415 protein-coding genes, 6 tRNA genes and 3 pseudogenes (2 of these 424 cut by a window edge) are annotated in these 461,373 nt (G+C 62.9%); 174 read left to right on the forward strand and 250 right to left on the reverse strand.

The window, feature by feature from the left end:
* From lpxB to KIO74_RS05450, 18 genes are all read right to left on the reverse strand, one after another.
* Positions 1 to 439, reverse strand: partial view of a lipid-A-disaccharide synthase gene (lpxB, locus tag KIO74_RS05365; RefSeq protein ID WP_213331044.1) — the 5' portion only. 737 nt of this gene lie to the left of the window's left edge; the window shows 439 of its 1,176 coding nt (coding positions 1-439); its start codon is at positions 437 to 439; its stop codon lies off the left edge, out of view.
* Positions 440 to 573: 134 nt separating this feature from the next.
* The gene (locus KIO74_RS05370; protein ID WP_213331045.1) at positions 574 to 1,494 is read right to left on the reverse strand and encodes an LpxI family protein; all 921 of its coding nucleotides are present in this window, start codon (positions 1,492 to 1,494) and stop codon (positions 574 to 576) included.
* Positions 1,473 to 2,264, reverse strand: a complete 792-nt coding sequence (gene lpxA / locus KIO74_RS05375; protein ID WP_213331046.1) for an acyl-ACP--UDP-N-acetylglucosamine O-acyltransferase — start codon at positions 2,262 to 2,264, stop codon at positions 1,473 to 1,475. Before lpxA ends, KIO74_RS05370 begins: the two co-directional genes overlap by 22 nt.
* 4 nt (positions 2,265 to 2,268) lie before the next feature.
* A complete protein-coding gene (gene fabZ, locus KIO74_RS05380) occupies positions 2,269 to 2,733 on the reverse strand; it encodes a 3-hydroxyacyl-ACP dehydratase FabZ (RefSeq protein ID WP_213331047.1) in 465 nt (154 codons plus the stop codon).
* Positions 2,734 to 2,763: 30 nt separating this feature from the next.
* Positions 2,764 to 3,828 carry a UDP-3-O-(3-hydroxymyristoyl)glucosamine N-acyltransferase gene (lpxD, locus tag KIO74_RS05385; protein WP_213331048.1) on the reverse strand — a complete coding sequence of 355 codons (1,065 nt, stop codon included), beginning with the start codon at positions 3,826 to 3,828 and terminating at the stop codon, positions 2,764 to 2,766.
* A gap of 69 nt (positions 3,829 to 3,897) precedes the next feature.
* Entirely contained in the window at positions 3,898 to 6,339 is a 2,442-nt protein-coding gene (gene bamA, locus KIO74_RS05390; RefSeq protein WP_502762101.1) for an outer membrane protein assembly factor BamA, read from the reverse strand.
* 143 nt (positions 6,340 to 6,482) lie between these two features.
* Entirely contained in the window at positions 6,483 to 7,649 is a 1,167-nt protein-coding gene (gene rseP / locus KIO74_RS05395; RefSeq protein WP_213331050.1) for an RIP metalloprotease RseP, read from the reverse strand.
* A gap of 371 nt (positions 7,650 to 8,020) precedes the next feature.
* Complete coding sequence (locus KIO74_RS05400) at positions 8,021 to 8,878, reverse strand: phosphatidate cytidylyltransferase (protein ID WP_213331051.1); 858 nt, start codon at positions 8,876 to 8,878, stop codon at positions 8,021 to 8,023.
* Entirely contained in the window at positions 8,875 to 9,654 is a 780-nt protein-coding gene (locus KIO74_RS05405) for an isoprenyl transferase (RefSeq protein WP_213331052.1), read from the reverse strand. Before KIO74_RS05405 ends, KIO74_RS05400 begins: the two co-directional genes overlap by 4 nt.
* A 392-nt stretch (positions 9,655 to 10,046) precedes the next feature.
* Positions 10,047 to 10,610, reverse strand: a complete 564-nt coding sequence (gene frr, locus KIO74_RS05410; protein ID WP_213331053.1) for a ribosome recycling factor — start codon at positions 10,608 to 10,610, stop codon at positions 10,047 to 10,049.
* Positions 10,611 to 10,970: 360 nt separating this feature from the next.
* Positions 10,971 to 11,678: a UMP kinase gene (gene pyrH / locus KIO74_RS05415; RefSeq protein WP_213331054.1), complete on the reverse strand. Its 708-nt coding sequence runs from the start codon at positions 11,676 to 11,678 to the stop codon at positions 10,971 to 10,973.
* 131 nt (positions 11,679 to 11,809) lie between these two features.
* Positions 11,810 to 12,733 (reverse strand): translation elongation factor Ts, encoded by a 924-nt coding sequence (gene tsf, locus KIO74_RS05420; protein WP_213331055.1) that lies wholly within the window; start codon positions 12,731 to 12,733, stop codon positions 11,810 to 11,812.
* A gap of 256 nt (positions 12,734 to 12,989) precedes the next feature.
* Complete coding sequence (locus tag KIO74_RS05425; protein ID WP_213331056.1) at positions 12,990 to 14,000, reverse strand: 30S ribosomal protein S2; 1,011 nt, start codon at positions 13,998 to 14,000, stop codon at positions 12,990 to 12,992.
* 230 nt (positions 14,001 to 14,230) lie between these two features.
* The gene (locus KIO74_RS05430; RefSeq protein ID WP_213331057.1) at positions 14,231 to 15,820 is read right to left on the reverse strand and encodes an ABC-F family ATP-binding cassette domain-containing protein; all 1,590 of its coding nucleotides are present in this window, start codon (positions 15,818 to 15,820) and stop codon (positions 14,231 to 14,233) included.
* A gap of 214 nt (positions 15,821 to 16,034) precedes the next feature.
* Positions 16,035 to 19,505, reverse strand: coding sequence for a DNA polymerase III subunit alpha (gene dnaE, locus KIO74_RS05435; protein ID WP_213331058.1), 3,471 nt, complete (start codon positions 19,503 to 19,505; stop codon positions 16,035 to 16,037).
* Between the two features lie 203 nt (positions 19,506 to 19,708).
* Positions 19,709 to 20,470, reverse strand: a complete 762-nt coding sequence (locus KIO74_RS31595) for an META domain-containing protein (protein WP_249730866.1) — start codon at positions 20,468 to 20,470, stop codon at positions 19,709 to 19,711.
* A 257-nt stretch (positions 20,471 to 20,727) separates the two neighbouring features.
* The gene (locus KIO74_RS05445) at positions 20,728 to 21,108 is read right to left on the reverse strand and encodes a hypothetical protein (RefSeq protein WP_213331059.1); all 381 of its coding nucleotides are present in this window, start codon (positions 21,106 to 21,108) and stop codon (positions 20,728 to 20,730) included.
* A gap of 560 nt (positions 21,109 to 21,668) precedes the next feature.
* Positions 21,669 to 21,917, reverse strand: coding sequence for a hypothetical protein (locus KIO74_RS05450; protein ID WP_213336110.1), 249 nt, complete (start codon positions 21,915 to 21,917; stop codon positions 21,669 to 21,671).
* Positions 21,918 to 22,317: 400 nt separating this feature from the next.
* Here KIO74_RS05450 and KIO74_RS05455 point away from each other — a divergent pair, with 400 nt between their 5' ends.
* From KIO74_RS05455 to KIO74_RS05470, 4 genes are all read left to right on the forward strand, one after another.
* On the forward strand, positions 22,318 to 23,316 hold the full coding sequence (locus tag KIO74_RS05455) for a 2-dehydro-3-deoxygalactonokinase (RefSeq protein WP_213331060.1): 999 nt from the start codon (positions 22,318 to 22,320) through the stop codon (positions 23,314 to 23,316).
* Positions 23,317 to 23,356: 40 nt separating this feature from the next.
* Positions 23,357 to 24,007 carry a 2-dehydro-3-deoxy-6-phosphogalactonate aldolase gene (locus KIO74_RS05460; RefSeq protein WP_213331061.1) on the forward strand — a complete coding sequence of 217 codons (651 nt, stop codon included), beginning with the start codon at positions 23,357 to 23,359 and terminating at the stop codon, positions 24,005 to 24,007.
* Positions 24,008 to 24,136: 129 nt separating this feature from the next.
* Positions 24,137 to 24,967, forward strand: coding sequence for a hypothetical protein (locus tag KIO74_RS05465; protein ID WP_213331062.1), 831 nt, complete (start codon positions 24,137 to 24,139; stop codon positions 24,965 to 24,967).
* A gap of 387 nt (positions 24,968 to 25,354) precedes the next feature.
* Positions 25,355 to 25,768, forward strand: coding sequence for a DoxX family protein (locus tag KIO74_RS05470; RefSeq protein WP_213331063.1), 414 nt, complete (start codon positions 25,355 to 25,357; stop codon positions 25,766 to 25,768).
* 64 nt (positions 25,769 to 25,832) lie between these two features.
* Here KIO74_RS05470 and KIO74_RS05475 read toward each other — a convergent pair whose 3' ends face one another.
* From KIO74_RS05475 to fabD, 7 genes are all read right to left on the reverse strand, one after another.
* Positions 25,833 to 29,288, reverse strand: a complete 3,456-nt coding sequence (locus KIO74_RS05475; protein ID WP_213331064.1) for a calcium-binding protein — start codon at positions 29,286 to 29,288, stop codon at positions 25,833 to 25,835.
* A 221-nt stretch (positions 29,289 to 29,509) separates the two neighbouring features.
* Positions 29,510 to 30,886, reverse strand: coding sequence for an HlyD family type I secretion periplasmic adaptor subunit (locus tag KIO74_RS05480; protein ID WP_213331065.1), 1,377 nt, complete (start codon positions 30,884 to 30,886; stop codon positions 29,510 to 29,512).
* Entirely contained in the window at positions 30,883 to 33,045 is a 2,163-nt protein-coding gene (locus KIO74_RS05485) for a type I secretion system permease/ATPase (protein WP_291978876.1), read from the reverse strand. The genes KIO74_RS05480 and KIO74_RS05485 overlap by 4 nt, the downstream gene beginning before the upstream one ends.
* Positions 33,046 to 33,508: 463 nt before the next feature.
* Positions 33,509 to 34,774: a beta-ketoacyl-ACP synthase II gene (gene fabF / locus KIO74_RS05490; RefSeq protein WP_213331066.1), complete on the reverse strand. Its 1,266-nt coding sequence runs from the start codon at positions 34,772 to 34,774 to the stop codon at positions 33,509 to 33,511.
* Between the two features lie 78 nt (positions 34,775 to 34,852).
* The gene (locus KIO74_RS05495; RefSeq protein WP_110374045.1) at positions 34,853 to 35,092 is read right to left on the reverse strand and encodes an acyl carrier protein; all 240 of its coding nucleotides are present in this window, start codon (positions 35,090 to 35,092) and stop codon (positions 34,853 to 34,855) included.
* Positions 35,093 to 35,395: 303 nt separating this feature from the next.
* Positions 35,396 to 36,133: a 3-oxoacyl-[acyl-carrier-protein] reductase gene (fabG, locus tag KIO74_RS05500; protein WP_213331067.1), complete on the reverse strand. Its 738-nt coding sequence runs from the start codon at positions 36,131 to 36,133 to the stop codon at positions 35,396 to 35,398.
* A gap of 109 nt (positions 36,134 to 36,242) precedes the next feature.
* Complete coding sequence (gene fabD, locus KIO74_RS05505) at positions 36,243 to 37,190, reverse strand: ACP S-malonyltransferase (protein ID WP_213331068.1); 948 nt, start codon at positions 37,188 to 37,190, stop codon at positions 36,243 to 36,245.
* Between the two features lie 307 nt (positions 37,191 to 37,497).
* On the opposite strand from fabD, the gene KIO74_RS05510 reads away from it, so the two are divergent.
* The 8 genes from KIO74_RS05510 (at position 37,498) to KIO74_RS05545 (ending at position 47,598) form a co-directional block, all read left to right on the forward strand.
* On the forward strand, positions 37,498 to 39,186 hold the full coding sequence (locus KIO74_RS05510) for an acyl-CoA dehydrogenase family protein (protein WP_213334302.1): 1,689 nt from the start codon (positions 37,498 to 37,500) through the stop codon (positions 39,184 to 39,186).
* Positions 39,187 to 39,346: 160 nt separating this feature from the next.
* Complete coding sequence (rnr, locus tag KIO74_RS05515; protein WP_213334305.1) at positions 39,347 to 41,650, forward strand: ribonuclease R; 2,304 nt, start codon at positions 39,347 to 39,349, stop codon at positions 41,648 to 41,650.
* The gene (locus KIO74_RS05520; RefSeq protein ID WP_213331069.1) at positions 41,629 to 42,069 is read left to right on the forward strand and encodes a DUF983 domain-containing protein; all 441 of its coding nucleotides are present in this window, start codon (positions 41,629 to 41,631) and stop codon (positions 42,067 to 42,069) included. The genes rnr and KIO74_RS05520 overlap by 22 nt, the downstream gene beginning before the upstream one ends.
* A gap of 32 nt (positions 42,070 to 42,101) precedes the next feature.
* A complete protein-coding gene (locus tag KIO74_RS05525) occupies positions 42,102 to 42,824 on the forward strand; it encodes an NUDIX hydrolase (protein WP_213331070.1) in 723 nt (240 codons plus the stop codon).
* Between the two features lie 184 nt (positions 42,825 to 43,008).
* Positions 43,009 to 43,398 (forward strand): DNA-directed RNA polymerase subunit omega, encoded by a 390-nt coding sequence (gene rpoZ, locus KIO74_RS05530; protein WP_213331071.1) that lies wholly within the window; start codon positions 43,009 to 43,011, stop codon positions 43,396 to 43,398.
* Positions 43,399 to 43,570: 172 nt separating this feature from the next.
* Entirely contained in the window at positions 43,571 to 45,775 is a 2,205-nt protein-coding gene (locus KIO74_RS05535; RefSeq protein WP_213331072.1) for a RelA/SpoT family protein, read from the forward strand.
* A gap of 501 nt (positions 45,776 to 46,276) precedes the next feature.
* Positions 46,277 to 46,930, forward strand: a complete 654-nt coding sequence (locus tag KIO74_RS05540) for a LabA-like NYN domain-containing protein (RefSeq protein ID WP_213331073.1) — start codon at positions 46,277 to 46,279, stop codon at positions 46,928 to 46,930.
* Positions 46,927 to 47,598 (forward strand): uracil-DNA glycosylase, encoded by a 672-nt coding sequence (locus KIO74_RS05545; protein WP_249730867.1) that lies wholly within the window; start codon positions 46,927 to 46,929, stop codon positions 47,596 to 47,598. Before KIO74_RS05540 ends, KIO74_RS05545 begins: the two co-directional genes overlap by 4 nt.
* A gap of 15 nt (positions 47,599 to 47,613) precedes the next feature.
* Here KIO74_RS05545 and smpB read toward each other — a convergent pair whose 3' ends face one another.
* Together smpB and dapA are read right to left on the reverse strand one after the other, a co-directional pair.
* Positions 47,614 to 48,084 (reverse strand): SsrA-binding protein SmpB, encoded by a 471-nt coding sequence (smpB, locus tag KIO74_RS05550; protein ID WP_213331074.1) that lies wholly within the window; start codon positions 48,082 to 48,084, stop codon positions 47,614 to 47,616.
* 6 nt (positions 48,085 to 48,090) lie between these two features.
* Entirely contained in the window at positions 48,091 to 48,984 is an 894-nt protein-coding gene (dapA, locus tag KIO74_RS05555; RefSeq protein WP_213331075.1) for a 4-hydroxy-tetrahydrodipicolinate synthase, read from the reverse strand.
* 224 nt (positions 48,985 to 49,208) lie between these two features.
* Between dapA and KIO74_RS05560 the strand changes: the two genes are divergently transcribed.
* Positions 49,209 to 51,536: a lytic transglycosylase domain-containing protein gene (locus KIO74_RS05560; RefSeq protein WP_213331076.1), complete on the forward strand. Its 2,328-nt coding sequence runs from the start codon at positions 49,209 to 49,211 to the stop codon at positions 51,534 to 51,536.
* A gap of 81 nt (positions 51,537 to 51,617) precedes the next feature.
* The gene (locus KIO74_RS05565; RefSeq protein WP_213331077.1) at positions 51,618 to 52,511 is read left to right on the forward strand and encodes an alpha/beta fold hydrolase; all 894 of its coding nucleotides are present in this window, start codon (positions 51,618 to 51,620) and stop codon (positions 52,509 to 52,511) included.
* Positions 52,512 to 52,716: 205 nt separating this feature from the next.
* On the opposite strand, the gene KIO74_RS05570 is transcribed toward KIO74_RS05565, so the two are convergent.
* From KIO74_RS05570 to KIO74_RS05615, 10 genes are all read right to left on the reverse strand, one after another.
* Positions 52,717 to 53,493 carry a hypothetical protein gene (locus KIO74_RS05570; RefSeq protein ID WP_213331078.1) on the reverse strand — a complete coding sequence of 259 codons (777 nt, stop codon included), beginning with the start codon at positions 53,491 to 53,493 and terminating at the stop codon, positions 52,717 to 52,719.
* A gap of 200 nt (positions 53,494 to 53,693) precedes the next feature.
* Positions 53,694 to 54,494: an MBL fold metallo-hydrolase gene (locus tag KIO74_RS05575; RefSeq protein ID WP_213331079.1), complete on the reverse strand. Its 801-nt coding sequence runs from the start codon at positions 54,492 to 54,494 to the stop codon at positions 53,694 to 53,696.
* The gene (locus KIO74_RS05580) at positions 54,491 to 55,297 is read right to left on the reverse strand and encodes a TatD family hydrolase (RefSeq protein WP_213331080.1); all 807 of its coding nucleotides are present in this window, start codon (positions 55,295 to 55,297) and stop codon (positions 54,491 to 54,493) included. Before KIO74_RS05580 ends, KIO74_RS05575 begins: the two co-directional genes overlap by 4 nt.
* A 5-nt stretch (positions 55,298 to 55,302) precedes the next feature.
* The gene (gene metG / locus KIO74_RS05585; RefSeq protein ID WP_213331081.1) at positions 55,303 to 56,865 is read right to left on the reverse strand and encodes a methionine--tRNA ligase; all 1,563 of its coding nucleotides are present in this window, start codon (positions 56,863 to 56,865) and stop codon (positions 55,303 to 55,305) included.
* Positions 56,866 to 56,897: 32 nt separating this feature from the next.
* Positions 56,898 to 57,962, reverse strand: a complete 1,065-nt coding sequence (locus KIO74_RS05590) for a DNA polymerase III subunit delta' (RefSeq protein WP_291978883.1) — start codon at positions 57,960 to 57,962, stop codon at positions 56,898 to 56,900.
* Positions 57,949 to 58,689 carry a dTMP kinase gene (tmk, locus tag KIO74_RS05595; protein WP_291978885.1) on the reverse strand — a complete coding sequence of 247 codons (741 nt, stop codon included), beginning with the start codon at positions 58,687 to 58,689 and terminating at the stop codon, positions 57,949 to 57,951. Before tmk ends, KIO74_RS05590 begins: the two co-directional genes overlap by 14 nt.
* Positions 58,690 to 59,814, reverse strand: coding sequence for a D-alanyl-D-alanine carboxypeptidase family protein (locus KIO74_RS05600; RefSeq protein WP_213331083.1), 1,125 nt, complete (start codon positions 59,812 to 59,814; stop codon positions 58,690 to 58,692). It lies immediately after the preceding gene.
* Positions 59,815 to 60,069: 255 nt separating this feature from the next.
* Positions 60,070 to 61,194, reverse strand: coding sequence for a septal ring lytic transglycosylase RlpA family protein (locus KIO74_RS05605; RefSeq protein ID WP_213331084.1), 1,125 nt, complete (start codon positions 61,192 to 61,194; stop codon positions 60,070 to 60,072).
* Positions 61,195 to 61,476: 282 nt separating this feature from the next.
* The gene (locus KIO74_RS05610; protein ID WP_213331085.1) at positions 61,477 to 62,124 is read right to left on the reverse strand and encodes a DedA family protein; all 648 of its coding nucleotides are present in this window, start codon (positions 62,122 to 62,124) and stop codon (positions 61,477 to 61,479) included.
* A gap of 92 nt (positions 62,125 to 62,216) precedes the next feature.
* Positions 62,217 to 62,966: an SOS response-associated peptidase gene (locus KIO74_RS05615; RefSeq protein ID WP_213331086.1), complete on the reverse strand. Its 750-nt coding sequence runs from the start codon at positions 62,964 to 62,966 to the stop codon at positions 62,217 to 62,219.
* Positions 62,967 to 63,440: 474 nt separating this feature from the next.
* Between KIO74_RS05615 and KIO74_RS05620 the strand changes: the two genes are divergently transcribed.
* Positions 63,441 to 63,650 carry a cold-shock protein gene (locus KIO74_RS05620; RefSeq protein ID WP_213331087.1) on the forward strand — a complete coding sequence of 70 codons (210 nt, stop codon included), beginning with the start codon at positions 63,441 to 63,443 and terminating at the stop codon, positions 63,648 to 63,650.
* A gap of 198 nt (positions 63,651 to 63,848) precedes the next feature.
* Positions 63,849 to 64,064: a hypothetical protein gene (locus tag KIO74_RS05625; RefSeq protein ID WP_213331088.1), complete on the forward strand. Its 216-nt coding sequence runs from the start codon at positions 63,849 to 63,851 to the stop codon at positions 64,062 to 64,064.
* A gap of 138 nt (positions 64,065 to 64,202) precedes the next feature.
* On the opposite strand, the gene KIO74_RS05630 is transcribed toward KIO74_RS05625, so the two are convergent.
* From KIO74_RS05630 to KIO74_RS05725, 20 genes and pseudogenes are all read right to left on the reverse strand, one after another.
* Complete coding sequence (locus KIO74_RS05630) at positions 64,203 to 64,490, reverse strand: DUF1467 family protein (protein ID WP_291958981.1); 288 nt, start codon at positions 64,488 to 64,490, stop codon at positions 64,203 to 64,205.
* An 84-nt stretch (positions 64,491 to 64,574) separates the two neighbouring features.
* Positions 64,575 to 66,242 carry a ribonuclease J gene (locus KIO74_RS05635; protein ID WP_213331089.1) on the reverse strand — a complete coding sequence of 556 codons (1,668 nt, stop codon included), beginning with the start codon at positions 66,240 to 66,242 and terminating at the stop codon, positions 64,575 to 64,577.
* Positions 66,243 to 66,489: 247 nt separating this feature from the next.
* On the reverse strand, positions 66,490 to 67,293 hold the full coding sequence (locus KIO74_RS05640; protein WP_213331090.1) for a biotin--[acetyl-CoA-carboxylase] ligase: 804 nt from the start codon (positions 67,291 to 67,293) through the stop codon (positions 66,490 to 66,492).
* Between the two features lie 2 nt (positions 67,294 to 67,295).
* On the reverse strand, positions 67,296 to 68,735 hold the full coding sequence (gene nuoN / locus KIO74_RS05645; RefSeq protein WP_213331091.1) for an NADH-quinone oxidoreductase subunit NuoN: 1,440 nt from the start codon (positions 68,733 to 68,735) through the stop codon (positions 67,296 to 67,298).
* Between the two features lie 12 nt (positions 68,736 to 68,747).
* Positions 68,748 to 70,259: an NADH-quinone oxidoreductase subunit M gene (locus KIO74_RS05650; protein WP_213331092.1), complete on the reverse strand. Its 1,512-nt coding sequence runs from the start codon at positions 70,257 to 70,259 to the stop codon at positions 68,748 to 68,750.
* The gene (nuoL, locus tag KIO74_RS05655; protein WP_213331093.1) at positions 70,259 to 72,400 is read right to left on the reverse strand and encodes an NADH-quinone oxidoreductase subunit L; all 2,142 of its coding nucleotides are present in this window, start codon (positions 72,398 to 72,400) and stop codon (positions 70,259 to 70,261) included. The genes KIO74_RS05650 and nuoL overlap by 1 nt, the downstream gene beginning before the upstream one ends.
* A gap of 7 nt (positions 72,401 to 72,407) precedes the next feature.
* Complete coding sequence (nuoK, locus tag KIO74_RS05660; RefSeq protein ID WP_213331094.1) at positions 72,408 to 72,716, reverse strand: NADH-quinone oxidoreductase subunit NuoK; 309 nt, start codon at positions 72,714 to 72,716, stop codon at positions 72,408 to 72,410.
* Positions 72,717 to 72,728: 12 nt separating this feature from the next.
* The gene (locus KIO74_RS05665; protein ID WP_213331095.1) at positions 72,729 to 73,337 is read right to left on the reverse strand and encodes an NADH-quinone oxidoreductase subunit J; all 609 of its coding nucleotides are present in this window, start codon (positions 73,335 to 73,337) and stop codon (positions 72,729 to 72,731) included.
* A gap of 94 nt (positions 73,338 to 73,431) precedes the next feature.
* Positions 73,432 to 73,920 carry an NADH-quinone oxidoreductase subunit NuoI gene (gene nuoI / locus KIO74_RS05670; protein ID WP_110374011.1) on the reverse strand — a complete coding sequence of 163 codons (489 nt, stop codon included), beginning with the start codon at positions 73,918 to 73,920 and terminating at the stop codon, positions 73,432 to 73,434.
* A 51-nt stretch (positions 73,921 to 73,971) separates the two neighbouring features.
* Complete coding sequence (locus KIO74_RS05675) at positions 73,972 to 74,241, reverse strand: hypothetical protein (protein ID WP_213331096.1); 270 nt, start codon at positions 74,239 to 74,241, stop codon at positions 73,972 to 73,974.
* A complete protein-coding gene (gene nuoH / locus KIO74_RS05680) occupies positions 74,223 to 75,266 on the reverse strand; it encodes an NADH-quinone oxidoreductase subunit NuoH (RefSeq protein ID WP_213331097.1) in 1,044 nt (347 codons plus the stop codon). The genes KIO74_RS05675 and nuoH overlap by 19 nt, the downstream gene beginning before the upstream one ends.
* A gap of 12 nt (positions 75,267 to 75,278) precedes the next feature.
* On the reverse strand, positions 75,279 to 77,360 hold the full coding sequence (gene nuoG / locus KIO74_RS05685) for an NADH-quinone oxidoreductase subunit NuoG (RefSeq protein WP_213331098.1): 2,082 nt from the start codon (positions 77,358 to 77,360) through the stop codon (positions 75,279 to 75,281).
* Positions 77,361 to 77,366: 6 nt separating this feature from the next.
* Positions 77,367 to 78,668, reverse strand: coding sequence for an NADH-quinone oxidoreductase subunit NuoF (nuoF, locus tag KIO74_RS05690; protein WP_213331099.1), 1,302 nt, complete (start codon positions 78,666 to 78,668; stop codon positions 77,367 to 77,369).
* A 63-nt stretch (positions 78,669 to 78,731) separates the two neighbouring features.
* Positions 78,732 to 79,625 (reverse strand): annotated as a pseudogene (gene nuoE, locus KIO74_RS05695) (NADH-quinone oxidoreductase subunit NuoE); the annotation flags it as partial.
* Positions 79,626 to 79,649: 24 nt separating this feature from the next.
* Positions 79,650 to 80,840 (reverse strand): NADH-quinone oxidoreductase subunit D, encoded by a 1,191-nt coding sequence (locus tag KIO74_RS05700; protein ID WP_213331101.1) that lies wholly within the window; start codon positions 80,838 to 80,840, stop codon positions 79,650 to 79,652.
* Complete coding sequence (locus tag KIO74_RS05705; protein ID WP_213331102.1) at positions 80,837 to 81,283, reverse strand: GFA family protein; 447 nt, start codon at positions 81,281 to 81,283, stop codon at positions 80,837 to 80,839. Before KIO74_RS05705 ends, KIO74_RS05700 begins: the two co-directional genes overlap by 4 nt.
* A gap of 5 nt (positions 81,284 to 81,288) precedes the next feature.
* Positions 81,289 to 81,930 carry an NADH-quinone oxidoreductase subunit C gene (locus tag KIO74_RS05710; protein WP_213331103.1) on the reverse strand — a complete coding sequence of 214 codons (642 nt, stop codon included), beginning with the start codon at positions 81,928 to 81,930 and terminating at the stop codon, positions 81,289 to 81,291.
* A gap of 14 nt (positions 81,931 to 81,944) precedes the next feature.
* Positions 81,945 to 82,496, reverse strand: a complete 552-nt coding sequence (locus KIO74_RS05715) for a NuoB/complex I 20 kDa subunit family protein (RefSeq protein WP_249731180.1) — start codon at positions 82,494 to 82,496, stop codon at positions 81,945 to 81,947.
* A gap of 23 nt (positions 82,497 to 82,519) precedes the next feature.
* Positions 82,520 to 82,885 carry an NADH-quinone oxidoreductase subunit A gene (locus KIO74_RS05720; RefSeq protein WP_213331105.1) on the reverse strand — a complete coding sequence of 122 codons (366 nt, stop codon included), beginning with the start codon at positions 82,883 to 82,885 and terminating at the stop codon, positions 82,520 to 82,522.
* A gap of 250 nt (positions 82,886 to 83,135) precedes the next feature.
* Positions 83,136 to 84,287, reverse strand: a complete 1,152-nt coding sequence (locus KIO74_RS05725; protein ID WP_213331106.1) for an ROK family protein — start codon at positions 84,285 to 84,287, stop codon at positions 83,136 to 83,138.
* Between the two features lie 164 nt (positions 84,288 to 84,451).
* On the opposite strand from KIO74_RS05725, the gene KIO74_RS05730 reads away from it, so the two are divergent.
* The gene (locus KIO74_RS05730; RefSeq protein WP_213331107.1) at positions 84,452 to 84,679 is read left to right on the forward strand and encodes a hypothetical protein; all 228 of its coding nucleotides are present in this window, start codon (positions 84,452 to 84,454) and stop codon (positions 84,677 to 84,679) included.
* A gap of 152 nt (positions 84,680 to 84,831) precedes the next feature.
* Positions 84,832 to 85,731 carry an amidohydrolase family protein gene (locus KIO74_RS05735; RefSeq protein WP_213331108.1) on the forward strand — a complete coding sequence of 300 codons (900 nt, stop codon included), beginning with the start codon at positions 84,832 to 84,834 and terminating at the stop codon, positions 85,729 to 85,731.
* A 172-nt stretch (positions 85,732 to 85,903) separates the two neighbouring features.
* Here KIO74_RS05735 and KIO74_RS05740 read toward each other — a convergent pair whose 3' ends face one another.
* A complete protein-coding gene (locus tag KIO74_RS05740) occupies positions 85,904 to 88,264 on the reverse strand; it encodes a Tex family protein (protein WP_213331109.1) in 2,361 nt (786 codons plus the stop codon).
* A 235-nt stretch (positions 88,265 to 88,499) separates the two neighbouring features.
* Between KIO74_RS05740 and KIO74_RS05745 the strand changes: the two genes are divergently transcribed.
* Positions 88,500 to 88,934, forward strand: a complete 435-nt coding sequence (locus KIO74_RS05745; protein ID WP_213331110.1) for a winged helix-turn-helix domain-containing protein — start codon at positions 88,500 to 88,502, stop codon at positions 88,932 to 88,934.
* A gap of 11 nt (positions 88,935 to 88,945) precedes the next feature.
* Here the strand turns inward: KIO74_RS05745 and modC are convergent, their stop codons facing one another.
* From modC to KIO74_RS05785, 8 genes are all read right to left on the reverse strand, one after another.
* Complete coding sequence (gene modC, locus KIO74_RS05750; protein ID WP_213331111.1) at positions 88,946 to 90,076, reverse strand: molybdenum ABC transporter ATP-binding protein; 1,131 nt, start codon at positions 90,074 to 90,076, stop codon at positions 88,946 to 88,948.
* A 25-nt stretch (positions 90,077 to 90,101) separates the two neighbouring features.
* Entirely contained in the window at positions 90,102 to 90,803 is a 702-nt protein-coding gene (modB, locus tag KIO74_RS05755; RefSeq protein WP_213331112.1) for a molybdate ABC transporter permease subunit, read from the reverse strand.
* 207 nt (positions 90,804 to 91,010) lie between these two features.
* On the reverse strand, positions 91,011 to 91,832 hold the full coding sequence (gene modA / locus KIO74_RS05760; RefSeq protein ID WP_502762023.1) for a molybdate ABC transporter substrate-binding protein: 822 nt from the start codon (positions 91,830 to 91,832) through the stop codon (positions 91,011 to 91,013).
* 305 nt (positions 91,833 to 92,137) lie between these two features.
* Positions 92,138 to 92,473: a hypothetical protein gene (locus KIO74_RS05765; protein WP_213331113.1), complete on the reverse strand. Its 336-nt coding sequence runs from the start codon at positions 92,471 to 92,473 to the stop codon at positions 92,138 to 92,140.
* Positions 92,473 to 93,366, reverse strand: a complete 894-nt coding sequence (locus KIO74_RS05770; protein ID WP_213331114.1) for a DUF6772 family protein — start codon at positions 93,364 to 93,366, stop codon at positions 92,473 to 92,475. The genes KIO74_RS05765 and KIO74_RS05770 overlap by 1 nt, the downstream gene beginning before the upstream one ends.
* A gap of 57 nt (positions 93,367 to 93,423) precedes the next feature.
* The gene (locus KIO74_RS05775; protein WP_213331115.1) at positions 93,424 to 94,254 is read right to left on the reverse strand and encodes a carbohydrate ABC transporter permease; all 831 of its coding nucleotides are present in this window, start codon (positions 94,252 to 94,254) and stop codon (positions 93,424 to 93,426) included.
* Positions 94,244 to 95,125 (reverse strand): carbohydrate ABC transporter permease, encoded by an 882-nt coding sequence (locus KIO74_RS05780; RefSeq protein WP_213331116.1) that lies wholly within the window; start codon positions 95,123 to 95,125, stop codon positions 94,244 to 94,246. Before KIO74_RS05780 ends, KIO74_RS05775 begins: the two co-directional genes overlap by 11 nt.
* 7 nt (positions 95,126 to 95,132) lie before the next feature.
* Positions 95,133 to 96,317: a mandelate racemase/muconate lactonizing enzyme family protein gene (locus KIO74_RS05785; protein WP_291978895.1), complete on the reverse strand. Its 1,185-nt coding sequence runs from the start codon at positions 96,315 to 96,317 to the stop codon at positions 95,133 to 95,135.
* 160 nt (positions 96,318 to 96,477) lie between these two features.
* Between KIO74_RS05785 and KIO74_RS05790 the strand changes: the two genes are divergently transcribed.
* From KIO74_RS05790 to KIO74_RS05810, 5 genes are all read left to right on the forward strand, one after another.
* The gene (locus KIO74_RS05790; protein ID WP_213331117.1) at positions 96,478 to 97,248 is read left to right on the forward strand and encodes a FadR/GntR family transcriptional regulator; all 771 of its coding nucleotides are present in this window, start codon (positions 96,478 to 96,480) and stop codon (positions 97,246 to 97,248) included.
* 84 nt (positions 97,249 to 97,332) lie between these two features.
* Positions 97,333 to 98,631, forward strand: a complete 1,299-nt coding sequence (locus KIO74_RS05795; protein WP_213331118.1) for an extracellular solute-binding protein — start codon at positions 97,333 to 97,335, stop codon at positions 98,629 to 98,631.
* Positions 98,632 to 99,549, forward strand: coding sequence for an NAD(P)-dependent oxidoreductase (locus tag KIO74_RS05800; protein WP_213331119.1), 918 nt, complete (start codon positions 98,632 to 98,634; stop codon positions 99,547 to 99,549).
* 102 nt (positions 99,550 to 99,651) lie between these two features.
* Entirely contained in the window at positions 99,652 to 100,953 is a 1,302-nt protein-coding gene (locus KIO74_RS05805; RefSeq protein WP_213331120.1) for an ABC transporter substrate-binding protein, read from the forward strand.
* A 14-nt stretch (positions 100,954 to 100,967) separates the two neighbouring features.
* Positions 100,968 to 101,702 (forward strand): SDR family NAD(P)-dependent oxidoreductase, encoded by a 735-nt coding sequence (locus KIO74_RS05810; RefSeq protein WP_213331121.1) that lies wholly within the window; start codon positions 100,968 to 100,970, stop codon positions 101,700 to 101,702.
* A 64-nt stretch (positions 101,703 to 101,766) separates the two neighbouring features.
* On the opposite strand, the gene KIO74_RS05815 is transcribed toward KIO74_RS05810, so the two are convergent.
* Entirely contained in the window at positions 101,767 to 102,567 is an 801-nt protein-coding gene (locus KIO74_RS05815) for a GGDEF domain-containing protein (protein WP_213331122.1), read from the reverse strand.
* Between the two features lie 207 nt (positions 102,568 to 102,774).
* Between KIO74_RS05815 and KIO74_RS05820 the strand changes: the two genes are divergently transcribed.
* From KIO74_RS05820 to KIO74_RS05835, 4 genes are all read left to right on the forward strand, one after another.
* On the forward strand, positions 102,775 to 103,758 hold the full coding sequence (locus KIO74_RS05820; RefSeq protein WP_249730868.1) for a helix-turn-helix transcriptional regulator: 984 nt from the start codon (positions 102,775 to 102,777) through the stop codon (positions 103,756 to 103,758).
* A 317-nt stretch (positions 103,759 to 104,075) separates the two neighbouring features.
* On the forward strand, positions 104,076 to 105,251 hold the full coding sequence (locus tag KIO74_RS32410) for a GGDEF domain-containing protein (protein WP_213331123.1): 1,176 nt from the start codon (positions 104,076 to 104,078) through the stop codon (positions 105,249 to 105,251).
* 191 nt (positions 105,252 to 105,442) lie between these two features.
* Positions 105,443 to 106,888, forward strand: coding sequence for a DUF4214 domain-containing protein (locus tag KIO74_RS05830; protein ID WP_213331124.1), 1,446 nt, complete (start codon positions 105,443 to 105,445; stop codon positions 106,886 to 106,888).
* A gap of 290 nt (positions 106,889 to 107,178) precedes the next feature.
* Positions 107,179 to 107,252, forward strand: a tRNA-Gln gene (locus tag KIO74_RS05835).
* Between the two features lie 312 nt (positions 107,253 to 107,564).
* Here KIO74_RS05835 and KIO74_RS05840 read toward each other — a convergent pair.
* Complete coding sequence (locus KIO74_RS05840; protein ID WP_213331125.1) at positions 107,565 to 109,520, reverse strand: acetoacetate--CoA ligase; 1,956 nt, start codon at positions 109,518 to 109,520, stop codon at positions 107,565 to 107,567.
* Positions 109,521 to 109,784: 264 nt separating this feature from the next.
* Here KIO74_RS05840 and KIO74_RS05845 point away from each other — a divergent pair, with 264 nt between their 5' ends.
* Entirely contained in the window at positions 109,785 to 111,611 is a 1,827-nt protein-coding gene (locus tag KIO74_RS05845) for an AsmA family protein (protein WP_213331126.1), read from the forward strand.
* Positions 111,612 to 111,639: 28 nt separating this feature from the next.
* Here the strand turns inward: KIO74_RS05845 and KIO74_RS05850 are convergent, their stop codons facing one another.
* Complete coding sequence (locus KIO74_RS05850; RefSeq protein WP_213331127.1) at positions 111,640 to 112,437, reverse strand: ABC transporter permease; 798 nt, start codon at positions 112,435 to 112,437, stop codon at positions 111,640 to 111,642.
* Positions 112,434 to 113,321, reverse strand: coding sequence for an ABC transporter permease subunit (locus KIO74_RS05855; protein WP_213334356.1), 888 nt, complete (start codon positions 113,319 to 113,321; stop codon positions 112,434 to 112,436). Before KIO74_RS05855 ends, KIO74_RS05850 begins: the two co-directional genes overlap by 4 nt.
* Before the next feature lie 253 nt (positions 113,322 to 113,574).
* On the opposite strand from KIO74_RS05855, the gene KIO74_RS05860 reads away from it, so the two are divergent.
* The 3 genes from KIO74_RS05860 (at position 113,575) to KIO74_RS05870 (ending at position 117,209) form a co-directional block, all read left to right on the forward strand.
* Positions 113,575 to 114,975 carry a glutamine synthetase family protein gene (locus tag KIO74_RS05860; protein ID WP_213331128.1) on the forward strand — a complete coding sequence of 467 codons (1,401 nt, stop codon included), beginning with the start codon at positions 113,575 to 113,577 and terminating at the stop codon, positions 114,973 to 114,975.
* Between the two features lie 359 nt (positions 114,976 to 115,334).
* Positions 115,335 to 116,681 (forward strand): NAD(P)/FAD-dependent oxidoreductase, encoded by a 1,347-nt coding sequence (locus tag KIO74_RS05865; RefSeq protein ID WP_213331129.1) that lies wholly within the window; start codon positions 115,335 to 115,337, stop codon positions 116,679 to 116,681.
* Between the two features lie 102 nt (positions 116,682 to 116,783).
* Positions 116,784 to 117,209, forward strand: coding sequence for a Dabb family protein (locus KIO74_RS05870; protein WP_213331130.1), 426 nt, complete (start codon positions 116,784 to 116,786; stop codon positions 117,207 to 117,209).
* Positions 117,210 to 117,243: 34 nt separating this feature from the next.
* On the opposite strand, the gene KIO74_RS05875 is transcribed toward KIO74_RS05870, so the two are convergent.
* Together KIO74_RS05875 and KIO74_RS05880 are read right to left on the reverse strand one after the other, a co-directional pair.
* Positions 117,244 to 118,830, reverse strand: coding sequence for a DHA2 family efflux MFS transporter permease subunit (locus KIO74_RS05875; RefSeq protein ID WP_213331131.1), 1,587 nt, complete (start codon positions 118,828 to 118,830; stop codon positions 117,244 to 117,246).
* Positions 118,831 to 118,950: 120 nt separating this feature from the next.
* Positions 118,951 to 120,276 (reverse strand): HlyD family secretion protein, encoded by a 1,326-nt coding sequence (locus KIO74_RS05880; RefSeq protein ID WP_291978906.1) that lies wholly within the window; start codon positions 120,274 to 120,276, stop codon positions 118,951 to 118,953.
* A gap of 209 nt (positions 120,277 to 120,485) precedes the next feature.
* On the opposite strand from KIO74_RS05880, the gene KIO74_RS05885 reads away from it, so the two are divergent.
* A complete protein-coding gene (locus tag KIO74_RS05885) occupies positions 120,486 to 121,130 on the forward strand; it encodes a TetR/AcrR family transcriptional regulator (RefSeq protein WP_213331132.1) in 645 nt (214 codons plus the stop codon).
* 16 nt (positions 121,131 to 121,146) lie between these two features.
* On the opposite strand, the gene KIO74_RS05890 is transcribed toward KIO74_RS05885, so the two are convergent.
* Positions 121,147 to 121,833, reverse strand: a complete 687-nt coding sequence (locus tag KIO74_RS05890) for a Crp/Fnr family transcriptional regulator (RefSeq protein ID WP_213331133.1) — start codon at positions 121,831 to 121,833, stop codon at positions 121,147 to 121,149.
* Between the two features lie 603 nt (positions 121,834 to 122,436).
* Between KIO74_RS05890 and KIO74_RS05895 the strand changes: the two genes are divergently transcribed.
* Together KIO74_RS05895 and KIO74_RS05900 are read left to right on the forward strand one after the other, a co-directional pair.
* Positions 122,437 to 124,311, forward strand: coding sequence for an ABC-F family ATP-binding cassette domain-containing protein (locus KIO74_RS05895; RefSeq protein ID WP_213331134.1), 1,875 nt, complete (start codon positions 122,437 to 122,439; stop codon positions 124,309 to 124,311).
* A gap of 321 nt (positions 124,312 to 124,632) precedes the next feature.
* Positions 124,633 to 125,631 (forward strand): hypothetical protein, encoded by a 999-nt coding sequence (locus KIO74_RS05900; protein ID WP_213331135.1) that lies wholly within the window; start codon positions 124,633 to 124,635, stop codon positions 125,629 to 125,631.
* 19 nt (positions 125,632 to 125,650) lie between these two features.
* Here KIO74_RS05900 and KIO74_RS05905 read toward each other — a convergent pair whose 3' ends face one another.
* From KIO74_RS05905 to KIO74_RS05915, 3 genes are read right to left on the reverse strand one after another with little or no spacing between them, the layout of a single operon-like run.
* A complete protein-coding gene (locus KIO74_RS05905) occupies positions 125,651 to 127,309 on the reverse strand; it encodes a S10 family peptidase (RefSeq protein ID WP_213331136.1) in 1,659 nt (552 codons plus the stop codon).
* A 51-nt stretch (positions 127,310 to 127,360) separates the two neighbouring features.
* Entirely contained in the window at positions 127,361 to 127,813 is a 453-nt protein-coding gene (locus KIO74_RS05910) for a DNA polymerase III subunit chi (RefSeq protein WP_213331137.1), read from the reverse strand.
* A gap of 50 nt (positions 127,814 to 127,863) precedes the next feature.
* Positions 127,864 to 129,357: a leucyl aminopeptidase gene (locus KIO74_RS05915; protein ID WP_213331138.1), complete on the reverse strand. Its 1,494-nt coding sequence runs from the start codon at positions 129,355 to 129,357 to the stop codon at positions 127,864 to 127,866.
* Positions 129,358 to 129,677: 320 nt separating this feature from the next.
* Here KIO74_RS05915 and lptF point away from each other — a divergent pair, with 320 nt between their 5' ends.
* The 5 genes from lptF (at position 129,678) to rsmA (ending at position 136,435) form a co-directional block, all read left to right on the forward strand.
* The gene (gene lptF, locus KIO74_RS05920; protein WP_213331139.1) at positions 129,678 to 130,838 is read left to right on the forward strand and encodes an LPS export ABC transporter permease LptF; all 1,161 of its coding nucleotides are present in this window, start codon (positions 129,678 to 129,680) and stop codon (positions 130,836 to 130,838) included.
* Positions 130,838 to 131,926, forward strand: a complete 1,089-nt coding sequence (gene lptG, locus KIO74_RS05925) for an LPS export ABC transporter permease LptG (RefSeq protein WP_213331140.1) — start codon at positions 130,838 to 130,840, stop codon at positions 131,924 to 131,926. The genes lptF and lptG overlap by 1 nt, the downstream gene beginning before the upstream one ends.
* Before the next feature lie 44 nt (positions 131,927 to 131,970).
* Entirely contained in the window at positions 131,971 to 134,463 is a 2,493-nt protein-coding gene (locus tag KIO74_RS05930; RefSeq protein ID WP_249730869.1) for an LPS-assembly protein LptD, read from the forward strand.
* A 2-nt stretch (positions 134,464 to 134,465) separates the two neighbouring features.
* Entirely contained in the window at positions 134,466 to 135,530 is a 1,065-nt protein-coding gene (pdxA, locus tag KIO74_RS05935; RefSeq protein ID WP_213334361.1) for a 4-hydroxythreonine-4-phosphate dehydrogenase PdxA, read from the forward strand.
* Between the two features lie 113 nt (positions 135,531 to 135,643).
* On the forward strand, positions 135,644 to 136,435 hold the full coding sequence (rsmA, locus tag KIO74_RS05940) for a 16S rRNA (adenine(1518)-N(6)/adenine(1519)-N(6))-dimethyltransferase RsmA (RefSeq protein ID WP_502762102.1): 792 nt from the start codon (positions 135,644 to 135,646) through the stop codon (positions 136,433 to 136,435).
* Positions 136,436 to 136,529: 94 nt separating this feature from the next.
* On the opposite strand, the gene KIO74_RS05945 is transcribed toward rsmA, so the two are convergent.
* The 11 genes from KIO74_RS05945 to KIO74_RS05995 all read right to left on the reverse strand — a co-directional run bounded on the left by KIO74_RS05945 (position 136,530) and on the right by KIO74_RS05995 (position 147,496).
* Positions 136,530 to 136,844, reverse strand: coding sequence for a DUF4387 domain-containing protein (locus KIO74_RS05945; RefSeq protein ID WP_213331143.1), 315 nt, complete (start codon positions 136,842 to 136,844; stop codon positions 136,530 to 136,532).
* An 11-nt stretch (positions 136,845 to 136,855) separates the two neighbouring features.
* Positions 136,856 to 138,214 (reverse strand): acyclic terpene utilization AtuA family protein, encoded by a 1,359-nt coding sequence (locus tag KIO74_RS05950; RefSeq protein WP_213331144.1) that lies wholly within the window; start codon positions 138,212 to 138,214, stop codon positions 136,856 to 136,858.
* 186 nt (positions 138,215 to 138,400) lie between these two features.
* Complete coding sequence (locus KIO74_RS05955) at positions 138,401 to 139,402, reverse strand: sigma-54 interaction domain-containing protein (protein ID WP_213331145.1); 1,002 nt, start codon at positions 139,400 to 139,402, stop codon at positions 138,401 to 138,403.
* Between the two features lie 16 nt (positions 139,403 to 139,418).
* Positions 139,419 to 140,492 carry a C45 family autoproteolytic acyltransferase/hydrolase gene (locus KIO74_RS05960; RefSeq protein WP_213331146.1) on the reverse strand — a complete coding sequence of 358 codons (1,074 nt, stop codon included), beginning with the start codon at positions 140,490 to 140,492 and terminating at the stop codon, positions 139,419 to 139,421.
* Positions 140,482 to 141,489, reverse strand: coding sequence for an ABC transporter ATP-binding protein (locus KIO74_RS05965; protein ID WP_213331147.1), 1,008 nt, complete (start codon positions 141,487 to 141,489; stop codon positions 140,482 to 140,484). Before KIO74_RS05965 ends, KIO74_RS05960 begins: the two co-directional genes overlap by 11 nt.
* Positions 141,486 to 142,505, reverse strand: a complete 1,020-nt coding sequence (locus KIO74_RS05970; protein ID WP_213331148.1) for an ABC transporter ATP-binding protein — start codon at positions 142,503 to 142,505, stop codon at positions 141,486 to 141,488. Before KIO74_RS05970 ends, KIO74_RS05965 begins: the two co-directional genes overlap by 4 nt.
* Complete coding sequence (locus KIO74_RS05975; protein ID WP_213331149.1) at positions 142,477 to 143,379, reverse strand: ABC transporter permease; 903 nt, start codon at positions 143,377 to 143,379, stop codon at positions 142,477 to 142,479. The genes KIO74_RS05970 and KIO74_RS05975 overlap by 29 nt, the downstream gene beginning before the upstream one ends.
* Entirely contained in the window at positions 143,376 to 144,383 is a 1,008-nt protein-coding gene (locus KIO74_RS05980; RefSeq protein ID WP_213331150.1) for an ABC transporter permease, read from the reverse strand. The genes KIO74_RS05975 and KIO74_RS05980 overlap by 4 nt, the downstream gene beginning before the upstream one ends.
* Positions 144,384 to 144,419: 36 nt before the next feature.
* Positions 144,420 to 145,952 (reverse strand): ABC transporter substrate-binding protein, encoded by a 1,533-nt coding sequence (locus KIO74_RS05985; RefSeq protein WP_249730870.1) that lies wholly within the window; start codon positions 145,950 to 145,952, stop codon positions 144,420 to 144,422.
* A 521-nt stretch (positions 145,953 to 146,473) separates the two neighbouring features.
* A complete protein-coding gene (locus tag KIO74_RS05990) occupies positions 146,474 to 147,043 on the reverse strand; it encodes an HdeD family acid-resistance protein (RefSeq protein WP_213331151.1) in 570 nt (189 codons plus the stop codon).
* Positions 147,044 to 147,238: 195 nt separating this feature from the next.
* Positions 147,239 to 147,496 carry a GlsB/YeaQ/YmgE family stress response membrane protein gene (locus KIO74_RS05995; protein ID WP_213331152.1) on the reverse strand — a complete coding sequence of 86 codons (258 nt, stop codon included), beginning with the start codon at positions 147,494 to 147,496 and terminating at the stop codon, positions 147,239 to 147,241.
* Positions 147,497 to 147,836: 340 nt separating this feature from the next.
* Here KIO74_RS05995 and KIO74_RS06000 point away from each other — a divergent pair.
* Both KIO74_RS06000 and KIO74_RS06005 read left to right on the forward strand, forming a co-directional pair.
* Positions 147,837 to 148,288: pseudogene (locus tag KIO74_RS06000) on the forward strand (F0F1 ATP synthase subunit A).
* Positions 148,289 to 148,382: 94 nt separating this feature from the next.
* Positions 148,383 to 148,703 (forward strand): DMT family transporter, encoded by a 321-nt coding sequence (locus KIO74_RS06005; protein WP_213331153.1) that lies wholly within the window; start codon positions 148,383 to 148,385, stop codon positions 148,701 to 148,703.
* Between the two features lie 27 nt (positions 148,704 to 148,730).
* Here the strand turns inward: KIO74_RS06005 and KIO74_RS06010 are convergent, their stop codons facing one another.
* Positions 148,731 to 148,901, reverse strand: coding sequence for a hypothetical protein (locus tag KIO74_RS06010; RefSeq protein WP_213331154.1), 171 nt, complete (start codon positions 148,899 to 148,901; stop codon positions 148,731 to 148,733).
* Positions 148,902 to 149,035: 134 nt separating this feature from the next.
* Here KIO74_RS06010 and KIO74_RS06015 point away from each other — a divergent pair, with 134 nt between their 5' ends.
* Complete coding sequence (locus tag KIO74_RS06015; RefSeq protein ID WP_213331155.1) at positions 149,036 to 149,479, forward strand: hypothetical protein; 444 nt, start codon at positions 149,036 to 149,038, stop codon at positions 149,477 to 149,479.
* Positions 149,480 to 149,791: 312 nt separating this feature from the next.
* Here the strand turns inward: KIO74_RS06015 and KIO74_RS06020 are convergent, their stop codons facing one another.
* A complete protein-coding gene (locus KIO74_RS06020; protein ID WP_213334368.1) occupies positions 149,792 to 151,378 on the reverse strand; it encodes an arylsulfatase in 1,587 nt (528 codons plus the stop codon).
* 408 nt (positions 151,379 to 151,786) lie between these two features.
* On the opposite strand from KIO74_RS06020, the gene KIO74_RS06025 reads away from it, so the two are divergent.
* Complete coding sequence (locus tag KIO74_RS06025; RefSeq protein ID WP_213331156.1) at positions 151,787 to 152,458, forward strand: metallophosphoesterase; 672 nt, start codon at positions 151,787 to 151,789, stop codon at positions 152,456 to 152,458.
* A gap of 320 nt (positions 152,459 to 152,778) precedes the next feature.
* Here the strand turns inward: KIO74_RS06025 and KIO74_RS06030 are convergent, their stop codons facing one another.
* Positions 152,779 to 154,476, reverse strand: coding sequence for a Do family serine endopeptidase (locus KIO74_RS06030; RefSeq protein ID WP_502762024.1), 1,698 nt, complete (start codon positions 154,474 to 154,476; stop codon positions 152,779 to 152,781).
* Positions 154,477 to 154,861: 385 nt separating this feature from the next.
* Between KIO74_RS06030 and KIO74_RS06035 the strand changes: the two genes are divergently transcribed.
* From KIO74_RS06035 to KIO74_RS06045, 3 genes are all read left to right on the forward strand, one after another.
* Positions 154,862 to 155,407, forward strand: a complete 546-nt coding sequence (locus tag KIO74_RS06035; RefSeq protein ID WP_213331157.1) for a hypothetical protein — start codon at positions 154,862 to 154,864, stop codon at positions 155,405 to 155,407.
* Positions 155,408 to 155,530: 123 nt separating this feature from the next.
* The gene (locus KIO74_RS06040; protein ID WP_213331158.1) at positions 155,531 to 156,190 is read left to right on the forward strand and encodes a DUF1345 domain-containing protein; all 660 of its coding nucleotides are present in this window, start codon (positions 155,531 to 155,533) and stop codon (positions 156,188 to 156,190) included.
* Between the two features lie 86 nt (positions 156,191 to 156,276).
* On the forward strand, positions 156,277 to 156,843 hold the full coding sequence (locus KIO74_RS06045) for an Imm27 family immunity protein (RefSeq protein WP_213331159.1): 567 nt from the start codon (positions 156,277 to 156,279) through the stop codon (positions 156,841 to 156,843).
* A 73-nt stretch (positions 156,844 to 156,916) separates the two neighbouring features.
* Here the strand turns inward: KIO74_RS06045 and KIO74_RS06050 are convergent, their stop codons facing one another.
* Positions 156,917 to 157,525 carry a hypothetical protein gene (locus KIO74_RS06050; protein ID WP_213331160.1) on the reverse strand — a complete coding sequence of 203 codons (609 nt, stop codon included), beginning with the start codon at positions 157,523 to 157,525 and terminating at the stop codon, positions 156,917 to 156,919.
* 139 nt (positions 157,526 to 157,664) lie between these two features.
* Positions 157,665 to 158,933, reverse strand: coding sequence for a beta-ketoacyl-ACP synthase II (fabF, locus tag KIO74_RS06055; protein ID WP_213331161.1), 1,269 nt, complete (start codon positions 158,931 to 158,933; stop codon positions 157,665 to 157,667).
* A 239-nt stretch (positions 158,934 to 159,172) separates the two neighbouring features.
* Between fabF (KIO74_RS06055) and KIO74_RS06060 the strand changes: the two genes are divergently transcribed.
* Entirely contained in the window at positions 159,173 to 160,402 is a 1,230-nt protein-coding gene (locus KIO74_RS06060; protein WP_213331162.1) for an SAM-dependent methyltransferase, read from the forward strand.
* Positions 160,395 to 160,985, forward strand: coding sequence for a GNAT family N-acetyltransferase (locus tag KIO74_RS06065; RefSeq protein WP_213331163.1), 591 nt, complete (start codon positions 160,395 to 160,397; stop codon positions 160,983 to 160,985). The genes KIO74_RS06060 and KIO74_RS06065 overlap by 8 nt, the downstream gene beginning before the upstream one ends.
* Positions 160,986 to 161,045: 60 nt before the next feature.
* Here KIO74_RS06065 and KIO74_RS06070 read toward each other — a convergent pair whose 3' ends face one another.
* Positions 161,046 to 161,342 (reverse strand): hypothetical protein, encoded by a 297-nt coding sequence (locus KIO74_RS06070; RefSeq protein WP_213331164.1) that lies wholly within the window; start codon positions 161,340 to 161,342, stop codon positions 161,046 to 161,048.
* Positions 161,343 to 161,368: 26 nt separating this feature from the next.
* Entirely contained in the window at positions 161,369 to 161,656 is a 288-nt protein-coding gene (locus KIO74_RS06075; RefSeq protein ID WP_249730871.1) for a hypothetical protein, read from the reverse strand.
* Between the two features lie 152 nt (positions 161,657 to 161,808).
* Here KIO74_RS06075 and KIO74_RS06080 point away from each other — a divergent pair, with 152 nt between their 5' ends.
* Both KIO74_RS06080 and KIO74_RS06085 read left to right on the forward strand, forming a co-directional pair.
* Positions 161,809 to 162,756 (forward strand): hypothetical protein, encoded by a 948-nt coding sequence (locus KIO74_RS06080; protein ID WP_213331165.1) that lies wholly within the window; start codon positions 161,809 to 161,811, stop codon positions 162,754 to 162,756.
* A 722-nt stretch (positions 162,757 to 163,478) separates the two neighbouring features.
* Positions 163,479 to 163,556 (forward strand) — tRNA-Pro (locus KIO74_RS06085).
* Between the two features lie 428 nt (positions 163,557 to 163,984).
* On the opposite strand, the gene KIO74_RS06090 is transcribed toward KIO74_RS06085, so the two are convergent.
* Both KIO74_RS06090 and KIO74_RS06095 read right to left on the reverse strand, forming a co-directional pair.
* Positions 163,985 to 164,263, reverse strand: coding sequence for a hypothetical protein (locus tag KIO74_RS06090; RefSeq protein WP_213331166.1), 279 nt, complete (start codon positions 164,261 to 164,263; stop codon positions 163,985 to 163,987).
* Between the two features lie 434 nt (positions 164,264 to 164,697).
* Complete coding sequence (locus KIO74_RS06095; RefSeq protein WP_213331167.1) at positions 164,698 to 165,144, reverse strand: hypothetical protein; 447 nt, start codon at positions 165,142 to 165,144, stop codon at positions 164,698 to 164,700.
* Positions 165,145 to 165,463: 319 nt separating this feature from the next.
* Here KIO74_RS06095 and KIO74_RS06100 point away from each other — a divergent pair, with 319 nt between their 5' ends.
* On the forward strand, positions 165,464 to 165,799 hold the full coding sequence (locus KIO74_RS06100) for a DUF6481 family protein (RefSeq protein WP_213331168.1): 336 nt from the start codon (positions 165,464 to 165,466) through the stop codon (positions 165,797 to 165,799).
* 423 nt (positions 165,800 to 166,222) lie between these two features.
* Here KIO74_RS06100 and KIO74_RS06105 read toward each other — a convergent pair whose 3' ends face one another.
* The gene (locus KIO74_RS06105) at positions 166,223 to 166,825 is read right to left on the reverse strand and encodes a DUF2239 family protein (protein ID WP_213331169.1); all 603 of its coding nucleotides are present in this window, start codon (positions 166,823 to 166,825) and stop codon (positions 166,223 to 166,225) included.
* A gap of 107 nt (positions 166,826 to 166,932) precedes the next feature.
* Here KIO74_RS06105 and KIO74_RS06110 point away from each other — a divergent pair, with 107 nt between their 5' ends.
* Positions 166,933 to 167,268 (forward strand): GIY-YIG nuclease family protein, encoded by a 336-nt coding sequence (locus tag KIO74_RS06110; protein WP_213331170.1) that lies wholly within the window; start codon positions 166,933 to 166,935, stop codon positions 167,266 to 167,268.
* Positions 167,269 to 167,284: 16 nt separating this feature from the next.
* On the opposite strand, the gene KIO74_RS06115 is transcribed toward KIO74_RS06110, so the two are convergent.
* The 3 genes from KIO74_RS06115 to KIO74_RS06125 form a co-directional block, all read right to left on the reverse strand.
* Positions 167,285 to 167,737, reverse strand: a complete 453-nt coding sequence (locus tag KIO74_RS06115; RefSeq protein WP_213334401.1) for a DUF6644 family protein — start codon at positions 167,735 to 167,737, stop codon at positions 167,285 to 167,287.
* 41 nt (positions 167,738 to 167,778) lie between these two features.
* On the reverse strand, positions 167,779 to 168,174 hold the full coding sequence (locus KIO74_RS06120; RefSeq protein WP_213331171.1) for a DUF6152 family protein: 396 nt from the start codon (positions 168,172 to 168,174) through the stop codon (positions 167,779 to 167,781).
* Between the two features lie 116 nt (positions 168,175 to 168,290).
* Positions 168,291 to 169,739, reverse strand: coding sequence for a GGDEF domain-containing protein (locus tag KIO74_RS06125; protein ID WP_213331172.1), 1,449 nt, complete (start codon positions 169,737 to 169,739; stop codon positions 168,291 to 168,293).
* 334 nt (positions 169,740 to 170,073) lie between these two features.
* Here KIO74_RS06125 and KIO74_RS06130 point away from each other — a divergent pair, with 334 nt between their 5' ends.
* Positions 170,074 to 171,189, forward strand: a complete 1,116-nt coding sequence (locus KIO74_RS06130) for a hypothetical protein (RefSeq protein ID WP_213331173.1) — start codon at positions 170,074 to 170,076, stop codon at positions 171,187 to 171,189.
* On the opposite strand, the gene KIO74_RS06135 is transcribed toward KIO74_RS06130, so the two are convergent.
* Positions 171,186 to 172,775 carry a serine hydrolase gene (locus KIO74_RS06135; protein ID WP_213331174.1) on the reverse strand — a complete coding sequence of 530 codons (1,590 nt, stop codon included), beginning with the start codon at positions 172,773 to 172,775 and terminating at the stop codon, positions 171,186 to 171,188. The two genes, KIO74_RS06130 and KIO74_RS06135, sit on opposite strands and share 4 nt — an antisense overlap.
* Before the next feature lie 778 nt (positions 172,776 to 173,553).
* Between KIO74_RS06135 and KIO74_RS06140 the strand changes: the two genes are divergently transcribed.
* Positions 173,554 to 175,227, forward strand: a complete 1,674-nt coding sequence (locus tag KIO74_RS06140; RefSeq protein WP_213334409.1) for an arylsulfatase — start codon at positions 173,554 to 173,556, stop codon at positions 175,225 to 175,227.
* A 186-nt stretch (positions 175,228 to 175,413) separates the two neighbouring features.
* Here the strand turns inward: KIO74_RS06140 and KIO74_RS06145 are convergent, their stop codons facing one another.
* The 6 genes from KIO74_RS06145 to KIO74_RS06170 all read right to left on the reverse strand — a co-directional run bounded on the left by KIO74_RS06145 (position 175,414) and on the right by KIO74_RS06170 (position 180,325).
* On the reverse strand, positions 175,414 to 176,250 hold the full coding sequence (locus tag KIO74_RS06145; protein ID WP_213331175.1) for a class I SAM-dependent methyltransferase: 837 nt from the start codon (positions 176,248 to 176,250) through the stop codon (positions 175,414 to 175,416).
* A 38-nt stretch (positions 176,251 to 176,288) separates the two neighbouring features.
* Positions 176,289 to 177,677 carry an APC family permease gene (locus KIO74_RS06150; protein WP_213331176.1) on the reverse strand — a complete coding sequence of 463 codons (1,389 nt, stop codon included), beginning with the start codon at positions 177,675 to 177,677 and terminating at the stop codon, positions 176,289 to 176,291.
* 853 nt (positions 177,678 to 178,530) lie between these two features.
* A complete protein-coding gene (locus KIO74_RS06155) occupies positions 178,531 to 178,944 on the reverse strand; it encodes a DUF1236 domain-containing protein (RefSeq protein WP_213331177.1) in 414 nt (137 codons plus the stop codon).
* Between the two features lie 843 nt (positions 178,945 to 179,787).
* Positions 179,788 to 179,864, reverse strand: a tRNA-Arg gene (locus tag KIO74_RS06160).
* Positions 179,865 to 179,882: 18 nt separating this feature from the next.
* Positions 179,883 to 180,188 carry an ETC complex I subunit gene (locus KIO74_RS06165; protein WP_213331178.1) on the reverse strand — a complete coding sequence of 102 codons (306 nt, stop codon included), beginning with the start codon at positions 180,186 to 180,188 and terminating at the stop codon, positions 179,883 to 179,885.
* A 60-nt stretch (positions 180,189 to 180,248) separates the two neighbouring features.
* Positions 180,249 to 180,325: transfer RNA gene (locus KIO74_RS06170), tRNA-Pro, on the reverse strand.
* 486 nt (positions 180,326 to 180,811) lie between these two features.
* Between KIO74_RS06170 and KIO74_RS06175 the strand changes: the two genes are divergently transcribed.
* The 5 genes from KIO74_RS06175 (at position 180,812) to tnpC (ending at position 185,502) form a co-directional block, all read left to right on the forward strand.
* Positions 180,812 to 181,189 carry a glyoxalase superfamily protein gene (locus KIO74_RS06175; protein WP_213331179.1) on the forward strand — a complete coding sequence of 126 codons (378 nt, stop codon included), beginning with the start codon at positions 180,812 to 180,814 and terminating at the stop codon, positions 181,187 to 181,189.
* 516 nt (positions 181,190 to 181,705) lie between these two features.
* A complete protein-coding gene (locus tag KIO74_RS06180; RefSeq protein ID WP_213331180.1) occupies positions 181,706 to 183,010 on the forward strand; it encodes a DUF4214 domain-containing protein in 1,305 nt (434 codons plus the stop codon).
* A 96-nt stretch (positions 183,011 to 183,106) separates the two neighbouring features.
* Positions 183,107 to 183,547 (forward strand): IS66-like element accessory protein TnpA, encoded by a 441-nt coding sequence (gene tnpA / locus KIO74_RS32615; protein ID WP_213331181.1) that lies wholly within the window; start codon positions 183,107 to 183,109, stop codon positions 183,545 to 183,547.
* Positions 183,544 to 183,900 (forward strand): IS66 family insertion sequence element accessory protein TnpB, encoded by a 357-nt coding sequence (gene tnpB / locus KIO74_RS06190; protein WP_213331182.1) that lies wholly within the window; start codon positions 183,544 to 183,546, stop codon positions 183,898 to 183,900. The genes tnpA and tnpB overlap by 4 nt, the downstream gene beginning before the upstream one ends.
* Before the next feature lie 69 nt (positions 183,901 to 183,969).
* Positions 183,970 to 185,502: an IS66 family transposase gene (gene tnpC / locus KIO74_RS06195; RefSeq protein WP_213331183.1), complete on the forward strand. Its 1,533-nt coding sequence runs from the start codon at positions 183,970 to 183,972 to the stop codon at positions 185,500 to 185,502.
* A 236-nt stretch (positions 185,503 to 185,738) separates the two neighbouring features.
* Here tnpC and KIO74_RS06200 read toward each other — a convergent pair whose 3' ends face one another.
* The 3 genes from KIO74_RS06200 to KIO74_RS32620 all read right to left on the reverse strand — a co-directional run bounded on the left by KIO74_RS06200 (position 185,739) and on the right by KIO74_RS32620 (position 187,156).
* Positions 185,739 to 186,029, reverse strand: a complete 291-nt coding sequence (locus KIO74_RS06200; protein ID WP_213331184.1) for a hypothetical protein — start codon at positions 186,027 to 186,029, stop codon at positions 185,739 to 185,741.
* A 212-nt stretch (positions 186,030 to 186,241) separates the two neighbouring features.
* Positions 186,242 to 186,745 (reverse strand): Spy/CpxP family protein refolding chaperone, encoded by a 504-nt coding sequence (locus KIO74_RS06205; protein ID WP_213331185.1) that lies wholly within the window; start codon positions 186,743 to 186,745, stop codon positions 186,242 to 186,244.
* A 75-nt stretch (positions 186,746 to 186,820) separates the two neighbouring features.
* The gene (locus KIO74_RS32620) at positions 186,821 to 187,156 is read right to left on the reverse strand and encodes a GCG_CRPN prefix-to-repeats domain-containing protein (RefSeq protein WP_502762025.1); all 336 of its coding nucleotides are present in this window, start codon (positions 187,154 to 187,156) and stop codon (positions 186,821 to 186,823) included.
* Positions 187,157 to 187,523: 367 nt separating this feature from the next.
* Here KIO74_RS32620 and KIO74_RS06210 point away from each other — a divergent pair, with 367 nt between their 5' ends.
* On the forward strand, positions 187,524 to 187,937 hold the full coding sequence (locus tag KIO74_RS06210) for a hypothetical protein (RefSeq protein ID WP_213331186.1): 414 nt from the start codon (positions 187,524 to 187,526) through the stop codon (positions 187,935 to 187,937).
* A 201-nt stretch (positions 187,938 to 188,138) separates the two neighbouring features.
* Here KIO74_RS06210 and KIO74_RS06215 read toward each other — a convergent pair whose 3' ends face one another.
* A complete protein-coding gene (locus KIO74_RS06215; RefSeq protein WP_213331187.1) occupies positions 188,139 to 189,092 on the reverse strand; it encodes an aldo/keto reductase in 954 nt (317 codons plus the stop codon).
* A 51-nt stretch (positions 189,093 to 189,143) separates the two neighbouring features.
* Entirely contained in the window at positions 189,144 to 189,935 is a 792-nt protein-coding gene (locus KIO74_RS06220) for an SDR family NAD(P)-dependent oxidoreductase (protein ID WP_213331188.1), read from the reverse strand.
* Positions 189,936 to 190,209: 274 nt separating this feature from the next.
* On the opposite strand from KIO74_RS06220, the gene KIO74_RS06225 reads away from it, so the two are divergent.
* A complete protein-coding gene (locus KIO74_RS06225) occupies positions 190,210 to 191,424 on the forward strand; it encodes an MFS transporter (RefSeq protein ID WP_249730872.1) in 1,215 nt (404 codons plus the stop codon).
* A 32-nt stretch (positions 191,425 to 191,456) separates the two neighbouring features.
* On the opposite strand, the gene KIO74_RS06230 is transcribed toward KIO74_RS06225, so the two are convergent.
* The 8 genes from KIO74_RS06230 to KIO74_RS06265 all read right to left on the reverse strand — a co-directional run bounded on the left by KIO74_RS06230 (position 191,457) and on the right by KIO74_RS06265 (position 200,913).
* Positions 191,457 to 193,076 carry a rhodanese-like domain-containing protein gene (locus KIO74_RS06230; RefSeq protein ID WP_213331189.1) on the reverse strand — a complete coding sequence of 540 codons (1,620 nt, stop codon included), beginning with the start codon at positions 193,074 to 193,076 and terminating at the stop codon, positions 191,457 to 191,459.
* Positions 193,077 to 193,121: 45 nt separating this feature from the next.
* Positions 193,122 to 193,916 carry a class II aldolase/adducin family protein gene (locus KIO74_RS06235; RefSeq protein ID WP_213331190.1) on the reverse strand — a complete coding sequence of 265 codons (795 nt, stop codon included), beginning with the start codon at positions 193,914 to 193,916 and terminating at the stop codon, positions 193,122 to 193,124.
* A gap of 42 nt (positions 193,917 to 193,958) precedes the next feature.
* A complete protein-coding gene (locus KIO74_RS06240; protein ID WP_213331191.1) occupies positions 193,959 to 194,903 on the reverse strand; it encodes an ABC transporter permease in 945 nt (314 codons plus the stop codon).
* Positions 194,816 to 195,799, reverse strand: a complete 984-nt coding sequence (locus KIO74_RS06245) for an ABC transporter permease (protein WP_213331192.1) — start codon at positions 195,797 to 195,799, stop codon at positions 194,816 to 194,818. Before KIO74_RS06245 ends, KIO74_RS06240 begins: the two co-directional genes overlap by 88 nt.
* A 114-nt stretch (positions 195,800 to 195,913) precedes the next feature.
* A complete protein-coding gene (locus KIO74_RS06250) occupies positions 195,914 to 196,720 on the reverse strand; it encodes an SDR family oxidoreductase (protein WP_249730873.1) in 807 nt (268 codons plus the stop codon).
* A 52-nt stretch (positions 196,721 to 196,772) separates the two neighbouring features.
* The gene (locus tag KIO74_RS06255) at positions 196,773 to 198,068 is read right to left on the reverse strand and encodes an acyl-CoA dehydrogenase family protein (protein ID WP_213331194.1); all 1,296 of its coding nucleotides are present in this window, start codon (positions 198,066 to 198,068) and stop codon (positions 196,773 to 196,775) included.
* 41 nt (positions 198,069 to 198,109) lie between these two features.
* Positions 198,110 to 199,504 (reverse strand): LLM class flavin-dependent oxidoreductase, encoded by a 1,395-nt coding sequence (locus KIO74_RS06260; protein ID WP_213331195.1) that lies wholly within the window; start codon positions 199,502 to 199,504, stop codon positions 198,110 to 198,112.
* Positions 199,505 to 199,536: 32 nt separating this feature from the next.
* On the reverse strand, positions 199,537 to 200,913 hold the full coding sequence (locus KIO74_RS06265; protein WP_213331196.1) for an LLM class flavin-dependent oxidoreductase: 1,377 nt from the start codon (positions 200,911 to 200,913) through the stop codon (positions 199,537 to 199,539).
* Between the two features lie 397 nt (positions 200,914 to 201,310).
* Between KIO74_RS06265 and KIO74_RS06270 the strand changes: the two genes are divergently transcribed.
* The 3 genes from KIO74_RS06270 (at position 201,311) to KIO74_RS06280 (ending at position 205,334) form a co-directional block, all read left to right on the forward strand.
* The gene (locus KIO74_RS06270; RefSeq protein WP_213331197.1) at positions 201,311 to 202,987 is read left to right on the forward strand and encodes an ABC transporter substrate-binding protein; all 1,677 of its coding nucleotides are present in this window, start codon (positions 201,311 to 201,313) and stop codon (positions 202,985 to 202,987) included.
* An 82-nt stretch (positions 202,988 to 203,069) separates the two neighbouring features.
* Complete coding sequence (locus tag KIO74_RS06275) at positions 203,070 to 204,293, forward strand: acyl-CoA dehydrogenase family protein (RefSeq protein WP_213331198.1); 1,224 nt, start codon at positions 203,070 to 203,072, stop codon at positions 204,291 to 204,293.
* A gap of 33 nt (positions 204,294 to 204,326) precedes the next feature.
* A complete protein-coding gene (locus KIO74_RS06280; protein ID WP_213331199.1) occupies positions 204,327 to 205,334 on the forward strand; it encodes a ketopantoate reductase family protein in 1,008 nt (335 codons plus the stop codon).
* A 114-nt stretch (positions 205,335 to 205,448) separates the two neighbouring features.
* Here KIO74_RS06280 and KIO74_RS06285 read toward each other — a convergent pair whose 3' ends face one another.
* Positions 205,449 to 205,802, reverse strand: a complete 354-nt coding sequence (locus KIO74_RS06285; RefSeq protein ID WP_213331200.1) for a DUF1428 domain-containing protein — start codon at positions 205,800 to 205,802, stop codon at positions 205,449 to 205,451.
* Between the two features lie 142 nt (positions 205,803 to 205,944).
* On the reverse strand, positions 205,945 to 206,667 hold the full coding sequence (locus KIO74_RS06290; protein WP_349629151.1) for a 2'-5' RNA ligase family protein: 723 nt from the start codon (positions 206,665 to 206,667) through the stop codon (positions 205,945 to 205,947).
* Positions 206,668 to 206,773: 106 nt separating this feature from the next.
* Here KIO74_RS06290 and KIO74_RS06295 point away from each other — a divergent pair, with 106 nt between their 5' ends.
* Positions 206,774 to 208,090, forward strand: coding sequence for an acetamidase/formamidase family protein (locus KIO74_RS06295; protein ID WP_213331202.1), 1,317 nt, complete (start codon positions 206,774 to 206,776; stop codon positions 208,088 to 208,090).
* 134 nt (positions 208,091 to 208,224) lie between these two features.
* On the opposite strand, the gene KIO74_RS06300 is transcribed toward KIO74_RS06295, so the two are convergent.
* From KIO74_RS06300 to KIO74_RS06320, 4 genes and pseudogenes are all read right to left on the reverse strand, one after another.
* Positions 208,225 to 208,437, reverse strand: coding sequence for a hypothetical protein (locus tag KIO74_RS06300; RefSeq protein WP_213331203.1), 213 nt, complete (start codon positions 208,435 to 208,437; stop codon positions 208,225 to 208,227).
* A 198-nt stretch (positions 208,438 to 208,635) separates the two neighbouring features.
* Positions 208,636 to 210,195 (reverse strand): annotated as a pseudogene (locus KIO74_RS31610) (ABC transporter substrate-binding protein).
* A 132-nt stretch (positions 210,196 to 210,327) separates the two neighbouring features.
* The gene (locus KIO74_RS06315; protein WP_249730875.1) at positions 210,328 to 211,242 is read right to left on the reverse strand and encodes an ABC transporter permease; all 915 of its coding nucleotides are present in this window, start codon (positions 211,240 to 211,242) and stop codon (positions 210,328 to 210,330) included.
* A gap of 7 nt (positions 211,243 to 211,249) precedes the next feature.
* Positions 211,250 to 212,191: an ABC transporter permease gene (locus tag KIO74_RS06320; protein ID WP_213331206.1), complete on the reverse strand. Its 942-nt coding sequence runs from the start codon at positions 212,189 to 212,191 to the stop codon at positions 211,250 to 211,252.
* A 186-nt stretch (positions 212,192 to 212,377) separates the two neighbouring features.
* Here KIO74_RS06320 and KIO74_RS06325 point away from each other — a divergent pair, with 186 nt between their 5' ends.
* The 3 genes from KIO74_RS06325 to KIO74_RS06335 all read left to right on the forward strand — a co-directional run bounded on the left by KIO74_RS06325 (position 212,378) and on the right by KIO74_RS06335 (position 215,788).
* On the forward strand, positions 212,378 to 213,523 hold the full coding sequence (locus KIO74_RS06325; RefSeq protein ID WP_213331207.1) for a LacI family DNA-binding transcriptional regulator: 1,146 nt from the start codon (positions 212,378 to 212,380) through the stop codon (positions 213,521 to 213,523).
* A gap of 5 nt (positions 213,524 to 213,528) precedes the next feature.
* Positions 213,529 to 214,968, forward strand: coding sequence for an amidase (locus KIO74_RS06330; protein ID WP_213331208.1), 1,440 nt, complete (start codon positions 213,529 to 213,531; stop codon positions 214,966 to 214,968).
* A gap of 238 nt (positions 214,969 to 215,206) precedes the next feature.
* Complete coding sequence (locus KIO74_RS06335; RefSeq protein WP_213331209.1) at positions 215,207 to 215,788, forward strand: hypothetical protein; 582 nt, start codon at positions 215,207 to 215,209, stop codon at positions 215,786 to 215,788.
* 231 nt (positions 215,789 to 216,019) lie between these two features.
* On the opposite strand, the gene KIO74_RS06340 is transcribed toward KIO74_RS06335, so the two are convergent.
* From KIO74_RS06340 to KIO74_RS06350, 3 genes are all read right to left on the reverse strand, one after another.
* A complete protein-coding gene (locus KIO74_RS06340; RefSeq protein ID WP_213331210.1) occupies positions 216,020 to 217,567 on the reverse strand; it encodes a hypothetical protein in 1,548 nt (515 codons plus the stop codon).
* Between the two features lie 93 nt (positions 217,568 to 217,660).
* Complete coding sequence (locus KIO74_RS06345; RefSeq protein ID WP_213331211.1) at positions 217,661 to 217,960, reverse strand: helix-turn-helix domain-containing protein; 300 nt, start codon at positions 217,958 to 217,960, stop codon at positions 217,661 to 217,663.
* Between the two features lie 20 nt (positions 217,961 to 217,980).
* A complete protein-coding gene (locus KIO74_RS06350; RefSeq protein ID WP_213331212.1) occupies positions 217,981 to 218,163 on the reverse strand; it encodes a hypothetical protein in 183 nt (60 codons plus the stop codon).
* A gap of 290 nt (positions 218,164 to 218,453) precedes the next feature.
* Between KIO74_RS06350 and KIO74_RS06355 the strand changes: the two genes are divergently transcribed.
* The 10 genes from KIO74_RS06355 to KIO74_RS06400 all read left to right on the forward strand — a co-directional run bounded on the left by KIO74_RS06355 (position 218,454) and on the right by KIO74_RS06400 (position 233,185).
* The gene (locus tag KIO74_RS06355; RefSeq protein ID WP_213331213.1) at positions 218,454 to 221,519 is read left to right on the forward strand and encodes a DUF4214 domain-containing protein; all 3,066 of its coding nucleotides are present in this window, start codon (positions 218,454 to 218,456) and stop codon (positions 221,517 to 221,519) included.
* Between the two features lie 74 nt (positions 221,520 to 221,593).
* Positions 221,594 to 222,382: a SapC family protein gene (locus KIO74_RS06360; RefSeq protein WP_213331214.1), complete on the forward strand. Its 789-nt coding sequence runs from the start codon at positions 221,594 to 221,596 to the stop codon at positions 222,380 to 222,382.
* A 180-nt stretch (positions 222,383 to 222,562) separates the two neighbouring features.
* Entirely contained in the window at positions 222,563 to 224,086 is a 1,524-nt protein-coding gene (locus KIO74_RS06365) for a methyltransferase regulatory domain-containing protein (RefSeq protein ID WP_213331215.1), read from the forward strand.
* A gap of 190 nt (positions 224,087 to 224,276) precedes the next feature.
* On the forward strand, positions 224,277 to 226,208 hold the full coding sequence (locus KIO74_RS06370; RefSeq protein WP_213331216.1) for a hypothetical protein: 1,932 nt from the start codon (positions 224,277 to 224,279) through the stop codon (positions 226,206 to 226,208).
* Positions 226,209 to 226,457: 249 nt separating this feature from the next.
* On the forward strand, positions 226,458 to 228,218 hold the full coding sequence (locus KIO74_RS06375) for a type I secretion system permease/ATPase (RefSeq protein ID WP_249730876.1): 1,761 nt from the start codon (positions 226,458 to 226,460) through the stop codon (positions 228,216 to 228,218).
* 87 nt (positions 228,219 to 228,305) lie between these two features.
* Positions 228,306 to 228,485 (forward strand): hypothetical protein, encoded by a 180-nt coding sequence (locus tag KIO74_RS06380; protein ID WP_213331218.1) that lies wholly within the window; start codon positions 228,306 to 228,308, stop codon positions 228,483 to 228,485.
* Positions 228,485 to 230,551 (forward strand): HlyD family type I secretion periplasmic adaptor subunit, encoded by a 2,067-nt coding sequence (locus KIO74_RS06385; protein ID WP_213331219.1) that lies wholly within the window; start codon positions 228,485 to 228,487, stop codon positions 230,549 to 230,551. The genes KIO74_RS06380 and KIO74_RS06385 overlap by 1 nt, the downstream gene beginning before the upstream one ends.
* 256 nt (positions 230,552 to 230,807) lie before the next feature.
* Positions 230,808 to 231,329 carry a hypothetical protein gene (locus tag KIO74_RS06390; RefSeq protein WP_249730877.1) on the forward strand — a complete coding sequence of 174 codons (522 nt, stop codon included), beginning with the start codon at positions 230,808 to 230,810 and terminating at the stop codon, positions 231,327 to 231,329.
* 33 nt (positions 231,330 to 231,362) lie between these two features.
* On the forward strand, positions 231,363 to 232,016 hold the full coding sequence (locus tag KIO74_RS06395) for a L,D-transpeptidase (protein WP_213331220.1): 654 nt from the start codon (positions 231,363 to 231,365) through the stop codon (positions 232,014 to 232,016).
* Positions 232,017 to 232,168: 152 nt separating this feature from the next.
* Positions 232,169 to 233,185, forward strand: a complete 1,017-nt coding sequence (locus KIO74_RS06400) for an amino acid ABC transporter substrate-binding protein (RefSeq protein WP_213334433.1) — start codon at positions 232,169 to 232,171, stop codon at positions 233,183 to 233,185.
* Between the two features lie 391 nt (positions 233,186 to 233,576).
* Here the strand turns inward: KIO74_RS06400 and KIO74_RS06405 are convergent, their stop codons facing one another.
* The gene (locus tag KIO74_RS06405; RefSeq protein WP_213331221.1) at positions 233,577 to 234,812 is read right to left on the reverse strand and encodes a benzoate/H(+) symporter BenE family transporter; all 1,236 of its coding nucleotides are present in this window, start codon (positions 234,810 to 234,812) and stop codon (positions 233,577 to 233,579) included.
* Between the two features lie 111 nt (positions 234,813 to 234,923).
* On the opposite strand from KIO74_RS06405, the gene KIO74_RS06410 reads away from it, so the two are divergent.
* Complete coding sequence (locus KIO74_RS06410) at positions 234,924 to 235,631, forward strand: GntR family transcriptional regulator (protein WP_213331222.1); 708 nt, start codon at positions 234,924 to 234,926, stop codon at positions 235,629 to 235,631.
* Here KIO74_RS06410 and KIO74_RS06415 read toward each other — a convergent pair whose 3' ends face one another.
* A complete protein-coding gene (locus tag KIO74_RS06415) occupies positions 235,632 to 236,102 on the reverse strand; it encodes a GNAT family N-acetyltransferase (RefSeq protein WP_213331223.1) in 471 nt (156 codons plus the stop codon).
* A gap of 182 nt (positions 236,103 to 236,284) precedes the next feature.
* A complete protein-coding gene (gene rtcR, locus KIO74_RS06420) occupies positions 236,285 to 237,892 on the reverse strand; it encodes an RNA repair transcriptional activator RtcR (protein ID WP_213331224.1) in 1,608 nt (535 codons plus the stop codon).
* 208 nt (positions 237,893 to 238,100) lie between these two features.
* Here rtcR and KIO74_RS06425 point away from each other — a divergent pair, with 208 nt between their 5' ends.
* Positions 238,101 to 239,660: a vWA domain-containing protein gene (locus KIO74_RS06425; RefSeq protein ID WP_213331225.1), complete on the forward strand. Its 1,560-nt coding sequence runs from the start codon at positions 238,101 to 238,103 to the stop codon at positions 239,658 to 239,660.
* Between the two features lie 901 nt (positions 239,661 to 240,561).
* Positions 240,562 to 241,959 carry an RtcB family protein gene (locus KIO74_RS06430; RefSeq protein WP_213331226.1) on the forward strand — a complete coding sequence of 466 codons (1,398 nt, stop codon included), beginning with the start codon at positions 240,562 to 240,564 and terminating at the stop codon, positions 241,957 to 241,959.
* A gap of 96 nt (positions 241,960 to 242,055) precedes the next feature.
* Here the strand turns inward: KIO74_RS06430 and KIO74_RS06435 are convergent, their stop codons facing one another.
* Positions 242,056 to 242,628 carry a DUF2182 domain-containing protein gene (locus KIO74_RS06435; protein ID WP_213331227.1) on the reverse strand — a complete coding sequence of 191 codons (573 nt, stop codon included), beginning with the start codon at positions 242,626 to 242,628 and terminating at the stop codon, positions 242,056 to 242,058.
* Between KIO74_RS06435 and KIO74_RS06440 the strand changes: the two genes are divergently transcribed.
* The gene (locus tag KIO74_RS06440; protein ID WP_213331228.1) at positions 242,627 to 242,824 is read left to right on the forward strand and encodes a hypothetical protein; all 198 of its coding nucleotides are present in this window, start codon (positions 242,627 to 242,629) and stop codon (positions 242,822 to 242,824) included. The genes KIO74_RS06435 and KIO74_RS06440 overlap by 2 nt on opposite strands.
* A gap of 73 nt (positions 242,825 to 242,897) precedes the next feature.
* Here KIO74_RS06440 and KIO74_RS06445 read toward each other — a convergent pair whose 3' ends face one another.
* Entirely contained in the window at positions 242,898 to 243,704 is an 807-nt protein-coding gene (locus KIO74_RS06445; RefSeq protein ID WP_213331229.1) for a DUF899 domain-containing protein, read from the reverse strand.
* Positions 243,705 to 243,821: 117 nt separating this feature from the next.
* On the opposite strand from KIO74_RS06445, the gene KIO74_RS06450 reads away from it, so the two are divergent.
* Positions 243,822 to 245,042, forward strand: a complete 1,221-nt coding sequence (locus tag KIO74_RS06450) for a helix-turn-helix domain-containing protein (protein ID WP_213331230.1) — start codon at positions 243,822 to 243,824, stop codon at positions 245,040 to 245,042.
* 9 nt (positions 245,043 to 245,051) lie between these two features.
* On the forward strand, positions 245,052 to 245,720 hold the full coding sequence (locus KIO74_RS06455) for a Vgb family protein (RefSeq protein ID WP_213331231.1): 669 nt from the start codon (positions 245,052 to 245,054) through the stop codon (positions 245,718 to 245,720).
* A 49-nt stretch (positions 245,721 to 245,769) separates the two neighbouring features.
* Here KIO74_RS06455 and KIO74_RS32415 read toward each other — a convergent pair whose 3' ends face one another.
* From KIO74_RS32415 to KIO74_RS06490, 7 genes are all read right to left on the reverse strand, one after another.
* A complete protein-coding gene (locus tag KIO74_RS32415) occupies positions 245,770 to 246,114 on the reverse strand; it encodes an NUDIX domain-containing protein (RefSeq protein ID WP_291980268.1) in 345 nt (114 codons plus the stop codon).
* A 206-nt stretch (positions 246,115 to 246,320) separates the two neighbouring features.
* Positions 246,321 to 246,944, reverse strand: a complete 624-nt coding sequence (locus KIO74_RS06465) for an ATP-dependent Clp protease proteolytic subunit (RefSeq protein ID WP_213331232.1) — start codon at positions 246,942 to 246,944, stop codon at positions 246,321 to 246,323.
* Positions 246,945 to 246,987: 43 nt separating this feature from the next.
* The gene (locus KIO74_RS06470; protein WP_213331233.1) at positions 246,988 to 247,347 is read right to left on the reverse strand and encodes an SRPBCC family protein; all 360 of its coding nucleotides are present in this window, start codon (positions 247,345 to 247,347) and stop codon (positions 246,988 to 246,990) included.
* Positions 247,344 to 247,658 carry an ArsR/SmtB family transcription factor gene (locus tag KIO74_RS06475; protein WP_213331234.1) on the reverse strand — a complete coding sequence of 105 codons (315 nt, stop codon included), beginning with the start codon at positions 247,656 to 247,658 and terminating at the stop codon, positions 247,344 to 247,346. Before KIO74_RS06475 ends, KIO74_RS06470 begins: the two co-directional genes overlap by 4 nt.
* A gap of 368 nt (positions 247,659 to 248,026) precedes the next feature.
* Positions 248,027 to 248,635: a superoxide dismutase gene (locus tag KIO74_RS06480; RefSeq protein ID WP_213331235.1), complete on the reverse strand. Its 609-nt coding sequence runs from the start codon at positions 248,633 to 248,635 to the stop codon at positions 248,027 to 248,029.
* Between the two features lie 196 nt (positions 248,636 to 248,831).
* On the reverse strand, positions 248,832 to 249,305 hold the full coding sequence (gene ybaK, locus KIO74_RS06485) for a Cys-tRNA(Pro) deacylase (RefSeq protein ID WP_213331236.1): 474 nt from the start codon (positions 249,303 to 249,305) through the stop codon (positions 248,832 to 248,834).
* A gap of 52 nt (positions 249,306 to 249,357) precedes the next feature.
* On the reverse strand, positions 249,358 to 250,251 hold the full coding sequence (locus KIO74_RS06490; RefSeq protein ID WP_213331237.1) for a LysR family transcriptional regulator: 894 nt from the start codon (positions 250,249 to 250,251) through the stop codon (positions 249,358 to 249,360).
* Between the two features lie 97 nt (positions 250,252 to 250,348).
* On the opposite strand from KIO74_RS06490, the gene KIO74_RS06495 reads away from it, so the two are divergent.
* Complete coding sequence (locus KIO74_RS06495) at positions 250,349 to 250,801, forward strand: PACE efflux transporter (protein WP_213331238.1); 453 nt, start codon at positions 250,349 to 250,351, stop codon at positions 250,799 to 250,801.
* A gap of 133 nt (positions 250,802 to 250,934) precedes the next feature.
* Positions 250,935 to 251,618, forward strand: a complete 684-nt coding sequence (locus tag KIO74_RS06500; protein ID WP_213331239.1) for a helix-turn-helix transcriptional regulator — start codon at positions 250,935 to 250,937, stop codon at positions 251,616 to 251,618.
* 471 nt (positions 251,619 to 252,089) lie between these two features.
* Here KIO74_RS06500 and KIO74_RS06505 read toward each other — a convergent pair whose 3' ends face one another.
* Positions 252,090 to 252,536, reverse strand: a complete 447-nt coding sequence (locus KIO74_RS06505) for a MarR family winged helix-turn-helix transcriptional regulator (RefSeq protein WP_213331240.1) — start codon at positions 252,534 to 252,536, stop codon at positions 252,090 to 252,092.
* A 68-nt stretch (positions 252,537 to 252,604) separates the two neighbouring features.
* On the opposite strand from KIO74_RS06505, the gene KIO74_RS06510 reads away from it, so the two are divergent.
* A complete protein-coding gene (locus tag KIO74_RS06510; RefSeq protein ID WP_213331241.1) occupies positions 252,605 to 252,976 on the forward strand; it encodes a VOC family protein in 372 nt (123 codons plus the stop codon).
* Between the two features lie 148 nt (positions 252,977 to 253,124).
* Here the strand turns inward: KIO74_RS06510 and KIO74_RS06515 are convergent, their stop codons facing one another.
* Positions 253,125 to 253,595, reverse strand: coding sequence for a DUF6152 family protein (locus tag KIO74_RS06515; RefSeq protein ID WP_213331242.1), 471 nt, complete (start codon positions 253,593 to 253,595; stop codon positions 253,125 to 253,127).
* A gap of 134 nt (positions 253,596 to 253,729) precedes the next feature.
* Here KIO74_RS06515 and KIO74_RS06520 point away from each other — a divergent pair, with 134 nt between their 5' ends.
* Entirely contained in the window at positions 253,730 to 254,692 is a 963-nt protein-coding gene (locus KIO74_RS06520) for an AraC family transcriptional regulator (RefSeq protein WP_213331243.1), read from the forward strand.
* Between the two features lie 489 nt (positions 254,693 to 255,181).
* Here KIO74_RS06520 and KIO74_RS06525 read toward each other — a convergent pair whose 3' ends face one another.
* The 3 genes from KIO74_RS06525 to KIO74_RS06535 are packed head-to-tail and all read right to left on the reverse strand — an operon-like array spanning position 255,182 to position 256,171.
* A complete protein-coding gene (locus tag KIO74_RS06525) occupies positions 255,182 to 255,565 on the reverse strand; it encodes a nuclear transport factor 2 family protein (protein WP_213331244.1) in 384 nt (127 codons plus the stop codon).
* A 12-nt stretch (positions 255,566 to 255,577) separates the two neighbouring features.
* On the reverse strand, positions 255,578 to 255,970 hold the full coding sequence (locus KIO74_RS06530; protein ID WP_213331245.1) for a RidA family protein: 393 nt from the start codon (positions 255,968 to 255,970) through the stop codon (positions 255,578 to 255,580).
* 54 nt (positions 255,971 to 256,024) lie between these two features.
* Entirely contained in the window at positions 256,025 to 256,171 is a 147-nt protein-coding gene (locus KIO74_RS06535; RefSeq protein WP_213331246.1) for a hypothetical protein, read from the reverse strand.
* Positions 256,172 to 256,317: 146 nt separating this feature from the next.
* Between KIO74_RS06535 and KIO74_RS06540 the strand changes: the two genes are divergently transcribed.
* Positions 256,318 to 256,929, forward strand: coding sequence for a TetR-like C-terminal domain-containing protein (locus KIO74_RS06540; protein WP_213331247.1), 612 nt, complete (start codon positions 256,318 to 256,320; stop codon positions 256,927 to 256,929).
* Positions 256,930 to 256,954: 25 nt separating this feature from the next.
* Here the strand turns inward: KIO74_RS06540 and KIO74_RS06545 are convergent, their stop codons facing one another.
* On the reverse strand, positions 256,955 to 257,842 hold the full coding sequence (locus KIO74_RS06545) for a LysR family transcriptional regulator (RefSeq protein WP_213331248.1): 888 nt from the start codon (positions 257,840 to 257,842) through the stop codon (positions 256,955 to 256,957).
* Positions 257,843 to 257,946: 104 nt separating this feature from the next.
* On the opposite strand from KIO74_RS06545, the gene KIO74_RS06550 reads away from it, so the two are divergent.
* Both KIO74_RS06550 and KIO74_RS06555 read left to right on the forward strand, forming a co-directional pair.
* A complete protein-coding gene (locus KIO74_RS06550; protein ID WP_249730879.1) occupies positions 257,947 to 258,954 on the forward strand; it encodes an LLM class oxidoreductase in 1,008 nt (335 codons plus the stop codon).
* 97 nt (positions 258,955 to 259,051) lie between these two features.
* The gene (locus KIO74_RS06555) at positions 259,052 to 260,236 is read left to right on the forward strand and encodes an MFS transporter (protein ID WP_213331249.1); all 1,185 of its coding nucleotides are present in this window, start codon (positions 259,052 to 259,054) and stop codon (positions 260,234 to 260,236) included.
* Positions 260,237 to 260,523: 287 nt separating this feature from the next.
* Here KIO74_RS06555 and guaA read toward each other — a convergent pair whose 3' ends face one another.
* Positions 260,524 to 262,086 carry a glutamine-hydrolyzing GMP synthase gene (guaA, locus tag KIO74_RS06560; RefSeq protein ID WP_213331250.1) on the reverse strand — a complete coding sequence of 521 codons (1,563 nt, stop codon included), beginning with the start codon at positions 262,084 to 262,086 and terminating at the stop codon, positions 260,524 to 260,526.
* Between guaA and KIO74_RS06565 the strand changes: the two genes are divergently transcribed.
* A complete protein-coding gene (locus KIO74_RS06565) occupies positions 262,085 to 263,503 on the forward strand; it encodes a GNAT family N-acetyltransferase (RefSeq protein WP_213331251.1) in 1,419 nt (472 codons plus the stop codon). The genes guaA and KIO74_RS06565 overlap by 2 nt on opposite strands.
* Positions 263,504 to 263,507: 4 nt before the next feature.
* On the opposite strand, the gene KIO74_RS06570 is transcribed toward KIO74_RS06565, so the two are convergent.
* From KIO74_RS06570 to guaB, 3 genes are read right to left on the reverse strand one after another with little or no spacing between them, the layout of a single operon-like run.
* Positions 263,508 to 264,818 (reverse strand): RsmB/NOP family class I SAM-dependent RNA methyltransferase, encoded by a 1,311-nt coding sequence (locus KIO74_RS06570; RefSeq protein ID WP_213331252.1) that lies wholly within the window; start codon positions 264,816 to 264,818, stop codon positions 263,508 to 263,510.
* A 16-nt stretch (positions 264,819 to 264,834) separates the two neighbouring features.
* Positions 264,835 to 265,257, reverse strand: coding sequence for an MAPEG family protein (locus tag KIO74_RS06575; protein WP_213331253.1), 423 nt, complete (start codon positions 265,255 to 265,257; stop codon positions 264,835 to 264,837).
* A 3-nt stretch (positions 265,258 to 265,260) separates the two neighbouring features.
* Positions 265,261 to 266,754: an IMP dehydrogenase gene (gene guaB, locus KIO74_RS06580; RefSeq protein WP_213331254.1), complete on the reverse strand. Its 1,494-nt coding sequence runs from the start codon at positions 266,752 to 266,754 to the stop codon at positions 265,261 to 265,263.
* Between the two features lie 353 nt (positions 266,755 to 267,107).
* Here guaB and KIO74_RS06585 point away from each other — a divergent pair, with 353 nt between their 5' ends.
* Positions 267,108 to 268,544, forward strand: a complete 1,437-nt coding sequence (locus tag KIO74_RS06585; protein WP_213331255.1) for a DHA2 family efflux MFS transporter permease subunit — start codon at positions 267,108 to 267,110, stop codon at positions 268,542 to 268,544.
* 29 nt (positions 268,545 to 268,573) lie between these two features.
* Here KIO74_RS06585 and KIO74_RS06590 read toward each other — a convergent pair whose 3' ends face one another.
* Together KIO74_RS06590 and KIO74_RS06595 are read right to left on the reverse strand one after the other, a co-directional pair.
* Entirely contained in the window at positions 268,574 to 269,311 is a 738-nt protein-coding gene (locus KIO74_RS06590) for an RlmE family RNA methyltransferase (protein WP_213331256.1), read from the reverse strand.
* Positions 269,311 to 270,426, reverse strand: a complete 1,116-nt coding sequence (locus KIO74_RS06595; RefSeq protein ID WP_213334452.1) for a Ppx/GppA phosphatase family protein — start codon at positions 270,424 to 270,426, stop codon at positions 269,311 to 269,313. The genes KIO74_RS06590 and KIO74_RS06595 overlap by 1 nt, the downstream gene beginning before the upstream one ends.
* A 467-nt stretch (positions 270,427 to 270,893) precedes the next feature.
* Here KIO74_RS06595 and KIO74_RS06600 point away from each other — a divergent pair, with 467 nt between their 5' ends.
* Positions 270,894 to 271,751, forward strand: coding sequence for an outer membrane protein (locus KIO74_RS06600; protein ID WP_502762103.1), 858 nt, complete (start codon positions 270,894 to 270,896; stop codon positions 271,749 to 271,751).
* A 324-nt stretch (positions 271,752 to 272,075) separates the two neighbouring features.
* Positions 272,076 to 272,204, forward strand: coding sequence for a hypothetical protein (locus KIO74_RS32165; protein WP_283772118.1), 129 nt, complete (start codon positions 272,076 to 272,078; stop codon positions 272,202 to 272,204).
* Between the two features lie 106 nt (positions 272,205 to 272,310).
* Here the strand turns inward: KIO74_RS32165 and KIO74_RS06605 are convergent, their stop codons facing one another.
* The 8 genes from KIO74_RS06605 to eda form a co-directional block, all read right to left on the reverse strand.
* Positions 272,311 to 272,763 carry a hypothetical protein gene (locus KIO74_RS06605; RefSeq protein ID WP_213331258.1) on the reverse strand — a complete coding sequence of 151 codons (453 nt, stop codon included), beginning with the start codon at positions 272,761 to 272,763 and terminating at the stop codon, positions 272,311 to 272,313.
* 179 nt (positions 272,764 to 272,942) lie between these two features.
* Positions 272,943 to 273,806, reverse strand: a complete 864-nt coding sequence (locus KIO74_RS06610; protein ID WP_213331259.1) for a DUF2189 domain-containing protein — start codon at positions 273,804 to 273,806, stop codon at positions 272,943 to 272,945.
* Between the two features lie 407 nt (positions 273,807 to 274,213).
* Complete coding sequence (locus KIO74_RS06615) at positions 274,214 to 274,912, reverse strand: ABC transporter ATP-binding protein (RefSeq protein WP_213331260.1); 699 nt, start codon at positions 274,910 to 274,912, stop codon at positions 274,214 to 274,216.
* 4 nt (positions 274,913 to 274,916) lie between these two features.
* A complete protein-coding gene (locus KIO74_RS06620) occupies positions 274,917 to 276,200 on the reverse strand; it encodes a lipoprotein-releasing ABC transporter permease subunit (protein WP_213331261.1) in 1,284 nt (427 codons plus the stop codon).
* A 39-nt stretch (positions 276,201 to 276,239) separates the two neighbouring features.
* On the reverse strand, positions 276,240 to 277,562 hold the full coding sequence (gene proS, locus KIO74_RS06625) for a proline--tRNA ligase (RefSeq protein WP_213331262.1): 1,323 nt from the start codon (positions 277,560 to 277,562) through the stop codon (positions 276,240 to 276,242).
* Between the two features lie 720 nt (positions 277,563 to 278,282).
* A complete protein-coding gene (locus tag KIO74_RS06630; RefSeq protein WP_249730880.1) occupies positions 278,283 to 278,795 on the reverse strand; it encodes a DUF192 domain-containing protein in 513 nt (170 codons plus the stop codon).
* A gap of 412 nt (positions 278,796 to 279,207) precedes the next feature.
* The gene (locus KIO74_RS06635; protein WP_213331263.1) at positions 279,208 to 279,834 is read right to left on the reverse strand and encodes a cold-shock protein; all 627 of its coding nucleotides are present in this window, start codon (positions 279,832 to 279,834) and stop codon (positions 279,208 to 279,210) included.
* A gap of 206 nt (positions 279,835 to 280,040) precedes the next feature.
* On the reverse strand, positions 280,041 to 280,682 hold the full coding sequence (eda, locus tag KIO74_RS06640) for a bifunctional 4-hydroxy-2-oxoglutarate aldolase/2-dehydro-3-deoxy-phosphogluconate aldolase (RefSeq protein ID WP_249730881.1): 642 nt from the start codon (positions 280,680 to 280,682) through the stop codon (positions 280,041 to 280,043).
* Between the two features lie 263 nt (positions 280,683 to 280,945).
* Here eda and KIO74_RS06645 point away from each other — a divergent pair, with 263 nt between their 5' ends.
* The 3 genes from KIO74_RS06645 to zwf all read left to right on the forward strand — a co-directional run bounded on the left by KIO74_RS06645 (position 280,946) and on the right by zwf (position 287,201).
* Positions 280,946 to 281,947 (forward strand): acetyltransferase domain-containing protein, encoded by a 1,002-nt coding sequence (locus KIO74_RS06645; RefSeq protein WP_213331264.1) that lies wholly within the window; start codon positions 280,946 to 280,948, stop codon positions 281,945 to 281,947.
* Between the two features lie 175 nt (positions 281,948 to 282,122).
* Complete coding sequence (mfd, locus tag KIO74_RS06650) at positions 282,123 to 285,644, forward strand: transcription-repair coupling factor (protein ID WP_213331265.1); 3,522 nt, start codon at positions 282,123 to 282,125, stop codon at positions 285,642 to 285,644.
* Positions 285,645 to 285,722: 78 nt separating this feature from the next.
* A complete protein-coding gene (gene zwf / locus KIO74_RS06655) occupies positions 285,723 to 287,201 on the forward strand; it encodes a glucose-6-phosphate dehydrogenase (RefSeq protein ID WP_213331266.1) in 1,479 nt (492 codons plus the stop codon).
* Positions 287,202 to 287,501: 300 nt separating this feature from the next.
* Here zwf and hutC read toward each other — a convergent pair whose 3' ends face one another.
* Both hutC and KIO74_RS06665 read right to left on the reverse strand, forming a co-directional pair.
* On the reverse strand, positions 287,502 to 288,260 hold the full coding sequence (hutC, locus tag KIO74_RS06660; RefSeq protein ID WP_213331267.1) for a histidine utilization transcriptional repressor HutC: 759 nt from the start codon (positions 288,258 to 288,260) through the stop codon (positions 287,502 to 287,504).
* Positions 288,257 to 289,627 (reverse strand): formimidoylglutamate deiminase, encoded by a 1,371-nt coding sequence (locus KIO74_RS06665; protein ID WP_213331268.1) that lies wholly within the window; start codon positions 289,625 to 289,627, stop codon positions 288,257 to 288,259. Before KIO74_RS06665 ends, hutC begins: the two co-directional genes overlap by 4 nt.
* A 106-nt stretch (positions 289,628 to 289,733) precedes the next feature.
* Here KIO74_RS06665 and hutI point away from each other — a divergent pair, with 106 nt between their 5' ends.
* Genes hutI through KIO74_RS06690 form a run of 5 tightly spaced genes read left to right on the forward strand, consistent with a single transcriptional unit; the run spans position 289,734 to position 295,628 of the window.
* Positions 289,734 to 290,981 carry an imidazolonepropionase gene (gene hutI / locus KIO74_RS06670; protein WP_213331269.1) on the forward strand — a complete coding sequence of 416 codons (1,248 nt, stop codon included), beginning with the start codon at positions 289,734 to 289,736 and terminating at the stop codon, positions 290,979 to 290,981.
* Positions 290,978 to 292,510, forward strand: a complete 1,533-nt coding sequence (gene hutH, locus KIO74_RS06675) for a histidine ammonia-lyase (RefSeq protein WP_213331270.1) — start codon at positions 290,978 to 290,980, stop codon at positions 292,508 to 292,510. Before hutI ends, hutH begins: the two co-directional genes overlap by 4 nt.
* Before the next feature lie 2 nt (positions 292,511 to 292,512).
* Positions 292,513 to 293,337, forward strand: coding sequence for an N-formylglutamate deformylase (hutG, locus tag KIO74_RS06680; RefSeq protein WP_213331271.1), 825 nt, complete (start codon positions 292,513 to 292,515; stop codon positions 293,335 to 293,337).
* A gap of 13 nt (positions 293,338 to 293,350) precedes the next feature.
* Positions 293,351 to 295,021: a urocanate hydratase gene (gene hutU, locus KIO74_RS06685; RefSeq protein WP_213331272.1), complete on the forward strand. Its 1,671-nt coding sequence runs from the start codon at positions 293,351 to 293,353 to the stop codon at positions 295,019 to 295,021.
* Positions 295,022 to 295,046: 25 nt separating this feature from the next.
* Entirely contained in the window at positions 295,047 to 295,628 is a 582-nt protein-coding gene (locus tag KIO74_RS06690) for a HutD/Ves family protein (RefSeq protein WP_213331273.1), read from the forward strand.
* A gap of 205 nt (positions 295,629 to 295,833) precedes the next feature.
* Here KIO74_RS06690 and KIO74_RS06695 read toward each other — a convergent pair whose 3' ends face one another.
* Positions 295,834 to 296,109, reverse strand: coding sequence for an FAD assembly factor SdhE (locus tag KIO74_RS06695; protein ID WP_213331274.1), 276 nt, complete (start codon positions 296,107 to 296,109; stop codon positions 295,834 to 295,836).
* A gap of 631 nt (positions 296,110 to 296,740) precedes the next feature.
* Here KIO74_RS06695 and recG point away from each other — a divergent pair.
* Positions 296,741 to 298,846, forward strand: coding sequence for an ATP-dependent DNA helicase RecG (recG, locus tag KIO74_RS06700; RefSeq protein WP_213331275.1), 2,106 nt, complete (start codon positions 296,741 to 296,743; stop codon positions 298,844 to 298,846).
* Between the two features lie 12 nt (positions 298,847 to 298,858).
* On the opposite strand, the gene KIO74_RS06705 is transcribed toward recG, so the two are convergent.
* The 3 genes from KIO74_RS06705 to glmU form a co-directional block, all read right to left on the reverse strand.
* Complete coding sequence (locus KIO74_RS06705; RefSeq protein WP_213334460.1) at positions 298,859 to 299,587, reverse strand: DUF502 domain-containing protein; 729 nt, start codon at positions 299,585 to 299,587, stop codon at positions 298,859 to 298,861.
* A gap of 223 nt (positions 299,588 to 299,810) precedes the next feature.
* Positions 299,811 to 301,637, reverse strand: coding sequence for a glutamine--fructose-6-phosphate transaminase (isomerizing) (glmS, locus tag KIO74_RS06710; protein WP_213331276.1), 1,827 nt, complete (start codon positions 301,635 to 301,637; stop codon positions 299,811 to 299,813).
* A gap of 112 nt (positions 301,638 to 301,749) precedes the next feature.
* Positions 301,750 to 303,144, reverse strand: coding sequence for a bifunctional UDP-N-acetylglucosamine diphosphorylase/glucosamine-1-phosphate N-acetyltransferase GlmU (glmU, locus tag KIO74_RS06715; RefSeq protein WP_213331277.1), 1,395 nt, complete (start codon positions 303,142 to 303,144; stop codon positions 301,750 to 301,752).
* Between the two features lie 217 nt (positions 303,145 to 303,361).
* On the opposite strand from glmU, the gene KIO74_RS06720 reads away from it, so the two are divergent.
* The 4 genes from KIO74_RS06720 to KIO74_RS06735 all read left to right on the forward strand — a co-directional run bounded on the left by KIO74_RS06720 (position 303,362) and on the right by KIO74_RS06735 (position 307,900).
* Positions 303,362 to 304,957 carry an OpgD/OpgG family glucan biosynthesis protein gene (locus KIO74_RS06720; protein ID WP_349629153.1) on the forward strand — a complete coding sequence of 532 codons (1,596 nt, stop codon included), beginning with the start codon at positions 303,362 to 303,364 and terminating at the stop codon, positions 304,955 to 304,957.
* Positions 304,958 to 305,049: 92 nt separating this feature from the next.
* Positions 305,050 to 307,227, forward strand: a complete 2,178-nt coding sequence (mdoH, locus tag KIO74_RS06725) for a glucans biosynthesis glucosyltransferase MdoH (RefSeq protein WP_213334480.1) — start codon at positions 305,050 to 305,052, stop codon at positions 307,225 to 307,227.
* 144 nt (positions 307,228 to 307,371) lie between these two features.
* Positions 307,372 to 307,447 (forward strand) — tRNA-Lys (locus KIO74_RS06730).
* Between the two features lie 111 nt (positions 307,448 to 307,558).
* Positions 307,559 to 307,900 (forward strand): hypothetical protein, encoded by a 342-nt coding sequence (locus tag KIO74_RS06735; protein WP_213331278.1) that lies wholly within the window; start codon positions 307,559 to 307,561, stop codon positions 307,898 to 307,900.
* A gap of 22 nt (positions 307,901 to 307,922) precedes the next feature.
* Here the strand turns inward: KIO74_RS06735 and KIO74_RS06740 are convergent, their stop codons facing one another.
* The 4 genes from KIO74_RS06740 to KIO74_RS06755 all read right to left on the reverse strand — a co-directional run bounded on the left by KIO74_RS06740 (position 307,923) and on the right by KIO74_RS06755 (position 310,481).
* The gene (locus tag KIO74_RS06740) at positions 307,923 to 308,069 is read right to left on the reverse strand and encodes a hypothetical protein (protein ID WP_213331279.1); all 147 of its coding nucleotides are present in this window, start codon (positions 308,067 to 308,069) and stop codon (positions 307,923 to 307,925) included.
* Positions 308,070 to 308,565: 496 nt separating this feature from the next.
* A complete protein-coding gene (locus KIO74_RS06745) occupies positions 308,566 to 308,799 on the reverse strand; it encodes a hypothetical protein (RefSeq protein ID WP_213331280.1) in 234 nt (77 codons plus the stop codon).
* 310 nt (positions 308,800 to 309,109) lie between these two features.
* Complete coding sequence (locus tag KIO74_RS06750) at positions 309,110 to 309,607, reverse strand: hypothetical protein (protein WP_213331281.1); 498 nt, start codon at positions 309,605 to 309,607, stop codon at positions 309,110 to 309,112.
* A complete protein-coding gene (locus KIO74_RS06755) occupies positions 309,591 to 310,481 on the reverse strand; it encodes a DUF6731 family protein (RefSeq protein ID WP_213331282.1) in 891 nt (296 codons plus the stop codon). Before KIO74_RS06755 ends, KIO74_RS06750 begins: the two co-directional genes overlap by 17 nt.
* A gap of 193 nt (positions 310,482 to 310,674) precedes the next feature.
* On the opposite strand from KIO74_RS06755, the gene KIO74_RS06760 reads away from it, so the two are divergent.
* The 3 genes from KIO74_RS06760 to KIO74_RS06770 all read left to right on the forward strand — a co-directional run bounded on the left by KIO74_RS06760 (position 310,675) and on the right by KIO74_RS06770 (position 312,460).
* The gene (locus tag KIO74_RS06760; protein ID WP_213331283.1) at positions 310,675 to 311,469 is read left to right on the forward strand and encodes a nucleotidyltransferase domain-containing protein; all 795 of its coding nucleotides are present in this window, start codon (positions 310,675 to 310,677) and stop codon (positions 311,467 to 311,469) included.
* Positions 311,466 to 311,834: a DUF7674 family protein gene (locus KIO74_RS06765; RefSeq protein WP_213331284.1), complete on the forward strand. Its 369-nt coding sequence runs from the start codon at positions 311,466 to 311,468 to the stop codon at positions 311,832 to 311,834. The genes KIO74_RS06760 and KIO74_RS06765 overlap by 4 nt, the downstream gene beginning before the upstream one ends.
* Before the next feature lie 146 nt (positions 311,835 to 311,980).
* Positions 311,981 to 312,460 carry a hypothetical protein gene (locus KIO74_RS06770; RefSeq protein WP_213331285.1) on the forward strand — a complete coding sequence of 160 codons (480 nt, stop codon included), beginning with the start codon at positions 311,981 to 311,983 and terminating at the stop codon, positions 312,458 to 312,460.
* An 875-nt stretch (positions 312,461 to 313,335) separates the two neighbouring features.
* Here KIO74_RS06770 and KIO74_RS06775 read toward each other — a convergent pair.
* Both KIO74_RS06775 and KIO74_RS06780 read right to left on the reverse strand, forming a co-directional pair.
* The gene (locus KIO74_RS06775) at positions 313,336 to 313,542 is read right to left on the reverse strand and encodes a hypothetical protein (RefSeq protein ID WP_213331286.1); all 207 of its coding nucleotides are present in this window, start codon (positions 313,540 to 313,542) and stop codon (positions 313,336 to 313,338) included.
* Positions 313,543 to 313,567: 25 nt separating this feature from the next.
* Positions 313,568 to 314,422 (reverse strand): hypothetical protein, encoded by an 855-nt coding sequence (locus KIO74_RS06780; RefSeq protein WP_213331287.1) that lies wholly within the window; start codon positions 314,420 to 314,422, stop codon positions 313,568 to 313,570.
* 173 nt (positions 314,423 to 314,595) lie between these two features.
* Here KIO74_RS06780 and KIO74_RS06785 point away from each other — a divergent pair, with 173 nt between their 5' ends.
* Together KIO74_RS06785 and KIO74_RS06790 are read left to right on the forward strand one after the other, a co-directional pair.
* Positions 314,596 to 314,880: a helix-turn-helix domain-containing protein gene (locus tag KIO74_RS06785; RefSeq protein WP_213331288.1), complete on the forward strand. Its 285-nt coding sequence runs from the start codon at positions 314,596 to 314,598 to the stop codon at positions 314,878 to 314,880.
* Positions 314,873 to 315,121 carry a hypothetical protein gene (locus tag KIO74_RS06790; protein WP_213331289.1) on the forward strand — a complete coding sequence of 83 codons (249 nt, stop codon included), beginning with the start codon at positions 314,873 to 314,875 and terminating at the stop codon, positions 315,119 to 315,121. The genes KIO74_RS06785 and KIO74_RS06790 overlap by 8 nt, the downstream gene beginning before the upstream one ends.
* Positions 315,122 to 315,124: 3 nt before the next feature.
* On the opposite strand, the gene KIO74_RS06795 is transcribed toward KIO74_RS06790, so the two are convergent.
* The 8 genes from KIO74_RS06795 to KIO74_RS06830 all read right to left on the reverse strand — a co-directional run bounded on the left by KIO74_RS06795 (position 315,125) and on the right by KIO74_RS06830 (position 322,245).
* On the reverse strand, positions 315,125 to 315,484 hold the full coding sequence (locus KIO74_RS06795; protein ID WP_213331290.1) for a hypothetical protein: 360 nt from the start codon (positions 315,482 to 315,484) through the stop codon (positions 315,125 to 315,127).
* Positions 315,481 to 315,855 (reverse strand): hypothetical protein, encoded by a 375-nt coding sequence (locus KIO74_RS06800; RefSeq protein ID WP_213331291.1) that lies wholly within the window; start codon positions 315,853 to 315,855, stop codon positions 315,481 to 315,483. The genes KIO74_RS06795 and KIO74_RS06800 overlap by 4 nt, the downstream gene beginning before the upstream one ends.
* A complete protein-coding gene (locus KIO74_RS06805; protein ID WP_249730882.1) occupies positions 315,855 to 317,069 on the reverse strand; it encodes a S49 family peptidase in 1,215 nt (404 codons plus the stop codon). The genes KIO74_RS06800 and KIO74_RS06805 overlap by 1 nt, the downstream gene beginning before the upstream one ends.
* Positions 317,066 to 317,467, reverse strand: a complete 402-nt coding sequence (locus KIO74_RS06810; protein ID WP_213331292.1) for a hypothetical protein — start codon at positions 317,465 to 317,467, stop codon at positions 317,066 to 317,068. The genes KIO74_RS06805 and KIO74_RS06810 overlap by 4 nt, the downstream gene beginning before the upstream one ends.
* A 32-nt stretch (positions 317,468 to 317,499) precedes the next feature.
* Complete coding sequence (locus KIO74_RS06815) at positions 317,500 to 320,385, reverse strand: phage tail tape measure protein (protein ID WP_213331293.1); 2,886 nt, start codon at positions 320,383 to 320,385, stop codon at positions 317,500 to 317,502.
* Between the two features lie 112 nt (positions 320,386 to 320,497).
* Positions 320,498 to 320,776 (reverse strand): phage tail assembly protein, encoded by a 279-nt coding sequence (locus KIO74_RS06820; RefSeq protein ID WP_213331294.1) that lies wholly within the window; start codon positions 320,774 to 320,776, stop codon positions 320,498 to 320,500.
* Between the two features lie 288 nt (positions 320,777 to 321,064).
* Positions 321,065 to 321,241: a hypothetical protein gene (locus KIO74_RS06825; RefSeq protein ID WP_213331295.1), complete on the reverse strand. Its 177-nt coding sequence runs from the start codon at positions 321,239 to 321,241 to the stop codon at positions 321,065 to 321,067.
* Complete coding sequence (locus KIO74_RS06830) at positions 321,238 to 322,245, reverse strand: hypothetical protein (RefSeq protein ID WP_213331296.1); 1,008 nt, start codon at positions 322,243 to 322,245, stop codon at positions 321,238 to 321,240. Before KIO74_RS06830 ends, KIO74_RS06825 begins: the two co-directional genes overlap by 4 nt.
* Positions 322,246 to 322,544: 299 nt before the next feature.
* Here KIO74_RS06830 and KIO74_RS06835 point away from each other — a divergent pair, with 299 nt between their 5' ends.
* From KIO74_RS06835 to KIO74_RS06845, 3 genes are all read left to right on the forward strand, one after another.
* Complete coding sequence (locus KIO74_RS06835) at positions 322,545 to 323,393, forward strand: hypothetical protein (RefSeq protein WP_213331297.1); 849 nt, start codon at positions 322,545 to 322,547, stop codon at positions 323,391 to 323,393.
* Between the two features lie 275 nt (positions 323,394 to 323,668).
* The gene (locus tag KIO74_RS06840; RefSeq protein ID WP_213331298.1) at positions 323,669 to 323,968 is read left to right on the forward strand and encodes a BRO-N domain-containing protein; all 300 of its coding nucleotides are present in this window, start codon (positions 323,669 to 323,671) and stop codon (positions 323,966 to 323,968) included.
* Complete coding sequence (locus tag KIO74_RS06845; protein WP_213331299.1) at positions 323,968 to 324,243, forward strand: Rha family transcriptional regulator; 276 nt, start codon at positions 323,968 to 323,970, stop codon at positions 324,241 to 324,243. Before KIO74_RS06840 ends, KIO74_RS06845 begins: the two co-directional genes overlap by 1 nt.
* Before the next feature lie 410 nt (positions 324,244 to 324,653).
* Here KIO74_RS06845 and KIO74_RS06850 read toward each other — a convergent pair whose 3' ends face one another.
* The 4 genes from KIO74_RS06850 to KIO74_RS06865 all read right to left on the reverse strand — a co-directional run bounded on the left by KIO74_RS06850 (position 324,654) and on the right by KIO74_RS06865 (position 326,818).
* Positions 324,654 to 325,103 carry a T6SS immunity protein Tdi1 domain-containing protein gene (locus KIO74_RS06850; protein WP_213331300.1) on the reverse strand — a complete coding sequence of 150 codons (450 nt, stop codon included), beginning with the start codon at positions 325,101 to 325,103 and terminating at the stop codon, positions 324,654 to 324,656.
* A gap of 79 nt (positions 325,104 to 325,182) precedes the next feature.
* Entirely contained in the window at positions 325,183 to 325,770 is a 588-nt protein-coding gene (locus tag KIO74_RS06855; RefSeq protein ID WP_213331301.1) for a hypothetical protein, read from the reverse strand.
* Positions 325,771 to 325,910: 140 nt separating this feature from the next.
* On the reverse strand, positions 325,911 to 326,360 hold the full coding sequence (locus KIO74_RS06860; RefSeq protein ID WP_213331302.1) for a hypothetical protein: 450 nt from the start codon (positions 326,358 to 326,360) through the stop codon (positions 325,911 to 325,913).
* Positions 326,361 to 326,527: 167 nt separating this feature from the next.
* Positions 326,528 to 326,818, reverse strand: a complete 291-nt coding sequence (locus KIO74_RS06865) for a DUF6074 family protein (RefSeq protein WP_213331303.1) — start codon at positions 326,816 to 326,818, stop codon at positions 326,528 to 326,530.
* Between KIO74_RS06865 and KIO74_RS06870 the strand changes: the two genes are divergently transcribed.
* Positions 326,808 to 327,368, forward strand: coding sequence for a hypothetical protein (locus KIO74_RS06870; RefSeq protein ID WP_213331304.1), 561 nt, complete (start codon positions 326,808 to 326,810; stop codon positions 327,366 to 327,368). The two genes, KIO74_RS06865 and KIO74_RS06870, sit on opposite strands and share 11 nt — an antisense overlap.
* 2 nt (positions 327,369 to 327,370) lie before the next feature.
* Here KIO74_RS06870 and KIO74_RS06875 read toward each other — a convergent pair whose 3' ends face one another.
* A complete protein-coding gene (locus tag KIO74_RS06875) occupies positions 327,371 to 328,297 on the reverse strand; it encodes a hypothetical protein (protein ID WP_213331305.1) in 927 nt (308 codons plus the stop codon).
* Positions 328,294 to 329,574 (reverse strand): site-specific integrase, encoded by a 1,281-nt coding sequence (locus KIO74_RS06880; protein ID WP_213331306.1) that lies wholly within the window; start codon positions 329,572 to 329,574, stop codon positions 328,294 to 328,296. The genes KIO74_RS06875 and KIO74_RS06880 overlap by 4 nt, the downstream gene beginning before the upstream one ends.
* A gap of 793 nt (positions 329,575 to 330,367) precedes the next feature.
* On the opposite strand from KIO74_RS06880, the gene KIO74_RS06885 reads away from it, so the two are divergent.
* A complete protein-coding gene (locus KIO74_RS06885; protein ID WP_213331307.1) occupies positions 330,368 to 330,640 on the forward strand; it encodes a hypothetical protein in 273 nt (90 codons plus the stop codon).
* Positions 330,641 to 330,886: 246 nt separating this feature from the next.
* On the opposite strand, the gene KIO74_RS06890 is transcribed toward KIO74_RS06885, so the two are convergent.
* From KIO74_RS06890 to KIO74_RS06900, 3 genes are all read right to left on the reverse strand, one after another.
* Complete coding sequence (locus KIO74_RS06890) at positions 330,887 to 331,582, reverse strand: urease accessory protein UreF (protein ID WP_213331308.1); 696 nt, start codon at positions 331,580 to 331,582, stop codon at positions 330,887 to 330,889.
* 67 nt (positions 331,583 to 331,649) lie between these two features.
* Entirely contained in the window at positions 331,650 to 332,300 is a 651-nt protein-coding gene (gene ureG / locus KIO74_RS06895) for an urease accessory protein UreG (RefSeq protein WP_213331309.1), read from the reverse strand.
* Between the two features lie 61 nt (positions 332,301 to 332,361).
* The gene (locus tag KIO74_RS06900; protein ID WP_213331310.1) at positions 332,362 to 332,940 is read right to left on the reverse strand and encodes an urease accessory protein UreE; all 579 of its coding nucleotides are present in this window, start codon (positions 332,938 to 332,940) and stop codon (positions 332,362 to 332,364) included.
* 387 nt (positions 332,941 to 333,327) lie between these two features.
* Here KIO74_RS06900 and KIO74_RS06905 point away from each other — a divergent pair, with 387 nt between their 5' ends.
* The 6 genes from KIO74_RS06905 (at position 333,328) to KIO74_RS06930 (ending at position 339,260) form a co-directional block, all read left to right on the forward strand.
* On the forward strand, positions 333,328 to 334,221 hold the full coding sequence (locus KIO74_RS06905; RefSeq protein ID WP_213331311.1) for an urease accessory protein UreD: 894 nt from the start codon (positions 333,328 to 333,330) through the stop codon (positions 334,219 to 334,221).
* A 31-nt stretch (positions 334,222 to 334,252) separates the two neighbouring features.
* A complete protein-coding gene (gene ureA, locus KIO74_RS06910; RefSeq protein ID WP_213331312.1) occupies positions 334,253 to 334,555 on the forward strand; it encodes an urease subunit gamma in 303 nt (100 codons plus the stop codon).
* Between the two features lie 9 nt (positions 334,556 to 334,564).
* A complete protein-coding gene (locus KIO74_RS06915; protein ID WP_213331313.1) occupies positions 334,565 to 334,876 on the forward strand; it encodes an urease subunit beta in 312 nt (103 codons plus the stop codon).
* 1 nt (position 334,877) lies between these two features.
* Complete coding sequence (gene ureC / locus KIO74_RS06920) at positions 334,878 to 336,581, forward strand: urease subunit alpha (protein ID WP_213331314.1); 1,704 nt, start codon at positions 334,878 to 334,880, stop codon at positions 336,579 to 336,581.
* A gap of 82 nt (positions 336,582 to 336,663) precedes the next feature.
* Positions 336,664 to 337,725: an urea transporter gene (locus tag KIO74_RS06925; protein ID WP_213331315.1), complete on the forward strand. Its 1,062-nt coding sequence runs from the start codon at positions 336,664 to 336,666 to the stop codon at positions 337,723 to 337,725.
* An 89-nt stretch (positions 337,726 to 337,814) separates the two neighbouring features.
* Complete coding sequence (locus KIO74_RS06930; protein ID WP_213331316.1) at positions 337,815 to 339,260, forward strand: GntP family permease; 1,446 nt, start codon at positions 337,815 to 337,817, stop codon at positions 339,258 to 339,260.
* A 338-nt stretch (positions 339,261 to 339,598) separates the two neighbouring features.
* Here KIO74_RS06930 and KIO74_RS06935 read toward each other — a convergent pair whose 3' ends face one another.
* From KIO74_RS06935 to KIO74_RS06960, 6 genes are read right to left on the reverse strand one after another with little or no spacing between them, the layout of a single operon-like run.
* Positions 339,599 to 340,825: an amidohydrolase family protein gene (locus KIO74_RS06935; protein ID WP_213331317.1), complete on the reverse strand. Its 1,227-nt coding sequence runs from the start codon at positions 340,823 to 340,825 to the stop codon at positions 339,599 to 339,601.
* Positions 340,818 to 341,762, reverse strand: a complete 945-nt coding sequence (locus KIO74_RS06940) for an ABC transporter permease (protein ID WP_213331318.1) — start codon at positions 341,760 to 341,762, stop codon at positions 340,818 to 340,820. Before KIO74_RS06940 ends, KIO74_RS06935 begins: the two co-directional genes overlap by 8 nt.
* 20 nt (positions 341,763 to 341,782) lie before the next feature.
* Complete coding sequence (locus KIO74_RS06945; protein WP_213331319.1) at positions 341,783 to 343,354, reverse strand: ABC transporter substrate-binding protein; 1,572 nt, start codon at positions 343,352 to 343,354, stop codon at positions 341,783 to 341,785.
* Between the two features lie 37 nt (positions 343,355 to 343,391).
* Complete coding sequence (locus tag KIO74_RS06950; RefSeq protein ID WP_213331320.1) at positions 343,392 to 344,615, reverse strand: pyridoxal-phosphate dependent enzyme; 1,224 nt, start codon at positions 344,613 to 344,615, stop codon at positions 343,392 to 343,394.
* A gap of 26 nt (positions 344,616 to 344,641) precedes the next feature.
* Complete coding sequence (locus tag KIO74_RS06955; protein ID WP_213331321.1) at positions 344,642 to 345,898, reverse strand: amidohydrolase family protein; 1,257 nt, start codon at positions 345,896 to 345,898, stop codon at positions 344,642 to 344,644.
* The gene (locus KIO74_RS06960; RefSeq protein WP_213331322.1) at positions 345,895 to 346,752 is read right to left on the reverse strand and encodes an ABC transporter permease; all 858 of its coding nucleotides are present in this window, start codon (positions 346,750 to 346,752) and stop codon (positions 345,895 to 345,897) included. Before KIO74_RS06960 ends, KIO74_RS06955 begins: the two co-directional genes overlap by 4 nt.
* A 513-nt stretch (positions 346,753 to 347,265) precedes the next feature.
* On the opposite strand from KIO74_RS06960, the gene KIO74_RS32420 reads away from it, so the two are divergent.
* Together KIO74_RS32420 and KIO74_RS06970 are read left to right on the forward strand one after the other, a co-directional pair.
* Positions 347,266 to 348,030 (forward strand): IclR family transcriptional regulator, encoded by a 765-nt coding sequence (locus tag KIO74_RS32420; protein ID WP_213331323.1) that lies wholly within the window; start codon positions 347,266 to 347,268, stop codon positions 348,028 to 348,030.
* A 285-nt stretch (positions 348,031 to 348,315) separates the two neighbouring features.
* Positions 348,316 to 349,224: an MBL fold metallo-hydrolase gene (locus tag KIO74_RS06970; protein ID WP_213331324.1), complete on the forward strand. Its 909-nt coding sequence runs from the start codon at positions 348,316 to 348,318 to the stop codon at positions 349,222 to 349,224.
* A 24-nt stretch (positions 349,225 to 349,248) separates the two neighbouring features.
* Here KIO74_RS06970 and KIO74_RS06975 read toward each other — a convergent pair whose 3' ends face one another.
* The 5 genes from KIO74_RS06975 to KIO74_RS06995 all read right to left on the reverse strand — a co-directional run bounded on the left by KIO74_RS06975 (position 349,249) and on the right by KIO74_RS06995 (position 354,280).
* Positions 349,249 to 350,445 carry an enolase C-terminal domain-like protein gene (locus tag KIO74_RS06975; protein WP_213331325.1) on the reverse strand — a complete coding sequence of 399 codons (1,197 nt, stop codon included), beginning with the start codon at positions 350,443 to 350,445 and terminating at the stop codon, positions 349,249 to 349,251.
* Positions 350,445 to 351,365 carry a dihydrodipicolinate synthase family protein gene (locus KIO74_RS06980; protein WP_213331326.1) on the reverse strand — a complete coding sequence of 307 codons (921 nt, stop codon included), beginning with the start codon at positions 351,363 to 351,365 and terminating at the stop codon, positions 350,445 to 350,447. Before KIO74_RS06980 ends, KIO74_RS06975 begins: the two co-directional genes overlap by 1 nt.
* A 12-nt stretch (positions 351,366 to 351,377) precedes the next feature.
* Entirely contained in the window at positions 351,378 to 352,286 is a 909-nt protein-coding gene (locus tag KIO74_RS06985; protein ID WP_249730883.1) for an ABC transporter ATP-binding protein, read from the reverse strand.
* Complete coding sequence (locus KIO74_RS06990; RefSeq protein WP_213331327.1) at positions 352,283 to 353,275, reverse strand: ABC transporter substrate-binding protein; 993 nt, start codon at positions 353,273 to 353,275, stop codon at positions 352,283 to 352,285. The genes KIO74_RS06985 and KIO74_RS06990 overlap by 4 nt, the downstream gene beginning before the upstream one ends.
* A 108-nt stretch (positions 353,276 to 353,383) precedes the next feature.
* Positions 353,384 to 354,280, reverse strand: a complete 897-nt coding sequence (locus tag KIO74_RS06995; RefSeq protein ID WP_213331328.1) for an ABC transporter permease — start codon at positions 354,278 to 354,280, stop codon at positions 353,384 to 353,386.
* Between the two features lie 232 nt (positions 354,281 to 354,512).
* Here KIO74_RS06995 and KIO74_RS07000 point away from each other — a divergent pair, with 232 nt between their 5' ends.
* From KIO74_RS07000 to KIO74_RS07010, 3 genes are read left to right on the forward strand one after another with little or no spacing between them, the layout of a single operon-like run.
* Positions 354,513 to 355,325, forward strand: a complete 813-nt coding sequence (locus KIO74_RS07000) for an SDR family NAD(P)-dependent oxidoreductase (RefSeq protein WP_213331329.1) — start codon at positions 354,513 to 354,515, stop codon at positions 355,323 to 355,325.
* 7 nt (positions 355,326 to 355,332) lie between these two features.
* Positions 355,333 to 356,046 carry a transcriptional regulator NanR gene (gene nanR, locus KIO74_RS07005; RefSeq protein WP_213331330.1) on the forward strand — a complete coding sequence of 238 codons (714 nt, stop codon included), beginning with the start codon at positions 355,333 to 355,335 and terminating at the stop codon, positions 356,044 to 356,046.
* Positions 356,047 to 356,086: 40 nt separating this feature from the next.
* Positions 356,087 to 356,977: an N-acetylneuraminate lyase gene (locus tag KIO74_RS07010; RefSeq protein ID WP_291979113.1), complete on the forward strand. Its 891-nt coding sequence runs from the start codon at positions 356,087 to 356,089 to the stop codon at positions 356,975 to 356,977.
* Positions 356,978 to 357,156: 179 nt separating this feature from the next.
* On the opposite strand, the gene fabF (KIO74_RS07015) is transcribed toward KIO74_RS07010, so the two are convergent.
* From fabF (KIO74_RS07015) to KIO74_RS07025, 3 genes are all read right to left on the reverse strand, one after another.
* Complete coding sequence (fabF, locus tag KIO74_RS07015; protein WP_213331332.1) at positions 357,157 to 358,425, reverse strand: beta-ketoacyl-ACP synthase II; 1,269 nt, start codon at positions 358,423 to 358,425, stop codon at positions 357,157 to 357,159.
* Between the two features lie 66 nt (positions 358,426 to 358,491).
* Positions 358,492 to 358,914 (reverse strand): MarR family winged helix-turn-helix transcriptional regulator, encoded by a 423-nt coding sequence (locus KIO74_RS07020; protein WP_213331333.1) that lies wholly within the window; start codon positions 358,912 to 358,914, stop codon positions 358,492 to 358,494.
* A gap of 173 nt (positions 358,915 to 359,087) precedes the next feature.
* Positions 359,088 to 359,765: a GntR family transcriptional regulator gene (locus tag KIO74_RS07025; protein ID WP_213331334.1), complete on the reverse strand. Its 678-nt coding sequence runs from the start codon at positions 359,763 to 359,765 to the stop codon at positions 359,088 to 359,090.
* 123 nt (positions 359,766 to 359,888) lie between these two features.
* On the opposite strand from KIO74_RS07025, the gene KIO74_RS07030 reads away from it, so the two are divergent.
* The 9 genes from KIO74_RS07030 to KIO74_RS07070 all read left to right on the forward strand — a co-directional run bounded on the left by KIO74_RS07030 (position 359,889) and on the right by KIO74_RS07070 (position 370,133).
* Entirely contained in the window at positions 359,889 to 361,277 is a 1,389-nt protein-coding gene (locus KIO74_RS07030; protein ID WP_349629154.1) for an FAD-dependent oxidoreductase, read from the forward strand.
* 9 nt (positions 361,278 to 361,286) lie between these two features.
* Positions 361,287 to 362,060 carry an enoyl-CoA hydratase/isomerase family protein gene (locus KIO74_RS07035; RefSeq protein ID WP_213331336.1) on the forward strand — a complete coding sequence of 258 codons (774 nt, stop codon included), beginning with the start codon at positions 361,287 to 361,289 and terminating at the stop codon, positions 362,058 to 362,060.
* A complete protein-coding gene (locus KIO74_RS07040) occupies positions 362,057 to 363,652 on the forward strand; it encodes an acyl CoA:acetate/3-ketoacid CoA transferase (RefSeq protein WP_213331337.1) in 1,596 nt (531 codons plus the stop codon). The genes KIO74_RS07035 and KIO74_RS07040 overlap by 4 nt, the downstream gene beginning before the upstream one ends.
* Before the next feature lie 48 nt (positions 363,653 to 363,700).
* A complete protein-coding gene (locus KIO74_RS07045) occupies positions 363,701 to 364,798 on the forward strand; it encodes a dihydrodipicolinate synthase family protein (protein ID WP_213331338.1) in 1,098 nt (365 codons plus the stop codon).
* Between the two features lie 95 nt (positions 364,799 to 364,893).
* On the forward strand, positions 364,894 to 365,961 hold the full coding sequence (locus tag KIO74_RS07050) for an NAD-dependent epimerase/dehydratase family protein (RefSeq protein ID WP_249730884.1): 1,068 nt from the start codon (positions 364,894 to 364,896) through the stop codon (positions 365,959 to 365,961).
* Positions 365,962 to 366,020: 59 nt separating this feature from the next.
* On the forward strand, positions 366,021 to 366,773 hold the full coding sequence (locus tag KIO74_RS07055; protein WP_213334492.1) for an ABC transporter permease: 753 nt from the start codon (positions 366,021 to 366,023) through the stop codon (positions 366,771 to 366,773).
* A gap of 10 nt (positions 366,774 to 366,783) precedes the next feature.
* Complete coding sequence (locus tag KIO74_RS07060; RefSeq protein ID WP_213331339.1) at positions 366,784 to 367,605, forward strand: ABC transporter ATP-binding protein; 822 nt, start codon at positions 366,784 to 366,786, stop codon at positions 367,603 to 367,605.
* A 54-nt stretch (positions 367,606 to 367,659) separates the two neighbouring features.
* Entirely contained in the window at positions 367,660 to 369,084 is a 1,425-nt protein-coding gene (locus KIO74_RS07065; RefSeq protein WP_213331340.1) for an enolase-like domain-containing protein, read from the forward strand.
* Positions 369,085 to 369,128: 44 nt separating this feature from the next.
* Positions 369,129 to 370,133: an ABC transporter substrate-binding protein gene (locus KIO74_RS07070; RefSeq protein WP_213331341.1), complete on the forward strand. Its 1,005-nt coding sequence runs from the start codon at positions 369,129 to 369,131 to the stop codon at positions 370,131 to 370,133.
* 4 nt (positions 370,134 to 370,137) lie between these two features.
* On the opposite strand, the gene KIO74_RS07075 is transcribed toward KIO74_RS07070, so the two are convergent.
* A complete protein-coding gene (locus tag KIO74_RS07075) occupies positions 370,138 to 370,716 on the reverse strand; it encodes a TetR/AcrR family transcriptional regulator (protein WP_213331342.1) in 579 nt (192 codons plus the stop codon).
* Positions 370,717 to 370,804: 88 nt separating this feature from the next.
* Between KIO74_RS07075 and KIO74_RS07080 the strand changes: the two genes are divergently transcribed.
* The 3 genes from KIO74_RS07080 (at position 370,805) to KIO74_RS07090 (ending at position 373,764) form a co-directional block, all read left to right on the forward strand.
* A complete protein-coding gene (locus KIO74_RS07080) occupies positions 370,805 to 371,521 on the forward strand; it encodes a glutathione S-transferase N-terminal domain-containing protein (protein ID WP_213331343.1) in 717 nt (238 codons plus the stop codon).
* Complete coding sequence (locus KIO74_RS07085; RefSeq protein ID WP_249730886.1) at positions 371,518 to 372,249, forward strand: glutathione S-transferase family protein; 732 nt, start codon at positions 371,518 to 371,520, stop codon at positions 372,247 to 372,249. Before KIO74_RS07080 ends, KIO74_RS07085 begins: the two co-directional genes overlap by 4 nt.
* A gap of 225 nt (positions 372,250 to 372,474) precedes the next feature.
* A complete protein-coding gene (locus KIO74_RS07090) occupies positions 372,475 to 373,764 on the forward strand; it encodes a YbfB/YjiJ family MFS transporter (RefSeq protein WP_249730887.1) in 1,290 nt (429 codons plus the stop codon).
* Positions 373,765 to 373,890: 126 nt separating this feature from the next.
* Here KIO74_RS07090 and KIO74_RS07095 read toward each other — a convergent pair.
* The 7 genes from KIO74_RS07095 to KIO74_RS07125 all read right to left on the reverse strand — a co-directional run bounded on the left by KIO74_RS07095 (position 373,891) and on the right by KIO74_RS07125 (position 380,783).
* Positions 373,891 to 373,965 (reverse strand) — tRNA-Glu (locus KIO74_RS07095).
* An 89-nt stretch (positions 373,966 to 374,054) separates the two neighbouring features.
* Positions 374,055 to 374,192: a hypothetical protein gene (locus tag KIO74_RS07100; RefSeq protein ID WP_213331344.1), complete on the reverse strand. Its 138-nt coding sequence runs from the start codon at positions 374,190 to 374,192 to the stop codon at positions 374,055 to 374,057.
* Positions 374,193 to 374,368: 176 nt separating this feature from the next.
* A complete protein-coding gene (gene recJ / locus KIO74_RS07105; protein ID WP_213334501.1) occupies positions 374,369 to 376,105 on the reverse strand; it encodes a single-stranded-DNA-specific exonuclease RecJ in 1,737 nt (578 codons plus the stop codon).
* 294 nt (positions 376,106 to 376,399) lie between these two features.
* Complete coding sequence (glpX, locus tag KIO74_RS07110) at positions 376,400 to 377,398, reverse strand: class II fructose-bisphosphatase (RefSeq protein WP_213331345.1); 999 nt, start codon at positions 377,396 to 377,398, stop codon at positions 376,400 to 376,402.
* A gap of 32 nt (positions 377,399 to 377,430) precedes the next feature.
* A complete protein-coding gene (locus KIO74_RS07115; protein WP_213331346.1) occupies positions 377,431 to 378,753 on the reverse strand; it encodes a homoserine dehydrogenase in 1,323 nt (440 codons plus the stop codon).
* Positions 378,754 to 378,877: 124 nt separating this feature from the next.
* Positions 378,878 to 380,095: an LL-diaminopimelate aminotransferase gene (locus KIO74_RS07120; protein ID WP_213331347.1), complete on the reverse strand. Its 1,218-nt coding sequence runs from the start codon at positions 380,093 to 380,095 to the stop codon at positions 378,878 to 378,880.
* 286 nt (positions 380,096 to 380,381) lie between these two features.
* The gene (locus KIO74_RS07125) at positions 380,382 to 380,783 is read right to left on the reverse strand and encodes a hypothetical protein (RefSeq protein WP_213331348.1); all 402 of its coding nucleotides are present in this window, start codon (positions 380,781 to 380,783) and stop codon (positions 380,382 to 380,384) included.
* A 130-nt stretch (positions 380,784 to 380,913) separates the two neighbouring features.
* Here KIO74_RS07125 and KIO74_RS07130 point away from each other — a divergent pair, with 130 nt between their 5' ends.
* Complete coding sequence (locus KIO74_RS07130; protein ID WP_213331349.1) at positions 380,914 to 382,722, forward strand: PHA/PHB synthase family protein; 1,809 nt, start codon at positions 380,914 to 380,916, stop codon at positions 382,720 to 382,722.
* A gap of 30 nt (positions 382,723 to 382,752) precedes the next feature.
* On the opposite strand, the gene KIO74_RS07135 is transcribed toward KIO74_RS07130, so the two are convergent.
* Complete coding sequence (locus KIO74_RS07135) at positions 382,753 to 384,063, reverse strand: OmpP1/FadL family transporter (RefSeq protein WP_213331350.1); 1,311 nt, start codon at positions 384,061 to 384,063, stop codon at positions 382,753 to 382,755.
* A gap of 413 nt (positions 384,064 to 384,476) precedes the next feature.
* Here KIO74_RS07135 and KIO74_RS07140 point away from each other — a divergent pair, with 413 nt between their 5' ends.
* Positions 384,477 to 385,328, forward strand: a complete 852-nt coding sequence (locus tag KIO74_RS07140) for a fumarylacetoacetate hydrolase family protein (RefSeq protein WP_213331351.1) — start codon at positions 384,477 to 384,479, stop codon at positions 385,326 to 385,328.
* Between the two features lie 85 nt (positions 385,329 to 385,413).
* Here KIO74_RS07140 and argC read toward each other — a convergent pair whose 3' ends face one another.
* The 5 genes from argC to KIO74_RS07165 form a co-directional block, all read right to left on the reverse strand.
* Positions 385,414 to 386,367 carry an N-acetyl-gamma-glutamyl-phosphate reductase gene (argC, locus tag KIO74_RS07145; RefSeq protein WP_213331352.1) on the reverse strand — a complete coding sequence of 318 codons (954 nt, stop codon included), beginning with the start codon at positions 386,365 to 386,367 and terminating at the stop codon, positions 385,414 to 385,416.
* Positions 386,368 to 386,482: 115 nt separating this feature from the next.
* Entirely contained in the window at positions 386,483 to 387,439 is a 957-nt protein-coding gene (gene speB / locus KIO74_RS07150) for an agmatinase (protein ID WP_291979125.1), read from the reverse strand.
* Between the two features lie 142 nt (positions 387,440 to 387,581).
* Positions 387,582 to 388,061: a 30S ribosomal protein S9 gene (gene rpsI / locus KIO74_RS07155; protein WP_213331353.1), complete on the reverse strand. Its 480-nt coding sequence runs from the start codon at positions 388,059 to 388,061 to the stop codon at positions 387,582 to 387,584.
* 2 nt (positions 388,062 to 388,063) lie between these two features.
* Positions 388,064 to 388,528: a 50S ribosomal protein L13 gene (rplM, locus tag KIO74_RS07160; protein ID WP_213331354.1), complete on the reverse strand. Its 465-nt coding sequence runs from the start codon at positions 388,526 to 388,528 to the stop codon at positions 388,064 to 388,066.
* Between the two features lie 105 nt (positions 388,529 to 388,633).
* Positions 388,634 to 388,780 carry a hypothetical protein gene (locus KIO74_RS07165; protein WP_213331355.1) on the reverse strand — a complete coding sequence of 49 codons (147 nt, stop codon included), beginning with the start codon at positions 388,778 to 388,780 and terminating at the stop codon, positions 388,634 to 388,636.
* A 142-nt stretch (positions 388,781 to 388,922) separates the two neighbouring features.
* Between KIO74_RS07165 and KIO74_RS07170 the strand changes: the two genes are divergently transcribed.
* From KIO74_RS07170 to KIO74_RS07180, 3 genes are all read left to right on the forward strand, one after another.
* Positions 388,923 to 389,363 carry a CoA-binding protein gene (locus KIO74_RS07170; RefSeq protein ID WP_213331356.1) on the forward strand — a complete coding sequence of 147 codons (441 nt, stop codon included), beginning with the start codon at positions 388,923 to 388,925 and terminating at the stop codon, positions 389,361 to 389,363.
* Positions 389,364 to 389,527: 164 nt separating this feature from the next.
* Positions 389,528 to 390,817: an O-acetylhomoserine aminocarboxypropyltransferase gene (locus KIO74_RS07175; RefSeq protein ID WP_213331357.1), complete on the forward strand. Its 1,290-nt coding sequence runs from the start codon at positions 389,528 to 389,530 to the stop codon at positions 390,815 to 390,817.
* Between the two features lie 11 nt (positions 390,818 to 390,828).
* On the forward strand, positions 390,829 to 392,124 hold the full coding sequence (locus KIO74_RS07180) for an O-acetylhomoserine aminocarboxypropyltransferase/cysteine synthase family protein (protein ID WP_213331358.1): 1,296 nt from the start codon (positions 390,829 to 390,831) through the stop codon (positions 392,122 to 392,124).
* A gap of 249 nt (positions 392,125 to 392,373) precedes the next feature.
* On the opposite strand, the gene KIO74_RS07185 is transcribed toward KIO74_RS07180, so the two are convergent.
* On the reverse strand, positions 392,374 to 393,453 hold the full coding sequence (locus KIO74_RS07185) for a COX15/CtaA family protein (protein WP_502762104.1): 1,080 nt from the start codon (positions 393,451 to 393,453) through the stop codon (positions 392,374 to 392,376).
* Between the two features lie 161 nt (positions 393,454 to 393,614).
* Between KIO74_RS07185 and KIO74_RS07190 the strand changes: the two genes are divergently transcribed.
* On the forward strand, positions 393,615 to 393,830 hold the full coding sequence (locus KIO74_RS07190; protein ID WP_213331360.1) for a DUF2842 domain-containing protein: 216 nt from the start codon (positions 393,615 to 393,617) through the stop codon (positions 393,828 to 393,830).
* 8 nt (positions 393,831 to 393,838) lie between these two features.
* On the opposite strand, the gene KIO74_RS07195 is transcribed toward KIO74_RS07190, so the two are convergent.
* Positions 393,839 to 394,894 (reverse strand): polysaccharide deacetylase family protein, encoded by a 1,056-nt coding sequence (locus KIO74_RS07195; RefSeq protein ID WP_213331361.1) that lies wholly within the window; start codon positions 394,892 to 394,894, stop codon positions 393,839 to 393,841.
* 225 nt (positions 394,895 to 395,119) lie between these two features.
* On the opposite strand from KIO74_RS07195, the gene KIO74_RS07200 reads away from it, so the two are divergent.
* Positions 395,120 to 396,337, forward strand: a complete 1,218-nt coding sequence (locus KIO74_RS07200) for a GNAT family N-acetyltransferase (protein WP_213331362.1) — start codon at positions 395,120 to 395,122, stop codon at positions 396,335 to 396,337.
* A 27-nt stretch (positions 396,338 to 396,364) separates the two neighbouring features.
* On the opposite strand, the gene KIO74_RS07205 is transcribed toward KIO74_RS07200, so the two are convergent.
* A complete protein-coding gene (locus KIO74_RS07205; RefSeq protein ID WP_213331363.1) occupies positions 396,365 to 396,829 on the reverse strand; it encodes a cupin domain-containing protein in 465 nt (154 codons plus the stop codon).
* Between the two features lie 280 nt (positions 396,830 to 397,109).
* Entirely contained in the window at positions 397,110 to 399,263 is a 2,154-nt protein-coding gene (locus tag KIO74_RS07210) for a GumC family protein (protein ID WP_213331364.1), read from the reverse strand.
* Between the two features lie 174 nt (positions 399,264 to 399,437).
* Between KIO74_RS07210 and KIO74_RS07215 the strand changes: the two genes are divergently transcribed.
* The 4 genes from KIO74_RS07215 to KIO74_RS07230 all read left to right on the forward strand — a co-directional run bounded on the left by KIO74_RS07215 (position 399,438) and on the right by KIO74_RS07230 (position 404,366).
* Positions 399,438 to 400,001, forward strand: coding sequence for a polysaccharide biosynthesis/export family protein (locus KIO74_RS07215; RefSeq protein WP_213331365.1), 564 nt, complete (start codon positions 399,438 to 399,440; stop codon positions 399,999 to 400,001).
* Positions 400,002 to 400,095: 94 nt separating this feature from the next.
* On the forward strand, positions 400,096 to 401,229 hold the full coding sequence (locus KIO74_RS07220; protein WP_291979131.1) for a glycosyltransferase: 1,134 nt from the start codon (positions 400,096 to 400,098) through the stop codon (positions 401,227 to 401,229).
* A gap of 115 nt (positions 401,230 to 401,344) precedes the next feature.
* Entirely contained in the window at positions 401,345 to 402,862 is a 1,518-nt protein-coding gene (locus tag KIO74_RS07225; RefSeq protein WP_213331366.1) for an undecaprenyl-phosphate glucose phosphotransferase, read from the forward strand.
* A gap of 106 nt (positions 402,863 to 402,968) precedes the next feature.
* Positions 402,969 to 404,366, forward strand: a complete 1,398-nt coding sequence (locus tag KIO74_RS07230) for an O-antigen ligase family protein (protein WP_213331367.1) — start codon at positions 402,969 to 402,971, stop codon at positions 404,364 to 404,366.
* 282 nt (positions 404,367 to 404,648) lie between these two features.
* On the opposite strand, the gene KIO74_RS07235 is transcribed toward KIO74_RS07230, so the two are convergent.
* From KIO74_RS07235 to KIO74_RS07245, 3 genes are all read right to left on the reverse strand, one after another.
* Positions 404,649 to 405,935: a porin gene (locus KIO74_RS07235; RefSeq protein WP_213331368.1), complete on the reverse strand. Its 1,287-nt coding sequence runs from the start codon at positions 405,933 to 405,935 to the stop codon at positions 404,649 to 404,651.
* A 691-nt stretch (positions 405,936 to 406,626) separates the two neighbouring features.
* A complete protein-coding gene (locus tag KIO74_RS07240) occupies positions 406,627 to 407,976 on the reverse strand; it encodes a porin (protein WP_213331369.1) in 1,350 nt (449 codons plus the stop codon).
* A 775-nt stretch (positions 407,977 to 408,751) separates the two neighbouring features.
* Positions 408,752 to 409,510 carry an SDR family NAD(P)-dependent oxidoreductase gene (locus KIO74_RS07245; protein ID WP_213331370.1) on the reverse strand — a complete coding sequence of 253 codons (759 nt, stop codon included), beginning with the start codon at positions 409,508 to 409,510 and terminating at the stop codon, positions 408,752 to 408,754.
* Positions 409,511 to 409,865: 355 nt separating this feature from the next.
* Between KIO74_RS07245 and KIO74_RS07250 the strand changes: the two genes are divergently transcribed.
* From KIO74_RS07250 to KIO74_RS07275, 6 genes are all read left to right on the forward strand, one after another.
* Positions 409,866 to 410,606 (forward strand): ATP-binding cassette domain-containing protein, encoded by a 741-nt coding sequence (locus KIO74_RS07250; protein WP_213331371.1) that lies wholly within the window; start codon positions 409,866 to 409,868, stop codon positions 410,604 to 410,606.
* Positions 410,606 to 411,646, forward strand: coding sequence for an ABC transporter permease (locus KIO74_RS07255; RefSeq protein ID WP_213331372.1), 1,041 nt, complete (start codon positions 410,606 to 410,608; stop codon positions 411,644 to 411,646). Before KIO74_RS07250 ends, KIO74_RS07255 begins: the two co-directional genes overlap by 1 nt.
* Before the next feature lie 72 nt (positions 411,647 to 411,718).
* Entirely contained in the window at positions 411,719 to 412,669 is a 951-nt protein-coding gene (locus KIO74_RS07260; protein ID WP_213331373.1) for a sugar-binding protein, read from the forward strand.
* Positions 412,670 to 412,826: 157 nt separating this feature from the next.
* Positions 412,827 to 413,909 carry a substrate-binding domain-containing protein gene (locus tag KIO74_RS07265; protein WP_213331374.1) on the forward strand — a complete coding sequence of 361 codons (1,083 nt, stop codon included), beginning with the start codon at positions 412,827 to 412,829 and terminating at the stop codon, positions 413,907 to 413,909.
* A 235-nt stretch (positions 413,910 to 414,144) separates the two neighbouring features.
* On the forward strand, positions 414,145 to 416,439 hold the full coding sequence (locus KIO74_RS07270) for an ABC transporter permease (protein ID WP_213331375.1): 2,295 nt from the start codon (positions 414,145 to 414,147) through the stop codon (positions 416,437 to 416,439).
* Positions 416,436 to 417,212: an ATP-binding cassette domain-containing protein gene (locus KIO74_RS07275; protein ID WP_213331376.1), complete on the forward strand. Its 777-nt coding sequence runs from the start codon at positions 416,436 to 416,438 to the stop codon at positions 417,210 to 417,212. The genes KIO74_RS07270 and KIO74_RS07275 overlap by 4 nt, the downstream gene beginning before the upstream one ends.
* Positions 417,213 to 417,257: 45 nt before the next feature.
* Here the strand turns inward: KIO74_RS07275 and KIO74_RS07280 are convergent, their stop codons facing one another.
* The 9 genes from KIO74_RS07280 to pyrC form a co-directional block, all read right to left on the reverse strand.
* Positions 417,258 to 418,250 carry a dienelactone hydrolase family protein gene (locus KIO74_RS07280; RefSeq protein ID WP_213331377.1) on the reverse strand — a complete coding sequence of 331 codons (993 nt, stop codon included), beginning with the start codon at positions 418,248 to 418,250 and terminating at the stop codon, positions 417,258 to 417,260.
* Positions 418,251 to 418,369: 119 nt separating this feature from the next.
* Complete coding sequence (locus KIO74_RS07285; protein WP_213331378.1) at positions 418,370 to 419,407, reverse strand: LacI family DNA-binding transcriptional regulator; 1,038 nt, start codon at positions 419,405 to 419,407, stop codon at positions 418,370 to 418,372.
* Positions 419,408 to 420,257: 850 nt separating this feature from the next.
* Positions 420,258 to 421,070 carry an N-acetylmuramoyl-L-alanine amidase gene (locus KIO74_RS07290; RefSeq protein ID WP_213331379.1) on the reverse strand — a complete coding sequence of 271 codons (813 nt, stop codon included), beginning with the start codon at positions 421,068 to 421,070 and terminating at the stop codon, positions 420,258 to 420,260.
* A 264-nt stretch (positions 421,071 to 421,334) separates the two neighbouring features.
* The gene (locus tag KIO74_RS32625; protein ID WP_213331380.1) at positions 421,335 to 421,928 is read right to left on the reverse strand and encodes a hemerythrin domain-containing protein; all 594 of its coding nucleotides are present in this window, start codon (positions 421,926 to 421,928) and stop codon (positions 421,335 to 421,337) included.
* Positions 421,929 to 422,254: 326 nt separating this feature from the next.
* On the reverse strand, positions 422,255 to 422,992 hold the full coding sequence (locus KIO74_RS07300) for an acetoacetate decarboxylase (RefSeq protein ID WP_213331381.1): 738 nt from the start codon (positions 422,990 to 422,992) through the stop codon (positions 422,255 to 422,257).
* A 57-nt stretch (positions 422,993 to 423,049) separates the two neighbouring features.
* Positions 423,050 to 424,219 (reverse strand): patatin-like phospholipase family protein, encoded by a 1,170-nt coding sequence (locus KIO74_RS07305; protein WP_213331382.1) that lies wholly within the window; start codon positions 424,217 to 424,219, stop codon positions 423,050 to 423,052.
* A 342-nt stretch (positions 424,220 to 424,561) separates the two neighbouring features.
* Complete coding sequence (locus KIO74_RS32180) at positions 424,562 to 425,098, reverse strand: cold-shock protein (RefSeq protein ID WP_349629155.1); 537 nt, start codon at positions 425,096 to 425,098, stop codon at positions 424,562 to 424,564.
* 614 nt (positions 425,099 to 425,712) lie between these two features.
* Entirely contained in the window at positions 425,713 to 429,171 is a 3,459-nt protein-coding gene (pyc, locus tag KIO74_RS07315; RefSeq protein ID WP_213331384.1) for a pyruvate carboxylase, read from the reverse strand.
* 198 nt (positions 429,172 to 429,369) lie between these two features.
* On the reverse strand, positions 429,370 to 430,410 hold the full coding sequence (gene pyrC / locus KIO74_RS07320; RefSeq protein ID WP_213331385.1) for a dihydroorotase: 1,041 nt from the start codon (positions 430,408 to 430,410) through the stop codon (positions 429,370 to 429,372).
* 305 nt (positions 430,411 to 430,715) lie between these two features.
* Here pyrC and mgtE point away from each other — a divergent pair, with 305 nt between their 5' ends.
* The 8 genes from mgtE (at position 430,716) to KIO74_RS07360 (ending at position 438,364) form a co-directional block, all read left to right on the forward strand.
* Positions 430,716 to 432,110 carry a magnesium transporter gene (gene mgtE, locus KIO74_RS07325; protein WP_249730889.1) on the forward strand — a complete coding sequence of 465 codons (1,395 nt, stop codon included), beginning with the start codon at positions 430,716 to 430,718 and terminating at the stop codon, positions 432,108 to 432,110.
* Between the two features lie 332 nt (positions 432,111 to 432,442).
* Positions 432,443 to 432,874, forward strand: coding sequence for a hypothetical protein (locus KIO74_RS07330; RefSeq protein WP_213331386.1), 432 nt, complete (start codon positions 432,443 to 432,445; stop codon positions 432,872 to 432,874).
* 168 nt (positions 432,875 to 433,042) lie between these two features.
* Positions 433,043 to 433,603 carry a sigma-70 family RNA polymerase sigma factor gene (locus KIO74_RS07335; RefSeq protein WP_213331387.1) on the forward strand — a complete coding sequence of 187 codons (561 nt, stop codon included), beginning with the start codon at positions 433,043 to 433,045 and terminating at the stop codon, positions 433,601 to 433,603.
* The gene (locus KIO74_RS07340; protein WP_213331388.1) at positions 433,600 to 434,292 is read left to right on the forward strand and encodes a hypothetical protein; all 693 of its coding nucleotides are present in this window, start codon (positions 433,600 to 433,602) and stop codon (positions 434,290 to 434,292) included. Before KIO74_RS07335 ends, KIO74_RS07340 begins: the two co-directional genes overlap by 4 nt.
* A 39-nt stretch (positions 434,293 to 434,331) precedes the next feature.
* On the forward strand, positions 434,332 to 436,104 hold the full coding sequence (locus KIO74_RS07345; RefSeq protein ID WP_213331389.1) for a S8 family serine peptidase: 1,773 nt from the start codon (positions 434,332 to 434,334) through the stop codon (positions 436,102 to 436,104).
* A 250-nt stretch (positions 436,105 to 436,354) separates the two neighbouring features.
* Positions 436,355 to 437,194: a hypothetical protein gene (locus tag KIO74_RS07350; RefSeq protein ID WP_213331390.1), complete on the forward strand. Its 840-nt coding sequence runs from the start codon at positions 436,355 to 436,357 to the stop codon at positions 437,192 to 437,194.
* Complete coding sequence (locus KIO74_RS07355) at positions 437,191 to 437,844, forward strand: chromate transporter (RefSeq protein WP_213331391.1); 654 nt, start codon at positions 437,191 to 437,193, stop codon at positions 437,842 to 437,844. Before KIO74_RS07350 ends, KIO74_RS07355 begins: the two co-directional genes overlap by 4 nt.
* Positions 437,837 to 438,364 (forward strand): chromate transporter, encoded by a 528-nt coding sequence (locus KIO74_RS07360; RefSeq protein ID WP_213331392.1) that lies wholly within the window; start codon positions 437,837 to 437,839, stop codon positions 438,362 to 438,364. The genes KIO74_RS07355 and KIO74_RS07360 overlap by 8 nt, the downstream gene beginning before the upstream one ends.
* A 26-nt stretch (positions 438,365 to 438,390) precedes the next feature.
* Here KIO74_RS07360 and KIO74_RS07365 read toward each other — a convergent pair whose 3' ends face one another.
* The 3 genes from KIO74_RS07365 to KIO74_RS07375 form a co-directional block, all read right to left on the reverse strand.
* Positions 438,391 to 439,431, reverse strand: coding sequence for an aldo/keto reductase (locus tag KIO74_RS07365; RefSeq protein ID WP_213331393.1), 1,041 nt, complete (start codon positions 439,429 to 439,431; stop codon positions 438,391 to 438,393).
* A gap of 171 nt (positions 439,432 to 439,602) precedes the next feature.
* Positions 439,603 to 440,010, reverse strand: a complete 408-nt coding sequence (locus KIO74_RS07370; RefSeq protein WP_213331394.1) for a VOC family protein — start codon at positions 440,008 to 440,010, stop codon at positions 439,603 to 439,605.
* Positions 440,011 to 440,146: 136 nt separating this feature from the next.
* Positions 440,147 to 441,049, reverse strand: coding sequence for a DMT family transporter (locus KIO74_RS07375; protein ID WP_297258187.1), 903 nt, complete (start codon positions 441,047 to 441,049; stop codon positions 440,147 to 440,149).
* A gap of 513 nt (positions 441,050 to 441,562) precedes the next feature.
* On the opposite strand from KIO74_RS07375, the gene KIO74_RS07380 reads away from it, so the two are divergent.
* The 3 genes from KIO74_RS07380 to KIO74_RS32425 all read left to right on the forward strand — a co-directional run bounded on the left by KIO74_RS07380 (position 441,563) and on the right by KIO74_RS32425 (position 443,196).
* Entirely contained in the window at positions 441,563 to 441,982 is a 420-nt protein-coding gene (locus KIO74_RS07380; protein ID WP_349629156.1) for an NUDIX hydrolase, read from the forward strand.
* Positions 441,983 to 442,049: 67 nt separating this feature from the next.
* Positions 442,050 to 442,400 (forward strand): hypothetical protein, encoded by a 351-nt coding sequence (locus KIO74_RS07385; protein ID WP_213331397.1) that lies wholly within the window; start codon positions 442,050 to 442,052, stop codon positions 442,398 to 442,400.
* A 13-nt stretch (positions 442,401 to 442,413) separates the two neighbouring features.
* Positions 442,414 to 443,196, forward strand: coding sequence for a response regulator (locus KIO74_RS32425; protein ID WP_213331398.1), 783 nt, complete (start codon positions 442,414 to 442,416; stop codon positions 443,194 to 443,196).
* A 74-nt stretch (positions 443,197 to 443,270) separates the two neighbouring features.
* Here KIO74_RS32425 and KIO74_RS07395 read toward each other — a convergent pair whose 3' ends face one another.
* The 13 genes from KIO74_RS07395 to KIO74_RS07455 form a co-directional block, all read right to left on the reverse strand.
* Entirely contained in the window at positions 443,271 to 443,960 is a 690-nt protein-coding gene (locus KIO74_RS07395) for a GntR family transcriptional regulator (RefSeq protein ID WP_213331399.1), read from the reverse strand.
* A 12-nt stretch (positions 443,961 to 443,972) separates the two neighbouring features.
* Entirely contained in the window at positions 443,973 to 444,809 is an 837-nt protein-coding gene (locus KIO74_RS07400) for a carbohydrate ABC transporter permease (RefSeq protein ID WP_213331400.1), read from the reverse strand.
* A 13-nt stretch (positions 444,810 to 444,822) separates the two neighbouring features.
* On the reverse strand, positions 444,823 to 445,749 hold the full coding sequence (locus KIO74_RS07405; protein WP_213331401.1) for a carbohydrate ABC transporter permease: 927 nt from the start codon (positions 445,747 to 445,749) through the stop codon (positions 444,823 to 444,825).
* The gene (locus KIO74_RS07410) at positions 445,746 to 447,710 is read right to left on the reverse strand and encodes an FAD-dependent oxidoreductase (protein ID WP_213331402.1); all 1,965 of its coding nucleotides are present in this window, start codon (positions 447,708 to 447,710) and stop codon (positions 445,746 to 445,748) included. Before KIO74_RS07410 ends, KIO74_RS07405 begins: the two co-directional genes overlap by 4 nt.
* 164 nt (positions 447,711 to 447,874) lie before the next feature.
* Positions 447,875 to 449,146: an ABC transporter substrate-binding protein gene (locus tag KIO74_RS07415; protein WP_213331403.1), complete on the reverse strand. Its 1,272-nt coding sequence runs from the start codon at positions 449,144 to 449,146 to the stop codon at positions 447,875 to 447,877.
* 367 nt (positions 449,147 to 449,513) lie between these two features.
* Positions 449,514 to 450,716 (reverse strand): alpha/beta hydrolase, encoded by a 1,203-nt coding sequence (locus KIO74_RS07420; RefSeq protein WP_213331404.1) that lies wholly within the window; start codon positions 450,714 to 450,716, stop codon positions 449,514 to 449,516.
* Positions 450,717 to 451,130: 414 nt separating this feature from the next.
* On the reverse strand, positions 451,131 to 451,859 hold the full coding sequence (locus tag KIO74_RS07425) for a cupin domain-containing protein (protein ID WP_213331405.1): 729 nt from the start codon (positions 451,857 to 451,859) through the stop codon (positions 451,131 to 451,133).
* A 33-nt stretch (positions 451,860 to 451,892) separates the two neighbouring features.
* Positions 451,893 to 452,765, reverse strand: coding sequence for a sugar ABC transporter substrate-binding protein (locus KIO74_RS07430; protein ID WP_213331406.1), 873 nt, complete (start codon positions 452,763 to 452,765; stop codon positions 451,893 to 451,895).
* 161 nt (positions 452,766 to 452,926) lie between these two features.
* A complete protein-coding gene (locus KIO74_RS07435) occupies positions 452,927 to 453,928 on the reverse strand; it encodes an ABC transporter permease (protein ID WP_213331407.1) in 1,002 nt (333 codons plus the stop codon).
* Positions 453,929 to 453,978: 50 nt separating this feature from the next.
* A complete protein-coding gene (locus tag KIO74_RS07440) occupies positions 453,979 to 455,514 on the reverse strand; it encodes a sugar ABC transporter ATP-binding protein (RefSeq protein WP_213331408.1) in 1,536 nt (511 codons plus the stop codon).
* 11 nt (positions 455,515 to 455,525) lie between these two features.
* Positions 455,526 to 455,966 carry a RidA family protein gene (locus tag KIO74_RS07445; RefSeq protein WP_213331409.1) on the reverse strand — a complete coding sequence of 147 codons (441 nt, stop codon included), beginning with the start codon at positions 455,964 to 455,966 and terminating at the stop codon, positions 455,526 to 455,528.
* 22 nt (positions 455,967 to 455,988) lie between these two features.
* Positions 455,989 to 457,071 (reverse strand): fumarylacetoacetate hydrolase family protein, encoded by a 1,083-nt coding sequence (locus KIO74_RS07450; RefSeq protein WP_213331410.1) that lies wholly within the window; start codon positions 457,069 to 457,071, stop codon positions 455,989 to 455,991.
* Positions 457,068 to 457,619, reverse strand: a complete 552-nt coding sequence (locus KIO74_RS07455) for a cupin domain-containing protein (RefSeq protein ID WP_213331411.1) — start codon at positions 457,617 to 457,619, stop codon at positions 457,068 to 457,070. The genes KIO74_RS07450 and KIO74_RS07455 overlap by 4 nt, the downstream gene beginning before the upstream one ends.
* 313 nt (positions 457,620 to 457,932) lie before the next feature.
* On the opposite strand from KIO74_RS07455, the gene KIO74_RS07460 reads away from it, so the two are divergent.
* The 4 genes from KIO74_RS07460 to KIO74_RS07475 form a co-directional block, all read left to right on the forward strand.
* Positions 457,933 to 458,916 (forward strand): LysR substrate-binding domain-containing protein, encoded by a 984-nt coding sequence (locus KIO74_RS07460; RefSeq protein ID WP_213331412.1) that lies wholly within the window; start codon positions 457,933 to 457,935, stop codon positions 458,914 to 458,916.
* On the forward strand, positions 458,913 to 459,284 hold the full coding sequence (locus KIO74_RS07465) for an NIPSNAP family protein (RefSeq protein WP_213331413.1): 372 nt from the start codon (positions 458,913 to 458,915) through the stop codon (positions 459,282 to 459,284). Before KIO74_RS07460 ends, KIO74_RS07465 begins: the two co-directional genes overlap by 4 nt.
* A 4-nt stretch (positions 459,285 to 459,288) precedes the next feature.
* Positions 459,289 to 460,881: a gamma-glutamyltransferase family protein gene (locus KIO74_RS07470; RefSeq protein WP_213331414.1), complete on the forward strand. Its 1,593-nt coding sequence runs from the start codon at positions 459,289 to 459,291 to the stop codon at positions 460,879 to 460,881.
* A gap of 144 nt (positions 460,882 to 461,025) precedes the next feature.
* Positions 461,026 to 461,373, forward strand: partial view of a sulfite exporter TauE/SafE family protein gene (locus KIO74_RS07475; protein WP_213331415.1) — the 5' portion only. 504 nt of this gene lie beyond the right edge of the window; only the first 348 of its 852 coding nucleotides appear in the window; it begins with the start codon at positions 461,026 to 461,028; its stop codon lies beyond the right edge, outside the window.

Genomic DNA, 461,373 nt, shown 5'->3' on the forward strand with positions numbered 1-461,373 from the left:
GCAGCGCCAGTACATGATCGACATAGGAGCGCATCTTGCGCGCCCTCCCGGGCCGCCACGCCCAGACGGTGGGACTGACATAATCCACCACCGGCAGATCGGGCAGGGCCGCCTTGACTCGCCGCGCGACACGGTGCGTGAAATCCGGGCTGTCAATGATGACGACCATATCAGGCCGTTGAGCGATAATGGCGTCCGCGGTCGTCTTGATGCGGTTGATCAAGGTCGGCAGCCGGGCAATGACCGCGGCGAAGCCCATGACCGCTATATCCGACATGGGGAAGAGGCTCTTCAGTCCCTCAGCCTCCATGGCCCGCCCACCGACACCTGTGAACGTGACGCCATCGGGCGCAAGACGCCGGCTGAGCGCCTGCATCAGCCTGGCCCCCAGCTGATCTCCGGATTCCTCTCCAGCGACCACGAATATCCGCGCGGGCATGCCTTCTCCTCGATCGTCGCACGCGTGCTTTTGCCGCCGACCACCGCCCTTGCGCGGCGGATGCTCACTTGGAATCGAGCGCGCCGGTCTATCTATTTGAACGGGCGCCGGATTTGTCCGAAATCCGCATCCGCTTATCGGCTCGATACTCTAGGCGGCTCCGTGCGGGAATCGACCCCGAGCAGGAACAGTCCGCGCCGATCCGCTTCCTGGACCGTGCGTTCAATCTCGACGATCAACGTCGTTTTCGCCCCAACCGCAATGCCTTGAAGGCCGGCTGCAGCCGCTCTTACCACGGTACGCGGACCGATGGTGGGAAGATCGACGCGAAGATCCTGGTCGCGCTTCGCTGTCTTCACCAATACCCCGCCATGGGTGGCGCGCAAGCGGGCTCCTCTGCGCAGCTTTTGCACACGCCGCAGCATGGCATCGGTGCCCTCAGGGCCTTCGATGGCGGCGACCCAATGCGCACAGATGACCGAGGCTTGGCCGACGTCGAAGGGAGAGAGGGAATCGAGCACGGCGAGGCCACGCGCAATGCTGGACCAGCTGTCGGAATCCGGCGCGACAGCGCCGAGTTGGCCTTGCGGAGCGAGCAGCTCCGGCGCGAGCTGATCAATGCCCGCAACTGCAAAGCCCTCTTCCTCGATGAGGCGCACGACGCCGCCCAAGAGACCATCGTCGCCAGACCCGAGGATGGCAGCAATTTCCTCACGATTGCGATAGGCGGACAGCGCACCCATGAAAGCAATCGGCTTCGGCCGCGTGACGGTGCCGATCAGGACAACTTCCGCCGGCTTCCAGGCCTTGAGTGCCGCAAGCGTCCGCTTGTAGTCGATGAGGTCAACAATCAGGTCGGCGCGCCGGGCAAGTGCCCGCTCCGCGAAGCCACGAAAAGCCAAGATCCTGACCGCCCTGCCCCGGCGTTCGAGGGCAGCCGCTAGCAAATCCGGTAACGCACCACCCCCGGCGAGAAGAACCACCGGTGCTCCGGCATCGTCGGCCTTGAGATCGGTCGGCGCCGGAGTTTCGCTCACGCCTCTCGCGGCGTGCATATAGCCCGCTTCCCGCCGACGCGGATGAAGTCCAGCACCTCCTGGACGACCGCGAGCTTGTCGAACTCCGCGGCGACATCCTCGACACGCTCCATCAGCGTGCCCTCCGCCGCGAAGAGAAGACGATAGGCGCGCCGGAGGCTATGAATATCCTCCCGCGAGAAGCCGCGACGCTGCAGTCCTACAATATTGAGGCCTGCGAGGTGAGCACGGTTGCCGAGCGCCATCCCATAAGGGATCACGTCATTCTCCACGCCGGACAGGCCGCCGACGAAGGCATGGGAGCCAACACGGGCAAACTGGATGATCGCCGCGCCACCGCCGACGATCACATAATCCCCGAGCGTCACATGCCCGGCGAGCATCACGTTGTTGGAGAGAACGACATGATCACCGACATGGCAGTCATGGCCGATATGAGAATTGGCGAGCAGCGCACAGTGGTTGCCGACGACGGTCTCGAGCCCGCCGCCCTCCGTGCCCGGATTGATGGTGACGCCCTCGCGGATCAGGCAGTCGCTGCCGATGGTCAGGCTCGACGCCTCGCCGCGAAATTTCAGATCCTGCGGCTGGTGGCCGATGGACGCGAACGGGAAGATGCGGGTTCTGGGACCAATCGTCGTGCGTCCGGCAACAACCGCATGGCTGACAAGCTCGCAGCCATCGCCAAGCACGGCCTCTGGACCCACCATGCAGAACGGACCAATCCGCACGCCCTCGCCAAGAGACGCGCCGCTCTCCACAATGGCGGTTGGATGAATATCGCCCATCACGTCACTCAACGACCAGCATGGCGCTGACTTCCGCCTCGCAGACGAGGACGCCGTCGACCTTCGCCTCGCCGCGGAACCACCACATGTTGCGGCGATTGTTGATTTTCTTCATGTGATACTCAACCGTGTCGCCCGGGCCGACAGGCCTACGGAACTTGGCCTTGTCGATGGTCATGAAGTAGACTTCCTTCGGCCGCGACTTCTGGGCAAGCTTGGACGCCACGCACAGGGCGCCGGCGGTCTGAGCCATTCCTTCGATCATGAAGACGCCGGGAAACATTGGCCGCGTGGGAAAATGCCCCGCGAACTGCGGCTCGTTATACGTGACGTTCTTGATGCCGATGCATGACTCATCACCCTTCATCTCGATGATCTTATCAACGAGAAGAAAGGGATAGCGATGCGGCAGATAGCTCAGAATCTGCAGGATATCCGCGGTTTCGAGCTTGTCCGGCCCATCGTTCATGAAAATCTTCTCCTCATCGGCGCCGGCAATTCAGACGCCATCGCCACCCCTGTCGCGCGGATCGCGATTGGACGCAAGCTTTTCGACGGACTTGATCTCCCGGAACCAGTCCCTCAACGGCTTGGCAGGAGTACCGCCCCAGCGAGATCCCGGCGGGACATCGCTTGCCACGTTGCTGGAGGCCGCGATCTGGGCGCCTGTGCCGATCGTGACATGGCCTATGACGCCAACTTGCCCCCCGAGCGCCACGAAGTCCTCGATCGTCGTGCTGCCGGAAATGCCGACCTGCGAGACGATGACGCAATGACGTCCGATAACCACGTTGTGGCCTATCTGGACGAGGTTGTCGATCTTGGTCCCCTCACCGATCACCGTGTCACGGCTGGCGCCACGGTCGATGGTGGTATTGGCGCCGATCTCGACATCATCCTGGATGATGACGCGCCCGATCTGGGGCACCTTCAGATGTCCCCTCGCCCCCATGGCGAAGCCGAACCCATCCTGCCCGATACGCACACCGCCGTGCAGGATCACCCGGTTGCCAATGAGCGCGTTGAGCACAGAGACGTTGGCGCCAATGCTCACATCGCGCCCGATCCGGCATTGCGGGCCGATCACGGCGTTGGCGCCGATGACACTGCCACTGCCGATCTCGACGTCCGGCCCGATAACCGCGCCCGGATCGACGATCACTCCCGGCTCCAGATGCGCGCCGGGATGCACGAAAGCCCCCGGTGAGATCCCCACCGCTGCGAAGGTCGACTGGGGACGCACGGCCGAGGGATAGAGGTTGGCCATCACCTGCGCGAAAACACGATAGGGATCCGGCGTCACGAGGGCGACGGTCGTCGCGGGAACCTTCGCGGCAAAACGCTTCGAGACGAAGCACGCAGCCGCATGGGTGGCCGTCAGCGCGTCGACATAGCGTGGATTGTCCATATAGGCGACGTCAGTCGGACCGGCCCATTCAAGCGACGCAGCGCCTGATATCCGCAAATCCGTTTCTATGCCTTCCGGCAGCGTGACGCCGACAGATGCAGCGAGTTCAGCCAAGGTCGGCTGCGCGATACGCGGAAAGAACACCGGATCTGTCATGAAACAGCGATATCTCGAATCGCGAAGGCGGCCTCATTTCTGAAGCCGCCTGTCGCCCTGTCCACAGGTTTAGAAGCTCGTGCCGCCGGAGAAGCGGAACTGCTGGGTCTGGTCGCCAGTCGCCTTCGACAGCACCCAGGCATAGTCGAAGCGCAGCGGGCCGAGTGGCGACTGCCACAGCAAGCTGGCGCCGACCGACGAGCGGATCGTCTTCTTGTCGAGCACGTTCACGCAAGTCGGCTGCGCTGTGTAGCTCGTGTAGGGCGTGCCTGGCGCGGGGCAATATTCCGGAACGCCATAGGGAGCGAAGTTGGTCGCGCCATCATAGCCGAACAGGGTACCCGCATCCGCGAAGACGGCGCCGCGCAGGCCGAGATCACGCGGCAAGCCCCAGATCGGGAACTGCACTTCGAGCGACCCACCGAAATAGGTCGTGCCGCCCAGCGCGTTGGCCGACGAGTCACCATTCATGTCACGCGGGCCGATACCGGAGGGCGCAAAACCACGAACCAGCGACGGGCCGAGGAAGAAGTTGTCGACGATGCGCAGGTCCTTGTCGCCAAACGCACGGACGTGACCACCCTGCACGCGGACCAAGCCGACGACGTCGTCGAACAGCTCGCGATAGTAACGCGCTTCCGCGGTGGCACGGATGAACTTGGAGTCGCCACCGAGACCCGCGACGTCAGGTTTGAACTCGACGTAGAGACCCGAGTGCGGGTTCCGGATATTGTCGAGCGTGTTGTAGGTGAAAGTCGCGCCAACCAGCGAGGTGATCGTCTTGCCGGCAGCTTCCTTGATCGCGACCGACGCCTCACCGTTGTAGATACAATCCGGATAAGGGCCGGTGAAGCCGTAGATCGGATACCAGCAGTCGTTGAACGGATCATCGTAGCTGTTCGGAACCTTGAGGTTCGACTGATACAGCGAGTAACGGAGCGTAACGGTCGTATCCTCGGTGATCGGCAGACCCAAACGAAGCTGACCGCCCGTCACGCGATTGGTGTAGCGCGAGTAGTTGGTGTTGTCCGTATATTTCGAGAACAGGTCGAAGCCGGCGGCCATACGCTGGCCGAGGAAGTAAGGCTCGGTGAACGAGAAGTCGACACCTTGCGCGCGTTGGCCCCAGGAGCCCGCGAGACGGACATACTGGCCGCGACCCAGGAAGTTCGATTCCGATACCGCGACTTCACCGATCAGACCGTCCGAGGTCGAGTAGCCACCCGACACGGAGAACTGGCCGGTCGCCTGATCCTCGACATCCACATTCACGATGACACGGTCAGGGCTTGAGCCCGGCTCGTTGGTGATGCGGACCGACTTGAAGTAGCCGAGATTGTTGAGACGGCGCAGAGCGCGATCAATCAACACCTTGTTGAAGGCGTCACCCTCGCCGATATCGAACTCGCGGCGCACAACGTAGTCGCGGGTACGCGAGTTGCCGCGGATATTGATCCGCTCGATATAAACGCGCGGGCCTTCCTCGACGACATAGTCGATGCCGATGGTATGCGAGTCGGGATCACGCACGCCCGCAGGACGGACCTGCGTAAAGGCATAGCCGCGACGGCCGAGCTCGGTCGTCAGCCGGTCGAGGGACTTTTCAACCGCCTCGGCGTTGTAGGTATCGCCCGCCGAAGTGGTGACGATGCCCTGCAGCTGCTCGGAGGACACGTCCGGAATCTGGGATTCGACACGAACGCCGCTGACCTTGTAGGGCTGGCCCTCTTCCACGGTGATGGTGACGATATAGCCACCCTTCGCCTCATCGAACTGGACGTCGGTCGAGACAATGCGGAAGTCGGCATAGCCGTTTTTGAGGTAGTAACGGCGGATCAGCTCCTCGTCCGAGGCGATCCTGTCGGGATCATAAACGTCGGAGGTCTTGAGAAACGACAGGAAGTTCATCTCCGTCGTCGTCATCAGGTTCCGCAGTCGCGATCCCGAATAGGCGTTATTGCCGACGAAGTTGATTTCCTTGACGCCCGTCTTGTCACCCTCGTCGATCGTGAAGACGACGTCAATGCGGCCATTGGGAAGATCGACCGTCCGCGCGGTGACCGAGGCAAGGCCGCGGCCGGACTGCTTGTAGATCTCGCGGATCCGGGCGATGTCAGCATCGACGGTCGCCTGGCTATAGGGCTGGCGCGCCTTCGTCTGCACCTCGGAGCCGAGGATATCCTTGTTGAGCTTCCTGTTGCCCTCGAACGCGACCCGATTGATGAGGTCGTTTTCGGAAACGGTCACGACGACGTCACTACCGCGACGCGAGACGCTCACGTTGGTGAACATCCCGGTCGCCATCAACTCGCGACGGATTTCAGCCGGCGAATTGGACGGGCTCGTGATGTAAGACCGAACTGTGTCAGCCTCGACCCTGCGATTGCCCTGAACGACAATCGCTTGAGCCAAAGCGCCTCCGGCAAAGACTGCCGTCAACGGAAGTGCCACCAGTCCAGAACGAAGCCCTTTTACCAAGTGCCGGCCTCTTTTGGTCGTCAGCGTCATCAGATGCCGCCTCATTGTTCTTTTCTCTGCCGGAAAACCGGCCATATCAATCCCATAGGCGAATAACGCTTCTACAGAGTTTACTCGTCCATGCAAACGTACAAACACCGTTAACAAACTTTTCCCCGGGGACCGTGACCTCAGGGTCACGTGCCCCTTTGACTGAGCGCGAGCCCAAGATGCGTAAGGTCATTCCACGTTACAAACAACATTAGCATGACAACGATGGCGAGACCGATCCTGAAACCTATCTCCTGCGCCGCCTCGCTCAAGGGCCGGCCGCGCAAGGCCTCGATGGCGTAGAAAAGTAAATGGCCACCATCCAGCATCGGGATGGGGACAAGATTGATGAGGCCGATCGAGACGGAAAGAATCGCGGCGAGATTGATGAGCGAGAAGATCCCGCCCATCGACGCGACCTTGCCGGAGACTTCCGCGATGCGGATAGGTCCCGACAGCTGATCAGTCGACTCGCGACCCGTGACGAGCTTGGCGACATAGTCATAGGTACGCGTGACGATGAACCAGGTCTCGCTGACACCGACGCCGACAGCCTCAATCAGGCCAAAGCGCTGGACGTGCCAGTTGGCAGGATCGTTCGACGCGGCCTGCAGCCCCAGCATGCCAAGACGCTGCTTGCCAAACGGCGTGGTGATCTCCCGGAGATCCGGGGTCGCCGTCAACCGTGTCTGACTGCCCGCCCGATCAACGAGGAAAGTGAGCTCCTCCTCCGCGCGGCCGCTGACAATCCGTTGCATGTCGTTGAACGACGTGATGGGCCGCCCATCAATGGAGAGAACGATGTCGCCGGCCTGAAAACCTGCGCGGGCGGCCGCGCTGTTCTCCTGAACAGCGGCCACCTTCGGCACAAGGACCTGACGACCGTTGAAATAGGCCGCGCCGCCGAAAATGGCGATCGCCAACAGGAAATTGGCGATCGGGCCAGCCGCGACGATGGCCGCCCTGCGGCCCACGGACTTATGGAAAAAACTGACCCGCCGCTCTTCCGGCGTCAGATTGTCGAGAACGTCCCTATCCGGCATGCTGGCCGCATTGGCGTCGCCCGCGAATTTCACATAGCCGCCCAAGGGAATGGCGGACAATTTCCAGCGCGTTCCGCGCCTGTCGGTCCAGCCGATCAGTTCCTTGCCAAAACCGATCGAGAAAGCCTGCACGCCGACACCGCACCAGCGCCCGACCAGGAAATGTCCCAGCTCATGGATGAACACCACGATAGTGAGAACGAACAGGAACGGCACGACATAGCCCACCAAAGATGTGGCCGTCGCGCCCATGGCGCCTAGAAATTCCATGAAGCAAGGTCTCTGATCATCAGGATGTCCACCAATGCGACATAGCCGCCATCCATAGTCTTGTCGGGCTCGCAGTCAAGCGCTAACGCCATCTACATCATAAAAACATCTGTAATATCAGTCTGTTCATGAATATTACTTATATTTGAACTTAGCGCGTTTGGACAGCGCCAAGCGTTTTGAACCGGCATCCCCGCACAGACATGCGGGGGCAAACATGGCAAGATCGAGACAGACTTCGTATTCAGCCGGCCGCACCTGAACGATCACGGCGTCCAATGAGATAGCACATAGCCGCTGGTCCTGTCCCGCCAACATAACCGCGCAATAATTGCATGCACGAGATTTACACACGCTTTACGCGCGCGGCCTCAGCTCCAGAATGAGCGGACCACCAGGCTGCAGCCCAAAAAAACAGATACCGCCCAGAACGAGTCAAGGCGATCCATGAGACCGCCGTGGCCTGGAATGATGTGGCCGGAATCCTTGACGCCCAGATAGCGCTTCAAGATTGATTCACCGAGATCTCCCGCCTGGGAAAGAATGGCGGCGACGGCCGAGAGGGCTATCATGATCGCGGCGGGCATAGGCGCGGGTCCGCCGGTTAGGGGCGTCGTGAGCACCATCCAACCGATGATCGTGCCCGCGGCAACACCTCCGATAAAGCCGGACCAGGTTTTCTTGGGGCTCACTCTGGGCCAGAGCTTGGGACCGCCGATCAGCCTGCCGCAGGCATAGGCAAGGATATCGGTGCCCCAGACCACACCGAACATCCAAAACAGCGTCAACAAGCCGAAGGACGTATCCCTTGCGGCGACGGGCACAAGAGCGATAACGGCGGCATAGGCGAGCCCGCTTGCCCGCAGACCTCGCTTCGCATCATGTCGATCCATGGCAATGAGAGCGGCGATCGCGCCGGCGACAATCAGGAGCGCGGGTCCAATTCCGTACCAATGCAGCACGGGCGCCGATGCGGCTATCAATATGCCGAATACCGTACGCGATGTCCGTCTGGTCTCCGCGCTTTCCTCGGTGAGGGCGAGCCATTCGTAGGCCACCCCTCCGCCGGCGATTGCCCAGATGAGCACAAAGGGTAACCCGCCCCAGAGGGTCGCCGCGAGCACCACTGAAGCAAGAACGAATCCGGATGCGATCCTGAGCGTCAGCTCGGATGTGGCTCTCGCCGGATGTCCTCGTTCGAAGGGCGCGGTTCCGTTGCTTTTTGTCATCCCGCGGCGCTGCTCAGTCCGCCGAAGCGGCGCTCGCGCCGTTGGTATTCCGACAGGGCTTCCTCGAAGGCGCCCCGGTCGAAGTCCGGCCATAACACCGGCGTGAAGACGAGCTCCGCATAGGCGGCCTGCCAGAGCAGAAAATTCGACAGGCGTTGCTCGCCGGAGGTGCGGATGACGAGATCGGGATCAGGAATATCCGCGGTATTCAGCGTCTCCGCGAAACGCTCCACGGAGATGTCGTCGGTCGCCAGGCGGCCAGCCGCGACATCCGCCGCAAGCCGGCGCGCGGCTTGGGTTATTTCCTGGCGCGCGCCGTAGTTGAACGCGACAACCAGCGTCAACGCGGTGTTGTTCCGCGTGAGATTCTCCGCCTCGGTCAGAAGTCCAACGAGATCGGGGGCGAGTCCCTCGTCTGTCCCGATAATGCGGACACGGACATTGTTGCGATGGAGATCGGCGAGGTCGCGTCTCACGAAATGACGCAACAACCCCATCAGGTCCGCGATCTCAGCCGCAGGACGGCTCCAGTTCTCAGAGGAAAAGCCATAGACCGTCAGATACGAAATGCCGAGATCGCCGGCGATGCGCACGGCGTTGCGGAGCGCCTCCATGCCTCGGCGATGCCCCTCGAAGCGCGGCAATCCCCTGCGCGCGGCCCAGCGGCCATTGCCGTCCATGATGATGGCCACATGACGCGGTATGGCAGTTAGGGGAGTCTTGGGAGCCCCTGCTCCTCCAGGCTCATGGGCTGGCTTCTCAGACGATGCGCTCATGCCATCCTCCGACGCTGCGCGGAGGGCGCACCGCATGGATTCGCCTGAAATCCCTTGTACATGCTCACGCCCACCGTCCGGCACTCCCCCTGTCGCCGCCGCACGCCACGCGTGCATCCGAAATTCGTATCATTCCGGAGTGAGCTTCAAAACCCATTTTGGCGCGCCTCCTGGCGCGAGCCGATGGCTGATCCGAACACAGCTCGATCATGAGGCCGATGATAAAAACTTCATAGACCTCATACCAGTCGGTGGAGAAACTAGACCCGAGTTCCCACTATATGGAAGCGGGCCTTCTCCAGGCACGGCTAGAATGGCGGCAAGGCACGGTTCGACAAGCGCGCCCAGAGAATCGCTGCTTAGATGACCGATCAGACCTGTTAGATGACCGATCAGACCTGGAGGATTTCCTTTTCCTTGGCGACGAGAAGCTGGTCGATCTCGGAGATCGTCTGGTCGGTCGCCTTCTGGACCTGATCAGCCTGCCGCGTCTGGTCGTCCTCGCTCATGTTGCCGTCCTTGACGAGCTTCTTCAACACGTCGAGCCCGTCACGCCGAACGTGGCGCGCCGCAACACGCGCTTCCTCGGCATATTTATGGGCGACCTTGACCATCTCCTTGCGGCGCTGCTCATTCATCTCGGGAATGCGCAGACGGATCACCTGGCCCTCTGTCTGCGGATTGAGGCCGAGGTCAGATTCACGAATGGCCTTCTCGACGGCGGAGACCATGCTGCGGTCCCAGACCTGCACGCTGATCAGACGCGGCTCAGGCACACTGACCGTCGCGACCTGAGAGATCGGCATGACGGCGCCATAAGCGTCGATCTGCAGGGGATCAAGAAGCGTCGGGGAGGCACGGCCGGTCCTGAGGCTTCCCAGGTCGTGACGAAAGGCCTGTACGGCACCCTGCATGCGCCGCTTGACGTCTGAAAGGTCGAAAGACGTGGCAGTCATCTCAGATTTGCCCTCTTGTTCGATGTTTGCGCGACCTTGAGCGCCTGTGGCCCCCGTGGTCAAGCACAACGCGAGCCTCCGCCGAACAGCGACGGATTGTGACCCAGACCCTCGGGAAGGAACCTCCCCAAGGCAACAAGTTGCGGACTTAGAGCATGATGGACGGGAGTGGAAGACCGTTTTGCGGCCAAACGCCATCTATTCCATGGGAATGAGCCGCCTTGGCATCCCAGGAGAGGGCGCGGCCCGCGCCGCCCACAGCCGCGCGGCACTCTCGGATGGCAGCCGCGATCGGAGAAAACATAGCGCGGCCCGAATCCTGTCGCCGTTTGCTCAAGGACATTCTGGACAGCTTGGTGTTCAGGGCGCCACGATTGTCGCGCGGCCGCTGCCTTCGAGCACCTGCCCGATGGCGCCTGCGTCGAGAATGGAAAAGACGACAATCGGCAGGCCGGCCTCGCGCGCCAGCGCGAAAGCAGCCGTATCCATGACCTTGAGGTTGCGGGCGATCGCCTCGTCATGGGTCAGGCTCTCGAAGCGCGATGCCGTCGGATCCTTTTTCGGATCAGCGGTATAGACGCCGTCCACATTGGTCGCCTTGAGCAGGGCCTGACAGTCAAGTTCCGCCGCCCGCAGCACAGCCGGCGTATCGGTGGTGAAATAGGGATTGCCCAGCCCGCCGCCGAGCACCACGACCTTGCCATGGGCGAGATGATCGAGCGCGCGACGTCGCGCATAGCTTTCACAGAGAGATGGCATCGGCACGGCCGACATGGCGCGGGCGGGAACGCCGGCTGCCTCGATCGCGTGTTCCAGCGCCAACGCGTTCATCACCGTGCCGAGCATGCCGATGGAATCGGCGGTTGGCCGGTCGAGCCCCTTGTTGAGCCCTTGCACGCCGCGGAAGAAATTGCCTCCGCCGACCACGATCGCGATCTCGTGGCCCTTCTTGGCCGCAGTCGCGATGTCGGCGGCGATCTGCGTCAACGTCTCGCCGTGCAGGCCGGCACCGGCAGTTCCGGCCAAAACTTCGCCCGACAGTTTGATGAGCGCCCGTTTGATCCGCATGCTAGTGCCTCCGCCTTTGTCTGAGCCAATCCCTTCCCATAGCGGGGCCAGGGGATCGATGTCACCGTGCGGGCGCGTGCCTTGCACAGGTCTTCACATGAAAACGGCGCCTTGCGGCGCCGTTGTCGTCGTCAGCCCTGGCTTCCCGCCGCCGCCGCCACTTCGGCGGCGAAATCGGCTTCCTCTTTCTCGATGCCTTCGCCCAGGCCGTAGCGGACGAAGCCCTCGAGCTTCACGGGCGCCCCAAGGCGTCCCTCGGCTTCCTTGAGGACCTGGGAAATCGTCTTGGACTGATCGTGGATGAAGGGCTGCTCCATCAACGTCACTTCCTTGAAGTAGGTCTTCATGCCGCTGTCGACGATCTTCTCGATGACATTGGCCGGCTTCCCGGCGTGCTTGTCGGCGAGGATAGCCTTCTCGCGCTCGACCGTCTCGGCCGGGACGCCGCTGGCGTCGAGCGCCACCGGGTTGGTCGCGGCGACATGCATGGCGATCTGGCGGGCGAGAGCCGCAAGCTCGTCCTTGTTGGCGGTCGAGGCAAGCGCCACGATCACGCCGATACGGCCGAGGCCCTCGCCGGACGTGTTGTGCAGATAGGCGGAGACCACGCCGTCGGCAACCGAAAGGTTCGCCGCGCGCCTGGGCGTCATGTTCTCGCCGATGGTGGCGATGGCGCTCGACAGGGCATCCTGCACCGTACCGCCGCCGGGATAGGCCGCGGCCTTCAGGGCCTCGATGTCGGTGCCGGTGTCGAGTGCGACCCGCGCGATGGTGCGGGCGAGCTGCTGGAACTGCTCGTTGCGGGCCACGAAGTCGGTTTCCGAGTTGATCTCGACGACGACGCCCTTGTTGCCGGCGAGCGCCACCGCGACGAGGCCTTCAGCCGCGACGCGACCGGACTTCTTCGCGGCTTTCGACAGGCCCTTCTTGCGCAGCCAATCCACCGCCGCCTCAACGTCGCCGCCCGTCTCGGTCAGCGCCGTCTTGCAATCCATCATGCCCGCGCCGGTCTTGTCGCGGAGCTCTTTCACCATCGCCGCGCTAATGCTGGCCATCGTCATCCTCTCGATCGTAAAGAACCGCGTCCTCACAAAATCAATGCAAGGCGCGGCCAGACGTCAATCGTCAATCAACACGTCAAACGAGCCGGTATATCGACCGGCTCCGATCTGGCCGCTGAAACGCGACCTTCATATGACACAGCCCTCAGGCTTTCATATGAAGGTCCGCCATCTCAGGCAGAGCCGGCCCTCTTAGGCAGGGCCGGGCCTCTCAGGCAGAGCCGACCCTGGGACCGGCGGGGGTTCGCTATCAGTTCGCCGTATCCGTCAGCGAACGGGCCTGCGCCACCCAGCCGTCACGCTCGATGCGGCCGTGCAGCTTCAGCTCGGTGTCGAGCGCGGCAATGTCGGCCGGCGCGAGAGCCGCGATCTGCCAGTAATGGAAGACACCGGCCTCATTGAGGTTCTTCTCAAGTTCGGGGCCAACGCCGTTGAGGTTGGTCAGGTCATCAGGAGCACCGCGCGGCGCGCCAAGACGCTCGAATACCTCACCCGAAGCGGCGCCGTCGGCGGCCGGCAGGTCCTCAACGATCGGAGCTTCCGATTCGCCGATGTCGATACCGAGATCGCCATGTCCGCGCGAGATGCCGTCGATGGCGGCGCGAGCGACGAGGTCGCAATAGAGAGCGATGGCGCGACCCGCGTCATCATTGGCCGGAACCGGGAAGGTGATGCCGTCGGGATCGCAGTTGGTATCGACGATCGCCGCCACGGGAATGCCCAGGCGCTGGGCTTCCTTGATGGCGAGCTGCTCCTTGTTCGTGTCGATCACGAACAGGAGGTCCGGCACGCCGCCCATGTCCTTGATGCCGCCGAGGGCGCGCTCAAGCTTCTCGCGCTCGCGCGAGAGCATCAGGCGTTCCTTCTTGGTGAGGCCGGAGGCGCCACCGTTCAGGGTTTCGTCGACCTTGCGCAGGCGCTGGATCGAACCGGAAATGGTCTTCCAGTTGGTCAGCATGCCGCCGAGCCAGCGGGAATTCACGTAATATTGGGCCGAACGCTTCGCCGCGTCCGCGACCGCGTCAGCAGCCTGGCGCTTCGTGCCGACGAAGAGCACGCGGCCACCGGCGGCCACCGTGTCCGAAATCGCCTGCAGCGCGCGGTAGAACGCGGGCACGGTCTGGGCGAGATCGATGATGTGGATGTTGTTGCGGGTGCCGAAGATGTACTGGTCCATCTTCGGGTTCCAGCGGTGAGACTGGTGGCCGAAATGCGCACCGGCTTCGAGCAGCTGCCGCATGGAGAAATCAGGAAGCGCCATAGTCTTTATAACTCCGGTTATGATGCCGCCGCGAGGCCTTGGGCCGGATGATCCGGCCACCGGATGGCTCGTGAGAGATCTCAAGAAGGCCCTTATGGTAGGACCTTCGCGAGCTTAACCCCGCGTGTGGAATGGGCGCGCTTATAAGGGCGCCAGCGTTGAGATGCAAGAGATGCCGTGCGGAAAGACGTCATCCCTCCATTTGATATCGGCTTCTTAGGCCTGATAACTCAGCCAGGGATCCCATCCAGCTCCACTCTTCGCTCCAGAGCGAGGCCATCGAGAAACCGCTCATCGTGGCTGACGACGAGAAGCGCACCGTCAAAGGCGCATAGCGCCGTTTCCAGGGCCTCGATCCCATCCAGGTCAAGGTGATTGGTCGGCTCGTCGAGAACGAGCAGCGCAGGCGGAACGGGCCGCCCCAAGGTGCAGGCGAGGCCGGCTCGCAATCGCTCACCACCGCTGAGACTGCCCACTCTCTGCTGCGCATCCTCGGCGCGGAAACGAAACCGTGCCAGGGCCGCGCGACACTGATTTTCATCCGCCTCGGGATTGAGGTGCAGAAAGTTCTCGCGCAGCGAAAGGTCGTGAGCGAGCAAACTGACATCCTGGTCGAGAAACGCCAAGGGTACAGGTCGATCGATCGCTCCGCTCCACGGCTCGAGCTGGCCCGCGACCAGCGCGAGCAACGTGGACTTGCCGCTGCCGTTAGGGCCTGTGATCGCGACGCGTTCGGGTCCGGTCAGCGTCAAGGAGAGGTCTCGAATGACGGGCCGGGCGATCGCGTATCCCCCGGTCACGGAATCGAGCCTCAGAGCGGTCCTGCCAAGTGGTATTCCCGTCGAGAGCATATCCATGCGCAAGGGCTGAAGTACTTCGATCCGCGCGCGTGCGTCGGCGAGAGCCCCCTCCGCCATCCCGGCCCGGGCCTCCCGAAGGCGGGCGTTTGAGCCGCCGGAAGCTTCCGCCCGCCCCCTGGCCGCATCCATCAGGATTTTGGGCTGGTCGCCTCTGGCGCGCCCCTTTTGTCCGTTGCTGTCCCTGCGCGCTTTGCGCTCCACCGCCTGCTGCGCGCGACGCCTGACTTCGGCGCGCGCCCTCTCGGCGGCGGCAAGATCGTTGTGAGCGCCCTCAAGCTCCGTGGTCTTCCGCGCGCGATAGGCACGATAATTCCCGCCATATCGTGTGGCGCCGAGCGTCGTCAGCTCCACGATCGCATCCATCGCATCGAGAAGCTCCCGATCATGACTGACAATGACGGCACCACCTCGCCATCCGGAGATGAAATCCAGGACAGCCCGGCGTCCGTCGCGGTCCAGGTTGTTGGTCGGCTCATCGAGCAGAAGGATGTCCGGCTCGGCAAAAATCAACGCGGCCAAGGCCGCGCGGGTGCGTTGCCCGCCAGACAACGCGGCGAGCCGCGCATGCGGCTCCAATAAAAGGCCACAACGCAAAAGAGCCGCGTCGATCCTCGCGGGCAAATCCCAATCCGCGCCGGCCAGTTCATCGGGCTCGGCCAGCCCTCTTTCCGCGCGGTCGAGTATTGCTAAGGCCGCTTTCGCATCAAAAAGGTCCGCGAGCGTGTCGGCGCTCGCTTGCACATCCTGACGCATGACGCCCAGGGCGCCCGAGGCTTGGATACTGCCCGACGAGGGGCGAAGCTCGCCCGCGATCAGCCGCAGCAGCGTGGTCTTGCCGGTGCCGTTACGCCCGACAATGCCGGTACGCTCGGGGCCGAAGCTTAAATTGAGATCGGAAAAAAGCGGCGCTCCATCAGGAGCATGGCACGACAGATTGAGCAGAGTAATGGAAGCGGGCATGGGACAGGACTTCTCGCAGCATGATCGACTGAACGACGGCGGCAAGAGACATGTCCATATCGTAGCGGCTCCAAAACCTTGTTGAATCCGGCGTTAGGTAAGTGCAATGCGTCGCGCGCGCAAGCTCGCGCAGCAAATTTCGGCAAAACTTTCATCCGCGCGACCACGTGGCCTTGGCCGGCTACACGACAGCGGGCGGCGACTGCACTGAAGGCTACAGCATCTCCACATGGACGACGCCGGGGATCGCCCGGATGGCGCTCGCCATCTGCGGTGTCGTGGAAAAACGCCCCTTGAGCTTCACCTCGACCTCCTGCTTCTCCTCCAGCATCAGCACCAGCGAAATGTCGCCATCCCCACGGTCGCGCAGCCGTTCGGCGACAATGGGGAGCGGTGCCTCATCACGCAGGAAGATCCGCAGGCTCTTGTGATGTTTGGAGACCGCCGAATCGAGCGGCTCGACCGACTGGATGCGCGCCCTCACCTCCTCGCCCTCGGCGGAGGCCTGGACCAAGAGAATGACGGCCTTGCCCGGCTCAAGCAGGTCGCGGAAATGCGACAGCCCTTCCGCAAAGATGATCGCCTCGAAATGCCCGCTCTGGTCCGACAGATTGACGATGCCCATCTTCGAGCCGCTCTTCGTGCGGCGCTCGGTCCGGTCCAGCACAGTGGCGGCGAGCCGCCCCATATTGACCCCGCCGCGGACCGCCTTGGCGAAATCCGACCAGCGTTGGACACGCAGCTTTTCAAGCAGAGCGCCATATTCATCGAGCGGATGGCCCGTGAGAAAGAAACCGGCCGCGTCGTATTCCCGCTGCAAGCGCTCGGCCGGCAGCCATGGCACGTAGGTGGGAATGCGCAGGGGCTCCGGCGCGGAGGTCGGCCCGCCGAAGAAATCGTTCTGCCCGTCAGCCTCCGCCGCCACGGTGCGCGCCGCGATCGCGGTGATCGCGTCGATGGCGGCGAAGCTGCGCGCACGATCCGGCTCGAGCTCGTCAAAGGCGCCGGCCGAAATCAGGGCTTCCAGCGTGCGCTTGTTGACGAGCTTGGGGTTGAAGCGGCGGGCAAAATCACCGAGGTCACGGAACGGCGTATCGCCGCGGGCCGCAACAAGCGCCTCGACAGCCTGCCGACCGACACCCTTGAGCGCGGCCAGGGCATAGCGGATCGAGCCGCGCTTGTCGGCGTCATAGTGCACCTCGAACACCACGCCCGAGCGATTGATCGAAGGGGGCTCCACCTTGATGCCAAGGCGCTCGGCCTCACGCCGAAACTCCGACAGCTTGTCGGTGTTGTCGAGTTCGAGCGTCATGGACGCGGCCATGAACTCGACCGGATGGTTCGCCTTCAGATAGCCCGTGTGGTAGGACACGAGCGCATACGCAGCCGCATGGCTCTTGTTGAAGCCGTAGTCGGCGAATTTGGCGAGCAGGTCGAAGATCTCGTCGGCCAGCGCCTTGGTGAGGCCGCGCTCGATGGCGCCATCCACGAATCGCTCGCGCTGCGCGTCCATCTCGGCCTTGATCTTCTTGCCCATGGCGCGGCGCAACAGGTCGGCCTCGCCGAGCGAATAGCCCGACAGCGACTGCGCCACCTGCATCACCTGTTCCTGGTAGATGATGATGCCGAAGGTCTCGTTCAGGATCGGCTGGAGCTTCTCGTGGAGGTACCACTCCTCCTCCGGTTCACCATCCCCGTGCTTGCGGGCGCAATAGACAGGAATATTGGCCATCGGACCGGGACGGTAGAGCGCCACGAGGGCGATCAGGTCCTCCAGCCGGTCGGCGCGCATCTCGACGAGCGCCTTGCGCATGCCGGCGCTTTCCACCTGGAACACGCCCACCGTCTCGCCGCGCCCGAGATATTCATAAGTTTTCTTGTCATCGAGAGGGATGGTCGACAGATCGATGTCGAGCCCCTTCTTCTTGATGAGATCGACCGCCGTGCGCAGCACGGTGAGCGTCTTCAGCCCGAGGAAGTCGAATTTGACGAGCCCCGCCTGCTCCACCCATTTCATGTTGAGCTGGCTGACGCGCATGCCTGAACGCGGATCGCGATAGAGCGGCACGAGTTCTTCCAGCGGCCTGTCGCCGATGACGATGCCGGCGGCATGGGTGGAGGCATGGCGGTGCAGCCCCTCCAGCTTCTGGGCGATGTCGAGCATGCGCCCAACCACCGGCTCCTCCTTCGCCGCGCTCTGGAGCTTGGGCTCGTCCTCGATCGCCTTCTTGAGCGTGACGGGATTGGCCGGATTCTGCGGGACGAGCTTGGTCAGCTTGTCGACCTGGCCGTAGGGCATCTCGAGCACGCGGCCGACGTCGCGCATCACCCCGCGCGCCTGCAGCGTACCGAAGGTAATGATCTGCGCGACGCGATCCTCGCCGTAGCGCTGCTGCACATAAGATATGACTTCTTCGCGCCGGTCCTGGCAGAAGTCGATATCGAAGTCCGGCATCGACACGCGATCCGGATTGAGGAACCGTTCGAACAGGAGGCCGAACCGCAGCGGATCAAGGTCGGTGATGGTGAGCGAATAGGCGACGAGCGAGCCCGCGCCCGAGCCACGGCCCGGGCCCACCGGGATGTCATGGGCCTTGGCCCATTTGATGAAGTCGGCGACGATCAGGAAGTAGCCGGGAAAGCGCATGCGCTCGATGATCGACAGCTCGAATTCGAGACGCTGGCGGTAATCGGCCTCGGTCAGTCCGGGCGCCGGCGGATGGGAGGCAAGACGCGCGTCGAGGCCGGCCACCGCCTGCCGGCGCAGCTCGCTCGCCTCCTCTGCCTCGTCGCCGCTGAAGCGGGGCAGCATGGGCTTGCGCGTGCGTGGCCGGTAGGCGCAACGCATGGCGATCTCGACCGTGGACTGCAGCGCCTCTGGCAGGTCCTCGAACAGCTTGACCATCGCCGCGCGCGACTTGAAGTCGTGCTCATTGGTCAGCCGGCGGCGGTTGTCATCGGTGACAAGACGTCCATCGGCGATGGCGAGCAGCGCATCATGCGCTTCATAGTCCCCAACCTTCGCGAAATAGGGCTCGTTGGTGGCAACGAGCGGAACGCCATCGCGATAGGCGAGGCGCAGCAGTTCCGTCTCAACCGAGCGCTCCTCGTTAGTACCGTGGCGCTGCAGCTCAACATAGAGACGATCGCCGAAGACCTCTCGAAGTCGCCCGAAACGCTCCGACGCGAGATCCACCTGACCATCGCGCAGCGCCCTGTCGAGGGGACCGCCCGGTCCGCCCGTCAGCGCGATCAACCCCTCGCTATGCGCCGCCAACCGCACGAAAGGCACATGCGTCACTTCCCCCGCCGTGGAATCGAGGAAGGCGCGGCTGGTGAGTTGCATCAGATTGCCGTAACCGGCCTCGCTGGTGGCAAGCAGCACGATATGCGGCAGGCTGCGAACCACCGTCTGGCGCACGGTGGGGTCCGGCGGTTCGAATTCGACGGTGAGCTGCAGGCCCGCGATGGGCTGGATTCCAGCTCCCGAGAGCTTCTCGGAGAACTCCAGGGCGCCGAAGAGATTGTTGGAATCTGTCAGGGCGAGAGCCGGCATGCCGTCGGCGATGGCCATCTTCGATAAGGCGGCGATGGTCAGCGCGCCCTCGAGAAGCGAGAACGAGGAATGGACGTGCAGATGCACAAAGCCGACGTCCTGATAGATCTCGTTCGCTGAAACGCTCATCGGAAACCCACTACCAATTACATGCTGGCCGGACTCATGCCGACCAGACTTATGCCAGCCCCGTCCCAAGCATAAGGCGAGGACCGCCGGGGTCGAGCCCCCGAGGCAGGATTACCGGTGGATGTCCTGTCACCAGGGGCGAAGCAGACGGCGGAGCCGAGGGTGCGCGCAGCCAGGGCGATGCCCTGCCCTCATGTCCGCCCTCACGTCTCCTTGCAGGCGACGGGCGACGCATTCTCACCCTTGGTCAGATCATAGAGATCGGCCGTATTGCCCTTCGTCCACCAGATGAAGCGCCCACCGGCATATTTCGCCCCGGAGCCCGAAAGCACATTGGCCGCGATCACGAACTCGCCCTGCATCGACAGCGACACCAGCGAGACGGCGCCGGCGTTGAAATAGGTGGCGTCCACGGTCCGGCCACCGCAGGCATAACTGGCCCTGATGGTCTGGACCTCGGTGACTGAGGGAACCTCGATGGTGATCGCCGCCCCCTGACGAACCCGTGTCAGCAGCGCCAGTTGCTTGCCCCCGGCGTCACGCAGGGAGAGCTTGCCGTTGCCGTCGACTGTCCAGCTTTTCACGCCTTGCAGGGCGTTGAAGAACTTCTGCTCCTGCCCCATGACGGCTGGCGGGCAAGCCATGCGGGTGGACGCCAATGGACCGATACTTAGGGTGTCAGCCCCGATCTCGGCCTTGCCGGTGAAGTGGTTGCAGCCGCCGGACCCGGTGACCTTGCCATCCCCACCGAAAGCGAGAGTCGTCTGGATGCGGTCGACCACGCCGCCGCCGCCGATGTCCTCAGCCAGCCATTGACCGGTCAAGGCGTCCGCGCTGGCCGCCACGGCTCTCTGAATGGCCGCGGAAACAGGGAACACGAGGAGCGATCCGGCGAGGATCACGCTCGTCGGCATGCGCGAAAAGACATGGCGCAAGAGGTGGCTCCTCACGGGCGCGCTTTTCAACAGACCCATCCTCATCACATCCCTTGTCACCGGGGCCTCCATCATCGGTCGATCCCCTTATCCCATAATCCCGGACATAAGGCCGGCTCAATGAAGGACCGGCGATCGCTGGCGGCTGATCCTTTTTGAGGACGCGCGAAAGAGCGGCCAGGCCTTCATCCGCCGCTCGTCGAGACTAGGGAAACACTGACCGGGTCGCCGCATCCAGACAATACATGCGAATTCGGAAGCCCCAGTCATGCGGTAACCTAACTCACTCAAAAGCCCATGTTCAGAGCGGGCCTGCCGCCACGGAAGCTTGGGCGAATGCTGGTGCCCCCTTCGTCCGTTCCCTGTCGCGCCAGGTCTTCGTAGCTTGGCTGGCGAAACTCCTGCACCGGTTGGCGTTCGGCACGCGCGGGTGATTGGGGCTTCCGCTTGACGGCGCGCTGCTGATTGGCCTTGCCCGGCTTACTGAGGGATTGGCCCTGCTTGGGCAGTTCAAGAGGCGCATTCTGCGCGGCAGCCGGTGTTGCGGCGGAGGCGCCGATGAGCAACGCCGCGGCAGCGGCGCTCACGGCGAAGCGCGATGCGATGGGCTGGCCGAATGTCCACAGCCCGGATCGGCGCATGACGGGTGTGTGCTTCGTGCGGCTCATGGCTGTCCTCATTTCCAGCGGTTCGATCGGATGCATGGGAGTGCTCATACATCCAGTTTCACGGGAATGGGGCCGCGTCGTGACATTTGAGCCGGCCCTCACAGCTGACTGTGAAACTCCATATCGATGCGCGCGCCGGATATCTCCGAAGTGGAACCGTATCCTGCGCCCGTGACTTCCCTCCATGCGAACGGACAAGGATCAGCAGCATGGATATGGGTGGGTTACGGATAGAACGAACCCCTTCTGAAGATCAGTCGGTGACCGGCTTGGTGCCCCGCATGAGCTTGGCGAGCTGGGGGGCGACTTTTCCCCGCGCGTCGGAACCGCCGATGCCCGGCTCCCCCATCCCGGATCCCTTTCCCCGCCCTCCGGCGATTGACCCCTCCGATCCGCTGAAGCCTCTCATTCCTCCGATTGAGGAACCGGAGCCCGACGATCCCGACAATGACCAGCCCAAGCCGAACCCGGACGAAACAGGACCAGGGCAACAGGTCTGCGCCCGTTGAGCTGACGCATCCCTGTCCATGACCTGAATTATCCGTCATCCGACATTGTCATCACCCCATCGTCTGGCGATTGGAAACTTCGTCGATCTCGGCCTGTTCCTTTTCGGCGGCCGCCACGAGCGCGGCGTGCATCCGGCCACGCACATAGCCGCGCGAAATCAGCCGCTCCGCCTTCGCCAGGCGTTGCTCCTTCTCGGTGAGGTCGGCCAGCGCATCCCGAATGGCCGCGTTGAGAGCAGCCATCGCGTTCCCTTCCGCCTTGAGATAGGCCGCAACGATTTCGTCCACCATCATGCTCATCGCCGGACTCACGCGATCTGATTGACACTTGCTGTTCCATCAGACTAAGCGACGCGGAACAAAAATAGAACAAAAAAGAGGGGCGGAGCAGATCACAAATCCACAAAGCGCCGAAAAGTTCATATTTTATAATTGGATACGGCGCCTTTGGCGCTGAGAGAATTCCCATGGGCTACGCCCGCGAAGGTCTGACAGCGCCGACCTGCCCCTGCCTGACAGCGACGGACATGTCAGGCGGCAACTCACAGAAACGCCTTCGTCCGCAACGCCGGACTATAGCGCCAGCCTATCGCATCCTCTTCAACGCACCTGAGGGCGATTCTCATCGAAGCATGGACTCTAGACCCTGCATCAGGGATCGAGTAGGCAGACGCCAAGATCGATGGCAGGGAGCGATCGCATGAACAGCAATAAGGTGTCAGAGGACCATCAACCTGTTCTCGTCGCGCTCGATTGGGGCACGTCAAGCCTGCGTGGCTTCCTGATGGACAGGCAAGCTGGCGTCATCGACCAGCGTGCCAGCAGTCACGGGATCCAGAACCTGCCGGAGCCGGGTATTCCGGGATTCGAGAAGGCCTTCACCGCGCTTTGCGGGGAATGGCTGGCGCGATGGCCTAATCTGCCGGTCGTCGCCGGCGGCATGGTCGGCAGTGCGCAGGGCTGGGTCGAAGCGCCTTATGTCGCCTGCCCCGCCGATGTCGCGGAACTCGCCCGACACGCCGGCCGCGCAACGACGGCGGATGGCCGCACGATCCTCATCGCCCCTGGTGTCATCGACAATCCGGCCGATGCACCGCCGGACGTGATGCGCGGCGAGGAAATCCAGATCGCCGGCGCGCTCGCCGCTCATCCCGCACTGGCCGAACGCGCCTCGATCATCATGCCTGGCACCCATTCCAAATGGGTCGCCATCGCCGCGAGCCGCATCACCCGCTTCGACACCTACATGACCGGCGAGGTCTTCGCCGTCATGACAAAGCACTCGATCCTCGGCCGCCTGATGACATCCCCGGAGGAAGCGGCAGCAGCCCCAGCGGCTGCGGAAGCCGCCTTCCTGCAAGGTGTCGCGGCGGCGCGCGACAGTCATGCTGGCGATCTCCTGAACCAGCTCTTCTCGGTGCGCAGCCTCGGTCTCACGAAGCGACTGCCCGGCGATGTTCTGAAAGACTATCTCTCAGGCCTCCTCATTGGCCAGGAGTTGACCTCAGGCCTTGCCCGTCTGAGGGCTGATGCCGGAGATCTGCCGCCTATCGTGCTCATCGGCGACGACGGCCTCTGCAACAGCTATCGCCGCGCGATGGCTCTCTTCGACGTCTCCCCCGCCGCCCTCCTGGGGAATACGGCTCCAGCGGGGCTTTTCCGCTTCGCAACCGCGACGGGCACGCTCGATCGGGCATGACCGGATCTTGTTCGACCGTCTGAAAGAAGGAATTGGTACCATGACCCGGCCGAGCCGCGCGACGCGTTTGGAAGAGGCTTTCGCCACGCTGCCATTGATCGCCATCCTGCGCGGCCTGAAGCCGGAGGAGGCGGCCGATGTCGCCACGGCACTGCATGAAGCGGGCTTCCGCTTCATCGAGGTGCCGCTGAATTCACCCGAGCCCTTCGAGAGCATCCGTATCATCCGTGAGTTGCTGCCGGATGACACGCTCGTGGGCGCGGGCACGGTAACAAGATCTGCCGAAGTCGAGCGGCTCGTCGCGCTTGGGGCCGACCTTGTCGTGATGCCGCATGCCGATACGATGGTTATCCGCGCGGCCACCGATGCCGGGCTCATCTGCACCCCCGGGGTCGCAACCCCGACCGAAGCCTTTGCCGCGCTCGCTGCCGGCGCCGCCGCCCTCAAGATCTTTCCCGCCGAGATGGTCGGGCCGCCGGTCATCAAGGCGATCCGGGCGGTGCTTCCGCCTGGAACGCGGCTGTTGCCGGTCGGCGGCATCACGCCCACCAACATGGACCCCTTCCTTGCGGCGGGCGTCGCAGGCTTTGGCCTGGGATCGTCCGTCTACAAGCCCGGCATGGATGTGCAGGAGATCGCCGCCAACGCACGCGCCTTCGTCGAGGCGTGGTCATCGCGCAAGCGGCCATGAGATCATGGCCGATACATCAGCATTACTGACGTTGTTGCAGATCGCCGTGGACAACTTCTGATAGCTATCTACCCAGACGCCTAGGGTTAATTACCATTTACCCATTGAGTCGGGGGTGGGTGACGGGCCATGGGCGATAGATTGCTGGAGGAGCTTGTCTCGGCGATGTCCGCCGAACGGCAGGAAGCCATCGCGCGCCGTACGGCGGAACTCCTGGATGCGTGGAGCGCCTTCGAGCCAGCACCGCTGCCGCCATTCGATACATCGACGGTGGCGCTGTCCTGGCTTGCTCTCGCCCGCGACGCCGTGGCCGAGATCCGGCTGGAAGATATCCGGCTGGAAAATATCCGCTCGGAAAATATCCGCTTGGACGAGATCCGTTCGGCTGACGTCGCCCCGCCAGAAGAGCCCATCTCGGATGAAGTGATCGCTGCGCCGTCCCCGGATGCTGTCGCTCCGATCGAGGGGGCTCGCACCGCGGAAGCACTAGAAAGCTTGACCGACGCGGCGCCGGAGATCGAGGCAGCCCCTGTTATCATCGTAGGAGAGGCCGAGATCATCGCCCTGGACGGCGAGATCCCTATCGCGGCCGCGATTTCAGGTGGAAGCGTCGAGAATGAGCCGGTGCTGGCTCTCGTCCCGTTCACAGCCTCGACAGATGGGGTTGCAGCCGCAGCTGAGACAGAGAGCGAGGACGCCGCTATCGAGGAGGCCATCGCTCTTGGGGAAGCGATCGCTGTTGGGAATGACGACCTCGCCTTCCCGATGCTGTCACCTTTTGAAGGAGACGATGCCTCGGCGGCGCTGGCGCGCGCCGTCAGCGAGGGCCTCGCCTTGCGTACGGGCAGCAAGCCGAAGACCCGAAGCAGCAACCGGGGGGCACCGATGACGGTTCATCCCGGCGCGCTGCCAGCCTACATGGGGCCGCCGACCTCGGGAACGAGGCTGTCGTCGCCGTAACGGTCGTCTTCCGGGAAAGGCGAGACGGCGTTGTCCAGCTGGTCTTCAACATAATCCGGAGGGCCGGATCGGCTGAAACCGCCCCCGCCCTGGTTGGTTGATTGGCATGCCGTGGCGGCCATGCTGATCGCTACGATAAGGGCCAGTCGGTTCAGATGCATAAAGGCCTCTAGCAAAAATTATGAGGCGCATTCGATATGAGAGCGGCGCTGCATGCAAGCGTCATTCATCAGTTGCCCCACGCAATCTGCAATCGTGCTTAAGAGCGTCGGTTCACGCACGCGCGGATGCCCGACCTCGTGGAGACGGCAATGTGCGCTGACAAACCCCGGTGACTAACCCAGAGCTGTACAGTAAAAACTGTTACTCCTCGCAGAGAGTTGTCCTATGGCTCCCTCAATCATCAACGCAATCCTGTCCAGCCGAATCACCGAGACCGTGGCGCGTGTCATCCTGACATTTCCCTTCTGGGGAAGCGGCCTCGCCAAACTGATCGATTTTCGCGGTGGCGTCGCCGAGATGGAGATGTTCGGCCTGACGCCGGGTTGGCTGTTCAACATCGCCACGATTATCGTTCAGCTCGGTGGATCCGCGCTGATCATCGCCCGCCGGCACACGTGGCTTGGCGCAGGCGCACTCGGGGTCTTCACCGCGCTCACCATCCCGATCGTGCACCATTTCTGGTCGCTCGAAGGCGAGCGCGCGATCGTCGCCTTTCATACGGCTGGAGAGCATGTCGGCATGATCGGCGCGCTCATCATCGTATCGATCCTCGCCTTGCGGCCAGCATCTCCGCGCTGAGCACGCGTCCCAATTCAATGCGCGGCTTTTTCGGCCGGGCTACCGTTGCCCGGCCGAAAAAGCCTCACGCCATCGGCGTCGCCAGGCTGAGCGAGTTGATGGGGGTATGCATTTCCGCCGGCAAAACGGACAGCTGCAAGCTTCCCGCTCCCTGCCCCATGCTGGCCATCTGCTGGGTCAGCTGGTTCATCGCCCGATCCATTGCATAGGCCTGGTCGGCGACACAGATGGATGTATTGGCAAGGTTTGATCCTTGGACAGAGACTTTCAGTCGCGCGTCGGCTGTCTCGATGCCGTAGTTGAAGACACCCGTCTCATCCCGCATCGCTGTCAAAATGATGCTGTCGGCGTTGTCCCCCGCGAAATCAAAGGAAAGGCCATGGTTGCCGAACGCACGTGCCGCGCTGTCGGTCACATCGACAGTGCCATGACTACCGGAATCGAGGCGGAAGATCGCGTCGGCAGTGCCCAGCTCCACTTGCTTGGCGCCGCCTCCGGTTATGTCGGCGATCTCGATCCATCCCGAGCTTTGGGAAGCCGCCGATATGCGATCGCTTCCCTCGCCGAGCTCAACCCTGACCTGCGCGTCACCGGCAATATTCACGATATCGTCGCCGGCTCCGGCAATGACGCGCACATCGCGCAGGGGTGGCGCTCCGATATCGCCTGAACCAATGACGATGATGTCATTGCCATCGCCGCCCAAGATCCGCATAGAGCTCGCGAGAGAGACGATCGTGTCGTTACCCTTGCCGGCATCGAGCTCGGCAAGCTCGAGCGAGACAATCTCCGCCGTCGTTCCCTCGCCGGGGGTCGCAACGGCATCGGCGGACAGGCTCACATAGTCATCCTGGTCACTCAATCTGACAATTTCCACGCCTTTCAGCGTGGCTTCCGACACATGCGCGCCCGACACGGGATCCAGGTGCGCGACCTGCGTTCCGGCGGCTGAAGTCGTCAGAGCAATGGATCCCCAACGAACATCGACAAGGTTGAGCGCATCTTCGCCAGCGCCGAGATCAATCGCGCCACTGACGGCCGAAATGTTCAGCACGTCATCGGAGCTGGAGCCTTGAATGCTTTCGATACCGCGGGCTCTGACGTTGAAATTGTTCACGCTACCCGTGGAAACCAAGTATAGGCGATCACTATCGCCAGCTTGATCATCAATATCGCAATCGACACCCGCGATAACACAGTACGTGTCATTGCTATCGCCGACCGATGTGACGCGGCTGTTGGCGGCCCTTACGAGAATTTCGTTGTCGCCGTCCAGATTGAGAGTTACCGAAGGTCCCTGCTCAACCTTTTCACGGCGGACATCTTCATATCGTTCGTCGACCCACTTTTCGCTGCCCCACCACAGAAAGTCGTTGGTCCATTTCCAGACCTGCTTCGTCTTCCATTCGCCCTGAATGGCTTGCTGTTCCGGGAGGGTATCCCCGGCGGGCAGGTTACTGTCGATGACGAGGACGCGATCAACCTGACCGTCCCTGACAGCGCCGGCACGTGTCACATTGATCGCGTTGCCGCGCTCGACTGCGAAGTCGTCTCTATGCCCATCCTTTTTATAGACGCCCATCGCCGTCCCAAATAGCTGACGGTCGTCGCCGAACCAGTTGAACTGCTCCCGATCATAGAAAATACTTATAAGTTCATTCACTTGCGACGCAGACACAATCGACTGCAAGCTCTTCGCATAATCCGAACTGTCTTGCATGAGATTGTTCGTACGCTCGCCATAAGCCCCCCAATACCATTCGGTATCCATCTTGGCGCGCATTTCATTATTCAATGCGGGTGTATAGATGGCGCTGGTCCAGTTGACCAAGGGCGTCGCGTCGAGCGCTGCGATGGTGTGAAGCTTTTTCAGCACTTCCCATTCATGCATCAGCCCGCGCGCCTCGAAGTCAGCCATATGCTCAACGAGTTCGAGCGCCCGGCCGATTCCGCCGAAATCGGGAATAAGCAGCGTCAGGAGCGCGGCAGGCGGACACAGCACCGCCGCCACGCCGGCAAAGGCGCTGGCCGCGATCTGGACGCCGGAATTGGCGACCGCCCATTTAGCGGCCGTCGAATTGGGATTTTGTTCGAGGTTCTTGATAGCCCCGACAAGGCCGACTGTGCCGGCGGCCACACCGAAGACGCTGGCCCCGACACCCAACGCGCTGCCCGCGCCCGCCAATTTGCTGGCGGTTGTACCGGACTTGGCAGCCGCCGCGATACTGGTCAGTTCGCTCGCGGTCTGCGTCGCGGTCGACACCATGCCGAGGCTGCTTTGGACAATCACGCGGACGTCGCCGTCGCTTGTTGCGACACGCGCCACATCGTTGGCGATCCCCGTAAGGCCCGCGATCATCGAGAGAGCGGACTTGCCGGCCGTCACGGCGCGGGGGCTGCTCGTGCGGGTCTGCGCAGCGCGAATGTCAGCATCGAGCGCCGTCAGATTGGCGATCGTGTCGCCGAGGGGCATTGCGCCCTGCGCGGCGGTGGGACGCGATCCGCGAATGACGTCCAGGTTCATCCCGGCCTTGGCCGTTTTGGCCATGTCCTGCAGATTTGACTTGAGCGGGGTGAGCAAGCCCTCCCCTTGGGCAAATGACCGCAATGCATCGACAGTGACGCCACCGACGACCTGGAGGAGAGCGCCACTTTGTCTGCTGATCTCGAAGCCTGCGCGCAGCTTGGCATCGGCACTCGCATTCGGGTCATTGAGCACGGCGACGTTACGCTGGATGCCGAGCCCATCGCGCACCCCCAGAACGATGCGCAATGTGCTCAAGGCGCTGGCGGATTGCTGATTCAGCAATGACTTCTTCTGGCTCAAGCCGGACTTGTCGAGCAGGGCCGCGCCCAGCCGCCCCTTAAGGGCCTCGGGCGAAAACTGGTCACGCACGGCACCCGAACTGCTGCCGCTCTTGTAGCGCGTCGCGAGGGTCGCCTCGCTCGTCTCCTGCCAGAGCTCCCGGCGAAGACCTCGCCATGCCGATGCCTTCGCGTCGTCGCTCGTTGCGAAATCCTGGCCGAACGCCTGGCTGAGCGTCGCCTCCATCTTCCCGATGTAAGCACGATAGATCATCGCATCATGCGCCGGATCGCCGATCAGGCGTGGCTGTACAGGCTCAGCGCCATCCACGACGAATTGGCGAGCGGGCAGGTCTTGGCCAAACGCCGCGGGGCGATAGTCGCGATTGGAGAGATCGACCTTGTCGAGTGCGGAACCGACGCTGGCAATCTGCCTGTCGATATCGGTCTTCAGCCAGTTCAGTAGATTGTTGGCGAGGCCCTCGGCGGCGGCAGTCGAGGCAAGGCCTGTGCGGGTCAATCCAGCACCGGATCCCGAAGCTGAAAGGCCGTCAGCATTGCCCGACGGACCCGCGTGCGTCTCTAGCCAAACCGCCAGGGATTCATCTTGGAGTTCCTCGGAGCCTGAGACGGCCGCGATCTCCTGAGATGCGTCTGCGGTGATGTCAGCCACATTTGTAGCGTCAGACAGCTTTTCCCTAATCGTTTCATCCATCGGGCAACAACTCCCGTTATTGTTGAGCAATAGGTCGCAATCACGAACACGCTCAGGGCGCGTCCGCTGCGGAGCGAACTTCTTCGTTTCGCAATTGGCACCCGGACGTCATATCCGGCAGAAATATTGCCAGCTAATGGTGGACGTCAGGAGCCTTCATGTACCCTGATGATAAAGCCATGGTCATGGAAACTGGCGCGGAAAAGCTCGAATTTTCGGCATTATCTCTCGCGACCGGCTTCCGACACAGCTTTCATGATAGGGGACAACAGAAAGTCGATCACCCGGCGCTCGCCCGTCTTGATCTCGACGGTCGTCCGCATGCCGGCCGTCAGCGCGACGTCGCGGCCGTCGACAAGGATGCTGTTCCGGTTGACGCGGACACGCGCGGAGAAGACGAGCCCTAGCCGCTCATCGCTGATCGCATCGCGCGAGACAGAGGCGACGCTTCCGGGGATCGTGCCGTAGCGGGTGAAGGAGAAAGCCTCCAGCTTCACCGTTGCCACCTGCCCCTCCCTGACGAATCCGATGTCACGGTTCAGCACCTGCGCCTCGATCTCGACGTGATCGTCCCTTGGTACGATCACCATCAGCGCCTGCGCCGGCTGGACGACACCGCCAAGCGTATGCACGGCAAGCTGCTGAACGACCCCGTCGACGGGCGTCGTGATGGATTGAAGCTCCTTGCGCTGCTCAGCCTTCGTCAGCTCTTGCGTCAGGTCGGCGACCGTCGCCTGGGCTGCTGTCAGATCCGACAAGAGCTTGCGCTGGATCTCCGCGACGGTCTGCTCGCGCCGACGCGCGATGGCCGCGAGGGCGGCGCCGGCCGCCGCGCGCTGAGCCGCCAGGCCATCGCGGTCGCGTTTCATGGCGACGACCTGCTGACGCAGCTCCAGGACCTGATAGCGGGGCGTCAGCCCCTTTTCCAGCAACGTTTCCCGTGCCTTCAGGCGCTCCTGCAGCAGAGGCAGGCTCTGGTCGAGCTTGGCGATGCCCGCGTCCACCGCCTCCGCCTCCGCGCGCTGGCGATCGAGCTCGCGGTCCAAACCCGCGAGGCGCTCCTGCTGCTCCCGCGCCTCACTGCGGGCAAGCTCCCGCGCGCGCGACACCTCCTCCGGCGTCGCCCCCAATACATCGCCATCCACTGTTGGGAGCTCGACTTTCAGCGCGGCCTGCGGCCGGCCCAGCAAGGCCCTGAGCCGCAGCACGTCGAGCCGCGCGGTGGCCAGCCGGCCCGCGATGCGGCTGCGTTCGGCGCCGCTCGCCGTCGTGTCGAGCTCGATCAGAAGGTCACCAGCGCGCACGATGGATCCATCCTCGACCAGGATGCGGCGCACGACACCGGTCTCGAACGGCTGGATGGTCTTTGAGCGGTCCGAGGGGATCGTCCGTCCTTCCGCCACGGCGACCATATCGATGGAGCTGAGGCAGGCCCAAAGAATGCTCAGGCCAAGAAAGGCGGAGATGGAGACCGCGATCACACGCGCCATCGGCGAGGGGGGCGTCTCCAGGATCTCGAGGGCTTCAGGCAGGAACTCCACCTCGTCGCGCCGGTCGATGGGGCGCTTCTCGCCCCCGCGCAGCCCGAGCCGCCTCATATCAGACGTCCCTGCGCTTGCTGGTAACGCAGCAGGGTCGCGAAACGCCCGCCGCCGGCCGCAAGGTCCACAGGCGTCCCGTCTTCCGTCAGCCTGCCATCCTCGATGGTCAGGATCCTGTCCGCCATCTGCACCGCCGACAGGCGATGGGCGATGATGATCACGGTACGCCCCGCCGCCATCGCCTTCATATTGTCCTGGATGACGCGCTCCGACTCATAGTCGAGGGCGCTGGTGGCCTCATCGAAAATCAGGATCGCCGGCTTCATGACGAGGGCCCGCGCGATCGCCACCCGCTGCCGCTGGCCGCCCGACAGCGACGCGCCACGTTCGGCGAGGATCGTGTCATAGCCATTGGGCAGCTTGACGATGAAGTCATGGGCGCCGGCGAGCCGCGCCGCTTCCACGACGCTCTCGATGGGAAGGCCCGGATCGGCTATGGCGATATTTTCACGCACCGTGCCGGTGAAGAGCATGTTCTCCTGCAGCACGACGCCGAGCTGACGCCTGAGCCACGAGGGATCCATCAGGCTGAGGTCCATGCCATCGATCAGCACCCGCCCGCGTTCAGGCACGTAAAGACGCTGGATAAGCTTCGCGAGCGTGCTCTTGCCCGAGCCGGACGGCCCCACGACACCGACGACCTGGCCTGCGGGGATGTCGATGCTGATGTTGGCGAGGGTTTCCGGCCCGCTCGGATCATAACGGAAGGACACGTACTGAAAGCTGATTTGCCCGGTGATGGCGGGCGTCGCGCTGCCCATGGCGTAGGTCGGCTCGGCGCGTGTATTGAGGATGTCGCCCAGTCGCGCGACGGAGATGCGCACCTGCTGGAAATCCTGCCACATCTGCGCAAGACGCAGCACCGGCCCGTGCACCTGCCCCGCCAGCATATTGAAGGCGACGAGTTCACCGACCGTCATCTCCCGCGCCAGGACCACGCGCGCGCCCGCGTAGAGAATGAGGATCACGGTCAATTTGTTGATCGCGCGGGCGATCTGCCCTGACCAGTTGGCGAGCCTGGCGACCCGAAAGGAGGAGGCCGCATAACCGGCGATCTGGTCCTCCCAGCGGCGTTGCATCAGCTTCTCGATGGCCGTTGCCTTGACGGTCTCGATGCCGCTGACGGTCTCGACGAGGAAGGATTGATTCTCGGCGCCGCGATTGAATTTTTCCTCAAGGCGGCTGCGGAACAGTGGCGTGACGACGAGGGACAGCACGACGTAGAGCGGGACGGAGCCGGCGACGATCAGCGTCAGGAGCGGGCTGTAGACATACATCACCGCGAAAAAGATGCTGGTGAACACGCCATCGATCGCGAGCGTCAGCGCTGATCCCGTCAGGAAGGCGCGGATGTTCTCCAGTTCGCGGACGCGGGCGACTGAGTCCCCCACATGCCGCGCTTGAAAATAAGCGAGCGGCAAAGCTGTCAGATGCCCGAACAGACGCGCTCCGAGCTCGACATCGATACGGTTCGACGTATGGCTGAAGAGATAGGTCCGCAGTCCCCCGAGCAGGATCTCGAACACCGCCATGCCGGTGAGCCCGATCACCAGGACATCGAGCGTCGACAGGCTGTTGTGAACGAGCACCTTGTCGATCACGACCTGGAAGAACAGCGGCGTCAGCAACGCAAAAATCTGGAGGAAGAGGGAGCAGACAAGGACCTCGGTCAGCACGCGCCTGTATTTGCTGACCGCCTGCAGAAACCAGCCCAGCCCGAACTTGCGGTCCGCGATGCCGGCCCGCCCGCGTTTGGCCAGCAGGAGGATATGACCGCTCCAGTGCTCCGCGAAGGCCTCCGCGTCCATCAGCACGTTGCCTTGCCGTTCGGGCTCGTAGACAAGAGCGCGGCCTTCGACATATTTGGCGATGATGAAGTAGCCGCCCTCCCTGGTTTGCGCCACCGCCGGCAAGGGAAGGCGATCGAGCCGCGCAGGGGTCGCCTGGACCCAGCGCGCCTTCAGCCCCAACCGTCGGCTGAGCCTCAGAAGATCCGCTGACTTCAGCTGGTCGCTTGGCAGGCCGAGGCTATGGCGAAGCTGCTCAATGCTGACCGAGATCCCGAGAAAGCGAAGGACCAGCGCGAAGCACATGAGGCCGCTGGTGGCTGGGGAGTTCTGTTCCTCAGGGTGCACATCGGAAAGATGATCAGCCACGCTCTCAATCCCAGCGGATATTCGCGCGGTTATTCCGTGCCGGTCAGAGCGCAGGCTTGGTTAATGACGACCTGAACAAACACAAAACAATCGAACGAATTGAAATCAATGGGATTATTGTAAAGTTCGCGCGCCGGAATTTCTTCGCAGATCGCGCAGCCCGCAGTGTCATGGCGATACGGCGGTGGCCCGCGCGGGCATGGGGGCGGCCAAAGAAGCGCGCGCGGATCCACGTCTCCTCGCCGCTGTGACAAGGGATCGGGGCACATCATGGTTTCAAGGAAGAGGGCGCTCGTCTCGGCGACGCGCCCATCAGTTGCCAAGACCCGCCAGGAGGCGCCAAGCCGGCAACACAACGCCGTCGGGGCCGAGCGTATGCGCCCGACCGTGCAGATCTTGTGAGTTGAACGGCTTGGTCAGCCCTGTTCATGTCGGACGGGATGCACCCCCGTCCGCATGATCGTCAGGCGGCGACGCGTCGGAAAATCAGCGACGCATTGGTGCCGCCGAAGCCGAAGGAGTTCGACAGCGCGACATCGACCGGCATCGTCTTGGCCTTGTGCGGGACGAGATCGATCGGCGTCTCGACGGATGGATTGTCGAGATTGAGCGTCGGCGGAACGACGCCGTCACGGATGGCGAGCATCGAGAAAATCGCCTCGATTGCACCAGCCGCGCCGAGGAGATGACCGACCGCCGATTTTGTCGACGACATGGTCAACCGGCTGGCGGCGTCACCGGCCAGGCGCTCCACGGCCCTGAGTTCGATTTCGTCGCCGAGCGGCGTGGATGTGCCATGGGCGTTGACGTAGTCGACATCCGCCAGCGTCAGGCCGGCTCGTTTCAGTGCCATCTGCATGCAACGGAAGGCGCCGTCGCCATCCTCGGACGGCGAGGTGATGTGATAAGCGTCACCGGACAGCCCGTAGCCGATGACCTCGGCATAGATCTTCGCGCCGCGCGCCTTGGCATGCTCGAACTCTTCAAGCACCACCACGCCCGCGCCTTCTCCCATGACGAAGCCGTCACGGTCCTTGTCATAGGGACGCGATGCCCGTGTAGGTTCGTCGTTGAAGCTGGTCGAGAGGGCGCGGCATGCGGCAAAGCCGGCGAGCGACAAGCGGTTGAGGGGCGATTCCGTGCCACCGGCCACCATCACCTCGGCGTCGCCGAGGGCGATGAGACGCGCGGCGTCCCCGATGGCGTGGGCGCCAGTGGAGCAGGCCGTCACCACCGCGTGGTTCGGGCCCTTGAGGCCGTGCGCGATGGACACATAGCCTGAGGCCAGGTTGATCAGGCGGCCGGGAATGAAGAACGGCGACAAACGTCGCGGGCCCTTCTCGGCGAGGATTATGGAGGCGTCATATATGCCCCCGATGCCGCCGATGCCCGAACCGATCAGCACGCCGGAGGCGTATTGATCGTCCGGGGCCTCGGGATGCCAGTCCGCGTCGTCAAGCGCCTGCTTGGCAGCCGCCATGGCGAAGACGATGAAAGGATCAACCTTGCGCTGATCGCGCGGATCCATCCACTGATCGGGATTGAAGGTACCATCCGCACCGTCGCCGCGCTTGATAGAGCAAGCGATGCGACAGGCAATATCGGATACGTCGAAGGCCTCGATGCGCGATGCACCGTTTTCGCCTGCAACAATCCGCTTCCAGGTCGTCTCGACGCCGCAGCCAAGCGGCGACACCAAGCCAAGACCCGTTACGACCACACGTCTCATGCAATACTCACCGCGATGCCGTTGACGGACCCGACGGCAAGCGCGGATCGGCCGAAAAGCGCCGAAGGACCAGAGCCATCAGGCGGAGGCATTCTTCTCGAGAAACTTGATGGCGTCGCCAACGGTAACGATCGTCTCGGCGGCGTCGTCGGGGATCTCCACGTTGAACTCTTCCTCGAAGGCCATCACGAGTTCGACCGTATCAAGGCTGTCGGCGCCGAGGTCGTCGATGAAATGGGCGCCTTCGACCACTTTCTCCGCGTCCACGCCCAGGTGCTCGACGACAATCTTCTTCACGCGCTCGGCGATATCACTCATCGTTTCGTCCTCGTTCCGCTCGCAAAAGGCTTGTGATCGTCAAGCCTGCGATTTCCAAGACCTGATATTCAAGGCATGCATGAGGCAGGCTTGCGCCAACCCGTACGGCCTTTTGGGTGAGTTCCACGACAGTCGGTCCTGGCCTGGGCAACTTCCCATCCAGCCATCGTCTGGCCAAATGGCAAGAGCGCCCCGCCCCCACCGAACCCCGAACCTCTCAAAGGCTTGTTAACACACTCGCTTTCGTAAGGCGAGAGCTTGAAACAGCCATGCGCGCAGCTGCGCACAACTCGCGCAACCTACTCAAATCATTGCCATTCCGCCGTTAACGTGGAGGGTTTGCCCGGTCACGTAGCCTGCCTCGCGTGATGCCAGATAGACTGCCGCGGCCGCGCAGTCGTCTCCGCTGCCGAGACGGCCCGCCGGAACATTGGCGAGAATTGATTCTCTCTGCTTGTCATTCAGCGCGTCGGTCATCGGCGAGGTGATGAAGCCCGGCGCGATGCAGTTGACGGTAATGCCACGGCTGGCGACTTCCGCGGCCAGCGCCTTGGACATGCCGATGAGGCCCGCCTTCGAGGCGGCATAGTTGCCCTGCCCCGGATTTCCGGTGACACCGACGATCGACGTGATATTGACGATGCGGCCGAACCGGCGGCGCATCATGCCTTTGACGGCAGCGCGGGACAGGCGGAAGGCCGCCGTCAGATTGACGGCGAGCACCGTGTCCCATTCATCGTCCTTCATGCGCATGAAGAGATTGTCGCGGGTGATGCCGGCGTTGTTCACCAGGACATCGAGCCCCCCGAGCTTCTCCTCCGCCGCCGGGATGAGCGCTTCAACCGCGTCCTTGTCGCCGAGATTGACCGGCAGGACATGGACACGCGATCCAAGCTCGCCTGCGAGGGCCTCGAGCGCGTCAAGACGCGTCCCGGATAGGCACACTTCGCCGCCTTGCGTGTGGAGGGCGCGCGCGATTGCGCCGCCGATTCCGCCGGTCGCGCCGGTGACCACAATCTTCATGCCGCTGAGATCGAACATCAGACCTGTTCCTTCCGCTTGCATTCCTGCTGGGCGTGTTGCTATCGGCGCATTCTTGCCTGACGCGTTCTTGCCTGACGCGTTCTTGACCTGGTGTGTTCTGGCCGTTTCAGCCAGCGCGCGCCGCAGCGATCGCCGCGATATCGGCGGGCGTGCCGATCGCTGTCGCCGTGGCGCCCGAAGCGATCCGTTTGGCCAAGCCGGTCAGGACCTTACCGGCGCCAAGCTCATAAAATGAATCAACGCCCGCGCCGGCCATCCAGGCGACGCTTTCACGCCAGCGGACCGTGCCGGTCACCTGTTCGACGAGGCTCGCACGGATGACCTCGGGATCGGAGATCGCAGACGCCGTCACATTGGCGACAAGCGGCACCCGCGGCGCCGAGACAGTCACGGCGGCCAGGGCCTCGCGCATCGCGTCGGCCGCGGGCTGCATCAGCGCGCAATGGAAGGGCGCGGATACGGGGAGGATGATGGCGCGCTTGGCGCCGCGCGCCTGGGCGAGCGCCACCGCACGCTCGACGGCCGCCTTGTGGCCGGAGACGACGACCTGGCCGGGGCCGTTGTCATTGGCCGCAGCGCAGACGTCGCCCTCGGCGGCCTCCGCCGCGATCGCCGCCGCTTCCGGATAGTCAAGGCCAAGGAGCGCCGCCATGGCGCCGACGCCGACGGGAACGGCCTTCTGCATCGCGTCGCCGCGAATACGCAGGAGGCGCGCCGTGTCGGAGATCGACAGGCTGCCGGCGGCCGCGAGCGCCGCATATTCACCGAGCGAATGGCCGGCCACGAAGGCGGCTTCCTTGGAGAGATCGAACCCGGCCTCGGCTTCGAGCACCCTGAGCACCGCCATGCTGACCGCCATGAGCGCGGGCTGGGCATTGGCCGTCAGGGTGAGTTCCTCCGCCGGTCCCTCGAAAGCGAGTTGCGACAGATTCTGCGACAGCGCGTCATCGACTTCCGCGAAGACGGCGCGGGCGGGCGCGAAGGCTTCGGCGAGCGCTTTGCCCATGCCGACGGCCTGGCTGCCCTGCCCCGGGAAGGTAAGTGCGAGCGACATCCTGGCTCCGTGGGCTCTTTTTTCCATAACAGGCCGGCCGTCTCGCATCGCCTCACCAGCCTGTCAAGCGACAGTTTCCCGATGCCGAGGATTTCGCCGGGAATGCGAATGATCTGTCGAGCCTTACAATCATCTGGCCGACGGCCCCCAAGCCACCCGGCCAGCCTCATGCATCAACGGCTATTCCGATGCTCCCACGGCCGGCCTCAGACCGCAAAACGGCAAAACTTGATTTCCAGCGGCCGTCATGGTCCGCCTTGAGCGGGTGAAGAATCCCGGATCGGACGATCTCACGTCGCACGATCTCATGCCACAGCGAGGGAGACCTGCCTTGACCAGCAAGACGAGAATCAACGAGGTCTTCAACCAGGTGCCTCCTCTCGTCGGGGTCAATCTGGTCGCGCTGGACCAGGCCCTGCTTGATGCCATGGCGCATAACGGCGCCGATGCCATCAGCGGGGGATTCCTGTCCTACGGGGAGACCTGGGGCGGCGCCGAGCGGTTCGACATGGCTCGCCTCGCCAACAGGAATCCTCCCCTCCTCCACACCCATGATTCCTGTGGGCGGCGCTCCGACACGGTCGAGTTTCACCCGGCCTATCATTGGCTGATGGAGGCGAGCGTCGAGAACGGCCTGCAGGCTTCGACCTGGGATACGCCGAGCGCATCGAACGGCCTTGCCGACGCCGCGCCTCGCATGCCGCATGTGGAACGCGCCGCTCGTCTGTTCGTGGCGGCCCAGGTCGAAAGCGGCCATGTCTGCCCCATGACGATGACGCACGCCTCCGTCGCGACCCTGCAGGCCGCGCCCGATCGCCTGCGTGACTGGCTGCCGCTGATCCGCTCCCGAACCTATGACGCACGGTTCCTGCCCTTCTGGGAAAAGCGCGGCGTCACGCTCGGCATGGGGATGACCGAGAAGCAGGGAGGCACTGACGTTCGGGCCAATACGACCGTCGCGGTGCAGACAGCCGGCGAAGAATACGCGTTGACCGGCCACAAATGGTTCTTCTCAGCCCCTATGAGCGATGGCTTTCTGGTGCTCGCCAAGGTCGGCAAGGAGCCGACGGCCTTCCTCGTGCCGCGCTTTCGCCCCGACGGCAACGTCAATGCACTTCATTTCCAGCGCCTCAAGGACAAGCTCGGCAATCGCTCGAATGCCTCGGCGGAAGTCGAGTTCAAGGACGCCTTCGCCTGGCGCATCGGCGAGGAGGACAAGGGTATCGGCACGATCCTCAAGATGGTGCAGCTGACGCGCCTCGACTGCGCGGTGGCATCGGCGGGGCTCCTGCGCATGGGAACCGCGCTCGCCCTCCACCACGCCCAGCATCGCTCGGTCTTCCAGCGCAAGCTCGTGGACCAGCCGGCGATGCGGGCGGTGCTGGCGGATCTTGCCCTCGAACAGGAGGCGGCGACCGCGCTCGCCTTGCGGCTGGCGGCCAGCTTCGACCGGGCAGAGAAAGCCCCGCACGAGGCCGCGCGGGCCCGCGTGCTCACTCCGGTTGTGAAATTCGCCTTATGTAAGGCGACGCCAGGTTTTGTGTTCGAGGCCATGGAATGTCTCGGCGGTAACGGCTATATCGAGGACAGTCCGATGCCGCGCCTCTACCGCGAGGCGCCCGTGAATGCGATATGGGAAGGCGCCGGAAATGTGATGGCGCTTGATCTCATGCGCGCAGCCAGCAAGCAGGCCGAGGTCGTCGCCGCCACGCTCGTCACCCTGGGCGAAGAAACGCGGGGACTACCTGGCGCCGCCGAAGCCGCCCGGGATATCGAGGACGCGCTCAAGGATCCGCAAGCGGAGGCGCGGGCGCGCTTTGCGGTGACCCGCCTGGCAGCGCTCGCGGCCACGGCGGCTCTTGCCGGATCGGCCCCCGCGGAGATCGCGGAGGCCTATGCGCGCACCCGGCTCGCCAAGGCGCCCTGGCCCTTGGGTGCCAATGATCTCGGCAGCGTGACCGACCTCTTGATCGGCCGGACGTTGCCGCTGATCTAGTCTGCTTTCAACCGCAGGACCGTGATGGCCCTGCCCATGTGGTATTCGCGATTTCAGTCTGGACAATATCGTGCCGAAAAATCGTAAGACGACTGGAATTCGCAAGCCGCAGGCGGCACCGGGCAGCACGGACAGCAATCTTCCGAGCAAGGAAGCCGTCATGGCCTTCCTCGCGGGCGCCCCGGGCAAGGTCGGCAAGCGCGAGATCGCTCGGGCCTTCGGCATTGGCGGGGGCCAGCGCATCTGGTTAAAGCGAATGCTGCGCGAGCTCGAGGACGAGGGCCACGTCAGCCGGCGCGGCAAGCGTCTGGCGCGCGCCGAGAAGCTGCCGCCGGTCGTGCTGGCCGACATCATCGGCCGGGATCGCGACGGCGAGCTGCTGGCCGAACCCGTGGAGTGGAACACGGAGGAGCATGGCGCGGCCCCGCAGATCCTCCTGCAGATGCCGCGACGTCCCCGCCCCGGCCAGAAGCCTCCGGGCGTCGGCGACCGTGCCGTCATCCGCGTCGAGGAGAGCGGCGAGGAAGAGGGACCGCCCTATCTGGGACGCGTCATCAAGGTCATCGAGAAGGCCAAGTCCCAGGTCCTCGGTGTCTTCAGATCTGTCGCTGGTGGCGGCGGGCGGCTCGTTGCCGTCGACAAGCGCAGTCTTGGACGTGAGCTGCCTATCGCTCCCGAAGACACCGCGGAGGCGGAAGACGGCGATCTTGTCGCGGTGTCGGTCGCCCGGCACGGGCGCTTCGGCGCGCCCTCGGCCAAGGTGCGCGAGCGGCTGGGATCCATCCGCTCCGAGCGCGCGATCAGCCTCATCGCGATCCATACCCACGGCATTCCGGACAGCTTCTCGCCCGGCGCTCTCAGGGAGGCCGAACTCGCAGAACCGGTGACCCTGCGTGGTCGCGAGGATTGGCGCGAGCTGCCGCTCGTCACCATCGACCCGGTGGACGCGAAGGACCATGACGACGCCGTCCATGCGGCCCCCGATACAGATCCCGGTAACAGCGACGGCTTCGTGCTGACCGTCGCCATCGCCGATGTCGCCCACTACGTGACTCCAGGATCGGCGCTCGACAAGGACGCCCTGCAGCGCGGCAACTCGGTCTATTTCCCGGATCGCGTGGTGCCGATGCTGCCGGAGCGGATCTCGAACGACCTGTGTTCGCTGAAGCCGCACGAGGATCGGCCCGCGCTCGCGCTCCGCATCATCATCGACGCGCAAGGCCGCAAGAAGCGCCACACCTTCCACCGCGTCATGATGCGCTCAGTCGCCAAGCTCGCCTACCAGCAGGTGCAGGGGGCGATCGACGGCCATGCTGCCCCCGATGATCCGGCCGCAGCTTTGCTGGAGCCCGTGCTCAGGCCGCTCTGGGCAGCCTATGCCGCGCTCGCCAAGGCGCGTGACCATCGCGGGCCGCTTGCGCTGGAATTGCCTGAGCGCAAGCTCGTCCTCAAGGAGGACGGCACCATCGACCGCATCGTGACACCGCCCCGCCTCGATGCGCACAGGCTGATCGAGGAATTCATGATCCTCGCCAATGTCTGCGCGGCGGAAGCGCTGGAAGCGACCCATTCGCCGCTGATCTACCGGGTGCATGACGAGCCGTCGCTCGAGAAGATGCGGGCGCTCGGCGAGGTCCTGGCCTCCATCGGTCTCAAGCTGCCGAAGGCCGGGGCGCTGCAGCCCGCCCTCTTCAACCGCATTCTCGCCGCCGTGGAGGGAACGGAGCACAACGCCTTCGTGAACGAGGTGGTACTGCGCACCCAGGCCCAGGCCGAATATGCCTCGGAGAACTACGGCCATTTCGGATTGAACTTGCGCCGCTACGCGCATTTCACGTCGCCGATCCGCCGTTACGCCGACCTCGTGGTGCACCGCGCGCTGATCCGGGCGGGACATCTCGGGGCGGACGGCCTGCCCGCCGGCACGACCACCGAGCAGCTCGCCGAGGTCTCCGCGGTGATCTCGGCGGCCGAGCGGCGGGCAATGGCGGCCGAGCGCGAAACGATCGAGCGGCTCGTCGCCCATCACATGGCCGATCGCATCGGCGCCGAGTTCAGCGGCCAGATATCCGGCGTCACCAAGGCCGGGCTCTTCGTGAAACTGGACGAGACGGGCGCCGACGGATTTATACCGGCCGCGACGCTCGGGGCCGATTATTTCCGCTACGAGGAAGGTCGGCACGCGCTCGTCGGCAGCCGCAGCGGCGAGACGCACCGTCTCGGCGACCGCGTGCAGGTTCGGCTCCTGGAAGCCGCGCCCGTCGCGGGAGCGCTGCGTTTCGAGCTTCTGTCCGAGGGGCGACGCGGGGCCGCGTTGCGCGGCAAGCACCGCGGGTTCAAAGAGAAGGGCGGCAGGACGGGGACAATGTCTTCGCGAGGCCGGTCGGAACGGACGGCGAAAACCGCCAGGAAAACCGTCAAGGCGGTGAAGGTGAAGTCGACATGGCATCCCACGGAGGATTGACGCTGGACGAGGACACTCCCCGCCCGTGGTGGCCGGCGATCAGCAATGGCCTGCGCTGTCGTTGTCCGGCCTGCGGCGAGGGACGGATTTTTTCCGGTTTCCTCAAGGTGGTGCCAGCTTGCCCGCATTGCGACGAGGACCTGAGCGCCCAACGCTCGGATGACCTGCCGCCCTATATCGTGATTACCATCGTCGGTCATATCATCGGCGCCGGGATCCTGGCGGCCGAGGCGATCTCGGAGCTTCCCCTGTGGATGCACGCGGTGGCTTGGCCGCTTTTGACCATCGCGCTCTGTCTGGCGATGATGCAGCCGGTCAAAGGTGCCGTCGTCGCGCATCAATGGGCCTTGCGCATGCATGGCTTCGGCAGCCATGACCACTCCGATACAATCGATGGGACGGGCGGGACTAAACTGTGACTGAACCTTTCGGAGTTGAAGCACCGCCCACAATGCAAGTCCCGCCAAAGGCACAGGTGTTGCGGCCGCGCGATTCGGCGACCCTGATCATCCTCGACGGCAACCGCCGCAAGCCGCGTTTCCTCATGGGCCGCCGCCATAGCCGGCAGGCGTTCATGGCGGACCTGTTCGTCTTCCCGGGCGGGGCCTGCGAGGCGGCAGACCGCCATATGAGCGCTGTTGGCGCGCTCGACCGGATGATCGAGGCGCGGCTCATGGAACGCAGCCGGAGCCGCGCGACCGACCATCCACGGACGCTCGCGCTGACGGCTATCCGCGAGACCTTCGAGGAAACGGGTCTCCTCCTCGGCACCAAGGACTACGGCGCGCCGGACAACGCCCCCGCCTCCTGGAATGGCTTTGCAGATAATGGCGTCATCCCAGAGCTGGAGGGGCTCTATTTCGTGGCGCGCGCGATAACCCCGCCCGGCCGCTCCCGGCGTTTCGACACGCGCTTCTTCGTGGTGCACGACACGGCGATCGCCCATGAAGTTCCGGGCGTTGTCGGGCCCGACGCGGAATTCGTCGAGACGACCTGGGTCTCCTTTGAGGAAACCGAAAAGCTCGCCCTGCCCGACATCACCCGCATCATACTTGGCGAGCTCGCGCTGCGCTTGAAGGCGGGCCTGCCGCACGCGGCCCCGGTTCCGATGTTCTATCAATCGCGCGGGAAGCATCGGCGCGACGAGCTCGTCGCCAGCCCCTCCTTCCTTTGAAGGCCGGGCCGAACAGCTGTTGGTCATTTCCAGGCCGTCATCACGCGAAGGTGCGCAGCTGAGACGGCGGTGCAGGGGCTGAATCATCGCACGCGTTCGCGAGCGGGCCTTGCATCCGGCCATTGACCGGTGTAGTCAGCGCGATCAAACTGATTTGTCAGACTTGCCATAGAAGGAGGCGCTCATGGCTCGCGTCACCGTCGAAGATTGCATCGACAAGGTCGAGAACCGTTTCGAGCTCGTTCTCCTCGCCAGCCACCGTGCGCGGCTGATTTCCGCCGGCGCGCCGCTGACCATCGATCGCGACAGGGATAAAAATCCGGTTGTTGCGCTGCGTGAGATCGCCGATTCCAAGCTTACGCCGGAAGATCTGAAGGAAGACCTGATCCATTCCATGCAGAAATACGTGGAAGTGGATGAGCCGGAGGCCAATGAAGTGCCCCTTCTGGCGCCGTCAGCTGCTTCAGGCGGTAGCGATGATCCGGATATCTCCTTCGATCGCATGAGCGAGGAAGACCTGCTGCGCGGCCTCGAAGGCCTTGTGCCGCCGGCCGGCAGTGACGACGACGAGTAGTCTATCGGCATCATTCTCGTTAACCTTATTGTGAAAAGCCCGGGCCCACCCGGGCTTTTTTTATTCCCCCGGCGCCGCAAGTGTCGCCTCTGTCGCTTGTCCTTGGCGCGATTAGAGCCGATATTTCAATGAAATGGCTTGTCATATTCAGACAGCCCGGAATGTTCAGTCGATGATGCGGCAATATGAATTGGTCGAGCGCGTCAAGCGTTACGATCCCAATGCGGACGAGGCCCTGCTCGATCGCGCCTATGTTTATGCCATGCGCGCCCATGGCTCGCAGAAGCGCGCCTCTGGCGATCTGTTCTTCTCGCATCCACTCGAAGTCGCGGCGATTCTCACCGATCTCAAGCTGGACGACGCGACCATCGTCGCCGCGGTCCTCCATGACACCATCGAGGATACGGACGCCACGCGCGAGGAGATCGATCGTCTTTTCGGGCCGGAGATCGGCGCGCTCGTCGACGGCCTCACCAAGATCAAGAAGCTCGACTTCGTCTCGAAGAAGGCGACCCAGGGCGAGAATTTTCGCAAGCTCCTCCTCGCCATCGCCGCCGACGTCAGGGTGCTGCTCGTCAAGCTCGCCGATCGCCTGCACAACATGCGGACCCTGCATTTCATGCAGCCCGCCAAGCGCGTGCGCATCGCCGAGGAGACATTGGAGATCTATGCGCCGCTCGCTGGCCGCATGGGCATCCAATGGATGCGAGACGAGCTGGAGGACCTCGCCTTCCGCACGCTTAAGCCGGAAGCCTTCGACACGATCAACAAGCGTCTCGAAGAGGTCACGCAAAACAACGGCCAGTTGATCGAAGCGATTGAGAATGACCTCACGGCGCGGCTCGCCGACCGCACCATCCCGGCGGTCGTCACGGGCCGGCGCAAGCGCCCCTATTCGATTTGGCGGAAGATGGAACGGAAATCCGTCGCCTTCGAGCAATTGTCGGACATCTTCGCGTTCCGCATTATCGTCAAGACGATCGATGACTGCTACCGCGCTCTCGGCGTTGTCCATACGACCTGGCCCATGGTGCCGGGCCGTTACAAGGACTATGTCTCGACGCCGAAGCAAAACGACTATCGCTCCATCCACACCACGGTGATCGGCCCCGGCCATCAGCGCGTCGAACTTCAGCTGCGGACCGAGGAGATGGACGCCATCGCCGAATACGGTATCGCGGCCCACTCGGCCTACAAGGAAGGAAACACCAGCGCGGCTCACGGCGCTGGTGAAAGCCGGGCCTACCAATGGCTGCGGCGCACGGTCGACCTGCTCGCGGAAGGGGACAACCCGGAAGAGTTTCTCGAACATACCAAGCTCGAGCTGTTCCACGACCAGGTGTTCTGTTTCACGCCTAAGGGCCGCCTGATCGCCCTGCCCCGGCGGGCGACGCCGATCGATTTCGCCTACGCCGTGCACACCGACGTCGGCAATACGGCCGTCGGCTGCAAGATCAATGGACGCATTGCGCCCCTGCTCTCCGAACTGCAGAACGGCGACGAGGTCGAGATCATCCGTGCGCAGGAGCAGGTGCCGCCGGCCGCCTGGGAATCGCTGGTCACGACCGGAAAGGCGCGCGCCGCCATCCGGCGGGCCACACGCACCGCCGTGCGGCGCCAATATGCCGGCCTCGGCCGGCAGATCATCGAACGCGCCTTCGAGCGCGCCGGCAAGGCCTTCGGCGAGGATAAGCTGAAAGCGGCCCTGCCCCGCCTCGCCCGCGCATCCGTGGAGGACGTGCTGGCGTCTGTGGGCCGTGGCGAGATGTTTTCCGGCGACGTGGTGAAAGCCGTCTATCCCGAATACAAGGACGAACGTCGCCCGACCGTGGACGGCGCCGTCGGCCACGGATGGTTCGGCCTGAAGAGCGATACGTCCTTCAAGTTCAAGGTTCCCGGCAGCCCCGAAAACGCCGGCAACGGTTATGCCATTCCCATCCGTGGCATCGCGAGCGACCTTCCCGTGCGCTTCGCACCGGCTGGCGGCGCCGTGCCCGGCGACCGCATCGTCGGCATTCTCACACCGGGCGAGGGCGTGACGATCTACCCGATCCAGTCCCCCGCGCTGGCCGACGTCGAGAACGAGCCGGATCGCTGGCTCGACGTGCGCTGGGACATCGACGAGCACAACGCGCAGCGTTTTCCGGCTCGCATCAAGCTCAATTCCATCAACGAGCCCGGGACCCTCGCCCAGATCGCGCAAGTGATCGCGGAGCACGACGGCAATATCGAAAACATAGCGATGAGCCGCCGAACACCCGATTTCACCGATCTCGTCATCGACCTGTCAGTCTGGGATTTGAAACATCTCAACGCCATCATCAGCGAACTCCGGGCTAAGCCTGTCGTCAGCAAAATTGAACGTAGCGTCGGCTAACTTATCCCCTGACAAAGCCGCCTGAAGCGGTGCACATCTGATGAAACCGGCCTATAGTGCCGGCGTTGCTGCATTTGACGCAGACCTGTTGCCCGCTTAATGATTCCCTCTCGGGATTGCGCGTTACGTGCATGCCCACTGATTTTGTCAAGGCGACGCATTGTCCGCCACGGCCGCCGGTTTGGCCTGTCAGGGCGTAACGGTATTATTATGCGTATGATGACCGCAAGGATGCGGATCTGTTCAGAGTAGAGTCGTCGGCTTTAAAAGTTAACGGAGCCGGCAGTTCGGAGCGGTAGCGTAAGGGAGGCTCCCGTCGCTGTTGCCGCCGCTGGACTTTTCTGGACGGTGGAGCAATATGCGCTTGTCATTTCTATCGCAACTGTGCGACAGCAACTGTTGAATGCCCGTAGGACATTTGGTGATACTGATACATTTTTCACAACGCCGTCTTCGGACGACAGGTTCGACTCTGTAAAACGCCTAATCGAGATACAAGCAATGACAAGCCCACAACGTCTCGCGTTATTTATCGATGGGGCGAACCTCTATGCCACGACGAAGACATTAGGCTTCGACATCGACTACAAGCGTCTTTTGAAAGAATTCAAGGGGCGTGGAAATCTCGTGCGCGCCTTCTATTACACGGCGCTGATCGAAGATCAGGAATATTCCTCCATTCGACCTCTGATAGATTGGCTGGACTACAACGGCTATCGGGTCGTCACCAAGCCCACCAAGGAGTTCGTCGACTCCGCCGGCCGGCGCAAGGTCAAGGGCAATATGGATATCGAGCTCGCGATTGATGCGCTGGAGCTCGCGCCCTACATCGATGAAATGATCCTGTTCTCCGGCGACGGCGATTTCCGCTCGCTGGTGGAGGCCATGCAGCGCCGTGGCGTGCGCGTGTCGGTGATCTCGACCATCTCGACCCAGCCGCCGATGATCGCCGACGAATTGCGGCGGCAGGCCGATGAATTCATCGAGATCATGCAACTCGCCTCACGCATCGGTCGCGATCCCACCGAGCGCACGGACCGTCCGAGGCCGCTCGGCTTCGAGGACAAGGCCGACAGCGCCCGTTCCCGCTATACCGTTGAAAAGCGTTATGGCATCCGTCAGCCAAGCGACGAAGACGGCCTCGAATCCCCTTGAGCGCGCTTCTGCGGCGCAAGGTGCGGCACGACGCGGTGGAGCCGGGCCACGATTGCCCGCTCTGCCCGCGGCTTGTTGCATTCCGGGAGGAATGGCGGGCACGCGAGCCGGGCTGGCATAATGCGCCCGTTCCCGCCTTCGGGCCATCGAACGCCCGTCTGATGATCGTTGGGCTGGCGCCGGGCCTCAGGGGCGCCAACCGGACTGGCCGGCCGTTCACTGGCGACTACGCCGGCGACCTTCTGTACGCGACCCTGGCCGAGTTCGGCTTCGCGCATGGCCACTATCGCGCCACGCCGGACGATGGTCTTGCGCTCGACGACGGCATCATCGTCAACGCGGTGCGCTGCGTGCCGCCGCAGAACAAGCCGACCGGCGTTGAAATCGCGGCCTGCCGCCCGTTTCTCACCGGGCAGATCGACGCGTTGCCGCAGCTATCAGCGGTTGTCGCGCTCGGCCGCATCGCCCATGAAAGTGTCGTTCGTGCCCTGGGAGGCAAGCCCGGCCGCGTCCCCTTTGGCCATGGCGCCGAACACGACATCGATCGCATCCGGCTGTTCGACAGCTATCACTGCTCGCGGTACAACACCAACACACGTGTCCTTACACCCGAAATGTTCCGGGCCGTATTCCAGCGTGTGCGTGCTTTCCTGGACAGCAAGGCTTGATTCGCCCCCGCGACCTCAGCCCTTCTCGCGCATGAGGCGGGAGCGCTCGCGATCCCAATCCCGCTTCTTCTCGGTCTCGCGCTTGTCGCCGAGGGTCTTGCCGCGCGCCAGCGCGATCTCCACCTTCGCGCGTCCCTTGGGATTGAAATAGATCCTGAGCGGCACGACCGTGAACCCCTGGCGCTGCGTGGCGCCGATCAGCTTGTTGATCTGGCGCTTATGCAGGAGCAGTTTCCGCGGCCGCCGCGTCTCGTGGTTGAAGCGGTTGGCCTGCAGATATTCCGGGATGTAGGCGTTGAACAGCAGGAACTCCTCGCCCGAGGGGCCGGCATAGGCTTCCGTGATGGTCGCCTTGCCTTCCCTGAGCGATTTGACCTCTGTGCCGGTCAAGGCAATTCCGGCCTCGATTTTCTCGACGATCTCATAGTGGAATCGCGCCTTACGGTTCTCGGCAACGTTCCGCGTCGTCTCCTTACCGGCGGACATCACACCTCACCCGTTGATCAGCCCGGCATGCACCAGGGCCTCACGGAGCGTATGGCGCGTGGCGTCGGAGACGGGAACCATCGGCAGCCGCGTCTCTGGGGACATGCGCCCGAGCAGCGCAAGCGCGGCCTTCGCGGGCGAGGGATTGGTCTCGATGAACAGCGCCGTATGAAGCGGCAGCAACCGATCCTGGATCGCCAGAGCGCTCGCGTAATCCCCCCGGAGGCAGGCCTCCTGGAACTCCGAGCACAGTTTTGGCGCGACATTGGCACTGACGGAGATGCAGCCATCGCCGCCGTGGGCCATGAAGCCGAGCGCCGTCGCATCTTCGCCAGAAAGTTGGTTAAAGTGCGGGCCCATCGCCGCGCGCTGGAGGCTCACGCGCGCCACATTGGCGGTCGCGTCCTTGACGCCCGCGATGTTTGGCAGCTCGAACAGCCGCTTCATGGTGTCGACGGACATGTCGATCACCGAACGCGAGGGAATATTGTAGATCAGAATAGGGATGCCGATGGCGTCATTGATGGCCTTGAAATGCTGATAGAGCCCTTCCTGGCCGGGCTTGTTGTAGTAGGGCGTCACGACCAGCACGCCCTGAGCGCCGGCCTTTTCGGCATGGCGCGCCAGATCGACGGCTTCGGCCGTATTGTTGGAGCCGGCGCCGGCTATGACCGGCACGCGCTCGCCCGCGGCGGCAATGCACCATTCGACCACCTGTTTGTGTTCGGCATGGGACAATGTGGGGCTTTCGCCCGTCGTGCCGACGGGAACGAGCCCATGGGTGCCGTTCTCGATCTGCCAGTCGACATGGGCGCGAAACGCGGCCTCATCGAGGGCACCATCGCGAAAAGGCGTAACGAGCGCAGTGATCGATCCCTTGAAGGGAGAGCGTGAAGTCATCGGTGTGGTTTTCCCCGCGAGGGGAATCTCCCATGCAGCGTTTTTCGGTGCGGCGGTTCGGCCGCCAGCACACGGAGGAGGTCATAGCCTTCTCAAGGTGATGGCGCAAAAGGCCAGCATAGTAAAGGTGTGATGCGGGTGATTTGGAATTCGTTAAGATCCAAGAGCGACAACTTTCCTAACGCAGGTGTAGTGTGTCCGTGCTCGAGTTCGGGAGAGGCCGGATGAAGCCGAGAGCGCGCCTTCTGGCGGGAATCGCGGTTGCCGTTCTGTCAATCGCTGTTGTGTGGCCGGAGAGAGCTCCGGTTCAAATGCCGGCTCCTCAACGCGATAAGGAGGCCGAAGCGCCTGCGGCCGCGCCATCCGCGGCGACTGGGACCGCAAGCCCCGAGAGTTCTCCATCCGCCGCTGAGGCCATCGCGGAAGCCGATCCGACCGAGATGCCGCCGACGCCGGTGAACACGGATCCGGCGGCGCTCGCCTATGCCGGCCCCGACCAGATGCAGAGCCGCGACGCCAAGCCGCCCCACGCGCTTTCGATGGCACGCCCCGATCTGGACGCCATCACCGTCGAAGCCGACACAGTTACCCAGATCATCGACCACTATCGCAAGGGAAATATCAGCGAGGGTGATGGGCTTGCGGCAGGCCTGTCGGGCGCCGCCGCGCGCACGCTCGTCGAATGGATCGCCATCCGCCACAACGGCTCGCATCTCGGCTTCAACCGCCTTTCGGCCTTCCTCGCCGACCGTGCCGACTGGCCCCAGAGGGACATCACACAACGCTACGCGGAGCGCGCGATGTGGCGGCAGAAGCTCTCGCCCGCCGCCACGCTGTCGTTTTTCTCCGGACGCGAGCCTGAAAGCGCCGATGGCAAGTACGCCCTGGCGCTCGCTTACCAGCAGGCAGGCGACGACAAGACGTCTCAGCCGAACGGGAAGGCGGACGGCAAGGTCGCGGATCGAAAGACCCTGGACGACAAGGCCCTGGCTCTGGTCCAGGATGCCTGGCGTAACGATCCGGTCGACCGCGACCTCGAGCGTGCCCTCCGCGAGAGCTTTCCCGCCATCTTCACAGCCGACAACAATCGCGCGCGGCTGGAGCGCCTCGCGTTTCGCAAGGATTGGACATCGGCCCAGCGCCTGGCCGCCGATATCGGCCTCACCGAGGTCAAGCTCCTGAAAGCCCGGATGACCATCGACCGGGGCGGCACCATGAAGGCAGCGCTCAATGGCCTCAGCGCCGCCGAGCGGGCGGAGCCGCTGATCCAGTTCGTCGAGGCGCAGGACCTGCGCCGCCAGGGAAAGCGCGAGGAAGCCGCCGCGATCATGCTCAAAGCGCCGACCAAGCGGGACACCGTGGTGGAGGGCGATCAATGGGCGAAGGAGCGCCAACGCCTCGCGCGCGGCCTGCTCGAGGCCGGCAAGCCGCAGCTGGCCTACGACATCATCAAGCCGAATGTCGCGGTGAGCGAGACGGACACGATCGAGACGGAAATGCTCGCCGGCTGGATCGCCTTGCGGTTCCTCGACAAGCCGGATCTTGCCGCCGCGCATTTCACGGCGGCGGAGCCGCATGCCGACCTGCCGACTTCGGTCGCGCGCGTGGCCTACTGGCGTGGACGGGCGGCCGAGGCCGCCAAGAACGCCGGCAAGAAAACCGCCGAAAATGCCGCCGACGCGGATGCGTTTTATGAGGCCGCGGCACAGCACGTCACGACCTATTACGGACAGCTTGCACGCGCCAAACTCGGCAAGACCGATCTGCCGGTCAATCCGCCCGCGAAAGGGGACGTACTGGCGCGGGCGTCACTGGAAAAAGGCGAGATCGTCCAGGCGATCCGGCTTCTCTACCACCTCGACGAGCGGCGGATCGCCACCCTTCTGCTCGATGAACTGGCGCGCAACGTCCAAGGCGCCGACACCATGACCGCTGTCGCGCATATCGCGGCCTCGCTGGGGGATACCCGGGCGGAGCTCGTCGTTGGCAAACGCGCCCTATACCGCGGCTTTCCCCTCGACCGGACAGCTTTTCCGACAAGCGGCATCCCAACGTTCGAAACGGCCGGCGATAGCGTCGAGCGGTCGATGACCTATGCGATCGCACGACAGGAAAGCGCGTTCGCCGCGGATGCCGTTTCCTCGGCCGGCGCGCGCGGGCTTATGCAGCTCATGCCCGCCACAGCGAAAGCGACCGCCCAGAAGGCGGGACTGCCGTTCGACGTCGATCGCCTCACCAGCGATCCGGCCTATAACGCGACGCTCGGCACCGCCCATCTCGGCGAGCTCGTCGGCTATTGGCGCGGGTCCTACATTCTGACCTTCGCCGCCTACAACGCCGGTCCCGGCAACGTGCGGAAATGGATCACGGCCTATGGCGACCCGCGCGACAACGACGTCGATACCGTGGACTGGGTGGAGCGCATACCCTTTCCGGAAACGCGCAATTATGTGCAACGCGTTATGGAGAATCTTCAGGTCTACCGGCATATTCTGAGCGACCGGACCGCCTTGTTCATCGAGCGCGATCTCCGGCGGGGGGCGTTCCAGTAGGCCATCCGTGCCATGGTTCGTCATGCGTCGCCCCGGCAGTCTTGCCGGGGCTCATGTTGTCTTGTGCTGTGCCGGTGACCGATGACTGTGACTGACGGCTTCCGCGATGAATTTGTGAGCGCCAGCGACGGCCTTCGCCTCCATGTCCGCGTCTACGGTAGCCGCCCCAGCGAAAACCTGCCCGTGGTATGCCTGCCCGGCCTCGCCCGCACCGCTGCGGATTTCCATGAGCTCGCAATCGCCCTTGCCTCGGATACGCGCCGGCCGCGCCGCGTCCTGGCCGTTGACTATCGCGGTCGCGGCCTCTCCGAATGGGACAAGGACTGGACGCACTACGATCCGCAGGTTGAAGTCGATGATCTGATTCAGGTCCTGACGGCGCTCGGCGTGCCCCAGGCCATTTTTGTCGGAACCTCGCGCGGCGGCCTCCTGATCATGGCGCTTGCGGTGGCACGCGCTGGTATCGTGCAAGGGGCAGTCCTCAATGACGTCGGGCCCGTGCTCGATCCGCGCGGGTTGATCCGTATCCGCGGCTATATCGGCAAGCTGCCGACACCGGCGGACTTCCGCGAGGCTGTCGGAATTCTCAAGCTGCTATCGAGCGCGCAGTTCCCGGCGCTGGGCGATGCGGACTGGGACCTTCTCGCGCGCCGCACCTGGGTCGAGGAAAAGGGCAAGCTCGTCCCAGCCTATGATCCGGCTCTGGTGAAGACGCTCGAGAGCGTCGACCTGGAGGAGCCGCTACCGGAGCTTTGGAACTACTGCGACCTTCTCCGCAACGTTCCGATGCTGACCATTCGTGGCGCCAATTCCGACATCCTGTCCGAGGCGACATTGGCCGCCATGCAGGCGCGCTACCCGAAGATGGAGGCCTTGACCATACCGGACCAGGGCCACACGCCGCTGACATGGGAGCCCGCGGTGATGAAGGCAATCCTGCGGTTCGTTCAGGGTGTGGATTCACAGGCGGCGTGATGGGGCAGCCCGTCCTGAGCCTCGTCCCGTCCGATGGGAGGCTCGGATCCTGAATCAAGGATTTTATGTAACTATCTGATGATATTTTATTTTACCAGATGTCGCTCGATAGTCGCTGATCGTCGCCTCTTTTTATCATTGTCTCCCGGTCAAGGCTGTCAATTCTCCGGTTTGCGCGTTCACCGATCATGCGCGAGATCGGGTCCTAGAATCCCTTATTGAAGCGCAGGCGCGCGTCGATCGTGCCGTCCAGGGCCAGATCCTTGAAGCCGACGCGACGGCTCACAAGTTCACCGGAGCGCGTGTAGAGCACCTCCAGACCGAGATCCATGTCCGCGACGGGCGACCAGGTCAGCCGGGTGCCTGTGCCAAGGGTTAGCCTTGCCTGATCATCACCCTGTGCGCGCAAAGCGATCCTTGGCGGCTCTTGCCAGACGAGGCTCGTGAAAATGGCATGCCTGAGATTGGGCAGCCAGTGATGGATAAAACCGCCGGATATGCTCCAGCTCTCTGCCTGCGGGCCGGCCTGCGGCAGCTCTGGCTGAGCGGCTCGCACCTGCTCCGGGGCCGTGATCGGGCCAGCCTTGCGGTCTCCCTCAACGAATGCGGCCTGGAACCACAAGAGATCCGCTGGTGAAACGGTTTGCGCGCCCAAGCGCGTGATGATTTCGACCCCGAACTGCGATTCACCAGTCGGGGTTGCCCGGACATCCGCAAGGGCCAGATCGCGTAGCCTGCTTGCGGGATCAGATTGCGCGACATCGGCCAGCCGGGCCTCCTGACCGCAGGCCGCGCCGGCTTCAGCGACATCGCTCAGGCGGCCAACGCAGGCCGCCGCTTCAACGGGGGAGGCGGTAGCGACGAGGGTGAATGCCGGCATTGCCAGCAACAGCAGACGCATCAAACCGGCGGGCCGGATGATGAACGGGTTGCCCTCGCTCTCACCGTGCCTCGACGTCCGGCAGGGTCTGTCGCGCCGCATGTCCATCCATGCCTCGACTCATCACACGCGAGAGACGCATTTATCGCGTGATGCAATCAAGGATGGGTGAATGCGTCGGACTGGCAATGCAGTTCGCGCCAACGACCTCGCGGGAACGGCATCTCACAAGGATTTTTAGCAAATTGCCTACCGCGATTTCGCCCCCGGCAAACGGTGACGTTCAACCGGTCCGGTTGGCGTCAGTGGGCGATCTCTATCGACAGTCCGTCATAGGCGGGCTCTATGCCCGCCGGGAGCTCACCGGAGAGTTTTCCATAGTCGAGATCGTTGTGGAGGTTGGTCAGGAAAGCCTGCCTCGGCGTCACGCGATCGATGAGCGCAAGCGCCTCGGCTACGCTGAAATGCGTGGCATGGGGCGTGTAGCGCAGGGCGTCGAGGATCAGAACATCGAGCCCCATGACATAAGGGACGCTCGCCTCGGGCATGTGGTTGATATCGGTGGCATAGGCAAAATTGCCGATGCGGAAACCGTAGGCCTCGAGGCGGCCGTGCTGCATGGAGAACGGCATGGCTGTGATGGCGCCGCCCGGTCCCTCGATGACAGTCGCGCGTCCGACCTCAAGGGAGTGCTCGATCAGAAAGGGCGGGTATTCGCTGTCGAGCGGCGTGGCGAAGCAATAGCCGAAGGTTTCCCTCAGGAACTCGCCCGTCGCCCGGTTAGCGTAGACATTGATGGGTTTGCGCATACGCAGCGACAGCGGCCGCAAATCGTCGATGCCATGAGTATGGTCCGCATGCTGGTGGGTATAGAGCACGCCATCGAGATGATCGACATCCGCCGACAGGAGCTGCTCCCTGAGATCCGGTGACGTATCGATCAGCACGCGGGTCGTCCCTGCGCTGCCGCGTCGCTCGATGAGAACGGAACAGCGCCTGCGCCGGTTACGGGGCTCGCCAGGATCGCAAGCGCCCCAGCCTCCACCGACCCGCGGTACACCGCCGGATGACCCACAGCCGAGCACGGTCACAGTCGTCGTCACGAGGCATGTCCTTCCGGACTGGCGACCAGTTCGTCCCGACCGACTTTCGAGAAGAGTCGTTCGAAATTAGCGGTGGTCGCGGCGATCAGGGCAGCTTCATCCATGCCCTTCACCTCCGCAAGCACCCGTGCGGTATAGCCGACATGCGCCGGCTCGTTGCGCTTGCCCCGGAAGGGTTCTGGCGCGAGATAAGGCGCATCGGTCTCCACCAGGAGACGCTCGATGGGGGCCATCGCGGCGATCTCCCGCAGTTCCTCGGATCGGCGGAAGGTCAGGATCCCGGAGAACGACAGATAGAGCCCAAGCTCGAGCCCCACCTCAGCCAGTTCCCGCCCTGACGAGAAGCAATGCAGAACCGCCGTGAAGGCGCCTGCCCGCATCTCGTCCTTCAGGATGGTGATCATGTCCTCGTCGGCCGAGCGCGCGTGAATGACGAGCGGCAGCCCGCTGTCCCGCGCCGCGGCGATATGGGTGCGGAACACAGCCTGCTGCAGATCGCGCGGGTTGCGATCGTAGAAATAGTCGAGGCCGGCTTCTCCAATCGCGATGCAGCGCGGATGAGCGGAGAGCGCGACCAGCCGCGCGGCCGGCACGTCGGGCTCCTCGCCAACCTGGTGCGGGTGCGTTCCCACCGAGAAGAACACGCCCGGATTGCGCTCCGCCAGCTCGCGATAGGTATCGAAGTGGCTGACGAGGGTCGAGATCGTGACAAGGCGTCCGACGCCCGCCGCTTGCGCCCGCGCAAGGATCTCATCGATGTCAGTCTGGTAGTAGTCGAGGTGGCAATGACTATCGACCAGCATGCTCGTCACGCGCCCTGCCCTTCGCTCGCGGCCTCCGGCTCGACATACCGTGGGAAGATCGGCGCGGGAGCCGGCAAGGCGCCGCCTGGCGCCAGGCGGCCGGTGGCGCCAAGCGCCGCGAAATCGCGCGCCTCCGGGGGCACGGCAAGCAGGTTGAGCAGTTTTCCGGCGGCGTTCGGCGTCACCGGCTGCACGAGGATGGCCACCTGCCGCAACACCTCGGCCGTGACATAGAGCACCGTCGCCATACGGGCGGGATCCGTCTTGCGCAGCGTCCACGGCTCCTGAGACGCGAAATAGCGGTTGGCGTCCGCCACAACGGCCCAGGTCTCGGCGAGCAGGCTATGCAGGGCGAAATCGGCGATCGCCGCCCGCGCCTTCGGCATCAGCGCGTCCAGAGCTGCCAGAAGCGCCTCGTCGGCCGGCGTGAAGGCGGCCGGCGCGGGCACCTTGCCCTCGCAGTTCTTGGCGATCATCGACAGCGAACGCTGCGCCAGATTGCCGAGATCGTTAGCAAGATCGGCATTGGTGCGATTGACGATGGCATCGTGGCTGTAGCTGCCGTCCTGACCGAAGGGCACCTCCCGCAGGAAGAAGTAGCGCACCTGGTCAAGGCCGTAACGCTCCACGAGCTCGAAGGGATCGATCACATTGCCGACCGACTTCGACATTTTCTCGCCGCGGTTGAACAGGAAGCCGTGCGCGAAGACCCGCTTCGGCGGCTCCAGTCCCGCCGCCATCAGGAAGGCCGGCCAATACACCGCGTGAAAGCGCACGATGTCCTTGCCGATGATATGCGCGCTGGCGGGCCAGTAGCGCCATTTCGGCGCATCGGCGTCGGGATAGCCGGCCGCCGTGACGTAGTTGGTGAGGGCATCCACCCACACATACATCACGTGCTTCGGGTCCCCCGGCACCGGGACGCCCCAGTCGAAGGTGGTGCGCGACACCGAAAGGTCGCGCAGGCCCGACTTCACGAAGCTGATCACCTCATTGCGGCGCTCCGTGGGGCCGATGAAATCCGGATTGGCCTCGTAAAAGGCGAGCAGGCGATCCTGATAGGCGGAGAGACGGAAGAAATAGCTTTCCTCCTCGTTCCACTCCACAGGCGAGCCGAGCGGCTCACGGCGCACGCCATCGTCGCCGAGCGTGGTTTCGCTCTCCTCGAAATAGGCCTCCTGCCGCACGGAATACCAGCCGGCATAGCGATCGAGATAGATGTCGCCATTGGCGGCCATCGCCTTCCAGATCGCCTGGCAGGCTTCATAGTGGCGCGGCTCCGTCGTGCGAATGAAATCGTCGTTGGAGCAGTCGAGGTGCTTGAGCAGCGACTGGAACACGGCGGAGTTGCGGTCGGCGAGTTGCTTTGCCGTCACGCCTTCCTTCTCAGCGGTCTGCTGCATCTTCAGCCCGTGCTCGTCCGTCCCGGACAGGAACAGCACGTCCTTGCCGTCGAGGCGCTGAAAACGCGCCAAGGCGTCGGTCGCGATCACCGTATAGGCGTGACCGATGTGCGGCGCACCGTTGGGATAGAAGATGGGGGTCGTGATATAGAACGTCTCGGCCATGCGCCAACCATCAGAGGCGACGACATCATGGCTCACGCGGCACTGGAGCGCCGAACGGCCTCCGCGAGGTCGCCGATAAGGGAAAATACGAACGGGCGACGATCGAGATTGAGAACCTGGACGTCGCGCGCCGCGCGGAGGCCTTTGTCCCATACCTCCACGAGTGGCGCAAGGCGTGAGGCGCCCGCCGCCGCCTCGGTGTGCACGCGCTCGCCGATCCAGTCTCCGACCGTCGTCAGAAAAGTCGCGAAACGCTCATCATCCGCACGCCCGGACAACTGGTCCGCAAGGCCGTAAAGGTCGCTCACGTCCTCGTCCGGCAAGCGCGCGAGCATCCGCCGGACCCGTTCGACAAGCGCGCTGACATCCGGGTCGATCAGCCGGAGCGCCGTGCGCACGGAGCCGTCGGCCATCGCGGCCGCCTGCCGCACGGCCGTGGAATCGGAATGCGCGTCGAGCTTCGCGAGGACGGCGGCGACATCGTCGGGGCCGAGCGGCCGCATGATCATCTTGCGGCAGCGCGAGCGCAAGGTCGCCATCGTGCGCCCGGGTGCATGCGCGACAATGAGAAACACCGAACGCGGCGGCGGCTCCTCCACCACCTTGAGCAAGGCATTGGCGCTCGCTGCGTTGAGATCCTCGACACTGTCGACGATCGCCACACGGTAGCCGCCGGCGCCAGCGGTGGTGCCGAAGACCGCGAGGGCGCGGCGGACCGCATCGATCGGAATGGACGCTGACGGCCCCTTCTTGTCCGTTCCGGGCGTCCGTCGCAGGACCACCAGATCCGGATGGGACAGGGCCGCCACCTTGCGCGCCACCGGGTTATCGGGATCGACGCGAAGATCCACCGCACGCACGACGGCGGGCGCTGAAGGATCGGGATTCGCCAGGAGAAAACGCGCGGCGCGGTAGGCGAAGGTCGCCTTGCCGATGCCCTGCGGTCCACCGATCAGCCACGCGTGATGCAGGCGCCCGCTCCGGAAGGCGTCCAGAAAAGCGGTTTCCGCCGCGGCATGGCCAAAGAGATCCGCCTGCTCGCGCGGATGGGGGCAATCCAGGAAGCGATCAGCTTCGATGCCGTCAGGTAGCGACACACGGTCCCCGCTTCGTCGGTTTTGGCAGATCCATCTTTGCGCGCGCGGCTTCGGGGATCGGCAGCCGCTCGAGGACTGCCGCCCAGATCGCCTCCTCCACCGCATCCTTGTCCTGCGTCGCGTCGATAACGACGCAACGTTCCGGCTCGGCAGCGGCGATGGACAGAAACGCGGCGCGCAGCTTCTCGTGGAACGCGAGGCCCTCGGCCTCAAAACGATCACTGGCCGCATCGGCGCCAGCGCGTGCCGCCGCCCGCGCCAGACCCGCCTCTGCCGGCAAATCGAGGATGAAAGTCACGTCCGGCATCACATCGCCCGCCACGACCCGTTCCAGGACCGCGAGCTGCCCGGGATCTATGTCACCCGACGTACCTTGATAGACGCGGGTCGAATCGACGAAGCGATCACACAGAACCCACGTGCCGCGCGTCAGCGCCGGCGCGATCAGGGTGTCGATATGGTCGATACGGGCGGCTGAAAAAAGGACCGCCTCAGCCAGAGTCCCGAAGCGCTTCGCGGCACCGGCGAGAAGCAGAGCCCGTATCCGCTCGGCCTTCGACGATCCACCTGGCTCGCGTGTCATGATCGCGTCGATGCCCACGCCTTGAAGGCGCGCTGCCAACCGCTTGATCTGCGTGGATTTTCCGGCGCCCTCCCCGCCCTCGAAGGTGATGAAGGGTGCCTTTTCCACGCGCTCCGCTGCCTGTTTCACCAAAACGGCTTGCACCTAAAGCTTGTTGAACGCATCCCGGATAAAGCCGGTCGACAACTCGAACATCGCACCGAAGGCACGCTGGGAGATGCTTCCCCTCTCCACCGCCCGCGCCGTCACGAGTGGCAGGTCGAGCACCTCGACATCGCCGCGCGTTACCTTGAAGCGTGCGACCTCCTTACCCGCAGCGACCGGCGGCATCAATGGCCCGGTATAGACGATCTTCGCCACGAGCTTGTCAGCCGACCCGCGCGGGATGAGAACCTCGATCGGATTGGGCGACACGAGACCGACGCTTCCCTCGACCCCGCCATAGACGCTTGCTTCGCCGACCTCCACATTGGCGCCGAACAGGCGCCTCGTCTCGAAGGAGCGGAAGCCCCAGTCCAGGAGCCGGCGCGCGTCGTCCGCCCGATCCTTCGCCGTCTTCAGACCATTGACGACGACGATGAGCCGGCGCCCACCGCCAACGGCCGAGCCGATAACGCCGTAACCCGCCTCCTTGAGATAGCCGGTCTTGACGCCATCGGCGCCGATGTTCATCGCGATGAGCGGATTACGATTGAGCTGCCGGATCTTGTTCCAGGTGAACTCAGGCTTGCCGAAATAGGCATAAAGATCCGGGTAGGTGCGAATGATGTGGGCGGTCAATATGGCGAGATCACGGGTGGTCGTACGCTGGTCCGGATCATCCAGGCCCGTCGAATTCATGAAAGTGGAGCGCGAAAGGCCGAGCTCGCGGGCGCGATCCGTCATCATCCGTGCGAAATTGGCCTCATTGCCGGCAATCCCCTCGGCGATGACGATCGACGCGTCGTTACCGGACTGGATGGCGAGGCCCTGCAGGAGGTCGACGACCTTCACCGAGCTACCCAGCGCCGCATACATCGCCGAACCGCCTGAAGGCGCGCCACCGCGCCGCCACGCGTTTTCCGAAACCACGAACTCGGTGTCGAAGTTGATGCGCCCTTCCTTGATCTCGCGGAACAGGAGTTCCGCCGTCATGACCTTGGCCATGCTGGCCGGAATCATGAGCGTGTCCGCCGCCTTCTCATACAGGATGGTTCCGGACCCGTAGTCCATGAGGATCGCATGCGGAGCGGCCGATCGAAAATCCTGGGCCGCGGCGATGCCTGCCATGGCCAGGAACAGGCTTGCGATGCGCGCCGCATGGCCGACGGAGGAACTGACCGCCCGCGTCTTTCGGCGTCCATGGCTGGCCCCTCCGAATGACGGACATGAAACAGCGGCGCCAATCCCCCGAAACGCGTGCCGTCTCAGCTTCGAGCGCAAGCTGTTCGATACGCAAGACATAGCCGCACTCCCACCCCATCAATACGAAACGCCCGGAATCTTGCTCCGGGCGTTTCCTGAAATCAACAGTGGGAGCGATGCTTAGTCGACTGAACTTGATTTGAAGGAAACAAACCTTTGCGAGGTTGTTTCAGCAAATCCGCTGGTTGCGCGAAAGGCGTTCGGCACCGGCAGCGCTTCAGCATAGAAAAGCGCGGCGGCCTTTGTCGGGCGGGCAGGCTGGTTCACAGCCTGACGCTGAGGCGCTCCGGGTGTGCTGCGGGTTGTCCCGCCAAGATCAAAGGGACGTTCGGGCGGCAGCGGGATGTTGCTCACGACACGGCCCTGGCTCGGCACCGGCGCTGTGGCGAAAGACTGTACAGCCGTCGCGGCGGGGGCTGGCGCGGCCACCGGCTCCGCATAAGCCACCCGCTCGATGCGCGGCGCAGCCGGCGGCGGCTCCTGCCGCGGGTTGAAGGCGAGCGCCTGAGGTCTCGCCGGCTCAGCGCGGGCGACCATGACAGGCGCGGTCGAGCCGCCCGGCAGGCGGGCGGGGCCGGTGTCGGTCAGCGTGGCGATCAATTTGCGATCGTCGCTGCCGGCAAGACCGGCGCGCCCGATATAATCGACCTGCACGCGCGCCGTGCCGGCGCGCTTGAAGCCCAGCGCCTCAGCGGTCCGCGACGAGACGTCTATGAGTCGGTTGCCGTGGAACGGACCACGATCGTTCACGCGCACGACCATCGACTTGCTGTTGGTCAGATTGGTCACCCGCACGTAGCTCGGCAGCGGCAGCGTGGGATGCGCGGCGGCAATCGACAGCTTGTCGAAAACCTCACCGTTGGCGGTCTTGCGGCCATGGAAGGCATCGCCATACCACGAGGCAAGGCCGACGCGGGAATAGCCTGCATCCTCGCGCGGGTGATAGACCTTGCCGGCGATGGTGTAGGGTTTTCCGACATGGTCGCGACCGCCGCCCTTGGGGATTGGGCCGCTCGCTACGACGCGCGGGCTCGGCGACACACCATATTTGGGATCGATCTTGGAGCCCTGCTGCTGCGGTGCGCTGCAGTTGGCGAGAATGAGGGCCGTCGCCGAGGCAGCCGCCCCCTTGAGCAAGGGCCGTGAAAGGACCTTTAACCGGAGAAAACGCTCGGGAACATCGGAATACGCATCGGCGACATTGTCACTGCTGCTCGTTCTCTGCGTCTTCTCGAAGACCGGCATTGGCCCATCCTGTGTCGTTGCGGTATGGCGGATTTACAAGCCTCAGGGCGATGGCGCAACCCATCTTCCCCGGAAAGCCCAAAACACCGGCCAATCCGACAGTCCTACCTTGCCAGGCGGATAACAAATCCTTGAGGCGCCCCCAGCATTCGATGAGGAATCGAATGCATCTACGCAAGACGCGCCTATCAGGAGCACGTCCAAATACGGCAAAAGGATGACACGATCGCTCTTCGCCCGCTAGCCAAATTGGGCTGACGTTCGCGCTGGACGGCATCAGTTCTACTGTCGCACCGATCTTTTTGACGCGAGCTTCCCGTCCTTCGCGCGCCGCCGCATCACCCAGAGGATGCCTGCCGCGATCGCGAGGACCAAGAGCGCGAGCGCGCTTGCGCCCCAGGGACCGATACTATGGAGGATCGCGCCGACATGGGCGAGATGGCGGCCAAACAGGAGAGCCCCACCACCCCATGCAACCACCCACAAACCCGCGCCGATGACATTGAACGTGAGAAAGCGCCCCCACGACATTCCCGCAACTCCTGCGACAACGCCGTTCAACTGCCTTAGAATATTGAAGAATCTCGCGAACATGACCGCGACCGGGCCATAGTGGGCGAATACATTCTCGATGCGCGCGAAACGCTCCTCAGTAAGGCCAACGCGCCCGCCATAACGCAGGAGGACCCGGCGGCCGAGCAAGCGGCCAATGAGATACCCAACATTGTCGCCGAGGACCGAACCGCCCCAGGCGTAGATGAACAGCCCGACCGGCGATAGATCTCCCCGCGCCGCCAGCACCCCGGCGGCGACCAGAAGGGATTCCCCCGGAAGGGGCAGCCCAAGGGATTCAAAAAACAGGACGAGACCGACGACCGGCGTGCCGTGGGCGCGTAAAAATGGTTCAAACGAGGCAAAAAAATGATCCACGCGTCAGCTCTCGCGGCAATATCGATAAGGGGCAGCCACAATGGGGCTTGGCCGCATTGTCCAGACTCCACATGCCACAGGCTATCCTGACGTCAACTGGCTCGTGTGGCGAGAGGCGAGAGCAGATCGGTCTCCTCCGGCTGCACCTCAGCCGCCAGCGGCGCTTCAACGGCTTGCATCAGCGCGGCATCATCATTGGCGGGCGTATTGACACGGTTTGATACAGGCCAGTGCGTCATCACGTCGGCCGGATAAGGCCGCAGCATGTCGCGCGGATCAGTTTCCTGGACGGACAGCCATCGATCGTAGCCCTCGGGGCCGATGATCACGGGCATACGATGATGGATTCCATCCACACAGGTATTGGCTTCCGTCGTCAGCACGCAGAAGGTCCGCACCCAGCCGTTCGCTGGATGCCGCCAGTTCTCCCAGATTCCCGCAAGGGCAAAGGGCCTCGAATCGCGCATGGTGATAGCATGAGGCTGCTTCGTACGCATTCCGGGGATAGTCTGCCATTCGAAAAAGCCGTCCACCGGCACGAGACAACGTCTCCGGGCGAAAGCCGCCCGAAAGCTCGACAGACTATGAACGGTCTCGGCCTTGGCGTTGATCGGACGACGGCCGCCCGCCGGATCCTGCAACCACGAGGGGATCAGCCCCCAACGGAGCAGATCCAGTTGGCGCGCGCCTGTCTGCGGATGCTCGCGCATGACCCACAATGGCTGGCCCGGCGCCCCGTTATAGCGCGGCTTCACGCGCGTCGACATGCCGTCGACAACCGCGTTCAGAATGCCAAGGGCAAGAAGTTCCGGCTCACTGGCCTGGATGATGCGACCGCACATGGGCGGCAACTAGAGCATGTCCGGAAGCGGCAATCCAGTACCAACACGCGTCACCGAGCGCCCGTTAACGGTCTGGAATACATAGGGCGGAGGGCGCAACGATCGCGGGGCGAATTCGCTATCCAGCAATCCCTGGGGCCGTCTGGCGGCGTAGCAATGTGGCGAGAGAAGCCTGACCGCGGACCGGCGCCGCACAGCGCGTGAACGCGCGCAGCATCCCCTCAATATGCCACAAGTGAATGATTTATCTATAATTTTCCAACGGCGATGGTCACACATCGCGTGCCATCTTGCCAAAAGACGCATTTCCGCTTACATATGGTGCACGATGTTGACCGGACGATGGGCCGGACGGATGCACTTATTCGCTTTCGCCGAGCGGCGTGCTCCTTCAGACTACCTCTCCAAATCGACAGAGTTCGACGGTCAGCGGATGTGGCTGCCGGCGTTTACCCATGGCCGAAAGGACTTTCTATGGCGACAGGTACTGTAAAGTGGTTCAACGATCAGAAGGGCTATGGCTTCATCCAGCCTGACAACGGTGGCAAGGACGTTTTCGTTCATATCTCCGCCGTGCAGCGTTCTGGACTGGTCGGACTCGTGGAAGGCCAGAAGGTCTCCTACGACGTCGAGGCTGACCGGCGCACCGGCAAGGAAGCTGCTGTCAACCTTCAGGCCTCCTGAGCCTACTTACGGATCTCGGACGGCCCGGTTCCGGGCCGTCCAGCCTGACAGATATTTCCATTCAGGTGGCAACACCGGAATATGGGAATTCGTCCCAGGTTTTGATTGTGGAGCAAGGCTGTTCGCAGCCATGGCCGGTGCGCCGGATTGCTCATTTCAAAGACCGGTCGGCAAGACCCAATAACAAAGGATAAAATCATGAACTTCATCTTCGCGCCACGGCGCGTTAAGAGCCGTCGCGTCGGCGACAGCTTTACCGTCGAGAAGCTCTGGGCCGACAAGGCCGGACTTCGGCAGGACCTTAGCCATCTCATCGATCGCAGCTACCGCTATTGCTCGCATCGCGAGCTGCGCTGGCATCTGGCTGATCGCTTCGGATTGGCGCCCGATCAATGCGCCCTCCGCCCGGCATGAGACGGTGCATAGCCAAATTTAAAAAATCAGCCCAAGCTCCTGATTGATAAGCGATCAATCAGATATCAAGCGCGGCCACATCGCGCTTCCATCGTGATGGCCCTGTCAGCGACGGGGCCATTTGCATGAGTGCGGCCGTTACAGGTCGACGCTGTTAACGACGATGGTCACGACGATAAATACCACAATCGATACCGCCGTATTGACCAGGATCTTGCGAAGGAGCAGGGGATGTTGCGGCGCGCCAGGCTCGGTCCCGGCCGGTATCCCATCTTTCTCCTCACCTTCAGCCTGACTGCGGACCCAGAACGGCAGGATCGCGAAGAGCGTGGTCCACCAGATGATGAAGAACAGCGCCAGCGTTCCGGTGATCGTCGACATCGGCATATAGTCTTCCAACATTCTGGCGCGGATCTCCTTGATCACCCGTTTGGCCGGCTAGCGCCTCAGCGCAGCATGCCCTCCTCCGCAACCGCCATAGATTGGGCGGCGCATGGTCCCGTTCCTCCCCTATACGGCAAGAATATGCACGTGACAGGTGGGCTTCTTGCCCCAGGCATGCTGGATTTCCGAACGGACGGCACGTTCAATGGCTTTTCCGACGCTGTCCGGGTCGCGGCGCTTGGCGCGCGGCAGACCGTCGAGCACGTCATTGATCGCGTCGGCTATCAGCTCAATCGTGCTGTCGGCGCCAAAGGCTTCCGGCAATCCGCTGAACGAGACCTGCGGGTCCGCAGCGATGTCGCCCTTGGAATCCAGCGCCAGGGATACGGTGACCACGCCACTGAAAGACAGGCGGCGGCGCTCCGGCACGACGGTCTCGCCGCTGTCGACGAGCACCGTTCCATCTTTATACACCCGTCCCACCGGCAGCTGATCGACCATAGAGGGCTTGCCTGGCGCGAGCTGTACCACGTCGCCATTCATCGGCCGCAGCACGTCCGGTACGCCCATCGAGCGGGCGAAATCCCTGTGCTCCGTCAAATGCAGCGCCTCCCCATGGGCCGGAATGGCGATTCCCGGCTTCAGCCAGCTATAGAGAGCCTCAAGCTCCCCACGCCGCGGATGTCCGGAGACATGGACGAGATGATTCCGGTCCGTGATGATCTCGATGCCGCGCTGGGCGAGACCGTTGATGATCCGGTTGACCGAACGCTCGTTGCCCGGGATCGTCCGCGACGAAAAGATCACCCGGTCGCCTGGTGCCAGCGTCATGTCGGGATGGCTGTCGGTCGCCACCCGCGCAAGCGCGGCGCGGGGCTCGCCTTGGCTTCCCGTGAGAAGAGCGACGACCTTGTCCCGTGGCAGATAGCCGTAGACATCCGGTGAGCGGAACGGAGGCAGGCCCTCGAGGTAGCCGCAATCGCCCGCCACATCGAGCGCGCGTTCCATCGCTCGGCCGAAGACCACCACCTCCCGTTCGGCAAGCGCCGCCGCGCGCGCCACGGCATGGAGGCGCGCGACATTCGAGGCGAAGGTGGTAACAGCGACGCGCGCCGGCGAGGCCTTGATGATCTCGGCGAGCGTCGACGCGACATCGGCCTCGCTCGGGCTGGTGCCCTCGCGGAGCACGTTGGTGGAATCGCAAACGAGTGCGAGAACGCCTTCCTCTCCCAATTCCCGCAGGCGGGCCTCATCGGTCGGCAGGCCGAGTGGCGGTGTCGGATCGATCTTCCAGTCACCGGAATGGACGACGAGGCCGAGCGGCGTGCGGATGGCGAGCGCGCAGGCCTCCGGTATCGAATGGGCGACGGGGATGAACTCGCAATCAAACGGCGGCAGCGATACGCGCCCGCCCTGCGGCACGACAATGATCTCCACCTTCGGCGCGCCAGGCTCGGAGAGGCGGCGCGCTTCCAGAAGGCCCGCCGCGAACGGCGTGGCGTAGACCGGGACGCGGAGCCGTGGCCACAGATCGGCGATGGCGCCGATATGATCCTCGTGGGCATGGGTGATGACGATACCAACGAGATTCTTGCGCTCTTCCTCGATGAAACGGATATCAGGCAGCACGAGATCGACGCCGGGCACATCCTCACCCGCGAAGCTTACTCCGCAATCGACCATCAGCCACTGGCGCCGATTCTCGGGACCGAAGCCATAGAGGCTCAGGTTCATACCGATTTCACCGAGCCCGCCAAGGGCTGCGAAGACCAAGCTGTCGTTGCGGGGCGCCATACCCTCCTATCCTTCCCTAGAAATCATCTGTATCACGCATAACTGCGCGCGCAGGATCCGATGCCCCGCCGTATGCGGCAGAAGCCTGATACCGAATTGGCTTGAATTTATGTCCCGGCAGACGATGCGCGCAGTCGACAAGATGCCGCGTGACACGTGCGAGGCACGGCCAGCCCACCTTTCGGAAGAAGCTTGGGATTCGGGGGCTGATCGAGATGCTGAGACCGAAAGCAGCGCTATGTTCCTATTAGACCTTGGCTGTGGCCGCGACACCGAAATAGACATCTCCGGCGGCAACCGCCACCGTGCCCCCCTCCGTCTTTCGTATGACGAGTTGGCCTGAGTCGTCGATGGTTTCAAAGGTGCCGCGCACGATTTCCCGCCCGATATGCACCGCTACATCAGTCCCAAGACCCGCCGCGCGCTGCAGCCAGCGGCTGCGGATGGCTGGGAGGCCCCTGCCCTCGTCCCATAGCGCCACGCCGCTGACCCAGCTGTCTGTGAGCGCTGTGAACACGTCCTCAGCCGTCACCGCCGCTCCCAGCGACGATAGGGAGGCCGCCTTGTAGGGCAGGCCGTCGGGTATCATCGCGACATTGACGCCGACGCCGATGACGACGATCCGCCGCCCGTCGGCGAGCTGCTCGCTCTCGAGAAGAATGCCCACCAGCTTGGCACCATCGCCAAGCACATCGTTGGGCCATTTCAGGAGCAGGCGCCGCTCGCTTGCCGAACCGCTGTCGAAATAGGGGGCAATGCAGTCAACGGCATCCGTCAGCGCGATCCCCGCGACGAAGCCGAGCGTCGCCGCAACGGCCGGCGTCACATCGGTGACCATGACGAGCGAGGCCGCGAGGTTGCCGGACACATTCGCCCAGACATTGCCGCGCCGGCCACGCCCCGCGGTCTGATGCCGGGCAACGACCCAGGTCGGCTGCGTCAGGCCTGCCTTGCCCATCGCCATAGCCTCGGCGTTGGTCGAGCCAAGGCTCTCGAAAGCGACCAGCCCGAAGCCCGCATCGCGGGCCGCCTGCCCGAGGCTGAACGCCATCCTCAGAAAAGAGACTTCGCAGCGGCGGACGCGGCGGCCACGATCGAAGCCGGCGCAAGCCAGAACAGGATGACGACGACGCTCGAAACCCCGAGCACGAAGCGCACTTCCGGCGCCATCGGCTGGTAGGCACCCGCCTTCGGCTCATCAAAATACATCAGCTTGATGATGCGCAGGTAGTAGAAGGCGCCCACCACGCTCGCCAGCACGCCGATAACGGCAAGGCCGTACAGCTTGGCCTCGATGGCCGCGCCGAACACGTAGAGCTTGGCGAAGAAGCCCGCGAGCGGCGGGATGCCGGCCAGCGAGAAGAGCAGCATGGCGAACAGGAAGGCGAGCACCGGCTGGCTGTTCGACAGGCCGGCAAGGTCGTCGATCGTCTCGACCTGCCCGCTCTCGCGCCGCATGGCGATGATGCACGCGAAGGTGCCGAGCGTCATGGCGAGATAGAGCGCGAGATAGACGAGGACGCCCTGGACGCCGTTCGCGGTGCCGGCGGCAAGGCCTACCAACGCGTAGCCCATGTGGCTGATCGACGAATAGGCCATCAGCCGCTTGATATTGCGCTGGCCGATGGCGGCGAAGGCGCCGAGCACCATCGAGGCGATCGCCACGAACACGATGATCTGGCGCCACTGGCCAATGATATCCGGGAACGCGCCGATGAAGACCCGCACCATGAGTGCCATGGCCGCCGCCTTGGGCGCGCTGGCCATGAAGGCCGTGACCGGCGAGGGCGCGCCCTCATAGACGTCGGGCGTCCACATATGGAACGGAACGGCGGAGATCTTGAAGGCAAGGCCGGCGGCGATGAAGACGAGGCCAAAGATAAGGCCCGTGCCGGCATGTCCGCCCGAGAGCGCGGCCGCTATCCCGGGGAAGGACACCGTGCCCGTGAAGCCGTAGACGAGCGACGAGCCGTACAGCAGCATGCCCGACGAGAGCGCGCCCAGCACGAAGTACTTCAGGCCCGCTTCCGACGAACGCGCGTTGTCCCGGTCGAAGGCCGCAATGACATAGATCGCAAGGCTCTGCAGCTCGAGGCCAAGATAGAGCGCGATGAGATCGTTCGCCGAGATCATCATCATCATGCCGAGCGTCGCGAGGACCACGAGGATCGGGTACTCGAAACGGTCAAGCTTGGCACGCTGGAAAAAATCACGCGCCAGGAGAAGCGCCGCGGCCGAACCGATCAGCGCCAGCATCTTCATGAAGCGCGCGAAATTGTCGACGACGAAGGAACCGCCGAAGGCCTCCGCGCGCTCGCCGCCCTGAAGGGCCACCGCGATGCCCGCAGCGGCAATCAAGGCCACCGCGAGAGCCGACACGAGCCCGTTGGAGCGCTCGCCGCGAATGGCGCCGATCAGGACGAGCGCGAGCGCGCCCGCCGCCAGAATGAACTCCGGCAGGACCACACTGAAGGCTGGGAAGAGCGGTGCCATCGGTTCTATGCCTTAATGCGAAAGGAAGGCGGCGGTCTTGACGCCGGCGAGCGCGGCCTCGGTGCTGCGCAGGAGGTTGTCCGTGGACGCGGCGAAGGCCTCCAGGATGCCGTGCGGCTGCACGCCATACCAGACGATCAGGAGAACGAGAGGAACGAACATGACGATCTCGCGGGTGTCGAGATCCGTGATCGTCTTCAGGCTCGGCTTCTCCAGCTTGCCGAACACCACCCGGCGGTAAAGCCACAGCGCGTAGGCCGCTGAGAGGATGACGCCGGTCGCCGCGATGATGGCCACATAAGGGTTGGCCCGGAAGGCCCCCATCAATGTGAGGAACTCGCCGACGAAGCCGGAGGTGCCGGGCAGCCCGACATTCGCCATGGTGAGGATCATGAAGACGAGCGCGTAGCGCGGCATGCGCTCCACGAGGCCGCCATAGGCATCGATGCGCAGCGTGTGCATCCGGTCGTAGACGACGCCGACCGCGAGGAAGAGCGCGCCGGACACAAGGCCGTGGCTGACCATCTGGTACATGGCGCCCTGGATGCCCTGCTCGGTCATGCTGAACAGGCCCATCGTCACGAAGCCCATATGCGCCACGGAGGAATAGGCGATCAGCTTCTTGATGTTCTCCTGCATCATCGCCACCAGCGAGGTGTAGACGATGGCGATCACCGAGAGGGCGAAGACGAGCGGCGCGAAATAGGCCGAGGCCTCGGGGAACATCGGCAGCGAGAACCGGATGAAACCGTAGCCGCCCATCTTCAGGAGAATACCCGCCAGGATCACCGAGCCCGCCGTCGGCGCCTCCACATGGGCGTCGGGCAGCCAGGTATGCACGGGCCACATCGGCATCTTCACCGCGAGCGAGGAGAAGAAGGCGAGCCACAGCCAGGTCTGCATGGACGGCGCGAACTTATGCGTCAGCAGCGTCGCGATGTCGGTCGTGCCGGCGTCCCAGTACATCGCCAGCACGGCAAGCAGCATCAGCACCGAGCCGAGCAGCGTGTAAAGGAAGAACTTGAAGCTGGCGTAGATGCGGCGGTCATGGCCCCAGATGCCGATGATCAGGAACATCGGGATCAGGCCGGCCTCGAAGAAGAGGTAGAACAGCACTAGGTCGGCCGCCGCGAAGACGGCGATCATCGTCGTCTCGAGCACCAGGAAGGCGATGAAATATTCCTTCACCCGGTGATGGATCGAGTGCCACGACGCCAGGATGCAGAACGGCATCAGGAAGGCCGTCAAGACGATGAAAGGCATCGAAAAGCCGTCGACGCCGAGCTTGAAGGCGGTGGCATCGGACAGCCAGCGATGGGTCTCGACGAGCTGGAAGGCCGGGTTCGAGGCGTCGAACTGGGTCCAGGCGTAAAGCGCCAGGAGGAACGTGATGACCGTCGTGATCAGCGCTCCCCAGCGCGCGTTCGACTCGACCGCCTCGTTGTCACCGCGCAGGACGGCTATGAAGGCCGCGCCGATGAGCGGCAGGATCAGAAGGCCGGAGAGAATGCCGAAGCCGAACATCAGTGCACTCCCCCGACCAGATACCACGTCACGAAGGCGGCCACCCCGATGAGCATGGCAAAGGCGTAGTGATAGACATAACCGGTCTGCAACCGCACGACCCGATTGGTGACATCGACGACCCGCGCCGACACACCGTCAGGCCCGAAGCCATCGATCAGCCAGCCGTCGCCCTTCTTCCACAGGAAGGTGCCGAGCCATTTGGCGGGGCGCACGAAGAGGAAGTCGTAGATCTCGTCGAAGTACCACTTGTTGAGCAGGAAGCGGTACAGGATCGGGTTCGACTGCGCGAGGCTGACCGGGATGCGCGGGTTGACGATGTAGAACCACAGCGCCAGCACGAAGCCGAGCATCATCATCACGAAGGGTGACCAGACGACCCAGGCCGGCACTTCATGCATCTCGTGCAGGATGTGGTTGTTGGGGCCGGTGAAGAGCGCGCCCTTCCAGAAGGCGTCGTAGTTGTCGCCGATGAAATAGGACTTGAACAGGCCGCCTGCCAGCAGCGCGCCGACCGCCAGCACGATCAGCGGGATCAGCATGACGAGCGGGCTTTCATGCGGCTTCAGGTCGTGCCCGTGACCATGGCCATGATCGCCGTGCGCGTGGTCGTCGTGACCGTGATCTGCTTGGCCGTGATCTGCCTGGCCATGGGCGTGACTCGCGTCAGCATGGGCATGGCTCGCGCCGGCATGCGCATGGCTGGCACCGGCATGCGCATGGCTTGCGCCGGCATGGGCGTGGCTTGCGCCGGCATGGGCGTGGTCGTCATGGCCGTGCGCGGCATGCTCGCCCCAGCGCGGCTTGCCTTCGAAGGTCATGAAATAGAGGCGCCAGGAGTAGAAGGATGTCATCAGCGCCGCGATGACGGTGGCTATGAAGGCAAAGCCGGCGGCCGGATTATGCGAGGCATAGGCCGCCTCGATGATAGCGTCCTTCGAGAAATATCCGGCCGTGAAGGGGAAACCCGTCAGGGCGAGATTGCCGATCGTCATCATCGCCGCCGTGAACGGGATGTAGCGCCGCAGGCCACCCATGTTGCGCATGTCCTGCTCGTGGTGCATCGCGTGGATGACCGAGCCAGCGCCCAGGAACAAAAGGGCCTTGAAGAAGGCATGGGTGAAGAGGTGGAACACGCCGGCCGAATAAGCCCCGACGCCGAGCGCGACGAACATGTAGCCGAGCTGCGAGCAGGTCGAATAGGCGATCACGCGCTTGATGTCGTTCTGCACGAGGCCGACGGTCGCCGCGAAGAAGGCTGTTATCCCGCCGATCACCGTGACGACGGTGAGCGCGGTCGGCGCATATTCGAAGACCGGCGACATGCGCGCCACCATGAACACGCCCGCCGTCACCATGGTGGCGGCATGGATGAGCGCCGACACCGGGGTCGGGCCTTCCATGGCGTCAGGCAGCCAGGTGTGCAGGAGGAATTGCGCGGACTTGCCCATCGCGCCCATGAACAGGAGGAGCGCGACCACCGTCAGCGCATGGTAATCATGGCCGAAGATGTGAAACTTCGCTTCCGCCAGTTCCCCGACGCGCGGGAACAGGCTGTCGAAGGAGGCCGTGCCGAACAGCACGAACAGGAGGAAGATGCCGAGGAGGAAGCCGAAGTCGCCGACACGGTTGACGATGAAGGCCTTCATCGCCGCCGCATTCGCGGAAGGCTTTTCATACCAGAAGCCGATGAGCAGGTAGCTCGCGAGACCGACGCCTTCCCAGCCGAAGAACATCTGCAGCAGGTTGTCGGCCGTCACCAGCATCAGCATGGCGAAGGTGAACAGCGAGAGATAGGCGAAGAAGCGCGGCCGGGCCGGATCCTCGTGCATGTAGCCGATCGAATAGAGATGCACGAGCATCGAGACGGTCGTCACGACGATCAGCATCACGGCGGTCAGCGTGTCGATGCGGAAGGCCCAATCGACGCTGAAGCTGCCGGAAACGATCCAGCTCGCGACCTTCACCTGAGCGGCCTCGCCATAGAAGCCGACACGCACGAAGGCGACCCAGGACAGCGCGCAGGCGACGGCGAGCAGCGACGTCGTGATGACCTCGCTGGCGCGCGCGCCGATCTTCTTGCCGAAGATGCCGGCGATCAGAAAACCCACCAGAGGCAGGAAGACGATTGCGTGGTACATCGCGCCGTCAGCCCTTCATCATGTTGATGTCTTCAACCGCGATCGTGCCGCGGTTGCGGAAGTAGACGACGAGGATGGCAAGCCCGATGGCCGCTTCCGCGGCGGCCACCGTCAGGATGAACAGTGCGAACACCTGGCCGACGATGTCGCCCATATGCGTCGAGAACGCCACGAAGTTGATGTTCACGGCGAGCAGGATGAGCTCCACGGACATCAGGATGACGATGACGTTCTTGCGATTGAGGAAGATGCCGAAAACCCCGAGGGTGAACAGGACGGCCGCGACCGTGAGATAGTGAACAAGCCCGATGGTCATTGCCTCGTCCCCTTATACGCCCTGCCGCGACGGCACCTTGCGGACTTCCATCGCCGATGCCTTGTTGCGTGCCACCTGCGCCGCGATGTCCTGCCGCTTGACATTCGGCTTGTGGCGGAGCGTCAGCACGATGGCGCCGATCATGGCGACCAGAAGGATGAAACCGGCCGCCTGGAAGAAGAAGAAGTAGCGCGTGTAGAGTACCTGGCCGAGGGCCTGGATGTTGGATACATCCGTCGCCGTCGCCACCACCGCCGGCTTGACGCTTGCCGGATCGATCGAGAAGAGGCCGACGACGAGGACGAGTTCAACAAGGAAGACGACCCCGATGAGCGCCCCGATCGGCAGGTAGTTCAGGAAGCCCTCGCGCAATTCCGCGAAGTCAACGTCGAGCATCATGACCACGAAGAGGAAGAGTACCGCGACGGCGCCGACGTAGACGACCACCAGGATCAGCGCCAGGAACTCCGCGCCCATCAGCATGAAGAGCCCGGCGGCGTTGACGAAGGCCAGGATGAGGAACAGCACCGCGTGCACGGGATTGCGCGAGGCGATCACCATGAAGGCGGAGGCGATGCACACCCCGGCGAAGAGATAGAAGAAGAAAGCTTGCCCCGTCATAGGCACTGCCCCGTGCGGTGGTTCGTCGCTCCGTCATCGCGCTTGGCCGGTCACGACCGACAGCCGCCCGATGGGGAAACGGCGGGAAAAACAATCAGCGATAAGGCGCGTCGCTGGCGATATTACGCGCGATATCGCGCTCCCAACGGGCCCCGTTGTCCAGGAGCCGCTCCTTGTCGTAGTAGAGCTCCTCGCGGGTCTCCACGGCGAACTCGAAATTCGGCCCCTCGACGATGGCGTCCACCGGGCAGGCTTCCTGGCAGAAGCCGCAGTAGATGCACTTCACCATGTCGATGTCGTAACGCGTCGTGCGGCGAGTGCCGTCGTTGCGGCGCGGGCCGGCCTCGATGGTGATCGCCTGGGCCGGGCAGATGGCCTCGCAGAGCTTGCAGGCGATGCAGCGCTCCTCCCCATTGGGGTAGCGACGCAAAGCGTGCTCGCCACGGAAACGCGGCGAGAGCTCACCCTTCTCGAAGGGATAGTTCAAGGTCGCCTTCGGCTTGAAGAAATAGCGCATCGACAGGAAGAACGCCGATACGAACTCCTTCAAGAACAGCGACCTTGCGGCCTGATCGAGCCCCATGACTGGCTCCATTCTCCAATCGGCGCGAGGATCGCGCCTTACGCGTTACGTTCAATCGACGGCTTCGCCCAGAGCGTAGCCGACGATCGGAAAGACAATCAGCGACTTGACGAGCACAAGCCGCCGGAACCGCCTGGTCCTGGCCGCGAATGCCGCCATTTCCTCCTCCGTCGGCGACGCGTCGTCGACAGCCTCAACATGATGCGCGACCATCCTGAGGATGATCCACCGGTTCAAGGCCCCCACCGCGAAACCGATGAGGGCGCCTATCAAACCGGCGTTCGACAGCACCGCCACCGCCGCTAAGGCGTCGGCGCCCATCCCGTCAGCTGCAGCACCGCCGCCACGATCACGACCATCGCCAGCGAGATCGGCAGGAATACTTTCCAGCCAAGACGCATGAGCTGGTCATAGCGATAGCGCGGCACGAAAGCCTTCACCATGGCGAACATGAAGAAGACGAGGCAGACCTTCAGGATGAACCAGATGATGCCCGGAACCCAGGTGAACGGCGGCAGCGCGATCGGCGGTGCCCAGCCCCCGAAGAACAGGATGGTCGTCATCGCGCACATCAGCACGATCGACACATATTCGCCGAGCATGAACAGGAGATACGGCGTCGAGGAATATTCGACCATGAAGCCGGCCACGAGCTCCGATTCCGCTTCCGCGAGATCGAAAGGCGGACGGTTCGTCTCCGCGAGCGCCGAGATGAAGAAGATCACCAGCATCGGCAGAAGCGGCAGCCAGTACCAGTTCAGGAACGAAAGCCACGGCACGCCGAGCATCGTCGCGAGGCCGCGCGTCTCCTGCGCCTGCACGACGGCAGTCAGGTTGAGCGAGCCGACGCACAGCAGGACGGTGATGATGACAAAGCCGATGGAGACTTCGTAGCTCACCATCTGGGCCGCGGAACGCAGCGCCGACAGGAAGGGATACTTGGAGTTCGAGGCCCAGCCACCGATGATGATGCCGTAGACGCCGAGCGACGAGATGGCGAGCACATAGAGCACGCCGAGGTTGAGGTCGGCGATCGCCCAGCCCTCGGCCACCGGGATGACGGCCCAGCCCGCGAGCGACAGCACGCAGGTCAGGAGCGGGGCGAGGAGGAACAACGCCTTGTCGGAGCCCGCCGGAACCACCGGCTCCTTGAAGACGAATTTCAGAAGGTCGGCGAAGGACTGGAACAGGCCGAACGGACCGACCACGTTCGGGCCGCGGCGCAGTTGGACCGCCGCCCAGACCTTGCGGTCGGCCAGGAGAATATAGGCAATGAAGATCAAGAGCGCGACGAGCAGCAGCAGGCTCTTGCCGACGATGAGCGCGATGGTGAGGAAAAGGTCCATCAATCGAGCCCCTTACTCGGCGGCCTGCCGCACGACACCGAGGGCAAGGGCCGAACATTCGGCCATCACCGTCGACGCACGGGCGATCGGGTTGGTCAGGTAGAAGTCGTTCACCGCGGACACGAAAGCCCCGTCGCTGGTTGCTCCGGCGCCGGCGGCGAGCGCCTCCAGATCGGCTGGATTACCAACCAGCACGTCATCAATGCCCGCGAACTCCGGATAGGCGGCATAAAGCGTCTGGCGGAGCTGGCTCAGGCTGTCGAACGGCAGGCGCTGGCCGAGCACGTCTGACAATGCCCGCAGGATCGCCCAATCCTCGCGCGCGTCGCCGGGCGGGAAAGCAGCGCGATTGGCGAGTTGCACCCGCCCCTCGGTGTTGACATAGGTGCCGGATTTTTCCGTATAGGCGGCGCCCGGCAGGATGACATCGGCGCGGTGGGCGCCATTGTCACCGTGTGTGCCCTGATAGACCACGAAAGCGCCGGGAGCGACTTCGGCCTCGTCAGCTCCGAGAAGGAACAAGACGTCCAGCGCGCCGGCACCGGCCATCGCGCGGGCATCGAGCCCGCCCTCACCCGGAACCAGGCCGAGCTCGAGCGAACCGACGCGCGCCGCGGCCGTATGCAGCACCGAAAAGCCGTTCCAGCCGTCCTTCACGGCGCCAACCGCGAGCGCGAGCTTGGCGGCCAGCGCATGAACGGCTGCACCGTCCTCGCGCGTCAAGGCGCCCTGCCCCAGGATGATCAGCGGCCGCTCGGCCTCGGCGAGCACCTTCGCGAAGCTGTGGTCGCCCTTCAAAAGGTCGGCGAGGGTCGCGGGACCGGCACCGAGATAGTCATAAGGGTAGGTCAGGTCGACGGCTTCGCCGATCAGCCCGATGGCGACCGGCCCGCTGCGCCAACGCTTGCGGATCCGTGCGTTCAGCACAGCCCCTTCGATGCGCGGGTTGGAGCCGACGATCAGGATGGCATCAGCATCATCGATGCCGGCGATGGTTGCGTTGAACAGGTAGCTGGCGCGCCCGAGCTTCGGATCAAGCACGGTGCCATCGCCGCGTCCGTCGATATTGACGGAACCCAGCTTCTCCATCAGCAGCTTCAAGCTGAAGCTGTCCTCGACGGATGCCAGATCGCCGACGATCGCGCCGATCCGCTCGGGCTTCGTCGCCTTGACCTTCTCCGCGATGGCCGCGAAAGCCTCGTTCCACGATGCCGGACGCAGCGTGCCGTTTTCACGCAGATAAGGCCGGTCGAGACGCTGGCGGCGCAGGCCGTCCCAGATGAAGCGGGTCTTGTCGGAGATCCACTCCTCGTTCACGTCATCGTTGATACGCGGCAGGATGCGCATCACTTCACGTCCGCGCGCGTCGACGCGAATGGCCGAGCCGAGCCCGTCCATGACGTCGATCGACTCGGTCTTCGAGAGCTCCCAGGGCCGCGCCTGGAAGGCGTAAGGCTTCGACGTCAGTGCGCCGACCGGGCAGAGGTCGATGACATTACCCTGCAGCTCGGAGCGCATGGCATGTTCGAGATAGGTGGTGATCTCCATGTCCTCGCCGCGACCGATCGCGCCGAGATCCGGCACGCCGGCGACTTCCGTGGTGAAACGGATGCAGCGCGTGCAGTGGATGCAGCGGTTCATCGAGGTCTTGACGAGGGCGCCGATGTACTTGTCCTCGACGGCGCGCTTGTTTTCGGCATAGCGGCTCGTGTCGACGCCGTAGGCCATCGCCTGGTCCTGCAGGTCGCACTCGCCACCCTGGTCGCAGATCGGGCAGTCGAGCGGGTGATTGATGAGGAGGAACTCCATCACCCCTTCCCGCGCGCGCTTCACCATCGGCGAGCGCGTGAACACCACAGGCGGCTCGCCATTGGGGCCGGGCCGGAGGTCGCGCACGCCCATGGCGCAGGACGCGACCGGCTTCGGCGGGCCACCCTTCACCTCGACAAGGCACATGCGGCAATTGCCGGCAATCGACAGACGCTCGTGATAGCAGAAGCGCGGAATCTCGGCGCCCGCTTCCTCGCAGGCCTGGAGGAGCGTGTACTCCGCCGGGACTTCGATCTCCTTGCCGTCGACGATGATCTTCGCCATCTCGTCTTACTCCGCCGCCTGCAGGACAGGCTCGCTATGCGGATTGGCCGCATATTGGTCGATCCGCCGCTCGATCTCGGGACGGAAATGCCGGATGAGGCCCTGGACCGGCCAGGCGGCCGCGTCGCCCAGAGCGCAAATGGTGTGGCCCTCGATCCGCGTGGTGACATCGAGAAGCGCGTCGATCTCACGCTTTTGCGCGCGGCCTTCGGCCATGCGGTTCAGCACCCGCCACATCCAGCCAGTGCCTTCACGGCAGGGCGTGCACTGGCCGCAGCTCTCGTGCTTGAAGAAGTACGAGATGCGCGCAATCGCCCGGACGATGTCGGTGGACTTGTCCATGACGAGCACGCCGGCCGTGCCGAAGCTCGACTTCACGGCGCGCGTGCCGTCGAAGTCCATGATCAGGTCCATGCACTGATCAGCCGGAATGACAGGGCAGGATGCGCCGCCGGGGATAATGGCGAGCAGGTTGTCCCAGCCGCCACGGATGCCGCCGCCGTGCTTCTCGATGAGCTCCTTGAAGGGGATGCTCATCGCTTCCTCGACGACGCAGGGCGTGTTCACGTGGCCGGAGATGCCATAGAGCTTGGTGCCCACGTTGTTCGGCCGGCCGAAGCTCGCGAACCAGGCCGCGCCGCGCCGCAGGATGGTGCCGGCGACCGCGATCGACTCGACGTTGTTGACCGTCGTCGGGCAGCCGTAGAGCCCCATATTGGCGGGGAACGGCGGCTTCAGCCGGGGCATGCCCTTCTTGCCTTCGAGGCTTTCCAGGAGGGCCGTTTCCTCGCCGCAGATATAGGCGCCGGCGCCATGGTGCACATACAAGTCAAAGGGATAGCCGTGGACGTTGTCCTTGCCGATGAGCTTGGCCTCATAGGCCTCGTCAACGGCCCGCTGCAAGGCCTCACGCTCGGCGATGTATTCGCCGCGGATGTAGATATAGGCCGCGTGCGCGCCCATGGCGAAGGAGGCGATCATGCACCCCTCGACCAGGAGATGCGGATCATGCCGCATGATCTCACGATCCTTGCAGGTGCCCGGCTCCGACTCGTCCGCGTTGACGACAAGATAATGAGGGCGACCGTCTGACTGCTTCGGCATGAAGGACCACTTCATGCCTGTCGGGAAGCCGGCGCCGCCGCGACCGCGCAGGCCCGACTTCTTCATCTCGTCGATGATCCAGTCGCGGCCCTGCTCCAGCAGGAATTTCGTGCCGTCCCAGTTGCCGCGCATCAGCGCGGCCTTCAGCCCCGGGCTCCGCAGCCCGTAGAGATTCGTGAAGATGCGGTCCTTGTCATGAAGCATGGCCGCTCACCCCTTCGCCTTGTCGTCGGGATCGGACGGTTTGGCAGCATCCGCCGGCGCGGCGCCCTTATCCTTCGCCCGCTCACTTTCCTCGGGAGGATTGGCGGGAGCCGCCTTGGTCTTGTCGGCGGCCGACAGCGGCGCCTTGCCTGCGGCGACGCGCTCGGCCGGGCTATCAGCGGCCTGCTGCTCGGGCCGCGTGCCGGCGGATTTCGCCGGTTCCTTGACCTCGGCCGCTTCCGCCGCAGCAGCTGCGGCCTCGGCTTTCGCCTTTTCCTCGGCGGCGGCCTTGGCCTTGGCTTCTTCTTCCTCGAAGCGCTTCTTCCACGAACCGATGACGGAGCCGTCATAGAGGGATGGATCGGTCAGGCTGGTCAGCCCGGCTTCTGGCTCGGACGACGTTCGCTTGTTCTGCGGGCCTATCTTGACCGGCTTGCCGGCAGCCAGATTGTCGAGGAGCGTGTTCAGGCTCTCCGGCGTCAGGTCTTCATAGTAGTCGTTGTTGATCTGCACCATCGGCGCGTTGCAGCAGGCGCCGAGGCATTCCACCTCGAGCCAGGAGAAATTGCTGTCCGCAGAGACGTGATGTTGATCACCGAAGCGGGCCTGCAGGACATCGCGCAGCGCGCCAGCGCCGCGAACCATGCACGGCGTCGTGCCGCACAGCTGGACGAAATATTTGCCGACCGGCTCAAGGTTGAACATCGTGTAGAAGGTCGCTACCTCCAGAACACGGATATAGGCCATGCCGAGGAGCTCGGCGATATTCCGGATGGCAGCCTCCGGCAACCATCCGCCGCACTGCTCCTGCGCTTTCCACAATAGCGAAATGACGGCGGAAGCCTGCCGGCCTTCAGGATATTTGGCAATCTGCTCGCCTGCCCAAACCGCGTTCTCCGCCGTGAAGGCGAAGGACGAGGGCTGGACATCGGGGGGTGCAAGACGGCGAACGGCCATATCAGCAGCTCCTCAGCTTCATGATCACCGGTCAACCTCCCCGAACACGATATCGAGCGACCCCAGGATCGCCGAGACGTCCGCCAGCATGTGCCCGCGGCAGATGAAGTCCATGGCCTGAAGATGCGCGAAGCCCGGCGCCTTGATCTTGCACCGGTAGGGCTTGTTGGTGCCGTCCGACACGAGATAGACACCGAATTCGCCCTTGGGCGCCTCGACCGCGGCGTAAACGTCACCGGCCGGCACGTGGTAGCCCTCGGTATAAAGCTTGAAGTGATGGATGAGCGCTTCCATCGAGCGCTTCATCTGGCCGCGCTTGGGCGGGACGATCTTGTTGTCGACGGCCGAATGCGGCCCCTGCCCCGCCGACGAGCGCAACAACTCGCAGCACTGCTTCATGAGATATGTCGATTGCCGCATCTCTTCCATGCGGATGCAATAACGGTCGTAGCAGTCGCCGTTCTTGCCGATGGGGATGTCGAAATCGAGTTCTTCGTAGCACTCATAGGGTTGCGACTTGCGCAGATCCCAGGCGGCGCCGGAACCGCGCACCATGACGCCCGAAAAGCCCCAGGCCCAGCATTCATCGAGGCTGACCACGCCGATATCGACGTTGCGCTGCTTGAAGATGCGGTTTTCGGTGAGCAGGTCCTCAAGGTCGTCACAGACCTTCAGGAAGGGATCGCAGAAAGCGTAGATGTCGTCGACGAGCTTGGGCGGAAGATCCTGATGCACGCCGCCCGGCCGGAAATAGGCCGCATGCATGCGCGCGCCGGAGGCCCGCTCGTAGAAGACCATCAGCTTCTCGCGCTCCTCGAAGCCCCACAGCGGAGGCGTCAGCGCGCCGCAGTCCATCGCCTGCGTCGTGACATTGAGGAGATGCGAGAGAAGGCGGCCGATCTCTGAATAGAGCACGCGGATGAGTTGCCCGCGCCGCGGCACGGTGATGCCGAGCAGCCGCTCCACAGCGAGCGCAAAGGCGTGTTCCTGGTTCATCGGCGCGACGTAATCGAGCCGGTCGAAATAGGGTACCGCCTGCAGATAGGTCTTGGCCTCGATCAGCTTTTCGGTGCCGCGATGCAGCAGCCCGATATGGGGATCGACGCGTTCGACAACCTCGCCGTCGAGCTCCAGCACCAGGCGTAGCACACCATGGGCCGCCGGATGCTGCGGACCGAAGTTGATCGAGAAATTGCGGATCTCGTGCTCGCTCATTCTGATCCCGCCTGTTGTGCGGCGAATTCGGCCATGATCTCCGCGCCAGTCTTGCGAGAGCGGTCGCCCTCAAAACTATAGAGATCAGGCTTTTCGTCGATGAAGATCTCTTCGGCGAAGACGAAAGGCGACTTGTCGTCGAAGCTCTGCAAAGAGACGGCGGCATGCCCGCCCGGCTCGCCACGCATGCGCCAGACGAGGCTCGAACCGCAGGTCTTGCAGAAAAGGCGCTCGCCCCATTCGGAAGACGGATAGACGCCCAGCGCGCTCTCGTCGGCGAAGGTGATTTCCGCGCAGGGCACAGCCATGAAGACGCCGCCGCTCCAGCGCTGGCACATGCCGCAATGGCAGACGTCCATCTCCTGCTTCGCGGGCACGGCCGAGAAACGGACCGCGCCGCAAAGACAGCCGCCGGGAATGGCCGATGAAGCTACCGAAGCCATCGCGATCAGTTCCCCTTCGCTTTTTCGTCGCCGGGCAGGATGTATTCGGTCCCCTCCCACGGTGACAGGAAGTCGAAGTTGCGGAACTCCTGGTTCAGTCGTACGGGCTCGTAGACGACGCGCTTTTCGCTGTCGTTGTAGCGGACCTCGACGAAGCCGGTCAGCGGGAAATCCTTCCGCAGGGGATGCCCTTCGAAGCCATAGTCGGTCAGGATGCGCCTGAGATCCGGATGGCCTGAGAAGATCACGCCGTAGAGGTCGTAGACCTCGCGCTCGAACCAGTCCGCGGCGGGAAACACTCCGACAGCGCTTGGCACGCGGGTCGCCTCGTCGGCCTGCACCTTCACCCGGATACGCCGGTTAAAGGACGGGGACAGCAAGTGATAGACGACATCGAACCGCTTCGGCCGCGCCGGATAATCGACGCCGCAGATATCAGTGAAGTTCACGAAGCGGCAAGCCGGATCGTCCCGCAGGAACGTCAGCACCCGTATGACATCGGCTGCCGGCGCCAGAACAGCGAGCTCGCCAAAGGCAAACACGGCCTCGATACCTTCACCCAGGGCCCCGACGATATGAGCTCCGAGCGTCTCGAGCTCAGTCAACGGGACCGGCTGGGCGGCGTTAGGTTCGATATCCGTCGTCATGCGATCACCCGCAATCAGCGTTCAATGGTGCCGGTGCGGCGGATCTTCTTCTGAAGAAGGAGAACGCCATAGAGGAGCGCTTCCGCCGTCGGCGGGCACCCCGGCACATAAATGTCGACAGGCACGACACGGTCACAGCCGCGCACCACCGAGTAGGAATAGTGGTAGTAGCCACCGCCGTTGGCGCATGACCCCATGGAGATGACGTAGCGAGGCTCCGGCATCTGGTCGTAGACCTTGCGGAGCGCGGGCGCCATCTTGTTCGTCAGGGTGCCGGCGACGATCATGACGTCCGACTGGCGCGGCGAGGCACGCGGGGCGAAGCCGAAGCGCTCGACGTCATAGCGCGGCATCGACACCTGCATCATTTCCACAGCGCAGCACGCGAGGCCGAAGGTCATCCACATCAGGGAGCCGGTGCGCGCCCAGGTGATGAGTTCGTCGGTGGACGTGACAAGAAAGCCCTTGTCGGCGAGTTCATCATTCAGGCCGGTGAAGAACGAGTCGTGACGCGCCGGCTGGGTCCCGCCCTGCGGCAGGATGAGACCACCACCCGCGGGTACCATGCCCGGTTCCTTGGCGTCAGTGATCAATCCCATTCCAGGGCTCCCTTTCTCCACTCGTAGATGAAGCCGACCGTGAGAACGCCCAGGAAGAGCATCATCGACCAGAAGCCAGCCCAGCCAAGCTCACCGAAGACCGCTGCCCAAGGGAACAGGAAGGCCACTTCAAGATCAAAGATAATGAAGAGGATCGCCACGAGGTAGAAGCGCACATCGAATTTCATGCGCGCGTCATCAAAAGCGTTAAAGCCGCATTCGTAGGCCGACAGCTTTTCGGGATCCGGCCGCGAATAGGCCACGATGAAGGGCGATATCAAGAGCGCAAGCCCGATGACGAGCGATACGCCGATGAAAATCACGAGCGGCAGATAGTCGGCCAGGAGGCTTTGCATCCGGAACTCGCAGGCATGGTCCGCAACGCGCGGGGCGAAAAACGACTCAATGTGAACGATGCGGCCCTCATGAGGCCAATCTCTCCACGAAGCTAAAGTCCCGCTTGGAGAATTTGCGCCTTTAGAGCGGTTCGCATCTGCGGGGGAGGCTTATTCCATTGGGCCTCGCGAAGCAAGTGCTGCGCTGCCGCATCGTTTATCGCAGTTGCGTTATCGCGCGCCTAACCACCGGAGAAAATGCTGAGCGTGGCTAAGCGTTTTTTCCGTCACCCTTGCGGCGATTGACGAAAACACCATTCCCCAAACCAGTGCCTATGGTCAGGATCCCCCATCTCTCCACATCGTCCATGAAGGGGACCTCGCTCAGCCCCTGGACAATCGCGTCATTGTGGATGAGCACCGCCGTTTCATGATCGCCGATGGCCGGGATTGTTTGCTGTAGCTCCCGCGCCAGGTTGAAGCGGCTGCTTTCCCAGTTTCCAGGCAGATTCTGCGCGCCCTTCGTGATGCAGCCGTCGCTGGCGATCTCTCCCGGGCAGCCGACGCCGATGAAGGGGGCGAGAGCAAGCTCAGCCTTGACTGCTTTTTCGATCAGGCCTTCCAGCATCCCGACAAGCCTCTTTATGGCCGCTTCGCGAGTCGGCTTTTCATCCCGATGGCGCCAGATCTCGGTCTCCCAGACATAGGCCTTGCCGAGATCCGGGGCCTTTTTCTGCTTGAGATGGACGATGCCCGCACGGATGTTGGTCCCCCCGATATCGATCGCCAGGATGCTGTCATGGCCGGCGAACATCCAGGATGGAGCCAGATGCACCGCTCCGATCAGTCCCGCTTCGTCGGGGTGATTACGGATCAACGCGAGTTCCACGCCCTGCCCCTCCTCCTTCAGAAGGACGGACGCCCGGCCGATGGCGAGCTCGCCCACACGGGTGTCACGGAAGCCTCCGCCAAAGACGATGCGTTCAACGCTCGACCAGGATTTCTGCCGCCGGAACCTGCGGATCACGGCCGTCAATTCCTGCGCGTAGTCCTCGATGGCGCTCATCACCAATCCGGCCGCCGCCGGCTCGCCCTTGACCAGGATCGCTTCCAGCTTGCTGCGTTTGATGGCGTCCGTTTCCTCGTCGCCGAGCGGATCATCTCCATATTCCCGAAGGGTCTTGCGCAGGTTGTCGAGAATCTCCGTGAAGGCCCCCTTGGCGGCTCTGTCGCCGACGAACCCCTCATCATCCTTGAGTTCCGCGTTGTAGGTTTCGACGATCACTGCGGGGAGGACTTCCGCGCCGTGAACGCCTACGGCCGGCGGGGCTTCAGCCGCAGGCGAGCCGTTGTCGTCAACCTGCGCGCCCCTACCATTCTTTTTCGCGGTCTCTTTGTCCGACTTCTTTGCGGATTTTTTCATCTTCGCCTTTGCACAGGGTTGGACGTGGTTCGGAGGCTTGAGCTTGTCTGCCCCTGCAAAACCCGCGATCCCCGGCGGTTGTTCCGACCGTAAAGGGCTTTTCCGGGAACAGATCCGCCCGACAATCGTTCCATCCCGATAACCAACCAGGGAAGGAGGCTTGCATGCATGCCGAACTCAACAAACCTGCGCGTCTGCAATATTGGTCGGCCAACCGCGAGGCCAGCGAGCGAGACGCCATCGACTTCGAGACTCTCGACGACGCCGTCGCATTCGCGATGACTCAGAAGCCCGGCAACAAGGATATTGCTTGGGTCCGAACGGAAAGCGGCGAAACACTCACGCCTGAGAAACTGGCGGCGCTGTGGGAACTCACCCGCATGCGGCAGTAAGCTCATGCATGCGGATCATGGCAGATCCGCATATGTGACAATCTTCGTCACGCCCTTGTGCACTCCGATGGGGACATTTTATCCTCGACGGGGAGAAGAGGTGGACGTTTTCGCAGAATCAGAACGTCCACCCTCTGCACCGGGGGGTGGTGATGCGTGACGATTTCAGGGAGACAGGCACGGCCGGGCAAGCGCACGAAGCAGCGGACGAAACCCTCGCCGCTGAGCCACAACGAATCGTCGATACGCATCTGCATCTCATCGAACCCGAGCGCTTCACGTATCCCTGGATTGCGAGCGAGCCGTCGCTGCAACGCACGTTCGATCTCGAGGCTTACCGGGAAGAAGCTAAGCCGCTGGGGATAACCGCCGCGTTGCATATGGAAGTGGATGTGTCGCCGGGTCTGGTCGAGGCGGAAGCAGTCCATGTGACGGGTCTCGGTCATCCCATCATCGGTGCCATCGCCGGCTGTCGTCCGGACCTGCCTGATTTTCCCAAACAGGTTGAGAGGCTAGCCGCTCTTCCTGGCGTCAGGGGTGTCAGGCATGTTTTCCAGGGCAAGCCCCAGATCTATGATAGCCCGCTGCTCGTCGAAAACCTGCGCCGACTGTCATCTCTTGGCCTGACTTTCGATCTCTGCGTCCTCGGCCATGAGCTGCCTCTGGCGACGGCTCTCGCTGCTCAATGCCCCGAGGTGCAATTCATCCTCGACCATTGCGGCAAGCCAGGCGCTGGCCCGCTCGATGCCTGGAAGACGGACCTCGCCACCCTCGCGCGCCTGCCGAATGTCGCCTGCAAGTTCTCCGGGCTGATCTCCTACGCCGCCCCCGTTCACTGGACGCTGCAGGACCTGCGCCCGGCGGCCGAGCATGTGATCTCGACTTTTGGCTGGGACCGGTTGGTCTGGGGCAGCGACTGGCCGGTCTGCACGCTGACTGGCAGCCTGACCCGCTGGGTGGCGGCAACCCACGTCCTCCTCCGGGGCAGCACACCCGCCGAGCAGGAGAAGCTGCTCGCCACCAATGCCGAACGGATCTATCGGCTGGCGTGAGGGCCTCCCACCCTGACGAAAGAGAACTAGCGACGATCCCTCCGTGTCATCCCCGGCGTCGCGCGGCGACGGGAAGGGATCCTTAGGAGCGGATCACGATGATGGCTTCTCTTCCCGGGCTGCTGCGCAGCCCGCCCGGAATGACACCCTTCCGTCATCAGAGCCTGTACCGTCAGCGGCGCGGTTCGTTGCCGCCCTTCAGGCCAGCGCGACGCAGGGCCTCGGCCATCGCCCCACCTGTTTCCTTCTGGGCAGGCTGCGGACGCTGCGGCGGGCGTGCGGCCTGGGGCGTGGCCGATCGCGGTGCCTGCCGTTCCGCGCCACCACGCCGGGGTTCCCGCGCAACGTCGTCATCGAGGCGCATGGTCAATGCGATGCGCTTGCGCGCCTGGTCGACCTCCAGAACCTTGACGCGCACGATATCACCGGGCTTCGCCACAGCGCGCGGATCCTTCACGAAGGTCGAGGCCATCGCCGAGATGTGGACGAGCCCGTCCTGGTGCACGCCGATATCGACGAAGGCACCGAAGGCCGCGACATTGGTGACGACGCCCTCGAGCACCATGCCGGGCTCGAGATCGCTCAATTTCTCCACGCCCTCGCGGAAGGTCGCGGTCTTGAAGGCCGGGCGCGGGTCACGACCAGGCTTCTCCAGTTCCTTGAGGATATCGGTCACGGTCGGCAGGCCGAAGGTCTCGTCCGTGAAGCGCGCGGGCTGGATCCCACGCAGCACCGTCGCGTTGCCGATGAGGCCGCGGATATCGCTTTTGGTCGCCTCCAGGATGCGGCGCACCACCGGATAGGCTTCCGGATGAACACTGGAGGCATCGAGCGGATCATCGCCCTTCGGGATACGCAGGAAGCCGGCCGCCTGCTCGAAGGCCTTGGGCCCGAGCCGCGCCACCTTCTTGAGATCGCTGCGCTTGCGGAAGGGGCCATTCTCATCGCGGTGCAGCACGATGTTCTGGGCAAGCCCCTCCCCCACGCCCGAGACGCGGGCAAGCAGTGGCGCGGACGCCGTGTTCACGTCGACGCCGACCGCATTCACGCAATCCTCGACGACGGCATCGAGCGAGCGTGAGAGTTTCGATTCGGCGAGGTCATGTTGATACTGCCCGACACCGATCGATTTCGGATCGATCTTCACGAGCTCCGCCAGCGGGTCCTGCAGGCGGCGCGCGATGGAGACCGCGCCACGCAAGGAGACGTCGAGATCCGGCAGTTCCTGCGAGGCATAGGCCGAGGCGGAATAGACCGAGGCGCCGGCTTCGGACACCATGATCTTGGTGAGCTTGAGGTCGGGATAGCGCTGGATGAGCTCGGCCGCGAGCTTGTCGGTCTCGCGTGACGCCGTGCCATTGCCGATCGCCACGAGCTCGACCTTGTGGCGCGCCGCCAGCGCCGCCAGCGTCGCGATCGCCTCGTCCCAGCGCCGCTGCGGCTCATGCGGATAGATGGTCGCTGTTGCCACGACGCGCGAGGTCGCGTCCACCACGGCCACCTTCACGCCGGAGCGGAAGCCGGGATCAAGGCCCATGGTGGCGCGGGTGCCGGCCGGCGCCGCCAGCAGGAGGTCACGCAGGTTGCCGGCGAAGACCTTCACCGCCTCGTCCTCGGCGGCCTGCCACAGCCGGCCGCGCAGGTCCACGCTGATATGGACGAGGATCTTGGTGCGCCACGCCCAGCGCACAGTCTCTGCCAGCCATCTGTCGCCCGGCCGGCCCTGGTCGATGATGCCGAAGCGATGCGCGATGCGCCGCTCGTAAGTGCCGGGCTGCGGCGTTCCTCCTTTGACCGCGGGCGGTGCCTCGGGCTCCGGTTCGATGCGGATGTCGAGAAACTCCTCCTTCTCGCCGCGGTAGAGCGCGAGAATGCGGTGCGACGGCAGCTTCACCAGGGGCTCGCTGAAATCGAAATAGTCCGAGAACTTGGCGCCGGCCGTCTCCTTGCCGTCGCGGACCTTGGAGGTCACCTTGCCGCGGGTCCAGACTTCCTCGCGCAGATGGCCGATGAGGTCGGCATCCTCCGAGAAACGTTCGACCAGGATGGCGCGGGCGCCGTCAAGCGCTGCCTGGATGTCGGCAACTCCCTTGTCGGCATTCACGAAGGCGGCCGCCTGCGTGGACGGATCGAGCGCGGGCTTGGTGAGAAGGGCTTCGGCGAGCGGCCCCAGCCCCGCCTCGCGGGCGATCTGCGCCTTGGTGCGGCGCTTCGGCTTGAACGGCAGGTAGATGTCCTCAAGCCGCGCCTTGGTATCGGCCGCCTTGATCGCCGCTTCCAACGCCGCGTCGAGCTTGCCCTGCTCGGTGATGCTGGCGAGGACCGCGGCGCGGCGCTCCTCGAGATCGCGGAGATAGCGAAGCCGTTCATCGAGCGTGCGCAGCTGCGCGTCGTCCAGGGCGCCGGTGGCCTCCTTGCGATAGCGGGCGACGAACGGAACCGTCGCTCCTCCGTCCAAGAGATCCACGGCGGCTGTGACCTGCTTTTCCTGAACGCCCAGCTCGTCGGCGATACGCTGATTGATGGATACCATCGGGCTCCCGCAGTTCCCTTGTGTCACGGTCGTCATTCCGGAGGATATGAGGCCAGGCCCAAAGGCCGGTCATGGTCTCCGCTATCTCCCCATAGCCAAAGGCCGGGCGCGTGGCCATTTCAAGACCTTGACAGACAATCACCTGGCATCGATGGCGGAGCGTTGTGGATTGCTTTACAGCGAACCGAAGCGACAGCACAATTCGCTCCTTTAGTCGACAACGGACATCGCGGCCATGGCGAACTCAAAGACTGCGGCAGCGCCTCATTCTGCGGCTGCCTCGCCCGCCCGGGGCGTCACGCGCCTCACGCATAACCCGGAGGGACCGGCTGGCCGGCTCACGATACGCGTTGATCTCGGCCAGCAGGGCGCGCTCGGCCCCGGCAAGATCAGGCTGATGGAGCTCATCAACGAGACCGGCTCCATCTCGGCCGCCGGCCGCGCCATGGAGATGTCCTATCGCCGCGCCTGGCTCCTCATCGACAGCCTCAACCATGCCTTCCGCGCGCCACTGGTGGCGACACAGCATGGCGGATCGCGGGGCGGCGGCGCGGTGCTGACACCGCTCGGCCAGGATATCGTCGCGCGCTATCGCCGGCTCGAACGCGCCGCCCATACCGCCGTCGCGGACGATCTCGATGCCCTGGCCGAGGCTGTGGCGACGGGGTAACGGCACAAGGCTCAGTCGGCCGCGTCCGCTGCCGAATGTCCGTCACCCCTGCGCCCCTCCTCTCCGCGCTCCTCGGGGAGAAACGAAACGGCCTTGACGACGGCGAAGACCGTCTTGCCGGGTGTCAGAGCCAGCCCCTCCAGGGACCGCCGCGTCAACCGCGCCAGAAGCGGCACGCCACGGCAATCGAGCCGGATATCCACCGCCGCGCCTGTCGCCGCGCCGATTTCGGCGATAACACCTTCAATGACATTGAGCGCGCTGAGCGCCTCGGGGGCCTTCGTCGCGAGCATGACGTCGCGCGCCCGGATATGAAGGCGGACGGGGGCACCGACCGCCTTGGCGACGGCCGGTATGAAGAGGTCGCCGGCAGGGGTCGCGACAATCGTCAGGCCATAGGCCGTGTCCTGGGCGGCGACCTTTCCATCGACCACCGCTCCCGCGCCTTCCGGCCCCGTGAGAGGAGACAGGTCGAGGCGCTGCATGACATCGGCCGCCGGCCCCGCCGCCGCTACCTCGCCGGCATTGAAAACGACCAGCGTGGTGGCGAGCCGCGCCACCTCGGCGACGGAATGGCTGACATAGACGATCGGCAGGCGCATGTCGTCACGCAGGCGCTCGATATAAGGTAGGATCTCGCCCTTCCGGCTCTCGTCGAGGGCAGCCAGCGGCTCATCCATCAGGAGAAGCCGTGGACTGGCGAGAAGCGCCCGCCCGATGGCGACGCGCTGCTTCTCGCCGCCGGAGAGGCCGGCCGGCCGCCTGTCGAGCAGGTGGTCGATGCCGAGCATGTCGACGATCGGCTCCATGGCGATGCGCTCGCTGGCCGGCACGAAGCCGCGTCCATAGAGAAGGTTGCGGCGCACGCTCATATGCGGAAAGAGGCGCGCCTCCTGGAAGACATAGCCCAGGCGCCGGCGATGCTTCGGCACGAAGATGCCGCGATCGGTGTCGACGAGCGTGACGCCGTCGATCACCACGCGTCCCCGGTCCGGCCGCAGCAGGCCGCCAATGATGTTGATGAGCGAGGTCTTACCCGAGCCCGAACGGCCGAACAGCGCCGTCACGCCCGTGCCTCCGCTGAAACGGGCGACGAGTTGAAAGGCGCCGAGCCGGTGGGTGACGTCGATGTCGATGCTCATGGGCTGCTGTTCATGTCGCCATCGGTCACGCGGCCGCGATGCGGCGGGCGACGCCGCGCGCCAGCAACTCAGAGACGAGGAGCGCGGCCATGGCGATCACCACGGCGACGATCGTCAGCCGCATCGCGCCGGTGTCGCCGCCGGGCACTTGCGTGAAAGTGTAGATCGCCGCCGACAGGGTCTGCGTCTCGCCGGGGATGTTCGACACGAAGGTAATCGTCGCCCCGAACTCGCCCATGGCCTTGGCGAAGGCAATCACCATACCCGCGATGATGCCCGGCAGGATCAGCGGCAGCGTCACCGTGAGAAACACCCAGACCGGGTTGGCGCCGAGTGTGCCGGCGGCAACCTCCAGCCGTGTATCGACGGCCTCGATCGACAGGCGAATGGAACGAACCAGAAGCGGGAAGGCCATCACCGCGCAGGCCAAGGCCGCTCCCGTCCAGCGGAAAGAGAAGACGATGCCGAAATACTGGTCGAGAAAAGCGCCGATCGGCCCCCGGCGTCCGAACAGGATCAGCAGAATGAAGCCGGTGACGACCGGCGGCAGCACGAGCGGCAAATGCACGATGCCGTTGAGCAGGGAATGCCCCCAGAAGCGGCCACGCGCGAGCAGGAGCGCGACGATGATCCCGAGCGGCAGGCTGGCGATCATCGCCCAGAAGGACACCTTCAGGCTGAGATGGACGGCCGTCCATTCCGCGGGGCTGAGCTCAAGCCAGGACATTCATTGAAGCCGTGTTTGGTTTGGACAGGTGGACAGGCCACTGGACATTATCTGAAAGGCTCCGTCCACCATCCATCCTCAACCGTCATCCCCGGCCTTGCCAGGGATGACGGTTGAGGAAGTCGATGCCTCACCTGTCGGTATGGCCGGGACAGGCCCGGCCATGACGGGCGCGTTCCGTCAGGAGTGCACGACCAGATATTGCGCCTACTGCGTCGCGGTCTTGCTCATGACCGTAAAGCCTTCTTTCTCGAAAAGGGGCTTCGCCTTCGGCGACTGCAGGTAGGCAAGGAACTCCGCCGCTTCCGGGTTGCTCGAGTCCTTTGTCAGCGCAATCGGGTAAAGAATTGGCGGATGGGAATTTTCTGGGAACGTGCCGACAATCTTGACCTGCGGATCCGCGGCGGCGTCGGTGGCATAAACGATGCCGAGTGGCGCCTCTCCACGCGAGACCAGCAGGAGCGCCGCGCGCACGCTTTCGGCCTGCGCGACCTTCTTCTCGACGCCAGCCCAGGCACCGAGCTTCTCCAGCGCAGCCTTCCCATACTTGCCGGCCGGCACGGAGGCTGTATCGCCCATGGCAAGCCGCCCGTCGCCGAGCGCCTTGGCGAGATCAAAGCCCTGTCCGATCTCGATCTTGACCGGGCTGTCCTTCGGCGCGATCAGCACGATGCGGTTGCCGAGAAGCGTCACGCGCGTATCCGGCTTGATGAGATCCTTCTTGGCCAAGTAGTCCATCCAGTCGAGATCAGCCGACATGAAAATGTCAGCCGGCGCGCCGGATTCGATCTGCTTGGCAAGCGCCGAGCTCGCCGCATAGGAAACCGTTGCCTGCTTGGAGACCTCGCCCTTCCACTGGGCGTTGATGGCATCGAGCGCGTTCTTGAGGCTTGCCGCCGCGAATACGACCGGATCCTTGGCGTGCGCGCCAGCCATGCTGCCAAAGCTGACAAGCGCCGCCACGGCGACCGCGCCGGTGAAACGCGCCATGCGAGCCAGCCGGCCCCGGACATAAAGTTGATCGACCATTGTCGGCTCCCCTGCCTCGCTATCGAAATATCTCAATGGATACATCGTTAGCTGATCGCGGCGCAGTTGGGGAGAGAAAAAAGGCTGTCAGGAAGGTCGGCGTGTCATCCCCGGCGGGCTGCCAAGTCGGCAGCTGCTGACTTGGCCTTTCATGGACAGCCCGGCAGCAGCCGTCTAGTAAGCAGCTCGGAAAGGGTATCCACGAAGCGCGACGGTTGGCTCTTCTGGATTCCCTTCCCGGCCGGTTTCACCGGCCGGGAAGGGAATGACACGTCACCAATCGTTAGCGCCCTTAAGTGCCGCCCTCACGCCTTCAGATGCAGCGTCACAAGCACCGTAATTGCCGCGCCGTCGGGCACATCGGCGGTGACACGAAGCCATGTGCCGAAGCGCTCGACGCGGGCAACGCCGATACCGTCCTTCTCGGTCGGCAGGTCGAACTCGGTGCCCTCGGGCGCCCAGCGCATGCCGTCCGGCGAGATCTCTACGCGGGCGCGGCCCGGCATGCCGGTGACCGGCTTCAAGGCCCGCACGAAGATGGCTGCCTCGTTGGCCCAGCCGGCCTCGTAGGGCTCCGTCGCGCTCTTGCCCGTCCAGGTTTCGTTGCGCGCCACGATGGCGGCAAAGCTCTCACGCAGCATCAGAAGTCTCCCGACAGGCAGACACTATCGACATAGAGGAAAGCCCGCTTGTCGGTGTCGGTCTCGGCGAAGAACGCCAGATTCAGCATGCACCAGAGATTCTTCATGGCCGGGATGCGGATGGGCTCGTAGCCGGACACATCGAACACCCTGTCATTGCAGCGGAAACCGGTGCATTGCATGGTCGCCAGGTCGAAATCGAGGCACAGATAGGTCCAGTTCACCTTGGTCGGGATTTCGTTGTAGCAGAGGCGCTGCTCACCGCCCGGCAGGTCGACCCACCCCTCCGGCGCCAGGTGATAATGGCTGACCGTCTTGTCGTCGTGACCGATGGGCTTGAAGGCTGTGGTCTGCGGCTTGAACTGCCAGCGCTGGACGTGCTTGCCGTCGAGAGCGTTGAGGAAGCGCAGATGCGGCATCACCCGCTCGCCACCCTCGCCCGCTCCGTCCCCGACCTGGAGATCGTAGAGAAAGCCGAAGGAGCGCACATCCGCCTCGGACAGCTTCAGTTCGTTCGCCTCTGGCTTGAAGGTGACATAGGCCTCGATGCGGATGGGCCCGGCATGGCGAAAGGTCAGACGCTTGATGGCGACGTTCTGCGCGCCGCGCCTCGGCCGCGTGGCGATCTTCAGCGCGTAGCTGCCGTCGAAGCTGCCGTGGGAGCCGGCGTCCCAATGCGGCAGCGTCGACAGCATCGGCGACAGATGCTGCGCATAGCCGGGCAGCATGCTGTCGAGATCGTCCTCGTAGTTGCCGACAAGCTGCGTCCAGCCGCAGAAGCCCCGGTCGAAGTCGTCGAACGTGATGATCCGGGGCAAGGGATCGAAACGGCTCAGCGCCGGATTGGCCATTTGCATGGCCCGCCTGAGGTCGTTCCCGGCGATATCGGTCATGGTTGTGATCCTTCGGACATTGTTTCCTCTGGTTTTCTCGTGAGCGTTGCCGTTGCCCTAGCCTTTCGTCGACCCCGCCGTGAGGCCGGCGACGAGATGCTTCTGGGCAAGCACCACGAAGATGAGCACGGGCAGAAGCTGGACGGTCGAGGCGGCGAACAGGACGCCCCATTCGACACCCTCGACCGCGCCGATCATTTCCGAGAGCACGAGCGGCGCGGTCTTTGCACGCGTCGTGGTGAAGATGAAGGCGAACAGGAATTCGTTCCAGGCATAGACGATCACGAAGACCGCGACCGCGACCATGCCCTGGGCGGACAAGGGCAGGATGAGCTTGTAGAGCACCTGCAGCCGGCTCGCGCCATCGAGATGGGCCGCCTCGTCCACCTCTTTCGGAATCTGGTCGATGAAAGTGCGCATGACCAGCGTGCCGAGCGACACGAAGAACGTGGCGTAAAGGACGATCAGGATGAAATGGGTGTCGTTCAGCCCGAGCCAGTTCACAGCGGGGAACAGCGGCAGGGTAATGACGATGGGCGGGATCAGGCGAATGAAGATGAGGAAGAAGGCCGACCCCGCCAGCACCTTGTGGCGGAACCGGGAATACGCGTAGCCGGCGACCGCGCTCGACAGCACGGCGACGATGGTCGCACCGGCGGTGACGATAAGGCTGTTGAGAAGACCGTGGAAGAAATCCCCCCAACGTTCCCATAAAGCTACATAATTCGTCCATGTAGGCTGGAATGCGAGACGCGGCGGCACGGCGAAGATGTCGCGGTCCGTCTTAAACGACGACATCATGATCATCGCGATCGGGATGAGCGACCAGGCCAGCACGACCAGGATGGCGATGCCCTTGAGGGCCATGAGGAGCGGGTTACGGCGCATAGGTCGCAAACATCTCCTTGTAGAGGCGCCGGAGATACCAGAGCGCCAGGACGAGGGAAGCCACCACGAGCAGCCAGCCGGTCGCGGCCGCGTCGCCGAAGGCGTTGTAGCGGAAGGCTTCGAGATAGAGATAGACAGCGAGCACCTCGGTCTGGCGCGCCGGGCCGCCGCCCGTGAGCAGCCAAACTTCGGAGAACAGGCGGAAGGCGAAGATGTAGCGGAACAGCATGGCGATCAGCATCGCCGGCACGAGCAGCGGTAGGGTGACGCGGCGGAACCGCGCGAAGCCACTCGCGCCATCCATCTGCGCCGCCTCGTAGAGTTCGCCGGGGATGGCGAGCCGCGCCGCGTAGAGGATCACGAAGGTGAAGGGAAGATGCAGCCAGATACTCAGCAGCGAGACGAGCAACAGCCCCTGCCATGGCACCACGGCCCATTCCAGCGGCGGCAGGCCAAGGGCCGTCAGGGCTTGCGTGGCGAAGCCGACCTCCGGGTCGAACAGGAAGCGCCACATCACGACGGCGGAGACCTCGCTGACCGCATAGGGAGCGAGCACCGCGGCCAAGAGCAGCGGCCTGAAAGGCACGCCACTCGCGAACAGGAGGGCCATGCCAAGCCCAAGCAGAAGCTCCACATGCACGACGATCAGGACGACGATGACCGTGTTGACGAGCGCCTTCCAGAAATAAGGATCCGCCAGCACGCGGCCATAGTTGGCGAGACCGACGAAGACCGGCGCCTGACCGAAGGACGATTCGGTCAGGCTGAGCCAGAACACGTAGAGGGCCGGGATGAAGATGATGACGCCGACGAAGAGCTGGACGGGAGCGATGAAGCCGAGGGCGGGAAGAAGCGGTGAGCGTTGTTCCATCAGGCCCTCAAGCGATGCGGTGGCGGGCGAGGACGTCATAGTCGAGCGTCACCCCGAGACCCGGCCCTTGCGGTATCGCGACGCCGCCGTCGACGATCTCACCATGCCCGCCGACGACAGGCGCGCAGAGCTCGTCCCGCAGAGGATTGTCGTAGACCATGCACTCGAAGGTGCGCGTCGTCTCGGCGGCCGCGGCCAGATGCAGGCTCGCCGCCACGCAGATCGCGCCCGACCACCCCACATGCGGCGCATAGGCCGTGTGATGGGCCGCTGCGAGCTCCGTGATCCGCCAGGTCTCGGTGATGCCTCCCGAGCGCGTCACGTCGGGCTGGATGAGGCCAAGCGAGCGATCCTGCAGCAGCTGCAACGCCTCGCTGCCGACATAGTCGCTCTCCCCCGCCGCCAGCCTTATCGGCAGATGTTGGGCAAGACGCCGATAGCCCTCGCGGTCGTGGGGGGCGATCGGCTCCTCGAAGAGATCGTAGCCGAGATCAGCGAGCGCGCGACCGACACGCATCGCGTCGTCCACGTCATAGGCCCAGTTGGCATCGACATAGAGGGCGATGTCGTCGCCAGCGAGGCGGCGCGCAAGCTTGGCGCGCGCGATGGCGGCGGGAACGGGCCGGCCGAGCTTGACCTTGATCTCGCGGAAGCCCGAAGCCAGCGCGGAGGCGATCTCCGCCTCAACAGTCCCATCATCGAGCCAGTTGATGGAGGAGGCATAGGCGGGGACATGGGCACGTCCCATGCCGCCAAGCAGGCGATGGATCGGCTCTCCCGCGCGCTTTCCGGCGAGATCCCACAGGGCGATGTCGACGGCCGATAGCGCCTCGACCAATTGGCCGCCCGGTCGGCCGGTCAGGGCGTTGCGCATGCGCTGCCACAAGGCGCGGCGATGGCTCGAATCCTGCCCCAGAAGGCGTGGCACAAGCGCCTCGTCGACGAGCGCCGCATAGCCTTTGGCGCCGCGACGGGCCAGCCCCTCGCCGATACCGATGAGACCGTCATCGGTTTCCACCTCGACAACCAGGATCTCCACCGAGGGATAGTCACCTTGGGACGTACGCTGGGCCTTGGGCAGGATCGCCCGCAGTGGATGAGCCGTCACGCGTCGAATCACCGCGCCCGCGTTGTCCATCTCCGCCTCTGCCAAAGCCCGGCTGGCGGATGACAAGCGTTCTTGATCAGTCACGCCTTCCTCCCTGTTCGATAGTTGCCTAGCAACTTATCCGCTAAGTTGGATAGTTGCAATGCCGCATCAATTTTGTCATAGTCCTCTCATGGGCCGTAACGGTCGGCGATTGCGGCCCGGGCTGTACAATGGTGGCGCACGGTCTGCCGCCGAAGACATCATGAAAAAGGGATCTGGGTTGAACGGAACGCTCGACATCGACCCGCTCGATGTTTTGCTCGGGGCTGAAGACGTTGCGCCCGTGCGACTCGGCGAAGCGGTCATCGAGAAGCTGACACAGGCCATCCTGGATGGGCGATTGAAGCCGGGCGACGCCCTGCCCTCGGAGGGGCGGATCGCCGCGTCCTTCGGCGTCAGCAAGCAGGTGGCGCGCGAGGCGATCCGTGAACTCGCCGCCATGGGTGTCGTGCATATTCAGCAAGGGAAGGTCACGCGGATCCGCGATCTCGATGCCGAGCCGCTGGGTCGCTTCTTTCGCTTCGCCGTGCGCGGCAGCGCGACCGGCATCAACGAGGCCATCGAACTCCGGCGGATCCTCGAGCCACCGACGACGCGGCTCGCAGCAAAGGCGCGCAGCGAGGCCGAACTCGCCAATCTCGCCGCGATCCTCGCGCGCATGGAGGAGAGCCTTGGGGACGTGCCATCCTGGATCGAGGCGGATCTCGATTTTCATGAGGCGATCGGCACCATGTCGGGCAACCGCCTCCTGAAGTTCCAGATCCGCGCGCTTCGGCCGATCATTTCGGAGATCATGGAGATCTTCAATTCGCGTGGAAACCGGGGGCCTGCGGAATGGCGCGAGACCTATGAGCGTCACGTGCGCATCTTCAACGCCATCAAGGCAGGGAATGCGAATGCGGCTTTCGACGCCATGAGCCAGCATTTCGAGGCTGCGGATGCAGCCGTAAAGGAGTTGTTCTCCGGCGAGTAAGCCGCCTGCCTATCAGAGACGTGACCACCCAATGGACCTGCGCAAACGCAGGCTGACGATAAATTTCATTCTTGGAGGAAGCCCATGTCCCTCATCCGTCCGTCGCGCCGGGCGCTTCTGGCGCTCGGCGCCGGTGCCCTGCCCCTCGCGGCTGGCTTCGGCCCGGCCATTGCCCAGTCGAAGTCGCTCAACATCATTGGCCATCGGGTGCACCGTACCGCTCTCACCGGCGACGCCGGCGGCAAGGGTGGCGACATTCTGGGTGAATGGGGCAAGGCGAACGGCGTTGCCCTGAACTGGTCAACGTTTGATGTCGGTCCGCTGCACGAGCGCCTGCTGCGGGAGGCGAGCCTCGGCGAGACGTCCTTCGACGTCGGCTTCCTGCTCAACACCAACGCGGTGCCCCGCGCCTTGAAGCTCATGGCCCCGATCAACGAGCTCGCGGCGGGCGACCCGATCGAGGATTGGCAGGAAGTCTCGCCGGGCATGGTCAAGGCCGTCACGGTCGACAACGAAACCTTCGCCGTTCCCTTCCGTCATGCGACCACCGGCCTTCACTACAACGAGGCGTTCTTCACCGAACGCGGCCTGTCCGGCCCGCCGCGCACGATCGAGGACATGATCGCCTTTGCCGAGAAGACGACCTTCCGCCGCGACGGCAACGTGCCCGTGAACGGCTTCGCCATGGAAGGCGTGAGCTATGTCAACATGGTCACGCTGTCGCTCGCCTATCAGGCCCCTTTCATCGACGAGACGCTGAAGGTGGTCCCCAACGAAGCAGGCATGGTGAAGACCTTCGAGGTCTTCCGCGATCTCTTCGCCAAGCAGATCCTGCCGCGCAATTTCGCGGCGCTTCGGCAGGACGAGGTCATCACCATGATGCAGACCGGGCGCCTGGCCATGTGCCACTTCGCCTTCGGCCGCTATCTCGCCTTCAACGATCCGCAGAAGTCGAACTACGCCGGCAAGATTAAGGTCGTCTCGCCGCCAGCCGCTGCCGGCTCCCCGGGAGGCGACATCGTCGGCACCACCGAATTCTGGTCCTTCGTCATTCCGCGCAACAGCCGCAACAAGGAACTCGCGTGGCAGATGGTGAAGGCGATGACCGCCAGGGAGGCGGTGATCCGGGCCGCGCTCAACGGCAACGGGCCGATCCGCCCCTCGGCCTACGACGACCCGCGCGTCAAGGAGGCCGTGCCCTATGCCGCCGAGGAGGCCCGTGCCCTCGCCGTTGCCAAGCCGCCGCTGCCCGCCTTCGACAAGGCGACAGAGGCCGGCGACATCCTCGCCCAAACCGTCCAGGCGGTCGCCCTCGGCCAGATGAAGCCCGAGGACGCCGTCGCCCAGTTGAAACAGCGCGTTGAACCGCTTGTGAGGTCTTAAATGTCTGCGATTGTTCCCGGCCAGAGCGTCATCGGTTTCATCGGCATCGGCACGATGGGCCTGCCCATGGCGCTGAACGTGGCTAAGGCGGGCTATGAGCTGAAGGTGTTCGATCTCAGCGAAAAGGCGCTGGCGGAGGCCAAGGCGGCCGGCGCCACGCCCGTGTCCTCGGTGGCCGAGCTCGCCCGCACGTCAGATGTCATCATCACCATGCTGCCGGACGCGCCGGACGTGGAGAAGATCACGCTTGGCCAGGATGGCATCGAGTCCGCCGCAAGGCCCGGCACGCTCTATGTCGACATGAGCACCATCGATCCCGGCACCAGCCGCCGCGTCGCGGTACGCCTTGCCGAACGCGGCATCCGGATGATCGACAGCCCGGTGGCGCGCGGCGTGGAGAACGCGCGCGCCGGCACGCTCGCCCTGATGATCGGCGGCGACAAGGCTGATGTCGACGAAGCCATGCCGCTTTTGCGCACCATGGCCGACACGATTACCTACTGCGGCCCGCTCGGCAACGGCGTCGCCATGAAGCTCGTCAACAACTTCCTGTCCGCCGGGATCGTCTCGACGGTGGCCGAGGCCTGCGCCATCGGCCTCAAGGCGGGGCTGCCGCTCGACATGATCGTCGCGATCAGCGGCGCGACGGGCACCAACAATGCCTGGATGCATAAGCTCATGCCGTCCAAGGCCTTTCTCGGCGACTTCAGCCCCGGCTTCATGACGCCGCTCGCCCGCAAGGACCAGCGGCTGGCGCTTGCCTTCGCCGAGGACATGGGCGTGCCGCTCACCCTCGGCAAAGCGGTCTTCGAACTGCTGACCCAGACGGCAGAGGTCTATCCGCGTGAGGATTTCACGAGCATCCTGCGCGTCGTCGGTGATGGCGCGGGGGTCAAGATCAGGCTGCCGGAGGCATAATCGCCGCCGGCCGGCAACTCAGACGGGCAGTGGGGCGGCAGAAGCCCCATGACTGCCCGTGACAGTGCAAGAGCCCCGTGACCTATTGGAGGGAGGAATAGGATGTCTGGCAATCGACGTATTCCCACGCGCCGGCAAATGCTGGCGCTCGCCGGCGCGGCGGGTGCCGCGACGTTCGCGCTACCGGGCCCCAGCTTCGCACAGGCCAAGAAGCTGACCGTGCTGTCGCACCGCGTGCACCACTCGGCCGCGACCTCCGGTCCCGGCGGCGACGCGACCGCGGCCTGGCGTGCCTCGACGGGCACGGACATCGACTGGGTGACGCTCGGTGATGTCAACGCCATCATGGAGCGCCTCTTGCGCGAGGTCTCCCTGTCGGAAACATCGATCGACGTCGGCTATCTCCTCAACGGCCGCGCCGTGCCGCGCAATCTCAAGCTGTTCGAGCCGCTCGACGCGCGCCAGTCGAGCGCGCCGATCGAAGCCTTCACTGATTTCGCACCGGGCCTCGTCGAGCCGCTGAAGCTCGAGGGCGCGCTCTACGGCGTGCCGGTTCGCCACGCCACCAACGCACTCATCTACAACGAAGCGCTGTTCGAGGAACGCGGCGTCGCCCTGCCGAAGACCTTCGAGGAACTGATCGAGGCGGCGCGCAAGCTCACCTACAAACGCGCGGACGGAACACCGGTCTATGGGCTTGCCTTCACCAGCGTCTTCGCTTCGAACTTCCTGTCGCTGTCGCGCGCGCTCGGCGGCGACTACATGACGGCCGACGGCCGGATCGTCTGCACGGAACCGGGCATGGTGAAGACGCTCGGCATCCTGGCCGATCTCTACAAGTCGGGCGTCATGCCGCGCAACTTCACCAATCTCAACAATGAGGAGGTGACGACCTGGATGCAGCAGGGCCGGGCCGCCATCACGGTCAATCCCTTTGCCCGGCTCGTCAGTTACAACGATCCGTCGAAGTCGCAATATCCCGGCAAGTTCAAGGCGCTGACCGTTCCCGTCGCGGCCGACCTCCAGGGCAAGCTCGTCTACGCGCCGACCGTCGAGTTCTGGGCGCTCGTCATCCCGAAAGCGGCAAGGCAGAAGGATGCTTCATGGGGGCTTATCAGTGTCCTGTCGTCCAAGGCCGGCACGCTGGCGATGGCGCTGAACGGCAACGGGCCGACCCGTCTCTCGACCTATGACGAGCCGAAGCTGAAGGCAGCCCTGCCCTACGCCGCCGACGAAGCGGCGGCGCTGAAGACGGCCCGCATTCATCTGCCGGCGTTCGACGAGCAGGCGCGTGCCCATGACATCTTCGTGCAAGCAAGCCAGGCGGCTGTGATCGGTAGCATGACACCCGAGGCCGCGATGGCCGATGCCGCCGCGCGCGTCACCCCCCTCCTGCCGAAATGAGCCGTGCCAGCACCATGAACGCATCTATGGACGGGCAGATCGCCCTCGTGACCGGATCGACGCGCGGCATTGGCCGTGCGATCGCTGGCAAGCTCGCGGCAGGCGGAGCGAAAGTCGCCGTCCACGGCCGCGACGACAATGAGCCGGCGGAAGCGCTTCCGCCTGGCTCGCACTTGTTCAAGGCGGATCTCGCCGATGCTTCGGCGACCGTCGGGCTCGTCCAGGCGGTCGAAGCCGCCCTCGGCCCGCCTGATATCCTTGTCCTCAACGCCTCGATCGAGTTTCGCCAGACATGGCAGACCTTGACCGAGGAAGCCATGCTGGCGCAGGCGGAGGTCAATCTGTACTCGACGATGCGCCTCATCCGCGCCGTGCTGCCGGGCATGATCGCGCGTGGACGCGGGCGCGTCATCGCCATCGGCACGGTGCAGGAGTATCGCCCGAATGACGTGCATATTTTCTATGCCGGCACAAAGGTGGCGCAGACCAACATCATCCTGAATCTGGCGCGCAATACGCGCGAGCCTGACGTGACCTTCAATGTGGTCCAGCCCGGCGCGATCCTCACCGATCGCAACCGTGCGGTGCTCGCCGACGCCGATTTCCGCAAGCGCGTGGAGGATAAGATACCGCTGGGCCGGATCGGCGACGCGCAAGATTGCGCTGGAATCGTCGCCTTCCTCTGCTCACCGGAGGCGAGTTATATCAACGGCGCTGTATTGTCCGTGGATGGCGGAATGCATCTTTAGGTCCGCCCCTGGATGTGGCGCGTCACCGCCAGCAGGTTTCCGTTCGCGGGTGGTTCCGGTTCACTCAACCATTGGCCGACTGAGAAAACATTTCGGGATAAGCGAGCTTCACCCTGTCCGACAGCTCAATGCGGTTACGGCCTGCGCGTTTCGCCATGTAGAGCGCTTCGTCGGCCTCCGAATAGACGGTGTCAAAGGAGGTCAGCGGGCCGCGGATAGCGACACCCGCGGAGATCGACACCTTCGCAACGCTGTCCGCGGCAATGATGGATGTCTTCGCCACGACTTCACGCAGCTTGATAAGTGCCAGGACGATGTCTTCCACCGGTGCCTTCGTGGATATCAGCGCGAACTCGTCACCGCCCAGACGTCCGACGATACCGAACTGCGAGAGATGGCTCGCCATGATCTGCCCAACCGCTCGTATAACGGTGTCGCCTCCACGATGACCGATGGTGTCGTTGATCGTCTTGAACCGATCGACATCCGCGATGACGAGCACCATCGCATCGAAATCCGACTGTTCGCTAGCTTCCATCAACGCCCGACGGTTCGGCAAGCCTGTCAGCTGGTCGGTCCTACTGAGGAGCTCAAGCTCGCGATGGGCAAGAAGAAGGGCCCGCTGCGAGCGGGCGAAGACCGTGCTGACCGGCACGGCTATGACGCAGACGGTGAACACCGTGAGTAACCAGGAGCGTACCGCCGTTTGCCAGTTCGTGAAAAAGATGAGCTGGCCCGCGATATCCAGGCAAAGCGCGATGACAAGACTGACCGTTGTCACCACCGCGACATAGCGCACGAGGCTCTTCGTACTGGTGATTTGCGGATGGGCGAGCAACCGCGTGAGATTTCCGCTGCGGAACAAATTCAGGCTCCGAAAAACCAATCCCGGTGCGAACCTGGAGAGGCCCGACCGCGCTGGCTCGTCAATTTAATGGACCCCGGGGTGGCCTGCCACGCCGGAGGGGTGCGTCACGAGTTCGCGACAGCTCCCGGGTTCGTGCCTCGGTTGTTGACCGGCCGTACAGTGATGTCATTACATGGATTGAACTATCCCGTTCCGCGGACATCATTGAACCATACAGCCCTCACTCTCATGCTGCGTCTTTCCACAAACGACGTGCCACGCCGCCAGCGCATGGACTTCGTACACGATTTCGTGGCCCGGCATTTCTTGGGCTTGGAGTTCATACCTTTCGACGTCGACGAGATCCATGTCGAGATGAGCGCCTGCGTGCTGCCAGGAGGCACGACCCTCGGCTCCTGCCAGTATCCGCCCATGCGAGGGGCACGCCCCCGGTGGCTCCTGGGCGACGGACGGGACGGATATCTGCTCACGGTCCATGGAAGCGATCACGAGGTCGCGGTTGACGGCCGCCCGCCCGTCAAGATCGCGGCGGGCGATATCCTCATCATCAACCAGTCCGTTCCCTTCAGCTTTGAACTAGCGGCGACGATGGTCACGGGCGCGACGCTAGCGCCCAACCGGCTTGGCACTCTCGTGCCACGCGCGGAACGCCAGCCTTATCTCCATATCCAGCGCTCCGCCCCGGAGGCCGCGCTGGCGGTTGGCTACGCGGACCTACTGCGAGCCAATCCACCGGCTGATGTGAAAGCCGCCCGCATCGCCGAAGACCATCTTTATGATCTCGTCGCGCTGTCCCTCGGCAGTCAGTACGTCGATATAGATCAACGCGGGAGTTCTCCCGCCGGCAACGCCCGCCTGCAGCTCATTCGCCAAGACATCGAGGTCCACCTCCGGGATCCCGATCTCAACGTGAACACGATCGCCCGGCATCACGGTGTCACGCCGCGCTATGTCCAACTTCTCTTTGAACGAGAGGGAACGACGTTCTCCGCGTTCCTGCGGGATCGCCGTCTGGCACTTGCCTACAATCGTCTGCGCAGGGAACCGACGGGGCGCGCTTCAATCGCCACCATTGCCTATGACTGCGGCTTCCCAGATCTCTCGGGCTTCAACAGGGCCTTCCGCAAGCGCTATGGCGCCACGCCATCGGATGTCCGCGCGACCGGATCGCACGGCGTGACGCCATGATCGACCGTTCCGCGGTACATCGTGGCGCCTTGCGAGCCGCGTGACACACATTGGCTCCCCGCCCTTCAGGGCGGATTGCCGATCTGAGGAGAATAGGCCCCACCCCGAGACTTATCAGACCATAGAACACAAAATGCTTCGGTTCTGCCTTGAATTCCGGCTATAGCCTTCGGGGATCTGCAGACCCACGTACTATCAGGGGGAAATATGGGATCTGCCGTCGAGCGGTTAATCTTGGCAAAACGCTGTGCCAACGTCGGCGCTGTTGGTCTCGTGGATAGACCGACACGACCTGGTGCCATAAGGACGTGAACAGCGTGCAACCGTTCGACGCGGCTACCCTTTTTGCCGTCAATGCGATCTCATTAGTCGTCTTCACTGTCACCTATATCCTGGCCTGGTCGCGGAGTTTTGACGGGAAATATTGGCTAAACCTCACAATCGCCGATGCCGTCTTCGCGGTTGCCTTCCTCATGTTCTCCCAGCGCGTCGATGGCAGCAAGGAGATGCTTCTTCTCCCGAACTGCCTGCTCGTGATCGGTCTGGGCTTCCGCTGGCAAGCCATAAGGTCATTTTTTGGACATAAGCCGACTTATCTCCTGTCGATCATTCTTACGGCCCTGGTGGCGGGGCTGCTCTACATGTCGGACGATCTCGGGACCGGTCTGGTCTTCGGCGGCGTCAATGTCGCCATAGCCATACAGATCATCGTCATCATCCATGCGCTGGTTCGTGAGCAACATGAGTACCTTCCCTCACGCTGGGGACTGGCGATCGCCTATGGCGTGATAGCGGCCTCCTCAGCCCTTCGCGTGATGCAGGGATGGATGCTCGAAAGCGGCATGGATAGTCTCCTCCCGCATGACGTGTTTCTCAACATCCATCTGGTTGCCGCCGCCATCCACATTGTCGCCAGTGGGGCCTTCTCGCTCTCCCTCGCGTATGAACTCGGAACACACGAGCTTCAACAAGCAGCGTCGCGCGATCCTCTGACAGGCCTCTACAACCGGCTCGGGTTGGAAAATGCTCTGGCGCGTCGCCCGGATCCCCTGGCGCGGCAATATGCGGTCATTCTCATCGACATCGATGACTTCAAGCATATCAACGATACGCGAGGGCATATGGTCGGCGACGCGGTCATCAAGGCTTGTGGCGATACGATCAAGAGATCCCTCCGAGCGACGGATCTGGTCGCACGTGTCGGTGGCGAAGAGTTTGTCGCGGTCTTGCCGCAGATCTCGCGAGATGAAGCCCACACCCTGTCCGAACGCGTAAGGACAGCCGTGGAGCAGGAAGAGGTGAGCGCAGGGAACGCAACAGTGCGCTTTACAATCAGCATCGGCCTCAGCCATGCCAACGCCCGCCTCGGCAACTTCTCCGAACTCATCGTGGACGCCGACAAGCATCTCTACAGAGCCAAAGCCGAAGGAAAGAATAGGGTCACGAGCGCCCCGCTCGAGCCCGCTGCTGTAAAAGCCGACGTGGCGGGGTGAAAAGGCGAAGATCTCTCGCCGCCATCGCTGATTGGCAGCATGGGGAGATTTCGAAATTTCCAAAGAAAGAGAATAATTTCCACAGTCCGCGCCTCATCCGTCAACTACGTTGCGACACACGGTTCCCCAACTATTCGGGCGGGCGCGATGGCCCCCGCATGAAAAGCGTGTGTTTTCGAAGGTAGGATGACATGGCACTGACCAATGGTGATGATCGCATTGTCGGATCCCCCAGTAGCGACATCGTAGACGGCCGACTTGGAAGGGATACGTTCGTCGTCGAGGGCATCCGCAGTGAGTTTGATATTTCGTTCGCTGGCGGCCTCGCTTATTTGACGGACAAGCTCACGGGACGGACCGATAAACTCGCCAATATCCAGGCCATCCAGTTCGACGACACGACGATTGACCTGTTTTCCGCCGACCAGTCCGAGATCGCGGCGCTGTATAAGGTGGTGCTGGGGCGGGATGCCGACGACGCTGGCCTCGCCTTCTGGACGGAGCAGAGCGCCAACGGCATGAGCCTTGCCGATATCGCGCTCGCTCTGTCGCAATCGGCGGAGTTCACCGCGCCGGATGCCGAAGCCTTGGTGCACAGGCTGTATAACGACCTGTTCGACCGGGCCGGGGATGCGGCTGGCGTCGGCTATTGGGTCGAGCAGATCAACAGCGGCGCTTCGTTCGCCGCTGTCGCAACGTCGTTCATTCGGAGCGCCGAATTCCCCGTCAACGCCGATACCCTGTTCGCTCAGGCGCCGCTGGCTGTCGCGACACCCTGGAGCGACGATGCGACCGTGCTATTTGGCGACATCGATGGCGATCTCACAGGGACATCGGTTGGACGCAACGACACCTTCCTCGATCGGGGCGCCAATCTTGTCATCTTCGGTGATGCCACCGGGCGGCTGCTGGACGAGGCGCGCGGCGGCAATGACACGATTGTTAGCGGCGGCACTGTCCACGGCGGGCAGAACTGGCTCATTGGCGACGCCGCCGAGATCCTCGACAATGCCAGAGGCGGCGACGACGATCTTGCCGTGAACGATTATAGCTTTTCCGGCACTTATACGCTTGTCGGCGATGCCCTGTTCATCGGTGGCGCGGCGCACGGCGGCAATGACCGGCTCGAGGGCGTATCAACGCCTGGTGCCCACAACATCCTCTATGGCGACGCAGTCACCCTGGGCGCCGGGGCAACAGGCGGCAACGACGTGCTTGATGCCGGATCCGTCGGCAGGGTGAGCGGTGTCACCAACTTGCTCTACGGCGACGCCGAGACGCTGGCGGCGGGTGCCCGTGGTGGCGACGATGTCCTGCGCAGCGGCCGCGGCGATGACGAGATGTGGGGCGATGCCGCCGTGGTCGAGACCGGCGCCGTCACCGGGCGAGACATCTTCGTGTTCGGGCCGGAAAATGGCAAGGACGTCATCCATGACTTCCAATACCGGCAGGACAAGATCGATGTCAGCGCCTATGGATTCCACAATCTCGCCGAGATGCACGGCATGATCAAAGCATATGGCTCCCATGGGGAGAACATTCTCATCGACTTCGGCGGTGGCAACCAGGTGTTGGTGATCGGCCTGCCCCACCGCGTCTACGGCGAGAGTGACTTCATCTTCGCTGTGGCCGAATAGTATCGCGCCGGGGTGCCCGCTTGGTGCGTTTCCCAAGCCGATCATCGGGCAAGAGGCCTTTCGAGCTCTTGATAGCGGCCACGCACCGCCCCTCTGGCTTACCCCGGCCGAGGGGGGCGCAGCTTCCCTGAACCGCTTATCAACAGGGACACCCTATCCAGCGTCAGGCAAAAAAAGGCGCTTGCCTTCGCGCTGTGACGTGGCTAAGAACGTCCCGCGAACGAGATTTGTAGAACATTCGCGACCTTGTAAGATAAACGCTCAAAAAGCGTTATTTTACAATCCCTTGGTGGGGGATAGTTTAACGGTAGAACTGCGGACTCTGACTCCGTTAGTCCTGGTTCGAATCCAGGTCCCCCAGCCAATTGTAATCATTACGTTTTTCGCGTTTTCTCAGCTGGACCGGAAACGGCATTTTGAGAGAATTTTGAAAAATCTGTTCTCGTTTCGACCCCTTTCGACCACTCCTCGAGCTTCCTGATAGCGCTCTCCGCCATGGTCACATCGCGGCTCCGATCGTGCGCGTCGAGGGCGGGGGCTATCGCGCGATGGGCACCGCCGCTCTGCCCGCTCCCAGGTTTCACCTCAGCACAGTGGCACCGCGTACAGTGTCACCTGAATGCGCTATTCACGTTCCGACTGCGGATCCCTGCCGACAGCGCATGCGGTCGTTAAACTACACGCGCAGTTCCGGCCGATCGCGGAACAGATCGAGTGCTTCGGGATTGGCCAGCGAATCCGCATTTTTCACAGCCCGGCCGTGAACGACGTCGCGCACGGCGAGCTCGGTAATCTTGCCTGATTTTGTCCGTGGAATATCCGCCACCGCGATGATTTTCGCCGGAACGTGTCGCGGGCTTGCACCGCTGCGGATCGCCGCGCGGATCGCCTGCTGAAGGTCCTCGTCGAGCCTTGCTCCTTCCGCGAGCCGCACGAAAAGCACGACGCGCACATCGTTGTCCCACTCCTGCCCGATGGCGATCCCCTCCAGCACCTCCGGCATCCGATCGAGCTGGGCATAGATTTCAGCCGTGCCGATCCGTACGCCGCCGGGGTTGAGGGTCGCGTCCGAACGCCCATGGATCACGATGCCTCCATGCTCCGTCCATTCGGCGAAGTCGCCATGGCACCACACGCCTGGAAAGCGCTCGAAATAGCTCGCGCGATAGCGGCTTCCATCGGGGTCATTCCAGAAGCCGAGCGGCATGGTGGGAAAGGCCTTCGCACAGACGAGCTCTCCCTTGCCATGCGTCATGGGGCGGCCGTCGTCGTCCCAAATTTCGATGGCCAGGCCGAGCCCGGGCGCCTGGATCTCGCCCTTCCACACCGGCGACGTCGGCTCGCCGAGAACGAAGCAGCCGAGGATATCCGTGCCCCCGGACATCGAAACGAGCTGGGCATCGGGCGAGATCGCGTCATATACATAGTCGAAGCTCTCGGGCGAGAGCGGCGATCCCGTCGAGGCGATAACGCGGACGGTCGACAGATCATAGCTGTCGCGGGGGCGTATGCCGGCCTTGTGGCAGCTGTCGATGAACTTCGCCGAAGTGCCGAACAGGGTCACGCGCTCGTCCTCGGCATAGTCGAAGAGCACGTTCGGCGAGGGATGAAGCGGCGAGCCATCGTAGAGGATGATGGTCGCATCGCTAGCCAGGACGGCGGCGAGCCAGTTCCACATCATCCAGCCGCATGTCGTGAAATAAAAGACCCGGTCCCCGGCGCGAATATCGAAATGCAGGCGGTGCTCCTTCAGATGTTGAAGGAGCGCGCCCCCGGCCCCATGCACGATGCATTTGGGCACCCCCGTGGTTCCCGATGAAAAGAGAATGTAGAGGGGATGATCAAAGGAAAAACGCGGGAAGCGAATGGCCCGGGACGGAAAGTCCGCGAGCACCTCCGGCAGGTAAATTCCGTTGGGGATGGTGTCGGCAAGATCCTCGGCCTCGCCGAGATAGGGGACGAGCGCAACCGCCTTGAGACTGGGCAACTGAGCGGCGATCTCCCTTACCTTGTCACCCACGGCGATGCGTTTGCCGGCGTACCAATAGCCATCGACGGCGAAGAGCACGGTCGGCGTGATCTGCCCGAAGCGATCGACAACGCCGCGGGCGCCGAAATCCGGCGAGCACGAGGCCCAGGTCGCGCCGAGCGCAGCCGTCGCCAACATCGCCGCGACTGTCTCGGGACGGTTCGGCATCATCGCCGCCACGCGATGCCCGGGACCGACACCAAGGCTCTCGAGCCATTGCTGGATACGCGAAACGAGGTTGTGCAAGTCGGCGAAGGAAAGCCTGGCCTCCTCCTTGTCCTCCCCGCGAAAAACAATGGCCGTGGCATGATCCTGCCGCTGTAGAAGGTTTTCCGCGAAATTGAGCCGCGCGCCGGGAAAGAAAATGGCCCCCGGCATGGTGTCCTCAGTGAGCACCTCATCGGTGCGCTTGCCCACGACACCGCAGAAGTCCCACAGGGCAGACCAGAAGGCTGCGCGATCCGCGACGGAGAAAGCGTGAAGCTCGCCATAGGAAGAAAAGGATCGTCCCGCACGCGCGCCGAGAAAACGCATGAAACGCGCAACTGTTGATAGGGACGCTTCCGCCGCATCCGGCGTCCAGATCGGTTGCGACGATGTCATGTTTTCTTCCCCATTCTATCGTCGATACCTCGAACTGGTATCTTGCTGGTCAATAAAGCGCCACCTTTCAGCTTCACACAATATCTGCCAGAGTGCGCCGCGAGGGCGAGGCGGCTCTCTCATATGGCCGACATCATTGGCCGCTGAGGATTTTTGTTAAGGTTTTCGGGAGGTTAGGCAGCGATGCTCGCCCTGCCCGGCTGCCTCTAAAGCGATGGGCGATTCGTTCGTCCTGTCTATTGACCCTTTCATTGATTTCTGGTCATGACCCGACGGACTTTTTTCCTTCTCGCATCGATTTCGTTTGTGCTGGCGCTCGCGGCGGTGACGCCCTGGGCCGTGCCCAGCCTCAGACTCGACCGCGAGGTGGCAGCGCAGGTCAAACGCGTGACCGGGCTGACGCTGGTCTCGGAGGGTGACGCCACGCTCACCCTGCTGCCGGTCCCGCGGATCACTCTCCCCGACGTGACGCTTCGCGCCGCCAATGGCGAACGCATGATCTTCGCGCGCCAGCTGCGCGCCGACGTCGATCTGCTCGCCTTTTTCGGATCACGCCGTATCGCGATCGCTGAAGCGACCTTCGTCGCCCCGGCGGTGCGTCTGCGGCCCTTAACCAGTCCCGATCTGTGGCCCAATCTGCAGCAGCGGCTCAATGACACGAGTGCGCGGTTGACGCCTACACGGCTTACACTTTTGCGCGGACAGCTGCTCGATGATGACGACAACGACGTCGCCGATGACATCGACCTTGTCGCCAAATGGTCCCCGCGGGATGATGATCTCGATTTCCACGGCCGGGCGCGTTGGCGTGGCGAGATTGTGGATTTCCGCGCCATCAATATACAACCGCGCAGTCTGGCGGCCGGACAAAGCTCGCCGGCCTTTGTCTCGGTGTCGTCACGCCTTCTGTCCGCCTCGCTCCTGGGAACCATCGAGACAATCGAGTCCCTGCGCACGCGCGGCCGCTACAGCCTGAAGAGCCCCTCGCTGTCCGACGCCGTCGTGTGGCTCGACAAGCCCTTGCCGCTGACCGCCCAGATCGGCAGCTTCGCGCTCAGCGGCGATGGCGATCTTTCATTGCGCGGCGGATCTATTCCCTCGGCGACCATCGAGCTCGGCAGGAACCCGCTTGAGGGCGCGCTTGTGCTGCGCGTCGAGGGCGACCGTCCCGCTCTGTCTGCCACAGTCGCGGCGGATACGCTCGATCTCGACCGGCTGCTGCAGCCGCTCACCCCGGTGCGGTCCTCCTGGGGCAGCTGGAGCCGCGAGGCATTCACGCCGATGCTTGATAGCGCGGGCATCGACATTCGTCTGTCAGCCAACGCGGCCCGCCTCGGCGCGCTCACCTTCGAGGGCGTCGCCGCCGGGATCATGATGAACGCAGGCCGCATCGAGGTGTCCGTGGGGCGTGCCGCCCTTGGCCAGGGCACCCTCAAAGGGCGGCTGATCATGACCCAGGCTCAGGCGGCACCTGGCATTGATGTCAAACTCACGGGCAGCTTCGACCAGATCGAGGCCGGCGACGTCATCAACGAGGTCTTCGCCAACCGGCGCATTACCGGAGTTGCGCAGGGCCAGCTCGCGCTTGAGTCCAGCGGTCGCTCGTTCGCCACGCTCGCCAACGAGCTTGGCGGCAAACTCACCCTCAACCTGCGTCAGGGCGAGATCGCCGGTCTCGACCTGGCCGAAATCGCCAAGCGCGTGCAGGCTCGGCCACTCTCGACCGCGATGGAATGGCGAGGCGGGCGCACTAATTTCGAGCAGATTGGCTTTGGCCTCACCATTGCCAACGGCGTCGGCGAAATCACGGACGCCACGATGAACGCGCCCGGCCTGCGCGGCAGTCTCGGTGGGCGGATTGATATCGCGGACCGTCAGTTCAGTCTGCGCGGCGTCGTGACGGCGCCTACGACCGCCATGCCCGGCAAAGGCTTCCCGCTCGGGATCACCGGGACCTGGGACAGCCCCTCGATCGCTCCCGACATCCAGGCGCTCATCGAGCGCTCATCAGTGACGGGGCCACTGTTCGCAGTTCCCGCCGACCGGCGCCCGCGCGGCCCCGCGCGCATCGAAGCCATCAAGGCACAATAGATAAAAATCAATACTTTATTGATTTCTCCTAAACCACCTTGGCATCCCCATGTCTCGCCTTCGTCGCCAGTGACGAAGCGATGACGAGTATGGTCACGGCGAGAAGCATCAGGGTGCATAGCGCGTTGATCTCGGGCGAGAGCCCCCTGCGTGCCTTGTTGAAAATCTCGATAGGCAGGGTCGACGTGCCTGGACCGGTGGTGAAACTCGCGATGACCACATCATCAAGCGAAAGGGTCAGCGCCAGCAGAAATCCGGCACCGACCGATGGCGCGATGAGCGGCAGCGTGACCTTGAAGAAAGTGCGCAGGGGCGGTGAGCCGAGGTCCAGCGCGGCCTCCTCGAGGCTGCGGTCGAAGGCGATCAGCCGCGATTGCACGACAACCGCGACGAAGCTCATGGTGAAGCTCGTGTGCGCGAGCGTCACGGTCCAGAACCCGCGCCCAATATCCAGCGAAACGAAAAAGAGCAGCAGAGCGAGGCCGGTGATCACCTCGGGCATCACCAGCGGCGCATAGACCATGCCGGTGAACAAGGCCCGGCCGCGAAAACGGCCGTGACGCACCAGCGCCAACGCGGCCAGCGTCCCAAGAACCGTCGCGAGGCTCGCGGAGACGAGCGCGACGCCGATGGAGGTCCACAGTGCGTCGAGGAGCTGTGAATTGTTCCAGACTTCGCTGTACCAGCGTGTCGAGAAGCCGCCCCACACCGCCACGAGCTGTGAGCCGTTGAACGAGTAGATCACCAGCACGACAAGCGGCAGGTAGAGAAAAACGAAGCCCAGAGTCAGCACGGTGGTGTCGAGACCGGAGAGGCGGCGGATCATCGGGCCTGCTCCATCCGGCGCATCTCCATCGACCGATGCAGGGTGATGGGACCGATGATGATAACGAGCAGCACGATCGCCACCGCCGAGGCCAGCGGCCAGTCCCTGTTTTTGAAGAACTCGTCCGACAACGTCTTGCCGATCATCAACGTGTCCGTTCCGCCGAGGAGTTCGGGAATGACATATTCTCCCATGATCGGGATGAAACAGAGCAAGGCCCCCGCGGCGAGACCCGGCAGGGCCAGCGGCAGCGTCACCTTGCGGAAGCTCCGCCCCGGCCGAGCGCCGAGATCCTCAGCAGCTTCCAGCAACGTCCAGTCGAATTTCTCCAGGGTCGCGAACAGCGGCAGGATCATGAAAGGCAGATAGCAATAGACGAGGCCAATGAGCACCGCCGTCTCCGTCTGCAACAGTCCGAGCGGCGAACTGGTGAGACCGGCGCCCATCAGCACCGCATCCAGGAGCCCCTGCGGACGCAAGATGCCGATCCAGGCATAAACGCGGATGAGAAAGCTCATCCAGAACGGCAGGATCACCAGGAGAACAAGGAGCGGCCTCCTATGCGCAGGAGCCTTCGCCATGGCATAGGCGAAGGGGAAACCAATGACGACGAGTATCGCCGTCGCGGTCGCGGCGATACGAACCGACGACAGCACCGCCTCGCCGTAGAAGAAATCCTCCATCAATAACAGAAAGTTATCGATGTTCAGGCCTGCAAGGAACGTCGCTATCCCGGCTAATCCCTCGGAGAGGTTCAGTACGGGCTGGTAGGGCGGCATGGCGCTCGCCGTCTGCGACAGCGACAGCTTGAGCACGATGCCGAAGGGAACAAGAAAGAAGACGAGAAGCCACACATAGGGAACGGCCGGCACAATCGCTTGCATCAAGCGTCGTGTCCGCTTCTTCGAATGGGGTATCGTCATGTTCGTCCCGGAAGGAAGAATCGGCGCAACCATTGCTTCTTCCGAGATTTATAGGCATTGCGGGCGTTAGGGGAGTACCCGCCGCGATCAGAGTTTTGGACGCAATTGCAAGCGTGGGACGGCGGCGGGGTATAGACTACGGCCATTGACAGCCGCACCGGGCCAACGGTTTTCTGGTCGACGGTCGCAGCGCGAGAAAGACAGCGAAGGAACCATGGCGAAACAGGACAAAAAGGGCACCAAGCTCCTGCCGAACAATCGCGGGGCTGCCGATATCGCAGCAGCCCGCGCCTTCGTCGATGCGCATGGCATCGAGGATATCGAGTGCTTTGTACCCAATCAGGCCGGTGTCGCCCGCGGCAAGATGATGCCGTCGGAAAAATTCTTCGGCAGTCCCAATCTCAGCCTGCCAGGCGCCATCTTCTATCAGACCATCTCAGGTGACTACCCCGACGAGGTCGTGGACAAGGAGCTGCCGACGGACGGCGACCTGATCCTCGAACCCGATCTCTCCACGCTAACCGTCGTGCCATGGGCGAGCGACCCGACGGCGCAGATCATCCACGACGCCTATTTCCGCGACGGGCGCCCCGTCGAGACGTCGCCTCGGCAGGTGTTGAAGCGCGTTGTCGACATGTACCGCCAACGCGGCTGGCAACCGATCGTCGCCCCGGAAATCGAGTTCTACCTCGTCAAGCGCAACACCGACCCGGACTATCCGCTGGAGCCGCCGATCGGGCGTTCCGGCCGGGCCGAGATTGGCCGACAGGCCTATTCGATCGCGGCGGTCAACGAGTTCGATGCCCTGTTCGATCTCATCTACGACTACTCGGAAGCGCAGGGGCTTGAAATCGACACCCTGATTCACGAGGAAGGCGCGGGCCAGATGGAGATCAACCTCCGTCATGGGGACCCCATCGATCTCGCCGATCAGGTGTTTCTGTTCAAGCGCACCATTCGCGAGGCCGCGATGGCGCATGACATGTATGCGACCTTCATGGCCAAGCCCATCGCTCATCAGCCGGGCTCGGCCATGCATATCCACATGTCAGTGGTCGATGCGGAGACGGGCGCCAATATCTTCACCAATCAGTCTGACGGCCAGCCGACCCAGGAGTTCTTCTCCTATATCGCCGGCCTGCAGACGCATCTGCCCGCCGCGATGGCGATGCTTGCACCTTATGTGAACTCCTACCGGCGTCTGACGCGCCATTCGACGGCGCCCATCAACACGCGCTGGGGCTACGACAACCGCACGACCGGCCTCCGGGTCCCACCATCGAGCCCTGAAGCGCGCCGCGTCGAGAACCGTGTCCCCTCCTCCGACGCCAATCCCTATCTCGCCATCGCGGCCTCGCTCGCCTGCGGCCTTCTCGGTATCGACCGGCGATTGAGACCCGGCGAGCCGGTTCCCGGCTCGGCCTACGACCTCGATCACGATCTGCCGCTCGGCCTGCTCGAGGCGGTCGCGGCACTCGAGGAAAGCGAGGCCATGCGCGAGATCCTGGGCGAAAGCTTCGTGCGCGCCTTCACCGCCGTGAAGCGCTCGGAGTTCGAGACCTTCATGGAAGTCATCAGCCCCTGGGAACGCGAGTACCTGCTGCTCAATGTCTAGGATCACTCCCTTCAACGATCGTCGGAGCAAGGTTGGCCTGGAGGCTGAAGGTAAGGCAGCCGGGTACCTCGCTGTCATCCCCGGCGTCCCGGAGCGACGGGAAGGGGATCCATAAAGAAGGAGATCCATGAGCCGGAGCGCTTCATCTTTTTGGACCCCCTTCCCGAGCGGCTTCGCCGCTCGCCGGGGATGACACGCGCTGAGAGCTTATCCTCTCAGCTGAATGTCGATTTCGCCGAAGGCATGATCCGACCGGAGTGAAACGAGGATCGATAAAGTGATACTTCCAATAAAAGAAATTGGCGCGCCGATCTGATGCTTTCAGATCAAACGCGCCTCAGGTGACACGCCCGCGATCAATGACCCAGCTTCCGACATCCGGCTCGATCCTCAATCTCTATGAGGATGAGCCACTTAACGCCGGGCCCGCGACGGCCCAGCTCGCCGACGGAGCGCGCGTCGACATCTGCGTCATCGGTGCCGGTTTCACCGGGCTCGGTGCCGCGCTGACCCTGGCTGAGGGCGGCGCCGACGTGCTCGTCGTCGAGGCAGGCCGTATCGGTAGCGGGGCCTCGGGCGTCAACGGCGGGCAGATTCACCCGGGCCAGCGGCGCGATCAACAATGGCTGGAGGCGAAGGTCGGAGACGACGAGGCGATGCGCCTCTGGCAATTCGCGGAGGAGGCACGGCTCTGGCTCCATGATCGCATCACACGCCATGGGATCGCCTGTGATCTCGAACCCGGGCTTCTCAGCCTCGCGCATCGGCGCGATATAATGGAGGGGATGAAGGCCGACGCGCTTCATATGGCCAATCGTTACGGTGTCGCCGGGCTTGAGGTTCTCACCACCACCGACCTGCCACGCTATACCGGCGCGCAGGGCTATTTCGGCGGGATCTTCGATCCCCATGGCGGGCATCTCGATCCCCTCGCCCTCACCCGCGGGTTTGCCGCGGCGGCGAGCAACGCCGGCGCGCGCATCGCCGAGAATACGACCGTGCGTCGCGTCACGCGCGATGGCGCCGGCTGGCGGCTGGATACCAATCGCGGCACGGTGACAGCACGCGTCGTCGTCGCGACGGGCGACGGCAGTCTTGGCAATCTCCTTCCCGAGGTCGCCGGGCATGTGGTACCCATCGTGAATTTCATGGTGGCGACGGAGCCGCTCGGCAACCGCGCGGCGGCAGTGCTGACTGAACGCTACGCGGCTTCCGACAGCAAATTCGTGGTCAACTACTTCAAGCGGACAGCTGACGATCGCCTAGTTTTCGGTGGTGGGGAGAGCTACGGCAACGCTGTGCCGTCCAACATCCGCGCCCGTGTTCAGCCGCGCATGCTCAAGGTGTTCCCCGGCCTCGCCGACGTACCGCTCACCCACGCTTGGGGCGGGCGCCTCGGCATAACGGCGACCCGCCTGCCCTTCGTTCGCAAATTCGGGCCCGATTTAAGGCCTATGCCCGATCAGCGACGTGGCGCAAACGGCGGGACTGGGCCGGAGCTTTACGTGGCCTCGGGCTTTTCGGGCCAGGGCGTCATGATTGGTCCCTACACGGGCGTTGCCATCGCCGAGGCAATCGGAGGACGAAGCGATCGCTTCGAGCTCATGGCGCGATTGCCAATTCCGCGATTTCCCGGCGGGCCGCTGCTGCGGCGCGCGATGGTCATCGCCGCGATGGTTGGCGCCGGGCTTGTCGATCGGCTCTGAACAAGAGAAACAATGCCTGAAAGGCAGTGCAATGGCACTGTCCCCGACGCTATCGTCAAAAGGATAATTCCTGAAAAAGTTATTCTGAGACGATCGAAAATAATGGTGTATTTCAAATATATTACAGCGACATTCCTGATTATTCTCATCCCCATCGGTACATTTCTTCTTTTCTTCATGGACGTCATACCAAGGTCGTCATCGCGTGCCGCGCGGGTCGAACATGTCGTGCTGGTCCGTTTTCGTCCGGATGTGACGAAACCGCAGATCGCCGGCGTGTTCGCCGCCCTGGAGCAGCTCCGGCATACCATCCCGGGCATTACCCGCATCCTGACAGGCCCAAACAGCAGCCCGGAGGGGCTGGCGCGCGGCTACAACCACCTCTTTATCGTTGATTTCGCAAGTATCGCGGCACGCGATGCCTATCTCAAAGACCCCGGGCATCGGGCGCTTGCCCGACAGCTCCTCTCCCTCGCGGATGGAGGTACGGATGGCGTGGTCGTCGCTGATCTCGCCGCTGGGGACTGAAGATCCGTTCCGGGCCGGTGACGAGCGACCGACCTCAATGGCCGCCGCTGTCGCCGCCCGCCGCCGCGCGGGGTTTCTTCACCATCGGCAGGATGAGGACGAGCGCCAGGAACAGGAAGGTCAAGGCATAGAATACATCGGCGAAAGCCATGACGGTCGCCTGCTGGCGGACGATACCGGCGAGCTGCTTGATCGCGGCGAGGTCGGCGTTCGATCCGAGAGCCGAGAAGCCCTGCGTCATCTTGGCCAGCGTTTCCTCCGCCGCCGTGCGGCCCCAGGCGACCTGCTCGTGCAGCCGAGCCAGATGCAGATCCAGCCTGTTGTTCAGGAGCGTGTTGATCAAGGCGAGGCCGACGGCGCCACCGAGATTGCGCGTGAGATTGAACAAGCCGGACGCGTTCTTGATCTCATGGGGCGGCAATGTTCCAAGCGCCACATTGCTGATCGGCACCATGCAGATCATCATCGACACCCCGCGCAGCACCTGCGGCACGAACAGCTCCCAGAAATCCCAGTCAGACGTGATGTTCGTGACTTGCCACGTGCCAAGCGCAAAGCCCGCGAAGCCAAGGCCCATCATTACGCGCGGATCGAGCTTGGTCATCAGCCGGCCGGCTAGCGGCGCGGCGAAGAACATCGCGAGACCAGAGACGAACATCGTCTCGCCGATCATCAGGGCCGAATAGCCGCGGATGCGTCCGAGATAGACGGGATAGAGATAGGTCAGGCCATAGAGGCCAATGCCCATCACGAAGCTGAAGGCGGATCCTGTCGCGAAATTGCGGTCCCGGAAGGCTCGGATATCGACCACCGGCATTTTCGCCATCAGGACACGCACGAAGAAGGCCACGCAAGAGGCCGCGGCGACGATCGTGAACACGACGATCGCCTCGTCATCGAACCAGTCATTAGTCGGGCCTTCCTCCAGCACATATTCGAGGCTTCCGAGGAAGCCCGCCATGAACAGGAGGCCCCACCAGTCGAAGCGGTCGAGGAGGCTGAGGTCCGGCTCGTCGAAGTCGACCAGGATGAAGGTCGCGACCGCCACGATCACGCCTGGAACGATATTGACGAGAAACAGCCAGTGCCAGGAGAAAAGGTCCGTGAGATAGCCGCCGATCGTCGGGCCGATCGTGGGCGCCAACGTCGCGACCAGGCCGATGATCGGCGAGACAACGGCCTGCTTGTTGCGGGGAAAGGCACTGAAGGCGGTCGCAAAGACCGTGGGGATCATGCCGCCGCCGATGAACCCCTGCAGCGCGCGATAGACGATCATCTCGTTGATCGACGACGCCGTCGCGCAGAGAAAGCTCATCAGCGTGAAGCCGGCGGCCGAAAAGGCGAAAAGCCAGCGTGTGGACAGCGCGCGTGACAGGAAGCCGGAGAGCGGAATCATAATCACTTCCGCGATCAGATAGCTCGTCTGAACCCATGAGATCTCGTCCGAGCTCGCCGCGAGGCCCGCCTGGATCTCCGCGAGCGAGGCGGACACGATCTGGATGTCCAGGATGGCCATGAACATCCCGAACACCATGAAGATAAAGGCGATGAACTTGCGTGCCGGAATGCCCAGCACGAGAACGGGCGGCCGCTCATCGCCCGCCGCAACAGTCGCGCTCATAGGCGTCTGCCTTTATTCGTGAGCGGGCCCGCCTGTCGCGGACTTGCTCCAATCGTGAATAGAAAAGACACTTCAACAGCCTGGATGACATGCAGCGATGCCATCCAGGCTGGATTTGATCTATCGGCGCTCGGCGGAGGCCTTGAGGGCCGCCGTCTGCTGGGTGCCGTCCTCATGACGTGTATCGACGGTCGCGACCACCGACATACCGGGCCGCAACACGTGGTCGCTAAGGGTATCCGGCGAGAAGCGGATGCGAACGGGCACCCGCTGCACGATCTTGGTGAAGTTGCCCGTCGCGTTTTCCGGCGGCAGCAGGCTGAACAGGGCGCCCGACGCGGGCGAGATGCTCGCGACCTCTCCCGCGAAGACCCGGCCGGGATAGGCATCGACGGTGATGTCAACCCGCTGGCCAGGCTTCAGCTTGCCGAGCTGGGTTTCCTTGTAGTTCGCGTCGACATAGACGGCATCGAGCGGAACGAGAGCCGCGAGGCGTTCCCCAACGGAAACGAGCTTTCCGACCTGCACGGCGCGGTTACCGATGACCCCGGAGACCGGCGCCTTGATCTCGGTGAAGGAGAGATCGCGCTCGGCCCTGGCGAGGCTTGTCCTGTCCTCGTCGAGGCTACGCTCCGCCTCGACGCGCTGGGCGTTGAGAACGCCGACATTGGCCCGCGCGGAATCAAGGCCCGCCTTTGCGCTGGCGAGATTGGCCCGGGTGCGGTCCCGATCGGCGCGGGCGTTATCCAGCGCCTGTTTGCTCGCGAAATTGCTCTTGGCGAGCTGTTGCTGGCGATCGAATTCCAACTCGGCTCGATCCACATCCGCCTGCGCGGCGGCGATCTGCGCTTCGGCCTGCTCCACGGAGGCCTGACCGGCCTTGACCTGCTCTGCAATGCGGGCGATTGCCGCCTGCTGGGTCGCGACCTTGCCCTTGGCCGCATCGACCGCGAGGCGATAATCGCCATCGTCAATGCGCGCGATGATGTCACCCTCGCGTACGAACTGGTTGTCCGTGACATCGACACTGGTGATGTAGCCTGAAACCTTGGCCGCCATGATCGTCATGTCGACATGCACATAGGCATCGTCGGTCTCGATCTCGAAGCGGCCCAGCGTCCACCAATGGTATCCCTCGTAGCCACCCGCGGCGAGCGCGATAAGGGCAACCGCCGCCAGCAAGGGCTTGCGAATACGGCTCTTTTTCTTCGGCGCATCCTTGGCGTGGTGCTTACCGCCATGGTGCTTGTGCTCCGGCTTGCCTCCGGCCGGCTGAGCCGGCGCTTCCTGGACCGGCTCTTGAGGACCACGCGCGTCTTCAGGCTTCCGGACGGACATCACATCGCGTGTCGGCGTGGCCGCCTGCCCCGTCACGTTACCGCCTGATGAGGGCTCCTCGCGGACCATGAGGTCGAACCCATCGGCCATATTCTGGCGTCTATCCACGGCACTCGTCCATCTGCAGAAGTCTTGACCGAACCGTTCGGTCAGCACTACAACCAGATAGATTGACCGAACGGTTCGGTCAACGACGCCTATGTGCGCCACCGCACGGCGCAACGCGTGTTTTGCGGCGGCTTGCCACCCATCTGTCGCCCAGGGCAAAGATGGTGTAGCGCATATATCAAGCGGTTGAGCCATCAAGGACGGAGCCAATGGATCCCCTCACCCTCGCTTCCGAGCGCGAGGACACCACACAGGAAGCCACGAAGCGCAGCGACATTCTGAATGGCGCGCGGCAGGTTTTCCGTGCCAACGGTTTTGACGGGGCGAGCATGGGCGACATCGCGAAGGCGGCAAGCGTCTCGAAGGGCACGCTTTACGTCTATTTCGACAGTAAGGAGGCGCTTTTTCGCGCCTTGATCGATGTCGATCGCCGTGATGCGGCGGAGCGTCTTTTCGATCTTGATGACAATGATCCCGATGTGCGCGGCGTGCTGACCCGGCTCGGTATCCGCTTTATCGGCATGATGATCCAGCCGGAGCATGTCTCGCTCCTGCGCATGGTCATCGGCGCGGCGGAGAAATTTCCGGCGCTGGGACGCGCCTTCTTCGAGGCCGGGCCGTGCTATGGTGTGATGCGGCTTTCGATCTATCTCGCGGCACAGCATGCGGCGGGACGTCTCGTTATCGAGGATAGCGATATCGCCGCCGCGCAATTCATCGGCCTCGTGCAAGGCGGCCTCACCAAGGCCCCGCTCTTCGGCGTGAATGAGAAGCCCTCGCGGGAGGCTATCGAAAAAACCGTCGCGAGCGCAATACGCGTGTTCTTCGCGGCCTACGGACAAGAGCAGGCCTGAAGCAAGGGCGCGAGCCCTATTTATCGTCCCTTAAGGCGTCCTTGACGCGCGCGTCGAGCACCTCGGGCTGCTTGATGACGAGGGCGCCGCGCGTACGCTCCACGAGACCTTCCGCCGTCAGGGCGCTGAATTCCCGCGTCACCTGTTCGCGACGGCAACCGATGCGGGCCGCGATGACATGGTGAAAGGGCGGCGGCGTGACGACACGCTCCCCCGGATGGCCGGCGCGAGGCACCGACAGACGCAACAACTCCGCATAAAGGCGGTGCCGGAGATCGAGCACCGTATGTTCCATGATGCGTGCATTGAGCTCGCGCACGCGCCCCGCAAGAAGCTTGAGCAAGCGCTCAGCCACCGTAGGAGACGCAAAGACGATCTGGCGGAAGACCGAGGCCGGCATGATGCAGACTTCACCGCGCGTCAGAGCCGTCACATTCGCCGACCGCTTCACGCCATCGATGGCCGCGAGTTCGCCGAACAATTCGCCCGCACGCATCTCACCGAGAATAACTTCTTTCCCCGACTGGCTGCGCACGAGCACGCGCACCTCGCCAGCGACGATGAAATAGACGTCGGTGGAGACATCCTCGAAATCCACAAGGATCTCGTCGGCCTCGAAACGGCGCCAGTTGCAGCGCTGTTCGTAGGAGACGAAATCCAAATCCGCGTCCTTGAAGAACGGAACACGCGTCAACTGCAACATCGCCCCGATTCTCACCTTCCGTCCGCATCGTCCGGACCTGAGGGAACGGGGTCAAGCGGCTTTAGCTCCCGTCAGCGGAGCTACCATCGGAAGTGCCATCGGATGCGCTGCGAAAGCAACATATCTTAGCGCGCCCCGCCCATTTTTGCCGGGATTGCACGCATTTTGTTTCAACATTCAAGCAATATGCGGCCGAAAGCCCTTCACCGCCTTATGCGGCCGGTAGCGGAACCATGGCGGGAACACCTTCGGGGACCTGGACCGGCGCATGTATCGCAGGCCAGACGCGCGGATCGGCGCGCAGACCCTCAACACGGGAGACGCTTCCCGCCCCCCCCACCACCAGGGCAATACCCATCACAAGGCCGCCGACGGCAACCGCCAGAGCGGGAACGGAGAACAAACTGACATCGAGACGCATGACTTTGGCCGAATCACATGTTGTCCACAGCTTTTCAACACCATGTCCTCACGTTTGTCCAAGGCAGCATCGCGACCGGACTATGTCGAAGGCAAGGCAACACACGCAAAGTAACACCCGCAAATCGCTCGCATCCACACACAGCACTTGCGGGAAAAGCCCTCAAACGGCACAAGACTGCCATGCTGCAGATCAACGAACTGACCTATCGGCTCGGAGCACGCCTCCTGATCGATCAAGCGACCGTCGCGGTCCCCAGCGGGGCGCGTGTCGGCCTCGTCGGTCGCAACGGCGCGGGCAAGACGACGCTCTTCCGGTTGATACAGGATGAGATAGCGGGCGAGTCCGGCAGCATCACCCGGCCCAAGAACTGGCGCATCGGCGCGGTCGCGCAGGAGGCGCCGGGAGGGCCGGAGACGTTGATCGAGGTCGTGCTGGCGGCCGATACCGAACGCGCCGCCCTGTTGGCCGAGGCCGAAACCACGACCGATCCCATGCGGCGCGCCGATATCGAGATCAGGCTCGTCGATATCGACGCCCATTCGGCGCCGGCCCGGGCAGCCTCCATCCTCCATGGCCTCGGCTTCGACGCGGAAGCACAGGCACGCCCGTGTTCCGCCTTCTCGGGCGGCTGGCGCATGCGGGTCGCCCTTGCCGCGGTGCTCTTCACCGAGCCGGATCTGCTGCTCCTGGACGAACCGACGAACTATCTCGATCTCGAAGGGACGCTCTGGCTTTACGACTATCTCGGGCGCTATCCCCATACGGTGCTCGTCATCAGCCACGACCGCGAGCTGCTCGATACCGCCGTCGACCACATCCTGCATCTCGACCAGGGCAAGCTCACGGTCTATCGCGGCGGCTACACCTCCTTCGATCGCCAGCGGCGGGAGAAGCAGGCCCTGCAGTCGAAGGCGCGCATGAAGCAGGAGGCCGAGCGCAAGCATTTGAGCGCCTTCGTCGAACGCTTCCGCGCCAAGGCCTCGAAGGCCCGGCAAGCGCAATCGCGCCTCAAGCGGTTGGAAAAAATGGAGCCAATCGCGGCGGTGGCCGGCGAAGAGGTGCTGCCTTTCCATCTCCAGGGGCCAGACCGCCCCCTCTCCCCGCCCCTCATCGCGATCGAGGGCGTGGGCGCGGGCTACGGCGACCGCACCGTGCTCGATCGACTCAACCTCACGCTTCTGCCGGACGACCGCATCGCGCTGCTCGGCTCGAACGGAAACGGCAAGTCGACCTTCGCCAAGCTCCTCTCCGGGCGCCTCGCGCCCATGAAGGGCCAGGTGACCCATTCGCCCAAGCTGAAGACAGCCTATTTCGCCCAGCACCAGCTTGACGAGCTGAGCATGGCCGAGACGCCGTTGCAGCATATCGCGGCGCTTATGCCGGATGCCCCGCAAGCCAAGCAGCGGGCGCGCGCCGCCCAGTTCGGCTTTTCCGGCGCGCGCGCCGAGACGCCAGTCGAGAAGCTCTCCGGCGGCGAGAAGGCGCGCCTCCTCATGGGCCTCGCGGCTTTCGGCGGTGCCCATCTCCTGATCCTCGACGAGCCGACCAACCACCTCGACATCGACAGCCGTCAGGCTCTCGTGGAAGCGATCAACGACTACACCGGCGCCGTCGTCCTCATCAGCCATGATCGCTTCCTCATCGAGGCCTGCGCGGAGCGCCTGTGGCTCGTCTCGAACGGCACCGTGAAGTCCTACGATGGCGACATGGACGACTATCGCCGCCTCGTGCTCGGCCTCGACAAATCCGGCAGCGGCGGCAATCGCGAGCCGGAGATCAAGGCGCCCGCCGCCGCGCCGGCCCGGCCCGCCGGCGCGGCGCGCCCATCCCTCAATGCCATGCGCAAGCGCGTCACGGAACTAGACGCGCGCATCGCGAAGCTGACAGCCGCCATTGAAAAGGTCGACACCGCACTTGCCGACCCCTCCGCCTTCAGGGACAATCCGACCAAGGCTGCGGAACTCGCGCGCATGCGCAACGAGGCCGCCGAGGCGCTTGCGCGAACGGAAGACGAATGGCTCGACGCGACGACGATGCTGGAAGACGCGCAATAATGATCGGAGCGACACACATACGCCGATCATCGCAGAAAAACACACCATATATATAATTTATATTAATATCGTCATAAATAATAAAAACAAAATTAATCGGAAAACATCATTGTTTATGCATTACATGCATCGCGAAAAATATTCGCCGATCGATACTACGTGACACTTTTACATGTCACCGATGGCGGACACCTTATGAAGCTCCTCACTCTTCCAGAGATCGTCAGGAGAATTCCTGGCGCCCGAGGTTTCGGCAAATCAGTCGCCCGTGCAACGGGGGTGATACCCTCGAAACGCGGTAGCGAGACCAGAGCCCCCTGCATGCTGGAAGGCCCTACAGAGCCGGCCTCTTCTCGATCCAGCCCCGTTCCGCCCCCAAGGGCCAAGAGGCAGCAGCAATTTGCTGTCTCTGTCGGAGCCAGCCGGGAGGCTGAGCCAGAAACCCCGAAACAGCGACGTCAGGGACTTGTCTATATTCCCATACGCTCCGAGAAATTGAGGGAGCTGGCCAGGATCTGGAACGAGCAGAGATTTTTGGCGGGAAAGGGCCTTTACGGCATCCTCCACAAGCCGGATGACATGCTGGAGAGCAACTGGCTCGCAAGGCGTCCGCTGCGCGACCTCGACTGCGACGTCAAGCTCTACATCATGCTGGACGCTCATATCCCGGGCCATGCCGGTGAGCAGGCCATCGGCGGTGTGGAAGAACCGGTCGCCTATTCGCGGACGAAGACCGTCGGAACTCCCGAGCCTCGCCCCAATGCCGCGCTCGTCGCTCCCAAGAAGCTCGTGAGCAATTCATTTTGCAGCAACGAGAAGACATGGTCTCCGTCCGAATTCGCCAGGCATTTGAAGGACGCCGGCCTGTCCGCTGACTTCCGCTTTCTCCGCCTCTACATCGGCTTCTCACAATATGTTAAGTCGAAGCACAACGGCGCCGCCTATGACAGCCATCCAGGCTGCGGCTTTGCCAAGGACTTCGCGGCCGCCATGAACAAGCTCGGGTACAGGCATCTCGAGATACGCGGCTATTTCGGTATGCTAGCCATGGGCGGCGACGACATTTCCCGGGACCATCGCTATACGAAAATCTATTTCGAAAGCCCGCAAGCCAGCACCGGGCCAGATTATTTCAAACCGAGCCAAAAGAGCTTTGTCTATTACAGCCACACGGATGATGTGCGATCGGGAACAACTACCGGCCAAATCGTGCAGACAATCGAAAAAGCTCCCGGCTTCTTTAGGGACAAATTCAACAGTGCCCGTAGCAGTCTGACCAAACAGGCTGCAAAATCCGCTGCCAAAAAACTGATCGACTAGCCTTTCGGAAATGTCGAGATCAGGATTTTCGACCCGCAGCCTTGAACAACCGTTCGGCGCTGTCGCGCAGCGCCTTGCGGGACTCGTCACGCGTATAGAACATATGTCCGCCGGGTACGACCTCGAGCCGCAGGCGCTCGGGATCGGCGATCGTTGCCGGCAGTCGGTCCAGCACGAGCCGCGTCTCAAGATAGGGCGTGACGAGATCCGTGAAACCGTGCATCACCACGACGGTCATGGAGGGATCGAGCGCCATCGCGGCCCTGAGATCACGCCCGGCCTCGGGCCCCTCGCGCCGCGTGCCCCACGACCAGCGCCTGTTGATCTCCCCGTTGAGAAGTTCGTAGGGACGGTTGACCTCATATTTCAGGACCCGCCGCGTGTAGTCCACCGCCGCGCTCGTCAGTGGCGCCATGCTCGCGTCCAGCACCGGATCGTCGAAGCCGCCGCGCGCGGACCACGGATCCTGGTCAAGGCCGGTGATCAGCGCGTCGTAGTAGCTCGCGACCTCGGCCCGTGGTCGGCCGAGTTCTCGCGCGACGTCGGACATGTCGGGCTGACCGCCGCTGCGTGTCAGAAAATCGCGATCGAGCCCTGTGAATTCATGGACCCTATCGACGATGCGGGCCACGGCGGCCTTGTCTCGTGGCCCCTTCAGCACGTCGACCAAATAGTCGCCCAGGGCATAGGCCTCGACCTCCGCCAGACCTTCCCGCGTGATCGGTTCGCCCTTGGCGGCGCGGGCGGCCGCGACGAGGCTTGGAAGCCGCGCCGCCGTCGAGAACGGCAGACCGTCCGCCTTCAGGTTGAAGTCAAGGACCGGTGAGATGATGTAGAGGCCGTTGATGCCGACGCCATAGTCTCCCTGCAGGGCGCGCGCGATTTTCGGCACGCGGAAGCCGCCGTAGCTTTCCCCGACCAGAACCTTCGGCGAGCGTAAGCGGTCGTTTTCCGTGAGATAGCGCGTGACGAAGCGCGACAGCACGGCAACATCACCGTTGACGGACCAGAACTGCTGGCGCAAGTCCTGGTCGTCCCGCAGGAAGCGGCTGTATCCCGTGCCCACGGGGTCTACGAACACGAGATCCGTGAAGGGCAACCAGGTCTCCGGGTTATCAGTAAGGACCGGCGGACTCGATGGCCCCTGCCCCTGATTGCCGAAAGCAAGGCGCTGCGGCCCCATGGCGCCGAAATGCAGATAGGCGGACGCCGCGCCCGGGCCGCCGTTGAAGGCAAAGGCGATGGGCCGCGTCGCCGGGTCCTGACCGTCGAGAACGTAGGCCACATAGGCAATCTCGGCGGTCGGCCGGCCGGCCTGGTCACTGAGCACGATGCTGCCGGCCGTCGCCTTGTACTTCAGGGCGCCGAGCGCTTCGGAAAGGCTATGGTTCGTTGTGACAGGCGCGGGCAGGCGAAGGTCCGCCGGCTCGCTGCCCGTCTGCCGTTGCTGGCGTTGCCCCCCTCCCTGGGACGCCTCGGCCTGCCCGCTCTGGCGGGAAGCCTCTTGCCCCTGGCGGGAAGCCTCTTGCGCCACCACGGTCCTGGCCGCCTCGATCGGCGACAGCAGCACGAGCCCGAGAAGCGCGCCCGTCAAGACCGTCCGGACTGGACGACGAAAACGCGGGCTTTCGCCCGCTTCATCCTCGCGACGGCGATTGGAACTGGCTGACAACGGCATAAGATCCTCCGGGCAATGACGGCCTTTGATGAGCAGCAGGCCCGGAATCAGTCAGGCTTTCTTCTGCCAGCGCCCTCGTTCATCCTGCTGCCAGTAGGTGACGTCAAAACCCTGCTCGCGGGCGACACGCCATTGGCCGCGGGCCTCAGCCAGCGCCTCATCGTCATTACCGTCAAATAGGACGACAATGCGATCGTAACGAGCCGCTTCCACACTCAAGGTCGCGCCATCGACGAGGAAGCGCACGGACGCATCGTTGGGGTTGTCGGGTGACGTGGTGAGCACGACCGGCTGACTTGACGCATCCGGATCGGCTTCCGTGCCATGGGGCAGGAAGCTTTCCTCGCGATAAGTCCAGAGGTGATCGTCAAGCGCGGCAAGGCGTTCACGCTCCGGAGACTCGATCGCCACCCGCCAGCCGCGCTCCAGGCTCTTCTCCACGAGCGTCGGCAGGACCGCTTCCAGCGGCTGCCGCTGCAGATGATAGAACAGCACTTCCGTCACGGGCGGCCCGCTTCCATGCTCACCAAGTTGTTATCCCTCAAGCGACGCGCTCACCCTTCGTAGTGGTCGCGCACCAGCCGGTCGAGCAGGCGGACACCCCAGCCGGAACCCCAGCTCTTGTTGATGTCCGTCTGCGGCGCGTTCATCCCGGTTCCGGCGATATCGAGGTGCGCCCATGGCGTATCCTTCACATAGCGCTGCAGGAACTGCGCCGCGGTGATGGAGCCGCCGTAACGCCCGCCCGTGTTCTTCATGTCGGCGAACTTCGAGTCGATCATCTTGTCATAAGCAGGCGCGAGCGGCATGCGCCACACCTTTTCACCGGTTTCTCTCCCCGCCGCGGCGAGGCGTTCCGACAGGGTGTCGTCGTTGCTGAAGAGCCCCGCGTGCTCCTGGCCGAGAGCCACGAGGATGGCCCCGGTCAGCGTGGCGAGATCGATCATGAAGGCCGGCTTGAAACGGTCCTGCGCATACCAGAGCACGTCAGCCAGCACGAGGCGGCCCTCGGCGTCCGTGTTGATGATCTCGATGGTCTGGCCGGACAGGGACGTCACGATGTCGCCAGGCCGCTGCGCGCGCCCATCCGGCATGTTTTCAACGAGGCCGATGAGACCGACGGCGTTGACGCGCGCCTTGCGCTGGGCAAGCGCCTGCATGAGGCCGACCACGCAGGCCGCGCCCGCCATGTCTCCCTTCATATCTTCCATGCCGGCACCGGGCTTGATCGAAATGCCGCCGGTATCGAAGGTAACGCCCTTGCCGATGAAGGCCACGGGCTGGTCCTTCGCGCCGGCGCCGTTCCAGCGCATGACGACGACACGGGCCTCCCGGTGCGAACCCTGGGCGACACCCAGCAGCGCCCGGAAACCAAGCTTCTTCAGCTGCTTCTCGTCGAGGATCTCGACATCGACGCCGACCTTCTCCAGCGTGGCCGCCCGATCGGCGAATTCCTCGGGATAGAGCACGTTCGGCGGTTCGTTGACCAGTTCGCGCGCCGTGAGCACGCCATTGGCAACAGCCTCACGTGCCTTGGCGACCTGGCGGGCGGCGGCGGGATCCGACACGAAAAGCGTGGCCTTGAGAGGCTTTGAGGCTTTCTCGTCGGCGTCCTTCTTCGTCTTGTATTTGTCGAATGTGTAGGCGCGCAGCTGCATGCCGAGCGTCAGATCGGCGGCGGCCTCCGGCGTGACATCATGTCCAGGAAGCGCCACCAGGAGGCTGGCACGTGTACCGGAGAGGTGCCCCTGCGCAATCCCGCCGAGCTGGACCCAGTCGAGCTTGGCGAGGTCTGCCGCCGGCCCGGTGCCGACCACGACAAGGCGATCTGCCTCGATGCCCTGCGGCGCGGCAATCACAAGGACCTTCTTGAGCTTGCCTTTGAAAGCCTCGGCGGTCGCGGCCCTTGCGATGGTCGCCAGAACCTCCGGCCCGAGCGCACCGGCCGCATTCTCACCCGTCTCGAGCGCATCATTCACGAATACGACGACGCTGCCGCCCCCCGGTTTACCAAAGGACTTGAACTCGAATTTGATGCGCTCGACCATAAGATCCTCTTCCCATCCTCGCACGACCGCGCAGCCGGTCTCGCGGTAGACAGTGGTATAGCATGGCACAAAAGGCCGCCAATGGTTCCTCCTCTGCGATGAGCTCCCGGCAGGATGCATGCCGATTGCCTTCAAACCGCCCAGCTTGCCGACGATGGCTGGATGCCTCGGCATCGTGAAATTGTCCTGGGCGGCAATTCGATGGGGAGAAGCAGACGTTGCAGATCTGTTGTGCGCTGGCTCACTTGCCGTATGGTGCGCGACACGGTAGCTCGGCTGTCGCTGAGTGAAGAGTAAGGGACCGGTAGAGTACGCGACCTATGGGGCTGATCGACCGCTACATCCTTCGCAACGTCGTTGGCGCCTTCCTGGCCTGCCTTTCGGCGTTGACGCTCGTGATCTGGATCACCCAGATCCTGAAGGAGCTCGATCTCGTCACAGGCAAGGGACAGACGATCGGCATCTTTCTCGTCGTCACCCTGCTGTCGCTGCCGGCACTCATCACCATCATAGCGCCAGCTGCCCTTTTCATCGCGACGCTCTACGCGCTCAATCGCCTGAACGGGGATTCCGAGCTCATCGTGATGAGCGCGGCAGGAATTCCGCCAAGCAGGCTGCTTCGCCCCTTCGCCACATTCACCGTGGTCGTGACACTGGCCGTGGGCGTCATGACGGTCTACCTCATGCCGCAGAGCTTCAACTCGCTGCGTGACCTGGTGACGAAGATCCGCGCGGATTTTGTGGCCAATATCGTCAAGGAAGGCCAGTTCACCACCCTCGACACCGGGATCACCTTCCACTACCGCGAGAAATCCGGTGATGCCCTGCTGGGCATCTTCCTGCAGGACCAGCGCGATCGTAACAAGGTCGTCGTCTATATCGCCGAACGTGGCCAGGCCGTGGACGTGAAGGGCCAGAGCTACCTCCTGCTCGAGACCGGATCGGTGCAGCGGCAGGAACCTGGCAGCAAGGATTCGGCGATCGTGACCTTCGAGCGCTATGCCATCGATCTTTCCGTCTTCGCGCAGGAGGGGGCCGATGTCATCTATAAGCCACGCGAGCGTTCGACCTGGGCCTTGATGAGTCCGGATGCGAACGAACCCTATTTCAAGCTCCAGGAAGGACGGTTCCGGGCCGAGTTGCATGATCGCTTCTCCGCCCCACTCTATTGCATCGCCTTCATGCTGATCGCCTTCGCCGCCCTGGGTGAGGCCCGCACCACCCGGCAGGGCCGCGGCGCCGCCATCCTCGCCGCGATCGTCGGCGTTCTCTTGGTACGCGTAGCCGGCTTTGCCGCGTCGAGCGCCGCGGTCAGGTCGCCAGCGGCGCTGCTTGGTGTCTATGGCGCGCCACTGGCCGGCTGCCTGATCTCCCTCGTCTTCATCTTCTATGGGCATCGCCTTGGTCGGCTGATGTCAGCGCTCTTCCGCAAGCGCGACACCCGTTCAATCGGATCCGTCGCGACGGCGGGGTCTGCCTGATGTTCATCGGCGCTACGCTGGGACGTTACCTGTCCCTTCGCTTCCTCAAGACAATTCTCGCGGTCTTCGCGACCGTCTTCCTGCTCGTCTACACCCTCGATTTCGTGGAGCTGATGCGGCGTGCTGGCGATGCCCAGGGCGCGAGCACAGGCCTCATGGTGATGCTCGCCCTTCTGCGCACCCCGGCGGTCGTCGAACAGGTGATGCCCTTCGCCGTCCTGTTCGGCAGCATGGTGACGCTTCTCAACCTGAGCCGCCGGCTGGAACTGGTGATCGCGCGCGCGGCGGGCATCTCGGCCTGGCAGTTCCTTCAGCCAGCGGTCCTTGTGGCTCTTGTTCTCGGCATCGGCGTCATAACGCTCTACAATCCGCTTTCAGCCATGCTGAAGCAAAGGGCCGGTGTGATCGAGGCCCGTATCTTCGCGCGCAGCAGCGCCGCCGCCACGGGTCAATATATCTGGGTGCGCCAGCGCAGCGTCGACGGCCAGGCGATCATCCGGGCGGACGCCGCCAACAATGACTCAGCGACGCTCGTCAACGTCACTTTTTTCCTGTTCGATCAGAGCGGGCAATTCACGGAGCGCGTGGAGGCTCGTGAGGCTGATTTGCATAGTGGTTACTGGGAGCTTAAGGACGCTCGCGTCACATCCGGAACGAGTGAACCAGAGAACCATACAACCTATCTGATCGCCACGAACCTCGAACCGTCGCAGGTACGGGAGTCCTTTCTGCCCGCGGGTTCCGTGCCATTTTGGCGACTCCCGTCCGTAATCGAGCGGACTGAGCGCGCGGGCTTGGATTCCACGCCCTATCGCCTTCAACTCGACTCGCTGCTAGCCAGACCTTTACTGTTCGTCGCCATGGTCATGGTTGCCGCGTCCGTTTCATTAAGATTCTTCCGATTTGGTGGTGTGGCACGCATGGTTCTGAGTGGCGTCATTGCCGGGTTCATGCTTTATGTCGCTACGGAGCTCATGGAGGATCTCGGGGCATCCGGGCTCGTTAGCCCAATGGTAGCGGCTTGGTTTGCGGCCGTTGTCGGGAGTCTGCTCGGTACGCTCGCGCTTCTTTATCAAGAGGACGGGTGATGCCGGTTCGTGCGGATCGGAGCGTGTGGACAAGGAGGACGCGCTTGTTTCTCGGCAAAGTTGGGTGGGTTCTGTTGTCGACGGTGGCTACCGCCGCGCTGACGTTGCCGTCGGCCGCCAGCGCACAGACCGTCAACGAACGTCTCGCCGCGAGGGCCCAGTCCAATCAGACCGATAAGCTCCTCGTCGACGCGCGGGAGATTGTCTATAACAATGACAAGAACACCGTCGCGGCGGTGGGTGACGTCAATGTCTATTATCAGGGCCGCGCCTTGCAGGCCGATCGCGTCATCTACGACCGCAATACCAATCGCGTGTTCGCGGAGGGGAATGCGCGGCTGACGGAGACCGATGGCACTGTCGCGACCGGCGACCGGTTCGAGCTGACCGACGATTTCAAGGACGGCTTCATCGACACCCTGCGTGTCGAGACCGCCGACAAGACCCGCTTCTCGGCGCCACGCGCCGAACGCACGGCTGGCGAGACGACTGTCTTCCAGCGCGGCACCTATACGGCCTGCGAGGCCTGCAAGAAGGACCCGTCCCGCCCGCCGCTGTGGCAGGTGAAGGCCGCGAAGATCATCCACAACAACAGTGAGCGGATGATCTACTATGAAGACGCGACCATCGAATTTTACGGCATTCCGCTGGCCTACATCCCCTATTTTTCCACGCCGGACCCGACGGTCAGGCGTAAGACGGGTTTTCTATCGCCGCGCTATGTCTATTCGTCAGCCCTCGGTTATGGCGCCTCGACGCCATTCTTCTGGGCCATCGCGCCCGATTATGACCTGACCCTGACGCCGACCATCTTGTCACGGCAAGGTTTTCTGGGGCAGGCGGAATGGCGCCAGCGGTTCGAGACAGGCTCCTACAACATCCGTGCGGCCGGCATTTTTCAGCAGGACAAGGCGGCCTTCAGCCAGCCCCCTTATGGCGCCGCCAACAAGGATTTCCGCGGCTCGATCGAGTCCACCGGCCGATTCAACATCAACCAGCAGTGGGCCTGGGGCTGGGACGTCGCGCTTCTGTCCGACAAGTGGTTCCTCGAGAACTACAAGGTGCGCAGCGAGAGCCTCACGTCGACCTTCTTCAAGGAATCGACGTCGACCGTCTATCTCACCGGTCGCAGCGAGACCGGGTTCTTTGACATGCGCGGCTACTATTTCCGCACGCTGTCCTACGACGACTGGCAGAAGCAACAGCCGGTCGTCTATCCGACGCTGGACTACAACAAGCGCATCCAGGCGCCGTGGGCGATCGGTGGCGAGATCGAGCTCGACGCCAATATCACCCATCTGAGCCGGTCCGCCGCTCAGTATCAGGCCGTGCCTGGTATCGTGAACGGCTACTACCCCGTAGGCTCGACCTATGAGACCTGCACGGTCTTCAACTCCGCCCAGTGCCTCGTGCGCGGCATCGGCGGCAGCTATTCGCGCATTTCCACCAGCGCGACCTGGCAGCGTGAATTCGTGGATCCGCTTGGCCAGACCTGGAAGCCCTTCGCGGGCATCCGGGTCGATGGTTTCGCGATGAACCTGAAGACCACCAACTACCAGAACGCCGAAATCAGCAACTTCCTGAACCCGAACGACAATCTGTCCGCGCGCGTCATGCCGACGGTCGGGCTGGAGTATCGCTATCCCTTCGTCGCGACGACACAGGGTTGGGGCACGCATATCGTGGAGCCGATCGCGCAGATCATCGCGCGTCCCTCGGAGACACGCATCGGCAAGCTACCGAACGAGGACTCCCAGAGCCTCGTGTTCGACGACACCAATATCTTCGAGTGGAACAAATTCTCGGGCTATGACCGGGTCGAAGGCGGCGTTCGCGCCAATGTCGGAGCAAAATACTCGGTCACAACCGAGAGCGGCGGATACGGCGACATCCTGATCGGCCAGTCCTACCAGATCGCCGGCAAAAACTCCTATGCCGGAAACGATATCGCCCATACGGGTCTCGATTCCGGCCTGGAGACCAGCAACTCGGACTATATCGCCCGGGTGCATATGGCGCCGAACGAGAACTTCTCCTTCACCGGGCGCGGCCGTTTTGACGAGGATACCTTCGCGCTTGAGCGTCTGGAACTTCAGGCTAACGCCAAGGTTGGTCCGGTGACCGCCAATGCGATGTATGCACGCTATGCCGCGCAGCCGCAGATCGGCTATCCCTATCGCCGTGAAGGTCTCTTGACAGGCGCGACGCTCCAGCTGTCGACCAACTGGTCCGTCAACGGCTCGGTTCTGTTCGACCTTGATCGCTACATCACAGAGCGGGCAAACTATTCCGCCGTCGGTGTCACCACGGGCTCGTCCAATCGCTGGTCCGTCGCCAACATGTCGGTCGGAGCGCGCTATCAGGACGAATGTCTGACGCTGGGCGTGACCTATATCTCGTCCTATAAGAACGACTCGACCGGTACGCGTCGGCCGGACAAGGCCGTAATGGTCACGCTTGAGCTCAGGACGCTCGGCGCGGTCAACTTCAGCCAGAACATCTCGAGTTCCAGCGCGACTGACGGTATCGCCAATTGAGCGTGACGAAAGCCCGGCCGGCGTCCACGCCGCCCGCGACGTCCGGCCTCGGCTCACTCCCCCTGGCGGTTACTCAGGGGGATCCGGCCGGAATTGGGCCGGAAATTGCGATCAAGGCCTGGCTGCAGCGCGACAGCGAGGCGCTTCCTCCCTTCTTCCTGTTGTCGGACCCTGCCTTCATCGCAGCGCGCGCGGCGCGTCTCGGGCTCGACCTGCCGATGGCGACCGTGACGCCCGAGATGGCCGGCGCGGCCTTTGCCAGCGCCCTTCCTATCGTCGACACTGGCCACTCAGTGGCCGTCGAGCCGGGCAGGCCTTCAGCATCGACCGCAGCCTCCACCATCGCATCGATCGACGAGGCCGTCGCGCTTACCTTCACTGGCCGCGCCGCCGCGGTGGTCACCAACCCAATCGCCAAGCATGTCCTGTATGAGGCCGGCTTTCGCCATCCTGGGCATACGGAATATCTTGCCGCGCTCGCCGCGCAACATTCTTCCGCCGGCAGCGCCGAACCCTTGCCGGTGATGATGCTGTGGTCGCCGGCGCTCGCCGTCGTGCCCGTGACCATCCACATCGCTCTGGCAGAGGTTCCCCGCCTCTTGACGACCGCCCTTATCGTCGAGACGGCACGGATCGTCGCGCGCGATCTCACGTCGCGCTTCGGCATCGTGGCCCCACGGCTCGCCTTTGCCGGGCTTAATCCCCACGCTGGTGAGGGTGGAGCGATGGGCCGGGAGGATATCGAGACCATCGCGCCCGCGATCACGGCCTTGCGCGACGAGGGCATCGACGCGCGCGGCCCCCTGCCTGCGGATACCCTGTTTCATGCGGCAGCGCGAGCCAGCTACGATGCAGTCCTCTGCATGTATCACGACCAGGCGCTGATCCCGATCAAGACCATCGCCTTCGATGATGCCGTCAATGTCACGCTCGGGCTGCCGATCGTGCGCACATCGCCGGACCACGGCACCGCCTTCGACATCGCCGCGCGCGGCATCGCCCGTCCGGACAGCCTCTGCGCCGCGCTGCGGCTCGCCGCGCGCCTCGCTGCTACCAGAGCGGGCTAGATGCCATGACTCCTCGCCTTCACACTCCTCGAACCACCACCCCTGCCCCGGACAAGCCGCTGGCGTTTGACGGCCTGCCTCCGCTGCGCGAGGTGGTACGTGCTCATGGCCTGATGGCCATGAAGTCCCTCGGCCAGAACTTCCTGTTCGACCTCAATCTCACCGGCCGCATCGCGCGCGCGGCAGGGCCGCTGGAGGGGGTGACCGTGGTCGAGGTCGGCCCCGGCCCGGGCGGCCTCACGCGCGCGCTCCTCGCCCATGGCGCGGCGCATGTGGTGGCAATCGAGCGGGATCACCGGTGCCTCGCGGCACTGGCGGAGATCGCCGCCCATTATCCCGGCCGGCTGACCGTCATCGAGGGAGATGCGCTGGAAGCCGATGTCACGCCTCATCTCGGCGGCGGCCCGGCCCGAATCGTCGCCAATCTCCCCTACAACGTGGCAACGCCGCTGCTGGTTGGTTGGCTCACGGCATCGCCTTGGCCGTCATGGTGGGATTCACTCACCCTGATGTTCCAGCGCGAGGTGGCCGAGCGGATCGTCGCCGGTCCTGACAAGCCGAAGGACTATGGGCGCCTGTCTGTCCTCGCCGGCTGGAGGACCGAAGCCTCGATCCTGTTCGACGTGCCGGGCTCGGCCTTTGTGCCTCCGCCGAAGGTGACATCGTCGATCGTCCGGCTCGTGCCGCGCGCCAATCCCCTGCCCTGTGGGACCCGCGCCCTTGAGACCGTCGCCCAGGCTGCCTTCGGCCAGCGGCGCAAGATGCTGCGCCAGAGCCTGAAGAGCCTCAATGTCGATCCGCTCGCGCTGCTGGAGCCGGCGGGCATCGCGCCGACGGCGCGCGCCGAGGAAGTGCCCGTCGAGGGCTTCATCGCCATGGCGAATGCCTTCTCGGCGTTGAAGTAAAGCGCTCTTCCCGCCCTGGGCTCGGGCCTCAGGATAGAGACAGCCCCACCGCTGATTCCCGCGTGACGCGAGCCAGCTCAGGCAGGTGGCACCGTCAAACGGGCACGTCGATATCCAGAAGCGGCGCATATTGCTGCGCGCCGAAGATGTCGCTGTCGCCCGCGCTGCCGCTGGGGGCGTTGCGATAGATGGTGAACTTGATCGCGCAACCAGGATCATATTCCACGAAATCTGCAATCCGCTCCTGAGCTATTCCATAGAGGCTGGAAATTTTCGCGGCCGTGACAGCTTGGCTGGCGAGCACCTTCTTGTAGATCGCACGGTCGGTGAAGATGATGTCGAAGGTAATTTTGTCGACGCCGGCGTTCTTGCTGCGGATAGTCTTGGCGAGTTCGGAAAGCTTCGTCATGATGTTTTGCCTTATGCGCCGACGGTCAGGGTGTGCGTTGGAAAGAGCTCAAGCGGGTCATCGACCGCCAATGTGTGGTTCACCGTCCAGCGATAGGCCGGCGACGCCTTCAGCACTTCATCGAGAACGAAGGCGACACCGCCGGCCGTGCCCTTGACCTCCGGCAGGCGGGCATAGAACAGCTGGCGCGTGCCCGTCATGCAGAGCTCCTCCGCCATCTCGACCGTGGGGGCCACGCCCTGCACGACGATGCAGAGCTCATGGGCGGGCGTCTTGACGGGTTCCATGTCGCCCATCACGCCATTCTTGCCGAATATGTTGAAGTGCAATTCGTAACCGTCGGCGCCGAAGCGCTCGACGACCTGCGCCTTCGCCCAGGCGATCACCGCATCGATATTGGCAATGGTATAGGGGTCTCTCACCGAGGCGAGGCCCACGAAGCGCTCTCCGACCTTGCCTGAGCCTTCCAGCTTGACGCGTACGCGTTTGGCGGGCTCGAAGCGCTGGCCGGTGACGCGCGTGGTGCGGGGATCGATCTGCGTGTAGTGGCAGTCGCGCATGTCGAGGCGCCCTCCCGCGACGAACTCGTCATAGGGGTTGGAGCGCTCATACATGGCGTGGCCCGCGACCGAGGCGATGGTGCAGCGCTGGTCCGGATGCATCGCCGTGACCGTCACACCGCCATCGTCGATGGCGCCCAGAACCGTCTCCTTGGCCCCGTAGGGCTCAGCGCAGAACGAAGCGCATTCCAGGACCTTGCCGAGGTAATAGGCGTCCGCCTCGGCGGCGCCGCGATGGAGCGCCGCGGCGGCGAAGATCGCGCAATCGCTGGAACGGCCGCCGATGATCACATCACAGTCCTCCTCCAGCAGTTGCCGGAAGGGGTGCACGCCCGCCATCGCCACGATCCTGTCGGTGGCATCGAGTTCCTTCTCGGAGAGGGACTCGCGTCCGTCGAGCCCGAGCACGGGCTCTGAGGAGCCGATGGCCTGACGCACCCGCTCCTTGCTGACTTCCGAATAGAAGTAGCCGAGCTTGAAGGGCGCGAGACTGTGTTTGGCGGCGAGCTCCTTGATCATCGCGACATAACGGTCGACACGGCTGTTGGTGCCGGTATCCCCCGAGGAGCCGATGATCATGGGCACTCCGATCCGCCGCGCCGCGAGAAGCATGGCTTCGAGATCCTGACGCTGCCAGACCTCCGGCGAGGTTGAGGTATCACTGCCGAGCGGCACGGGCCCGATGTCGTCGCTTCCCGAATCCGCCGCGATGAAATCCGGGTTCGCATCGACCCCTCGCAGGAAACTGTCGATCTTCAGAGGCGCGAAGCCCAAATGACCATTGGGGCAGATAATCCGGACAAGCGACATAACCAGGGACCTCCCATAAGCGCATCACAGGATGCGCATCCCCGGTTCAGCAGGTTTTGTGCCACGCCCGATATTTCAGGCATCATATTGATATAAAATGACTTTTTAAATCCACTATCCGTGAGCGCAGGCGGAACGGGCAGCCCTGCCGCGCGGTTCGCGCGCCGACGCGTGAAACGCGCGCGCCTACGTCATCCCAAGCTTCAGCATCTGGTGGCGCAAGGCATGACGTGACAGCCCGAGCCGCGCCGCTGTGTCGGTGAGATTGCCCTGGGTGGCGACGAGGGCCTGGCGAATGATGCGGGCCTGGAATTGAGACGTGGCCTCGTGATAGTCGAGTGGCTCGTCGGGCACGTCTATCGGCTCCGGTCCGTCCTGCTGTGGCGCCCGGGATTTCAGCGTGCTTTCCGCCTCGCGGACATCGCGCAGAATACGGTCCGGCAGATGCCGCGCGATAATGATGGCGTCGTCCTCGAGAATGAAAATACGCTCGAGCAGGTTCTCGAGTTCCCTGACATTGCCGGGCCACCTGTAACGGCGGAATATGTCGCGAACCTCCGGCGAGAGCCCCCGGACCACGCGGCCGTAGCGACTGCTTAGCCGGCGCAGGAAGTTCTCCGTCAGGACAAAGATGTCGTCGCCACGCTCCCGGAGTGGCGGCGAGTTGATCGCCACCACCTGCAGCCGATAATACAGATCCTCACGAAAACGCCCGGCCTTGACCTCCGACAGGAGGATGCGATTGGTGGCGGCGATGAAGCGCACATCGACGTCGACCGCAGCCGTCGCGCCAACGCGGCGCATCCGCTGCGTGTCGAGGACTGTCAGGAGCTTGGCCTGCATGACGAGATTCATGTCGCGGATCTCGTCCAGGAAAATCGAGCCGCCATTAGCCGTTTCGATCAGGCCGGACTTGCGCGTGGCCGCGCCTGTGAAGGCGCCCTTCTCGTGGCCGAACAGTTCGGACTCGAGAAGCTGGTCTGGAATGGCCGCGCAATTGACGTCGACGAAGGGCTGCGGCGCCCGCGCCGACTGCTGGTGGACGAGACGGGCTATAAGCCCCTTGCCGGTGCCGGTCTCACCGTAGATCAGCACGGCGCGCGCCGCGCTGCGGGCCACCCGGTCGATGAGCCGCCTCACTTCGACGATGGAGGAATGTTCGCCGATTAGCCCCGCTTCGTAAGCCAAGATTACCCCGCTCTCGTCAGGGCCGGCAGTCGTAAACGCTCCACGCGCCGGCGCAAGGGTGTTGCGCTGAAAAGTAGAGACGACGTTTCGAAGGTGCAAATACCGAACAGGAAATCGTGCTGGAATCCCCGTCCTGGCCGTGCCGGCACAGCGCCTCTTCGCCATGCTCCCCGTGGCCGCCCATCAGCGTCGCGATGTCAGCCAGTTGCGGCGGCTCCATGCGCGCGCCAAGCCATGTCATGAGGCGCGCATAGCGCCCCCGGGTGCTTGTCGCCATGGGATCGGCGCCGACAGGGAACCAGAAGGGCGCGCAGGCGGGATCGACGAAATGGTTGGTCTTCACGACGAAGGGCGCGCCCCGCTCCACGGCCCGCGCGCTGTGCCCCAGTTCGACGGCCGCGCTTTCACCCTTCGCATCGGCGAGCACGATGCACCCACCACCGGCATGCGGCAGCGAAGCGATGACGGCAAGCGCCGCCTCGACATCGCCGCAGGTCCACAACAACCGCGTCATCAGGAAGTAGCGCAGCAGGCCCGGGCCATGGTCGCGGGTCGATACATGGGTGTCGACGATCGCGAGCCCCTTCGCGTTCATGCCGCTGGAAAACGCGCCGGGGCTCCCCAAGCTGCCGACACACAACACGGCTTCCCCCGGCCGGGCGGGATCCCGATGCAGGAAGACACGCTGGAGCGCCACATGCTCACCCCGATAATCGCGGTTCTTGACGAGAACCGTGTCGTCATGGCCCGGCGTCCCCCATGCCCATGCCGAACAGCCATCCTGCGCGAAGTCCCGAATCAGCCCGAGATGGAGGTACGTGAGAAGCGCGGCGTAGTTGATGTCGAAGCCGTCGGCTATCCCGCGCGTCTCAGCGGCGGCATCTGGATCGACACCTTCCAGATCGGCCTCCTGACGATCGAGGTATTCCCTGACATCGCCACGCGCCAGCAAGGGAGCGGCTTGCGCCAGGCGCAGGGCGATGGCCTCACGCACCGCCTCCGCGAGGGTGGGACCGCAGGCGGCCTGCGCCCGTCCCCGCGCATAGGCATCCCCAGAAAGGAGCATCGGCGTTCCTGTCTCAAGCAGCATGCTGCATCTCCAGAAGGTGGCAGGCCGCGAGGGCATCACGGCCATGCTCGCGCAGAACGGGCACCTCGCGGCGGCAAATTTCCATAGCGAAGGGACAACGCGTGTGGAACTTGCAGCCGGACGGTGGCGACAGGGGTGACGGCAGATCGCCGGTCAGCTTCACCCGCTCCCGCCGACTGCCGGCGTCGATCTGCGGCACGGCGGATAGCAGTGCTTTCGTGTAGGGGTGCTGTGGGGCGCGGAGCAGTGCTCGCGTCGGCCCGATCTCGACGATATCGCCGAGATACATGACCGCGACGCGATCGCTGACATGACCAATCACCCCGATATCGTGGGAGATAAACAGGTAGGTCAGGCCGAGCTCGCGCTTCAGTGTCCCGAGCAGCGCGATGATCTGCGCCTGCACGGATACGTCGAGCGCCGAGACCGGCTCGTCGCAGACCACGAAGCTCGGATTGAGGATGAGCGCGCGGGCGATGCCGATGCGCTGCCGCTGCCCGCCCGAGAACTGGTGCGGATAGCGACCGAGATGCGCGCTCTTGAGGCCGACATTTTCCATCATGGCGACGACGCGATCGCGGAGCTCGCCGCGTTTCGCCACGCCATGCAGCGCCAGCGGCAGGCCGACGATCTGCTCCACCGATTTACGCGGGTTCAGGGAGGCGTAGGGATCCTGGAAGATGATCTGCATGCGTCGCCGCAGCGCGGTCATCTCTCCCAGCGAAATCCGGGTTATGTCCGTTCCGTCGAAGACGATGCTGCCGGATGTCGGTTCATGCAGGCGAAGAACCGTGCGGGCGAGCGTGGACTTGCCGCATCCGGATTCGCCGATGAGCCCGAGCGTTTCGCCCGCCTGGACGGAGAAGCTGACATGGTCGACAGCGCGCAGCACGCGCGGCGGCTCGCGCATGATCCGCTGGAGAATGCCGTCGTTGAGATGGTAGACCTTCTCCACGTTGCGAACGTCAAGCAACGGCTGCTGTCCCTGATGTGTCATGGCAGATCCTCCCCGGCACGGATGCAGCGCGCCTCATGCGCGACACCCACGGGCAGCATCGGGATGTCATGCCGGCACTCCGGCCGGTGAAACTCACAGCGATCATGGAAGCGGCAGGTGCCGCCGAGACCGATCAGTTCCGGAACCCGCCCCTCGATCGGCTTGATGGGCGCATCGAGATCCGACAGGCGCGGAATAAGGCCGATCAGGCCACGGGTATAGGGATGCCGGGGATGCTCGATCAGATCTCGCGTCGGGCCGGTCTCCACGATCTGCCCCGCATACATCACCGCGACCCGATCGGTATGCTCGGCCACCACACCAAGATCATGCGTGATCAGGACGACGCTCATGCCGAGTTCGCGGCGAAGGTCGCTGATCAGGTCCAGCACCTGCGCCTGGATGGTGACGTCAAGAGCGGTGGTCGGCTCGTCCGCGATCAGCAGTTTCGGACGGCAAGCGAGCGCGATGGCGATCATGATGCGCTGGCGCATACCCCCGGAGAACTGGTGCGGATAGTCGTCCATCCGGCTTTCCGCAGCCGGAATGCCGACCAGCCGCAGCATCTCGATGGCCCGCTCGCGCGCGGACCGCCGGCGATTGCGGCGCGGGAGATCCGCAGCATGGGCGATGAGCACCTCGCAGATCTGCTCGGCAACCGTCAATGCCGGGTTCAGCGCTGTCAGCGCGTCCTGCATCGTCATCGCGATGTCGCGCCCGCGCAGCCGCCTCCATCCGCTCGGATCGAGCGTCCTGAGATCCGCGCCGTCGAAATGGATCGAGCCTTCGGCGATCCGCCCAGGCGGGCGAACGAGGCCGATCACGCTGGCGAAGGTCACGCTCTTGCCGGAACCGCTCTCGCCGACGATCCCGAGGCATTCGCCCGGCTGGACGTCGAGATCGACGCCGTCGACGGCCGTGACGAGCCCGGCGCGTGTCGGGAAGCAGGTCTTCAGGCCACGGATCGAGAGCAGCGGCGCCGGACTTTCAGTCGCTGAACTTCGGGTCAAAAGCATCGCGAAGGCCTTGGCTGGCAACATTGATGGAAAGAACGAGGGCGAGAATGGCGAGCCCCGGGAAGGTACTGACCCACCAGGCGTCGAGGACGAAGGCGCGGCCGTCGGCCACCATCGAGCCCCATGAGGCGGTGGGCGGCTGCACGCCGATACCGAGGAAGGACAGGCTCGCCTCGAGAATGATGACATGCGCCATGCGGATGGTTGACACCACGATCACCGGCGAGAGGATGTTGGGCAGGATCTCGCGGAACATGATGTAGGGGCGCGGCGCCCCCACCGCCCGCGCGGCCTCGACATATTCCATCTCACGCGCGGCCAGAACCTCGCCACGGACAACGCGGGCGGGAACCACCCATTCCTTCAGGACGAGCGCCAGGATGATGTTCTGGAGGCCCGGTCCCATCATCGCCATCAGGGCAATCGCGAAGATAAGATAGGGAAAGCCGAGAAGGATATCGATGATCCGGGAGATGACGATATCAGCCCAGCCGCGGAGATAGCCGGCGGCGAGGCCGAGGACGATGCCGATCATCGTCGCGATCATGACAACCGCGAGGCCGATGGTGATCGAGACGCGCGCGCCGTAGATGATGCGGGACAGAATATCGCGCCCGAGCCCGTCACACCCGAGGATGAAGCTCCATTCGCCGCCCTCCATCCAGGCTGGCGGCTGCAGGCGCCGGAACAGATCCGTCTCATAGGGATCATGAGGCGCGATGAAAGGTGCAAAAATGGCGAGAAGCACGAAGAGAAGGACGATCACCATCGCCCCGGAAGAGAACCGGTCCGCCCAGAAGCGCCTGAGGCTCTGCCCCATCGGACTTTCGATGCGTTCCCGGGCGATCGTCCCGTCGTCTGGTACCGCGGTCATAATTTCACTCGCGGATTGAGGACCGTATAAAGAATATCCGCGACGAAATTCAGAAGAACATAAGTCACGGCGTAGAACAGGACGGCGGCCTGCACCAGCGGATAGTTGCGGACGAAGATGCTCTCGACGACGAGCCGTCCCAGCCCCGGCCAACCGAAAACCGTCTCCACCACCATGTTGCCGCCGAGGAGCGAGCCCGTCTCGATGGCCGCCACCGTGACCGTCGGCACAAGCGCGTTCTTCAGCGCGTGCCGCCAGAGGATGCGCCTTCGTGACAGACCCTTGGCTTCGGCGAAGGTGATGTAGTCCGACCGCAGAACCTCGATCATCGCTGTGCGTTGCACGCGTGTCAGCACAGCGGCCATCGGCAGCGCAAGCGTGAACGCCGGCAGCACGAGATGCGACAGCGCGTTGGAGAAGCAGTCAGGCCTCCCACGCAGCAAGCTGTCGATCGTCAGGAGATAGGTGATCGGCGGCACTTCGCAGGCAAAATCCATGCGACCGGCCACCGGCAGGATCTTGAGATGGACCGCGAAGAGAATGATGAGAATGATCCCGAACCAGAAGCCGGGCAGCGAAATTCCGAAGAGCGAGCCGACCGCCGCCAGCCTATCGATCAGGCTATTCTTCTTGAGCGCCGCCACCACGCCGAGAGGAATGGCGATCAGCAATGAGAGAAGAAGAGCAGCCAACGTCAGCTCGATCGTCGCCGGCAGACGTTCGGCGATCACGTCGAACACCGGACGGCGATGGAAGAAGCTCAAGCCGAAATTGCCGGTGAGCGCATTGCCGAGAAAGACGCCGAACCTTTCCAGCGCCGGCCGGTCGAGCCCCATGTCATGACGCATGGTCTCGACCTGCTGCGGCGTTGCCTGCTGGTCTGCCAGCATGATCTCCACCGGATCTCCCGGCGTCAGCATCATCATCACGAAGACGATCACGCTGACCCCGAGAAGAACCGGAACGAGCTGGAGCGTGCGCCCCAGGAGCGCCAGTGGCTTCATCGCACGCTCTCCATCAACCCACCTCGCGAACGCCGATCATTTCACGCAGGCATCGTGCAGGTTGATACGGCTGTCGGCGCTCGGCTCCCAACCCGTGACGCGCTTGGACACACCGTAGATATCCTGCGGCAGCCAAAGGAAAATCCAGGGCGCGTCCTTATTCACGAGAACCTGCGCCTTCTTGTAAAGATCAGCGCGCTTGGGCTGGTCGAGTTCCACATTGGCCGCATCGAGCAGGGCATCGACCTCCTTGTTCGAATAGAAGGCCGTGTTGCCGCGATCGCCTGTCCGCAATGTCGGAACGAAGATGTCCGCCGGATCCAGCGAGCCATTGCCCCAGGAATTGAAATACATATCGCCCTTCTTCTCGCCGGCCGGCGCCCATTTCGCGCGGATGGTCGAGCCCTCGCCCACCGCCACCTTGGTACGCATGCCGATCTTCGTCAGCATCGCGGCCACAGCCTCAGCCATGTCCTTGAAGGCCCCTTCGGTATCGAGGGTGACATCGAGCCCGTTGGGATAGCCGGCCTCGGCAAGAAGCGCCTTGGCGGCTTCCACGTCGAACCCATATTCCGGCAAGTCCGGGTTGAAGCCGAAGGCATCCGGGCTCAGCACGCCATTGAGGGGAACAGCGGTCCCCAGCAGGATCTTGTCGATGATCAGCGCCTTGTTGACGGCCATATTGGCGGCACGGCGGACACGGGGATCGTCGAAGGGCTTCTTGGCATTGTTCAGCGCGACGAAGAAGGAACGGGTGCCGTTGACCTTCATCACCTTGGTATTGGTGTTGGCCTCCACCTTCTTCATGTCATAAGGCGGCAGCTCGGCGATGATATCCGCCTCGCCAGCGAGCAAGGCCGCCACGCGCGACGCGTTCTCCGGAATGATGCGGAAGATGACGCGATCGACGCAGGCCTTGCCGACGGGCGCGATATCGGGCGACCCACCGTAGTAATCGTTGAAGCGCTCAAGAATGATCGCGTCACCCTTGCGCCATTCCACCAGCTTAAACGGGCCGTTGCCGTTGGTCTGGGTAGCGAGCCCCTGCGAACCCACCTTCTCGGTGAAGGCCTTGCTCACGACCTCCTGCACCGGCAGCATGGCGGGCAGGATTGGCCAGGGCTCCTTCAGCTTGAAGCGCACGGTGTTGTCGTCGACCTTGGTGATAGCCTCGACGGGCCCCACCAGGTCCTTGCGCGGGCTTGTCTGCCCGCCCATCGCGCCATCCTTCGTCAGGCGCTCGAAGGTGAAGACGATATCGTCCGCCGTCATGGCCGAACCGTCATGGAACTTGACGCCCTGGCGGATGCGAAAGTCGTAGGTGAGCGGATCGACCTGCGTCCAGGATTCAGCCAGCTCCGGCACGACCTTCATCTTGGCATCGCGCGTCAGCAGGCCGTCATAGATGTTGCGGAGAATGGTCTCGGTCTGCCGGTTGCGATGATTGGCCGGATCCAGCGTCAATGCATCCAGCGTGAACCCCACGCGCAGCTCGCTCGCATGCCCTGATGCGAACGGCAGCGTGACCATGACCGCGATGGCCGCGGCGGCGGAAAACCTATGAAACATGTACCCCTCCATGCCGTGTTATGCTCTTGGCGGACTTATGGCATGAGAGATGGCAAGAAGCGTACCAGCATCACGAAAATCATTCAAATTATTGATATATATAAATAAAAACTGTGCGCCCAACCTCGGAAGCTGGCTTGGCGCGTGAAAATCCCGCATTGCGTGTTTGTCTCACACGCGCACCCTAGGACGCCCCGCCGCGTGCTCATCGGCGATCGAACGTCACCGCCGCAAGGATGGCTTCAAGAACCGACACGTTCAGGGCCAAGGCGGATTGCGCGCCCCACCTTCACTCGATCGTTCGTCCAAGCGACAGTCCGCGCAGACAAAGCCCGGCGACGAAGGTGCCAAGCAGCCATATGTTATGGGAGGTCGATGGCGCTCCAAAGGTGGAGCGTCCCTCATGTCATTCTCAGAGACGTTCGGCTATGGTTCTCAGGCCAAGATCAAATCCCATGGGAATGGGCCATTCCGCAGGCGGCCACCCTCTCAGCCTTCGAACCGTCGATCCGCAAAAGGCATCAGCCGATGCGCCGCGCTGTGAAAGCGATCGCGAGATAGGCGCAGCCGGCGAACAGCAAGGAGATACCGGCGATCGTGCCCGGTGTGTAGACGCTCGTGTAGGGGAACTTCAAAAGCAACGCGGCGCTCGCCAACAAGGCAATGACGCCCGAGGTGAGTAACCATCCCCAACCGGCCCGAGGCCGCAACCGGAATGCCAGCACGATCTGGGAGAGGCCCTGAACCAGAAACACGATGGCGATGAGCGCCGTAATCGCAATCGCACCAGCAAGCGGATTAAGGTAGATGAGCACACCGCCGACGAACTGGATCACGCCGATCAGCAGATGCCAGATGAAGCCAACCCAGCCCTTGACCTGGAAGGACTGGATGATCTGGACGATGCCAACGCAAGCCAGAACGAGGCCGAGCACCAGGCTGGCCGCGATGGTCGACATGACCGGCAGCATGATCGCCAGGGCGCCGCCGGCCACCAGGAGCAGGCCAAGGCAGAGAAACCAGACCCATTTCGAGCGAATTCCCTCACCGAGGTCGCGCGACTCAATACCTTTAGCGTATCCGCCTGCCATGTTGGCCCCCTTGTCTCACGACGACCACGAATCCACGCGAGGATAGTTCGCCGGAATAGTTTGATCAATCAGGGGAAAACTTCGCAGATCAGGACTTCGCGGGCGCCGACAGGGCCGGACACAAACCGAGGGACCTAAGAGGCGGCGTTGACGGAACCACCGTACGCCGCCCGCATAGCGTCGCCTGAGATATAGCTATCGCCGTACGACGCGGCCGATCGCGATCAGGATGCAGGCACCGATGAAGCCGGCTATGAGATATCCGAGCCATCCACCGAGTGCGACACCAACGAGACCAAGGAGAAAATTGGCGACAACCGCGCCGACTATACCGAGGATAATGTTGCCGATCAGGCCCATTTCGCTTTTCATAAACTGTTCAGCGAGCCAGCCGGCAAGGCCGCCTATGATAATGGCCGCGATCCAGCCCACAGTTGCGGCTTCGTTTTCCATCGATCGTCCTCCTATCCATCCGAAGCTTGGCAGTTTCGGCACTACGGTAATGCGCCTGTCGGGTTATTGTTCCGAACTTCCGGACCGATGAGGTCGCGCATGTAACGCTATACGGTCATCCACCCGTACTCCCGAGCCGTGGAACCGTGACGCCACAGAGCCGCTCTATGGCGCGGCAGGCTTCGGACATGGTGTCAGCGAGGTGGGCGAGAAGGCTCGTGCCAGCTTACACGAATATCGTTGACCGGTAGAGCCATAGTAGTTAGACAGCGTCCCGTTCCAGGACGACCTGGACCTTCGAACATCCGGGACGGCCCGGCCACTCTCAGGAGGGCTGCACTTGGCTGGACCGATCGAACAATTCAAGATCACACCCATCATCCCGATCGAGATGGGTGGGCTGGACCTGAGCGCCACCGAGTCATCCGCCTATATGTTGCTGGTGGTATTCCTCCTGGCCGCATTTTTCTTTTGGCGACCTCCAAAAGCCAACGGGTTCCAGGCCATCTCCGACGCGCAGCCGAGCTCTTATTTGAGCTCATCGCCGACACGCAGCGGACCAACGCCGGAAAAGACGGCATGTGGTTATTCGCATTCGTCTTCTGCCTGTTCTTGTTCATCCTCGTCGCCAATCTCGTGGGGATGTTTCCCTATTCGTTCACCGTGACGAGCCATCTTCTCATGGCGGTAGCCACAACCGTGATCGAGATTCTGATGTGCGTTGTTCAGGCCTATATATTCGCGATGTTCACCTGCATTTATCTCCAGGATGCTCTGCATTCCGGTCATTGAATATTCCCCGAAGGCGAGCCTTCACCCGAGGGGGACGGCCTCTTCGCTATCGAGATCTCCGGGACGGCCCGGAATTGGAAGATTGGAGCGTCTCATGGCTTGGTTGTATCTGCTGCTGGCAGGGCTGTTTGAAATCGTCTGGGCCTACGCGATGAAAAGATCGGAGGGCTTCACCCTCTTGGTACCGTCCATCGTCACGATAGCCTTCATGATCGCGAGCTTCGCCCTGTTGTCGGTGTCGATGCGGTCGCTTCCCCTGGGCACGGCTTACACGGTCTGGACGGGAATTGGCGCCGTCGGCGCGTTTCTCGTCGGCGTTTTCGTCCTGGGCGAATCGGCGAGCGCGATGCGTCTCGCAGCGGCGGGGCTGATCGTGTCGGGCATCGTGATGATGAAGATGTCCAGTTCTGCCTAGAAGATGCCCGCCCCCTACCGGGCGCTTTCAGCCGCTCTGGAAAGCGCCCGGCTGGGGCGGGACGATCGGCGTGAGCAAGGTCCGGTCAGGCTTGCCGATCAGCCGGGATAGATTGCCTTTCGCGGCAACACCGCGCCGGGGCGAATTCAAAAGTATCCGAAACATGGTAATTTGAATTCGCTTCATCGAGCGGATCACGCATCAGTCCCCCCGCTCGAGGCGTTTCTCATCAACCTGAGACGGCTGCGCCGGTGGTAATAAAACACCTTACACCGCTCTATACAGCTCTCACGCATTCCGGATAATGTCGGCGCGACGGATGGGAGCTGGTCATGAAAAGAGCTGTTTATCTCATGGGCGGGGTGATGGGCCTGCTTGCGAGCGTTGAAGGCGCCAACGCGCAGAACGTGCTTGATCTAAAGGGAACATGGAACCCGTCGCAGGGCGCGCACATCGTGGATGGCCCGAGCAGACACCATGAGAGCGGGATGTCGGCTCTCCCGGGGCAAGACAACCTCAAGCGGCACAATTCTAAATTCGTCTTCCGGATCGAAGGACAGGACGGCAGAACCTTTTGGGGCACCCTATCCTCGGAGAAAGTGTCGGAAACACTGATCGGCGCTTTGTCCATCGATGGGAAGCAGTTCGTCATGGCCGATAAAGATGGAACCTTCCGAGGCTCTGTCGTGGACACGAACACATTGGACTATTGCTATTCCCACGTCACACCGACAGACATCGCCGTTGCTTGCGGGCTTCTGGTCCGGGAGCGGTGACGGAAACGCTTCCGTGTCTCCTTGATGGCAGGCTGGCTGACAACGAAAAGCACGGCGGGTCCAAAGTGACGTGACACCGTCAGGGAGTGCGGAAGCCCGCCGTTATTTTTCCCGCTCAGTTCCTTTCCCGCCAGCCAAGACTGCCGTAGCTCAGATTTCGTCGATCGCGCCGGCGCCCAGCTGCGCCAGTCCGCCAAGGCGCCGGGCATGGTGCCCTGCCGCTCACTCCAACGGCGCTGTTCGCGACGCTCAGGGCCAATTGCCCCGATGACTTCATCCTTCGGGACGGCATTGCGATTGATCACGCAGCCGTTACTGGCCACCGCCTGTATTCTTGAATTGCTGCTCAAGCTGTTCTTGGATCTGGTCGATCGAAAAGCTCGCAGGTCGCTGGGCAGGCGGGTACTCCTTGAAGGTTTCGAGAAACTGCGCAACATAGGCTTGGGCTGGCACCACCAGGTAGGCGCGATCAAGAACCCAATCATAGTAGGTATTGGACGTCAGGTCCGCGCGTTCATAGGGATCGGCCCGGAGGTCGAACATTTTGGGAACGCGCAACGGTGTGAAAGGCTCTGCCCAGATCCGTAACGTACCCGTGGCGCGCTGCTCGGAGAAGACGAGCTTCCAGTTCTCGTAGCGCATCGCCACCAATTGGCCGTCGTCATTGAAATAGAAGAACTCCTTGCGGGCGCTGCTGTCTGTCTTTCCGGTCAGATAGTCGAGCTGGTTGTAACCATCGAGGTGGTTCTTGTACTGCTTGCCGTTGATCGCTGTACCCTTGAGAAGCCTCTCCTTGATATCGACATCCCCTGCCGCCGCGAGCAGGGTCGGGAACCAGTCGAGGCCGGAAAAGACGCCATTGGCGACAGATCCAGGCTGGATATGGCCGGGCCAACGGATCATGGCGGGCACGCGGAATGCGCCTTCCCAGTTGGTGTTCTTCTCGCTGCGGAATGGCGTGGTGCCGGCATCCGGCCATGAATTCTGGTGAGGGCCGTTGTCGGTCGTATAGATGACGATCGTGTTCTCGGTAAGCTTGAGCTGGTCGAGCTTGTTGAGGATAGTGCCGATGACCTTGTCGGTCTCGATCATGCCGTCTGCATATTCGGTCAAGGCCGTCAGACCGGGTTTACTGCGGTTCTCCGGCCGGACGTGGGTGCGGAAATGCATCCGGGTCGTGTTCATCCAGACAAAAAAGGGCTTGTCCGCCTGTGCCTGCCGCTCGATGAAATCGATCGCCGCGCCGGAGGTTTCGTCGTCGACGGTTTCCATTCTCTTGCGCGTCAGCGGGCCGGTATCCTCAACCCTGCCATCTGCGGAAGACTTTATGACACCACGCGGGCCGAATTTCTGGCGGAAGGCGGGATCCTGCGGATAGTTGAAGTTCTCCGGCTCTTCCTCGGCGTTCAAGTGATAGAGATTGCCAAAGAATTCGTCGAAACCATGCGCGGTAGGCAGAAACTCGTCACGGTCGCCGAGATGGTTCTTGCCGAACTGCCCCGTTGCATAGCCGAGGCTCTTCAGAGCAGAGGCGATCGTCGCGTCCGTGGCTTGGAGGCCCACGTTGGCCCCTGGAAGGCCGACCTTGGAGAGGCCGGTTCTCAGCGTCGATTGTCCCGTCAGGAACGTCGAGCGCCCCGCGGTGCAACTCTGCTCGGCGTAATAGTCCGTGAACTTCAGGCCTTCATTGGCGATCCTGTCGATGTTCGGTGTCCTATAGCCCATGAGGCCGAAACTATAGGTCGACAGATTGGTTTGCCCGATATCGTCACCAAAGATAACGAGGATGTTGGGACGAGAGGTAGTAGCCGGCTGGGACGGCGGTTGAGCTGGGGGGCTGGTCGGCTGCTGCGCCAATGTTGGCGAAACTAGAATTCCTGCGGTGACACCGGCAAACATAACTGATGCAAGAAGATGCCTTAATCTCACAGCGCCCTCCAATGTTTTGCGCTTCTCGCTGACAACTACCTCAGCGGGGCGCTCCTATTAGGACGCCGGAAACCACACGGTTACAAGCAAAACGTGGTCTTGGTGACCCTTTCAGCACGACTATCACGCGGCCGGCTCCTCGGGAGCGAAGACCAGAAGGCGGGATTTCAACCGCCGAGGAGTTAGGTCGAGGGATGAGACTATCCAAAGGGACGGCTTCCGCTGCCACGATGCGCCACCTTGGCCTGCTCGAGAGCCACCTTGGCCTGCTCGAGAGCATTGTGCCGGCGGATGTTTCCCTCCGGCGGCAAAATGCGTTAGGGGACCGTGTGATGGTCCGCTGAAGCGATGTGATTGAGCGTGGCAGACGTGAGTACAATGGGCAGAACCTTCGTCATCGCTGACCTGCACGGGCGCTTTGATCTCCTCGAAGTGGCTCTGGCCGCCGTCGCAGAGCGTGCGCCGGCGGGAGGCACCGTGGTCTTTACAGGTGATTATGTCGACCGCGGCCCCCAGAGCAGGCAGATCGTCGCGCGCTTGATGGCAGGCCCGCCGGAAGGCTGGACTTGGATCTGCCTCAAAGGCAATCACGAGGAGATGATGGTCGGCGCCTTGACGGGCACCGCCCCGTCGCAGCGATGGCTCGACAATGGCGGCCGCGAGACGTTGCAGTCCTATAGCCGGAAAGGAGGTGGGGAGGCTGACGGTGCGGTTCCCTCGGCTCATGTGGCGTGGCTTGGCGCGCTCAAGTCCCTCTATCGCGATCGCTACAGGATCTATGTCCATGCTGGCGTGGACGCGGCCTTGCCGCTGGACGCGCAGGATCCGCAGGCTTTGATCTGGATGCGCTACGCACCGGATGTGGAGGACGGACATGGTGATTTCCATGTCATCCATGGCCATACGCCGCATAAGGACGGGCCGAGGCACTATCGCGGGCGAACCAATCTCGACACCATGGCCTGGCGGACAGGACGTCTTGTGGTGGCGGTTTTCGATGATGATCAACCCGGCGGGCCGAAGGAGCTGATCGAAATTACCGCCGCTTGAGGCGGGGCCTTGGCTTGAGACAGGCTCCTGGGCTGGAGCAGGTTGCCTCACGCATTCACAAGAAGAGCGGCAGGCTGGCTGATGGCTGCCGGCCTGCCGCGTTGTGGAGAGCCGGTACGCGGTCACGGTCCCCGGCAGGGGTCCGGCTCTCCGGGGATAGGGTGTGGGTGTGGACTGGCCGCCTGTCGCCGGGACCCGAACCGTCACGGGCCGCGCCGTCTCCGGCGGTCAGGCCGGGTTTCGCGGCTGGCGGGATTTCGGGCGTGGCGAAGGGGGCCGACACGCCGCCTGCGCGGCGCGCCGTCCTCCCCCGTCAAGCCTTACGCCACCGGCAGGGCGACGAAGCGTGAGCCGTCCTCGGTCTTCAGGCGGAACAGCACCGCCTTGCGGCCTTCCTTCTTGACGTCGGCGATCACCTTGGTGATGTCGGCCGGCCGCTCGACCTTGCGGCCCGAGGCCTCGACGATGACGTCGCCGGTCTTCAGGCCCCGCTCCTCGGCGGGCGAGCCGGGCTGGACGCCCATCACCACCACGCCGTCCTGGCCGGCACCGCCGACGCTGGCCGCGGGCGCCAGTTGCAGCCCGAGCTTGGCCTGGCCGGCGCCCTGCTCCTCGCCCAGCGCCGCCGTCTTCTCACCCGGCATCGTCGCCAGCGTCAGCGCGATCTTCTGCGTCTTGCCGTCGCGCCACACCGTCAGGTCGAGCTTGGAGCCCGGCGCATGGCCGGCGATCTCCCGCGACAGGGCGCGCGCGTCACTGACCGTCTTGCCATCGAGCGCCACGATCGCATCGCCCGTCTTCAGGCCCGCCTTGGCCGCCGGACCATTGTCCTCGACGCGCGCCACGATCGCCCCTTCCGCCTTGTCCAGCCCGAGGCCCGCCGCGATATCCGCCGTCACCGGCTGGATCTGCACGCCGATATAGCCGCGGCTCACCGCGCCCTTGTCCTTCAGCTGCTGCACCACCGACTGCACCGTCTCGGACGGGATGGCGAAGGCGATGCCGACATTGCCACCCGACGGCGAGGCGATCGCCGTGTTGACGCCCACCACCTGGCCGGACAGGTTGAAGGTCGGGCCACCGGAATTGCCCTTGTTGATCGGCGCGTCGACCTGGATGAAGTCGTCATAGGGACCGGCCCCGATGTCACGGCCACGCGCCGAGACGATGCCCGCCGTCACCGTGCCGCCAAGCCCGAAGGGATTGCCGACCGCCACCACCCAGTCGCCGACACGCGGGGCAACCCCCGCCAGCGGCACATAGGGGAACGGACCCGCCTCGTCGACCTTCAGGAGCGCCAGATCCGTCTTCGGATCGGTGCCGATGACCTTGGCCGTGAGGCTGCGCCCGTCATCCATCTTCACCTGGATCTCGCTGCCCTTCTCGACCACATGGTTGTTGGTGACGACATAGCCGTCCTGGCTGATGAAGAAGCCTGAGCCCTGCGCCTCGCCGAAGCGGCGCGGCTGCTGGCGCTGGCCGCCCTGCGGCCCGCCCTCGCCACCGAAGCGGCGGAAGAACTGCTCGAAGGGGTTGTTGGGGCCACCCATGCCAGGACCCATGCCAGGACCCATGCCAGGACCCATGCCAGGACCCATGCCAGGACCCATGCCGGGACCGCCGAACTGTTCGCCGCCCTGGCCGCCGAAGCGCTGCATGCCGCCGTCATCGCGGACATTGTCGATCGCCACCTTCACCTGCACCGACACGACAGCCGGCTTCACCCGGTCGACGAGATCGGCGAAGGAGGCCTGGCCGGGCACCGTCACCGCCGGCGCCGGCGCGATCTGCTGCGCATAGGCCGGCCCATAGGGCGGGGCCACCAGACCCTGCAGCACACCCGCCGTGCCCAAGGCCGCCAGCGCAACCGCGCCCAGCAACAGCGACTTGCGCGGGCTCGACTTGCGCGCGCTCGCGTTGCGGAGGTTGGCGTTGCGCGGGCCCAACTTGCGGAGGCCCAACTTGTTGAGGCTCGACCGCGGCGTGGCAGGGCTCTGCGAATTCTTGTCCATCATCATCGTCTTTCCAGTCACGCTCGCACCAGGCCCAATCCCCCAGGATCCCGGCGCGGGAACGCGGATATCGCGCCCCTCTTCGCAACAGACAATGACAAACCCCCAATTACAGCACCCTCTCAAACCCATGAATTCTTCGTAAGATTCGAGGGGGCTCGAAAGGTAATTCCATGCCATTTCCAATGATTGCTGTGGCAACCCTACGGCCAATAATCTAGAGGCTGTTGGAGCTCGCGAGGGCGCTCGGGAGTCGGTTTTGGCCGTGCGGGCAGAGATGCCCGCAGGCCGGGACGACGCCCCGGCAGGACCGATGCGGGCTCGACGGCCCAAAAGAGAAGCATTGCTTGGCAAAGCACTGCGTGACGCTGGATGTGGGAGTACGAGAGCCATGGCAAATTTTGGAACCCCCGGGGATGCCTCCGCCGGGTCTTCGCGCCATTCCAGCTTCTGGATGCGCGAACTCCCCTATCTCGCGATTCTCATCCTGACGGCCTGCGGCGTCGGCTATGTCAGCCTGACCCGCCACCCGATCCCCCTCTACTGGCAGTTCATGGCCGTTGTCATAGCGATCGTCTGCATCAGCGTCGGCTGGCCCGATGCGCCTGACGCCCGCAGCCGTTGGCGGCTGGTCTGGACGCAGGTGCTCCATTGGGGCGCGTTCCTGCTGGCGATGTATCTCGTCTTCCTGCCCAGCGTGCAGGCGATCGCCAATATCGACTCAACAGGCCTTATCATCCTGCTAATCCTGGCGCTCAGCACCTTCGTGGCCGGCGTGCATATCGGCTCCTGGCAGATGGGCGCCAATGGCGTCGTCATGGGTCTCGCGGTGCCCACCGTCGCATGGCTTGACCAGTCCGCCCTCATTCTCACACTGATCCTCGTCGTCGCGCTCGCGGCCGCAGGGGTTGTCGTCTGGTATCGGTTGCGCGGTTAGGGAACGCCGGTGCACCGTGGAGGCGTTGTGGTCGCGGGGCCCTTGATTGCCGGCACCACAGAAGGCTCCAGCGGGGCCCACCTCCCAAAATCCTCCTGCCGTCCAACGCCGGGTGTTCGTCCGATGTCCATTATCAACAGTCTGCGGGCGCGGCCGCGGATCATCATCTTCCTCGCCATCATCGTCGGGCTGGCGGCTGTCCTGCCGCATACGCTTCCCCTCTCCTCCCGGCTTCTGATCGCCTGGGATTGCGGCGCGCTCATCTATCTCTGTCTGGTTGTCCGCATGGCCTTTACTGCGGATGTCGCGGTGATGCGCCGCCGCGCGGCCGTCGAGGATGACGGGGCCATGGCCATCCTGATGTTCACCATCTTCGCCAGCGTGATGAGCCTCGTGGCGATCGTGGTGGAATTCAGCAATGTCGGAAATCTCCCCCCGACGATCCGCAATCTGCATATCGCGCTGGCGACGGTGACGATCCTCTTCTCCTGGCTGATCGTCCACGTCAGCTTCGCGCTTCATTACGCCCACGAATACTACGCGCGGGAGAAGAGCCATCCCGGCATTCGCTTTCCATCCTCTGGCAAGAGCAAGGATTTCCAGCCGGACTATTGGGATTTCATGTATTTTTCCGCCAACCTCGGCGCGGCCGCGCAAACATCGGATATCGTGATCGAATCCCGACGTATTCGCCGCATCGTCCTCTGCCACACCGTGCTATCTTTCCTGTTCAACACCGCCATTCTCGCCATGGGGGTGAACATCGCGGCCGGAGTGATCTGATATGGGGTGGCGCGCCGCCTTGTGGAAAGCACCGCGATCATTCCAGACTCCTCGCTGAGATCAAACGAAAAGTACGGGCGAAAGCGATGGTTGATACGGACTTTGCAGTTGAGTTCGCCCGCCTTCGGCATTTGGAGTATCTGGCCAGGCAGCATGGCAGAACCGAAGCCGAACTCTCAGCAGATGGCAGGCCCGGCTCGCCTTGCTTTCATGAGGCGCTACATACCGCATCGTGCCTTGCTGATGCGCTGGCAAGCCTTGCGCGAAATGCCGCCGTTGTCACCGATCCGGATTTCTACCGGCTGGCGCACAGGGCGCGGGAGAATATCTCCAATCTTTTCAGGGCGCTCGGCGCGGCTGATATCCTTGGCGACGATCAACCCGCCGATCGTATCGGAGCAGACGAACGGCTCATCAGCGCGGAGTTCGCAGGCAAGGATAACCGCGCCATCGAGCGACGGATTTCTTATCTCACGCAAGAATACCTGTCCAAGATCGCGGTCAGCGAATGCGGATGGTCTCTCTTGTTCCGTGATCCATCCGATGGACGTTTCTGGGAACTCACCCATCCCTATGGCGAACTCGAAGGGGGCGGTGCCCGACGGTTGAGCGTTATTCGGAGTGAAGACGCCGCGGGCCGTTACAGCTTGTAGCGGCCACGTCGGGGCGCGTCCGATGCTGCAAGGCATCTGTTATGGCAGCCGTCCGTTGATCGCTCCATGCCTCCTATTTCCTCGCCGCGAGATCAATGTCTTTTTCGGTGGGGCTGAGCCGTCCCACGTCGCCGATCCGCACATAGAGCTCCAGCAGCGGCGGAATCATTTTCGTCAGGGCCGCGACCATGTTCGTATTGAAGGTCTTCAGCGCGGCATCGGTTGTCGGCTTTTCCTCGGCATTCTCCACCAGAAAGGAAATCATGCCGTTCAAGGCCTGGTTCAGTTCCGCGGTCGCTTTGGGGCCTTCGGCGGTCGTGAACATGGGCAGCATCGATAATGTCTGCGCGCTGATGCGACCCGACAACTCGTAGAGCTTGATGACTTCGGCCCTGACGTCATCGCCCGCGGAAGCCTTCTGCGCCGACATCATGAAGAGGCCCTGGAAGTCCTCCATCTTCGTGCGAAGGTCGCTGTAGTTGCGGATGACAAAGTCGGTCTTGATTTTTTGCGCCTCGAATTCCGCATTGATCCGGGGCGCCAGAAAATAGGTGCCGCTGGCCCCCATAAGGAGCATGGTGATGGTCATCCACATCGGCGTGCGGTCGGCCGCCAGGAAGCCTTTGACCGCCTCGCCGCGAGGCCGGCGCTTCAACGGTTTTTGAGGAGCAGCGTCATCCATTGCCAAGTGTCATCCGACGAGGTCAGGTAACCCAATAAGATAAGAAACGGGCAATGATGTAAACTTGGGCGCATGCTCGACCGTCGCCGCCGCGTGGCGGTCATTTCATTGCGGCGGGTCGGCCAAGCCGCGTGGAGGCTCAGATGCTTCCAAAGATGACAGACGCGTTGACACCGCCGAAGCCGAAGCCGTTGGAGAGCGCATGAGTGATGGGCTTGGCGCGCGCCTGCGGCCCGATCAGGTCGAGATCGCCCGCGAGGGGGTCGCGGTCCTCAAGGTTGAGGGTCGGCGGCAGGATGGAATTGCGCAGCGCCAGGATGCTGAAGATGGCCTCGACCGCCCCCGCCGCTCCCAACAGATGGCCGGTCGCCGATTTGGTCGAGGAGATCGAAACATCGGCATTGGGGCCGAAGATCCTGCTGATCGCCGTGAGTTCCGCCGCGTCCCCCATGGGCGTCGACGTCGCGTGGGCATTGATATAGCCGATCTCGGACGGATCGATGCCGGCCGCGGCGATCGCAAGCCGCATGGCGCGTTGCACACCTTCGCCGTCGGCGGGGGCAGCCGCCATATGAAAGCCGTCCGAGCTCGTGCCGTAGCCGCAAAGTTCGGCCAAGGGCTCGGCGCCACGGGCCAGCGCATGGTCCAAAGCCTCGATGACCAGCATGCCGGCGCCTTCGCCCATCACGAAGCCGTCCCGTTGAACATCGAACGGCCGCGAGGCCCGTTCGGGCGCATCGTTGAAATGGGTCGACAGCGCATGCGCGGCGGCGAAACTGCCGAGGCTGACCCGCTCGATACAGGATTCCGCGCCACCGCAGATGGCGATGTCGGCCTCGCCGTTGGCGATGAGCCGCGCGCCGTCGCCTATGGCCTGGACGCTCGCGGCGCAGGCGGTCACCGGCGCGCCGATGGGGCCCCGGAACCCGTGCCGGATCGAGACCTGCCCGGCGGCCAGATTGACCAGGAAGGAAGGGACGGTAAAGGGCGACAACCGCCGCGGGCCCTTGGTCTGCACCGTTATCATGGCTTCGCTCATGGTCGTGAAGCCGCCGATGCCTGACGCGATGATGGTGGCGGTGCGTTCCCGCTCATGCGCGCTGGCCGGGCGCCAGCCCGCCTGGATGATGGCCTCCTCGGCCGCGGTCAACGCAAGCAGGATGAAGGGGTCCATCCGCTTTTGGTCCTTGGGCGCGACCACACGATCAGGATCATGGCCCGCCTCGGGGTCGTCGGCCGTCGTCGGCACCCGCCCGCCGATCTTGGCGGTGACGTCATAGACCATCGAATCAGGGAGGCGCCGGATGCCGGATTGGCTCGCAATAAGCCGGCTCCAGACAGGCCCCACGCCGCAGCCGAGCGGTGACACAAGCCCCAGACCGGTGACGACAATGCGGCGTTTACTCACCGAAAAACCACCTCCCTACCCAGAAGCATTTCGCCGCTCAGCGCGAAAACTGTAATATTCACAAATCGGAGAATGGAATAAGGCAAAATTGGTTTCCAGAGTGTGTCGCTGTCGGGAGAAGTCCGCCGAGCACCCCCGAAAGCCAGCTTCTCCATTGAACGATGTCGAGAGCGCTTGCAAGTGATTGGTTTGGCGTCAAGACTGCCGCCGAGCACGGGAGGCGTGGGAATGGGGACGAGATGCTGCTGCTGTCCAATCTTTTGACCAAATTCATCCGCAACGGGACCATGCATCTGACCGATGCGAACGGAAAGCTGCAGGTCTTCGGTGGCAAGGGACCCGGGCCGGACGTTCATGTACGGCTCCATGACAAGGCGCTTCACACCAAGCTCTTTTTCAATCCCGAGCTCCACGCCGGTGAAGCCTATATGGATGGCACGCTCACGTTTGGCGAAGGCTCCACAATCTACGATTTCCTCTATCTGTTTTCCATCAACCGTGCCGGTCTCGGCGCCCACCAATCGCAGAAGCTGCTGCGGACATTATGGCGCGGCCTGAAACGTCGCCAGCAGGCCAATCCCGCCAAAGTTGCCGCAGCCAACGCGCGCCATCACTACGATCTTTCAACGGATCTCTATCGTCTCTTTCTGGATGAGGGCTTGAACTATTCCTGTGCCTTCTTCGAAGACCCAGAGACCGACACGCTCGAAGAGGCCCAGAGAAACAAGCTCAGGCGTATCGCCGCCAAACTCAAGCTCGAGCCCGGCATGCGTGTCGCGGAAATCGGCTCGGGCTGGGGCTCCCTGGCCATTGAACTGGCGCAGAGCGGCGCGCACGTCACGGCTATCAATGTCTCGCCCGAACAGCTGCGTATCGCGCGTGAGCGCGCGGCGGCCGCGGGCGTCGCTGATCGCATCGAATTCCGCGAGCTCGATTATCGGGCACTGGAGGGGCGTTTCGACCGCGTGGTTTCGGTCGGGATGATGGAACATGTGGGCATCGGCCATTTCGACGACTATTTTGCGAAGATCGCCTCGCTCCTGGGAGAGGATGGCTACGCCTTCGTCCATTGTATCGGACGCATGACGCCGCCTGGCACCACAGGGCCGTTCATCCGCAAATACATCTTCCCCGGCGGTTATGTTCCGGCCCTGTCGGAGGTATTCGCGGCGACCGAGCGGGTGGGGATGTGGGTCGCGGACATGGAAGTGCTGCGTCTACACTACTACTACACCATCAAGCATTGGCGCGAGCGCTTCGAGGCGCGCCGGGACGAGGCGGCGTCTCTCTACGACGAGCGCTTCTGCCGGATGTGGGAGTTCTACCTCGTCGCTGTCGAGCTCGGCTTTCTCAATGGCTCCAACATGGTGTTCCAGCTGCTGTTGTCCCAGAAGCGCGATGCGGTGCCAATCGTGCGTGACTTCATGGTCAATGAGCTGAGGGCAGTTCGGGCCAACGCCTATGGGTAGCACCACGGCTTCCGGCGCGCGGAGGGATGACGAGCCAGCAATCGTCGTCCGGCCTGCTATGATCCCGGATGTCGAGGGCATTGCAACCGTTCATGTCCAAGCCTGGCATGAGACCTACACGGGGCTGATCCCCGAGGCCGTACTATCCGCCTTGTCCATCAGCGACCGTGCGGCACGGTGGCGGGCTATTCTCCGCCGGACGCAGCAAGACAAGACAGCGGCTGCGTTCGTGGCTGAATGCGGAGGACAGATTGTCGGCTTCGCGTCCGGGGATCCGCAGCGGACATCGTCGCTGCGTGAACTCAGCTTCACGGGCGAGATTGGCGCCATTTATGTCCTGCGGGCGCACCAGCGGGCCGGCATAGGCCGCGCGCTCATGGCATCGGTCGCCGGCGCCCTGCGTAGTCAAGGACATGAAGGCTTGAGCCTGTGGGTCCTTAGCAGCAACCTGCCGGCGCGCGGCTTCTACGAGAGCCTGGGTGGCCGCCTGGTTGGTGAGCGGGAGGAACAACGAGGCGATGCAATCCTCGCCGAGGTCGCTTATGGGTGGCGGGATCTGCGCCCATTGCTCGCCCGCGCGTGATCGAGCGAGCGAAGGCTTCCAGAATCTAGACAGGTCCCTGAAGCCTTCGCCTGTCGCGGCTCAGGAGCGCAGTTGAACCAGGCACGCGCCCGCGGCTTCAGCCGCCGGACGGGCATCACCACGGGACACCTGTCCGGACATCACGAGGCTGCGGGTCTCATCAGTGATCAAGCCGCGCAGATCGGCCGTTGCGGCGGCCTGCGGCGCGACCTTGTTGTAGATGATCTGCCCGGGCTTGCCGAGCTTGGCCGCGCAGGCCGTGGCGCTGGCCTTATCCGCAAGGGCGGATGTCATCGCAAGAGACGAGCCTAGGACGAGCACGCATCCGACAGCGCTGCCGATGATTTGGCGGAACATGATCAACTCCCGGATATTCTCGTATTTCAACGCACGCCGACCCGGTTGACCGGGCCGCCACGGTTGATGGCGCTGCGCGGGCGCACGCCCGGCGCCCCGACGCCAACGCCCGGGCGCACACCGACACCCGGCGCTCCAACGCCAACACCGGGCCTCACGCCGATGCCGGGCGCGCCGACGCCGACCGGGCGCGCGACGCAGCCCTTCGGCACGCCAACCGTCTTGCAGTAGACAACGGCCTGGCTCGGGCTCGCAAGACTGGTCCCGACAATTCCTGTCAGCGCGCCGAGGGCGGCGAGAATCCATGGTTTCATCTGTTTCTCCACACCGGATGAGAAGTGGTAACGCCGGCTTCTCGCGATTGCATTGGCGGCCGTGGACAAACAATGGCAAAAATTGGTCTTATCCGTGGGCTCCGCTTCGCTCGCGTGCCAAGAGGAGCCCAAGAGGCACCTAAGAGGAGCCGATGACGGAAGGACGTGATCTCGAGCAGCAGCGGGGAATCGAGCCGACAGCGGCCCGTATTGCCGCGCTGAAGAGTGATCCGCGTTTTTCAGCGGCTGTGCTGCGCTTCTCTGAGGCGGTCGCATCGCATTATCGCAATCACTGGCTTCTGAATCGTCTTTTGAACGATCGCGGCCGATTTCTGCTCGCCATGCTGGCGCTTGATCTGCACTACCACGGCGAAGGCAGCAAGGGCGCGCCGGGGTTGACGGCCGGGAAGCTCAAGGCCGCCTGCGTCTCCCATGGCGTCTGCAGCGCGGGGCGCGCCGGTTCGGTGCTCGCCACCATGAGGCTCTTCGGACTGCTCATGGAAGCGCGGGGACGCGACGGCCGCGAGCGACTTCTCATACCGACCGAGCGTCTTCTGGCGCTTCATCGCGAACGCTGGAGGAAGGTATTCGCGGCGGTTGCGGTTGTATTGCCGGAGGGCGAAGCCGCCGCGCGGCAACTCGAGAACGAGCCGTTCATCGCGGCCTTCGTGCGCGAACTCATGCTTCGTTTTCGCGCCGGATTACGGCCGCTCGCATGGGCGCCGCAGCTATCTGTCTTTGCCGAGCGCGACGGCGGCATGATGATCGCGCTGCAACTCCTCGCGGCCTATCTGGCGAAGAGCGAGGGCTATGGCGGCGCGACAAAGGCTGATTTGACGATCGCCGGTATCGCCCAGCGCTATTCGGTCTCGCGTGCTCACGTGCTGGGCACGCTGCGCAGTGCGGAAGGCGCAGGTCTCATCCGGAGAATGCCCGACAATCGCATCCTCGTGACGCCCCAGATGCTCGAGAGCTTCGATAATTTCTTCGCAGGTATCATTCTGCTGCAAGGGGATGCGATGAGAGGCGCCTTGTCGTCGCTGAAGCCGTTGCCGCCGTCCTCGCTCTCAAGACCCGCGATGGACAAGAGCCTGGCCTGACCGCCTCAGTGTCTCACGGAAGTCGATCTTAGGCGCTCGTCATCCGCCGCTCCCGACCCGCTCCATACGATCGATGGAGATGCGCCGGCCGCCGTTCCCCGGGTGCTCCTTGGGGCGGCCTCGGAACCGAGATAACCTCGCCCGGAACAGCTGATGACGAGAAATCCTGCCTTGGCGAAACCGGTTGCTGGTAGTCTCAAATGGCATGGCTTCTTCCGGTGTCCGGAGGTAGCATCACGACCGCCTGTCAATCCCTCTGGTATCGCGATAGGCGAACTCGACATCGCCGAGATCCGCCAGGCCTTCTTTGGCCACCGGCAGTGGCTTCAGCTCGATCTGCGAGGGATGGCGTCCGCCGGCCCGCGCGGAACGGGCCGCGCGCCAGCAATGCGGTACCCGCGGCCAGCATGGCGCCGCCCTGCATCATGCGGCGCCTGCTCGGGTCGATGACGCCTGAACCGTCGGCCATGTTGGATTTCCCCCTCTCGGTTGCGGCGATTGTGCCTCCGCCCTTGGTCACCAGAAGGTCCGGCACCGGGCGCGCCGGGTCAAACGACGAATGATTCCGCCCGCGTGAGGTTGGCTCACGGAAGACACCGCCGCTTTTCCGCGCTCTGATGCCGAGAGACTTGCTCGACGTGTCCGTTATGTTCTGTGGACATACGAATTCGGGCTTGCGCTCCGCCCCGAAAAATCCTACGTCATCAACGCCGTCGAGGCGTCGGAGCGTAGCGCAGTCCGGTTAGCGCACTAGTCTGGGGGACTAGGGGTCGTGGGTTCAAATCCCGCCGCTCCGACCAAAAAACCCTAATTAAATCAAATATTTATATGGGATTTGGCGAGCTGTTGCGGGCATGCCAGAGGCGAATAAAATCGGCCCTATGGGCGCCTGTGGGGCGCTAAACGCCCACAAGATTACCCACACCGTTTTCATGGTTCGTTCTACCCGTCGCGTGGCGCGAAATGCGAGTGTCAGCGCGCAGAACATCAAACGTCAGTGCCTGAAGCGCTCGATTTCCGCTCTCTCACGGCGGCCCGCTGATGCTGAATTCCCGCACAGCTTTGGCGACACCATGCCCTCCGAAGGTTCGTTCAGCGACCTTGCCGCTGAAGGGCCGAAGGACAGGCGTTGGAGATAGAGAAAGCGGGCCGATCGCTTCCAAATCCGTGAGTGCGTCTGGCGCCTGCCCGCCCCATTCGTGCATCAACGCCAGAACCGCCCTCGTCCCTATCGTTCGCCGAATGGAACAGCCGCGACATTGTCCGCGTTCTGCGGCAGCCCCCGCAATAAGGGCAGGACGCAATCATCCACCATGTGCCCACCATCACGCGCCAGAAGATCCGTCAAATGCGCGATCCTCTCCGCGACGGATTCCGGCGTGGACCACAGGCGCTCGATAGTCTGTACCAAAATGGGATCGCCGATATAAGAAACGATGGTCAAGCCCGCTTCCAGCTCGATCTCTAAACTGTCTCCATCGGCGCGAACGCGCGGATAGTTCCCCATTCCCCCAATCTCCCCAGATACTTATATCAGATAATAGACCACCCCGCCCCCCCGAGGCAGTGCGCTACCGCATAGTTCACCTAGCAAAAACTGTACAAAGCAGTGAACAGCGATCACTGGACGTCCTGTTCAGGACGATATGCCAAGGCCCGCGAGCGAGCCTTGAGCTGTATTCTCCGCACTGAAAATGTTAAATTCTTCGCGGGCTCATATGCGGCGAACCCATGCGTATAAAGCCTTTGAGCGGCACCCGCGCCATTTTCGGCTGCAAGGCGCGTTTCCGGAAAAGCCCGTCAGCTCACCCAACCCCCAGAGGTCTTGCTCGTCCCGAAATGTAACATCTAGACCGGCAAGCCTCGACTCAGCCGCGAGACCATAGCCTCATTATGAGACAATTATGCCCCGTAATGGGATTCCGTTTCTGCGGGTAACTGCTAGCGCGCGCGATCGGGCAGAATCTGCATCGGAGGGGCGAGTGGCGCAGTCCGGGGCGCCTGAGAGACCTGCGGCCGCGCGGGACGCGCCGCAGGTTGGGCCGGCGCTTCTACAGCCGCGTCATTGACTGATCCGGAAAAGGGGTCGAAATCTCCCGCATCCCGGGCCTCACGGGTCGGTCCATTCCCCCCAGCGGAGCGGCCAAGACATCCGGAGCAAATTCCCATAACGGCCCGGCGGGCCGCCTGATTACGGCGCTCCATTTTATCGTCGAGCGCCTTCAACGCCGCATCCGCCTTTGCATGAAAGGCCTTTTGCTCCGCCGTTTCATTCTCGACACCGCCCTTCTCCGATGGAGAAGGGGTCAGGGGCGCGGCCTGCGCAGGCGAAAAACCGATCGCCAGGATCGTCAGCACAGCGGCATTGAACAAACAACGCTTCAACATGGCACTCTCGCGAACCCGCCGTCGGCGGTGAAACAAACAGCGCAGCGCGCGCCCTTGACTGGCGCGTCGACCCAATCGGGTCATGGGCGGCAGCGGGTTATCGGACCATCCGATCCCCCTCTGCCAGTCAACCATGGCTTTGCCATGGCAGGGACGCCTTACTTCGGCCAATCGCCAGCCTGTTGCAAAGAATGCAGCACGATATGTCAAACTTTTTTTAACGACGCCTCCAATCCTGTGTCTGGTTCAGGAACGATAACTGCTGTATGGAGGCGCAGAAAATTGTGCCGAAGGCACGTCCTAAAGAGGTTATAGCGTTTTGAAGAGCGTAAAGGGTGCATCGTTCGCAGACCGGCTGTCGTCCGCAGCAGCAGCCAAGAAGGCCCTCGCGGCCTCTTTCCAGAAAAAGATCAGCGACCCGGAATTGGCCGAACGCCGCTCCGCGAATCTCGCTGTCGCAAAGGAACGCGAGGAACGACTTGCGCAGCGGCAGGCCGAAAAGCTGGCAGAGGAAGAGCGCCGTGCTGCCGAAGAGGCCGCTTCGGCAATAGCTCGCTCCACGGAAGAGGCGGCCGCCAAGGAGAAGTTGCTCGCGGACCAGAAGGCCGCTCGCGACGCGCGCTACGCCGCACGCAAGGCGCGTCAGCGCTCCTGATTCTCAGCCTCGTTTCTTTTGAAATTTCCAGCTTCGCGTTTTCTGGCAGAGAGGCGCCGCAGGCGTGCCACGGCGTCCTTGCCTGCCAGGCCTGTTCAGCCTTGAAGTCGCCGGCAATCGCCACCGCCTCAAGGGGCAAGCGGTCGCTTGGCCTCTCCCGCGACGCGAGCCCTTCCGGCAACATTGACGCGTCGCCGCGCTTGCCTATCGCGATGGCCGCTTCTATCCGGAAGCCCTCAGGGACGCCGAGGTTTCTGGGGCATTCTCGTGATCGAAGACCCGTCATCGCGTGACTATGCAACCGCGCAGTGTTCCCCGAAGCGCCTGAAAGCCCCAGGTCGCTCCGGCATCCTGCAGGCTCAAACATGGAATTAGGTCTGACGTCTACGCTCACGACGCCCCCTTTTCCTTGTGCGCAGGGCCTCACAAGACGCTCGTATCACCCCATGCAAGCCGGCCTATGTGCTGCCGAACGTCGACGGGCCAGTCGCGGGTGATAGCCTCGAATTGCGCCCGATCGGGCTTGAACAGAGCCCGTGCCGCCTCCTCGAAGCCAGGCCAGTTTCCTGCCATTGTGGCCATGAAGCGATATGCGCGGTCGCGACCAGCCCGAGACCCTGCCTGGCCATCATCGTCCCGGCGTGCGGCCTCGACAAGACGGCGCAAGGTCTGCGAGGCGCCGCCGGGCTGTGTCGCCAACCAGTCCCAATGGCGTGGCAACAGGGTGACCTCGCGCGCGACAACACCGAGTTTCGGCCGTCCGCGACCGCGCTCACCCACGACCGATGGGGCTGTGATGTCCGGCGTGACAGCCGTTGCGGCGTAGCGCCCGACAACATCGGAAGCCGAGCCGCGCAGATCGAGGTCGACAACCTGCCCGCTCATGTCGTCGAAGGTCAGAATATCAGCGTCGGGGTTGCTCGCGACGGCGGCATGCACCGCGAGCGCGACGTCGACACGCGCTCCTCGGGCCAAAAGGCCCCCGCCATCGAAAGCCGTCAAACGGCTAGAGTCGGATTGGGACATGACGATCTCCAAGCATCAACGGCGCCACTTATACCCGGATAAAATCATCTTGCAAATATTATCCGGGTAAAATATTGAGCCGTGAAATTTCACGCGGAGATGTCGACATGAATCGTGAGGAACGGAAGGCGCTCGTCGCCGCCTACAAGGAACGAAAGACCGTTACTGGGCTCTATGCTATTGAATGCACGGCGACTGGAGCCCATTGGGCGGGACGCGCGCCGGACATCTCGACCATCTGGAACAGGCTTGAATTCACTTTGGGGCAAGGGCTGCACCGGCACAGCGGACTGCAAGCCGCTTGGCATGCCCATGGAGGGCACGCATTCCGCCTCAGAATCCTCGAGACAGTGGACGACGACATGCCGTCTTTCGCCGCCGAACGCCTGCTCCGCGAACGGCTCGCCCATTGGTGCGCGGAATTGAACGCCGAGCGGCTTTAATGCCGGTATGTTAGCCTCACACAAAACCGATCCATCGCCCGGCGATGAGAACGAGCAACCAGAGCATGGCCGAAGCCGCGGCGCGCAGGCGCACAGCCATTGTCACGCGCGCGCCGCGCAAGGCTGCCTGAAAATCCCGACTGCGGTGCTGAACGAAAACATTGACGAGTGCAACTGCAAGCAGCACGAGCTTCGCCATGAAGGCCGGATTGCGGGCGTATTCGGCAGGACGCACGCTGAACAGCCACAGCCCCGTCGCGATGGCGAGCACGACACCCGTCGCCGCCACGCGGGACAGGAAAGGACCGATAACGGCGAGCGACGTTGCGCGACTGAAGCCCATCAGCCGGAGATCGAGCGGCAGGATGCCTCCCAGGACGAGCCCGATCGACAGGATATGGGCGGCATTGACAAAGAGATAGGCCGTGCCCGAGCTCTGCAGCCACACCGCGCCCGGCCATGTTCCCATCCAGGCGAGTATCGGTCCAAACAAAGATTCCACGCGATGGATCAGTTCGTCTGAATCCGCTCGGGATACATATCGTAATTCTTGCCGGCAATAACGATGCGCACCGCCTTCATATGCATCTTGCTGTGGTCGCGGTGTCGGTTGCCGATGGCCGTGATGGCATCACCCACCTTTGCCGTGTTACCGGTGAAACCGGAACGAGCCGTTTGGCTCGGATTGCCGAGGTCAACCTGCCACACGGCACCATCCGCTGCCTTGACGTGCAGCATCGGATGTGGCGGCGCCATAGCGATCGACTGGATCTGGCCCTTCAGCTCAATCTGATCGCCATCGGCCCATGACCAGCCATGATGTGCAGCGGCTGGAACAATAACAGCCGCCACGGTCCCCACGACGGCGAGCCCCAGAAACACGCGCCTCTGTGCCAGTGATACCATGACCGCGTTCTCCCGCATTGCCTGTGGTCCGTGATCACCTGGTCCTGACCACCGCCCCAATATGCCCTGATACGGAAGAAGCTGTCTTCAAAAGCGCGTCATGCTAGCCCGCGATGCTATTCTTGCCGCTCTGATGCCGCCACGATGACGCGGTTTCTGCCAGCCGCTTTGGCGGCGTACAGGGCATTGTCGGCGACCAGCAGCAGGTGGTCGATGCCCGGGTGGCTCGATCGAGAAGATCCGCACCCTATCGACACGGTCGCCGCGACGGGGCGCCCATCCGCCAAAACAACGCGCTCGGACGCGAACAAGGTCCGAATTCGCTCGGCGATCCCAAGGGCTTCCTCGGCGGTACAGTCGGCCAGGACGATCGCGAATTCTTCCCCTCCCAACCGCCCGAAAATATCCGAGTTGCGCAGGCAGCCGGATCCGCAGCGGGCGAACGCGGCCAGGACCGTGTCACCAGCCGCATGCCCAAACGTATCGTTGATGCTTTTGAAGTGATCGATATCCGCCATCAGGACAGCTAACGGCCGTGCGTTGCGCGTCGATTCCGAAACAAGCGCGGATGCCTTGTCCCGGAAAGCACTCCGATTGAGAAGGCCGGTCAACTGGTCGTGCTCGGCCAACCGCTTGAGCCGATCAAGAAGCTCATTTCGCGTTGCCATGACGCTGGCAACTGTAATCGGCGCCAGCGCCATCAACATGACACCGATACGGATCGACATCAGAGCATGCTGCGCGTCGTTGTCGACGGCGATGGGAAGATACCCGTTTGAAATGGCGAGAAGAATCCAGAAGCTAAACAAGAATGTCAGCGCTGAGGTGACGAACAGACTATAGGTTAACGCGCACCATAGAAGCGCCGGCGCGGGAAAGGCCATGGCTCCCGGCCCGCCGACGAGCACCGAGGCAGCGGCAGAACCTATCAGCGCAAGGACAGGCCAGATCGAGGCCAGTCTAACATGCCTTGGAAAAGCCGACTTGCGTAAGCCCTGCCATGTTATATCGGGAAAGCTCAGCACAAGCGGTAGTATCGCCATGAAGTTGACGAGCTCGGTCGCGAACCAGAAAGTCCAGCCAGACGCGGCTCCCTTGCCGAACAAGATCGGATTAGCGACTGCACCTATGACACCAGCCGCTGCCGCCGCAATAGCCGTTATGACCACCAAATACATAACCGACAGCGGGCGACGGAGGCGTCTGTACTGCTCATCGAGCCGGGAAAACAGCGCAAACCCAACGCCGACGCCGAACAAATTCGCAGCTGAAAGTAGAAGTGTCGAAAGCAACGTACCGCCGGTTACAAGATCAGCGGCAACATATCCAAGCGCTGCCGCTATCCACCCCGAGGGTCTCGCCAAGCCCTGAAAACGCACCATCAAGCCGAGCAAGATAGCGTTTGCCGGCCAGAATGCCGCCAGATCTCCGACAGGACGCGTCAATATTCCGAAAAGCGAAGCAGCAAAAACGCCAGACAATACGACAATAGCCGCCCTTATATCCGCGGTCTTTGCCCCATCGAACTCCCTGCCTGGGCGAAGCCCTGGTGCGCGGGTTTGCATGACCTTGCGCCTCCAATGTCGTATCAGGCTACCGGAAAACTATAGTACGGCAAGTGGGATCTTGACTGCCGCATCTACGATCAGGCGCAACACTTGTGGCCTGCAACGTCGCCCTCCTCCCCGAAAATGGCCGGAGATGCCAGACTTCCGAAGACGACGTGAACGAAACATTCGCTTCCTTTTCGCGCGACGGCGGCTTGATGGTATCCCGTTATTCCACCGCAGCCATTGTATGTTAATAAGATATCCTGGAGGGACCACGGGTTTGAGGAGCCGCTTTTTTGGGGGACGGGATGGGGGCGATCGCGTTACATCAGCTTGCGGAAGGCAAGGAATGACCAGCTCCGATCAGCTGGATCATGAAGACAGCGCGCAGGCACGGCCGAGTCAGGACGGCGCGAGCGCCAACGCCCGCACCCGACAGGTTTTGGCCGCAAAGCTACAGCTGACGTCACTGGCGCTGAATTGCACGACACACAAGGAAATCTGTGCCCGATTTTCCGCCGCCAATGCACTGACAGCATTTACCCCACAAAATGCCTACAAGTGGTTTGCGGGGAAGGCGCTGCCTCGCCTGTCCAGCGTCTATTCCGACTGGGCCGTCGTTCTGGGGGGCCATCTCACGCCCACCTTCATCGCGGCCTCATCGTTCATTGAATTCGCCGAGGCCCTGAGCCGCTCGCACGCCTTGCCCGAAGGGGCGATCGGCCGGCTGTCCCCCGATGGCCCTCCACCGGAAATGCCTGAGATGGCGGACGAGCCAGGGACGCGCGCCCCATTGCCGGCCGAACACAAATCGCAATGGAAGGCCGACCGTGTCCTGGCGGGACGCTATCTGGCGATTTCTCCGGCGTGGTCGCCACTCGAAATGGGCCAATTGGTTGTGGGACATGTCGAGATCGGCCCGCTCGACAGGCATCGATCCAAATTCACCTATCGCGAGGACTTGTTTGGTCGCGCTTTCGTTCTATCGGGTGAAATGGTGACCGACGCGCGCTATGCGCAGGCCATTTTGCACGCGGATTTTGCGCGAAGAGTCTGGGTGCTCAATCTGCACCTGCCGCCGTTTCCAGCCAGCCTGCTTACAGGCTTGCTCAGCGGATCAGCCGTGCTCGACTTCGACGGACGGTTGTTGACGGGTCGCATGATGCTCATACGAGACTACAATGACAACGCCATCGGCACCCTTCCCACCTATGCCGCGCCGGACCCTGAGCTGATCGACGCGTGGCTGGCACGGCTCGGCTATCGGGAAGGCAAGGAACGGCTGACCTTCGCGAAAAACGCGATCGATTTCACGCTAGGCACCTGCGATGGGACCCTGATCGATGTCCCGCCCGAGGATCAGCGGGCATTGGGACTCGCCCTCGACAAGCTGGCGCCCCTCGAAGGGCGCCAGCGTTCCGCAAGCGACATTAAAATCTATTCGGCATCCGCGAAGGTCATCTAGCGACGGCGGAATGTCCCTGCACCGTCCTGATCGAGAAACTCGATGGTCATCGCTTCCACTGCGGTTCGGCCATTTGTGACGAACTCAACAGCGGACCGCGAGCCCCGGGGCGCGTCCTCACCGGAGATGGCAAAGGCGAATGTCGAGCCGTCCCAATGCTCGAGGCTATAGCGGCGCGCCTGGGGGCCAATGGTCAAAATCAACTTGCCGCCGTCCTCGGTGATCTGCACATCGCCAAAATAGTCGTTGGAATAGATGCCCGTATAAGCTGACAGCGCCTCCGCCGGTCTTGAAGCAGAGGGCTTGTCCTTGCCCACCAGACGGCCGACCGGCTTCGACATGCCCGCCATAGCCGCGCCATAGAGGGCATACCAGTCCTGGGTGACCCTGCCGAAGGTCACGAGATCAATGAATTCCATGGCCAAGGCTTCGGCCGCACCAACCGGCGCTGCGTTGGTCAGCACGATAATCCCGATATCGAGCGACGGCACCATTACATAATTGGTTCCCGCGCCGAGCGAAAAGGCGCCGGAATGGCTCAAGGTCGTGCGGCCAGATGCCTGAATGCCCGTTCCAAAGCCAAAGCCGTAGAGGCCCGGGCGGGCGGCGGGTGATTTGGGGTGGTCGCTGATGACTTGCGGCGAAATTGCCGGCAGCAGGGCGGCGGCCGGGATGAGCTGCTTGCCCTCGTATTGCCCGTTCTGCAGGACCAGCGCCATCCATCTGGCCATGTCGTTGGCTGACGCACTGACGCCTCCCGCCGGCGTCTGGGCATCGGGCTGGCGGACATAGAGCGCTTCATAGCCCCTGCTGGTTTTGACATGCCCGGCAGCCCGGTTCGGGCGCGCGGCGAAATCGGCATAACGCGAGCTGGTGGCTGCCATGCCAAGCGGCTGATAGACGAGCCTGGCCGACAGATCGGCCCAATCACCGCCGGCAGCGGCGGCCGCCGAGATGGCGGCCGTGGTGAGGCCGAAATTGGTGTAGGCATAGTCGTCACGGAAGGCGTGCAAAGGCAGGAAACGCAGCCGCTCGAGCACGGCCCGCTGATCAAAGCCGAGATCCTCCAGATCATCGCCCGCATGGTCCGGCAATCCGGAGCGATGCGCATAGAGATCTCCGATGGTCACATGCGCGCTGACCCATGGATCCGAGAGCGCGAACCACGGCAGATGCTTGACGACCGGTGTGTCCCAGGCGATCACGCCCTGCCCCACCAAGCTTGCCACAACAGTCGCGCCGACAGATTTCGAGAGGGAGGCGAGCTGAAACACCGTGTCCGCGTCGACAGGCGCTGTCTCACCCACCTTGCGCAGGCCGAAGCCCTTGGCATAGACGGTTTTTCCCCGGTGGACGACTGCGACTGACAGGCCTGGAATGCCGCTCCTGGTGAGGATTGCGCCCGCAAGTTCGTCCAATCTGACGACGGCACGATCGATCTGCTCCTCAGAGACGGGAAGAGCCGCGGCTTCGGATGGTGATGATCCGGCGGTCTCGGCCCGGAGAACAGCCGTAGACATAGAGGTCAACGATAGCGCCAAGGTGAGGACAGGCAGACCGAGCAAGCGAACGATCTTCAAACTCATGCTCGTCATCCTTGGCCGCACGACAGATGTCACTGCGTCGGGGCTGCCACGCAAATGATGGTGTCGCGATACGGCCAATGACGAGCACTTCTTTGGTTCGCTCATGCCCCCTCCCCCGCAATTCTCAAGTGGCGCCCGACATAATGCCCCGCAGGCTACCAGCGAAGCCGCCGGGCCGCCACAACCGCGCCGGGATGCCCGGCGGTTAAACGACCCAATCGTGGAGAAGCAGAAAATAGGAGTTCGAGGTCACCGCGACGCGGATCCGGCGGCAGCCGAATGGCTAAGGTTGCGCCAGAGCCCGCTTGTCATGCGCAGTGCTCAAGGAGGCCGCCGAGCGTGCTGCATAGGCTCGCCCGCTCTGCGATCCTAGATCTTGACAGCGAATATTATTGCGCGCATCAAATAATCGCCCTCGCTTGAGGCTGGAAGTATTATACGAATATACGAGACGGGCCGATCCAATCAGCGCTTGAGATGATCGGCAGAGTCCATATTTAGCAATATATCCCATACATTCTACAAAATGGAGTGGGCAGCGGTTGCTTTTGTGCGCCGTTGCACCGAGGCAAGATTATCTCTGGTCGCGCTTCACACCCAGCGACGACATGTCGGTCAACTGTATCAACCCTAACGATGTGTCCGCATGGGCAGTGACGTCGGCAAATGGGGAACCGCCATGGCAGATACGTATCCGAGCGAAGCGCAGATCCCGCAAGCGCCCCTGCGTCTCAAGAAGCGATGCTTCAAACTGGCCACAGCATTCGCCTCTCGGGCAATGCTCCTAGGCGCGACGGCGCTCATGTCCGCGGCGATCGTGTTGCCGGCGGCCGCGCAGGCTCCCTCGCCCGCGCCATCCGCGCCGGTGCAGCCCAATATCCTCGTCATCATGGGAGATGATGTCGGCTGGTTCAATATTGGCGCCTATCACCAGGGCATGATGTCCGGCCGAACGCCGAACCTCGACAGACTCGCTGCTGAGGGCCTGAGATTCACCGACTATTATGCCGAGGCGAGTTGCACCGCAGGCCGCGCCAATTTCATCACCGGAGAGCTACCGCTGCGCACGGGTTTGACCACCGTCGGGCAAGCGGGTGCCGATGTCGGAATGCCCGACCAGGCCGTGACGCTCGCCACTGTGCTGAAAGCGCAGGGCTACGCGACCGGTCAGTTCGGGAAGAACCATCTGGGCGACCTCAACAAGTATCTACCCACCTCGCATGGTTTCGATGAGTTCTTCGGCTATCTGTACCATCTCGACGCCATGTCGGATCCTTACTGGTTCGACTACCCCCAGGACTGGATCGACAAATACGGACCGCGCAATCTGGTCCGCAGTTATGCCACATCGGTGGATGATCCGACCGTGATGCCGCGCTGGGGGCGGGTCGGCAAACAGCGCATCGTCGACGAGGGGCCGCTGGCGCCCTTCCCGGACATGACGGGACGGCAGAATTGGCAGGAAGGTCGCAAAGCCAAATACAATATGGAGACTTTCGACGAAGTCCTGGTGCAGGCCAGCTCAAATTTCATGGACCAGGCCAAGAAAGATAACAAGCCGTTCTTCATATGGCATAACACGACGCGGATGCACGTCTTCACGTTCCTCCCGCCGAAGTATCAGGCCATGATGAACTACCAGTCCAACTACGGACTGGAAGAGGCGGGCATGGCGCAGATGGACGACAGCATCGGAGCCTTGCTGAAACACCTGCAGGATATCGGCGAAGCCGACAACACGATCGTGATCTTCACCACCGACAATGGCGCCGAGGTCTTCACCTGGCCAGACGGCGGCATGACGCCCTTCAGGGGGACCAAGGGCACGGTCTTCGAAGGTGGGTTCCGCGTGCCGGCCATTATCCGCTGGCCCGGCAAGGTAAAGCCCGGCACGGTTGAAAACGGCCTGTTCTCGGGTCTCGACTGGTTGCCGACGCTCGCGGCGGCGGCCGGCAATACAAACATCACCGAGCAATTGCTCCGGGGCGTCAAACTCGGCGACCGCACCTACAAGAACCATCTCGACGGTTACAATCAAATGGACCTGCTGCTCGGCAAGGGGCCGTCCGCGCGTCACGAGCTGTTCTACTTCGGCGGACCGCAGCTCGGGGCCATCCGCATCGATGACTTCAAGTTCCAGTTCTATCAACAGCCTTATGGCTGGCCTGGCGAGAAAGTCACGACGGACATGCCGACCATCGTCAATCTCCGCCAGGATCCGTTCGAGCGGACGCCATCGATCCGCGGCGAAAACCTGAACAATCTGGGCGGCGGCTATATGAATGATTTCTACGCGCGCGAATTCTGGCGCTTCGTGCTCGTGCAGCAGCGGGTCGCGCAGCTGGCGCAGACGGGGCTGGAATATCCCCCGATGCAGTCCCCCGCGTCCTTCAATCTCGAGGCCGTGAAGGCGAAGATCGACGAGGCGCTGCGGAACCGCGAAGGCCAATAGCGGCTATTGCGCCGGTGATTATCCTCACCGGCGCATGTCAGCCCAGGTCGGGCAGGTGCGGGCATGCGCCCGTCCGTCGCGCGGGGACAAGATAATTCGCCGCCGCTTTCCTTGACGCGGGAAGATCCGCTCGCACGCGGCCGGCAATCCACGCCGCCCCGTCAGGATCACCGCCTTGCGGCGCGATCAGGTGCTGCTGCGCGTGGCGCTCCAGCTTGGACCGCCGGCATCGCTCGCGCTTTCCATCCGCTCCCCGTTGACACGCCCCTTGTAAACCCGGCCATCGGCGGTGAAGGTGATCTCCACGCCATTCATCCTGGCGTCGGTCAGTGGCAGGCTCTTGCCATTCTGGATCAATTCGCCCGTCAACATCTGGAACTTCTGGTCGAGCTTGAGTTCCGCGTTGTCGAGCTTCCAGGTGCCCGCGACCTTGGCCGGCACGATCCACTTATGCGCATTGCAGAAGGACTGGCAATCGGCGCCGGATTCGAGGCTCTGGTCCGGCGTCCAGTCATCCATCATGAAGGTGTTGGAGACCACGCGCGTCCCAGGCTTCATTTCGAGGATGGTGGGACGCAGTCGCAGATTGAGCTCCGGCAGCAGGAAAAGCGTCAGCACGGTCGCATCCGAGAAGTCTGTCTCGAAGATATCAGCCTGGACGAAGGTCGCCTTGTCCTTGACCCCCTCGCTTTCAGCCGCGCGCTGCGACAGGGCGACCAGATCGGGATTGTACTCTATGCCGTGCGCGCGCAAGCCCCGCTTGGCCGCGGTGATCACCGTCCGCCCATCACCGGAGCCGAGATCGATGAGATAGTCATTCGGCGTTACCTCGGCCATATCCAGCATACGGTCAACGAGGGATTGATGGGTTGGCACCCAGACGACATCCTTACCGGCCTGTCCGGATTCAGGCTGATAGGTCGGCGTACCGGTCTGTGCCGGCTGGGCTGGCTGGGCCATGGCCACGCCAAGCGAGAGGATGGATGCTGCACATGCAGTCGCCAAAAGACGGATCGGCTTCATGGGACATTTTCCTTCGATAGGAGGGTGGTCAGGTCGTATCAGTCGACAGCGGGCGTTATCGCCGCATTGGGCGCATGGGATGGCCGGACCGCTGCCTTCCGGCCGTCCTCATCCCGCTGACGGCGGAAGAAGAGCAGGGGCGCGCCAGCGGCGACCGCCGCGAGCCCAACCAGCGCGCCATATCCCGTATAGGCGATGCTGGCATGCAGCATGTAGATGCATCCCGCGCAGAACAGCAGGGGCGTCACAGGGTAGAACGGCACCCGGAATGGCAGTTTGCGGTCAGGCTCGCGCCAGCGCAGGACCATCAGCGCCGCGCCTACCAGCAGCAGGAACCCCCAGAACACCGGCGCCGTATAATCCACCATGGTCTGGAAACCGTCACGGCTTGCGGAACCGAGCGCAACGAGCGCGAGGGCGACGATGCCCTGCAGGATGAGGCCATTGGCCGGCGTCCGCCCACGCCGGTCCCATTCGCCGACACGCGGCAGCAACGTCATGTCGCGCGCCATCGCGAAATAGACGCGCGCGCCGGTAAAGATCGTGGCATTCAGGGTGGAGAGCGCGGCCGCGATGATCGCGATGCTGACAATCAAAGCCCCGCCCTCGCCAGCGACCGCCCGCATCATATCGGCCGCGACCGCATTCGACTGACGCAGGCCCTCAAGGCCAAGAATGCTCAGCAGCGCCGCGTTGGCGAGCATATAGATGCTCACGAGGACGGCTGTGCCGATGAGCAACACCCGAGGCACATTACGCGGTGCATCGCGCAACTCGCCCGAAAGATAGGCCGCCTCGTTCCAGCCGCCATAGGTGAGGAGAACGAAGATCATCGCCAGCCCCAGGGCGCCCGCGGAAGGCGACGCCGATTCCGTGACAGGGGGAGCGTCGCCGCCCCACAGAAAGGCGGCCAGGATAATAACCGCGATGCAGCCGAGTTCGAGGAACGTGACGGCGATCTGCAGCCGCTTGCTCTGCAACGTGCCAATCACGTTCAATCCCGTGACGGCGATAACGGCGAGCGCCGCATAGATCGCAACGCCGTGCGGGCCGAGCGGCAGCACTTGCGCAGCATAATCACCGAAAACGAAGGCGACGGCCGCGATGGCCCCGGTCTGAATGACCGAGCCCCGCGCCCATCCGAACAGCATGGCGACGGGGCGTCCATAGGCGCGCGAAAGGAAATGATACTCTCCGCCGGCATGGGGATGGGCGGCCGCAAGCTCGGCGTAGCACAACGCACCAATCAGCGTGACGATACCGCCGACGAGCCACACGGCGAGGAACGCGAACTCGGTATCGACATTTCCTGCCACAAGAGAGGGCGTACGAAATATGCCTATTCCAACAACAATTCCGACCAAGATTGTAACCGCATCGAATACAGTCAAGCTCTCCTGTGGCTCAGAGTGGCTCTTGGGCGGCATCAAAAATCCCTCTCCGTCGTCCAAATTCTGTCGCTCTCCTATCAATTGCGATTGGGAGCCCCTCCTCAAATCACCATTACGTCATTCGACTGTGATGGCAGATTCATACATTCACAGATCCGTTATCCAGCCGGGTGAATATACTTACGCTTGCGTTTATGGCGGTGGCCATAATCGGGCGCGATGAGCACCGTGCTGAGAAGATCCCCAGCCTCGATCTGTTCGGCCGTCGGAACGCTCTCACACCCACGATCGAGGCGACCTCTAAGAAGCTTGAAACAGAAGTGCGGAAGCCGCGAGGGGACATTGTCCCCACGCTGAGCAGACCGACCATCGGAATATGGTTTCGGAACGTTTCAATCGCCTGGAACGCGATATGGACAGGCTCGGCGAGCGTGTCGTCCTGCGTGGCGAGTTGAGCGGAGAAATGGCGCGCTCACGACGATCGCTTCGTCGACCTCCAGCGCCAGCTGGACGACCAGAACAGGCCTTTGGCAATACCCTCAGCCTGCGCGATGCCCTGCAACCGACGTAAAGGCGCATCGACTTTCTGGAGCGGCGCCCGCAAGGCTGACTGCGTTCCGCTGTTAGATAGTTCGGTCGTCGTGGTGAGGATGTTAAACCAAGGAAGCCAGGGGCTCCCTTGTTGTCAGCTGATCAAGCCTGCGATCCCACATGGTCTCGGAGGCCGTTTAGTGTGGTGATATCGGTTGAAGGTTGATATTTCCATTCCGCTGGGGTGGTGGGTCATTGACCTACCGCCTGCGTAATCAAGCCGGCCTTTCTGATATACTGTCAAAAGGCCGACTTCACATTTAAATCCAATGCCGTATCCAAGCCAATCGAATAACGATTACTCGATAATCTGAACCACGCGGCGGGTCCGCGGGTCGACCAGCACTGTACGATTGTTGATCACAGTATAGCGATAGTCACGCACACCGTACTCCGGTGGAACCTCATGATATACGATGCCGCCATCCGGTAGAACCGTACCAACTTGCAATTCGTCCTGGTAAGTGTAGGAGGGCACACGCTGGGTGACAACATACTGCTGGAAGCGCGGAGTACTATCGCCAATAATTCCGCCTACTAAGGCGCCACCAACGCCACCAACCACCGCACCAACAGGGCCGCCTACGACGGCGCCACCTACCGCTCCTGCTGCCGCTCCGCCTGCCGCACCGCCTTGCGCGCCTTGGGGATTTTGCGCCATCGCAAGGGTCGGAATGACGGTAAGCATCGCTACTAACGCTAGCCTCTTCATGGCTTAAACCTCCTGAATTTCTAACGCTGCATACAAACCGGCCCGAGAAGCATCCTGTTCCAACTGAGCAGTAAATACCCAACGATAGCCACAATTCAGCTGGCTTCCTGCCGCATGCTGCCTCCAAGATTTGTACTTCCGTAAAGGCCTCTGGAATTGAGGGAGAGCGCGGTACAATAATACTTTTCTTCCCCCCGCGATGTATTGAACCTTCGAGGCCGTCGATTGAATGCACAGTGGTTCGACCGTGGGTTTTTCCTAGATGGCTTTCCGCAGATTCGGGGTGATCGTAGCCATCTTTAAGCCCTATGAAGTAGCGGGCAATGAGAAGCCCCCCAATCGATCTTCTCGCTAGGGGACCGATGCCGGAGTAAGCGCAGTGCGTGCTCGATTCCACGCGGTTTCGGCTCCTGCCGGCCAAAATAGCCCCATCCCTGAATGCGCCTTGACGCTTATGTTTCTATTTTGTTCCATAAGAGCGGCTATGGGGGGAGCTATGATACTCGAATTCACCTGTGACGTGGCCGTCGCTACCGAAGAAGAGGTCACGTGAGGCTTCAACGCTGCGACGTCCGCGCCACCGCATGGGGACCATGAAGCCCAGCCGCGACAACGGCGAGCCCTGCTTCGCCCGCCTCATCGATCTGTACAATCCACCTGGACCGCCTAACACCCACAGGGATGGCGAAGCTGGGCGTCGTAGATGGGGGGCTGGCGGATGGCGAGTAGCGCTAATCAGCGTACCAGATGGGCTTACCCGGAACGCCCACTGAACAAAAAGTTGCAACGCCTGCTGTCAAGTTGCAACTTTTGGCTAATCCGGGCCTGCTGATTGAGAAACGTTGGCGACCCCGACAGGATTCGAACCTGTGACCCGCAGCTTAGAAGGCTGCTGCTCTATCCAGCTGAGCTACGGGGCCTTCAGTCGTTTTTCCGCGTCAGTGAGTCCAGGGCTGGACGCGGTTGAACTTGAAATTGTCGGAATAGGAGGACAGCCGCCGCTGCACGGGCTTCGGCTCCTCCACGCGATAGTGGATCGCATTCTTGTCCGCATAAGCCACAGCTTCCTCGCGTGTCGCGAAGAAGAGGCGCAGCTGCTGCTTCATATCGGTGCTGCTGGTCCACCCCATGAGGGGCTCAACCTCGCGCGGCCGGTCTGCATCATATTCCAGCACCCAGCGCTTCGTCTTGGCAACGCCAGACTGCATGGCATTCCGGGCCGGCTTGTAGATGCGCGCACTCATTCCTGCATTCCTGACATACCCACGCCCCCCTTGAGGAGGGTGTCTAGATCGCTTGCGAGGTGGTCGGGGCAGCAGGATTTGAACCTGCGACCCTCTGCTCCCAAAGCAGATGCGCTACCGGACTGCGCTATGCCCCGATCAATCTCACTTGACTGATTGCCTTAGAAAATCGGCCGGGGAAAGGCAAGCGCGGATTTAGAAAAACGTGAACATAGTGAGGGTAGAGGCGGTGGCTCGGGACGCAAAGTCTCGCAGCATGTTCGCGATATGTCCCAAGGGGCTGTGTCCTCAACATCTGAAAACGAAGGCACTATGCCGATAGCCGGCCTCACGCCTTTTTCACCGGGACTACGACCCGGCCATCAGCCGCGAGGGGCGCGCCAATGTTTTTTCCGGCCAAGGTCGAGGTCTTTCTCGGCACATAAGGCGCTTCCCGCTGTCATCGGGGCAACACAAGCCCCGCCGACATAGGGACGCAACCATTCCGTCAGCGGATCATCAACCCGCGACGGACGAGACTACATTCAGGATGGGCACCGTCCCGTCACCATGATCCAGGAGTACCGGAACGTTCGGGCACCGTCCCTATCGTCGCCACAGTCCTCCCAACCTGAGGTCTCGCGATGAGCGACGTCGCGCGTCATGAAATTCGGTTTGGCCGTATTGCCCCGATGATTCCAGTCAAAGATATCCGTAAAGCGCATGATTTTTATGTCGGCGTGCTTGGGTTCAGAAAGACCTTCGAGAATGGCAATCCCGTGGGTTTCATGATCCTGAAGCAGGGGCAGGCTGAGCTGCACCTGACCCTGCAACCCCATCACAAGGCCGCTCCATTCAACGTTGCGCATATGCTCGTCGATAATGTCGATGCGTTGCATCAAATCTGCCAGCAGCATGGACTGCGCATCATCAAGGGCCTGCAGGACAAGGATTATGGACTAAGAGCTTTTGTGTTCATGGACCCTGACGGGAACCGCATTGACGTCGGCCAGCCGATCTAGAAGCGGCTCAGCGAGCCGCCGGGCAACAAGCCGCATATAGCGGATAGGTTCATTCTAAGTCGCTATATGTGGCTTCTGCTCCCATGGCCGATGCCCGTCTCAACAGTCATGACAGGGCGCGCTGGGACAAAGGGTGACTGGCATATGCCCCACCGTGGACGCCTCGGGGGGAATTGAGCCGTCCACGGCAGGGCTGCTTGCTGGGCAGCGAGCAACCGCATTTCCGCCAGAAATTGCGGCTGGAAAGCGGCCGTCCTGTTACGAACAAGTTTCAACACATTAAGTTTTATGTCGATCGCTCACTGCTGAAGCTCCCTGTCATGACACCAGCGCGCACCCACGCCGAAAGTCTCCACCGGACAGCCGGAATGGCCATCGTCATTGCGGACATCCTGTCAGGCGGACAGCGGGCAGCGATCCCATCACAGACCGTCTAAGCATCGGACACGATTGAGCTTCGTGCGCCCAGGCTGTATGAAGAAGGAAAGCTCGGTCGTCTCGCGCGGGGACGTGACAATGATCAAATACACGATCGACGTTATTAATGAAGCGGGAGCGGAGCAAGCGCTGCTGGACCTTGTCCTGGCTGACTTTGCGACGGCATTTCAGGCTTGGTCGTCCGTCTTGACGGCGAATATTACTCTCAGCGTCAGGTTCGAGATATTGAATCAGACGATCAGTGGAAGATTTCAGGGCGGCCCAGCCTCTACTTTGAATATCGGCAAGAAAGATGGATTGACGGTCTGGGAAGGTGCCGCCTCCTACGAACTGAGAACCGGTCTTAATTCGGGCAAGGAATATGACATCCTGGTGCAGGCCAATATAAACCATCTCCGGGACGCAGTTTATTTCGGAAGCAACATAGAGCCGGATAAGGTAAGCGCGGTATCCACCATTGTCCACGAGCTGGGGCATGGCATCGGCTTCGTCGGCTGGCGCGACGACACCACAGGCCTTCTTCCCGGAGACTACCAGTCTCCTTTCGACTCCCATATCATCATGAAAGATGACCTTCCGTATTTTGATGGTGTGAATGCCATCAAGGCCTATGGAGGGCTTGTGCCGCTGACCCAGGGGAATCTTTTCCACCTCGGAAACTCTGCGCCGAAGCCAGGAGCGGACTTGGTTGACGACCTGATGAATGGCGTCGTCTTCAAATTTGCAACTGACTACCCGATCAGTGACCTTGATCTAGCGATCTTGGCTGACCTCGGTATTGGGACACGCAATTCCGACATTCTCGCCGCACCTCTGTCCGGGCAAATGCTCAATGCGGGAGCAGGATTTGACACCATCACCTTTGACGCGGGAAGCGTCGATTACACGTTCTCGTACATTGAAGACACTCTCGCAGTCAGCGGGCAAAGCGCGCCCTATAGCGCGACTATCGCGGGTGCTGAGCGGATTACTTTCACAGATCGCATTTTGGCGCTCGATATCGACGGACATGCGGGACAATCTTATCGCATCTACAAAGCCGCGCTGGATCGTTCGCCCGATGCGGCTGGCCTGACATTCTGGACGGCCGCGATGGACGATGGGATGAGCCTGACCGATTTGGCTTATTCGTTTGTTTCATCCCCCGAGTTTGTTGCCCGCTACGGTCAAAAACCAACCAACGAACGCTATGTTCAGCTTCTTTATGAAAATATACTCGGTCGCCAGACGGACGAGGCAGGGTATGATTTTTGGGTCGGAGCTATGGATGACGGACTAACTATGGAAGATCTCCTTCTCGGCTTCTCGGAGAGCTTGGAAGGCAAGGCTGTTGTCATTGGCGAGATCTCAAACGGCATCTGGCTGAATGCTCAAATCGCTTGATTGGGTTTAAAGCGTAAGCGGTGTTTCCGGGCCATCTTTCGGGAGTGATCGCGATCTGTGAGGTTGCCGGTCCTGTATTGGATCGGAGATAGATTTGTGTCTGGACTTGACCTTACGCTTGACCCGGAGCGGCAGCCTCGGCGTTTCGAGGTGATCAACGGTGCTGGCGGCCGGCGTCACTGGTCGATGGATGACAAGGCGAGGATCGTCGCGGAGACGCTGGAGCCGACCGCAATCATTTCCGAAGTTGCCCGGCGTTATGGTCTCAGGCCGCAGCAGGTGTTCGCCTGGCGGCGCGAAGCGCGCAAACAGGCCGCTTCGGTGCAGCAGGAATCCCTGGCCTTCGTATCCGCGGTGGTGACAGCCCCGCCTCGGGGATCCGCGCCGAAGCGTCCTGGACAGCCGCGGAGGCGCAAGAGTATCCGCGACGTTGGGATGATCGAGCTGGAGATAGACGGCATTGCCATGCGGGTTGGCCGAGGCGCCGACGCCAAGACGGTTGCGGCGGTGATCCGTGCGCTGAAGGCAACCTCGTGATCGGGCCGACGGGCGCCGTCAAGGTCATGGTGGCGACGAAGCCGGTAGACTTCCGCAAGGGGGCGGAGGGGCTGGCTGCGTTGGTGCGCGAGACGATGGGCGCCGACCCGTTCAGCGGTGCGGTGTATGTGTTTCGTGCCAAGCGCACGGATCGGATCAAGCTGATCTTCTGGGACGGTACCGGCGTCTGCCTCTATGCAAAGCGGCTGGAAGACGGGGAGTTCCGCTGGCCAAAGGTGCAGGATGGCGTGATGCGCCTGACGGCCGCGCAGTTGTCGGCGCTGCTTGAGGGGCTCGATTGGCGGCGGGTCCATGAAGCCCGCCAGACAAGCGTTCCCACGCAGGCGAGTTGATCCGCGACGAAGTGAATCAGCCTCGATTCCGCTGTCGCCCGGAGCCGGCGAATATGGTCTGCTCCCGTCATGGCGATGACGGCGGACCAGCTTCCCGACGATCCGGATGTGCTGAAGGCGATGGTCCTGGCGCGCGATGTCGAGAACGCTCGCCTGACCCAGATCATCAAGGAATTGCAGCGCCACCGCTTCGGTCGTCGGGCCGAGAGCCTGCCTGAGGATCAACTCCTTCTTGGCCTCGAGGAAGCAGAGCAGATCGAAGCAGCGGGCGAGGAAGAAGCCGAACACGCTGATCCGGCTATCCGCAGGGAACGCGCTGCGAAGCGGCGGGCGAACCGTGGCGCGCTGCCGCCGCATCTGCCACGCATCGAGATGGTCGTCGACATCGAGGACCATGCCTGCCCATGCTGCCGCAACGACCTTCATCGGATCGGCGAAGACGTCAGCGAGCGGCTCGATATCGTGCCGGCGCAATTGCGCGTGATCGTCGTGCGTCGACCCAAATATGCGTGTCGTGCCTGCGATGACGTGGTCGTGCAGGCTCCGGCGCCTGCCCGGCTGATCGAAGGCGGTCTGCCGACCGAGGCGACGGTCGCGCAGGTTCTGGTCTCCAAATATGCCGATCATTTGCCGCTCTATCGTCAGGCGCAGATCTATGCTCGGCAGGGTATCAACCTCGACCGTTCCACGCTCGCCGACTGGGTCGGCCGCGCCGCCTGGCACCTGCGTCCGGTCCACGAGCGGCTGTTGGAGAAGCTGAAGGCCTCGCCGAAGCTCTTTGCCGACGAGACCACGGCGCCGGTGCTGGATCCCGGCCGCGGCAAGACCAAGACCGGGCAGCTCTGGGCCTACGCTCGCGATGACCGACCATGGAACGGGAGCGACCCGCCGGGCGTCGCCTATGTCTATGCGCCGGACCGAAAGGCGGAGCGACCGATCGCTCATCTCGCGGGCTTTACCGGCATCCTGCAGGTCGACGGCTATGGCGGCTATCGCGTGCTGGCCGGGAAGAGCGGCGCAACGCTCGCCTTCTGCTGGGCACACGTACGCCGGCGCTTCTACGAGCTCGCGGCCGCCAGCCCGGCGCCCATCGCCAGCGAGGCGCTCCGGCGCATCGCAGAGATCTATCGCGTCGAGAACGACATCCGCGGCCAGTCGGCAGGCGAACGTCGCACCGCGCGCCAGGAAAGGAGTCGGCCGCTCCTGGCCGAACTCGAGCCATGGCTGCACGAGAAGCTCAGCCTGATCAGCCAGAAGACCAAACTCGCCGAGGCAATCCGCTATACGCTCTCACGCTGGGAGGGGCTCACCCGCTTCCTGGACGACGGACGTATCGAGATCGACTCCAATACCGTCGAGCGGTCGATCCGACCGATTGCGCTCAACCGCAAGAACGCTCTCTTCGCGGGCTCTGACGGTGGCGCCGAGCATTGGGCTGTCGTCGCTTCTCTCATTGAAACCTGCAAGCTCAACGACGTCGAACCGCTCCGCTACATCGCCGACGTGCTCGCAAGGATCGTCAACGGCCATCCAAACAGCCAAATCGACGATCTCCTGCCTTGGGCCTATATCGCCGCTTCCGAGATCAAGGCCGTGGCCTGAGAACACCGCTTACTTTAAAGCGGAGCCCAGTGCCGTGAAGATGGGTGCGCCGAAAGAAAAACCCGCACCAACATGTGGAGCGGGCTTAAGTCCATGGCTATTATGTCCAGATAACGCTTTACGAGCCTGATCGTTCCGCCGCCTCATCCTTCGAGATAAGCGAGACTTCACTCGATCCGTCAACGGCACTACGATCGAGCCATACGTCGTCTCGCGATGAGCGAGCCTTGTCCCTCTTAGGACTGGCGCCCCATTTTCAGAACCATCCTGATCGTCAGCCCGACGCAAAACAGCAGCAGCGCAGCAGCGAAGGCAATCATAGACCAAAAGCCGGTCGGGTCATGCGCCTCGTTATAAATATGCGGAGGGGCATGCCGCGAATAATTGATGAACACGCCGGTCAACAATCCTTTGAGGATCTGCCAGCCGAGAAAGCCAATGCAGACGACGAAGAAACCAACCGCTGCCCATTGCTGCCCCCGGCTGCGTTGTTCAAATGGAATCCGGCGCGATGACGATTTGTACATACTTAGCCTTACCTGCTTATCTTCCCTAGCAAACGCATCGCGCTCTCGTCCAGCTTCGATACCCGAGACCTCTCGGTATCGAAATCTCCTTCCCGCGCCATTCTTCATGAATGGCGTGCCAGCCTGCAAAAACCGGATCGCCGTTAATGCGGCCTGCTTTGCCGCGGCCTGGAGAGCCGCGGCAGGGTATTGCGAGGCGCAAGCCGGTTGGCTCAGCCCTCCTCTTCCTCGAATATCCAGATCTGTCCGCTTGGCTGGCTGGGGCCGTCGCTATCCGTCAAGCCGAGGAAGGCGGGGATGCGGCGCTTCTGCGCGTCGCTCAGCGCCTCGACGAGCGGCTTGGCTGCTGCGACAAGAGCCTTGATATCCTTCGCGCGCGCTTCTTCGGAATCGGCGATCGCGCTCAGAACATCAAGGAAATGGCTCGGCGGCGCGGAGGTGATGCGCGCCTTGCGCCGCTCAGCCGATGTCTTCGCGATATCCCGAATGGCATTTTCCACCGCGGGCCAGAGGTTTTCCTGCTCGGGTGTCAATTCGATGACAGCCTTCAAGGCCGCTAGCCTCGCGTTCAGAACAGCTTTCGCGTCAGCATCGGAATAGCCCGGGATGACCGTGGTGGAGACCGGAGGAGAGCTTGGCTGCTGTGCTTGCGCCATGCTCACGGAAGCCAGGCCCAGGGTGACCGCAGTTGCTAGGATAGGGACGAAACGCTTCATCAGGATATTCCTAACGGAAAAATGAACGCGGGCCTCGCCGGCATCCGCGCAACGCCAATGACGATCTCGAGGTGCTTATTTCCAGCCACCGCCCGGCAGAGGCCCATGGTAGGGCGTATCGCGGCAATGGCCCCATGGCCCGCGCCAGAAACCGGGCGGGCAACCATTCCCGCCAACAACCACGCCGCCCGCCGGGCCGGCCCAGCCACCACCTGGAAGCGGACCTTGATAGGGAGTGTCGCGACAACCGCCCCAAGGGCCGCGCCAGCGGCCCCATCCGCAACCTTCCGCCACAGGCGCCACGTCCTGCACGCGCTCAAGAGCCGGCATCGCGGGTAATGCTTGCGCGGGCATCGCCGCCGGGGCGAGCAAAGCTGCGCCCGCAACCAAACCCAACCATAGTCTACGCATGGAAAACCTCGTATGAAGGGGGATGCGCCACACTATGGGGGTAATAAACTACCGGTTCAAGCAGAGACGCCGGAAGCTTGGCTGGAAAATTTGAACCTTATCCACTTGTCCTGTTCGAGCCTTCCATCAGAGCATAATTTTACGCGCCATCCATGTGATGGTGGATCGGCGCCTCGTGAAGATTAATCACCTTAGAATTCTTACAGAAAAATAAGCAGACCATGATAGACTTCTCTCGTCCGAGAAAACATCCGGTCTGCGGCTTGGCGCCTTGCCAGCGCCAGGCAGCATGCAGGCATCGTTTCATGATTGGACTTTTGCCCTCACACAGGTCAGATTGGCGGGCGAAGGCGGGTGAGGTTTCGGAATGTCAGAGAAGATCCAGGCGCGGCGTTTGAGTAAAAAGATTGGAGCCCAAGTCGCGAATGACGGAAAGATTGGGCTGTTGTTGTGCAATTTCGGCGACGACAGTCTGAATATTGCCGTTGATCGCGAAACAGCAACAACGCTCATGCAGATCCTGTCGACCCTCATCTCAAGGATGGCCCAGCTTGAAACGTCGGATTCGAACGTCCGTTTCGCCATGCCGGCCGAGAAATGGGCTTTTGAGCTCCCCCCCGGCGCCAACCACGCGGTTCTCAGTTTCATGCTGCAGGAAGGGGCCTATCAATCTTTCCGGGTCCCTCTGCACGCGCTTCGGCCGATGAGCCAAACGCTCGGCTGGATGGCCGAACAGGCCGAGGGGATACCGGAGACGATCGAGTTCCGAGAGGGGCTATGATGGCCTTGCGGGGTCGCCCCGGAGATGCAAGCCCCCGTGCTTTGCCTCATGAGCTATCGTCTTCGTTTGCTCGTCATCACGGAGGCTAGCAACGTTACGCCATTGAGGCGGTAACGGCTCCCCATGCGACCTCGATCGGGGTTCGGAACCGGGTGAGCTGTAAGCAGCCGGACGATCCACCCGGTTCCGGAGGACGCGGGACTACGCGCTCGCTTCGTCGAGCGTTGCGATATCGGTTGGCGACAGTTTGATGGCGGCGGCTTTGGCGAAGCTCTCCACCTGCGCAACGCTCGTCGCGCTGGCGATGGGCGCGGTGACACCCTTGCGAGCGATCAACCAGGTGAGGGCGATTTCCGCAGGCTTCGCCGCATGGTTCGCCGCCACGGTGTCGAGCGCCGCGAGGATGGCCAAGCCGCGCGTATCGAGATATTTCGCGATCCCACCGCCACGCTGGCTCTGGCCGAGATCGTCCTGCGAGCGGTATTTGCCCGTCAAAAATCCGGAGGCCAGGCTGTAATAGGTCACGACGCCCAGCCCCTCGCTGATGCAAAGATCCCTTAGCGGGCCATCGAACGACTGCCGCGCATAGAGGTTGTATTCCGGCTGCAGCACCTGATACGCGGGCAGACTTCTGGCCTTTGCGGTGGACAGTGCCTCGCCGAGCTGGTCGGCGTTGAGGTTGGAGGCCCCGATGGCGCGGATCTTGCCGGCCTCCAAAAGCTTCTGATAGGCGCCGAGCGTGATGTCATAGGGCGTCTCAGGATCCAGCCAGTGGGAGAAATAGAGATCGATGCGCTCGACGCCGAGCCGCGCCAGCGAGTCGTCGACGGCCTTGAGGATCCATGCCTCGCCGAGGCCCTTTTTGCCGGGCTCGCCAAGATCCGAACCGACCTTCGTGAAGATCACGACCTTGTCGCGTACGCTTGGTCGCGCTTTAAGCCATCGTCCGATGATCGTCTCCGATTCACCGCCCCTGTTGCCCGGCACCCAGCGCGAATAGACATCGGCCGTGTCGATCGCGTTGAAGCCGTGATCGACGAAGGCGTCGAGAACCGCGAAGCTCCTGGCCTCGTCGATCGTCCAGCCAAAGACATTCCCCCCGAAGACGATGGGGGCGATGTCGATGCCGGTGTTACCCAACGGCCGCTTGTCCATGGAATTCTCCTTGATCGATGATATCGGAAGCGGGTCGGCTGGCCGGCGGGCTCAGAGACTGTCCACCACGCCGCCGTCAACGCGCAGCGCGGCGCCGGTGGTTGCGGAGGCCTGCTTCGAACAGACATAGACAACCATATTGGCGACCTCCTCAGTGGTTGCGGCGCGCCGGATGATGGACGATGGGCGGTTCGCCATCACAAAATCCGCAGCCGCCTCATCCAACGACTTGCCAGTCTTTTCGATCGCGGGCTGCAGCATGTCCGCCACGCCTTCGGACAGGGTCGGCCCGGGTAGAACGGAATTGACGGTAACGCCGGTGCCGGCCATGCGCTTGGCGAGCCCGCGCGCGATCGAGAGCACAGCCGTCTTGGTAAACCCGTAATGGATCATGTCAGCGGGAATATTGAGCCCGGATTCGGAGGACAAGAACACCACCCTGCCCCACCCGCGCTTTTCCATGCCCTGGAGATAGGCGCGCGACAGTCGCACCCCGGACATAATGTTGACATCGAAGAAGCGCTGCCATTCGGCATCCGGTGTTTCAAAGAAATCCTGCGGGCCGAAAATGCCGAGATTGTTCACGAGAATGTCACAGGACGGCTCGGCCTTGACCAGAGCGGCGCAACCTTCCGCGGATCCGAGATCGCCCACGAAGGTGCGGATCTCCGCAGATGGCACCGCCGCCTTGATGGCGGCTACCGCGTGATCGACAGCATCGGCCTTCCGGCCATTGATGACCACGCGCGCTCCGGCCTCCGCAAGCCCCTTGGCTGACGCCAGACCAATGCCGGCCGAGGATCCCGTGATGATGGCTGTTTTGTCGGAAAGATCGATCTTCATGCTGCTCACTCCGAGAGACGGTTGCGCGCAATACCCGAACAGGCTGTCCAGCACATAGGCTCCGCCGCCATTCCGAACAACGCCCGCTCCCAAACTTACAGCAGGCACGGATGCATTTTTCGCCGATAGCTTATGCAGAGAATTCAATGCGGCAGTATTGCAGCGCAGTATAAACAGGAGTGGTTGAGCTTCGGTCTTGGTCACAGGGTGTGGGGCTCCGTTCGCCGGCCTGAACTCGCATACGGTGCAACGCTTTCATCACGCCGGTATCTTCATGACCGTACAATCCGAGACCGTGGTTCCGATGGCCGTGCCTTCGTCACGCCTTCCTCTTTTCGCACTTGCAGCAGCGTCTTTCGGCATAGGCACCACCGAGTTCGTCATCATGGGGCTCCTCCCCGATGTCGCCACGGATCTCGGTGTCACCATCCCGCAAGCAGGTCTTCTCGTGACCGGCTATGCGCTCAGCGTCACGTTCGGTTCACCGTTCCTCGCCGTAGCGACAGCCAAGATGGATCGCCGCTGGGCGCTCATGCTGCTGATGGCCGTCTTCATTGTCGGCAATCTGCTCTGCGCGCTCGCCCCGAACTACACCCTGCTGATGGTGGCCCGTGTGGTCACGGCGCTCTGCCATGGCGCCTTCTTCGGCCTTGGCGCCGTGGTTGCGGCAGCACTGGTGGAGCCCCGCAAGAGGGCGCAGGCGATCGCCATGATGTTTGCAGGCCTCACCCTCGCCAATGTGCTCGGGGTGCCCTTCGGCACCGCGCTCGGTGAGCAGTTCGGCTGGCGCAACGCCTTCTCCGCCGTGGTTGTCATCGGTGTCGCGGCCGCGATCGCGCTCCAGCTCTGGCTGCCACGCAACGTTCCCGTTCCGCCCATGAATCTCAGGCGTGAGGCTGGCTCCCTGCGCAGCGCCCAGGTCATTCTCGCGATGGCTATCAGCATAGCGGTGTCGGCGAGCATGTTCAGCGTGTTCACTTATATCACGCCGATCCTGCAGAACGTCACCCAGATTTCGGCTCGTGGCGTCACCCTCATGCTGCTGTTGTTCGGCATCGGATTGACCGTCGGCAACATCATCGGCGGGCGTCTGGCCGATTGGCGGCTGATGGGCTCAATCGTCGGCGCGTTGACGGTGCTCATTCCGGTGCTCGCCCTGTTCTCCGTCACCAGCCTGTCGCCCGTGCTCACCGGCGTCACGCTGGTGATCTGGGGGCTCGTGGCCTTCGCGCTCGTGCCGCCCCTGCAGACGCGCGTCGTCACCGAAGCCGCCGGTGCGCCCAACCTGGCATCCACGCTCAACCAGGGCGCCTTCAATTTCGGCAATGCCATCGGTGCCTGGTTCGGCGGCGTGGGCATTACCCTCGGCCTGCCCTATCAAATGCTGCCGTGGATGGGCTCGGCGCTGGCGGTCGTGGCGCTGGTGCTGACTCTCATATCCATGCGTCTTGACCTGGCGAGCCGGATCAAGGCGCAGCTGGCGCTGTGAACTCACGCGCGGTGAAGTCAGGCACGGTAAAGTCAGGCGATTGCGCCGATCCGAAAGCCCGTTGTGCCGCTCCGCTCGACCGCCGCCGGCAGACTGAGCTCCCAGTCGAGATAAGCGCGGGACGCCGCGAGATTGCCACTGTGACGGTCGTGCAGCCAGAATAGAGTGTCGATCCGCTCGCGGTCCGTCGGTTCGCTGGGCGTCGCCACAATCTCCAACCTAGCGTCTCGCCAGGCCGTCTCGCCGCCGGCCAGCACCGCGGCGTCCAGACCGTCGTCACGCAGGTCGCGGGCAACGAGCTCCGCGAGACCGACATCAGCGGCCGTCACGACAATCCGCGCGGCATCGCAGACCTCCGGCGGTAGCTGGGGCAACCGCGAGCGATTGGTCCAGATCGCCCCGCCGGGGTGGCCACGCCGGTAGTCCTCGCTTGCATCAGCCGAAATGAGCGCGGCGCCCGCATCAATCCATGCCTTGGCTTCGGCTGAAGTCAGGCGCGGCGGACGGGGGAAGGAGGCAACCGCGCCATGGCCGACGGCCGGGACCGTGCCACCGATCAGGCCGGGCACCACGGACACATCCCATCCGAGCTGGCGCAGCCAATGGGCCGTCACGATGGCTCTCACGCCGTCGTCGTCGGTGAGCACGATCCGCGCCCCACGCGTGCCCACCCATTTGTCGAGCGCCTGGACGAGTTGCCCGCCCTGGGCGGACACGCTCCCCTCGGCATGGCCTGCCGCATAGTCCTCGGGATGACGGACGTCGAACAGATAGGTCGTGCGGACCGGGTCGTCCCGCCATTCCGCGAGCCGAAGCGGTGTGATCACCGGAACACCAAAACGGACGGCGAGCGCATCCGCGCGCCGGCGCGCCTCTTCCCGCGCTCTGAGGCCCAACGTCTGGCGTGGTGGGGGCGGCGCATCGCGTTCGAGATCGAGCCCCGCGAGCCGCCAGCCCTGGGTGCCGCCGGAGAGCGCCGCCACCCGGTTGGGTACGCCCGCGTTGATCAGAGCCTGCGCCCCGATGATGCCACGTGTCCGCCCCGCGCAGGAGACGACGACATAGGTGTCCGGCGATGGCACGAGTTCGGCGAAGCGATGCACGATCTCGGCGCCCGGCGCACTGATGGCGCCCGGCACGTGGAAGCGCGCGAATTCCTCACTCGTCCGACTATCGAGAACGACGACGTCAGCCTTGGACTTGATCAACCGGTCGAGTTCTTCGGCCGTGATGTCCGGGGTGTGGTAGGCATGCTCGACGCATTCGGCAAAAGCCTTGCTCGGTACGTTGACGCTTGTGAACAGCGGCTCGCCCGCCGCCTCCCAGGCCGCGACACCGCCCAGGACGAGATGAACATCGCCATAACCGAGATCCGCCAGCCGCCGCGCGGCCGACGGCCCTATCCCCTCCTCTGCCAGCAGAACGACCCGCGTCGCCGGCCGCGGCACCAGCCGGGGGAAATCGATCTCAAGCCGGCTGTAGGGCACGTTGACGGCAAGCAGCGGGTGCCCTTCGCCGTGGAGGCCCTCTTCCCGCACGTCGACGAAGGCGATTTCCCCCTCTCCCGCGAGCCATGCGCGCAGGGTTGTCACATCGATCAATGGCGTGCCTTGCGGTGTCCCCCGCAGGATCACGCTCGTGGGCGCATTCATGGCACTCTCCTTGGCTTCATGAGGGCTGGAGCAGCAGAGGCGGGATCAGTCGCGATACCCGGGATTCTGGCGATCGAGCAGCCGCTTCAGCGCGTCGAAATGCAGGTCGAACCCGGATTTCGCGCGGTTGGTCAGGGCCGTGCCCGTAATCTGCGCATGCACATGCTTGACCATCTCGTCGGTGAGATAGCGCAGGGGCTGGCCGGTCCATTGGGCAAAGAGCTGGACGCGGGCCGAGCGCTCGAGCTGGTAGAGCCGGTCGTAGGCTTCCGCCACCGTGCGCCCGGCGACCAAGACACCGTGATGGGCCATGAACAGGATGGTCTTGTCGCCGAGAATGTCAGCAAGGCGCTCGCCTTCCGCCGGATCACGCGCGAGGCCGGTGTAATCCTCGTCATAGGCGATCTGCTCGATGAGCTGCGCCTCGGTGTGGCCGATCGGCAGGAGCCGCTGGTCCTTGAGGCGCGTCAAGGCGCTGGTATAGGGCATATGGGTATGCAGCAGCGCCGCGTGCTCGGGCTTGCGCCGATGGATCGGCGCATGGATGCAATAGGCCGAGCGCTGCAACGCGCCGTCGCCGTCCAGCACGCGGCCCTCATAATCCACGGTCAGGAGACCACTCGCGGTCACCTCGGACCAGTGCAGGCCGAGCGGGCTGACATAGAAGCGGTCGTCGGTGCCGGGCACCGCCAAAGTGAAATGGTTGTAGATGCCCTCGCTCATCTCCTGGATGACGGCGAGACGCTGGGAGGCGGCGAGATCGATCCGCGCCTGGTGCTGCTCGGCGGTTTCCTGCCGGCGGTCATGGGCGGGGGCGAGGTTCTGGGTCACAGCATTCATCGGACAGGTTCCTGAGGCGATGCGGGCGAGCGCCGGGGCGGCTCATTCCACGGATGTGCGGGGGTTGAAAAGGTCATTGAGGCCATTGCCGATGAGCATGAAGCTCATGACGGTGAGGAAGATCGCGCCACCGGGCAGCGCGGTCATGTACCAAGCGGTGCGGAGCATCGGGCGGCCAGCGCCCACCATGCTGCCCCAGCTCATGACATTGGGGTCGCCGAGCCCGAGGAAGGACAGCGAGGCGTCCGACAGGATCGCCTGGGCGACGAGGATCGAGGCCGCCACGACGACGGGCGCGAGGCTGTTCGGCAGCACATGACGCAGGATGACGCGCGCCGGGCTCATGCCCATGGCGACAGCCGCCAGCACGAAATCGAGCTGCCGCACCCGGAGCGCCTCGGCGCGTACCAGCCGGGCGATCTGCGGCCATGACGTGATGCCGATGGCGAAGGTGATACTCGCGATCGATGGACCGAGGATCACCACGATGATGATGGTGAAAAGGAGCCCCGGCATGGTCTGAAATAACTCGCTGATGCGCATCAGGATATCGTCCACCACGCCGCCGCAGTAGCCCGCCAGCGCCCCGAAGGTGACGCCGACGATCAGCGCGACGGCTGTCGCGGCGACACCGACGATCAGCGAAATGCTCGCCGAATGCGCCATCGCCGCCGCCATGTCGCGGCCCATCATGTCCGTCCCGAGCGGGAAGCGCGGATCGACGCCCGGCCAGAGGTTGGCCGGTCCCACCATGTCCCGGGGGTCGCCGGGATAGAGCATCCCCGCGGTCAGTGCGATGAAGACAATCACCGCGAGCAGCAGGCCACCGACGATGAGGGCGCGCGATGTCTTGAAGCGCCCGAGCCCGATGAGCCGTGGCAGGGCGAGCGCGACCGCCGTCAGCGCCGAACCTCCACCCGCGGATCCAGCACCGCGTAGAGCAGGTCCACGAACAAGTTGACCACGATCACGATCATCGATGAACATAGGAAAATCCCGAGCAGGAGATTGACGTCGCGGGAGAAGACGGCTTCATGCGCCAGCCGGCCGACACCCGGCCAGCCGAAGACGGTCTCGGTGACGATCGTGCCGCCGAAGATGGCGCCGACCTGCAGCCCCGTGATGGTGACGATCGGCAGGAGGGCGTTGCGCAGCACATGGCGCAGGATGAGGCGCAGGCCCCCTACCCCCTTGGCCCGCGCCGTGCGGACGAAATCCAGTCCATAGACCTCGAGCATCGCCGAGCGCGTAATGCGCACGTAGATCGACAGGAAAAACAGGCTGAGCGTGAGCGCGGGCAGGACGAGATGAACCGCCACGTCGCGCATCTCGTCCCAATAGCCCGCGTAGCTCGCGCCGATCGTGACGAGCCCCGCCGAGGGCAGCCAGCGCAACTCGATCGAAAACACGACGATGAGCATCAGCCCGACCCAGAAGAGCGGGGTCGCGAAGCCCATGGTCGAGATGACCGAAATCGCCTCGTCGAGAAGACTGCCTCGGTAGCGCGCGGCAATCGCGCCGAACGTGACACCGACGATCAGCGCGAAGGCGATCGCGGTGAGCGAGAGCAGGATCGTTGCCGGCAAGCGCTCCAAGATGAGATCAATCACCGCCATGTTCTGTCGGAACGAATAGCCGAGATCGAAATGCAGGATGTTGTAGATATAGTTGAAGAACTGCTCATGGACCGGAATGTCGAGTCCGTAGAGCTTCCGCAGACTGTCCATATATTCCGGCGTCGCCGAGCCGGATTCTCCCGCCATGACGTCCACAAGATCGCCGGGCGTCAGCTTCAACAGCACGAAATTGACGAGGATGATCGCGAAAGCCATCGGAATGGCCTGGATCAGCCGGCGCAGGACATACACAAGGGACGATGACATCGGACTTGCTCCGGGAGCAGTTCCAGCGGAAGCGCGCAGCGGTTCCGCGTCAGGAATTGCGTAAAGACAAATCGATAGAGCGTTTCCAGCGAAGCAGATTTCGTCAGAAATGCTCTAGAAGACGGCCGCTTGGCCGCCGTCGACGGCGACAAGCGCGCCCACCACGTAGCTCGCGCGCTCACTCGCGAGGAACACCGCGACATCAGCGATCTCTTGGGCCTCCCCATAGCGGCGCAGCGGCGTCTCCGCCTGTCCGCGCGCCAAAGCCTCCTCACGGCTGATGCCGAGCCGTTCCTGCTCGAGCCTGAGGCTCTGCTCCACGCGGTCGGTCAGCGTGATCCCCGGATTGATGGCGTTGATGCGAATGCCGTAGCGCGCGTAGTATTTTGCGAGCCCAAGCGTCGAAAGCAGCAGGGCGGCGTTGGCGGAACCACCCGGGAGGTGGTTGTCGGCGGGGAAGCGTCCGCCCGAGCCGACGATATTCACGATCGCGCCGATCTGGCGGGGCGGCGGCGCCGTGCCATCCGTTTCCGCGCGTGCCCGCAGGCGCTTCAGAACAGCATCCTGCGCGTGGATATAGGGAAAGAACTTGGCCTCCAGGCCGGCGCGCCATGCGGCGGGATTGAGCTCCTCGGCCGGTGTCCGGCGGGCCGCGCCGGCGCTATTAACGAGCACCTCGATCGGGCCGAGCCGGGCTTCGACCTCATCGATGGCGCGCGACGCCTCGGCCGCGTCGCCGAAATCGGCGGCGATTGCGTCGACGCTGTACCCCCTATGGCCGAGCAGATCCTTGCCGCGCGCGAGATTGGTGGGATCACGCGAGGCGATGGCGACACGCGCCCCCTCGCGGGCGAAACCCTCGGCTGCGGCCAGGCCCAGCCCCTTGCTGCCACCCGTGACCAGTACGACTTTATCAGTCAAACCAAGATCCATGACCTATCCTCGCCATCATTCCGCATGTTGACCGATGCATTCAATAGTACATCGTGATCGGTGGCGGCGTATCGTTGGTGTAATAATTTCCGACGACCTTGTATTTGTATGACGTGGCGTCGTGGGTCGTGTGCGTCCGCGCGTTGCGCCAGTGACGATCGAGGTTGCGATGGCTGAGCGTCGCGGAGGCGCCGCCGACCTCGTAGAGCAGTTCACCGGCCTTGAGAGCGGCTTCGTTGCAGACGATCTTCGCCTCGGCCACCGCGATGGAAGCCTCGATCAGAGCCGGCTCCACCTCGGACCAGGGCGCCGCGCCTGCCAGCCAGCGCTGGTGCCAGACGTCATGGGCGAGATCGACCGCCTCCGCCGCCCAGAGAAGCGCGGCGCGGGCGGTGTGTGCGCGCGCTGCGATGTCACCGACCGTGTAGAGCACATAAGGGTCGTCGCCGGCGCGCGTCACGCCGCTTTCGGCCTGCACGCGCGCATTCTCCCGCACGAAGCGAGTGGTGTCGTCCAACGCGGCGAGCGCGATCCCCACCTCGATGGTGGAATGGAGCAACTGGGTGCCGGCGGCCTGGTAGTTGCGCGTGCTGCCCTCCTTGGCGTCGAAGGGCATGACCTCGTCGGCCGACACCGCGACGTCATGGAACTCGGTGGTGCCGCTCGCCGTGCCGCGCTGGCCCATGGCGCGCCAGTCGTCGATCTGGTGCACGCCCTCGCGCGTCTTCGGAAAGAGCACGGAGACGGTCCGGCCGTCCTCATCCCGCGCCGTGACGCGCAGGATGTCGGCCATCAGCCCGCCGGTGCTGTAGAATTTCGTGCCGTTGAGTCGGAAACCCGCGCCGTCGCGCGTCAATGTGGTCGCGATATCTGTGCGGACCTTGCTGCCGCGCTCGGTGGTGGCGCCGCTGACGATGGCGCCATGGCGGATGGCCCGGAGCCAGCGGCGGCGTTGTGGCTCCGTCGCCATCAACCGAATGCGCTCCACCGTGGTGAAATGCGGCAGCAGCACCTGGGCGACGCTGGAATCCCCCTTGGCGAGCAGGATCAGCACCTTGACGGTGTTGGCATAGGAGAGATGCGGACCGCCATAATCGCGCGGCAGGCGAATGGCGCTGAGGCCCGCCTTGCGAACCGCTTCGAGCTCCGCATGCGGATGGCGGCTCTCCCGATCCCGCTCGGAGGCGCCGGCGGCGAGTTCCGCGCTCAGGGTCCTCGCGGCGGCAATGAAGTCGGACGCCGACTGGTGGGGCGAAACGACGGGATCGCGATAGCGCCCTAAGGCTGGCACGTCATCTGTCGCCGCGTTGGCGAGGGATAGCTCTACACTGGACATTCACAGGTCCTGAATTCTGATGGAGGCGGATCCGGGCGCCGTCATTCGGCGGGAATGCCGACGGTCGCCGGATGGGCGTCGTAACGGAAGGCACGCCCCGGATGGCGTGGGCCGAGCCGGGCATGGCCGAAGAATTTCTCGCGCAAGGGGCCCGGCCGATAGGCTGTCTTGAAGACGCCCCGGTTCTGCAGTTCAGGCACAACGAGATCCACAAAATCCTCGAGATTGCGCGGCTCGACCACCCGGGTGAGGTTGAAGCCATCGACCCCCGCTTCATCGACCCAGGCGAGGAGTTCGTCGGCGACCTGCGACGGCGTGCCGACGATGAACGGCCCACGTCCGCCCACCTCGCCGAAATCCGCGAGGTCCCTCACCCGCCACACCCTGTCGGCGCTACGGATGGTCATGGCCTCCAGCTTCGATTGCACGCTGTTGTTATTCTTCACGAAGCGCACCGGGTCGTCCGGCCCGTAGTCGCCGAAATCGATGCCCGTCCAGCCCGACAGCAGCGCGAGCGCGCCCTTCACATCGAGATGGCTGCGGTACTCCTCATATTTGTCGCGGGCCTCGGCTTCTGTCGGCGCAACGATCACGGTGGCGCCGACGAAGATGCGGATATCGTCGGGGTGCCGGCCGAAACCGATGGCGCGGCGCCGGATATCGACCGCGCTTTCGGCCAGCTGCTTCTTGCTCTGGTTTGTAAACACGCATTCCGCGTGGCGTGCCGCGAAGGCGCGGCCGCGCGCCGAGGTGCCCGCCTGGTAGAGAAGCGGCGTGCGCTGGGGCGATGGCTCGCTCAGATGGATGGCGTCAAGGTCGAAATAGGTGCCGTGATGGCTGATGCGATGCACCTTCTCCGGCCGCGCGAAAACGCGGCCCACCTTGTCACGCGCCGCCGCGTCATCCTCCCACGAACCCTCCCAGAGCTTATAGACGAGGTCCAGGAACTCGTCGGCCCGGTCATAGCGCTGGTCATGGTCGCGCACCGCCGTGTCGCCGAGCGCCTTCACGCCGCTTTCGAGATAGCCGGTGACGATGTTCCAGGCGACGCGGCCCTTGGTGAGATGATCGAGGGTCGAGAAGCGGCGCGCGAGGTAATAGGGCTGCTCATAGCCGACCGACGCGGTGACGCCGAAGCCGAGGTTCTGCGTCGCGGCCGCCATCGCGGAAATCAGCACGGACGGATCATTGCTCGGGATCTGCGCGCCAGCCGCGAGAGCCGCATCAGGCGAGCCCTTGTAGACATCGTAGACACCCGAGACATCGGCCAGAAAAATGCCGTCGAGCAAGCCGCGCTCGGCGGTGCGGGCGATGGTGATCCAAAAATCAAGGTCGGTGTAGTCGATCGCGCGATCGGCGGGATGGGTCCACAGGCCGGCCCAGCTGTGGCCGGGCGCATTCATGTGGAAGGCGTTGATCGCAATTTCCTTCGGCATGCCGATCTCCACTGGGATAAAATGGCGGCCTGTCAGGCCGCGTCGTAGCGGAAGCCCGCGCCTGGATGCGGCGCGGCAAGGCGCGCATGCCCGGGGCCAAACAGCTTCTCGCGATAGGTGCCGGCGGCGTATTGGCTCTTATAGGCGCCGCGCCTCTGCAGCTCCGGCACGACGAGGTCGATGAAATCGACATAGGTTTCCGGCGCGACCGCATAAGCGAGATTGAACCCGTCGGCGCCTGTTTCCTCGACCCAGGCCTCAATCTCATCCGCGACCTCAACCGGCGAGCCGACGATGACGGGCCCTTGGCCGCCGATGCCCGCGTGGCGGGCGATGTCGCGCAAAGTCCATTGCCGGTTTGGATCGGCGACCGTGAAGGCCTCGATCGTCGAGACCACACCGTTGTCGCGATCCTCATAGCGCAGCACCTCGTCGAGATCGCGGCCCGCCAAATCGATGCCCGTCCAGCCGGAGAACAGCACGAGGGCCCCCTGGTGGCTGATGTAGGACTGGTACTCCGCAAGCTTCGCCCGGGCGGCGCGCTCATTCTCCCCGACGATCACCGTCATGAGGGGAAAGAACAGGAGATCGTCCGGATGGCGGCCGTTCTCGGCGGCGCGCCGGCGCACGTCGCTGATCACCTTGGCGGCGACCGTCTTGGTCGGCGCGGCGAGAAACACGCCTTCCGCGTGGCGTGCCGCGAAGGCACGTCCGCGCGTCGAGCCGCCGGCCTGGAACAATACGGGCGTGCGCTGGGGTGACGGTTCCGTCAGGTGGATAGCGTCCAGCTTGTAATGCGCGCCCTGATGGCTGACGCGGTGGACCTTCTCCGGGCGGGCGAAGATGCCCTGGTCCCGATCCCACAAGACGGCGTCATCCTCCCAGCTGCCCTCCCAGAGTTTGTAGACCACCTCCATGAACTCGTCGGCGATGTCGTAGCGCTGGTCGTGTGGGACGATCGCGTCCCGCCCCATGCCCTTCGCCCCCGCCGATGACTTGCCGGTGACGATGTTCCAGCCGACGCGTCCGCGCGTCAGCTGGTCAAGGGTCGAGAAACGGCGTGCGAAGAGATAAGGCGGCTCGAAGGAGAGATTGCCCGTGACCGCGAAGCCGAGGTTGCGGGTGGCGTGCGCCATCGCCGGGATCAGCAGTGTGGGATCATTGGTCGGCACCTGCGAGCCATGCGTGAGCGCCGCATCGAGATTGCCGCCGTAAACATCGTTGGGCCCGATGCCGTCGGCGAGGAAGATGGCATCGAACAACCCGCGCTCCAGCGTGCGGGCGAGATCGACCCAATAGTCGAGATCCTTGTAGGCGGTGGAGCGGTCCCGTGGATGCCGCCAGAGCCCTGGCGACTGGTGCACCGGGCGGCCGACGACGAAAGCGTTGAAGCGGATTTCCCTGGTCATGGCGCGATCTCCCATCCTACGGCTCCATCCAGACGTTCGTCAGCGCGGCGTCCGGTCCCGGCCGTCGCCCGCGGAAACCTGTGACGCGCGAGCCCCAATGACCGTGATGAAACGCTTCCTGACACTGGTGACACGTGAACCTCCGGCGATTGGCGAGCCGTGGACGCCGCCCCCGGCGTGCGCGAGCGGATGATGGGTGGCGATGGATGCCGGCCGCAGAACCGGGCAACGGGTGAATTCATCAGTATCACATGATTTTATTTTTTCTATAGATTTTATAGACAAAAATAAAAGCTCATGCGAACGTCAACTCGCCCGGACCTGCTGCGAGATTTTGCGCGTCGCGGTCCTCGGCCACCAACTCATTGTTTTCCGGGAAATTTTCAAAGGAACGACCATGTCCGCGAGAACTGGCGGCACCCGCCTCCCCATCAGTCCCCCGCCCTACAACCGCCGTCCTTTGATCCGGCACCTGCGCGGCGCGCTCGCCTGTCTCTCGCTATCGCTCGGCCTGGCTGCAATTGGATCGGCAACGTCAACGGCACAGGAGAGCCCGGCGCGGACACCGGTGCGCGGCGGCACGCTGATCGCGGCGATCGAGCCGCAGCCATCCGTGCTGACGACGGTGTTCAACAATCAATATGCGAACGCGGTTCTGTCGACGAACATCTTCGACGGCCTGCTGCGCTATGATGAAAACTTGGCGCCACAGCCGAGCCTTGCTGAGAGCTGGGAGGTTGCGCCGGATGGCAAGTCCATCACCTTCCACCTGCGCAAGGGGGTGAAGTGGCATGACGGCCAGGAGTTCACGTCGGAGGATGTGAAGTTCAGCGCGCTCGAGGCCTGGAAGAAAACCCATACACGCGGCAGGCTCACCTTCGCGGCCCTTCAGGATGTCGAGACCCCGGACAAGTATACGGCCATCTTCCGCCTTGAGACGCCCGCTCTTGTTATCCTGAACGCCTTGAATGCCGCCGAATCGCAGATCATCCCGAAGCATATATTCGCTGGCTCGGCTATCCCGACCAATCCCGCCAATGCCAAACCGATAGGCACGGGTCCATTCCGCTTCAAGGAGTGGAAGAAAGGCCAGTATATCGAGCTCGAGCGCAATCCCGACTACTGGGATGAAGGCAAGCCTTACCTCGACCGTGTAATCTTCAAGGTCATTCCCGATACCGCGAGCCGCGCCGCCGCGCTGGAGACGGGTGAACTGCTGTTCGCACCCTACGATGCCGTGCCCTTCGGCGACGTCGCGCGCCTGCGCAAGGACCCCAATCTGCGATTCGAAACGCGCGGCTATGATTATCACTCGCAGTTCTACCTGCTGGATTACAACCTGCGGAATCCCATTCTCGCCAATGTGAAAGTCCGCCAGGCCATCGCCCGCGCTATCAACAAGCAGGGACTGATCGACACGGTGTGGTATGGGCTCGGCAAGCCCTCGACCGGCCCTATCCCGTCCAGCGTCAAGACCTACTACACGCCGGATGTCCAGCAGTACGACTTTGACCCGGCCGCCGCGGAGAAACTGCTCGACGACGCCGGCTATCCGCGCAAGGCGGACGGCACCCGCTTCGACCTGAATATCGACTTCACGGCGGTTGGCGACGTCACCGCCAATTCAGCCGAATATATCCGCCAAAGCCTGAAGCGCGTCGGCATCAATCTCAAGCTGAATAATCTCGACGACCCCTCCTATCTCAGGAAGGTCTACAAGGACTACGATTACGACCTCAATCTGCTGCAGATCTCACCGCTGATCGATCCGCAGATGGGCCTGTTCCGGCTCTACTGGTCGAAGGCGCAGGCGCCGGGCGTGCCCTATGTCAATGCGTCGAGCTATGCGAGCCCAGCGACGGACCGCATCATCGAGGCGATCCGCATCGAGGGTGATCCCGAGAAACGCGTGAAGCTCTTTCATGATCTGCAGCGGGTCGTGACATCGGACCTGCCGCTCGTGCCGCTGTTCGAGATGCAGCATTTCACCTTCTACAACAAGAAGGTGCACGGCGTGAACACGACGCCGGACGGCGCGATCTCATCGCTCAAGAACGTCTGGCTGGAGCGCTGAACCGCCACCTCGCCTGATCCGTTAGGTCGCCGGCCTGTCACGCCGGCGGCCGAGCCGTGACCGATTGAACAGGACAGCACCAATGGCGCAGCCATCCCTGGCCCGCATCCCCTCATCAAGCCCTCACGATGGCCAGGCGCTCGTCGCGCTGTCAGCCGCTTTCGGCGAGAAACTCGCCGCCGGGGCGGCCGCGCGCGACAGTGAACGCCGCCTGCCCTTCGCGGAAATTCGCGAGCTGGCAGCCTCTGGCCTGCTCGCTGCCCGCGTGCCGGCGGAATACGGCGGGCCGGAAGTGTCGATGGTCGACTACGCCCGCATCATTCTCAACCTCGCCAAGGGCGACCCCAATGTCGCCCAGGCTGCCGCGCCCGTCTTTCCCAATGTGGAGAAGATCCGGATCTATGGCAGCGAAGCACAGAAGCGCCGCTACTTCGGCATCGTGTTGGACGGCCGTCTGTTCACCGGCAATGCCGCGGCGGAACGTGGCGGCAAGCGCATCGGCGACATGACGACCCGAGTGACGCGCAATGCCGGCGGCTACCGCCTCGACGGGCGTAAATACTATTCCACCGGCACGCTCTTCGCGGAATACGTGCTGGTGACCTCACATCTCGGCGACGACAGCCGCGCGGCGGTCATTGTCCCGACTGATCGCGAGGGCGTCACCGTCACCGACGACTGGGACGGGATGGGCCAGCGCACGACGGCGAGTGGCACTGCGGTCTTCGACAATGTGCGGCTCGATCCCGACGAGATCATGCCGATCCCCGCCTATGGCCAGCGCCGCACCTACGAGGGTGCCTATGCCCAGCTGATGCATGCGGCGCTCGATGCGGGCATCGCGCTGGCCGCGCTCGAGGATGGTATCCGCTATGGCCGCGACGGCGCCCGCCCCCTCCCCGAGGCAGGCGTGGAGCGCGCGGCGGACGATCCTTACGTGCTGCACACGGTCGGCGAGATGGCGATCCAGACCCATGCGGCCGTGGCGCTGGTGGAGCGCGGCGCGGCGCTACTGGATCGGGCTGTCGAGGCCTTCTACGGCGGACGGGACGCCGACCGACTGCTTGGCGAGGCCTCAATCGCCGTTGCCGAAGCCAAATACATGTCGAGCGAGGCGTCCATCAAGGTGAGCGAGATGATCTTCCGCATTGGCGGCGCCTCCGCCACGTCGCGCCAGCGCAATCTCGACCGGCATTGGCGAAACGCGCGCACTCACACCACTCACGACCCTGTTGCCTACAAGGCGCGCGCGGTCGGCAATTTCTACCTCAATGGCGCGTTGCCTCCCATCAACACCAAGATATGATCGCCGCTCTTGAAGCGTGTGGGAGAGGCGTTGATGACGAGGCTTTGCATTTTCGGGGCCGGCGCCGTGGGCAGCCACCTCGCCGCCAAGCTCATCCGCTCCGGCAAGGTGGATGTGTCGCTCGTCGCGCGCGGCGCCCATCTTTCAGCCCTGCGGGATAACGGTCTGACGCTGCGTGGCGTGGAGGATAGCTTCACCGTCCCCGTCGCGATGGCGACCGACGATCCAAACAGCCTGCCGCCGCAGGACGTCGTGATCGTCGGGTTGAAATCCCACAGCCTGCCGCCGGTTGCCGCTCAACTCGGCCGGCTTATCGCGCCGGACGGGGTCGCGCTCTTCTGCCTCAATGGCATCCCGTGGTGGTGGAACCATGGCCTGCCCGGCAAGGCCGGGCCGCTGCCCCTCATCGATCCTGATGGTGTGCTCTGGAAGGAGATCGGCGCGGAACGGGCGCTTGGCGTGATCGTCCAGTCACCCAACGAGATCGTTGCGCCGGGCGTCGTCGAAAATGCGAGCGACAGCAATCACTTCCTGCTGGGCGAACCTGACCGCAGCCCAAGCCCTCGCCTGGATTCCAGCCTGGCGCTTCTGCAATCGGCCGGCATTGACGCCATCCACTCGCCGGACATCCGCCGTGATGTCTGGGCGAAGCTTCTCCGCAATGCTTCCAACGGACCGCTCGCCGCGCTGACACGCCTCGTCGGCGCTGAACGCAACGCATTCCCTGAACTCGACGCGGTTGGCCAGGCCATCATCACCGAGCTGGTCGCCATCGCGGGCGCGCAGGGCTACGATATCGGCACAGAGGCGGCCGAAAGAGGCAAGGGGCCGCGGGCCCAGGCTCTCGCAGCCGTTCGTCCCTCGATGCTTCAGGACCTGATGCAGGGCAGACCAATGGAAGTCGAGAGCCAGCTCGGCCAACCCGCGCTCTTCGCCGATGAAGTCGGGGTTGCGGCCCCAACCCTCAAGACGGTGCTCGCGCTGCTGCGCGGGCTCAACCACGCGATAACCCGCGGCGCATCGCCCAAAGCGGACGCGTGAGGATGGACCATCCGAGCATTCAAGCGCTCGGAACGTCAGGACATAGGCGCCGGCCGCGACCGCACATCAAGGCAAGTCGTCCAGCGCCAGGGTGTTGCAGACCAATCCGTATCCCTACATATCCACGATCGGCGCGAAACCGCCAAAGATCATGCGCTTTCCGTCGAAGGGCATGGTCGAGCCCATCTCCTTCATGCGCGGGTCGGACATCATCTTGGCATGGGCCGCGTCTCGAACTTCCTTTGAAGGATATTCGAACCAGCTGAAGACGACGACCTCACCCTCCTCGGCCTTCACGGCACGGCGAAAATCCGTGACCTTGCCGTCCGGCACGTCGTCACCCCAGCATTCAACGACGCGTGTCGCGCCGAACTCCTTGAACAAGGGCACCGCATCAGCGGCGTGCTTGCGATAAGCTTCCTTATTCGCCGCTGGCACGGCCACAACAAACCCTTCCACGTATTTCATGTCCGTCTCCTCCCTATGGAAAGCTGATTGCCTAAGGAGCGCTTTGCGCCTCGACGCTTGGAATTTATGTTGATATCAACTTAATTTTAAGTTGTCAAAGTAGGATGCCCGACGCCGATGGAAAGTTCCGCGTCCTCCCGGTTCATGCGTCGGCGAGCGGCCAGCGGCCCTTCTCATGGTATCGTCCTAGTCCGCGTTCGCTGTGAATAAGGGTGAAGGCCTTGGCCTTGAAACGGATCGGACCGATCGACTGAAAGGGTACCGGCCCCGGGCAGTAGGCCAGCGTCATATGCGGCTTGAAAGTGTCTGCCGCGCGTAGGCCATGGCCCCGCATGGCTTCGACGAGCGCCTCGTGCAGACGCTGGAGAGAACCGGCTTCCGCCAGCAGCACGAGGGGATGCTTGCGCTCCCCGCCGCCGCGCTTGGGTGCTGGCCGAAAACTCCCCACCGAAGAGAAGGTAACCTCGAACGCCTGCCCACCGATGGTGCGAGCGGCGAGCTCCGACGCATAAACCTTGTGCGTTGGCAGCCGTTTGTAGTCGCCCACGTGGTACAGCGAAACATGGAGGCGCCCTGGTTTCAGGACGTCTCCCTGGATAGCGTTCTCCCGTCGAAAAACCGTACTGAAACGCGCGATCTTCGTCGCGGATCCACGGTCAGGAAGCAGGCAAAAAAACAACCTCTCGGGGAATCGCGGCCGCCAGCGCTCGTCCCGGAATAAATCAAGCTGATCTTGCATGACGGGCGCTCCCCTACGCAACAATCGCAGCCCGATCCCATAAATCGACGACCGGGCCGCCGAGACGCGCGCGACAACACTTGACCCTTTTGGCAGATGCCCGCAACGACTTGCTGTATAGAACATAACATGAACAAATCAAGCGTCAGCGACCGCCCGCGATTCAGATCAATGCATGCGCCGGTGTGGTAGGCTCAGATTCAGCCGATGACACAGGGAGGGCCGTGGCACCATGACGGACGGACATTCAGCAACCACCCAGCGTAGCGTGGTCGTGCAGGGCTTCACAAACAGTGTCCTTGACCCGAAGGAGCCCATGCTCGGACCGCTGGAGAACGGCGGAACCATCATCGCGAATACCGCGCCGGGATGCTGGGGCCCCATGATCACCCCGCGACTGCGTGGCGGGCACGAGGTCACGCAGCCTGTGTTCGTCGCGGGCGCGGAGCCGGGCGATGCCGTCGCGATCCGCATCCGCGACATCACCGTCACTTCGCTCGCGACAGCCTCGGGCCATGACAGTTCTCCCGCCGGATTCTGCCTTGGCGATCCCTATGTCGCGGCGCGCTGCCCTGTGTGCGACGAGATCTGGCCGGAGACCCACGTCGAGGGCATTGGTCAGGACGCCGTGCGCTGCGACAGATGCGGCAATGCCGTCAAGCCGTTCGAGATCGTTCACGGCTACACCGTGGTGTTCGACCACGCCCATGGCGTCGGCCTGACCATGCCGCGATCGGCCGCCGACAAGATTGCCCATGAAGCCAAGCATTATGCGGCCCTGCCCGATCACTCGGTGCAGCATTCCATCCTGACCTTCGCGCCCGCGGACATGGCCGGCGTGCCCGTGCGCCTCAGGCCGTTCCTCGGCCAGCTCGGCACGACGCCGTCCATGGCCCTGCCGGACTCGCATAATGCCGGTGATTTCGGCGCCTTCCTTGTCGGGGCTCCCCATCCCTATGCGGTCACGGCCGAGCAATTGGCCGCGCATAAGACAGACGGGCATATGGACATCGACGCGGTGCGCGCGGGCGCGATCCTCGTCGCGCCGGTGAAGGTGAAGGGTGCGGGCGTTTACATGGGCGACATGCATGCAGCCCAAGGCGACGGCGAGATCGCCGGCCACACCATGGACGTGGCGGGCAGCGTTACCCTGCAAGTCGAGGTGGTGAAGAACTATCGCATCGACGGGCCTGTCCTCTTCCCGCTGCTGGAGGATCTGCCGCCATTGGCGCGACCGCTCTCGCCAGCCGAGAAGGCGGCGGCGCAGAAGCTCGCGAGCCAATGGGGTGTCAGTGCGATCGAGGAACTCGCGCCGATCTCCGTGATCGGCACCGCGGCCAACATGAACGCCGCGATCGATAACGGGCTCCAGCGGGCAGCCGATCTTCTTGGCCTGACGGTCCCGGAAATTCGTAACCGTGCGACTGTCAACGGCGCCATCGAGATCGGTCGCGCCCCGGGTGTCATCCAGGTCACGTTCCTCGCGCCACTCAGCCGGCTGGATGCCGCAGGACTCGGCGATTACGCGCGCGAACAATACGGGTTGTAGAACACTCGCCAACCCAGGGCCTTGCCGCAGCCCCCGTTCCATCCCTGTGAATAGGCGACTGGCATGGGGACTGCGGATGATGCTCGCTCTCAACGATCGATCGCGAGCGAGTATTGATCAGGCCCGACGTCGGATCAGACCACGCGCAATCCATGCCGGCTGCGGCCCGGCACGCTCATGGTCACAAGCGGGCCTCCGCCATCATTCTCCTCATCGCCCAAGGCGCTCACCATCTCCACGAGCTGGTCGAGCTGCGCATCGATCTCACGCCGCAAGGCGCAGAGGCGAAGAAACTCTTCCTCATAGGTCCGACGAGAGGGCCGATTGGGGAAGCGGAGTACCGTCATGAGCGAATCCCTGTGATCGCGTTGTCGCCACAGTGATGCACCCGAGATGGCAAATTTTTTCCTACCAACGATCAGATTTGCCCATCGCCTATCCAAAAAGCAGTGTGCCGGCAGCTCCCCGAAAGCAGCGCCGGCACCCCTCCCCCCAACATGAGGTTTGCGATACAACCCAATGCGACCACATATCTTTTCAGAAAATCACTGGCCCTTGGTCACGTTCCAGTAGACGGGAACGCCAGCGGCCAGAAGCCCATCGACATTCTTGCGCACACCGCGCACCAGATAGAACTGTCCGACGGGCACGTAAGGCACAGTCTCGACCGCGCGAAGCTGGATCTTCTCGGCGATGGCCTTGCGGGCCGCGAAATCCGGTGCCGTCGTGAAATCAGCGCGAAGCTTCTCGATCTCCTCATCGCAAGGCCAGCCGAACCAGGCCTTTTCGCAGTTCGAGCGCAGGGCCATATGGCCGACCGGCTCACTCATGTCGGGCGCCGCGGGTCCTGACAGAAAGAGCGACCAGCCGCCCTGTCCAACCGGATTCTTGCTGGTGCGGCGGCTCGACAGGGTGCCCCAGTCCATCGCCTGGTAGTCAACCTTGAGGCCGATGTCGCGCATGGCCTGCGCCACCACGAGGCTTGCGGGATGGAGGGCGGTTTCGGTCGCGTCGAGAAGCACGATCGGCGTGCCGTCATAGCCGCTCTCCTTGACCAGCTGCTTCGCCTTTTCCACGTCGGGCTTCGGCCATCCGGCCTTGGTGAAATAGGGCGAATCGCACATGTAGAACGATGGGCAATTGGTCTAGAGGCTGGGGTCGTCGACATAGGCGCGCAGCGCCGGATCCTGATCCACGAGCGTCAGGATAGCCTGCCGCAGCTTGGCATTGTTGAAAGGCGGCTGCGACTGGTTGAAGCGCATGACGCCCTGCAGGGCCGCGAGTTTGGCGATCCCCACATCCGCGTTGCCCTTGACGAGGGGAATCATGTCGGGCGGGACTTCCTCGAAGATATCGATCTCGCCCGCCTGCAACGCGTTCAACGCCGTCTGCGCATCGGGAATGATCTGCCATTCCACGCGATCGACCTTCGCCGGCTTGCCTCCCGCCAGACCATCGGGCGCCTCGCCACGCGGGCTGTAGGTCGGCGATTTCACGTAGACGACCTTCGAACCGGGCGCCCATTCGTCAAGCTTCATGACGAAGGGACCGGAGCCGACCGGATCCTTGATGTTCTCATTGGAGGGGGTCTTGGCGATACGCTCCGGCATGATGAAGGGAACGTTCGAGCTCGGCTTGCCGAGCGCCTCCAACACGAGGCCCCAGCTATTCTTGAGGGTGAGCTTGACCGTCTTCGCGTCAACGGCCTCCAGAGCAGCCGTGTTGGCCATGAGCTGCTGGCCGAGACCATCGCGCTCGCCCCAGCGCCTGAGCGAGGCTACCACATCCGCCGCCGTGACCGGCGCGCCATCGCTGAACTTGAGCCCATCCCGCAGCACGAATGTCCAGGTCAGCCCGTCCTGCGAGCGATCGTAGCTCGCTAGCATTTGCGGCACGATCTCGCCCTTGGCGTTCTGCGCGAAAAGAACGTCGTAGACCATGTAGCCGTGATTGCGGACCATATAGTCCGATGTCGTGATCGGATCGATGGTCTTGAGATCGCCGAAGGGACGAACCTTCAACGTGGTCTCCGCTGATGCAGGCAGCGCCCACAGGCCAACGATCACTGCTGCGACCGTGAGCCCCCATCCCTGTCTAGGCTTCATGTCTTCTCCCCTTCCTTGAGCTTTGCCTCTGGAGCATCTCCGCCTGTCGTCCGGCTGCGAAGAAGCTCCGTCCTTTTGGTTTTATTCACGATCCCTAGCGGAGATCCGCGAGGTACCGTCCCGAGAACCGCATCAGTTTCTGCGCCGGCTGAGCTTTGGATCGAGCGCATCCCGCAGGGCATCGCCGAGAACGTTCACTGTCAGAATGAGCAGCGCCAGAAACACCCCTGGAAAGGCGGCAATCCAGGGCGCGCGCTGCAGATATTGGCGTCCCTCGGCCAACATGTTGCCCCAGCTTGGAATGGTCGGTGGGGTCCCTGCGCCGAGGAACGACAAGACCGACTCGACGACCATCGCGGCCGCGAAGACGTAGGTCGCCTGGACCAGCACGGGCGCTGCGATGTTCGGCAGGATATCGCGAAGCAATAAGCGGGGAACGCGCGTGCCGAGCGTGATCGCGGCTTCCACATAGGGCTGGTCGCGCAGCACCAGCACGCAGCTGCGCACCACGCGGGCCATGCGCGGCACCTCCACAATGGTGATGGCGACCACGACGTTCTGGAGGCTCGAGCCGAACAGCGACATGAGCGCGATGGCCAAGAGAATGCCCGGTATCGCCATGACGCCGTCCATGAAACGCATGAGGATGCCGTCGAGCCTACGGAAAAATCCCGACAGCAGGCCGAAGAGCACACCGAAGACCGTCGTCAGCACCATCACCAGGGTGCCGGCAGCGAGCGAAATGCTGGTCCCGTTCAACGTGCGCGACAACACCGAGCGCCCGAGATGATCGGTTCCGAACCAGTTCTGCCAGCTCGGAGGTCGCAGGCGTTGCGATGGATCGAGCCGTGCCGGATCCGGCAGGAGATGGGGGGATGCGGCGGCGATCAGCATGAAAATCAGGAGGACGCTGATCCCAATCAGGATGACGGGATGCCGGCCGAGGAAGTGTCGGAACCCGGCACGTCGCCCCGCCGACATCATGGCGCCCGCTTGCTTGGTGTCGACGGAACTGGTCTCGGCGGCTTCGGCTTCGATCATCGCCATGGCCGCCTCAATACCGCACGCGCGGGTCGAACAGCCCGTAGCTGAGATCGACCAGAAGGTTGATGAAGACATAGATCGTCGAGAAGAGCAGGATCAGCCCCTGGACGACGGGATAGTCGCGCCGGAGGATGGCGTCGGTCGTCAGTCGGCCTAGCCCCGGAATGTTGAAGACCGTTTCCGTGACCACGACGCCACCGAGCAAGGCGGCCATGCCCACGCCCACCACGGTGACGATGGGAACCGCCGCATTGCGCAGCGCATGGGCGATGAGGATGGCGCCCGGCCTGACACCCTTGGCGTTTGCCGTGCGGATATAGTCTTCCGACAGCACATCGAGCAGGCTGGCGCGGGTCACGCGGGCGATCAGCGACGTGTAGAGCAACGCCAAAGTGAGGCCGGGCAGAAAGAGGCTTCGCAGACATGGCCAGAGGCCCGCCGATAACGGCGTATAGCCCTGGGTCGGAAACCAGCCGAGCCAGAGGGAGAAGACATAGACAAGAAAGAAGCCGACGACGAACACCGGCGCCGAAAAGCCGAGCACCGCGAAAGCCATGGTCAGCCGGTCAACGAGCCCTCCCGCCCGCACAGCCGCGAGAATGCCCATCGGCAAGGCGAGCACAAGCGACATGACAATGGCGACCAGCGCCAGCATGGCCGTCGCTTCCGCGCGCTGCCCGATCAGCCGCGTCACCGGCATGTTTGAAAAGACGGACTGGCCAAGATCGCCCGATGCAAGCTGCGCGGCCCAGCCGATGAGCTGCTCTGGAATGGACCTGTCGAGGCCGAGCTTCAGCCGGACAGCCTCGACCTCCGCGGTCGTGGCCTGATCGCCAGCGAGCAGCGCGGCGGGATCGCCGGGTGTCAGCCGAAGCAGGCAGAAGGTGAACAGAGCGACAAAGAGAAAGACCGGCAGTGTGCCGATGAACCGCCGCACGACATACCGCCCCATCTACCCTGCTCCCCGCAGCATCAGCACGCGACCGGACACGGCGCCCCCCTCTTGTGTAACGTTTCGCATAAAGCTCTCATAGCGTCGCACCATCGGGCAAGTGAAATTTTGAAACAATTTTTCTGTTTGATTTTCAAATAAGCCGTGAGATGAAGGCGATCCTTGTAAAACGTTTTTTGGATCAAGATGGCGACTATTCGCGACGTCGCGCGCCTAGCTGGTGTGTCGGTCACCACCGTGTCCAATGCACTGAACCGTCCGGGACGCGTGAGCGCAGAACTCAGTGCGCGGGTTCACACGGCGGTCGAGAAGCTCGGCTATTCCCCTCATGCCGCTGCCCGCAGCCTGCGCATGCGCACAAGCGGCCTCATCGGCATGGTGGTCGCCGACATCACGAACCCCTTCTTCAGCGAATTGTTCGAGGCTGTGGAAAACGCCGCCGCCAAGGCCGGCTTCTCGATGGTGCTGTGCAACTCCGGCGAGGCCTTCGCGCGGGAAGAACGACACATGCAGATGCTGCGCGCCCAGAGGATCGACGGCCTCATCCTGGCGCCGACGGGCGCGATCTCCATCAACAGGGCCGCCATCCTCGCGGACCTCGCCGTGCCAGTCGCCCTTGTCGACCGCGGCATGGTCGAGCTCGGCTATGATGCTGTCGTCCTTGACAACCACAGGGCCGGCGCGCTCGCCACGTCGCACCTCATCGAGGCTGGCCACCGACGTATCGGCCTCATCAACGGACCGGAGGTGCTGCGCACCGCGGCCGATCGCCTGCAGGGCTACCGCGAAACGCTTCTGGCGGCCGGTATCGCCTTCGACCCTTCATTGATATGTGACGCGCGCTATCGCGAGAACGAAGCCTACAGGGCCGCCATCGAGATGCTGCGACGCGAGGATGCGCCGACCGCCATCTTCGCGACCAATAACGTCATGACCATCGGTGTGATGCGCGCCCTCGCCGATCTTGGCCTGACCTGCCCACACGATGTGTCCGTCATCGGTATCGACGATTTTCCCTGGGCGGGAGCCTTCACGCCTCGCCTGACGACGGTCGCGCAGCCGGTGGCCGCGATGGGCAAGCAGGTGCTCGATCTTCTGATCGACCGGATCCAGGGCGTCCGGACCGGCCCCGGAGAGACCCGCGTCCTCGCGCCGAGCCTGGTCGTGCGGGAATCGACGGCCAGGCCCAATCGCCGATTGCAGGCCGGCGCCACTCATGTCGACACGCGGCATTCCGCCCAAGAATCTGCCGCCCAAGAATCTGCCGTCCAAGGATCTGCTGTCTCACGGTCCGCCGACGCGAGCCCCATCGACCAAAACCATGCTGGGTGAGAACCATGTCTGATGAATTGATCGGAGCCAGCGCGAACCGCGTGGTCGCCCTGCTGCGGTCCGGCGCAATAACCGCCCTCGAACTCGTCGATATCGCGGCGAAGCGCATAGCCGCTGTGGAACCAGCCGTGAACGCCCTGCCGACGCTGTGTCTCGAGCGCGGGCGCGAGCAGGCGGCCGCCATCGACGCGGCTCGTGGGCGTGGCGAGCCCCTTCCCCTGCTCGCCGGACTGCCCATCGTCGTGAAGGACAACAACGACGTCGGCGGCGTGCGCACAACGAGCGGCACCCCACTTTTTCGGGACCGGATAGCCGAGACTTCGGACCGCACCGTCGCTCTTCTCGAGCGGCGGGGCGCGGTCCCGATTGCCAAGTCCAATCTGTCTGAACTCGGCGGCGCCCAGACCACCAACGCTGTCTTCGGGGCAACGCGCAATCCCTATGATATCAGGCTGACCTGTGGCGGATCCTCGGGTGGCGCGGCGGTTGCGCTCGCGACGGGCGAAGCCTGGCTTGCCCATGGCAATGATCTCGGGGGCAGCCTGCGCATTCCCGCGGCGTTCTGCAACGTCACAGGCCTCCGGCCGACGCCCGGGCGCGTGCCGCGCAAGCGCCTCGCCGCACCTTTCGACACGCTTGCGGTTGAAGGCCCGATGGCTCGCGACATCGCGGACCTCGCGCTCCTCTTCGACGCAATGGCCGGGTATGATCCCGGCGACGTGCTTACAGCGCCCTCCATGGAAACGCCCTTCCTCGACGCCGCCCGCGCGCCCTCAAGGCCCGGCCATGTCGCGGTCAGCGTCGATCTCGGGCTGCTCCCCGTCGCCCAACCCATCCGTGCCGCCTTCGACGCCTTCATCGCGACGCTCGCGCGCAGCGGCGTGCGAACAGAAGTCGCCACGCCTGACATCACCGGCGCGCTCGACGCCTTCCTCGCATTACGCGGCGCGAGCTTCCTCACGGCCTGGGAACCCTTCCTTCCCACGCATCGCGCCCTCTTTCCGGCAGGCGTGATGGAGGATATCGAACGCGGCGCCTCGCAATCCGGCGCCGCGCTCGCCGCCGCCGAACGCTACCGCGCCGATTTCTATCGCCGCACGATCGACTTGCTGGATCGCCACGAATTCCTGATCTGCCCGGCGACACAGGCGATGCCCTTCCCGGTCGAGACGCTCTATCCGGCATCGGTCGATGGTGTCGCCATGCACACTTATCTCGACTGGATCGCGATCACCGCCATCCTGTCGATGACAGCCTGTCCGGCGATCGCGTTGCCTATCGGCTTCTCCCCGGATGGATTGCCCATCGGCATCCAGATTCTGGCCCACCCGCGCCGCGAGGCCGCGCTGATCGCATTCGCGGCGTGGATCGAGCGGGAACTCGGCCTGCCGACAAGCCCGATAGACCCGCGCCAGGGAGCCTCAGGCCTGCCGCATTCCACGTGAATTGTGTAGTGCGCGCCCCCTCGGGGAAGCGATGAACTGCACTGCCGCTACGATCTTTTCAATGCAGAAGAGACCGCGCAGGACCCCATTCGCGGCTTGAGATGCAAAATCGATCTCTTAAAAAGAATCAAGATCGTGGAACATCTATCTGGTATTCAACATTTTTCCCACCATAAGGAATGACGGCTCGTCGATTGGGCCGTTCCTCTGTTTCGTACCGCCACAAGATCTTTTAAGCTTGGCAAGCCTGCGGCTTCACATCGATCGAACGGCAGGATGCTATGAAGAGTGGGAAGACATGCCTATGGATGCTCGCTGCTTGACTGAACCGGACAGCCGTCATGCCGTAGTCTCCCCTGCCGTAAAGGGCTCGAGGACGCTTTGCCTTCTCGCCGTGGCTGGAGTGCTTGCGTGTTCGACGCCTTTCTCGGCGGCGCTCGCTGAAACCGTCCTCTATCGCACGCTGCGGGTGCAGACCGGCAAGCCGAATCGTGTTGCCGTCTATCAAAGCCTCAAGGCCGACTGCAGCCGCGGCCCGCTGGCCGAGATTCGCGTCAAGAAAATGCCGGGTCACGGAACCCTCGTCGTGCGCCGGGGGTCTTCAAAGCGCTCCAGCGGCCCCTGCGCCGCCATCCCGGCGCCCGCGCAGGCCATCTTCTACCAATCGCGCGATGGCTTCAGCGGCCAGGACCAGATTGAATACGAAGTGGTTTCGGGAAAGACGGTCGAGCGCCACACCGTCTCCATCATGGTGGAGAAAACCGCGCCACCTGTGCAGAGGACGCCCGATCGTCGGCTGGACGACAGCGTCGATATCTAAAGCGAGTTTCGCGCCCGCCGGAGCAATCTTTCGCTTCCCGTCCTTATTTCAAACAACTGGTCTTCGCGTGGAGCTGCGCCGCTTCGCCTGACTGTGCTGCCCCAACGAGCTATCCAATCCATTCCCGTGGATCGGGTGAAACGCGGCAGCGACGAATACGCCCCTCGGCCAAAAGAAAACCCGAACCACGCGTGGCCCGGGTTTGTATCCACGCTCTATAGGCTTGGCCTGTCAGGCTGCGATGGCGAACTCGTGCGGCAAAACCCCTATGAGGCTGAGCGTCGAACCGTCCTCGAATGTCCAGGTTACAAAACTGAGGGCATCGCCCGTATGCACGTCCGGCGTCAGATCGTATAATACGACGTCTTTTCCAGACAGCGCCAACTCGAAATCGGCGTTCTTCTCCTTGAAGGTCGCCATGACGCTCTTATAGTCGTCCGCATTATCGTGGAAAGCATGGAGGGGACGATCGTCTCCAAACAGGGCCTCGATCTTCGCCGCCAAGCCGCTGGCCTGATCCTTGCCCGCTTGCCCAGATTGAATGGTCGAGCCATTCTCAGGGAGCACATCGGCGACCAACACCAGCCCGTCATCACTGCTCGTCAAAGAAGCCAGCAAGCCGTCACCGACTTTCAGGATTTCCCGGGCATCCACCGACGCCAGCACGCTGCTCTCGACATAGCGCACCGCCTCGACGACCGGCAGTGACGAAGACCGCTCCGAGGAAGACTGGCTGAGTACCACCGTCACGACTTCCGCGTTTTCGGCTTTATGCTCGGGCGTCGCCGCTCGCTCATGTCCGGCCAACGGTTCCCGATCCGTCTCGGCGGGCGCCGAAGAGCCATTGTTGCTCGCCTCCTGGCGATAGGTGCTGAGATCTTCGACAACCGCAACTGCGCCCGGCAATTCCACACCAGAAGCGCCGGCCTTATCTGTCGGTTGCGCGCCACTCATGAGGCTTGTCAACAAGCTGAGCAGGGAAAGCTTGTCGCCGAACAATGCCGCCAATTGTTCGAGATGTCCGCCATCCAGAGGCAGAATGCTGACATGTTCCACACGTGCCGCGGCGCTTTCCGCCGACGTGTCCACCAGATTAGCAAACTCGACGAGGTCGCTTGTCAACTTGTGCGCCTCTGCCACGCTCGAGGCCGTACTATCCTGATCCAGCCAATCGGAGGCCTTGCTCAGCCAATGGGTCCAGTCGCCATTGAAGTCGTGGGTCACCGCGAATGTCATGGCAGCCAGAACGACGGCGACATGGCGACGGTCGAGCTGGATGCTCGCCTGCTTCACATCCCCGTCAGACTTGATCCAGATCTCCCGTGAGGAGCTCCCATCCGTGCCTTTCCCATCCACTTCACTTGCCTGGGCATCGACGTCCGACAGCTTGAAGAATGCGGTGGCGACGAGCGCGACGAGCAAGGAACTCGGATGCAGCCGGATATTATCGCGCGCCTGCGGCATGACGAGCGGATGACGGCTCAGAAGCGCCTCGACGACCGAGCGGAAATCCCGTCCGCGCAGCACACCGTCGAAGGCGCCGCTGGCTGCTACATAGGCCCCATCGATGCGGGCGAAGTGAATGATGACGTCACCACTCTCCGAATTACAGAAGACGAACCAAGGCTCGTTCTCATCGGTTATGCCGCGATCTGTGTCGACCAGAAGTCCCGCCTGCACGAGCGAGGCTTCCACGCGGTAGAATTCCGCGAGCTCCTGGTTGCTCCAGTCGTTCGAACGGCGACGGAATGAGAAAAGCTGGGCGACGTTGGATGCCATACCGATCCCAAGACAAATGCGCGCGGCGGAAGAGCCGAACAAGCCCCGACAAACAAGAGGATAGGACCTGGGCAAGGGTGCCCAGGGAGCCCATCAGGCGTCTTCGAAAAGAATCTCGTAGGTGGCGGGGTCATAAAATTTGAGGATCTGCCGGACGAACTCCTTCGGCTCCATCTGCAGGGCCTCGGCCCATACGCGATAACGATCCGGCGGAATGCGCCCGCGACCGGTCTCCAGCTGGGAGATGAAGGTGTAATAATCCGTGCCGACAAGCGTAGAGAGATCACGCTGCGAGAGATTACAAGCCTCTCGCCGCTGCTTCAGCCAGCGACCAGCCGCGCGGCGGAGCTCCTGCACGTCATTGGCGCTACGCCTTTGCGGATTTCCATACATTAGATTTCCCAAACATCAGCTCAGCAAGTGATCACTGCTTTTACAGTGTAAGTCTTTGCTGCATCCAGATCAAGAAGATTACCCTGGTCCAGAGGTTTCGTCGCGGCATGGACGATCACGCCATCGGAGCCGGCGACTTGACCTTCATGCTCGCCGCAAAAACGGCAGGCCGGCTGACCTAATCCACCGAGAATAGCCGTCACCGTACCGCGCCGTCAGCCATGAAAAGCATATGCGCGGGCACCCATAACTTCCCGTTCACCATCTATTTCAGAAGGCCAGCGCTTTTTGATGTCGCTTAACACGACATCTTACCCCGCTGATTTGCCTCACTTTTCCTCGATTGCACCTCCTTTAAGCACGCAAACGGCGCTTAAGCTCTGCATATAAAAGACATTTACAGCAGTATGGTAATCACTGTATAGCCTTTTGCAGGCTGCGCTGACGATTCTGGCAGCGGTTGGCTTATCGCCTTTTTGATCAAGAGGTTAGCATGACAATTCCTGCTGATATCGTCATTCAGCGCTACGAGGGGATCCTCCGGTCCACTCCCTCCGAGGCACAGGTTGCCGCGTATTCGGACAGCCCCAGCGTCGAAGCTCTCGACAATGCTCTTCTGGCTGCCGCGACTGTCACCGTTGATCCGGTTGTCCGCCTCTACCAGGCCGTCTTCGGCCGCGTGCCGGATTCCGATGGCCTGAACTTCTGGGTCGCCGCCTATGACGGTGGCCAGGGCATGTCCCTTCCCGAACTCGCCAGCGCCTTCGGCGATTCCGGCGAATTCGAGTCGCAGTATGGTGGCCTGACCAACTCCGAGATCGTCGGTCGTCTTTACGCCAACGTTCTCGGTCGTCCGGGCGACGCCGCCGGCATCGCCTTCTGGACGGAAGTCCTGAACAACGGCGGCACGCTCGCCGAAGTCATCGTCGGCTTCTCCCAGTCGCCGGAATTCATCCAGTCGACTGAGCCTTATATCGAGGGCTTCCTCCTGGCCGCCGCTGATGGCGAAGGCATCTACACCGGCTCGCTGTTCGACGTTCTCACGACGGTCTACGACCTGACCGTCCAGGCTGACCACATTGTCGGCACGGGCAGCGACGAGATCTTTTCCGCGCCACTCAAGACCGGCCTTGATGGGCTCTTCGCGACACAGACGCTCCAGGGCGTTGACGTGCTCGACGGCGGTGATGGCCACGACATTCTCAGGGCTGAGCTGAATGGCTTCACCGGCATCGGTGGCTCTGACGACCCGTCCATCAAGAACATCGAAGAGTTCCAGCTCACGTCACGTGACAACGACGCCGAACTCGACATGACCCGTGTCGAAGGCGTGGAAGAAGTCCGCAACGTCAATTCGACGCGTGACCTGGATGTCTACGAGATCCAGAACTCGGTACTTCTCGGCCTCGACAACGTGTCCGGCAACACGACGTTCTATGCGTCGTATGCGGCTGACGCGCTCGGCAGCGACAAGGCCTCTCAGGTCGTCGAGATCAACAGCGTCGGCAAGGACGTGAACAATCGCACCGAGCTGCACGTGCACGCGAACGGCGATGACGTCATCACCGATCTCGCGCTGACCGTCACCGGCGACAACTACCTGCAGATCAACTACGGGCTGCACGGCACCGTCGAGAACCTCACCATCGACGGTGACGGCGATCTCAACGTGCGCGGCAACTGGTTCCAGCAGCAGTGGGATAGCCTGAAGACGCTCGACGCGAGCACCATGTCAGGCGACCTCGACATCGACCTGCGTGGTTCTGAAGTGCTCGAGAGCGTCGAGACCGGCTCAGGCGATGACCGCGTTGTCGTGAATGGCGCGAACTTCGACGGCGCTGACATCCTCATCGACCTCGGCGCTGGCGACAACGAGTTCGCTCTTGCCAAGGTCTATGACGACGGCGACGTCAACGCGCTCGACTTCACCGGCACGACGCTGGTGGGCTTCGACGGCAACCTCGAGTTCGTCGACGACATCAGCCTCGGCGGCAACGCCACGCTCGACCTCGACGGCATCGGCGACCAGGTCACGACCCTCGACTTCACGTACGTCGACGGCAATGGCAACTGGCTCACGCTGGCGAACACGCTCGATGTCCTGACCATCGACTCCGAGTTCGGCATCGAGGATCTCAGGCTTGACGCGGGCAACGTCACTGAGCTGACCGTCAAGTCCTTCGATGGCACCATCGACCTCGACTCTCTCGCCGGCGCTGCTCTGACGACCCTCAAGGTCGAGACGTCGGATCTTATCGACGGTAACGTCTGGATCGACGTGGACGGCGCTGACGACGTCGCGGCTCTTCAGAACGTCGATGTGGCCGCTGCTGCCAACGCCGCGGTCGAGTTCGATGCATCGGCTCCGATGGATGACCTCGACGCCCTGAAGAACGTCAATGTCGTCGCGGGCGGCAACGCCTACGTCGAATTCGAAGGTGTTGCTGGCGTTCCGTACGATGCCGGTACGCAGGAAGTTGCAACTTTCACCGTTAACGTAGTTGCGCAGAGCGTCGGAGCTGGATTTGGCCAGACAACTCAGACCGCCGGTCAGATTGTCTTGTCGAGCCAGGGCTTCCCTGGCGGCTCGATCATCGTGCCGTACGCGACGTCGTTTGCTTACCCCTTCGGCATCGGTATTGGTCCGAACAACCCGCTGCACGATCAGGGCGTTGCCCAGGATATCGTGGACTATCTCAACACCAACCTCAGCTCCCTTCTGACCGCTACTCGGAACGGATCGGACGTTGAGATCGTGTGGAACGACGTCGGTGACCAAGGCGCTATCACCAGCTTCCCGCTGGCGGTTACGCTTGGCACCTGGACCAATCCGGTCATCAACACAGTTGATGGTACGCCGGAGATCCCGCTGGTGCTGCCGCAAGGCTTCGACAGCCTTGAGGTTGTCAATGTCGAAGGTGGCCAGGATGCTGACGCGCATCTCCACGATGTGGTGGGTTCGTTCACATTCACGGCCACCGCTGGTGAAGACTCGGACGTCCAGTTCATCAACACCGGTGTCGTGACTGCGTCGATCGTCGCCGGCCTTGACGCTGATGTGGACGTTTACGGCAGCACATCGGCGAACGTCGACCTGGTGTCGCTGACCGTCTCCGCCGGCAATAACGCCGACGTCTATCTGGCGGATGGCCTTACCAGCTTCACGACGCTCGATGTGTCCAAGGTTGCGGCCAACCTCATCGTCGACGCCTCGGATGCGCTCTACGGTGCGACCGCCGTTGAGTATCACCTCGGCGCAACCGACTTCGTGACCTTCACGGCCGAAGACGGCTATGCTACCCGCGAAGTCTTCACGTTCGACGGAGCCGGCATCGGCGACATCACGATTGACTTCTTCGAAGGCGGCAACACGGCCACGTCCGACCGCATCGATCTGTCGGTCTTCGGCGTCACCAGCGCCGGTCAACTGTCCTTTGTGAACGACGGCGTCGATCTGCACATCACGTCGATCACCGGAGCCTTCGCTGGCGAGATCACCCTCGTCGGCCTCGGCGCGGATGCGAACGACGTGTCGCAGTTCAACATCATTTACGCCTAAGCCTTGCAGGCCTATATAGCGTGAGTAGGGAACGGGGGGCGGTTACGCCCCCCGTTCTTGCTTGGGAGAGAACCATGTTCAAGACGCAGATTCCCCTGACTTTCGCGCAGCACCGCGATCTGCGGGTCTTTGAGAGCAACGATTACGGCTACGCGAAAGCTGAGACGCTCGCGCCGATTGTTTTCGATGAAATGAGCGACGTTGCTCGCGAATATCCGATTATCTTTCCCGACAACAACAGCGAAATGCCCGCCGCCCTGCTCGGCCTCGAGCCCGGCAAGAACGCGTATGTTGCCGACGACGGCCGCTGGTTGGCCACCTATATTCCCGCCCATATCCGCCGTTATCCTTTCGTGTTTGGCGCAACGCCACAAGAAGAAGGCTCGGAAAAGCGCTTTATCGTCATGTTTGATCCCGACGCGCCGCATCTGAAGAACCCGAGTGGCCATCCTGTCTTCACGTCGGACGGTCAATTAACACCACATATGCAGCGCCGCCTCCAGCTTCTGGAGCACGTGCAGAAGAAGATTGCCGCCACCCGGGCCATGGTCGCAGCTATTGCCGAAAGCGGTCTTCTCGTGGACCGAAGCATTGTCCTTCGCAAACCCGATGGCTCAGGCCATAAGATAAAAGGACTGCGTGTCGTCAACGAGCAGAAGCTCAATCAGCTTTCCGACGCCGATTTCAACACCCTGCGCAAAACCAATGTCCTTCCGCTGATCTACGCCCATCTCCTATCATGGGCCAATTTCCGGCAGGGACCGATCGGCGGCAAGTATCCGGATCTGGCCGCCAAGGCCGGCGGCAACAATGCGCCGTTCCAATTCGAGAGCGATGTCCTCGACCTTTCACATCTAAGCTAGGCGTGTCCCGCCCCCCTTCTCGTAACAGCCATCTGTGCTCCCGCGTTCGCCCTGGCCTTTCCACAGGCCGGGGTTTTTTCATATCGACCGAGCCAAGAGCCTTTCTTTCCCTCATCGCTTGCATTGCAAGCGCCGCTGATCACAAATCACCGGGCAAGATAAGAGGGCGGGGAGTGACGCATGGCGGATTGGAGTGATGGCTACGTCACGGAAGTCGGCTACACGCATGGCTTCTATCGGGAGCTTGTCCCGCTCAGCCTGCAACTCGCGGCATTGACCGCCGGCGTCAAGCCACCGTCCGGGCGGCTGCGCTATCTCGAACTCGGCTGCGGCCAGGGCATGTCGGCCAATATCATCGCCGCCGCCAATCCCGACGTCTCGGTCACCGCCATTGATTTCAACCCCGCCCATATCGCGGGTGCCTGCGACCTGGCGCGGCTCGCGCGCAGCGAGCGCATAGACCTGCGCGAGGCCAGCTTCGCGGATCTGGCGGCAGACCCCGATCTCGGCGATTTCGACATCATCGCGCTCCACGGAATCTACAGCTGGGTCTCGGCGGAGAACCGCGCTTACATTCGCGAGATCGCGCGCAAGCACCTCAAGACCGGCGGCCTGCTTTACGTCTCCTACAATGCCCTGCCCGGCTGGGCAGCTGCGGCGCCCCTTCGCCGCCTTCTCATAGACACGGCGGCCCAGCAATCCGGCCCGTTGTTCGATCGGATTGAAGCGAGCCTTGCCTTCGCGAAGCGGCTGGAAACCGTCCAGGCCCGCTATTTCACCCAGTCCCCCACGGTCGGCAGCCGGCTCGAGGGGCTCGGCAAGCAACAGAGGGCCTATATCGCGCACGAATATCTCAATGCCGATTGGACGCCGTTCTACTGCACGGACGTGCGCCGTGACTTCGAGGGCGCCAAGTTGAGCTATGTCGGCCAGGTGCAGCTCTCCGATCAGGTCGATGTCATCAATTTCACCGAGCAGCAGCGGGCGCTTCTCGCCGAGATCAAGGACCCGGCTTTTCGCGACCTCGCCGGCGACATGATGTTGAATCGCCCGTTCCGCCGCGATCTCTTCGTGCGCGGTCGCCTGCCCCTGGAAGGCGCGCAGCTCTTCGAGGCCTGGGCCGGCCTGCGCTTCGTGCTGGCGACCGCCCCGCAGGCCGTTTCGCGTTCCATCACCACCCCGGTCGGCACGATCGGCTTGCAGCAGAAGATCTACGATCCGCTGGTCGACGCTCTCGCCGAACGTCCCAAGACCGTGCGGGAGCTCCTGAACACGCCGTCACTCTCCGCCATCGGCTGGCAACGGATACACCAGGCCTTGCTGATCCTCATCGGCCAAGGCGGGGTGAGCCCGGCGCTCCCGCTGGAAGGCGAGGAAGCCCGCGCTGTCGGCACTGCCCATTTCAACGATGCCGTCCTCAATGCCGCACGGCATAGCGGACAGTTGTCATATCTCGCCTCACCCGTCACAGGCGGCGCCGTCGCCGTCGACCGCATCAGCCAGCTCGCGCTGCTGGCCCGCCGCCAAAAAGCCGAAGACCTGGTCAGCTTCATCTGGTCGGTCTTCGCCGCGCAAGGCCAACGCCTCATGAAGGACGGCGCGCCCCTGCAGGATGAAGCCGCCAACCGCGCCGAAATCGAGGCCCGCTTGACGACCTTCCATGGGGAGCTATCGCCGACCCTAACACGTCTGCGTGTTGCTTGACAGCGACCGACCCACCCCAACAACAAGCGTTCGGGTGAATGCGAGATACGGCCATTCAATATATCACAGATTTAATGCATCCACAGAATGCAGCATCTTTTGCACAATAACGATATGACACTCCTAACGCATTCAATTAAAAGAAATTTATTAAAATCTATTGATATATTAATTTGATTTGAGGTTTTCTGTGAGCGATATTGCTGTGAATAGCGCGCCCGGTATCAACGGCGCCACAATCGCGACTGACACGGCTCAGGCGGCGGTGAAGGAATATGCGATCGAGGTGAAGCAGTGGCAGCTGTATGAACAGCTCAAGCTCACCATCGGCAGCCATGTATTCTCGGCATCCAGCGTTGTCGAAGGCTTTCGCCTCGACGCGCCCGGCGGCCCGCAGTGCAACGGCAAAGCCTCCCTCGACCATTTCATGGCCTTCAACAAGTCCGCCATCGAGAGCCTGACGGGCGGCACGGTCTTCGTGCGCTCCGCCAAAAGCGGATCCGGCAATTTCGAGATCGTCATTCAGGCGAAGGACGGCTCCGATCTCAAGGGCGGCGCCATCTCAGCAGCCATGGACCGCGGCAAGACCCTGCATGGGCCGGCGCATTCCGATAATCTTACCCAGGACAGCCTTGTCGCCGTGCGCGCCGACGACGTCCTGATGCCGGCGTCTGCTGATCGCGCCGAAGGCACGGCCCAGGCCACGATTGATGTCGGTGCCTGGAACGCGCGTGATACGCTGCACATTACGATCGGCGCGCACAGCTTCTCGGCCGGTGCGGCCGCGAATCCCGCCACGTCTCTCGAACAGTTCGTCGCGACAAACGGGCATGCCATTCACGCTCTCACTGGCGGCACTCTCGTCGTCGAAAACGGCGATCTCGTCATCAAGGGCACAAATGCGCTGAGGGGCGGCGCCATTTCCGCCTATATGGAAACAGGCGATCTCCTTTCCGCAACAAAGCCGTTCATCGCGTTGCGGGCCACGCAGGGCACGGGCGGCCCCGCAAGTGCCGCCTACGAGACGCCTGCCGTCGCCCCTACCTCCAGCGAATATCGCGTCACGATAGGCCCGTGGAAGGAGCACCAGCAGTTGCAGCTCACCATAGGTGAGCACGTTTACTCGGCCTACGGCGTGTTCGGGATCGACACGGACCGTTCGCTCGCAAAATTCCTGGAAATCAACAAAGCGCCGATAGAGGTGCTGACAGGCGGCCAAGTCTCTGCCCAAGGGAATACTCTCGTCATCACCAGCGCCACAGGCCTGAAGGGCGGCCAGATTTCGGCGCATATGGACGAGTGGAACGGCACCCCGATCAACATTACCAAGATCCCCTATCAGGCTTCCACATCTGGAAACGGCACCGACGGCAATGGCGGCACCGGTACGGGCGGCACTGACGGCAATAGCGGCACAGGCACGGGCGACACCGACGGAAACGGCGGCACCGGCATAGGCGGCACCGACGGCAATGGCGGCACAGGCACGGGCGGCACCGACGGCAATAGTGGCACAGGCACGGGCGACACCGACGGAAACGGCGGCACCGGCATAGGCGGCACCGACGGCAATGGCGGCACCGGCACGGGCGGCACCGACGGAAACGGCGGCACCGGCACGGGCGGCACCGACGGCAATGGCGGCACCGGCACGAGCGGCACCGACGGCAATGGCGGCGCAGGCACGGGCGGCACCGACGGCACGGAAATCGATGGCAATGGCGGAGGCATCGTCGCCGTCGAGACGATGAAATACGTCGTCCATGGCGGCGGTTTCAACGCGGACGGTGAGGTCCAAGGAACAATCGAGGGACTGAACCTCGGCACCCAGAACGCCAAAGGCCGGATGGATACGATCGACTTCGCCTTCGACATCGATCTCGTCGCCAATACCTCGCGGGTCCAGGCCATTGCGGGCGCCAGCCTTAAGGAGGCCGTTGACCGCCTGTTCAAGGCCGGTGGCGAGCTGGACGGCAGCCATCACACCGCTGGCTTGTTCGGCTACGGCAAGGATGTGTACCTCGTTGCCGCCAATGAGGTCGGTGCGGCATTTGGTGCCGACGACGTGATCATCAAGGTCACGGGCTACACCGGGGTCATCGATCAGTCGGACTTCGCCTGACGTCAGACGCTGGGGCTGGCCTGGGGTTTTTCTGATCGTGAGCGCATCCAGGAAGGCGGCGGAGAATGCTCCGCCGCCTTCACGCACTGCCTCACATCAGCGGGGCCTGTTGTGGTAATTGCCTCCATAAGTTGGATTGGTACGATATACAGTTCTTATGAAACCCCGTATGATGTTCAGACGGGATTGGAGCGTAGATTGATGTCACAGGCGGGGATGATGGTTGGGGGGAAGAAGGCGCCGACGGCCTTGAACGCGGCGATCCGCGCGACGCGTCCGGCCTTTGTGACGGCGATCATTTTTTCGTTTTTCATCAATCTTCTGGGACTGACGGGTTCGTTGTACATGATGCAGGTCTATGACCGCGTCCTGTCGAGCCGGAACCTGACGACGCTAGTTGTTCTGACGATCCTGATCGCGATTTTGTATCTTGTCTCGGCGTCGCTGGAGAGCCTGCGGACGCGGCTTCTGGTGCGGGCCGGGGTGCGGTTTGACGAGGAGGTGAACGCGGATGCGTTCAACGCGGTGCAGCGCGCCTCGCTGCGCCAGCCCGGGCCTGGCCATGTCCAGGCCCTGCGCGACGTCGACAGCATCCGGGAGTTTTTCACGGGCCAGGGGCTGATCACCTTCTGCGACGTGCCGTGGGTGCCGATCTACATCATCGCGGCGACGCTGCTGCATCCCTGGTACGGGGTCCTGGCGATCATCACGGCCCTGATCTCGGCGGCGCTGGCCTTCGCCAACGACCGGGCGACACGGCCGGTGCTGGACCAGGCGACGAAGGCCAACATCACGGCGCAGAACCAGGCGCTGACCACCTTCCGCAACGCGGAGGTGCTGCAGGCGATGGGGATGGTGGGGCGGCTGCGCGAGAAGTGGGTGAAGCACCACTACGACGCGCTCGGCCACCAGGCGCAGGCCTCGGACCGCGCCGGCGGGCTGATGGCCGGCATCAAGTTCAACCGCGCCTTCATGCAGAGCCTGATCCTGGGGGTCGGGGCCTATCTGGCGATCAAGCGGGAGATCTCGCCGGGCATGATGATCGCGGCGTCGATCATCGTGGGGCGCTGCGTGCAGCCGATCGAGATGGCGATCAGCAACTGGAAGTCGCTGATCAACATGCGCTCGGCCTATGAGCGCGTGCAGGGCCTTTTGCGGGCGCTGCCGGCGCCGGGGGCGCGCATGCGCCTGCCCGACCCGAAGGGCGACATCTCGGTCGAAAACCTGATCGTGCGGGTGCCGACGCGGGACATGCCGGTGCTGAAGGGCATCTCCTTCGCGGTCAATGCCGGCACGGTGCTGGGTGTGATCGGGCCGAGCGCTGCGGGCAAGTCGAGCCTGGCGCGAGCGCTTGTCGGGGTGTGGCCGGCGGCGGCGGGCTGCGTGCGGCTCGACGGGTCGGACCTGAGCCATTGGGATCCCGAACAGCTCGGGCGTTTCCTCGGCTATCTGCCACAGGACGTCGAGCTGTTTTCCGGCTCGATCGCCGAGAACATCGCGCGCTTCGGCGACATGGACGAGGCGGGGATCGTGGGGGCGGCGCAGCTGGCGGGCGTGCATGAGATGATCCAGCGGCTGCCGGACGGCTACAACACGCAGATCGGCGAAGGCGGGCAGGCGCTGTCGGGCGGCCAGCGCCAGCGGGTCGGCCTGGCGCGGGCGCTTTACGGGTCGCCGCCGATCCTGGTGCTGGACGAGCCGAACGCGAGCCTGGACGCGGCCGGCGAACAGGCGCTGATGACGGCGATCCGCCAGCTGAAGGCGGCCGGACGCACGGTCATCCTGATCAGCCACAAGACCAATTCACTGGCCTTGTGCGATTCCATCCTGGTGCTGGCGGAAGGTGGCGTGCAGGCCTTCGGGCCGCGCGACGAGGTGCTGGCCAAGGTGCTCGGGCCGCGCATCGTCGGGCCGCAGGGCGCTGGCCAGGGGGCGGGATCGGTGACGGCGGGATCGGTGACGGCCACCCCGGGCCAGCCCGGCATCGCCGCGGCGGCCGCGCCAGGTTGAGCCAAGGCCTGCTGAGCCAAGGCCTGGCCAAGGTCTGCTGAGACGACAGAGCGGCGATACCGCGCCGAGGCCGAAAGCCGGCCGCGGATGCCCGCGACTAACATCGATGTGATCGGCGCCGGCGGGCTTCCTCTGGCAAGCGGCGGCGCCGGTGTCTATGTGATCGCTGTCCCGGCCGCCATCGTGGTCCGTACAGCTGTGGTTCCTGTGGTTTCTCCGGCGCTGTCTGCCGGCCGGAGCCTGTGTGTGACGCTGGAGCGTGGTTGATGTCCGAGCAGAAGATCCCCCCGGTGAATGCCCAGCCGGTCAATGCCCAGACGGGGCAGGCTCAGAATCAGCCCAGCGCAGGTCAACCCGCCGCAGGTCAACCTTCGCGGCCCCTGGCGGCGCCCGCCCCCGGCGGCGTCCCGGCCGGCGCCGACAGCGAGGGCGCCCGCTTTCCACGGCCGCTGACCTTCGGCAAGCCCATTCCGCCAAACCAGCCTGCTCCTGCAAACCAGCCTGCTTTTGCAAACCAGCCCGCTTTTTCAAGCCAGCCCGCGACAGGCCAGTCCGCCATGAGCCAGCCCGGCATGAGCCAGCCCGGCATGAACCAGCCCGGCATGAGCCGGCCGGCCCCTCCCCTGGCGGCCGGCACGGCGCAACCCGCCGCCAGCCTGGCGGCAGCCGCCGCGTCGGAAGGGGGGCTGGCCAGGGGTCCGGAGACAACGGGTTCCGAGACAAATGGCCCCGGCGCCAGCGGCCCGGTGCCCTTCGCCGCCATCACGCCGGTGAAGGTGCCGGCGCATGAGGCCATCCAAGGTAATCCTGGCCAAGGTAATCCTGGGCAAGGCAATTTTGGGCAAGGCAATTTTGGGCAAGGCAACCCCGGGCACGGCGGCGCCGGCGCGCTCGCCAACGCCCAGCCGGACAAGGCCGGGCGCAAGCTGCCCTTTCTCGAAAAGGCCATCGATGCCGCCCTCAGCCTGGGCAAGAGCAAGCGCGGCACCACGAACGGCGACGGCGCTCCGGGCAACGACGGCACCGGTTCCCCGGGCAAGCCCGACAGTGACTTCCGCCGCATCGCCCTGACCGGCTATGCCATCATCGTCTTCACCTTCGGCATCATGGGCGGCTGGGCGGCGCTCGCCAATATCGACGCCGGCGTCGTGGCGCCGGGCCTCATCTCCGTGGAGAGCAAGCGCCAGGTCGTGCAGCACCTGGAAGGCGGCATCATCAAGGAGATCAAGGTCCGCGAAGGCCAGAAGGTCGAGGTCGGCGATCTCCTGTTCCGCCTCGAGGACACCACCGCGCTCGCCAACCGCGACGCCGTCCGCAACCAGGTCTATGCGGCCCTGGCGCTCGAGGCCCGCCTCGTCGCCGAGCGCGACGACGCCCCGAGGATCACCTTCCCCGCCCTCCTCGTCGATCATCCCGACGACCCGGTGGTCAAGCGCGTCATCGGCGACGAGACCGCCCAGTTCAACGACCGCCGCGCCTCCATCACCGGCCAGATCAACATCATCAACGGCCGCGTCGACCAGCTCAAGGCCGAGATCGACGGTCTCGACCGCGAGCGCAAGTCCGCCGAGCAGCAGCTCTACTTCATCAACGACGAGCTCGTCGGCATCCGCGACCTCGCCCTCAAGGGCCTCGTCCCGAAGTCCCGCCAGTCGGCGCTGGAGCGCGAGAAGGCCCGCCTCGACGGCGTCGTCGGCCGCAATCTCGCCGATGCCGCCAAGGCCCAGAACAATATCGGCGAGATGAACCTGCAGGCGACCCAGACCCGCCAGAAATTCATCGAGGAGGTCGGCGCCCAGCTCCTCGACATCCGCCAGAAGCTCGGCGACATGCGCGAGAAGCTCAATGTCACCGAGGACGTCCTGCGCCGCACCGAAATCCGCGCGCCGCGCGGCGGCGAGGCCCAGAACATCAATCAGCGCGTCTTCACCGTCGGCGCCGTCGTGCGCCCCGGCGACACCCTCGTCGAGATCGTCCCCCAGGACGACGAGCTCGTCATCGAGGCCCGCGTCCAGGTCACCGACATCGACAACCTCAGGACCGAGACCTCGACGGAAGTCCGCTTCCCCGCCTTCCACTCGCGCACCACGCCGCTCATCCTCGGCACCCTGCGCAACGTCTCCCGCGACCGCCTCGTCGACGAGCAGACCCGCGAGCCCTACTACCTCGCCCTCATCTCCGTCGCCGACACCGATGTCCCCGCCGAGCTCAAGGGACGCCTCAGACCCGGAATGCCCGCCGAAATCATCTTCAACACCGGCGAAAGAACCGTCATGAGCTACCTCATGAGACCCCTCACAGACGCCATGACCGGCGCCTTCAGGGAACACTGACCGCAGCCAGGAAGATGGCGCGGAACGGTTGATCCGGCGCCGCGACGTCCTCCCAAACGATCGACCACAAGACGACAGCCCCTGCCCGCGCGGCGAGGCCGCCCTCGGGTGCGTCTTGCTCTTTCCGTCATCACCTTCTCATACTATAGCTTATGCTAGACGTCTGGGTTGCACAGCAAAAGCAATCCTGACGGTCTAGTGCTGAGACGTGGGAGGAACGATGCACGGGTTATACTCTATTGGCGGCCGAGCCTTCATGGCGGCTCACCCGGACGAGCCTTCCCAACCGTTGCCCCCCCAGAACTTGCGGCGCTCTCGCGCAACTACCGTCGCCGCCCTTGTCCTGGCTGCCCTGACGCTGGCCGGATGCGCCATGATGCCGGAAGAGCGGCAGAGTTTCAGCCAGGCAGCGCCCGCCGGACTGGTAATCACCCGCGATCAACTCGTCGGGCGCTGGGGCATCGCCTCGTTCCACGAGGAGAAAGACCGCAAGCGCACGGAAGCCCAGGCACGCGCGCAATGCAGCCAGCCCTATGTCATCACCAAGGGCCCGACCAACGGCGTGATGATGCATGTCGCCGATGACGCGCAGCTCTATGAGCTGGCCCTCAAGCGCAGCGCCGACGGCAGGACCTACATCGGCTTCGAGGCTCCGGCCGGCCATCCGCAGGACCGCGAGGTCCTTTCCTACAACGGCGAATTTCTCGTGATGCGATTCGTCGATCCTGACGCGAATCGCCGGTATGGCACGTTCATTTTCGCGCGCTGCGGCAACTGAGTGCGCTCGCAGCAGGTAAAAGTGGAGTACGGAATGCTCAAGGACATCAACGAGACCCTTCGACGGTCTACGCTGAGAGCGGCCTTTGCCGTTCTCGCCGGACTGTCGCTCTCGACTGCGGTGGCAGGGGCTGCCCTCGCCCAAAGCGCGCCGCGCATCCCGGGCAAGGAAACCCTCGACATCGGCGATGAGCCCGGCCGCGTCTCGACCGAAGAGGTCGTGATCACCGACGGCCCCTACGCGCGCCAGATGGTCTTCTTCCGCAGCAACGAGAAGCCCGGCACGCTGGTCGTCCACACCTCGGAGCGCTTCGTCTATCTCGTCCAGGGCAACAACCGGGCGCTCCGTTACGGCATCGGCGTCGGCCGTGAGGGGTTCCAGTGGTCGGGTCTCGTGAATGTCAGCCGCAAGGCGGAATGGCCGGACTGGCGTCCGCCGCCGGAGATGATCGCCCGCCAGCCTTATCTGCCCCGCTTCATGGCGGGCGGCCCCGGCAATCCCATGGGTTCGCGCGCGCTCTATCTCGGCTCGACGGTCTTCCGCATCCACGGCACCAATCAGCCTGAGACGATCGGACATGCAATTTCCTCGGGATGCTTCCGTCTGGCCAACGGTGACATCATCGATCTCTACGAGCGGGTGCCTGTCGGCACGAAGGTGATCATCCGCCACGGCGCGACGATCTGATCAGCGGCGGCTACGACAAAAGCTACCCGGCGCAAGACGGCGCCGGGTTCTCGAACGACCACAGACGGGCGACCAGGAGAACGAAGACCATGCTGCAAGCGGCACAATCCCGCGCCGGGTTCCACGCCATCACGCGGATAGCGCAAGGGCGCATGCGCCGCGTCCTCGCGGCAGCGGCCGGCGTCGCCGCCACATGCCTCCTGGCACCGGTCGCCTCAGCCGCGACGCTCGACACCGTGAAGCAGCGCGGCCAGCTTCAGTGCGGTGTCAGCGAGGGCCTTTTCGGCTTTTCTGAGAAGGATGCCCAGGGCCAGTGGTCAGGCTTCGATGTCGATTTCTGTCGCGCGGTAGCCGGCGCCATTTTCGACGATCGCACCAAGGTCACCTTCGTGCCACTCTCGGCCAGCGAGCGCTTCAAGGCCTTGAAAGACGGCCGTGTCGACCTCCTCTCACGCAACTCCACCTGGACGCTCGAACGCGAAGCCGGCCTTGGCCTCACCTTCGCGGGTATAACCTACCACGACGGGCAGGGCTTCATGGTGGCGCGCAGCCTTGATGTCTCCTCGGCCCTCGAGCTGGACAAGGCGAAGGTTTGCGTGGAAGCGGGAACCACCACCCAGCTCAACCTAGGCGATTATTTCCGCGCCAATTCCATTACCTATGAGGAATTGAGCTTCCCGAGCGCCGCCGAAGCCTTGAAGGCTTTCGAGGCCGGGCAATGCAACGTTCTGACCCGCGACCAGTCTGCCCTCTACGCCGAACGGCTGAAGCTCGGAAAGCCTGGGGAGGCTGTCGTCCTGCCGGACGTGATCTCAAAGGAGCCGCTGGGGCCGGTCACCCGCAGCGATGATGTCGCCTGGTCGAACGTCGTGCAGTGGGTGAATTTCGCCCTCGTCAATGCCGAGGAATTGGGGGTGTCCAGCACCAATCTCACCGAGGCGCAAGGGTCCACCAAACCTGACGTACGCCGTTTCATGGGTGCGGAAGGCGGGCTCGGCAAGATGCTGGGGCTTAGCGACGGCTGGGCGCAGCAGGCGGTCAAAGCATCCGGCAATTATGCTGAGATGTATGAGCGCAATCTCGGCGTGCAATCGAAACTCGGCATTCCGCGCGGCCTCAACCAGCTCTGGAGCATGGGCGGCATTCTCTACGCCCCGCCGATGCGCTGACGCCAGCAAGACTAGGATGCAGTCCAGCATGGACGACGGCGGGGCTTTCGGGCCCCGTTGCATTTTCATAGGATCAGCATCGGACCATTGACGCCCCGACCGCGCGGTTCACCTTGCGAATCGCTCAAGGCAAGATCTCGAACGAGTCCGCCGACCGCCGGGGGGCGATCCGGTATGGCGCAAATCGTGAGATCAGGCACCAGCGACGGCCGGGGCGGCGGGCCCTCCCTCCCGCGCCATGCATCATGGCGACATCGCGGCTTACATCAACTTAAGCTTTTGAAATACGGTTGTAATCTTTCGGCAAGGATATCATTGCCTTCCCAGCGCGCGGAGAGAAGCGCCCTTGGTCTCGCCTGCGTGGCAACCGCCCCATGCGACCGCAATGGCGTCACGCGGCCCCGTGTTCCCGGCGTTCCAGCATCAGCATCAGGCCGCCCGCCACCAGTCCCCAGAAGGCCGCGCCGATACCGAAGATGCTGATGCCTGAGGCTGTCGTCACGAATGTCACGAGCGCCGGCAGGCGACCCGTCTCCCGGGAGAGCGCTCCAGCCAGGGCAGCGGCGAGACTGGTCAGCAACGCAAGGCCCGCGACTGCCTGGATCAGGAGCGGTGGCGAAGCCGCTATGAAAGCAGCGGCAAAGCCGACGCCGAGCCCGATCGGAATATACACCAGCCCCGTCGTGACACTGGCGATATAGCGCCGCGCCGGGTTAGCGCCTGCTTCGGGCCCCGCGCAAAGCGCGGCCGTAATGGCGGAGAGATTGAGGCCATGGCCGCCGAAAAGGGCCACGGCCCAACTCGCGATGCCTGTTGCAATGAAAACCGGCCTGACCGCGATCTCATAGCCGTTGCTGCGCAGCACCGCGAGACCGGGGACGTTCTGGGAGGCCATGGTGACGATGAACAGCGGTATGGCGAGCCCAAACACCGGCACGAAATCCCAGACCGGCATGACGAAAACGGGCTCAGGCCACAAATGCGCCCAAGCCTCGGCCGGGATGGGTGTAGCGAGCGCCACGATCAACCCTGTCATCGCGACGGCGATGGGTACGGCGAAGCGCCGCGCGAAAGTCCAGCCAAGTGCCCAAGCCAGGACAATGGGGAGGGCGAGCAGCGGCGCCGCGGCGATGGCGCGGAAGGGCGCGAGGCATAATTCCAGCAGCACCCCGGCGAGCATTGCATTCGCGAGCGGCAACGGAATGGCGGATACGGCCCGGCCGAGCGGTCGCCAGATGCCCGCGATCACAATGAGCAGGCCCGTCAGCAGGAAGGCCGCGACGGCGACGCCGAAGCCGCCCTGCGGAACCCCCGCCCCCATGAGAAGCGCTGCTCCCGGTGTCGACCAGGCAAAGCTGATGGGCTTACGGCTGATCAGACCGAAGGTGATGGCCAGGATTCCCTGCCCGACACAGAGAACGAGCAGCCCGGATGCCGCCTGCTCGGGCGTGGCACCGACGCCGGCGAGGCCCTGCAGAACGATGGTGAAAGCGCTGGCGAAACCAACAACCGCAGCAAGTGCCCCTGCCGCGATCGGCTGAACAAGGTCGCTCTGCGGCGATTGAGCCGTCGCCGCGGCAGCCGCGCGCCGGCTCTCTTGCGAGGGATGTTTCGCCTGGTCATGCATGGGATTAGGCCCGCTGGAACGGCCTCGACGGATAACCGCACGGCCAACTTGGACAATGACAACGCCTCAGAGATATGTCACAATTGGATCCAATGAACAACCGGATATTGGATGTCTTCTCTTCAGCCCATAGCTGACCTCATCGCGGCGAGCGGGACACGCCATAGGACCGCGACAGCCTTTGTCGAGGCCACCTTGCGCGATGCCATCCTGTCGGGGCGCCTGCCCGGCGGCACGCCGCTCCGCCAGGAGGATCTCGCGGCGGCTTTCGGCGTCAGCCGCATGCCGGTGCGCGAGGCCTTGCGGCAGCTGGAAGCGCAGGCGCTCCTCGACTTCGTGCCCCACAAGGGCGCCGTGGTGACGGAGATCTCGGCGGCTGATGCGGCGGACACTTACGCGATCCGCATGGCGCTCGAGCCGGCGGCGCTCACGCTCTCCATTCCCCATCTGCGCGATGAGGATTTCACCTTGGCGGAGGATCTGATCGTCGACATGGACACGGTCAACGAGCCGGGACGCATGGGAGAGCTCAATCGCCGCTTTCACATGACGCTCTATGGCGCGGCGGGTCATCCCAAGCTGATCGCCCTGACCGAGAGCCAGCTGGCTTCCTTCGACCGCTACTTGCGCTTCCACCTGGCGGCCAAGGGGCGCGCCCACATGTCCCAGGACGACCACCGCGCGATGGTCGCGGCGGCGCGCCGCCGCGATGTCACGACGGCGGTCGAGGTTTTACGCAGGCACCTGACGACAGCCGCCCGCACGATTGAAGCGTTCTTCGCGCAGCGCGGCGATCCGGCTGCGGGCTCGCATGCCTGACTATCGCGAGAGCGCGAGGATCGTGACGCCCGCGACATTCTCCTCGATAAGACGCCAGCCGAGGCCAATATAGAAAGGCGCGTTGTCCGGCGAGGCGCAGAGATAGACCGTGTCGTTCCCAGCCGCGAAGGCCATGGTCGCCGCCGCCTCCACCAGGGCCGCGCCAATACCCTGGCGGCGGTGTTCGGGATCCACCCAAAGCGCCGCGATCCAGGGGCTGTAAGCGGGGCGCTCGTCCATATCGCTGTCGATCAAGGACACCGTTCCCAGGAACTCGGTGCCGATGCTCGCCACAAGCGCTGACGGAACCGTCTCTGGTCCGAGGCTCTCGCTAACCCTTTGGTCGATCTGATCGAAGCTATAGCCTTCCTCACGCCACCACGCCTTCCAGATGCGGTCTGATACCGCCGCGCGGAAGTGGGGATCCTGCTGGAGGCTGGTAATCCGGATCGAGGAAGCTGCGGACGTCAAAACGGCTCTCGCTACTTATGGCACGGCCGGCCACCGTAGCGGGCGCCCGGTTCAAGGCAACCCGCCATGCGTCATGCCGCACCGAGAGAAGGTAGGCTCGATAAGACCGTTGCGATCGGCGTGGGATGATGGCTCGGGGATGACTAGAGGAAGATAGCGGCCCGCCGGACCGGTGGTGATCCTCAGGCCGGCCGGCTGACGTCCTCGAAGGTCAGCCCGAATTTCAGCAGGTATTTCCGCAGCCGGTCCGCGTCGTTGCCGGTGGATTTCTGCAGGCGTGATACGGCGAACAGCTGTCGTCCGGCGGCGCTGATCGATGAATGGCCGCGACAGGCCGCGATGACGGCCGCGAGTTGCGCCCGGTCGAACAGATCAAGCCCGGCGGCGCGCTCGGCCCCGAGAACGCCGATCAGCAAGTCCTCAGGCGTCCCACTGTCACTCGCGGAGGACCACAGCCACCTCAGGCGACCGATCTCTTGGCGCACCGTCTCCTCATTGATCCGTGCCTGCGGCGCGAGCGTCGCCATGCGGGTGACCGATGCCGAGAGATCACGAAAATTGGCGCGCCAGGCCGCTTCCGGCGCCATGGCGAAGGTAAGGTAAAGCGCGCGCGCTTCCTTGTTGAAGGTGGCGTTCAGGCCTTCCCGTTCGCTGAAGCGCCGCAACTCGAAATCGAGATTGGGCTCGATGTCCTCACGGCGATCCTTGAGTGCCGGCAGTTGGAAGGTCCAGAGATTGAGCCGGGCGAACAGGTCCTCACGAAAGCGTCCCTCCCGGACGCTGACGGAGAGATCCCGGTTGGTGCCCGCGAGCAGCTGGAAATCGGAGGCGGTGTCGCTGTCGGCGCCGACCGGCAGGAAGCGCTTCTCCTCGATGGCGCGCAGGCACATGGCCTGTTCATCAAGGCCTAGCTCGCCGATCTCGTCGAGGAACAGCACGCCCTTGTCGGCGGCTTTCATCAGCCCCGCGCGCGCCGTCTGCGCGCCAGTGAAGGCGCCCTTGACGTGACCGAACAGGGTCGACATCGCCTGGTCGCCCCTGAGCGTCGCACAATTGACCTCGACGAAGGCGCCGGAGACCTGTCGCTGGGCCTGTTTCAACTCGTAGATGCGCCTGGCGAGCTGCGACTTGCCCGCCCCCGTCGGCCCGGTCAGGAGCACCGGCGCGCGCGAGCGGATCGCCACCTTCTCGATCTGGTCGATCATCTCATTGAAGGTGGCATTACGGGTCGCGATGCCGGACTTGAGGAACGATGTCGCTTCCGCGCGCTCCGCCGCGAAGCGCGTGGCGATCGCGTCGTAACGCGACAGATCGAGATCGATGATCGAATGCGTCCCGGAATAATCGCCGGGATCCTCGGTCTTCCTGGGCGGCGAGAGCTGCACCAGCCGCCCCGGGATGTAACGCGCCTCGGTCAGGAGGAACCAGCAGATCTGCGCGACATGGGTGCCGGTGGTGATATTGACCAGATAGTCCTCGCGCTCGGGGTCGAAGCTGTAACCATGCGCGAAGTCGCGCATGCTTGTGTAGACCTCGCTGAAATCCCATGGATCGCGCAAGGTGATCTCATGGAGCTTGACCTCAGTCGCCGGGGAAATCTGTTCGATATCGCGGGTAACCTGAATCGCGAGCGGCAGATGCTTGGCACCGTGGATGAGTTCAAGCCTGTCGATGAACAGGCCGGGTTGCTGGCAAAGCGCGACGGTTGGCCGCCAGCGCTTCCAGCGGTCCTTGCGCCCGCCGCTATCGAGTGTCGTGCCCAGAACGCTGATCGCGATGCGACGGCGCATACCTTATCCAATTTTCTAAAATGTTAGATATATGTATCATACGAGAAGAGTGCCGGCAACCGCGCCACACCTCAAAGGCAAGCGCCTCGATTAAAATAAATATAACAAATTCATATATTTACGATATGTCCGAACTTTTTCGCCTGCCATCGCCGCCGACTGGCACGCCGCTTGAAATAGAAGAGGCGTGAACAGAAGGAACGGACCCATGGCAAACAAATCCGTGTTTGCGACGATCGTAGGAAAACTCATTCCGCAGACGGACTGTGTGAACCATGAGGGCGCCAGGGCTTATGCCCTGACGCCCCACCAGGCTCTCGCGCAGCTGGCGGCAACGGGCACGTTCAACACGACCTTCTACGCCGAGCCGCGCGAGCAACTCGACGAGGTTCTGAAGCTGGCCTGGCAGGTCGAGCCGGAATTCGTCGCCAAGACCGCCGTCTATGCCTTCGAGCGGGGGTTCATGAAGGACATGCCGGCGCTGCTTCTGGCAGCGCTATCGATGATGCCGGGACCGGAATTTTCACGGGCCTTCCCGCGTATCGTGAGGAACGGCAAGATGGTGCGCAACTTCGTGCAGGTCATGCGCTCCGGCGTGACCGGCCGCAAGTCGCTCGGAAGCCGGCCGAAGCGCCTGGTGCAGGGGTGGTTGGAGCAGGCTGACGACATCGAGATCATGCGCGCCGCCGTCGGCAATGATCCGTCGCTGGCTGACATCATCAAGATGGTTCACCCGAAGCCGTCATCGGCTTCGCGTGAGGCGCTTTATGGCTATCTCATCGGCAGGCCGTATGACGTGCTGGCGGTGCCGGACGTGGTCAAGGCCTTCGAGGCCTTCAAGCGCGATCCGTCCCTGCCGGTGCCGCCGGTGCCGTTCCAGATGCTCACCGCGATGCCGCTGTCCAAGGCGCATTGGGTGGAGATCGCGGACAAGGCCGGCTGGCAGATGCTGCGCCAGAACCTCAACACCTTCGCCCGCCATGGCGTGTTCGAAGCGGAGGGGTTCACGGAGCGGCTCGCCGGACGGCTCGCCGATGCGGACGAGGTCCGACGCGCCAGGGTCTTCCCCTACCAGCTCATGGTGGCCTTCACCATGGTGGAGACAGGCGTGCCGGTCGCGATCAAGGACGCGTTGCAGGATGCGATGGAAATCGCGCTGGCCAACGTGCCGGAGATCGAGGGCAATGTCGTGGTCTGCCCGGATGTGTCCGGCTCCATGCGCTCGCCCGCGACGGGTTATCGCCAGGGCGCGACCTCGACGGTGCGCTGCGTCGATGTCGCCACCCTCGTGGCCGCGGCGCTGCTGCGGGCCAACCGGACTGCGCGTGTGCTGCCGTTCGAGCAGGATGTGGTCGCCATCGACCTCAACCCGCGCGACACGGTGATGACAAACGCGGCAAAACTGGCGGCGATCGGCGGTGGCGGAACGAATTGCTCCGCGCCGCTCCAAAGGCTGGCGGACGAGAAGGCGAAGGTCGATCTCGTGGTGTTCGTGTCGGACAACCAATCGTGGGTAGACGGGGTGTCCCATAGCCACCACGGCACGGCGACCATGCAGGCGTGGAACAGGATCAAGGTCCGGAACCCGGCTGCAAAGCTCGTCTGCATCGATATCCAGCCTAACACGACGACCCAGGCGAAGGGCCGCGCGGACATCCTGAATGTCGGCGGCTTCTCGGATCAGGTTTTCACGCTGGTCGCCGCGATGGCGAGGAGCGGACAAGACAGGGATCATTGGGTGAAGACGATCGACGCCATAGAACTCTGACAATAAGCCCCGGCGGTCCGCCGCCGGGGCACTCACGAAGGACCCATTAGACTGGCATGACGAATGCCGATGGAACTACAGGCTGTACCCCTCCAGGTCGCGGGTTCGAATCCCGCCGGGTCCACCAACTGCGGGCTCGTAGCTCAGTGGTCAGAGCGGGTTCCCGCTTTACGGTGGGAGAGGTTTCATCATCCCTTGTCGTCATGCCTTCTTCATGAACAACGACGATCCGAGGCAACAGCCATGACGAATGCAGGCGAAACTACATCATGTCGCGGGTTCGATCCCCGTCGGGCCTCCTCTTCGGCCCGTAGCTCAGTGGTAGAGCAGAAGCGTTTCGCCGACCCTTGTCGTCATGGCCTCAACCGGGCCACCTATAGACAGTAGACGGATAGAATAGAGACCTTTGAAGAACGGCGAATGCCGGATGAAACTACAGCAGCATAGTCGGGATGCTCCGTGAGGTTCGACTCCTCACCTTGCATGCGCTGTCTGGCACCAGCGGGACATCCCAAGTTTCATCCATCCTCGTCGCCGTTCCTCGAAGACGAATTCCGCTGGCGAATGCCCGCAGGACTACAGGTAGAGCATCCGCCTCGCAGGGGCGGAAGGTCGGGTGTTCAAGTCATCCCTTCCTGTCCTCCCGGACTGGATGTAGCTCAGGAAACAAGTCTTGCGCCACGCTTGTCGCCAGCGGCCGATCAGGACGAATGCAGGCGCTACTCCATGGAAGACGCGATCCGGCATAACCGGATGCCGCGAGGCGTGAAGGTTCGACCCCTTCCCGTGTCAAGGGCTGTCAGAGGCCCCACGATGCGGTGGCGAAAAAGACGTTGCGCTCACGACTTGTCGTCCTGAACGCCGAAGGCGGCCACCCCGGGTGGCCAGAAAGAACAATGAGATGACCGAGATTTTGAGTGGACAGGACCTGATCGACGCCGGCATGCGGCAGGGCAAGTGGTTCGGCAAGGCGCTCGCCGCCGGCAATGCCGTGCTGGAAAGCGGCGGCTCCTTTGCTACCGCCTTGGAAGCCGCGCGCCAGTTCGAGCCACCGCCCGCAACCCCTTTGCGCCCGACCGGCACGGTGCCGTTCCACATCAATATCGATGCGGAGAACGAACTCGAGCAGGCCAATGTCGCGGCGGTCACGCGGAGCATGACCGAGCTGATGCGCACGCCGGTCGTGCGCGCGGGCGCCGTCATGCCCGATGCCTGCCCGGCGGGGCCCATGGGGACGATCCCGGTCGGCGGCATCGCGGTGTCCGAGGCTATTCATCCCGGCATGCACTCGGCCGACATCTGCTGCTCCATGGCGATCTCCGTCTATCCCGGCGTCGCGCCGCAGGCTCTGCTCGACACGGTGCAGGCAGTGACGCATTTCGGGCCGGGTGGACGCCCGCGCGGCCAGCAGTTCCGGCCGGAGCCGGCGCTGATGGAGCGCTTCGCCACGAACGCGCTGCTCGCGGACATCACCAGCGCGGCGATCGAGCATTTCGGCACCCAGGGCGACGGCAACCATTTCGCCTTCGTCGGAACCATCAAGTCCACCGGCGAGACGGCGCTGGTGACGCATCACGGCTCGCGGTCGCCGGGCGCTCGCCTCTACGGCAAGGGCATGAAGATCGCCAATGCCGTGCGCCTGGTGACGTCGCCGGAAACCCATCGCGACAACGCCTGGATTCCAGCCGACACCGAGGAGGGCGACCGCTATTGGGAGGCGCTTCAGACCATCCGGGCCTGGACGAAGGCGAACCATATGCTGATCCACGACGCGGCCGCCGAACGGCTGTCCGCGAAGGTCGCCGATCGCTTCTGGAACGAGCATAACTTCGTCTTCCGGCGCTCGGACGGGCTGTTCTACCACGGCAAGGGCGCGACGCCGGCCTTCTCGGGCTGGGCCGACGACGCCACGGACCTGACGCTCATTCCGCTCAACATGGCGGAGCCGGTGCTGATCGTGCGTGGCAAGGATGCGCCGCATGGCCTTGGCTTCTCACCGCATGGGGCCGGCCGCAACTTCTCGCGCAGCCAGCACAAGCGCCTCCAGGCCGGGCGGACGGACGCGGAGATCTTCGCGGCGGAAACGCAGGGAATCGACGCGCGCTTCTTCTCGGGCGTGACCGATATCTCGGAGCTGCCGAGCGCCTACAAGAATGCCGCGTCGGTGCGCCGGCAGATCGAGCACTACGGCCTCGCCGAGATCGTCGACGAGGTCATCCCCTACGGCTGCATCATGGCCGGCGACTGGGCGGCCAACGCCCCATGGCGCAAGAAGAAGCAGGCCCGCGCTGCGGCGTGACCACGCGCAAAGGCGCCAATCCATGGCGCCTCACGCGCCTCAAGAGCATCCCACCCGCGGCCACGCTCGCGGGTGGGATTTGTGCTCTTCCCACCGTCAGACGAAACCGGCGGCTTGCGCGATAAGGATGCCCCCTGCTCCGGCCGTGACGGCGCCGATCGCTTCCGGCATGCGCAGACCAGCGGGTGCGAGACGCTCCGTGGTGATGGCGAGCGTCACGAGGATCATCGCGCGAAGGTCCATCACACCGAGGACCAGAAGAACAGCGACAAGACCCGAGCAGCTGATGCAGCAGACGAGACCGAGCCGGAGCCCGTAGCCGGCGGCTGCGAACCTGTTCGCCAATTGTCCTATCCGACACGGCCCCTTTCGGCAGCAAGCCAGAAGACGGGCCTTCCATCGCGTGAACTGGAACGCGCCGGCCGTCAGAAGGCAGGCCCCCATGAGCATCGGCATGGCGCGGGCGAGATCCGGACGCCGCATCGCGAGGGCCGCGAGTTCAGAGCCGATCGCAAAGATGAACAGACCCGACAGCGTCCAGACGCCGAGATAGACGACACCGGCGAGCATGGCCAGCGAACCGGGCCACGACGCGCCGGACAGGCCGGCCGCCTGGTGGTAGCGCCCCAGCGCGGGCAGTAACGACGGTACCATCATCGCGACCATCATGACGCTCCAGAGGCCGACGAAGCTCGCGGCGGCCTCCCTCCAGGTCTGCCCGCACATCGGCAACCATGCCGGCGACATCATCCAGCCACCGGGCATCGGTATCCCGTCCATGGAGGCCATCGACGCGCATCCAAGGATCGTCGCCGTCGTGCTGGCAGCGAAGATCAACGCTGCCGTACCCAGGAAAACTGGCTGACAACCTTGCCGGCATGCAGTTGCGCCGCGATGTGCCCGTTCAGCCGTGATACTGATCGCGCGCATGGCCGGGCTCAGGCACAACACGACGCACCCATGCTGCTCGCGGGTTGCCCGTATTCATCGTGGCGACGGAACCAGACGCCCGTTTCGTTGCGCCCCTTTGGCGCGCGATCGAGCCACTGATACATGCCCCACAGGCCATCCAGCCCTCGCGCATAGGTGGAGTAGCTGTGGTAGACAACGCCATCCTCCCGCACGAAGGCGCTCATGCCCGGCCTTTCGCGCTGGTACGTGGCCGTGTCCGTTCCGCAGGTCGCCGCCATATGCGCCTCCGCGCCGGCTCCACCGCCCTCTTGCCCGGGCCGCCAGACGAATGCCTTCTCGGGCCGGTAGTTGTAGGAGATGCCACCCTCGCGTTGCTGGTCTTCGGAGAACCAGACACCGAAATCGGCATTGAAGTCACTCGCGAGAGACGATGCCCAGGGGAAAGTCCAGCCCATGCGCCGCTTGTAAGCCTGCAATGTCGCGAACGGAGCGCGGGACACGGCCCATAGCATCACGTCATGATTGGCGAGATGCGGGACAAAACCATTGAAGCCGTCCGCGATCGCCGAACAGGACGGACATCCCGCCGTATAGTCGGTCCCGAACATGAAATGATAGACGAGAAGTTGCGAGCGTCCGCGGAAGAGGTCGGCAAGCGATGCATCGCCTTCGCTCGTCTCGAAGCGGTAGGTCTTGTCAACGCGCACCCACGGCAGACGCTGGCGCCGCTGCGCCAGCGCGTCGCTCAACCGCGTGACCTCCTTCTCCGCGGCAAGCAGATCAAGCCGCGCCGCTTGCCACTCTTCCCGCGTTCCGATGCTATGTTGCGTCATGGCTGTTACTCCCTCGATCATGTCTTCAGCCATGATGTGACGGCTGATCGCAGATCATGAGATAAGGTTAGGCGCCGGAGATCAGGGGGTGGGAGTGACAAGTGTGGCGGGATTCCGATGGACTCGCTGATTACGGCCGCCGCGCGTGCCCTCGCCGCCGGGGATCCCTTCCGCGCGCTGAACTATGTCGCCTTGCGTGAGGACGCCCCCGCTCTTGCACTGCGGGGTATCGCGATGGCGCAGCTTGGCGATCTCTCCCGCGCGCGGCTTCTCCTGCGCAGCGCCACGCGCTCCTTCAGCCCGAGGGAGCACGTGGCCCGCGCGCGCTGCGTCGTTGCCGAGGCGGACGTTGCTCTCGCCGCGCGCGATCTCGGTTGGCCGACGAAGGCTCTCGATGCGGCCCGAAAGATGCTTGAACGGCATGGAGATTGGGTCAATGCAGCCCATGCGCGGCATCTCAAGGTCCGGCGCCTCCTCCTGATCGGGCGCCTCGACGAGGCGGAGCAGGCCCTCGACGGACTTGATCCCGCCCCGTTGCCACCGGCGCTACGCGCTGTGCATGAGTTGGTGATCGCCGGGATTGCCATGCGACGGTTGAAGACCCGCGAGGCTCGCGCCGCGCTGGCGCGAGCCCAAGCGGCGGCACAGCACGCCCGTATACCCGCATTGACTGCGGAGGTCGCCGGCGTGGCGCTCGCCCTGGACGCGCCGGCGGCCCGTCTGATCGCCGATGAGCGTGTGCATACCCTCCTCCTCGATGACGTCGAGCGGCTGCTGGCATCGGACGCGCTCGTCATCGACGCCTGTCGCCACGTCGTGCGGGATCAAAGGGCTGTCGTCTCACTCGCGACACGCCCGGTGCTGTTCGTCCTCGCGCGCGCCCTGGCGGAAGCCTGGCCGGGCGAGGTGACGCGCGACAGGCTCGTCGCGCGGGCCTTCCGGGCAAAGCGCGCCGACGAATCCCATCGGGCAAGGCTAAGGGTCGAGATCGGGCGGCTGCGCGCCATCCTCCGGGACGCGGCGGATATCGATGCGACAAAACAGGGCTTTACGCTGACGCCTCGGCGCGCGGGACGGGTCGTCGTTCTGGCAAGGCCGGTTGAAGAACGGCATGCAGCCGTTTTAGCCCTCCTCGCCGATGGGGAGGCATGGTCGAGCTCAGCATTGGCGCTGGCGCTCCACGCAAGCCAGCGCACCGTACAGCGCGCGCTAGACGAACTCGCCGCGGAGGCCAAGGTGCAGGCATTCGGGCAAGGGCGCGCGCGCCGTTGGCTCACCCCGCCCATGCCCGGATTCACGACAACCTTGTTACTCCCGCCCTCGCTGCCAAGCGGCTAGCCTCAAGCCATGAAACAGATAGCTGAAATCCTCCACGAATACGGGCCCTTTCCGGGCGTTGACCAGGTGCATGGCGTCACGTTCGACGGCCGGCAGGTCTGGTTTGCATCGGGCGACAAGCTCAATGCCATCGATCCCGCAAGCGGGACGACGACAGGCTCAATCGACGTTCCCGCACATGCGGGCACGGCTTTCGATGGTGAGCACCTTTTCCAGATCGCGGCTGATCGCATCCAGAAGATCGATCCGCGCACAGGCCGCGTGCTCGCCACGATCCCGGCGCCTGGGGGCGGCAGTGACTCGGGCCTTACATGGGCTGAAGGGACACTCTGGGTGGGGCAATGTCGAGAGCGCAAGATCCACCAGATCGATCCCGAAACGGGAGCCATTCTCCGCACCCTCGCCTCCAACCGTTTCGTCACTGGCGTGACCTGGGTGGACGGCGAACTCTGGCATGGCACATGGGAAGGCGATGAGAGCGAACTGCGGCGCATCGATCCCGCAACCGGGACCGTCCTGGAGCAGGTCGACATGCCGCCCGGTGTAGGCGTATCCGGGCTTGAGTCCGATGGCGCCGACCGCTTTTTCTGCGGCGGTGGTCCGAGCGGAAAAGTGAGGGCGGTCCGGCGCCCAAGGCAGGAGGCTAAGGCCGACAGCGGCCTGGACATGTCCAGCTGATCCACGCGCATCAAACGTCTCGCGGCGTCCCTGAAACGCCGCGAGCGGATCACATGCGAGGTGAGAGGCCTTGCGGCGCGGCCGCGCCACTGAGGAGATCAAGAAGGTCCTCCGGAAAAATGATCTCCGACGTCGTCCGGATTTCGTCGACAGACCACCAGTGATGTTCTGCCATCACCTCGCGTTCGATGGCGCTCCAGCCGCTGTCCGAGATTGCGGTCCGCGCAATCCGGAGGGCGAAGAACCTTTCCTCCGCCCACACGATCTCACCGTCCACGAGCTGAAGTTCGTAACTGCGGCGACCGATCTCGGCGCCGATCGCGTTCCTTATAAGCCCGGTCTCCTCCTCGAGCTCACGCAGCGCCGCTTCCTCGAAGGTCTCGCCCTCCTCCACCGCGCCCCCCCGGCGTCGCCCAGTAGATGCGTCCGGCGAGCGGTCCTGACCTGTGAACGAACTTGAAAAGAAGAACGCATCCCGACTGATCCAGCAGTAGGACGCGCGCGGACGGTCGTTCGCGCATCGAGCTCTCCGGTTGCACACCTGTCTCCCACGGTCTCTATGACACAGCCGATAACACGGGAGACGCGAGGCGGTCGATGTCATGCAAGGCCAGAGAAAGAGCCTTCGTCCGCGCGCGTATGAAGGACCCGGTCGATCAGGCCCCATTCCCGGGCCTCCTCCGCCGTCATGAAGTTGTCGCGATCGAGCGCGCGCTCGACCTCTTCGTAGGTACGGCCGCAATGCTCCGCGTAGAGGCGCGTCATGAGATGCTTGGTCCGTCGCGTCTCCTCGGCATGAATGAGAATATCGGAGGCCTGTCCCTGGAAGCCGCCCAACGGCTGATGAACGAGCAGACTCGCGTTGGGCAGCGCGGCGCGGTGACCGGGCTCGCCTGCCATCAACAGAAACGATCCCATCGAGCGCGCGGTCCCCATGCACAGGGTGTGCACCGGAGCACGGACGTGGCGCATGGTGTCATACATCGCAAGGCCGCTGGTCACCACACCGCCGGGAGAATTGATATAAAGGTTTATGGGCTTCTTCGGGTTTTCTGCTTCGAGAAACAACAGTTGTGCGCAGACAAGCGCGGATACGGTATCGTTCACCTCGCCGTTCAGGAAGATGATCCGTTCGCGCAGAAGACGAGAAAAGATATCAAAAGACCGTTCTCCCTTGCTCGACTGTTCTATGACCATAGGCACGAGTTGCATCGCTTCGCGCATCGGCGAGTTCCAATCTTGCAGACGATTTGGGAATTTGAGCCTGTCAGGCCGCTCTCAGCACCGGCATCACGTCGTCGTTCGCCGCAGCCGCTTCCGTTGGTCGTGAGCTGACATCCGCGCGTTCGTGGATGATCCGCAGGCTGGTTCCACCCGCCGTATCGGGAGAAATGCGAAACGTCACTGTACTTTCGAGAAAAGGCGGAGCGCTTTCGCGCATCCTGTAACTGACTTCTTCTCCCGGCGTCAGCGCAGTGGCCTCCTGATCCGCCAACGCATCTTTGGGAAGCCAGACGTCACGGAGCTCGGGAACGGTTATGGCACGCCAGACCTTATGAGGCGGTTCGTCGATATGGTATTCGAGCTCGATACTATTCTCCTTGTCTTCCGTCTTTCCACCGCTCATTGGTCCATATCCTTCAGCAATAACTTCAGGGCCTCGATACGAGCGGGCCAATAAACGCGATACTTTGCCAACCACTGCGCGATGAGAGCCAAACCTTCAGGATCGACCTCATAATTCACAAACCGCCCCTGCCGTTCTTCCCGCACCAGTTTCGCACTCCGCAGAACCGCGAGATGCTGGGACATCGCAGGCTGGCTAATCTGCAGACCCGCGCGAAGAGAGGTCGCGTTCATTGCACCTGCCGCCAGCTTCTCGAAGATCGCACGGCGGGTTGGATCCGAAAGGGCCCGGAATATCTCGTTCTCGACCATGCCAATAGATAAGCGATCACTTATATTAATGGCAACTCCTTTTTCAGTTGCGGGCTGAGATGTCGGCACGGCCGACCGGTGGGGTCGACATACGCGCATCCCCGCGCGCCGTAGCCGTAGCCTTAGCCGTCCGATCTATCCGCCCGTGACCTCCGTCGTCGCGAGACTTTACGAGGATGCTTCGAAAGCAACTCGCGTGGTCCAAGGCGACACAAAAAAGGAGCCATGGCGACCATGGCTCCTTCCATCCGGCTGTAGAAACCGGTCTTGGCTATGCTCGTCTCAAGGGAGCGCCCCTTGATCGCGGCCCCCCTTTCCGACCGGCGGCAATGTGCCGACCTGGGGAAGCCTGCCGACGAGAAAACCCCTCAGGCCTTGTTCAGCTCGGCTTCCGCGAATTCATAATTAGCCAGCTTGTCGAGGAAGTTGGTGGTGTAGTCGGGGCGGCGGTTGCGGAAATCGACATAGTAGCTGTGCTCCCACACATCGAGGCCGAGCAGTGCCCTGCCCTGTCCGGCTGCGAGAGGATTGTCGGCATTCGCGGTCTTCGTGACCTTCAGCTTGCCGTCATCGCCAAGGACAAGCCATGCCCAGCCCGAGCCGAACTGCGTCGTGGCGGCGGTCTTGAAAGCCTCCTTGAAGGCGTCGACGCTCCCGAAGTCGGCGACGAGCTTCTTTTCAAGGGTCCCAGGAATCTTGCCGCCCTGGGGCGAAAGGACCTGCCAGAAGAGGATGTGGTTCCAGTGCTGGCCCGCGTTGTTGAAGACCGGCGCCAGTTCCGCCTTGCCGGTGGCGAAGCGGATGATCTCCTCCAGCGACTTGCCCTTCAGGTCGTCGTTCTTCTCCACAAAGCCGTTCAGCGCCGTCACATAGGCCTGATGGTGCTTGCCGTGGTGGAGCTCAAGCGTCTCCTGGCTCATGCCGGCGGCGGCGAGGGCATTGGTGGAATACGGGAGGGCTGGAAGTTCGAAGGCCATGAAAGGCTCCTTTGAGAATGTCAGGCATCTCTCCGGTCGATCTCACAGGCGGACGTCGGCCTTCAGGCAATGTTACCGCAGGCAAGATCACCGCAGGCAAGATCACCGGAAGCTGATTGACCAAGCGCTGAATTTGATAAATGGGCGGCATAATTTGTCAAGCGAACGCTTGCTAAATTACGCAGGCCCTGCCCCGCTAGGCGATGACCGGGACGACCCTCGCATCCAGCGTCGCGCGCGCATCATCAGGCGCAAGGCGAACCTGCAGGCCCCGCTGCCCGCCGTTGATATAAACAAGCGCATGCGCCAGCGACTGCTGTTCGATGGCGGTCGGCACCCTGCGCATCTGTCCGAAGGGACTGATTCCGCCGACCTTGTAGCCCGTCATCCGCTCCGCATCGGCCGGCTTCATCATCTCCGCCGACTTGCCGCCGAATGCCGCAGCGAGCTTTTTCATGGAGACTTCCCGATCAGACGGCACGATCACGCAAACGGGCTTGCCGTCCACGCGGGCCATCAGCGTCTTCAACACGCGCTCAGGCACCTCGCCGATGGCCTCGGCCGCCTGGAGCCCCACGCGTTCAGCCCCGGGGTCGTAGTCATAGCTATGGACCGTGAAGGCGACGCCTGCCTTCTCAAGCGCCATCGTCGCGCGCGTTGCCTTGGACATAGATAGTTCCTGTTGTCATGGCTCCCGGGCGGTCGACGGCCGCCCCGAACCCCTATCCGGTAAACGCGTCGATCTTTGTCGTTGCGATGCGATCGCGCAACCACCGCGCCGCCGGCCCCGCGGGACGCTGTTTGTGCCAAACCGCTTCAAGCGCGACGGGGTGCATGCCCTCGTCAAACTGCAGGGCCGGCGTCGCGAGGTTCTGGGTCACGGGAGAGTTCTTGAGGATGTGAACGGGCACAAGCGCCCAGCCGATGCCCTGCTTCAGGATCTGGAGGATGACCCAGTGGCTCTCCACCCACCAGACCTCGGCGGCGACGCGCAACCTGTGCCGCTCGGTTCCCTCTGTGCGCACAGTCACCATGATCTGGCGATGCCGCTTGAGATCCTCCCAGTCGACCACGGCGTTGGCGAGTGGATGCTTTTTCCCGCAGACGAGGGCTAGGGGCACCCAGCCGATTGTATGGAAGCCCAGTTCCGTGGGCAGCACCTCCTGCCGCCACATCACGCCGATATCGGCTTTTCCATCCAGCACCAGGCGGCTCACATCCTCCATCATCGGAAACAGCAGTTCGAGCTCCACATGCGGGAAATGGCTCGCGAAATCAGCGAACAGCTCCCCCAACGCGGATTCGGGATAGAGCTCGTCGATCGCGACGACCAAGCGCTTTTCCACATGCGCCTCGAAGCTGGCGGCCATGCCGATCAGATGCTCGCGGCGGTCGAGGATAAGCCGCGCCTCGGGCAGGAGCTGTTCCCCGGCCGGGGTGAGGACAGGGTTACGACCGACGCGGCTGAACAGGGAGAGCCCGAGATCCTCCTCCAGGTTAGCGACCTGCGTGCTGACCGCCGATTGCGCCTTGCGCAGGACCCGGCCGGCCGCCGAGAACGAGCCCCTGTCAGCAGCCGTGACAAAAGCCTCCAACTGCTCCATCGAAATGCCCATCTATCTCATATCCAGATACTATCTAACTTTATTATCCCAAAAACATAGATAGAAAGCCAGCCGTAACGTCAAATGGATTCATTCAACAGGTTTCATTATGTCTATGCGTACATTCCCGGACCGGATGCGCCACGCGCTCATGTTCGAGGTTATCGGTCTTGCCATCTTCACGCCGATGGCCGCCCTCGTCTTCAACCAGCCGGTCGCCCATATGGGCGTCATCGGCGTGATCTCGGCGACGGTCGCCACGACCTGGAACTTCCTGTTCAACCTCGGTTTCGACCACGCCCTGGTCCGGTTCAGAGGCCATACCGGCAAGACGATGATGATCCGTATCGCGCACGCCGTCCTGTTCGAAGGTGGCCTGGTCATCATGCTGATCCCGATGATCGCGTGGTATCTCGGGATCAGCCTTTGGGCAGCCTTGATGATGGATATCGCGATTGTCGGATTCTATCTGGTCTACGCCTTCGTGTTCAACATCGCCTATGACCGGATATTCCCCGTGCCCGTTCAGAAGCCAGGGCTTAGCCTCGCCTCCGCGCGATGATACGACAGGTGGCCGCGGGCGGGGGCGCGGCCCAAGCGGCGCCCGCCCGCGGACCCGTGCCGGATAGTTGCGCCGCTTCACCGTCGCGGCTATAAATCAAGCTATTACTTTGAATATCTTCGATAGCTTGATCATGTCCATTATCGGTTCGGAAAGATTGCAGGGACGCCCGAGTCCGGATCGCTTCCTGGTGCTATTGAAGACCCGCGGGCCACTGACCGCGGCGGAGCTCGGGCGCGCGCTGGGCACGACCGGCGAGAACGCACGCCAGCAGTTGTCCAAGCTCGCGGCGGACGGCCTGGTCGAAACCGAAGCTGTCGCGCGCGGCGTGGGCCGGCCCGCGCAATACTGGCGTCTGACCGCATTTGGCAACACGCGGTTTCCGGATGCCCATGCCGAACTCACCGCCGGCCTTCTGAGGAACATCCGTGATCTCCTTGGCGCCGATGCTCTTGAGCGGCTGGTCAGTGCCCGTGAAGAAGAGATGCGGGCCGCCTATCGCGCCGAATTGCGTCCGATCAAGGGGCTGGAGGCCCGTATCGCCGCGCTGGCCGCAATCCGCACCCGCGAGGGCTACATGGCCGAGTATCGGAAGGCAGATGACGGCGATGGCTGGCTGCTGATCGAAAACCATTGCCCCATCTGCGCGGCCGCTTCAACCTGCCAGGGCTTCTGCCGGGCGGAACTCGCCATCTTCCGTGAAATGCTCGGGCCGGATTGTTCCATCGAACGGATGGAGCACATCGTCCTCGGCGCGCGCCGCTGCGCCTATCGCATTCGTGCTGACGCCGGCCGCGCGATGGGTCGGGAACCTTGATGGAGGCGGTGTCATAAAGGCAGGCCTACCGCAACTCCTGAAAAGCTCGTAAGCGTCACGTCTTGGCGATCAGAGTCGATCACGACGCTGCGCTGTGTCTCTTGGATGCGGATCGCACAGTATCGTTGTTCATGGCGATCCTAGCGATGGCCCGATCTCGCATCTGAGGCCCACGTGACGACGCGCGGATGCCGTTCGCGCTTCAGCAGTAGCAGATGAGCGGTGAGCGCGAAGTGGCCGGGATAGTTCGTGCCGAACTGCAGCTCGAAGCGGTCGCGCCTTGATCGCTGCGACGGCTTCATTGCCTTCCACGGATTGCACCCGGCGATCACGACATGCGCCGGCGCGCGAGCCAGCGTCAGGGCGTCCTTGTATCCCAGCCCGCCAGTGCCAGTGACGACATATCAATGACCGTGCTGATGACTGAGGCAGCCGATAGAGTTCGCCGCCGTGCGAAAGGTCTCACCTAAATCAGCGCAAGGCCTCGGTTATCCGTAGCAAGACTGAATTGATAATTTCTGGATCGTCTGGTGCAACGGCGTTGCGGATCACGATTTCGGCGTTGGCTGCAATCTCATGCGCAGTCCGCAATACCGACTGCCCCGCCGACGTAAGTTCTGTAGTTCGGATCCTACGGTTGGCTGGATGCGCCCTTCTCTGAATCAAGCCGGCTCGCTCGAGTGCCACTATGATGGCCTGCATCGTCTGCGGCGTTACGAATGCCCGCCGCGCGAGTTCCGCATTTGAGGATCCCGCACTTAACTCAAGTCCGGCGAGCACCGAGTATTGCGGGGTCGTCAGTCCGATGCTTCGAAGCTCGCTGTCGAGGTGGGCTCGCAGAGCTTGCTGCGCCCGCTTCAGGGCATATCCGAGCGTGCGGTAGGTATCCTCCGCCGGGGGGCTCATCAGGCTGGACATATCAGTACCCTTATATTATATCAGGCCCCTGATAATATCGAATGACGAAGCAGAAGGAAAGACAGCTCATGGCTCGTCTCATTGGACCGGACTTCATCGGCATCCAGACGAAAGATCTCGATGCGGCACTGGCATTCTATAGAGACACTGTGGGCCTCACGCCCTCAGCAAAAGGCCCCCCGGGCGCTGTTGTTTTCGAAACGCAGCCCATCCCATTCGCCGTCCGCACGCCAATCGAGGTCTTCGATGATGCGGCCAGACTGGGGATTGGCATCGCGATCTGGTTTGGATGCGACGATGCTGATGAATTGCACGCCCACCTGATCGAGCGCGGCGTTACTGTCGCTTTTCCCCCGAAGGACGGCCCATTCGGACGGTATTTCGCCTTCATCGATCCCTTTGGCTACACGATAACCGCGCACACCGTCTCCGCAAAGTAATTGGGCGGTCCGGCTATCGCCCCGCTCCACGCGTGGAGCACATCCTGGCCTATCCCGATCAGGTGCGGCGCCGAGAGAAACGGATAAAGAAGACAGTCGTGGTGATGAAGCGGCAAAAAAGAGCCTTCGATCGAAATCGGCAACAACCTTAGCCGCATCCGTCGGCTCGTTGGTGCAGCCCGCGCGTGTACGAAATGATCTCTCCGTCGGAGAGCTGGATCCAAGAGCTACGAAGTTGATGCGGCGGCCGGCAGTTCATGAGCGCGACCACCATCACGCGGTCCCCAATGCGTATGCGTTCGCTGAGATTGAAAAAGTCACGCACCGGCGAGAGCTCGATCTCGCGCACTGCGCCTACATCCTCGGGACGCACAGTCAATCGTCCCGTGATTTCGTCCGGACGATCAACATCGAGAGCTGGCACTTCGGCCAGGTCGACACGCACCGAGATAACCGGATGCGGCGGCGCGAAGGTCGTCCGGGTGACAGAGCCCCCCAGAAGAATGGGTCTGCTGGTATCGTATTGGCCGGTATAGCCGTGGTGCGCCAAAACGGCGCCAGCGGACAGCAAGATCAGAGCCAGGGCGGGAACAATCGTTCTTCTGCTCAACGGCATCATCCTTGCACTCCTTCAATGTTCACGGGCTGGTCACGTGTTGTTGTCTATCAGTCTGGCGCTTCAGGCTATGTGGTCCGGATGATACGCTCTATACCGGAGCGTCCGCTTTATCTTCGCGATCGTCCGGGAAGCCTATGGATCCACTGTCGGAAGTTCTCTCGCTGCTGAAACCGCGCAGCTATCTCTCCTCCGGCGTCGACGCGGGGGGTGACTGGGCGGTGCAGTTCAACAATCAGCACGACACGATCAAATGCTATGCAATTGTCTCCGGGGGATGCTGGCTTTCGGTCGAGGGTGTTCCCGAACCGGTAAGGCTCGAGGCGGGGGACTGCTTCGTTCTGCCAAGCGGGCGCCCGTTTCGACTTGCGAGCGATCTGGCGCTTGTGCCGGTCGATTCGAAGACCATCTTTCCGCCCGCGCATCCGGGTGGTGTTGTTCGTATCAACGACGGCGGTGGACTATTCCTGACCGGCAGCCGCTTCGCTGTGGCCGGCAGTCACGCCAGCCTGCTGCTGGGCATGCTTCCGCCAATCGTCCACATCCGCAAGGAGTCCGAACAGGCGGCTCTGCGCTGGTCGGTCGAGCGCATGAGAGAGGAAATGCGCGAGGGTCAGCCGGGCGGTGTCCTCATAGCGCAGCACCTCGCGCATATGATGCTCGTACAGGCCCTGCGGATGCATTTGAGCGACGAACTCAACGGCAGCTCCCGCTGGTTCGTCGCTCTGGCGGACAAGCAGATCGGCATCGCGATCAGGGCCATCCACGCCGATCCTGCCCGTCGTTGGACGCTACAGGAACTCGCCGAGCACGCTGGAATGTCACGCTCAACCTTTGCACAGAAATTCAGGGAGACGGCTGCCGAGACGCCGATGGAATATCTCTCGCGCTGGCGCATGCTGCTGGCTGCAGACAAGCTAGAAAACTCGGATGATCCCGTCGCGAGGATCGCGATCGCGCTCGGCTATGAATCGGAGAGTGCGTTCAGCACGGCCTTCAAGCGCATCATGGGTTGCGCGCCGCGGCAATTTGGACGGAGCCGGCAGCCAGCGACACCGCCGCGCGGTGCTACAAGTAGCGTCGAGCAGGCCGCCGAGTAGTTTGGCGCAGAACCGCTTCGTTTATGTCTGCTCCACGGGAGGACGTCCTCACCAGCGTCAGCCATAACCGGCGAGCCCCAGGTTAATCAGACCCTCGCGGCCGATCTTATGTCCAGTAATATCGGTGTGCGGGCGCTGCATCGACAATGTCTTCATCGAGCAATTGTGCGGGGCAAGAAGCGCGAGGCTCTCGACAAATGGTTCTCCGAACCTGAAGGGCGCAAACGCTGTTTACAGCCGTTGCGCTGAGCCAAGCGCTCGACGCTTCTCTCGCCATAACCGGCACCCGTCAGAACGAAGGCGCCGGCCAGCAGGATCACGAATATCACTCAGCGCCGCGAGGCGAGCGGGGCGCCATCGTCCCGGGCCATAGCCGCCGCCAGGGTTACGGCTTCACATGTTGTCCCGCTCGCGGCATTTCACTCGAAGGCGCCGATCTTGGGCGAGCAAGATCATTTGAGATTGCCGACTGCCCCGGAGGGCGAAGGATCAGAACATGCCGTTCGAATTGGCCGCATGTTCGGGGATGATCTGCAGCACATCCCAATGCTCGACGATCCTTCCCTGGTCGTCGAGCCGGAAAATGTCGATGCCGGCGTAGTCGTGATCGCCGGGCCAGTGCTGGAAGCAGTGCAGAACGACATACTCACCCTCTGCCAGGACCCGCTTTATCTCGACTCGTTTGCCCGGCCACTCCCGGGCCATACGCTCGAAATAGGCGATGAATCCCTCTTTTCCGGTGGCTACATGCGGGTTGTGCTGGATGTATTCGCCCCCGATGAAGCGCTTGACGGCCTCGGCGGGCCGGCTTGGGTTGAACATCAGCTCGTAGAAGGCAACCACATTCGCCTTGTTGCGTTCGAGATCGGGCACGGCAGCCTCCCTTCACCCGGGAATGCGGGCGATGACCTTGATCTCGAAGTCGAACTCCGCGAGCCAGTTGACGCCGACCGCCGTCCAGTTCGGATAGGGCTCCTGCGGGAAGACCTCGCCTTTGATCTTCATGATTGTGCCGAACTGGTTTTCGGGATCGGTATGGAAGGTCGTCACGTCGACGATGTCGTCGAGCCCGCATCCGCCCGCCTTCAGCGTGGCTTCGAGATTGGCGAAGGCCAGGCGGACCTGGGCTTCGAAGTCCGGCTCGGGCGAGCCGTCGCCACGACTGCCGACTTGGCCGGACACGAACAGGAGATCGCCCGATCTGATCGCGGCGGAATAGGTCTGCGCCTTGTAGAGGTCATGCCGGCCGGCGGGGAAGACCGCGTCACGCTTGGCCATTGGGGATTCTCCATGGTGGTTCATTTGTAAGCGGTACCGGCGGATCGATGTCGGTCAGGCGCGCAGCTCACGCTTGAAGAAATAGTGCAGTATGAAATGCGCGGGAGAGACGACCGCGACGAGCTCCCATCCTTCAGCCCCCAGTTCCCCAAGGGCGGCGGAACCCAGGGTGGTTTCGACCACCAGATAGTCCCATTTCATGGTCCGTTCTCCGGTTGCTGAGCCTGTCTCTGGACGGCGAAGATTGGCCGGGATTCATGCCCGTCGGAGGGCGCTTGCCCTCCTGCGATTCATCCGCTTCGGTATGGACGAGACTCTATCGTCTCGACGAATATGGGGTGGCATGAATGGACCGCAAGAGTATCGACGGAAACTACAGGCGGAAGCCATCGGGCGCCGCCGTCATACGCCCCGAACTGACCGCCGCCCTGTTCCGGGCGCTGTTCGAAGAGTGGGCCCGGACCGGCTACGCGGCGATCAGCCTCCAGCGCGTGGCCGCGCGCGCCGGCGCGGGCAAGGCCGCCATCTATCGGCGCTGGCCGTCCAAGCGCGACTTTGCTTCCGACGCCATCGAGACGGTCGGGCTCCATCTCTCGGACTTTCCCGACCATGGATCGCTGGAAGCCGACATCATCGCCTTTCTCGTGGCGACCCGCCGCACGCTGCGCCATCGGCTGGCGTGCCGCATCCTTCCCGACCTGTTCGCCGAGCGGATGCGATCCGGCGATCTGGCGCCGGTGCTCGAACGGCTGTCCGCCGCCCGTCGTCGCCGCGGCGCGGAACTCCTCGACCGGGCGGTGGCGCGGGGCGAGTTGCGCGCCGATCTCGACCGCGAACTGGCGCTCGATCTGATCCCGTCCGCACTCTATTGGCGTCTGGTCATCCTCGGCAAACCCGTCGGAAAGGCCGCGCTCCATCGGCAGGCCGCCGCCATTCTTGCCGCCTTGAGGGCGTGCTGAGACAGGCGGCGGTGGTCGCACCGCGTCACGAGACGCCCGCGTGACGAGCCATCCAGTCCACGAAGGCGCGGACCTTGGGCACGCGGAAGCGGCTCGCGGGCCACAGCATGGTCAAGACGCCGGTCTGCTCCATCTCGGCCTCGAGGACCGGCACGAGCGAGCCATCGGCAAGGGCCTCGTGCAACAGGAAGTCGGGCAGCGACGCTATCCCGGCGCCGGCACGCGCGAGGTCGAGCAAGGGATCGATCACGCTGGCGGTAAGGCCGACCGGAACCTCATGGCCAGGCGCGGAGCGCAGCTGCCAGGGCATGATGCGGCCGGAGGAAAGCCGCTGCCGCAGGCAGACGTGCTGTGACAGGTCCTGATGCGTCGCCGGCCGGCCATGCCTGGCCAAATAGGACGGCGAGGCTACCAAGCGCCAGGCGAACCGGCCGAGCGTCTTGTGCAGCAACCGCGAGTCACCCGTGTCGCCACTGCGGATGACGACGTCGAACCCCTCGTCGATGACGTCGACGAGCCGGTCGCTGTAATCAAGATCGAGCTCGACCCGCGGGTAGGCCTCGGCGAATGTCGCGAACGCCTTGGTCAGGAGCGAGCCGGAAAGCGGCAGACCGACGCGCAGGCGCCCTCGGGGACTGCCCGATGCTTCCGCGAGTTCCGCCTCCGCCGCCGCCAGCTCGTCCAACATGCGGCGGGCGCGCACCAGGAACAGACTGCCAGGCTCTGTCAGCGCAATCGTGCGGGTGGTGCGGTGGAACAGCGTCGTCGAAAGCTGGGCTTCCAACTTCGCGATGGACTTGCCGATCGCCGACGACGAGACGCCCAAAGCCTGACCGGCGGCCTTGAAACTGCGCGCGTCGGCGGCGGCAATAAAGGCGCGCAGCGCGCCGAGGCTTTCGACGGGTTCCGACATTAGAGCGTTATAGGCCGCATTGTTTGGAATTGCAGCCTATAAATCTTCTCTGGCTTCATTCCCAGATAGCGCTCCTGACACTCGCCATCTCAAGGAACGCGCCCATGACTTTGATGCTGTCCGCCGATGCCCGCCCCCCTGGCCCGGCAATCGCAAGTCCCCCTTCCCTTTCCTCCCTCCAGGATCATTCCGGCTATAGCGGTGTGTTTCAGCCCGGCCGCTTGACCTTTGGGCTGGTCGCGCCGCTGGAATCCTACGCGACCGCACCATGGCCGACGCTCACCCGCCACGCGGATGCCGTGCGTCTGGTCGACGAGAGCGACTTCGCCGCCATCTGGCTGCGCGACGTCCCGTTCTACGATCCAGGCTTTGGGGATACGGGCCAGGTCGTCGATCCGATGGTCTATGCCGGCTGGCTGGCGGCACGCACGAACCGGATCGCCATTGGCACCGCCGGTATTGTGTCGCCCCTCCGCGACCCCTTGATCGTCGCCAAACAGGCAACGAGCCTCGATCGGCTGAGCGGCGGCCGCTTCATTCTCGGTCTCGCCAGCGGCGACCGTCCCTCCGAGTTCGCCGCCTTCGGCAGCGACATCCGCAACCGCGCCGACCGCTATCGGGACGCGATCGGGCTGATCCGCGCCGCGACCGAACAGTCCTTTCCCCAGCATCGCTCGCAGTTTTACGGCGTCCTGGACGGAGCGCTGGACATGCTGCCCAAGCCTATGGCGCCGCGCCTGCCCATTCTCGCCATCGGACGCGCCGGACAGGATTTCGACTGGCTTGCCGCGAATACGGACGGCTGGCTCTGGCATCTGAGCGACCCCCGACGGCTGGCGGCGGTCATTACCGAATGGCGGAACGCCGGCGACGGCCAATTCCGCCCCTATGGCTATGGCGCCATGTTCGACCTGCTGGCTGATCCGAACGCGCCGCTCGAGCTCAGGCACGTGACCCTGCGGGGCGGACGCGCGGCGCTGATCGAACACTGGAAGCGGCAGCGGGACGAAGGCGTAAACCATGTCGCGCTGCACATGAAGCCCTTGCAGCGCCCCTTCGCCGACGCGATCGCGGAGATGGCCGAACACGTCCTGCCCCAGTTCGCCGACTGACCCGTGCCAGCTCCGGTCAAGAAGGGTCCCGTGTGCATCGCGCCCCGATCCCTTGGCCGATGACCCCTTCATAATCCAACCTCTGTAAGGACATTCCATGCCTGCTGCACTTTGGGCGCTTGCGATCGCGGCGTTCGGGATCGGGACCACCGAATTCGTCATCGCCGGATTGCTGCCCAACGTCGCCATGGAGTTCGCGATCTCCATACCCATGGCTGGAAACATGGCGACCAGCTATGCGCTCGGCGTCTTCGTCGGCGCACCTGTCACCATCATCTTGGGGGCACGCCTTCCGCGGAAGGCCATGCTCGCCTGGCTGCTGGTCCTGTTCATCATCGGCAACCTCGTCACCGCGATGGCGCCGTCCTACCCGATCGCTCTCCTTGGGCGCGTGATCACCTCGCTGACCCATGGCGCGTTCTTCGGCATCGGCTCCATCATGGCCGCCGACCTCGTCGCGCCGAATCGGCGGACAAGCGCCATTGCCTTCATGTTCACCGGCCTGACCCTCGCCACGCTGGTCGGGGCGCCCGCCGGAACCTGGCTGGCGCAGGCGGTGTCGTGGCGGGCGACCTTCTTCGCGATAACGGCGATCGGCGTCGTTGCCCTGGCCGGCGTCCTGTGGCTGGTGCCCCACGTCGAACGCCATGAACGTCCGCATCTGCGCAAGGAGCTGGCGGCCTTCGCCGACATCCACGTGCTGCTCGCCATGGGCATCACCATCCTTGGCCCGGCGGCCTTCTTCACATCCATCACCTATGTCGCGCCGATGATGACGGAGATGGCCGGCTTCAGCGCGGGTGCGGTGACATGGCTGCTGGCGCTGTTCGGGCTAGGTCTGTTCGTTGGCAACATCCTCGGGGGACGGCTCGCGGACCTGGCGCTGATGCCGCTGCTCTACACCACGCTCGCCGCACAGGCGGCGGCCTTGCTGGCGTTCTACTTTCTCGTGGAAAGCCAGGTCGCGTCGGCCCTCTGCATTTTCCTCATGTCCGCCTTCGGCTTCGCCACGGTCGCGCCGATCCAGAAGCTGGTGACGGATAATGCCCGGGCGGCCGGCGCGCCCAATCTCGCCTCTTCCGTCAATATCGGCCTGTTCAACCTTGGCAACGCCATCGGGGCCTGGGCGGGCGGCGCGGTGATCGCCGTCGGCTTCGGCTATGCCGCTCCCAACTGGGCCGGCGCCCTGTTGTCCCTCGCCGCGCTCATCCTCGCCCTGCTGTCGGGCGGGCTGGCCCGCCGGGGCAGGCGATCGCCCGCGTCGACCCACCCGGCCGTCTGACGATGCCGGGTGGGAGGGCGCGAAAACCGATCCGCCCCGGCTTCGTCATCAGCGCCGGAGCAAGCGACGGGTGTGGGAGGCGAGCGGCCAGAAGGTATTAGCGACGCTCACACCGATCTGTTCGGCCCGCTCTCTCGGTATGGCGCTATCCCCGCCCGGGGCGGTGGCGGATGCGATCGTGGCGCTCGTCGGCATCGGCGGGTCGTGCCGGCACGTCCATGAGAATCGCGGACTGGGGAACACGTCAGCAGCGGGCCTGGCTTTGAAGGTAAAAGGATGGGGTGCGTTCATTCCCACTCGATCGTCCCCGGCGGCTTGCTTGTCACGTCATAGGTGACGCGGTTGATGCCGCGGACCTCGTTGATGATGCGGGTCGCGACGCGGCCGAGGAAGGGCATGTCGAAGGGGTAAAAGTCCGCCGTCATGCCGTCGACGGAGGTGACCGCGCGGAGCGCGCAGACGAACTCATAGGTGCGGTGGTCGCCCATGACGCCGACGGTCTGCACTGGCAGGAGCACGGCGAAGGCCTGCCAGATCGTGTCGTAGAGCCCGGCCTTGCGGATCTCATCCAGGTAGATCGCGTCAGCCTTGCGCAGGATGTCGAGCTTTTCGCGCGTCACTCCGCCCGGAAGGCGGATGGCAAGGCCCGGGCCCGGGAAGGGATGGCGCCCGATGAACTGTTCGGGCAGGCCGAGCTCGCGGCCGAGCGCGCGCACCTCGTCCTTGAAGAGTTCGCGCAGTGGCTCGACGAGTTGCATGTTCATGCGCTCGGGCAACCCGCCGACATTGTGGTGGGACTTGATGGTGACCGAGGGGCCGCCGGAGAAGGACACGCTCTCGATCACGTCCGGATAGAGCGTGCCCTGGGCCAGGAATTGCGGCGCCCCCTTGCCGTCGGCGGCGATCTTCTTGGCCTCATCCTCGAACACCTCGATGAACAGACGGCCAATGATCTTGCGCTTGGTCTCCGGATCGGCAACCCCTTCGAGCTCGCCGATGAAGCGCTCGGACGCATCCACATGCACGAGCGGCAGATTGTAGTGGTCGCGGAACATCGTGACGACTTCCGTCGCTTCATTGAGCCGCATCAGGCCATGGTCCACGAAGACGCAGGTGAGCTGGTCGCCGATCGCCTCGTGGATGAGGATCGCCGCCACCGAGGAATCGACCCCGCCCGACAGCGCGCAGAGCACCCGGCCGTCGCCGACCTGTTCGCGGATCTTGCGGATCATCTCGGCCCGGTAGGCAGACATGGTCCAGTCGGACTTCAGCCCGACGATGTTGTGGACGAAATTGGCGAGAAGCTTTGCCCCGTCCGGCGTGTGCACGACCTCGGGATGGAACATCGTGGTGTAGTAATGCCGGCTCTCGTCAGCCGCGATGGCGAAGGGCGCGTTTTCGGACGTCGCGATGACGCTGAACCCCTCGGGCAGGCGCGTGACGCGATCACCATGGCTCATCCAGACGGGATAGCGCTTGCCGACCTCCCATACCCCTTCGAAGAGAGGGCTCGTCGCCTTGATCTCGACATCAGCGCGGCCGAACTCCGCCGCGTGCCCTCCCTCGACCTCTCCGCCGAGCTGCAGGCAGAGCGTCTGCTGCCCATAGCAGATGCCAAGGATAGGCACGCCGGAATCAAATACGGCCTGGGGCGCGCGCGGGCTGCCATCGACGGTCACCGAGGCGGGACCACCGGAGAAGATAACGCCCTTTGGCTTCAGAGAAGCGAAAGCTTCTTCTGCTTTGCTAAAGGGAACGATTTCGGAGTAGACGCCAACCTCGCGCACACGGCGCGCGATGAGCTGGGTGACCTGGCTGCCGAAGTCGATGATGAGGATGCTGTCGTGCATGGCATTGAGCTACGGGATAGCTTCCGAAGATGCAAGGATCTCGAACGTGCCGGGGGCCATGGATCGCCAATATTCTCACACGGAGGACGCGCAGCCTCCCCTCGCGGGTACTGACATGGCCGATGCCTCTCTGACACAGCCCTCAGGTCCGGCGGTCAAGGCGGATGCTGCCGCCCAGGACGTGGCGGCCAATCCAGAGCCGGCGGAGACCCAGGCTGCACCTGCGCCCGAGGTGGAGCTCCTTAACGGCCACGCCCTGACGGCAGGCCCGACGGCGCACGACCGCGCCCTGGCGCTTGTCGATCTCGCTGCCCGCGCGGCCGAGCCCAATCCCTTTCTCCATCCCGCCTTCATCACGGCAGCAGCGGCGGAACATGGTGCGGAAGCCATCGTCGTCATTCTCGCCTGGCGTGGCGAAGATCGCGCGCCGGCGGCCCTTGTCGGTGCGTTCGTCCTGCAGCGGCAACGCCGTGCCACGCGGCTCTGGACCGCGAGCCTCGAGGGGCGCTTCCACGACTTCGCCTTCCTGTCGACCCCGTTGATCGACGCCGCCTGCATTGAGCCTGTCATCGAGACGGTCCTCGACGCGATCGTCGCGTCCGGTATGCCGACACGCCTTTCGTTCGCCATGATGGGCGACGAGTACTCCGTCATGTCGGGGCTGAAAGCCGTGCTTAATCGGCGACAGACCCCGCTTGCTGTTTCCGCCCGCCATCGACGCGCTCTGGCGCGGAGCGAAGACGCCGCCGCCTTCACACCATCCGCCTCGACCCGCAAGAAGCTGCGGCAATACCGCCGACGGCTCGGCGAGAAGGGCTCAGTCACGACAACCCGCCATGCTAGGCCCTCGGAAATCGCCGACGCGCTTGAAGAGTTCCTGGCACTGGAAGCCTCCGGCTGGAAGGGCCGGGCTGGTACGGCGGTGCTGAGCGATCCAAGCGATACGCAATTCACGCGGGCGGTCTTTCCCTCGATGGCCGAGACAGACGATGTCGTCATCGAGGTGCTTCGGCTCGATGGGAAAGCGGCCGCCATCCAGATCCTGGCACGATCGGGCCGTGGTTATTTCACCTGGAAGATTGCCTATGACGAGGCCTTGCGGGACTACTCGCCGGGGGTCCTCCTGGTGGAGGATTATACGCTACGCCTCATGAACGATGCCACGGTGGCCTTCATCGATTCCTGTTCCCATGACGACACCGGCTTCATGGCCTCGCTCTGGAAGGGTCGGCAGCCTATCGCCGATGTGGGCTTTGACGCCCGCCCCGGGGAGCACGCCGGCACGGTGCTGATATCAGCCGTCGAGCGCAATCTCCTCGCGCTGCGCGGCCGGCTCAAAAGCCTCTACCACCGTTACAAGAACGGTCGCAAGGCGGCCAAAAACACCGGGGGCGAGGCCTCGGAGCCCAAGACATGAACTGTCAGGCCTGGCGGCGCAGCATGGCGATATAGAAGGCGTCCGTGCCGGTGCGATGAGGCGAAAGCAGCAAACCACCGCGCGGCGGCGTCCATTGCGTCAATTCGGCGAAGCCCGCCGCCGCCGCGACCTCCGCCGTCGGTAGCAGCGCAAAGCCGCTGTGACGGCTCTGGAAGGCCGATATGGCATCGTCGTTCTCGTCCGGCAAAACCGAACAGGTGATATAGGCAATGCGCCCACCCGGCCGGGCGAGCGCCGCGGCGCGATCGAGCACCACTGCCTGGTCGCGGCAACGCTCGGCCAGTCCGCCCGGCCGCAGGCGCCACTTGGCATCCGGGTTCCGCCGCCACGTGCCGCTGCCGGTGCACGGCGCGTCGACCAGGACGAGATCGACCGTCCCCGCCAGATCCGCCAGCGGGTCCGGCCGTCGCTGGTCATAACGGCCCCGCGGCGTGCGCACCGTGACGTTGGTCGCGCCGGAGCGCTGGAGCCGGGCGTGGCTGGCGACGAGGCGCCTTGCATCGACGTCGGTCGCGATGATCTCGCCCGTGTTCTCCATGAGCGCGGCGAGGGCCAAAGTCTTGCCGCCCGCGCCGGCGCAGAGATCGACCACGCGTGATCCCTGAGCGGGGCCGCTCAGCAGGCTCACAAGCTGAGAGCCCTCGTCCTGGATCTCGAACATGCCGTCCAGAAACTCGGGCTCCGCCTGCAGCGCCGGGCCGCGACCGTCATCCCCCACGGGAAAGCGCAGCCCGAATGGCGAAAGGGGCGTATCCTCCGGGCCGAGATGGGCGAGCGCCTCACGCAGCGCCCGGCGGCCCGACTTCAGGCTATTCACCCTGACGTCGAGCGGTGCGCGCGCCGTCAGCGCCAGCATTTCATCCCGCAGCGCGGAACCGAAAGCCTTGGTCAGTGATGGCAATAGCCATTCCGGACAGTCGCAGGCAACGGCCGCAGGGGCCTCATCGAGTCGACCCGCGCGATCGAGGCGCGCCATCTCGTCCGCGGACAGCGCCTCGGGCGCGAAACGCTCGCCGCTGAAAAGCGCTGTGATCGCCGCGCTGTCCAGTCCGCGCTGCACGGCGAGCATGCCGATCGTCAGAGCGCGCGCCGTCTCCCCCTCCATGACCCAGGCGCTGGAGGCTCGCCGCCGCAAGGCATCGTAGACAAGGCTGGCAATGGCCGCGCGGTCCTTGGAACCAGCGAACCGCCGGGCCAGCCCCCAATCCTTCAGGGCATCGGGGGCGGGCCGGCGCCGTTCCAGAATGTCAGCCAGAACCTCGATGGCTCCGGCCACGCGCGCTGCGGGTGTCATGCGAAAAATCCTGCCATCACGCGCTCGCGAGAATCCGCACAGCGAAGATGATCCACATAACGGCCAGCACCAGCACGCCGAAACCGAAGGCCGGTCCACGCACACCGATATTATTGGATGTTACGTGGATGAAGGCATGAACCAGCCGGCTTGCGACGAAGACCCATGACAACGCCACAAAGAGAAAGTCCGTCTGGCGCGTGATCAGCGCGAGGGCGACCAGTGCGTAGAACAGCACCGGCACCTCGAACTGATTCTTGAAGGCATTGCCGAACTGCTGCGCCCGCCCATGCCACTGGCGATCGTCAAGCGCGACGGCCGCGACATCAACCTTGCCCGACCTGAGGGCGGCCGCGCGTATCGGCGCGAGCGACAGCAGGAGAACGAAAGCCAGCGCGACCAGCACGAAGACCGGCAACAACACCATTGGCACGGTCATCGATCAGTCCCGCGTGCGATAATTCGGGCTCTCGCGGGTGATCGTCACGTCATGGACGTGGCTCTCGCGCAGTCCCGCACCGCTGATGCGGACGAATTCCGCATTGGCGCGCAACTGTTCGAGATTGCGAGCGCCCACATAGCCCATCGCGGCGCGGAGCCCGCCGACGAGCTGATGAAGCACACTCGCCACGCTACCCTTGTAGGGCACCTGGCCCTCGATGCCTTCCGGGACGAGCTTCAACGTATCCTTGATGTCCTGCTGGAAGTAGCGATCCGCGGAACCGCGCGCCATCGCCCCGACCGAGCCCATACCGCGATAGGCCTTGTAGGAGCGGCCCTGCCACAGGAAGACCTCGCCGGGCGCCTCATCCGTGCCGGCGAGCAGCGAGCCCACCATGCAGCAGTGTGCCCCGGCGGCGAGAGCCTTGGCGAAGTCACCGGAAAACTTGATGCCGCCATCAGCGATGACCGGCACATTCTGCACCGATGCTGCGGAGACTGCATCCATGATGGCGGTGAGCTGGGGAACGCCGACACCGGCGACGATACGCGTGGTGCAGATGGAGCCCGGGCCGATGCCGACCTTGATGGCGTCCGCGCCGGCGTCGATGAGCGCCTTGGCGCCGCTCGCCGTCGCGATATTGCCGGCAATGACCTGCACGGAATTCGACAGCTTCTTGACCTTCGTCACCGCGTCCAGCACGCGCTGGGAATGCCCGTGGGCCGTATCCACGACGATGAGGTCGCAACCCGCATCAATCAGCAGCTCGGCCCGGCGGAAGCCGTCGTCACCCGTCGTGGTCGCGGCCGCGACGCGCAGGCGCCCCTGCTCGTCCTTCGCCGCATGGGGATAAGCGATCTGCTTCTCCATGTCCTTGACGGTGATCAGGCCGATGCAGCGATAGTGGTCGTCGACGACGAGCAGTTTCTCGATGCGGAACTGGTGCAGCAGGCGCTTGGCTTCGTCCTGGCTCACTCCCTCGCGGACGGTGATGAGCTTGTCCTTCGTCATCAGTTCGGCAACCGGCTGCTGCGGGTTGGTCGCGAAGCGCACGTCACGGTTCGTCAGGATGCCGACCAGCTTGCCGCGCTGCCCGCTGGGTCCTTCCTCCACCACAGGGATGCCTGAGATGCCGTGCTGTTTCATGAGCGCGAAGGCATCGGCCAGGGTCGCCTTCGGGTTGATCGTCACCGGATTGACGATCATGCCCGATTCGAATTTCTTCACGAGGCGGACTTCATCGGCCTGCTGCTCTGGGGTCAAATTGCGGTGAATGACCCCGAGCCCGCCGTTCTGCGCCATGGCGATCGCCATGCGCGCCTCGGTGACCGTATCCATGGCCGACGCCATGACCGGGAGATTGATGCTGATGGTGCGCGTCAGCTGCGTGCGGACGTCGACCTCGCCGGGCATGACCTCGGAATGACCGGGCTGCAGGAGCACGTCGTCGAACGTCAAAGCCTCACGGAACGGACTGTCATGGATGACCGGCATCGCCAACCCTTTCTTCAATCTTGTGAAGCAGTCCGCGGAGGCCGGATGCCTCGCGGTGATCGCTTCCCGGCCACGCCGGCCCGGAGGGGAGCCGTTGCGCAACCATGCTACGGGTAGAGCATGACACTGACGGGAAACCCGCCTGCCGGATCAGCTTCCGCTTCAATCTCATGCTGTTGAGTTGGCAGCGGTCTGTACCACGACCTTGAGGTTCCGTCGAGTAGACGGCCGCGACTTTGCCCTTGTTGTCTATGCATAGAGGGGCGACCAGCCCCGCGTTCCGTGCCGGTCACATCAATCGCAGCTATGGTATTGGGGCGAGTTGTGTCGCACGAACCAAAAATGAGGCCGTGATGGCCCGTCCGATGCTCGTCCCTCTCATCGTCGCCTGTGCGCTCTTCATGGAGAACACGGACTCGACGGTCATCGCCACGTCCCTGCCGGCGATCGCCCTTGATCTCGGCGAAGACCCCATCGCGCTCAAGCTCGCCCTCACCTCCTATCTCGTCAGCCTCGCCGTGTTCATTCCGATCAGCGGCTGGATGGCGGACCGTTTTGGCGCCAAGACGATCTTTCGCCTCGCCATGGCGGTCTTCATGCTGGGATCGATCGGCTGCGCCTTCTCTCATTCGCTGGAGACATTCGTTCTCGCCCGCTTCTTCCAGGGCATGGGCGGCGCGATGATGGTGCCGGTCGGCCGGCTCGTGCTGCTGCGCAGCGTGCCGCGCAACCAGATGGTTCAGGCTCTCGCCTACCTGTCGATCCCGGCCATGCTGGGGCCCGTTTTCGGGCCTCCGCTCGGCGGCTTCATCACCACCTATTTCCACTGGCAGTGGATCTTCTTCATCAACATCCCCATCGGGATTGCAGGTATCCTGCTCGCGACAGTTTTCTTCGAGAACATCCGCGAGGAGGATGTGCCTCCGCTCGATGTCACGGGTGCCCTGCTCTCCGCGGTCGGTCTCTCCCTCGTGATGTTCGGCCTCGCCACGGGCGGGCGTCATCTTGTGTCACCCTTCATCTCGGCGGGTGCCACGATCATCGGCGCGCTCTCCATCGCCAGCTATGTCTGGCATGCGAAGCGCACACCCCACCCGGTACTCGACTTCGCGCTTCTCAGCATTCCGACCTTCCGCATCGGAGTGATCGCCGGCTTCCTGTTCCGCATCGGCATTGGCGCCATTCCTTTTCTCCTGCCGCTGATGCTGCAGATTGGCTTCGGGCTGGACCCGCTTCATTCCGGCTTGATCACCTTCGCGTCGGCGGTCGGCGCTCTCTTCATGAAGACGCTCGCGGCCCAGATCCTCCGACGCTATGGCTTTCGCCGCGTCATGACCGTGAACGCGGTCGTCGGCTCGGCCTTTCTCATCATTCAAGGCTTTTTCACCGCAGACATGCCCTATTTGCTGATGCTGGGCTTGCTGCTCGTTGGCGGTTGTTTCCGGTCTCTGCAGTTCACCGGGCTTAACGCGCTGATGTTCGCGGATGTCTCCAAACGCAGCATGAGCCTCGCGACGAGCTTCTCCAGCGTCGCGCAGCAGCTCTCGCTCAGCTGCGGCGTGGCGATCGGCGCCTTCGTGCTGGAGATGGTCAGCAGCCGCCACCCCGCATCGGGTATCGTCGCGACCGATTTCTGGCCGGCCTTCCTGAGCGTCGCGCTGTTTTCGGCGAGTTCGGTCTTCGTCCTTCTCCGCCTCAGCCCCCATGCCGGAGCCGAGGTGTCGGGCCATGTGGATCCGCGCAAGGCGACCGCAAACAGCATCGAGGAACAACGTCAACCCGCTGAATGACGGTTGCCGGTGCCCCGCCCGCAGCGGTGCTAGACGTCTTCGTCCAGGGTCGCTCCGGCGTCGGAAGGGCCGCGGCCTCTGAATCCCATGGCGAGCACATAAAGCTCCGAGGAATCGGAGCGGCTCGCCGCCGGTTTGACGTGGCGCACGTCCCGGAAATCTCGCTTCAGGTCGGCGAGCAAGGCATTCTCGGTGCCGCCCTGCAGCACCTTCGCCACGAAGACGCCGCCCGGCGCCAGGATCTGTCGCGCGAAATCGGCCGCGGTTTCCGCTAGGCCCATGATCTTCAGGTGATCGGTCTTCTTATGGCCGGTGGCATTGGCGGCCATGTCGGACATAACGACATCCGCCGGTCCGCCGAGCAGGGCGATCAGACGGTCAGGCGCTTCATCGGCCAGGAAATCGAGCTGGATAAAGTCGATGCCCGGCAGCGGATCGATCGGCAGGAGATCGATACCGACGACACGCCCCGGCCCTTCCCCGTCTCCCTTGATCCCGACTTTCGCCGCCGCGACCTGGGACCAGCCACCGGGCGCGGCGCCGAGGTCAACGATGCGCTGGCCGCGCTTGAGGAAATGGAACTTGTCGTCCATCTCGATGAGCTTGAAGGCGGCGCGTGAGCGATAGCCCTCGCGCTTCGCGCGCGCGACATAGGGGTCGTTCAACTGACGAGCGAGCCACTTCTGGGAGGCAAGAGACCGCTTGCCCGCCGTCTTCACGCGCACCTTGAGCGCGCGGGGCGCATCGCCAGAACCCTTAGACTTCATCAGCCCCATCCACCACGCCAAACGCCATCCTCGCGCATAAGCGTCATGAGGATGCCCTCGCGCAAGCCCCTGTCGGCGATCCTGAGGCGCTCGCTCGGAAAGGCACGACGGATAGCCTCCAGTATCGCGCAGCCCGCCAGCACGAGATCAGCCCGTTCGCTGCCGATGCAAGGATTGGCCATCCGCTCCTCGTAACCGGTTTCGAGCAGGTGATCGATGACATCGGAGACTTCGCGGTCGGCCATCCACAATCCGTCCACGCGCCGGCGATCGTAACGCGGCAGAGCGAGATGAACTCCCGCGATGGTCGTCACGGTTCCTGATGTCCCAAGGAGATGAAAGCCGCGCTTTGACGACGCGATACCCGCGCGCTCCACGAAACCGGCGATGAGGCGCGACACGTGGGACACCATGGCCTCGAAGGATTCGCGCGTAACGTCCGCCCCGCCATGCTGCTCGGCGAGCGTCACGACGCCGGTGGGCATCGATTCCCAGGCGCGCACGCGCTCACCGGTTTCCCTCCGGCCGGACAGGCCCATGCCCTCGAGCCAGATGATCTCCGTGGAGCCACCACCGATATCGAAGACGATCACGGCATCGGCCTCGGGGTCGGCAAGATTGGCACAGCCCGTTACCGCGAGATAAGCCTCCGTCTGCCGATCGACCACCTCCAACGCGAGGCCGGTCTCGCGCTCGACCCGCTCAATGAACTGCCCTCCATTCACGGCCGCCCGGCAGGCCTCCGTGGCGATGAGGCGCGCGCGAACCACGCCATTGGCGTCGATCTTCGTGCGGCAAATCTTGAGCGCTTCAATGGCACGGGCGATCGCCGGCTCGCCGAGCTGGTTTTCGCGCGCCAAGCCCTCGCCCAGCCGCACGATGCGCGAGAACGCATCAACCACGCGAAAGCCCCTGTAGGTCGGCTCGGCGACCAGCAGGCGACAGTTGTTGGTTCCAAGATCAAGTGCGGCGTAGGTAGCCGTCCTCACCCCGCTGCGGCGCCAACGCCGACGGCGGCCGCGCCGACGCGGCTTCCTGACCTGCCGAGGAAGCTCCTCCACAGCGTCGCCCTGTGACACCAAAACAGCAATGCTGTCGGCGCCCGCATCATCCATGACCACCACGGCCGTAAATCCTTGCGCGGCATGCGGCAGAGGACCAACCGCCTCGCCACGCTCTCATTCACCGCCAGAGTAGCAGCGCAACGCATCCAATGCCAAGCGCTAACCCGTGGGATGCCACACGAGGGCGACCCGCAGAGGCAGGCGTCCCTAGTCGCGCTGAAACAATACCCGAGATTTACGCCTAGCAATCAGCTGACCAAATGCATTTTCATGACCTCGAAATTACAGTCACTTATAAACCATAAGACGAACAACAGGTAATAATACCTTCGCAGCGGCACAATATCCCCATATACGCGCATAAACTGCAATGATAACCATCATTGTGCGCTCGATAATTTGCATCGAGAGGATAGTTATTGTCATTCTGCGCTTCATTTTCCATTAATTATAATGAAATTGCGAGAAATATGATGCATATAGGTTATTTCACGGCGGGACTGGCCATTCTGGGCGCAATCGGAGTCTCTGCGCATGCGGCGGCGGCGGATTTTGCGAGACCCCGCCCATCACCACCGTCAGCCCCGATCCCGCCTGTTTTCACATGGACTGGCCCCTATGCTGGCGTGAACGCAGGCTATGCCATGGGACGCCTGCGTACGAAGATCGGCTGGGCCGGTCGGCAGGACGCCGTCGCCGCCGATCCCATATTCGTGACCGGGCTTGGGGCGGCCCGGCGAGAGCGCGACGGCTTCACGGGCGGCGCGCAAATCGGGTACAACTACCAAATGGGCTCGATCGTGCTCGGCATCGAGGCGGATTTCGACGCCCTCAAGCTGCGGCACGGGGCCTTGGCCTCGGGCCGCCTCGTCAATGGAGAAACGGGGGAGATAGTCGACGCTGCCATGCGCAGCAGCCAGTCCCTGCATTGGTTGGCGACGCTGCGCCCACGCATCGGCTGGACGGTCTTCGACCGGTTTATGGTCTATGGCACCGGCGGCCTCGCCGTTGCGCGCGCCAGCCAGCGCTCCCAGGGCCTTCTCTCCGTCACGGGTGCGAGCGTTGCGCCAATTGCCGATCCGACCCTCGATCCGGCTGCGACCGAGACCGCCGCCGCCCCCGCACCCGTTCCCGGCCTTTTCGGCACGGTGGGTAAAAGCGGGTCGGGATATCGTTACGGCTGGGCTCTCGGAGCCGGCGCCGAATACGCCGTCACGGACGAGATCTCAGTGAAGGGTGAGTTCCTTCACATACAGATGAAAGGACGCAACGTCGCCGCAGCCCCGCTTGACCCCGCCACCGCCGGTGTTGCTTTCGGGGCCCGCAATACGTCCAACGTCCAGATGATCCGCGCAGGCGTGAACTATCGGTTCTGACCAGCCTTCCCGCGAAAGCCCGGTTCAACCGCCCGCGCTTAACAAGCGCGGGCGGTCTGTCATAGGAACATGTGCTGGGAAAATGCGCTGGCGCAACGTGGAGTCGAACGTCCCACCATGCCGGCCATCATGAACTGCCTCGTCCCGCGAATGAAGTCCACCGTGCTCAGCATTCCGCGCGTTGGAGATCTTGCCGATTGACGATCTTGCCGATTGACGATCTTGCCGATTGGTGATCTTGCCGATTGCCGAGACGGCTTGCCTTCGCCATAGTGCTCCATGAAATCCTTACGGCGCCTGCCGTCATTTTTGTATGGAGACCTCATGGCCACCTCAGATCCCCATGGCTCGGTCGGCACGCCCGAAGAATCCGGTATGCCGGCAAGCCTTTTCATCACCACGATCGTGGTCTCTTTCGTGCTGATCGGCGTGTTTACGTTCAGCCATTTCTGATTATCTCCTAAAAGAACGGCGCGCCCCACGTGGGGCGCGCCGTTTTGATTCACGTCGACCGCTCGATGCCCTTGCCTGAGCGACAGGCGAAGGCTGCTCTCGCAGGTTAGAGGGTGATGATACGCAGGACCTGGCGGGTCAGCGGGTTCACGAAAACCATCTTCCGGTCAGGCGAGATGAAATAGGAATAGCTCGCCATGGCAGGCATGATCACGTGGCTGCTCCATCCACGCACTCCGAGGCGCATGAAACCTGTGCCCGTCGGCATCCATTCAAGTTGGCCGATACCGGGGGCGAAGGCCACGTAGCCAGTCGCGGGAATGGCGCTGACCGTATGGGTCAACGGGACATAAGCCGGCAGGATGCTGCCCGGTATCACCTTGATGCCACTGGCGACGGTGGGAAGAACGCCCTCGACAAGGGTCGTTCCGAAGCCTGTGACGGCAACAGCACGCGTAGTGGCCACGACCGGGGCCGCGGTGGCGTAGGTCTGGGCGGATGCCCCGGCGATGCCAGCCATGAGGCCAGCTGCAACACCCATAATAAGAAATGACTTCATAGCAACAACTCCTGTGCACAATTGCATCAGCAGAACAAACCGGGGAACCGGTTGTTCCGCCTCATAGATTGCAACCAACGAGGGAAGTCGGGCTATGAATGCATACAGACCCGCAAAGGCGCTTTCGCGCCTGATCATGGTTAGCGAAAAGCTAACGCATCCGGCGCGGAGCCACTCATTCAAGGTGCTGTAAGGCGTCGGTAGAGATGCCAGGTGGCATGGCCCAGGACCGGCATGACGACGATCAGTCCCACAAGAAGCGGCACTGAGCCGAGCACGAGCGCGCCAGCGACGATCGCGCCCCAAGCGAGCATCGGCCCTGGATTGATCACGAAGGCACGCACGGACGTCGCCACGGCAGCTACAATCCCGGCATGTCTGTCGATCAGAAGCGGGAAGGAGATGCTGGCGGTCATCAAGACCACGAGCGCAAAGGCGAATCCGACCCCGCCCCCGATCAGAATGAGCGCCCAGCCAGCCGGCGTGCCGAAGACATCGACAAGGAACTGGTCGATAGAGGTAGGATAGGCTGGCCCGAGCGTGAAGTGGTAGATGACCATCGCCACAAGCAGCCAAAGCAGGAAGAACAGGGTCATGACGAAGCCGAGCATAGCGACAGAGCCGAATGCCGGTGAGGAAAAAACCTTGAAGGCCTCGAACCAGCTGCTCTGCTGCCCCAGTTCGCGGCGCCGGCTGACCTCGTAGATTCCTGTCGCAGCGAACGGTCCGAGCAGCGCAAAGCCGGATGCGAGTGGGAAGATGAGATGAAGCATCGAGCGGCCGACCGCCAGCTGGCTCAACACGAGCCCGGCAATTGGATAGATCAGGACCACGAACAGCACATCCGAGCGATAGCTGATGAAGTCCTGCCATCCTCGGCGCAAAGCCTCGCGGAGATCACTGAAGCCGATACGGTTCACATGGAGCCGACGCGCACGGACGGCATCACCTGGGTGATAGATGGCATTGCCAAACCCGCCCGCGACCTGCGCGGTCTGGTTCAATTGAGACCACATCCACTCGACCGGATTACGTATCGTCATCTCGCCCACTCCCGAACGAACAGTCCGCAGGGCCGCTGGAGCGAAACGGTGGAATCGATCTCAGGCCTGATGGCCGGCTCAAAAATGGCCGTCGTGCCTGTCCGATCAGTGCGGCCTCGATCCGGCGAGCGGGCGCTCTTCCCTGAACGTCCGACGCCGGGGAGCGAGGCTCCGTCTCACCACAGCGACGATTGACGCGATGATACGCCTCCCCTTCGCCTGGATCAAATATCCCTCGGCGTCTCCACGTTCCTGGCAACGCGGGCTTTGCCGACCCGAGCGAACGATCTGATCCTGCGCGAGCCACACGTGCGCGGCCCTGGAACAAACTGCGAGAAGAAATGGCATTGACGGGTCGCGCAACGCTGGATGACATCCATCAGCGTGTTTCGTGGACGCCGTAGCGTTCAATCCATCTGCACGACAAGGCCGTCATGGATCGTGACCCGACGATCCATCCGTCGCGCGAGATCAAGATTGTGCGTTGCTATAACGGCGCCCACGCGCGACGCGCGCACCAGGGCGATCAATGTATGGAAGACATGGTCGGCGGTGCTGGGGTCGAGATTGCCCGTCGGCTCGTCGGCGAGGAGAACCCGCGGGCCATTGGCCACCGCGCGGGCAATGGCGACGCGTTGCTGCTCCCCGCCGGACAATTCGGCAGGGCGGTGCTTCAGGCGCTGCCCGATACCGAGAAAGGTGAGGAGATCCGTGGCGCGTTGCTCCGCGACCTTGCGGTCCAGCCCTCGGATGAGTTGCGGAAGCACCACGTTTTCGAGCGCCGAGAATTCTGGCAGAAGGTGGTGGAACTGGTAGACGAAGCCGATATCGACACGCCTGAGCCGCGTGCGCTCGCCGTCATCCAGTTCGACCGTGGGCCTCGCGCCGATATAGACCTCTCCGGCATCCGGCCGTTCCAGCAGGCCCGCCACATGGAGGAGCGTGGATTTGCCAGTCCCGGAAGGGGCGACGAGTGCCACGATCTCGCCCGGCCAGACCGCGAAATCGGCGCCGCGCAGGATATCGAGCGTCGCCGATCCCTGCATGTAACGCCGCTCCACGCGGGACAGAAACAGGGCGGGAGGCGGAGGCGCAGCAGTACTCATCCATTCACCCGTAACGCAAGGCTTCGACAGGATCGAGCCGCGCGGCCCGCCAGCTTGGATAGAGCGTGGCAATAAGCGACAGCACGATCGCCATCGTAACCACCGTCACGACCTCTCCCGGCTCGATCACCGCCGGCAGCCGGCTGAGGAAATAGAGCTCCGCCGGGAAGAGGTTGGTGTTGGTGAGCCAGGACATGAAGGCGCGGATCCGCTCCACGTTGAGCGTGATGAGCAGGCCGAGGAAAAAGCCCGCGATCGTGCCCACGATGCCGATCGAGGCGCCGGTGATCAGGAAGACCCGCATGACGGCGCCACGCGTCGCCCCCATCGTCCGCAGGATGGCGATATCCTCGCTCTTGTCCTTCACCAGCATGATGAGGCCGGAGATGATGTTGAGCGCCGCCACCAGAACGATCAGCGTGAGGATGAGGAACATCACATTCCGCTCGACCTCGAGGGCCGAGAAAAACGTGCGGTTACGCTGGCGCCAATCGCTCATCATGATCGGGCGCCCGGCCGCCGCGTCGATGCGGTCACGTGCTGCGTCGACATCGTCCGCGTTGCGCAGGAAGACCTCGATGAGGCTTACGTCGCCGTCGCGATTGAAGAAGGCCTGCGCCTCCTGCATCGGCATATAGACGAAGGATCCGTCGAACTCCGACATGCCGATCTCGAAGACCGCCACGACGGGATAGGCCTTGATGCGCGGTGCGACCCCCATGGGAGTCGCGGAACCACGCGGCGAGATGATGGTGACGGTGTCTCCTGTCCTGACGCCGAGGAACTCCGCAAGCCGCCGGCCGATGGCTATGCCGCCCTTCTCGTCGAAACCGGCAAGGGTGCCCTCTCGGATGGTATTGGCGATGAAGGGGATGCGCGTGATGTCCTGCTCACGCACGCCCCTTACGAGCGCGCCGCCATTGTTGCCACTCTGAGAGGCGGAAGCGAGCGCCTGGCCCTCGACGAGAGGCACCGCGAGCGTCACCCCCTCGACGCTGGCGATACGCTGCGCAACGGCGGCATAGTCGGTCAGCGGCTGCTCGATCGGCTGGACGAAGATATGCCCGTTCACGCCGACGATCTTGCTGAGGAGTTCCTCGCGAAAGCCGTTCATGACGGACATGACGACGATCAAGGTCGCCACGCCCAGCATGATGCCCAGAAAAGAGAAGCCGGCGATGACGGAGATGAATCCCTCACGCCGCCTTGCCCTGAGATAACGCGATGCAAGCATCCACTCGAAAGCAGCGAAGGGACGCGTCGAATCCGACCCGGGTTCTGCGCTCATTCTTTGCCCGTTTCCGGCTCCTCGGTTACGCACAAGGGATCAACCAGCGACTTTGTTGACAGCCTCCTCGACGGAAAGCAGCTCTCGCTCGTCGCTGCCGCGCCGCTTCACTTCCACCTTTCCGTCCGCGAGCCCCTTGGGCCCGACGATGACCTGCCAGGGCAAGCCGATCAGATCGGCCGTCGCGAATTTGGCGCCAGGCCGCCCATCGGTGTCATCGTAGAGCACCTCACGGCCGCGCAGGTTCAGCGCCTGATAGATCTTGAGCGAGGCCTCATCGGTCGCCGCGTCGCCAACCTTCAGGTTGAGAAGCGCGACATCGAAGGGGGCGACCGCGTCCGGCCAGATGATGCCCTTGTCGTCGTGGCTCGCCTCGATCAGGGCGGCGACGAGACGCGACGGCCCGATCCCGTAGGAACCCATGTGAACGGGCACTTCGCGGCCATCCGGTGAGGTCACGGTCGCGCCCATCGGCGCCGAGTATTTCGTCCCGAAGTAGAAAATGTGGCCCACCTCGATGCCGCGGGCTGAAAGCTTCTCCCCTTCGGCGATGGCCGCATAACGCGCCTCATCGTGCTTCTCGGAGGTCGCGGCATAGAGCGAAGTCCAGGAATCAACGATGCCCTGGAGGCCGGCGACATCGTCGAAATCCGTCTCAGCGCCGGGAATCGGAAAGTCGAGGAAGTCCTTGTGGCAGAAGACCTCGCTCTCGCCCGTGTCCGCCAGGATGATGAACTCGTGGCTCAGGTCACCACCGATCGGCCCTGTATCCGCCTGCATCGGAATGGCACGCAGGCCAAGCCTTGCAAAGGTCCTGAGATAGGCGACGAACATCTTGTTGTAGGAGTGGCGTGCGCCTTCCTTGTCCAGATCGAAGGAGTAAGCGTCCTTCATCAGGAACTCGCGCGAGCGCATCGTGCCAAAACGCGGCCGGATCTCGTCCCGGAACTTCCACTGGATGTGGTAGAGATTGAGCGGCAGGTCCTTGTAGGATTTCACCGAGGCACGGAAAATCTCGGTGATCATCTCCTCGTTGGTAGGTCCAAACAGCATCTCGCGTTCATGGCGATCGGTGATGCGCAGCATCTCCTTGCCATAGGCGTCGTAACGGCCGGATTCGCGCCACAACTCCGCTGACTGGATCGTCGGCATGAGAAGCTCGACCGCGCCGGCGCGATTTTGCTCCTCGCGGACGATGGCCGAGATCCGGTTCAGGACTCTGAGGCCAAGCGGCAGCCAGGCATAGATCCCAGCCGATTCCTGACGAACCATGCCGGCGCGCAGCATGAGGCGATGAGAAACGATTTCCGCTTCCTTGGGCGTTTCACGCAGGACGGGAAGGAAGTAGCGGCTGAGGCGCATCGGGACCTTGCATCAAGAGACTTTGGAGATCATTGAGATTCGAGAGGACCGACACAACACCTCTGTCGCCAAAAATACAAGCAGTCCCCCGGCATATTGCCATTCTCGGCCTATTCTTTGCGCATCCAGCCTTCCGTCCTTCCGATAGAGCCTTGTTCCGATGGCCTTCACTTCATTCCTTAACCCTGATGGCCCAATCGGTGGCCCCGCGATAACCCAAGCGATGGCATCCGGCTGCCAAGCCTTCGCTCCGCCCCTGCCGCCCAATGTGCAGGCATTTTGATCGCCGCTTCGCCTTTGCGCCTCAAGGCCTCTCGCAACGCGCTGCCGGCGATTGCAAAAAATGCAGGCATGCTATGCTCAAAAGGATGACAACACGTTTTAGATCGACTATGGATTGTGGCGGATGAATGTCCTGGCCGGGATTTGCTGGTATCAGGATACGGTCCAGGTCTCGGGAGGAAATATCGCCGTTCAGAGAAAAGGCGCGTAGGCGCTTAGTCGAAGGCGATAAAAGAAAATCCATTCTCGAAAGCAAGGCGAAAGCCTTGCTTTTTTTCTGTTCGGTGCGTCAGAGGCGCTCCATGGGACCTGACGCAGTGTCCGCCCGTCCTATAAAGCGATTCAGAAACGCGTTATAATGCATTGATTTTCTGGAGTTTTTAATGCCGTCGCATCCGCCACACTGCGATCCGAGAACGGGCATGGCGTGCGGGCAGATCACCGGAACATGGGGTGAATGATACGATCCCCCGGCTTGGCACCGATGCGCGCAGCCGTGCCGGCATTCAGCTCGAGAACCCCCAGTACAGGCTCGCCTGAAGGGATAAGTCGCTCCGAAAAGGGCTCGGTATGCTCTTCAATGCGCGCGATGGTGCCGTCCTTGCGGATGAACAGCATGTCGAGGGGCAAGTACGTATTGCTCATCCACATGGTGACCGGCTGCACTTCCTGGAAATCGAAGAGCATGCCGCGATCGGCGGGCAGGTAGCGCCGCTCCATCAGACCACGGCCACGCTGTGCCGCGGTGCGCATCACTTCCACCGAGAAGGCATGGCGGCCGCTTCCCGTGCTGATCGTCAGCTCCTCGAGCCCGGTCTGGACATTCACGAGCATGATGGCGTCGCCTGGATGCGGCTGGCCCTGCGCGGGTGGAATCCAGACGAGCGGCGCCAAAAGCGCCGAGATCAGCAAAAGCTTGAAGGCCGCAGCAACCCCGGTGAACACGACCATGAAACCCTCTTGAGCCAAAGCGCGGCGATGGTCGCTCCCGCTTCCATCGCTGACAAGATACGTCTTCTCGATCGCGCCTCACTATCACATCAGATCGGAAAAAAATGATCTGAGCTTCCGTTCATTATTGGAAATCGGCATGAAGGCGCAGCTTCGCCGATGAAACAACAGGCTTGATGAAACAACACGCGAGCGCCGTTCGCGCCTTTGTCGGCCGAACGGACGCTCCCCCGATTGGAAAGGCAATTGGCTGCCCGCGCCGATAGCAAGCCGCGACGACGCCAGACACGCGCCCCGACACGTTGACCACAAGCTACGATAATTCTGGAGAACAAAGCGGAAAATTGACTAAAATCAGTAATTTGGTCGTCAAATCAAATAAAATGATTCAAAAGGCGTCGCACACCGAAACTCAATGAGACGCTGGCGCCGTGCCACCATCCAAGGGACGAACCTCTGCAGCCATCAGCCCTTTTGGACCATTACCAAAGCGTACGAGTACCATTTGCCCCGGCTTCAACTCCATCAGGCCATAGCGACGCAGCGTTTCCATATGGACAAAGATGTCAGGCGTTCCCTCGCCGCGCGTGACGAAGCCAAAGCCGCGCAGGCGGTTGAACCATTTGACCTCGACCTGCTCGAGCCCACTCGTCGGAACAACCGTAACGCGGGTGCGCGCGGGAAGCTCCGAGGGATGAATCGCCGAAGTTTCGTCCATGGAGATGATGCGGAAGGCCTGAAGGCCCCGCGCGCGCTGCACTGCCTCGCAAACCACCCGCGCGCCTTCATTGGCCGTTTCGTATCCGTCGCGACGAAGGCAGGATACGTGGAGAAGCACGTCCGGCATGCCGTTGTCCGGTACGATGAAGCCAAAACCCTTGGAAACATCAAACCATTTGATACGCCCAACCACTTCAACGAGATCGAGCGCGGGTTCTCCTTCGGCAACGTCGGTTGAGGGGAGGCCAGAAACTGCCTCATCTGCTTTCTGTTGTCCGATTTTCGGACCAATTAAACTTGTTTCAAAATCGTTGGACATGGAACCACCAGCCGAATCACAAATGTCAATTTACAAGTGCGAGAATAACATCGCGTCCTAGGCGGCAAAGTCAGAAAGGCATGCGCTTGGCCCGCCCGCCATGGAGATATCTTAAGATCTTATTGCGCCGGGAAAAGAAAAAACGACAGTGGGAGCACAACTTTCCGTTGCGCTCCCGAATGTTAGACGGCGGGAAGCGTCATCACTCAGTTACCACGCAAGGCGTCCACGCGATCGCGCGCCTCCTGGGCGAGCGTGCGAATCTGTCCCCAATTGCGCTCCGTGACAGCCTTTAGCGGAACGAGCCATGAACCGCCGACGCAGACGACCTGTGGCAAGGTAAGATAATCTTTCAGATTGTCCGGATCGACCCCGCCTGTCGGACAGAAGGTGGCATCCGGGAAGGGGCCCGAGAGCGCCTTCAGCATCTTGACCCCTCCGGCAAGGCCCGCGGGAAAGAACTTCACCAATGAGCGGCCGAGCGCCATGGCGCTCATCAGCTCGGATGCCGTCGCCACGCCTGGCAGCCAGGGCAATTCCGCCGCGACGGCGGCATGGTGCAGCGCTTCGTTGAAACCCGGGCTGACCGCCACGGCGGCGCCTGCGTTCTTCACCGCCGCGAAATGCTCCGGCAACGTCAGAGTGCCGGCAATGACGAGCACATTGGGGCATTTACTGGCCACCGCCTCGACAGCCTTGAGGCCGGCCGCCGTGCGCAGCGTCAACTCGACGACATCGATGCCGCCATCGGCCAAAGCCTGCGTGAGAGGGACTGCGGCTTCAATATCGGGAACCGTGACGACAGGCACAACGCCGCACCGCCGGATACGCTCTACATAACCTTGCATCAGTCCATTCCCATTTACGCGTTCGAAACGGCCACGGCCGTGAGACCCATGGTAATCCATAGACCATAGCGACCGACTGCGACGTCAGTCACTATGCCTCATGCGACGGGGGCGTTCCAAGGATGATCCGCGACCTGTAATTGGTGACGCACCTGCGGTGCCCCCACGACCCGGGGACGTGCGGTGTCAGAATCATCCCGTATCTGTCACATGACTGATCTTGCCTGTACCTTTTGCTAACCAGCATTGATGAAGAGCCACACGTGGACTTCCCCCCGACTTCACCAGCACAGCCCGCAAGCCTCTCGCCTGGCTCCCTGTCACGTCCCCGCCTCCCGCTGGTCGATGTCGCGCGCGGCCTCGCCATCGTCGCAATGGTCATCTACCATTTCAGTTGGGACCTGAGCTTCTTCGGCCTCATCGGAACGGATATCGCCACAGCACCGGGATGGCGGCTTTTCGCGCAGATGATCGCCGGGTCGTTCCTCGGTCTCGTCGGCATCGGACTGGTCCTTGCCCATGGAGACGGGATCCGCTGGCGCCCCTTTCTGCGCCGCCTCGGCCTTCTCATCATGGCGGCAGCTGCGGTCACGCTGGGCTCCTACTTCCTTTTCCCAGACAGTTTCATCTTCTTTGGTATCCTCCACGCCATCGCCTTGACGAGCGTGCTGGGTCTTGCATTCGTGAGGCTGCCCTGGTTCGTGACGGCCGCCGCCGCGGCGATCGCTTTCGCGCTCCCCGGCATCGCGTCATCATCCTTCTTCAACGCTCCCGGCTGGCTCTGGCTTGGCCTTGCGACCCGCGTTCCCACGACCAACGACTATATCCCGCTCCTGCCGTGGTTCGGCTGCGTACTCGCTGGTATTGCGATCGCCAGGCTCCTCCTGCGACGCGCGACCCTGCCGGCCTGGTCCGGACAGAACGTCCCCGGCCCCATAGGCCGCGGGCTCGTCCTCGCGGGACGACACAGCCTCGCGATCTATCTCACCCATCAACTTGTCCTGCTTGGCATGCTTTGGGCCTTCGTGCAGGTGGTGCAGCCTGCCCGCATTACGCCATTCCAACGCAGCTGCGCCAAAGCCTGCATCGACAACGGCAGCGACGCAGCCACCTGCGCGCGCTATTGCAGCTGCGCCAGCGACGCCCTCGCCCGTCTCGACATGTGGGACAAGATGAGCTCCAACAGCCTCCTGCCGCAGGAGAGGCAACAACTGAGCGGCGCGTTCCGGCAATGCCGCGCCGGCGCGGAGCGGCCGACGCCATGAGGACGGGTGCCATGAGGACGGGCCCCACGACGACCAGCAAAGGGCCGAATGTTCCTCAAAAAGCATTCAGGCGGACATGAGCCGTTGAGTAGCCGCAATTGCGGGCTTATACGTCCCAGTCCGCGCTACACGCCCGCACGTCAAGCCTCTGCTTTTGTCTGAACAGGTCGATCCGATGAATCCGCTCCAGCGCGCCGTTGATGCCCTTCGGCGGGGCGACAGCCCGTTGCTCACCAGCGTTGCCGACGGTCAAGACGGCCTCGTCATCGCTGATCTCGCGCGGGCGCTGGCGAGTGAGGACAAGGCCGCCTCGCTCGTCTATGTACTGCGCGATGACAGACGGCTGGCGGCGACGGAGGCGGCGCTCAGCTTTATCGCACCCGAACTCGAGGTGCTGAGCCTGCCGGCCTGGGACTGCCAGCCCTATGACCGCGTTTCGCCAACCGCGGCGATCACCGCACGCCGCATGATGGCGCTCGCGCGGCTTGCCTCCTCGCGCTCGTCGGCCGAGAAGCCGCGGCTCCTGCTCACCACGGTCAATGCCCTGTTGCAGCGCGTCCCACCCGTCGCGCTGATGGCCCGCGACAGCCTCTCGGCCGCCCCGGGCAATACGGTCGACATGGACGCGCTGGTACAATGGCTGGAGGTCAACGGCTTCCAGCGCACCGCGACCGTACGCGATACCGGCGAATATGCGGTGCGCGGCGGTATTGTCGATCTCTATGCGCCGGGCCTGCCCGAGCCGCTGCGCCTCGATTTCTTCGGCGATACGCTCGAGTCGATCCGCGCCTTCGACGCGGAGACCCAGCGCACCACGCATCAGCTGCGCTCGCTCGATCTCGTGCCGATGAGCGAGGTGAAGATCACCACCGAAACCATCCGGCGTTTCAGACAGGGCTATGTCACGGCCTTCGGCGCCGCGACACGCGATGACACGCTCTATGAGGCGGTGAGTGAGGGACGTCGCCATCCTGGCCTCGAACACTGGTTGCCGCTGTTCTATGAGGGGCTGGACACGCTCTTCGACTATGTGCCGGGCGTACCGCTTGCCTTCGATCCCCTGGCGGAGGATGCCGCCGGCGAGCGCCTTGCCCAGATCAAGGATTACTATGAGGCTCGCCGCGCGAGCCCGGCCTCCGGCGCGACGGGCGGAGCGCCGCCCTACAAGCCGCTGCCGCCGGATGCGCTCTATCTCGGCGAGCGCGAATGGAGCGAGCGGCTCAAGGCAGGAGCGACCTTGCGCTTCTCGCCTTTCGCCCAGCCCGAGAGTGAGGCGCGCCTCATCATCGACGCCGCCGGCAAGACGGGCCGGAATTTCGCGCCGGAACGCGCCGACGGCACCATCAATATCTTCGAGGCGGCCGTTGCTCATATCCGCCATCTCCAGGGACAAGGCCGCAAGGTCATCGTCGCGGCCTGGTCGGAAGGCTCGCGCGAACGTCTCGGCTCGGTCCTCGCCGACCACGGGCTGAAAAAGGCGACGGCCGTCGGGCGCCTGTCCGTCGCGCTCGGCCTGCCGGCCGGCGAGGTCGGGCTCGCCGTATGGGGATTGGAGGCCGGCTTCGAGGCCGGCGACCTCGCGGTCATCGGTGAGCAGGACATCCTCGGCGACCGGCTCGTCCGTCAGACACGCAAGTCGCGCCGGGCGCAGGATTTCATCTCCGAAGTCTCGAGCCTCTCGGCGGGCGATCTCGTGGTGCATGTCGACCACGGCATCGGCCGCTTCGTCGGTCTGCAGACCATCGACGTCGCGGGCGCGCCGCACGATTGTCTTGAGCTGCATTATCTCGGCGGCGATAAGCTCTATCTGCCGGTCGAGAACATCGACCTGCTCTCGCGCTACGGCTCCGAGGACACCGAGGTTGCGCTCGACAAGCTCGGCGGAGCCGCCTGGCAGGCACGCAAGGCCAAGCTCAAGCAGCGCATCCGCGAGATGGCCAGCGCGCTCATCAAGGTCGCCGCCGCCCGCGCCCTGAAGGAAGCCCCGCGCATCGTCCCGCCGCATGGCCTCTATGACGAATTCGCGGCGCGCTTCCCCTACGACGAGACCGAGGACCAGCAGAACGCCATCGATGCGGTGCTGGAGGACTTGTCCTCGGGCCGCCCGATGGATCGCCTCGTCTGCGGCGACGTCGGCTTCGGCAAGACGGAAGTCGCCCTGCGTGCGGCCTTCACGGTCGCCCTCTCCGGCCGGCAGGTCGCGGTCGTCGTGCCGACGACGCTTCTGGCGCGCCAGCACTACCGCGCCTTCGAGGAACGGTTCCAGGGCCTGCCGATCAAGGTCGCGCAAGCCTCACGCTTCGTGCCGACGGCTGAGCTGAAAGCTGTAAAAGCCGGCCTCGCCGATGGCACCGTCGATATCGTGGTCGGCACCCACGCCCTTCTCGGAAAGGCCATCCGCTTCAAGGAACTCGGCCTCATCATCGTGGACGAGGAGCAGCATTTCGGTGTCAGCCACAAGGAGCGCCTGAAGGATCTGCGCGCCGAGGTGCACGTGCTGACGCTGACAGCGACACCCATCCCGCGCACGCTGCAACTGGCGCTGACTGGCGTGCGCGAGCTGTCACTGATCGCGACTCCGCCGGTCGATCGGCTGGCTGTCCGCACCTTCATTTCGCCCTTCGATCCGCTCTCGGTGCGCGAGGCGCTGCTGCGCGAGCGCTATCGCGGCGGCCAGTCGTTCTACGTCTGTCCCCGCATCGACGATCTGGCGGAAGTGAAGTCCTTCCTCGACCGCGAGGTGCCCGAGGTCAAGGTGGCCGTGGCGCACGGCCAGATGGCCGCGGGCCAGCTCGAGGATGTGATGACGGCCTTCTACGAGGGCAAGTTCGACCTCCTGTTGTCGACCACCATCGTCGAGTCAGGCCTCGACATTCCGCGCGCCAACACGCTGATCGTCCATCGCGCCGACATGTTCGGTCTCGCGCAGCTCTATCAGCTGCGCGGCCGTGTCGGTCGCGCGAAATTGCGCGCTTATGCGCTGCTGACGGTGCCTGCCAACCGGCGGCTGACCCAGAGTGCCGAGAGGCGCCTCAAGGTGCTGCAGTCGCTCGACACGCTCGGGGCGGGCTTCCAGCTTGCCAGCCACGATCTCGATATCCGCGGCGCCGGCAACCTCCTCGGTGAGGAGCAGTCGGGCCATATCAAGGAAGTCGGCTACGAGCTCTACCAGCAGATGCTGGAAGAGGCGGTCGCCCAGCTCAAGGCGGGTGTCGAGGAGGCGGAAGAGGAAGCCTGGTCGCCGACGATCACCATCGGCACGCCGGTGATGATCCCCGACAGCTTCGTGCCGGACCTCGACGTGCGGCTCGAACTCTATCGGCGGTTGTCGACGCTCGACACCGACGCCGAGATAGAGGGCTTCGGCGCCGAGCTCATCGACCGCTTCGGCAAGCTGCCGGAAGAAGTGGAGCAGCTTCTCAAGATCGTCTCGATCAAGGCCTTGTGCCGCCGGGCCAATGTGGAGAAGGTCGAGGCGGGGCCGAAGGGCGTCATCGTCTCGTTCCGCGACAACGCCTTCGCCAATCCCGAAGGGCTCGTCGCCTATGTCGCGGAACAAGGTTCGCTCGCCAAGGTACGGCCGGACATGCGCATCGTCTTCATCGACGATTTCGCGACACCGGCTCATCGCCTCAAGGGAACGACCGTCATCATGCGCGATCTGGCACGGATCGCCGAGCGCAAGAAGGCGGCGTGACCAAAGGGCATCTGCGATGCAATCTTGTGGGAACGAGCACGGCGCAGCCGCCGGAGTATGTGAGGAGAAAATGTCCGCATGGCCAGTCGCGTGATCCCGGTACCGCCATTCACACTCGTCATCTTCGGGGCGACGGGCGACCTCGCCCAGCGCAAGCTCCTGCCCGCCCTCTTCCATCGTGACCTCGCGGGACAGCTGCCCGACGACGCCGTTATCATCGGCACGTCCAGGCGCGACTTGAGTGACGCGGAATTCCAGGCCTTCGCCCGCAAGGCGATCGCCGACCACGTGCCCGCGCACGAGCTGCAGGAAGAACCCCTCGGCCGTTTCCTCCACCGCCTGTCCTATGTCAGCACGGAGGCGGGCTCTGATCGGGGCTGGGACAAACTCGGCGAGCGCCTGTCCGGCGACAGCGGCCATATCCGCGTGTTCTATCTCGCGACCGGACCGGATCTCTTCGGGCCGATCTGCGAACGCATCGGCAGCCATGGCTTCGTGGACGAGCATACCCGCGTGGTCGTGGAAAAGCCTATCGGCAAGGATCTGGCTTCGGCGCGGGCTGTCAACGACGCCGTCGGCAAAGTCTTCCCCGAGGAGAGCGTCTACCGCATCGACCATTACCTCGGTAAGGAGACGGTGCAGAACCTGATGGCGCTTCGCTTCGCCAATACGCTGTTCGAGCCGGTGTGGAACGCCGCCCATATCGATCATGTGCAGATCACGGTCGCCGAGTCGCTCGGGCTCGAGGGGCGGGCCGGCTATTACGAGACGGCCGGCGCGATGCGCGACATGGTGCAGAACCACATCCTGCAGCTTCTCTGCCTTGTGGCCATGGAGCCGCCCACTTCGATCGCCGCCGATTCCGTACGCGACGAGAAGCTCAAGGTGTTGAAGTCCCTCGTCCCCATTGATGCCACCAACGCCGCCGCTCTCACGGTGCGCGGCCAGTACCGGGCGGGCGCCTCCGCCGGCGGGGCCGTGCCGGGCTTTCTGGAGGAACTTGGCGCGCCATCGAGCCGCACCGCGACCTTTGTCGCGCTCAAGGCCGAGATCGCCAACTGGCGCTGGGCGGGCGTGCCCTTCTATCTGCGCACCGGCAAGCGGCTGGCGGGCCGCGTGTCCGAGATCGTCGTCACCTTCCGCAAGATCCCGCATTCGATGTTCGGCAATGATGCCGGGGACATCGAGAGCAACCGGCTCGTCATCCGCCTGCAGCCCGACGAGGGCGTGAAGCTGTGGCTGATGATCAAGGATCCCGGCCCCGGCGGCATGCGCCTCCAGCACGTGCCGCTCGACATGACCTTCGCGGAAGCCTTTGGCGCGCGCAATCCGGACGCCTATGAGCGGCTGATCCTTGATGTGGTACGCGGCAACCAGACCCTGTTCATGCGCCGCGACGAGGTGGAGGCCGCCTGGACCTGGGTCGACCCGATCATCGACGCCTGGCGCAACACGACCGAGGGGCCGAAGCCCTACACAGCCGGCACCTGGGGCCCCTCAGCCGCCATCGCCTTGATCGAACGCGACGGCCGCACCTGGTACGAGGACGGGGTTTAACTTTTTTGCCTTCGCCGAAGGCGTCCCCTCACCCGTGCCTGCGGCACGACCTCTCCCCGCCGGGGAGAGGTAACAAGCGCCCCATATAGGCTGCGGGGCGAATCGCTGGCGTTCCCTCTCCCGATTGGGAGAGGGACAGGGTGAGGGTCCACAACCGGCGCCGGCACGCTTCCCCTCACCCGGACGCTACGCGTCCGACCTCTCCCCGACGGGGAGAGGTGAGAAGCGGCGGCCGCAGCACTTCACCTCATCGGGATAGACGGGACGAGCCCGGCCATGACGGAAGGATGCTCCCCGACCCTATTCCTGCGCCGGCGTGAAGGTCGCCGACATGTAGTAGAGGCTGCCGGGGAAAACCTGGCGGGCGTGGGTGATCGATTCGCCACCGCGCCAGGTGCGGCGCTCGACGACGAGGCAGGCCGTCTCCGGCGATATTTCGAGCGGCTCCGCATAGGCTTCGCCGGCATTGAGCGAGCGGATGCGGTGCTCGGCCTGCGTCCAGGGCACGTGGCCGAGCAGCCATGTGCCGGGCGGCTCCTGCGCAAAGTCGACCTCGGCGGCCAGGGGCACGGCGGCGAGATTGAGGCGCCGTTCCTCGAAGGCGAAGGGCACGCCTGCCGCCACGTGGCGGCAGGTCAGGACGAGAACGTCCGTCCCTGCCTCGACGACCAGGAGTTCCCGATCCTCTCGCGTGGCGCGCCGGCGGCGGCTCGAAAGGAGCTCGTAGCGATAGCTCTGGCCGCGCCTGATGATCTCGGCCTTGATATCGGGGATTTCCAGCACGGCTGACTGGACTTGCGGCCGTGCCACGAAGGACCCGGCGCGCCGCCGCCGCTCGATCAGGCCGATTTCCGCCAGCCGCGACATCACCTTGTTCACGGTCATGCGCGAGCAGCCATATTCCTGCATCAGCTCATGTTCGAAAGGGATGCGGTAGCCCGGCGGCCAGACGCCTGACACGATGTTGCCCTCGATATCGGCCCTGATCCGCTGGTGAATGGAGTCGGGCTGCCCGCGCTTCAGCGGCGTAGTGACATCAGGAGCGGCACCGTCATTCATTCAGCCAGCACCTTGGCGAGCGTCGCCTGGTAGCGCGCCGCGATGGCATCACGCGCCATATGGCGCCCAGCCTTGACTACCGGCCGACCATGGCGCCAGACGCAGTCCACAATGGGACGGCGCGCGGCAAAGATCCAGCTGTCGATGAAACGGTCCTCACGCTGCCCGTCCGCGAAGGCTGACGCCTCGAGGGAGACGATGTCGGCCGGCGCCCCGACCGCGAGATCCGCCTGCGCCACGCCGAGCGCCCGCGCGCCCCCCCGGCGTGCCGCGTTGAACAGGCTCGCCCCGGTCGATCGGTTAGCACCGGCCGCCATCACATTGCGGCTGCGCAGCGCCAGTCGCTGGCTGTATTCGAGCATGGCGAGCTCCCCGGGCACATCGATCAGAATGTTGGAATCAGTGCCGACACCATAATAACCGCCCGCGCCGACAAAACGATCGGCCGGAAAAATTCCGTCGCCCAGATTGGCCTCGGTCAAGGGACAGAGCCCTGCGGTCGCGCCGCTCGCGGCGAGCGCCATCGTCTCGACCTCGGTCATATGGGTGGCGTGGATCAGGCACCAGCGCCGGTCGATCGGCGCGCCGTTCGCGGCCATCGCCTCGATCAGCCATTCCACCGGCCGCTTGCCGCTGAAGGCGACGCTGTCCTCGACCTCCTTCACCTGCTCGGCAACGTGGATGTGGAGCGGCCCTTCCGGCGCGAGCTGCAGGACCTCCACCAGTTCGTCCGCCGTGACGGCTCGAAGGCTGTGGGGGGCCAGACCCATGTTGGCGGCGGGCAGATCCTTGATGCTCGCCCGCGCGCGCTCCATCAACAGTCCGAATTGATCGAGCGAATTGATGAAGCGGCGCTGGCCCTCCGTCGGCGCCTGCCCGCCGAAACCGGCATGGGCATAGAACACGGGCAGCAAGGTCAGACCGATGCCGGTGGCTTCGGCGGCGGCGGCGATCCGCGCGCTCAGCTCGCCGATATCGGCATAAGCCGCGCCGTCACAGCCGTGGTGCAGATAGTGGAATTCGCCGACGCGGGTGAAGCCCGCCTCCAGCATCTCGGCATAGGCGAGCGCCGCGATGGCCTCCACGTCCTCGGGCGTCAGCCGGTCGAGGAAGCGGTACATCACCTGCCGCCAGCTCCAGAAGCTGTCGCGACTGTCGCCGCGCACCTCGGCAAGACCCGCCATGCCGCGCTGGAAGGCGTGGCTGTGGAGGTTCGGCATGCCGGGCAAGCCGATGGCATGGCGCTCATCACCGGGCTCGGCGAAGACGCCCTTCTCCAGCGCGGCGATCTGACCGGCCTCGATATGGAGGCGAACGCCGTCCTGCCAGCCGTCCGCCGTCAGGGCCGATTGAAACCACAGAACCATGTCACTCTCCCATCGACTGCGCTTGACAGCATCTTATATGTCTATACAAAGAATATGTATAGGCATTATAGCCCAACTTCCGCCAGACCAGCAGAGGGTGAAAACCATGGCAGGCGAAACAACGGCCAATGACGCAACTCGCGCCATATCCCAGACGGCCCCCCGCATCTGGCTGAACGCGCGCATCGCAACAATGGCTCCCGACCGCGAGGGTCTCGGCATCATCGAGGGCGCGGCGATCGCTGCCGAGGGCGGGCGGATCGTCCATGTCGGCGATGCCGCTGATCTGCCGGCGCTTCCCGACGCGGAGCGCATCGACTGCGAAGGCCGCTGGATCACGCCGGGCTTGATCGATTGCCACACCCATCTCGTTTTCGGCGGCGACCGCAGCCATGAGTTCGAGCTGCGCCTTGCCGGCGTGAGCTACGAGGAAATCTCGCGGGCGGGCGGTGGCATCAACTCCACCGTGACGGCGACCCGAACCGCGAGTGAGGACGCTCTGGTGACCGCGAGCCTCGCGCGGCTCGACCGGCTGATGGCGGATGGCGTCACGACCGTGGAGGTCAAATCCGGCTATGGCCTCTCGGCGGACGCGGAGCTGAAGCAGCTGCGGGCCGCGCGCCGTCTCGGCGGCTTGCGGCACGCTAACATCGTGACGACATTCCTTGGCGCGCATGCGCTTCCGCGCGAGTTTGACGACAAGGACCGCTTCATCAATGTGCTGGTCCAGGACATCCTCCCGCGCGTCGCTGATGAGAAGCTGGCGGACGCGGTGGACGCCTTCTGCGAGGGCATCGCCTTCTCGCCCGCCCAGTGCGAGCGCTTCTTCAAGGCGGCCGCAGCGCTCGGCCTGCCTGTAAAGATCCACGCCGACCAATTGTCGGATCTCGGCGGCGCAGCGCTTGCCGCGCGCCTCGGTGCGCTGTCCGCCGATCATCTCGAATATACGAGCGACGAGGGTGCGGCCGCCATGGCGGCCGCAGGCACGGTCGCGGTCATCCTGCCCGGCGCCTTTTACTTCCTTCGGGAAACGCACAAGCCGCCGATCGATTCTTTCCGCCGGCACGGCACGCCGATGGCCGTCGCGACCGACTGCAATCCCGGCACCTCACCGCTGACCTCGTTGCTGCTCGCCATGAACATGGCCGCGACCCTGATGCGCATGACCGTCGACGAATGCCTGCTCGGCGTGACGCGCGAGGCCGCGCGCGCCCTCGGCCGGCTCGACCGCGTCGGCACCATCGAGGTCGGCAAGCAGTGCGATCTCGCCATCTGGGACATCGAGCGTCCCGCAGAACTCGTTTATCGCATGGGGTTCAGCCCACTCCATGCGCGCGTATGGAGAGCACAATGACTGCGATTACTCTTGAGCCCGGCCGGATCCCGCTGGACGCCTGGCGCGCCATCTATCGCGGCGCGCGCGTTGCGCTCGACCCGGGCGTGCGCCCCGCCATCGCCCGTTCCGCCGAGGCCGTTGCCACCATCGTCGCCAAGGGCGAGCCGATCTACGGCATCAATACCGGCTTCGGGAAGCTCGCCTCGATCCAGATCGGCCTCGACGAACTGGAGACCTTGCAGCGCAACATCGTGCTCTCCCACGCCGCCGGCGTCGGCGAGCCGATGCCGGTGCCCGTCGCGCGGCTGATGATGGCGCTGAAGCTCGCAAGCCTGGCGCGCGGCGCCTCCGGCGTGAAGCTGGAGACCATCGACCTGCTGCTCGCCTTCCTCGACAAGGGCATCACCCCGGTCGTGCCGGCGCAGGGCTCGGTCGGCGCCTCGGGCGACCTCGCCCCCCTCGCCCATATGACGACGGTCATGATCGGCGTCGGCGAGGCCTTTGTCGACGGCGTGCGGATGCCGGCCACCAAGGCGCTGGAACAGGCTGGCCTCAAGCCGCTGACGCTCGGCGCCAAGGAAGGGCTCGCCCTTCTCAACGGCACCCAGTTCTCGACCGCCAACGCGCTTGCCGGCCTCTTTGAGGCCGAGCGCCTGTTCCAGACGGCGCTGATCACCGGAGCCCTGTCGACCGACGCGGCCCGTGGCTCGGATGCCCCCTTCGATCGGCGCATCCATGACCTGCGTGGCCACGCCGGCCAGCGCGAGGTGGGTGCCGTTCTGCTCTCCCTGATGGAGGGGAGCGCCATCCGTCAGTCGCACCTCACAGGCGATGACCGGGTGCAGGACCCCTATTGCCTGCGCTGCCAGCCTCAGGTGATGGGCGCATGCCTCGACCTCCTGCGCCAGGCCGCCACCACGCTGACCATCGAGGCGAACGGCGTCTCGGACAATCCGCTCGTCTTCGCCGAGGACGGCGAGGTGATCTCCGGCGGCAACTTCCACGCCGAGCCCGTGGCCTTCGCGGCGGACATGATCGCCATGGCCATCTGCGAGATCGGTTCCTTGTCGGAGCGTCGCATCACGCTCCTGACCGACCCCGCGCTGTCGCGCCTGCCGGCCTTCCTCACGCCAAAGCCCGGCCTCAACTCCGGCTTCATGATCCCGCAGGTGACGGCGGCCGCCCTCGTCTCCGAGAACAAGCAGAGCGCCTTCCCGGCGAGCGTCGATTCCATCCCGACATCGGCCAACCAGGAAGACCATGTTTCCATGGCGGCCCATGGGGCGCGCCGCCTCATCCGCATGGCCGAGAACCTCACGGGCGTGCTCGGCATCGAGCTGCTGGCGGCCGCCCAGGGCTGCGACTTTCATAAGCCGCTCGCCTCGAGCGCGGCCCTCGAAGCCGTGCGCGCGCGGCTGCGCCGTGACGTGCCGACGCTCGAAGACGACCGCTATTTCCACCCGGACATGGCAGCGGCCAACGCGCTCATCACCGCCGGCGAGGTCATCAAGGCGGCCAATCACACCCTGCCCGGCCTGGAGGGCTGAGCATGGCGGAGACCTCACCCCCCTGGCTCAGCATAAGGCGGGGCAACGCTCCGCTTATCGTCAGCCTGCCTCATACAGGCACGGAAATACCGGCCGAGATCGAGAGCAAGCTTGTTTCGCCGTGGCTCGCCCGCAAGGATGCCGACTGGTGGATCGACAAGCTCTATGACTTCGCCGTCGATCTCGACGCAACGATCATCCACACGGCGATCTCGCGCACGGTGATCGACGTCAACCGCGACCCGAGCGGCGCGTCACTCTATCCCGGGCAGGCGACGACCGAGCTCTGCCCGACGACGAGCTTCGACGGCGAGCCGCTGTACAAGGCCGGCGCCGCGCCTTCCGAGGCTGATGTCGCCGCACGCCGCGCGGCTTATTTCGAGCCCTATCACGCGGCTCTCGCCGCGGAGCTCCAGCGTCTGCGCGCGGCCCACCCCAAGGTCGTGCTCTATGATTGCCACTCGATCCGCTCGACCATTCCCCGGCTGTTCGATGGCGAGCTGCCGCAGTTCAACATCGGTACCAACAGCGGCAAGAGCTGCGCCCCAGCACTCGAGAAGCTCGTTGCCGAGGCCTGCGCAGCATCTGGCCAGACCAGCGTCCTCAACGGACGCTTCAAGGGCGGCTGGATCACGCGTCATCACAGTCGGCCAGAGGCTGGAATTCACGCCGTCCAGATGGAGCTCGGCTGCCGGGGTTACATGCACGAGCCCGCCGCCGTGGACGAGGCCAACTGGCCCTCTCCTTACGACCCCGCCTATGCGGCGCCCATGCGCGCCTTCCTCAACCCATTGCTGACATCCGTACTCGCCTTCGCGCGTTCGTGAGAGGACCGCTCCCATGACGACACAGACCCGCATCGACAATGCCCGCGTGATCCGCGCCCCGCGCGGCCCCGAGATCAGCGCCAAGAGCTGGCTGACCGAGGCCCCTTTGCGCATGCTGATGAACAACCTCGATCCCGATGTCGCCGAGAAGCCGCAGGAGCTCGTCGTCTATGGCGGCATCGGCCGCGCCGCGCGCGACTGGGAGAGCTTCGACCGCATCGTCGCCGCGCTGCGCCGGCTCGAGGACGACCAGACCCTGCTTGTCCAGTCCGGCAAACCGGTCGGCGTGTTCCGCACTCACAAGGATGCGCCGCGCGTCCTCATCGCCAACTCCAACCTCGTGCCGCACTGGGCGAACTGGGACCATTTCAACGAGCTCGACAAGAAGGGCCTGGCCATGTACGGCCAGATGACCGCGGGCTCCTGGATCTATATCGGTGCCCAAGGGATCGTGCAGGGCACCTACGAGACCTTCGTCGAGATGGGCCGCCAGCATTTCGGTGGCGACCTCTCCGGCAAGTGGATCCTGACCGCCGGTCTCGGCGGCATGGGTGGCGCGCAGCCGCTTGCCGCGACCATGGCCGGCGCCTCGTGCCTCGCCATTGAATGCCAGCCGAGCCGCATCGATTTCCGCCTGCGCACGGGCTATGTTGACGTGAAGGCCGATACGCTGGACGAAGCTCTGGCGATCATCGAGAAGTCCTGCGCGGACAAGAAGCCAATCTCGGTGGCCCTCCTCGGCAATGCGGCCGAAATCCTGCCCGAGATGGTCAAGCGCGGCATCAAGCCCGACGCGGTCACCGACCAAACGTCCGCCCATGACCCGGTCAACGGCTATCTCCCGGCCGGCTGGACGCTGGCCGAGTGGGAAGAGCGCCGCCAGTCCGACCCCAAGGGCGTCGCCAAAGCCGCCAAGGCCTCAATGGCCGTGCATGTGAAGGCGATGCTCGACTTTTTCCACGCCGGCATCCCGACCGTCGACTACGGCAACAACATCCGCCAGATGGCGCTGGAGGAAGGCGTCGCGAACGCGTTCGACTTCCCCGGCTTCGTGCCGGCCTATATCCGGCCGCTGTTCTGCCGCGGCATCGGTCCCTTCCGCTGGGCGGCTCTCTCGGGCGATCCCGAGGATATCGCCCGGACGGACGCCAAGGTGAAGGAGCTCATCCCGGACAACGCCCATCTCCACAACTGGCTCGACATGGCCGGCGAGCGCATCAAGTTCCAGGGCCTGCCGGCACGCATCTGCTGGGTCGGCCTCGGCGACCGCCACCGGCTCGGCCTTGCCTTCAACGAAATGGTGCGTAACGGCGAGCTGAAGGCGCCCATCGTCATCGGTCGCGATCACCTCGATTCCGGCTCCGTCGCCTCGCCGAACCGCGAGACCGAAGCCATGCGTGATGGCTCGGACGCCGTGTCCGACTGGCCGCTGCTGAACGCGCTCCTCAACACCGCCTCCGGCGCGACCTGGGTGTCGCTGCACCATGGCGGCGGCGTCGGCATGGGCTTCTCCCAGCATGCCGGTATGGTCATCGTCTGCGACGGCTCGCCCGAGGCGGATGCGCGGCTGGCGCGCGTGCTGTGGAACGATCCGGCCACCGGTGTGATGCGCCACGCGGATGCGGGCTACGACATCGCCATCGATTGCGCCCGCGAGAACGGGCTCGATCTACCATCCCTGTAACGCCCTCACTCCGAGGCCACACGCCATGCGTCTTCTGAAACAGCGCGACCACAGGAAGATGCCGTGGAAGAACGGCGGCGGCGTCACCTACGAGGTGGCTGCCGCCCCGGAGGGCGCGGCGCTTGATGCCTTCGACTGGCGGGTCAGCATGGCCCGCGTCGAGGCGTCGGGGCCGTTCTCGGCCTTCCCTGGCTGTGACCGCATCCTGACCGTGCTGTCAGGGGGGCCCATGACACTGCGGACAGGTGATGCTCCCGCCCGCACCCTCGACGACACAAGCACGCCGTTCGCCTTCGCCGCTGATGTGCCGACGATCGCCGAGGCTGTGGAAACCGCCCTGCTCGATCTCAATGTCATGGTGCGGCGCGGCCGCGCCACCGCCACCGTCACCCGCCATCGCGGCGTTAACCTGCGGATCAACCCGCGAGAGTCCTCTGCAACGCTTGTGCTGGCCAAGGGCGGCGACGCCGCGATCAATAGTCTTCATACGCTGATGACGGACGGAGATGTTCTTGTGATAGCTGCCTCCGACAGGCCTCTCACTATAAGCCCCTCCACGCAGGCCGTGCTCTACGAGATCCGCATCACAACCGCCGATCAGCATTGATCGGTGCGGACATCTCTGGCCTGATCGCTTCGTTTCATTCCCGAGGAAGGCCGCAAGAGCGCGGTGAGTGCAAGCCGTGCCGATCAAGCAGGGATTTCAGGGTGATGATTTCCCTTCCCGCTGTTACGCGATACCGGAAATCACACGCGATCGTCCCAACGGATCGTTCATCTCTCCGACGTCGAGAGAATACGCGCAGGCGTCCTCACATCCGATGGACAGGAAAGGCGCGCAACTTGGCGAAGAACGGCGTGTCGTAGTGCAGCGGAAGGGGTACCTCGCCGCAGTACCAGGAGAAGATGTCCTTGTCCTGCTCGTCGAGCAGGCTCTCGAAAGCGGCCAGATCGGCCTCATCGAGTTCTGGAAGCTTAGCATCGGCGAAACGGCCAAAGATAAGGTCCATCTCCCGCATGCCGCGATGCCAGGCGCGAAACTTCAGCCGGCGTAGCCGGACCGCATGCACATCGCTTTCGGTGTCCATAAACCACTCCTCTGATGCGATCTCACGCAGCCTATACGCCCTATCGCGATCAATGTCAGTCCGTGCGAACGGTTACGCGCGCCTGCAGATCTGCGGATGCCATGCGATAAATGCGCAGCACTAAAATTCAGAATAAATTGAACTATAATCCAATATTGGAATAGATATTTTCAGAAAAAAAATGATATCATATATGGATGAAATCCCATAAAGAAATTGGCCTCCAGAATGGCAGAAAGACTATCGATTCAGCAACACGATAACGGAAGAATTAATTCTGTAAGCCGCAAAGAAGTATCACTTCATTAGAAGAGCTTTACAGACAGAGACATTGATCGTCAATGCTGGCCCTCATGTCAAAGCCGGGCTGGATCGCGGCGGCGACGCGCGGCCTCACATTTCCGTCCGCATAGACGGGGAGGCCCATCACCTCATCCTGAAAAGAAATTTGTCGAAGAACTGTTGTCAGTTCTTCGAGGTGGCCCGCCTCAGTCCCGAAACCGAATTTCTCCAACCATGGGCCATACAGCAGCGCAGAGTTCTGGCATGCCCGGCCACAGAACGACGCAGGCAATAAGGAACCGTCGCAGGGAGGTTTACACCGACGGAACTTTCCGACATGGAAACCTCCATGCGTCCCAACGTCCTCGATCCCCTCTTCGCCCCATTGTCGGCCCTGAGCGGCGTCGGCCCGCGTATGGCGCAGCTGTTCTCGCGGCTGCTCGATACAGCGCCTGGTGACGCACGGGTCATCGACCTGCTCTTCCATCTGCCTCACAACGGCATCGACCGGCGCGCGCGCCCGACCATCGCGGAAGCGGTGCCAGGCGAAGTCGTGACGCTGGAGGTCACGGTAACCGAGCATCGCCCGCCACCGCCCGGGCGCAGCCGCGCGCCCTTCCGCGTCGTGGTGGAGGACGACACCGGCGATGTGACGCTTGCCTTCTTCAACATGACGCAGGCGCGGCTCGACAAGATGCTGCCGCTCGGCGCCAAGCGCCTCGTGTCCGGCAAGATCGAGCTGTGGGACGGGCACCGGCAGATGGTGCATCCGGACCGGGTCCTCGATGCTGACGAGGCTGACAAACTCCCCCCCGTTGAGCCCGTCTATGGTCTCACCGAGGGCCTGTCGGCCCGCTATGTCGCGCGCATCGCCGGCGGCGCGCTGGAGCGCGTTCCCTCTCTGCCTGAATGGCAGGACAGCGCCTGGATCCAGGCGCGGGGGTTTCCGGCCTTCGACACCGCCTTGCGGACCCTGCACCATCCGATCGATATGGCGCCCTTCGCACCCGAGGCGCCGGCACGCCGGCGTCTGGCCTATGACGAACTGCTTGCCACCCAGCTTGCACTCGCGCTGATGCGCGCGCAGGGACGGCGGCGGACCGGGCGCAGCCTCGCCATCGACGGGCATATGGCCGACGCGATCCGGTCGCATCTGCCCTTCGCGCTGACGGCGTCGCAGGAGAAGGCTGTCGCCGATATCCGCGCCGATCTCACCTCCCCTCACCGCATGGTGCGCCTGCTTCAGGGCGACGTCGGCTCCGGCAAAACCGTGGTGGCGTTGCTTGCCATGGCGAGCGCCGCCGAGGCGGGCCGCCAGGCGGCGCTGATGGCGCCCACGGAGATCCTCGCCCGGCAGCATCACGCGCGTCTCGCGCCGCTCGCCGCGGCCGCCGGCATCGAAGTCGGGCTCCTGACGGGGCGGGACAAAGGGGCCGAGCGCGCGAAGACCATCGCCAAGCTCGCCAGCGGCGAGTTGAACCTCGTCGTCGGCACGCATGCCCTGTTTCAGGAGGGCGTGACTTTCCAGGACCTCGGCTTTGCCGTTATCGACGAGCAGCATCGCTTCGGCGTCCACCAGCGCTTCGCGCTCGGCGCCAAGGGCGAGGCCGTCGACCTTCTCGTCATGACCGCGACGCCGATCCCGCGTTCTCTCGTGCTGAGCTATTTCGGCGACATGGATATCTCGATCCTCAGCGAAAAGCCGGCCGGCCGAAAGCCGATCGATACCCGCGCGCTGCCGCTCGACCGTCTCGATGAGGTCGTGGCCGGCATCGGGCGCGCGCTCAAGCAGGGCGCCCGGGTCTACTGGGTCTGTCCGCTCGTCGCCGAATCCGAGACACTCGACGTGGCCGCGGTCGAGGAGCGGCATGCCATGCTCCGGCAGTTCTTCGGCGATCAGGTCGGGCTTCTGCACGGCAAGATGGCCGGCCGCGACAAGGACGCCGCCATGGGGGCCTTCCAGCGCGGCGAGACGCGCATCCTCGTCGCGACCACCGTGATCGAGGTCGGCGTCGACGTGCCGGAAGCAACCATCATGGTGATCGAGCATGCCGAGCGCTTCGGCCTCGCCCAGCTTCACCAGCTCAGGGGGCGCGTCGGGCGCGGCGCCGAGCGGTCAAGCTGCCTCCTTCTCTACAAGGCGCCGCTCGGTGAGGTCGCCAAGGCGCGCCTCGGCGTCATCCGCGAGACGGAGGATGGCTTCCGCATCGCGGAGGAAGACCTGAAGCTGCGCGGGGAAGGGGAAATCCTCGGCACGCGCCAGTCAGGGGCGCCTGATTTCAAGCTCGCCCGGGTCGACCAGGACGCCGACCTCATTGCGGCCGCGCGCGACGACGCGCGGCTCATCCTGGAGAAGGACCCGAAACTCATCGGGCCGCGCGGCGAGGCCCTGCGCTTCCTGTTGTACCTGTTCGAGCGCGACGAGGCGATCCGGCTGCTGCGAGGCGCGGGCTGAACGCCCCCTCGCCTATTCGACCTTCTCGGCGATGCGTGTTGATGGCACCGGATCGGCGGTGAGGCGCGCGGTTTCCGCGAGTTGCGCGAGCTTGGCCTGGGCATTCGCGACGGGCTGGATCATGCCTGCCGACATGATCAGCTTGGCGGCATCCTCGACGCTGATCGAAACCTCGATCAGGTCCTTGCGCGGCACGAAGAAGAAGAAGCCGGTGGTGGGATTGGGCGTGCAGGGCATGAAGGCGCTGACATAGTCGCCCGCTTCCGGCATGTGCGAGGCCATCTCCTCAGAGGGCGGCGCCGAGAGGAAGACGATGGACCACATGCCCGGCGCCGGGAACTGCACCAGCCCGACCTTCCGAAAGGAACTCCCGGACTGGGAGAAGATGGTCTCGAAGACCTGCTTCACGCCCTTGTAGAGCCCACGCACCACCGGCATGCGCGCCAGAATGCGCTCGCCGAAATTCAGGAGCGTGCGGCCGACGAGACCCGCTGTGAGGAAGCCGAGCAGCGTCAGCCCCACGAAGGCCACGATCAGGCCGAAGCCCGGAATAGCGAAGGGCAGATAGGTTTCCGGCAGATAGGACAAGGGGATCAGAGGCTTGACCCAGCCATCCACCAAAGTGACCAGCCACCAGATGATATAGGCGGTGATGGCGAGCGGCCCCGCCACGATGAGGCCCGTGAAAAAATAGGTCTTCAGCCGTGCGCCCACGGTCGTGGGTCCACTCAGTGTCGTCATGTCACGTACGACATCATGGGCACTCGGCAGGAGCGCGCCATCGGTCACCCCACCCGGCTGCCTCTCGTCACGATTGCCGTCGGTCAAAGCCGAGCCTTCTCTGCGGTACCAGCCCCCATTGGGCCGTGCCAATGCACGGCCCTGTCCGCAGGTTAGCACGCTTTTGCGCTTTGTTGCAGCGCGGCAGGATCACGCCGGCGTTATATCGGAAAACCTCGAATGCCTATTCGACGGTGACCGATTTGGCAAGGTTCCGGGGCTGGTCGACGTCCTTACCCATCACCACGGCGGTGTGATAGGCGAGGAGTTGCACCGGCACTGCATAGACGATCGGCGCGATGACCGGATCGAGCGGTGGCATGCCTATGGCGGCGAAGGCTGTTACGCCCGTCTCCTCGACTGCCCGTTCCTCGCCGATCAGAATGATCTTGCCGCCACGCGCGGCCACTTCCTGCACGTTGGAGACGGTCTTGTCGAAAACGCCATCGTGCGGCGCAAGCACGATGACGGGCATGCTCTCGTCAATGAGGGCGATCGGGCCGTGCTTCAACTCGCCAGCCGCGTAGCCCTCGGCGTGGATGTAGGAAATCTCCTTGAGCTTGAGCGCGCCCTCGAGCGCCAGCGGAAATGCCGGTCCCCGGCCGAGATAGAGGACATCACGGGCTTTCGCGAGTTCACGGGCGAGCTGCTCGATCTCTCGTTCATGAACGAGGCTGTCCGCCATGGCGCCCGGCACGGCAACGAGTGACGCCACCAAGCGCTGCTCCTCGGCCTCCGACAACGTGCCGCGCGCGCGCCCGGCCGCGATGGCGAGCGCCAGGAGCACCGCGAGCTGGCAGGTGAAGGCCTTGGTCGAGGCAACGCCGATCTCCGGCCCCGCCAGAGTCGGCATCACCACGTCGCTTTCGCGCGCGATGGTGGAGGTCGGCACATTGACGATGGACAGGATATGCTGCTTCTCGCCCTTGGCGTAGCGCAGGGAGGCGAGCGTATCGGCCGTCTCGCCGGATTGGGAGATGAACAGCGCGAGTTCACCTTCGTCGAGGGGCATCTCGCGATAGCGGAACTCGGAGGCGACATCGATATCGACGGGAAGCCGCGCCAGACGCTCGAACCAGTATTTGGCGACGAGACCGGCGTAGTAAGCCGTCCCGCAGGATGAAATGACGAGACGCCTCAGCTTTGCGAAATCGAACGGCAAGGCGCCGGGCAGTTTCACCCGGCCGCTCGCCAGATCGACGTAATGGGCGATGGTGCGGCCCACGACCTCCGGCTGCTCGTGAATCTCCTTGGCCATGAAATGGCGATGGTTGCCCTTGTCGGCGATGAAAGCGCTCTGCGCGATCTGCTGACGCGGCCGCCTGACAACCTTTCCCGCATGATCGTGGATCGTGGCGCCGGCACGCTTCAGCACCGCCCAATCGCCATCGTCGAGATAGGTGATGCTGTCGGTGAAGGGCGCGAGCGCCAGTGCATCCGACCCCAAATACATCTCGCCCTGGCCATAGCCGACGGCAAGCGGCGCGCCATGCCGGGCTCCGATCATCAGGTCGTCCTCGCCGGTGAAGAGAAAGGCCAGCGCGAAGGCCCCCTTCAGCCGAGGCAGCACCGCGGCGACCGCATCGACCGGGGAACGGCCGCGTTCGAGCTCGCGTGAGACGAGCTGCGCCACCACCTCCGTATCGGTCTCGCTCTCGAAGACCAGCCCCTCGGCAGCGAGCTCCGCTTTCAATTCGCGGAAATTCTCGATGATGCCGTTATGGACGACGGCTATACGGGCCGTTGCATGGGGATGGGCATTGCTTTCGTTGGGGCGGCCATGGGTCGCCCAGCGCGTGTGGCCGATGCCGCTGGCACCCGGCAGCGGCGCGATGGCGAGCTTCTCCTCAAGATTGCGCAGCTTGCCCTCGGCGCGCCGTCGGTCGAGCCGGCCGCCGTCGAGCGTGGCGACGCCGGCCGAATCATAGCCGCGGTATTCAAGCCGCTTCAGCGCATCGACAACCTGCGCCGCCACCGGCCCACGGCCGAGAATTCCAACGATGCCGCACATCAGCCGACCACCTCGCTGCACAACTTGATCCAAGCCCGTGAGGGCTAGCAGAAGCGCGGCAGTCTGACCAAATCAAGTTGCATAAACGTTTGTGTCCTGCCTCAAAACGCGATCAATGATCCTCCTTTGGGCCAAACTTCTCCTTAAAAAGGGGTACCCACCCCTCCTTCAAGGCCTGACGTCCGCGCCCGAGCGCCAGCGCGTCCGGGGGCACGTCGGCGGTGATGACGGACCCTGAGCCGACGAAGGCCCCGTCGCCGATCGTCACGGGAGCGACGAGCGAGGAATTCGAGCCGATGAAGGCATTGGCGCCTATCGTGGTGCGGTGCTTGCGGAAGCCGTCGTAATTGCAGGTGATGGTACCCGCGCCGATGTTTGTCGCGGCGCCTATGGATGCATCGCCGATATAGGTCAGGTGGTTGACCTTGGCGCCGGCGCCCAGGGTCGCCGCCTTGATCTCCACGAAATTGCCGACGCGGGCTCCTTCGCCGAGCTCGGCACCGGGCCTCAGCCGGGCAAACGGCCCGACAGAGACCCCCGCGCCGATCGTCGCACCCTCGATATGCGAAAAAGCATGGATGACGGCGCCATCGCCGACCGTGACGCCCGGTCCGAAGACGACGTTTGGCTCAACGACGACATCCATGCCAAAGGCGGTATCGGCCGCGAGAAAAACCGTCTCCGGCGCGACCAATGTGACGCCCATGGCGAGCGCCGCGCCGCGCAGACGTTTTTGAAAAGATGCTTCCGCCTGAGCGAGTTGCGCGCGATCGTTCACACCTTGAATCTCATCCTCGCTCACGGTGAGCGCGCGGGTCGCGAGGCCCCGGCCATGGGCGATCGCCACCACGTCGGTGAGGTAATATTCGCCCTTGGCATTGCTGTTTCCCACAGCCTCGAGGAGTTCGACAGCCGTGGCGCCGGCAAGCGCCATGACACCGCCGTTGCAGAGCGTAATCGCCCGCTCGCCCTCGCTCGCATCCTTATGCTCACGGATCGCCACGAGGCTGTCGCCCTCGCGCACCAGCCGTCCGTAGCCCGTCGGGTCGGCGGCCTCGAAGCCCAGCACGACCACCGCGGCGCCATCGGCCAGCGCGTCGCGTAGCCGGCGAAATGTGTCTGCTGTCACAAGCGGCGTGTCGCCGAAGGCAATGATGACGTCGTCCGCCCCGCGCGTGATCGCCGCGCGGGCGGCCAAAACCGCATGGGCCGTGCCGAGGCGCTCGCGCTGCTCGACGATCTCGGCAGCCGGCCAGGCCTTGCGCGCGGCCGCGGCCACGTCGGCGCGGTCCGGTCCGACCACAACAGTGATTTCGCCCGCGCCCGCGGCCGTGGTTGTCGCCAGCACATGGCCGAGGAGCGAACGACCGGCGACTTCATGCAGCACCTTGGGACGCCGGGAACGCATGCGTGTGCCTTCGCCCGCGGCCAGCACCACCGCCAGACAGCGGCGTTCATCGCTTTTACTGGCAGTCGGCGCGGAGGCGCGCTCACCGGATGTCGTCATTGTTCAACCGTCCTTCCAGGGTGGGGCTACCCACAGCCGATGACCATTTCTAAAGTGTCTGTCAAAGCTTTGCCGATATTTGGTGTCTAACTTCATTCGCGGCACTCATGAATCCACCTCGCGGCCCGATGGGTAGCCATGTTAAATGTCAGCCGCCCCGGCTGGAAGTCCCGCTCCCTCCAAGCGCCTTCCTCACTCTAAGAAGCAGTGGACCATCGTGTCAGAGATAAAGCCGTGCCCAAACACTCCTGATCGCCTTGCGCTCGATCGCCGCGAAATGCTCGGCCTCGGGGCCGTGGTATCGGCCGCGAGCCTTCTCGGCACGAGCGCGGCGAGCGCACAGAATCAAAATGTGGTCGACGCCGCTCTGGAGATTCTGGGTGACGGCAAGACATTCGACGCCGCGCGTATGGGGGAAGTCGCGAAGTTTCTCGCGACGCGCCCCTTTGTGCCACTGCCGAACGATCTGCCGGACACCTTCGCGAAGCTCCCCTTCGACCAGTATGCAGCGATTCGCATCAAGCCCGAATCGTCCATATGGAATCGCGAGAGCCGCGGCTTCACCGTCGAGCCGTTGCATCGCGGCTTCGTCTACGGCAACCGGGTGCAGATCTTCGCGGTCGAGGACGGGGTCATTCGGCGTATCGGCTATAGCAAAAACGCCTTCGACTTCGGGAAGGTCCCGCCCCCGGCGGACGATCAGGACCTCGGCTTCTCCGGCTTTCGCGTTCTGGCCGATGGCGGCAATGGCAGCAGCTGGGAGGCGGCGATCTTCCAGGGTGCCACCTTCTTCAGGGCAAGGGCGCGCAACCAGGAGTTCGGTGTCTTCGCCCGCACGTTGATCCTCAAGCCGGCCGATACGCGCGGCGAGGAAGTGCCTTTCTTCCGGGCCTTCTGGATCGACCGGCCGACGGCCGGCTCCGGCGCGATGGTGATCAACGCGCTTCTTGATTCCGAGAATCTGACCGGCACGGCGCGTTTCACCCTCAGGCCCGGCGAGATGACGATCACCGACCTCGAGGTCAGCCTGTATCCGCGCGCCGTGATCGACCATGTAGGCTACGGCGCGATGACCGGCGCCTTTCTCTTCGGGCCGAATGATCAGGCGACAACGCCGGACGTACGCGTCGCCGTGTATGAGGTGAAGGGCCTGCAGATTCATAACGGGCGCGGCGAATGGATCTGGCGGCCGGTCAGCAATCCGAGCAACCTGGAAATTTCGGCCTTCGTGGATACAAATCCCGTCGGCTTTGGGCTATTGCAGCGTGACCGCGACTACGCCTCCTTCCAGGACGATCGGCAGCGCTTCGACCGCCGGCCGAGCCTGTGGCTCGAACCGTTGGGGGAATGGGGCGCGGGACAGGTGCAGCTCATCGAAATCCCGACCGATTCGGAGCTCAACGACAACATCATCGCCTATTGGCGTCCAAAGGAGCCACTGGCGGCGGGTGGCGAAGCGAGTTTCGCCTGCCGTCTCTACTGGTGCTGGTCGCCGCCCGAGCGTCCGGCGCTGGCTGTCGTGACCGGCACACGTGTCGGCCAGACAGGTTCGGGACGTATTACACGCTTCGCGGTCGACTTCCGCGCGGAGGCGTTCTCCGACGCCAATCTGCTGCGCGAGGCGAAGGCAACCGTGACCGCCACGCCTGGCAAGATTTCCAAACTCCAACTTTGGCCTTATCCCGAGCGCAAAACTTTGCGAGCAACCTTTGAGCTGGACCCAGGGAGTGACCCCGCTTCCGAACTACGCCTCGTCATCGAGAACGCAGGGAAACCATTGGGCGAGACATGGCTTTATCGGTGGACGGCTTGAACGAGTTGACGATGACCGATTCTCCCTTGACCAAGGACCTGGAAGCAGCGACCAGATCCTCCGGAAAGCAAGCCAGCTCCGCGCAGGAGATCATGGTGGTGGACGCAGCGCGCGCCCATGAGGCCCCGGGCGCCCTGCCTTCCGATCCTCTGCCCGCTGAAAAGCGGCTCGCCATGCCGACGCAGTCTCTGCGGTCCTGGTCACCGGGAGACCGCAGGGGTTTCGTCGCGCCTCACAAGATTCGCGCGCCCTGGCTCGCGCGCATCCTCGTCTTCGGCGGAGCCGCAGCCCTCACCGGCTACGGCGCCTGGGAAATGTACCAGGTCGTGTCGGTGAGCCGTACCACCGTGCTGCAGTGGGTGCTGCTCGTCCTCTTCACCATCAATTTTTCCTGGATCGCGCTTGCCTTCACCAGCGCCCTGCTGGGTTTCGCGACATTGCTCTTCGCCCGGCGGGATCGCGACACATTGCCCAAGGCGCTGACGAGGCGCACCGCGGTGGTGATGCCGATCTATAACGAGTCGACGGCGCGCGTGTTCAGCGCCTTCGCCGCCATCCGGGAGTCCGTGGAGGATACGGGCCTCGGGCAGCATTTCGACTATTTCATCCTCTCGGACACCACGCAGCCCGATATCTGGCTGGCGGAGGAACGGGCGTTTCTCGACCTCCGCCGTCGCTACGGCAACGACTGCCGCATCTATTATCGCCACCGCGTGAAGAACACGCACCGGAAGGCTGGCAATATCGCCGACTTCGTAACGCGCTGGGGTGGTGCCTACGACCACATGCTGGTCCTGGACGCAGACAGTCTGATGACCGGCGCCTGCATCGTCCGTCTCGCCCATGCCATGGAGAATGATCCGGACGCCGGCATCATCCAGAGTCTGCCGATGATCATCAACCGCAACACGCTGTTCGCGCGCGTCCAGCAGTTTGCGGCCCGTGTCTATGGCCCGTTGATCGCCAAGGGCCTCGCGGTCTGGATGGGCAAGGACGGCAACTACTGGGGTCATAACGCCATCATCCGCACGGCGGCCTTCGCTGCCCATTGCGGCTTGCCTGACCTTCCGGGCAAGCCCCCCTTCGGCGGCCATATCCTCAGCCATGATTTCGTCGAGGCCGGGCTGATCCGCCGTGCCGGCTGGACGGTTTACATGATTCCGGAAATGGCGGGCAGCTACGAGGAGAGCCCGCCTTCGCTGATCGACGTGGCAGCGCGCGACCGCCGCTGGTGCCAGGGCAATCTGCAGCATTCGCGCGTCATCGGCGCGCGTGGCTTCAAACTGGCCACGCGGCAGCATTTCGCCACCGGCATTTTCTCCTATCTCGCCTCGCCGCTGTGGCTGCTGCAGCTCATGGTCGGTATCGTGCTGGTCTGGCAGACGCACTACGTGCGGCCGGAATATTTCACGCGCGAGTTCTCGCTCTTTCCCGTCTGGCCGCGCTTCGACCCCGAGCGCGCCCTGTTCCTGTTCGCGGTGACCATGGGCATTCTGCTGGCGCCGAAGCTTTTCGGCCTCCTCCTGATGCTCCTGACCAGGCAGGAAAGGCGCGCGAGCGGCGGCGGCATCCGCCTCATCATCTCGTCGCTGCTCGAGATCATCCTGTCGGCGCTGCTGGCGCCGATCATGATGCTCATCCAGTCGGGCGCGGTGTTCCAGATCATCGCCGGGCGTGACACCGGCTGGCAACCTCAGCGTCGCGATGACGGCTCGATCCCGTTCCGCGATATTGTGCGCAGGCATCGCATGCACACGATCCTCGGGCTGATCACCGGCATTTCCGCCTTCATGATCGCGCCATCGCTGTTCGGCTGGATGTCCCCCACCATCGTCGGCCTGGTGCTCGCCATCCCGATATCCTGGGCGGCCGGCACCCTAGCCCTCGGCCTGGCGCTCAAGCGCGCGGGACTGCTGCTGACGCCGGAGGAGACCGTGCGTCCGCCCATCGCCGAGCGCGCGGGCGAGCTCAACGCCGAGTTCCAGCGCGACGGCTTCGATGACGCGGATGCGCTGGATGTGATCCATCGCGACGCGGATGTGCGCACCTGGCATGAAATGCTCCTGCCAAGCGGGCTCAAGCGTCATCGCGGCCAGATCGAGGCCGACCATGCGCTGGCTCTCGCCAAGCTGATCGACGCCGAGACGATCGAGGATGCCCGCGCTTGGCTCAAGCCGAAGGAGCGCATGGTCATCCTTCAGGACCGCGGCATGCTCTCCATGCTCGCGAAACTGCCCACTCAGCGCCAGCTTTCGGCGGAGGCCGCATGACACTGGGGGCAAGCCTCGGCGAGGCCAAGAACGGGCCGTTGTCCGAGCAACGTTCGTCTTTTCGCCGAGGCTCTCCACACAGGAACGTTTCAAGACGGTTGACCCGGAGCCGTCTAGACCGTATCTCAAGGCACCTTCTTGAGGGAGCGCGTAGCTCAGCCGGTAGAGCAACTGACTTTTAATCAGTAGGTCCTGGGTTCGAGCCCCAGCGCGCTCACCAAAATTAGCTTAAAAATCAATAACTTATCCTAATTCGGATCGAGCAACCAAGGAACCACCCTGCTCATGGAACCGCCGTGGAACCACGGCGAATTTCGATGGACAGGGCACCATGACTGCAATCCAACTGCTGACCGATGCGAACGAGCCTCTGGGGTTCCTGCTCTTCGCAAATCCCGCTGGCGGTCAGCTGGTTGCAGGCGAGTATGGTTGCATTCTCGCATCCTTTCCCGTTTCGGTAACGCTTTGGGACGATCCGCGAGGTCGATTTATCCTGGACCATAAGCAGCGTGAGTTCCGCGCGGTGGTAACAAGCGACGCGGGAGAGATCACAATTCGCATTGATATGGATACGGGCTGGAGCCTCGAGCTCAAGGGCAAAGGTGACGGCATGCGGTGGGTCGCGCAGCGTGGTGCGGAACGTGTCGCAGGCAAGGCAATAGCCGGGCGATAGAACAGGTAGCTCCGGCGATCTTCTACAGGGTCTCGGCGCGTGGTATCTCACTGCGGGTCACATGCCGCTGGACTGTGCGCTCGGACTTGCCGATCGCTTCGGCGGTGGCTTTCGCAAACGTTGGCGCCAGATTGGCGTCAACGTCACCTCGACCAAGAGATCGGTTCATTCCAGCAGCCCTTATGTTAGCCGCTGCGGTATTTGGATATATCTCCTCATAGATCTGCTTCCGCCGCGCCATGGCGGATGCGATCTCCGCGTCCGACAGTTCTTCGCGGATGAGGTTCTCGTCTGCGTCCGCTTAAGGTGGCTCAGCTGATGACGGTCCCCTCGCCCACGAAGCGCGTTTCAAACAAATAGAACCGACCGGCTCGCCTGATCGCGTCGGCTCCCTCTGGCGTCAGAAAGACGAAACCGACCCGTCGCTGGGTCCCCGGCTCGAACGGCTCATCGCCAAGCTGTAGGCGTGCGTCCCAGCCGCCTCTCGCAAGATCCTTCGACGTGAAGCAAGGACAGCCATATCCTAAAAGAGCCGCTGAAGTTCTGCCGCCCTCCTGCGTGGTGTAGAGGCGGACGTCGGCGACAAGGTCGGGCGCCCGGGTCTGCCAAGGAGCATTTATCATGACGGAAAGTGGCCCTTAGTCGCCAATGCGAGCAATGGCTCGTCACAAAATAAAGCGCTGCGGTCTCTCGACTTCAAGCCCCATTGGCGGCGCTGCCGCAAGCCGCTCCTCGGTACCGCGGCGGATCGCCGCCACCTGGAGCTCCGGCGTCACTGCTTTCGCCGCCTCTAGAAGGACCGTCTGGTTGCCGGCGACGCCCGCCTTGCGGGCTGCCTCTTTGGCTTCGGTCGATAGAGCGGCTACCGACAAAGCCCTTCGGACAGACCGCTCTGGCATGCCCAAGTCGCGAGCGGCCTGACGAACGCCTCCCTTTGCACCGCGGCCTCGACCCGGCTCCTTTAGTGCGGCAGGTTGCCGCGCTTTATCCGCCAGCGTCCGCTTCCGCTCCTGCCGGAGTTCCATCCACGCCGCGATCAGCTCCCCGCGTTCGATGTCATCGATCTGACGGAAGGTTCTCGGCGATCCAGACGAGCCTGCCGGCTTCCATCTACAACCCGGGAGTGTCTCCACGAGCTGGCAACGGTGACTTGGTTAAGCTTACTGAGGATAAGTGCCTTCGACTGTACATTCGGCGCAGCAAGCCTCCCTATCCCGGGATGCGCTCAACGTCACGGACGCTTACCATCTTTCCAAAATTGAGGGCCACCCGAAGGAAAGAGGCAAATGCCCACCCAAAAAGGGCAAACCAGAATACTACAATATAATATTGGACGGTTTGGTTTACATCGAACTTCCATATCATTAAAGGGATCGAATAAAGCGTTAGAAGAAAGCCGACTACCATCGCTCTCCATGTATATCTATGAAATATACGCATGGCATGGGTGCGCGAAATCTCACCTATAAAGCCGGTCGTTTTTGTGGCAACGAAACCAAAAACGCTGAATACAAAGCCAGTCTGGATGGCAGACCAGCCAAAGACGGCCGAGAACAAGCCATCAAGACTTATCCGACCTCCATTTATTTGCTGCGTCACCCATTCACGCTCGGCGATGGCGATCACGATGCAGGCCACCGCGATAAATAGTGGCGAGAACCGCTCTACAACCATCACAAAGTAAGAGTTCTTAGGAACGCTTGGCATCGCGCTTAAGCCCATCTTTGATCGCGCTAACGCGAAGGTTGTAACTTGCATCAGGATCGTTTTTTGGCAGCTTTAAGTGCACGACGTCATTCAGTATTTCGTCAAGTAAATTTATCTCGTCTGCCTGATCGATGCCGCCGCGCTCAGTCTTTGCCCGTATTTTTCTGATATCCAATTCACCGTCGCTACTTTTCTTCATTAAATCTCTTGCAATATCCATGATATTATCAAGATGCCCTCTTGTCTGCCCCATAGACATTGTAATTTCGATCAGATGGGGTCCGTATGCCTTGCTCAAGCTCCCCAAGCTTTCATACAGCGAGTTGGCCTGCCTGTCCGAAGCGTCAATTTCCTCTGGTCGGGCTATAGATATCTGAAATTTCGTTTTAGGGCTTGCCTGAAACCGATCCCAAGCATCCTCTCTCAGCCTAGGAGTAAGTATGTACATAATGTTGGGTGGAAACTTAGAGAAGTATGTATTTATTCGTGAAAGCGCAAGAGCCTTATTATCATGCTCTATGGCTAGCACTTTTCTTCCATTATCATAAACAAACGCGACATGATGACCTAAGGGCTTGTCGGTCTTCAGCGGCTCGACCTTGCCCGGATGAACTTCCGACGGATATCCCTCTTCCTGGAGGCGAACAAACTCCCCCTCGAATGATCCATCCGTACCGTATGGCGATAGCTTTTCCAGCCGAACCCGCATCTCGCCCACATCACGCTCTCGCGTATCAGGATCACCAAGATCGTGGATCGCCTTGAGCGCCTTTGCTAGCGGCGGGTGCGACCTGTCTGCGCGACCAACATCATAGTAGCGTATCGATATCCGAGCCATGCCTAATCGCGCCCCCCAACGTGCCATTGCTGCCATTCATCAGCTCTCAGCGCAATATGCGATACGCTCTCATCGCACAACTGACTACTAATGCTGCCCGGCAGTTCGCGCGTCTGAGCTGCAACCACTCTCTGGATGTTGCGCACCGCGTCGCTTCTTGATGATATCAGTCCGAGTTAGTTCTCTTTCATTCAAGGGCTTGATCATAATCCGCTTCATCCCCGCCAGCATGGACGCGTCCACCGTCGCGCTGATCGACGCGCGCCTCGCGGCGATCCGGCGCGATCACGCTGTGACCGTCCCGCTCGCCATCGAGAGCGGCAGCCGGGCCTGGGGCTTTCCGTCGCCGGACAGCGACTATGATTGCCGCTTCGTCTTCATCCGGCCGATCGACCGCTATCTGACGCCCTGGCCCGATCGCGATGTCATCGAGACGCCGATCGAGGGCGACCTCGACGTCAACGGCTGGGATCTCGGCAAGGCGCTGACGCTCATGCTCAAGGGCAACGCCGTCATCAGCGAATGGCTGACGTCGCCGATCGTCTACGGCGCCGATCCGTGGTTCCGAGATACGTTCCTCGCCTTGGCCCGGCGCCTGGCGCGGCGCGAGCTGATCGGCCGGCACTATCTGCACCTGGGCGAGCGCCAGCGCCGCACCTATTTCGGTGATGGCAAGGAGGTCGCGCTCAAGAAGATCTTCTATGCCCTGCGGCCCGCCATCGCGCTGCGCTGGCTCCAGCGCCACCCCGGGGCCGCGGTACCCCCGATGCACTTTCCGACCCTAATCGCCGAGGGCGAGCCGCCGGCGGAGCTTGCCGCGCTGGTCGGGGATCTCCTGGCCCGTAAGGCGATCACCCGTGAGCTGGGCGTCGGGCCGGTGCCCGAGCCCATCGCCGCCTTTATCGACAGGGAGTTTGAGGCAGCGCGCGAGGTCTTCGAGACCGGGCCGATCCCGATCGATGAGCGCGCGAAGCATGAGGCGGAAGCGTTCTTTCGAGCGGCTGTCGAGAGGTTCGGGCGATGATCACACGAGCCGACATGATACCGTTGCTGATTGCAGCAGACCCCAGCCTCGAGCCGCAATGGCGCCTGTTCCAGGAGGAATGGGCCAATGATCCCGAGCCTCCTCTGTATATAGCGCTTGGCGAATTGGCGCATCATGTGTCTGGCAAGCTTGAACGACAGGACACAGACCTGATGCCGGCTATCTTTGCCGTCGTCGAGCGCTGGCTTGCGGACGGCGATCCCTATGTTCAGAACGCTGCGGCTGCGGGGTTTCTGGAAGACTTGCAAAACAGCGCTCTCAATTCCGCCGTCGAGCTTTCAGCCTTTCGCCAATGGCTCGGGCCTCTGAGCCTGCGCGCGTGGAACTCCCTTGATACGGCATGAGGAGAATGCCTCGACAAGCCGTCAGATTGTCGAGCAGAAGCCAAGTTAGTCTTCGACCTGGATATAATCTCCGGTCTCACAGTCGCGCATGAACCGTGACCCGCTATAATGTCGTGGCATTTGCATCGTGGCTGTAGAGGGAAGCAATGGTAAATCTGCCGATCACCGATAGGCTCCAGATCAATGCAATTCTGGATAGGATGCTCGGTGAAGCAGATGTGTTTGCTTTAGAGGATGGGCGGCAGTTGGCGCGCCTCGTTCCATTCACAAGCCGGTCCTCGATTATCTTGAACGCCACCACCACCGAAACGGGCTCGGGCATCACGGGTCACGCGCCAGGGATCGGCAACGTGACCGACGATCGAAAAGAGGAAAAAACTGTGACATGGGGAGACCGCCGTCTTAGGGTCGGTGGTTACAAGCTCACGCACAAGGCGGGGGAGATCCTGATCGGGCGCATGTGGGATCACACGGAAGAGGATCCCCGCGAAGCTCTATTTCGTTACAACCCCTTATCCGGGGAGCCGATTGCTCTGGACATCTCATACCAAGCGAGCATTGGGCTAGGCCCATTGAAAGTTGGCTTTACGCGCTTCACGCTCTGGAAGAAGCCCTCGGCCGATTGATCCACCGATCGCGGCGGCGATCGTTGATCGCCAACCGGCTGCGCGAGAAGCCGGAGCGGTCGAATAGGCAGGTCGCAGCGGAGCTGGGCGTGAGCCATACAACCGTGGCGGTGACCAGGGCCTCGCTAGAGGAGATTGGCCAGATTGGCCAATCGATCCGTGTCGAGCGCAAGGGCGGGGGCACATACCCCGCTCGCAAGCCCAAGCCTCCGGCTCCCCCGACCAACATCACCGCATTCCCGGAGCGCAGCGCGGCCGAGCGCCCGATAAAGGGCGCTGCGCCGCAGGACGCTGTCGTCACGGATATCGTGCCGATGCTGCCGCCAGCGGCGGCGAGCCCCGCACGACGTCGCGGCGCAAACGAAGCCTGCTCTCGCCTTACTGTTGCGGATTTTTGCATGGTCTGTAATTTGATGACGCGCGAGCAGGCATTACGCCTCAATCACAGCGCACTTTATCATGACACAGAAAATCGGCTTCGATGCACTCATGCAGCAAATCTGTGGCGCGTGGGGCCACTGCGGGAGCTTGCAGGCGGGAGAATATGTGCACGTGACGGATTTCATTCCCGCCTGGGGTACAGTGACCGCGACCCAGTTTGCTGAATGGGTTCTCTTAGCTGAAGGCGAGGCCGACGCCCCGGTATCCTACAGAGAGAGATGGCTGCCACGCTTGAGAGCCTCGTTCGTTGAGCACATGGGAGCAGATTGCGTGGATGCGCGGCGATTGCGGTGGCACTCGGACGAGTGAAACCGCCTTCCCCTCCTAATATGTCTCGCGCGCTGGGTGCGAACCAGGAACACAAAAAAGGCCCGGCCGCCGTAGCGGACCGGGCTATTGCTGAGTGCGGGCCGCGCCTTGAGCCGCGCCTCCGATTATCGTGGAATGCGCTGGTAGCGTCGATCGGATGGATGGGGCGGATCCACCGCCAGGATCGAGATCCGGGGCAGCGTCACCCTGACATGCCACCTCAGATCACTCGATGTGCCCAGATTGAGCAGGCGATGGGTCGAGGTGACGGTGATCTCACAGACGGCATGAACGTGGAGCGAGATCGGGGTGGAGAGCGATGTCGCGGGCATCTCACAGCCTCCTGGGGGCGGGCGCCTAATTCCCCTGCGCCAGGATCTTCCTGTCTTCGGCGATGAGTTCGCGCTCGTAGGACGGGCAATACGACATCCGCATATCAGCAACCGACGGCGCGTTGTGCTTCATGCGCCGCTCTTGCCATTCCTCGTCGGTCAGGCCGATCTCCCGGGCGTTCTTGGCGGCGATCTCGGCGTACCGCTTCCTGTCCGCGTCGCTGAGGCGTGAATACACGACCGGCACCGACGCGGCCTTGGACCGCACTGCGGGGGCCGGCGCCGCCGGAGGCTCGGCCGACCCGAAGGCAGCCGGGCTCGATCCCGCCCGCCTCATCGCCGTCGCTGCCCCGCGATAGATGGTCGCGAGATCCGCCGCGAGGCTGGTCCGGAATTGCTTGCGCCGCGCCGGCCATTGCCCGGCCGGGATGCCGGTGGCCTCGGCCGCCTGGCAGGCCGCCGCGGCAAGCTGGGAGCGGGCCTGCGCCGCGAGCTTGATCGGGAAGCCCGCGCTGCCGAACACGACGTTCGGCCCGGCCAACGCCGCGAAGTCGCGACCAAGGCTATCGATCAAATCCAGAAGCTCCGCGCCGAAGCCGCCGTCGGCGGCCATCTCGGCAACCAGTGTCAGCCTTGTCCCGATCTCCGAGGCGTCGGCGGCGGGTCGCGCCGACAGCACCGACAGCACATCGTCACGCTCGGCGATGAGAAAGCGGATATAGCGCAGAACGAGATCATCGTCGGCGCTGCCGTGGATCTCGTCATGGGCGATGCGCCGCTCCAGCTCATGCCAGACCGCGACGAGATCGGCGATCGAGCAGGCGTCACGGTCACGGGGCGACGGGCGGGCGGTTTGGCTATTGTCCTGGGTCATCATCATGTCCTCGCTCGTAAAGGCAAGCCGCGGGCGTTTGCCGACGATGGGGGTCGCGGCATTGCGGAGGCTTTAGGTCAATGGAAAAGATTGACGGCGACACGTTGCCATGAGTGCTCGATACGTCAACTGAAAAATATGACGTTGCTCGTTTATCGCGATCACGCTAACGCTTGGATATGATCACACCCGACCAATGCCGCGCCGGCAGGGCGCTTCTAGACTGGACCCAGCCCCAGCTCGCTGAGAAGGCGAATATCGGCGTCTCGACGCTGCGCGACTTCGAGATCAGCAAGCGCGTTCCGGTCAAAAACAACCTTCTTGCGATCCGGGCCGCCCTTGAGGCGGCCGGGATCGTCTTCCTGGAAGACGGCCAGCCCGCAATCGGCAGCGGCGTCAGTCGGCGCCATCCTGCTGATGAGGGGATTAAGCCTGAACAGTTGACGAGCGCAAACGATGGATGAGGACCTCCAGGCGCATTGGGATGAGCTTGAAGTGCTGCTCGCTTGTGCCTTGGATGGTTGCAATGCGGAACGGTGTGAACTCGAAGTCAATCATGCACGCGAGTTTCTCGCGCATCGGGAATATGGCCTAGCCGCTGAAACGCTGAGAGATCTGTCAGCCAGCGGCGATGTCGCGCTATCGTCAGAAGCAGCTCAAGCCCTGAAGCGCGCTTTGCTCTTGATGGACATGGAGCGAGAATAGCGGTCAGGCGGCGCCTCGCGCCGTCTGCTCGGCCTCGCGATCAACGAAGCTTTCCAGCGCCCTGACAATCAGGCGATCGATGGTGAGATCGCGCCGGTCGGCGATCACCACGACGTCGTCATAGAGATCGCGCGGCAGCCGCAGCGGGACATGCCGATCATTTTCGGATCCGGCGCAGGACAGCCCGGCAGCGCGCAGGGTGCGGCGCACATGCCAAATCGAGAGGGCGCGCTGCTCTGCGATTTCGGTTCCGCTGAGACCCTGCCCGGCGTCATGGGCGATATGGGCCATCTGCCTCATGGTCGCGATACGATGCTCCGCCGCGACCCGGCTGGTTCCCAGTGCGGGCTTTTTTCCGGTCATGGCGCGTTCCCCTCGTCGAGGACGTTATCGATCAAGACCGGCTCAGTAACGCAGGCGCACAGCACAGATGCGGCCAGCGCCTGGGGCGTCATATCGCGGCGATCGGCCTGGGCCGCGAGCTTTTCGGCGTCGCGCCGGGGCAGCGTCAGCGGAAAGACCCGATGGCAGCTGGTGCCGGGCATCTCAATGCCGGCCTTGCGCAGCATCTTACACACCGCCGTGCCCGTCGTCCCGCCGAGGATCTGCGCAATCTCCGTTCCGCTCTTGCCGCTGCCGGCAAGGAAGGCAGCCCGGAGCTTCTCAGGGCCGAAATAGACGCGGCGTGGTACGGGCCGTTTGCGCTTACGCTTGGGCTTCGGCTGCGCGGCCATTAGAGCGCCGACCTGCCGCGATTGGCGCGATCGGCGCGGGCCTGAGCCAGTCGCACCAGAGGCGAGGTCGAGCCGGTCTGGGACGGGGCCTGAGCATGGGCACCGCCATCGGTCTGTGCGGAGGAGCGGGCCCGGGCCTCCTCGGCGCGCTGGCGAGCGATCTGGACGATGGGCGAGACTTTTGGCGCAGGTGTAGGTGCGGTCATCGGGGAGGCTCCTGGTGCTGCGATTGCTGTGGTAGCTGGGGTGATGAGGCTGGCGATCGCCTGGCTAGATCTGGCGCCGCGTGAGGTCATGCTGTCGAGGACGCCATTGATATCGCCGAGTTCGTCGGCAAGGCCGGCCTTGATCGCCTCCCGGCCCAGAAAGATTTCGGCCTCCGTTGAGCGGACGGCGGCGGCCGAGAGGCCCTTACGGCCGGCAGCGACGCACTGCACAAACATGGAATAGAAGGCGTCAATGTCTTTCTGGAACCTCGCCCGAACCGCTTCAGGCAATGGCTCGTACGGGTTGCCGTCAGCTTTGTGACCGCCGGCGAAAATGAGGGTGGGCTTGACACCTTCGGCCGCGAGATATTCCGAGATATCGAGATGGAGCATCACGACGCCGATCGAGCCACTCAGGCCGCTCGGAATACTGATGATCCGGGAAGCCCCCGACGCGATGGCGTAGGCGGCCGATGCCGCCATGCCATTTACCATCGCGATGACCGGCTTTTCCTCGCGCACCTTGCGGACAAGCATGGAAATCTCGAAAGCCCCGACAGCTTCACCACCCGGGCTTTCCAGATCGAGCAAGATCGCATTGATCTGCGGATCGGCCGCTGCCGAGCGCAGCGAATGCGCCAGCCCCTCATAGCTGACGAGGCCAGAGCTTGCCCCGACCCAGGCACCGCGGTTCACCAACTCACCGATGACCGAGATGATGGCTGTGCCGTTCTCGGTGACCCGGTACGGCGTCGGCCGACCATCCGGCCCGGTCCGGTACTCGCCGATGAAGCGGCTCGCGCGGGGCGATGCGAACTCATAGGACCCGTCCGGTTTCTGCTGGCCCGCCCATGCCTGCGTCGTCGTGCCCGCATCATGGTCACCGCCGGCGCCGCTTCGCGCGTCGAAGCGCGACAACAGGAATGACGAGATCGTCCGCGCAGATGTCTCGGTCAGCAAGAGAGGGCGATTGAAAAACTGCGACGCGATGCGATGGGGCAAGATCATCGGTTGCCTCGTTTGCGTTCAGCTTCAGCCGCGCGCTCGCGGGCGATGTCCAAGAGGGGAGATCCACCGGCGACGGCTGGGCCGGCAGACAGCTTCGGCGGCGGGGCGGCGGACACGATGGCGGTGGCGTCGTCTCGCGCCGCGGCTGCGGCTAGCACTGCGGCGCCGAGCGTGCCGGGGTCGACCGCTAGCTCCAGCGCCCGCTTGGTGTCAACCACGATGCCCTGGCGCCTAGCGATGGCCGCAATTTCTACGATCTCGGTCGCGCGCTGCCGCTCAATGAGCGCATTGGCCGCTGCCGCCGTCCTCGGCACGGCCGCGAGGTCAATCTCGCCGAAGCCGATGGCCTGCTCGATCGCAGCCGCTTCTTCGCTTTCGTCGTCGTTGTTGTCGACCATCGATGTGTCTCTTCTCCTTGGGGCGCTAGGGTTCAGCGGCGACCAATTTGTATGTCTGCGTGGAGCCCTTCCATCGTCCGACGATAGTTTGCTTGGCTAAACCGGACAGCCTCGCTGGACAGGCTGTTCACGCGCCCGATCTCGGCCGCCAGCGCGCGTACCTTGGCTGTAGCCGCATCAATAGACGACGTGTCGACGACAGGCGTCGCGCGGATGCTAAGGGATGATTGCATCTCGGTACCGGTCTGCTCGGCTTTCGCCTTCGCCGCATCCATCGACGTCTCGTCGACCTTCGGCTGGACCGTCACCGTGACTTCGGCCGGGGTCGCGGCGCGGACCGCCTCGGCCGCGGCCTCGCTTTGCATGCCGACGCGCGGCGCCGGCGCCTCGCTATGGGGCCCATCCGACGTAGGTCGGCTGGGCCTTGGCCGGAAGATTGGTTCGATGGTCGATCGTGGTGGAGCAGAACTTGTCCTGGGCGAAGCGGATGGACCCGGGGTCGCCAAGGCCGGCTCGGGCTCGCCGCCAAGCCACGACGGCCAGGTCGGCCATTTGATGATGCTGCTGAGATCGATATTGCCGATCGCCTCGGCGAGCCGGCCGGGAATGCCCCTGACCCAGGAAATCAGCTCCGCAAACTTCGACGTCATGCCGTCAATCAGTCCGGTGATTGCCTCGGATCCGGCGGCCGTCATTTGTCCGGGAAGGTCTGCCAGCGCGGCGACGATCTGTCCGGGAAGCTCACCGAAGCGCTTGGCGGCGGCGGTCAGGTCGATGCTCGTCATCCACGTCGCGAAGTCGGCAGCCTTCGATTTCAAGCCGTCGATCATGCTGGATACGGCGTTGACGCCCGCGTCGTAGAGCATGCTCGGCAGGTTGGCGACGGCCTCCCGGATGCCCGCCGACGTGTTGTCCCACCAACGTTCAAAATCGGACCATCCGGCCTTGGCACCATCGACGATCTTGCTGGTGAGATCCAAATCCCACTGTCGGAAGGCCTCGAGCTTGTCCCCGATCGTCGTGAACAACCCGACCACATCGCGGATGGCGTTGGCGACTGAGACAAAAGCCCCCGCGACGGTGCGGCCCGCGCTGGCGCCGGCGGCGGCAAAGGCGGCCGGATCGCCCTCCGTCGTCAGCCCGCGCATGGCCGTGATCACGTCGCCGATGCTCCTGACAACCAGCCCGAACATGTCGTCCTTACGAAGCGGCTCGATGCCTTTGGTGAATTCGTCGCTGAAAGCGGCAAAGGCCTTTTTCAGGTTGTCGACATTGTTCATCGCCCATTTGGCCGCGAGGCCAACGCCAACGATCACGGCGCCGATGCCGGTTCCGATCAGTAGCCCTCGGATCGCCATTTTGAGGCCGGCCAGCGCAATCGTCACCAGCCGGATCGGGTTGAGCAGCCCCAGCAGCGATCGACCGATCATGCCGATCGTTGCGCCCCGACCTGCGAGCCCGCCCGCGACCGTCACTGCGATCAAGGCACTTCGGAGACCCGCGAGCGCCGCCGTCGCGGCGCGGATGGCCGGGCCGATCAATAGCGCCTTGGCAACGGTGCCAATCCCGGCCGCAGCGACCAGCGCACCTTTCGCGATCCGGAGCAATCCGCCCAAAGCAAAAAGCCCGGCCCATCTCGCGGCGATGGCCGCCACCCGGAATGCGACAAGGCCGGACGTCGCAAGCGTCAGGTTCTTGATCAGTGCAGGATTGGCATCCGCGAAGTCGGCGAACCGCTTCACAAGGGGCCCGAGCTTGTCGAGCAGCCCGTTCATCGCCGGTAGGAGCGCGGTGCCAATCGTTATGGCGAGGTTTTCCATGCGCGCCTGAAACAGTGCCGTCTGCGCCGCGCTCGTCTTGATCCGGCGCTGATAGTCCTCCTCGACGACGCCGTTTGCCTTCAGAGCTTCCTCGCGGATCTTGCGGTACTCTTCCAGGTTCTGCATCAGAGCCAGCAAGCCAAGCTGCACCTGCTGATCCTGGAATAGATCGGAGACCTTGGCGCCCTTCTTCATCGCCTTCTGCGTCGCCTCGACGAGCGCCTCAAGTGGCGATTTGCCCGTCTTGGCGGCGTTGGCAAGTTCGCGTTGCATGTTCACGCCGAACTTAGAGAACGCCTTTCTGGTAGCCGGGCTCTCGATCTTCTGCATGACATTGCGCAGGTTTGTAGCCGCCTCGGCGCTATCGCCTGCGCCCTTTCGCACGACCTGCAGAGCCGCAGCCAAGTCGGCAACGCCCTTCACGCCGACGATGCCAAGGTTTTGCGCCTGCGAGGCGAGCGCCGGCAGGTACTGCGCCATGTCCCCTAGTTCGAAGGCGCCCATCTTGCCCGATTGAGCCATAGCGTCGAGCGCTCGGGAAAACTCGCTGGCCGGGACTTTGAGATTATCGAGGGCGGCGTATCCTGCCTTTGCCAAGTCCTCGATCTGGGCCTGATAGGCCACCGCCGTCTTCGAGATGTCTGGCATGATGGCCAGGGCGCGATCATTATCGAGGCCCATGCCAAGTAGAAAATCGACGCCCCTCGCGAAGCTTGAGGCCGATGTATTGAATTGGCCGGCCATCGCGCGGATCTGGTCACCCAACGCCTTCATGGCGTCATCGCTAAGCTCGGCCTTTTGCGCAATGTCGAGCAGCGCGGTTTCGAAGTTCTGCGCCGCAGCGAGCGGCGCCTGAAGAGCCCGGTAGAGAGCGAAGCCGACGGCAGTCGCATCGACCATCCTGCCCCGCATCGCATCGAGTTGGCGAGAATTCCTCGCGATCGCGGCGTCGAGACCGGCCGTCAGTCCTTGCATTGATTTGCCGTTGAAGCCGCCGACCGCGCCGGCGATCCCGCGGAGACTATCCGAGACCTGCCGCGCGGGGGCCGAAACACGATCGACGAGGCTGACGATCAATTCGCTGATACGTGTCGCCATCACCGCGCCTCCGCGATGCGCCGGGCTTCATCGTGCCACGCAAGGGCCGCTGACCAGCGCTCACGACGAAGATCGGCAAGGCTGAGCCCTAGAATGTGCATCAGGTCCGCCGCTACGGTTCGCCAGAGACGCCAGTCGCCGGCGTGTTGACGAAAGGGCTCAGGGCCTCTGAGATCGCGACCAGGTCGCCAGAGCGAAGCTTGCGCAGGGCGCCCTCGGGCCACCCGGTTTCAACCGCGAGCATCGCGATCGTGGCGGAAAGCTCAGCTTTGCCCTCTGCTTTCGCGGCCTCGAAGGCCTCGATGCCTCCGACTGTCGGCTCGTCAATCTCGATGCTGTCGAAGCGCCGGCCCTCAAAATCGAAGGGCCGCTTAAGAGAAACGATGGTCATCGCGTTCTAATCCTATGGGCTTGAATGTCGGCCGATACAGCGCGTTGCTGCCGGCGGTGGTCTTCCGCGATCCGAGCTAGCAACGACTGCCGGCGTGCACGCTCGGATAGATGCCGTTGCACGGCATCCGCCACGGTAGCGCGGCGGCGCTTGGCCTCGGCGATATGTCGCCGGATCAATTCGGCCTGAGTTTCAGTAAGCATTCGGAATATCCCTGTTGTTGCGGGGCCGGATCCCCTCGGATCCGGCCCCAGGACGAACTGGGCGACATGGCGGAGCCGCAGCTCGTCAATGGAGGGTCGCCCCGAGGTGAGCGGCCACGCGCTCCAGTGAACGCTTCAAATACTGGCTGATGCTCTCGTTCGGCTCCCGGGGGAGGTCTAACCCAATCCGCCGCAGGAGATCGGCAACCTCTTCGGTGGTCGGATCGTTCGGGCCCGTAATGCAATCCGCGGCTTCGCTCATTCGGCGGCCTCAGCGAACCGCTGATCGGCATCGGTCGTATCCGAGACCGGTTCGAAGTGGACGAGTACCCGCCCAGAGCGTTCGTTCTTGAGAGGAACGGCCGCACGGCGCTCAGCTTCGAGCTCTGCTAGACGACGCAGGACATCTGCCGGCTCGACGTAGCCGCGGCCCTCGAACAACCAAGCGTCCGGCAATCCAGGGCGAAGGCCAGGCACACGGATGGCTTCCGCAAGGGGCGTCGGAACGATCGGCAAGACGCTGTCTATGGTCTCGACGCGCCGCAGGTGGCGCCTCACGCACCTTCGGCGTGTCCCCGGATACGGTGGACGGCCGCGCCACTGAGCCTCGGCCTGCCCAACCACCGTCGTCGGGTCGATCCACCACCCGGCGTCAGGATTAGTTGAGTCCGCCTCGATCGCACTGGCGATATGCTCGGGCAGCGGATCGACGGCGTCCTCGAAAGTCCATGCAATCAGCCGGCTCTCTGTCTGAATTTTTGGAAGGCCAGCGGTCCACCGTGACCGCTGCTCGACTGTGTCAATTGGATCGGCGCCATCAGGCAAGTTCAAGTTAGCAGCCACAACCTCGGCATCAGCCTCCGCGATGTCACGAACCAGTCCGACAGCGAGCTTGCCCAGTTCAGCAAGCCGCGCGGGAACGTCCGCGGCCACCTTCGCAGCATGAGCTTCGGCAGCGTCGTAGAGTCGCCGCCGCTTGATATCTGCCTCAGCCTGCTGCGCAGATCCATGCTGCTCCTGCAGCTTCGAAATAACGAGGTCCAGCCGCGCGATCTCGCGCTCGGCGTCGGCAAGCTCCTGCCCGTTTTTCGCCCAACGATCGTCGTCGAGTACAACCTCAGCGTCGCTTTTGCGGAGCCGGTCAAGTCGCTGACGCGCGGCATCTCGTTCCGCTGCCGCCCGCGACAAAAGTTTGGCCAGATCTGATGCGGAGCTCGGCTTCTTGCCCATCATCGTCCGCCTGATCGTGTCCAGTAGATGTGTCATTTCGCCCTTCACAAAAAGAGGGCGGGCCGCCGCGTGCCTCTACGGCGGCCCGCCGCATCCGCCTGACTGGCGAGGTCGGGCCGACGAAACAAAAACATTCGGGGAGATTTCGCCGAGCGACATGATAACACATGGCCTTGGATACACAATAATTCTCAAAGACTTACCGATATTATGTACGTGATTGTCTGCGATTGCCCGACGATGTACGCAGACGTTTGGCATTTCATCGATCGAATACAGTTGCTCTTATTCGACGGTCATGGCCAGACACTAGTGTCAAAACCGGAGACATGCCCATGGCATCCCGCAAGCCCCACCCGTCCGACATCTGGTCGGAGAACGTTATCGCCGAGGCCGTCGAGTTCACGGCCTTCTGCCAGGGTGGCGGGCGCATCACGCAGCGCTTCGACAATCGCACCGACGCCGAAGCGGCGGCGCAGCGCCTAGCCGATCAGTACCGCCGGACCGCCCTAGTCTATGGGATCAGTGCCGAAGGCCGCTCAGCGCTCGCGGCCACCATTCACCCCTCGAAGGAGACACCCATGGTCACCATCAAAACCAATTTGGCCCCCATTCAGATCGCACGGCTGACCGCCATCATTGACGGCGGAAAAGTGCAGCGAAGCTTGACGAAGGAGGCCGCGGTTAATCGCTTCCTGAAGACGGCTGCGGACCACAATGTTGCCAATGCCGTCGACGTCCTGGCCATGGGCATCGATGCCGCTAAGTCCGCCCTTGGCTTCGATCACAATCAGCATGTCGATCCCGCCGGCGAGGCGCGGAAGCCAAAGCCGGTCAAGGCTAAGACCGCCGAGGCATCATCGGAAATTCCGAAGATGACCGGTCCGGTAAGCGCCGACGGCGCAGTTGCCGTGGCAAAACCGAAGGCTACGTCGACGGGCAAGCGCGCCGCGGCCATTGAGGCCGCCCAGCGCGGCGAGATCCCGCAGGCGCCGGATTTCTCGGCAGCGACGCATAAGCCCCACCGCGCCAAGCTGGCGAAGATCATAGAGATGGTCGAGGCCGGCGACGTCGATGGCCTTAGAGCGATGGAGATCAAGCCGACGTCGAGCAGCCCGAAGGCCATGCTGAAATTTCGCGACCTCGCAGTGATAGCGCTTGAGGCCAAAGCGAACGCTGCCTAGCCGGCAGCCGCCGTCTTCAGGGCCGGCGGTCGGATCCGCCGCCGGCCGATCCGCGCGGTGTCCATAGCCACCGGCCGTCCGGTTTTGTGGTGGATGAATGTTCGATGGCTATACTCAAAATCGTTTTGTGTATGGGACCGGCGAAGTGAGCTGACGAATGGTTGCGACACACCGCACCTACGCGCCACCTCGCCATCGCTCCACCCCGACCATACGCTATCCTCAAGCAGGCGCATCACGGCCCGGCGCTTATCCTCGTTGGAACGCCTAAGCCCATGAAGCGAATTGGCGCCGTAGAGCCTCGTGCTCGTGATATCGACATCGCGGAGCGGCTCGGGTTTGAGCGTCCACGCGCCATCCGCGAGTTGATCGCAAGGCATATGGAGGCGCTGCTGACCTTCGGAGGAATTTCGCCGTACCGTACGGCGAAAATCGGAAGGGGCCGTCCGGAGGAGGGATACTGTCTAAATGAAGAGCAGGCCCTCTACATCGCATCGGTATCCCAAGCGCCCAAGGCCAGCGAAGTTCGCATCATGCTGATCAGCCTTCGGAAAGATCCACCTCGGATCCCATAGTGCAGACGGTCGATGGCGTCGCGATGGCGGATAGCCGCCATGTCGCCGTGTTTTTCGGTAAACGGCACGACGATGGCCTGCGGGCGATCCGCAATTTGATTGCCCAGGAGCCGAATTTGGGTATCCGCGATTTTGCGGATACCCCCTGCGTCAATAATCAGAACGGAAAAACCTACCCCACGTTCCTAATGACCCGCGACGGCTTTACTCTCCTGGCTATGGGCTTCACTGGCGAGAAGGCTGCGCGATCTATAGCACGCCCTCGCAGCCCCTGACCTGCCCCGCTCCTGAAGCTCACAGGGCCGCAGCGCGGCCCGGTCTGGGAGCTGGCCGCAGCCGGCGGGGGAAGGGAAACGCGAAAACGAAAAATCGAAACATAGCCGAAAATGGCGCTGCCGCCGCCGCGCGGTAGGGGGGAACGCCTCCGGTGGAACCAAGCCCCCGGGGGGTAGCCGCCCGCCCTTGCGCTAGATGGGGCGCAGGATGGCCAGCGCGGCCCGCTGGCGGGCATCGCTGCCTCGCCGAGTCCCGTTGCGCCTACGACGCCCATGGCCGCCCTCGGGCTACCTCCGGCCATATTCGACCAATGGGGAATGTGGCATGGGCGATGATAATGGTGCCCATCGACTCTGCGCCCGGACCGCCGCGTGGCCGGGGCGGCTATAATCGAGGTCGATGGCTGCGCCTAGTCGACAACGCGGATCTGGACCTGCGTCCCATCTGGAAGATCCCGTATCTGGCGCCACATGTCTGCGGTCGCGCTCAACCATTCGCGTCGCGTGCAGAGCCAGATGTTTTCGACCTCGTACCGCCCACCGAATACCGGCATCGTCGTGAACGCAAGACATTGTTCGGGGCTTGGATGTAATCCCGCTGTCCGACATCGGTCGACCAATGGCCGCAAGAGCCAGCCCTCTGGGTCAGTCACCAGCGCTTTCCAGAACTCACCCTCCGAAGCCGCGATACGCGTGATGTTCATCGCGGCAGGCTCCAACATGAGCACGGCGCCATGCTCATCAGCGATGAACGTATCTGCGAAAAGGTTTGCCCCGAGGATGCGCGCGCCGGGAGGCAGGAGTTCCGCCCACTCCGCAATTTCTTCGAGTGTCGGGGGGATGGGAGAGAGGTAATTCATGGCCCAAGCATGATCTAGATCCTTATGCTTGCCAAGGCCGGCGCGCCGTGCGCGCGGCCGGCCAGTAGAGTACAGATCATTAAGCGTGAGAAGCAGCGACAAGGACGCGATCGAGGAGAGCGCGAGCTGCGAGAAGGTTCTCTAAGCACCGACTCTTCGAGTCCGGGTCAACCATGCGCCAGAAAAGATTGGTATCTATCCCGCAAGTTGCGATGTACTCCAGACTGCCTAACTTGTTGTAGAGGAAGCGCGCGCGATCCTCGTCCTTGTCGATGTCGAGCAAACGACCTGTGATGGCCGCTTCATAGATTTCCCGCGCCTCATCCATGCCTTCGAGGTGACGATCGCTACGGGCGTTGAATTCCGCGAGTTCACGACTGTCAAGGGTCAGCTCTCCGCGGTTGTATGCGGCAAACCTTTCCTCCCGATCCTGCGCGGCCTTCGATTTGGCCGAACTCTTCCAAACCTTGTTTAAAGCGTCCTCCAATGTGCGCGACACGGACCACCAAGCATCAAACAGGTCATCGCTATGCGCGTCCAATTCCTCGCTATCCATGACTGTCGTCGGATAGATCTCGGCATAATACTGATCATAGGCATCGTCGGATGGTCTGATCCGGCGAGGGAAGGTCACCACGTTTGATGACTGGACCTGATTACTCGTCATGTTGGTTCCTTGTCCTTATAGCGGCCGGTCGCGCTCGCGCGCCGGCCTCTGACGCCGGATCGATCGATCTCGATCCGGGTTGACTGCATGCTGGTGAAATCGATGTATGTGGGCGGGCGCGCGCACGGCGCGCCGCCCCCTTAGCCGTCGTCGAATATCGAAACAGGATTGCCGGAGGCCTTTCGCTCTCTCCTCTCAGCCTCCATCCTCGCGGCCCTTGATGTGAAGCTTTCGGAGGGGCGCCTACCTTCTTTATTATTCTGGTCCCCCGTGACGGGGTATGGTTTTTGACCGTGACGGGGTAGTGGGGGATACCCCGTCACGGGGTATTGGGGCGCCTCTCCGATGATCGCCCAGGACAGAAATATCCGGCGTTCGAACGCACCATGCTTTCCCGTAGGGACGGTCACGCGGACGATGGCGCCGGCGCGCTCAAGCTCGAGAAGGCCGCCATTGACCTTGGACAGTGGGATGCCTGTTTCTTTTGCGAGGTGGGCGTCGCCGGCAAATGAGAAGCCGGAGGTGCCGGCGAGGTATTCCAACGCCCAGGCAAGCTTGATTGGGCGAGCCTCACGAGGAAACTTGGCCATCAGAGCAACGCGCCATCGTCTAATAAGATGCGCCCTTTCCCTTGGGCTTGCCCATCTGAGCGCCGTCTCCGGAACATAGTCGCGAGGGACGGCACAGCGAAATCGAGATGGGGGGCTATCGGGTGGGTCGTCGGCTTCCATTGGCGCTGCGTGCGTGGACACCTCCATCACCCTGACCGCCCGAGCAGCACGAATTTCCAGACCGCCGCCCTGATCGCACCATCAAGCTCACGCCGGGCTGCGTCGATCCGCTCCTCGGTGATGCCCTTTCTGCGCCAGGCCTTCACCTGAATATCAAGCTGGACTTGAACGTGCTTCCCTCCGGCTGCAGCCGATAAGCCGGCGACGATCTCGGCATGGCGCGTCACGAAATCGAGCCGGCGGGCTGGTGGGAAGATTACGAGCGTGGCGCTGGTCGTGGGTGCATTCAGAAGCGGCTTACGCCGGTTGGCCGTCATCCCGATCTCCTTCGATCAAACTCATAAGGTGAAGCCACGCGTCGGCGCCTGGCGCGCATCGGTGCCGTGCATCGGCACTGATAGCCGCGATGACAATCGCAGCCTCGGCATCGCTCACGCCTGGGAACTTTCGGCGGATGGCCTGCACTTGAGAGATAGAAGGAGGCCGGCCGAGCCGGTCCTCCTCCAGAGCGAGGGCAACCATGAGGGCATCGCCATCGGGGCTGATGCCTACCTTCATTGGCGCCCGCCGTCGTCCGATGTCGATCTGCGGATGTTCTCGCTGATCCAACTGTCGAGGTCAGCGACCCTATACACAACGCGGGAACTGAGTTTCACAAACCGCGGACCGGCGCCTGTGACGCGCATCTTTGTCAGGGTTGAGGTCGAAAGCCCCAAGTATTTTGAGGCACCCGACGTGTTCATTACGGGACTGTTGCTTTGGCCTTGTGACGGCATGTCGCGCGCATCCTTTGCATTTGGCGGCATGCGCATAGATTTAGCCAAGCTTAGGCCGAATAAAACCCTGTCGATAAATATTCGTTGGTAGGTTTATTTTTGCGCAGGTTTTTTGGGTGCCCCTCCAACCTCCCAAGACCTATGAAATTCCTTGTGTTTTTTGACACGAGCCCATGCCCTATTCCAATCGGCAGGATCAATCGTTCCAAATTTCTCTTGGGCAATTTCCAGTAGGTTTTTCTTCGTCCACCCTTCGGGCTTCGGCTTGCAAACGTGCTCTTGAATAAGAAAACCGACGACTGGCTTGACCAGTGGATGTGAGCTCTGCGGACGTCCCGGTTTACGCTTCGGCACGACGCCGGGCACGACGCCCGGCGCGAACATCACCGAGTACAAGACCGCCCCGCCGGGGCCGTCTGCCTCACTCTCGACATCAGACTCATCGTCGTAAAAGGAAATGTCCTCGTATAGGTCTTGGACGATCGGGCGCATTTTGAAGTGGCGCCATTGGTCGGGCAGTATGCGTTCGTAGGGCGCGAGCGGAGAGCCGATGCGCGCCATGACATGCAAAGTGCCGATGATAGCGGCATCTTTGATCCTTCCCTTGAAGAGCTCGGACAGATACCTGGCCAGAGCTTTTGCTTCCTCGAGATCATCTCGATGACGTTCTCGATCCGCGGGAGCAACGAACGCATCTTCGAACTTATCCGGGTAGCCGGAGCACAGGGGATTATCCCACCCGCCCTGGCTGTCGCGGCCCCACGCGCTCACGGTCCCGTCGCGGATATCTACGCTGAAGCGGATCTTGCCGATGAGGACGTGGACCGCGCTGGTGGTGGCGCTGATCGCTGACGGATGGACACGGAATTGCTGAAGCTGCGCGGAGATGTCGGCCAGGACTTCCTCCTCGCTCGACAGCGGTTCGGGCGAGAACCAAAACGGCGCGATGCGACAATTGCGCCAGCCAGCCTGAGGCGTCGACGCCGGCGCAGGCGTCGCCTTGGCCGTCGCGGCGTTCATGATCGCCCCCCGCGCAATTTCGTGACATTGCCGGCCGGCGGCCCGTCGCCCATTGCCGCGGCTATCGTCGAGCCGATTGTCTCCGACGCACGCTTAAGTGGGTCGGAGTCGAGATGTGCGTACCGACTTGTAGTTGCAGCCTGGGTATGGCCTAAAAGCTTCCCGATAATAGGGAGGCCGAGCCCCGCGCCGGCGCCATATGAGGCATGCGTGTGCCGAAGGTCATGGAGACGACAGTCTATCCCGGCGCGTTTGCTAATCGCCCTCCATGGTTTTTTCAAATCGGCCCGGGGCCTACCGGGGTCGACACCCGGGATGACGAAGGGTCCGAGCCGCTCCAGGCTGTTCAGAACCGCCAGCGCAGGCGCATTCAATATGATGGCCTTCCGCCCCGTTTTGCTCGTCGGGAGCAGAAGCAATCCACGCTGTAGGTCAACGTGCGCCCATTCGAGCGTTAGGATCTCGGACAGCCGGGCGCCGGTGAAGATAAGGAGGCGGATAGCAGCGATGGCGAAGGGATCGAGTTTCGTGCGCCGGTTTTCAGGCTTTGCCGCGTGCTTGGCACGTGGGCCTGCCTCGTTCACCTCATAGGGGATGCCATCGGTCTCGGCTTCGCGCAGGGCCGCGCCAAGGGCTGCTAACTCCTCGGTCGAGAGGAAGCGCTCCCGGCGATCTTCGGGGTATCGCTCGATGCCTTTGGCCGGGTTGAGCTCGCGCGGAACCCGGCGAAGCCTACCTGCCCACGAATATAACGAGCTGACTGCGGCCAGGACCCTATTTGCTTGATAGGGCGTCCTTTTCATTTTCAGATGAAGCCGGGCGATATCCGCCTCCGTAACGTCGATCGCCCGCCGGGTTCCAAGCTCTTTGATGACGTGCTTCGCAAGCAGGGCGCGATACTCCTCAGCGGTTCGAGCAGCGCGCTTCGCTGCCACATGATCCGTGAGGAAGTCGTCAGCCAATGCCTTGACAGTTACCGCGCGGCGTTCTTCTGCCTTCTCGCCTGCCGGATCGCGGCCGTGGGCGACAGCGCCCAAGATTTTTTTCGCAAGCCCCCTCGCCTCGTCAGGCGTCAGCCGACCAACGAGCCCGATCGTTGTCCGTTTGGCAGCGGCGCTTCGGCCGGAACCGTTCCTGTATTTCACCACGTAAGCTTTGGATCCTGCCGGCGTGACCCGAACGCCAAGGCCTTTGAGTTCGGCGTCCCATACGAAGTATTCTGCGCCGGTCGTTTCGAGCCCATCGACCAGACGCTTTGTGATCCGTTGCCCCGCCATCGCACTCCCCCTGTCCGTGGTTCCATGGGCCTCCCGTGGAACCACCACGAAAGAAATCCGTGGAACCGCGGGGAACAGAGGTAAGATAAAATCCACGTCAATTCAATGACTTATGAAAGGCAAGGCAATTGACGGCAATCGCTTGGAGGTCGGAAAATCAAACTTTTAATCAGTAGGTCCTGGGTTCGAGCCCCAGCGCGCTCACCACCTAAAATGCCGATATATCAATAACTTACGACTGAATCTTAATAACGTCAACAGCCGAGCCAAGCCCGGTTTTTTCTTCGGGGCACGTATGGAGCACACGGGCCCCGGACACTGGACGCGCCAGAATCAGCCATGGGCTCGCATGGCGCACAGCGCACCGCGGGGACGTGGGCTGCTTTGGCCGAGCCTTGACCGGTTTCTTCGGCGCGAGCTTCTTCTCGGACGCGATGGTGCGGTCCGGCGCGCCGGTCACCAGGATGCTAGGCGGGTTCGATGTGGGTACACCCAGCGGACAACCCGAGCACTTGAGGGCCTAAAATCGGCGTTAGGTATGGGGAAAGATGAACATCATGACTGTCTCCGCGAACTGCGCGGTATCGTCCGGGCCGTTGAAGAGACAGGCGGCGGCCTCCCGATGCTGCGGCTTGACTGCTCTGGTCTCAAGTGACCTTAAGGCCAACCGCGTCTGATCGCAGCGCATTGAGGAACAATTCGTCGATGCCTAAATCCAAACCGTTATTGACAAAAATCAAGTACAATAGCAGTGCATGCGAAAAGCACGCTCTAGATCTGTAGAAAATTCGAAATGGAAATTTTTGAAAACTCTGAACAGGCCGTCGACAAACTCCGCGCAACGTTAGCTGGCAAGATACCTGAAAAAGCCATACAAGAATCACAATACTATTCCGATCATGACGAATATGCACTTTCCCTCGAATTGTTGTTATGGGGCGCGCATAATTGCGACTTCATCATGGACGACGAACAAAATAGTATCCTCAAATATTTACGAGACGTTATCGAGATAGAGAGCCATATAGATACTGAATTTCATTATTACTTTAAATTATTTATATGAATCTTCTTCGAGAAAGCCGATCCACCCACAGTGGCTCATCACGCAAACGCGTAAACTTCTTTTCCGCCGACGCCAGCAACTTATTTTGCCTCTAACTGGGTGGGCTCGCTTTCCCACTTTCAAGCCTGAGATGCAAGACATAGGTCTGGCTCGCAGGTCAATTGAGGCTAAGACTGTTCCAATTGAAGCGCAAAAAAGAACGAGTGCGGGTTCATTTCCAGCGCTCGCGATTGTACGGGAATTGCTCTAAGACTGGAAAAGACGGCTGTACTGGGTTTCATGCCACGCGCTTGCCATCGCCAGAGCCGGGGACAGGTTGCCGACGTCACGATCGTCGATCAGCCGCGCGCGGTCCGCGGCCTGCCCTATGGCTCCAACCGCTTCGACAAGAATGCGCTGGCCCGCCGTATGGCCGAGCGGAACGAGGCGGATCGCCGCCGTCACCTGCCCCTCCACATAGACCCACAGCAGCCCGCTCAGCGCCTGAAGCGGGGCAATGCGCCAATGATGGGCCGCGAGCGCGAAGGCGGCGGGATAGGTCAGTCCCTGCCCCTGGAGGTCGGTGGCGGCCGGAACGTCGAGATCGGCGAGAAGACGCAGGAGCGCTTCCCCCAATCGTCGATCCTCGCGCTGGAATTCAAGGCTCTCGCGCCCTGCCGCCAGCCAGGCATCCGCCGCCCGGAAACCCTCGGCATCGCCTGCCCCCAGAGCCGTGGCCATACGCCAGAACAGAGCACCATCCAGTTGCGCGACATTGGCCTGAAGTGTGCCAAGAATCCAGTCACGCGCCGTCGCCTCGTCGGATACCCACCCGGCCTGCACAGCGGCCTCAAGTCCACGGGAATAGGAGAACCCGCCGACGGGCAGCCCCTGGCTGACCAGCCGCAGCAAATGCAGGGGTATCGTTTGTTGCTCGGCAGGCAGGCGCGAAGCAGCTTCCATGAATCACGTCCCGGCCGGATCAGTTTGTTCCAAGGTCAGTTTGTTCCGAGGCTAGCCTGGTTGAGGATCAGCTTGCCTGCAAGTCGGCCTGCTTGCGCCGGTTTTCCGACAGCCCGCCGTATTCGACGATGAAGTCGATGATGCGCTCGAGGCCCTTGCCCCGCGAGAGATCGGTGAAACCGAAAGGCCGCTTGCCGCGCATCCGCGCCGCATCCGCCTGCATGATATCGAGATCCACATTCACATAAGGCGCGAGGTCGCTCTTGTTGATGATGAGGAAATCAGAGCGGGTAATCCCGGGCCCGCCTTTGCGGGGGATTTCCTCGCCCTGGCAAACTGAGATCACGTACAACGTCAGATCGGCGAGATCAGGCGAAAAGGTCGCCGCCAGATTGTCCCCGCCGGATTCGACGAAGATGACATCGAGATCGGGAATACGCCGATTGAGTTCGGCGATGGCCTGCAAATTGATCGAGGCGTCCTCACGGATCGCGGTATGCGGGCAGCCACCCGTTTCGACGCCAACGATACGATCCTCGGAAAGCGCCTGCCGGCGCACCAGGATCATCGCGTCCTCCTTGGTGTAGATGTCGTTGGTGACAACGGCGATGGAGAACTCTTCCCGCATCGCCTTGCACAATTTCTCCGTGAGCGTAGTCTTCCCCGAACCGACGGGTCCGCCGATGCCGACGCGGAGAGGGCCATTCTTTGATGCCATGGGTGAAAGCCCTCAGGTTAATCAAGGAAACGATAAGTGGGCAGCTCTCGCCCGGCGACTATCAATCGTCCCGGGGATCGCGCTCAGCGTGAGCGTTTGAATGCGGATGATGATCCCCATGAGCGTGACCATGGTGATGATGGTGATCCGAATGACCATGATCATGACTGTGGCTATGACCATTGTCGCGCCCATGGCTGTGGCCGGAATAGGCACCGCGCACCGGATTGAAATCCGCCACGATCTCCTCGACCTCGGCGCCGAGCCCTTCAAGCATCGCCTTGATGACGTGGTCTCGCAAGATCAGGATACGGTCAGGCTCGATAGCGGCGGCCAGGTGACGATTGCCGATATGCCAAGCGAGTTCCGTAACGTGGATGGGATCATGCCCACGGATTGCATAGAGCTCTTCAGGCGCGGCCGCGATCTCGACGGTCCCGCCACCCTCGATCACCAGCGCGTCGCCAGCCGACAGCACGACCGCTTCCGGCAGATCAACCAGAAGCCTCCGGCCATCGGTCAACGCGATCACGCGCCGTCGCAGATGGCGCTCGTCATGCGGGAGGATCGCCCGGCCGTGGCTCGCCCCATGATTTGTGCCTGTTTCCGATGCCCGCCTGAGGGCTATTGCTCTCAGCATTGTACCACCTTCGCTCACGTCACCTTCACTCGACACCACATTCGTGTCCATCCACAAGCAAGCTGGACATGCGCCACTCGAGCCATGAGATTAGGGAAGGCCGTTGTTTAGCGCAAATGCCGGTGCCGCACTAGTATATGGGCAGTCGTCATTTCTATATCGGATACAACAGCCGAGATTGCATACTACGGACAAAGACGAGCAGAATCTGAGATGAAATGTATAGCGGTGGGACGTATGGCACAGGCACCGGCTGTGCAGCGCCGCAATCGGCGAATCTGTTTGCCGCAATAGTGGACATATGCGATATATCGACCCCGAAACTAACGCTATCTCCGCGCAACTACTTGGAATGATTTGTTTAATGAGCCGCACATGAATGCATTCATGTCTATTCCTCCCGCGGAGGCTGCGCGGCTGTCAGCCTCCCAGATTGCGCGTGCACGCTATGAAGCCCAGCCCAGCCACTGGCTCGCGGAACTCGAACTCTGGTTCGCGCCGAGCGCGGGTAAGACCCGGCTTATACGCCGGCGCCATTGTGGCCCACTCGTCGTTCAGCGTCCGTTTCACCCGGAAAAAGACGGCACCTGCCATGTCTATCTGCTGCATCCTCCCGGCGGTGTTGCTGGTGGCGACCAACTCAATCTCAGTTTCCATCTGGCCGCCGAAGCGCGCGCGCTGATGACGACACCCGGCGCCACGAAATTCTATCGTAGCGAGCACGGTGCCAGCACGCAGTCGACACGGATCGACATCGGACCCGGAGCGGTCTGCGAGTATCTACCCCAGGAAACGATCGTCTTTGACGGCGCCGACGCCGAGATTGAGGTCAAGGTCTCGCTCGCGTCCAACGCGACCTATGTGGGATGGGATTTCGTGTGCCTCGGCAGGCCCGCAGCCCATGAGCGCTTCGAGACGGGCCGGATCAGCCAGCGCATCGAGATCGCGCGCGAAGGCAAGCCGATCTGGTTCGAGCGGATGGCGCTCGCCGGCGGATCCCCTCTTGCTCAAGCCGCTTTCGCGCTCGCCGGACAACCGACATGGGGCACGATGGTCTATGCCGGTGCCATCGCCGAGGACGCGGCTGAGCGTGTACGCGCCGCCATCGGCGACAGTGGCGAAGGGGCCTTCTCCGTCAGCCAGCTCGAACAGGCCGTCGTGTGCCGCTATCTCGGGCCGCGGGTCGCGGACGGCAAGTCCCTCTTTGCCCGGGCCTGGGATACGCTGCGAACGTCGTGCCAGGGCAAGGCCGCCAGCGCGCCACGCATCTGGGCAACTTGAACGGAATTAACGGCTGAAGCGAGGGAAGGCCATGGAACTTCTTCCACGTGAAAAGGACAAGCTTCTCATCTTTACCGCCGCGCTCCTGGCGGAAAGAAGGAAAGCACGCGGGCTCAAGCTGAACTATCCCGAAGCGGTCGCCTATATTTCGGCGGCGCTCCTCGAAGGGGCGCGGGATGGCCGCACCGTCGCCGAACTGATGTCATTCGGCGCGACCTTGTTGACCCGCGACGATGTCATGGAAGGCGTCCCGGAGATGATCCACGACGTTCAGGTCGAGGCCACCTTTCCCGACGGAACCAAACTCGTCACCGTCCACAGCCCTATTCCGTGAGGTTTCACCATGATCCCGGGCGAATTCTTCATCGAGGATGGCGACATCGAACTCAACGCCGACCGTGAGACGCGGTCCATCGACGTCGCGAACTCGGGCGATCGACCCATTCAGGTCGGCTCGCACTACCATTTCTACGAGACGAACACGGCACTGCACTTCGACCGCGAGAAGGCGCGCGGCTTTCGTCTGAATATCCCAGCCGGAACGGCAGTTCGATTCGAGCCGGGGCAGGCGCGCACGGTCGAATTGGTGGCACTCGCCGGCGATCAGGTCGTCTACGGCTTCAATGCCAAGGTTATGGGAAAGCTGGGGGGTTGAGATGGCGCGTATCACCCGCGAGAACTACGCATCACTTTACGGCCCGACCAAGGGCGACCGGATCCGCCTCGCCGACACCGAGCTTGTGATCGAGATTGAAGAGGACCACACGGTCTATGGCGACGAGGTCACCTTCGGCGGCGGCAAGGTTATCCGCGACGGCATGGGGCAAAGCCAGCGGAATGCGGCCGAGGTCGCCGATCTCGTCATTACCAATGTGATCATCCTCGACCACTGGGGCATCGTGAAGGCCGATGTCGGCGTGAAGGACGGCCGCATCATCGGCATTGGCAAGGCTGGCAATCCCGACATTCAGCCGGGCATCACCATCATCATCGGTCCGGGTACGGATGTGATTGCTGGCGAGGGCAAGATCCTGACCCCGGGCGGCATCGACACCCACATCCACTTCATCGCACCGCAGCAGGCCGAGGAAGCGCTGACGAGTGGCACCACCACGCTGGTCGGCGGCGGCACCGGTCCCTCTGTCGGCACGCTCGCGACCACGGTGACGCCCGGCCCCTGGTACATTCACCGGATGCTCGAGGCGGTCGAGGAATTGCCGATCAACGTCGGCCTGCTTGGTAAAGGTAACGCTAGTCTGCCGGAGCCGTTGCGCGAGCAGGTACGCGCCGGCGCCATCGGGCTGAAGCTCCACGAGGACTGGGGCACGACGCCGGCGGCGATCGACAATTGCTTGGCGGTCGCCGACGAGATGGACGTCCAGGTGGCACTGCATTCGGACACGCTGAACGAGAGCGGTTTCGTCGCCGACACCTTCGCCGCCATGAAAGGACGCGCCATCCACTCGTTCCACACGGAAGGCGCTGGCGGCGGGCACGCCCCGGATATCATCACGGCGGCCGGTGAGGAGAACATCCTGCCGTCCTCGACCAATCCGACGCGGCCCTACACGATCAACACCATCGATGAGCATCTCGACATGCTGATGGTGTGCCACCACCTGAGCCCGCAAATCCCGGAGGACGTTGCCTTCGCGGAATCGCGCATTCGCAAGGAGACAATCGCGGCGGAGGACATCCTCCACGACCTAGGCGCCTTCTCGATGATGTCGTCGGATTCGCAGGCCATGGGCCGCATCGGCGAGACCACGCTCCGCTGCTGGCAGACCGCCCACAAGATGAAGGTGCAGCGCGGCCCCCTGCCCGAGGACAGCGAGCGCAACGACAATTTCCGCTGCAAGCGCTACGTCGCCAAATACACGATCAACCCGGCCATCACCCATGGCTTCGCCCATGAGATCGGCTCGATCGAGGTCGGCAAACGCGCTGATCTCGTGCTCTGGAAGTCGGCCTTCTTCGGCGTCAAGCCGCATCTGGTGCTGATGGGCGGCATGATCGCCACAGCCCCTATGGGCGATCCGAATGCCTCGATCTCGACGCCGCAGCCGGTGCACTACCGTCCGATGTACGGTGTGCTCGGCCGCGCACGCGGCAAGACGGGCGTGACCTTCGTCTCGCAGGCGGCGCTCGACGACAATATCGGTGACAAGCTTCAGCTGCAGAAACAGCTCGTAGCCGTCAAGGGCACGCGCGGCATCCGCAAGAAGGATATGATCCACAACGCGCTGACACCGAAGATCGAGGTCGATCCGCAGAACTATCAGGTCCGTATCGACGGCGAGCTGATCACCTGCGAACCGGCGGAGCAGCTCCCCATGGCGCAACGGTACTTCTTGTTCTGACTGACGGGATTGCGCGGCATGGCGCTGGCGCCATGCCGACGGAACGCAATTTGCTCGCGCTGGTCATCGGAAGGGGGCTTTGATGGACACGAAGCGGGTTCAGAACAATCCGATCACCGCCTTCGGTGACCATGTTCTACGCGGCGTCGGGCAGGTTGTTTTTCAGAACAACCCGATCACCGGCCTGATCATCCTTGGTGCGCTTTTCTTCAATTCCTGGATCTATGGTGCGATTTGCCTTCTGGGGGCGATCGTCGCGACTTTGACCGCCAGGGCGTTGAGAGCGGATGACGGGCTCATCGCCGATGGCCTGTTCGGCTTCAATGGCGCGCTCGTCGGTCTGGCTCTGGTCGCCTTCACGAGTGCCGACTTCCGCACCGGCAGTGTGCCCTCGGTGCATATGTTCATCTACATCGTTTTCGCGGCGGCCATGACGAGCATCGCCTTCGCGACGATCGGCGCCTTGCTCCAGCCCTATAAGGTCGCCGCGCTGACGATGCCGTTCGTGCTGGTGGGCTGGCTTTTCCTCTTCGGGGTCCTAAAATTCGCCAATATCGAAGCTGGCTCGCTCGCCAAGCCGGTATCACCGGACCAGTACGCCCCTGTCGTCACTTATGTCCTGCCCACCTGGTACATGGGCATAGGCAACGCGATCGGTCAGATCTTCTTTCAGGACAACTGGATTTCCGGATATCTCATTGTCCTGGGCATTGCCGTGAATTCCCGCATCAGCGCCGGCATGGCCCTTCTGGGGGCGGCTCTGGCGGCGGCGGTGGCCGCCGTGTTCGGCGGACCGGAAGGCGCGATCCGCGACGGTCTGTTCGGCTACAACGCGGCCCTCACGGCGATTGCCCTCGGCGGGTTCTTCCTGGTGCTCACCTGGCAAAGCGCTCTCTACACGCTTTTCGGCATCGTGGTAACGACGTGGCTCTGGGCTTCGGTTGCGATCTTCCTCAAACCCATCGGCATGCCGGTGCTGACGTCCACCTTCGTTCTCGTGACCTGGCTGATGCTGATCGGAGCCAATGGCTTCAAGGCGCTGATCCCGGTGCTGCCCTCAGCCGCGACAACGCCGGAGGATAACAGGAGACGGCTTCTGCCGCCGATCGCGAATCGCGGCATCGCCCGTTCGACAACAGGCTGATGACCGGCTGCGAGAACCCGAACCCCTTGAACACGCGTTTATCGTGCCAATCGCACGGCACTGGATAGTCTTCCGAAGGAGTGGTGACCGTGGGACTGATTGGGATCCTTGTCGCATTAGCCTTGCTGATATGGCTTGCCTATCGTGGGTGGAGCGTCCTGATGGTTGCTCCGTTAGCAGGGCTAGCTGCGGCGTTGATCGCCGGCGAGCCGCTCCTTCCCCATTGGACGCAGACGTTCATGCCGGGAGCCGCGCGTTTTGTCGCCCAGTGGTTCCCGATATTTCTGTTGGGGGGGCTTTTCGGCAAGCTCATGGACGACAGTGGCTCGATTGCCTCGATCGCCAATTTTCTCACCGAGCGTCTGGGAACAAAGAGGACGATCCTGTCCGTGGTGCTTGCGTCGGCCATCGTCACATACGGTGGTGTCAGCGTTTTCGTCGCGTTCTTCGTTCTCGTTCCGATGGCGCAGCGCATGTTCGAGGCAGCCGATATTCCCCGGCGGCTCATGCCCGCCACCATCGGTCTGGGCGCGTTTACCTTCACAATGACGGCACTGCCGGGAACGCCTTCGGTCAACAACGCGATCCCGATGCCCTATTTCGGGACGACGACCTTCGCAGCTCCTGGTATTGGCATTATCGCGTCGGCGATCACTCTGGCTTTCGGACTATGGTGGCTTGCCCGCCAGGAGACTGCGGCGAGGCTCGCCGGCGAAGGTTTCGGGGCGAAGGCCGAGGTTCCCTCGCCGATCGACCAGAAACTTCGCGATCAGGCCACGGCGACAGGCGATTTCGACACGGCCGAACTCGAGCACGGCGAGCGCGCTGAAAGCTACCCGCCTTTCGCACTGGCCGCGCTGCCGCTCGTCGTCGTCATCGTCGTGAATTTTCTGATGGCACTGGTCGTGCTCCCTCGGCTTGATTTCTCGTTTCTTTCAGAACCAGCTTGGGGAGGGACGACCTTCAACGCAGTTGGCGGTGTCTGGTCGGTGATGCTCGCTCTCGCCGCGGCAAATCTGACCGTCATTCTCGTGAACTTCCGGCGGATGCCCAATCTCATGGCAAGCCTCGATGCCGGGGCGAATTCCGCGGCCCTGCCGATGCTCATGATCGCCAGCCTGGTCGGTTTCGGGGCGATCATCGCGGCGCTTCCGGCCTTCGCCCAGGTTCGGGATGCCGTTCTCTCGATCCCAGGCGGCCCGCTGATCTCGCTCACGGTCGCGATGAATACGCTCGCGGCCTTGACGGGGACGGCTTCCGGAGGCTCGGCGATCGCGCTGAACGCGCTTGGCGCTCATTTCCTCAGCCTGGCGAACACCTATGGCATCGATCCCGCGCTGATGCACCGCATCACAGTCATCAGCGCCGGAACATTGGATGCGCTCCCTCACAACGGCACCGTGCTGATGCTCCTGCAAATCAGCAAGTTGACGCACGCTGAAAGCTATAAAGACATGATCATGACCGTGATAGTCGGCGTGGTCATCTCGCTCATTGCCATCCTCTTTCTGGGAACGTTTGTCGGCTCCTTCTAGAAAGCCGGCCGGGACCAGATACCGGACAATTCACCGCCAGCCTCGGTTTTATTTCTCGGCCAAGGCTGGCTGAGCACTTGCTGCCAGACTGTCGCGGCCCTGCCTCTTCGCATGGTGGAGCGCCCGATCGGCCGCGCCACGGACTTGTCGCGCGCCCTCACGCCGCCGGAAGCCCCTCGTGAGGAACGGCCGTTTTCCGTTGTGGCGCAACAGGCGGTCCCTGTCGTCCCCTCCGAAGACGCCGGGCCTTCGGTTGCGCAATGACGCTAATGCGGTGCGGGAAGAGGTCACCGGGCATCCGCGACCATTAACGGGCTACTGGAGCGCTACCGACGCGGTCATATTCTGTCAGCAATCACTTTACCGGCTTTCATAACAAAAATGACTTCACGAAAGGCCTCGCTGTCATCGAGGGGATTGGTCTCGAGAGCTATCAAATCGGCGGACAGGGAGGCTTCGAGCTGTCCGACCTCCTGATCGATCAGAAGCGTTTTCGCGGCCTGTGAGGTCGCGGCCCGAATGGACTGGACAGCCGAGAGCCCGCCGCGCTGGAGCCAGGAGATCTCCATCCAGGTATCCTCGAAAGGCGTGTCACGGACACCGGCATCGTTGCCGCAGACCATTGGCACGCCAAGCGTGACGAACCTGCCAAAATTCTCCACCATCACATCGAACTGGCGTAACGCGTGGGCTTCCTGCACCGTGGCCGCGCCGCGCGAACGAACGGCATCGAGTGAGCGGGTGGCGGTGGAGAGATTGGCCATCATCGCGGAGCCGCTGTCACGCACAACGGCGGCGACATCGGAATCATAACGGCGAACCATCATGCCGTCGGCGTCGCGTTCATAGAACGCACAATGTTCGAGGCTATCCATATGCGCCTGAGCTGAACGCTTGATACTCTCTGTCGACAGCACATGCGAGACGCTCGGCAGCTTGCGGCGCCGCGCCTCGCTCGCAATGAGGTCGAGCTTGTCTTGCGAAAAGACCGTCTGCACGGGATCAGACCCGGGTGTCATAGCGCCACCACTCGCCATCACCTTCACGCTGCGCCCGCCATCGGCCTCGATGCGGTCGATATGCGCGAGGATTTCGGCGTCGCTTTCGACGATCCCGTGCATGAAATGCAGATGACCCGCGGGAACCGTCATGGGCGGGCCGGAGCACAGGATCGTTGGCAGCGGCACGGGCGCGAGATCGGGCCGGCGCGCCAGGGCGAGCATCGACCAGCTGGAGCCGCAGTCACGGATGGTCGTCACCCCACTCAGGAGCATGCGATGGGCATTGCCCATGGCCCGCATCAGCCGCTCCTCATCGTTTTCAGCGTAGAATTCGTCGAGCGGCTTTGCGGACGCGCTGAATTCGAGATGCACATGGGTGTTGATCAGACCGGGCAGCACATAGCGCCGTCCCATATCGATCACGCGGGCGCCTGCTGGCGGTGTATCCGGCGCTTCTGCGCGCGCGGTGATACGGCCGCCTTCGATGCGCAGCAGGCCGGGCGTGAACCGGCCCTCGTGGTCGCTCCAGAGATGGTCGGCGCGGATCCAGAAACTGTCAGTCATTGTCGATCATGGGGTTGAGGAGCCGGTAGACGACATCGACCAGCATATTAACGATGAGCACGAAGGACGAAGCGACGAGGAGCAGGCCCTGGATCACGGGATAGTCGCGCCGCAGCACGGCCTGCACACCCAGGCTGCCGATGCCGGGGAGCTGGAACAGCGTCTCGGTGATGAAGGCGCCACTCAGCAGCAGTGCCAGGGACAAGCCGATGATGGTGATTATGGTAATGATCGCGTTACGGAAGGCATGCTTGCCGATCACCACCCGTTCCGGAAGGCCCTTGGCGCGGGCCGTGCGGATGAAGTCAGCCTCCAGAACCTGCAACAGGCTGGCGCGTGTCATGCGGGCGAGAAGCGCCGATTGCGACAGTCCGAGCGCGAGCGCCGGCAGGGCCAGGTGATGGAGCCACGGCAGCAGCCCGTCACTCAGCGGCTCATAACGACCGATTGGGAAGAGGCGCCATTCGACGCCGAGCAGATAAATCAGCAGCATGCCGACGACGAATTCCGGGACGCTCAGGAATGTCAGCGACACGCCGATGGTCGAGGCATCCTTCCAGCTGTTCGGCGACAAGGCGGCGATGACGCCTAAGGGAACACCGACGACGATCGCGACCAGAAGGGCAAGGAGACCGAGACTGAAGGTGACGGGCAACCGCTCGATGATGGCATCGGCCACGGAGCGGCCAAGGAAGTACGAATTGCCGAGATCGCCGGTCAAAGAACCGGCGACCCACAGGCTGAGCTGTTCAACATAAGGGCGATCGAGGCCAAGCCTCGCGCGCGCGATGGCCAACCCCTCCGCGCCCGTATCCTGCCCGACGAACCCGGCGGCGGGATCGCCGGGGGTGGCATGCACGATCACGAAGGAGAGGACGCTGACGGCGATCCACATCGGGATGAAGAGGATCAGTCGGCGCACGATCATGTTGAACATGGCAGGTACCGCCGGCCCGGTTATTTCTTGGTCTGGGATACATCCCAGAAGCGCGGCGTGACGTAGAAGGGAACGTATCCCTTTAAGGTGGCGCGGGTGCCTTCCGGCTCGAAATAATCGCCAATGCGGATGATGGGCAGATCATCCCAGACGATCCGCTGCACGTCCTCCCAGGCTTTTTTGCGCTGGTCATCAGCCAAGCCCGAATTGACCTTGGAGAGCGCGCCTTCCATTTCCTGGTTACAATAGCCGAAGGCGGACACCGTGCCGCATTGCAGCGATGACAGAGTCTGGAACGGATCGAGCCGTGGTGACCAGCCGGTCTGGTTGATCGCCCAATCCGCCTTCTCCTGCGCTCGCTTGATCTGAGAGGGCCAGTCCATGAGCTCAAGTTTCACGTTGATGCCCGCCTTTTGCCATTGCGCCGCGAGCGCTTGGCTCGCCTTGAACATCCAGCTGTAGTTCTGGTTTGTAATAAAAACGATCGGCTCGCCGTTATATCCGGCCTCTGCGAGAAGTTTCTTCACCGCATCAGCGTTCGGAGCGTTATAGGTCTGCGCTCCGGCTTGCGAATACCATTGCTTCTGTTCCGGGAAGAAGATGCTCGGCTGGACGCGGTAGTAGTCCTTGCGACCGAAAGAGGCGGCCTGCAGGATCTGCTCCGGGTTGACCGCCGCTTCAAGCGCCTTGCGGAAAGGCTTCTTGGCGATCCATGGGTCCTTGTGATCGAGTTCAAGGAGGATCGCCCAGCGTGGCTTGACGATTTCCACCTTAACTGCCTTGTCACCCTCAAGCTGGGGAACAGCGGTAATGGAGATCGCCTCGGCGAAGTCGAAATCGCCGGTCTGCAGTCCAGCCACGCGCGCTGCTTCCTCCGGCACCGGCAGGAAGTTCACCTCATCCGCGCAAGCGGTCCGCGCACCGCCGAACCCTGTCGGCCCCTTGAAGCGTGGGTCCGTGATGTAATCGGTGAATTTGGTCATGCTGATGCTGACGTCAGGTTGCCAGCGATTGAGCTTGTAGGGACCGGTGCCGATGATATCGGCCCCCGTCACTTCCTTGTCGCCATATTTGGCAACGATTTCCGAAGGGTAGATCGCCACCGTCGGCGACGGAATGGCGAGGTTGCTCAGGAATGGGAAATCCGCTTTCAGGGTGAATTTGACCGTCTTCGGATCGACGGTCTCAACGGATTGCAGGTTCTTGAAGCGCCCCGCGCCAGGCGAGATCTTGAGGAACCGCTGAATGGACGCCGTCACGTCGTCGGCGGTCATCGTCTTTCCATTGTGGAATTTGATTCCATCGCGCAGCGTGAAAGTATAGGTCAGACCGTCATCACTGCGAACCCACTTCTCGGCGAGCTGCGGGATGACCTGATAGTTATCGTCGTAGGTAACAAGAGATTCAAATAAGTAGATCGCCACCTGGCGGCTGGCGTTAGTCGTCGAAAGAATGGCATCCATGGTCGACGCGTTTGTCGTCATCGCGGCCTGAATCTTTCCGCCCTGAACCTCGCAGGCCGCATAGGCGACAGGCGAAGCACCGGCGAGCAGCAGACAGCCAAGCAATGCTGAGACAGGCATGTTCTTCATGTGAGTTCCCCTCTCTTGTTTCATGAGCCGTGGCAGCTCAAATCGTCAGATCGTCCAATCCTGTGGCCCTGATGGGCGCTCGCTGGGGCGCAAATTCGGCAAAGCGCCTTGCTGCGCCCATGTCCTTGAGGCCAATTCCGGTAATGACGCAGGTGATGGTCGCCTCGGGATCGATCTCGCCCCGACGAGCCGCCGCTATCAACGCCGCCGCCGCATAGGCGCCCTGCGGCTCGGCGAAGACGCCTTCCTTTGTCGCGAGCCAGGTCTGCGCCTCGGCGATCGCGTCGGCACCCAAAGGCGTCAGCGTGCCGCCGGTCGCCCGGATCGCTCCGTCGGCCCAGTCGCCATCAAGCGGCAGATAGTAGTCGCCCAAGGCATACGGCTCCTGATGCAACTTGTCGATCGGCGCGAAATTGCGATCGATCCGTTGCCCGCCATGGATGACCGGAATGGACTTTGCCTGCGAAAGGCCGACGAGCTCCTGGAAACCCTTATAGACCCCACCGAGCAGCCCGCCGCCTCCGACGCAACAGTACATCACATCAGGCACCTGGCCGAGGCTCGCCGCGATCTCGAATGCAATGGTCTTCGTGCCCTCGACCATGAACGGATTGACCGGTCGCGCCGAGATCATGGGGACGATGTCACGGGCTGCGCAAAAGGCGCCGAGATCGGCATAGAGCTGCCAGTAGCGGCGGACATGGCCTGGCGTTGGCGCGGGGACAAGATAGAGCTGGGCACCATAGACGCTGATCTGGTCGCGCTTCCCGTCCGCCGTGTCCTCGGCCACCAGAACGATGGCGTCATAGCCCGCCTTGGCACAATAGGCAGACAGCGCGTTGCCGACATTGCCCGAGGATACCGTGGCGTAGCGGTGCCGCCCCCAGGAGCGGCCCATGCTGATCGCGACCGACATCTGGCGGTCCTTGAACGAACCGGTCGGGTTCGATCCTTCCAGCTTGAAGAACAAGTTCTTCAGCCCCAGCTCGCGGGCGAAGCGTTCTGAGCGGACGAGCGGGGTGTTGCCCTCGCCGATGCTGACCACATGCGATGGGTCGAAGGGCGTCAGCACCGCGCCGAAGCGCTCCCACATCGAACCTGCCGTCTTCCAGCGCGCGCCAAACGCCTCAGCCGCCCCCTCGAGGTCGAAGGTCACGCTCAGCTCACCGCCATCGTCCGGCGCGCGCAAGGTCGGACCGATGGGGTATCGCACACCCGTCTTCACATTGGTCAGCCATGCGCGGTTGTTATCGTCGGTCATTGGGATAGCCATTCGTAGGACATGTGTCAGGGAGAGGTCATTGGGGACGACAGGATTTCGCGGCCGCGCACCATCACCCATGCGGGGGTGCGGAACGCCGCGGGATTCTCGAGAGGATTATCAGCGAGGGCGATAAGGTCGGCGCGCAGCCCAGCGCGGATCGCGCCGGCCTCGTGGTCGATCCGCATGGCGCGGGCCACGATGGTCGTGGCGTTGCGGATGGCCTGCAGCGGTGTCAGGCCCGCCTCGACCATCATGACGATCTCTCGCCATGTCTCATCGAAGGGCGTCGCGGCCGTGCCGGCATCGGTGCCGCAGATCATCGGGATGCCCTGATCCGCCATCTGCTTGAAGATCCTCATCATCCGCCGCTCCTGCGCGAGACGGAAATGCTCATGGGGCGTGCCCTCGCCAGTCGCGCGCACCCCTTCCAGGGCCTTCGTGCTGGCTGCGAGCCCCATCATCACGGCCGAGCCGCTGGCGCGGATCGCGTCCGTGACATCCTGGCGATAGACGCGCTCCAGCCAGCCCTCGCCCGTGCGCTCGAAGAAGGCGCAATGCTCGATGCTGTCGAAGCCGGCGCGGGCGCTCCGGATCGTGCCTTCGGACGACAGGCAATGGGAGACCGTCGACATGTCGAGGCTCCGCGCCTCCTCGACCAGCGCGGTGAGCTCAGCCAGCTCAAAGGCCGCGACTTCAGGCAGGGTGCCCGGTGTCATCTGGCCGCCGGTCGCCATGACCTTAGCGCTGCGAGCGCCGGCGGCGCGGGTCTGACGCACGAGGGCCCTCACCTCGTCGCTGGTCGTCGCCTCACCGCCCATATAGTGGAGATGTCCACATATGGCGGTAATCGGCGGGCCGCACATCAGAAGATTGGGAAGCACCGCCTCCCCCTCGTCCGCGGCGGCCAGCATCGCCTGCATCACCGGGATATCGGAGCCGCAGTCGCGCGCCGTGGTGACACCGCTCAACGCCATGACGCAGGCGTTGTCCAGCGCCCGCGCAACACGCTCTTCCGGCGTTTCCGCCAGATAGACCTCCCGCACATTGTCGGTGCCGTTGAAGGCGAAATGAACATGGCTATTCATCAAGCCCGGAAAGACGAGGAGGCTGCCGAGATCTAGAACTTTCGCACCTTTGGCGGCAGGGCGTGACGCCATCTCTTCGCGAGGGCCGACCGCAGTGATCACGCCGTTAGTAACGAGGATGTCCTGCCCGGGCACGACCCCGCCTTGCTCATCAAGAAAAGCCGCAGCCGAACGAATAAGCAGGGCGTCCGTCATCGCTGCCTCCTTTTCGGATCGATCGCCTGGCCGAGCCCATCGCCGAGGAGATTGAGCGAGAGAACCGTGAGGCCGAGGGCAAGACCGGGGTAGAAAATCAGCCAGGACGCGTGCTGAAAGCTCGATCTCGCCTCGCCCAGGATGTTGCCCCAGCTCGGCTCGGGCGGCTGCAGGCCAAGGCCGACAAAGCTCAGCCCGGCCTCGCCGAGAATGGCATAGGCGAAGAGGAACGTTTCCTGCACCATCAGCGCCGGCAGGATCCCTGGCAAGATATGCACGAGCAAAACGCGCGGACGCGACACACCGATCGCCTCGGCAGCCTCCACGTAGGTCTGCTTGCGCAGAACGAGCGCTTCGCCGCGTACGATCCGGGCCGTGCGCGGGATATAGACGAGCGACAGGGCGAGCACGACATTCAGCGCCGTATTGCCGAAAGCCGCGAGAATGGCCAGCGCGAGGAGCAGTGCCGGAAACGCCATCAGCACGTCCATCGAGCGCATCAAGAGGCCATCAAGCCTGCGGATCGTACCGGCGATGAGACCGATGACCGTGCCAACCACAGCCGTAACGAGCATCACCAAAGCACCAATGGCGAGGCTGTTATGGCCACCGAAGACGATACGCGCCAGAAGATCGCGGCCCAACGCGTCCGTACCGAGCCAATGCGCGGCGGATGGCCCGGTCAGGATCATCGCATAGTCGAGCGCCTCGGGATCGAGGGGAACGACGATCGGTAGGCCAAGCAAAAGCAGAATAATGACAGCGAACAGGACGCCACCGGTCAGCAGCGGAAGATTAAGGCGAGGAAAGCGCCGCCTCTTTACGATCTGATCTGCGCTTTCCGCCACGACCATGGATCTGCCTCCAACGGCCTCAGCGGGCCGTTATACGCATCCCAGCGCTCGGATCTCCAGCCTTTTGTTGACGTAGACTTACCTTGAGACAGGCATGACTACGCGGAGCCGGTTCGACCCAGGCCTTTCATTTCGTTTGGTACGCCCAATCGCGGTGTTTTCCGCGCGCAATGATCAAGGCCACGCTAGGCAAGACTTTCTTGCGCCAGTGTTACCATGCAATGCTCCGCTTCCACTACGAATGCGCACCGCCCACTATCGATACCGCCTTGCTTCTTCGGCCCCAACCAGCGACTTGCGTTGCCATACCATTGCATGCCCGGACGCTGGTGCGTGCTTTGTGCCAAGTGGCAACCCGCGCCGCAACGAAGAACAAGAGCCGATAAACCTCCACTCTGTCTTGTATATAGGACAATCTGTCCGTATTATAGACACAATAGAGGGATGCACCCGTGTTTGCAAGGCTGAGGGCGAGCTTCACGGCATGTCGTGATCTTCGCCCGGGGGACTACTGTGAGCGATGAAACACAGCGATCAACCGGCATTGGCCGAACGATCGATATTCTGGAATATTTGAACCGCAAGCGAAGCCCGGTCGGGATTGGTGATCTCGCGCGGGCTCTGAACGCGCCGCGATCATCCATTTACAGCATCGTCGGCCGGCTCGCGGAGGCGGAGATCCTGCAGCTCGACCAGGAAAACAACGTCTTCTTCGGCCGCGCGGTCTATCTCTACGGCGATGCCTATCTCGCGTCCCAGCCGCTGGTGCGGCTCGGACGCGACGAAGTGATCAGATTGTCGCGTGAGACCGGAGAGACGACGCAGCTCTGCATGCTCGTCTCCGCAAAATATACCGTTGCCTTCATGCATCCGGGCGCCAGCCTCTTCCGCATAAGCTCGGAAGTAGGCGTTCTCGTTCCCATTCCCTGGACGGCGTCGGGGAGGCTTCTGATGGGCGGCATGAGTGACGACGAGATCCGGGACCTCATCCCCCCCGAAGACTACGTCCTGCCGAACGGCGCTGTTATCGACCCTACCCAGTTCATCCGGGAAGTGCGCAAGGCCAGCGCCGGCAATGTCATGGAGACGACAGGACTTTCGGATCCCTATACCACATGCCTTGCTTCCGCGGTCTTCGACCACATGCGGATACCTGTTGCCACAATTTGCTTCATGGTGCCGGCCAATACTCCCGGCAGACGCAAGCAGGAACTGCTCCAGCACCTCAGGCAAAGCGCGGACAAAGTCTCCCAGTCGCTGCACGGGCTCCCAAGATAGGCAACGGCTGCTCCTGTCGATGCCCCCACATTGGCGGCGGACGCCCCCACATGGGAAACACTATCTTCATATGCATCCGCCTGAGACCGGGGCATCCCGCAATCGAACACGTCCCCAGGCGCAGCCCGATGCTTGGCTTGGGAGAAAGCAAGAACAGGGTGGGCGTATCGCGATCAACGGATTGGGAATGGCATCGCGAACGATGGCCATTGCAGCCCGCGCTCACTAGAATAACCTGGTGCGTATGCTGTTTTCTTCAGAGTGAATGGGAGACTGTTGGCCATAATGAGCGGATCGACGCAATCATCGGATACTCCCGCGACACCAGCCTTCTCCTTCCATCGCTATGCGGTTGGAGATGCAACCATCGTAGCCGTATTCGACGGCCGTAATCCCATACCGCTCGCGGACGGCTTCGTGCCCAACGCATCGCGCGCCGATGTCAGCGCTGCCCTGGCGGCGGCGGGCGGCGATCCCGATATCGTGCCGATCACCTTCACGCCCATCGTCATCGAGAACGGATCACGGCGTATCGTGATCGACACCGGTACCGGTGAGGCGAATGTCGAGGCAAGCGGCGGCAAATCCGGCTGGTTTCAGACCAATCTCACCGCCGCCGGCATCGACCGGCGTGAGATCGATACCGTCATCATCTCCCACTTCCATGGCGACCACATCAACGGCCTGCTGACACGCGACGGCCATCGCGCCTTTCCCAACGCGGAAATCCTTGTGCCCCAGGCGGAATGGGACTTCTGGATGGACGACGCACGCATGGCCGCCGCGCCGAACGACCGCGCCAAGGCTGCCTTCGCCAACGCGAGACGCGTGTTTGACCAGTTGAATCGTCAGGTTACGCATTACGCCTGGGACAAGGAGGCGGCGCCCGGCATCACGGCCGTCGGCACGCCCGGCCACACGCCGGGTCACACCTCGTTCCGGGCGAAGTTCGGCGGAGAAACGGTGTTTATCCAGTCGGATGTCACCAATCTTCCCGCGCTGTTCGCGCGTCACCCGCACTGGCAGGCCGCCTTCGATTATGACGGCGAGATGGCCGTCGCGACACGGCTCAGGATCTACACGGAATTGGCGGCCGCAGGTACACGAGTGCAGGGCTTTCACTATCCCTTCCCGGGACTGGCCCGGTTGGAAAAGCTCGCCGATGGCTTCAACGCAATTCCCGTGTCGGCGTGAAGGTCGGCGGGGCGGTCCAGCCGTTCAGCCGGGTCGCCACACCGTCGGATCGATCGCCGCAGAAGTACCCAGGCAGTCATAGACCGCATCGTCACGGAAGGTGTAAGCCGCCTCGATCTCAGGCGTCAGCGCCACGCCCAGCCCCGGCGCCGATGGCGGCGCGAGATAGCCGCCGATGATCGGCTGTGCCGCGACCGTCAAGACATCGCGCAGGGCAAAGCCGGGCATAGGCCATTCGGCAAGGCGCGCGCCGCCGGCGAAAGCCGCTGTGTAGTTGGCGCCGAGGCATACGGCGCCGCCCCAGTTGTGCACGACGGTCTCGACGCCCGCCCGTCGCGCCGCGGCAAAGACATCCATGGTTGCGCCAATGCCTCCCAACACCGTCGCGTCGGGCTGAACAATGTCGTAGAGGCCATCGGCCACGCGCCGGCATAGTTCGTCGGGTGTGGTCGCAATTTCGCCACCCGCGATTTTCGTGGCGAGCCGCCCCCGCAGAAGCCGATAGGAGCCGAGGTCGGCCGGCCCCAGCGCTTCTTCGAGGAAAGTGATGCGGCGCGTGGTCCGCCCGTGGACGGCCTCGACGAATGCGATGACGTCGCTCGCGGTCTGAGCCGGATTGGCGAGGTTCTGCGTCATGTCGATGGCGACCGCGATACCGGCCTCGCCGGCCCGATCCAGGGTCCAGACAGCCTTGTCGACCTCGTCGCGCCGCGCGCGGATCTTGAACAGCCTGATGCCCTTCGACGCCAGCAGATCAATTTCGGCCAGCATGGCAGCCGGACCGGTCGAATCGCCGCCACTGCCGTAGAGCGCGATACGCTCGACGGTCCGCCCGCCGAACAGCTCCACGGCCGGCACTCCAAGGCGCTTGGCCTTGGCATCCACGAGCGCGATCTCGAAAGCTGAGAGAACGTGGCGCGCCGCGCCCGTCAGGCTCCAATAGTCCGTCATTCGACTGAGATCGATCAGGCGCGCGCTGATGGCATCCCCTTCCCGCCCGACCACTGTCGGCGCCAGAAGCTTGACGATCTCGGCGAAAACATGCGGGGCGAAGACCGCGAGATACCCCTCGCCGAGCCCCGTTGAGCCATCAGCGAAGGTTATCTCCACCATGCCAACCGTCCGGTAGCCCGATGTCAGGTGCCGGCGGCGCTCGAGATTGTCCGCATCCGCATAGGGCGCGCTCAAGAGGACAGGGCGGACAGCGGTAATGATCGGCATCAGATGAAAAGCTCCGGCACGGCCTGCCGGGCGATGGGGCGCAGACGCCGCGCCTCGCCGGCATCGATGAAACGATAGGGACGGCGCAACCGCGTGCCGACAGGCGCCCAATCGCCGATGTCCGCCAGCAGTTTGTCCAGCGCGGCGTTGGAGTAGCCATGGTCACGGCGGAACGGCCAGACGTGGGTGTCGATGAACACTTGCAGGCGTGCCTCGAGATCGAGACAGGAGGCGATATCGGTCGCCATCAGGTCGGTCCAGCGTTGCGCGCCGCGCGGATTGAGGCAGGCGACGTTGGAGAACGCGCCCGCCGCCACGCCCTCGCGCATGCCGGTCGCCAGATGATGCCCCGGCACGAACAGGGAGATGCCCCCGAGATGCTCGCGCGCGCTCGCGTACCAGGCGGCATCGCCGTCGCCGAGCTTGACCGCCTCGACCGTTGGCGCCCGCGACAGCACCCACCGCAATTCGGGCGGTGTCAGGACGCGCTTGGCATGCGGTGGATTGTAGAGCACCAGCGGCACCCCCCTCGCCTCCTCGGCGATGAGCGCGAGATAGTCGACAGCCTCCGCGTCGGTCAGCGGCCACCAGTCCGGCAGGATCACCTGGATGGCGCGCGGCTCGAGCGAAACGGCCCGGGCGACGCGCTGACGGCTCACCATCGGGTCGGAGTGACAGGCGCCGACAACGAAGGGCATGCCGGCAGCCATGCATGCGGTCGCCAGCGTCTCCTGGACGCGATCGTATTCCGCTTCCGTCTGGTTGTGGAACTCACCCGCCGTGCCATTGGAGTAGATGCCGTCGACCTGCGCATCGATCAGCACATCAATCTCGGCCCTGAGACGGCTGAAATCGATGCTGTCGTCATCGGAGATCGGCAGCAGCAGGGTCGCCCAGTTGCCGCGCAGCGGCGTCACCATCGCTTATCTCCGTCACGGCTTGCGGATGGCGGCGAAGGGCCTGCCGCGCTTCAGAACGCCACGCTCGAGGAAGATGCGCGTGATTTCCTCCTCAGCTTCCTTGAACACGTTGGAATTGCGCCCCTCAAGCCCGCGTGGCCGGGGAATGTCGATGTCGATGACCCGATCGATCCGCCCGGGGCGCGGCGACATGATGACGACGCGATCCGAGAGCAGCACCGCTTCATCGATCGAGTGGGTGATGAACAGCACCGTCTTGCCGGTGGCCAGCCACAGCTCTTCCAGATCGACGCGCACCTGTTCGCGCGTCAACGCGTCAAGAGCTCCCAGAGGCTCGTCCATCAGAAGAAGGGAGGGGTCGTGTATCAGCGCCCGCGCGATTGAGGCGCGCTGCTGCATGCCGCCGGACAACTGGCGCGGATAGACATCCTCGAAGCCGTTGAGGCCGACAGCGGCCAGTAGATCGATGGCACGGTCGCGATAGGCCGCCGGATCGAGCCCGCGCAGCTCCGGCTGCAGGAGCAGGTTGTCGATGACGCTGCGCCATTCCAGAAGAACCGGCTTCTGGAAAACGATGCCGACATCGGTAATGGGCTGGTTGACGGGCTTGCCCGCCACCGAGATCTGGCCGCCCGATGTCGGCATCAGGCCCGCGATCAGCCGCAAAAGGGTGCTCTTGCCACAGCCCGAGGGGCCGACGATCGAGACGAACTCACCCCTGGCTATCTCGAGGTCGATATCGAGGAGCGCCTCGACGCGGCGCCCCTCACTGTCGAAAATCTTCGAGACGCCTTTGACGACGATGCCGGCGTCCTGCGTATTTGAGGCGAGCGTTGCCGCTGCTGTCATTCCGCGCTCCGCTATCCCGTGACGTGCGTTGGTGTCGGCGCCCTTGCGCTCGAAGATCGCGACATTGCTCATTGGGGAACGAACTCGTTTGTATAGAAGGCCGTCAGAGGCTTGTCGGTCTTGATGCCCCGATAATCCTTCTGCACCTGCAGCGTCATCTGCCAGTCCTTCTCGGCGCCGAAGCCAAGCGGTTTGTCCTTGTTGTTCTCAGAGCGCAGCGCCCCGATCACGTCCGTGAGCTGCTTGCGGAAGGCGGCCTCCGAACTCGTCGGCTTGACGGCGAGGCACGCCTTGACGACGTCATCGGGGTTCTTGATCGCGTGGTCCCAGGCACGCTGGGTCACCGCGATGAAGCGCTTGACCAGATCAGGGTTGCTCTCGACCAGGTCGGACTTCGTGGCGACGGAGGACGAGATGGTGTTCACGCCGAGCTCGGGATAGGTGACCGCGTGATATTTGAAGCCACGGGCTTCAAGATCCGGAACACCGTCGAGACCGATCAGGATGGCGTCGACCTGCCCGCTCATCAGCGTCGCATACTGCGCCGCCGGATCGACGGTCAGGATCTTGACGTCGTCCGGCTTCAGGTTGTTGGCGGCCAGCACCGCCTGGAACATCTGAAGGGCGCCCGAGCCGGCGAGCGTTACATACTGCTTGCCCTTGAGGTCGGCGACCGACTTGATGGGCTTGTCCGCTGGCGACACGACCGCCAGCAAACTCTTGTTGATGAGGCTGTAGACCGATTTCACCGGAAGGCCACGCGCCACGCCGGCGATCACGACGGCCGGATCCACCAAGCCGAAGGTATCCGTCCCGGCCGCGACGAGCTGCGCCGTATCAGCCGAGCCACGCCCCTCGCCAATCTCCTTGATCTCGATGCCTGCTTCCTTGAACCACCCCTTGTCGCGGGCCATGTGCCATGGGCAGTGCCAGCCGTTGAGGATCGTATTCAGACGCAGGCTGACCTGGTCCGCGGCCTGGGCGGATGATGTCGCAACCATCAAACCGGCGGCGATGGCCGCGAAAGCTGCGATCCGTTTTGATACTTTTTCCGATGACATGGTCGTTTCCTCTCGGGTGCTTTTCTTTGCGATCTATATTGCCAGGAGCGCCATCAGACAGGCGTCTTATTCTTTGCATACGGCATCACTGCCCCGTCATCGGACGTGTCAGGCGTTGACCGGGACGGGATCACGCTGCGAGACGTGCCACGGGATGGTGAAGCGCTCCACCGCCTCGACGAGATAGTAGACGATGATGCCGACGAGGCTGATGACGAAGACGCCGGCGAAGACCATCGGCGTGTCGAGTTCACCACGCCATTCGAGCAGGAGATAGCCAAGCCCCCGATCCGACGCGATGAATTCGGCAACGACGGCGCCGGTCGAGGCCAGAGCGACACCGACTTTGAGACCGGTGAAGATCTGCGGCAACGCCTGCGGCAGCTTGATCTTGCGAAACATCGTCCAGGTGGATGTGCCGGTCGAGCGCGCGAGATCCATGATGTCCGGATCAACAGCGCGGAAGCCGGCGACAGCACTCAGCGTGATAGGGAAGAAGGCGAGCAGGAACACCAGCATGGTCTTTGGCGTGTAGCCGAAACCGAACCACACAATGAAGAGCGGCGCGATGGCGATCTTCGGAATGACCTGGAAGACCAGCATGATCGGCTCGACGGTATCCTCGACAATGCGCGAGGAGACGATCGCGAGCGCCAGCGGGATCGATACGACGATGGCGATGACGTAACCACCTAGCATCACGGAGGTCGTGATCCAGGTTGCCGCCAGGGTCCGCTGCCATTGGCCGAGGAAGGCGGTGAAAACCTGCGATGGCGGCGGCAGCAGGTAATCGGGAATCGAGAGCAGGCGCGGCGCGAGTTCCCAGGCGATCAGGATGATCATCAACGTCATCAGCACGAGCTTGCGCCGCTTGAGAAAAGCCATCAGCGCATTGGGCTTGGGTGGAGCGGCCTGCTGAACGGCAGCGCCCTGCGCGGCGTCAACGCGCGCGCTCGTCTCAACGGATGAGGATGGAGACACCTGTCCTGCGGATTGCCCTGTCATGCGCCCTTCCCTGTCGGATGCCGCGCCATGCGCGCCGCGACCAAGCCCGGTCGGGCCTGCCGCTTCGCATGGTCGTCGTGCGCTCCTTACGATCTTTCCAGATCTTTTCTCTTGGTTTTGGTATAACACCTTGACGGCATGATGGTGTCAAGGGCAGACTGAACGAACTTTACAAGAGGGCCGGGAGAACACGGTCCGAGGCTCGGGAAACGCAAGCGGAAAGGGCGAAACGTTGCATCAGGACGTGGCGCAGTTGTTCGATTTGAGCGGCAAGTTCGCCTTGGTATCGGGTGGAGCGAGTAAGCTTGGGCGCGATGCGGCTGATATTCTGGCCGCCGCTGGCTGTTCGGTTGCCGTGACGTCCCGTGACGGTGAAAAGGCGCGCCGCTCGGCCGTTGAAATCGCCGATCGCTACGGGGTCCGAACCTTCGGCATCGCTCTCGACCAGAGTCGCTTTGAGCCTGTGCGCGATGCGGTGGCAGCCGTCGCGGACTGGTCGGGTGGGCAGCTCGATATCCTGGTGAACAACAGCGGTGGGGGTTCGGGGGGCAGCGTTGCCCGTCTGTTTGAGCGGGATCCCGCAGACATCGACGCTCTCATCCGCACAAATTTGACAGGTGCGATCTATTGCTGCCGGGAGGCCGGACGCCTGATGGCTCATCAGGGTTCAGGCCGGATCATTTCGATTGCTTCCATCGCGGCTTATGTCGGAAGAGACCGCTCGATTTACGACCGCAACGGCCTCGCGGGCCAGCCGGTGGACTACGCCGCCGCAAAGGCAGGCATTCTCGGCCTGACACGTGATCTTGCGGCCTATCTCGCGCCAATGGGCATAACCGTCAATGCGATATCGCCTGGAGGCTTCGAACGGCCCGACATGCCGCGCGGCTTCGTCAAAGACTATTCGCATCTCACCGCCCTCGGCCGCATGGGCCGCGACGGCGTCGACCTCAAGGGCGCGATCCTTTTTCTGGCATCGCCCGCGTCGAGCTATGTGACGGGGCAGGACATTCTCGTCGATGGTGGTTTCACGCTGTGGAAATAGGCGCGGTATGAGCGAATCGGATCAAAAGCTCGGCCCCATCGCGCGGCGCAAGCTGTCGGACGAGGTCGTGCAGCGGCTTGAAGCGGCTATCCGCGATGGCACATTCCCGCCGGGATCGCCACTTCCATCCGAGCGCGAGCTGATGACGCTCTTCGGCGTTGGCCGTCCCTCGATCCGCGAGGCGCTTTATGCGTTGCAACGCATCGGCCTCGTACGGCTAGCCACGGGCGAGCGCCCGCGCGTGACGGAGCCCACGGCCAGGCAGGTGCTGCGGGAGCTTGACAGCACGGTCCGTCACTGGCTCGAACAGGCTGGAGCCGTCCGGCATTTCGAGCAGGTACGTCTTTTCCTGGAGATGGGCCTGGTCCGCTACGCCTGCGCCAACGCAACCGACCAGCAAATTGCCGTGTTGCGCGACGCATTGAAGCGCAACGAGGCGGAGATCGGCAATGAGCGGCAGTTCGCGCTGACTGATGCCGCGTTCCACCGGGTGCTGGCTGAGATGCCCGCCAACCCCGTTTTCGTCGCCATGCACGATGCCGCTGTCGAATGGATCATCGGGCAGCGCCCGCCGCTCGATGATCCCGAGACCAACAATCGCATGAGCTATGCCGGGCATCTCGCGGTGTTCGACGCCATTGCCGTGCGCGATGCCAACGCGGCCGCGGAAGCCATGCGCCAGCATCTCGAGGAAGCCTACAACCGCTACGCCCGCAACTGAGCCTCATGGCCCGGGCAAACATCATCCAAGGAGATTATCCGTGACCCAGTCCCCGGCCCAGAAGTTCGGTGGCATCTTATCGGCACTCGTTACGCCCTATCGCGCGGATTTCAACCTGAACGAAGATATCATCGCCGGCCTCATCGACTATGAACTCGACCAGGGCGTGGCGGGCTTTTATGTGGGAGGCAGCACGGGCGAGGCCTTCCTGCAGTCTCCGGAGGAGCGGGGGCGCCTGATCGCCGGCGTCGCCCGCGCGGCGCGTGGGCGCGGCACGCTGATCGCCCATGTCGGCACCATCGCCACAGAGGATACGCTCAGTATCGCCCGGTCGGCGGCCGATGCCGGGTTTGACGCGGTTTCGGCTATCCCGCCATTCTATTATGACTTCTCCGCCGCCGAGTTGATCGCGCATTACAAGGCACTGGCGGCAGCGACCCCTCTTCCCGTCATCGTCTATAATTTCGGCGGTCGCACGGGCAAGCTCGGGCCGAACGAGATCCTGCAGCTGCTCGATGATCCCCGCGTCATCGGTATCAAGCATACGTCGCAGGATTTCTTCCAGCTGGAACGCTTCAAGACGCATCGTCCTGACGCGGTGATCTACAACGGCTACGATGAGATGTGTCTCGGCGGCCTGGCCATGGGCGCCGATGGGGCCATCGGAACCACCTACAATTTCATGGGCCATCTTTTCGTGGCGCTGTACAGGGCTTTCCACGAAGGTCGCATGACCTATGCGCTTGCCCTCCAGAAACGCGCCAATCGGGTCATCGAAGTGCTGATCGACGTCGGCGTGTTTCCGGCCACCAAGGGCTTCCTGAAACTCCAGGGCTTCGACTGCGGCGAATGCCGTGCGCCATTCCGCCGGCTTGAGGCCAAAGACTGGCAGAAGCTCGAGGCCTGTGTCGCCGAGTATCTGAGCGACTGATAAGACCCGGCTTGCCTCGCACGGCTGACATTGTTCCCGGCCACGAACCGGGAACCCCGACTTGGTCACGCGCGGAAGGCACCAACCATCTGCGCGCTGAACGGCGAGTACCGCGATCGCGCGAGTTATCCTGTGACTACGATTGCTTGTCCGTCATAGATATTTGGAAAAATAAAGTCTTAATCGTACCGGCTAAAGACGAGCGCGGCATTGACCCCTCCAAAGCCGAAGGCGTTTGACAACACGTGATCGACTGTAGCCGGACGCGCGCCATCGCGCAGCAGGTTGAAACCCTCGGCTTCAGGCATCGGCTGGTCGATATTGAGGCTCGGCGGGAGCATCTGGTTCTGAATGGCCAGAACCGAGAAGACCGCCTCTATAGCGCCGGCGGCTCCCAGCATATGTCCCGTCGCCGACTTCGTCGATCCGACAGGTACTTTTCTTCTGCTGGCGCCAAAGACGGCCTCGAGTGCCGCCAGTTCCGCCGCGTCACCAACCGGGGTCGAAGTGGCATGGGCATTGACGTAACCGATAGCCTCCACGTCAACACCGGCCATTGTCAGCGCTATCCGCATCGCGCGAGCGGCCTCTCGACCGTCCGGCCATCCAGCGGTGACGTGATGGGCGTCGGTCGTCGTGCCGTAGCCGGACAATGTCGCGAGCGGACGGGCGCCGCGCCGTTCCGCGTGGCTGAGCCGTTCGATGACCAGCATGGCTGCGCCCTCGGAGAGGACAAAGCCATCGTGATCGACATCGAAAGGACGAGAAGCCCGATGCGGCGCGTCGTTGAAGTTGAACGAAAGCGCCTTGGCCGCCGTAAAGCCACCAATGGCAACGGGATCGACGCAACCCTCCGTACCACCGCATAAAGCAATGTCGGCCTCGCCCGCGCGGATCATCCGCAAGGCATCTCCGATAGCCTGCGCCGAGGCAGCGCAAGCCGTGACAGGCGCACCGGCGGGCCCATTGAAACCGAAGCGGATGGAAATTTGCCCGGCAGCGAGATTCGGCAGAAACGACGGCACCACGAAGGGCGAAAGGCGGCGGACCCCCGCGGTCCGGATGGTTTCCGTGGCGCCCGTGATCGCGGGGACGCCGCCAACCCCGGTCCCAACGACCGTAGCGGTGCGCAACTTCTCCTCGGCGCCGTCGGGATGCCAGCCCGCCTGATCCAGAGCCTCCTCAGCCGCCGCCATTGCGTAGTGGATGAACAGATCGGTTCTGCGCAGATCCCGAGCATCCATCGATGCTTCGGGATCAAAACCCTCGGGGTCCTCCTCCCGGTTCGGCACGAGACCCGCAATCGTGCATTTCCACCCCTCTGTCGGGAAGCGGGTATTCGCCCTGATCCCACTCTGCCCGGCGATAAGCCGCTTCCAGTTCGCTGCAACGCCAGCGCCGAGGGGAGACACCGCGCCTAGTCCAGTTACGACAATAGGTTCCTGCATGGAGTGCCCTTATGTGTATATACACATCACTAGCACATAGGAAGATTGAGGCAATCCCGAGGCCCCTCACTCCTGTGTCAGGCGTCTGCTGACCCTGAGATAACTGCCCACGTCCTCGTCCGAGAGACCTTCCATGAGCTTGCCTCTGGACCGCTGCCATTCAGGCAGAAGGCGATCAAGCAGGAGATTGCCTTGTTCGGTAAGTTCGCAAACGCGTGCGTTCCCCGCTTTGCCCTCGATACGCCGCATGAGGCCCTTTCGCTCGAGTCGATCAAGATTGCGGGTCAGACTGGTCCGATCCAAGAGTACCCGCTGCGCCAAGGTCGCAACAGGCTCATCCGGATGGAAGCGAATGGCAGCGAGCAGTGAAAACTGCTGAACGGTTACGCCAAAGGGTTTCAGTTTCGCATCGTTCCTGCGCAGCAGTGACCGCGCTGCGGCGACGGTGTTCAGAACGAGGCATTGTGAGAGATCGTCTGGGAGAGGCATGGCAGACGCTACCACAACCTCCGACGACAGGCTCATGAGTTTGGCGGATCTTCGATCGCGGAAGAGGCGAGAGGTAACCCGAACCTCAAAAATCCGGCGCGCGCATCAATTCGCTTCGCGCGTGGCCATCCACATTACCGGAGCGAAGGCAGGCGGGTGGCATAGGCCTGCCTTTACAGCTGCCGTTCGATAGCACGACGCGTCAGGCTTTCGAGAAAATCGAGCAGCTTTGAAACCGCCGTCGCGGCATCGCTGGCGGAACCGGCGGCGATGGCCTGCAGGATATCATTGTGGAGCGCCGCCGCGACGGTGAAGCTGCCCGTATCCTGGATGTAGGCATACCAGAAACGCCGGGACAGTCCGAGCACCAGCCCCATGGTGCGGGTGAGCATCGTGTTGCGCGAGGCCTTGGTGCGGATGTCGTGAATCGCCCGGTTGGCGCTGAGATAGGCGCGCTGGTCGCCCCGTTCCGCCGCCGCGGTGATCTCATCGGCCAGGCGCAGCATCTCACGGCGCTCGTCAGGCGTCGCGCGTTCGGCGGCGAGCCGCGCCACCAGATCCTCCAGGGGGCGTCGCACTTCCAAAAGCTCGAGCTGCCGCATCACGTCCACAGGCGTCACCAGCGCGCCACGCCTTGGGTGGATCTCGACGAACCCCTCCAGCTTCAACCGCTGCAGCGCCTCGCGAATAGGCGTGCGACCACAGTCGAGTTCATCGGCGAGCTGGTTTTCCGAAATCATCGAGCCCGGGAGAAGCTCGCGCGTCACGATCATCTCTTCGATTCGGCGATAAGCGATTTCCGCGAGTGAATCCGTCGCCGGTTCTACCGGTGATGTCGTCAGATCGGTCATCCAAATACGATTCTCAAGGCTCCAACTGTCCGCAACATACCCCTTGACTGGCCTGTTCGGCAACTGATATGTCAGATGCCGACAAAACTGCCATGTCAGCTGACGATCAATATTCGACAGCACGTGGACAAGCCGCAAGAGCTGTCGCCGCCGCATATCTGGCTGCGCAAGGGAGACGTCGCTTTGGATGTTCGTTCACGCTCACGCATCGACACGGATATCGTCGTCACGGGCGGAGGAGCAGCTGGTGTCGCCGTTGCGGTGACGGCGGCCCGAGCCGGGCTGCGCGTGACCTTGGTTGAGCGCTACGGGTTCTGCGGCGGCGGCGCGGTCGCCGGGTTGTCGGGCACCGTCTGCGGTCTCTATGAGGCGACGGATAGCCGCGCGGCTCAACCAAGGCAGGTGGTCTTCGGCTTCGCCGACGAATTCGTACGGGCGCTCGATGCGCGGGGTGGCCTCACAGGGCCACTGCCCTATGGCAAGACCTGGACCCGGGTCCATGACCCGATCATCTGGCGGGAGACGGCCGATGGGCTGCTTCGGGATGCCGGGGTTGAGGTCATCTACCACGCCACAGTCACCGGCGTTCTCTGCGAGGGCGAGGAGCGGATCGAGGGCGTCATGCTCTGGACCAAGCAAGGCCCGCTGGACGTGCGCGCGGCGGTGACGATCGATGCCAGCGGCGACGCGGATCTCGTCGCCATGGCGGGTTTCCCGTCGTTCATTGGCGATCAAGGCCGCGTCCAGAACCCGACTATGATCTTCCGCATGCTGGGTGTCGACACCGAGCGCTTCGTCGCCGCCTACGGCCATGACACAATCATGCCCGACGCGATCTCGAAGCTGATCCAGGCGGAGAATGGGAGCGGCCGCTACAAGCTGCCGCGCGCCAAGATCTGGCTCTTCACGACAACACGGCCAGGTGAACTGCTCTGCAACTGCACCCGCGTCATTGGTCCGGACGGGCGCGAGCTCAATCCCTTGTTCTGGCGCGACTTTTCCGACGCCGAAATCGAGGGGCGGCTGCAGATGCGCGAATACGCGCGCTTCTTCCGCGACCATTTGGCCGGCTGCGAGGACGCCTTCGTCAACGACACGGGCGTACAGGTCGGCGTGCGCCAGACGCGCCAGATCGAGGGCATCACGAAGCTCACCAACAGCGATGTCGTCGCTGGCCGCAAGCGTGCCGACGGCATCGCCCGCTCACCTTGGCCGATCGAGCTGCATGCCGGTGCCAAGCCCAAGGTCGAGTGGCTGCTCGATGATGTCTACGAGGTGCCCTACGGCTGTTTCGTGCCGCAGCGCGGCGAAGGCCTGATCACTGCCGGCCGCTGCCTGTCCGCAGAGCACGAGGCCGTGGCCTCGGCCCGTGTGACGGCCCAGTGTTTTTCCTACGGCCACGCCATCGGCCACGCCGGGGTCCTCGCCGTCAGGGAGCGCATGGAGCCACGTGCCATCGACGGCGCGGACCTGCGCCTCCTGCTCAATCGCGACGGCGCGCGGCTGGATTGAGGATCGATCATGAATGATGCCACTCCTTCGCCCAGTGCCCTCGTCGGTTTCGACCAACGGAACGGGATCGCTGTCCTCACGCTCAACCGGCCGGAACGCCGCAACGCGCTCGGCAGGGAAACCATGCGCGCTCTCGCCCAGGCGCTCGACGTCGCCGAGAGCGATCAAGCGGTCGGCGCCATCGTTCTGACGGGGGCGGCGCCTGCCTTCTGCGCCGGCAGCGACCTCAAGGAACTCGGCCGCCTCTCTGTAGATGGGATGCGTCGCCATGAGGCCGAGACAGCCGCGATCGCTCGCCGCATCGGCGTCCTGAGCAAGCCGGTGGTCGCGGCCGTCGAGGGCTTCGCGCTCGGCGGCGGCTTCATCCTGGCGGCTTCGTGCGATGTCGTCGTCACTGCCGAGAACGCGCGCTGGCACCTGCCGGAGGTGCCAAACGGCTGGCTGCCGCCATGGGGTCTGGGAGCCCTCGTGGCCCGCATCGGCCCGACCAAGGCGCGCCTTCTCACCTGGGGGGCGGAACCGATCGATGGCACGGAAGCGCTACGGCTCGGCGTTGCCGATTTCAGCGCGCCGGCCGGCGAAGCGCTAGCCCGCGCAACCGCGCTGGCGGAGAAATTCGCAGCTTTGCCGCGCGAGGCCGTCGCGTCGACCAAACGCTTTTTTGAACCCTTCGCGACGCTCGACGGCGAGCGGCTCGATCATCTGGCGGGCCACATGTTCGCCGCCGATTGCGCTGGACCAGCAGCGAAAGCGACCTTGCAACGTTTCGTGGTGAAGTCATGATCAAGATCGTCGATGCAGCCGAGGCCGTAGCCAGCATCCCCGATGGCGCCACAGTCGCTTCCGTCGGGGTCATCGGCTGGATCACGCCTGACAAGGTGCTGAAAGCCTTGGGGGATCGCTTCCGCGCTACCAGCCATCCGCGTGATCTCACGTTCTATTTCCCTTGCGGCACCGGCGATGCGCAGGGCGTAAAGGGCATGGACCATGTGGCCCAGGAAGGCCTCATGAAGCGGATCGTCACAGGTTCCTACATCAATCCGGTCGATCCCGTCACCGGCCGGCGGCCGGAACTGATGCGCCTCGTCCGGGAAAACCGGATCGAAGCCTATTCCTGGCCGATCGGTGCCTCCATGCACTGGCTGCGCGAGGTCGCCCGCAAGAGCCCTGGCTATATGACGCGCGTCGGCGTCGGCACCTATATCGATCCTGACCACGGCGGCGGAAAGTTCACGGCGAAGGCAGAGGAAGACCTCGTCCGCAAGATCGAATTCGACGGCGAGACACTTCTCTACTATCCGACCTGGCCTCTCGACGTGGCCATCGTGCGGGCGTCAAGCGCCGACGAGCACGGCAATCTCTCCTTCGAAGACGAGGCCCTGGTGTCGTCCAACCTTGGCCTCGTGCTGGCAGCCAAGGCCAGCGGCGGCCGCGTCATCGCGCAGGTACGCCGCATCCTGCCGACGGGCGAGCGGCCCGCCTCGGGGGTCGCCATTCCGGGCATGTTCATCGATACCATCGTGGTCGACCCCGCGATGATGATGGCAACGGAGACGCCCTTCGATCCCGCCTATTTCAGCGGTGTGCGCCGTCCCCTCTGCGACTTGCCGCGTCCCGCCCCGGGGCCGGACAAGGTCATCGCGGCCCGTGCCGCACGCGAGGTCCGCAAACGCGAACTGTCGATCTTCGGTTTCGGCGCCGCAGCCGATATCCCCCTTGTCATGGCGGAGCAGGGTCTGTTCGATGACGGCGCGCTCGCCGACTATTACTTTACGACGGAGCACGGCTCCTACGGCGGCGTCGTCATGTCAGGGTGGCAGTTCTCGGCGAACCTCAATCCCGACGCCATCATGGACGGCCTTTACCAGTTCGATGTCATCGACGGCGGGCTCTGTCACTTCGCGGCGCTCGCCTTCGCGGAATTCGACGCCACCGGAGTGGTCAATGTCAGCCGTTTCGGAAACGCCAATCCAGGCGCGGGCGGCTTCATCGACATTGCCCATAACGCGCGCCGCCTTGTTTTCACGGGCACCTTCACGACGGGTGGTCTCGACGCCCGTGTCGAGGGCAGTGCGCTGCGTATCATCCGCGACGGCCGCGTCTCGAAATTCGTCGAGACGGCCGAAAGCGTGACCTACCGCGTGTTCGAGGGACTAGCGGAACGCGGCCAATCCGCGCTCGTCGTGACCGAGCGCGCGGTTTTCGAGGCAACACCGCAGGGCCTTGTGCTGACCGAGGTGGCGCCCGGTGTCGATGTGCGCAGCCATATCCTGGACCGCATGGCCTACGCACCGGTCGCCATCCGCGATCCGCTGCCGCTGATGGACGCGCACCATTTCGCATCCGAAACCCACCCGCTCGACATGGCCGTTTGAGATGGCGGTCTGAGCACCAATCGCGATCGCCCCACGGAGGCTCACCCCATGCCCCGCCATCATTCTGATATCGATCCCCGCCTGATCGCCGCGCTGCGGAAAGGTGCTGTCCTGCCGGCCCACCCGCTGGCGCTCGACAGCAGCCGGCAGTTGGATGTCACCCGCCAGCGGGCCTTGACACGCTACTATCTCGATGCTGGCGCGACGGGCGTTGCGGTCGGCGTCCACACCACACAGTTCGCGATTCGCACCGTTGGCCTCTATGAGCCTGTTCTCCGCATAGCGGCGGAAACAGCTTCGGACTGGCAAGCCACGCCCTCGCTTCTCGTTGCCGGCGTCACCGGCCGCACGGAGCAGGCGGTGAAAGAGGCCGATGTCGCCCGAGAGCTCGGCTATCACGCCGCCCTTCTCAATGTCGCGGCCTTCAAGGGTGCGTCGGAGACTGAGGTGCTCGACCACTGCCGGCGTATCGCGGCGGAAATCCCGATCATCGGCTTTTCCTTGCTGCCAGCCGTCGGCGGCTTCCATCTGAGCTATGGCTTCTGGCGTGAATTCGCGGCGATCGAAAATGCCATCGCCATCAAGATGGCGCCGTTCGACCGCTACCGGACGCTCGACATTGTGCGTGCCGTTGTTGACGCGGGCGCGGCCGACCGTGTCACGCTCTACACTGGCAATGACGACCACATTGTGCTCGACCTTCTGCAGCCCTTCGTGGTGCGCGGCGCCGACGGCAGATCCGAACGTCTCGCACGTATCCGCGGTGGGCTTCTTGGACACTGGAGCGTATGGACAAAGAGCGCCGTCGATCTGCTGGCGCGTATCCATGCCCTGCCTGATGAAGCTGCCGTCCCTGTCGAACTTCTCGCCCAGGATTCCATTGTGACGGACTGTAACGGGGCGATCTACGACGCCGCGCACAATCTCGTGGGATGTATCCCCGGCTGCCTGGAGGTGCTGCGTCGTCAGGGTCTTGTGACGGGCATCACGTGCCTCGACCCCAACGAGCGTCTCAGCCCCGGACAGGCGGAGGCGATCGACCGTGTCTATGCGCAATACCCGGAAATGAACGACGACGCCTTCGTCGGCGCGAACCTTGAACGCTGGCTCTCGGAGCGCGGCGCGAGCGTGCCCCTCGTCGCCTGAAGCAACGTGATAAGGAGCGGTTCCGACCGCTTCGTTCAAGACAGTCAGGCGACGCAGATCGCTGCGATGCCTAGCAGTACAAGGGAGGTTTATTCATGCTGACCCGTCAGGGACCCAATTCAGATTACCTCAATCCCGGCATGTTCCCCGAGGCCTTCCGCGACGTCGCGCATCTCGAGGACTTCATGTCCTTGCCGACGCTGGAACTCGCCGAGGACTTGGAGAAGATCGAGGGCGACGTCATCATCCTCGGCGTCGCCGGCAAGGTCGGCATCTGCCTCGCGCGGATGATCAAGCGCGCCGCTCCTCACAAGCGCGTCGTCGGGGTTTCACGCTTCTCGGAGGAAGGGCTCGAGGCCCATCTGCAGAGCTTCGGAGTCGAGACGATCCGCTGTGACCTTCTCGACGAGAAGGCCGTCGGCGAACTGCCGAAACTGGCCAATGTGATCTATATGGCCGGGCTGAAATTCGACTATAAGGGCCGTGAGGACTTCCTCTGGGCGATGAACACGATCGCGCCCGGCATCGTAGCGCGCGCCTTCGCGGGATCGCGCATCGTCACCTTCTCGACCATCCACGTCTATCCCTGGTCCAACCCGTTGCATGGCGGCGTGACCGAAGAGGTTCCGCCATTCGCGCGGCCCGGCGAATACGCGAACTCCGTCGTCGGTCGCGAGCGCACCTTCCAGTACTACTCGCGGATGCATGACACACCCGGCCGGATCGCGCGGCTCGTCTACGCCATCGACATGCGCTACGGCGTACTGCAGGAAATCGCGAGCTGGGTGCTCAATGGCAAGCCGGTGCCGCTCGATACTGGACACGTCAATATCATCTGGCAGGGTGATGCCAGCGCCCAGATGATCCGGCTGCTGCGCCATTGCGACGTCCCCGCGAGCCCCATCAACATCGGCGGCCCGGAGGCGGTGAGTGTGCGCAAGATCGCCACCCAATTCGGTGAGCTCTTCGGCGTAGAGCCCAAGTTCTCCGGCGAGGAGAGCACCAGCTGCCTCTTCGTCAATTGCGATGCCGTCGCCGAACTTCTCGGCAATCCCGTCGTACCCATCAATCCCATGGTCCGTTGGGTCGCCGAGTGGATGAAGAGCGGCAAACCGCTCTACGGAAAGCCTAGCAAGTTCGAAGTGCGCTCGGGAGTCTTCTAATGGCCGATACCGCCCAGGCGGCGCCGGGCACCGGAAACGGCGACGCGCCGCGTTTTGCGATGCAACTCGGACGGATGGGGCCGGCCATCGGCATCCATCTCGCTTTGCTGGCGTTATGGTATGCGGTGACCGCTTGGGGCGGCATACCCCGCTTCATTCTTCCGTCGCCGGTGGAGACCGTCAGCACGCTGTTCCAGCCCCACTACAACTGGGGAATGCATATCTACATCACCACCATCGAAGTCTTCGGTGGATTTATACTGGCGAGTATTTTCGGCGTTGCACTCGCCGTGGTGTTTTCCTGGTGGCCGGTCACCGGCCGCACAGCCATGCCGCTTCTTGTCACGCTGAATATGATCCCCAAGGTCGCGATGGCGCCCCTGCTCATCGTATGGCTCAGCTACGGCGTCGTCCCCAACATCGTCATCGCCTTCACCATCTGCGTCTTCCCCATCGTGATCACCACGGCGCGGGGCTTGCGTGAAGTGGAAGCGGATCTCGTGGATCTCGTGAGGGCTCTCCGAGGTTCCCGCCAGCAGATCTTCACGAAGATCCAGCTGCCGAGCGCCCTGCCCTACATCTTCTCCGGGATGCGGGTCGCGGCTGTCCTGGCTGTCGCCGGCGCGGTCGTCGGCGAGTTCATCGGCTCCGAACGCGGCCTCGGCTATCTCATGCTGCAGGTGCAGTCGAGCCTCGACACCCCGGCGATGTTCATGTGCCTCGGGTTGATCTCGATGATCGGCATCGTGCTCTACGGACTTGTCGTTCTCGGCGAGCGTCTGTTCGTCGTCGCCGACGCCCGTCTCGATTGAGGAAAGAGATATGCTCACCACGCTGAACACAAGCGCCTCGATCGCCGGCGGCCAGCCGGCGCCGGATGGACCGCCGCCTTTCATCCACCTGCAGGGTGTGCGCAAGGTCTATCGCCAGCGCGGTCAGGAGTTCCTGGCCGTCTCCGACGCGACCTTCGATGTGGCGGAGGGTGAATTGATCACGCTGGTCGGCCCGTCCGGCTGCGGCAAGAGCACGTTGTTGAAGATCCTCGCCGGTCTGCACGGCCATGACGGAGGGGTCGTGCGCATCGGCAACGATCGACAACCCTTCGACCCCGGCCGGGACATCGGCATGGTGTTCCAGCAGGCGTTGCTGCTGAAATGGCGGCGCATCCTGGACAATGTGATGCTGCCGGCAGAGATCCTCGGCTTGCCGGTCAAAGAGAGCCGGGAGCGCGCGGGACATCTGCTCGCCCTGGTCGGCCTCGCGGGCTTCGAGGACAAGTTCCCCTATGAGCTCTCCGGCGGCATGCAGCAGCGTGTCTCCATTGCCCGCGCACTCGTGCACGACCCGAAGCTCGTCCTGATGGATGAGCCCTTCGGCGCGCTGGATGCCCTGACGCGCGAGCGCATGAATATCGAGCTGCGCCGCATCTGGCAGGACAGCGGCAAAACGATCCTCTTCGTCACACACGGCATTTCGGAAGCGGTGTTCCTCGGCACGCAGGTCGTCGTGCTGACCGCCCGGCCGGCGCGCATGGCGGCGCGGATCACTATAGACCTGCCGGAACCTCGCACCCTCGACATCAAGACCCATGACGCATTCGGCGCTTATACCCGTGAGATCTACGGCCTCTTGGGGATGCACTGATTGGGGATGCACTGACGGTTGACGAGACCGCGGCGCGGCAAAAAGGCGAGCCTGATGGACCACCGGCCCCGGATACGCGTGATGGAAGCCCGGCTTGGCGAGCGCCAATGGCCGCTGCGCATCCCGTTCCACTATGGCCGCGTCACCGTCAGCCGCTTCGCTGAAGTGCATCTTTCGCTCGACGCAGTGATCGGCGGACGCTCCGTCACGGGCTATGCCGCGGAGATCGCCGCGCCGAAATGGTTTGAGAAAGACCCTCGCATTGGCACCGATGAGAGCGCGGACCGGCTGAAACTCGCTGCGATCCGCGCGGCGGACATCGCTGGTGTCATTGCCGCGGACCTCCCCGACATCGCCGTGCTTGAGCGGGAGCTCACGCGCGCGATGGCGAGCGATACCACGCTCGTCGATGCCGGGCTGACGGCGCTGGAGCGGGCTTTCGGGGTCGCACTCGTGGAACGGGCCGCGATCGACGGCCTGTGCCGCGCACTTGATCTTCCTTTCGAGGCAATCGTGGCGGCGGACCATCTCGGCCTCACGGCAGACGAGGGAGACGCTTACCGCACCTGGCTCTCCTCACGCGATGCGCCGGCACGCAGCATCGGCGTTCGCCATACGGTCGGCCTCGCCGATCCGCTCACTGCGGCGGATTCCACCGATGGCCCGGTCGATGGAAAGCCCGTCACGCTGGCGGAGGTCATCACAGCCACAGCTATCGATCGTTTCAAGGTCAAGCTCGGCGGCTCGCTCGAAGCGCTTGATCGCCTCGAAGCGATAGCCCGCCTCCTCGATGCGATGCTTCCTTCCTACCGCATCAGCCTTGATGCCAATGAAGCGTTCGATGATCTCGACGTCTTCGCCGGTGTGATGGCAGAGCTCGTCCGGCGCCCCCGTCTCAAACGCTTCACGGCGTCGATCGTCTATGTCGAACAGCCGCTCCATCGCAGGCTGGCGTTGTCAACCGACCTGCGCCGGCTCGCCCTGCCCTGGCCCGTCATCATCGATGAATCGGACGACAGCGACGACGCTTTCGCGCGAGCACTGGCGCTCGGCTATGCCGGCGTGAGCATGAAAACCTGCAAGGGCGTCCTGCACGGCCTGCGCAACGCGGCGCGGGCGGCGGCGGCCGGCGCCTTCATCACCGCCGAGGACCTGTGCGTCCAGCCCGGCATCGCGCTGCAACAGAATCTGGCAGCGGCCGCCGCCATCCGTGTCGCCGACTGCGAGCGCAACGGTCACCATTTCGGGCCAGGCACCACGGCCCTGCCAACAGACGAGCGCGCCGCGATCGAGGCTTTGCACCCTGATGTCTACGGGCCGGAGGGCCTTCGTATCGTAGCCGGACAGATCCATCTTGGCTCCACGCTCGCCGCGCATGGCTTCGGTACGAGCCTGACGCCCCGCCATGGCGAACCACTCACCAGCGTTCGAATGCGTTCAAAGATATCTCCATCGGCGGAGAACAAAGCAACTTTTTGAATCCGCCAAGGCGGATGAAAGCAGGGACCATAGGGGAGGATAGAATGAACCGTGTAATACGTAGACTGGCTGTTATCGCCGCAGCACAATTCGGTATTCTACTGGGAGCCACCGCTCTTGCACCGGCCGCGCAAGCCGCGGAGAAAATGACACTGCTCCTGAACTGGGTGCCGCAGGGGGACCATAGCCCGTATTACTATGCACGCAAGATGGGCTGGTACGCCGACGAGGGCATCGACCTGACCATCGAGGGTGGCCGTGGCTCTGCCGCGACAATTCCCCGGGTCGCCGCCGGACAGGTTCAGGTCGGCATCGCTGACATGGCCAATATTCTCGAAGGCCGCAGCAAGAATATCGATGCTGTCGGCGTCATGGCGCTTTATGCCAATACCGCCTTTGGTCTCTACTGGAAGAAGGGCGGCAGCATCGCGTCAGCGAAGGACATCGCCGGCAAGAAGTTCGGCGCGCCGGCGGGAGACGCTGTGCGTCCCATCTGGCCTGTCATCGCCAAGGCCATCGGCATCCCGGCCGAATCTGTCACCTGGGTGAACATCGCGCCGGAGGCCAAAGTCGCTTCGTTGCAGGCGGGCATCATCGATGTCTCGCCCCATCTCTACAGCGTTCATGACGTCTATGAGAAGGCCTTCGGCAAGGATCTCGGCTATGTCTCGCTGCGCGAACTCGGCGTAAATCCTTATGGGCTCAGCATTTTCACCAGCGGCGCCTATATGAAGAGCAACCCCGAGACGCTCAAGAAGTTCCTCAAGGTTTCGCAGAAGGCTATTCGCGCCTGTTTTGAGAACCCGAAGCCCTGCACCGAGGTGTTGGCCAATGAGACGAGCCAGAACGCGGAGGATGTACTGGCGAACTGGAAGCGTGTCGAAACCCTGATCACCGACGACATCGGTCGCAAGGTGGCTATCGGCGCCTATGACCCCGAGCGGGTGCAGGCCGATGTCGCCATGATCGAGACGCTGTTCAACGTGAAGCTTGGCCCAGGCCCGTATTTTACCAATGACTACCTCGACAAGTCGATCAAGCTGCCCTGAGCGCTCACGCAGGCACGAGCAGATCGACGAGGGCGCGGGCGTCGGCGCGTAGCGTGTCCGGTGCCACGTCCAGTCGCTCCATCACGGCAAGACCGCGCGTGAAGACGACAAGAAGGCGCGCGGCCTGTTGGGGGGAGGACTTGAGCCGCCCGGCCGCGCCCGGGCGGCTCAGGGCCGTCCTCAGCCTAGCCTCCAGTTCAGACATCAGCCTCAACAAGCCGTCCCGGACGCGTCCGCCGGCCTGCCTTGCCTCGACAGCCGCGCGTGTCGTCAGGCATCCCCGCCCTGTCGGCGCGACTGTCATATTGGCGATGGCCGCTTCAAGGAAGGCGATCAACGCCATGCGCAGGTCCTCTATGACAAGCGCTTCCTCTGCCGCCGCGAGAAAGCGCGCTTCGTAGCGCGCGAAACTTCGCAAGAAAAGCGCTTCCTTGTCGCCATACGCATTATAGAGGCTGCCACGCTGCACGCCGGTCGCCACGGCGAGATCGGCCATCGAGGTGCCTTCGAGGCCCTTCGCGCGGAAGACGCCCTCCGCCTCCGCCAGAAGCTTCTCCTCGTCAAACTGGCGTATCCCGACCATCGTCCCATCCCGGCTCAATTCATTCTTGACAGATGCGTCAAACTTGACAGTCTTGTCAAGAATGAGGCCAGGATTAAAGGATGGCGCTGTGATCGAGCTTCTCTACTGGACGACGCCCAACGGCCATAAGATCGTGATCGCTCTGGAGGAACTGGGCCTCCCCTATCGCATCACCCCCGTCAACATCTCGACGGGCGAGCAGTTCAAGCCCGACTTTCTCAAGGTCAGCCCCAATAACCGCATTCCCGCGATCATCGATCATGCGCCGGAGGATGGCGGCCGGCCGCTGCCGGTGTTCGAATCCGGCGCCATCCTTGAATATCTCGCGGACAAGACCGGCAAGCTGCTGCCACATGGACGGCGCCCGCGTTTCGAGGCGCTGCAGTGGCTCTACTGGCAGATGGGCGGCCTCGGGCCGATGGCGGGCCAAGCGCATCATTTCCTGCACTACGCGCCGGAGGATGTCGCCTATGCCAAGGATCGCTACGTGAAGGAGGCCAATCGCCTGTATGGCGTCCTCGATCGCCGGCTGGCCGATCGCGACTTTGTCGGCGGGGACTTCTCCATCGCCGATATCGCAATCTACCCCTGGGTGCGCTCCCATGCCCGACACGGGCAGGATCTCGGCGAATTCCCAGGGATCCGGCGCTGGTATGACGCGCTGGGCGCTCGCCCGTCGGTGATCCGCACCTATGAGATCGCCGACACGATCAACAAGGCGCCGACCGTCAGCAAGGAGGCGCACAGCATCCTCTTCGGCCAAACTGCGACGTCCCATACGCCACGCGACGAGGCTGCATCATGAGGATGGCTCAAACGGACGATAGCCCGGCCCCCGCTGCGACGACGCTGAAGCTCTATGAACTGGCGAGCGCGGACGAAACTGTGCGCTTCAGCCCGCATTGCTGGAAGACCCGCATGGCACTCGCCCACAAGGGGCTCAATGCCGAGCGCATTCCCTGGCGCTTCACGGACAAGGATGTCATCGCGTTCTCCGGACAGGGTCTCGTGCCGGTGCTGGTCGATGGCGAGGCTGTCGTCAACGATTCCTGGCGCATCGCCGAACATCTCGAGGAGCGTTATCCGCATTCTTCACTGTTCGGTGGCGACACGGGCCGGGCCGTTGCGCGCTTCGTCAATAGCTGGGCGGATGGAATGCTCGTTCCCGCCATCATTAAAGTCATCGCGGTTGACATCCACAACCGGATCGCGGCGAAGGACCAGGGCTATTTTCGCCAATCGCGCGAGAGACGCTTCGGCATGTCGCTGGAAGCCTTCACCGCCGATACCGCCACGGCACGTGAGGGCTTACGTCATGCTTTGGCGCCGTTACGTTTCACGCTGCGCCAGCAAGCCTTTGTCTGCGGCGCCACGCCGGCTTATGCAGACTACTGCGTATTCGGCATGATGATGTGGGCTCGCTGTATCAGCCCGGTCGAGCTTCTGGAGCAGGACGACCCTGTCTTCGCCTGGCGGGAACGGCTGCTCGATGCCCATGATGGCCTCGCTCGCCATGCCCCGCGCGCTCAGTGAACAAGCGCTCGTTGCCGGCGAAATCACAGCGTCTGATTGTTCAGCCTTGGTGACGCGAGCTGGCGCCATAGCTCATAGCGCGGATGGTATCACCCGCCGCGACGCATGGCAGGGGCGCGCCGGAGCCGATTGCTAAAACGAGGGAGCAGACTTAACTCACGGCGCGGCAGGCGTCCTGACGTCGCCCGGCGCACCGCGCCGTCAACCGCCTCCAGGTCGAACCTCATGCATCAGCCTTCTCCAGCCGCCACATCGCAGATGCGGTTGCGTGACGCCATCATGATCGCAACAGCAAGCGCGGCATCGCTGGCCGTCGCTATGGGAATAGGGCGTTTCGCCTTCACGGCGGTTCTGCCGATGATGCTGCACGACGGAGTCGTGGACCTGGGCGGCGGCAGCTATCTGGCGACGGCCAACTACCTCGGATATCTCGCAGGGGCGATACTATGCACGGCGCTGCCGCGCACCTCGTCAAGATTGCTAACCGTCATCATCCGACTCAGCCTGATCGCGACCGCGCTCCTCACGGCCGGCATGGCCTGGCCGCAAGTCGACCTTTGGGGGCCATTCCGGTTCCTATCCGGCGTTGTCAGTGCAGTCGCCTTTGTTCTGACGTCGGATTGGTGCGTTCGCGAGCTCGCCAGCCGCGGCAAGGTTCATCTGGCCAGTCTCATGTACACCGGCCCAGGCCTCGGCATCACGCTGTCCGGCCTTGCGGCGGGCGGCATGGTCGCGGCGGAGTGGCGGGCTTCGTCGGCTTGGCTGGCCTTCGCGGCCCTGTCGACGCTGATCGTCATCTGCGTCTGGCCCGCTTACCGCAAGTCTGCCGCAGGCGCTGAAGTCACCACCAAGCCGGCTTCGATCAGCCCGCCGAACCATTCGGATCTCAAACAACCGCACGCACGGCAGGCTCAAGAGCCAGATCGCGGAAGCCCATTCGAGATGGCGTTCTTTGCCATCAGCTACGGCCTCGCTGGCTTCGGCTATATCGTGACAGCGACCTTTCTGCCGGTGATAGCACGTGATGCCCTGCCAGGCTCCGCGTGGATCGAACTGTTCTGGCCGATTTTCGGAACCGCCGTTGTGATAGGCTGCATCCTCGGCACGCGCACTCCCTCCTGGATAGACTATCGGGCTGGTCTTATCGCGTGCTACGTCGTTCAGGCCGCAGGCGTCGCCCTTACACTCGTCTGGCCGAGCGTGACAGGCTTTGTCGTAAGCAGCACTCTCGTCGGCTTGCCGTTCACGATCATTTCCTTTCTAGCCGTTCAGGAGGTCCGTCGTCTGCGGCCGCACCATGTCGCGCGCTATGTCGGGTTTCTCACCGTAACCTATGGCATCGGCCAGATTGCTGGCCCGCCGCTCGTTGGCCTCTTGGTCAATCGCGTGGGGTCCGCGAGTCTCGGCTTTGCCATAGCGCTCGGCGTCGCGGCGTCCTCGCTCCTGCTCGGAGCCCTGCTCTATGCGCTGATGATCAGGCTCTGGCCGAGGTCTACGAATAGGGCTGTCGCCTGATGACAAGCGGAATTCATCGTTTCGGCCAATCGGCCGAAGCTCGCGTCATTTGATGACTGCTAGCATTAATTCCATGCGGGGGCTTGAAGCGGAGCCTGACTTTATGATCGAGACCTCTGCCTATGATGGCGCGCTCTAGGGGAATCGAACCCCTCTCTCCACCGTGAAAGGGTGGCGTCCTAACCGATAGACGAAGAGCGCTCCGGCAACAGGCCGATCGCTCGGCTGCGTTGGCGCGAACATATAGAGGCGTTCGCAACTGGCTGCAAGCGTTCTGGCAAGCCAATTGATCATCGATGCGCATAACTCACAGCAAGATCGATGAGGTGGTCGCCAGGCTCAACGCCGATGTTTGCGGCAGCGCAGAAATAATCTTTATTTATCAATGAACTGCCAGCCACGCCGGCGCGCAGCGCGAACAAAACCATCGTCTTTTCCACAGCAGCTCAGGCTGGCCATACCAGTTGTGCATAGCCAATCATGGCGCAGCCGATCGCCTCGCCTCATTCCTACAAGGCATCGCGAGCCAAAAACCCGGTACAGACGACTCCGTTCCCCGCATGATTCTGGATGCGATGTTCGGCATCAGCCGTGTGGCTTGGCCCTACCGGGCGGGCTCGGCGACATCGAGTACGCGCAGGCTTGCCTTTGCCTGGCCCCCCCAGGTGTCCAACGCCAGCGTGCCCGCCACATGCAGGACTTGTCCGCGTGCGGCCAACAGAGCCTGCCCGAGTGGGCGGTCGGCACTGCGAAAGGCCATGCCGCCAAGGCTGCTGCCGTCGCCCGCTTTCAGGGACACACGGATATGCCCCTTAACCTCGGACACCTCCGCCAGCCGATGACGTGGAAAGGCGAAGACAGGCTCTGGGTTGCCTGATCCGTAGGGGCCTGCCTGGGCGATGCCGGCAATCAACGCCGGATTGGCACCGCCTGCCGTCACCGCCGCATCGATCGAGAGGCCGCTATCAAGGCGCGCGCCCGCCACGGCCTCGGCCAACATGCTGTCGAGATAACGTGAGAAGGTCTCCAGACCGTCAGGAGCGAGGGTTATGCCAGCAGCCATGGCGTGGCCACCGCCCTTGACGGCAAGGCCCGCATCGACAGCCGCCCGCACGGCCCGCCCGAGATCGACACCGGGAATGGACCGGCCCGATCCGGTGCTGCCCCTGGGCGTCAAGGCGAAGGCGAAGGCCGGCCGGCGGAAATGCTCCTTGAGACGGGCCGCCACGAGCCCGACAATGCCGGGGTGCCACTCGGCGGATCCCACGACCAGAACAGCGGCATCCCGTTCGCTGAGCTGCCGCTCCGCGTCAGCAGTCGCCTCCTCGACGGCCTGATGCTCGATGACCTGCCGCTCGCGGTTGAGGCGATCGAGTTCACCCGCGATCTGCGCGGCCGCCATGCCGTCATCGGTCAAGAGCAGCTTGGCGCCGAGTGCCGCATCGCCGATCCGTCCGCCGGCATTGATACGCGGCCCGACGAGAAAGCCGAGATGCCAAGCCTCCGGTGGACCACGCAACGCCGCCGCGTCGAGAAGCGCCGTCAATCCCGGCCGCCGCCGCTGGCGCATCACGCCGAGGCCCTGGCGCACAAAGGCGCGGTTCAGTCCCTCAAGGCGCACGACATCCGCGACGGTCGCCAGCGCGACGAGGTCAAGATCCCCCAGCAGATCTGGCGCACCGCCTCGCGTGTCCCAAAAGCCATCGCCGCGCAGGCGCCGATTGAGCGCGACGAGAACCATGAAGACAACGCCCGCCGCCGCGAGATGGCCAAGCCCGGAGAGGTCGTCCTGCCTGTTGGGATTGATGATCGCAACAGCTCGCGGCAATTCCTGTGGGGCCTGATGGTGGTCGATCACGACCGCGTCGAGATGGAGCCGAGCCGCCTCGGCAAGCGGCTCGAAGCTCGTGGTGCCACAATCGACGGTGACCAGGAGATCCGCTCCCTCGGCCTTGAGCGCACGGATAGCCTCCACATTCGGCCCATAGCCCTCGGTGATGCGATCGGGAATATGGATGACGAACCGCGTGCCGCAGCGCGCAAGGAAGCTCGCCAGCAGCGCCGTGGAGCATGCGCCGTCGACATCATAGTCGCCGAAGACGGCAACCGTTTCATCGCGGACGATGGCTGCCGCCAGCCGATCAACAGCCGGCTCCATATCCCGCAGGATCGACGGATCGGGCATGAGATCACGCAGACGCGGCTCCAGATAGCCGGAAGCATCCGCGCCAGTTATACCGCGGGCGGCGAGTATCCGTGCGACGATGTCGGGGAGCCCGTGGGACTGGACCATCGCCAAAGCGGCGGCCGCCCCGGCATCGTCGAGCCGGTCGCGCCACATTTGGCCAAGCGCGGAACGCGCCACGCCAAGAAAGGGCCTGGAGGCTGAGGAAGAGAACGATTCGATCACAGGGCCAGTCTAAGTCCGCGTCCGCGGCAGGGGAACACGTGCATGGATTCACGCCCTATCCGAACCTGCTTGTTCGGAGTGCCCCAGGCCATGACCTGGACGGCAATTGGCGAATCCTTGGAATCACTTAGCGGCCGGCTTTGACACATCGAATCCGCCGGGCCAGCCGCTTGCAAAAATGATTCACGATTGCCGCGCAACGTATTGCGCGGCAATCTTATTTAATCAGCCGAGATGGAATTTCTCGAAGTTGCGGTGCTCGGCGCTGATACGGCGAACCGTGCCGGTGGCCGAGCGATAGACGAGCGTGTCGGTCTCGATGTAGCGCGGGCCAAACCGCACGCCTGAGAGCAAAGCACCGTCAGTGACGCCGGTCGCCGCGACGACGACGTCGCCTGAGGCCATATCCTCGATGTGATAGATGCGATCAGGATCGGAAATGCCCATCTTCGCCGCGCGCTCAAGCTGCTCGGGAGTGTCGAGGATGAGGCGTGTCTCCATCTGGCCGCCGACGCAACGCAACGCCGCCGCCGCCAGCACGCCCTCCGGGGCCGCGCCGATACCCATATAGATATCGACGCCCGTCTTCTCCGGCATCGTCGTGAAGATCACGCCCATGACATCGCCGTCGGTGATGAGGCGGACGGCGGCGCCAACGCGCCGGACGGCGGCGATCAGATCAGCATGGCGTGGCCGATCGAGGATGAGGACCGTCAGCTCCTCGACCTTGACGCCCTTGGCCTTGGCCAGCGCGTTGAGGTTTTCTTCGGGCGAGGCGTCCAGGCTGACAAGCCCCTTGGGATAACCCGGTCCGATTGCGATCTTGTGCATGTAGGCATCGGGCGCATGGAGCAACGTGCCCTCTTCCGCCATGGCCATCACCGCGATCGAGCCCGGCATATCGCGGGCGCAGAGCGTCGTGCCCTCGAGCGGATCGACTGCGATGTCGACCTTGGGGCCGGACTTGTTACCGACCTTTTCGCCGATGAACAGCATGGGCGCCTTGTCACGCTCGCCCTCGCCGATGACCACCGTGCCGTCGATGGCGAGGCGGTTAAGCTCCCGGCGCATGGCGTCCACCGCGGCCTGATCGGCGGCCTTCTCGTCGCCGCGGCCGCGCAGCTGGGCCGCGAGAACGGCCGCACGCTCGGTGACCCGCACCAGCTCCAGCGTCAGGATCCGCTCGATATGCGGGTTCGGCTTGGGGCTGCTAGGATTGGTCATCAGCTTTCGCTCCTGCGCATCACTTGATTGCACTACTCACGCTCGATCCGAATGATCTGCGGGGTTTCGACAACGTGTCCGTCACCAATGACCTTGTGAATGGCTTGGCGAACAGCGGCTTCCGTCGTGGCATAGGTGATCAGCACGACCGGAACCGGCGCGCCGGAGCGGCCCGTCGGATCACGCGTTGCCGCATCTTCGGATCGGTGCTGGACGATGGACTCAAGCGAGATATCGGCCTCCGCGAAACGATTGACGATCGAAGCCGCCGCACCGGGGCGGTCATTCACCGTCAAGCGCACATAGTAACCACCGTGATGGAGCTGCATCGGTGCCCGCTCGGCCTTGCGGAGCTGGTCGACCGGAAGCACGAACGGATTGCCACCCGCGCCACGGGCGATATCAGCAATATCGGCCACGACCGCGGAGGCTGTGGCGTCGCCGCCCGCGCCCGGGCCGATCAACGTGATTTCGCGGACCGCATCGGCGGCTATCGTCACTGCATTGGTGACGCCCATAACTTGGGCGATAGCGGAGGTGAGCGGCACCATGGTGGGATGGACGCGTTGCTCAATGCCCGTCGGTGTCGCCTCGGCAACGCCCAGCAGCTTGATCCGGTAGCCGAGTTCCTGCGCCATGCGGATATCGATCGGCGAGATGGCCGAGATTCCTTCGACATGGATGGCATCGGCATCGATGGCCGTGCCGAAAGCGAGGCTCGTCAGGATTGCCAATTTGTGAGCGCTGTCGAATCCGCCGACATCGAAAGTCGGATCCGCTTCCGCGTAGCCTAGCCTCTGCGCTTCCGCGAGACAGACGTCGAAGCTCAGACCCTCGGCTTCCATGCGGGACAGGATGTAGTTGCAGGTACCGTTGAGGATACCGAAGACCCGCGTGATCGTGTTGCCGGCCATCGCTTCGCGCAGCGCTTTGACGATCGGCACTCCGCCGGCGACTGCGGCCTCGAATTGCAAAGAAACGCCATTGGCCTCCGCCAGCGCGGCGAGCTCGCTGCCATGGCGGGCGAGCAGGGCCTTGTTGGCGGTCACCACATGTTTGCCGGCTTCAAGAGCGGCCTCGACAGCCGCTTTCGCGGTGCCGTTTTCGCCGCCGACGAGCTCGACGAAACAATCGATCTCAGGCGATGCAGCAAGTGCAACGGGGTCGTCGAACCACGTGAAACGATCGATGTCGAAGCCGCGATCACGCGTCCGGTCTCTTGCGGAGACGGCCGTGACCATGATCTCGCGCCCTGAACTTGCGCTTAAGCTCCTGACGCGCCGATCGAGCATCAGCACGGCGGATGCACCCACCGTGCCGAGGCCGGCGATGCCTATGCGAAAAACTTGCGTCATCGTTCGTTAAGACCAGGCCTGATTGTTAGTTCCCGAGGGAACATGCGCCAGCATGCGGCGGCCTGTCCGCTCTGCTGATCGGCGGAAGGGTGTGGAAGCGATTGGATCCACACCCATTTACGATCTAGCGGTGAGCCGCCAGTGGCACGACGTTGTGCAACGTTTTGTCCGCCGTTTCAAGGAAGCGCCGCAGATTTCGCGCGGCCTGGCGGATACGCTGCTCATTCTCCACCAATGCGATACGCACGAAATCGTCGCCATGCTCGCCGAAGCCGATGCCCGGCGCCACCGCCAGCTCCGCCTTCTCAATCAACAACTTGGAGAATTCCAGGCTGCCGAGTGACCTGAACGGCTCCGGAATTTCCACCCATGCGAACATCGATGCGCTGGGTGCGGGGATTTTCCACCCCGCCCTCGCGAAGGCATCGACCATCACGTCGCGGCGGCGGCGATAGGTATCCCGCATTTCGGCGATACAATCGTCCGGGCCGTTGAGGGCAGCCGTCGCCGCCACCTGGATCGGCGTGAAGGCGCCGTAATCGAGATAGGATTTAACTCTCGCCAGCGCGCCCAGGAGCCGCTCATTGCCCACCGCGAAGCCCATGCGCCAGCCGGCCATCGAATAGGTCTTCGACATGGACGTGAATTCAACGGTCACGTCGATCGCGCCGGGCACCTGCAGCACGGAGGGCGGAGGATCGCCATCGAAATACACCTCCGCATAGGCGAGGTCCGACAGCAGAATCAGCTCGTGCTTCTTCGCGAAGGCGACAAGATCCTTGTAGAAGTCGAGCGACGCCACATAGGCCGTCGGATTCGAGGGGTAGCAGACCACAAGCGCGATGGGCTTCGGGATCGAATGGACAACCGCCCGCTCAAGCGCCGGGAAGAAGGCCGGCGTCGGCTCGGCGGGGACGGAACGGATGACACCGCCCGCCATCAGGAAGCCGAAGGCGTGGATCGGATAGCTCGGGTTCGGCACCAGCACCACATCGCCGGGGCCGGTGATGGCCTGCGCCATGTTGGCGAAGCCTTCCTTGGAACCGAGCGTGGCCACGACTTGCGTGTCCGGGTTGAGCTTCACGCCGAAGCGGCGCTCATAGTAGCCGGCCTGCGCGCGGCGCAACCCGCCTATGCCCTTGGACGCGGAATAGCGATCGGTACGCGGGCGTCCCGCGGTCTCGACGAGTTTCTCGACGACATGGCGAGGCGCGGAGAGGTCAGGATTGCCCATCCCGAGATCGACGATATCGGCCCCATTGGCCCGTGCTGCGGCCTTAGCTCGGTTCACCTGCTCAAACACATAGGGGGGCAGACGCTTGATGCGGTGAAAATCCGACATGGCTTCGTTCCAATCAATGGTCCGGGACGATTCTCTCGCGTAGGGGACCGGTGTTTTGAGACCCTCGCCAGGGGCACAGACTACTCCTTCAACCGCCGGCGACGCGGCTGAACATCGTTATGATCCTTTGCGCCAGAGGCTGCCCGGCGGCGCTGGATCCCTTATGTATAACGGCTTTCCTTCCAAAGACGTTTATTGCGTTTTGCATTCTAGCAGAAACGCGACGATCCGGCGCAGTTCCCGGCGTTTTGAGCCGCTTGCTTCCTCTTTCGCTCGAAGCGCTACTCTATTCCGCGGGCAGGGTAGCCGGCTTCGGCACAGGCCGAGCGTTCGTCTCAGCCCCCATGGACCGGGCCGTCGCGCCGGCGGCCTCGTTGGCCTGCCGGCGGGCATCGATGCTGTTCGTGAGCGCCTCGACATCGGCTTTCGGGAGCGCCTTCGTGGTGCGGTCGGGCGCGCGAACGCCCACGGGCAAATAGCCACCATCGTCGCGCCGGCTCTCCCGGACGAATTGCGCCGGCTCTGGCTCCTTGGCGCCGAAGCCTGTTGATACCGCGACATCCCGCACAGGATTGCAAGCCGCGAGAAGACCGCCGAGGACAATGGCAACACCGATGGCAAGGCCGGTAACTCCTGTGCGCGGCACGAAAACCATCATCATTTGCCCCTTGTCACCATTCTGCAGCACCCGCATCTCATTACCTGCTGTCTGCCTGCATCGCCAATGGTGCCTTTGTAATCGAACTGGCTTTAATATTAAGTCGAAAATATGAGACGCGCGGGTATCGACGATGCATTCGCCGCTGAATGGAGCCGACATGACGAAGACCACCGACAAGGAACCGCGCGATGCGGGCTTGACGGATCTGGATGAGCTCTCCCGCAACATCGCGCAACTCGTCGAGGAAGCGGGCAAGGTGACCGCTGCCTACCTGCGCCCCATCGAGGAGAACGGTCCGAAAGTCGGCAAGGCCGAGGAGGTGAGCGACGTCGTCAAGACGATGAGCCAGCTTGCCGAGAAGTGGATGACGAACCCGCAGAAGGCTATCGAGGCTCAAGCCAAGCTGACCTCGAATTTCCTCGCCCTGTGGAGTTCAAGCCTTAAGCGTCTCGGTGGCGATGAGATCGAGCCGATCGTCAGTGCCCATCCACGCGACAAGCGCTTTCTCGACCCGGAATGGCAGGACAATCCGGTCTTTGATTTCGTCAAACAAGCCTATCTGATCACCACGACATGGGCCGAGCAACTCGTGGAGGGCGCCGACGGGCTCGACGAGCATACCCGCGACAAGGCCCGCTTCTACGTGAAGCAGATGGCGAGCGCGTTATCCCCATCGAATTTCCTCGCCACCAATCCGGAACTCCTACGCGAGACCATGCGCGAAAAGGGCGCCAATCTCGTGCGCGGCATGAAGATGCTGGCCGAGGATATCAAGGCCGGAAATGGTGAACTCAAGATCCGCCAGAGCGATCCTGCCCGCTTCAAGCTCGGCGAGAACATGGCCATCACCCCCGGCAAGGTCATATTCCGCAACGATATGATGGAGCTGATCCAGTATGCGCCGGCAACCGCCACGGTGCTCAGATGCCCTGTACTGATCGTGCCGCCATGGATCAACAAATACTACATTCTCGATATTAACCCGGACAAATCCCTCATCCGCTGGATGGTGGGGCAAGGGTTGACGGTGTTCTGCATTTCCTGGGTCAATCCGGACGCTCGCCTCGCGGACAAGAGCTTTGAAGACTACATGCGCGAGGGTCTTTTCGCCGCACTCGACGCGATCGAGACCAATACGGGCGAAAGGCGCGCGGCTGTCATCGGCTATTGCATCGGCGGCACCATGCTGTCGATGGCCTTGGCCTATATGGCGGCTCAGGGCATCGATCGCATTGCCGCGGCGACGCTGCTCACGGCACAGGTGGATTTCTCCCGGGCCGGCGATCTCAAGGTCTTTGCCGATGAGGAGCAGATCGCCGCGATCGAGGAGAAGATGAAGACGGTCGGTTATCTCGAAGGCATGCACATGAGCACGACCTTCAACATGCTGCGCCCGGACGACCTGATCTGGCCCTACTACGTCAATGTCTACCTTAAGGGGCAGGCGCCCTACCCGTTTGACCTTCTGCACTGGAACAGCGACCCGACGCGGATGGCGGCGGCGACCCATTCCTTCTATCTCAGGCGGTGTTACCTCAATAACGACCTGGCGCGCGGCAACATGTCGATCGACGGGATCAAGCTGGATCTCGGCAAGGTCACCGTGCCGGTCTACAGCCTGGCGACCCGTGAGGACCACATCGCGCCCGCCCGCTCTGTCCATCTCGGAGCGCGCCTGTTTGGTGGTCCCGTTCGTCTCGTCATCGCCGGTTCAGGCCATGTCGCCGGAGTCGTCAATCCGCCGCACAAGAACAAGTATCAGTTCTGGACGTCGGACAAGCCGCTTGGCGAATCCCTGGAGGATTGGCTCGCGAAAGCGGAGGAAACGCCCGGCTCCTGGTGGCCAGATTGGCACCGCTGGCTGGAAGCCATGGAGCCAGAGCGCGTTCCGGCGCGCGATCCGGAACAAGGAAAGCTCGAGGTGCTCTGCGACGCTCCCGGCACCTACGTGAAAGTCATTTCCTGACCCTGGCGCGTGCCAATGCCTTGGCAGCGATCAATAGGTTGCGGGGGCGTAACGATCGACGAACGTGGGACGCGGCGGCGCATCCCAGCGGTAGCGCCAGGCGAAGGAAATGATGTCGGCGGAGGCCTTTCCATCAGCAATGAAGGTGGAGCCGTTGAAATCAGGATGCGCCCCGGTGATTCGCACGGGAGCCTGCCGCATGAACTGGCGCGAATACCCGATATCGAGCCCGAGCCTGTCCGTCGCCTGATAGCTTGCACCGATGGAAGCCCAGACCTTGTCCGAATCGATCAGCCTCGGGTTGCGCGCCTCGTTGGTGACCGGGGACGTCTCGAAGCCGACACCGGCCCGCATGGCTACGCCCTGCTGCCACTGATATTCAGCACCGAGGGACAGGAACGTGCCGTCGCGATAGCCGAACGAAAGGCTACTGACGGGCAAGCCTGTCGCGCGGTTGAAGACGGCCGAGCGATCCAGCCGGCTCCAGTTGGTCCATTCGCCCGTCGCCAGGATTGTCCAGCGAGGGTTGAGCTGTTGGGAGACACCGACACTCACCATTTCCGGCAGGGTCAGTCCGGTCTTCATGGGCATGGGAATGCCTGGGGTCGCCGCCCATTGCCCGGATACTTCGTGGTGTATGGGAGACCGGTAGCCAATCCCGACCATTGTGCCCGGCCGCGGCTGCATTGTGGCGCCCAGGGAAAAGCCGAGTCCGAGATCATCGCCTTGGAGGATAGCGCTCGACGCGCCTGGGGCCGCAAATGTCGCCTGCTTGAAAGTCAGGTCGAGATACTGCGCCGTAACGCCGCCGCCTATAGTCAGCCAATCGTTCACACGGTAGCCAACAGTCGGTGTAACCGCCACGCTCATGAGATGGGATGAACGTGCGTAAGTTTGGCCGGCCCAGTCCTGCCGGGGCTTCGAGATGAAACCATAAGGCGAGTTCAGGGCAGCTCCAATCCACCATGAACTGTTGAGCTGATAGCTCGCGTAGCTGGCAGCCGTATAGCGCCAGACACCCATATCGCCTGACGACCAAGGGCTGCCCCCCAATGCGTCCATCGACGAGAGCGTGTAAGGGTCCGGAGACAGCCGCGCCTGCGCCCCGGACAAACTGAGATCGCTCTCGCTCTGCAGGCCTGGAAACAGTGCGATCGACGCGGGATTCCAGAAAATCGAGCCAAGCCCCCCACTTCCGGCCGCTGCGCCGGCGAAGGCGGCGCCCTGGCTACGAGCATTCTGCTCTCGAGTGCCGAAGGCACCAGCTGCGGCGCCGTTGCTTCCTCCGGGGATACAGAACGCCAAGGTCAACGCCCACCACCAGAACCGACCGCCACCCATATCAATGCTCCATGGTCACGAATTGCCACCGGTCTCAGGCGCGGCTACGGCCAGCGCCGAACGGAAACGCAACGCACCACTGCATATCTCCAGCGTGGCGGGTCAGAGCCTTGGCATGTCATAGCGGGGCCTGATGCGCCCGGTGACATACGTCGGCGATCTTGCCGACCCATCAGGCGGCCGATGTCTTCGCGCTCCTTACCGCGCCAGCCTCTGTCCCTGTAGACGCACTGGGAATCAGTCACAGTCCAGACTGGCATGTTGAGCGACAGCGGCAATTCTATACAACTTAAAGTTTATTTCGCATTGCAATAATCAAATAAAAGTTGCTTATTTCACCAACATGTCAGGTCGTACTTGCGGCATTTGCCGGAGGCGTTACACATCTTTCCAGCTAACAGGAGTGAACGCTGATGAAGCTTGTGCGTTTCGGCAAGGTGGGTGAGGAAAAGCCAGGTCTGGTCGATGCTGATGGGGCCATTCGGGACCTCAGCGGTGTCGTGCCGGATGTGGCCGGTCCTTATCTCTCCAAGTCAAAGCTGGCAGAACTGGCGAAGCTGGACCCAGCTTCGTTGCCGAAGGTCGATGCCGGTGTCCGTCTCGGCGCATGCGTCGGCAACGTGGGAAATTTCATCGCCGTCGGCCTCAACTACGCCGACCACGCGGCTGAAACCAATTCTCCGATTCCGAGCGAACCTATCCTCTTCAACAAGGCGCGCTCCTGCATCGTCGGCCCGAACGACGACGTGATGGTCCCATTCGCTTCCGAGAAGATGGACTGGGAAGTGGAACTCGCCATCGTCATCGGCGAGAAAGCCTCCAACGTCTCGGAAGCTGATGCGCTTTCAGTCGTTGCCGGCTTCTGCGTCTGCAACGACGTCTCCGAGCGCGCCTGGCAGACCGAGCGCGGCGGCCAGTGGATGAAGGGCAAGGGCTGCCCGACATTCGGCCCGCTTGGTCCCTGGCTGGTGACGCCCGATGAGATCTCGGACATCCAGAGCCTCGGCATGTGGCTCGACGTCAATGGCAAGCGTGCGCAGACCGGCTCGACGAACACAATGATCTTCGGCGCGCTCTATCTCGTGCACTACATCTCGCAGTTCATGCTGCTTGAGCCCGGCGATGTCATCACCACCGGCACGCCTCCTGGCGTTGGCATGGGCATGAAGCCCCCGGTTTATCTGAAGGCCGGTGACGTCATGACCCTCGGCATCGAGGGCCTCGGGTCGCAGCGCCAGACCGTGGTGCCCTACAAGGCCGGCTGATCGCCGCACCTCGGCTCCCCCAAAATAAGAAGCCCGCCCTGATCGTATCAGGGCGGGCTTTTCTGTTCGCGAAAGCTGGCTGGTCTTACTGCCCCAGCATCAACTTGATGTTCTGCACCGCGGCGCCGGAGGCACCCTTGCCGAGATTGTCGAGCCGGGCGACGAGCGCCACGCGGCCGCCGTCCTTGTCCGAAAACACGAAAAGCTCAAGCTTATCCGTATTGTTGAGCGCCTCGGGCTCAAGGCGGCCGCCGGTGGCATTGGCCTCGTCGATCCCGATCACACGCACGAATTCACTGTCGCGATAATGGGCCGCCAGTGCAGCCGCCAGATCCTCCGCTGGCGGCTGCGCGGGAAGGCTCGCCAGATGCAGCGGCACGCTGACGAGCATACCCTGCCGAAAGTTGCCGACAGAGGGAATGAAGATCGGCGTGACATCGAGCCGGCTCAAAGCCGTGATCTCGGGCAGATGCTTGTGATTGAAGCCAAGGCCGTAGAACTCGAAAGCCGGCGCCCGACCCGCCTCGTAGTCCTCGATCATCGTGCGGCCACCGCCCGAATAGCCGCTGACGGCGTTGATGGTCAGCGCATAGTCGGTGGGGATGAGACCGGTATCGACGAGCGGCCGCAAAAGCGCGATGGCCCCCGTCGCGTAGCAGCCTGGATTGGCGACATACTTCGCCGTGCGAATGGCATCAGCCTGTCCTTCCTCCAGCTCGGCAAAGCCGTAGGTCCAGGCGGGGTCCGTGCGGTGCGCGGTGCTGGCATCGAGAATGCGCGGGGCATTGGCGCCGAGATCGCGCGCCAGCGCAACCGCCTCGCGCGCCGCTGCATCCGGCAGGCACAGCACGAGGAGATCCACAGCCGCCATCATCGCCTGGCGCGCCTTGGGGTCCTTGCGCAGTTCGGGATCGATGCTCTTCACCGTGATGCCGCCGAGCGCCTGCAGGCGCTCGCGAATCCCAAGGCCGGTCGTTCCCGCCTCGCCGTCGATGAAGACGCTGGGCACGGTTCCATCCTTGAAGGACGCTGCGCTCATATCCTGCACTCCTGAAGTCGTGCCTGCACCTGACACCGACAATCGCCCGGCATCTCCGTGGGATGTACGGCGTTATGTCAAAACTTCAAGGAAAAACGTGGGCGCCGGAGCCGGCTCAGTCGTCCTTCTCCGCCAGGATCTGCAGGTAATGCTGCACAATGGAGGCCGCGGCGATCGCCGTTATGTCGGCATGGTCGTAAGGCGGGGAAACCTCGACGACGTCCATGCCGTGCCAGTCGAGCCCGCGCAGTCCCCAGAGGATCATCAGGGCTTCCGCCGAACTGAAGCCCCCCGCAACAGGCGTGCCCGTGCCGGGCGCGAAGGCGGGATCGAGCGCATCGATGTCGAAGGAGAGATACGCAGGCGCCGTCCCCACCCTCTCCTCGATACGCTGGATGATGGCCTTCACGCCGAGCTCACGCGCCTCATAAGCGTCGATGATCTCGATGCCGAAGTCATCGGGAGCAACCGTGCGGACACCGAGCTGGATCGACCGTGACGTGTCGATGAGGCCCTCGGCTTCGGCGGTCGTGACGAAGCTGCCATGCCCCTGCCCCGCGTCATCGCTCCAGGTATCTTGATGCGCGTCAAACTGCACGAGCGCGAGCGGCCCATGCATAGCCGCATGGGCGCGTAGCAACGGTAAGGTTATGGAATGGTCGCCGCCAAGCGTAACGAGATGGCAGCCATGGCCGAGGATATGGCCCGCCCCGCGTTCGATAAGGCCCGGCACGTCCTGGAGGCGCCTGTAGTCGAAAGCGCAGTCGCCCCAATCGACGACGCTGGATTCGGCGAAGGGATCGAGGCCGGAGGGAAATTGCGGATCGCCATCGAAAATCGCCGAGGCTCGGCGGATCGCCTGTGGGCCAAAACGTGTGCCCGGCCGGTTCGACGTGCTGCAATCATAGGGCACCCCCCAGATCACCGTGTCGATGCCGACAAGATCGCGGCTATAGCGCCTGCGCATGAAGGAGAGCGCCCCGGCGAAGGTGGGATCGCTCGCCCCTCCCCGCACAGTCCCAAGGAAGGCATTGTCGATGGCGGGCCCGGACTGTGGCTCGTCAGACGGCACGGTGATTCCCTCGTCGAAAGACCTTTTCTGGAGTTCAGCCCGTGGATCCGTTCAGGCGCAAGAAAAAAGGGCGGCCGAAGCCGCCCTTTTTCTGAATGTCCCGATATCCGTGGCACGAGACGCCAAACGGCGCCGGCCAGAATCAGCGCTTCGAGAACTGGAAGGAACGGCGAGCCTTGGCGCGGCCGTACTTCTTACGCTCGACCACGCGGCTGTCGCGGGTGAGGAAGCCTTCCTTCTTGAGCACGGAGCGCAGCTCCGGCTCGTAATGCGTCAGCGCCTTGGAAAGACCATGGCGCACCGCGCCGGCCTGGCCGGACAAGCCGCCGCCGAGAACGGTGACATTGATGTCGTACTGGTCGACGCGGTTGGCGACGACAAGCGGCTGGCGCAGGATCATGCGCAGCACCGGACGGGCGAAATAGACGTCGACCGGACGATCGTTGATGGTGATCTGGCCAGCGCCGGGCTTGATCCAGACGCGGGCGATCGCGTCCTTACGCTTGCCGGTGGCGTAGGCCCGGCCGTGCGCGTCCAGCTTCTGGACATGGACCGGCGCGTCAGGAGCGGCCGGCGCAATGCGCTCACCCAGCTCGGAAAGGCTCTGGAGGGTCTCGGCCATGATCAGGCGCTCCTCACGTTCTTACGGTTCATAGCGCCGACGTCGAGCGTGACGGGCTGCTGGGCTTCATGGGGATGGGCAGCGCCCTTGTAGACGCGCAGATTGCCGAGCTGCTTGCGGCCGAGCGGACCACGCGGGAGCATGCGCTCCACAGCCTTCTCAACGATACGCTCCGGAAAACGCCCCTCCAGGATGAACTTCGCAGTCCGCTCCTTGATGCCGCCGGGATAGCCGGTGTGGTGGTAGTAGACCTTCTGGTCGCGCTTGCGACCGGTGAGGACCACCTTATCGGCATTGATGACGATGATGTTGTCGCCATCGTCCACATGCGGGGTGAAAGAGGGCTTGTGCTTGCCACGCAGCCGGAGGGCGACGATCGTAGCGAGGCGGCCGACAACGAGCCCGGAGGCGTCGATGAGCACCCACTTCTTCTCGACGTCGGCTGGTTTGGCCGAATAAGTCTTCATGAGGGTCTTCCGAAACTGATACGGCGGTAAGCCGCGCTGCCACAGCGCATACGGACAAGCCGCCGCGCGAGAGTGTCGTTCGCATAATGAGGACCGGCACGACTGTCAAGCGGCACGATTCACATCAATGGCAAAAAACAGCATATAAAACATAAGCTTACATTTTATGGTAAAATAATACCTCATTTTTCTGATGCCGCTTGCGTTATTTTTCGCCTCCAGCGCCGATAAACCGATCAGCAACCGTTTCACTCTTCCGATCCCTGGGCTACCGTCGCTTGGGCAGCTTTGTCGCGGAGCGGACCGTGCACGCAGCGTGAATTGCGGGCGCGCGAGACCTGCAAGCCTCAGGCCGCACGCGGCATCGCGCAGTGTAGATACCCCAGGAATTCCCATGTCCCACGATAACTACAGCGACGACCTGATCCGTCGCATCCTGAATGAGACGCGGACGATCGCACTGATCGGCGCATCCAACAACCCGGCACGGCCGAGCCATGGCGTCATGGCTTATCTCATCGATGCCGGCTACGCGCTTTATCCCGTCAATCCCGGGCTCGCAGGCCAGCTGCTTCTGGGCCGCGAGGTCTATGCAAGCCTCGGTGATGTGCCTGTTCCCATCGATATGGTCGATGTTTTCCGCAATTCGGAGGCGGCGGGCGCGGTCGTCGACGAAGCACTGGCGCTGCCAACCCTGCCGAAGGTCATCTGGATGCAGCTCGGTGTCCGCAATGACGCCGCCGCCGCGCGGGCCGAGGCAAAGGGTGTCACCGTCATCATGAACCGCTGCCCGGCCATTGAGCGCCCTCGCCTTCTGGGCGGCGCAGCCCACTGAGCACATATCCCGCTGAGCACAGAGGTCCCAAGTCGCGAACCCCGATGAGACACCGCGATTTGGTCGTTGACCCGTCCGCGCGTTCGGTTTATCGAACACTACGGCCGTTAAACAGGAAATGAGATAAAAGGTGAGCGTGGCCGCACCACCGAGGAGAGTTGGCAATGGCTGATAAAGAACCCGGTTTCGACACGCTGGCCATCCACGCCGGTGCCCATCCGGATCCGACCACCGGTGCGCGCGCCACACCTATCTATCAGACGACGTCCTTCGTCTTCAACGACGTTGAGCACGCGGCCTCTCTGTTCGGACTGCAGGCCTTCGGCAACATCTACACGCGCATTGGCAATCCGACGAACGCGGTGCTCGAAGAGCGCGTCGCGGCGCTCGAGGGCGGCACCGCGGCGCTCGCCCTCGCCTCCGGCCACGCCGCGCAATTCCTGACCTTCCATGCCTTGCTGCAACCCGGTGACGAATTCATCGCCGGCAACCGGCTCTATGGCGGCTCGATCAATCAGTTCAACAATTCCTTCAAGAGCTTCGGCTGGAATGTCGTCTGGGCCGACAGCACGGACCCGTCAAGCTTCGAGAAGGCGCTTTCGCCAAAGACCAAGGCGATCTTCGTGGAATCGATCGCCAACCCAGGTGGCGTCATCGTCGATATCGCGGCGATTTCGGCGATCGCCAAGAAGGCCAATGTCCCGCTCATCGTCGATAACACGCTGGCGACCCCCTACCTCTGGCGTCCCATTGAACACGGCGCCGACATCGTGGTGCATTCGGCCACGAAGTTCATCGGCGGCCACGGCAACTCGATCGGCGGCCTGATCGTCGATGGCGGCAGCTTCAACTGGATTGGTGACAAGCGCTATCCGCTGCTCTCCGAGCCTCGCCCGGAATATAACGGCATGGTGCTTGGCGAGACCTTCGGCAATTTTGCCTTCGCCATTGCGACGCGCGTGCTCGGCCTGCGCGATCTCGGCCCGGCGCTCTCGCCCTTCAATGCTTTCCTCATTCTCAATGGTGTCGAAACGCTGTCGCTCCGGATGCAGCAGCATTCCGACAACGCGCTCGCGGTCGCCCAGCATCTGTCGCAGCATCCAGCGGTGGCGTGGGTGAGCTACGCCGGCCTAGAGACGAGCCCCTTCCACTCTCTCGCGCAGCGCTATCTGCCGCGCGGCGCGGGCGCAGTCTTCACCTTCGGCCTGAAGGGCGGCTACGAGGCAGGCGTCAAGCTTGTCTCGAGCCTGAAGCTCTTCTCGCATCTCGCCAATATCGGCGACACGCGCTCGCTAGTCATCCATCCCGCCTCGACCACCCACAAGCAGCTCACCGATGAACAGAAGGTCGCCGCCGGCGCCGGTCCGGATGTGGTGCGCCTGTCCGTCGGCATCGAGGACAAGGACGATCTGATCGCCGATCTCGACCAGGCGCTCGCCGCCACCAGCGCCTGAGGAGCCCTCCTATGTCAGAACAAGCCAACAAGCCCCTCGCTTTCGCCACCCGCGCCGTCCAGGCGGGCACCGCCCCCGATCCGGCCACCGGCGCCCGCGCCACGCCGATGTTCCTGACCAACGGCTTCGTCTTCGACGGCCCGGACATGGCCGCCGACATCTTCGCGATGCGCCAGACCGGCTTTTCCTATTCGCGCGGCTCCAACCCGACGACAGCGCCGCTTGAGCGTCGTATCGCCTCTCTCGAGGGCGGCACAGGCGCGGTTGCCATCGGCTCCGGCCAGGCGGCGCTCCTCGTCATTCTCATGACGCTGCTTGAAAGCGGCGATGAATATCTGGCCGCCAGCATCCTCTTCGGCGGATCGCTCGGCCTGATGGGCCGCCTTGCCAAGCGCAACGACGTGAAGCCGATCTTCGTCGACGCCGACAGGGCTGAGAATTTCGAGCGCGCGATCACGCCGAAGACGAAGGCGATCATCATCGAGTCGATCGTCAACCCTTCGGGTGAAGTGGTTGATATCGAAGCGATTGCGAAAGTAGCGCAGAAGCACAACCTGCCGCTCATCGTCGACAACACGCTGGCGACGCCCTTCCTGATCCGCCCCTTCGAATACGGCGCCGACATCGTCTTCCATTCGGCCTCCAAGTTCCTCGGGGGCCATGGACAGGTCATTGGCGGCGCCATTGTCGACGGCGGCCGGTTCAACTGGACGGGCGACAAGCGCTTCCCGATGATCTCCGAGCCGTGGCCGGATTACGGCAACATGATCCTGACGGAGAAATTCCCGGCGAGTCCCTTCGCGGTGGCCTCCCGCCTCTACGGCCTGCGTGACCTTGGGCCTGGCCTCTCGCCTTTCAACGCATTCATGATCCTCACCGGCATTGAGACGCTGCCGCTGCGCATGAAGCGCCATTGCGCCAATGCTCATAAGGTGGCGAGCTATCTCGCGGCTCATCCGGCGGTTGCGTCGGTCAGCTACCCCGGCCTCGCCGGCAACCCCAACCGCGAACTCGCGCTCCGCTACAGCCCGCTCGGGCCGGGCTCGGTCTTCACCTTCGCCCATAAGGACGGAGAGCAAGGAGCACGGCGTTTCCTCAAGAACGTGAAGCTCTTCTCGCATCTCGCCAATATCGGCGAGACCCGTTCGCTTGCCATTCATCCGGCGACGACGACACACAAGAGCATGAAGCCGGAACTGCAGGCTAAGGCCGGCGTCGGTCCGGAGGTCATCCGCATGTCCATTGGCCTCGAAGACCCGAAGGACCTGATCAACGACCTCGAACAGGCGCTTGCCACAACGGCCTGAGGCGCGGTTTCACCTCTCCCCGGCGGGGAGAGGTCGGCACGCAGTGCCGGGTGAGGGAATGGCGATTGTCGTCCCCCTCATCCTGTCCTTCTCCCCGCCGGGGAGAGGGAACGCTACCTGGAGAAGGGTTCACCTCTCCCTGGCGGGGAGAGGTCGTGCCGCAGGCACGGGAGAGGAGACGCTTGCGACAACACTTTGCTCATCTGCGAATCATCGCAAGGCCTTAGCGAAGCTTGCGCATAAAATGATTCAGGCCTGCCGAACCAGAAACCGGCGATGCGCCGTGGCATGGCCGAGGAGCATCATCGCAAAGCCCTGATGCAGAAGGCCGGCCCAGACCGGCACCACGAGCAGGAGGGTCACGACGCCGATGATAGCCTGCACAACAACCAACCCGGCGAGGACCACGGCCCGGCGCGCCGCCGGCGTACCCGGCGCCATCCGACGGGCCTGGTGGACGTGCCATAGGGCGGCAGCCAAGAGCACATAGGCGCCGAGGCGGTGATTGAACTGCACTGCCGCGATGGATTCGATGAAGTTCAGCCATAGCGGCCTGATGGGAAGCAGCGTGTCGAGCTGCGGTGTCACGCCACCGTCCATCAGGGGCCAAGTGTTGAACGCGAGCCCCGCGTCTAGACCCGCGACAAGAGCGCCGAGGGCGATCTGCGCCAGAACGAGGATCAGGACGAGGCTTGCGCCAAAAGCGAGCCGCCGTTCGCTCGCCTGGACCGGGCGAGGCTTGAGGCCAACCGCGACCCATATCAGCGCCACGAAGATGGCTGAGGCGGCCATGAGATGCGCCATCAGCTTCACCGGCGCCACTGCCGTCATCCCGGGCTTGAGGCCGGAGGCGACCATGATCCAGCCAATGGCGCCCTGCAGCCCGCCGAGCACGCCGATGCCAAGCAGAACGGCCAGAAAGCGGCCACGGACCCAGCCCTTCGCCGCGAACACGATCAACGGCAGGAGATAGGCTGCGCCGATCAATCGGCCGAGAAAGCGGTGCCCCCATTCCCACAGATAAATCTGCTTGAACTCGGCGAGGCTCATGCCGTGGTTGAGAAGCTGATACTGCGGGATCTGCTTGTATTTTTCGAACTCGACGAGCCAGGCGGCCTCGCTGAAGGGCAGCAGAGCGCCAGTTACCGGCTTCCATTCGGTGATGGAGAGGCCCGAATCCGTGAGGCGCGTCGCGCCGCCGACAAGGATCATGACGAAGACAAGGCCCGCGACGCTGAACAGCCACAGGCGCAAGGCCCGCAAACGCGCATCGCCGGCAGCACCGTCTGTGCCGCGAACCGTGCCGTTGATCTCTGCCACGCTGGCCATGGATACCTCACCCGTCCTATCATGCAGCATCACAGTCCTCCCGCGCGGTTCGGCGGGGGTTGCGGACAGCGTGCAACCGACACATAGTCCGCGCCGGCTGCGGGAACAACGCTTCCTGCCGCCGCACCCTCGCTCACAGCCTCTTGCAGGGACGGATGGTCATGCGCCGGCGCACGCGCAAATTTCTCGGAACAGTCTTCATGCTGGTCTTCGTCTGCGTCTACGCGCTGGTGGCGATGGCACTGGCGCAGGGGCGCGTGCAGGCCTCGTCGAAGGGCATCCAGATGGCCTTCTACGTGATCGTCGGTCTCGCCTGGATCCTTCCGCTGCTCCCGCTCATCCGTTGGATGGAGCGCCCCGATATCACCGAGCGCTGAGCAGATCGCTACCCGACATTGAGGTGGCGACCCCGGTTCCAGAGCAGGAACGGCACGCCCGAGGCAAGCGCCCGCACGGCGGCGCCTGACTGGAAGGCTCCATTGAGCGAGACGCGTGGTAGCGCCCGCAAATGCTGGATGTGCTCGGCGAAGACATGACCGGGCCGGGTCGTCACCGCGATCTCGAACCCGGCCTCCGCCGCCGCCTCGAATTCCCTCGGACCGGCGGAGCCCGGATCACCGACCGGATAGGCGAAATGACGCACATCCATGCCGAGTTCACGCGCTATTGTTGCGCGGCTTTGATGCATCTCGGCCCGCACCATCTGCAGACTGTGCTTGGCCAGCATCGGATGCGTCATCGTATGGGCACCGATCGATACGCCCTCCTCGGCCGCCAGCGCCCGCAGGCCATCCCAATCGAGACATAGGTCATCGACCATCTGAGCGCCATCGACACCCGTGCGCTGCGCCAGATCCGCCACGACGGCACGCAAGCGTTCCTCTGTGCCACCCCGCAACTGCCAGTAGAGCTGATCGAAAGCCGCAGCTTTCTCCGCCGCGCTTCGCGCCGGCAGGTTGAGGGACAACGGCTCGGCCCCCTTTACCTCGATCTCCAGACGGTCGAGACGACGGATCGCTTCCTCAAGCTCGAGCCACCACAGCGTCGCACTACGGTCGGCGAACCCCGGCGTCACGAACAATGTCCAGGGCGCGCGGTGGCGCTGAAGCACGGGCAAGGCGAATTCTGCGTTGTCGCGATAGCCATCGTCAAAGGTCACCGCGACGAATGGACGTTTGCCCGACTCCCGCAGACGTCCGGGGATATCGTCCAAGGCGACGAAATCGTGGCTGCGCGCAAGAATGCCAAGCGCCTGATCCAGGAAATCCGGTGTGACCTCAAGAATGCCATTGGGAGCGAAGTCGCGCGGCACCCGTGGCCGGACATGGTGCAGCATCAGGATCAGCCCCCGACCCTGCGCGAAGGGGCCGAGCCACCGGTTCGCCTGCGTGGCGGCGATCATGGCAAAGCCCATACGCAACACGGAATAGCGGGTGCTCATGTCATCTTTCCCATTGTCACGTCCGCACCATGAGCGAGAAAGATTGATTCAATCTTTTCAAGACAACGGGATCGACAGCCCAAGGCTGATTTCACCTCCGCTAACCGCTTTCACAACCATCGATTGACGCCGCCGCCCTCCCTCGCTACCTCCGCAGGTGGGCCACTATCGTTTGACCGCGGCGGGCGGGGTCGAGGTGAGAGCCTTCAGCACAGGATGGATCGCATGAGCAGCATGCCGAGCGAAGGGGCCGCGATGACAAACACCGCACTTCGCCGGGATGTCCGCCTCGCGCCGGCCGCGTCCCGGGTGCTTGGCGCCGTCAGGATACATCGCGACGTCGCGGCGATCGCCGACCTCTGGCGTGATTTCGGCACCCGCGCGGCCGGAACCCCTTATCAGATGTTCGACTGGGTGATGGCTTACGCCGATACGCTGGGTCGGGCAAACGGGGAAACGCTTATCGTGGCGACCGTGGAAGACACCGCTGGCGACCTTGTCCTGCTGCTTCCCCTGGCGCTTCGCCGCGACAAGGCGACCATCGTCGCGACGTTGCCGGGCGGCAAGCAGGCAAACTTCCATATGCCGCTGTTCGATCCGACCGCCATCCCGCTGCTCGACAAAGCCGCGTGCGTCAACATCCTGCATGAGATCGCGCGAACGGCCGGCACGATTGACGTCTTTGCCTTCTCCAACCAGCCCGCCGACTGGCAGGGCATCCCAAATCCCTTCGCCAGCCTTGGCGGACATCGCAGCCCGAGCCCCGGCTTCAAGCGGGACCTCGACTTTCCCCCTGATAAAACCGCGCATGTGCTGCACGGCGGGGAGACACGCAAGAAGATGCGCAAGAAGGAGCGGCGACTTTCGGAGATCGGTGTTCTGGACTATCGGCGGGTTATTGATCCACTGGAATCGACGCGGGTTCTCGATGCCTTCCTCGACCAGAAAGGCCTGCGCTTTCAACAAAAGCACATCAACAATCCTTTTGCCGACCCCGCAGCGATTGCCTTCCTGAAACGCGGAAGCGAGCAGATGGGCAACCGGGAGCCGGCCATCGAACTCTACGCTCTCACTGTCGGGGACCGGATCATCGCCACGTTCGGCGGCACCAGCGCCGGCACGCGCTTCTGTGGAATGTTCAATTCGTTCAGCACGGAAGACGATGTCATCAAGTCGAGCCCAGGCGATCTCCTGCTCACCTATGTCATCGAGACCCAATGCCGGCGCGGCCTCGCCACCTTCGATCTTGGGGTGGGCGAAGCGCCCTACAAGCTCGTGGTCTGCGACAAGATCGAGGAACTCACGGACACATACATGCCGGTAAGCCTCAAGGGTCAGGCCTACGGGCTGGCTGACGGCGGAATGCGCGCCGCCAAGCGATGGGTGAAACAGACGCCATGGGCCAAGGCCCTTCTGGATCGGGTACGCCAGCGATTGACCTGATCAGGCTTGCGGGCGGAGCTCCCGCCATCAATCACGCAGAACGGTATTGGCGGCGCCCTTATCGACCTGATCGATCACCAACAGCTTGACGGGTGCCGCGCCGATGTTCGTGCCCTGATGCCACTGCCCGATCATCTCGACAATGAAATCACCTGCCTTGTAGTCATCACTCTTGTTGGTGTCCGTGTTAGTGACACGCAGATCCCCGGCGAGCACATAGGCATAGCGCGGAAATGGATGCTTGTGCACCGGCAGCGTCGCACCTGGCGCGATATCGAAGGTGGAGACGATGACTTCCGCATTGCCCTTGGGCAGCGTGATAGGCTGACCGCTTGCGGTCGTTGTTGTCGTCAGCAACGGTGTCACGACAACGCCCGGTATGGTGGCACCGTGGTTATCGAAGGCTTGCGCCGGGCCAATAACCAAGAATCCGAAGAGCGCGGCCGGAATACCCCGAAACACGCAAGCGCCGAACTTGCCCGAATGCGCCATCGCCCCCCACCCGTTATTGATTGATTTCAACAGTATACGGGGGAGTTCTGTCGCAAATTCGCGCTAAATGCCAGATAAAACTCGCTGATGGCACGACGAAATCGGTGCCCGACGGCGGCCTCTTCCAGTCGAGGAAGGGCTCTGCAACATACGGGCCGCGTCTGAAAACCGCTCCATCTCTTTGATGGAGCAGCGGATTTGATCGAAAGCCCTTTAGCTTTTCTCGCTCCGATGTTTCTAAGCAAAAAGATGGGATCCGCCGCCAGGGGCGCAGCCACGCTCAAGCTGCGCGATGCATGGGGCCGTCGTTCTCGGCCGGCGTCACCGCGACGACAATGTTCTGGGCCCCGAGATCCTGCAGGTTCTGATAAGCGCTCAAGGTCGCCTCCTCGTCCTCACCCTCGCGGGATACCAGAATGGAACCGTCAGTGCGGCTAGCGAAGGCACCCAGGATCGCCGGGTCCAGTCCGGGCGACAGGCCGCATACCACCCACTCGTAGGTCTGATCGAGCGCTGAGAGAGACAGGGCAACAGCATCCGGATCGCGAACCAGCACCTCGGAAGGTTGCGTGCCGTGGGCGACCACATGTAAGCGCGAACCCGCCTCCCGGGCGAGCACCTCGGAAAACCCCGCGCGCTCGGTGACGAGATCGGTCAAGCCAGGCTCCTCGAAACCCGCGTCCTTGTCGGCGACGAGATTGACAAGCACGGTCCGTGCGTTGCGCGACAGGTGGCGTGCCAAGGCCCTTGCCATGTCGGTATTGCCGACAGAGACATTGGCTTCCGCGACGAACAGCCGGCGCCCTCTTTCCTTATGCTCTGGCAAAGCCAGCTTCGACAAAATGACATCGAAGCTGCCGTCGGCATTGTCGGGCGGAGCCTCGGGAGAGATGGCCGCTGGGGCGACGACGTCACGGAACTCCGCGTCGATAGGCGCCGGCAAGGTCAGGAAAGGCTCCTGCGTCGCCTGGGTCATGGGCTGTGGCACCGGACCGTAGCTCTCCTCCTCTCGCGCGACCGTCGCCCTGCCTGAAATCAGCTCGAGCGACAGCACGCCAACGGATGTCAGGGCGAATGTCGCGAGCGTGGCGATGAGAATGATCGGGACCTTCTTGGGGAAGGTCGGCGCGCTCGGCGCGACCGCACGCGAAACGATACGCGCATCGGCTGGCGCGGCGTCTCGGCTATCGCGCACCTGGGCCTCCCGATATTTGGCGAGAAAGCTCTCCAGCTGTTCGCGCTCACTGCGCGCATCAAGTTCCAGCGCCCGAAGCCTCACCTCGTTTTCATTGGCATCCACCGCGACCTGTTTCTGCGCATTGATCGCCGCGACCAGACTCTCCACCCGCGATCCCGCAAGGCGCGCATCGCTCTCGAACGCCCGTACGGCCCGTTCCGCAGCCAAGCGGATCTGGCTGTCGAGATCGGTAAGCTGGGCGTTCAGTTCCTTGATGCGCGGATGCTCGGGGAGAAGGTTGCGCGATTCCAGCGCGAGTTGAGTCCGTAGCGCAATGCGCTGCTCCGTCAAGCGGCGCACGAGATCATTGTTGGCGACTTCAGGAATCTCGAGAAGGTTGCCCGAACCCAGCATGCTGCGGATCATCTTCGCCTTCGCCTGCGCGTCTGACTGCGCGGTACGCGACGCCGCGAGTTGGGCAGAAAGATCCGCAAGCTGCTGTGTTGGCAGAGTGGTGGTTCCACTTCCAAGAAGGAGGCCCGTCTTGGCGCGAAAATCCTCCACGCGCGCCTCAGCCTCGGCTACGCGCTTGCGTAGCGGCTCGATATTGCTGGCGAGCCACTCGGACGCTGAGCGGGCAGCTTCCTGTTTAACCGTCTGCTGCAAGGCAATATAGAGCTCAGCAACCGTATTGGCGACGCGTGCCGCGAGGTCGGAATCCTCCGAGGTGAACTCGATGGCGAGCACGCGCGATTTCCCCACCTGGAAAACCTGCAGCCGCTCGGCGAATTTATCGAGAGCCCGCTCCTCCGGGTTACCCGCCGGCGCCTCGCTCTTGACGCCGACGGCGTTCATAAGGCGGCGGACCAAGCCGGCCGGCGCTTCGGGATTGTTGAACAGCGGATTGTTGATCAGGTCGAGTTTGCGGATTGCGTCACGCGCCAGATCACGCGACATGATCAGCTGGACTTGGCTCTGCACGGCCTCGCCATCAATCTGCCCCTGTAACTCAGGCGCGCCGCCAGGGCGGGTGTAGAAGTTGTCCCCGTTCTGCAGGAAGATCCGGGTTTCCGCCGTATAGCGCGGAGCCATCAGATTGACGGCAACCACCGCGCCAACGCATGCCAACAGGGTGGGTATGATGATCCACAGCCGACGCGCCACGACGGCGCGCCAGATCTGCCCCACATCAAGATCGTCCACCGGCCGCGAAACAGCGCCCCTGTCTGCTGCACCGGCGCCAAAGAACTTCGACATAGGTTCACCCACGCATGTTTTGCGCCAAAAGAAAATCACTTCTTGGTTGCCGTAGGGTTAAGACCGCACCCATCGCGTGCCGGTCACCGACAGGGCCCATACGAGGCCCGCCCACTAATTCTTTATTAACCATGCGAGGCTACCGTGCAGTGCAGCATTAACAGCAGCAAGATCATGGCGCGCACACATTCGCTTGTTTATGCCCTCTTTATTGGCCTCGCCTGCGCAGCTTGCGCGCAACGTCAACCCGCCGTCGAGGTTTTTCGCGCGCTGCCCTCTCAGCCCTACACGCTCGGGCCGGGCGACAGACTTCGCGTTATCGTATTCTCCCAGGACAATCTTTCGAATATTTACACGGTGGATGCGCAAGGCCGCATCACGATGCCGCTTGTCGGCACGATCCCAGCGACCGGGCGGACAACCCAGGACCTCGCCAAGCTCATCGAGCAGAAGCTGCGCGCCAGCTATTTGCGAGAGCCACGCGTCACCGTCGAGGTCGATACTTACCGGCCATTCTTCATCCTGGGTGAGGTGCAAAGTTCAGGCCAGTATCCTTTCGTCAGTGGCATGACCGTGCAGACCGCCGTCGCCATCGCGGGCGGCTTCTCGCCGCGGGCAGACCAGAACGAAGCCCAGATCACCCGCCAGCAGGGAGGCAAGGTCGTCATCGGCACCGTCCCGCTAACTTATCCCGTCCAGCCCGGCGATACGATAATGCTGAAGGAACGCTGGTTCTAAAAGCAGTCGGGCGACCCAGCTCAAGTTCGAGCCTTGATCCCTTCATCCGGAGGGGCAACAATGTCTATCGCCAACGGATGGTGGGGGAACTGCCGTGCGCATTCTGCATGTCTTCCGCACGCCGGTCGGCGGCCTCTTTCGCCATGTGATGGACCTGGCGCGCGGTCAAAGCGCGCGCGGCCATGATGTCGGCATCATCTGCGACGCGACAACGGGCGGCGCGCGCGCCGATGCGGCGCTTGCCGGGCTTGAGGCCACCTTGTCGCTCAGCGTCAAGCGCGTCCCCATGAGCCACCTGCCCGGGCTTGGTGACTTCGTGACAATTCGCAAGGTCGGCGCCCATGCCCGACAGCTTCGTCCCGATGTCATTCATGGCCATGGCGCCAAGGGCGGTCTGTTCGCACGGCTGGCGGCCAGCCGCGGGCCCCGCGGCCCAGCCCTCGTCTATACGCCCCATGGGGGTAGCTTTCATTATGGCCCGGGCCACCCGGCTCATCACATATATATGGCGGTGGAGCGCTACCTGGCGCGCCGGACCGATCTCTTTATCTTTGAAAGCAGCTTCGTCCGGGAGCAGTTTCACCGCTACCTTGGCCCGTCCGGACAATTGGAGAAGGTCGTTCACAACGGCCTGTCCGAAGACGAATTCTCACTCCTCGCGCATCCCTCGCCGGCCTTCGATCTTCTGTTCATCGGGGAGCTCCGGATCCTGAAGGGCGTCGACGTCTTGCTGGATGCGATCGCCCTCCTGAGAGACCGAGGCCATTCCGTCCCCCGGCTCCTGATCGTGGGCGCAGGGCCGGACGAAACGGCCTTTCATGCACAGATCGCCAAGCTGGACCTCGGCTCGACGGTCACGATGCGGCCGCCATCGCCGATCCGTCATGTGCTGGCCGACGCCCGCGCGATGGTTGTTCCATCACGCGCGGAGTCCCTCCCCTACGTGATCCTTGAGTCAGCCGCCGCTGGGCAGCCGCTCATCGCGACCCGCGTGGGCGGCATACCCGAAATCTTTGGTCCGGCGGCGGCACGGCTCATTCCGCCCGGCGACGCACCCGCCCTGGCTGATGCGATTGCGCAAACCCTCAATGATCCCGCTCGCGCGGCCGCGGATGCGCTGGCCCTGCGCGACTACGTCCATGCCCATTTTTTGATCGCCCACATGGTCGATGGTATTCTGTTGGGCTATGATGCCGGCGTCCGACATCGGGCTGAAATGCGGCGTTAAAGCTTCCGTGACGCTTATCAATTAGGCATTTGTGCCGAAGTGCCCGTCGCCATACGTCGTGGTGGATGATGCTCGTCGGCCCATGCGGGGTCTTAAGCCGGCAAAGAGGCGGCCTATGCCTACCTACGATATTCGTGATCTTCTCAAGCAGCCGATCCTCCCGGAGGATGCCGAGCGGCCGCTGACACCCCTCGCCGAGGAGATCGCCGCACGCCCCGTCAAGCCGACCTATTCCCCCGTTGTGCTGGCGGGAATAGCGCGCGTGGTGGATTTCGTGATCGTCGCCGCCACCGGCCTCGCCGTGCACGCGCTTTATCTGCAGCCCGGCAGCCAGTTCCCGATAATCCACGGCTTCACGATCCTAGCCATCGCGATGCTGACTGTGATCGTGTTCCAAGCGCTGGGGATCTATCACATCAGCTCTTTCCGCGCGATGCTCACCCAGGGACTACGCCTCCTCGGTGGATGGTGCGGGATCTTTCTCATCCTTATGGCAGCCCTGTTCTTTGCGAAGCGCGGGGAGGATTTCTCGCGCGTCTGGCTCGCGAGCTGGTTCATCGTCGGCCTCATTCTTCTGGTCACCGGACGCGTCACCCTGTCCTATGCCGTGAAGGCGCTGACCAGGGCCGGGCGCCTCGATCGGCGCACGGCCATTGTCGGTGGAGGACCGGCAGCGGAGGAGCTCATTCGCGCTCTTGATGCCCAGCCGGACACGGGCCTGCGCATTTGTGGCGTTTTTGATGACCGCAATGACGAACGGTCGCCCGACATCGTCGCCGGCTATCCCAAGCTCGGCAATGTGAGCGATCTGGTTGAATTTGCCCGGCGCGCCCATCTCGACCTCGTCATCTTCACGCTGCCGATCACGGCGGAGGATCGCCTCCTGTCCATGTTGAGGAAGCTGTGGGTGCTGCCGATCGACATCCGGCTCGCGGCGCACCGCAACAAGCTGAGATTGCGTCCCCGCGCCTATTCCTACATCGGCGCCGTGCCTGTCCTCGATGTGTTCGACAAACCGATCGCCGATTGGGATCTGGTCCTGAAATGGCTCTTCGACAAAATCGTCGGCGCGCTTCTCATCATCCTCCTCTCGCCTGTGCTGGCAGCCACCGCGATCGCGGTGAAGCTCGACTCACGCGGCCCGATCCTTTTTCGCCAGAAGCGCTATGGCTTCAACAATGAGTTGATCGAGGTGTTCAAGTTCCGCTCGATGTATGTGGATCAGTCGGATGCGGATGCGGCCCGGCTCGTCACGAAGGGGGATCCCCGCGTGACACGCGTGGGTCGTTTCATCCGAAAGACCTCGCTCGATGAACTGCCACAATTATTCAATGTGGTGTTCAAGGGGAACCTTTCGCTGGTCGGACCTCGCCCCCATGCCGTCAAGGCCAAGGCTGAAAACCGGCTCTACGACAAGGTGGTCGACGGCTATTTTGCGCGCCATCGCGTGAAGCCCGGGATAACGGGCTGGGCACAGATCAATGGCTGGCGCGGCGAGACCGATACGGAAGAAAAACTCCAGCGCCGCGTCGAGCATGACCTGTTCTACATCGAAAACTGGTCCGTGCTCTTCGATCTCTATATCCTGGCGCGGACCCCCTTTGCGTTGCTCTCCACGGAGAACGCCTATTGAACGCACACATGTCCAGGCTGGATACGCAGAAGGTCGTGGCTCGCCAAGCGGGAGCCGCGCCTGTCGTGCGACGCTGCCGTCCCCTGCAGTCCCTGCTGGCGGAACCATGGCCCAGGCTCACCCGATAGCCAAAGCGCGCGGCACCAATCAGGACACATTGGAAAGGGGAGCGGCTGCCAGGCGGAAAGCTCCGCGGCACAGGCTGCGTCTACGCATTTCGCTAGCACGCCTCGATAGCCTCGCGCTTTGGCTCTTCGTCTTTGCTGGCGCGTTCGTCCTGATCGAGCCGTCCCTCTATGAGCTGCTGTTTCCACTGGCATTGGTGGTCGCGCTTCTCATCGGCTTCCGGGTTCCCGCAAGCGCGGCACCGATGATCGTTCTGTTGACACTGTTCAACATGGGAGGGGCTTTCGCGCTAATTCCCTACCTCGATGAAAGCCGCAGTGTCATGTTCATCGTCATCTCGCTCTATCTCGCGATGACGTCCGTCTTTTTCGCCTCGATCCTCACACATGAACCGGAACGGCGTCTGGAGACGATACGGTCGGCTTTGATCTGGTCCGCCTGGCCCGCCGGCATCGCCAGCCTTCTCGGCTACTTCGACGTGGCTGGTCTTGGCAGCATCTTCACTGTCTACGGAAGAGCGTCGGGTACCTTCAAGGACCCGAATGTCATGGGCCCCTACATGGTCCTGCCCATCGTTTATATCGTCCAGGGTTTCATCGAGCGGCGAAGCGGTGTCCTGAAGACGATTGCCCTGCTCAGCGTGCCGCTGCTGGCACTATTCCTGTCGTTCTCAAGGGGTGCCTGGGCGGACCTGGTTGGCGCGCTGGCGCTCCTCTTCGCACTCAGCTTTGTCACCGGCGCCACTCTCGCCCAGAGGCGCATGATGATTGTCTATGCGCTTGGCTGTATCGCCGTTCTCGTGGTCATGCTGGGCATTGCCCTATCCATCGACGATGTGCGCGAGATCTTCACCATGCGTGCCTCTCTGTCACAGGATTACGACGAAGGCACCACCGGCCGCTTCGGCAACCAGTTGCGCAGCATCCCGCTTCTGCTTGAGCACGTGAACGGCCTTGGACCGCTGCGGTTCCACGTCTATTTCAACGCTGACCCGCACAGCGTCTATATCAATGCCTTTGCATCCTATGGGTGGCTGGGCGGCCTTTCCTATTTGACCCTGATCATAGCAACGTGGATCGTTGCCTGGCGCACCGTCTTCCGGCGCAGCCCCCTGCAATCCCATGCCATTGCCGTCTGGTCCGCTCTGATCGTGATAACGATCCAGGGCTTCCAGATCGACACCGACCATTGGCGCCAATTCTACCTCATGCTGGGATTGACTTGGGGCATCGCGGCCGCGAGCAAAACCCTCGCGACGGCAAGCGTTCCGACGATTGACAACGCACTACGCCTGCTGGGGCCTCAGCCCCAGCAAGTCCTCACCTATCAAACGCGAGCTCTGGGCCACACGCCCCGACAGAGCGACCGCATAGGGTGACCGCTGCTCCGAATGAGGCAATCCCTGAGATGGGCCAGCTTCAGGCCAAAAGAGAGCCAGCGCGTTTTCACGCCTTTCGTCACCTCGCCGCATGATCATCAGAGACAGCAAATGGGCCGTGGATACCCAGCTTGGCGATCGAACGCTCCGATACGGGATTAGGGAAGCGGTTGGCACCGTGACCTACGAGCGAGCTGGCATCTCGTAAAGCAAAAATGGCGGTCACAAGTGGCCGCCATTTTGAAACTTTAGTGCAAGTAAGCCCTGCGGGTCGGCCTGCGATCAGAAATCCCGCTGAAAGCGCAGGCGCGCCTGCCACTGATCCTCAGAGGACTTGTAAATCGCGGTGACGCCATTGTCGTAGACAAGCGTGCGGCCGTTCGGATCGAGCTTGGTGTAGAGAACCTCCACACCGATGTCCATCGCGCTCACCGGTGACCAGATGAGATTGGACCCCACCGTCCAGGTGTTGAAGTCGCTCAGGCCATTATAGGTGGAGGTCACCGCGCCCGAATAGTTGACCTTCGTATAGCCACCAAAGACGCTCTGGCGAATGTTCGGTGTCCAGTAGTGGAGCATCGCAGCGAGAGCGTTCCAGCCCTTGGTCTTCTTGATGTCTCCGTTGACGATCACGCCATCCGCGGCAATGCCCACCAAGGGCCCGATGGCCTGGTCACCGTTGATACCGATGTAACTGAGCGCACCGTCGGTATAGGCGGCCTGCAGCCACAGGTAGTCACCGGCGGCCAGCATCGGCAGTTTAACCTTCACGCCACCCTGAACCGCAAAGCCATAAGTCGAATCGACTCGGCTGCCATAAACATTCGAACCATAGATGGTGCTGGAGTTAAGCTGATGGAGCGCGCCGGAGAGCTGCGCCGAGCCCCAGTCCTGGTCCACGAGCAAATTGCCGACAACGTCCGGCAAGCGCTGACCGGCCGCACTGTAGTAGCTCGTTCCGACATTACGCTGGTTTCGATCCTCAAGCGCGATGGTCGCGGAAAAACCGGAGCCGAATGTGGCGGAATAGGCCAGCAGTTGGGTCTGCCCATTATCGGAGCCGAGCGAGCCACCGTAGTTCAGGTCGTTGGCGTAGAAGTCGAAGAACGATTGGGCAACACCCGCCGTGAAGCCGGCGAACTGGATGAAGGCTTTATCGAGGCTCGAGTCCGTGACGCTGCCGGCGGGCACGCCCAAGGCGCGATAGGCACCTGTCGTGCGCGTCAGCTCAAAGCGGAAGAAGGCGCGGATCGTGCCCCATTCAGACGATGAACGCGCATCGACCTCGAGGCGGCCACGTGCGAGGAAACCGGTGGCGTCGGCAGAACGGCCATTGCCGGGCACCGACCACTTCGGCTGCGCATAAAGATACTCAGCGCGAACATAGCCGCCGACTTTCAGGCAGACATCGCCACCGGGGATGTAGAAGAAGCCTGCACCGTGAATGGAGCAGACCCGGACATAGTCGATAGGCGCTGCCTTGGTCATCGGCAGATCAGCTGCCGAGCCCTGCGACATGGTGGCAAAAGCAGCAACTGAGCTCAAAAGCACAACAGAAGCCAGACGCATTAGAGTCTCCTCCAACGGCAAGGGCCGTAGTATCCAAAAACACTTTACGCGCGGCTTTCAACCCCCGTCGATTAAAATCATCTATTGAATTCAGCAAGGCTTTATATGCTGCAAAAGAGCAACATGTATATGAATAATTATTACTCAACTTAACTCGATAAAGCCTAATATTTGAGCAATAATGGATATAATATAGTAATATCCATATACAAATACGCAGAATCCGCTCCATTCTCGCCCAATAAACAGCCAGAATGCCGCAACGGGCCGAATTTCCCTCCATGGACCGGGCGCTTTACGTCTCGGTTACAATATAAATCCGCCAACAACAATCGTAAACCGGTCATCCATCTCTTAGTATTTGAACATTCTTATACAAAAGGCGCCGATGATCAAAAGTAATATAAATTAAAAGTACATTTTAAAATCTCGACAAACATAACTTCAATCTTCGAACGCGGCCGGGCCATATTGGGACGAACATACGGGAACGAGTTTGACCTCCTCAGGTCCGCATCGGCCAGCGCAGGTGCCGCCTTTAGCAAAAAAGAGATCTGCCGGCCCTCCGCAAGCATCGCCTGCATCATTCCCTTAATGCGCAGGCCGACGGTCTGAGCTACAGGCTCGCGTCAATAAAAAAACCCCGGTGCAAGCACCGGGGTTCCATGAACTCAGAGAGTTCTGATGGGGATCAGAAATCGCGCTGGAAGCGGAGACGACCCTGCCACTGATCTTCGTTGCCCTTCTGGTAGACAGGGGACGCCCAATTGCGCTTGGCGTCGACCTTGGCGTAGAGCACTTCCACACCGATATCCATCGCCTTCACGGGCGACCAGATCAAAGCCGAAGCTGCCTGGAAGACCTTAAAGTCGCGATAGACACTGCCCGCGACAACCTGGCCGGGGAAGTCAACCGAAGTATAGCTGCCCCAGAGGGTCGAACGCAGGCTGGGGGTCCAGTAATGCAGGAATGCACCGAGAACGTTCCAGCCCTTGGTCAGCTTGACGCCGCTTGTCGCGTAGGACGGCCCGCCCGCAACTGGAGTAACGACCGGGATCACGTAGTCGGAGACCGGCAAGAAGTTCGCAAGACCACCGATACCCGGCGTGCCCGTCACACCGAGGTAGCTCAGCGCGCCTTCCGCATAAGCGGCCTGCAACCAGAGCTGGTCACCAGCGGCAAGCATCGGCAGGTTGATCTTCACACCACCCTGGATGGCATAACCGTACTTGTTGTCGACGCGGCTGCTGCCGACGTAGGTGCCATAGTTGTAATCCAGCAACGAGGAATTCAACTGACGCACGGCACCCGACAACTGAGCCGAACCCCAACCCTGATCGACGCGGAGGACACCGACGACGTCGGGCATACGCTGACCAGCGCTATTGTAAGTGTAATAACCCGTGGTCGAGCCACCGACTGCCCGCTGGTTGCGGTCTTCGAGCGAGATCGTCGCCGAGAAGCCTGAACCGAAGGTAGCGGTGTAAGCCAGGAGCTGTGTAGCCCCTTGGTCCGAACCGGGAATGATGCCCGGAGCAGTACCCCAGTTCAGCGACTCAGCGTAGAAATCAAAGAACGACTGCGCGATACCGGCTGTGAAGCCTGCGAACTGGATGAAAGCCTTATCCAGGTTCGAGTTCGTCGTGCTGCCCTGCGGACCGGCATAGGTCGCACGATAGACGCCCGAATCACGCGTCAGCTGGAAGCGGAAGAACGCGCGGATCGTACCCCATTCGGAGGACGTACGGGCATCAACGTCGAGCTGACCACGGCCACGGAAGCCGGTCGTGTCACGATTGCGGCCCTGTCCAAGACCGTTGTTCAACGGCTCCTGATACATGAACTCCGCACGAACACGACCGCCGAGCTTGATGCAGGTGTCGCTGCCAGGAATGTAGAAGAAGCCCGCGCCGTGGACCGAGCAAACGCGAACGTAGTCAACCGGCGCAGCCTTCGTCATGGGAAGATCTGCGGCTTGAGCCCCGGCAACCGCGGCGAAGCCTGCAGCGCTACCGAGTAGAAGGCTCTTAACGAGCTTCATTCTGACCTCCAAAAAATCGAGACCCATTGGGAGCAGGCTTAATTTCGAAGCACAACCGACAGCTGAACTTCAAAGGTACCTATTTCCCCGTTTTTAGTGGGCTATCCTCCGGTCATCTGCTCCTTGGAGCCCATGCCAGCGGTTTAACCCGCGATGCGTAACGGGTGCCCCCGACGCCTCATTACCATGCTGGACGGACGCCTCAGGTTCAATCGGTTCCAAGGCATAGACGGCGGGTTGCGGGTGTTTTTGACCCCGTTGTTGCATAAACGACACTTTGAACGCCCAGCCAGCAGGCCATTTCCGCCTGCTCGAGCGCTCAACAATAAGTTGCCGCATTGCACAATCCACTTCCGCGTCCTCAACGCCTCAAAAAATGCGGCATCGCCACCGCTCGATTCGGAGAATCAAGGCCACGCCCATCGCCGCCGCCACCACTGCTCGGGACACGCGCATGGCCAGCTTGCGTCGCGTCCACTCGCTCAGCGCTCCTCGTCGGGCCGAGAAGGCCCTTCACTTTGAAGAACCCGAAGTCGAAAGGACATACGAGGCTGCAAGCTCACGCACACAATGGGGCAGCGACAAGGAACCTACTTATCCGCGGCCGGCGTCGGCACCGGACAAGGGCGGCACTGACCTCTCAAACGAATCGCCGGGGCTATTGACAATCTAGGGTTGCAAACACCCCAGCGCTTTGCATTTTGCGCAGAAGCACCAGCAGGGACAGCCGACCTCGGCACCGGAAATCTCCTGCATACGAAGCAGTTGGCTTCGCCTAAACCCAACCACCGTCCACGACATAATGCTGGTTGGTGCAGGCTGATGCTTCTTCCGATGCGAGAAATACGGTGAAACGCGCGAGTTCATCGGGAATCAGCTTGCGCTTCAAACATTGCCGCCGCATCAGCTCCTCTTCGCCCTCAGGCGTCAGCCACTTCTCGATCTGCCGTTCCGTCATGATCCAGCCGGGTGCGATGGCATTGACGCGGATATTGTCCGGCCCGAAATCACGGGCCAGCGACCGGGTAAGGCCAATCACCGCTGACTTCGACGCGGTATAAACGGCCATGTTTCCCTGGCCGACCATCCATGAGGTCGAGCCGAAATTGATGATGACCCCGCTTTTCCTGGCCTTCATGTCCGGCAAAACGGCCTGCGCGGCGAAGAACTGGTGCTTAAGGTTTACGGCGATACGGTCGTCCCAATAGGCGGGCGTGACGGTTTCCGTCGCGTGGCGCTCGTCATGAGCTGCATTGTTAATAAGAATGTCGATCGGCCCATATTGGGTACGGATCGCGGCAATCGCTGAAACAAGCGCGTCGATATCCGTCACATCGGCCTTTTCGAAATGGACGGTGCCGCCCGCTGCGCGCAGCTCATCCACCAGCGCGCGGGATTCAGTGTCCTTTATATCAAGGAAGCCCACCTTGGCGCCCTGGCTCGCGAAACGTCTCACGATGCTCGCGCCGATGCCGGAGCCTCCGCCTGTTATGACAACGGTCTTGTTGGCTAAATCGGGATAGATCGCTGACATGGGCTGCCCTCCTTGGCCGGCCGCGATTGGACCGGCTCCCATTCTGATGATCGCCTCTCAAGAGGCGGGGAAAGCGGGCCGTACGTCAACCCTGCACGTGTGAACCAGCCCGCAAATCACCCCGGCTTCATTGGTGCGAAACAAACATAAATTCAATATTATTTTGTCATATCAGACTGTTATATCGAAATGCCTCCAAAAGTGTCTGCAAGGGTAATAGGATAATATACCTGACCATCGGACGTCATTATTCTACGCTATTGGACCAAATGAGGGCTTGCGGAAGACACAGCCTTTGGGCATCGTCACGTCAATTCGCCCGTTGAAGGCCAGCAACCAGACGAGGGAGAGAGACTTGACGCTCCTAAGATTGCAGGGGGTGAGCAAGGAATTCGGCGCCATACGCGCCTTGTCGGAGATCGACTTGACGGTCGCCGCCGGCGAAGTCGTCGGCCTGATGGGTGACAATGGCGCTGGGAAATCGACTCTCGTGAAGATCATCGCGGGCAATTTTCCGCCCTCGCATGGAGCGATGGTCTTCGATGATCAGAACGTGCATTTCTCTCGCCCGATCGATGCACGCTCGGTCGGGATCGAGGTGGTCTACCAGGACCTTGCTCTCGCCGATAATCTGACGGCGGCGGCCAATGTCTTCCTTGGCCGCGAGTTGAAGCGACGGCTAGGGCCTCTTACGGTTCTCGATCACGCGGCGATGAACAAGCGTGCCTCGGAGCTTTTCCAGGAACTGAAGTCAGAAACGCGCGCCGATGACCTCGTGCGGCAGATGTCCGGCGGCCAGCGCCAGGCCGTTGCCATTGCCCGGACCAGGCTGAAGAAAGCCAAGCTCGTGTTGATGGACGAGCCGACTGCGGCAATTTCGGTGCGTCAGGTCGCAGAAGTACTCGATCTGATCCGCCGCCTGCGCGACGCCGGCATAGCAGTCATCCTGATCTCGCATCGCATGCCGGATGTCTTCACCGTCTGTGATCGCGTCGTGGTGCTGCGACGCGGATCCAAGGTGGCGGACAAACCTATTGGAAATTCAAGCCCGGAAGAGGTCACAGCCCTGATCACCGGGGCCAAGGAGGCCGCCTGATGGATGATTTGTCGACGGCTGGACGACATACGAGCGAAAGCGGATTTACCAATGTGGGCCGCGCGGCTTGGTGGCAGCGCGGCTTTTTTGCGTCACAGACCGCCTATGTCGTCCTTGCCTTTTTCATCATCACCGTCGCCATCTCCTTCGTGGCTGATAATTTCCTGAGCCCGGAGAACCTTCTGCGCACGTCGCAGAATTTCTCCTATGTCGGCATCGTGGCGCTCGGAGCAACGCTTGTCATCATCACCGGCGGGATCGACCTCTCGGTCGGATCCGTCATGGCGCTGACGGCCGTCGTGACGATGATCGTCATGAAATGGATCGCAGAGACGGCATTCGGTTTCGTCTCCATGCCGCTTGCGCTCCTCATCGGACTGGCGATCGCGGGCTGCATCGGGCTCGTCAACGGGCTGCTCATCGCGCGCCTTAAACTGTCCCCGTTTGTCGTAACCCTCGGCATGCTGTCGATCTGTCGCGGCCTTACTTACGTCATCACCAAGGGCCGCAGCCAAGCACCGGGAGGGCCCGGGGTCGACATGTTCTACGCGCTCACCAATGGCAAGCTTTTCGGACTGCCCATACCGCTCGTCTATCTTCTCGTCGGAGCGGCGATCATGGCCTTCGTGCTGCATCACACCGCAGCAGGACGCCATATCTTTGCCATCGGGGGCAACGAACGCGCAGCCGCGTTGACCGGAGTTGCCGTCGAGCGCGTCAAGATCGGCGTCTATGTCGCCTGCAGCATGACGGCGGGTTTTGCCGGCATTCTCATGTCGGGCTGGCTTGGCGCGGCGCAGGCCAATTTGGCAACGGGCTACGAACTCACCATCATCGCTGCCGCGGTGATCGGCGGCGCCAATCTCGCGGGCGGAACCGGCGGTCCCGTGGGGGCAATCATCGGCGCCGCGCTGATCGAGGTCATTCGCAACGGCCTCGTGCTGGCCGGCGCGGACAGCTACTGGCAGACCGCCATCATCGGCATGATCATTATCTTCGCTGCCATCGTCGACCGTCTAAGGAGTCTACGGGCGGCCTGAATACTATCGGCCGCCAGCACGTGCATATCAGGGGCACGATAAGCCTCATCCGCAAGACAGGGAGATAAATTGATGAAACGCTTCATTTTAACGGCTCTCGCCGCGGTCGCCATCGCAGCGCCGGCGTTCGCGCCATCGGCCATGGCGCAGCAGAAAATGCGCTTCGCCATCGTCCCGAAGGCGATGAACAATCCCTATTTCGACCTGTCGCGTGACGGATGCATGAAGCGCGCGAAGGAACTCGGCAATGTCGAGTGCATCTACAAGGGGCCGATCGAGCACGAGCCCGCAAGCCAGGTGCAGATCATCCAGGATCTCATCACGCAGCGGGTGGACGGATTGGCGATCTCAGTGTCCGACGCGGAAGCCGCCATCAATGTCATCAAGCAGGCACGTGACGCAGGCATTCCTGTCATCACCTTCGATGCCGATTCACCGAAATCCGCGCGTCAGGCCTATGTCGGCACCGACAACAAGGAGATGGGCCGTCAGCTCGGGCGCGAACTGATCAAGCGCAAGCCGCAGCCAGGCACCTTCATCACGCAATCCGGCGGACCGGCTGCGGAGAACCTGAACGAGCGGCTCGCCGGTCTCTATGAGGTGGTGAAAGCGGCTGGATGGAAGGAAGCGAGCGGATCACCGAGTTACTGCAATGACGACTCAGCGCTCGCTGTTCAGCAACTCAGCGATATGGTCACCGCTAATCCCAACGTGGATGCGGTCGTGCCCGTCGGCGGCTGGGCGCTCTTTGCTCCCGAGGCCTACAAGGGCTTCGTGAACGCTCACAAGAAAAACTATGAGAGCGGCAAACTCGCGCTCGTCATGCCCGACACGCTCAAGGTGGAGCTCGAACTCTTGCGCGACGGCTATGCCAATGTGCTCGTCGGGCAGCGGCCATTCGAGATGGGCGAGAAAGCCATGGACATGCTGCTGGCGCTGAAGAAGGGCGAGAAGGTCGAGCCAATCACCTATGTCGGCCTCGATGTCGTCACCAAGGACAATGTGGCCGAGTTTCTAAAATGAGCCCACCGTGATGGGAGAGGTCAGCTCTCCCATCACCCGCCGCACGAATTGCAAGCATCGGTATCACTCCTGCAAAAGATTACTCCAGCATAAACATGTACAGGCACGGGCAAGGTTGTCCGGCTTTCGATCAAATAACCCGTTGGGGAGGCATCAAATGAAAACCTTCGCTCTTGTCACCGCGCTTGTGGCTGGCGTTTCCTTGGGCAGCGTTGCGGCCCATGCTCAGTCCGGCGCGCTCTCGAAGGCTGTAGGTGGTTATTCCTTCGAAGACGCAGCGAAGGAAGCGCCAGACACCAAGAATTTCAACTCGAAGGATGGCAAGTTGACCTTTGCCATCATCACGCATACCGCTGGCAATGGCTTCTTCGACCCGACCTATGTCGGTGCAAAGGCAGCGGCCAACGCCTTCGGGATCAATCTGATCACGCTCGGCTCCGAGGCTCCCGTCGACGACATTCCGCGCGAGATCGAGATCATCAACCAAGTGATCAATGACCCGACGATCGACGGCGTGATCATGACGACGCCGCAGTCCGGCGCCTATGACGACATCGTCAAGAAGCTCCAGGCCAAAGGCATCCCTGTCGCGACCACCAATTCGTTCGATCCCAATCTCGCCAGCCGCTCGCAGATCTCGCATACCGGCCAGGATGCCGGCGCCGCAGCGATCGGTGGCGAGGCGCTCGCGCAATGCCTGATCAAGAACGACGTCAAGGGCGGGAGCATCATCTTCCCGTCGACGACCACTCTCGGCAATGTCGAGGTCAACAACCGCATCACGGCTGCTTTTCAGGCTACGGTGAAGGCGCTGAACGCGGCGGGTAAGTTGAAGGATTTCAAGGTCGATGCCGGTCCCCAGAACATCGGAATCGACGTTGACAAAGACAATATCGTCGGTTCGATCGTTACGCTGATCGAAAGCCGCAAGGACGTGGTCGGGGCCTTCGCCGCGAACGGCTTCGTGACACCGGCTCTGGGTGACGCGATCAGTCAGCTCAAGCTCAACGGCAAGGTCTGCGCCTTCGGTTTCGATCTTGGTCCGAAGCAGCAGGAGCAGATCCGGACGGGTGCCCTCACCGGCTCGCTCGGCCAGCAGCCTTTCCTGCAAGGCTTCTGGCCGGTGGCACAGCTCTACCTGCAGATCGACCGGGGCATCTCGGCAGCCAATCTCGACACGCGCGCCCAGCTTGTGACCAAGGATAGCGTCGAAAAGGTCGGAAAGCGCTTCGAAAACTGATCGATTTGCGTGAGGGGCCCGCAGATGCGCCGACACTGCGTAGCCCTGCCGGACGTGAACACTCACTAGTGGCGGACGATCGACGCCATCGCGGTAGGAGCCAGCTGATTCTGGCGGTTCTCACTGCATTCCGGGGGGCGATCAGCCCGCCACTGATGTCGGTCGGACGCGTCTCTGCACAGATGCGCGTTCGTGATGGCGCACCCCCGCCAGCGCGTTTGAGAATGGAAGCTTAATGTCGCTTGAAATGACCGCCGGCCCGACCTCACCCGGACGGGTGAAGTTGCCCTCGCAGTTGCTGGGCAGCTGGGAGGCTGGCCTTCTCGTCTTCATGGCCCTGCTCTACCTGGCAGGCGTGCTGATCAACCCCGCCTTTTTCGGTACGACTGACGCCATTTCGGCGGTTCTGCGCGACACTGCACGCTTCGGGGTCATGGCGGTGGGGATGACATTCGTGATCGTCAATCGCGATCTCGACCTCTCCGTTGGATCAACGCTCGGTCTGGTGGCCGTCAGCTTCTCGATCATGTTCGCGCCAACCCACCTCAATATAGATGCCGGAACGGCCATGGTGATCTGCCTTGGCCTTGGGCTTCTGGTCGGGTTGATCAACGGCGTCCTCGTCGCCATTCTGCGTGTTCCTCCCTTCATCGCCACGCTAACCATGCTGTTCATCGGCCGCGGCGTCGTGCTCGGGCTCACCGGCGGCAAGACCATCGGCTATGAAATCAAGGCCCGCGACTACGGTTTCTTCGCCTTCGGCGAGACCAATGCGCTCGGCTTCAACAACCAGATCCTGATCTTCCTGCTTTTTGCGGTCGTCGGCGCGGTGCTGCTTGCGAAGACCCGCATCGGCTATGAGACCTATGCGACTGGCGGCAATGATCAGGCTGCCCAATATGCCGGCATCAACACACGCTGGGTGCGTATCCGTGCCTTCATGCTGTCGTCTTTCTGCGCGGCGGTCGCCGGCCTGATGAATGTCGCCCAGGACAAGGGCGTGACGTCGCAATACGGCCAGGGCGCGGAGCTCATCGTCATCGCAGCCGTCATTGTTGGCGGTGCCTCGATCGCCGGCGGACGCGGTCGTGTGTTAGGCGCCTGCCTTGGCGCGGCTCTGGTCGTGCTCATCGACAAAGTGCTGCGCGAGGGCGTGCCCACGACACGCGTCATCGATGTTGGCGGCGTCAAGATGGAAGTGGCGGCCATGGCGCAGCTGCCGCCTGGCGCTGTGCCGGCCTTCCTTGGCCTTCTCCTGCTGGGCGCCGTGTTGCTCGAACCCCTGGTCGTCCGGGGCAACGTGCTCGGCCGCCTGAAGGGCTGGCTCTTGCGGCGGGACGTGCCTCCATCCCACGACAGCGGTGGCATAGCCATCGTCGGCGTCAAGACCATGGGCGCAGCCAGCGAGGCGCGTGGCGTCGGCGTGCGGGGCTTGCGAGCCTTCCTGCATCGCCGTGATGCCGCGGCCATCATCCTGATGGTGGTGTTGTGGACGGCCGGTTTCTGGCTGCGACCAGATTTCTGGGGCTCGCTCGACAATTCATTCAACCTGCTTCTGGCCTTCACGGAAATCGGCTTGCTGTCGCTTGGCCTCACCTATGTCATCGCCAATGGTGACATCGACCTGTCGGTGGGCTCGGTCCTCGCTTTGTCAGGCGCGGTTGCGGCTTTCACCATGAAGGAACTCGGTGGCGATCCGGCAACTGCCGTGATTTTGGCGCTTGCGGCGGGCGTCGCCTGCGGACTGTTCAACGGCTGGCTCACCGCCAAGATCGGCATGCCCGCCTTCGTGGCGACGCTCGGCATGTTCTATATCGCGCGTGGGCTCGCTGCCTGGCTCGTGTCTGGACGTCAGCTGTCGGGCTTTCCTGAGACCTATAATCTCCTCGGCCGCAACCTTTCGGTCGTACTCGAATCGTTCGGTGTTCATGCGACAGGAGCCTTTGCCGCTGTGGCGCGCGCGGTCAGCGTGCAGACCCTGTTCCTCGCCGTGGTCGCTATCCTCGCCGCAGTGGTTCTCGGTGCCATGTCCTTTGGACAAAAGGTTTATGCGACGGGCGGCAATGAGCGGGCGGCCAGCTATGCGGGCATCAACACCCAGCGCGTGCGCCTCCTGTCGCTCGTGTTCTCCTCGCTTTGCGCGGCTGCGGCCGGCGTCATCTATGTCGCCTATTATCGGAGCTTCAATCCGGCCGCCGGCCAGCTACGCGAACTCGACGCCATCGCCTCCGTGATCATCGGCGGCGGCTCGATCTTCGGTGGCTATGGCACGATCATCGGCTCGCTCGCCGGCGCGGCCGTGATCACCCTCATCCGGGCGCTGCTGTCCCTGCAGATATTCCTCAGCGACGGCTCGTCCTTCGTAATGCCACAACATTGGATGAACGTATTCATCGGCCTCATTCTTTTGGCGGCGGTGATCGGTGACATCTGGTTCCGGCAGAACAACATCTTGGGAGAATGGAAGCGGCGGCGACAAGCCCGCGCCCAGGCCCGTCACGATGCCCGCGCGGCAGGAGTAGCAGCATGACCACCCCGATCATCACGATGCGTGGCATCATCAAGACTTTCGGCGCCGTGCAGGCCTTGCGGGATGTTGATCTCCATCTGATGCCGGGCGAGATTCTCGGCCTCGTGGGCGATAACTCTGCAGGCAAATCAACCCTCATGAAGGTGTTGACCGGCGCCTATGCACGCGACGGCGGCGATGTGCTCGTGAATGGTGAGATCACCCATTTCAAAAGCCCGCACGAGAGTCGCGACCTCGGGATCGAGATGATCTACCAGGATTTCGCGCTGTGCGGGAACATGGATGTCGGACAGAACATCTTTCTCGGACGCTGGCCCAAGCGTTTCGGTCTCTTCGTCGACCGGCCGAAAATGTATGAAGAGGCGCGTGCGGTCCTCTCCCGGTTGAAGGTGGATGTGAACTCCGTCTTCCAGAAAGTCGAGAGCCTCTCCGGTGGCCGCCAACAATCCGTGGCCATCGCACGCGCCATATCCTTCAATCCGAAGGTCGTGATCTTCGATGAGCCTACCGCCAATCTGTCTGTCATGGCGACGGAGCGGCTGCTCGAAACCATGAGCGAGCTCAAGCGGCAGGGTGTGGCGCAGATCATCATCTCGCACCGTCTGACCGATATCTTCGAGGTTGGCGACCGCATCATGGTGCTGAAGCGCGGCGAGAATGTCGGCGATCGCTACATCGCGCATACAACCGAACGCGAGGTGCTGGAACTCATTGTTTCGGGCACGCGCGACACCGCCCTGACGGCCGACGAAGCGATGAAAAAGGCGGCTTAAACACAACCATAGCCCCCTTCGACGACACGGGGCGCACGACTTTGGCTATCTGCGATCCAGCAAGAATGTCTGGACTGCACGTGTCACGATTTGGTCGGCTTCCGCCCGCGCGGCGGAGTTGCCACCGTAGGACGCGCCTCGCTGCATGCATGAACGCAAATAGCCCCCGATATCGCTCGGCGGAACAACCACATCCGAGTCCCAGCGCCGAGCTACGACAGGGTCGAGCGCGATATCGAGGCCGCAGTTCCGCGCGGTTTGAGCCCGAGGCAGGTAACGGACCGGTGTCGGCAAATCAAAGCCATGGTGGGCGCCGACGAAGACGAACATCTCCACGGGCGCACCTTTGCTGCGGAGGAAATCCGCGTAGCGACCGCAATGCGCCGCAGGGGTGTAGTCATCATCGCCGCCGAGCAGGAGAAATACAGGCGCCGGTGACACGGTCTCCGATTTGTAAGGAATCGAGCAGGATGAATAGAAGGCTATGTGCAGCGCGAAGCGCAGATCGTCGTCTATGACCGCCCGGCGGAAAGGCTCGAGCGTCGTATAGAGCGCGATCTGACCGCCCTTGGAATATCCAACGATGCCGATGCGGTCGGTCGCGATGCCCGGATGAGAAGCGAGCAGCTTCAGCGCGGTCAATGCGTCGGTCACGCTTGCTGCCAGCGGGAGCCGGCTCTGATCGTCGCCTGTGCTCGCGAAGCCCCGGGGCTGGAAGCTGTCGACGATGAATGTCGCCACGCCGAGCTCATTGAGGCGTGCGGCCCAATCATTCTCACGCCCTGGGAGAATACCGCCACTGCCATGCATGATGATCATCGCGGGTACGGGCGTTTTCGGCGCGGTCGGAATGGTCAGCTGCCCGGCGATCGTCGCGGGCTTTCCGCCACCCGCCATCATCTCGGTCGGGCCAGTTGGCGTTCGGGATACAAACGCGACGGACCCGACGCGGCCATCCGTGAGGTCCGACACCGGCTCAGCCTGACATAAGCCTACGGTGGCCATGCATAGCAGCACCCCGGCGAAAACGGCGCGCATCTCGATCTCCTCCACAAGCCGAATCCGATGCGATTGCTCAGTACAATGGCGACGATTCTATGGCTCAGCCCAGGCCCGTGTGCTGGTCTCGGACCAGGGCCTCATGCTCTGCTATTGCCTCAAGGCAGGTTGTCGCGGAGGAAGATGTCAATGCGGATGCGCTCCTGCTCCGCGATGATCGGCTCGCCGCTGCAATGCGCCAGCAAAATGCGGGCGGCCGAACGGGCCTCATGCCCCGGATCCTGGTTGATGATGGCATCGACCACGCCGTGCAGCAGAAGGCGCCGCGAGTGTCCGGTCAATTCATGACCAATGATGACGAGGTCCTGATCGCGCCGCGCGGCTCGCACTGCCGCGGCCAGCCCCTGCAGGCCAGCGCCGGCGTTGTAGATCCCGACCAGATCGGGATTACGGACGATAATATGTTCGACCACCTTCTGCGTGAGGGCGATATCGTCCCTGCCCTCCTCAGCGGCGAGCACGCGGAGGCCTTCGAACTCCCCGGAGACAACCTGGAAGAATCCCAGCAAGCGCTCAGCATGGTCGCGCAGCGCGAGAGAACCGGCAACGACGCCTATGGTGCCTTTGCGCCCGGCCGCGAAGCGGCCCAGCAGGGCACCTGCAGTGCGTCCGGCGGCGGTATTGTCGATACCGACATAGCGCAACCGCCGCGAGGCAGGGGCGTCTGATACCAATGTAACCACGGCGACGCCACGCCCCACCAGATCGTCGATCGCTCCCCTCACACGCGGGTGATCGAGGGCGACAACCGCAACGCCGCGGTAACGCGTGTCGAGCCCTTCCAATGCCTGCGCCAACGTCTCCGGATCAAAGACATCGACGCGCCGCACGTCGATGAAAGCACGCTGCCCCGCCAGCCAACCAGCTGTCGCGGCGATCTGCTCCTCAAGGAGGCGCATGAAGCTATTGCTGCCGGCTGGCATGATGAAGCAAAAGCGAAACGTCTCATTGCGGGCCAATCTTGCCGCCAACGGATCCGGCCGATAGCCCAGTCGATCGATGGCGGTCTGCACACGCGCCATCGTACGCTCCCTGACCCCCGGGCGTCCATTGAGGACGCGATCCACTGTGGCAAGGGAAACGCCCGCCTCTTCGGCAACGTCCTGGAGGGTGACTCGCGCGATGGGAACAATCATGATGTCCCATGCTGCCTTCATTGTCTGAGGTGCGCAACTCATGCGCGACGGGACATTTATGAAGTCCACTCACCAGACGAGCGAATGCCCAAATTCGAGAGACGCGGACTGCGTGGACAGTTACCGTTGCGCATAAGCACATGTGCTTTTCAGGCAACACACACGACAAACATGGGCAGATCGGGCATACTCGTAGCACACTATACCACTATCGAGCGATGTCAGCGTCACGCTGGCCGGAAATGGCGATTTCCTCTATCCATCTCATAAATAAATGTTTTTCGTCGGGATGAACGTCATAAAGCGATGGCTGGCGCGGTGCTATCCAGATTTCAGTGTGTAGGTGCCATGCACTCAGGGCATAGATTGACGCTTGCAACCTTTGCGCCAGCGAAGTAATGTTGCGTTGCGATATGGCGATGTCATGTCGCTGCCCTCCTTGGGCGTTTCCTCCCTAGACTTGGGCCGCGCATCAGCGCGGCCTTCTTTCTTTTTAGGGAGGGCAGCGACTATGTCCGCCGCCGGTCTACACCGCGCGGCTCCCTCTGACCCCGAAAAACCCTCAACAAGAGCAAGACCGCCCAACCAGGTTCGGGGGCGGTCGTGCTGTTTCCTCCTGCGACTTGGGCGCAGGGCTATAGTTGCACACGAAACCGCACCGCATAGCAAGCGGAAATCCGCGCTTTCGTCCTATTTTTTGCGGATCGCTCCAAGTCCATATTCAAAAGTGCGGCAGAGGTCGCGAAAGCTCGTGATTTTCTCGAAATCGGCGCCAAGAACGCGTTTCTGCACCGCAAAAATCGACGACGGTTACCTCGTGCTACCACCTGCGCCTCATGCTGCGCTAGCGTCAGGCGGTGATCAGATTTTGGCGTGCCGCGATAAGATCGCGCAACGTCGTCAATGTGGAGGTATCCGCGATCCCGTCGACACGCGATGGCCGGAAATGGCGCTGGAACGCCGTCACGACCGCCTCTGTCTCAGTATCGTACACACCTGTTATCGAGATTCCATAACCGTAGAGGGCGAACATCGCCTGCACCGCCTCGATCGGCTGACCGCGATCGCCGGGACTGAAGAAGCGCCCGCCTGTGACGTCGGCGGGGCGAACCCAATGCCCAACGCCAGCTGCATTGAGGCGCTCCCAGGGAAAGGACTCGCCCGGATCCAGCTTGCGGGCTGGGGCAACGTCGGAATGGGCGAGAACACGGTCCGCCCGTATGCCCCAGCGCGTGATGATGTCGCGTGAAAGAGCAATAACGGCGGCGATCTGCACGTCCGGATAGGCGGGCATTCCGCCGGGATGGCCGGGATTGGCGATCTCGATACCGATCGATGCCGAATTGATATCCGTCTCACCCTGCCAAAACGAAATGCCGGCGTGCCAAGCCCGCCGCGCCTCCGGCACAAGTTGCAGGACATGCCCATTCTCGAACACGAAATAGTGGGCTGAGACCTCCGAGACCGGGCTGCATAGCCGGTTCAGAGCCTCTCCCGCCGACGGCATCCCGGTGTAATGCAGAATGAGCATGTCCGGCACGCGAAAGCCCGTGCCCTCGGGTGGGGCGCCATTGATGAGGCGCTCGCCATGATTGGGGGACGCGAAGACCTTCTCGGCAATGGGACTGTCCGGACGGGGCAGGCGGCTTGGCGGCTCTGTCATGAGCAAACGACTTCCATTGGCAGGCTTCCTTCGCATTGAAGCGGCACTAGCCGATGGTGTCCCACATGACTTACCCACTCGCAACATGGGTCGTGCTACCAGATCTTCGATCGTGGCGCGGCACAATCTGTTCTCAGGCCTCAGCGCAGACGATGTATAGCTCCTCCCCTATTGCGGAAAGGCGTCCGGGATCCGGCAAGATTCTTTTGACGAGGTTGTCGGCAGGCTTCGCTGGAGAATTGGGCATCTCCGCCGCCGCCCTCTCTAGTGGCGCATGTGCGACGCACCGTTATGCACAAGGTGAGGCCCGGTGAATTCCCGGAAGCGTGTTCTGCGTGAGCGGAAATCACGCCCGATCGTCAGGCGATCGCCAAGCGTCAGACGCTGGTGCGCGATGGGCAGCATAATGCCGTTTTCGAGAGCCAGATGCGCTTCGGCCAGGAAGACAAGCTTCAACAAGTCGGCGCGGAGCGCCATGGGGAGGAGGATACCACCCTCCTGACGGCAATTCGCAAGCTGCACCATGACCATCGTGGCAGCGCCTTCCAGAGCATGGTGCTCATCAAGCAGCTGCCTGATCAAGGGCTCCATGTTGTCTTCCCGGCGTTTACGCTGGAACAGCAGCGGAAAGAGACTGTCTTCTTCGTCAGCGCGATGCAGCGGGGCATCGACCGCCAACGGACGCATGACCGACGCCACAGTTGCTATATCGATGTTCTGATCTTCGATCGCACGGATAATGCGATCGAGCTTCGCTCGCTGGCGAGCATGCTCTACGAACAGGATATCGACCGGATCGGTGCAATGGTCGAGATCAGCCCTCGACATAAATGCGCAGGACAGGCTTTCCGATGTCATGACTACGCTTTCGCCCTCAGGGCACGGCCGAGAAAGCACATCCCTGGACGTCAATCCGAGGGCGAACGCGCTTCTCGATCAGGTCATGCCCAAATTACCATTATGGAGCGGCCGAAACCCTAAGAACCGCCGCGATCGCAAAGCATTCATGCGATCATCCAATCATAAGGCGAATTTTTAAAAAGTTACAAAATGATAACAGCCGCAGAATGCCGCCATCAAACTTGCATTTTACGCACGACTGCGGGGTAAGCATCGCTGAAGTAGCGCATCTCTCACCCCGCCGCGTTACGGCCCAGCGGCTTCACAAGCGCGTGTACGAACCGTCAGCGCAAATAGTCGTGCACCACCTTGCCAAGCCCCAAGGTCAGATCGGCGATGATATGGAGCGCCGACACGACCTCCAAGATCGGCAGCTCTGCCACTGGCGCCAGCGCATGGGGCTCCAGGGACAGCGCCGCGGGTCCTGACCACGCCCCTTTTATGGTGACATCTTCGAGATAGTACTCGACGATCTCACAGATGCGTGGCGACCCATCGACATGCGGGACGATCTTCAGGAGAAAGTTCGGCGCCAGCAGTGCAGCTTTCACCGTCTCCTCGGGCACAACCCTGTGCTTGTAGCCCATGGTGCCCGTGGCGACGCGCACAGGTCCATAGTCGAGCGTCCCAACAAGCGTATCAATCTCAGCACGCAGGACCGGGGACGCGAGTTTCTTGGGAAAGCCCCAGAGCTCTCGCCCGCCGGCGATCGGCGGATGGTCGTTCAGGAACATGCAGTGCGTATAGCCGCCCTTGCGTCCCTGAAAGGAGACGGGGATGACCTGCCCAGTCTCCGTGTAGTCACCAAATCCGGTGGAATTGGGCATCCGGATGAACTCATACTTCACGACCGGCTCGGTGATTTCCAACGGTTCCGGCACCAAGGCGCGCAAACGCTCAGGGTCCGTGCGATAGGTGATGATCATATATTCGCGATCGACGAAACGGTAAGGCCCTGGCGGATAGGCCGGGCTTGTCAGAGGCATGGCGAAAGCCTGTTCACGCACTTCATGCTCTTTCATGACGCACTCCTCAATCCACCTGGATGGCCGTTTTCATAGTTGAGATGCGCGCGCCGCCTAGTCATAGCCGCTCGTCGCACAGTCGAAGGTCATGACGCCCTCGATATTCGTCGGACGCTGATAGATCTCCTCGTGCCGCAGGGAACGGACGGCGTCGTGATAACCCGCGCGCCAATGATCTTCCATACTTATCCGGGAAAACTCATAATCCTTGCTATCGCCCTCGTAGTTTTTTGAACGATAGATAAGATGAACAATATTATAAAGATGCCGATCAGACGCATCTTTCAAAATGTCGTAATCCGATCCGGTCTTGTATTCATCCGGCAATGAGGCAAGAAAATCTGCGAGCGTTACGCGCAGCCGCTGAATTCGCTTGAATTGATCAGTACTGGCACGGGTCCGGCTGGAGAACTGCACTTCCTTCTGTCGCACAGACACCTGTGTCAGATCGGCGGGAAACTGACCACGCGCGCTCCAGAGATCCACCTGGAAGGCCAGGGTGTCCTGACGCGAGTTCTGCACGACCCACTGAAGTGGCGTGTTGGAGACAAGGCCGCCATCCCAATAGAATTCACCATCGATTTCGACAGCGGGAAACCCAGGCGGCAGCGCGCCACTCGCCATGATATGTTCGGGGCGGATGACGTGGGTGGCTGTATCAAAATAGGAGAAATTGCCGCTGCGAACATTCACGGCGCCAACACTAAGCCGCATGCCATCATGATTCAGCCGGTCGAAATCGATGAGCCGTTCAAGGGTGCTGCGAAGTTCGCTCGTATCATAGTAGCTCGTTGCCTCAGGTGATCCCGCCGGCATCATCCACGGAGGTGGATAGCGGGGCGTGAAGAAGCCAGGGGCACCTCCTGACAGGGCATAGAGGGCGCTATACTGGTTAAACGCACCACGTGCAGCATCGCCACGAACCGTCTTCTGAGCCACCGGCGTCAGGAAATCCCAGTAAGGGCGCGCGGTTATCTCTTCCCAAAACTGGCGCAGCTTGCCGACGCGCTCGTTTGGGGCATTCCCGGCGATAATGGCGGAGTTGATCGCTCCAATAGATATTCCGGCAATCCAATCTGGATGAAGCTCGGCCTCAGCCATCGCCTCATAGACACCCGCCTGGTATGATCCAAGCGCTCCGCCGCCCTGAAGCAAGAGCGCGATAGAATCAAATGGCGGTCGCTGGACCGTCTTGTGGCTCTTCCTCAGGACTTTTCTCGGCATAGCCAACTCCCTCTCGCCACATGCAAGTGCGTACATAACAGACCACTATCGCTATCGAATAAAGCTAGCGTGACTTGCCCTGGTGAAGCTAGAGGCTCTCGGCGAGTATGGTTGAGGAATGGGTTGAGACAAGGCCGATTGCGGGAAGCGGGAGCCATGGTGATTTATCCCCAAGCCTCTCCCACAAACAAAAAGCCCCCGGGAATAACCCGAGGGCTCCTGCTGCGATCGCAGCCAAGCATTCAAGTACCGGGCACCACGAGCAATATGCCATGGGCAAACGTCCCAAACGCGTTCCCACGCGCTCGGGCGTATTAGCTACAGTCCCCGTGTGAACGGAGATCAGTAACTCTCGGCAATATTCGCCGCTTCGCGCCCCTTGGCACCAGCCACCACGCTCATCTGCACCCGCTGACCTTCAGCGAGATCATTGAGGCCGGCGCGCTGGAGGGTCGAGGCATGAACGAACACGTCCCGTCCACCATCGTCAGGCTGGACGAAGCCAAAGCCCTTGTCGCGGTTGTACCACTTGACCGTGCCGTTCAGCTCCTCGGACGGGCCATCGGCGCGGGGCGGATAGCCGCCCCCACCACCGCCGCCGCCGAAACGAGGCGCGGATGGACGCGGCGCGCGCTGCTGCGGTGGCAGATCCTCGAGTTCCACGACTTCCGACACCTGCGGACCCTTGGGTCCGTCGCGCAGGCGTACCATGGCGCGCGCACCCGCTTCTGCGCCGGCATGACCGGCTGCCTCAAGCGTACGCAAGGACAGGAAAGCGTCACCCGAGCCGTCGGAGCAGGCGACGAAGCCAAAGCCCTTGCTGGGATTAAACCACTTCACGGTTGCTTCGATGACAGGACCGGAGGGCGGTGCGAACATGCTGTCTCTCGGATCTCCGCCGCGCGGATCTCCACCAGAGCGCGGGCCCCCAAAGCCGCTATCGCGCGCGTCAAAACCGTCTCTACGGCCGCCCCGGCGGCGCGCATCACGGGAATCATCATATCGGTTCATACAGGAAGATCCAACTAGAGAGATATAGCTTTTATCCGAACAAGGTTTCGGCGCACCACACGTTTACACGTCTTAACTTTATTCAACCCTCATGCTCGTGGCGAGCGAAATCATAACCTCGATTTGGGCAATGCGCGAGCACCCAAATGCGGTAAAATTGCAAGTTTTTTATGGTCATTTTTCCAGACCGGCGCTGGAGAAAAAGGCATGCCAAGTCCCAAGCATCCGCCTTCGAGGTCAGACGCGCGTCGTGCTTCTCCCCCTTGGAGCTTGAAAGCCCACCGCTCCAGCAAGCAACACAAGCTATATCGCCGACCCATCCCAACATATATTATCGCTTTTATTTCAAATCGTTACATTCATTTCCTCTGGCGGGACGCTCCCTCCAAAGCGTGCGGTGGAAGGTGCTTCCAAGACCCGATCGGGAAACATAGGGACAGCCAATCAACCCCTTCGATCGGCCGTCCCTATGTGAGACCGCCTTATGACAGCACGATCAGGAGGTCCTTGGCATCGATGGGACTGGCACGATTCACGAGAATCTCGGTCACAGTGCCATCACGTGGCGCATGCAGGGTGGTTTCCATCTTCATGGCCTCGATCGTCAGGAGGACATCGCCGGCCTTCACGGGCTGGCCGACTGTCACGGCGATAGAGGAGACAGAGCCAGGCATTGGCGCGGCCACATGAGCGTCATTGCCATCCTCCGCCTTGCGGCGTTCGGGCTGCGAGGCGACAGCGGCGCGGTTCGGTACCTTGGCGATGCGCGGCTGCCCATTGAGTTCGAAGAAAACCCGGACCTGGCCCTCTTCGTCCGTCTCGCCTATCGCCTGCAGACGCACGACGAGCGCCTTGCCCTTCTCGAGCTCAACGGAGATCTCGTCGCCGACCCCCATGCCATAGAAGAACACCGGTGTAGGCAGCATGGATACGGGCCCGTATTTACGCTGCGCGCCCGCGAATTCCGCGAACACCTTGGGGTACATAAGATGCGCAGCCAAAGCCGCGTCATCGGCGTCCTCGTCGAGCACCTTCGTCGCATCGGCGCGCGCGGCATCGAGATCGCAAACAGCGAGAAGCGAACCCGGCCGCGCCGTGGACGGCTTCTCACCCTTGAGGGCCTTTCTGACGAGCCCCTCCGGCCAACCACCGGGCGGCTGGCCGAGATCGCCGCGCAGCATTTCCACTACCGAGGCCGGGAAAGCAATCTCCCGGTTCGGGTCGAGAACATCCGCCGAGGTCAAATCCTGCGCCACCATGGTGAGCGCGAGATCGCCGACCACCTTGGACGACGGTGTCACCTTCACAATGTCTCCAAAGAGATCGTTTGCCGCGCGATAGGCTTTGGCGACATCATGCCAGCGGGTCTCCAGGCCGAGGGAGCGCGCCTGCTCCTTGAGATTGGTAAACTGGCCGCCCGGCATTTCGTGGAGATAAACCTCCGAAGCGCCAGCCTTGAGGTCGCTCTCGAAAGCCGCGTACTGCGCCCGCACCGCCTCCCAGTAAAAGCTGATCTGGCGGATGGCTTCCGGATCAAGGCCGCTTTCGCGCTCGCTGTGGCGCAGGGCCTCCACCATCGAGCCGAGACAGGGCTGGGATGTCAGGCCGGACATGGCATCCATGGCGCCGTCGACCGCATCGGCGCCGGCATCGATCGCCGCCAGCATGCTCGCCGCCGAAATGCCCGATGTGTCGTGGGTGTGGACGTGAAGCGGCAGCCCCACCTCTTCCCGCAGCGTCTTCACGAGAACACGGGCGGCGGCCGGACGCAGCAAGCCACCCATGTCCTTCAGGCCGAGGACATGGCAGCCAGCCGTCTCCAGCTCCTTGGCCAGGCCGACATAGTACTTCAGTGAATACTTGGAGCGGTCCGGGTCGAGAATGTCGCCAGTATAGCAGATGGCGCCTTCGGCAATCTTGCCGGTTTCTCCAACGGCGTCGATCGCGACGCGCATGTTCTCGACCCAATTGAGACAGTCGAAGATGCGGAAGAGATCAATGCCGCCCTTGGCCGCCTGACCAACGAAGAAGCGCACGACATTGTCGGGGTAGTTGGTGTAGCCGACACCGTTGGCGCCGCGCAGCAGCATCTGGAGCATCAGATTGGGCACGCGGTCACGCAGGAGCGCGAGACGCTCCCATGGATCCTCGTTGAGAAAGCGCATGGCCACGTCGAAGGTCGCGCCGCCCCAGCATTCGAGCGACAGAAGTTGCGGCAGGCCGGATGCATAAGCATCCGCGATACCGACGATGTCATGGGTGCGCATGCGTGTCGCTATCAGCGACTGGTGCGCATCACGCATGGTGGTGTCGGTGAACAGGACCCGCTCTTCGGTGCGCATCCACTGGCCGAAGGCTTTGGCGCCGAGATTATCGAGCAGTTGTTTGGTGCCCGCAGGCTTCTCGGCGGCAAAGACAGGGGCTACAGGCTTGCGCGCTTCAGCCGGCGGGCGCGGACGGTTCTTGACCTCCGGATGGCCGTTGACCGTGACATCGGCCACATAGGTCAAGAGCTTCGTCGCGCGGTCGCGACGCCGGCTGAACTGGAAGAGTTCCGGCGTATCGTCGATGAAGCGCGTGGTGTACTCGGCCTTGATGAAGCTCGGATGATCAAGCAGCGCTTCTAGAAAGGTGAGATTGGTGGCAACGCCGCGAATACGGTACTCGCGCAGCGCCCGGTTCATGCGGTGCGTTGCTTCCTCCGGCGTCTGAGCCCAGGCCGTGACCTTCTCCAGCATCGGATCGTAGAAGCGCGTCACGACCGCTCCGGAATAGGCTGTGCCGCCGTCGACCCGGATACCGAAGCCGAAGGCGCCCCGGTAGGCCGAGATCCGCCCATAGTCCGGGATGAAGTTGTTTTCCGGATTTTCCGTGGTGATACGGCACTGAAGCGCATGGCCGTTGAGGTGGATGCCATCCTGGGCAGGAATGCCCGTCTCCGCGACATTGCCGATATGGCCCCCCTCAGCAATGCGGATCTGCGCCTTGACGATGTCGAGCCCGGTCACGACCTCGGTGACGGTGTGCTCCACCTGGATACGTGGGTTCACCTCGATGAAATAGAAGGCGCCCGTGTCGGCATCCATCAGAAACTCGACCGTGCCGGCACCGACATAGCCGGTGGCGCGGCCAATCTTGAGCGCAGACTCGCAGAGCGCCCGCCGCTGGTCATCGTCGAGGAATGGGGCCGGAGCGCGCTCCACAACCTTCTGGTGGCGGCGCTGAATGGAACAGTCGCGCTCGAACACATGCACGAGATTGCCATGGGTATCGCCGAGAAGCTGCACCTCGACATGGCGTGCGCGGCGCACGAGCTTTTCGAGATAGACCTCGTCCTTACCGAAGGCCGCCTTGGCTTCTCGGCGGGCGGTCATCACCGAATCAAGGAGCGCGTCTTCGCTCTCGATCGGGCGCATGCCACGCCCGCCGCCACCCCATGAGGCCTTAAGCATCACGGGATAGCCGATCTCGGCGGCCAATCGCTTGATCTCGGCTGGATCTTCGGGCAGCGGGTCCGTCGCGGGCATCACCGGCACGCCGACGCTGATGGCGAGGTTACGCGCGGCGACCTTGTTTCCGAGCGTCCGCATGGTCTGGGGACGCGGACCGACAAAGACGATCCCGGCGGAGGCACAGGCCTCGGCGAATTCAGGACTTTCCGACAGAAAGCCATAACCGGGGTGGATGGCATCGACTTTCGCCGCCTTGGCCACCCGGATGACCTCATCGATCGCGAGATACGCCTCCAGCGGACCGAGTGTCTTCTCCCCATGGGCGCCCCGCCCCACCTGATAGGCTTCGTCAGCCTTGAAACGGTGAAGCGAGAGCTTGTCCTCCTCGGCGTAGATCGCGACCGTCTGGATGCCGAGCTCGGTGGCGGCGCGGAAAACGCGGATCGCGATTTCCGAACGGTTGGCGACTAACAGCCTTTTGATCTTCATTATGCATCGCTCCTCATGGGCGCATTGCGGCGCACCTTATTTTGCTGCGATGCAATATTCAGACTATATTGATGAGAAATTCAAGCCTGACATGTCAGCATGCGCCGGGTACGCCACGGAGCATGCTCAAGCGGAGACGAAATCCGCAGCTGAATGCTTTGCGGGCTACGATCCAGGGTTAGTCACGTCCGGGCTCACTTAATCCGCGACGGACCAGGCGGTGTTCTCCCCGCCGCGATAGATATGCACGGCCTCGCCCGTCCCCAGCGTGACGTCCTCGGCCACGAAACGCGGCCTCTTGATCAATGTGATCGTGTCCTCGTTCGGCTCCAGCCCGTAGTGCCGCGGGCCGTTGAGACTGGCGAAGGCTTCGAACTTGTCGAGCGCGCCCTCTTCGTCGAAAACCTGTGCATAGGTTGCAAGCGCAACCGGCGCGACGAACAAGCCAGCGCAACCGCAGGCGGCCTCCTTGGCGCCGCGTGTGTGAGGCGCGGTGTCTGTGCCCAGAAAGAAGCGGGCGCTGCCCGAAGTCGCGGCCCGTCGCAAAGCCTGCCTGTGGTTCTCGCGCTTGGCGATCGGCAAGCAGTAATAGTGAGGGCGAATGCCACCCTGGAAGATGGCGTTGCGGTTGAACATCAAATGATGCGGCGTGATGGTCGCGCCGATTCCGGGCCGGGCGCCCTCGACATAGGCGACGCCCTCCGCGCTCGTCACGTGCTCCATCGTGATCACGAGGCCCGGAAAGCGCTTCGCCAGCGGCTCGAGCACCCGTTCGACGAACACCGCTTCGCGATCGAAAATGTCTACGTCCCCATCCGTGACCTCCCCATGCATCAGGAGCGGCACGCCGGTGCGTTCCATCGCGGCAAGGACGGAGTAGACCGCCTCTATGCGCGAGATACCGAAATGCGAATTGGTCGTCGCATGCTGCGGATAGAGCTTCACCGCCGCGATCGTGCCATTGGCGTAGCCGGCGACCACATCCTCGGCGTCGGTATCGTCGGTCATGTAGAGGGTCATCAGCGGCTTGAAGTCGCTGCCCTGCGGCAAGGCCGCCTCAATGCGCTGGCGATAGACGAGCGCATCGGCGGTCGTGACGACCGGAGGCACCAAGTTGGGCATGATGATAGCCCGGCCGAACTGGCCGGCGGTGTGGGAAACGACCGCCTCGAGCATCGCGCCATCACGCAGATGGACATGCCAGTCATCGGGGCGGCGGATGGTGATGCGTTCGCTCATGTTCAACTCCAGTCTGTCAGCGCGTCATAGACCAGCCATCACGACAAGAACAGATACCAGTCGCGGACGCCGCCATGGACAAAAGACCCGTGGCTGCACATATGGTCCTACGGAACGCAGGTCCGACGATTGACGCAACACGTCAATCGGTTCATGACACCCGTATCCGGCCATGATGGCCGGGGCTTTGGAGCCATCCCCACGATGTCAAGCGACAGTAGTACCGCCCGCCCGGAGATGGCTGCCCGCTGAGCCGCAAGGCTTACCGTGCCGCCCTGCTCCATGGCGCGGCAACGGAGTAAGCCATGCAAAACGATATCCTGATGCGCGGCCGCGCCGTCTTGGCGCAAAACGTCTTGGCGCCAGAAGTGTTGGCGCAGGACCTCAATGCAGACAATCCCTCGACCGCCCTTCTCGTCGAGCGTCTCACAGCGCTTGATCCAAGCGACGCGGCGGCGGCGCTCCTCGTCCTGCCGCGCCGTCGCGCGGTCGCCGTCTGCGACCGCCCGGAATTCCTGACAGCAGCCGAGGTTTTCGCGGCCCTCCCGCGACAAGAGGCGGCGGCCTTTCTCGCGGACATGTCGGCGGACCGCGCGACCGACGTGCTGGGCACGCTGGCCGCGCATTTGCGCAACGAACTCCTGGCGCGGATCGAGCCCCGCACCCGGGCCACGCTGAAACAGCTGCTCGCCTACCCCGTCGATACGGCGGGCGGCATCATGACCACGGAATTTGTGGCCCTGCCGGAAACGACGACGGTCGCGGGCGCGCTCGCCCATATCCGCACTGTCGAGCAGAGCCGTGAGACCATCTATGCCATCTACGTCGTCGACGGCGAACAACGGCTGACAGCCGCGATAACCCTGCGCCGGCTGATAGCGGCGGACCCGTCCGCGACGATCATTTCCCTTTCCGCGGGACGGCCGCCTGTCGTGGTTCGTTCCGACACGGATAGGGAGACGGTTGCCGCGACCATCCGCCGGCACGATCTTCTCGCCGTGCCTGTCGTGAATGACGCCGGACATATACTCGGGATCGTCACCGTCGATGACGTCCTCGACGCGATCATCGCCGAAACGACGGAAGACGTGCACAAGTTCGGTGGCCTGGAGACCTTCAGCGAGCCTTATCTGCAGATCGGCTTCCTGTCGATGATCCGTAAACGCGCCGGCTGGCTCTGCGCCCTGTTTCTCTCCGAAATGTTGACCGCCTCGGCGATGCAGCATTTCGAAGCGGAACTGGAGCGCGCCATCGTGCTCACGCTGTTCATTCCGCTCATCATGAGTTCGGGCGGTAACTCCGGAAGCCAGGCGACCTCGCTTCTCATCCGGGCGCTTGCCCTCGGCCAGGTCAGGTTGCGTGACTGGTGGAGAGTGGTTCTGCGCGAGATGCCGGCCGGACTGACCCTCGGCATCATCCTCGGCACCATCGGCATCGCGCGCATCAGCATCTGGCAGGGACTGGGGCTCTATGACTACGGACCCTACTGGATGCTGATCGCGGCAACGGTCGGGGCAGGCCTCATCGGCATCGTGACCTTTGGCTCAATGGCGGGGGCCATGCTGCCCTTCATCCTGCAGCGCCTCGGCTTCGATCCAGCCAGCGCCTCTGCACCCTTCGTCGCAACCCTCGTCGATGTCACAGGCCTCATCATCTATTTCTCGGTTGCGACAGTCATCCTCAGCGGAACCCTGCTGTAGGGCGCGTGGACAGTTGCCGGGGTGAAGCGACCGGGACCTCCGTCGTCATTCCGGGGCGGGCCACGGGCCCGGGCCCGAAACCCATGAATACAACGCCAGACAAATGGAGGGCCTCGTCCGACGCGTTTTCTTGTCAGACCTCGTGTTGATGGATTCCGGGCTCTTCGCTGACGCGAAGCCCCGGAAAGACCGCGCCCTTGGGAAAGGGCAAATCCGCCCCTCGAAAAAAATCTAAAAAAATCGCGAGGGGCGTGAACCTTTTCCCGCCTCGTCGCGACCAATGGTCATCGGGATCGCAGAGGGCGATACCGCACTCGAAATGGAGAACACCGATGACCGCTCTCTCTTTGAAATCCGCGCCTTCCCTGAAGACCGCACTCGCCGCCTTCGCTCTGGCCACGGCCGCTCTCACTGTCTCAACTTTCACAAGCACGGCCTATGCCGGCCCCGGCTTCGGCGGGCCTGGCACTCTCTCGGGCCACGGCGGTCATGGTGGCGGTGGGGGACATGGTGGTGGAGGACATGGTGGTGGCCACGGCTGGGGCGGTCCCGGCAAGCCCGGCCCACACTGGGGTGGTGGCTACCGCCCGCATCGTCCGGGCTACTGGGGACCGCGCGGTGCTTTCTATGCAGGCATCCCGATTGCCATCGGCATCGCCGGCGCCACCGCCTACGCAAGCGGGCCAGATTGCTACCGGGTTTATCGCAAGGTCTTCGTGAAGGGTGTCGGCAGGGTCGTGCGGCCAGTGACCATCTGCGATTGATCGCGCGACACAGGGTACACCATGTGGAAGCGACGAGGGGGCGGACCGCCATCCGTCCCCTGATCATCAGGCGGCCAGCGACCCATGATCACGATAAGCGATTGGCAACGGTATCAGACTGCGGCAGGCTCGCGCCAAGCTGTCCTGTGGCGGCGACCAGGAAAAACGATGGCGGGGATGTCCGAGGCAGAACTGGTGGAACGGCTCGTGGTCGGCGACAAGGCCGCCATGCGGGCGATCTTCACCGCCCATCATCTGCGCGTCTTCCGGTTCGTTCTGCGATTGGTGGGGCGGGAGGATGTCGCCGAGGATGTGGTGACCGAGGTCTTCCTTGACCTTTGGCGACAGGCAAGCCAGTTCGAGCAGCGATCAAGTCTCTCCACATGGCTCCTGGCGATGGCCCGCAACAAAGCCTATTCCGCCCTGCGCCGACGGCGTGAGGAGCAGCTCGAGGATGGGGTAGCCGAGGCGATCCCCGACCAGGACGACACGCCGGAAATCCATGCCCAGAAGATCAACAAGGCCGCGATCATGCGTCAGTGTCTCGACAGGCTCACGCCGGAGCACCGCGTGGTCATGGATCTGGTCTATTATCACGAAGAGCCGATCGAAGCCGTCAGCCGTATCCTCGAGATCCCCGAGAACACGGTGAAGACGCGGATGTTCCATGCGCGCAAGCGCTTGTCGGAACTCTGCAAGGCGGCTGGATTGGACAGGGGGTGGCCATGAGCCCAACCACGACCCAACACCCCGGCGACGCGCCGGAGCCGATCGAGGCCCTGCTACCCTGGTATGCGGCCGGGACCCTAGACGATGCCGAAACGGCGGCGGTCGAGAAGGCGCTTGCCGCTGATGCCGGGTTGCGCGTCCAGCTCGCGCTGATCCGCGAGGATCAGGCAGACGTCATCCATGCCGCAGAAAGCATCGCCGCGCCGTCCACACGCATGGCCGGAAAGCTGTTCGCGGCGATCGACGCGGAGCCCACACCCGCCGCGCGTCAGCCGCCACGCCAGTTCCCCTGGCTCGAACAGCTCGGCATCTGGCTCGGAGCGCTGACACCACGCAAGCTCGCATTCGCGGCGCTGTCCGCCGCCGCACTGGTGGCCCTGCAGGCAGGCATCGTTGCCGCGCTGATGGCCGCGCGCACCCCGGGCGCGACCTACGAAGTCGCGTCCGGATCGGGCAATATGACGTCGGGCGCGCATTCCGTGCTCGTCGCCTTCGAGCCCACCGCGCGGCTTGAGCAGATCACGGCGCTGCTTGGCGAGCTCAATGCATCAATTGTCGAAGGACCGCGCGCAGGAGGCCTGTTCCGGCTTCGCTTTGCCGATAGCGGCGACAGCACGGCCATGGCTTCCCGCCTGGCGCGGCTGAACAACGCCAAAGGCATCGTCAGGCTGGTCGCTCCGACGAACTGACTCATATCGGGATCTCCCGGTAAGATTAAGGAGGCGTCTATGACAGGAACAGCAAGTCTGGCGCCAGCCATAGCGCGGCGGGGGAAGACGCTAAACAGCGACCACCTCGCGGCGACTGTTGCCCTCCTGGCCGGCTTCTCAAGTCTGGTGTTCGTCACGCTGGCGCAGCCAGCCAAGGCCGACATCCTAGGCAGCCATGGACGTGGCCAGCTCATGGCGCAGGCGAGCGGGCGCTATCCGAGCGAAACGTCCCCACGCTACGATCAGCGGCCAGAGCGTATGCCGCGTGGCGGCTATGATACGCGGCGGCGCCCGCGCGACCCCGGTTACCCCGGCCGGCCGGAGCGCCCCTGGCGCCCGCCCGGTTACGGCGGTCCGCCGCTCTATGGCGGCCCTATCGTGCCTCCGTTCGTTCGCCCTGCCCCGCCGCCGGTCTACGTCGACGACGGCGGATACGAGGCTGAACCGCGTCCGCGTCGTCCCCGCGCGGTCCAACCGGCAAAACAGCCCCCGAAAAAGACGGTCAAACAGCCGCCGGCGAAGAAGCCACCCGCGGGCGCCCCCGCCCGTACGACGCCGCCGGCCTCCCCGCCCGCGTCAGTCGCCAGCGACCAATTCGTCGCCGATGAGGTTCTCTTCGAGCTGAGCGCCGACGCTGCTACAGCCGACGCCGACGCGGTCGCACAGCGCTTCAATCTGACCGTTCTGGAACGCCGGCCGATCGATCTCTTAGGGATCACCATCATCCGCGCGCGGCTGCCACGCGGCCAGAATGTCCCCGCCGTCGTGCGTGCGCTCACTGCTGACCAGCGCGTGGCAAGCGCCCAACCCAACCATATCTTCCGCCTGCAGGAAGATAGCGTTCTGGCGGCGGAGCAGCCCGCGCCGCCGACGGCCGCAGCGAGCACGGCCACCGCGGCACCAGCCGTCACGGGTTCTGCCGATCTCGCAAGCGTGCAGTATGCGCTGGAAGCTATGAATCTGCGTCCCGCACAGTCCATCGCGCGTGGCAAGGGCGTCACCGTGGCGGTCATTGATTCGGCGATCGACGGCGCCCATCCGGAGCTCTCCGGCAGCCTTGTACCTCAGTCGAGTGCGCGAAAACCTTCTCCCCATGGAACGGGCATCGCCGGGATCATCGCCGCCCGTGCGCGCATGATCGGCGCCGCCCCTGCCGTGCGCATTCTCGGCATCGACGCCTTCAGCGAGACCGGCGACAGCGCGAGCGGCACGAGCCTCGATGTCGTGAGTGGGCTCGACACGGCGGTCAAGCATGGCGCCGACATCGCCAATCTCAGCTTCGCCGGACCCCGTGACGGGCTTCTCTCCCGAGCGCTCAGGGCAAGCAGCCAGCGCGGCCTGTTGCTCATCGCGGCGGCGGGTAATGGCGGAGCCAAAGCGCCGCCCGTCTTCCCGGCGGCCCATCCCGACGTCATCGCCGTCACCGCCGTCGATGTCGAGACACGCATCTACGAGAAGGCGGCGGCGGGGCCGCATGTGGCGGCAGCGGCGCCAGGCGTCGATATTCTCGTTCCCATTCCCGGCGGCGCCTATGAGCAATCGTCAGGCACCTCGTTCGCGGCCGCGTATGTCAGCGGAACTGCGGCCCTCTTGCGGGAGACGCGTACCGAACTGAGGGGGGAGGAGTTACGCGCGACGCTCAGCGCGACAGCGCGCGATCTCGGCCCCAAGGGGCACGACAACACGTTCGGAGCCGGTCTCATCGATGCCGCCGCGGCGCTGTCACGGATCGTGCAGCCGGCCGAGACGGCCAAGCCCAAGTCTGCGCCGACGCTCACCGCTACGCCCTGAGGTTAACGTGGCTGAGGCGACGTTGACCACGATGAGCAAGACGATCGGGAGGATACAATTTTGCCGTTGAAATCCCGCAACTGATACCGCATGACATTCATGTGACAGTCGCAATGGTGCTCTGGCGAACGGGGACGAGCCTGTTTCTGAAAGCGCGCGCGGCACGACTGAATCTGAATATTCGCGCCTCTGGATATTCATGCGTGCCATCTAGGGAACTAATATCGCCATTCATGTCGCGAGTTCGGGAATGGAAGACCTTCATTATCGCGAATACAAAATACTTCTGCGGCCGGAGCGTTTCTTCAATCCTCAACAGTTCGAGGTTTTCTGGAAGAAAATCTGCGCCATCGCCGCCAAGCATAAGGTCAATGTCGAGACCAACAAGAACGCTTTCCAGCGTCAGGTTCGGGAAGTCCTGTTCTACGATACGAACGACCATGCGCTGTACAAGAACGCGTTCATTCTGCGTCGCCGCACCTTCTATACCGATGGCTGGCCAGACCCCGCGCATGAACTGACGTTCAAATATCGCCACCCCAATCTTGACAGCGCGGCGGCCATCGATATGACGCCGCATCTGCAATGCAGCGCCGCCATCAAGTTCAAGGAGGAGATTCTTCCGCTCAAGGACAGCCTCGGGGGAATGCGCAGCCTTTATTCGCATAATTGCGTGCTGATAAGCCCCGGCCTCGAGCTGAATCAGGGCATAGAGCATATCGCGAATGTGTTTCCCGCGCTTGGCCAGCTTCGCAGCGGAGCCGGCGCATCCAAGATCAAGCTTGTCAATAATCTCTCGGTCGAGGAAGTGCAGGTGAATGTGGGCACGTTCTCCTTCGGCCGCGACCTCGACGCGAAGGCGACAATCGCGGTATGGCGCAACCGCGCGAGCGAAACACCGCTCATCGGGGAATTTGCGTTCCAGACCAAGTTCAGTCGGTACGACGATCTGCATGCCAAGGCTAAGAAGCGCTCCGAGGACTTCTTCTTGGACGTACAGACGCAGGAGCCGGAGTGGGTCGCCCTGGGAACGACCAAGACCGCACTCGTCTACGGCCTCGGCAAAGCCGTGACGGTCGGCCACGAATGATCGCCCCGGCATCCACCGACACCGGCCAGCCGGCGCGCGTCGGGCTGGCCGAAATCTTTCTGACGTTTCTGGTCATCGGCGCCACAAGCTTTGGCGGCGGGGTCGTCGCCTATCTGCGCAACAGTCTCGTCTTGCAGAAAGGATGGCTGGATGAGGAGCGCTTCCTGTCAGCGCTTGAAATCGCCCAGACGCTTCCGGGGCTCAACGCCACGAACATGAGCGTCATTGTTGGCGACCGGCTGCGCGGGCCGATCGGCGCTTTCATCGCTTTCCTCGGCATGACGCTTCCCGGTGCGACACTCGTGATGGTGCTCGGCGTTCTCTATGCCGCGCATTCCCACAATCCAGCCGTCAATGCGGCGCTCGTCGGCGTCGGCGCCGCCTCCGTCGGCATGCTGTCGGCGGTCACCTTGCAAATCGGCCGGAAACAGTTCGGCTCGCTGATCGACATCGCGATCATTGTCGCGACGATCATCCTGGTGAGCTACTTCCGCGTTTCATTGCTTGTCGTGCTATTCACGGTGGGACCTGTCGCCGTCTTTCTCTATCGGCCAAAGGCGCCGACGCGATCGGCGACCGCGGACTCATCGGGTGACGCTGCGCCCAGCGCCATAGCGCGTGAAGCCTCGAGGGCCCGTGGGCATGAGTGATTCAAATCTCAGCGTCTTCGGCGTTTTCTCGCTTCTGTCGGTGCTCGCCGTCGGCGGAGGAACAGCCGTTCTGCCAGAGATGAAGGAACTCGTCGTCAACAGCCATCAGTGGCTTAACGACGACCAGTTTCGCGACATATACGGCCTCGGCCAGGTCGCACCCGGACCCAATATGCTGATGGTGCTGGTGATCGGTTACCACGTCTCCGGCTATCTCGGGGCGCTGCTTGCGTTCACCGGATTTTTCCTGCCCGCGAGCCTCATCTCCCTTGGCGCATCGCGAGTCTGGGACCACTTCGAGGGCTCGCCCTGGCGGGAATCCCTGCAGAAGGGCCTGGCCCCGCTCGTCGTGGGCCTGATGGCGGCCGGCGCGATCGCCATCGCGCGCACTGCGATCGAGGGAGCCGCGACGATCGCCATGGCGATCGCCGTCTTTCTCGGCGTCTATTTCGTCAAGCGCGTGAACCCCGCCCTTTTCATTCTGGCGGGCGGGGTCATCGGCTTTCTCGCACTTCAATAGGGCGTGACGCCTATAAGGTGCGACGACTATCCGCGGCGGGGCGACGGCTGGGTCCGGTTGGCGCCCTGCCGCGTCAGCATCCAGCCGGGGTATTCCGGTGACAGAGCGCTAACCGCATCAAGCGCGGCCAAATCGTCAGCCGAGAGCTCAACCTCGGTGGCGCCGATATTCTCCGTGAGCTGAGAAACACGTTTCGCGCCGACAATGACGCTCGTGACGACGGGCTGATGCAGCAGCCAGGCCAGCGCGACCTGCGCGATGGTCGCGCCACGTGCCTCGGCGATCGGTCGTATAGCCTCGATGATCGCATCACCCCGATCGCGCGCGACAGGCGGGAAATCGAAACTGGCGCGACGGCCCTCGCCCGCACCGGCGCCATTACCGGCATATTTGCCAGACAGGAGGCCACCGGCAAGTGGGCTCCACACCATCAGACCTACCTTCTCCGAGGTCAGCATCGGGACGATCTCACGTTCGAGATCACGACCCGCGAGGGTGTAATAGGACTGCAGCGAGCGGATCGGCGAAAGGTGGCGACGCTCCGCTATGCCCAGCGCCTTGGCCACATGCCAGGCCGCCCAGTTCGACACGCCGATGTAGCGGACATGCCCATGACGAACTAGGATATCGAGCGCCTCCAGCGTCTCCTCCATCGGCGTCACAGTGTCGAAGCCGTGGATCTGATAGAGATCGATATGGTCGAGTTGGAGACGCTTCAGGCTCGCCTTGACCTGGTCGAGAAGATGGACGCGCGTCGCGCCGGAGCCGTTGGGACCTTCACCGACACGACCGAAAGCCTTGGTCGCGATCACCACCTGGTCGCGTGCGACACCAAGATTGCGTAACGCCTGGCCGGTGATCTGCTCGGACATTCCGGCGGAGTAGACATTCGCCGTATCGATGAAGTTGACGCCGGCGTCGAGCGCGGTGCGGACCAGTTCGTCGGCCTCGGTCTGCTGGAGGCCGCCCATATTCTGCCAGATGCCTTCGCTACCGCCGAAGGTCATGGTGCCAAGGCACAATTCCGAGACAAAAAGGCCGGTTTGGCCAAGAGTGTTGTAACGCATTGCTGGAATCCCTTGAGATAAAGCGGGCCCCGACACGGAAAGCGCGAACGGGCAAAACAACAGTGATGGAACCGATAAGGATGATTGTGCCGCGATCAGGACGCGATACATTTTGAGGAGACAGGCACAGCGTTATCGTGTCCGAGGCTGGTAGAACGACGAAGCAGCTTGTCAGTCGTCCCAGGACACAACGACCGATGGGGCAGATCTCTCCGCCGGGCCGTGAAAGACAGCTTCGATATTATTTCCGTCCGGATCGAGCAGGAAGGCGCCATAGTAGCCCGGATGATAATCACGCAGGCCCGGCGGCCCGTTGTCCCGCCCACCAGCGCCGAGACCCGCCTGGTAGAAGCGATCGACCATCGCACGATCCGTCGCCTGGAAGGCGAAATGGACATGGCTTATCTGCTCGGACGTTCCCTCATCGACCCATAGCTCGTCCGCGAAGAAATAGCCGTCGCCATCGACGATAGGAACGCCGACCGCTTCAAGGACGGCACCGTAGAAGCGCCTGGAGGCACCGAGATTCTGAACCTTGAGATGGAGATGATCGATCAGGCGGCCGCGGTGCAATTGCATAGGCAGGATCTCCCTATCGGTTGACCGATCTTGCGCCTATGTCGTGACGGTGGGCCCGACCTGCAAGGGTCGGACGACGGACTTTCTCCTCTCCTCGCTTGCTTACAGAAGCACAAGTACCCCCTGCCCCGGCCGCCTACTCGCTTTTTGGCAAGGCCGTGGCCCGCAACCTGCGCAAAGCCTGCCATGGCCGCCCGTCGATCGCCGCGAGGCCAAGTCCGATCAGGACTATGCCCATCACATGCTTGGGTAGCAGGGTTTCGTCGAGAAACAGAATGCCGAGCAGGATCGCGCTCACGGGGATGATGAACGTCACCAGAAGCAGGTTCGTCGCCCCGGCCGTCGCGAGAATACGGAAGAACAAAATATAGCCGAAAGCGGTCGAGATCGCGGCGACGCCAATGAGGGCCCCGATCGCCGCGAGGCTGGGCATCGGGAGTGTCCACGGCCGATCGATGGCAAGCATCAACGGGAAGAGCAGAATGCTGGAGGCGATGACCTGCCCCGCCGCCGTCGCCATGGGCGTGACGCCCATCCGGTGGAAGCGGCGCCCGTAAATGCCGGCCAGCGCATAGGACAGCGCGCCAGCCAGGCACATCAACTGCGCCGTGACATGAACACCGAGCTCCTCGACCGCGTCGAACCCGATCATCACGGCCACACCGGCGAAGCCGATGAGGACCCCGGCGAGCCGGCCACCGCTCATCTTCTCGTCGTTGGTCAGCAGGTGGGCGAAGATCACGGTGAAAAGCGGGGCCGAGGCGTTCAGGATGGAGGCGACACCCGACGCGATATACTGCTGGCCCCATACGATCAGCGTGAAAGGTATGGCGTTGTTGAGCAACCCCATCCCGAAGAAAGCGGCCCAGACGCGCCGATCCCTCGGCATCCGTGCTCCGGTCAGCTTCAGGATGATGAGCAGCATGACGGCGCCCAAAGCCACGCGGGACACCACGACGGTGAACACCGGCAGCTCACGAATGGCGACGCCGTTGAAGAAGAACGAACCACCCCAGACCGCTGCCAGAGCAAGGAGCATTCCCCATTCCAGCGCTGTCATCGGCCGGTTTCTCGAGGGGCGTTGAGACACCACATTTCTCCATGCCAAGATCCAGCCAATGTTCAGGCGGCGAACATGGATGCACCAGAGCCTTCACCGCACGCTATCCGATTCTTGCGCCGGAACCGCTCCTTGTGCCGGAACCTGTGCAAATCTTAGCCAACCGGCGCCACTCTCGGGCAAAACAAGGTGTCGACCGGATGCCCCGCGCCGGGAAGTGACTTAAGTCCGCGGCTCCCTCCCTGGGAGAACGACGCCACGCCTTGACCATGGTCTCACGGTAACGTTCGTGCTGGTGTATCCCGATTGGGTTTCACCATCGCCGCCGGGTCCGGGAAAGCTCCGATCCCCTGCGGAGACGCAATGTGGTGCTTGCATGCGCAGGCCATTCCGGGGACAATTCCTTCTTGATTCAATGAGCTAGGATTCTTCACTCAGCAGATGAAGTCGACACGCCGCAGAGCTGCTAGAAATGGGGAACCCCTGCGTCAGGTGGCGGCTTTGCCGTTTCGTCTGACGGAAGGCGGCGAAATCGAGGTCCTGGTCCTGACATCACGCGAAACGCGTCGTTTCATTTTGCCCAAGGGCTGGATCGGACGCCGGCACAAGGCTTGGAGATCAGCCGCCCAGGAAGCTCGGGAAGAGGCAGGCGTGATCGGAAAAGTGAAGCGCAAGCCGATCGGAAGCTACATTTATTGGAAGCGCCTATCGGATCACTTCGCGCTCGTCGAGGTCGATGTCTACCCGCTGAAGGTCCAGAAGCACCTCAAACGCTGGCCGGAGCGACGCCAGCGCGTTCGCCGATGGCTTCCCATCGGTGATGCAGCCCTTCTCATTGATGAGCCACAGCTGCACCGCCTTATCGAGACATTTGGCGACGGCGGCACAGCGACGACCACCAAGGATAACTAGGCCGCCCTAGCTGCGTGATGACGGTCGACTGATCCACAGGGACGGCAGGCTCGTAGACAAGGCTGACATGGCCGTAGTCATGAAAGCAGGTTTACGGCGAAATGCCGCGACAGGCGTTGCACATGGTCTCGCGGCGAATGACCTCATGGGCTCATGCTGCGTCATAAAAGGTCAGATCGGATACCTCATCGATCCGTCCGATAATGTCCTGCGAGTTCGCAATTCACCTATTCCGACTTCGTTTCCCGCAGAGAAACGCCGCCGCATTGTGTCTAAATTCGCGGCGTTTCCGAGACATGCACCCGATACACTGGAGGTGAACGTCATGCTGCAGGAGCAGAAGGTCGCATCACGGCGGCCAGCCGATCTTGTCGATCCGTTTGATGCCGTCGGCGTTCCTATGATCACGTTGTCCTAGTGGATCGAAGATCGTGGCCGATATCATTGTTGTGGACGACGACCCCTCACTCCGGGCCATGCTGGAAGATGGCCTTTCGCTCGCGGGCCATACCATTCGCACCGCGGGAGACGCTCCCGCGCTCGAAAAACTTCTCGCCAGGCCCGCTCCGGAACTGGTCGTTCTGGATGTCGGCTTGCCGGGGGAAGACGGCTTCAGCATCGCCCGACGGCTAAGGCTTTCCCATGGCTTTGGCATCATCATGCTGACTGGAGCCGATGATCTGATCGACAAAATCACAGGATTGGAGGCCGGGGCTGATGATTACATGACGAAGCCGTTCTCGCTGCGCGAGCTCTCTGCAAGAATGGATGCGGTGCTGCGGCGTCGGCGCGTTCTCGACGCCGAAATACTACCGTTCGGGGTGTTTTCTCTCGATCTCAAGAACTGGAGACTGCTCGATGCCAATGGGATCGAGCTTCCCCTGTTCCCCACCGAAATCGACCTCATCGCGGCCTTCGCCATGAACGTCGGGCGGATGCTCAGCCGCGATGAAATCCTGCGGCTGGCACCTGCCCACGGAGAAGATCCGATGGATCGAAGCATCGACACGCGAATAACGAGATTGCGGCGCAAGCTTAAAAGCGCGAACCATGACTGCGATCTCATCCAGACGTCGCGCGGCAAAGGCTACATGTATCGCGGTCCCAGCCGGGCGATACAGCTCACGGCCACCACGCAACGCGCGGTTCCGCGTCAGCCTCCCTCCCTCTCCCAATCCTTGCGGGAAGCAGCGGGAAACTCGCTTACAATATAGCCCGAAAGTGGGGCGACGAGAACGCAGGCCGGCATTTGCGACCGCGTTTAACACCGCTGTCGCTCAGCACCCCATCAACGCGGCTCACTTTCACCGTCGATGCCGAGGGATCGGTTTCGGCCGCGCATGATATGCCTCGCCATGGCCTCCACCGCGCCCACCGCGTCACGCTTCTCCAACGCCGTGATGATGGACAAGTGGTCTTTCATGGCGAGCGGCAGCAAAGCCATCGTCAAACGACCACGTTCCTGGCGGACGAGGCTCAGTTTCAAGGAATTCACGCGGTAGGCATCTGAGATGATGGCATTGCCGAGGGCGTCGACGATCGTCGTATGGAAGTTGAAGTCCATGGCCTGCGCCTCAGCCAGAAAGACCGCAGGGTCCTTGTCACCAAGACCACGCTCGCAAGTCGCCAGAACGGCCTCATGCATGCGTCGCCAATCGGCGATTTCCTCCGCGGAAGCAGCAATGGCGAAGGAAGCGACAGCCTCCCGCTCGATCATCGCGCGATACTGGAAGGCGTCGCGGATGAGATCGATCCCGACATAGGCGATCTGCATGCCACGGTGGGGCACCGTCATGACGAGCCCCTCAGCTTCAAGCCGCGAGACCAGCTCGCGGACGACGCCAACCGGAAGGCCCGTCAACTCCACCAGCTCGCGCTGCGAGACGAACTGGCCGGGACGTACGGCATGGGCGAGAAGATGGCGGGTGAAGGCTTCGTAGGCTCTCTGACGCGAGGACTGTTGCTCGGATATGACCATTGTCGTCGGCCCCTATCCCTTTGTCGCGCCACGCATGGCACCGAAGAACATCTGCCGCTGGACGATCCACGCGAAGGCGAGGACCGGTATCATCTGCAGCGTCGCAGCGGCGAATACCTCGCCCCAGGTCGCGGTCCCCTCCCCGATGCCCGACAGCATATCGGCCAGGACGACCGGTGCCGTGACGGTGCGCGACGTCGTCAGGATCAGGCCGAACATGTAGTCGTTCCAGGCAAAAAGGGCGACGAAGATCGCCACGGTAATCATGCCCGGCCAGATCAGCGGCATGATGACCCGCAGGAAGGCCTGCAGCCGATCGCATCCATCGAGAAAGGCGGCTTCCTCCACCTCAAGCGGCACATTGTCGATGAATGTCTTCAGGATCATCACACTGAGACTGACTTCGAAAGCCGCGTAAACGAGGATCAGCCCGATCCGCGAGTTGTCGAGTCCGATCGTGGAGAAGATCGGGAAGAGCGGCACGGTCACAACTAGCGGCGGCAGCATCTTGATCACGAGGAGCGCGCTGGACGAACGACCCACACCGTGTTGTGGCAGCCGGGACAGGGCGTAGGCCGCCGGCAGGCAGACGGCGAGAACGAGAGCGATAGCGCCGGCCGTGACGACAGCACTATTCGCAAGTCCGAGCTGGAATTTCCCCCAGCGCATGCCGAGGCTCGTGTAGTTTTCGAGCGTGGGCCAGAAGAAAATGACCGGCCGATAGGAGAAGATATCCCGTCCTTCCTTGAAGGAGGAGGCAATGACGACAATGATGGGGATGACCGCGATCGCCATGGCGATCGCGAGAACGATGCGGTCCAGCAGGGTAACGGAGGTGCGACTGTCCATCTCGGGCTCCTGCTCAGGCCGTGTTGCCCGCCGCGTCCCGATAGAGACGCAACATGTAGAGGGATGATGCGACCGCCGTTAGCAACAGCATCAGCCAGGCGATGGCGGCGGCCTGGCCAAAATTCCAATAGCTGAATCCAGTCTTGTACAGGTAGATCGACAGCAACTCCGACGACTCGAGAGGCCCGCCTTTCGTCAAGATCCAGACGGTTCCGAACGCCCGCATGGTGATGATGATGCGAAAGATCATCGCTATCAGCAAAGCCGGCATCAGAAGCGGCAGTGTAATCCGCCAAAAACTTTGCAGCGCCGTGGCTCCATCGAGATCAGCCGCCTCATAGATGTCCGGCGACAGGGCGGCGCGCACGGGAAACAGCATGATCAGCACATGCGGCATGCCGGCCCAGAACTCGATGAACGCCACGGTCGGCAATGCGAGCGCTTCCGACGACAGCCACGGAAGGCGCCCGAGGCCCATCATTTCCGTGAGGAAATTTATCGGGCCGACATTCAGATCCAGAAGGTAGCCCCACATCGTCGCCGTCACCGCATGGCTCATGGCGATCGGCGCGATCAGGCAGGCGATGATGATGCCGCGAAAAGCGCGCAGGCGAGCCAGGATGCACGCGAGCCACAGGCCGATGACGACCTCGAACGAGACAGCAATTGTGACGAACAGGAGTGTCCGCCAAGCCGCCATCCAGAACTCGGCCGCCGATAGCGTCGCGCGGTAGTTCGCGAGACCGACGAATTGCGGCGTGCGCCCGACGGAGTAGTCCGTGAAGCTCAGATAAAGCGCCCAAATCTCGGGAATGACGATGACGGCGGTGACGAAGAGATATAGCGGCGCGACAAGTGACCAGCCCCGCGCGACCTCACGGAAATCGCCCCGCGCCCCACGTCGGCGTCTGGCCGGCCGAGCCAGCGCGAACTCTGTCACGACGTGATCTCCACGCGCGGCACATCCACAAGCAGCACGTGGTCTTCGTAAGGCCGCTGCTTGAGCGTTTGCGGGTTCGGCTCCGGCTCGCCGATGGGGGCGAAACGGTCTTCCGAGCCCTCCCAGAAATGTACCGCGCCATCGCGATCGGTGAAGGCTGCGGCACAGCCGATTGCTGTCGGAATGAGGTCCGGCCAGACCGCGCTGTCGTGATCCCTGGACAACACGCGATAACGCACGCGCTCATCCGCGATGATCAGGACAAAGAGCCGCCCCGGCTCATCCGTTGTCGCGTGCACCTCCCATCGTTCTTCGCCGCGCTGGCAGCGCTTCAACAGGACGCATGCGACCGCGCCTTCTCCGGCAGCCGGCGCGGGCTGTTGGGCTTCGTCGAAGGCGAGGATCGAGCCCGCGGCGTCGAAACACACCTTGCCCATGACCGCATTCGGCCGCTCGTCGTCCAGCGCCACACGCTGTGCTTCTTCGGAAGGGGCGATCCGGGCCCAGGCGGTATGCTCGCGGAGCGCGGATGCAACGGCGTTGCCGCCTCTGACGAGCGTGGCACGCGTGCGACCGTTGGACAGGCGATCGAGCGCCAAGCGGTCGCCGTCCCGGGCGTGGATCGGGATGGTCTCCTCGATGAGCTGCAGGCAGCGCAGATAGTCGCCATAGCGGGACAGATCGAGGATCTGACCGCCGGCCTCGATGGCGGTCCGCAGCGCGGCCGGATCAAGGGTTGTGAGGGAGCCGCCGGTCGCCAAGGCGAGATGAGCGGCGGTTCCAGCCCCAAAACCCATCTGCGCGCAGGTGGCCATCGCCCGGTAGGAACTCAGCGCCATCTGGTCGCCGGACAGGGAACGGCCCGGACAGAGCAGGTTGTGCATTCCCTGCGGCAGCATGGCGCGAAGGGGGATGTGATAGGGCTCCACCATGTCGGTGATGCCCGTGCCAGCGCGCTTGTCCGTATCGGGCCAATGGAAATCGAGATGGTAGGTGCCGACCGCGACAGCATCGTCGAAGACTGCCGCGTGGCGGACATCGTCCTCGGTCAAGGTCGCACCGCCGACGATGCGTCGCCCTTCCCGCTGGCCGATGGCCCTTGAGACCGAGGCCAGCGTATAGGTCGCGAGTGGCTTGCCGCCACCCGCGGCATGCCTGCCCCGGTAGCCCCGCGTCTGCAGATGATAGATCAGCCCCATCATTTGCCGTCGGCCGTGGATCTCCGCCTCCGACAGGCTGAAGCCATCGGCGGCGTCGAAGCCGACGACCTTCATCTTCACCTCGATCCGTCCGTCCGCGAAACCATGCAGCGACGTCATCGGCAGATCATCGTCACTGTCCCAACGCGGGCAGCCTTCCGGGAGAAAAGGGTGTACCGGCCGCCCAGTGTCCCACAGCGTGAAATAGAGACTCATCGGCAACTGAGCCAGGGCGCCGAGGTGACGCGTCGGCAAGCCGAGTATATCCGCCATGAGGGCATTGCCCGTCGCGTCGATCACGGCTCCAGGTTCAACGACCACAAGCGTGGGCCCCACGCTGATCAGCACCTCCGTCACCCAGCCCTCGCGCGCCTTGCCGTCGAGCGCCACGGCATGAAGCCAGGTCTCGATGCCAGCCTCGGCGACCATGTCCTGCAGATAATAGCCACAGCTCTCGAGATCGTAGGCGCGCCGATCATCGTTGCTGCGATAGGGATCGATCTTCCCAGCTCTTTCGAGCCGTGCGACGAGTTCGGCGAAAATCGCATTCACCCGCGCCGTGTCGCCGACGAAACCCGCGACCCCTCCAACTGTGCCCTGCCCGCCCAGGATATTGCTCTGCTCGACGATGACGACGGACCGGGAGGGATCCGCTCGTTTTGCTGCGAGGGCGGCAAATGTGCCCGCCATGCCGCCGCCGATGACAAGGACGTCAATGGCGCGGCGTACCGGGACCGTTCTGGACAGGGTATAGGATTGCATCGGTTCAGCCATGTCAGCAGGGTAGCCGCGCGGCGCGCACCGCGTTTACTTGCGTGTGGGACCATTCAAGACTAACGCCCATCCCGCATCGGCCATCCCCGAGGCGGCACGAGGACCGAACCCCGAACCCGGAGCCGATGCGGTCTGCGAATGGGCAACGCCCGTCAGCGATCACGACGCTTGTCGACGATCGTCTTGATGTCGGTCTCGGCGGTCTTCAGCGCCTCATCGACCGGCTTTTTGCCGATGATCGCAGCGACAGCCTCCTTCACGAAGATATCGCGCACCTGATTGGTGCCCTCGAAGATCGGCAGCGGCTGGGTCGCATTATCGAGAGCGGCCGTCGACGCCGACGCGTAAGGCGCGCCCTTCAGGAATGCCTCATCCCGCAGCGTATCGGCGCGGACGGGGCCATTGCCGTTCAAGGCCATCTGGAGCTGCACCGGCGCCGAGGCAAGATAGCGAATGAAGGTCTTCGCGGCCTCCTGATTGTCCGGCCGGCCGTTCTTGGGCAGCGCGGCCGCCCAGAACGCGACCTTGGCCGGGGCGTAGGTCTGGGGCGGCGTGCCGGGAATAGCGAAGAAGCCGGCCTTGCCGGCGATCCGGGACGACGCGGGGTCATTGAAGCGATTGAAGTAGTTGTCGCCGAACAACGACATGGCGACCAACCCCTCGCGCATCATGGTTTGAACGGAGGTCGCATCCATGGAGAAGAAATTGGGCGGAAGCGCGCCCTTGTTGAACAGGTCTTTCAGGCGTTCCACAGCGGCTTTCGTTTCGGCGGAATTGACGACCACCGCGAAATCATCGGTGAGAACATTCCCACCCATGGCCTTGACCACGGCAATGATGTCCTCGTCGGGCTTCAGCGCAAGCCCGTAAACCGGGGCGCCATCATCACGCTTGAAACTCGCCTTCTCCGCAGCCGTCAGGAGATCCGCGAAGGTCTTGGGCTCGGCGATACCCCGCGTCTCGAAGATCGCCTTGTTGTAGTGGACGATCTGCGGATTGGAGCGGATCGGTATGCCCTTCAACTGTCCGTCCAGCGTGTAGGCCGCCCGCATACGCGGGAAGATGGCGTCGAACTCCTTGGCTTCCGCCGATCCCGCCGGCGCGTCGAAGGTCACGAGCTTGTCCAGCACGTCGCGGGCCGGCCAACCGCTCTCGATCATGACGACGTCGAACTGGGAGCTTCCAGACGACAGCGCGCGCAGAAGATTCTGCTGCATCTGCGGCCAGGGAACGGTCTCCCAGTCGATGGTGATGCCGGTGTCCTTCTCGAATTTTTCCTGGAGGTTACTGCCAGGCACCTTCGGGTTGCCCTGCAAGGCCGCCTGGTGGGCCGAATTCGCGAAAACGCGCAATGTCGCTGCGTCAGCCTGGGTCGTTGCAACGGCAAAGCCGATACCCACGGCCACTCCAAATATCCACCGCATGAGATGATCCCTCCCGTTGTTCCGCTCGCGCGGCTTGTTTGGCTTCAACGCATGCGTCGGAACGCGCTCATCGCCAGCCTGAATCATCCCTAACCAATGAAGAGATTATCGTCAACTAACATGTTAGTCGTGAATAGCTCTATAAGCCTTATCAGCGCCATCCATCGACGCCGGGTTGCAGTCGCCAGCGTGCCGCGCGACAGCGCAAGTTGCGGCAGGCGCTTTCACCCGGCGCGAAGGTGCCAAACCGCGCTGGAACGTGAGAACGGAGCAATGGGCTGGAACAACGGGGCCAGTCAGCCCCGACCTTTGGAACATGCGCGCGCTCAATACGGCGTTGGCGTGGACGCATGATCATGTCGACGAGCTACGGCAGATCTGCCTCAAGGACAAATCGCTCGATCCCCTCGAACAACGCGCCCCACGCCTTTTCTTCCGGCAAGATAACGTGGTTGCGGCTTTCGAGCATGAGGAATTCGGCTTGCCGGATGCGGGTCGCGAGCCGATACCCCTGCTCGAGTGGTTGGATGCCGTCATCCCGCGAATGCGCCACAAGTGTTGGAACACTGAGGCGCTCCAGCAGATGGCTGACATCGAAGTGGTCGACCGCCAAGCGTATCGAAGCAGCGTTCTCTGGCGACGCTGTTTGCCGTTGAAGATCTGCCAGCGAGGCCACCTGCTCTCGGCTGCCATCGGGAATGAACATCGTCGCAAAAGCGTCCAGGAAGGGGCTGTTGGACTTACCCCAGCCATGTCGCATCAGCGTGAGCAAGGCCTCTCCCTGCTGCTTGTCGCTTTCCGCCCGGACAAGCCGTCCCTTCTCATACCCGCCCTGCAAAACCAAATGACTCACCTTGTCGGGATGCCGGCACGCAAAAGCGATGGCAATCGGCACGCCCTGTGAGCTGCCGAAGAGGGCAAAGCGCTCAAGGTGCGCGGCGGAAACGACAGCTTCAAGATCCTCGACGAACCTGTCGAGCGAAAAGTCACCGATATCCCACTCCGACAGACCGTTGCCGCGCTGGTCATAACGCGTCACTTGAAACCGCTGACTAAGGCGGTCAAGAAACGGCCGCCAGATAGGGCTGTGCCAGTCATGCTCCAGATGGGTCAGCCAATGCCCCGCCTTCACGAGACGATAACCGTTTCCACTCGTGGCATAGGCGATACGGGTACCATCAGCCGAGCGACAAAACGCTACCCGCTGATAGGCCTGCATAGGGGCCGGTTTTTTCGAGGGCTCGTCGGGCAACGCCGGTGAGATTGTTTCAACCGCGCCGACAAATCGAAAGCCTCGCCGGGGAATGGTTCTGATCCATTCCTGGCGTTTGCCGTCGTCTCCAATGACCGAACGAGCCGCGCTCACGCGCGCGTTGATTGCGGAATTCGATACGAGGCGACCCTTCCAGACGACTTCAAGCAATTCGTCGAGGGACACCACGCGATCGCGCTCCCGCATCAGATGAAGAAGCAGGTCGAACACCTGGGGTTCGGCATCAATCGGCCGGCCGCCAGCGAGAAGCTCGCGGGTATCCGTCGTCAGCTCGAATGATCCAAACCGGTAGCGCATGGCCGCACTTTACCATTGGGCACGGCTGCGCTGAAGCGTCTGACGCTCCCGACAAGAGAAGGACAATGGAAACACAAGCCAGGGGCAAGCAGCCGGCCAAGCGGGGAACAGGCCGCCGACGTAGGCTGCGGGACTGCCGAAACGGAGGCTGCGATGGTTGAGACTGGTGAAACGCCTATTCGCCGTGACCGGACTGGCGCAATCGACATAAGCTTCTATGCACGTCGCGCAGTTCACCTGCGGCGCGACGCAATGACTGACGAACGCAAGCGCTGCGCACAGTGGTTGCGAGGGTTGCTCATGCGATTCCGCAGATCGGGCTTGAGCCTGCCGCCGCGAGCGACGTGGTTTTAAAACGCTTGGCCAGCGGGTGATCATTGCCGGCACGCTGCAATACCGTTGCGACCCGAAGCATCAAAATGTCGGCGGTGTATTGATCCACAAGATCACGGCTTCGTCGGGGCCGGGATTATAGAAGGAATGCGGCGCCTCTGATCGGAAGCAGAAGGAATCACCGCGCCCGAGCACATGCGTCTGCTTGTCGATCGTCAGTTCGACGAAGCCTTCGATCACGAAGCCCGCCTCCTCGCCGATATGGGAATAATCGCCAGCCGAACCATGCCCCGCCGCTATGGAAATGAGATTACCCTGAAGCATCCGATCCGGTGAGTGCGGGATGATCTGTTCGATCCGAAGCCCCTGCTGGGAAGCGCCCAGATAATCAAGAGTGACCTCCTTACGGTCACTCGCCCGCACCACCATGCAACTCTCGGTTTCCGATCCGGACAGGAACGATGCCATGCTTGTTCCCAAGCCCGCCACAAGCTTGTGAAGCACGGAGAGTGACGGCAGGAGCCGCCCATTCTCGATACGTGAGACGAGGCTCGCGGAGCATCCCGCCTTCGCCGCGAGATCGACCAGCGTAAATCCCTGCGCCCTGCGCATGGTCTGCAGACGCCGCCCAAGTCTTGCCGCCTCCAGCGTAGGTTCAGTTGGCGTCGGGCTCTCCAAACCAACAGGGCTGATCGGTTCGACCACGACGGGCTGGCTGCGCTTCACTCCGGATCTCGACGTTGTCTCGACCGTGCCCCTCCCCGTGAGGGGCTGGGGCACCTTGGCCGTCGCTTTTGACCTATTCTTCATGGCAATCCAAATATCAGATCAGAACGCTGATGTTTACGGCCGCCATCCGGCCGGCGGCCGCAGATGGGCCTTATCCACCGTCTTCAAGTTTTCGGGCGTGATGCCGATCAGTGGAACATTGATGATCTTAGGTTCAGGCTTCTTTCCCTCCAACAGATCCGAGATCACGCGGACCTCTGTGCGGCCGATCAACACGGGCTGTTGCGCGACCACATAGTCGGCGCAGCCCGCGTTCATCATTTCCTCGGCCTCCTCGCCCAGCACGGAAAAGATGACGCGCGTTTTTCCACAACGGTCTGCCGCCTGGGCGGCCCGCGCAGCCCCAACGCCATAGACGTCATCCGCACCGTACAACATGTCCAGCTTCGGATGCCGTTGCAGGATCTCGCTGGCGCGCGTCAAAGACGTCGCGGCATCCTGCTCGCTCGTTGTCTCCGCGACGATCTTGATACTTGTCCCGGCGATGTCCTCCTTGAAGCAGCGAAGCCGCTCCGTCGCCCAGAACGATCCCGGCGGTCCGGCCAGGACACCCAGGCTGCCGCCAGCCGGCATGAGAGCTTTCGCGCCCTTTGCCAGTTCTCGCCCGATATTGCAGTGGCTCGACGAAACGGCAGCATCCGGCTCCACCGTGCTCGCGACGACGTTGACGCCGGCGCCAACCAGCAGGATCCCGGCGTCTCGCGCCTGCTGCACGACACCATTCAATGCGGCGGGATCGCTCGGATCAATCAAGATCGCCGCGACTTTCTTGATCGCCAGATTCGAAATCTGATCGAGCTGCTTGTCGATATTGGCATACCCGCCCGCATCCTGAACAATGACCGTGAAACCACGTGCTTTCGCCTCGTCAAGAATTCCGTATAGTTCGGCGGTGGGGTAAGGGCCCTTCAAATTGGGCTTCGACAACCCAATGACCTTCTTGGGCTGCTGAGCCTGAGCCGTCGAAGTACCCATTGATGCAATTGCCAGTATTGATGCAAATCCGGCTATCGATTTTATGATCGCTTTGGATATCATGTTTGGTCCCACTTCTGGTTATTGATTGCGATTCTTAACGAGGCACAGCTTCAGTGGCCCTGCTTTCTCCGGACATTGGCCTGGTCAAGCGCGACAGCGGCGATCAGCGAGAGCCCTATGATCATCATCTGCGTGTAAGACGAGATGTTGAGAAGGTTGAGGCCATTCGCGAGGATGCTGATGAAAGCCACTCCGAAGGCCACGTTCACGATAGAGCCACGTCCACCGGCGAGCGAGACGCCTCCGAGCACAACCGCGGCAATGGACTCGAGTGGCAGCGTCGCCCCCAGGGTCGGCTGCCCCGAGGAGACACGGGCGGTCAGGATGATCGCGCCTATCGCGGCGGTCAATCCGCAGATGGCATAGGCTATCACTCTGACCCGCTCGACATGGATCCCGGACAGCCTGGCCGCCTCCTCATTGCCGCCAACGGCGCAGATATGCCGGCCCAGCCTGGTATAGCGCAGCGTGAGTTCGGCAATGATCAGTGTCACGGCGGCAAGAAGAACCGGAATGGGCAGGCCAAGCCAGTATTGATAGGCAATTCGGCCAAACGCGGGAGGAAGCCCGAGTATCGGAACACCGCCCGCGAGATTGAGCGCGAGCCCGGCGGTCACCGACAGCATGGCGAGGGTCGTGATGAAGGCTGAGATGCGAAAGCGGGTTATGATCAAGCCGTTCACGATACCGACCAGGGCACCGCAAAGCAGCGCGGCAACAATTCCCGGCACGATTCCGAACTCACGCATGACGAAGGCCAGCACCACGCTGACGAGAGCTACGGTGGAGCCGACGGACAGATCGAGGCCGGCGGTGAGAATGACAAATGTCTGGCCGAAGGCGACAGCGGCGAGCGCGGCCGCGGCGATGCCGATATTTCGGAAGTTCGAGCCGGTCAGGAAAACATCGGACAACAACGAAAACACGATGACGAGACCTAGTGTCGCCACCGGCAACGCGATTTCCATGGCACGTTCACGCGCGATACGTCCCAATCCAGCTTTCCATTCCTCCCTTCCAAAGACTTGAAGTCTTTCACCGTAAGACTGCATGGAATATTCCCCGATTCATTATTGCAGCGCATCCGCGCCGGAACCACCGCTTATCTGTCATGCCCCTTGAACGCGGCCGCCAGGATCCGGTGTTCGTCGAACTGCTCTTCCGGAATTTCGTCCTGAATCGTGCCTGCGGAGACCACCACGATGCGATGGCAGAGGTGAAGCAGCTCCGCGTTTTCCGATGAAACGACGATGACGGCGGCTCCGCGCGCCGCAAGATCCTGTATCAGTTTATAGATCTCGGCCTTGGCGCCGACGTCGATACCCCGTGTCGGTTCATCGAAGATGTAGACGTCTGCCTCCGCGAGCATCCATTTGCCGATGACGATCTTCTGCTGGTTGCCGCCGGAATTCGTGCGAGCCGCTCTTGAAAGCTGCCCACGGAACTGCAGCTTCTGCGCCATGCTGGTCGCCGCCTGGCGCGCGCGCCGCCATGAGATCAATCCGCCGCGGCAATGGTCGGCAAGAGAAGCCATCAGCAGGTTCTCGTAGCCCGAAAGTCCGGTAACGAGGCCCTGATCTTTCCGATCCTCGGGAATGTAGGCGATGCCATTGCGGATAGCGTCGGCGGGCTTCCGGATGGCCAAACGATGTCCATCCTTGCGGATCTCGCCGCTATCGAGTGGATCCGCGCCGAAAATGCTGCGCATGATTTCCGTACGGCCGGCACCTACAAGGCCCGCGAAGCCGAGAACCTCTCCCGCGCGCACGTCGAAACTGATGTTCTCGAAGACATCCTTGCGCGTCAGCGCGGAGACAGATAGCCGGACATCGCCGATCCGGCGATTGCGCGGCGGAAACAGCTCGGTCAGCGGTCGCCCGACCATGAGCTCGATCAGTTCCCCGGTTCCGCGCAGTCGCGAGGTTTCGAGTGTCTCGATATGACGGCCGCCGCGTAGCACCGTGATGCGATCGGCGAGCCCCATGACCTCCGCCAGCCGATGCGATACGTAAAGTATCGTCGTGCCCTCCGCGCGCAAGCGACGCAGGATGCGAAGCAGGGCATCCGCTTCCTTGTCGGAGAGCGAGGCGGTCGGCTCGTCGAGGATAATGATGGGGGCTTTCAGGGCCAGCGCTCGCGCGATCTCCACGATCTGCTTGTGGCCCGTGGACAAGGACGACGCCCGCGCCCGCGGATCGATCTCGTCCTCGCAATCAAGGGCCCTGAGCATGTCGGCAGCGATCGCTTCCGCCTGCCGACGGCTGACGACATGCCGTCCGGCGCCGGAAGCCGGTTCATTGCCGAGCACGATGTTCTCGGCGACCGTCATTCCGGGGACGATCATGAGCTCCTGGAAGATGGTGACAATGCCGCTTCGGCGGGCAGCCCCCGGCGTGTCGAGGATGATCGGTTGGCCGCCGAGCAACACACGACCAGCCGAGGGCCTTGCGTCCCCCGAGAGAATGCGGATCAAGGTCGACTTCCCCGCACCATTCTCACCGACGAGGGCATGCACCTCCCCTCGCCGGATGACCATGTTGAGATTGCTGAGCGCCCGCACGCCGGGGTAATCCTTGCTGATGGCCTCAGCGGCGAGAATGGCGTCGTCACCGCCGGCGGAATTCATCGCTAGCATCATGCGCTGCCGCCTTATGCTCGCGGGAATGTGTGATCGGGCGGGATCGCCGCGATCATGTCGAGTTCGACCCGTGCGCCCGGCGCGCTCAGGTTGTTGATCGCGACGAGGGTTCCAGCCGGGCGCCAATCACCAAAATGCTCACTCAGCACGGCATACATGTCGTCCATGTCGCGCATGTCCGTGACGTATTTCGTCAGCTTGACCACGTTGCGCCAGGTCAGGCCTCTCGCGTCCAGGACCATCTTGATATTGGCCAGGGCCAGGCGTGTCTGCTCCCGCATGTCATGGGGAAGCACATGCTCCTCCGCGACATGTGGATGCCTGTGATAGAGCGGCGAGGCCGTGGCCCCGGCGATGAACAGGAGATTGCCCATGCCGGAGACCTCGACGGCCGGCGCATAGGGCATGTCCTCGGCTTCCTCCGGGCGTGGATGAACAGCGTGAATGGTCATCATAGCCTCCCACCGGGCTGGATCAGGCAGCGCTGCGGCGCCTGCGCCACTCGACCTTGGTTTCACGGGGCGGCATTATGCGATTGCGGAGAACACCAAGCCCCGCCGCCTCGAGCTCGACTACATCACCGACCGAAATCCACCGATCGAGCTCGAAGCCGCACCCGTGGTTCACTGTCCCAGAGCCGAGCACGTCACCGACGTTGAGTGTTTCATCCTGGGAGGTGTAGGAAATCATTTCCTCAAAGCTCCACTGCATCTCACCCGGGGTGGATTCCGCCCAGACGTCACCATTGATCAGCACGCGCATCGGCGTCCGCGCCACATCCGGCAATTCATCCGGTGTCACGATCCATGGCCCCAAGCCCCACGCGAAATCCTTGCCCTTGAATGGGCCGGTATTGTTCGCCATTTCGCCGCGCTGGGTGTCACGTGCCGAGAAGTCATTGAGAAGCGTGTAGCCGAGGATATGTGCGCCGGCATCATCCACATCCACGTTGCGGGCTGGCAATCCCACCACTGCAGCGATCTCGAGCTCGAAATCGAGTTTGCCGGTATATTCGGGCCACTGCACATTCTCGTCGTGCCCCACCATCGAGGTCGGATTGGCCTTGAATGCGAACGGGCGCTCATACCATTCGGCGGGCAATTTCAGGCCCATCTTGCCGAAGGTCGACAGCAGATGGTCCTCGAATGCAGCGAAGTCGCGCAGCACCGGCACGCGGACCGGCGGCATCAGTTGCACCTCGCCGAGCCTATGGGCGAGAGCCTCGCCCTGGGGGCCGCGAAGCTTACCCGCGGCGATGGCTTCCCATTGCCCCGCCAGCCATGCCGAGACCTCCCGCACAGGATCAAGTGCCGGCCCGTAGAGTGCTGCGCAGGCGTTGAGGTCGGCCGGAGCGAATGCGTTGGCGCGCAGGCTGGGAGCAGGCTTGCGTTGCGAAGCCGAAAGCGCCGCAAAGGCCGCATTGACGTCGACCACCCAGCCGCCACCGGAGCGCGCGATAGCTACCGGGTCGGCATCGATATCGTTGCCTGCCCAGATGATGCCGAAGCGATCGACGGGGCCGAGAGGCGTATTGAGGCGAAAGGTTCCAAGTTTCATCGCGTCACCTCAGCAATATCGACCTTGTCGTCAGCGTCCGTTCCCGGGAATGGGCCTTGTTTTATCTCGATCAACCGGGTTTTCGGCTCGAGGAATTCAACCTCATGTCCTTCAATCATCAAAAGAAGATCATTAGGCACAAGATTGACATCGCCCAGCCACGCGCCTTGGCGTGTATAGATCGCGACGCGCGCGCGCCCGCTTTGGCAGATAAGGATCTGATGACGCGTTGGCCATGCCGGCAGCTCCTCTCGCGGCACATGATAGTGCGGCAGGGTTGTCGCCCCCGGCTCACGCTCCAGCATGATGATCTGCAGCGGCCATCCATTGTCCGTTACATGGGCCTTTGTCGTGCGCTCCAGAGTTGGGTCTGATACCCGATAGGCCTCCTGCACATGGCGAATTTCGTCTTCACTCTCCATAAAGGGAGGGAAGCGCTCGAATGCGGAAAACTGCGCGCCAACATGGATGGCAATCGTTCGATTATCATCCGGCGCCCGATAGAAGCGCACATGTTCGACGTCGTCACTAGACTGCGAATGAGACATGCCTTTGCCCGCGTGATTGTAGGGAATAATCCAGATGCCCGGACCAGCGGAGACAGGCCTCGAGCTTTTCAGGCGATCAAGGTACAAGCACGACGTCAGACCAACAGCCGGTAAATTCGAAACATAACGTTTCCAATCTGATCATACTGCCAATCTTATTGCAATTGGAAAACATTGTTCTCCTATGTTGCATTTTGAGAAAAAAACTGAGAAATTTTGCATAGCAGTTGCGTAAGGGCGGGCCGGCGGCGCGTCGTCATCGCTCATGAGCGTCTGCCCTTGCCAGAACGCAATCATAAAGAGGGGAAATTCATTGATAGACTTCAATGAATACTATTACTTCGCCTATGTGGTCGAGAGTGGAGGGATAACACCGGCCAGCAGAGCCCTCAGCCAGCCCAAATCAAAAATAAGTAAGAGAATTTCAGAATTGGAAAGACGGCTCGGTGTCCGACTGATCCAAAGAACTTCGCGCAACTTCGCCGTCACCGATCTCGGTGAAGAATTCTACACACACGCGAGAAAAATGCTTGCAGAGGCTCGGGCCGCCGAGAACGTCATCAAAGCCCGCCTGTCAGATGAAAGCGGCACGATCCGGGTGACGTGCTCGGCCCAGGTCGCGCAGGCCGGACTGGCCAAGATGCTACCGAGTTTCCTTCAACGCTTCCCACAAATCCAGCTTCAGCTTGATGTCGTCAACGGGCCGAACGATCTGACGTATCGCCTGTCAGATCTTGTTATCGTCGCGCATGACAGAGAACTCGGCGACTCCAGCATGATACAGCGACGGATCGCGGTCGAACCGTCACTCCTGGTCGCGAGCCATTCCTATCTCGCTGACCGATCTTCGATCGAAATGCCCGCGGAGCTTCCAGGCCATCGTTTACTTGGCCCCACCGAGGCCAATGCTCGGTCCCGATGGGAAATCGTGCACCAGCGGACGGGAGAACACGTTGCGGTCGCGTTCAACACGCAGTTGGCGAGCAACGACGTGCTTGTAGTTGCGGCCGCCGCCCGCGAGGGCGCCGGGGTCGCGGCCCTTCCTGCCTCGGCCTGCGCTGACGACATCCGCGAAGGACGGCTCGCTCATGTCCTTCCAGAATGGACCGCCGGCTCAACGACCATCAGCGCCCTTCTGCCGTCACGGCAAGGTGTTCTTCCAGGGGTACGTGCTCTGTTAAATCATTGCATCGAGCATTTTTCCGTGGCCACGGCAAAGCTCAAAGAGCGGCCACCTGAACCGTCTCCAACAGGGATAGCCAACCGTGTTCTTTATTCCAGAGCCGTCCAGCCATGATCTATGAGCTCAGACAATACGAGTGCTTGCCCGGAAAACTGGCAGCTGTTGTCGAACGCTTCCGACGGGAAGTCGCTCCGCTTTGGAAGGAAATGGAAATCCAGTGTCTGGGCTTCTGGACAACAGCCGTCGGTCCCAACGATCAGACATTACACTATATTCTCGCCTGGCGGAGCCTCGCCGACCGCGATGCCCGGTGGCAAACCTTCGTGCAGGATCCGCGTTGGCAGGCCGCCAAGGCCAACACGGAGCTGGCCGGTCCCTTGGTGGCGCGCATCAGCAATATTCTGATGCGGCCCGCGAATGTCATGGAGATTGTTGCGGAACCCGCCGAGCAAATTTTCTGTGCGCCCCCGGCAGACAGGTGATGAGATGCTGAATACGGTCAGATCACGGCGCGGAATGGTCACTGCGCCTCATCATCTCGCCAGTGAGGCGGGTCTGCGCGTGCTGCGCGATGGCGGAAACGCGATCGAAGCAGCGATTGCCATGGCGGCGGCTCTCGCCGTCGTCTACCCGCATATGACCGGGATCGGCGGTGATGGCTTTTGGATCATAGCCCCGGCCGGCAGCGATCCGATAGCTATCGATGCGTGTGGCCGCGCTGCACGTGCCGCCACGGTCGATTTCTATGGCAATGCCGGATTGTCTCAGATCCCGGCACGAGGCCCCCTCGCCGCAAATACCGTGGCGGGCACTGTGTCCGGCTGGAGTGAGGCGCGGCGGATGAGCGCTGCGCTCGGCGGCCGTCTGCCGCTTGGACGTATCCTGGAGGACGCCATCTGGTATGCGGAGCACGGCTTCCCTGTATCGGCAAGCCAGGCTGAACTCACGCGGGCCAAGCTACCTGAGCTGCAAGGCGTTCCTGGATTCGCCTCGACCTACCTTATCGGCGGACGACTGCCCCGGACGGGTGAGTTCATGGACCTGCCTGCCTTGGCCGCGACCCTCCGTCGCCTCGCAGAAACAGAACTTGATGACTTCTATCGCGGTGAACTTGGCCGCCGGCTCGCATCCGATCTCGCTGCCGTTGGATCGCCGCTGACACGTCTTGATTTCGAGAAACATCACGCCATCCAGGCCTCGCCCTTGGCCACGACATTGCGCGGAGGCATTCAGCTGTTCAATTGCCCACCTCCCACGCAGGGGCTTGCGTCTCTGATGATTCTGGCGCTCTTCGATCGTTTGAATGTGACGGTCGAGGCTGAGACCTTCGGCCATTTGCACGGCTTGGTGGAAGCGACCAAGCGGTCATTCGTTGTCCGCGACCAGGTTGTCGGAGATCCGGGCACTATGTCCGAGAGCGCGCAGGATTATCTATCGCCTGAACGGCTCGACGCTCTCGCCTCCACCATCGATATGCACCGAGCTATGCCCTGGCCGGCACAGCCCTCGGCCGGTGACACCGTCTGGCTTGGCGCCGTCGATGCGAACGGCCTGGCGGTGAGCTTCATCCAAAGCATTTTTTTCGAGTTTGGATCCGGATGCGTGCTGCCGGAAACAGGCGTGCTCTGGCAGAACCGAGGCGCGAGCTTCTCGTTGTCAGATGGTGTTCGCCAACTCGGCCCGGGAAGAAAGCCGTTTCATACGCTCAACCCGGCGGCCGCCCGCTTTCCTGACGGTCGGCTCATGGTTTACGGGACCATGGGCGGAGAGGGTCAACCTCAAACCCAGGCTGCCATCTTCACGCGCTACGCGCTCCACGGCCAAGATCTCCAGGCCGCTATCACGGCGCCCCGGTGGCTTCTCGGCAAGACCTGGGGCGAAGACAGCGTCACCCTCAAAGTCGAGAATCGATTCTCCGAGAGCCTGATCGCAAAATTGCGTGGCGCCGGCCATGACGTTGCGGTGGTCGATGCCTTTACGAGCACCATGGGGCATGCTGGTGCGATCGTCCGCCACGCGAATGGGCTGATCGAGGGCGCGAGTGATCCACGGAGCGACGGCGCGGCACTTGCCTACTAGGACCACCCTCGCGCTACACAGCCCAAAACCCAACAGAATAATCCATCCGAGGTCTTTGCTTGGCTCTCAGGGCAGGCTACTCAGCATCAATAAGCCAGAGGCTCCGCCCATCCAGAAGATACCTCGCTTTCGTGGATCCCCAGCATGTATGGAATACCGTTGTACGACCTTGCCTGGTTGGTGGTCGCCTTGCTGTGCGCTGGGGCCGTCACGGGTCTTCTGGCCGGTGTGTTCGGTGTCGGTGGCGGCGCGGTGGCCGTGCCCGTGCTTTACGAGCTCTTCCGTGTGACGGGTGTGCCGGAGGAGGTGCGCATGCCGCTCTGCATCGGCACCTCACTCGCGATCATCATCCCGACGTCCATCCGCTCCTTCAACGCCCACAGGTCAAGAGGCGCGGTCGACATGGCCATACTCCGGCAATGGGCGATACCCGTCGTGGTCGGGGTCTGCATGGGCAGTCTCGTGGCGCGCTATGCGCCGGAGGCCCTCTTC

The organism is Chelatococcus sp. HY11, assembly GCF_018398335.1.
Taxonomy (GTDB): domain Bacteria; phylum Pseudomonadota; class Alphaproteobacteria; order Rhizobiales; family Beijerinckiaceae; genus Chelatococcus.

Coding starts and splice junctions, on each gene's coding strand:
- KIO74_RS05370 (WP_213331045.1), bottom strand. CDS start 1,494: ATGCACGCCGCGAGAGGCGTGAGCGAAACTCCGGCGCCGACCGATCTC.
- lpxA (WP_213331046.1), bottom strand. CDS start 2,264: ATGGGCGATATTCATCCAACCGCCATTGTGGAGAGCGGCGCGTCTCTT.
- fabZ (WP_213331047.1), bottom strand. CDS start 2,733: ATGAACGATGGGCCGGACAAGCTCGAAACCGCGGATATCCTGCAGATT.
- lpxD (WP_213331048.1), bottom strand. CDS start 3,828: ATGACAGATCCGGTGTTCTTTCCGCGTATCGCGCAGCCGACCTTGGCT.
- rseP (WP_213331050.1), bottom strand. CDS start 7,649: ATGGAATTTCTAGGCGCCATGGGCGCGACGGCCACATCTTTGGTGGGC.
- KIO74_RS05400 (WP_213331051.1), bottom strand. CDS start 8,878: ATGACAAAAAGCAACGGAACCGCGCCCTTCGAACGAGGACATCCGGCG.
- KIO74_RS05405 (WP_213331052.1), bottom strand. CDS start 9,654: ATGAGCGCATCGTCTGAGAAGCCAGCCCATGAGCCTGGAGGAGCAGGG.
- frr (WP_213331053.1), bottom strand. CDS start 10,610: ATGACTGCCACGTCTTTCGACCTTTCAGACGTCAAGCGGCGCATGCAG.
- pyrH (WP_213331054.1), bottom strand. CDS start 11,678: ATGCGGATCAAACGGGCGCTCATCAAACTGTCGGGCGAAGTTTTGGCC.
- tsf (WP_213331055.1), bottom strand. CDS start 12,733: ATGGCCAGCATTAGCGCGGCGATGGTGAAAGAGCTCCGCGACAAGACC.
- KIO74_RS05425 (WP_213331056.1), bottom strand. CDS start 14,000: ATGGCGCTTCCTGATTTCTCCATGCGGCAGCTGCTCGAAGCCGGTGCG.
- KIO74_RS05430 (WP_213331057.1), bottom strand. CDS start 15,820: ATGCCCGCTTCCATTACTCTGCTCAATCTGTCGTGCCATGCTCCTGAT.
- dnaE (WP_213331058.1), bottom strand. CDS start 19,505: ATGAGCGTTTCAGCGAACGAGATCTATCAGGACGTCGGCTTTGTGCAT.
- KIO74_RS05445 (WP_213331059.1), bottom strand. CDS start 21,108: ATGAGCCGCACGAAGCACACACCCGTCATGCGCCGATCCGGGCTGTGG.
- KIO74_RS05450 (WP_213336110.1), bottom strand. CDS start 21,917: ATGAGCATGATGGTGGACGAAATCGTTGCGGCCTATCTCAAGGCGGAA.
- KIO74_RS05455 (WP_213331060.1), top strand. CDS start 22,318: ATGAACAGCAATAAGGTGTCAGAGGACCATCAACCTGTTCTCGTCGCG.
- KIO74_RS05460 (WP_213331061.1), top strand. CDS start 23,357: ATGACCCGGCCGAGCCGCGCGACGCGTTTGGAAGAGGCTTTCGCCACG.
- KIO74_RS05465 (WP_213331062.1), top strand. CDS start 24,137: ATGGGCGATAGATTGCTGGAGGAGCTTGTCTCGGCGATGTCCGCCGAA.
- KIO74_RS05470 (WP_213331063.1), top strand. CDS start 25,355: ATGGCTCCCTCAATCATCAACGCAATCCTGTCCAGCCGAATCACCGAG.
- KIO74_RS05475 (WP_213331064.1), bottom strand. CDS start 29,288: ATGGATGAAACGATTAGGGAAAAGCTGTCTGACGCTACAAATGTGGCT.
- KIO74_RS05480 (WP_213331065.1), bottom strand. CDS start 30,886: ATGAGGCGGCTCGGGCTGCGCGGGGGCGAGAAGCGCCCCATCGACCGG.
- fabF (WP_213331066.1), bottom strand. CDS start 34,774: ATGAGACGTGTGGTCGTAACGGGTCTTGGCTTGGTGTCGCCGCTTGGC.
- KIO74_RS05495 (WP_110374045.1), bottom strand. CDS start 35,092: ATGAGTGATATCGCCGAGCGCGTGAAGAAGATTGTCGTCGAGCACCTG.
- fabG (WP_213331067.1), bottom strand. CDS start 36,133: ATGTTCGATCTCAGCGGCATGAAGATTGTGGTCACCGGCGCGACCGGC.
- fabD (WP_213331068.1), bottom strand. CDS start 37,190: ATGTCGCTCGCACTTACCTTCCCGGGGCAGGGCAGCCAGGCCGTCGGC.
- KIO74_RS05510 (WP_213334302.1), top strand. CDS start 37,498: ATGCCACAGCGAGGGAGACCTGCCTTGACCAGCAAGACGAGAATCAAC.
- rnr (WP_213334305.1), top strand. CDS start 39,347: ATGGCCTTCCTCGCGGGCGCCCCGGGCAAGGTCGGCAAGCGCGAGATC.
- KIO74_RS05520 (WP_213331069.1), top strand. CDS start 41,629: ATGGCATCCCACGGAGGATTGACGCTGGACGAGGACACTCCCCGCCCG.
- KIO74_RS05525 (WP_213331070.1), top strand. CDS start 42,102: ATGCAAGTCCCGCCAAAGGCACAGGTGTTGCGGCCGCGCGATTCGGCG.
- rpoZ (WP_213331071.1), top strand. CDS start 43,009: ATGGCTCGCGTCACCGTCGAAGATTGCATCGACAAGGTCGAGAACCGT.
- KIO74_RS05535 (WP_213331072.1), top strand. CDS start 43,571: ATGATGCGGCAATATGAATTGGTCGAGCGCGTCAAGCGTTACGATCCC.
- KIO74_RS05540 (WP_213331073.1), top strand. CDS start 46,277: ATGACAAGCCCACAACGTCTCGCGTTATTTATCGATGGGGCGAACCTC.
- smpB (WP_213331074.1), bottom strand. CDS start 48,084: ATGTCCGCCGGTAAGGAGACGACGCGGAACGTTGCCGAGAACCGTAAG.
- dapA (WP_213331075.1), bottom strand. CDS start 48,984: ATGACTTCACGCTCTCCCTTCAAGGGATCGATCACTGCGCTCGTTACG.
- KIO74_RS05560 (WP_213331076.1), top strand. CDS start 49,209: ATGAAGCCGAGAGCGCGCCTTCTGGCGGGAATCGCGGTTGCCGTTCTG.
- KIO74_RS05565 (WP_213331077.1), top strand. CDS start 51,618: ATGACTGTGACTGACGGCTTCCGCGATGAATTTGTGAGCGCCAGCGAC.
- KIO74_RS05570 (WP_213331078.1), bottom strand. CDS start 53,493: ATGCGGCGCGACAGACCCTGCCGGACGTCGAGGCACGGTGAGAGCGAG.
- KIO74_RS05580 (WP_213331080.1), bottom strand. CDS start 55,297: ATGCTGGTCGATAGTCATTGCCACCTCGACTACTACCAGACTGACATC.
- metG (WP_213331081.1), bottom strand. CDS start 56,865: ATGGCCGAGACGTTCTATATCACGACCCCCATCTTCTATCCCAACGGT.
- KIO74_RS05600 (WP_213331083.1), bottom strand. CDS start 59,814: ATGGCAGGCATCGCCGCGGCCCAGGATTTTCGATCGGCCGCTCCGCAT.
- KIO74_RS05605 (WP_213331084.1), bottom strand. CDS start 61,194: ATGCCGGTCTTCGAGAAGACGCAGAGAACGAGCAGCAGTGACAATGTC.
- KIO74_RS05615 (WP_213331086.1), bottom strand. CDS start 62,966: ATGTGCGGTCGCATCATCCAGGCCAGTGAGCCGGAACTTCTTGCCCTT.
- KIO74_RS05620 (WP_213331087.1), top strand. CDS start 63,441: ATGGCGACAGGTACTGTAAAGTGGTTCAACGATCAGAAGGGCTATGGC.
- KIO74_RS05625 (WP_213331088.1), top strand. CDS start 63,849: ATGAACTTCATCTTCGCGCCACGGCGCGTTAAGAGCCGTCGCGTCGGC.
- KIO74_RS05635 (WP_213331089.1), bottom strand. CDS start 66,242: ATGGCGCCCCGCAACGACAGCTTGGTCTTCGCAGCCCTTGGCGGGCTC.
- KIO74_RS05640 (WP_213331090.1), bottom strand. CDS start 67,293: ATGGCGTTCAGCCTCGGGCAGGCGGCCCGCGATGCGGGCTTCGGGCTG.
- nuoN (WP_213331091.1), bottom strand. CDS start 68,735: ATGGCACCGCTCTTCCCAGCCTTCAGTGTGGTCCTGCCGGAGTTCATT.
- KIO74_RS05650 (WP_213331092.1), bottom strand. CDS start 70,259: ATGTTCGGCTTCGGCATTCTCTCCGGCCTTCTGATCCTGCCGCTCATC.
- nuoL (WP_213331093.1), bottom strand. CDS start 72,400: ATGTACCACGCAATCGTCTTCCTGCCTCTGGTGGGTTTTCTGATCGCC.
- nuoK (WP_213331094.1), bottom strand. CDS start 72,716: ATGACCATCGGGCTTGTTCACTATCTCACGGTCGCGGCCGTCCTGTTC.
- KIO74_RS05665 (WP_213331095.1), bottom strand. CDS start 73,337: ATGACGGGGCAAGCTTTCTTCTTCTATCTCTTCGCCGGGGTGTGCATC.
- nuoI (WP_110374011.1), bottom strand. CDS start 73,920: ATGGGGCTCGATCAGGCCGCAAGGTCGCTGTTCTTGAAGGAGTTCGTA.
- KIO74_RS05675 (WP_213331096.1), bottom strand. CDS start 74,241: ATGGGCGCCGACGCCTTAGCGGCGGTGGCGGTGCTGTCGAACGCCGGT.
- nuoH (WP_213331097.1), bottom strand. CDS start 75,266: ATGGACCTTTTCCTCACCATCGCGCTCATCGTCGGCAAGAGCCTGCTG.
- nuoG (WP_213331098.1), bottom strand. CDS start 77,360: ATGGCGAAGATCATCGTCGACGGCAAGGAGATCGAAGTCCCGGCGGAG.
- nuoF (WP_213331099.1), bottom strand. CDS start 78,668: ATGCTTCATGACAAGGACCGCATCTTCACGAATCTCTACGGGCTGCGG.
- KIO74_RS05700 (WP_213331101.1), bottom strand. CDS start 80,840: ATGAGCGAGCACGAGATCCGCAATTTCTCGATCAACTTCGGTCCGCAG.
- KIO74_RS05705 (WP_213331102.1), bottom strand. CDS start 81,283: ATGGCTTCGGTAGCTTCATCGGCCATTCCCGGCGGCTGTCTTTGCGGC.
- KIO74_RS05710 (WP_213331103.1), bottom strand. CDS start 81,930: ATGACGACGGATATCGAACCTAACGCCGCCCAGCCGGTCCCGTTGACT.
- KIO74_RS05715 (WP_249731180.1), bottom strand. CDS start 82,496: ATGGTACCCGCGGGTGGTGGTCTCATCCTGCCGCAGGGCGGGACCCAG.
- KIO74_RS05720 (WP_213331105.1), bottom strand. CDS start 82,885: ATGCAAAGCCTCCTGGCCGACTATCTGCCGCTCGTGATTTTCATCGGC.
- KIO74_RS05725 (WP_213331106.1), bottom strand. CDS start 84,287: ATGAAAAAATCCGCAAAGAAGTCGGACAAAGAGACCGCGAAAAAGAAT.
- KIO74_RS05730 (WP_213331107.1), top strand. CDS start 84,452: ATGCATGCCGAACTCAACAAACCTGCGCGTCTGCAATATTGGTCGGCC.
- KIO74_RS05735 (WP_213331108.1), top strand. CDS start 84,832: ATGCGTGACGATTTCAGGGAGACAGGCACGGCCGGGCAAGCGCACGAA.
- KIO74_RS05740 (WP_213331109.1), bottom strand. CDS start 88,264: ATGGTATCCATCAATCAGCGTATCGCCGACGAGCTGGGCGTTCAGGAA.
- KIO74_RS05745 (WP_213331110.1), top strand. CDS start 88,500: ATGGCGAACTCAAAGACTGCGGCAGCGCCTCATTCTGCGGCTGCCTCG.
- modC (WP_213331111.1), bottom strand. CDS start 90,076: ATGAGCATCGACATCGACGTCACCCACCGGCTCGGCGCCTTTCAACTC.
- modB (WP_213331112.1), bottom strand. CDS start 90,803: ATGTCCTGGCTTGAGCTCAGCCCCGCGGAATGGACGGCCGTCCATCTC.
- modA (WP_502762023.1), bottom strand. CDS start 91,832: ATGGTCGATCAACTTTATGTCCGGGGCCGGCTGGCTCGCATGGCGCGT.
- KIO74_RS05765 (WP_213331113.1), bottom strand. CDS start 92,473: ATGCTGCGTGAGAGCTTTGCCGCCATCGTGGCGCGCAACGAAACCTGG.
- KIO74_RS05770 (WP_213331114.1), bottom strand. CDS start 93,366: ATGACCGATATCGCCGGGAACGACCTCAGGCGGGCCATGCAAATGGCC.
- KIO74_RS05775 (WP_213331115.1), bottom strand. CDS start 94,254: ATGCGCCGTAACCCGCTCCTCATGGCCCTCAAGGGCATCGCCATCCTG.
- KIO74_RS05780 (WP_213331116.1), bottom strand. CDS start 95,125: ATGGAACAACGCTCACCGCTTCTTCCCGCCCTCGGCTTCATCGCTCCC.
- KIO74_RS05790 (WP_213331117.1), top strand. CDS start 96,478: ATGAAAAAGGGATCTGGGTTGAACGGAACGCTCGACATCGACCCGCTC.
- KIO74_RS05795 (WP_213331118.1), top strand. CDS start 97,333: ATGTCCCTCATCCGTCCGTCGCGCCGGGCGCTTCTGGCGCTCGGCGCC.
- KIO74_RS05800 (WP_213331119.1), top strand. CDS start 98,632: ATGTCTGCGATTGTTCCCGGCCAGAGCGTCATCGGTTTCATCGGCATC.
- KIO74_RS05805 (WP_213331120.1), top strand. CDS start 99,652: ATGTCTGGCAATCGACGTATTCCCACGCGCCGGCAAATGCTGGCGCTC.
- KIO74_RS05810 (WP_213331121.1), top strand. CDS start 100,968: ATGAACGCATCTATGGACGGGCAGATCGCCCTCGTGACCGGATCGACG.
- KIO74_RS05830 (WP_213331124.1), top strand. CDS start 105,443: ATGGCACTGACCAATGGTGATGATCGCATTGTCGGATCCCCCAGTAGC.
- KIO74_RS05840 (WP_213331125.1), bottom strand. CDS start 109,520: ATGACATCGTCGCAACCGATCTGGACGCCGGATGCGGCGGAAGCGTCC.
- KIO74_RS05845 (WP_213331126.1), top strand. CDS start 109,785: ATGACCCGACGGACTTTTTTCCTTCTCGCATCGATTTCGTTTGTGCTG.
- KIO74_RS05850 (WP_213331127.1), bottom strand. CDS start 112,437: ATGATCCGCCGCCTCTCCGGTCTCGACACCACCGTGCTGACTCTGGGC.
- KIO74_RS05855 (WP_213334356.1), bottom strand. CDS start 113,321: ATGCAAGCGATTGTGCCGGCCGTTCCCTATGTGTGGCTTCTCGTCTTC.
- KIO74_RS05860 (WP_213331128.1), top strand. CDS start 113,575: ATGGCGAAACAGGACAAAAAGGGCACCAAGCTCCTGCCGAACAATCGC.
- KIO74_RS05865 (WP_213331129.1), top strand. CDS start 115,335: ATGACCCAGCTTCCGACATCCGGCTCGATCCTCAATCTCTATGAGGAT.
- KIO74_RS05870 (WP_213331130.1), top strand. CDS start 116,784: ATGGTGTATTTCAAATATATTACAGCGACATTCCTGATTATTCTCATC.
- KIO74_RS05875 (WP_213331131.1), bottom strand. CDS start 118,830: ATGAGCGCGACTGTTGCGGCGGGCGATGAGCGGCCGCCCGTTCTCGTG.
- KIO74_RS05885 (WP_213331132.1), top strand. CDS start 120,486: ATGGATCCCCTCACCCTCGCTTCCGAGCGCGAGGACACCACACAGGAA.
- KIO74_RS05890 (WP_213331133.1), bottom strand. CDS start 121,833: ATGTTGCAGTTGACGCGTGTTCCGTTCTTCAAGGACGCGGATTTGGAT.
- KIO74_RS05895 (WP_213331134.1), top strand. CDS start 122,437: ATGCTGCAGATCAACGAACTGACCTATCGGCTCGGAGCACGCCTCCTG.
- KIO74_RS05900 (WP_213331135.1), top strand. CDS start 124,633: ATGCTGGAAGGCCCTACAGAGCCGGCCTCTTCTCGATCCAGCCCCGTT.
- KIO74_RS05905 (WP_213331136.1), bottom strand. CDS start 127,309: ATGCCGTTGTCAGCCAGTTCCAATCGCCGTCGCGAGGATGAAGCGGGC.
- KIO74_RS05915 (WP_213331138.1), bottom strand. CDS start 129,357: ATGGTCGAGCGCATCAAATTCGAGTTCAAGTCCTTTGGTAAACCGGGG.
- lptF (WP_213331139.1), top strand. CDS start 129,678: ATGGGGCTGATCGACCGCTACATCCTTCGCAACGTCGTTGGCGCCTTC.
- lptG (WP_213331140.1), top strand. CDS start 130,838: ATGTTCATCGGCGCTACGCTGGGACGTTACCTGTCCCTTCGCTTCCTC.
- rsmA (WP_502762102.1), top strand. CDS start 135,644: ATGGCCATGAAGTCCCTCGGCCAGAACTTCCTGTTCGACCTCAATCTC.
- KIO74_RS05945 (WP_213331143.1), bottom strand. CDS start 136,844: ATGACGAAGCTTTCCGAACTCGCCAAGACTATCCGCAGCAAGAACGCC.
- KIO74_RS05950 (WP_213331144.1), bottom strand. CDS start 138,214: ATGTCGCTTGTCCGGATTATCTGCCCCAATGGTCATTTGGGCTTCGCG.
- KIO74_RS05960 (WP_213331146.1), bottom strand. CDS start 140,492: ATGCTGCTTGAGACAGGAACGCCGATGCTCCTTTCTGGGGATGCCTAT.
- KIO74_RS05965 (WP_213331147.1), bottom strand. CDS start 141,489: ATGACACATCAGGGACAGCAGCCGTTGCTTGACGTTCGCAACGTGGAG.
- KIO74_RS05970 (WP_213331148.1), bottom strand. CDS start 142,505: ATGCTTTTGACCCGAAGTTCAGCGACTGAAAGTCCGGCGCCGCTGCTC.
- KIO74_RS05975 (WP_213331149.1), bottom strand. CDS start 143,379: ATGACCGCGGTACCAGACGACGGGACGATCGCCCGGGAACGCATCGAA.
- KIO74_RS05980 (WP_213331150.1), bottom strand. CDS start 144,383: ATGAAGCCACTGGCGCTCCTGGGGCGCACGCTCCAGCTCGTTCCGGTT.
- KIO74_RS05985 (WP_249730870.1), bottom strand. CDS start 145,952: ATGTTTCATAGGTTTTCCGCCGCCGCGGCCATCGCGGTCATGGTCACG.
- KIO74_RS05990 (WP_213331151.1), bottom strand. CDS start 147,043: ATGGCAGGCGGATACGCTAAAGGTATTGAGTCGCGCGACCTCGGTGAG.
- KIO74_RS05995 (WP_213331152.1), bottom strand. CDS start 147,496: ATGGAAAACGAAGCCGCAACTGTGGGCTGGATCGCGGCCATTATCATA.
- KIO74_RS06005 (WP_213331153.1), top strand. CDS start 148,383: ATGGCTTGGTTGTATCTGCTGCTGGCAGGGCTGTTTGAAATCGTCTGG.
- KIO74_RS06015 (WP_213331155.1), top strand. CDS start 149,036: ATGAAAAGAGCTGTTTATCTCATGGGCGGGGTGATGGGCCTGCTTGCG.
- KIO74_RS06020 (WP_213334368.1), bottom strand. CDS start 151,378: ATGTTTGCCGGTGTCACCGCAGGAATTCTAGTTTCGCCAACATTGGCG.
- KIO74_RS06025 (WP_213331156.1), top strand. CDS start 151,787: ATGGGCAGAACCTTCGTCATCGCTGACCTGCACGGGCGCTTTGATCTC.
- KIO74_RS06030 (WP_502762024.1), bottom strand. CDS start 154,476: ATGATGATGGACAAGAATTCGCAGAGCCCTGCCACGCCGCGGTCGAGC.
- KIO74_RS06035 (WP_213331157.1), top strand. CDS start 154,862: ATGGCAAATTTTGGAACCCCCGGGGATGCCTCCGCCGGGTCTTCGCGC.
- KIO74_RS06040 (WP_213331158.1), top strand. CDS start 155,531: ATGTCCATTATCAACAGTCTGCGGGCGCGGCCGCGGATCATCATCTTC.
- KIO74_RS06045 (WP_213331159.1), top strand. CDS start 156,277: ATGGTTGATACGGACTTTGCAGTTGAGTTCGCCCGCCTTCGGCATTTG.
- KIO74_RS06050 (WP_213331160.1), bottom strand. CDS start 157,525: ATGGATGACGCTGCTCCTCAAAAACCGTTGAAGCGCCGGCCTCGCGGC.
- KIO74_RS06060 (WP_213331162.1), top strand. CDS start 159,173: ATGCTGCTGCTGTCCAATCTTTTGACCAAATTCATCCGCAACGGGACC.
- KIO74_RS06065 (WP_213331163.1), top strand. CDS start 160,395: ATGGGTAGCACCACGGCTTCCGGCGCGCGGAGGGATGACGAGCCAGCA.
- KIO74_RS06070 (WP_213331164.1), bottom strand. CDS start 161,342: ATGTTCCGCCAAATCATCGGCAGCGCTGTCGGATGCGTGCTCGTCCTA.
- KIO74_RS06075 (WP_249730871.1), bottom strand. CDS start 161,656: ATGAAACCATGGATTCTCGCCGCCCTCGGCGCGCTGACAGGAATTGTC.
- KIO74_RS06080 (WP_213331165.1), top strand. CDS start 161,809: ATGACGGAAGGACGTGATCTCGAGCAGCAGCGGGGAATCGAGCCGACA.
- KIO74_RS06090 (WP_213331166.1), bottom strand. CDS start 164,263: ATGGGGAACTATCCGCGCGTTCGCGCCGATGGAGACAGTTTAGAGATC.
- KIO74_RS06095 (WP_213331167.1), bottom strand. CDS start 165,144: ATGTTGAAGCGTTGTTTGTTCAATGCCGCTGTGCTGACGATCCTGGCG.
- KIO74_RS06105 (WP_213331169.1), bottom strand. CDS start 166,825: ATGTCCCAATCCGACTCTAGCCGTTTGACGGCTTTCGATGGCGGGGGC.
- KIO74_RS06110 (WP_213331170.1), top strand. CDS start 166,933: ATGAATCGTGAGGAACGGAAGGCGCTCGTCGCCGCCTACAAGGAACGA.
- KIO74_RS06115 (WP_213334401.1), bottom strand. CDS start 167,737: ATGGGAACATGGCCGGGCGCGGTGTGGCTGCAGAGCTCGGGCACGGCC.
- KIO74_RS06120 (WP_213331171.1), bottom strand. CDS start 168,174: ATGGTATCACTGGCACAGAGGCGCGTGTTTCTGGGGCTCGCCGTCGTG.
- KIO74_RS06125 (WP_213331172.1), bottom strand. CDS start 169,739: ATGCAAACCCGCGCACCAGGGCTTCGCCCAGGCAGGGAGTTCGATGGG.
- KIO74_RS06130 (WP_213331173.1), top strand. CDS start 170,074: ATGACCAGCTCCGATCAGCTGGATCATGAAGACAGCGCGCAGGCACGG.
- KIO74_RS06135 (WP_213331174.1), bottom strand. CDS start 172,775: ATGAGTTTGAAGATCGTTCGCTTGCTCGGTCTGCCTGTCCTCACCTTG.
- KIO74_RS06140 (WP_213334409.1), top strand. CDS start 173,554: ATGCTCCTAGGCGCGACGGCGCTCATGTCCGCGGCGATCGTGTTGCCG.
- KIO74_RS06145 (WP_213331175.1), bottom strand. CDS start 176,250: ATGAAGCCGATCCGTCTTTTGGCGACTGCATGTGCAGCATCCATCCTC.
- KIO74_RS06150 (WP_213331176.1), bottom strand. CDS start 177,677: ATGCCGCCCAAGAGCCACTCTGAGCCACAGGAGAGCTTGACTGTATTC.
- KIO74_RS06155 (WP_213331177.1), bottom strand. CDS start 178,944: ATGAAGAGGCTAGCGTTAGTAGCGATGCTTACCGTCATTCCGACCCTT.
- KIO74_RS06165 (WP_213331178.1), bottom strand. CDS start 180,188: ATGAGTGCGCGCATCTACAAGCCGGCCCGGAATGCCATGCAGTCTGGC.
- KIO74_RS06175 (WP_213331179.1), top strand. CDS start 180,812: ATGAGCGACGTCGCGCGTCATGAAATTCGGTTTGGCCGTATTGCCCCG.
- KIO74_RS06180 (WP_213331180.1), top strand. CDS start 181,706: ATGATCAAATACACGATCGACGTTATTAATGAAGCGGGAGCGGAGCAA.
- tnpC (WP_213331183.1), top strand. CDS start 183,970: ATGGCGATGACGGCGGACCAGCTTCCCGACGATCCGGATGTGCTGAAG.
- KIO74_RS06200 (WP_213331184.1), bottom strand. CDS start 186,029: ATGTACAAATCGTCATCGCGCCGGATTCCATTTGAACAACGCAGCCGG.
- KIO74_RS06205 (WP_213331185.1), bottom strand. CDS start 186,745: ATGAAGCGTTTCGTCCCTATCCTAGCAACTGCGGTCACCCTGGGCCTG.
- KIO74_RS32620 (WP_502762025.1), bottom strand. CDS start 187,156: ATGCGTAGACTATGGTTGGGTTTGGTTGCGGGCGCAGCTTTGCTCGCC.
- KIO74_RS06210 (WP_213331186.1), top strand. CDS start 187,524: ATGTCAGAGAAGATCCAGGCGCGGCGTTTGAGTAAAAAGATTGGAGCC.
- KIO74_RS06215 (WP_213331187.1), bottom strand. CDS start 189,092: ATGGACAAGCGGCCGTTGGGTAACACCGGCATCGACATCGCCCCCATC.
- KIO74_RS06220 (WP_213331188.1), bottom strand. CDS start 189,935: ATGAAGATCGATCTTTCCGACAAAACAGCCATCATCACGGGATCCTCG.
- KIO74_RS06225 (WP_249730872.1), top strand. CDS start 190,210: ATGACCGTACAATCCGAGACCGTGGTTCCGATGGCCGTGCCTTCGTCA.
- KIO74_RS06230 (WP_213331189.1), bottom strand. CDS start 193,076: ATGAATGCGCCCACGAGCGTGATCCTGCGGGGGACACCGCAAGGCACG.
- KIO74_RS06235 (WP_213331190.1), bottom strand. CDS start 193,916: ATGAATGCTGTGACCCAGAACCTCGCCCCCGCCCATGACCGCCGGCAG.
- KIO74_RS06240 (WP_213331191.1), bottom strand. CDS start 194,903: ATGTTCATCGATGATCGTGATCGTGGTCAACTTGTTCGTGGACCTGCT.
- KIO74_RS06245 (WP_213331192.1), bottom strand. CDS start 195,799: ATGTCATCGTCCCTTGTGTATGTCCTGCGCCGGCTGATCCAGGCCATT.
- KIO74_RS06255 (WP_213331194.1), bottom strand. CDS start 198,068: ATGTCCAGTGTAGAGCTATCCCTCGCCAACGCGGCGACAGATGACGTG.
- KIO74_RS06260 (WP_213331195.1), bottom strand. CDS start 199,504: ATGCCGAAGGAAATTGCGATCAACGCCTTCCACATGAATGCGCCCGGC.
- KIO74_RS06265 (WP_213331196.1), bottom strand. CDS start 200,913: ATGACCAGGGAAATCCGCTTCAACGCTTTCGTCGTCGGCCGCCCGGTG.
- KIO74_RS06270 (WP_213331197.1), top strand. CDS start 201,311: ATGTCCGCGAGAACTGGCGGCACCCGCCTCCCCATCAGTCCCCCGCCC.
- KIO74_RS06275 (WP_213331198.1), top strand. CDS start 203,070: ATGGCGCAGCCATCCCTGGCCCGCATCCCCTCATCAAGCCCTCACGAT.
- KIO74_RS06280 (WP_213331199.1), top strand. CDS start 204,327: ATGACGAGGCTTTGCATTTTCGGGGCCGGCGCCGTGGGCAGCCACCTC.
- KIO74_RS06285 (WP_213331200.1), bottom strand. CDS start 205,802: ATGAAATACGTGGAAGGGTTTGTTGTGGCCGTGCCAGCGGCGAATAAG.
- KIO74_RS06290 (WP_349629151.1), bottom strand. CDS start 206,667: ATGTTCTATACAGCAAGTCGTTGCGGGCATCTGCCAAAAGGGTCAAGT.
- KIO74_RS06295 (WP_213331202.1), top strand. CDS start 206,774: ATGACGGACGGACATTCAGCAACCACCCAGCGTAGCGTGGTCGTGCAG.
- KIO74_RS06300 (WP_213331203.1), bottom strand. CDS start 208,437: ATGACGGTACTCCGCTTCCCCAATCGGCCCTCTCGTCGGACCTATGAG.
- KIO74_RS06315 (WP_249730875.1), bottom strand. CDS start 211,242: ATGGCGATGATCGAAGCCGAAGCCGCCGAGACCAGTTCCGTCGACACC.
- KIO74_RS06320 (WP_213331206.1), bottom strand. CDS start 212,191: ATGGGGCGGTATGTCGTGCGGCGGTTCATCGGCACACTGCCGGTCTTT.
- KIO74_RS06325 (WP_213331207.1), top strand. CDS start 212,378: ATGGCGACTATTCGCGACGTCGCGCGCCTAGCTGGTGTGTCGGTCACC.
- KIO74_RS06330 (WP_213331208.1), top strand. CDS start 213,529: ATGTCTGATGAATTGATCGGAGCCAGCGCGAACCGCGTGGTCGCCCTG.
- KIO74_RS06340 (WP_213331210.1), bottom strand. CDS start 217,567: ATGGCATCCAACGTCGCCCAGCTTTTCTCATTCCGTCGCCGTTCGAAC.
- KIO74_RS06345 (WP_213331211.1), bottom strand. CDS start 217,960: ATGTATGGAAATCCGCAAAGGCGTAGCGCCAATGACGTGCAGGAGCTC.
- KIO74_RS06355 (WP_213331213.1), top strand. CDS start 218,454: ATGACAATTCCTGCTGATATCGTCATTCAGCGCTACGAGGGGATCCTC.
- KIO74_RS06360 (WP_213331214.1), top strand. CDS start 221,594: ATGTTCAAGACGCAGATTCCCCTGACTTTCGCGCAGCACCGCGATCTG.
- KIO74_RS06365 (WP_213331215.1), top strand. CDS start 222,563: ATGGCGGATTGGAGTGATGGCTACGTCACGGAAGTCGGCTACACGCAT.
- KIO74_RS06380 (WP_213331218.1), top strand. CDS start 228,306: ATGCCCGCGACTAACATCGATGTGATCGGCGCCGGCGGGCTTCCTCTG.
- KIO74_RS06385 (WP_213331219.1), top strand. CDS start 228,485: ATGTCCGAGCAGAAGATCCCCCCGGTGAATGCCCAGCCGGTCAATGCC.
- KIO74_RS06390 (WP_249730877.1), top strand. CDS start 230,808: ATGGCGGCTCACCCGGACGAGCCTTCCCAACCGTTGCCCCCCCAGAAC.
- KIO74_RS06395 (WP_213331220.1), top strand. CDS start 231,363: ATGCTCAAGGACATCAACGAGACCCTTCGACGGTCTACGCTGAGAGCG.
- KIO74_RS06400 (WP_213334433.1), top strand. CDS start 232,169: ATGCGCCGCGTCCTCGCGGCAGCGGCCGGCGTCGCCGCCACATGCCTC.
- KIO74_RS06405 (WP_213331221.1), bottom strand. CDS start 234,812: ATGCATGACCAGGCGAAACATCCCTCGCAAGAGAGCCGGCGCGCGGCT.
- KIO74_RS06410 (WP_213331222.1), top strand. CDS start 234,924: ATGTCTTCTCTTCAGCCCATAGCTGACCTCATCGCGGCGAGCGGGACA.
- rtcR (WP_213331224.1), bottom strand. CDS start 237,892: ATGCGCCGTCGCATCGCGATCAGCGTTCTGGGCACGACACTCGATAGC.
- KIO74_RS06425 (WP_213331225.1), top strand. CDS start 238,101: ATGGCAAACAAATCCGTGTTTGCGACGATCGTAGGAAAACTCATTCCG.
- KIO74_RS06430 (WP_213331226.1), top strand. CDS start 240,562: ATGACCGAGATTTTGAGTGGACAGGACCTGATCGACGCCGGCATGCGG.
- KIO74_RS06440 (WP_213331228.1), top strand. CDS start 242,627: ATGACGCTCCAGAGGCCGACGAAGCTCGCGGCGGCCTCCCTCCAGGTC.
- KIO74_RS06435 (WP_213331227.1), bottom strand. CDS start 242,628: ATGATGGTCGCGATGATGGTACCGTCGTTACTGCCCGCGCTGGGGCGC.
- KIO74_RS06445 (WP_213331229.1), bottom strand. CDS start 243,704: ATGACGCAACATAGCATCGGAACGCGGGAAGAGTGGCAAGCGGCGCGG.
- KIO74_RS06450 (WP_213331230.1), top strand. CDS start 243,822: ATGGACTCGCTGATTACGGCCGCCGCGCGTGCCCTCGCCGCCGGGGAT.
- KIO74_RS06455 (WP_213331231.1), top strand. CDS start 245,052: ATGAAACAGATAGCTGAAATCCTCCACGAATACGGGCCCTTTCCGGGC.
- KIO74_RS06465 (WP_213331232.1), bottom strand. CDS start 246,944: ATGCGCGAAGCGATGCAACTCGTGCCTATGGTCATAGAACAGTCGAGC.
- KIO74_RS06470 (WP_213331233.1), bottom strand. CDS start 247,347: ATGAGCGGTGGAAAGACGGAAGACAAGGAGAATAGTATCGAGCTCGAA.
- KIO74_RS06475 (WP_213331234.1), bottom strand. CDS start 247,658: ATGGTCGAGAACGAGATATTCCGGGCCCTTTCGGATCCAACCCGCCGT.
- KIO74_RS06480 (WP_213331235.1), bottom strand. CDS start 248,635: ATGGCCTTCGAACTTCCAGCCCTCCCGTATTCCACCAATGCCCTCGCC.
- ybaK (WP_213331236.1), bottom strand. CDS start 249,305: ATGTCCAAGGCAACGCGCGCGACGATGGCGCTTGAGAAGGCAGGCGTC.
- KIO74_RS06490 (WP_213331237.1), bottom strand. CDS start 250,251: ATGGGCATTTCGATGGAGCAGTTGGAGGCTTTTGTCACGGCTGCTGAC.
- KIO74_RS06495 (WP_213331238.1), top strand. CDS start 250,349: ATGTCTATGCGTACATTCCCGGACCGGATGCGCCACGCGCTCATGTTC.
- KIO74_RS06500 (WP_213331239.1), top strand. CDS start 250,935: ATGTCCATTATCGGTTCGGAAAGATTGCAGGGACGCCCGAGTCCGGAT.
- KIO74_RS06505 (WP_213331240.1), bottom strand. CDS start 252,536: ATGTCCAGCCTGATGAGCCCCCCGGCGGAGGATACCTACCGCACGCTC.
- KIO74_RS06510 (WP_213331241.1), top strand. CDS start 252,605: ATGGCTCGTCTCATTGGACCGGACTTCATCGGCATCCAGACGAAAGAT.
- KIO74_RS06515 (WP_213331242.1), bottom strand. CDS start 253,595: ATGATGCCGTTGAGCAGAAGAACGATTGTTCCCGCCCTGGCTCTGATC.
- KIO74_RS06520 (WP_213331243.1), top strand. CDS start 253,730: ATGGATCCACTGTCGGAAGTTCTCTCGCTGCTGAAACCGCGCAGCTAT.
- KIO74_RS06530 (WP_213331245.1), bottom strand. CDS start 255,970: ATGGCCAAGCGTGACGCGGTCTTCCCCGCCGGCCGGCATGACCTCTAC.
- KIO74_RS06535 (WP_213331246.1), bottom strand. CDS start 256,171: ATGAAATGGGACTATCTGGTGGTCGAAACCACCCTGGGTTCCGCCGCC.
- KIO74_RS06540 (WP_213331247.1), top strand. CDS start 256,318: ATGGACCGCAAGAGTATCGACGGAAACTACAGGCGGAAGCCATCGGGC.
- KIO74_RS06545 (WP_213331248.1), bottom strand. CDS start 257,842: ATGTCGGAACCCGTCGAAAGCCTCGGCGCGCTGCGCGCCTTTATTGCC.
- KIO74_RS06550 (WP_249730879.1), top strand. CDS start 257,947: ATGACTTTGATGCTGTCCGCCGATGCCCGCCCCCCTGGCCCGGCAATC.
- KIO74_RS06555 (WP_213331249.1), top strand. CDS start 259,052: ATGCCTGCTGCACTTTGGGCGCTTGCGATCGCGGCGTTCGGGATCGGG.
- KIO74_RS06565 (WP_213331251.1), top strand. CDS start 262,085: ATGGCATTGAGCTACGGGATAGCTTCCGAAGATGCAAGGATCTCGAAC.
- guaA (WP_213331250.1), bottom strand. CDS start 262,086: ATGCACGACAGCATCCTCATCATCGACTTCGGCAGCCAGGTCACCCAG.
- KIO74_RS06570 (WP_213331252.1), bottom strand. CDS start 264,818: ATGACACCCGCAGCGCGCGTGGCCGGAGCCATCGAGGTTCTGGCTGAC.
- KIO74_RS06575 (WP_213331253.1), bottom strand. CDS start 265,257: ATGACCGTGCCAATGGTGTTGTTGCCGGTCTTCGTGCTGGTCGCGCTG.
- guaB (WP_213331254.1), bottom strand. CDS start 266,754: ATGCCGGTCATCCATGACAGTCCGTTCCGTGAGGCTTTGACGTTCGAC.
- KIO74_RS06585 (WP_213331255.1), top strand. CDS start 267,108: ATGGCCCGTCCGATGCTCGTCCCTCTCATCGTCGCCTGTGCGCTCTTC.
- KIO74_RS06590 (WP_213331256.1), bottom strand. CDS start 269,311: ATGAAGTCTAAGGGTTCTGGCGATGCGCCCCGCGCGCTCAAGGTGCGC.
- KIO74_RS06595 (WP_213334452.1), bottom strand. CDS start 270,426: ATGGATGATGCGGGCGCCGACAGCATTGCTGTTTTGGTGTCACAGGGC.
- KIO74_RS32165 (WP_283772118.1), top strand. CDS start 272,076: ATGGCCACCTCAGATCCCCATGGCTCGGTCGGCACGCCCGAAGAATCC.
- KIO74_RS06605 (WP_213331258.1), bottom strand. CDS start 272,763: ATGAAGTCATTTCTTATTATGGGTGTTGCAGCTGGCCTCATGGCTGGC.
- KIO74_RS06610 (WP_213331259.1), bottom strand. CDS start 273,806: ATGACGATACGTAATCCGGTCGAGTGGATGTGGTCTCAATTGAACCAG.
- KIO74_RS06615 (WP_213331260.1), bottom strand. CDS start 274,912: ATGAGTACTGCTGCGCCTCCGCCTCCCGCCCTGTTTCTGTCCCGCGTG.
- KIO74_RS06620 (WP_213331261.1), bottom strand. CDS start 276,200: ATGAGCGCAGAACCCGGGTCGGATTCGACGCGTCCCTTCGCTGCTTTC.
- proS (WP_213331262.1), bottom strand. CDS start 277,562: ATGCGCCTCAGCCGCTACTTCCTTCCCGTCCTGCGTGAAACGCCCAAG.
- KIO74_RS06630 (WP_249730880.1), bottom strand. CDS start 278,795: ATGGTCGTGTTCACCGGGGTTGCTGCGGCCTTCAAGCTTTTGCTGATC.
- KIO74_RS06635 (WP_213331263.1), bottom strand. CDS start 279,834: ATGTCCAACGATTTTGAAACAAGTTTAATTGGTCCGAAAATCGGACAA.
- eda (WP_249730881.1), bottom strand. CDS start 280,682: ATGCAAGGTTATGTAGAGCGTATCCGGCGGTGCGGCGTTGTGCCTGTC.
- mfd (WP_213331265.1), top strand. CDS start 282,123: ATGAATCCGCTCCAGCGCGCCGTTGATGCCCTTCGGCGGGGCGACAGC.
- zwf (WP_213331266.1), top strand. CDS start 285,723: ATGGCCAGTCGCGTGATCCCGGTACCGCCATTCACACTCGTCATCTTC.
- hutC (WP_213331267.1), bottom strand. CDS start 288,260: ATGAATGACGGTGCCGCTCCTGATGTCACTACGCCGCTGAAGCGCGGG.
- KIO74_RS06665 (WP_213331268.1), bottom strand. CDS start 289,627: ATGGTTCTGTGGTTTCAATCGGCCCTGACGGCGGACGGCTGGCAGGAC.
- hutI (WP_213331269.1), top strand. CDS start 289,734: ATGGCAGGCGAAACAACGGCCAATGACGCAACTCGCGCCATATCCCAG.
- hutH (WP_213331270.1), top strand. CDS start 290,978: ATGACTGCGATTACTCTTGAGCCCGGCCGGATCCCGCTGGACGCCTGG.
- hutG (WP_213331271.1), top strand. CDS start 292,513: ATGGCGGAGACCTCACCCCCCTGGCTCAGCATAAGGCGGGGCAACGCT.
- hutU (WP_213331272.1), top strand. CDS start 293,351: ATGACGACACAGACCCGCATCGACAATGCCCGCGTGATCCGCGCCCCG.
- KIO74_RS06690 (WP_213331273.1), top strand. CDS start 295,047: ATGCGTCTTCTGAAACAGCGCGACCACAGGAAGATGCCGTGGAAGAAC.
- KIO74_RS06695 (WP_213331274.1), bottom strand. CDS start 296,109: ATGGACACCGAAAGCGATGTGCATGCGGTCCGGCTACGCCGGCTGAAG.
- recG (WP_213331275.1), top strand. CDS start 296,741: ATGCGTCCCAACGTCCTCGATCCCCTCTTCGCCCCATTGTCGGCCCTG.
- KIO74_RS06705 (WP_213334460.1), bottom strand. CDS start 299,587: ATGACGACACTGAGTGGACCCACGACCGTGGGCGCACGGCTGAAGACC.
- glmS (WP_213331276.1), bottom strand. CDS start 301,637: ATGTGCGGCATCGTTGGAATTCTCGGCCGTGGGCCGGTGGCGGCGCAG.
- glmU (WP_213331277.1), bottom strand. CDS start 303,144: ATGACGACATCCGGTGAGCGCGCCTCCGCGCCGACTGCCAGTAAAAGC.
- mdoH (WP_213334480.1), top strand. CDS start 305,050: ATGGTGGTGGACGCAGCGCGCGCCCATGAGGCCCCGGGCGCCCTGCCT.
- KIO74_RS06735 (WP_213331278.1), top strand. CDS start 307,559: ATGACTGCAATCCAACTGCTGACCGATGCGAACGAGCCTCTGGGGTTC.
- KIO74_RS06740 (WP_213331279.1), bottom strand. CDS start 308,069: ATGAACCGATCTCTTGGTCGAGGTGACGTTGACGCCAATCTGGCGCCA.
- KIO74_RS06745 (WP_213331280.1), bottom strand. CDS start 308,799: ATGCCAGAGCGGTCTGTCCGAAGGGCTTTGTCGGTAGCCGCTCTATCG.
- KIO74_RS06750 (WP_213331281.1), bottom strand. CDS start 309,607: ATGCCAAGCGTTCCTAAGAACTCTTACTTTGTGATGGTTGTAGAGCGG.
- KIO74_RS06755 (WP_213331282.1), bottom strand. CDS start 310,481: ATGGCAGCAATGGCACGTTGGGGGGCGCGATTAGGCATGGCTCGGATA.
- KIO74_RS06760 (WP_213331283.1), top strand. CDS start 310,675: ATGGACGCGTCCACCGTCGCGCTGATCGACGCGCGCCTCGCGGCGATC.
- KIO74_RS06765 (WP_213331284.1), top strand. CDS start 311,466: ATGATCACACGAGCCGACATGATACCGTTGCTGATTGCAGCAGACCCC.
- KIO74_RS06770 (WP_213331285.1), top strand. CDS start 311,981: ATGGTAAATCTGCCGATCACCGATAGGCTCCAGATCAATGCAATTCTG.
- KIO74_RS06775 (WP_213331286.1), bottom strand. CDS start 313,542: ATGCCCGCGACATCGCTCTCCACCCCGATCTCGCTCCACGTTCATGCC.
- KIO74_RS06780 (WP_213331287.1), bottom strand. CDS start 314,422: ATGATGATGACCCAGGACAATAGCCAAACCGCCCGCCCGTCGCCCCGT.
- KIO74_RS06785 (WP_213331288.1), top strand. CDS start 314,596: ATGATCACACCCGACCAATGCCGCGCCGGCAGGGCGCTTCTAGACTGG.
- KIO74_RS06790 (WP_213331289.1), top strand. CDS start 314,873: ATGGATGAGGACCTCCAGGCGCATTGGGATGAGCTTGAAGTGCTGCTC.
- KIO74_RS06795 (WP_213331290.1), bottom strand. CDS start 315,484: ATGACCGGAAAAAAGCCCGCACTGGGAACCAGCCGGGTCGCGGCGGAG.
- KIO74_RS06800 (WP_213331291.1), bottom strand. CDS start 315,855: ATGGCCGCGCAGCCGAAGCCCAAGCGTAAGCGCAAACGGCCCGTACCA.
- KIO74_RS06805 (WP_249730882.1), bottom strand. CDS start 317,069: ATGATCTTGCCCCATCGCATCGCGTCGCAGTTTTTCAATCGCCCTCTC.
- KIO74_RS06810 (WP_213331292.1), bottom strand. CDS start 317,467: ATGGTCGACAACAACGACGACGAAAGCGAAGAAGCGGCTGCGATCGAG.
- KIO74_RS06815 (WP_213331293.1), bottom strand. CDS start 320,385: ATGGCGACACGTATCAGCGAATTGATCGTCAGCCTCGTCGATCGTGTT.
- KIO74_RS06820 (WP_213331294.1), bottom strand. CDS start 320,776: ATGACCATCGTTTCTCTTAAGCGGCCCTTCGATTTTGAGGGCCGGCGC.
- KIO74_RS06825 (WP_213331295.1), bottom strand. CDS start 321,241: ATGAGCGAAGCCGCGGATTGCATTACGGGCCCGAACGATCCGACCACC.
- KIO74_RS06830 (WP_213331296.1), bottom strand. CDS start 322,245: ATGACACATCTACTGGACACGATCAGGCGGACGATGATGGGCAAGAAG.
- KIO74_RS06835 (WP_213331297.1), top strand. CDS start 322,545: ATGGCATCCCGCAAGCCCCACCCGTCCGACATCTGGTCGGAGAACGTT.
- KIO74_RS06840 (WP_213331298.1), top strand. CDS start 323,669: ATGAAGCGAATTGGCGCCGTAGAGCCTCGTGCTCGTGATATCGACATC.
- KIO74_RS06850 (WP_213331300.1), bottom strand. CDS start 325,103: ATGAATTACCTCTCTCCCATCCCCCCGACACTCGAAGAAATTGCGGAG.
- KIO74_RS06855 (WP_213331301.1), bottom strand. CDS start 325,770: ATGACGAGTAATCAGGTCCAGTCATCAAACGTGGTGACCTTCCCTCGC.
- KIO74_RS06860 (WP_213331302.1), bottom strand. CDS start 326,360: ATGGCCAAGTTTCCTCGTGAGGCTCGCCCAATCAAGCTTGCCTGGGCG.
- KIO74_RS06865 (WP_213331303.1), bottom strand. CDS start 326,818: ATGACGGCCAACCGGCGTAAGCCGCTTCTGAATGCACCCACGACCAGC.
- KIO74_RS06875 (WP_213331305.1), bottom strand. CDS start 328,297: ATGAACGCCGCGACGGCCAAGGCGACGCCTGCGCCGGCGTCGACGCCT.
- KIO74_RS06880 (WP_213331306.1), bottom strand. CDS start 329,574: ATGGCGGGGCAACGGATCACAAAGCGTCTGGTCGATGGGCTCGAAACG.
- KIO74_RS06885 (WP_213331307.1), top strand. CDS start 330,368: ATGGAAATTTTTGAAAACTCTGAACAGGCCGTCGACAAACTCCGCGCA.
- KIO74_RS06890 (WP_213331308.1), bottom strand. CDS start 331,582: ATGGAAGCTGCTTCGCGCCTGCCTGCCGAGCAACAAACGATACCCCTG.
- ureG (WP_213331309.1), bottom strand. CDS start 332,300: ATGGCATCAAAGAATGGCCCTCTCCGCGTCGGCATCGGCGGACCCGTC.
- KIO74_RS06900 (WP_213331310.1), bottom strand. CDS start 332,940: ATGCTGAGAGCAATAGCCCTCAGGCGGGCATCGGAAACAGGCACAAAT.
- KIO74_RS06905 (WP_213331311.1), top strand. CDS start 333,328: ATGTCTATTCCTCCCGCGGAGGCTGCGCGGCTGTCAGCCTCCCAGATT.
- ureA (WP_213331312.1), top strand. CDS start 334,253: ATGGAACTTCTTCCACGTGAAAAGGACAAGCTTCTCATCTTTACCGCC.
- KIO74_RS06915 (WP_213331313.1), top strand. CDS start 334,565: ATGATCCCGGGCGAATTCTTCATCGAGGATGGCGACATCGAACTCAAC.
- ureC (WP_213331314.1), top strand. CDS start 334,878: ATGGCGCGTATCACCCGCGAGAACTACGCATCACTTTACGGCCCGACC.
- KIO74_RS06925 (WP_213331315.1), top strand. CDS start 336,664: ATGGACACGAAGCGGGTTCAGAACAATCCGATCACCGCCTTCGGTGAC.
- KIO74_RS06935 (WP_213331317.1), bottom strand. CDS start 340,825: ATGACTGACAGTTTCTGGATCCGCGCCGACCATCTCTGGAGCGACCAC.
- KIO74_RS06940 (WP_213331318.1), bottom strand. CDS start 341,762: ATGTTCAACATGATCGTGCGCCGACTGATCCTCTTCATCCCGATGTGG.
- KIO74_RS06945 (WP_213331319.1), bottom strand. CDS start 343,354: ATGAAGAACATGCCTGTCTCAGCATTGCTTGGCTGTCTGCTGCTCGCC.
- KIO74_RS06950 (WP_213331320.1), bottom strand. CDS start 344,615: ATGACCGACGATAACAACCGCGCATGGCTGACCAATGTGAAGACGGGT.
- KIO74_RS06955 (WP_213331321.1), bottom strand. CDS start 345,898: ATGACGGACGCCCTGCTTATTCGTTCGGCTGCGGCTTTTCTTGATGAG.
- KIO74_RS06960 (WP_213331322.1), bottom strand. CDS start 346,752: ATGGTCGTGGCGGAAAGCGCAGATCAGATCGTAAAGAGGCGGCGCTTT.
- KIO74_RS06970 (WP_213331324.1), top strand. CDS start 348,316: ATGAGCGGATCGACGCAATCATCGGATACTCCCGCGACACCAGCCTTC.
- KIO74_RS06975 (WP_213331325.1), bottom strand. CDS start 350,445: ATGCCGATCATTACCGCTGTCCGCCCTGTCCTCTTGAGCGCGCCCTAT.
- KIO74_RS06980 (WP_213331326.1), bottom strand. CDS start 351,365: ATGGTGACGCCGCTGCGCGGCAACTGGGCGACCCTGCTGCTGCCGATC.
- KIO74_RS06985 (WP_249730883.1), bottom strand. CDS start 352,286: ATGAGCAATGTCGCGATCTTCGAGCGCAAGGGCGCCGACACCAACGCA.
- KIO74_RS06990 (WP_213331327.1), bottom strand. CDS start 353,275: ATGTCATCGGAAAAAGTATCAAAACGGATCGCAGCTTTCGCGGCCATC.
- KIO74_RS06995 (WP_213331328.1), bottom strand. CDS start 354,280: ATGACAGGGCAATCCGCAGGACAGGTGTCTCCATCCTCATCCGTTGAG.
- nanR (WP_213331330.1), top strand. CDS start 355,333: ATGAGCGAATCGGATCAAAAGCTCGGCCCCATCGCGCGGCGCAAGCTG.
- fabF (WP_213331332.1), bottom strand. CDS start 358,425: ATGCAGGAACCTATTGTCGTAACTGGACTAGGCGCGGTGTCTCCCCTC.
- KIO74_RS07020 (WP_213331333.1), bottom strand. CDS start 358,914: ATGCCTCTCCCAGACGATCTCTCACAATGCCTCGTTCTGAACACCGTC.
- KIO74_RS07025 (WP_213331334.1), bottom strand. CDS start 359,765: ATGACCGATCTGACGACATCACCGGTAGAACCGGCGACGGATTCACTC.
- KIO74_RS07035 (WP_213331336.1), top strand. CDS start 361,287: ATGAATGATGCCACTCCTTCGCCCAGTGCCCTCGTCGGTTTCGACCAA.
- KIO74_RS07040 (WP_213331337.1), top strand. CDS start 362,057: ATGATCAAGATCGTCGATGCAGCCGAGGCCGTAGCCAGCATCCCCGAT.
- KIO74_RS07045 (WP_213331338.1), top strand. CDS start 363,701: ATGCCCCGCCATCATTCTGATATCGATCCCCGCCTGATCGCCGCGCTG.
- KIO74_RS07050 (WP_249730884.1), top strand. CDS start 364,894: ATGCTGACCCGTCAGGGACCCAATTCAGATTACCTCAATCCCGGCATG.
- KIO74_RS07055 (WP_213334492.1), top strand. CDS start 366,021: ATGCAACTCGGACGGATGGGGCCGGCCATCGGCATCCATCTCGCTTTG.
- KIO74_RS07060 (WP_213331339.1), top strand. CDS start 366,784: ATGCTCACCACGCTGAACACAAGCGCCTCGATCGCCGGCGGCCAGCCG.
- KIO74_RS07065 (WP_213331340.1), top strand. CDS start 367,660: ATGGACCACCGGCCCCGGATACGCGTGATGGAAGCCCGGCTTGGCGAG.
- KIO74_RS07070 (WP_213331341.1), top strand. CDS start 369,129: ATGAACCGTGTAATACGTAGACTGGCTGTTATCGCCGCAGCACAATTC.
- KIO74_RS07075 (WP_213331342.1), bottom strand. CDS start 370,716: ATGGTCGGGATACGCCAGTTTGACGAGGAGAAGCTTCTGGCGGAGGCG.
- KIO74_RS07085 (WP_249730886.1), top strand. CDS start 371,518: ATGAGGATGGCTCAAACGGACGATAGCCCGGCCCCCGCTGCGACGACG.
- KIO74_RS07090 (WP_249730887.1), top strand. CDS start 372,475: ATGCATCAGCCTTCTCCAGCCGCCACATCGCAGATGCGGTTGCGTGAC.
- KIO74_RS07100 (WP_213331344.1), bottom strand. CDS start 374,192: ATGGTTTTGTTCGCGCTGCGCGCCGGCGTGGCTGGCAGTTCATTGATA.
- recJ (WP_213334501.1), bottom strand. CDS start 376,105: ATGTGGCGCGACCGGCTCGACGATGCCGGGGCGGCCGCCGCTTTGGCG.
- glpX (WP_213331345.1), bottom strand. CDS start 377,398: ATGACCAATCCTAGCAGCCCCAAGCCGAACCCGCATATCGAGCGGATC.
- KIO74_RS07115 (WP_213331346.1), bottom strand. CDS start 378,753: ATGACGCAAGTTTTTCGCATAGGCATCGCCGGCCTCGGCACGGTGGGT.
- KIO74_RS07120 (WP_213331347.1), bottom strand. CDS start 380,095: ATGTCGGATTTTCACCGCATCAAGCGTCTGCCCCCCTATGTGTTTGAG.
- KIO74_RS07130 (WP_213331349.1), top strand. CDS start 380,914: ATGACGAAGACCACCGACAAGGAACCGCGCGATGCGGGCTTGACGGAT.
- KIO74_RS07135 (WP_213331350.1), bottom strand. CDS start 384,063: ATGGGTGGCGGTCGGTTCTGGTGGTGGGCGTTGACCTTGGCGTTCTGT.
- KIO74_RS07140 (WP_213331351.1), top strand. CDS start 384,477: ATGAAGCTTGTGCGTTTCGGCAAGGTGGGTGAGGAAAAGCCAGGTCTG.
- argC (WP_213331352.1), bottom strand. CDS start 386,367: ATGAGCGCAGCGTCCTTCAAGGATGGAACCGTGCCCAGCGTCTTCATC.
- rpsI (WP_213331353.1), bottom strand. CDS start 388,061: ATGGCCGAGACCCTCCAGAGCCTTTCCGAGCTGGGTGAGCGCATTGCG.
- rplM (WP_213331354.1), bottom strand. CDS start 388,528: ATGAAGACTTATTCGGCCAAACCAGCCGACGTCGAGAAGAAGTGGGTG.
- KIO74_RS07170 (WP_213331356.1), top strand. CDS start 388,923: ATGTCCCACGATAACTACAGCGACGACCTGATCCGTCGCATCCTGAAT.
- KIO74_RS07175 (WP_213331357.1), top strand. CDS start 389,528: ATGGCTGATAAAGAACCCGGTTTCGACACGCTGGCCATCCACGCCGGT.
- KIO74_RS07180 (WP_213331358.1), top strand. CDS start 390,829: ATGTCAGAACAAGCCAACAAGCCCCTCGCTTTCGCCACCCGCGCCGTC.
- KIO74_RS07185 (WP_502762104.1), bottom strand. CDS start 393,453: ATGGCCAGCGTGGCAGAGATCAACGGCACGGTTCGCGGCACAGACGGT.
- KIO74_RS07190 (WP_213331360.1), top strand. CDS start 393,615: ATGCGCCGGCGCACGCGCAAATTTCTCGGAACAGTCTTCATGCTGGTC.
- KIO74_RS07195 (WP_213331361.1), bottom strand. CDS start 394,894: ATGAGCACCCGCTATTCCGTGTTGCGTATGGGCTTTGCCATGATCGCC.
- KIO74_RS07200 (WP_213331362.1), top strand. CDS start 395,120: ATGAGCAGCATGCCGAGCGAAGGGGCCGCGATGACAAACACCGCACTT.
- KIO74_RS07205 (WP_213331363.1), bottom strand. CDS start 396,829: ATGGCGCATTCGGGCAAGTTCGGCGCTTGCGTGTTTCGGGGTATTCCG.
- KIO74_RS07210 (WP_213331364.1), bottom strand. CDS start 399,263: ATGTCGAAGTTCTTTGGCGCCGGTGCAGCAGACAGGGGCGCTGTTTCG.
- KIO74_RS07215 (WP_213331365.1), top strand. CDS start 399,438: ATGGCGCGCACACATTCGCTTGTTTATGCCCTCTTTATTGGCCTCGCC.
- KIO74_RS07225 (WP_213331366.1), top strand. CDS start 401,345: ATGCCTACCTACGATATTCGTGATCTTCTCAAGCAGCCGATCCTCCCG.
- KIO74_RS07230 (WP_213331367.1), top strand. CDS start 402,969: ATGGCCCAGGCTCACCCGATAGCCAAAGCGCGCGGCACCAATCAGGAC.
- KIO74_RS07235 (WP_213331368.1), bottom strand. CDS start 405,935: ATGCGTCTGGCTTCTGTTGTGCTTTTGAGCTCAGTTGCTGCTTTTGCC.
- KIO74_RS07240 (WP_213331369.1), bottom strand. CDS start 407,976: ATGAAGCTCGTTAAGAGCCTTCTACTCGGTAGCGCTGCAGGCTTCGCC.
- KIO74_RS07245 (WP_213331370.1), bottom strand. CDS start 409,510: ATGTCAGCGATCTATCCCGATTTAGCCAACAAGACCGTTGTCATAACA.
- KIO74_RS07255 (WP_213331372.1), top strand. CDS start 410,606: ATGGATGATTTGTCGACGGCTGGACGACATACGAGCGAAAGCGGATTT.
- KIO74_RS07260 (WP_213331373.1), top strand. CDS start 411,719: ATGAAACGCTTCATTTTAACGGCTCTCGCCGCGGTCGCCATCGCAGCG.
- KIO74_RS07265 (WP_213331374.1), top strand. CDS start 412,827: ATGAAAACCTTCGCTCTTGTCACCGCGCTTGTGGCTGGCGTTTCCTTG.
- KIO74_RS07270 (WP_213331375.1), top strand. CDS start 414,145: ATGTCGCTTGAAATGACCGCCGGCCCGACCTCACCCGGACGGGTGAAG.
- KIO74_RS07275 (WP_213331376.1), top strand. CDS start 416,436: ATGACCACCCCGATCATCACGATGCGTGGCATCATCAAGACTTTCGGC.
- KIO74_RS07280 (WP_213331377.1), bottom strand. CDS start 418,250: ATGCGCGCCGTTTTCGCCGGGGTGCTGCTATGCATGGCCACCGTAGGC.
- KIO74_RS07285 (WP_213331378.1), bottom strand. CDS start 419,407: ATGATTGTTCCCATCGCGCGAGTCACCCTCCAGGACGTTGCCGAAGAG.
- KIO74_RS07290 (WP_213331379.1), bottom strand. CDS start 421,070: ATGACAGAGCCGCCAAGCCGCCTGCCCCGTCCGGACAGTCCCATTGCC.
- KIO74_RS32625 (WP_213331380.1), bottom strand. CDS start 421,928: ATGACATCGGAAAGCCTGTCCTGCGCATTTATGTCGAGGGCTGATCTC.
- KIO74_RS07300 (WP_213331381.1), bottom strand. CDS start 422,992: ATGAAAGAGCATGAAGTGCGTGAACAGGCTTTCGCCATGCCTCTGACA.
- KIO74_RS07305 (WP_213331382.1), bottom strand. CDS start 424,219: ATGCCGAGAAAAGTCCTGAGGAAGAGCCACAAGACGGTCCAGCGACCG.
- KIO74_RS32180 (WP_349629155.1), bottom strand. CDS start 425,098: ATGTTCGCACCGCCCTCCGGTCCTGTCATCGAAGCAACCGTGAAGTGG.
- pyc (WP_213331384.1), bottom strand. CDS start 429,171: ATGAAGATCAAAAGGCTGTTAGTCGCCAACCGTTCGGAAATCGCGATC.
- pyrC (WP_213331385.1), bottom strand. CDS start 430,410: ATGAGCGAACGCATCACCATCCGCCGCCCCGATGACTGGCATGTCCAT.
- mgtE (WP_249730889.1), top strand. CDS start 430,716: ATGCAAAACGATATCCTGATGCGCGGCCGCGCCGTCTTGGCGCAAAAC.
- KIO74_RS07330 (WP_213331386.1), top strand. CDS start 432,443: ATGACCGCTCTCTCTTTGAAATCCGCGCCTTCCCTGAAGACCGCACTC.
- KIO74_RS07335 (WP_213331387.1), top strand. CDS start 433,043: ATGGCGGGGATGTCCGAGGCAGAACTGGTGGAACGGCTCGTGGTCGGC.
- KIO74_RS07340 (WP_213331388.1), top strand. CDS start 433,600: ATGAGCCCAACCACGACCCAACACCCCGGCGACGCGCCGGAGCCGATC.
- KIO74_RS07345 (WP_213331389.1), top strand. CDS start 434,332: ATGACAGGAACAGCAAGTCTGGCGCCAGCCATAGCGCGGCGGGGGAAG.
- KIO74_RS07350 (WP_213331390.1), top strand. CDS start 436,355: ATGGAAGACCTTCATTATCGCGAATACAAAATACTTCTGCGGCCGGAG.
- KIO74_RS07355 (WP_213331391.1), top strand. CDS start 437,191: ATGATCGCCCCGGCATCCACCGACACCGGCCAGCCGGCGCGCGTCGGG.
- KIO74_RS07360 (WP_213331392.1), top strand. CDS start 437,837: ATGAGTGATTCAAATCTCAGCGTCTTCGGCGTTTTCTCGCTTCTGTCG.
- KIO74_RS07365 (WP_213331393.1), bottom strand. CDS start 439,431: ATGCGTTACAACACTCTTGGCCAAACCGGCCTTTTTGTCTCGGAATTG.
- KIO74_RS07370 (WP_213331394.1), bottom strand. CDS start 440,010: ATGCAATTGCACCGCGGCCGCCTGATCGATCATCTCCATCTCAAGGTT.
- KIO74_RS07375 (WP_297258187.1), bottom strand. CDS start 441,049: ATGCTCCTTGCTCTGGCAGCGGTCTGGGGTGGTTCGTTCTTCTTCAAC.
- KIO74_RS07385 (WP_213331397.1), top strand. CDS start 442,050: ATGGCCGTAGTCATGAAAGCAGGTTTACGGCGAAATGCCGCGACAGGC.
- KIO74_RS07395 (WP_213331399.1), bottom strand. CDS start 443,960: ATGGTCATATCCGAGCAACAGTCCTCGCGTCAGAGAGCCTACGAAGCC.
- KIO74_RS07400 (WP_213331400.1), bottom strand. CDS start 444,809: ATGGACAGTCGCACCTCCGTTACCCTGCTGGACCGCATCGTTCTCGCG.
- KIO74_RS07410 (WP_213331402.1), bottom strand. CDS start 447,710: ATGCAATCCTATACCCTGTCCAGAACGGTCCCGGTACGCCGCGCCATT.
- KIO74_RS07415 (WP_213331403.1), bottom strand. CDS start 449,146: ATGCGGTGGATATTTGGAGTGGCCGTGGGTATCGGCTTTGCCGTTGCA.
- KIO74_RS07420 (WP_213331404.1), bottom strand. CDS start 450,716: ATGCGCTACCGGTTTGGATCATTCGAGCTGACGACGGATACCCGCGAG.
- KIO74_RS07425 (WP_213331405.1), bottom strand. CDS start 451,859: ATGAAGAATAGGTCAAAAGCGACGGCCAAGGTGCCCCAGCCCCTCACG.
- KIO74_RS07435 (WP_213331407.1), bottom strand. CDS start 453,928: ATGCAGTCTTACGGTGAAAGACTTCAAGTCTTTGGAAGGGAGGAATGG.
- KIO74_RS07440 (WP_213331408.1), bottom strand. CDS start 455,514: ATGATGCTAGCGATGAATTCCGCCGGCGGTGACGACGCCATTCTCGCC.
- KIO74_RS07445 (WP_213331409.1), bottom strand. CDS start 455,966: ATGACCATTCACGCTGTTCATCCACGCCCGGAGGAAGCCGAGGACATG.
- KIO74_RS07450 (WP_213331410.1), bottom strand. CDS start 457,071: ATGAAACTTGGAACCTTTCGCCTCAATACGCCTCTCGGCCCCGTCGAT.
- KIO74_RS07455 (WP_213331411.1), bottom strand. CDS start 457,619: ATGTCTCATTCGCAGTCTAGTGACGACGTCGAACATGTGCGCTTCTAT.
- KIO74_RS07465 (WP_213331413.1), top strand. CDS start 458,913: ATGATCTATGAGCTCAGACAATACGAGTGCTTGCCCGGAAAACTGGCA.
- KIO74_RS07470 (WP_213331414.1), top strand. CDS start 459,289: ATGCTGAATACGGTCAGATCACGGCGCGGAATGGTCACTGCGCCTCAT.